At 70.2% G+C, this 461,373-nt stretch carries 367 protein-coding genes, 6 tRNA genes, 3 rRNA genes, 6 pseudogenes and 1 riboswitch (2 of these 383 running past the window's edge); of the genes and pseudogenes, 116 read left to right on the forward strand and 266 right to left on the reverse strand.

The genetic code is table 11. From position 1 onward, the window contains the following. From OIE74_RS09095 to OIE74_RS09125, 7 genes are all read right to left on the reverse strand, one after another. Window positions 1-9, reverse strand: the 5' portion of a protein-coding gene (locus tag OIE74_RS09095; RefSeq protein WP_329380562.1) for a CobW family GTP-binding protein. Its footprint begins 1,077 nt before the window's first position; only the first 9 of its 1,086 coding nucleotides appear in the window; the start codon lies at window positions 7-9; its stop codon lies off the left edge, out of view. 88 nt (window positions 10-97) lie between these two features. Continuing rightward, window positions 98-1,744 (reverse strand): glycoside hydrolase family 13 protein, encoded by a 1,647-nt coding sequence (locus OIE74_RS09100; RefSeq protein ID WP_329380565.1) that lies wholly within the window; start codon window positions 1,742-1,744, stop codon window positions 98-100. 118 nt (window positions 1,745-1,862) lie between these two features. Next, a complete protein-coding gene (locus OIE74_RS09105) occupies window positions 1,863-2,804 on the reverse strand; it encodes a carbohydrate ABC transporter permease (protein WP_329380568.1) in 942 nt (313 codons plus the stop codon). 11 nt (window positions 2,805-2,815) lie between these two features. Beyond that, on the reverse strand, window positions 2,816-3,775 hold the full coding sequence (locus OIE74_RS09110) for a carbohydrate ABC transporter permease (RefSeq protein WP_329380571.1): 960 nt from the start codon (window positions 3,773-3,775) through the stop codon (window positions 2,816-2,818). Window positions 3,776-3,907: 132 nt separating this feature from the next. Beyond that, on the reverse strand, window positions 3,908-5,329 hold the full coding sequence (locus OIE74_RS09115; protein ID WP_329380574.1) for an ABC transporter substrate-binding protein: 1,422 nt from the start codon (window positions 5,327-5,329) through the stop codon (window positions 3,908-3,910). Between the two features lie 177 nt (window positions 5,330-5,506). Then, on the reverse strand, window positions 5,507-6,514 hold the full coding sequence (locus tag OIE74_RS09120) for a LacI family DNA-binding transcriptional regulator (protein WP_329380577.1): 1,008 nt from the start codon (window positions 6,512-6,514) through the stop codon (window positions 5,507-5,509). A 113-nt stretch (window positions 6,515-6,627) separates the two neighbouring features. Then, window positions 6,628-10,914: a discoidin domain-containing protein gene (locus OIE74_RS09125; protein WP_329380581.1), complete on the reverse strand. Its 4,287-nt coding sequence runs from the start codon at window positions 10,912-10,914 to the stop codon at window positions 6,628-6,630. A gap of 344 nt (window positions 10,915-11,258) precedes the next feature. Here OIE74_RS09125 and OIE74_RS09130 point away from each other — a divergent pair, with 344 nt between their 5' ends. Continuing rightward, a complete protein-coding gene (locus tag OIE74_RS09130; RefSeq protein ID WP_329380584.1) occupies window positions 11,259-12,983 on the forward strand; it encodes a sensor histidine kinase in 1,725 nt (574 codons plus the stop codon). Further along, complete coding sequence (locus tag OIE74_RS09135) at window positions 12,980-13,660, forward strand: response regulator (RefSeq protein WP_329380587.1); 681 nt, start codon at window positions 12,980-12,982, stop codon at window positions 13,658-13,660. The genes OIE74_RS09130 and OIE74_RS09135 overlap by 4 nt, the downstream gene beginning before the upstream one ends. A 43-nt stretch (window positions 13,661-13,703) precedes the next feature. On the opposite strand, the gene OIE74_RS09140 is transcribed toward OIE74_RS09135, so the two are convergent. The 4 genes from OIE74_RS09140 to OIE74_RS09155 form a co-directional block, all read right to left on the reverse strand. Beyond that, window positions 13,704-15,356 (reverse strand): solute symporter family protein, encoded by a 1,653-nt coding sequence (locus tag OIE74_RS09140; RefSeq protein ID WP_329380590.1) that lies wholly within the window; start codon window positions 15,354-15,356, stop codon window positions 13,704-13,706. Next, window positions 15,353-15,895: a DUF485 domain-containing protein gene (locus OIE74_RS09145; protein ID WP_329380592.1), complete on the reverse strand. Its 543-nt coding sequence runs from the start codon at window positions 15,893-15,895 to the stop codon at window positions 15,353-15,355. Before OIE74_RS09145 ends, OIE74_RS09140 begins: the two co-directional genes overlap by 4 nt. A 95-nt stretch (window positions 15,896-15,990) precedes the next feature. Beyond that, window positions 15,991-16,659 (reverse strand): response regulator transcription factor, encoded by a 669-nt coding sequence (locus OIE74_RS09150; protein WP_329380595.1) that lies wholly within the window; start codon window positions 16,657-16,659, stop codon window positions 15,991-15,993. Next, window positions 16,656-17,876, reverse strand: a complete 1,221-nt coding sequence (locus OIE74_RS09155) for a sensor histidine kinase (RefSeq protein ID WP_329380598.1) — start codon at window positions 17,874-17,876, stop codon at window positions 16,656-16,658. The genes OIE74_RS09150 and OIE74_RS09155 overlap by 4 nt, the downstream gene beginning before the upstream one ends. Window positions 17,877-18,058: 182 nt before the next feature. Here OIE74_RS09155 and OIE74_RS09160 point away from each other — a divergent pair, with 182 nt between their 5' ends. The 4 genes from OIE74_RS09160 (at window position 18,059) to OIE74_RS09175 (ending at window position 21,638) form a co-directional block, all read left to right on the forward strand. Continuing rightward, window positions 18,059-18,640 (forward strand): TetR/AcrR family transcriptional regulator, encoded by a 582-nt coding sequence (locus OIE74_RS09160; protein WP_329380600.1) that lies wholly within the window; start codon window positions 18,059-18,061, stop codon window positions 18,638-18,640. Window positions 18,641-18,744: 104 nt separating this feature from the next. Next, window positions 18,745-19,881, forward strand: a complete 1,137-nt coding sequence (locus OIE74_RS09165; protein WP_329380604.1) for a Gfo/Idh/MocA family protein — start codon at window positions 18,745-18,747, stop codon at window positions 19,879-19,881. 1 nt (window position 19,882) lies between these two features. Beyond that, window positions 19,883-20,839 (forward strand): NADP-dependent oxidoreductase, encoded by a 957-nt coding sequence (locus OIE74_RS09170; RefSeq protein ID WP_329380607.1) that lies wholly within the window; start codon window positions 19,883-19,885, stop codon window positions 20,837-20,839. A 37-nt stretch (window positions 20,840-20,876) separates the two neighbouring features. Next, window positions 20,877-21,638: an SDR family NAD(P)-dependent oxidoreductase gene (locus OIE74_RS09175; protein WP_329380609.1), complete on the forward strand. Its 762-nt coding sequence runs from the start codon at window positions 20,877-20,879 to the stop codon at window positions 21,636-21,638. 90 nt (window positions 21,639-21,728) lie between these two features. On the opposite strand, the gene OIE74_RS09180 is transcribed toward OIE74_RS09175, so the two are convergent. Beyond that, on the reverse strand, window positions 21,729-23,855 hold the full coding sequence (locus OIE74_RS09180; protein ID WP_329380611.1) for a DNA gyrase/topoisomerase IV subunit B: 2,127 nt from the start codon (window positions 23,853-23,855) through the stop codon (window positions 21,729-21,731). 433 nt (window positions 23,856-24,288) lie between these two features. Between OIE74_RS09180 and OIE74_RS09185 the strand changes: the two genes are divergently transcribed. After that, window positions 24,289-24,519, forward strand: a complete 231-nt coding sequence (locus tag OIE74_RS09185; protein ID WP_023538184.1) for a DUF7455 domain-containing protein — start codon at window positions 24,289-24,291, stop codon at window positions 24,517-24,519. A 123-nt stretch (window positions 24,520-24,642) separates the two neighbouring features. Here OIE74_RS09185 and OIE74_RS09190 read toward each other — a convergent pair whose 3' ends face one another. From OIE74_RS09190 to OIE74_RS09220, 7 genes are all read right to left on the reverse strand, one after another. Continuing rightward, complete coding sequence (locus tag OIE74_RS09190) at window positions 24,643-25,491, reverse strand: S1 family peptidase (protein WP_329380614.1); 849 nt, start codon at window positions 25,489-25,491, stop codon at window positions 24,643-24,645. Window positions 25,492-25,637: 146 nt separating this feature from the next. Further along, the gene (locus OIE74_RS09195; protein ID WP_329380617.1) at window positions 25,638-27,185 is read right to left on the reverse strand and encodes an RNA polymerase sigma factor; all 1,548 of its coding nucleotides are present in this window, start codon (window positions 27,183-27,185) and stop codon (window positions 25,638-25,640) included. Window positions 27,186-27,566: 381 nt separating this feature from the next. Next, the gene (locus OIE74_RS09200; RefSeq protein ID WP_329380620.1) at window positions 27,567-28,454 is read right to left on the reverse strand and encodes a FadR/GntR family transcriptional regulator; all 888 of its coding nucleotides are present in this window, start codon (window positions 28,452-28,454) and stop codon (window positions 27,567-27,569) included. A 159-nt stretch (window positions 28,455-28,613) separates the two neighbouring features. Continuing rightward, complete coding sequence (locus OIE74_RS09205) at window positions 28,614-30,353, reverse strand: ATP-binding cassette domain-containing protein (RefSeq protein ID WP_329380623.1); 1,740 nt, start codon at window positions 30,351-30,353, stop codon at window positions 28,614-28,616. Window positions 30,354-30,525: 172 nt separating this feature from the next. Beyond that, window positions 30,526-31,287, reverse strand: a complete 762-nt coding sequence (locus tag OIE74_RS09210; RefSeq protein WP_329380625.1) for an NUDIX hydrolase — start codon at window positions 31,285-31,287, stop codon at window positions 30,526-30,528. Between the two features lie 267 nt (window positions 31,288-31,554). Next, on the reverse strand, window positions 31,555-32,958 hold the full coding sequence (locus tag OIE74_RS09215; RefSeq protein WP_329380628.1) for a DUF4192 domain-containing protein: 1,404 nt from the start codon (window positions 32,956-32,958) through the stop codon (window positions 31,555-31,557). Between the two features lie 126 nt (window positions 32,959-33,084). Next, window positions 33,085-35,244, reverse strand: a complete 2,160-nt coding sequence (locus OIE74_RS09220) for a RecQ family ATP-dependent DNA helicase (protein WP_329380630.1) — start codon at window positions 35,242-35,244, stop codon at window positions 33,085-33,087. 236 nt (window positions 35,245-35,480) lie between these two features. On the opposite strand from OIE74_RS09220, the gene OIE74_RS09225 reads away from it, so the two are divergent. Continuing rightward, window positions 35,481-36,107, forward strand: a complete 627-nt coding sequence (locus OIE74_RS09225) for a hypothetical protein (protein ID WP_329380633.1) — start codon at window positions 35,481-35,483, stop codon at window positions 36,105-36,107. Between the two features lie 135 nt (window positions 36,108-36,242). Here OIE74_RS09225 and OIE74_RS09230 read toward each other — a convergent pair whose 3' ends face one another. From OIE74_RS09230 to OIE74_RS09240, 3 genes are all read right to left on the reverse strand, one after another. Then, on the reverse strand, window positions 36,243-36,896 hold the full coding sequence (locus OIE74_RS09230) for a hypothetical protein (RefSeq protein ID WP_329380636.1): 654 nt from the start codon (window positions 36,894-36,896) through the stop codon (window positions 36,243-36,245). A gap of 213 nt (window positions 36,897-37,109) precedes the next feature. After that, window positions 37,110-37,820: a ribonuclease HII gene (locus tag OIE74_RS09235; protein WP_329380637.1), complete on the reverse strand. Its 711-nt coding sequence runs from the start codon at window positions 37,818-37,820 to the stop codon at window positions 37,110-37,112. Between the two features lie 189 nt (window positions 37,821-38,009). Continuing rightward, on the reverse strand, window positions 38,010-38,636 hold the full coding sequence (locus tag OIE74_RS09240; protein ID WP_329380640.1) for a TetR/AcrR family transcriptional regulator: 627 nt from the start codon (window positions 38,634-38,636) through the stop codon (window positions 38,010-38,012). A gap of 131 nt (window positions 38,637-38,767) precedes the next feature. Here OIE74_RS09240 and OIE74_RS09245 point away from each other — a divergent pair, with 131 nt between their 5' ends. Beyond that, window positions 38,768-40,321, forward strand: coding sequence for an MFS transporter (locus tag OIE74_RS09245; protein WP_329380643.1), 1,554 nt, complete (start codon window positions 38,768-38,770; stop codon window positions 40,319-40,321). A 94-nt stretch (window positions 40,322-40,415) separates the two neighbouring features. Here OIE74_RS09245 and OIE74_RS09250 read toward each other — a convergent pair whose 3' ends face one another. From OIE74_RS09250 to OIE74_RS09265, 4 genes are all read right to left on the reverse strand, one after another. Next, the gene (locus tag OIE74_RS09250; RefSeq protein ID WP_329380646.1) at window positions 40,416-42,269 is read right to left on the reverse strand and encodes a DUF4153 domain-containing protein; all 1,854 of its coding nucleotides are present in this window, start codon (window positions 42,267-42,269) and stop codon (window positions 40,416-40,418) included. Between the two features lie 215 nt (window positions 42,270-42,484). Beyond that, window positions 42,485-43,402 carry an ADP-ribosylglycohydrolase family protein gene (locus OIE74_RS09255; protein WP_329380649.1) on the reverse strand — a complete coding sequence of 306 codons (918 nt, stop codon included), beginning with the start codon at window positions 43,400-43,402 and terminating at the stop codon, window positions 42,485-42,487. 12 nt (window positions 43,403-43,414) lie between these two features. Next, the gene (locus tag OIE74_RS09260) at window positions 43,415-44,074 is read right to left on the reverse strand and encodes a histidine phosphatase family protein (protein WP_329380652.1); all 660 of its coding nucleotides are present in this window, start codon (window positions 44,072-44,074) and stop codon (window positions 43,415-43,417) included. A 56-nt stretch (window positions 44,075-44,130) separates the two neighbouring features. Next, window positions 44,131-44,736: a YdbC family protein gene (locus OIE74_RS09265; RefSeq protein WP_329380655.1), complete on the reverse strand. Its 606-nt coding sequence runs from the start codon at window positions 44,734-44,736 to the stop codon at window positions 44,131-44,133. 217 nt (window positions 44,737-44,953) lie between these two features. Between OIE74_RS09265 and OIE74_RS09270 the strand changes: the two genes are divergently transcribed. Next, complete coding sequence (locus OIE74_RS09270; RefSeq protein ID WP_329380657.1) at window positions 44,954-45,481, forward strand: TerD family protein; 528 nt, start codon at window positions 44,954-44,956, stop codon at window positions 45,479-45,481. Between the two features lie 78 nt (window positions 45,482-45,559). Here the strand turns inward: OIE74_RS09270 and OIE74_RS09275 are convergent, their stop codons facing one another. Continuing rightward, on the reverse strand, window positions 45,560-48,454 hold the full coding sequence (locus OIE74_RS09275) for a vitamin B12-dependent ribonucleotide reductase (protein WP_329380660.1): 2,895 nt from the start codon (window positions 48,452-48,454) through the stop codon (window positions 45,560-45,562). Window positions 48,455-48,706: 252 nt separating this feature from the next. Beyond that, window positions 48,707-49,216 carry a transcriptional regulator NrdR gene (gene nrdR, locus OIE74_RS09280; protein WP_329380662.1) on the reverse strand — a complete coding sequence of 170 codons (510 nt, stop codon included), beginning with the start codon at window positions 49,214-49,216 and terminating at the stop codon, window positions 48,707-48,709. Between the two features lie 556 nt (window positions 49,217-49,772). On the opposite strand from nrdR, the gene lexA reads away from it, so the two are divergent. Then, the gene (gene lexA / locus OIE74_RS09285; RefSeq protein WP_189109009.1) at window positions 49,773-50,558 is read left to right on the forward strand and encodes a transcriptional repressor LexA; all 786 of its coding nucleotides are present in this window, start codon (window positions 49,773-49,775) and stop codon (window positions 50,556-50,558) included. Between the two features lie 71 nt (window positions 50,559-50,629). On the opposite strand, the gene OIE74_RS09290 is transcribed toward lexA, so the two are convergent. From OIE74_RS09290 to OIE74_RS09305, 4 genes are all read right to left on the reverse strand, one after another. Beyond that, window positions 50,630-52,600 carry an ATP-dependent DNA helicase gene (locus OIE74_RS09290; protein WP_329380665.1) on the reverse strand — a complete coding sequence of 657 codons (1,971 nt, stop codon included), beginning with the start codon at window positions 52,598-52,600 and terminating at the stop codon, window positions 50,630-50,632. Window positions 52,601-52,638: 38 nt separating this feature from the next. Then, window positions 52,639-54,447, reverse strand: a complete 1,809-nt coding sequence (locus tag OIE74_RS09295) for an IucA/IucC family protein (protein WP_329392216.1) — start codon at window positions 54,445-54,447, stop codon at window positions 52,639-52,641. 192 nt (window positions 54,448-54,639) lie between these two features. Further along, the gene (locus tag OIE74_RS09300) at window positions 54,640-55,428 is read right to left on the reverse strand and encodes a GNAT family N-acetyltransferase (RefSeq protein ID WP_329380667.1); all 789 of its coding nucleotides are present in this window, start codon (window positions 55,426-55,428) and stop codon (window positions 54,640-54,642) included. 41 nt (window positions 55,429-55,469) lie between these two features. Further along, entirely contained in the window at window positions 55,470-57,449 is a 1,980-nt protein-coding gene (locus OIE74_RS09305; protein WP_329380669.1) for an IucA/IucC family protein, read from the reverse strand. A 481-nt stretch (window positions 57,450-57,930) separates the two neighbouring features. Between OIE74_RS09305 and OIE74_RS09310 the strand changes: the two genes are divergently transcribed. Together OIE74_RS09310 and OIE74_RS09315 are read left to right on the forward strand one after the other, a co-directional pair. Beyond that, a complete protein-coding gene (locus tag OIE74_RS09310) occupies window positions 57,931-59,157 on the forward strand; it encodes a trypsin-like serine peptidase (RefSeq protein WP_329380671.1) in 1,227 nt (408 codons plus the stop codon). Window positions 59,158-59,345: 188 nt separating this feature from the next. Further along, a complete protein-coding gene (locus OIE74_RS09315; RefSeq protein ID WP_329380675.1) occupies window positions 59,346-60,518 on the forward strand; it encodes a trypsin-like serine peptidase in 1,173 nt (390 codons plus the stop codon). Between the two features lie 126 nt (window positions 60,519-60,644). Here OIE74_RS09315 and hflX read toward each other — a convergent pair whose 3' ends face one another. The 6 genes from hflX to miaA form a co-directional block, all read right to left on the reverse strand. Next, window positions 60,645-62,141, reverse strand: coding sequence for a GTPase HflX (gene hflX, locus OIE74_RS09320; RefSeq protein ID WP_329380678.1), 1,497 nt, complete (start codon window positions 62,139-62,141; stop codon window positions 60,645-60,647). A 248-nt stretch (window positions 62,142-62,389) separates the two neighbouring features. Beyond that, window positions 62,390-63,835: a M1 family metallopeptidase gene (locus OIE74_RS09325; protein ID WP_329380680.1), complete on the reverse strand. Its 1,446-nt coding sequence runs from the start codon at window positions 63,833-63,835 to the stop codon at window positions 62,390-62,392. A gap of 188 nt (window positions 63,836-64,023) precedes the next feature. Then, window positions 64,024-66,168, reverse strand: coding sequence for a RelA/SpoT family protein (locus tag OIE74_RS09330; protein WP_329380684.1), 2,145 nt, complete (start codon window positions 66,166-66,168; stop codon window positions 64,024-64,026). Between the two features lie 160 nt (window positions 66,169-66,328). Continuing rightward, window positions 66,329-67,264: a diaminopimelate epimerase gene (dapF, locus tag OIE74_RS09335; protein ID WP_329392217.1), complete on the reverse strand. Its 936-nt coding sequence runs from the start codon at window positions 67,262-67,264 to the stop codon at window positions 66,329-66,331. Window positions 67,265-67,357: 93 nt separating this feature from the next. Continuing rightward, window positions 67,358-67,795 carry a hypothetical protein gene (locus OIE74_RS09340; protein ID WP_329392218.1) on the reverse strand — a complete coding sequence of 146 codons (438 nt, stop codon included), beginning with the start codon at window positions 67,793-67,795 and terminating at the stop codon, window positions 67,358-67,360. A gap of 107 nt (window positions 67,796-67,902) precedes the next feature. Then, window positions 67,903-68,841 carry a tRNA (adenosine(37)-N6)-dimethylallyltransferase MiaA gene (gene miaA / locus OIE74_RS09345; protein WP_329380687.1) on the reverse strand — a complete coding sequence of 313 codons (939 nt, stop codon included), beginning with the start codon at window positions 68,839-68,841 and terminating at the stop codon, window positions 67,903-67,905. Between the two features lie 278 nt (window positions 68,842-69,119). Between miaA and OIE74_RS09350 the strand changes: the two genes are divergently transcribed. Further along, entirely contained in the window at window positions 69,120-69,398 is a 279-nt protein-coding gene (locus OIE74_RS09350) for an antitoxin (RefSeq protein ID WP_329380690.1), read from the forward strand. A 42-nt stretch (window positions 69,399-69,440) separates the two neighbouring features. Here OIE74_RS09350 and OIE74_RS09355 read toward each other — a convergent pair whose 3' ends face one another. Both OIE74_RS09355 and miaB read right to left on the reverse strand, forming a co-directional pair. Continuing rightward, entirely contained in the window at window positions 69,441-70,175 is a 735-nt protein-coding gene (locus tag OIE74_RS09355) for a hypothetical protein (protein WP_329380692.1), read from the reverse strand. 87 nt (window positions 70,176-70,262) lie between these two features. After that, entirely contained in the window at window positions 70,263-71,789 is a 1,527-nt protein-coding gene (gene miaB, locus OIE74_RS09360; RefSeq protein WP_329380695.1) for a tRNA (N6-isopentenyl adenosine(37)-C2)-methylthiotransferase MiaB, read from the reverse strand. Between the two features lie 320 nt (window positions 71,790-72,109). Here miaB and OIE74_RS09365 point away from each other — a divergent pair, with 320 nt between their 5' ends. Both OIE74_RS09365 and OIE74_RS09370 read left to right on the forward strand, forming a co-directional pair. Then, window positions 72,110-73,999: an ATP-binding cassette domain-containing protein gene (locus OIE74_RS09365; RefSeq protein WP_329380698.1), complete on the forward strand. Its 1,890-nt coding sequence runs from the start codon at window positions 72,110-72,112 to the stop codon at window positions 73,997-73,999. A gap of 341 nt (window positions 74,000-74,340) precedes the next feature. Further along, the gene (locus tag OIE74_RS09370; protein ID WP_443076062.1) at window positions 74,341-75,342 is read left to right on the forward strand and encodes a TAXI family TRAP transporter solute-binding subunit; all 1,002 of its coding nucleotides are present in this window, start codon (window positions 74,341-74,343) and stop codon (window positions 75,340-75,342) included. Window positions 75,343-75,400: 58 nt separating this feature from the next. Here OIE74_RS09370 and OIE74_RS09375 read toward each other — a convergent pair whose 3' ends face one another. After that, complete coding sequence (locus tag OIE74_RS09375) at window positions 75,401-76,828, reverse strand: sensor histidine kinase (RefSeq protein ID WP_329380701.1); 1,428 nt, start codon at window positions 76,826-76,828, stop codon at window positions 75,401-75,403. Window positions 76,829-76,834: 6 nt separating this feature from the next. Beyond that, window positions 76,835-77,548 (reverse strand): response regulator transcription factor, encoded by a 714-nt coding sequence (locus tag OIE74_RS09380; RefSeq protein WP_329380704.1) that lies wholly within the window; start codon window positions 77,546-77,548, stop codon window positions 76,835-76,837. Window positions 77,549-77,799: 251 nt separating this feature from the next. Here OIE74_RS09380 and OIE74_RS09385 point away from each other — a divergent pair, with 251 nt between their 5' ends. The 8 genes from OIE74_RS09385 to OIE74_RS09420 all read left to right on the forward strand — a co-directional run bounded on the left by OIE74_RS09385 (window position 77,800) and on the right by OIE74_RS09420 (window position 84,263). After that, complete coding sequence (locus OIE74_RS09385; RefSeq protein ID WP_329380707.1) at window positions 77,800-78,585, forward strand: amino acid ABC transporter ATP-binding protein; 786 nt, start codon at window positions 77,800-77,802, stop codon at window positions 78,583-78,585. A 38-nt stretch (window positions 78,586-78,623) separates the two neighbouring features. After that, a complete protein-coding gene (locus OIE74_RS09390; protein WP_329380710.1) occupies window positions 78,624-79,466 on the forward strand; it encodes a glutamate ABC transporter substrate-binding protein in 843 nt (280 codons plus the stop codon). A gap of 97 nt (window positions 79,467-79,563) precedes the next feature. Beyond that, a complete protein-coding gene (locus OIE74_RS09395) occupies window positions 79,564-80,232 on the forward strand; it encodes an amino acid ABC transporter permease (RefSeq protein ID WP_329392220.1) in 669 nt (222 codons plus the stop codon). Then, window positions 80,229-81,164 carry an amino acid ABC transporter permease gene (locus tag OIE74_RS09400; RefSeq protein ID WP_329380712.1) on the forward strand — a complete coding sequence of 312 codons (936 nt, stop codon included), beginning with the start codon at window positions 80,229-80,231 and terminating at the stop codon, window positions 81,162-81,164. Before OIE74_RS09395 ends, OIE74_RS09400 begins: the two co-directional genes overlap by 4 nt. A gap of 196 nt (window positions 81,165-81,360) precedes the next feature. After that, a complete protein-coding gene (locus OIE74_RS09405) occupies window positions 81,361-83,070 on the forward strand; it encodes an FAD-dependent monooxygenase (protein ID WP_329380715.1) in 1,710 nt (569 codons plus the stop codon). Window positions 83,071-83,118: 48 nt separating this feature from the next. Continuing rightward, entirely contained in the window at window positions 83,119-83,190 is a 72-nt protein-coding gene (locus OIE74_RS09410) for a putative leader peptide (RefSeq protein WP_309544753.1), read from the forward strand. Between the two features lie 75 nt (window positions 83,191-83,265). Further along, entirely contained in the window at window positions 83,266-83,859 is a 594-nt protein-coding gene (locus OIE74_RS09415; protein WP_329380717.1) for a cysteine dioxygenase, read from the forward strand. Next, on the forward strand, window positions 83,856-84,263 hold the full coding sequence (locus OIE74_RS09420; RefSeq protein ID WP_329380720.1) for a rhodanese-like domain-containing protein: 408 nt from the start codon (window positions 83,856-83,858) through the stop codon (window positions 84,261-84,263). The genes OIE74_RS09415 and OIE74_RS09420 overlap by 4 nt, the downstream gene beginning before the upstream one ends. A gap of 103 nt (window positions 84,264-84,366) precedes the next feature. On the opposite strand, the gene recX is transcribed toward OIE74_RS09420, so the two are convergent. The 4 genes from recX to OIE74_RS09440 form a co-directional block, all read right to left on the reverse strand. After that, window positions 84,367-84,951, reverse strand: coding sequence for a recombination regulator RecX (recX, locus tag OIE74_RS09425; RefSeq protein WP_329380723.1), 585 nt, complete (start codon window positions 84,949-84,951; stop codon window positions 84,367-84,369). Window positions 84,952-84,960: 9 nt separating this feature from the next. Further along, window positions 84,961-86,100: a recombinase RecA gene (gene recA / locus OIE74_RS09430; RefSeq protein ID WP_329380726.1), complete on the reverse strand. Its 1,140-nt coding sequence runs from the start codon at window positions 86,098-86,100 to the stop codon at window positions 84,961-84,963. Between the two features lie 290 nt (window positions 86,101-86,390). After that, entirely contained in the window at window positions 86,391-88,976 is a 2,586-nt protein-coding gene (locus OIE74_RS09435) for an ABC transporter permease (protein ID WP_329380729.1), read from the reverse strand. After that, window positions 88,970-89,749 carry an ABC transporter ATP-binding protein gene (locus OIE74_RS09440; RefSeq protein ID WP_329392221.1) on the reverse strand — a complete coding sequence of 260 codons (780 nt, stop codon included), beginning with the start codon at window positions 89,747-89,749 and terminating at the stop codon, window positions 88,970-88,972. The genes OIE74_RS09435 and OIE74_RS09440 overlap by 7 nt, the downstream gene beginning before the upstream one ends. A gap of 143 nt (window positions 89,750-89,892) precedes the next feature. Here OIE74_RS09440 and OIE74_RS09445 point away from each other — a divergent pair, with 143 nt between their 5' ends. Together OIE74_RS09445 and OIE74_RS09450 are read left to right on the forward strand one after the other, a co-directional pair. Continuing rightward, window positions 89,893-91,251, forward strand: a complete 1,359-nt coding sequence (locus tag OIE74_RS09445; protein WP_329380732.1) for a sensor histidine kinase — start codon at window positions 89,893-89,895, stop codon at window positions 91,249-91,251. Then, window positions 91,251-91,895 (forward strand): response regulator transcription factor, encoded by a 645-nt coding sequence (locus OIE74_RS09450; RefSeq protein ID WP_329380735.1) that lies wholly within the window; start codon window positions 91,251-91,253, stop codon window positions 91,893-91,895. The genes OIE74_RS09445 and OIE74_RS09450 overlap by 1 nt, the downstream gene beginning before the upstream one ends. A 50-nt stretch (window positions 91,896-91,945) precedes the next feature. Here the strand turns inward: OIE74_RS09450 and OIE74_RS09455 are convergent, their stop codons facing one another. From OIE74_RS09455 to OIE74_RS09475, 5 genes are all read right to left on the reverse strand, one after another. Beyond that, entirely contained in the window at window positions 91,946-93,124 is a 1,179-nt protein-coding gene (locus tag OIE74_RS09455; RefSeq protein WP_329380738.1) for an AI-2E family transporter, read from the reverse strand. Window positions 93,125-93,242: 118 nt separating this feature from the next. Next, complete coding sequence (locus tag OIE74_RS09460) at window positions 93,243-93,437, reverse strand: DUF3046 domain-containing protein (protein ID WP_329380739.1); 195 nt, start codon at window positions 93,435-93,437, stop codon at window positions 93,243-93,245. A gap of 78 nt (window positions 93,438-93,515) precedes the next feature. Continuing rightward, on the reverse strand, window positions 93,516-93,827 hold the full coding sequence (locus OIE74_RS09465) for an AzlD domain-containing protein (protein ID WP_329380742.1): 312 nt from the start codon (window positions 93,825-93,827) through the stop codon (window positions 93,516-93,518). Next, window positions 93,824-94,612 carry an AzlC family ABC transporter permease gene (locus tag OIE74_RS09470; RefSeq protein ID WP_443076345.1) on the reverse strand — a complete coding sequence of 263 codons (789 nt, stop codon included), beginning with the start codon at window positions 94,610-94,612 and terminating at the stop codon, window positions 93,824-93,826. Before OIE74_RS09470 ends, OIE74_RS09465 begins: the two co-directional genes overlap by 4 nt. 144 nt (window positions 94,613-94,756) lie before the next feature. Then, window positions 94,757-95,587: an AraC family transcriptional regulator gene (locus OIE74_RS09475; RefSeq protein ID WP_329380745.1), complete on the reverse strand. Its 831-nt coding sequence runs from the start codon at window positions 95,585-95,587 to the stop codon at window positions 94,757-94,759. Between the two features lie 137 nt (window positions 95,588-95,724). Between OIE74_RS09475 and OIE74_RS09480 the strand changes: the two genes are divergently transcribed. Both OIE74_RS09480 and OIE74_RS09485 read left to right on the forward strand, forming a co-directional pair. After that, window positions 95,725-100,413: an ATP-dependent helicase gene (locus tag OIE74_RS09480; RefSeq protein ID WP_329380748.1), complete on the forward strand. Its 4,689-nt coding sequence runs from the start codon at window positions 95,725-95,727 to the stop codon at window positions 100,411-100,413. 147 nt (window positions 100,414-100,560) lie between these two features. Then, window positions 100,561-101,313, forward strand: a complete 753-nt coding sequence (locus OIE74_RS09485) for a DNA-formamidopyrimidine glycosylase family protein (protein WP_329380751.1) — start codon at window positions 100,561-100,563, stop codon at window positions 101,311-101,313. On the opposite strand, the gene OIE74_RS09490 is transcribed toward OIE74_RS09485, so the two are convergent. From OIE74_RS09490 to OIE74_RS09535, 10 genes are all read right to left on the reverse strand, one after another. Then, a complete protein-coding gene (locus OIE74_RS09490) occupies window positions 101,274-101,555 on the reverse strand; it encodes a hypothetical protein (RefSeq protein WP_329380754.1) in 282 nt (93 codons plus the stop codon). The genes OIE74_RS09485 and OIE74_RS09490 overlap by 40 nt on opposite strands. Before the next feature lie 135 nt (window positions 101,556-101,690). Beyond that, on the reverse strand, window positions 101,691-102,161 hold the full coding sequence (locus tag OIE74_RS09495; protein ID WP_329380756.1) for a Dps family protein: 471 nt from the start codon (window positions 102,159-102,161) through the stop codon (window positions 101,691-101,693). A 201-nt stretch (window positions 102,162-102,362) separates the two neighbouring features. Beyond that, window positions 102,363-102,761, reverse strand: coding sequence for a helix-turn-helix domain-containing protein (locus OIE74_RS09500; RefSeq protein ID WP_329380759.1), 399 nt, complete (start codon window positions 102,759-102,761; stop codon window positions 102,363-102,365). A 109-nt stretch (window positions 102,762-102,870) separates the two neighbouring features. Continuing rightward, window positions 102,871-103,362: a CinA family protein gene (locus OIE74_RS09505; RefSeq protein WP_329392223.1), complete on the reverse strand. Its 492-nt coding sequence runs from the start codon at window positions 103,360-103,362 to the stop codon at window positions 102,871-102,873. Window positions 103,363-103,421: 59 nt separating this feature from the next. Further along, window positions 103,422-104,087: a CDP-diacylglycerol--glycerol-3-phosphate 3-phosphatidyltransferase gene (gene pgsA, locus OIE74_RS09510; RefSeq protein WP_329380762.1), complete on the reverse strand. Its 666-nt coding sequence runs from the start codon at window positions 104,085-104,087 to the stop codon at window positions 103,422-103,424. After that, window positions 104,084-105,640: a 30S ribosomal protein S12 methylthiotransferase RimO gene (gene rimO, locus OIE74_RS09515; protein ID WP_329380765.1), complete on the reverse strand. Its 1,557-nt coding sequence runs from the start codon at window positions 105,638-105,640 to the stop codon at window positions 104,084-104,086. The genes pgsA and rimO overlap by 4 nt, the downstream gene beginning before the upstream one ends. A gap of 175 nt (window positions 105,641-105,815) precedes the next feature. Beyond that, window positions 105,816-106,610, reverse strand: a complete 795-nt coding sequence (locus OIE74_RS09520; protein WP_329392224.1) for a helix-turn-helix domain-containing protein — start codon at window positions 106,608-106,610, stop codon at window positions 105,816-105,818. Window positions 106,611-106,879: 269 nt separating this feature from the next. Continuing rightward, on the reverse strand, window positions 106,880-109,726 hold the full coding sequence (locus OIE74_RS09525) for a DNA translocase FtsK (protein ID WP_329380769.1): 2,847 nt from the start codon (window positions 109,724-109,726) through the stop codon (window positions 106,880-106,882). A gap of 182 nt (window positions 109,727-109,908) precedes the next feature. Continuing rightward, window positions 109,909-110,574 (reverse strand): response regulator, encoded by a 666-nt coding sequence (locus OIE74_RS09530; RefSeq protein WP_329380771.1) that lies wholly within the window; start codon window positions 110,572-110,574, stop codon window positions 109,909-109,911. Between the two features lie 280 nt (window positions 110,575-110,854). After that, complete coding sequence (locus OIE74_RS09535) at window positions 110,855-116,404, reverse strand: HAMP domain-containing protein (RefSeq protein ID WP_329380774.1); 5,550 nt, start codon at window positions 116,402-116,404, stop codon at window positions 110,855-110,857. 282 nt (window positions 116,405-116,686) lie between these two features. Here OIE74_RS09535 and OIE74_RS09540 point away from each other — a divergent pair, with 282 nt between their 5' ends. Next, on the forward strand, window positions 116,687-119,338 hold the full coding sequence (locus OIE74_RS09540) for a SpoIIE family protein phosphatase (protein ID WP_329380777.1): 2,652 nt from the start codon (window positions 116,687-116,689) through the stop codon (window positions 119,336-119,338). A gap of 45 nt (window positions 119,339-119,383) precedes the next feature. Here the strand turns inward: OIE74_RS09540 and OIE74_RS09545 are convergent. The 7 genes from OIE74_RS09545 to thyX all read right to left on the reverse strand — a co-directional run bounded on the left by OIE74_RS09545 (window position 119,384) and on the right by thyX (window position 129,082). Further along, a tRNA-Thr gene (locus OIE74_RS09545) sits at window positions 119,384-119,459 on the reverse strand. Between the two features lie 116 nt (window positions 119,460-119,575). Then, a 5S ribosomal RNA gene (gene rrf / locus OIE74_RS09550) occupies window positions 119,576-119,692 on the reverse strand. Window positions 119,693-119,774: 82 nt separating this feature from the next. Beyond that, window positions 119,775-122,897: ribosomal RNA gene (locus OIE74_RS09555) — 23S ribosomal RNA — on the reverse strand. Window positions 122,898-123,211: 314 nt separating this feature from the next. Further along, a 16S ribosomal RNA gene (locus OIE74_RS09560) occupies window positions 123,212-124,735 on the reverse strand. The 16S, 23S and 5S rRNA genes sit together here with 1 tRNA gene alongside, the layout of an rRNA operon. 512 nt (window positions 124,736-125,247) lie before the next feature. Then, window positions 125,248-126,933, reverse strand: a complete 1,686-nt coding sequence (locus OIE74_RS09565) for a ribonuclease J (RefSeq protein ID WP_329380779.1) — start codon at window positions 126,931-126,933, stop codon at window positions 125,248-125,250. Between the two features lie 205 nt (window positions 126,934-127,138). Then, on the reverse strand, window positions 127,139-128,038 hold the full coding sequence (dapA, locus tag OIE74_RS09570; RefSeq protein WP_329380782.1) for a 4-hydroxy-tetrahydrodipicolinate synthase: 900 nt from the start codon (window positions 128,036-128,038) through the stop codon (window positions 127,139-127,141). 306 nt (window positions 128,039-128,344) lie between these two features. Continuing rightward, complete coding sequence (gene thyX, locus OIE74_RS09575) at window positions 128,345-129,082, reverse strand: FAD-dependent thymidylate synthase (RefSeq protein WP_329380784.1); 738 nt, start codon at window positions 129,080-129,082, stop codon at window positions 128,345-128,347. Between the two features lie 308 nt (window positions 129,083-129,390). On the opposite strand from thyX, the gene OIE74_RS09580 reads away from it, so the two are divergent. Continuing rightward, the gene (locus OIE74_RS09580) at window positions 129,391-129,939 is read left to right on the forward strand and encodes a hypothetical protein (protein WP_329380786.1); all 549 of its coding nucleotides are present in this window, start codon (window positions 129,391-129,393) and stop codon (window positions 129,937-129,939) included. Between the two features lie 78 nt (window positions 129,940-130,017). Here OIE74_RS09580 and OIE74_RS09585 read toward each other — a convergent pair whose 3' ends face one another. From OIE74_RS09585 to eccD, 6 genes are all read right to left on the reverse strand, one after another. Continuing rightward, complete coding sequence (locus OIE74_RS09585; RefSeq protein ID WP_329380788.1) at window positions 130,018-130,476, reverse strand: hypothetical protein; 459 nt, start codon at window positions 130,474-130,476, stop codon at window positions 130,018-130,020. A gap of 5 nt (window positions 130,477-130,481) precedes the next feature. Further along, complete coding sequence (gene dapB, locus OIE74_RS09590; protein WP_329380790.1) at window positions 130,482-131,246, reverse strand: 4-hydroxy-tetrahydrodipicolinate reductase; 765 nt, start codon at window positions 131,244-131,246, stop codon at window positions 130,482-130,484. Between the two features lie 42 nt (window positions 131,247-131,288). After that, a complete protein-coding gene (locus tag OIE74_RS09595) occupies window positions 131,289-132,668 on the reverse strand; it encodes a M16 family metallopeptidase (RefSeq protein WP_329380793.1) in 1,380 nt (459 codons plus the stop codon). After that, window positions 132,665-134,905, reverse strand: coding sequence for a polyribonucleotide nucleotidyltransferase (locus OIE74_RS09600; protein WP_329380797.1), 2,241 nt, complete (start codon window positions 134,903-134,905; stop codon window positions 132,665-132,667). Before OIE74_RS09600 ends, OIE74_RS09595 begins: the two co-directional genes overlap by 4 nt. A 350-nt stretch (window positions 134,906-135,255) precedes the next feature. Next, window positions 135,256-135,546: a 30S ribosomal protein S15 gene (rpsO, locus tag OIE74_RS09605; RefSeq protein ID WP_023538273.1), complete on the reverse strand. Its 291-nt coding sequence runs from the start codon at window positions 135,544-135,546 to the stop codon at window positions 135,256-135,258. Between the two features lie 165 nt (window positions 135,547-135,711). After that, window positions 135,712-137,211, reverse strand: coding sequence for a type VII secretion integral membrane protein EccD (gene eccD, locus OIE74_RS09610; RefSeq protein WP_329380800.1), 1,500 nt, complete (start codon window positions 137,209-137,211; stop codon window positions 135,712-135,714). Between the two features lie 224 nt (window positions 137,212-137,435). Here eccD and eccCa point away from each other — a divergent pair, with 224 nt between their 5' ends. From eccCa to OIE74_RS09635, 5 genes are all read left to right on the forward strand, one after another. Next, the gene (eccCa, locus tag OIE74_RS09615) at window positions 137,436-141,416 is read left to right on the forward strand and encodes a type VII secretion protein EccCa (RefSeq protein WP_329380803.1); all 3,981 of its coding nucleotides are present in this window, start codon (window positions 137,436-137,438) and stop codon (window positions 141,414-141,416) included. Window positions 141,417-141,547: 131 nt separating this feature from the next. Beyond that, complete coding sequence (locus OIE74_RS09620) at window positions 141,548-142,045, forward strand: hypothetical protein (protein WP_329380805.1); 498 nt, start codon at window positions 141,548-141,550, stop codon at window positions 142,043-142,045. 12 nt (window positions 142,046-142,057) lie between these two features. Further along, window positions 142,058-144,343, forward strand: a complete 2,286-nt coding sequence (locus OIE74_RS09625) for a DUF6571 family protein (RefSeq protein ID WP_329380807.1) — start codon at window positions 142,058-142,060, stop codon at window positions 144,341-144,343. A 13-nt stretch (window positions 144,344-144,356) separates the two neighbouring features. After that, window positions 144,357-144,971, forward strand: a complete 615-nt coding sequence (locus OIE74_RS09630) for a hypothetical protein (RefSeq protein ID WP_329380810.1) — start codon at window positions 144,357-144,359, stop codon at window positions 144,969-144,971. A gap of 149 nt (window positions 144,972-145,120) precedes the next feature. After that, window positions 145,121-145,636, forward strand: coding sequence for a hypothetical protein (locus tag OIE74_RS09635; RefSeq protein ID WP_329380812.1), 516 nt, complete (start codon window positions 145,121-145,123; stop codon window positions 145,634-145,636). Between the two features lie 101 nt (window positions 145,637-145,737). Here the strand turns inward: OIE74_RS09635 and OIE74_RS09640 are convergent, their stop codons facing one another. From OIE74_RS09640 to eccB, 7 genes are all read right to left on the reverse strand, one after another. Further along, entirely contained in the window at window positions 145,738-146,037 is a 300-nt protein-coding gene (locus tag OIE74_RS09640) for a WXG100 family type VII secretion target (protein WP_329380814.1), read from the reverse strand. Window positions 146,038-146,102: 65 nt separating this feature from the next. After that, window positions 146,103-146,465, reverse strand: coding sequence for a WXG100 family type VII secretion target (locus OIE74_RS09645; protein WP_329380815.1), 363 nt, complete (start codon window positions 146,463-146,465; stop codon window positions 146,103-146,105). 81 nt (window positions 146,466-146,546) lie between these two features. Beyond that, window positions 146,547-147,833 carry a S8 family serine peptidase gene (locus tag OIE74_RS09650; RefSeq protein WP_329380817.1) on the reverse strand — a complete coding sequence of 429 codons (1,287 nt, stop codon included), beginning with the start codon at window positions 147,831-147,833 and terminating at the stop codon, window positions 146,547-146,549. A gap of 38 nt (window positions 147,834-147,871) precedes the next feature. Next, on the reverse strand, window positions 147,872-149,461 hold the full coding sequence (locus tag OIE74_RS09655) for a hypothetical protein (RefSeq protein ID WP_329380819.1): 1,590 nt from the start codon (window positions 149,459-149,461) through the stop codon (window positions 147,872-147,874). Window positions 149,462-149,467: 6 nt separating this feature from the next. Further along, complete coding sequence (locus OIE74_RS09660; RefSeq protein WP_443076069.1) at window positions 149,468-149,908, reverse strand: hypothetical protein; 441 nt, start codon at window positions 149,906-149,908, stop codon at window positions 149,468-149,470. Window positions 149,909-150,118: 210 nt separating this feature from the next. Beyond that, window positions 150,119-151,429 (reverse strand): type VII secretion-associated serine protease mycosin, encoded by a 1,311-nt coding sequence (gene mycP, locus OIE74_RS09665; protein ID WP_329380821.1) that lies wholly within the window; start codon window positions 151,427-151,429, stop codon window positions 150,119-150,121. 13 nt (window positions 151,430-151,442) lie between these two features. Next, window positions 151,443-152,969 (reverse strand): type VII secretion protein EccB, encoded by a 1,527-nt coding sequence (gene eccB / locus OIE74_RS09670; protein ID WP_329380823.1) that lies wholly within the window; start codon window positions 152,967-152,969, stop codon window positions 151,443-151,445. Between the two features lie 180 nt (window positions 152,970-153,149). On the opposite strand from eccB, the gene eccE reads away from it, so the two are divergent. The 10 genes from eccE (at window position 153,150) to OIE74_RS09720 (ending at window position 166,424) form a co-directional block, all read left to right on the forward strand. Continuing rightward, window positions 153,150-154,520, forward strand: a complete 1,371-nt coding sequence (gene eccE, locus OIE74_RS09675) for a type VII secretion protein EccE (protein WP_329392225.1) — start codon at window positions 153,150-153,152, stop codon at window positions 154,518-154,520. Further along, on the forward strand, window positions 154,517-155,215 hold the full coding sequence (locus tag OIE74_RS09680) for a hypothetical protein (protein ID WP_329380824.1): 699 nt from the start codon (window positions 154,517-154,519) through the stop codon (window positions 155,213-155,215). Before eccE ends, OIE74_RS09680 begins: the two co-directional genes overlap by 4 nt. A 200-nt stretch (window positions 155,216-155,415) precedes the next feature. Next, window positions 155,416-155,649, forward strand: a complete 234-nt coding sequence (locus OIE74_RS09685; protein ID WP_189105154.1) for a DUF397 domain-containing protein — start codon at window positions 155,416-155,418, stop codon at window positions 155,647-155,649. Between the two features lie 513 nt (window positions 155,650-156,162). Next, window positions 156,163-159,552 (forward strand): SCO5717 family growth-regulating ATPase, encoded by a 3,390-nt coding sequence (locus OIE74_RS09690; protein WP_329380830.1) that lies wholly within the window; start codon window positions 156,163-156,165, stop codon window positions 159,550-159,552. Between the two features lie 400 nt (window positions 159,553-159,952). After that, entirely contained in the window at window positions 159,953-161,863 is a 1,911-nt protein-coding gene (locus OIE74_RS09695) for an ABC transporter substrate-binding protein (RefSeq protein ID WP_329380832.1), read from the forward strand. 143 nt (window positions 161,864-162,006) lie between these two features. Beyond that, window positions 162,007-163,083 carry an ABC transporter permease gene (locus OIE74_RS09700; RefSeq protein ID WP_329380834.1) on the forward strand — a complete coding sequence of 359 codons (1,077 nt, stop codon included), beginning with the start codon at window positions 162,007-162,009 and terminating at the stop codon, window positions 163,081-163,083. Then, a complete protein-coding gene (locus tag OIE74_RS09705) occupies window positions 163,080-164,108 on the forward strand; it encodes an ABC transporter permease (protein ID WP_329380836.1) in 1,029 nt (342 codons plus the stop codon). The genes OIE74_RS09700 and OIE74_RS09705 overlap by 4 nt, the downstream gene beginning before the upstream one ends. Beyond that, window positions 164,105-165,178 (forward strand): ABC transporter ATP-binding protein, encoded by a 1,074-nt coding sequence (locus OIE74_RS09710; RefSeq protein WP_443076070.1) that lies wholly within the window; start codon window positions 164,105-164,107, stop codon window positions 165,176-165,178. Before OIE74_RS09705 ends, OIE74_RS09710 begins: the two co-directional genes overlap by 4 nt. Further along, a complete protein-coding gene (locus OIE74_RS09715; RefSeq protein WP_329380838.1) occupies window positions 165,175-165,414 on the forward strand; it encodes a hypothetical protein in 240 nt (79 codons plus the stop codon). The genes OIE74_RS09710 and OIE74_RS09715 overlap by 4 nt, the downstream gene beginning before the upstream one ends. Beyond that, complete coding sequence (locus OIE74_RS09720; RefSeq protein ID WP_329380840.1) at window positions 165,411-166,424, forward strand: ABC transporter ATP-binding protein; 1,014 nt, start codon at window positions 165,411-165,413, stop codon at window positions 166,422-166,424. Before OIE74_RS09715 ends, OIE74_RS09720 begins: the two co-directional genes overlap by 4 nt. 78 nt (window positions 166,425-166,502) lie before the next feature. Here the strand turns inward: OIE74_RS09720 and OIE74_RS09725 are convergent, their stop codons facing one another. The 8 genes from OIE74_RS09725 to rimP all read right to left on the reverse strand — a co-directional run bounded on the left by OIE74_RS09725 (window position 166,503) and on the right by rimP (window position 175,661). Further along, window positions 166,503-167,456, reverse strand: a complete 954-nt coding sequence (locus tag OIE74_RS09725; RefSeq protein ID WP_329380842.1) for a bifunctional riboflavin kinase/FAD synthetase — start codon at window positions 167,454-167,456, stop codon at window positions 166,503-166,505. A 558-nt stretch (window positions 167,457-168,014) separates the two neighbouring features. Beyond that, the gene (gene truB, locus OIE74_RS09730; protein ID WP_329380844.1) at window positions 168,015-168,953 is read right to left on the reverse strand and encodes a tRNA pseudouridine(55) synthase TruB; all 939 of its coding nucleotides are present in this window, start codon (window positions 168,951-168,953) and stop codon (window positions 168,015-168,017) included. Beyond that, entirely contained in the window at window positions 168,950-169,492 is a 543-nt protein-coding gene (gene rbfA / locus OIE74_RS09735; protein ID WP_329380846.1) for a 30S ribosome-binding factor RbfA, read from the reverse strand. The genes truB and rbfA overlap by 4 nt, the downstream gene beginning before the upstream one ends. Before the next feature lie 77 nt (window positions 169,493-169,569). Beyond that, entirely contained in the window at window positions 169,570-169,863 is a 294-nt protein-coding gene (locus OIE74_RS09740) for a DUF503 domain-containing protein (RefSeq protein WP_329380848.1), read from the reverse strand. A gap of 207 nt (window positions 169,864-170,070) precedes the next feature. After that, entirely contained in the window at window positions 170,071-173,202 is a 3,132-nt protein-coding gene (gene infB / locus OIE74_RS09745) for a translation initiation factor IF-2 (protein ID WP_329380850.1), read from the reverse strand. 155 nt (window positions 173,203-173,357) lie between these two features. After that, window positions 173,358-173,630: a YlxR family protein gene (locus OIE74_RS09750; RefSeq protein WP_329392227.1), complete on the reverse strand. Its 273-nt coding sequence runs from the start codon at window positions 173,628-173,630 to the stop codon at window positions 173,358-173,360. A 478-nt stretch (window positions 173,631-174,108) separates the two neighbouring features. Further along, window positions 174,109-175,161 (reverse strand): transcription termination factor NusA, encoded by a 1,053-nt coding sequence (nusA, locus tag OIE74_RS09755; RefSeq protein WP_329380852.1) that lies wholly within the window; start codon window positions 175,159-175,161, stop codon window positions 174,109-174,111. A 2-nt stretch (window positions 175,162-175,163) separates the two neighbouring features. Beyond that, the gene (gene rimP, locus OIE74_RS09760) at window positions 175,164-175,661 is read right to left on the reverse strand and encodes a ribosome maturation factor RimP (RefSeq protein WP_329380854.1); all 498 of its coding nucleotides are present in this window, start codon (window positions 175,659-175,661) and stop codon (window positions 175,164-175,166) included. A 153-nt stretch (window positions 175,662-175,814) separates the two neighbouring features. Here rimP and OIE74_RS09765 point away from each other — a divergent pair, with 153 nt between their 5' ends. Genes OIE74_RS09765 through OIE74_RS09775 form a run of 3 tightly spaced genes read left to right on the forward strand, consistent with a single transcriptional unit; the run spans window position 175,815 to window position 177,777 of the window. Beyond that, window positions 175,815-176,426 (forward strand): hypothetical protein, encoded by a 612-nt coding sequence (locus tag OIE74_RS09765; protein WP_329380856.1) that lies wholly within the window; start codon window positions 175,815-175,817, stop codon window positions 176,424-176,426. Further along, window positions 176,423-176,848, forward strand: a complete 426-nt coding sequence (locus OIE74_RS09770; RefSeq protein ID WP_329380858.1) for a ferritin-like domain-containing protein — start codon at window positions 176,423-176,425, stop codon at window positions 176,846-176,848. Before OIE74_RS09765 ends, OIE74_RS09770 begins: the two co-directional genes overlap by 4 nt. A gap of 32 nt (window positions 176,849-176,880) precedes the next feature. Further along, entirely contained in the window at window positions 176,881-177,777 is an 897-nt protein-coding gene (locus OIE74_RS09775) for an aminoglycoside phosphotransferase family protein (protein ID WP_329380860.1), read from the forward strand. Window positions 177,778-177,961: 184 nt separating this feature from the next. Here OIE74_RS09775 and OIE74_RS09780 read toward each other — a convergent pair whose 3' ends face one another. The 7 genes from OIE74_RS09780 to OIE74_RS09810 form a co-directional block, all read right to left on the reverse strand. Then, the gene (locus OIE74_RS09780) at window positions 177,962-179,659 is read right to left on the reverse strand and encodes a proline--tRNA ligase (RefSeq protein WP_329380862.1); all 1,698 of its coding nucleotides are present in this window, start codon (window positions 179,657-179,659) and stop codon (window positions 177,962-177,964) included. Window positions 179,660-179,753: 94 nt separating this feature from the next. Beyond that, window positions 179,754-180,329 (reverse strand): GNAT family N-acetyltransferase, encoded by a 576-nt coding sequence (locus OIE74_RS09785; protein ID WP_329380864.1) that lies wholly within the window; start codon window positions 180,327-180,329, stop codon window positions 179,754-179,756. A 15-nt stretch (window positions 180,330-180,344) separates the two neighbouring features. Further along, window positions 180,345-181,187 (reverse strand): GNAT family N-acetyltransferase, encoded by an 843-nt coding sequence (locus OIE74_RS09790; RefSeq protein WP_329392228.1) that lies wholly within the window; start codon window positions 181,185-181,187, stop codon window positions 180,345-180,347. A gap of 208 nt (window positions 181,188-181,395) precedes the next feature. Beyond that, complete coding sequence (gene ispG / locus OIE74_RS09795; RefSeq protein WP_329380865.1) at window positions 181,396-182,550, reverse strand: flavodoxin-dependent (E)-4-hydroxy-3-methylbut-2-enyl-diphosphate synthase; 1,155 nt, start codon at window positions 182,548-182,550, stop codon at window positions 181,396-181,398. Window positions 182,551-182,774: 224 nt separating this feature from the next. Next, the gene (locus tag OIE74_RS09800; protein WP_329380867.1) at window positions 182,775-184,076 is read right to left on the reverse strand and encodes a M50 family metallopeptidase; all 1,302 of its coding nucleotides are present in this window, start codon (window positions 184,074-184,076) and stop codon (window positions 182,775-182,777) included. Further along, entirely contained in the window at window positions 184,073-185,335 is a 1,263-nt protein-coding gene (dxr, locus tag OIE74_RS09805) for a 1-deoxy-D-xylulose-5-phosphate reductoisomerase (protein ID WP_329380869.1), read from the reverse strand. Before dxr ends, OIE74_RS09800 begins: the two co-directional genes overlap by 4 nt. Window positions 185,336-185,407: 72 nt before the next feature. Then, entirely contained in the window at window positions 185,408-186,259 is an 852-nt protein-coding gene (locus OIE74_RS09810) for a hypothetical protein (RefSeq protein ID WP_329380871.1), read from the reverse strand. Between the two features lie 403 nt (window positions 186,260-186,662). Here OIE74_RS09810 and OIE74_RS09815 point away from each other — a divergent pair, with 403 nt between their 5' ends. After that, a complete protein-coding gene (locus OIE74_RS09815) occupies window positions 186,663-187,859 on the forward strand; it encodes a glycoside hydrolase family 64 protein (protein ID WP_329380873.1) in 1,197 nt (398 codons plus the stop codon). Between the two features lie 275 nt (window positions 187,860-188,134). After that, window positions 188,135-189,028: an IS982 family transposase gene (locus OIE74_RS09820; protein ID WP_329379891.1), complete on the forward strand. Its 894-nt coding sequence runs from the start codon at window positions 188,135-188,137 to the stop codon at window positions 189,026-189,028. Window positions 189,029-189,185: 157 nt separating this feature from the next. Here the strand turns inward: OIE74_RS09820 and OIE74_RS09825 are convergent, their stop codons facing one another. The 4 genes from OIE74_RS09825 to OIE74_RS09840 all read right to left on the reverse strand — a co-directional run bounded on the left by OIE74_RS09825 (window position 189,186) and on the right by OIE74_RS09840 (window position 197,393). Next, complete coding sequence (locus tag OIE74_RS09825) at window positions 189,186-191,150, reverse strand: acyl-CoA dehydrogenase family protein (protein WP_329380875.1); 1,965 nt, start codon at window positions 191,148-191,150, stop codon at window positions 189,186-189,188. Window positions 191,151-191,465: 315 nt separating this feature from the next. Then, window positions 191,466-192,911: an aldehyde dehydrogenase family protein gene (locus tag OIE74_RS09830; RefSeq protein WP_329392229.1), complete on the reverse strand. Its 1,446-nt coding sequence runs from the start codon at window positions 192,909-192,911 to the stop codon at window positions 191,466-191,468. A 286-nt stretch (window positions 192,912-193,197) separates the two neighbouring features. Then, window positions 193,198-194,772 carry a PucR family transcriptional regulator gene (locus tag OIE74_RS09835; RefSeq protein ID WP_329380877.1) on the reverse strand — a complete coding sequence of 525 codons (1,575 nt, stop codon included), beginning with the start codon at window positions 194,770-194,772 and terminating at the stop codon, window positions 193,198-193,200. 203 nt (window positions 194,773-194,975) lie between these two features. After that, window positions 194,976-197,393, reverse strand: a complete 2,418-nt coding sequence (locus OIE74_RS09840; RefSeq protein ID WP_443076071.1) for an ATP/GTP-binding protein — start codon at window positions 197,391-197,393, stop codon at window positions 194,976-194,978. A gap of 283 nt (window positions 197,394-197,676) precedes the next feature. Here OIE74_RS09840 and gabT point away from each other — a divergent pair, with 283 nt between their 5' ends. Both gabT and OIE74_RS09850 read left to right on the forward strand, forming a co-directional pair. Continuing rightward, window positions 197,677-199,011 carry a 4-aminobutyrate--2-oxoglutarate transaminase gene (gene gabT, locus OIE74_RS09845; protein WP_329380881.1) on the forward strand — a complete coding sequence of 445 codons (1,335 nt, stop codon included), beginning with the start codon at window positions 197,677-197,679 and terminating at the stop codon, window positions 199,009-199,011. Between the two features lie 537 nt (window positions 199,012-199,548). Next, window positions 199,549-200,055 carry a phosphatase PAP2 family protein gene (locus OIE74_RS09850; protein ID WP_329380883.1) on the forward strand — a complete coding sequence of 169 codons (507 nt, stop codon included), beginning with the start codon at window positions 199,549-199,551 and terminating at the stop codon, window positions 200,053-200,055. Between the two features lie 37 nt (window positions 200,056-200,092). On the opposite strand, the gene OIE74_RS09855 is transcribed toward OIE74_RS09850, so the two are convergent. From OIE74_RS09855 to OIE74_RS09890, 8 genes are all read right to left on the reverse strand, one after another. Then, complete coding sequence (locus OIE74_RS09855) at window positions 200,093-201,922, reverse strand: chitinase (protein ID WP_329380884.1); 1,830 nt, start codon at window positions 201,920-201,922, stop codon at window positions 200,093-200,095. A gap of 209 nt (window positions 201,923-202,131) precedes the next feature. Then, window positions 202,132-202,677: a hypothetical protein gene (locus OIE74_RS09860; RefSeq protein ID WP_329380886.1), complete on the reverse strand. Its 546-nt coding sequence runs from the start codon at window positions 202,675-202,677 to the stop codon at window positions 202,132-202,134. 260 nt (window positions 202,678-202,937) lie between these two features. Then, window positions 202,938-204,353, reverse strand: coding sequence for an NAD(P)/FAD-dependent oxidoreductase (locus tag OIE74_RS09865; RefSeq protein WP_329380888.1), 1,416 nt, complete (start codon window positions 204,351-204,353; stop codon window positions 202,938-202,940). Between the two features lie 25 nt (window positions 204,354-204,378). Further along, window positions 204,379-205,173 (reverse strand): ABC transporter permease, encoded by a 795-nt coding sequence (locus OIE74_RS09870; RefSeq protein ID WP_329380890.1) that lies wholly within the window; start codon window positions 205,171-205,173, stop codon window positions 204,379-204,381. Continuing rightward, the gene (locus tag OIE74_RS09875; RefSeq protein ID WP_329380892.1) at window positions 205,173-206,108 is read right to left on the reverse strand and encodes an ABC transporter permease; all 936 of its coding nucleotides are present in this window, start codon (window positions 206,106-206,108) and stop codon (window positions 205,173-205,175) included. The genes OIE74_RS09870 and OIE74_RS09875 overlap by 1 nt, the downstream gene beginning before the upstream one ends. Further along, complete coding sequence (locus OIE74_RS09880) at window positions 206,105-207,271, reverse strand: ABC transporter ATP-binding protein (RefSeq protein ID WP_329380894.1); 1,167 nt, start codon at window positions 207,269-207,271, stop codon at window positions 206,105-206,107. Before OIE74_RS09880 ends, OIE74_RS09875 begins: the two co-directional genes overlap by 4 nt. A 130-nt stretch (window positions 207,272-207,401) precedes the next feature. Then, window positions 207,402-208,649, reverse strand: coding sequence for an ABC transporter substrate-binding protein (locus OIE74_RS09885; protein ID WP_329380896.1), 1,248 nt, complete (start codon window positions 208,647-208,649; stop codon window positions 207,402-207,404). A gap of 38 nt (window positions 208,650-208,687) precedes the next feature. Further along, window positions 208,688-210,208: a gamma-aminobutyraldehyde dehydrogenase gene (locus OIE74_RS09890; protein WP_329380898.1), complete on the reverse strand. Its 1,521-nt coding sequence runs from the start codon at window positions 210,206-210,208 to the stop codon at window positions 208,688-208,690. A gap of 241 nt (window positions 210,209-210,449) precedes the next feature. Here OIE74_RS09890 and OIE74_RS09895 point away from each other — a divergent pair, with 241 nt between their 5' ends. Beyond that, window positions 210,450-211,010: an NADAR family protein gene (locus tag OIE74_RS09895; protein WP_329392230.1), complete on the forward strand. Its 561-nt coding sequence runs from the start codon at window positions 210,450-210,452 to the stop codon at window positions 211,008-211,010. Window positions 211,011-211,076: 66 nt separating this feature from the next. Here OIE74_RS09895 and OIE74_RS09900 read toward each other — a convergent pair whose 3' ends face one another. After that, window positions 211,077-211,781 (reverse strand): DUF4190 domain-containing protein, encoded by a 705-nt coding sequence (locus tag OIE74_RS09900; RefSeq protein WP_329380900.1) that lies wholly within the window; start codon window positions 211,779-211,781, stop codon window positions 211,077-211,079. 161 nt (window positions 211,782-211,942) lie between these two features. On the opposite strand from OIE74_RS09900, the gene OIE74_RS09905 reads away from it, so the two are divergent. Next, window positions 211,943-212,968, forward strand: a complete 1,026-nt coding sequence (locus OIE74_RS09905) for an adenosine deaminase (protein WP_329392231.1) — start codon at window positions 211,943-211,945, stop codon at window positions 212,966-212,968. Continuing rightward, window positions 212,965-213,729 carry a glycerophosphodiester phosphodiesterase gene (locus OIE74_RS09910; protein ID WP_443076072.1) on the forward strand — a complete coding sequence of 255 codons (765 nt, stop codon included), beginning with the start codon at window positions 212,965-212,967 and terminating at the stop codon, window positions 213,727-213,729. The genes OIE74_RS09905 and OIE74_RS09910 overlap by 4 nt, the downstream gene beginning before the upstream one ends. Window positions 213,730-214,013: 284 nt before the next feature. On the opposite strand, the gene OIE74_RS09915 is transcribed toward OIE74_RS09910, so the two are convergent. Further along, window positions 214,014-215,462, reverse strand: coding sequence for a gamma-aminobutyraldehyde dehydrogenase (locus OIE74_RS09915; protein ID WP_329380903.1), 1,449 nt, complete (start codon window positions 215,460-215,462; stop codon window positions 214,014-214,016). Window positions 215,463-215,637: 175 nt separating this feature from the next. Here OIE74_RS09915 and OIE74_RS09920 point away from each other — a divergent pair, with 175 nt between their 5' ends. From OIE74_RS09920 to OIE74_RS09940, 5 genes are all read left to right on the forward strand, one after another. Next, a complete protein-coding gene (locus tag OIE74_RS09920) occupies window positions 215,638-216,150 on the forward strand; it encodes an Lrp/AsnC family transcriptional regulator (RefSeq protein WP_329380906.1) in 513 nt (170 codons plus the stop codon). After that, window positions 216,135-217,514 carry an aspartate aminotransferase family protein gene (locus OIE74_RS09925; protein WP_329380908.1) on the forward strand — a complete coding sequence of 460 codons (1,380 nt, stop codon included), beginning with the start codon at window positions 216,135-216,137 and terminating at the stop codon, window positions 217,512-217,514. Before OIE74_RS09920 ends, OIE74_RS09925 begins: the two co-directional genes overlap by 16 nt. 304 nt (window positions 217,515-217,818) lie before the next feature. Then, window positions 217,819-218,547, forward strand: a complete 729-nt coding sequence (locus OIE74_RS09930) for an ABC transporter ATP-binding protein (protein WP_329380910.1) — start codon at window positions 217,819-217,821, stop codon at window positions 218,545-218,547. Continuing rightward, a complete protein-coding gene (locus OIE74_RS09935; protein WP_329380912.1) occupies window positions 218,529-219,686 on the forward strand; it encodes a hypothetical protein in 1,158 nt (385 codons plus the stop codon). The genes OIE74_RS09930 and OIE74_RS09935 overlap by 19 nt, the downstream gene beginning before the upstream one ends. A gap of 59 nt (window positions 219,687-219,745) precedes the next feature. After that, a complete protein-coding gene (locus OIE74_RS09940; protein ID WP_329380914.1) occupies window positions 219,746-220,924 on the forward strand; it encodes an LOG family protein in 1,179 nt (392 codons plus the stop codon). 30 nt (window positions 220,925-220,954) lie between these two features. On the opposite strand, the gene OIE74_RS09945 is transcribed toward OIE74_RS09940, so the two are convergent. The 9 genes from OIE74_RS09945 to rpsB all read right to left on the reverse strand — a co-directional run bounded on the left by OIE74_RS09945 (window position 220,955) and on the right by rpsB (window position 231,032). Beyond that, window positions 220,955-222,043, reverse strand: coding sequence for an ABC transporter ATP-binding protein (locus OIE74_RS09945; RefSeq protein WP_443076073.1), 1,089 nt, complete (start codon window positions 222,041-222,043; stop codon window positions 220,955-220,957). Next, complete coding sequence (locus OIE74_RS09950; RefSeq protein ID WP_329392234.1) at window positions 222,043-223,656, reverse strand: ABC transporter permease; 1,614 nt, start codon at window positions 223,654-223,656, stop codon at window positions 222,043-222,045. Before OIE74_RS09950 ends, OIE74_RS09945 begins: the two co-directional genes overlap by 1 nt. A 107-nt stretch (window positions 223,657-223,763) precedes the next feature. Beyond that, complete coding sequence (locus OIE74_RS09955; RefSeq protein ID WP_329380916.1) at window positions 223,764-224,858, reverse strand: thiamine ABC transporter substrate-binding protein; 1,095 nt, start codon at window positions 224,856-224,858, stop codon at window positions 223,764-223,766. A 260-nt stretch (window positions 224,859-225,118) separates the two neighbouring features. Further along, window positions 225,119-226,231 carry a 23S rRNA (adenine(2503)-C(2))-methyltransferase RlmN gene (gene rlmN, locus OIE74_RS09960; protein ID WP_329380918.1) on the reverse strand — a complete coding sequence of 371 codons (1,113 nt, stop codon included), beginning with the start codon at window positions 226,229-226,231 and terminating at the stop codon, window positions 225,119-225,121. A gap of 175 nt (window positions 226,232-226,406) precedes the next feature. Next, window positions 226,407-227,477, reverse strand: a complete 1,071-nt coding sequence (locus tag OIE74_RS09965) for a phosphatidate cytidylyltransferase (RefSeq protein WP_329380920.1) — start codon at window positions 227,475-227,477, stop codon at window positions 226,407-226,409. Further along, the gene (gene frr, locus OIE74_RS09970; protein ID WP_078074826.1) at window positions 227,477-228,034 is read right to left on the reverse strand and encodes a ribosome recycling factor; all 558 of its coding nucleotides are present in this window, start codon (window positions 228,032-228,034) and stop codon (window positions 227,477-227,479) included. Before frr ends, OIE74_RS09965 begins: the two co-directional genes overlap by 1 nt. Window positions 228,035-228,163: 129 nt before the next feature. Further along, window positions 228,164-228,943, reverse strand: coding sequence for a UMP kinase (gene pyrH, locus OIE74_RS09975; protein ID WP_329380922.1), 780 nt, complete (start codon window positions 228,941-228,943; stop codon window positions 228,164-228,166). 198 nt (window positions 228,944-229,141) lie between these two features. Next, window positions 229,142-230,002 carry a translation elongation factor Ts gene (tsf, locus tag OIE74_RS09980; RefSeq protein WP_329380924.1) on the reverse strand — a complete coding sequence of 287 codons (861 nt, stop codon included), beginning with the start codon at window positions 230,000-230,002 and terminating at the stop codon, window positions 229,142-229,144. Window positions 230,003-230,087: 85 nt separating this feature from the next. After that, the gene (gene rpsB, locus OIE74_RS09985) at window positions 230,088-231,032 is read right to left on the reverse strand and encodes a 30S ribosomal protein S2 (protein WP_329380926.1); all 945 of its coding nucleotides are present in this window, start codon (window positions 231,030-231,032) and stop codon (window positions 230,088-230,090) included. Window positions 231,033-231,333: 301 nt separating this feature from the next. Between rpsB and OIE74_RS38610 the strand changes: the two are divergent. Next, window positions 231,334-231,918, forward strand: a pseudogene (locus tag OIE74_RS38610) (peptidoglycan DD-metalloendopeptidase family protein); the annotation flags it as partial. Window positions 231,919-232,228: 310 nt separating this feature from the next. Here OIE74_RS38610 and OIE74_RS09995 read toward each other — a convergent pair. The 17 genes from OIE74_RS09995 to OIE74_RS10075 all read right to left on the reverse strand — a co-directional run bounded on the left by OIE74_RS09995 (window position 232,229) and on the right by OIE74_RS10075 (window position 245,488). Then, window positions 232,229-232,789: a TetR/AcrR family transcriptional regulator gene (locus tag OIE74_RS09995; protein ID WP_329392235.1), complete on the reverse strand. Its 561-nt coding sequence runs from the start codon at window positions 232,787-232,789 to the stop codon at window positions 232,229-232,231. A gap of 73 nt (window positions 232,790-232,862) precedes the next feature. Continuing rightward, complete coding sequence (gene whiG, locus OIE74_RS10000) at window positions 232,863-233,711, reverse strand: RNA polymerase sigma factor WhiG (RefSeq protein WP_329380928.1); 849 nt, start codon at window positions 233,709-233,711, stop codon at window positions 232,863-232,865. 248 nt (window positions 233,712-233,959) lie between these two features. Continuing rightward, window positions 233,960-235,159, reverse strand: coding sequence for a DNA-processing protein DprA (dprA, locus tag OIE74_RS10005; RefSeq protein ID WP_329380930.1), 1,200 nt, complete (start codon window positions 235,157-235,159; stop codon window positions 233,960-233,962). Next, window positions 235,156-236,784, reverse strand: a complete 1,629-nt coding sequence (locus OIE74_RS10010) for a YifB family Mg chelatase-like AAA ATPase (RefSeq protein WP_329380932.1) — start codon at window positions 236,782-236,784, stop codon at window positions 235,156-235,158. The genes dprA and OIE74_RS10010 overlap by 4 nt, the downstream gene beginning before the upstream one ends. Then, the gene (locus OIE74_RS10015; protein ID WP_329380935.1) at window positions 236,784-237,146 is read right to left on the reverse strand and encodes a YraN family protein; all 363 of its coding nucleotides are present in this window, start codon (window positions 237,144-237,146) and stop codon (window positions 236,784-236,786) included. The genes OIE74_RS10010 and OIE74_RS10015 overlap by 1 nt, the downstream gene beginning before the upstream one ends. Window positions 237,147-237,409: 263 nt before the next feature. Beyond that, complete coding sequence (locus OIE74_RS10020; protein ID WP_003993268.1) at window positions 237,410-237,718, reverse strand: DUF2469 domain-containing protein; 309 nt, start codon at window positions 237,716-237,718, stop codon at window positions 237,410-237,412. A 55-nt stretch (window positions 237,719-237,773) separates the two neighbouring features. Beyond that, window positions 237,774-238,283: an NUDIX hydrolase gene (locus tag OIE74_RS10025; protein ID WP_443076075.1), complete on the reverse strand. Its 510-nt coding sequence runs from the start codon at window positions 238,281-238,283 to the stop codon at window positions 237,774-237,776. Then, the gene (lepB, locus tag OIE74_RS10030) at window positions 238,255-239,025 is read right to left on the reverse strand and encodes a signal peptidase I (RefSeq protein ID WP_329380939.1); all 771 of its coding nucleotides are present in this window, start codon (window positions 239,023-239,025) and stop codon (window positions 238,255-238,257) included. The genes OIE74_RS10025 and lepB (OIE74_RS10030) overlap by 29 nt, the downstream gene beginning before the upstream one ends. Window positions 239,026-239,085: 60 nt before the next feature. Beyond that, window positions 239,086-240,042, reverse strand: coding sequence for a signal peptidase I (gene lepB / locus OIE74_RS10035; protein ID WP_329392236.1), 957 nt, complete (start codon window positions 240,040-240,042; stop codon window positions 239,086-239,088). After that, window positions 240,011-241,015: a signal peptidase I gene (gene lepB, locus OIE74_RS10040; protein ID WP_443076076.1), complete on the reverse strand. Its 1,005-nt coding sequence runs from the start codon at window positions 241,013-241,015 to the stop codon at window positions 240,011-240,013. Before lepB (OIE74_RS10040) ends, lepB (OIE74_RS10035) begins: the two co-directional genes overlap by 32 nt. After that, on the reverse strand, window positions 241,008-241,784 hold the full coding sequence (gene lepB / locus OIE74_RS10045) for a signal peptidase I (RefSeq protein WP_329380941.1): 777 nt from the start codon (window positions 241,782-241,784) through the stop codon (window positions 241,008-241,010). Before lepB (OIE74_RS10045) ends, lepB (OIE74_RS10040) begins: the two co-directional genes overlap by 8 nt. A gap of 57 nt (window positions 241,785-241,841) precedes the next feature. Further along, window positions 241,842-242,192: a 50S ribosomal protein L19 gene (gene rplS / locus OIE74_RS10050; RefSeq protein ID WP_023538359.1), complete on the reverse strand. Its 351-nt coding sequence runs from the start codon at window positions 242,190-242,192 to the stop codon at window positions 241,842-241,844. A gap of 131 nt (window positions 242,193-242,323) precedes the next feature. Beyond that, window positions 242,324-243,145, reverse strand: a complete 822-nt coding sequence (gene trmD, locus OIE74_RS10055) for a tRNA (guanosine(37)-N1)-methyltransferase TrmD (protein ID WP_329392237.1) — start codon at window positions 243,143-243,145, stop codon at window positions 242,324-242,326. Window positions 243,146-243,159: 14 nt separating this feature from the next. Further along, entirely contained in the window at window positions 243,160-243,759 is a 600-nt protein-coding gene (gene rimM / locus OIE74_RS10060) for a ribosome maturation factor RimM (protein WP_329380944.1), read from the reverse strand. 181 nt (window positions 243,760-243,940) lie between these two features. Then, a complete protein-coding gene (locus tag OIE74_RS10065; RefSeq protein ID WP_003980229.1) occupies window positions 243,941-244,180 on the reverse strand; it encodes an RNA-binding protein in 240 nt (79 codons plus the stop codon). A gap of 2 nt (window positions 244,181-244,182) precedes the next feature. Beyond that, window positions 244,183-244,626, reverse strand: a complete 444-nt coding sequence (gene rpsP / locus OIE74_RS10070; protein WP_329380946.1) for a 30S ribosomal protein S16 — start codon at window positions 244,624-244,626, stop codon at window positions 244,183-244,185. Window positions 244,627-244,894: 268 nt separating this feature from the next. Continuing rightward, the gene (locus tag OIE74_RS10075) at window positions 244,895-245,488 is read right to left on the reverse strand and encodes a hypothetical protein (RefSeq protein ID WP_329380948.1); all 594 of its coding nucleotides are present in this window, start codon (window positions 245,486-245,488) and stop codon (window positions 244,895-244,897) included. Window positions 245,489-246,236: 748 nt separating this feature from the next. Between OIE74_RS10075 and OIE74_RS10080 the strand changes: the two genes are divergently transcribed. The 9 genes from OIE74_RS10080 (at window position 246,237) to OIE74_RS10120 (ending at window position 255,310) form a co-directional block, all read left to right on the forward strand. Continuing rightward, window positions 246,237-247,181, forward strand: coding sequence for a methyltransferase domain-containing protein (locus OIE74_RS10080; RefSeq protein WP_329380950.1), 945 nt, complete (start codon window positions 246,237-246,239; stop codon window positions 247,179-247,181). Between the two features lie 207 nt (window positions 247,182-247,388). Continuing rightward, window positions 247,389-248,327: a GntR family transcriptional regulator YhfZ gene (gene yhfZ / locus OIE74_RS10085; protein WP_329380952.1), complete on the forward strand. Its 939-nt coding sequence runs from the start codon at window positions 247,389-247,391 to the stop codon at window positions 248,325-248,327. A 126-nt stretch (window positions 248,328-248,453) separates the two neighbouring features. Beyond that, a complete protein-coding gene (locus OIE74_RS10090; RefSeq protein WP_329380954.1) occupies window positions 248,454-248,840 on the forward strand; it encodes a transcriptional antiterminator in 387 nt (128 codons plus the stop codon). 13 nt (window positions 248,841-248,853) lie between these two features. Beyond that, a complete protein-coding gene (locus OIE74_RS10095) occupies window positions 248,854-249,210 on the forward strand; it encodes a DUF2620 domain-containing protein (RefSeq protein WP_329380956.1) in 357 nt (118 codons plus the stop codon). A gap of 90 nt (window positions 249,211-249,300) precedes the next feature. Beyond that, entirely contained in the window at window positions 249,301-250,725 is a 1,425-nt protein-coding gene (locus OIE74_RS10100; RefSeq protein WP_329380958.1) for a YhfT family protein, read from the forward strand. A gap of 60 nt (window positions 250,726-250,785) precedes the next feature. Continuing rightward, a complete protein-coding gene (locus tag OIE74_RS10105; RefSeq protein ID WP_329380960.1) occupies window positions 250,786-251,778 on the forward strand; it encodes a phosphotriesterase family protein in 993 nt (330 codons plus the stop codon). 1 nt (window position 251,779) lies between these two features. Then, the gene (locus tag OIE74_RS10110) at window positions 251,780-252,883 is read left to right on the forward strand and encodes an aminotransferase class V-fold PLP-dependent enzyme (RefSeq protein ID WP_329380962.1); all 1,104 of its coding nucleotides are present in this window, start codon (window positions 251,780-251,782) and stop codon (window positions 252,881-252,883) included. A 2-nt stretch (window positions 252,884-252,885) separates the two neighbouring features. Then, window positions 252,886-254,046 (forward strand): alanine racemase, encoded by a 1,161-nt coding sequence (locus OIE74_RS10115; protein WP_329380964.1) that lies wholly within the window; start codon window positions 252,886-252,888, stop codon window positions 254,044-254,046. A 13-nt stretch (window positions 254,047-254,059) separates the two neighbouring features. Next, the gene (locus tag OIE74_RS10120; protein WP_329380967.1) at window positions 254,060-255,310 is read left to right on the forward strand and encodes a phosphopentomutase; all 1,251 of its coding nucleotides are present in this window, start codon (window positions 254,060-254,062) and stop codon (window positions 255,308-255,310) included. A gap of 57 nt (window positions 255,311-255,367) precedes the next feature. Here the strand turns inward: OIE74_RS10120 and ffh are convergent, their stop codons facing one another. The 5 genes from ffh to nsdA all read right to left on the reverse strand — a co-directional run bounded on the left by ffh (window position 255,368) and on the right by nsdA (window position 263,281). Further along, complete coding sequence (ffh, locus tag OIE74_RS10125; protein ID WP_329380968.1) at window positions 255,368-256,918, reverse strand: signal recognition particle protein; 1,551 nt, start codon at window positions 256,916-256,918, stop codon at window positions 255,368-255,370. A 219-nt stretch (window positions 256,919-257,137) separates the two neighbouring features. After that, window positions 257,138-259,588, reverse strand: a complete 2,451-nt coding sequence (locus OIE74_RS10130) for a [protein-PII] uridylyltransferase (protein WP_329380970.1) — start codon at window positions 259,586-259,588, stop codon at window positions 257,138-257,140. Window positions 259,589-259,840: 252 nt separating this feature from the next. Further along, window positions 259,841-260,179, reverse strand: a complete 339-nt coding sequence (locus tag OIE74_RS10135) for a P-II family nitrogen regulator (protein WP_189105224.1) — start codon at window positions 260,177-260,179, stop codon at window positions 259,841-259,843. Then, window positions 260,176-261,462, reverse strand: a complete 1,287-nt coding sequence (locus tag OIE74_RS10140) for an ammonium transporter (RefSeq protein ID WP_329380973.1) — start codon at window positions 261,460-261,462, stop codon at window positions 260,176-260,178. The genes OIE74_RS10135 and OIE74_RS10140 overlap by 4 nt, the downstream gene beginning before the upstream one ends. A gap of 346 nt (window positions 261,463-261,808) precedes the next feature. After that, the gene (gene nsdA / locus OIE74_RS10145; RefSeq protein WP_329380975.1) at window positions 261,809-263,281 is read right to left on the reverse strand and encodes a transcriptional repressor NsdA; all 1,473 of its coding nucleotides are present in this window, start codon (window positions 263,279-263,281) and stop codon (window positions 261,809-261,811) included. 436 nt (window positions 263,282-263,717) lie between these two features. Between nsdA and OIE74_RS10150 the strand changes: the two genes are divergently transcribed. Then, window positions 263,718-264,377 (forward strand): bifunctional DNA primase/polymerase, encoded by a 660-nt coding sequence (locus OIE74_RS10150; protein WP_329380977.1) that lies wholly within the window; start codon window positions 263,718-263,720, stop codon window positions 264,375-264,377. Between the two features lie 146 nt (window positions 264,378-264,523). Further along, a complete protein-coding gene (locus OIE74_RS10155) occupies window positions 264,524-265,726 on the forward strand; it encodes an IS30 family transposase (protein ID WP_329380979.1) in 1,203 nt (400 codons plus the stop codon). A 142-nt stretch (window positions 265,727-265,868) separates the two neighbouring features. On the opposite strand, the gene ftsY is transcribed toward OIE74_RS10155, so the two are convergent. The 5 genes and pseudogenes from ftsY to OIE74_RS10180 all read right to left on the reverse strand — a co-directional run bounded on the left by ftsY (window position 265,869) and on the right by OIE74_RS10180 (window position 273,659). Beyond that, window positions 265,869-267,080 (reverse strand): signal recognition particle-docking protein FtsY, encoded by a 1,212-nt coding sequence (ftsY, locus tag OIE74_RS10160; protein ID WP_329380981.1) that lies wholly within the window; start codon window positions 267,078-267,080, stop codon window positions 265,869-265,871. An 88-nt stretch (window positions 267,081-267,168) separates the two neighbouring features. Next, window positions 267,169-268,572 (reverse strand): annotated as a pseudogene (locus tag OIE74_RS10165) (sugar porter family MFS transporter). Window positions 268,573-268,717: 145 nt separating this feature from the next. After that, window positions 268,718-272,512, reverse strand: coding sequence for an AAA family ATPase (locus OIE74_RS10170; protein WP_329380983.1), 3,795 nt, complete (start codon window positions 272,510-272,512; stop codon window positions 268,718-268,720). A gap of 181 nt (window positions 272,513-272,693) precedes the next feature. Then, on the reverse strand, window positions 272,694-272,912 hold the full coding sequence (locus OIE74_RS10175) for a hypothetical protein (RefSeq protein WP_189105231.1): 219 nt from the start codon (window positions 272,910-272,912) through the stop codon (window positions 272,694-272,696). 465 nt (window positions 272,913-273,377) lie between these two features. Then, window positions 273,378-273,659 carry an acylphosphatase gene (locus OIE74_RS10180; protein ID WP_329380986.1) on the reverse strand — a complete coding sequence of 94 codons (282 nt, stop codon included), beginning with the start codon at window positions 273,657-273,659 and terminating at the stop codon, window positions 273,378-273,380. A gap of 166 nt (window positions 273,660-273,825) precedes the next feature. Between OIE74_RS10180 and OIE74_RS10185 the strand changes: the two genes are divergently transcribed. Beyond that, complete coding sequence (locus tag OIE74_RS10185) at window positions 273,826-274,761, forward strand: CAP domain-containing protein (RefSeq protein ID WP_329380988.1); 936 nt, start codon at window positions 273,826-273,828, stop codon at window positions 274,759-274,761. A 132-nt stretch (window positions 274,762-274,893) separates the two neighbouring features. On the opposite strand, the gene mutM is transcribed toward OIE74_RS10185, so the two are convergent. The 10 genes from mutM to OIE74_RS10235 form a co-directional block, all read right to left on the reverse strand. Further along, a complete protein-coding gene (gene mutM, locus OIE74_RS10190; RefSeq protein ID WP_329380991.1) occupies window positions 274,894-275,769 on the reverse strand; it encodes a bifunctional DNA-formamidopyrimidine glycosylase/DNA-(apurinic or apyrimidinic site) lyase in 876 nt (291 codons plus the stop codon). Between the two features lie 193 nt (window positions 275,770-275,962). Beyond that, the gene (rnc, locus tag OIE74_RS10195) at window positions 275,963-276,820 is read right to left on the reverse strand and encodes a ribonuclease III (RefSeq protein ID WP_329380993.1); all 858 of its coding nucleotides are present in this window, start codon (window positions 276,818-276,820) and stop codon (window positions 275,963-275,965) included. A 19-nt stretch (window positions 276,821-276,839) separates the two neighbouring features. Beyond that, window positions 276,840-277,013 (reverse strand): 50S ribosomal protein L32, encoded by a 174-nt coding sequence (gene rpmF, locus OIE74_RS10200; RefSeq protein WP_003965982.1) that lies wholly within the window; start codon window positions 277,011-277,013, stop codon window positions 276,840-276,842. A 2-nt stretch (window positions 277,014-277,015) separates the two neighbouring features. Beyond that, on the reverse strand, window positions 277,016-277,624 hold the full coding sequence (locus OIE74_RS10205) for a YceD family protein (protein ID WP_329380995.1): 609 nt from the start codon (window positions 277,622-277,624) through the stop codon (window positions 277,016-277,018). Between the two features lie 199 nt (window positions 277,625-277,823). After that, a complete protein-coding gene (locus tag OIE74_RS10210; protein WP_329380997.1) occupies window positions 277,824-279,014 on the reverse strand; it encodes a cell division initiation protein in 1,191 nt (396 codons plus the stop codon). Window positions 279,015-279,137: 123 nt separating this feature from the next. Further along, on the reverse strand, window positions 279,138-279,617 hold the full coding sequence (gene coaD / locus OIE74_RS10215) for a pantetheine-phosphate adenylyltransferase (RefSeq protein ID WP_329392238.1): 480 nt from the start codon (window positions 279,615-279,617) through the stop codon (window positions 279,138-279,140). A 26-nt stretch (window positions 279,618-279,643) separates the two neighbouring features. Continuing rightward, window positions 279,644-280,225 carry a 16S rRNA (guanine(966)-N(2))-methyltransferase RsmD gene (gene rsmD / locus OIE74_RS10220; RefSeq protein WP_329380999.1) on the reverse strand — a complete coding sequence of 194 codons (582 nt, stop codon included), beginning with the start codon at window positions 280,223-280,225 and terminating at the stop codon, window positions 279,644-279,646. Between the two features lie 160 nt (window positions 280,226-280,385). Beyond that, window positions 280,386-282,581, reverse strand: coding sequence for an ATP-dependent DNA helicase RecG (recG, locus tag OIE74_RS10225; protein ID WP_329381001.1), 2,196 nt, complete (start codon window positions 282,579-282,581; stop codon window positions 280,386-280,388). 107 nt (window positions 282,582-282,688) lie between these two features. Next, a complete protein-coding gene (locus OIE74_RS10230) occupies window positions 282,689-283,015 on the reverse strand; it encodes a cupin (RefSeq protein WP_329381003.1) in 327 nt (108 codons plus the stop codon). 130 nt (window positions 283,016-283,145) lie between these two features. Then, on the reverse strand, window positions 283,146-284,882 hold the full coding sequence (locus tag OIE74_RS10235; protein WP_329381005.1) for a DAK2 domain-containing protein: 1,737 nt from the start codon (window positions 284,880-284,882) through the stop codon (window positions 283,146-283,148). Between the two features lie 219 nt (window positions 284,883-285,101). Here OIE74_RS10235 and rpmB point away from each other — a divergent pair, with 219 nt between their 5' ends. After that, on the forward strand, window positions 285,102-285,287 hold the full coding sequence (gene rpmB, locus OIE74_RS10240) for a 50S ribosomal protein L28 (RefSeq protein WP_003957616.1): 186 nt from the start codon (window positions 285,102-285,104) through the stop codon (window positions 285,285-285,287). Between the two features lie 143 nt (window positions 285,288-285,430). On the opposite strand, the gene thiD is transcribed toward rpmB, so the two are convergent. Both thiD and OIE74_RS10250 read right to left on the reverse strand, forming a co-directional pair. Continuing rightward, window positions 285,431-286,267 (reverse strand): bifunctional hydroxymethylpyrimidine kinase/phosphomethylpyrimidine kinase, encoded by an 837-nt coding sequence (gene thiD, locus OIE74_RS10245; RefSeq protein WP_329381008.1) that lies wholly within the window; start codon window positions 286,265-286,267, stop codon window positions 285,431-285,433. 41 nt (window positions 286,268-286,308) lie between these two features. Further along, entirely contained in the window at window positions 286,309-287,265 is a 957-nt protein-coding gene (locus OIE74_RS10250) for a thiamine-phosphate kinase (RefSeq protein WP_329381009.1), read from the reverse strand. Window positions 287,266-287,528: 263 nt separating this feature from the next. Here OIE74_RS10250 and OIE74_RS10255 point away from each other — a divergent pair, with 263 nt between their 5' ends. Both OIE74_RS10255 and OIE74_RS10260 read left to right on the forward strand, forming a co-directional pair. Beyond that, window positions 287,529-287,762, forward strand: a complete 234-nt coding sequence (locus OIE74_RS10255) for an Lrp/AsnC family transcriptional regulator (RefSeq protein ID WP_189105243.1) — start codon at window positions 287,529-287,531, stop codon at window positions 287,760-287,762. Between the two features lie 20 nt (window positions 287,763-287,782). Next, window positions 287,783-288,268, forward strand: a complete 486-nt coding sequence (locus tag OIE74_RS10260; RefSeq protein ID WP_329381012.1) for a DUF3515 domain-containing protein — start codon at window positions 287,783-287,785, stop codon at window positions 288,266-288,268. A 66-nt stretch (window positions 288,269-288,334) separates the two neighbouring features. On the opposite strand, the gene OIE74_RS10265 is transcribed toward OIE74_RS10260, so the two are convergent. The 3 genes from OIE74_RS10265 to OIE74_RS10275 are packed head-to-tail and all read right to left on the reverse strand — an operon-like array spanning window position 288,335 to window position 291,277. Next, window positions 288,335-289,492: a D-alanine--D-alanine ligase family protein gene (locus tag OIE74_RS10265; protein ID WP_329381014.1), complete on the reverse strand. Its 1,158-nt coding sequence runs from the start codon at window positions 289,490-289,492 to the stop codon at window positions 288,335-288,337. Between the two features lie 34 nt (window positions 289,493-289,526). Further along, a complete protein-coding gene (locus tag OIE74_RS10270; protein WP_329381017.1) occupies window positions 289,527-290,528 on the reverse strand; it encodes an NAD(P)H-dependent glycerol-3-phosphate dehydrogenase in 1,002 nt (333 codons plus the stop codon). Continuing rightward, window positions 290,525-291,277 carry a lysophospholipid acyltransferase family protein gene (locus OIE74_RS10275; RefSeq protein ID WP_329381019.1) on the reverse strand — a complete coding sequence of 251 codons (753 nt, stop codon included), beginning with the start codon at window positions 291,275-291,277 and terminating at the stop codon, window positions 290,525-290,527. Before OIE74_RS10275 ends, OIE74_RS10270 begins: the two co-directional genes overlap by 4 nt. 187 nt (window positions 291,278-291,464) lie before the next feature. Between OIE74_RS10275 and cofC the strand changes: the two genes are divergently transcribed. After that, window positions 291,465-292,244 carry a 2-phospho-L-lactate guanylyltransferase gene (cofC, locus tag OIE74_RS10280; protein WP_443076346.1) on the forward strand — a complete coding sequence of 260 codons (780 nt, stop codon included), beginning with the start codon at window positions 291,465-291,467 and terminating at the stop codon, window positions 292,242-292,244. Between the two features lie 17 nt (window positions 292,245-292,261). Then, the gene (locus OIE74_RS10285) at window positions 292,262-292,462 is read left to right on the forward strand and encodes a hypothetical protein (RefSeq protein ID WP_329381023.1); all 201 of its coding nucleotides are present in this window, start codon (window positions 292,262-292,264) and stop codon (window positions 292,460-292,462) included. A gap of 100 nt (window positions 292,463-292,562) precedes the next feature. On the opposite strand, the gene OIE74_RS10290 is transcribed toward OIE74_RS10285, so the two are convergent. The 4 genes from OIE74_RS10290 to leuC all read right to left on the reverse strand — a co-directional run bounded on the left by OIE74_RS10290 (window position 292,563) and on the right by leuC (window position 295,730). Continuing rightward, the gene (locus OIE74_RS10290; RefSeq protein WP_329381025.1) at window positions 292,563-293,216 is read right to left on the reverse strand and encodes an HU family DNA-binding protein; all 654 of its coding nucleotides are present in this window, start codon (window positions 293,214-293,216) and stop codon (window positions 292,563-292,565) included. A gap of 142 nt (window positions 293,217-293,358) precedes the next feature. Beyond that, window positions 293,359-293,586: a hypothetical protein gene (locus OIE74_RS10295; RefSeq protein ID WP_147878303.1), complete on the reverse strand. Its 228-nt coding sequence runs from the start codon at window positions 293,584-293,586 to the stop codon at window positions 293,359-293,361. 104 nt (window positions 293,587-293,690) lie between these two features. Further along, the gene (gene leuD / locus OIE74_RS10300; protein ID WP_329381027.1) at window positions 293,691-294,299 is read right to left on the reverse strand and encodes a 3-isopropylmalate dehydratase small subunit; all 609 of its coding nucleotides are present in this window, start codon (window positions 294,297-294,299) and stop codon (window positions 293,691-293,693) included. Window positions 294,300-294,305: 6 nt separating this feature from the next. Beyond that, complete coding sequence (gene leuC / locus OIE74_RS10305; protein WP_329381029.1) at window positions 294,306-295,730, reverse strand: 3-isopropylmalate dehydratase large subunit; 1,425 nt, start codon at window positions 295,728-295,730, stop codon at window positions 294,306-294,308. A gap of 181 nt (window positions 295,731-295,911) precedes the next feature. Here leuC and ndgR point away from each other — a divergent pair, with 181 nt between their 5' ends. Further along, window positions 295,912-296,628 carry an IclR family transcriptional regulator NdgR gene (gene ndgR / locus OIE74_RS10310; protein ID WP_329381031.1) on the forward strand — a complete coding sequence of 239 codons (717 nt, stop codon included), beginning with the start codon at window positions 295,912-295,914 and terminating at the stop codon, window positions 296,626-296,628. Window positions 296,629-296,763: 135 nt separating this feature from the next. Here the strand turns inward: ndgR and OIE74_RS10315 are convergent, their stop codons facing one another. Further along, the gene (locus OIE74_RS10315; RefSeq protein WP_329381033.1) at window positions 296,764-297,246 is read right to left on the reverse strand and encodes a DUF4188 domain-containing protein; all 483 of its coding nucleotides are present in this window, start codon (window positions 297,244-297,246) and stop codon (window positions 296,764-296,766) included. 145 nt (window positions 297,247-297,391) lie between these two features. Here OIE74_RS10315 and OIE74_RS10320 point away from each other — a divergent pair, with 145 nt between their 5' ends. Beyond that, window positions 297,392-298,057 (forward strand): MerR family transcriptional regulator, encoded by a 666-nt coding sequence (locus tag OIE74_RS10320; protein ID WP_329381035.1) that lies wholly within the window; start codon window positions 297,392-297,394, stop codon window positions 298,055-298,057. Between the two features lie 89 nt (window positions 298,058-298,146). Here the strand turns inward: OIE74_RS10320 and OIE74_RS10325 are convergent. From OIE74_RS10325 to OIE74_RS10365, 9 genes are all read right to left on the reverse strand, one after another. Continuing rightward, window positions 298,147-298,219: transfer RNA gene (locus OIE74_RS10325), tRNA-Glu, on the reverse strand. 24 nt (window positions 298,220-298,243) lie between these two features. Next, window positions 298,244-298,315, reverse strand: a tRNA-Gln gene (locus OIE74_RS10330). Window positions 298,316-298,341: 26 nt separating this feature from the next. Beyond that, a tRNA-Glu gene (locus tag OIE74_RS10335) sits at window positions 298,342-298,414 on the reverse strand. Window positions 298,415-298,475: 61 nt separating this feature from the next. Continuing rightward, window positions 298,476-298,548 (reverse strand) — tRNA-Glu (locus tag OIE74_RS10340). A 19-nt stretch (window positions 298,549-298,567) separates the two neighbouring features. Further along, a tRNA-Gln gene (locus tag OIE74_RS10345) sits at window positions 298,568-298,639 on the reverse strand. Between the two features lie 90 nt (window positions 298,640-298,729). Next, complete coding sequence (locus OIE74_RS10350; protein WP_329381038.1) at window positions 298,730-299,452, reverse strand: HAD family hydrolase; 723 nt, start codon at window positions 299,450-299,452, stop codon at window positions 298,730-298,732. Between the two features lie 226 nt (window positions 299,453-299,678). Beyond that, window positions 299,679-301,154: a glutamate--tRNA ligase gene (gene gltX / locus OIE74_RS10355; RefSeq protein ID WP_329381040.1), complete on the reverse strand. Its 1,476-nt coding sequence runs from the start codon at window positions 301,152-301,154 to the stop codon at window positions 299,679-299,681. After that, window positions 301,147-301,947, reverse strand: coding sequence for a fumarylacetoacetate hydrolase family protein (locus OIE74_RS10360; protein WP_329381042.1), 801 nt, complete (start codon window positions 301,945-301,947; stop codon window positions 301,147-301,149). The genes gltX and OIE74_RS10360 overlap by 8 nt, the downstream gene beginning before the upstream one ends. Before the next feature lie 121 nt (window positions 301,948-302,068). Further along, window positions 302,069-302,245: a hypothetical protein gene (locus OIE74_RS10365; RefSeq protein WP_329381044.1), complete on the reverse strand. Its 177-nt coding sequence runs from the start codon at window positions 302,243-302,245 to the stop codon at window positions 302,069-302,071. A 579-nt stretch (window positions 302,246-302,824) separates the two neighbouring features. Between OIE74_RS10365 and OIE74_RS10370 the strand changes: the two genes are divergently transcribed. From OIE74_RS10370 to OIE74_RS10405, 8 genes are all read left to right on the forward strand, one after another. Next, a complete protein-coding gene (locus OIE74_RS10370; RefSeq protein ID WP_329381046.1) occupies window positions 302,825-306,763 on the forward strand; it encodes a sensor histidine kinase in 3,939 nt (1,312 codons plus the stop codon). 9 nt (window positions 306,764-306,772) lie between these two features. Continuing rightward, a complete protein-coding gene (locus OIE74_RS10375) occupies window positions 306,773-307,186 on the forward strand; it encodes a roadblock/LC7 domain-containing protein (protein ID WP_023538416.1) in 414 nt (137 codons plus the stop codon). Between the two features lie 109 nt (window positions 307,187-307,295). Beyond that, window positions 307,296-307,703, forward strand: a complete 408-nt coding sequence (locus OIE74_RS10380) for a DUF742 domain-containing protein (protein WP_189105262.1) — start codon at window positions 307,296-307,298, stop codon at window positions 307,701-307,703. After that, window positions 307,684-308,265, forward strand: coding sequence for a GTP-binding protein (locus OIE74_RS10385; protein WP_078074889.1), 582 nt, complete (start codon window positions 307,684-307,686; stop codon window positions 308,263-308,265). Before OIE74_RS10380 ends, OIE74_RS10385 begins: the two co-directional genes overlap by 20 nt. Window positions 308,266-308,608: 343 nt before the next feature. Continuing rightward, window positions 308,609-312,073, forward strand: a complete 3,465-nt coding sequence (locus tag OIE74_RS10390; protein ID WP_329381051.1) for a nitrate- and nitrite sensing domain-containing protein — start codon at window positions 308,609-308,611, stop codon at window positions 312,071-312,073. 10 nt (window positions 312,074-312,083) lie between these two features. Next, entirely contained in the window at window positions 312,084-312,497 is a 414-nt protein-coding gene (locus tag OIE74_RS10395; RefSeq protein ID WP_189105601.1) for a roadblock/LC7 domain-containing protein, read from the forward strand. Window positions 312,498-312,592: 95 nt separating this feature from the next. After that, the gene (locus OIE74_RS10400; protein WP_329381054.1) at window positions 312,593-313,288 is read left to right on the forward strand and encodes a DUF742 domain-containing protein; all 696 of its coding nucleotides are present in this window, start codon (window positions 312,593-312,595) and stop codon (window positions 313,286-313,288) included. Continuing rightward, window positions 313,269-313,850 (forward strand): GTP-binding protein, encoded by a 582-nt coding sequence (locus tag OIE74_RS10405; RefSeq protein WP_031229389.1) that lies wholly within the window; start codon window positions 313,269-313,271, stop codon window positions 313,848-313,850. The genes OIE74_RS10400 and OIE74_RS10405 overlap by 20 nt, the downstream gene beginning before the upstream one ends. A 274-nt stretch (window positions 313,851-314,124) precedes the next feature. On the opposite strand, the gene OIE74_RS10410 is transcribed toward OIE74_RS10405, so the two are convergent. Together OIE74_RS10410 and OIE74_RS10415 are read right to left on the reverse strand one after the other, a co-directional pair. Then, window positions 314,125-314,337 carry an acyl-CoA carboxylase subunit epsilon gene (locus OIE74_RS10410; protein ID WP_329381058.1) on the reverse strand — a complete coding sequence of 71 codons (213 nt, stop codon included), beginning with the start codon at window positions 314,335-314,337 and terminating at the stop codon, window positions 314,125-314,127. A 49-nt stretch (window positions 314,338-314,386) separates the two neighbouring features. Beyond that, entirely contained in the window at window positions 314,387-315,970 is a 1,584-nt protein-coding gene (locus OIE74_RS10415) for an acyl-CoA carboxylase subunit beta (RefSeq protein WP_329381060.1), read from the reverse strand. 365 nt (window positions 315,971-316,335) lie between these two features. Between OIE74_RS10415 and OIE74_RS10420 the strand changes: the two genes are divergently transcribed. Together OIE74_RS10420 and OIE74_RS10425 are read left to right on the forward strand one after the other, a co-directional pair. Beyond that, the gene (locus OIE74_RS10420) at window positions 316,336-317,562 is read left to right on the forward strand and encodes a glycoside hydrolase family 64 protein (protein WP_329381063.1); all 1,227 of its coding nucleotides are present in this window, start codon (window positions 316,336-316,338) and stop codon (window positions 317,560-317,562) included. 182 nt (window positions 317,563-317,744) lie between these two features. Next, window positions 317,745-318,350 (forward strand): YceI family protein, encoded by a 606-nt coding sequence (locus OIE74_RS10425; RefSeq protein WP_329381065.1) that lies wholly within the window; start codon window positions 317,745-317,747, stop codon window positions 318,348-318,350. A gap of 42 nt (window positions 318,351-318,392) precedes the next feature. Here OIE74_RS10425 and OIE74_RS10430 read toward each other — a convergent pair whose 3' ends face one another. The 9 genes and pseudogenes from OIE74_RS10430 to OIE74_RS10470 all read right to left on the reverse strand — a co-directional run. Beyond that, entirely contained in the window at window positions 318,393-319,739 is a 1,347-nt protein-coding gene (locus OIE74_RS10430) for a hypothetical protein (protein ID WP_329381067.1), read from the reverse strand. Window positions 319,740-319,893: 154 nt separating this feature from the next. After that, the gene (locus OIE74_RS10435) at window positions 319,894-321,771 is read right to left on the reverse strand and encodes a discoidin domain-containing protein (RefSeq protein WP_329381070.1); all 1,878 of its coding nucleotides are present in this window, start codon (window positions 321,769-321,771) and stop codon (window positions 319,894-319,896) included. 171 nt (window positions 321,772-321,942) lie between these two features. Further along, window positions 321,943-323,352: a GH1 family beta-glucosidase gene (locus OIE74_RS10440; protein ID WP_329381073.1), complete on the reverse strand. Its 1,410-nt coding sequence runs from the start codon at window positions 323,350-323,352 to the stop codon at window positions 321,943-321,945. Between the two features lie 110 nt (window positions 323,353-323,462). After that, a complete protein-coding gene (locus tag OIE74_RS10445; RefSeq protein ID WP_329381075.1) occupies window positions 323,463-324,626 on the reverse strand; it encodes an ABC transporter ATP-binding protein in 1,164 nt (387 codons plus the stop codon). Further along, the gene (locus OIE74_RS10450; protein ID WP_329381077.1) at window positions 324,623-325,663 is read right to left on the reverse strand and encodes an ABC transporter permease; all 1,041 of its coding nucleotides are present in this window, start codon (window positions 325,661-325,663) and stop codon (window positions 324,623-324,625) included. Before OIE74_RS10450 ends, OIE74_RS10445 begins: the two co-directional genes overlap by 4 nt. A 3-nt stretch (window positions 325,664-325,666) precedes the next feature. After that, a complete protein-coding gene (locus tag OIE74_RS10455) occupies window positions 325,667-326,647 on the reverse strand; it encodes an ABC transporter permease (protein WP_329381080.1) in 981 nt (326 codons plus the stop codon). Beyond that, a complete protein-coding gene (locus OIE74_RS10460) occupies window positions 326,644-327,807 on the reverse strand; it encodes an ABC transporter ATP-binding protein (protein ID WP_329381083.1) in 1,164 nt (387 codons plus the stop codon). The genes OIE74_RS10455 and OIE74_RS10460 overlap by 4 nt, the downstream gene beginning before the upstream one ends. Window positions 327,808-327,819: 12 nt before the next feature. Then, window positions 327,820-329,490, reverse strand: coding sequence for an ABC transporter substrate-binding protein (locus OIE74_RS10465; RefSeq protein ID WP_329381085.1), 1,671 nt, complete (start codon window positions 329,488-329,490; stop codon window positions 327,820-327,822). Between the two features lie 353 nt (window positions 329,491-329,843). Further along, window positions 329,844-330,818, reverse strand: a pseudogene (locus OIE74_RS10470) (LacI family DNA-binding transcriptional regulator); the annotation flags it as partial. Window positions 330,819-331,087: 269 nt separating this feature from the next. Between OIE74_RS10470 and OIE74_RS10475 the strand changes: the two are divergent. Then, window positions 331,088-332,974, forward strand: coding sequence for a ricin-type beta-trefoil lectin domain protein (locus OIE74_RS10475; RefSeq protein WP_329381088.1), 1,887 nt, complete (start codon window positions 331,088-331,090; stop codon window positions 332,972-332,974). Between the two features lie 110 nt (window positions 332,975-333,084). Here the strand turns inward: OIE74_RS10475 and cimA are convergent, their stop codons facing one another. From cimA to OIE74_RS10505, 6 genes are all read right to left on the reverse strand, one after another. Next, complete coding sequence (gene cimA / locus OIE74_RS10480) at window positions 333,085-334,692, reverse strand: citramalate synthase (RefSeq protein WP_329381090.1); 1,608 nt, start codon at window positions 334,690-334,692, stop codon at window positions 333,085-333,087. A gap of 376 nt (window positions 334,693-335,068) precedes the next feature. Next, window positions 335,069-335,668: a TetR/AcrR family transcriptional regulator gene (locus tag OIE74_RS10485; RefSeq protein WP_329381092.1), complete on the reverse strand. Its 600-nt coding sequence runs from the start codon at window positions 335,666-335,668 to the stop codon at window positions 335,069-335,071. Window positions 335,669-335,772: 104 nt separating this feature from the next. Then, window positions 335,773-336,876 (reverse strand): branched-chain amino acid aminotransferase, encoded by a 1,104-nt coding sequence (locus OIE74_RS10490; RefSeq protein ID WP_329381094.1) that lies wholly within the window; start codon window positions 336,874-336,876, stop codon window positions 335,773-335,775. Between the two features lie 228 nt (window positions 336,877-337,104). Continuing rightward, window positions 337,105-338,145, reverse strand: a complete 1,041-nt coding sequence (locus OIE74_RS10495) for a 3-isopropylmalate dehydrogenase (RefSeq protein ID WP_329381095.1) — start codon at window positions 338,143-338,145, stop codon at window positions 337,105-337,107. Window positions 338,146-338,270: 125 nt separating this feature from the next. Further along, the gene (locus OIE74_RS10500) at window positions 338,271-338,399 is read right to left on the reverse strand and encodes a hypothetical protein (protein WP_329381097.1); all 129 of its coding nucleotides are present in this window, start codon (window positions 338,397-338,399) and stop codon (window positions 338,271-338,273) included. Window positions 338,400-338,749: 350 nt separating this feature from the next. Continuing rightward, window positions 338,750-339,295, reverse strand: coding sequence for a GNAT family N-acetyltransferase (locus tag OIE74_RS10505; protein ID WP_329381100.1), 546 nt, complete (start codon window positions 339,293-339,295; stop codon window positions 338,750-338,752). Window positions 339,296-339,396: 101 nt separating this feature from the next. On the opposite strand from OIE74_RS10505, the gene OIE74_RS10510 reads away from it, so the two are divergent. From OIE74_RS10510 to OIE74_RS10525, 4 genes are all read left to right on the forward strand, one after another. Next, complete coding sequence (locus OIE74_RS10510) at window positions 339,397-339,972, forward strand: CDP-alcohol phosphatidyltransferase family protein (RefSeq protein ID WP_329381102.1); 576 nt, start codon at window positions 339,397-339,399, stop codon at window positions 339,970-339,972. Beyond that, entirely contained in the window at window positions 339,969-341,024 is a 1,056-nt protein-coding gene (locus tag OIE74_RS10515) for a phosphatidate cytidylyltransferase (protein WP_329381105.1), read from the forward strand. The genes OIE74_RS10510 and OIE74_RS10515 overlap by 4 nt, the downstream gene beginning before the upstream one ends. Beyond that, the gene (locus OIE74_RS10520) at window positions 341,021-341,905 is read left to right on the forward strand and encodes a lysophospholipid acyltransferase family protein (protein ID WP_329381109.1); all 885 of its coding nucleotides are present in this window, start codon (window positions 341,021-341,023) and stop codon (window positions 341,903-341,905) included. The genes OIE74_RS10515 and OIE74_RS10520 overlap by 4 nt, the downstream gene beginning before the upstream one ends. Window positions 341,906-342,020: 115 nt before the next feature. Beyond that, the gene (locus tag OIE74_RS10525; protein ID WP_329381111.1) at window positions 342,021-342,443 is read left to right on the forward strand and encodes a hypothetical protein; all 423 of its coding nucleotides are present in this window, start codon (window positions 342,021-342,023) and stop codon (window positions 342,441-342,443) included. A gap of 100 nt (window positions 342,444-342,543) precedes the next feature. On the opposite strand, the gene pruA is transcribed toward OIE74_RS10525, so the two are convergent. Continuing rightward, window positions 342,544-344,175: an L-glutamate gamma-semialdehyde dehydrogenase gene (pruA, locus tag OIE74_RS10530; protein ID WP_329381113.1), complete on the reverse strand. Its 1,632-nt coding sequence runs from the start codon at window positions 344,173-344,175 to the stop codon at window positions 342,544-342,546. 57 nt (window positions 344,176-344,232) lie between these two features. Next, window positions 344,233-345,159, reverse strand: a complete 927-nt coding sequence (locus tag OIE74_RS10535; RefSeq protein ID WP_329381114.1) for a proline dehydrogenase family protein — start codon at window positions 345,157-345,159, stop codon at window positions 344,233-344,235. Window positions 345,160-345,334: 175 nt separating this feature from the next. Between OIE74_RS10535 and OIE74_RS10540 the strand changes: the two genes are divergently transcribed. Next, window positions 345,335-346,546: a PucR family transcriptional regulator gene (locus tag OIE74_RS10540; RefSeq protein WP_329381116.1), complete on the forward strand. Its 1,212-nt coding sequence runs from the start codon at window positions 345,335-345,337 to the stop codon at window positions 346,544-346,546. 143 nt (window positions 346,547-346,689) lie between these two features. On the opposite strand, the gene serA is transcribed toward OIE74_RS10540, so the two are convergent. From serA to OIE74_RS10570, 6 genes are all read right to left on the reverse strand, one after another. Further along, on the reverse strand, window positions 346,690-348,294 hold the full coding sequence (gene serA, locus OIE74_RS10545; RefSeq protein WP_329381118.1) for a phosphoglycerate dehydrogenase: 1,605 nt from the start codon (window positions 348,292-348,294) through the stop codon (window positions 346,690-346,692). A gap of 269 nt (window positions 348,295-348,563) precedes the next feature. Continuing rightward, entirely contained in the window at window positions 348,564-349,565 is a 1,002-nt protein-coding gene (gene ilvC, locus OIE74_RS10550; protein WP_329381120.1) for a ketol-acid reductoisomerase, read from the reverse strand. Window positions 349,566-349,692: 127 nt separating this feature from the next. Next, the gene (ilvN, locus tag OIE74_RS10555) at window positions 349,693-350,220 is read right to left on the reverse strand and encodes an acetolactate synthase small subunit (protein WP_078074922.1); all 528 of its coding nucleotides are present in this window, start codon (window positions 350,218-350,220) and stop codon (window positions 349,693-349,695) included. 35 nt (window positions 350,221-350,255) lie between these two features. Further along, on the reverse strand, window positions 350,256-352,142 hold the full coding sequence (locus OIE74_RS10560; protein WP_329381122.1) for an acetolactate synthase large subunit: 1,887 nt from the start codon (window positions 352,140-352,142) through the stop codon (window positions 350,256-350,258). 210 nt (window positions 352,143-352,352) lie between these two features. Continuing rightward, window positions 352,353-355,532 carry a putative bifunctional diguanylate cyclase/phosphodiesterase gene (locus OIE74_RS10565; protein WP_329381124.1) on the reverse strand — a complete coding sequence of 1,060 codons (3,180 nt, stop codon included), beginning with the start codon at window positions 355,530-355,532 and terminating at the stop codon, window positions 352,353-352,355. Between the two features lie 174 nt (window positions 355,533-355,706). Further along, window positions 355,707-356,645: a 2-hydroxyacid dehydrogenase gene (locus tag OIE74_RS10570; protein ID WP_329381126.1), complete on the reverse strand. Its 939-nt coding sequence runs from the start codon at window positions 356,643-356,645 to the stop codon at window positions 355,707-355,709. A gap of 197 nt (window positions 356,646-356,842) precedes the next feature. Here OIE74_RS10570 and OIE74_RS10575 point away from each other — a divergent pair, with 197 nt between their 5' ends. Beyond that, on the forward strand, window positions 356,843-357,988 hold the full coding sequence (locus tag OIE74_RS10575) for a PQQ-dependent sugar dehydrogenase (protein ID WP_329381128.1): 1,146 nt from the start codon (window positions 356,843-356,845) through the stop codon (window positions 357,986-357,988). Between the two features lie 95 nt (window positions 357,989-358,083). Continuing rightward, the gene (locus tag OIE74_RS10580; RefSeq protein ID WP_329381130.1) at window positions 358,084-358,998 is read left to right on the forward strand and encodes a helix-turn-helix transcriptional regulator; all 915 of its coding nucleotides are present in this window, start codon (window positions 358,084-358,086) and stop codon (window positions 358,996-358,998) included. On the opposite strand, the gene OIE74_RS10585 is transcribed toward OIE74_RS10580, so the two are convergent. The 6 genes from OIE74_RS10585 to OIE74_RS10610 all read right to left on the reverse strand — a co-directional run bounded on the left by OIE74_RS10585 (window position 358,970) and on the right by OIE74_RS10610 (window position 368,325). After that, window positions 358,970-362,014: a helix-turn-helix transcriptional regulator gene (locus OIE74_RS10585; protein WP_329381132.1), complete on the reverse strand. Its 3,045-nt coding sequence runs from the start codon at window positions 362,012-362,014 to the stop codon at window positions 358,970-358,972. The two genes, OIE74_RS10580 and OIE74_RS10585, sit on opposite strands and share 29 nt — an antisense overlap. Before the next feature lie 124 nt (window positions 362,015-362,138). Continuing rightward, a complete protein-coding gene (locus OIE74_RS10590; RefSeq protein ID WP_329381135.1) occupies window positions 362,139-362,312 on the reverse strand; it encodes a hypothetical protein in 174 nt (57 codons plus the stop codon). Between the two features lie 176 nt (window positions 362,313-362,488). Beyond that, window positions 362,489-363,157, reverse strand: a complete 669-nt coding sequence (locus OIE74_RS10595; protein WP_329381137.1) for a hypothetical protein — start codon at window positions 363,155-363,157, stop codon at window positions 362,489-362,491. A 46-nt stretch (window positions 363,158-363,203) separates the two neighbouring features. Next, window positions 363,204-363,767: a GNAT family N-acetyltransferase gene (locus OIE74_RS10600; RefSeq protein WP_329381138.1), complete on the reverse strand. Its 564-nt coding sequence runs from the start codon at window positions 363,765-363,767 to the stop codon at window positions 363,204-363,206. A 43-nt stretch (window positions 363,768-363,810) separates the two neighbouring features. After that, window positions 363,811-366,069, reverse strand: a complete 2,259-nt coding sequence (locus OIE74_RS10605; RefSeq protein WP_329381140.1) for an MMPL family transporter — start codon at window positions 366,067-366,069, stop codon at window positions 363,811-363,813. A gap of 129 nt (window positions 366,070-366,198) precedes the next feature. Further along, complete coding sequence (locus OIE74_RS10610) at window positions 366,199-368,325, reverse strand: phosphocholine-specific phospholipase C (protein ID WP_329381142.1); 2,127 nt, start codon at window positions 368,323-368,325, stop codon at window positions 366,199-366,201. 289 nt (window positions 368,326-368,614) lie between these two features. Between OIE74_RS10610 and OIE74_RS10615 the strand changes: the two genes are divergently transcribed. Next, window positions 368,615-369,232 carry an NAD(P)-dependent oxidoreductase gene (locus tag OIE74_RS10615; protein ID WP_329381144.1) on the forward strand — a complete coding sequence of 206 codons (618 nt, stop codon included), beginning with the start codon at window positions 368,615-368,617 and terminating at the stop codon, window positions 369,230-369,232. A 13-nt stretch (window positions 369,233-369,245) separates the two neighbouring features. Here OIE74_RS10615 and OIE74_RS10620 read toward each other — a convergent pair whose 3' ends face one another. The 12 genes and pseudogenes from OIE74_RS10620 to OIE74_RS10675 form a co-directional block, all read right to left on the reverse strand. Further along, window positions 369,246-369,758: a tetratricopeptide repeat protein gene (locus OIE74_RS10620; RefSeq protein WP_329381146.1), complete on the reverse strand. Its 513-nt coding sequence runs from the start codon at window positions 369,756-369,758 to the stop codon at window positions 369,246-369,248. A gap of 22 nt (window positions 369,759-369,780) precedes the next feature. Next, on the reverse strand, window positions 369,781-370,245 hold the full coding sequence (locus OIE74_RS10625) for a universal stress protein (protein WP_329381148.1): 465 nt from the start codon (window positions 370,243-370,245) through the stop codon (window positions 369,781-369,783). Then, window positions 370,242-371,489, reverse strand: coding sequence for an arsenic transporter (locus OIE74_RS10630; RefSeq protein ID WP_329381150.1), 1,248 nt, complete (start codon window positions 371,487-371,489; stop codon window positions 370,242-370,244). The genes OIE74_RS10625 and OIE74_RS10630 overlap by 4 nt, the downstream gene beginning before the upstream one ends. A gap of 221 nt (window positions 371,490-371,710) precedes the next feature. Beyond that, the gene (gatB, locus tag OIE74_RS10635; protein ID WP_329381152.1) at window positions 371,711-373,228 is read right to left on the reverse strand and encodes an Asp-tRNA(Asn)/Glu-tRNA(Gln) amidotransferase subunit GatB; all 1,518 of its coding nucleotides are present in this window, start codon (window positions 373,226-373,228) and stop codon (window positions 371,711-371,713) included. A gap of 25 nt (window positions 373,229-373,253) precedes the next feature. Beyond that, entirely contained in the window at window positions 373,254-373,496 is a 243-nt protein-coding gene (locus OIE74_RS10640; RefSeq protein ID WP_329381154.1) for a hypothetical protein, read from the reverse strand. Beyond that, a complete protein-coding gene (gene gatA / locus OIE74_RS10645) occupies window positions 373,493-374,998 on the reverse strand; it encodes an Asp-tRNA(Asn)/Glu-tRNA(Gln) amidotransferase subunit GatA (RefSeq protein ID WP_329381156.1) in 1,506 nt (501 codons plus the stop codon). The genes OIE74_RS10640 and gatA overlap by 4 nt, the downstream gene beginning before the upstream one ends. A gap of 5 nt (window positions 374,999-375,003) precedes the next feature. Beyond that, window positions 375,004-375,300, reverse strand: coding sequence for an Asp-tRNA(Asn)/Glu-tRNA(Gln) amidotransferase subunit GatC (gene gatC / locus OIE74_RS10650; protein ID WP_016642027.1), 297 nt, complete (start codon window positions 375,298-375,300; stop codon window positions 375,004-375,006). A gap of 141 nt (window positions 375,301-375,441) precedes the next feature. Next, window positions 375,442-377,571, reverse strand: coding sequence for a putative bifunctional diguanylate cyclase/phosphodiesterase (locus tag OIE74_RS10655; RefSeq protein WP_329381158.1), 2,130 nt, complete (start codon window positions 377,569-377,571; stop codon window positions 375,442-375,444). Between the two features lie 234 nt (window positions 377,572-377,805). After that, window positions 377,806-380,070: an NAD-dependent DNA ligase LigA gene (gene ligA / locus OIE74_RS10660; RefSeq protein ID WP_329381160.1), complete on the reverse strand. Its 2,265-nt coding sequence runs from the start codon at window positions 380,068-380,070 to the stop codon at window positions 377,806-377,808. A gap of 92 nt (window positions 380,071-380,162) precedes the next feature. Beyond that, window positions 380,163-381,230 (reverse strand): methionine synthase, encoded by a 1,068-nt coding sequence (locus OIE74_RS10665; protein ID WP_329381164.1) that lies wholly within the window; start codon window positions 381,228-381,230, stop codon window positions 380,163-380,165. A gap of 5 nt (window positions 381,231-381,235) precedes the next feature. Then, window positions 381,236-381,925 carry an SDR family oxidoreductase gene (locus OIE74_RS10670; RefSeq protein ID WP_329381165.1) on the reverse strand — a complete coding sequence of 230 codons (690 nt, stop codon included), beginning with the start codon at window positions 381,923-381,925 and terminating at the stop codon, window positions 381,236-381,238. A gap of 65 nt (window positions 381,926-381,990) precedes the next feature. Continuing rightward, window positions 381,991-382,527: pseudogene (locus tag OIE74_RS10675) on the reverse strand (TIGR00730 family Rossman fold protein); the annotation flags it as partial. A 125-nt stretch (window positions 382,528-382,652) separates the two neighbouring features. Between OIE74_RS10675 and OIE74_RS10680 the strand changes: the two are divergent. Further along, window positions 382,653-382,982, forward strand: coding sequence for a DUF427 domain-containing protein (locus tag OIE74_RS10680; protein ID WP_329381167.1), 330 nt, complete (start codon window positions 382,653-382,655; stop codon window positions 382,980-382,982). Window positions 382,983-383,042: 60 nt separating this feature from the next. On the opposite strand, the gene OIE74_RS10685 is transcribed toward OIE74_RS10680, so the two are convergent. From OIE74_RS10685 to mnmA, 4 genes are all read right to left on the reverse strand, one after another. Continuing rightward, window positions 383,043-383,600, reverse strand: a complete 558-nt coding sequence (locus tag OIE74_RS10685) for an acetamidase/formamidase family protein (RefSeq protein ID WP_329381169.1) — start codon at window positions 383,598-383,600, stop codon at window positions 383,043-383,045. After that, window positions 383,590-383,979: an acetamidase/formamidase family protein gene (locus OIE74_RS10690; protein ID WP_329381171.1), complete on the reverse strand. Its 390-nt coding sequence runs from the start codon at window positions 383,977-383,979 to the stop codon at window positions 383,590-383,592. The genes OIE74_RS10685 and OIE74_RS10690 overlap by 11 nt, the downstream gene beginning before the upstream one ends. Before the next feature lie 107 nt (window positions 383,980-384,086). Then, window positions 384,087-386,660: a beta-galactosidase gene (locus OIE74_RS10695; protein WP_329381173.1), complete on the reverse strand. Its 2,574-nt coding sequence runs from the start codon at window positions 386,658-386,660 to the stop codon at window positions 384,087-384,089. 223 nt (window positions 386,661-386,883) lie between these two features. Next, the gene (mnmA, locus tag OIE74_RS10700) at window positions 386,884-388,014 is read right to left on the reverse strand and encodes a tRNA 2-thiouridine(34) synthase MnmA (RefSeq protein ID WP_329381176.1); all 1,131 of its coding nucleotides are present in this window, start codon (window positions 388,012-388,014) and stop codon (window positions 386,884-386,886) included. A 60-nt stretch (window positions 388,015-388,074) separates the two neighbouring features. On the opposite strand from mnmA, the gene OIE74_RS10705 reads away from it, so the two are divergent. Next, entirely contained in the window at window positions 388,075-388,854 is a 780-nt protein-coding gene (locus OIE74_RS10705; protein WP_443076077.1) for an N-acetylmuramoyl-L-alanine amidase, read from the forward strand. A 129-nt stretch (window positions 388,855-388,983) separates the two neighbouring features. Here the strand turns inward: OIE74_RS10705 and OIE74_RS10710 are convergent, their stop codons facing one another. After that, a complete protein-coding gene (locus OIE74_RS10710) occupies window positions 388,984-390,147 on the reverse strand; it encodes a cysteine desulfurase family protein (protein ID WP_329381179.1) in 1,164 nt (387 codons plus the stop codon). Window positions 390,148-390,506: 359 nt separating this feature from the next. On the opposite strand from OIE74_RS10710, the pseudogene OIE74_RS10715 reads away from it, so the two are divergent. Then, window positions 390,507-391,339: pseudogene (locus tag OIE74_RS10715) on the forward strand (alpha/beta fold hydrolase). Between the two features lie 17 nt (window positions 391,340-391,356). Here the strand turns inward: OIE74_RS10715 and OIE74_RS10720 are convergent. The 15 genes from OIE74_RS10720 to OIE74_RS10790 form a co-directional block, all read right to left on the reverse strand. Then, the gene (locus tag OIE74_RS10720; RefSeq protein WP_329381182.1) at window positions 391,357-392,232 is read right to left on the reverse strand and encodes a thioesterase family protein; all 876 of its coding nucleotides are present in this window, start codon (window positions 392,230-392,232) and stop codon (window positions 391,357-391,359) included. A gap of 38 nt (window positions 392,233-392,270) precedes the next feature. Continuing rightward, complete coding sequence (locus tag OIE74_RS10725; protein WP_329381185.1) at window positions 392,271-392,945, reverse strand: trimeric intracellular cation channel family protein; 675 nt, start codon at window positions 392,943-392,945, stop codon at window positions 392,271-392,273. 64 nt (window positions 392,946-393,009) lie between these two features. Next, a complete protein-coding gene (locus tag OIE74_RS10730) occupies window positions 393,010-394,077 on the reverse strand; it encodes an ABC transporter ATP-binding protein (RefSeq protein ID WP_329381188.1) in 1,068 nt (355 codons plus the stop codon). After that, the gene (locus tag OIE74_RS10735; RefSeq protein ID WP_329381191.1) at window positions 394,074-395,111 is read right to left on the reverse strand and encodes an ABC transporter ATP-binding protein; all 1,038 of its coding nucleotides are present in this window, start codon (window positions 395,109-395,111) and stop codon (window positions 394,074-394,076) included. The genes OIE74_RS10730 and OIE74_RS10735 overlap by 4 nt, the downstream gene beginning before the upstream one ends. Window positions 395,112-395,117: 6 nt before the next feature. Then, window positions 395,118-396,071: an ABC transporter permease gene (locus OIE74_RS10740; protein WP_329392240.1), complete on the reverse strand. Its 954-nt coding sequence runs from the start codon at window positions 396,069-396,071 to the stop codon at window positions 395,118-395,120. 37 nt (window positions 396,072-396,108) lie between these two features. After that, the gene (locus OIE74_RS10745; RefSeq protein WP_329381193.1) at window positions 396,109-397,113 is read right to left on the reverse strand and encodes an ABC transporter permease; all 1,005 of its coding nucleotides are present in this window, start codon (window positions 397,111-397,113) and stop codon (window positions 396,109-396,111) included. A gap of 125 nt (window positions 397,114-397,238) precedes the next feature. Beyond that, the gene (locus OIE74_RS10750; protein ID WP_329381195.1) at window positions 397,239-398,909 is read right to left on the reverse strand and encodes an ABC transporter substrate-binding protein; all 1,671 of its coding nucleotides are present in this window, start codon (window positions 398,907-398,909) and stop codon (window positions 397,239-397,241) included. A 312-nt stretch (window positions 398,910-399,221) separates the two neighbouring features. Beyond that, window positions 399,222-400,421, reverse strand: coding sequence for an ABC transporter ATP-binding protein (locus OIE74_RS10755; protein ID WP_329381198.1), 1,200 nt, complete (start codon window positions 400,419-400,421; stop codon window positions 399,222-399,224). A gap of 35 nt (window positions 400,422-400,456) precedes the next feature. Beyond that, the gene (locus OIE74_RS10760; RefSeq protein WP_329392241.1) at window positions 400,457-401,521 is read right to left on the reverse strand and encodes an ABC transporter ATP-binding protein; all 1,065 of its coding nucleotides are present in this window, start codon (window positions 401,519-401,521) and stop codon (window positions 400,457-400,459) included. 65 nt (window positions 401,522-401,586) lie between these two features. After that, the gene (locus tag OIE74_RS10765; RefSeq protein WP_329381201.1) at window positions 401,587-402,600 is read right to left on the reverse strand and encodes an ABC transporter permease; all 1,014 of its coding nucleotides are present in this window, start codon (window positions 402,598-402,600) and stop codon (window positions 401,587-401,589) included. 108 nt (window positions 402,601-402,708) lie between these two features. Further along, a complete protein-coding gene (locus OIE74_RS10770; RefSeq protein WP_329381204.1) occupies window positions 402,709-404,463 on the reverse strand; it encodes an ABC transporter substrate-binding protein in 1,755 nt (584 codons plus the stop codon). Between the two features lie 96 nt (window positions 404,464-404,559). Further along, complete coding sequence (locus tag OIE74_RS10775) at window positions 404,560-405,558, reverse strand: ABC transporter permease (protein WP_329381206.1); 999 nt, start codon at window positions 405,556-405,558, stop codon at window positions 404,560-404,562. Between the two features lie 421 nt (window positions 405,559-405,979). Next, window positions 405,980-406,774, reverse strand: a complete 795-nt coding sequence (locus OIE74_RS10780) for an enhanced serine sensitivity protein SseB C-terminal domain-containing protein (RefSeq protein WP_329381209.1) — start codon at window positions 406,772-406,774, stop codon at window positions 405,980-405,982. Window positions 406,775-407,108: 334 nt separating this feature from the next. Next, entirely contained in the window at window positions 407,109-407,858 is a 750-nt protein-coding gene (locus tag OIE74_RS10785) for an enhanced serine sensitivity protein SseB (RefSeq protein ID WP_329381212.1), read from the reverse strand. A gap of 87 nt (window positions 407,859-407,945) precedes the next feature. Beyond that, window positions 407,946-408,620: an AAA family ATPase gene (locus OIE74_RS10790; RefSeq protein ID WP_329381214.1), complete on the reverse strand. Its 675-nt coding sequence runs from the start codon at window positions 408,618-408,620 to the stop codon at window positions 407,946-407,948. A 227-nt stretch (window positions 408,621-408,847) separates the two neighbouring features. Further along, window positions 408,848-408,945, forward strand: a riboswitch (glycine riboswitch). Window positions 408,946-409,112: 167 nt separating this feature from the next. Between OIE74_RS10790 and gcvT the strand changes: the two genes are divergently transcribed. The 5 genes from gcvT to OIE74_RS10815 all read left to right on the forward strand — a co-directional run bounded on the left by gcvT (window position 409,113) and on the right by OIE74_RS10815 (window position 413,951). Then, window positions 409,113-410,276 (forward strand): glycine cleavage system aminomethyltransferase GcvT, encoded by a 1,164-nt coding sequence (gene gcvT, locus OIE74_RS10795; protein ID WP_329381217.1) that lies wholly within the window; start codon window positions 409,113-409,115, stop codon window positions 410,274-410,276. A gap of 90 nt (window positions 410,277-410,366) precedes the next feature. Further along, on the forward strand, window positions 410,367-410,744 hold the full coding sequence (gene gcvH / locus OIE74_RS10800; protein ID WP_329381220.1) for a glycine cleavage system protein GcvH: 378 nt from the start codon (window positions 410,367-410,369) through the stop codon (window positions 410,742-410,744). A gap of 16 nt (window positions 410,745-410,760) precedes the next feature. Then, entirely contained in the window at window positions 410,761-412,029 is a 1,269-nt protein-coding gene (gene glyA / locus OIE74_RS10805; protein ID WP_329381224.1) for a serine hydroxymethyltransferase, read from the forward strand. Between the two features lie 178 nt (window positions 412,030-412,207). After that, a complete protein-coding gene (locus tag OIE74_RS10810; RefSeq protein WP_329381227.1) occupies window positions 412,208-413,590 on the forward strand; it encodes an L-serine ammonia-lyase in 1,383 nt (460 codons plus the stop codon). A gap of 19 nt (window positions 413,591-413,609) precedes the next feature. Next, window positions 413,610-413,951, forward strand: coding sequence for a DUF3140 domain-containing protein (locus tag OIE74_RS10815; RefSeq protein WP_329381230.1), 342 nt, complete (start codon window positions 413,610-413,612; stop codon window positions 413,949-413,951). 10 nt (window positions 413,952-413,961) lie between these two features. Here the strand turns inward: OIE74_RS10815 and OIE74_RS10820 are convergent, their stop codons facing one another. From OIE74_RS10820 to OIE74_RS10895, 16 genes and pseudogenes are all read right to left on the reverse strand, one after another. Beyond that, the gene (locus OIE74_RS10820) at window positions 413,962-414,309 is read right to left on the reverse strand and encodes a hypothetical protein (protein WP_329381234.1); all 348 of its coding nucleotides are present in this window, start codon (window positions 414,307-414,309) and stop codon (window positions 413,962-413,964) included. Beyond that, entirely contained in the window at window positions 414,306-416,075 is a 1,770-nt protein-coding gene (gene ctaD / locus OIE74_RS10825) for an aa3-type cytochrome oxidase subunit I (RefSeq protein ID WP_443076079.1), read from the reverse strand. The genes OIE74_RS10820 and ctaD overlap by 4 nt, the downstream gene beginning before the upstream one ends. Window positions 416,076-416,275: 200 nt before the next feature. Further along, complete coding sequence (locus OIE74_RS10830) at window positions 416,276-416,983, reverse strand: class I SAM-dependent methyltransferase (RefSeq protein ID WP_329381237.1); 708 nt, start codon at window positions 416,981-416,983, stop codon at window positions 416,276-416,278. Between the two features lie 121 nt (window positions 416,984-417,104). Beyond that, window positions 417,105-418,357 (reverse strand): annotated as a pseudogene (locus OIE74_RS10835) (cytochrome P450 family protein). Between the two features lie 47 nt (window positions 418,358-418,404). Continuing rightward, window positions 418,405-419,757, reverse strand: a complete 1,353-nt coding sequence (locus tag OIE74_RS10840; protein WP_329381240.1) for a cytochrome P450 — start codon at window positions 419,755-419,757, stop codon at window positions 418,405-418,407. Then, window positions 419,754-420,359, reverse strand: a complete 606-nt coding sequence (locus OIE74_RS10845; RefSeq protein WP_329381243.1) for a GTP-binding protein — start codon at window positions 420,357-420,359, stop codon at window positions 419,754-419,756. Before OIE74_RS10845 ends, OIE74_RS10840 begins: the two co-directional genes overlap by 4 nt. Continuing rightward, entirely contained in the window at window positions 420,337-420,705 is a 369-nt protein-coding gene (locus tag OIE74_RS10850; RefSeq protein ID WP_329381246.1) for a DUF742 domain-containing protein, read from the reverse strand. Before OIE74_RS10850 ends, OIE74_RS10845 begins: the two co-directional genes overlap by 23 nt. Further along, window positions 420,702-421,109 carry a roadblock/LC7 domain-containing protein gene (locus OIE74_RS10855; RefSeq protein ID WP_329381249.1) on the reverse strand — a complete coding sequence of 136 codons (408 nt, stop codon included), beginning with the start codon at window positions 421,107-421,109 and terminating at the stop codon, window positions 420,702-420,704. The genes OIE74_RS10850 and OIE74_RS10855 overlap by 4 nt, the downstream gene beginning before the upstream one ends. 2 nt (window positions 421,110-421,111) lie before the next feature. Continuing rightward, entirely contained in the window at window positions 421,112-422,770 is a 1,659-nt protein-coding gene (locus OIE74_RS10860) for an ATP-binding protein (RefSeq protein ID WP_329381252.1), read from the reverse strand. 191 nt (window positions 422,771-422,961) lie between these two features. Then, window positions 422,962-423,342 carry a DUF6221 family protein gene (locus tag OIE74_RS10865; protein ID WP_329392242.1) on the reverse strand — a complete coding sequence of 127 codons (381 nt, stop codon included), beginning with the start codon at window positions 423,340-423,342 and terminating at the stop codon, window positions 422,962-422,964. A 256-nt stretch (window positions 423,343-423,598) separates the two neighbouring features. Then, on the reverse strand, window positions 423,599-424,525 hold the full coding sequence (locus OIE74_RS10870; protein WP_329381255.1) for a CopD family protein: 927 nt from the start codon (window positions 424,523-424,525) through the stop codon (window positions 423,599-423,601). A gap of 174 nt (window positions 424,526-424,699) precedes the next feature. Beyond that, window positions 424,700-424,915: an EF-hand domain-containing protein gene (locus OIE74_RS10875; protein ID WP_329381258.1), complete on the reverse strand. Its 216-nt coding sequence runs from the start codon at window positions 424,913-424,915 to the stop codon at window positions 424,700-424,702. 75 nt (window positions 424,916-424,990) lie between these two features. Next, entirely contained in the window at window positions 424,991-425,500 is a 510-nt protein-coding gene (locus OIE74_RS10880) for an ATP-binding protein (protein ID WP_443076080.1), read from the reverse strand. A gap of 262 nt (window positions 425,501-425,762) precedes the next feature. Next, window positions 425,763-426,533: an enoyl-CoA hydratase/isomerase family protein gene (locus OIE74_RS10885; RefSeq protein WP_329381261.1), complete on the reverse strand. Its 771-nt coding sequence runs from the start codon at window positions 426,531-426,533 to the stop codon at window positions 425,763-425,765. A gap of 127 nt (window positions 426,534-426,660) precedes the next feature. Beyond that, window positions 426,661-427,905 (reverse strand): L,D-transpeptidase, encoded by a 1,245-nt coding sequence (locus OIE74_RS10890; protein ID WP_329381264.1) that lies wholly within the window; start codon window positions 427,903-427,905, stop codon window positions 426,661-426,663. A gap of 237 nt (window positions 427,906-428,142) precedes the next feature. Beyond that, window positions 428,143-429,363 carry an Ig-like domain-containing protein gene (locus tag OIE74_RS10895; protein WP_443076081.1) on the reverse strand — a complete coding sequence of 407 codons (1,221 nt, stop codon included), beginning with the start codon at window positions 429,361-429,363 and terminating at the stop codon, window positions 428,143-428,145. A gap of 204 nt (window positions 429,364-429,567) precedes the next feature. On the opposite strand from OIE74_RS10895, the gene glgX reads away from it, so the two are divergent. Then, the gene (gene glgX, locus OIE74_RS10900) at window positions 429,568-431,841 is read left to right on the forward strand and encodes a glycogen debranching protein GlgX (protein ID WP_329381270.1); all 2,274 of its coding nucleotides are present in this window, start codon (window positions 429,568-429,570) and stop codon (window positions 431,839-431,841) included. Between the two features lie 47 nt (window positions 431,842-431,888). Here the strand turns inward: glgX and OIE74_RS10905 are convergent, their stop codons facing one another. Genes OIE74_RS10905 through OIE74_RS10920 form a run of 4 tightly spaced genes read right to left on the reverse strand, consistent with a single transcriptional unit; the run spans window position 431,889 to window position 435,576 of the window. Continuing rightward, window positions 431,889-432,527 carry a response regulator transcription factor gene (locus OIE74_RS10905; protein WP_329381273.1) on the reverse strand — a complete coding sequence of 213 codons (639 nt, stop codon included), beginning with the start codon at window positions 432,525-432,527 and terminating at the stop codon, window positions 431,889-431,891. Continuing rightward, on the reverse strand, window positions 432,490-433,806 hold the full coding sequence (locus OIE74_RS10910; protein ID WP_329381275.1) for a sensor histidine kinase: 1,317 nt from the start codon (window positions 433,804-433,806) through the stop codon (window positions 432,490-432,492). Before OIE74_RS10910 ends, OIE74_RS10905 begins: the two co-directional genes overlap by 38 nt. A 38-nt stretch (window positions 433,807-433,844) precedes the next feature. Further along, a complete protein-coding gene (locus OIE74_RS10915; protein WP_329381277.1) occupies window positions 433,845-434,588 on the reverse strand; it encodes an ABC transporter permease in 744 nt (247 codons plus the stop codon). A 1-nt stretch (window position 434,589) separates the two neighbouring features. Continuing rightward, window positions 434,590-435,576 carry an ABC transporter ATP-binding protein gene (locus OIE74_RS10920; protein ID WP_329381279.1) on the reverse strand — a complete coding sequence of 329 codons (987 nt, stop codon included), beginning with the start codon at window positions 435,574-435,576 and terminating at the stop codon, window positions 434,590-434,592. Window positions 435,577-435,766: 190 nt separating this feature from the next. Between OIE74_RS10920 and OIE74_RS10925 the strand changes: the two genes are divergently transcribed. From OIE74_RS10925 to OIE74_RS10940, 4 genes are all read left to right on the forward strand, one after another. Further along, window positions 435,767-437,623 carry an ABC transporter ATP-binding protein gene (locus OIE74_RS10925; RefSeq protein ID WP_329381282.1) on the forward strand — a complete coding sequence of 619 codons (1,857 nt, stop codon included), beginning with the start codon at window positions 435,767-435,769 and terminating at the stop codon, window positions 437,621-437,623. An 854-nt stretch (window positions 437,624-438,477) separates the two neighbouring features. After that, window positions 438,478-440,310: an ABC transporter ATP-binding protein gene (locus OIE74_RS10930; RefSeq protein WP_329392244.1), complete on the forward strand. Its 1,833-nt coding sequence runs from the start codon at window positions 438,478-438,480 to the stop codon at window positions 440,308-440,310. Between the two features lie 416 nt (window positions 440,311-440,726). Further along, window positions 440,727-442,742 (forward strand): M4 family metallopeptidase, encoded by a 2,016-nt coding sequence (locus OIE74_RS10935; RefSeq protein WP_329381285.1) that lies wholly within the window; start codon window positions 440,727-440,729, stop codon window positions 442,740-442,742. A 96-nt stretch (window positions 442,743-442,838) separates the two neighbouring features. Further along, a complete protein-coding gene (locus OIE74_RS10940) occupies window positions 442,839-442,973 on the forward strand; it encodes a hypothetical protein (RefSeq protein ID WP_329381288.1) in 135 nt (44 codons plus the stop codon). A 170-nt stretch (window positions 442,974-443,143) separates the two neighbouring features. On the opposite strand, the gene OIE74_RS10945 is transcribed toward OIE74_RS10940, so the two are convergent. Further along, the gene (locus OIE74_RS10945; RefSeq protein ID WP_329381291.1) at window positions 443,144-443,770 is read right to left on the reverse strand and encodes a hypothetical protein; all 627 of its coding nucleotides are present in this window, start codon (window positions 443,768-443,770) and stop codon (window positions 443,144-443,146) included. A gap of 241 nt (window positions 443,771-444,011) precedes the next feature. On the opposite strand from OIE74_RS10945, the gene OIE74_RS10950 reads away from it, so the two are divergent. Then, window positions 444,012-445,475 carry a helix-turn-helix domain-containing protein gene (locus OIE74_RS10950; protein WP_329381294.1) on the forward strand — a complete coding sequence of 488 codons (1,464 nt, stop codon included), beginning with the start codon at window positions 444,012-444,014 and terminating at the stop codon, window positions 445,473-445,475. A 36-nt stretch (window positions 445,476-445,511) separates the two neighbouring features. On the opposite strand, the gene OIE74_RS10955 is transcribed toward OIE74_RS10950, so the two are convergent. From OIE74_RS10955 to OIE74_RS10985, 7 genes are all read right to left on the reverse strand, one after another. Then, on the reverse strand, window positions 445,512-446,771 hold the full coding sequence (locus OIE74_RS10955; RefSeq protein ID WP_329381297.1) for an alginate lyase family protein: 1,260 nt from the start codon (window positions 446,769-446,771) through the stop codon (window positions 445,512-445,514). A gap of 201 nt (window positions 446,772-446,972) precedes the next feature. Next, window positions 446,973-449,579 (reverse strand): alpha-glucan family phosphorylase, encoded by a 2,607-nt coding sequence (gene glgP / locus OIE74_RS10960; RefSeq protein WP_329381300.1) that lies wholly within the window; start codon window positions 449,577-449,579, stop codon window positions 446,973-446,975. A 512-nt stretch (window positions 449,580-450,091) separates the two neighbouring features. Then, a complete protein-coding gene (locus OIE74_RS10965) occupies window positions 450,092-451,378 on the reverse strand; it encodes a flavin-dependent oxidoreductase (RefSeq protein WP_329381302.1) in 1,287 nt (428 codons plus the stop codon). After that, window positions 451,375-452,580: a monodechloroaminopyrrolnitrin synthase PrnB family protein gene (locus OIE74_RS10970; protein ID WP_329381305.1), complete on the reverse strand. Its 1,206-nt coding sequence runs from the start codon at window positions 452,578-452,580 to the stop codon at window positions 451,375-451,377. Before OIE74_RS10970 ends, OIE74_RS10965 begins: the two co-directional genes overlap by 4 nt. A gap of 206 nt (window positions 452,581-452,786) precedes the next feature. Then, window positions 452,787-454,274, reverse strand: a complete 1,488-nt coding sequence (locus OIE74_RS10975) for an MFS transporter (protein WP_443076082.1) — start codon at window positions 454,272-454,274, stop codon at window positions 452,787-452,789. 107 nt (window positions 454,275-454,381) lie between these two features. Continuing rightward, window positions 454,382-455,857 (reverse strand): 4-hydroxyphenylacetate 3-hydroxylase family protein, encoded by a 1,476-nt coding sequence (locus OIE74_RS10980; RefSeq protein ID WP_329381311.1) that lies wholly within the window; start codon window positions 455,855-455,857, stop codon window positions 454,382-454,384. Between the two features lie 152 nt (window positions 455,858-456,009). Further along, window positions 456,010-456,975 (reverse strand): AraC family transcriptional regulator, encoded by a 966-nt coding sequence (locus tag OIE74_RS10985; protein ID WP_384200367.1) that lies wholly within the window; start codon window positions 456,973-456,975, stop codon window positions 456,010-456,012. A gap of 119 nt (window positions 456,976-457,094) precedes the next feature. Between OIE74_RS10985 and OIE74_RS10990 the strand changes: the two genes are divergently transcribed. The 3 genes from OIE74_RS10990 to treS all read left to right on the forward strand — a co-directional run. After that, window positions 457,095-458,012, forward strand: a complete 918-nt coding sequence (locus tag OIE74_RS10990; protein WP_329381314.1) for an SDR family oxidoreductase — start codon at window positions 457,095-457,097, stop codon at window positions 458,010-458,012. A 430-nt stretch (window positions 458,013-458,442) separates the two neighbouring features. Further along, a complete protein-coding gene (locus OIE74_RS10995; RefSeq protein WP_329381316.1) occupies window positions 458,443-460,428 on the forward strand; it encodes an alpha-1,4-glucan--maltose-1-phosphate maltosyltransferase in 1,986 nt (661 codons plus the stop codon). After that, window positions 460,428-461,373, forward strand: partial view of a maltose alpha-D-glucosyltransferase gene (treS, locus tag OIE74_RS11000; protein ID WP_329381319.1) — the 5' portion only. It continues 779 nt past the right edge of the window; only the first 946 of its 1,725 coding nucleotides appear in the window; it begins with the start codon at window positions 460,428-460,430; its stop codon lies off the right edge, out of view. Before OIE74_RS10995 ends, treS begins: the two co-directional genes overlap by 1 nt.

Consider the following 461,373-nt stretch of genomic DNA (forward strand, 5'->3'; position numbering starts at 1 on the left):
CGGATCCAAGACCGCGCTCCGTCTTCCTCGGGGGGGGCGGGCAGAGCGGTGCGCCTGCCCGCTCCAGGATACGAGCGGGCAGGCGCACCCCGCGCGGTCAGCTCCGCAGCCAGGCCGCGGTGTCCTGCGGCAGCCTCCCCTCGTCGTCCAGGGGGCCGCTGGTCAGCAGAATGCTTGTGTGGCCGGGAAGCTCCGAGGGGGGCCCGGCGAGATTGACGACGCAGATCAGGCCGTCGGTACGGGTGAAGGACAGCACGCCGGGGCCGGACGGCAGCCAGGTCAACTGGGCGCCCGCGTAACCGGATTCGGTGTCCCCGGACTCCCGTGCCGCGGCGAATCCGGGCTCCGTACGGCGCAGCCGCAGGGCCTGCCGGTAGAGGCTGAGCATCGACCGCGGGTCACCAGCCTGAAGGTCTGCGGCGTACTTCGCCCAGGACTCCGGCTGCGGCAGCCACGGCTCGGTGTCTCCCCCGAAGCCGGCGTACGGCGCATCGGCGGTCCAGGGCAGCGGTACGCGGCAGCCGTCGCGGCCCGGATCCGTACCGCCGGAGCGGAAGTGCATCGGGTCCTCGATGCGCTCGCGCGGGATGTCGGCCTCGGGCAGGCCCAACTCCTCGCCCTGGTAGACGTAGACGGCGCCGGGGAGCGCCAGCGAGAGCAGCGCGGCGGCGCGCGCCCGTCCGGTGCCCAGCTCCAGGTCGGTCGGGGTGCCGAAGGCCTTCGACGCGAAGTCGAACCCGGTGTCCTCGCGCCCGTAACGGGTCACGGTGCGGGTGACGTCGTGGTTGCAGAGCACCCAGGTGGCGGGGGCGCCGACCGGGGCGTGCTCGGCGAGCGTGTCGTCGATGGCGGTCCGCAGCAGGCCGGCGTCCCACGGGCAGGACATGAAGCCGAGGTTGAAGGCGGTGTGCAGTTCGTCGGGGCGCAGATAGCGGGCGAAGCGTTCGGCGTCGGGGAGCCAGACCTCGCCGACGAAGATGCCGCCGTATTCGTCGGCGATGGCGCGCCAGGAGCGGTAGATGTCATGGAGTTCGTCGCGGTCCACGAACGGGTGGGCGTCGACGCCCGGCGTGAAGTCGGGCAGCCCGGGGTCCTTGGCGGGCAGGACCGCGGAGTCGATCCGTACGCCGGCCACTCCCCGGTCGAACCAGAACCGCAGCACGTCCTCGTGCTCCCTGCGGACCGCCGGGTGGGCCCAGTTGAGGTCGGGCTGTTCGGTGGCGAAGAGATGGAGATACCAGTCGCCGTCGTCAAGACGGGTCCACGGGACACCGCCGAACTCCGACACCCAGTTGTTCGGGGGCAGTTCGCCGTCGGCCCCCCGTCCCTGGCGGAAGTGGAAGAGCTCGCGTTCGGGGCTGCCGGGGCCGGCGGCCAGCGCGGCCCTGAACCAGACGTGCTGGTCGGAGACATGGTTGGGAACGATGTCGACGATCGTGCGGATCCCCAGCTCACGGGCTTCGGCGATCAGTTTCTCCGCCTCGGCGAGGGTGCCGAAGGCGGGGTCGATGGTCCGGTAGTCGGCCACGTCGTAGCCGCCGTCGGCGAGGGGCGAGAGATACCAGGGTGTGAACCACAGCGCGTCCACGCCCAGTTCGACCAGATACGGCAGCCTGGACCGCACTCCGGCGAGATCACCGGTGCCGTCGCCGTCGCCGTCGGCGAAGCTGCGTACATAGACCTGGTAGATGGCGGCGTCGCGCCACCATTCGACGGTGGCCTCGGCCGGCTGATTGGCTGCCACGTGAAGTTCCTTTCGGGCAGGTGGGACTCCGCCGCCGGCCCCGGACAACGGGGCGCCGGGTCAGTGGGCCGGCGGCGGAGTGCTTGTGGGGGTCGGACGTGCGGGGCGGGGAGGGCCGTCAGCCCTTGAGGCCGCCCGCGGTCAGACCGCTCATGATGTTTCGTTGGAACAGCAGGAAGATGAGCAGTGTCGGGACCGACGCGATGGTGAGCGCGGCGATCAGGACGTTCTCCGGTACCCCGCTCGCGAGCGAGTAGATCCCCACGTTGAGGGTCTGTTTGCTCGGGTCGGGCAGTGTGAGCATCGGCCAGAGGAAGTCCTTCCAGACGCCCACGACCGCGAAGATCGACACAACTCCGAGGATCGGCCGGGAGATCGGCAGCACCACGGATCTCAGGGTGCGCGTCGCCGACGCCCCGTCGATGGCCGCCGCGTCCAGCAGCTCCCGTGGGATCGAGTCGAAGAATCTCTTGAGCAGGAAGATGTTGAAGGCGTTGGTGACGGACGGCAGCCAGATCGCCCAGGGCGAGTTGAGCAGGTTGCGTTCGACGATCGGTACGTCGAGCACCGTCAGGTACTGCGGTACGACGAGGACGGTCGCCGGGATCATCAGCGTCATCAGCATCAGGCCGAGGATGGCCTTGCCGAAGACCGGCCGCAGCTTGGAGAGCGAGTAGGCGGCGGCCACGTCGAAGATCAGCTGGAAGGCGAGCGCGCCGAAGGCGTAGTACAGGGTGTTGAAGAGCAGCTTGGCCAGGTCCATGACCTTCCACGCCTGCTCGTAGTTCTCCGGGTGCACGGAGGTGGGGAAGGCGGTCGGCGGGCTCTGCACCACTTCCTGGGTGGTCTTGAGTCCGCCGGTGACCATCCAGTAGAGCGGCCCGAGGAAGACCAGGGTGAAGAGGAGGACCACCAGGGCGAAGACGATCCAGTAGACCGTCCGGCCGCGGGATCTGCCGAGCTGGGCCGGTGAGATCAGGGTCCGCGGGCGGGCGACTTCGACGGTGGCGGCTCGCTTGGCGGCCCGGTTGCGCCGGGGTATGAGCGTGTTCGCTGTCATGCCTTGACCCCCTAGTCTTCGCTGCTGCGGCTGAGTCGCACGTACACAGCGGAGAAGCCCGCGAGGAGTACGAGCAGGACGAGTCCGAGTGCCGCCGCACTGCCGTAGTTGTTGAAGTTGAACGCGTACTGGTAGATGAGATAGACGACTGTCGTCGTCGATCCTTCCGGCCCCGCACCATTGGTGAGCAGGAACGGTTCGGTGAAGACCTGCATCGTCGCGATGATCTGCATGAGCAGCATCAGCGAGAGAATGAGTCTGGTCTGCGGGATGGTGACGTGCCAGATCTTGCGGAGGATTCCAGCGCCGTCGAGTTCCGCGGCCTCGTACAGCTCACCGGGAATTCCCTGGAGCGCCGCGAGATAGATCAGGGTCGCGCCGCCCATGTTCATCCATGTCGCCGCGACGACCACGGAGAGCATGGCCGTGTCGGTGTCCTGGAGCCACTGCTGGGCGGGGAGGCCGAAGACTTCCAGGATGCGGTTGAACAGGCCGTATCCGGGGTCGTAGAAATATTTGAAGAGCAGCACGGAGGCGACCGGCGGAAGCATCACCGGGAGATAGACGAGCAGCCGCAGATATCCCTGGCCGTGCCGGAATTCGTTGAGTACGACGGCGATGACGAACGGGACGACGAATCCGAGCAGCAGCGCGAGAACGGTGAACAGGAGCGTGTTGCGCCACGCCTGCCAGAAGGCGGGGTCGTTGAAGATGTACGTGAGGTTGGACCAGCCGGCCCAGGTGGTCTCTCCGTTCTCGTTCTTCTGGAAGGCCAGGATGAATTCCCTGACCATCGGATACCAGGAGAAGAACGAGAAGCAGAGTACGGCTCCGATCAGGAACCCGTGCGCCGAGAGATTGCGGCGTACGGACCGTTTGAACTCCTCGCGGGCGGAGTCCGTCCGGTGGGAGCCGGGACGTCCGGGGCGGGACTGGGCCGTCTCGCTCTTGGACAGGGTGGGGGCCGACATGGTCTCTCCTCGGTGCCGGTGCGCGGACTCGTTGGCTCGCGGTCGGACGGAGTTGGGGTACGGGGCCGGTCCGGGTCCGGTGAACAGGCCCGAGGCGGGACCGGGTCCGCGTGACCCGGCCCCGCGTGTCCGTTACTGAGCCGCCAGGACTTGGTTGACCTGCTGCTCGGCGGTCGACAGCAGCTTGTCGATGTCCGCGTCCTCGTTGGTCAGCACTCCCGACATGGCGATGTCGAGGATCTTGTAGATCTCCTGCGCCTTCGGCGGCTCGGCCTTGCCCTTGACCGGGTTGTCCATGAAGGGCTTGAAGTTCTCGACCGGCATCGTGGCGTGCTCGGCGCGCTGGGCGTCGTCCTTGGCCTTGGACTCACCGAGCCAGAAGTTCGGCTGGGGCAGTCCGACGGGGAGCTTGTCGGCCTTGCCGCGCTCCCACTCGAACTGGCCCTTGCCCGGGGTGAGGAACTTGAAGTTCTGCCAGGCGATGGCGGCCTTGATCTTGTCGGGCGAACTGCCCTTCTTGATCATGTAGTTGTTGCCGCCGAAGAGGGTCGCCTTGGCGCCGGGGATCGGGCCCATGCCGAAGTTCTCGTACTTGGCGCCGAGTTGCTGGACCATGTACGTGATGTCGTCGGGCGCCGCGAGGAACATGCCCAGCTTGTCGGTGGCTATCTGCTTCTGCAGGTCGCCCCACTTGAGCAGCTGGGTCTTGCCCATGCTGTCGTCCTCCCACCGCATGGTGTGGAGGTTCTCCAGGACCTGCTTGCCCAGGTCGGTGTTGAACGCGGCTTTCTTGCCCGTGGGATCGACGACGTCGCCGCCGAGGCCGTAGATCGAGGCGGTGAAGTGCCAGCCGCCGTTGTTGCCGGCGCTGTACTCGCCGAAGCCGGAGACGCCGCCGCCGATTCCGGCGATCTTTTCGGAGGCCGTACGGACCTCTTCCCAGGTGGTGGGAGGCGAGTTGGGGTCCAGTCCGGCCTCTTCGAAAAGCTTCCGGTTGATCAGCAGGCCCATGGTGTAGTTGCTGGTCGGCAGGCCGTAGAGCTTGCCGTCCTGCTTCAGCACGTCGAGGACGCCCGGGTCGATGTCCTTCAGCGCGGGCACGGACTTGTCGTTGACGTAGGCGGAGATGTCCTCGGCGCCGTCGTTGTCGAGCACCTGCTGGAGGTCGGTGAAGTACGTGTAGTACACGTCGGGCTGGGACTTCGCCTTGAGCATCGCGGTGAAGCGCGGCGGCTCCAGACACTGCCCCGGCGTGGACTTTCCGTCGATCCTGACGTTCGGGTACGTCTTGTTGAACTCCTTGACGTCCTCGTTCCACTCCTTCAGCTCCGCCGCTTTCGCGGCCGGCGGCATGCAGTCGATCGAGAGCGTCACCTTGGCCTTCGGGTCCAACGGCGCTGACGGGTCGGACGACCCGCCGCCGGAGTCGCCGTCGTCGTCGCTGCCGCTGCTGCTCGTGCCGCAGGCGGCGAGAGTCAGGGCGAGCACGGTGACAATGGCGGCCGCGGCGGTGCGGTCGGTACGGCGATTACGGCGGAACCCAGCACTTCTCATCGATGGTCCCCTTCGGGCATGAGCGTGGAAGGCCCACGGCTGAAACTCTGCCGGGGCGCGGCACACTCAACCACCGCCGACAGGGGACCGCAAGATCTCGCGCCGTTTTCGTAAAAGTTTGACAGCCTTCCGCATCGGTCGGGGACGGGCGCGATCCGTCGCGCCGGGAAGAGGGGCCTAGCGCGGCGACTGCGCCGTGGAGCCCCTGACGACCAGCTCCGGCTCGAACAGCAGCTCGCCGGGCGGCACCGCGCCGCCCTGGATCTGGGCGCACAGCAGCTCCACCGCCGCCCGCCCCATGGCCTCGATGGGCTGACGGACCGTCGTCAGCGGCGGCTCGGTGCAGTTCATGAAGGCCGAGTCGTCGTACCCGACGACGGAGACCTCGCCGGGGACGTCCAGACCGCGCCGGCGGGCCGCCCGTACGGCTCCGAGCGCCAGCGGGTCGCTCGCGCAGATGATGCCGGTGACGCCCCGGTCCAACAGCCGTGCGGCGGCGGCCTGCCCGCCTTCAAGGGAGAACATCGACCGCTCGATGAACTCCTCCGGCAGGGACTCCCCCGCCGCCTTCACGGCCGCGACGGCGGCGGCGAGCTTGCGCCGTGAGGGGACGTGGTCGGACGGGCCGAGGACCAGGCCGATGCGCTCGTGCCCCAGCGACGCCAGATGCCGCCACGCCTGCTCGACGGCGACGGCGTCGTCGCAGGAGATGGTGGGGAAGTCCAGGTTCTCTATGGGCGCGTTGATGAGCACGACCGGGATCTTGCGCTCGTGGAGCTGGCGGTAGTGCTCATGGGGAGCGTCCGCCTGGGCGAAGAGACCGCCGGCGAACACCACCCCGGACACCTGCTGCTGGAGCAGCAGTTCGACATAGTCCGCCTCGGAGACGCCGCCCTTGGTCTGGGTGCACAGGACGGGGGTCAGGCCCTGCTGCGCGAGCGCGCCGCCGATCACCTCGGCGAAGGCCGGAAAGATCGGGTTCTGGAGCTCGGGCAGGACCAGGCCGACCAGTCTGGCGCGCTCGCCGCGCAGCTGCGTGGGCCGCTCGTACCCCAGCACGTCCAGTGCGGTCAGCACGGACTGGCGGGTGGCCTGGGAGACTCCCGGCTTGCCGTTGAGCACCCGGCTGACCGTGGCCTCGCTGACCCCAACCTTCTTCGCCACCTGAGCAAGTCGTCGCGTCATGCACGCAAGACTATCGCAAGCGATGCAAGCTACTTACTTCTCAGCGTAAAGTCCCAGCACAGCCGTGGTGCCACCCGGGAGCCCCTGGCGGCACCACGGCAGGGTGCCGTGCGCTACGGGTTGATATTGATCTTGAAGTTGGGCGTGGTGTTCTTCACGTCCAGAGCGTTGCCGCTCATCCTCAGACCGTTGAACGTGACCTCACCGACCGCGGGACCCTGCCCCGTCTCCGGCATCTCGTTCGCCCACAGCCCGAAGCCCGACTTGGCATCGTAGGCGTCACCGCTCTTCTTCGCACCGGTGATCGAGATGTCGCTGAGGACGGTGTCCTTGATCGGGAACTGCGGTTGTCCACCTACGTAGTTGGTCTGGAACATGACCCCGCTGTACGTCGGGTCGACGATGTCCACGTTGTTGATCCGGATGCCCTGGAACACCTTGGACGCGGAGAACAGCCAGATCCCGGGGAACGTCTGCGCGCCCCAGAAGTGACCGCCGGCTCTGACGATCGACACGTTCTCGATCGTCGTGGGCTCGGTCCCGAAGCCGTTCATCGGGTAGCCGAAGTCCAGCGAGCTGACCGTGATGCCCGAGTAGACGAGCGTGTCCGCGATGTGGATGTTGCGGAAGGTGTTGTTGAAGCCGCCGTAGACGGCCACACCCGCCGCGCGCCAGGTCAGGATCGACGTCAGGTTCTCGTAGACGTTGTCCTTCATGTCCGCGCCGCCGGCGTCGATCGCCGAGAAGAGCGCGAAGCTGTCGTCTCCCGTGGCCCGCGCCTCGTTGTTGGTCACGAGGTTGCCGGTGCTGCCGTTGGTCATGTTGATGCCGTCGGCGAACATGTCGCGGATACGGGAGTTCTTGATGGTCATGTCATCGGTGTTCGCGCCCCAGTAGAGGCACACCATGTGCTCGTTCCAGATGTTGTCGATCTCGATGTCGCGCACGTTCGAGAAGTCGAACACCTTGCCAGGACCGTCGATTCGCGAGGTGTAGTTGCCGAAGTACGCGAAGTTCTTGAACGACGAACCCGCGGCCGCGGCCTCGGCCCGGAAGCCGATGTCGGTGTTGTCCTGCGTCGACGGCGCGTGGAACTTGGTGTACCAGGGACCGGCGCCGATCACCTGCACGGGCTTGCCGTACACCTGGAACTTGCTGGCCGTCTGGTAGTCACCGGCGGGCAGGTAGACGCCCTTCAGGGTGCCCGTGTTGTCCATCCGGACCCGGTCCAGGGCGTTCTGCACGTCCTGGTGGGTGAAGCCGGCCGGGACCGTGTACGTGGCGGGGTCCGGGTTGGCGACCGGTGCGACCTGCTCCAGATTGATGAAGTCGATCGCGTAGGTGGTGTCGTTGGCCGCGTCCTTCTGCAGCTTGATCTTGCTGCCCGCCGGGACGGTCTTGCCCAGCATCACGTTCGCCTCGTCGTAGATATGACGGGGCGCGCCCTGGCCCGGGGAGTTGCCAGGACCGGCCTCGGCGCCGTACAGCCAGGCGTACTTGGACGTGAGGTCGATCGCCTTGAGGAAGACGCCGTCCACATAGACGTTGAGCGTGGAGTCCCGGCCCCCGCCGCCCGCCGAGTCGGGGATGGAGAAGCGGGTCACCAGCGTGTTGGTGGTGGCCCGGGTGGTGAACTCGACGAACTCGCCGGTCGCGTCGAGGTTGACGGCCCTGCGGCCCGACGCCTCGCCCGCGATGTCGCCGATCGTCCGGTTGGGACCGACCTTCGTCGCGCCGCCGCCGGTCGTGCCGTCCTCGGCCTCGTACATGTCGAACGGCATGTTGGCGCCGCGCCCGACGAAGAGCGGCTGGGTGCTGGTGTTGTTCTCACGCTTGACCGGCACCTCGTTGGCGTCGTCCGCGAGGACGACGCGCACGGTGTACGAGCCGTTGGCGGCGGTCCAGGTCCCGAGCGGGACCGGTGCGGCGGTGGCGCCCGGCGCAATGGCTCCGGTGTGCGCGCCGGTGAGGGTCCGGACCGTGGCGCCCTCGGAGTTGAGCACGGTCAGGGTGATGCCGTGGCTGCCGCCCGCGGAGGCGACGGTGCCCTGGTTCTTGACCGTGACGGAGAAGTTGACCGTGTCACCGGCCGCCGGGGCGGACGGGGACGAGCCGACGGTCGCCACCAGGTCGGAGCTGGCGACCGGCTTCACCACCAGCGGGGAAGCGGCGGTGAAGGTGTTGTTGGTCTCGTTCTGCTCGATCACCGCGTCCGCCACGTCGGCGACCGCGCTGAGCTCGTAGCTGCCGGCGTCACGCGGACCGATCGCGGCGCTGACGTTCGCCGACGCGCCGGGGGCGAGGGTGCCCACCGCCGCCGTGCCGACCTTGGAGTCACCGAGGCGGAATTCCAGCGAGCTGGCCGCCGCGGCGACCGTGCCGTTGTTGCGTACCGTCGCCGACAGTGTGATCGGGTTGGACTCGACCGGCTCGGCGGGCGCCGCGGTCACGGCCGTGACCTGGAGGTCCGGGTTGGGCGCCGGCTCGCCGAGCACCTGGAACTCGGCCACCTGGCCCGCGCCGGCACCGGTGTTGGAGGTGAACCTGAGCTGGACGTCCGCGACGTTGCCGGAGACCGGGATCGTCACCTGGTTCCCGGAGGCCGGGCTGAACGCGTAGTCCTTCGCGGCGGCCAGGCTGGTGAAGCCCGTGGCGCTCTGCTCGCGCCCCAGCACCTGGATGTTCTGGGTACGCGCCCCCCAGCCGCTGTCGGGGTTGAGCTTGACGACGACACTCTCGGTGGAGGCGTTGGCGCCCAGCTTCACGGTCAGCGTGTTGGGGTAACTGCCCCCGGCGCCTTCCCAGTAGGTCGACGTCGAGTTGTCGTTGGCGTTGGCCGCGACAAACGTGTGGATCACGGAGGAGGCGCTGATCGGCTTGCCGATGGCGAGGTTGGAGACCGAGCCGGTGCTGCCGGTGCGGACGACCGTGTTGCTGTCGCCCGACCGGTTGCCCGCCGCGTCCCTGGCCCGTACGAAGTACGAGACCGTCGTGCCGGCCGGCTGGGTGTCGGTGAAGGTCAGGACGTTGCCGGCGACGGTGTCGCGCAGCGCGTTGTTGGCGTAGATCTCGTACCCGGTGACCGCCGTGTTGTCGCTCGACGCCTGCCATGTGAGCCTGACCTGGGTCGGCGACGGCGAGGTGTGGGCGAGGCCGGTGGGCGCGGTCGGGGCCTGGGTGTCGCCGCCCGCCGGCTTGCGGGTGACGGTGTTGCTGTTGCCCGACTGGTTGCCGGCCGCGTCCTTGGCCCGTACGTAGTACGAGACCTCGGCGTTGCCGGGCTGGGTGTCGGTGAAGGTGGTGACGTTGCCCGCGACGCTGGTGCGCAGCACGTTGTTGGCGTAGATGTCGTAGCCGGTGACCGCCGTGTCGTCGGTCGACGCCTTCCAGGTCAGTCTGATCTGACCGGAGGCGGGCTCGGTGTACGCCAGTTCGGCGGGCGCCGTGGGGGCCTGGGTGTCGCCCGTCTCGGGGCCGTAGATCTCCAGCTCGGAGACCTGGGCGCCGGGCTGCTCGGAGTTGGCGGTGACCAGGACCCGTACGTAACGCGTGGTGGTGGCGTCGAAGGGGATCGTCACCGTGTTTCCGGAGCCTGGCGCGAACTGGTACGCCTTCGACGCGGTCAGGTCCGTGAAGTCGGTGCCGTTGGCGCTGCCCTGGAGTTTGAGGGTCTGGCTTCTGGCGCCCCAGCCGTCGGGGAGCTTCAGCACGACGCTGTTGACGCGTACGGAGGAGCCGAGGTCGGCCTGGAGCCACTGTGGGAAGGCGCCGTTGCGGCTCTCCCAGTAGCTGGCCTTGTTGCCGTCGTTGGCGTTGGCCGCCGCGTACACCTCGGTGTGGCTGCTCTCGGTGAGCGTCCGGCCCGCGGCGAGGTTCACCGACGCGGCCGCGGCCTTGTGGACCTGGAGCTCGGCGAGCTGGCCCGCGGACGCCACGGAGTTCTTGGTGATGTTCACGCGGACGAAGCGCGCCCTGGTGGCGGGGAACGAGACGCTGACCTCGTTGGCCTCGCCCGGACTGAAGGTGTACGAGGCGGAGGTCTTCAGGGTGGCGAAGCTGGTGCCGTCGGCGCTGCCCTGGACGGCGAGGGTCTGCCTTCTGGTCTCCCAGTCCGCGGGGAGCTTCAGGGTGACCTGGTCGATCCGGGCCACGGAGCCGAGATCGGTCTGGACCCACTGGGGGAGGCTCTTGCCGGAGCCCTGCCAGTACGTCGACTGGTTGCCGTCCGCGGCCATCCGGGCGGAGTGGTCGCTCGATGCGCTGCTCGCCGCCGCGGTACTGCCCGCGGCGATGTTGGGACCGTCGGCCGCCGAAGCGGTGAGCGACGGCCAGCCGACCATCAGGAGACTGGTGGTGACGACGGCGGAGAGCGCCCGCCATCTCCAGCGGTGAGATCTCATGTATCCCCGATCTTCGGCCTCGGCGCGGGGGCGGCGAGGCGCGGCTCTGTCTGCATGGCTGGTGCCACCTGGCTGGTGCGACAAGCGTTTCTGCACTGACGAGAGGGATCTTTTGCGTTGCGCGGTCAGAGAGTTGCAGAGAAATGCGAGAGCGTCCACCAGTCCGACAGCACCAACTCGGCCGTTCTCTGGCTCGAAAGCACCCAAGACGGACCCACCAGCCGCTATCAGTCAGCTTTCCACCGAACTTTCAGCAGGCCGCAAGCGGGCCGCAAAACACGTAAGTCATTTGCGTCATTCTGGAATTTTCAGAAAGACACCTGCGCCGTCTACCGTTCTTGACCATGAGCGCCGGACCGACGAACCCGCAGCGACGGCGGCGATTCGGCTGGCCACGGCGCGTCTTCTCACAGGTGCTGCTGATGCAGCTGGCCATCGCCGCGGGCACCGCCGTGCTCGCCACCGGACTCTTCCTCCGACCGCTGAGCGACCAGCTCGACGACCAGGCGATGCGCAGGGCGCTCGCGATCGCCGAGACGACCGCCTCCGAGCCGGTCGCCGACGCGCTGCTGGCGTCGCGGCCCTCGGTGGACGGGCCGGTCCAGGCGGAGGCCGAACGCATCCGGCGGGCCACCGGCGCCGAGTATGTCGTGATCATGGACAGACGCGGAGTCCGCTGGTCGCACACCGACACCGGCCAGATAGGCCGGGTCGTCTCCACCGACCCCAGCCAGGCCATCGCCGGCAAGGACGTCATGGAGATAGACAGCGGCACCCTCGGCCGCTCGGCGCGCGGGAAGGTCCCGCTGCGCGACGGGTCGGGGAAGATCATCGGCGCCGTTTCGGTGGGCATCGCCTACGACAGCGTCCGGACACGTCTGCTGGCGACGATCCCCGGACTCCTCGCGTACGCGGGCGGCGCCCTGGCCGTCGGCGCGCTGGCCGCGTATCTGATCTCCAGACGGCTCCAGCGCCAGACCCACGATCTGGCCTTCTCCGACATCTCGGCGCTGCTCGCGGAGCGCGAGGCGATGCTGCACAGCCTGCGTGAGGGAGTGATCGCCCTCGACGGGACCGGGAGGATCCGGCTGATGAACGACGAGGCCCAGCGGCTGCTGGGCCTCGGGCCCGAGGCCACCGGACAGCCGCTCGACGTGGTGCTCGGCCCCGGGCGTACCACCGACGTGCTGGCGGGCCGGGTGGCCGGCGACGACCTGCTGACCGTGAGCGGCGGCCGGGTCCTCATCGCCAACCGGATGCCGACGGACGACGGCGGCGCGGTCGCCACACTCCGTGACCGTACGGAGCTGGAACAGCTGGGCCGGGAGCTGGACGCCACGCGTGGGCTCATCGACGCGCTGCGTGCCCAGGACCACGAGCACGCCAACCGGATGCACACGCTGCTGGGACTGCTTGAGCTGGAGATGCACGACGAGGCTGCGGAGTTCGTGACCGAGGTCGTCGGGGTCCACCGGGCCACCGCCGAGCAGGTCACCGAGCGGATCCACGATCCGCTGCCGGCCGCGCTGCTGGTCGGCAAGGCCACCGTCGCCGCCGAGCGGGGCGTCTCGCTGCGCATCTCGCCCGCCACCCTGCTGCCCGACCGGCTCGTCGACCCGCAGGGGCTGGTCACGGTGCTCGGCAATCTCGTGGACAACGCGCTGGACGCGGCGGCCGGCTCCGAGGACGCGCGCATCGAGGTGGAGGTACGGGCCGAGGGCCGTACGGTCGTCCTGCGGATCTCCGACAGCGGTCCCGGAGTCCCGCCGGAGCGGCGCGAGTTGGTCTTCACCGAGGGCTGGACGACGAAGGAGCAGCCCTCGCACGGGCGGCGCGGGCTGGGCCTCGCCATGGTGAGCAGGCTCGCCGAGCGTCAGGGCGGCAGCGCGCGGGTCGCCGAATCCGCCGACGGGGGCGCGGAGTTCACCGTCGTACTGCCCGAGGCGCTGGCCGACCCACTGGAGCCGGGCACGGCGGGGGACACCTCGCAGGACACCGGGGACGCCGCGCCGGCGGACGGCTCCGTATGCCCTCCGGCGGGGCCCGTCACCACAGGAGAGACACGATGATCGACGTACTGGTCGTGGACGACGACATCCGGGTCGCCGACATCAACACCGCGTATGTGGCGAAGGTGGCTGGCTTCCGGGTCGTCGCGAAGGCCCATTCGGGGGCGGAGGCGCTCACCCGGCTCGCCGAGCGGCCCGTCGATCTGATCCTTCTCGACCACCATCTGCCCGACCGCAACGGCCTCTCGGTCGTACGGGAACTGCGCGGGCTCGGCCACCTGGCCGACGTGATCATGGTGACCGCCGCGCGCGATGTCGCCACGATCCAGTCGGCGATGCGCCACGGGGCGCTCCAGTACCTGGTCAAACCGTTCAGCTTCGCCGGACTGCGCACCAAACTTGAGGCGTACGCGAGGCTCCGCCGCAAGCTGGAGAGCGGCGGCGAGGCCGAACAGGCCGACGTGGACCGGATGTTCGGCGCGCTGTCGGCGCCGGCCGCGCCGCCCGAACTGCCCAAGGGCCACTCGCCGTACACCGCCGAGGTGGTACGGCAGGTGCTGCTCGGCGCCGAAGGGCCGCTCTCGGCGCACGAGATCGCGGAGAGCGCGGGCATGAGCCGGCAGACGGCGCAGCGGTATCTCAAGCTGCTGGAGCGGGCGGGGCGGGTACGGCTCAGCCTCCGGTACGGCGAGACGGGCCGCCCCGAGCACCGGTACGCGTGGGCGGCGAGCGGCTGAGCCGGGGCGGCCGGGGCGGGTCTTTCGGATCAGGCCCCACCCCTCAGACGGCGCCCGCACCGGTGAGTGAACGCACCTCGGACTCCGCGTGCTTGGCCTCGTCCGCCGGTTCACTGGAGCGGACCGTCCCGATCCAGCCCGCCAGGAAGCCGAGCGGGATCGAGACCAGGCCGGGATTCTGGAGCGGGAAGACATGGAAGTCCACGCCGGGGAAGATCGCCTCGGGGCTTCCGGAGACGACCGGTGAGAACACCACCAGCAGCACGGCGGGCACCAGGCCGCCGTAGACCGACCAGACCGCTCCGCGCGTGGTGAAGTTCCGCCAGAACAGCGAGTAGAGCAGCACCGGCAGATTGGCCGAGGCGGCGACGGCGAACGCGAGCCCGACGAGAAACGCCACGTTGAGGTCACGGGCGAGCAGCCCGAGCGCGATGGCCACGGCACCGATACCGGCCGCCGCGAACCTGGCCACGGCGACCTCGCTGCGGGGCTCGGCACGGGAGTTGGGATGGGCGCCGGTACGGGAGTTCGCGTGCGTGCTCCGGTGCGTGTTCCGGTGCGGGCGCTTGAGCGAGGCGTAGAGGTCGTGCGCGACGGAGGCCGACGAGGCGAGCGTGATGCCGGCGACGACGGCGAGGATCGTCGCGAAGGCGACGGCGGCGACCACGGCGAAGAGGACCGTCCCGCCGGTGGAACCCGCGCCGCCGCCCAGATCCAGCGCGAGCAGCGGCACCGCCGTGTTCCCCGCCGCGCTGGACGCGCGCACCTCGTCGGTGCCGACCACAGCGGCGGCGCCGAAGCCGAGCACGATCGTCATCAGATAGAAGCCGCCGATCAGCCCGATGGACCAGACGACCGAGCGGCGCGCGGCGCGGGCGGTCGGCACGGTGTAGAAGCGGGAGAGGATGTGCGGCAGCCCGGCCGTACCGAGCACCAGGGCGAGCCCCAGACTGATGAAGTCGAAGCGCGCGGTCCAGCCCCCGCCGTAGGCGAGACCCGGGAGGAGGAACTCACTTCCGTGGCCGCTGCGTTCGGCCGCGGCGTTGAGCAGCGCGTTGAAGTCGCCGTGGAAACGGAGCAGTACGAGAACGGTCAGCGCGACCGTGCCGGCCATCAGCAGCACGGCCTTGACGATCTGGATCCAGGTGGTGGCCCGCATCCCGCCCAGCGTCACATAGACGACCATCAGCGCGCCCACGCCGATCACCGTCCACGAGCGCGCCGCCTCGCTCGTACCCCCCAGCAGCAGCGCGACCAGACTGCCCGCCCCGACCATCTGCGCCACCAGATAGAGAACGGACACGGCGACGGAGGAAGTTCCCGCCGCGATCCTGACCGGGCGCTCGCGCATCCGCGCGGCGACGACGTCGGCCAGCGTGAACCGGCCGCAGTTGCGTACGAGTTCGGCCACCAGCAGCAGGACGACGAGCCAGGCGACGAGGAAGCCGACGGAGTAGAGCATGCCGTCGTAGCCGAAGAGGGCGATGAGGCCGGAGATACCGAGGAAGGAGGCGGCGGACATGTAGTCACCGGCGATGGCGAAACCATTCTCCATGGGAGAGAAGAGCCGTCCGCCTGTGTAGAACTCCTCGGCCGAGCCCTGCCGGTGGCGGCTCACCCAGGTGGTGATGCCCAGGGTGACGGCGACGAACGCGCTGAACAGCAGCAGCGCCAGGGTCTGGTGGTCGCCGCTCATCGCCGCTCCCCCGCCGTCCGCCCCGCTCGCGCGGTGTGCTGGTCCCGGCTCCTGGTCCGGTCGAAGACGCTCCAGCGCAGATCGAGCGCGTCCCGGTCCCGGTGCAGCCGGGCATGGCGCGAGTACGCCCAGGTCAGCAGGAAGGTGCTGAGGAACTGGCCGAGCCCGGCGACCATCGCCACGTTCACCGCCCCCGCCACCGGGCGCGCCATCAGATCCGGCGCCGTGGTCGCGGCGACCACATACGCCAGATACCAGCCCAGGAAGGCGACCGTGGCCGGCACGACGAACCGGCGGTAGCGGCTGCGCACCTCCTGAAAGGCCGCGCTCCGCTGGACCTCCAGATAGATGTCGGCCGCGCGGGGCCGGACTCCGTCCTCCGCGGCGCCGATCCCGGCGGCGGGCTCGGCCGTCGCGGACGCGACCGGGCCCGTCGGCGTGCCCGTACCGTCCAGTTCACCCCAGCCGGAGGCCAGCGCGTCGTACCAGGGGTCGTCGGTCCGCACCGCTTGGGCGCCGCGCCCTTCCTGCTTCTCCACCGGTCAACTCTCCTTGTCAGCAGCCTTTTCGGCCGCGCCCCAAGGATGGGCGGATCGGGAGGATCCCGGACTCCTCTCTCCCCGACTTCACCCCATCAGGTGATGTTTGTCCCGGGTGGCCGGATGAGGCCGTGCTGATAGGCGTAGCGCACCGCCTGCGCCCGGTCGCGTACCCCGGCCTTGGCGAAGATGTTGTTGATATGGGTCTTCACCGTGGCCGCCCCGATGTGCAGCCGACGGGCGATCTCGTGGTTGGAGAGCCCTTCCGCGACCAGGGACAGCACCTCGGTCTCGCGAGCGGTGAGCCCGTCGGGGGCCGCCTCACGCTCCGCCGCGGCGGACGCCGCGCTGACCCGCTCCAGCAGCCGCCGCTGCACCGCCGGGGCGAGCCCGGCGTCCCCGGCCATCACGTCCTGGACGGCCTTGACGATCTCGTCACCACCCGCGTCCTTGGTCAGATAGCCGCGCGCGCCCGCCCGAAGGGCGGGGAACAGCGAATCGTCGTCGTCATAGGTGGTGAGCACCACGACCTGGGTCGCCGGGTACCGCTCGCGGATCAGGCGGGTCGCCTCGACCCCGTCGCAGCGCGGCATGCGCAGGTCCATCAGGACGACGTCGGGGGCGAGTTCGCCGACGAGGGCCACCGCGTCGAGGCCGTCCTTCGCGGCGCCGACGACGTCGATGCCGGGCATCAGCCCGAGCAGCATGACGATGCCCTCACGCACCACGGCCTGGTCGTCGACCACGATCACCCGGGCGGTCATGCCGGCACCCGCAGACGCACGGTGAAGCCCGCACCCCCGGACCGGCCGGGCGGGCCCGAGCCGTTGGTTTCCACGCCGGCCCCGACACCGCCTCCTACGGAGGCCGAGGGTCCGGCCTCCAGGCTGCCGCCGAGAAGTTCGGCACGCTCCCGCATCCCGAGGAGACCGAACCCGGAGCCGGAGGCGGCCAGTTCGCTGCCCGGCGCGTCCGTCCCGTCGTCCCGTACCTCCAGCGTCACCATGCCCTCCCCGTACTCCAGCCGCATCGTCACGCCCGCCCCCGGAGCGTGCTTGCGCGCGTTCGTGACGGCCTCCTGCGCGACGCGGCGTACCGCCTGCGAGGCCTCCACGGGCAGCAGCCGGGGCTCTCCCACGACCTCGGTACGCACTCCGTCGACCGCCAGTTCGCGCAGGTAGTCCTCGACGGGCACCATCTGGCCACGGAGCGCCGAGAGCGCCTGTCGCGTCTCGGCCAGGCCCTGCCTCGCCATGCCCCGCGCCTCCACCACCCGGCGCAGCACCTGCTCGCGGTCGTACCCGCCCTCGATCTGGAGCCGGGCCGCCTCCAGATGCACGAGCTGGGCGGAGAGGCTGTGGGCCAGCACGTCGTGGATCTCGCGGGCGATCCTGGCCCGCTCGGCGAGCGCCGCCGACTCGGCCTCGGCGGCCCGCGCGGCGCGCTCCTCCGCCAGCAGCCGGAATCCGGCCGCGCGGGCCTGGGCGTCGAGCCGCAGTGTGTAGCCGCCGAGCAGGACGGCGCTCATGGTCAACGCCACGGACGGGAGCGCCTCGCTGTTGGCCAGCGCGACGGCGGCGAACAGCGCCGACCAGACACCCAGGGCCGGTACGAGCGGCAGTCTGTCCATCGCGAGGACGCCGCCGAGGACCCAGAGCAGCGCGGCTGTCGCCTCGGCCCCCGCCGCGTCCGCGCCGCCTCCGAGGAGCGCGACCACGAGAAGCAGCCCCAGCGAGGGAAGCAGTCGCCCCGCGACGGTCGACCGGAAGAAGAGCACCACGACCGCCACGAAGCAGAGCAGGCCCAGCGCGGGCACGGCCGCCGACCAGCCGTGGAAGACATCCGCGGTGTACGCGGTCACCGCCAGCCAGCAGATGAGCCCACCGGCCAGCAGATAGTCCAGCGCCGTCCTGACGGGCGGCACCCCCACCCGGGTCAGCGCCTCTCTGCTCGGCCATGCGGTCCCAGCGCCGATCGGCATCCCGAAGCCCTCTCTCTCGGCTCCGATGCTACGGAGCCGAGCGGTCGGCGGAATCCTCTCCCGGGTGGAGCGGGGAAGGGCGCCGGGCTCCACCCGTGGGTGGAGCCCGGCTGACACGCGCTCGGTGCCGGTGAACAAGAAATATCTTGACTGCTCATTCCATATAAGCTACTGTCGGGAGCATGGCACGGACCAGGGAGTTCGACACGGAGGCGGCTGTGGAGGCCGCGATGTCGGTGTTCCGGCAGAAGGGCTTCGAAGGGGCTTCGATCCAGGACCTCGTCGACGCGACGAACGTCGGACGCGGTTCCCTCTATGGAGCCTTCGGGAGCAAGGAGGGGCTTTACCTCGCGGCGCTGGACCGGTACCGCGAGCGGTACGCCGCCCCGCTGTCCGAAATGCTCACGGCGGACATGCCCGCCCGCCGGCTCATCCGCGAGGTCATGACCGGCGTGGTCGACGAGATCGTGCGGGACGGCAGCCGGCAGGCGTGCCTGATCGTGGCCGGGTCCATGGAACGGGCTCACCGTGAGGACGAGGTCCGCGACCGGCTTCGCGGCACGATCGAGTCGTTGGAGGAGTCCTTGACCCAGCTCATCACGCGCGCCCAGGCCGCCGGCGAGCTGGCCGAGGACCGCAGCGCCGTCGACACCGCGCAATTCCTGGTGATGTGCTTGCAGGGGCTGCGCGTGATCGGCGCGGTCCGCCCCGACCGGACGTCGTTGATGGCGACAGTGGACACCGCCTTGCGCTGCCTGAACTGAGGCGGGCGGAGCCCCGGACGGCACCGTTCACGCCGGATGTCCCGGGCTCACCCCTGTTCCGTTTCTGTAATGATCGTTCAGTATTTAAATGCTCGGAGACTCTCATGACCACATGTCCCCCCAACGCGATCGGCGTCGGCATCGTCGAAGGAAGCATCGGCGGATGGGCCGCGCTCGGCCACGTTCCCGCGCTGCGTGCGCTGCCCGGCTACGGACTGCGAGCGGTCAGCACCTCGCGCAGGGAGTCCGCCGAGGCCGCCGCCAAGGAGTTCGGCGCCGCTGCCGCCTACGACAACCACGTGGACCTCATCGCCGACCCCGGCGTCGACCTGGTCGTCGTCGCGGTGAGACTGGCGCACCACAAGGAGATCATCTCCGCGGCGCTGGCGGCCGGGAAGATGGTCTTGAGCGAGTGGCCCCTGGGCGTCGGACTGGCGGAGGCCGAGGAACTGGCCGCGCGGGCCGAACAGGCCGCGGTGCGCACGGCGGTGGGACTCCAGGCCCGCTTCGCGCCACAGGTGAGCTACGCCCGCGACCTGGTGGCGCAGGGGTACGTCGGCAGGGTGCTCGGCACCACATTGGTCGGCTCGGGCATCGCCTGGGGTCCCACGACGGACCGCGGCCACGCGTACTTGTACGACGACGCCAACGGCGCCACCACCTTGACCGTGCCCACCGTGCACGCTCTGGAGGCCGTCCACCAGGTGCTGGGAGAGTTCGCCGACCTGCAGGCGCGGCTGGTCCGGGGACGTACCGAGGTCACCTTGGCCGAGGACGGCGGCACCCTTCCGGTCACCGCCGCAGACCAGGTACTGATCACCGGCACTCTGGACTCCGGCGCCGCCGCTTCGGTCCTCTACCGCGGCGGAGTCTCGCGCGGCGACAACCTGCGCTGGGAGATCAACGGAACGGATGGCGACCTGGTCCTGACGTCCGGCCTCGGCAATCTGCAGGTCGCGCCCCTCACGCTGGAGGGCGGCCGCGGGGACGACGAGAAGGTGGCCGAACTGACCGTGCCGGAGAAGTATTTCGGCGGGGCGGCGGCAGCCGTGACCGGCCCGGCCCACAACGTCGCGCAGCTCTACGCGCAGTTCGCCCGCGACCTGGCCGAAGGCACGCGTGTGGCACCCGACTTCGCCTACGCGCTCACCCGCCATCGCGTCGTCGACGCCGTTGAGAATGCGTCCGCGACGGGCGTACGCCAGCACTTTCGCGCCACCGCGACCGGCGAGGAGAACTGACGTGAAGGCCGTGGCACTCCAGCAGTACGGCGGGCCCGACGTCCTGCGGGTGCATGAGCTGCCCGACCGCCACGCCGGTCCAGGCGAGATCCGCGTCAGGGTGCGTGCGGCGGCGGTCTCTCCCGCCGACACCCTGATCCGGACCGGCGTGGCGGCCGGACTGCTCCAGGGCCCGCCGCCCCATATCCCCGGACTGGACGCGGCCGGTGTCGTCGACGAGATCGGAGCGGGAACCCGTACCGGGCTCGCGACCGGCGATCATGTCGTCGCGCTGGTCAACCCGACCCGGCCGGCCGGCGGCGCGTACGCGGAGCACGTGGTCCTGCCGGCCGCGTTCGTCGTGAGGGCACCTCGCGACGCCGGCCACGCCCAGGCCTCGACGCTGCCCCTGAACGGGCTCACCGCCCGCAGGGCGCTGGACCTTCTGGGCCTCGCCCCCGGCCAGGTCCTCGCGGTCACGGGGGCGGCGGGCGGCGTCGGCGGATTCGCGGTCCAACTGGCCAAGGCGGAGGGCCTGACGGTCGTGGCCGACGCCTCCCCCGCCGACGAAGCGCTGGTGTCGACGCTGGGCGCGGACGCCGTGGTACGGCGGGGCCGGGACGTGGCGGAGCGCATTCGCGAGGCGGTCCCCGGCGGGGCCGACGGTCTCCTCGACGCCGCCGCCATCGGCGGCACTTTGCCGGCCGCGCTCCGCGACGGCGGGGCCATGGCGGTCGTACGCGGGCCGGCCGAGCCCGCGAGTGGTACCGCATCCGGCGGACGCGGCATCACCTCGCACTCGGTGTACGTCCACACCTACGACGGACGCCACGACGTCCTGGACCGACTGGCCCGGCAGGCGGAGGACGGCGCCCTCACGCTGAGGGTGGCCCGCACCTACCCCATCGACCAGGCCGCCGAGGCCCACCGCGACCTTGAAAGAGGCGGCATCCGGGGCCGCCTCGTCCTCGACTTCTGACGGGGCGACGCCCCGCACGATGAATGGAGCAGCAGAGATGTCACAACAACTTCAGTCCAAGGTCGTCATCGTCACCGGAGGCACCTCCGGCATGGGCGCGGCCTTCGCCAGACGCGCGGCGTCCGAAGGCGCGACTGTCGTCATCGGCGCGCGCGACCCCGCACGCGGTGAAGCGACCACGGAAGAGATCGGAGCCATGGGCGGCCGGGCGTTCTTCGTGCGGACGGACGTCACGAGGGAGGAGGAGCTGTCCCGCCTCGTGGACTTCGCGGTCAGCGAGTTCGGGGGCCTGCACGGAGCGTTCAACAACGCGGGCGGAGGCGACAACCAGCGCACCCTTGGAGAGACCGACGCCGCCTTCTGGCACAACATGATCGAGGCGAATCTGACCAGCGTGTTCTACAGCCTGAAGTACGAGATCCCGGCCATCGCGGCGTCGGGCGGTGGCGGGATCGTGAACAACGCCTCCACAGCCGGCGCGGTGGGTGACGCGAGCATGCCCGCCTATACGGCGGCCAAGCACGGTGTGGTGGGCCTGACCCGCTCCGCCTCGCTCGACTCGGCGAAGGAAGGCGTCAGGGTCAACGCGCTGTTGACCGGGCTCATCGACACTCCTCTGTGGCGCACCGCCGTGGCGGCCTACCCGGAGATCGAGAACCTTTTTCTGGGACAGCTGCCGACCGGGCGGGCGGGCTCCGAGGAAGATGTCGCCGCGTTCACCGCTTTTCTCCTCAGCGACGAGAGCACGTTCATCAACGGCGCGGCGCTCGCCGTGGACGGCGGCTTCACCGCTCGCTGACATCCCGTCGGCGCGGGCGTGGACCGTGCGCGGGCCGGAGGAGGATCACCGAGCCCGCGCACCTGGCACGCGCAGTCGCTCCGCCGCGGGTCAGACGTCGATCCTGGCGCGGTCCAGCGTCGCGGCCGAGCTGGTGATGAACTCCTTGCGGGGCGCGACCTCGTTGCCCATGAGCAGGTCGAAGACCTGCTCGGACGATTCGAGGTCCCCGATGTTGATCCGCCGCAGGGTGCGGTGGCGGGGGTCCATCGTGGTCTCCGCGAGCTGGTCGGCGTCCATCTCACCGAGGCCCTTGTAGCGCTGGATGGAGTCCTTGTAGCGCACGTTCTTGCGCTGGAACTCCAGGAGCGTCTGCCGCAGCTCGTTGTCCGAGTACGTGTAGACGTACTTGTCCTGGCCCTTCTTGGGCTGCACGAGCTCCACCCGGTGCAGGGGCGGCACCGCCGCGAAGACGCGGCCCGCCTCCACCATCGAGCGCATGTAGCGCTGGAACAGCGTCAGCAGCAGACAGCGGATGTGGGCCCCGTCGACATCGGCGTCGACCAGCAGCACGATCTTGCCGTAGCGCGCGGCGTCGATGTCGAACGTCCTGCCCGACCCGGCCCCTATGACCTGGATGATCGCGCCGCACTCGGCGTTCTTCAGCATGTCGGACACCGACGACTTCTGAACGTTCAGGATCTTGCCCCGGATCGGCAGCAGTGCCTGGAATTCGCTGTTCCGGGCGAGTTTGGCCGTACCGAGCGCCGAGTCCCCCTCCACGATGAACAGCTCGCTGCGCTCCACGTCGTCACTGCGGCAGTCGGCGAGCTTGGCCGGCAGCGAGGAGGTCTCCAGCGCCGTCTTCCTGCGCTGCGCCTCTTTGTGCTGACGGGCGGCGATACGCGTACGGGCCGCGGCGACGACCTTCTCCAGCACGGCGCGCGCCTGCGCCTTCGCGTCGCGCTTGGTCGACGTCAGGAACTCCTTGAGTTCCTTGGAGACCACGTTGGCGACGATCCGGTTGGCCGCCGACGTCCCGAGGATCTCCTTGGTCTGCCCTTCGAACTGCGGCTCGGCCAGCCGCACCGTGACCACGGCCGTGAGCCCTTCCAGGGCGTCGTCCTTGACGACGTCGTCCTCGGCGACGCGCAGGAGCTTCGCCGAGCGCAGCGTCTCGTTGACCGTCTTGGTCACGGCGCGCTCGAAGCCGGTCATGTGCGTGCCGCCCTTGGGGGTGGCGATGATGTTGACGTAGCTGCGCATCGTGGTGTCGTACCCGGTGCCCCAGCGCAGCGCGATGTCGACACCCAGCTCGCGGGTGACCTCGGTGGGCGTCATATGACCGCGGTCGTCCAGGACGGGCACGGTCTCCTTGAAGACGCCCTGGCCGGTCAGCCGCAGCACGTCGCAGACGGCCTTGTCCTGCGCCAGATACTCGCAGAACTCGCTGATCCCGCCGTCGTAGCGGAACGTCTCCTCGATCGTCTCGCCGCCCTCGCTCTCGCCGGCCGCCCGCTCGTCGCGCACGACGATGGTCAGGCCGGGCACGAGGAAGGCGGTCTGGCGGGCCCGCTGGTGCAGCGTCTCCAGCGAGAGCCTGGCGTCCTTGAGGAAGATCTGCCGGTCCGCCCAGTACCGGATCCGGGTTCCGGTGCGCGTCTTGGGCACCCGCTTGCCCTTGAGCAGCCCGTTCGCGGGGTCGAAGGGGGCGTCGGGGCCCGATTCCGTGAACATGCCGGGGACACCGCGGCGGAAGCTGATCGCGTGCACGGCGCTGTTGCGGTCCACCTCGACGTCCAGCCGGGCCGAGAGCGCGTTGACGACGGAGGCGCCCACGCCGTGCAGACCGCCGGAGGCCGCGTACGAGCCGCCGCCGAACTTTCCGCCCGCGTGGAGCTTCGTCATGACGACCTCGATACCGGAGAGGCCGGTCTTGGGCTCGACGTCGACAGGGATGCCCCGGCCGTTGTCCCTGACCTCGACGGAGCCGTCCTCGTGCAGAGTGACGTCGATACGGTCGCAGTAACCCCCCAGGGCCTCGTCGACGGAGTTGTCGATGATTTCCCAGAGGCAATGCATCAGGCCACGGCTGTCGGTGGACCCGATGTACATACCGGGTCGCTTCCGGACCGCTTCGAGCCCCTCAAGGACGAGCAGGTGCCGCGCGGTGTAGTTGGAACCGTCACGGTCTGCGGTCAGCAGCGCACTGGACGGCACGGACGTCTCGGCGGTCACGCGGTTCGCTCCTCGCTGAATTTGAAATGTGGCCCAGTGGGTAAGGGCCCGGCATCGGTCGCCGCTCAGAGGGTACAGAGGCCTGGTAGAGCCGTTGTAGCGCCACCCTATTGAATTCTCATGCTAGCCGAGGCTCGCATGAGTGTTCGATCCCTCGATGGAGTGAAGCACACATCACGTTCCCTTCCAGGCATGAACCATTTAGGCTCCGGGCACGTCCTCATCAACAACCGGCAAGCCGGCCGGGAGGATCGACCCCCTGACAAGCAACGCGAAACCGTAAAGCTAAGCAATACGGCTCATTCGCCGCCAACCGGCGACAGACAGCCGCCTCGGGAAGAAGTTTCGAGGAAAGGCCGCGAGCGGGAACGTTTTCGGCCTGGTTGGATGTTGACCCTGGTACGACAGCTCGTCGAGCTAGAGAAGAGGCGACGTGACTACTGTTCTGACCCCCGCGAGCCCGCTGACGGCCGCTGACCGCTGCGACCGCTGCGGCGCCCAGGCATATCTGCGCGTCGTCCTGACCAGCGGTGGTGAACTGCTCTTCTGCGCCCATCACGGACGCAAGTTCGAGCCGGAACTCAAGAAGATCGCCGCGGAAATACAGGATGAGACCGACCGACTGACGGCCGTGCAGGCCGCCGCCGGTGAAGAGGAACACTGATCCCTCGCATCCACGACGAGCCAAGGGCCGATCCAGGACCGGCCGACGGGCCGCCACCCCGGCAGACACCGGGACGGCGGCCCGTTCTCGTTGATCAGCGCCTTGATCAGCGCCTGACTGCCCTCAGCGCGTACGCCGCGTTCCGGTGGCCTCGGCCACCTGGTCACCCGCCGAGGTGATCCGGGTGTAGACCCCCGGACTCCCGGCCTTCCCACAGCCGCTTCCCCACGAGACCAGCCCGATGAGCCGCCCACGGGCCACCAGCGGCCCTCCGCTGTCGCCCTGGCAGGCGTCGTGCCCGCCATCGGGATCGCCGGCGCAGAGCATCGTGGAGGCCTCGTAGCGGCCCCCTGAGCCCCCGGGGTAGGCCCGCTCGCACTCGGAGTCCGCCAGGACCGTCACCGGGGCGGAGCGCAGCGCGGAGGCGTATGTGCCCCGGCCGCTGGTGTCGCCCCAGCCGAACACCTTCGCCGGGGTGCCGGGGGCCAGGGCCTCCGAGCCCGGATCGGCCGGCCGGACGCTGTACCGCGCGGGCAGCGGCTCGGCCAGCGTCAGCACCGCGAGGTCCGAGGCGTGGGTCGCCGGGTCGTACGCCGGATCGATCCGTACGGAACCGACCCGGACCTCCCTGCCGCCCTTCCCCTGCAGCTCCTCCCGGCCCGCGATGACCCGCAGGTCGGTCACATCCTCGGGCTTCACCCCGAGCACGTCCCTGCCCATGCAGTGCGCGGCCGTGAGCACCTTCGTGGGCGCCACGACCGCGCCGCCGCAGAACTGGCCCGCGCGAGTGTTCCCGAACCGTTCGCGGCTGGACAGCGCCACGACCCAGGGACTCTCAGCGGCCGGAGCCGGCTCCCCTCCCACGACCACGCGGTCCGCGGCGGCCGGCACGGGGGACACGAGCGGCAGCACCGCCCCCGCGGCGATCGTGGCCAGTCCTCCCGTGAGCACTCGGGCAATAGGGCGACGCATACTGGCTCCTGACTCTCCGGTGACTCCTACTGACACAGAGTCACCCATTGAGCCGACAAACGCATCCCCGCAACGCCTGAGGGCCCGCAATCCCGGTCGGGATCGCGGGCCCTCGGAAGGGGCTGCGCAAGGCAGGAGAAACCGGCCTAGTCCAGGTAGTCGCGCAGAACCTGCGAACGCGACGGGTGGCGGAGCTTGGACATCGTCTTCGACTCGATCTGACGAATGCGCTCACGCGTCACGCCGTAGACCTTGCCGATCTCGTCCAGTGTCTTGGGCTGGCCGTCGGTCAGACCGAAGCGCATGGAGACCACGCCGGCCTCACGCTCGGAGAGCGTGTCGAGCACCGAGTGCAGCTGCTCCTGGAGAAGCGTGAAGCTGACCGCGTCGGCCGGGACGACCGCCTCGGAGTCCTCGATGAGGTCACCGAACTCGCTGTCCCCGTCCTCACCCAGCGGGGTGTGCAGGGAGATCGGCTCGCGACCGTACTTCTGGACCTCGATGACCTTCTCAGGGGTCATGTCGAGTTCCTTGGCCAGCTCCTCCGGGGTGGGCTCACGGCCCAGGTCCTGGAGCATCTGGCGCTGCACGCGCGCGAGCTTGTTGATGACCTCGACCATGTGCACCGGGATACGGATGGTGCGGGCCTGGTCGGCCATGGCGCGGGTGATCGCCTGCCGGATCCACCAGGTGGCGTACGTGGAGAACTTGTAGCCCTTGGTGTAGTCGAACTTCTCGACCGCGCGGATCAGACCCAGGTTGCCCTCCTGGATCAGGTCCAGGAAGAGCATGCCGCGGCCGGTGTAGCGCTTGGCCAGCGAGACCACCAGACGGAGGTTGGCCTCCAGCAGGTGGTTCTTGGCGCGGCGCCCGTCCTCGGCGATGATCTCCAGCTCGCGCTTGAGCTTGGGGGCGAGCTTGTCGGCGTTCGCCAGCTTGTCCTCGGCGAACAGACCCGCCTCGATGCGCTTGGCGAGCTCGACCTCCTGCTCGGCGTTGAGGAGCGGGACCTTGCCGATCTGCTTGAGGTAGTCCTTGACCGGGTCGGCGGTGGCGCCCGCGACGGCGACCTGCTGGGCGGGCGCGTCGTCCTCGTCGTCGTCGGAGAGTACGAAGCCCTTGTTCTCGCCCTCGGTCTCCTCCTCCTCGCCCTTGCCCGCCTGGACCTCCTCGGCCGTCTCCTCGCCCTCGGCGGCCTCGTCGGCGTCCTTCTTGCCCGCGGTCTTCTTCGCCGCGACCTTCTTGACGGCGGTCTTCTTGGCCGCCGCCTTCTTGGCCACGGTCTTCTTCGCCGCCGTCTTCCTGGCGGGCGCGGCACTCTCGTCGGCGGGCGTCTCGACGGTCTCGGCGACCGGGGCGGCGGTGGCCGCGACGGTCTTCGTATGAACGGTCTTGGCGGCGACTGTCTTGGTGGCGGTGCGCTTCGCCGGGCTCTTCGCAGCGACGCTCTTGCGGGCGCGCTTCGGCGACTCCGCGGCACTGACCATCAGCGTCACACCCTCTTCCTCGAGGATCTGGTTGAGGCTGCGCAGAACATTCTTCCACTGGGTTGGCGGAATCTGGTCAGCCTCGAAGGCCCGACGCACGTCGTCGCCGGCGATCTGCCCATCAGCCTTTCCCCGCTCGATGAGCGCCATCACAGACTCGGACTCGGCGATCTCCGGCGGGAGCGTACGGGATGTGCTGGCCGACACGAACAACCTCTCGGAACGATGGAAACGACTTCCGGCTCCCTCCCCAAGGATCGGGGCGGAGCCGACGACCGTCGACTGGGGATGCGCCGACGGCGCGGGCTGGACCTCGGAGGCTGGATACAGCGCCACTCCTCGTGGCGCTATTCCCTCTGTGGCTGTCACCTCTTAGGTCATCGCCCTGCCTCGCGGAGTGTTACGCCCAATCCACGTGGCCCGAGTCACACCTCATTTACGGCAAAGCAGCCAGAAGGGTTTTATCGCGCGTTCGTGCCGCCGGGCCCTGGGGTCCGGCGGCACGTGACGCGCACGCCCCCGTCCGTCCTGACCTCTCTTTTCCTGCTCGGCACCGCGGGACTCGCCCTCAGTACCCCCGTGACCGCCTCAGTGCTCGCGCGGCGCGGGAACGACTCGTTCCACTTCAGGGTGCACCATCAGAAGCTGCCGCATGGCGGATTCGGCCGCCTGGGAGTCGCCCGCCGCGAGGGCCTCGACGATCCGCGCGTGGTGCGCCAGCGACGCGTCGGTGGGTCGGTCACAGCCCGTGACGGGGCCGCCGGAGACCTGGAGGGCCGCCGAGACGATCCCCGACAGGTGCTCCAGCATCCGGTTGCCCGCGAGCTGGATCAGCAGGGAGTGGAACTCGGCGTCGGCACGCGAGAACGTGATCGAGTCGGCCTGGGCGATGGCGTGCCCCATGATCTCGACCATGTCGGCCAGCCGCTGCTGGACATCCTCCCGGCCGTGGCCGGCGGCGAGACGGGCGGCGAGCGGCTCGATCGTCCAGCGCAGCTCGGTCAGTTCGCGGCGCTGGTCGTCACGCTGGGGGCCGAACGCCCGCCATTCGATGATGTCGGCGTCCAGCAGGTTCCAGTCGCTGACCGGCCGGACCCGGGTGCCGACGTTGGGGCGGGCGCTGACGAGGCCCTTGGCCTCAAGGACGCGCAGCGACTCGCGGACCACCGTGCGGGAGACCTCGAAGCGCTGGCCGATCTCCTCCGGTACGAGCGGCCGGTCGGCGCCCAGATCGCCGGAGACGATCATCTGGCCGAGCTGCTGGACGAGTTGGCCGTGCAGCCCACGGCCCCGGCTGCCCGCCGAGCGCCGGCCGACCCGGCCCAACTCGTTGTCCGCGCCCTCCCAGGCGGGGGTGGGAATGCGGTCGGCGCCGGGCGTCTCCGGGTAGGGGTAGCGGTCGATTCCGCCCGGGGCCGGGAGGCCGGATTCGACGGAGCGGGCGGCGGTCATCATGGTGTGCGCAAGGGTACTCACGCATCCTTTGTCGGCTTCGCTCGTCGGCCCCTTGAGGTCTTTGGTGAAAAGCACACGAAAGGGTGATCGGCGCCCGCCCTTCGATTGACGACTTATCGTAAAGAAGCGGGCGGAATCAGGGAGTTATGGGCAAGTGCGATAGCTCCGGTCATCCGGCGATCACCAACGGGCCCTGCGGCGAAGGCTCGTGAACAGATACGCACAGAGCAGGGCGGACAACGACAGCGCCAGCGCGGCCCCGACGGGCTGGGAAAGCACCCGGCCCGTCGCCACCAGCCAGCGGTCGGCGGCCTCCGGCCATTGCGGCCACGCCAGTTCACGCAGCCTGGCCGGCAGTCCGACGATCGAACGCGCCGACGGAACGGCAAGCCCCTTCTGTACGAGGGGGACGACCACGACCGGTACGGCGAGCACGGCGGCGACCCCGGCGCCGGTGACCCGGAAGATGCCGGCCCCGAGGAGACCCGCCCAGGCGCAGCCGACGGCCAGTCCGGCCCAACTGACCACGAGCGCGGGCCAGTCCGGGGGCACCACATCCGTTCCGCCGCCGTACACCAGTCTCATGGCCTGCGAGTCGACGACGACGGTGAGGGCCGCGAGCAGGAGGGCGGCCGTGCCGGTGACGGTGAGTTTGGCCAGCAGCAGGCCGATGCGGCGCGGAACGGTTCCCCGTCCAGCGGCGAGCGCCGGGTAGCGGTACTCGTCGCCGAAGGCGAACGCGCCGAGCAGGCCCGCCCCCAGGGCGGCCGGTGGCAGCGGGAGGAACGCGGGCCAGGCCGCGAGGAGGCCGGACAGCGGGGTGCCGCCGGTACGCGCGAGCGGCAGGCTCAGGGCGAGGGAGGCGATCAGGACGGCGGCGGCGACCAGCCAGGGGGTCCGTACGCCGAGGAAGCGGCGGAGCTCGTACCGGAAGGGCCGCAGCGGGCTGCGCACGGGCCGCGCGGGCAGCGGAGGCGGCAGGGGGCCGGTGCCGGGCTCCGGGGGTGCCGGCCGTACCTCTGAGGCCGGCGCGGGGGGTGGTGCTGGGCCGGTGTCGCCTGTCTCGTCGGCGAGTTGATGGACGAGGATGTTGTGCCGGAAGGCCGTCTCGCCCAACTCGGCGCAGTTGCTGCCGAAGACGGTCAGCCGCCCGCCGGAGTCCGTGACGACCTCGACGGAGCGGCGCTCGGCGCGCGCCTCGCGGTTCACGGCGTCGGCGAGCCTGGCCGCGTGCGGGGTACGGATCACCACGCGCGGGCGCAGCCGGGTCCGCGCGAAGTCGGCGGCGTCCTGGTCGGCGACGAGGCGGCCTTCGTGGACGGTGACGACTCGATCGGCGGTGCGGGCCGCTTCCTTGGGATCACTGGTGGTGAAGAGAACGGTGCCGCCGTTGGCCGCGTGCGCCCGGAGCAGCCCGTGCAGCCAGCCGCTCTCGCGGGGGGAGAGACCGGCGGCGGGTTCGTCGAGGACGAGCGTGTGCGGGTCGCCCAACAGGGCGGCGGCGAGGCCGAGTCTGCGGTCCATGCCGAGGGAGAGGGAGCCCAGCGGTTCGTCGCGCAGGGCGCCGATGCCGACCAGGTCGAGCAAAACGTCGGCACGCGCGGCGGGCACGCCGGCGGCGGCGCAGAGCATCCGGAGCTGTCCCTTGGCGGTGCGCGCGGGGTGGCCCGGCACGTCGCCGAGCAGGACGCCGACCTCACGGGCGGGGTGGGCGATGCGGTGGAGGGGCCGGCCCCGGAAGTAGGTGATTCCGCGGCCGGATTCGAGTTCGAGCATCAGCCGCAGGGCGGTGGTCTTGCCGGCGCCCTCGGCGCCGAGCAGGGCCGTGACGCCGCCGGTCGCGGCATCAAAGGTCAGATCGTCCACGGCGGGCGGGAGATCGCGGTGGGGGGTGCTGGTGAGTCCGATGGCCTGGAGCATCGCTTCTCTCGCGGGGAGGTGAGACCGCTCGGGGGCAGTATGAGTACCGCAGAAAGATAACGCGACATATCTGACTTATTGCGCAGGGTGGTGACTGGGCCGTGTCTCCCCGGATCAGGCCGGATAAGGGAGGGCCCGCCGTGACCGCGGCTGGAGGTGTCAGGCGGCGGGGTCAGACCTCGGGGCGCAGCATCGGCGGGTTGAGGACCGTGGCCCCGCCCGCCCGGAACAGCTGGGCGGGCCGCCCGCCCTGCCGTGTGGTGGTCCCGCCGGACGGCACCAGAAAGCCCGGGGTGCCGGTCACCTTGCGGTGGAAGTTACGGGGATCGAGCGCGACGCCCCACACCGCCTCGTACACCCTGCGCAGCTCGCCGACCGTGAACTCCGCCGGGCAGAAGGCGGTCGCCAGCGAGGAGTACTCGATCTTGGAACGGGCCCGCTCCACCCCGTCCCCGAGGATGCGCGCGTGGTCGAAGGCGAGCGGCGCGGGCTGTTCGTCGTCGCGGCCGAAGCCGCCCTCGTAGTCGAGCAGCGCGTCCACGGGGGCCCAGCGGGCGCTGTTGGCGTCACCGCCCGCGCGGGGTGCGGGCAGGTCGGGCGCGAGCGCCAGATGGGCGACACTCACGACCCTCATCCGGGGGTCGCGCTCCGGGGCGCCGTAGGTGGCGAGCTGTTCCAGATGGGCGCCGTTCGCCGCGGGCGAGGCCGGGTCGTGCGCGCACAGCCCCGTCTCCTCGGCCAGCTCGCGCGCGGCCGCCGCACCAAGATCCTCATCGCCCTTGACGAAGCCGCCGGGCAGCGCCCAGCGCCCCTGGAAGGGTGCCTCACCACGCCGGACGACCAGCGCGCACAGGGCATGGCGGCGCACGGTGAGCACGACCAGGTCGACGGTGACTGCGAAAGGGGGGTAAGCCGACGGGTCGTAGGGCGACATGCCGGTGATCTTAGTCGTCTGCCTGACGATAAACACCCGTTCCGCTCAGGTCCGCCGACTTCTTCGCCGCCCCGGCGCCGGGCTCCACGGCGCCCGAACCCGGCGACCGCCCACTCGGCCGTTCGGCTTCCGACAGGACGTGGGAGGACGTGGGAAGCAGCGTTCGTACGGCCCGTGCGGCGCGTCGGGTGAGGGGCAGGGGCGAGAGACGCCGTCACACCCTCGCTCACCTCACCGGGCACTCGGCACCTGCGGCAGGCCCCTCTCTCACCTGCCGCTTTTCGTCCCCCGCTGCCCACCGCGGCCGACGGCCCGGCCGCGCGGCACCGGCCCGCCGGGCCGGGACCTCGGTGCCGGCACCGTCCTGGGCGCCTCCTTCTTGATCGTCGCCCTTTTGATCGTCGCTTTCCTCACCACCCTCTTCATCGTCTTCCTGGCCTGCTTCGTCGTGGACTGCCGCGACCGGCGGGGCCGTGGGCTCCCCGTGGCGGTCTCGGTGGCGGTGGCGATGCGCTCGGCGCGCATGCAGCGCCGCAGGGTCTCCGGGTCGAGCCCTTCGTTGAAGGCCTGGTGGAGGAGTTGGGCGAAGGTGTACGTGGGGTCGAGCCGCAGGGCCAGTCCGAGCGCGACCCGGGCCGCCGGTTCGTCTCCGCAGGACCAGGCGACCCACCCGGCGAGGGTGAGTGGGGCGACCGCGTGTTCTGCGTAGGAACCAACACACCGGCGGGACAGGGCCCGCCAGAGCCGTAGCGCCGCCTCCGCGTCGGGCCCCTCCATCCACTGGGCCGCCCGGTCGCGGATCTCCCGGTCCTGAAGGCCGATGATGACCTCAGCCGCTTCATCGTCAGCGATGAGCAGGTCGTCGGTGGTGTCCGTGCCCTCGCCTGCTCCCCCGCCGGCCCGCCCGCCCTCTTCCCTGCGCGGCGGCACGGGTGGTGTCTGTGCCAGACGGTCCATCAGTTCCCGGGCGGTCCGGAGTGTCGACGCTCCGACCTCCTCACGGTCCCCACCGCCCAGAATCATCGGCACCAGCGCGCCCGCGGCCTCGTCCAGCGCCTGTTCCTGTTCCGCCGCCCTGCTCGCCGAAACCGGCCAAGGCTCCAGTCGCGCCTCCATCTCCCTGAGAGATCCCCGCACTTGGATCCCCGCGTAGGTGGACGCCGCAGCCATCACGGAGGTACCGGGCAGCGCCAGCGGGGTGCCTTCCGGTAGACAACAGCGCGTGTCCGGGCAGCAGTAGGACCAGAAACGGCCGTCCGAGATGCAGAGCACCTCGTGCACGGGGATGTCGAGGCCGCCGAAGCCCGTGCGGATCAGCTGCGCGAGCGGCTGCAGGCGGTCGCGTACGCCACGGCCCGTGGCGCCCTCCCCCGGATCCTGGCAGAGGAAGGCGACAATCCCGTCCGGCCGGGACCCGCGCCGCTCACTCCCCTCCACCAGACACAGGGCCAACTGCTCGGAGACCGGCGCCCATTCGCGGGACGAGCGCGGGATCCCGAGCCTCAGCCGCCCGCCGAAGCGGCCCTCCTCGCCGTGCAGCGCGACGAGAACGATCGAGTCGGAGGGATGGAAGCCCATCAGAAATGGCAGGGCATCGGCGAGCTCGGCAGGGCTGCGCAGGGTGACTTGCTGCTGGTCGGCGGGACGGGTCGGTTCGCTGTGCTTGTTCATGACTCGACGGTCCCGCGGAAGCCGGAATCCCGCGACCCCTGTGGATAACGTTATCCACAGGCCGGCTCCGGCATTCGCGATCTGCCGTTACGCGCGAGCAGGTCTACCCGGCCTGGGCCAGTACGTCTACCCGGCCTGGGCCAGTACCAGCGGGAGTACCTGGTCGGCCCCCTGCTGGCGCAGCAGGCGTGCGCCCACCGCCATGGTCCAGCCGGAGTCGGCGTAGTCGTCGACGAGCAGGACCGGTCCGGGGGTGTCGGCCAAAGCCGCGGCGAGTTCGTCGGAGACCGCGAACGAGGCTGCCAGGGCGCGCAGCCGCTGGGCGGAGTTGCTGCGGTGCGACGCATGCTCGTCGGCCTGCGGCGTGTAGACCAGGCTGCCCAGCAGCGGGAGCCGTCCGACCCGGGCCACACCCCCGGCCAGCGAGGCGACCAGTCGCGGGCGGGAGCGGGAGGGCATGGCGACGACGCCCACCGGACGGGCCACCGCGTCGGGGGAGCCACTGGCCCAGCCGCCCGGCGAGCGGGCCCAGTCGGCCAGCACCGTCACGACCGCGTTCAGCACGTCGTCCGGGACCTGCCCGTCCGCCGCCTGCGCCGACAGAAGCGGACGCAGGCGGTTGCCCCAGCCGATGTCCGACAGCCTGCCCAGCGCACGTCCCGTGACTGCCTGCTGCCCAGCGGGAATTCGGCCCTTGAGGTCCATGCCGACAGCGGCGAGACCGGTCGGCCACATCTTGCGGGGCTCGACCTCGACTCCCGGACGGTCCAGCTCGCCCGTCGCCGCCGCGAGGGCCGCGGAAGAGACCGCGGGGTCGAGCCAGGGCCCGGCGCAGGTGTCGCAGCGACCACAGGGCGCCGCCTTCTCGTCGTCGAGCTGCCGCTGCAAGAACTCCATCCGGCAGCCCGTGGTCGCCACATAGTCTCGCATGGCCTGCTGTTCGGCGGCCCGCTGCCTGGCGACCCAGGCGTACCGCTCCGCGTCGTACGCCCACGGCTGCCCCGTCGCGGTCCAGCCCCCCTTCACGCGCTTGACCGCCCCGTCCACGTCCAGCACCTTCAGCATCGTCTCAAGACGCGAGCGCCGAAGATCCACCAACGGCTCCAAGGCCGGCAGCGACAGCGGACGGCCCGCGTCCTCCAGCACCGCCAGCGTGCGCCGGACCTGCTCCTCGGGAGGAAAGCCCACCGACGCGAAGTACGCCCAGATCGCCTCGTCCTCCCGCCCCGGCAGAAGCAGCACATCCGCGTGGTCCACACCGCGCCCCGCACGCCCCACCTGCTGGTAATAGGCGATCGGGGACGAGGGCGACCCCAGGTGCACGACGAATCCCAGGTCCGGCTTGTCGAAGCCCATTCCCAGCGCCGAGGTCGCCACCAGCGCCTTCACCCGGTTCGCCAGCAGATCCTCCTCCGCCTGCAGCCGGTCGGCGTTCTCCGTCTTGCCCGTGTAGGAGGCCACCGGATACCCCCGCTGCCGCAGGAACGCCGCGACCTCCTCCGCCGCCGCGACCGTCAGCGTGTAGATAATCCCCGAACCCTGCAGATCACCCAGCCGCTCCCCCAGCCACGCCAGCCGGTTCGCCGCGTTCGGCAGCTCCAGGACACCCAGCCTGAGGCTCTCCCGGTCCAGCGGCCCCCGCAGAACAAGGGCGTCCTCACCCCCCGTCCCCAACTGCTCGGCCACATCGGCTGTCACCCGCGCGTTCGCCGTCGCCGTCGTGGCCAGCACCGGCACCCCGGTCGGCAACTCCGCCAGCATCGTGCGCAACCGGCGGTAGTCGGGCCGGAAGTCGTGCCCCCAGTCGGAGATGCAGTGCGCCTCGTCGACCACGAGCAGACCGGTCGTGGCCGCGAGCCTGGGCAGTACCTGATCGCGGAAATCCACGGAGTTGAGACGCTCCGGACTGACGAGCAGCACGTCTGTCTCGCCGCGCTCGACCTCCCCGTAGATCCTCTCCCACTCCTCCGGGTTGGCCGAGTTGATCGTGCGCGCCTGGATCCCGGCTCGGGCCGCCGCCTCGACCTGGTTGCGCATCAGCGCCAGCAGCGGCGAGATGATCACCGTCGGACCCGCGCCACGTCGGCGCAGCAACGCGGTGGCCACGAAGTACACGGCCGACTTGCCCCAACCGGTGCGCTGCACCACCAGCGCCCGCCTATGCTCCTCCACCAGGGCGGCCACCGCCTGCCACTGGTCCTCCCGCAGCCGCGCCGAACCCCCGGGGGCACCGACGAGCTCGGCGAGGATGGCGTCGGCTTCAGCACGGAGCTCCAGGTTGTCCATGCCCCCCATGCAACCCGATGCCACTGACAATCGGCGAATCCCAGGCGGGGATATCACCGCTATTCCCACCCATTCCGGTCAGCGACGTCATTTGCTCGTTGCCGCCCGCCCAAGTGCCCGCAAGAATTGGAGAAGCCCCCCGCACGGTCGGACCGTTCGCGGTCCGGAGGGACTGTGCCCCGGCGTGCCTCACCCGACCCAGCCCGCACTGTGGGCGCGTATGCGAAGGGAGGAACGTGACCTTCGGATTCGCTCCGTCCGCAGCCTCATCGATCACGACAGCCGATTCCGTCACCCGCCTCGCCAGGACACTTGAGCCCGCCGAGTGGGCGGCGGCCGGCATACCCCTGCTCCGTTCCCCACGCGAGGTCGTGAGCGGTCTGCACTCCCGCCACCGGCCGACTCCTGCGACAGCGATCGTCGCCGTGCTCGACCACGAGGAACGTCTCGCGGCCAGCGCCTCGTTCGCCCCGAGGGCGGTGCCGGTGGACGGCTGGGAGTTCCGGAACGCCCTGCTGGCGCATCTGCGCCGGGTCATCCCGCACGATCTCCGCCGCCGTACCCCGGTGCGCACCGCCGTACTTCTCTACTGCCGTGACGGCGACGAGCGTTGGACCGAGGAGGACGGGGCGTGGATGTGGGGGCTGCGGGACGCCTGCACACTGCACGGCCTGCGCTGCGGCGCCTACATCACCCTGACGCGGGGCGGCTGGCAGGTGCTGGGTGAGGGCCGGGGCGGCCGTCGGCCCAGCTCCGATTCACCGCCCGAGAGTCTCGCCGAGACGGTGATCGACCCCGCTCCCACGCCGGTACGTTCCGGTGGCGGCGCGGTGGACGCGCTGCGCCGCGCGGCGGCCCGCTGACCGCTCGCACGTCGTCCACCGGTCGCCTCGTCGCTGCCGACCCGGCCGCCCACGCGGGGCAGCCGGGTCGTGGCCGATCCGGACCAGGACCGCGGCCGTGTCCGGCCTCGGCCCTCCGCCGGGGGGAAACCGGTGTCAGACGCCCGCGCCGAGCACGGAGTTGACCCGCTGCGGGTCACCGCACACGACGAGCAGCGCGCCGGCCTGCTTCCGCGCCGCCGGCAGGACGCGCGCGGCGGTGTCGGCGTCGCCACCGTTGAGCGCGACGACGACCACGGGCCGCGCCTTCGCGCGGTCCAGCGCCGAGGCGTCGGCGAAGAAGACGTCCTCGCCCGTGTCGTGCTGCTCCCAGTAGGAGTTCTCGCCGAAGGACAGCTCGTGCACGGCCCACGGGTGCTGTTCGCCCGTGGTGAGTACGAGGATGTCGCCCGGCGCGCGACCGGAGTCCAGCAGCAGGTCGACCGCCTCATCGGCGGCGTCCAGCGCACCGTCCGCCGAGGCGGGGATCAGTTGGAGCTGAGGTTCGGAAGGGGTCTCCTGCGGGACGGCCGCGGGCCGTTCGGCGGGGGCCTGCGAGCGCTCCGGCGGTGCGGGCCTCGCGGGACCGCGGCCCGGATGTCCGGGACGCGGTGTGGCCGAGGACCGCGGCCCCGGAACGGCACGCGGGCCGGGTACGGGACGGGGGCCGGGTACGGGACGGGGGTTCTGCGCGGTACGGCCGGTGGCCGGAGTGGCGCGCGGACCCTGGGCACTCTCGTGAATCTGAGACTCCTCGGGGATGAGAGGCATGGGTGGATGTCTATCAAACGCAGACGCGCAAGTCACCGGGGGGTGGGCACATCTGCGCCATATGTATCGCTTGGCGGGTACGCCCGGGGCGGTGCACGGGCCGAACTCGCCGGAACCGGACAGGCCGGTCACGTCGGGTGGTTCACGCAAGTCTTCGTGGCAGGTCTTCGTCGCAGATCGTTGTAACAGGTGGTTCGCGTCAGGGCGTTCGCGTCAGAAGTCGAAGCCGAGCTGACCCTCGCTCTCCACCGGCTCCGCCCCGGCGGAGATCCTGACCTTCTTGAGATGGCGCCACCGGGGCAGTGCGTCAAGATAGGCCCACGAGAGCCGGTGGTACGAGGTCGGCCCCCGTTCAAGCAGCGCGGCCTTGTGCACCGGCGAGGGGTATCCGACGTTGTCGTGGAAGGCGAAACCCTCGCATTCCTCGGACGTGGCGGCCAGTTCGGCCATCATCGTGTCCCTGCGCACCTTGGCCAGCACCGAGGCGGCGGCCACCGAGACGCAGGAGATGTCGCCCTTGATGACCGTCCGGACCTGCCAGGGCTTGCCGAGGTAGTCGTGTTTGCCGTCCAGGATCACGGCGTCGGGCCGCACCGGCAGTGCGTTCAGGGCACGTTCGGCGGCGAGCCTGAGCGCCGCCGTCATCCCCCGCTCGTCGATCTCCTCCGGCGAGGCGTGCCCTATCGCGTGGGCGGTCACCCACGATTCGAGCTCCCGCGCCATGCCGGCGCGGCGCTTGGGAGTGATCAGCTTGGAGTCGGTGAGTCCGACGGGGGCCCGGCGCAGGCCCGTGACGGCCGCGCAGACCGTCACCGGTCCCGCCCACGCTCCGCGTCCGACCTCGTCGACACCAGCGATGATCTTGGCACCGGTGGTGGCGCGGAGCGATCGCTCTACGGCGTGGGTAGGTGGTTCGTACGGCATGGCGCTTGCAAGGTTACGCCGCCGGGGGCCCGCGCGTCACCCCGGGTTCCCCCGGCCGTACGCGACCGCTCCCCCCGGCCGTCGCCGCCGGGCGCCGTACGCCCCAACACGCCCTCGGTGCAAGGCAGTACGACGCGTCCCGGCCTCTCGGAGCCCGCCCCGTCGGCGGGCTCACCGCGGAGCCGCGCGTCAGTCCGAGGACGACCGGAGCATCGGCAGCATGACCTGGTCGATGAGCTCCGCGATCTCCGCGTCGGGCCATTCGCTGGTGCACACCTTCGACCGGTACATCAGCACGGCCGGGATGACGTCGAAGATCATCGAGCCGGTGACGTCGGGCCGTACGTCACCCCGCCGGATACCCCGGCGCACGACTTCCCCGAACAGGTCGGCCGAGGGCTGGATCACGCCGTTCATGATCAGCGCCTGGAAACGCTCGGACGACGACTGGTCGCACTCGTGGAGGACCGCACGGAGAGCCCACCCCGGCCGCGAGTACATCGCCTCCCGGACCAGCTGGGTCAACGCGTAGAGATCGTCGCGGATTCCGCCGAGGTCGGGGGCGTCGTCGAGCGAAGGGAGCCCCGACGCGAGCGCGTCGGCGACGAGATCCTCCTTGGAAGGCCAGCGCCGGTAGACCGCGGCCTTACCGGTCTGCGCCTCGGCGGCGACACCCTCCATGGTCAGCCCGTTCCAGCCCACCGTGCTCAATTGCTCCAACGCGGCGTCGAGAATCGCGCGTTCCAGCACCGGCCCGCGGCGTCGTGGCACCACTGTCCGCGACCGAGCGGTGGCCGACGAGCGTGAAGTAACCATCAGCAGATCTCCATGAGGCAAAAATTCAGGCGGCAGCTCCAGTGAACGGTTGCGTTCACTGATGGGGACTCACTACCGTGGACGACACAGTGAACGCATCCGTTCACTAATTCACTTGGGGGACTCTCGTAGTGACAACCTCTCAACTCGAAGCAGAACGCGAGCCGGGTGCGGCCCGCCGGGAAGGGCGGCCCGGCATCGCGCTGACCGTCATCGCGGCCTGTCAACTCATGGTCGTACTCGACGCGACGATTGTGAATATCGCGCTCCCGCACATCCAGGATGCCCTCAGTTTCTCCACCACGGACCTCTCCTGGGTCCTGAGCGCGTACACGCTCACCTTCGGTGGTCTGCTGCTCCTCGGTGGCCGCGCGGGCGACATCCTCGGCCGCCGCCGCGTCTTCATGACCGGCATCCTGCTCTTCACCTTCGCCTCGCTCCTCGGCGGTTTCGCCCAGGAGCCTTGGCAGCTCCTCGCCGCCCGGGCGCTCCAGGGGGTCGGCGGCGCCATCGCCTCACCCACCTCGCTCGCCCTCATCACCACCACGTTCCCCGAGGGGCCCGAACGGAACAGGGCCTTCGGAGTCTTCGCCGCCGTCTCCGCGGGTGGTGGCGCGCTCGGCCTGCTGGCCGGCGGAATGCTCACCGAGTGGCTCGACTGGCGCTGGGTCTTCTTCGTCAACGTGCCGATCGGTGTGCTGATCGCCGTACTGGCACCGATGTACATCAGCGAGTCCAAGCGCCACCCGGGTCGTTTCGACCTCTCCGGCGCCGCGACGTCCACCCTGGGCATGGCCTCGCTCGTCTACGGATTCATCCGGGCCTCGGAAGAGGGCTGGCGCGACTCGCTCACCATCGGATCGTTCGCGGCGGCGGTGATCCTGCTCGCCGCCTTCGCCCTCGTCGAGTCGCGGGCGAAGGAACCGATCACGCCACTGAGGATGTTCGCCGACCGGAACCGGTCGGGCACCTACATCATCATGCTGAGCCTGGCCGCGGCCATGTTCGGGATGTTCTTCTTCATCGTGCTGTTCGTGCAGAACGTACTCGACTACAGCCCCATCCAGTCCGGCCTCGCGTTCCTGCCCGTGACCCTCGCGATCGGCGTGGGAGCGGGACTCTCGCAGCGGCTGCTGCCGGTGCTCGGCCCGAAGCCGTTCATGGTCGTCGGCTCGACGATCACCGGCCTCGGACTCTTCTGGCAGACGCTGATCACTCCGGAGAGCTCCTACCTGAGCGGTGTGCTCGGTCCGATGGTCCTCTTCGGCTTCGGCATGGGGCTCAACTTCGTGACCCTCACGCTGACCGCCGTCTCCGGGGTCGCGCAGCACGAGGCGGGCGCCGCTTCGGGTCTGCTCAACGCGAGTCAGCAGGTGGGCGGTTCGCTGGGGCTGTCCATCCTGGTCACCGTCTTCGGTACGGCGAGCCGCAACGAGGCCGAGAAGCAGCTGCCGTCGTTCATGGCGGAGGCGTCACCGGCCGAGAAGGCGCAGTTCGCCCAGACCCACGAGATGCCGGGGCGCTGGGGCCACGAGGTGCTGACGCAGGGCATCTCGACCGCCTTCACGGCCGCCGTGGGCATGGTGCTCCTGGCACTGCTGACGGCGACGCTGGTGGTCCGGGTACGCAAGAGCGACCTGGAGGCGCTCAGCGGAAAGGCGGGCGCCGCCGGGCCGGTCGCGTAGACCCGTACGGGACGTCCCCGTGGGGGGAGGACGTCCCGTACGCAGGAGGTGACGGCGCCCGGCAGGACCGCGCGGCCCGCCGGGCGAAGCGCCCTCAGTAACCGTCGCCGGTGTGCCCGTCGACGTACCGGTCGCGCCCGCCGACCGAGTCGTTCGTCGCGCCCAACGCCGAGCACTCCTCCCAACGAGGGTTGATCGGCCGGTCGTCGAGGATGTCCCTGGCCTTCGACTCGCCCCAACTCGTCGCGTACCACGGCTCGTCCGATCCACCCAGTCCGCGGGCGATGCCCTCCAGCGCACAGGAGCGCAGTGGCTCGGGGAGCGTGTCGAGTGCCGGTACGGCGTCGGCGGAGAGCTGCTGGAAGTACTCGATGTCGATCTTGTCGGAGGTCCGGTAGCGGTCGACGTTCCGCTCGGCGACGAGTGCGTCCGGCGAGATCAGGCCGAAGACCAGAACGCTCGCCGCACCGCTGACTGCCACGGCGCGCGGCAGCCAGCGCCCGCCGAACACACCGGCGGCCATGATCAGGACGATCACGACCCCGAGCCACAGCTCCATCGCGGCCACCGAGACACGCAGACGCGTCAGCCCGTACGCGTCCACGTACAGGTCCATGCGGCGCAGCGCGGACGCGACGACGACCAGCGTGAGAACGCACAGAACCCCGAGCACGGCGCTCACGAGCGTGCGGTCCCGCGCGCCGTCGCGCGGTGCCCAGCGCCGTGCGAGACCGATCACGAGCAGGGTGAGCAGGGTGGCGCCCAGCAGTTGCCAGAAGCCCTGTGTGGCGTACTCGGAGTACGTCAGCCCCGTCTCGCTCAGAACCTTGTCGTAGCCGCCGAACAGCACGGTGAGCTGTACGCCGATGAAGACGGCGAAGAGCAGGTTGAGGACGATCAGCGGCAGCGCCCACTCGACCCGGTTCCGCGCCTTCCCCGGCCGTACGGTGATCCGGTCCCAGTGCAGCGGCGCCGCCGCCGTGTGCGCGGCTGCCAGGGCGCCCACGCCGCCGAGGACGAAGAGCAGCGTGCGCCACGGTCCGTCGGCGACGGAGACATCTGGCGTCAGTCCGCCGAGCAGATCGGCGAAGGCGGCGTCGGCGCTCGCGAAGAGCGCGCCGAAGACGACGAGCAGGACGACCGCCGCCGCGACCGTACGGACGACGGGTGCCCAACGGCCCCGTGAGCCCTCGGCACGGTCCCGTACACCCCTGACGCCCCAGAACAGGCCGGTGCCGAGCGAGCCGAACAACCCGAACGGGCCGAGGACGACGCCCGGCCAGGTGCGACAGCCGTGCAGGGCGAGCGAACCGAGCGCCAGCGCGGACGTCACGGCGAGGAACGTCGGCCAGCCGGCGTCGCGCAGCGCGGGTACGGAGAGGAGCGCGAGGCCGCCGACGGCCCAGACCAGGGTCCAGGGGCGCAGCCGCCGTCCGGCCTCCCGCGCGGCGAAGTACGCGCCGAGTGCGGCCGGGACGCTCACGATCAGCAGGTTGAGCCCGAGCCCTTCGCCGAGAAGCAGCCCGCTGAGCAGACCGGTGACGGCGACGCACCAGAGGGTGGCGACGCCGATGCGGGCCGGTTCGTCGGAGCTGATCTCGCCGATCCAGGCGGGAGGATCGTTCCTGGCGGGCTGCCACTGCTGCCAGTTGGTGGGATGCGGCGTCTGCGGCCTGCGTCCGGTGTGCGTCGCGGCGGGCCCGTGGGACGCCTTGCGCGTCTGCGCCGCGGCTCCGGCCCGCGCCGGAGCGCCCGTCTGTGCCGGTACGGCACGCGGGCGGGGCACCGCGTCCTGGATGTCCTGCGCCGCGGCGGCCTCACGCGGCTGCGGCGACTCGCGCCGCTCCTCCGGCTTCCCCTGCTCCTGCTTTCGCGACGGGCCCGGCTCCGGCTCCCCACCTGCTGCCGGTTCCGGTGCCTCGTTCGAATTCGATGGCGTGTCTGACACTGGCCCCCCTCCCCGCCCGGTGCCATTTGCGCACGCCGACAGGCCGGCGCGTGGATCCCGGGCTCACCTAGGCGCACGCCCCGTGGATGATCAACGAGGCGGCGATGGGCCGAGGCTAGCGCTACGCGGCGGTAGCGCCCGTTCCGAGCCGGCTCTGTGGCGGGACCGTGACAGTCGCGTGGAGCGCGCCTCTTGAAGAAGACACGCGGTGTCCGTCAGCGAGGCCCTGCCGGCAGCCAGTCGGGCAGCGCTTCCGTCTGCTCCACCCAGCTCGCCGGTGGGGCGCCGATGTCCACCGCCGCCACCACTCCCCCGACGATGGCGCAGTTCGTGTCGACGTCGCCGCCCACCTGCGCCGTGTTCCAGAAGGCCCGCTCGAAGTCGCCGAGCGAACGTGCCGCCGACCAGAGTGCGAACGGGACGGTGTCGTGCGCCGTCGTACGCCGGCCGCTGCCCAGCACCGCGGCGACCGTACCGGCGTCGTCGTAGTCGAGCATGTCCCGCGCGCGGCGCAGCCCGGCTCCCACGGCGCTGCGGGGCACGAGCGCGATGACAGCGTCGAGCAGGTCCCCCGGCGCCGGCGGTCCGGCCGGCCCGGCGGCGATGGCGGTCGCCGCGGCCACCGCCATCGCACCGGCCACGGCCTCGCGGTGCTGATGCGTCGTGTACGCGGAGATCTCGGCCTGGTGCGTGGCCTGCTCGGGGTCGTCGGCGTACCAGGCGCCTAGCGGCGCGATACGCATGGCGGCGCCGTTGCCCCAGGAACCCTGGCCGTTGAAGAGTCCGGCGGCCAGTTCCCGCCAGTCGCCGCCCTCCCTGACCAGCCGGAGCATGCGGTTCACCGCGGGGCCGTAACCGCGGTCGAAGTCGTGGTGCGTGGCGAAGGAGTGCGCGAGCGCGTCCTGGTCGACGCGTCCGTGGACGGCGAGGACGGCCAGGACCGATGTGGCCATCTCGGCGTCGTCCGTCCACTGCCACAGGCCGGGCGGCGGTTCGCGCCGCTTGAGCAGCGGGTAGTTCACGGGGACGAAGAACTGTGAGCCGAGCGCGTCTCCTACGGAGAGCCCGCGCAGGCTTGCCATGGCGCGCCGGAAGCGCGGTTCGAGCGGATGGGGTGTGGTGTCAGGGGTCATCTCCTCCTCACTCTAACCGGTGACGCCGTACGGCTCCGGGGTGCGCCAGCGCTCGAAAGGCCGGTCCAGGGTGTACCGCCCGTCCTCACCGAGCAGCAGTGTCCGCGACTCCCCGTTGCCGGGATTGGACAGCGACTCGAACTCGGCGACGGACCAGTGGAACCAGCGCATGCAGAAGAGCCGCATGGTCAGGCCGTGGGTGATCAGCAGCACGTTGGGGGGATGGTCGGCGGCCTCGAAGCTCCGGTGCAGGCTCTCCAGGAAGGCGTCGACCCGGTCGTACACGTCGGCGCCGGACTCGCCCTGGGCGAAGCGGTAGAAGAAGTGCCCGTAGGCGTCGCGGTACGCCTTCTGGAGCCGTACGTCCTCCGGGTCCTGCCAGTTGCCCCAGTCCTGTTCGCGCAGCCGGGGCTCCTCGCGTACCCGCACCAGCTCAGGGTCGAGGCCGAAGGCGCGGAAGGTCTCATGGGTGCGGCGGTAGGGCGACACGTACACGCTCACCCGCTCGCGGCCGAACTGCTCGCGCAGCCGTACGCCCGCCTCCTCGGCCTGGCGCCATCCCGTCTCGGTGAGCCTCAGGGAATGGTCGGGCTCACGTTCGTACACCGTGTCGTCGGCGTTGCCCGCCGACTCGCCGTGCCGGACGAGGACGATGCGTCGCGGTCTCACCATGACTCGACCCTAGGGCCTGTCGTGTGGATCTTGACGGGGCACCGGCCTCCGGGCCTTCAGACCGTCCAGCCGGGTTCGAGATCGACCACGTCGCCCGCCAGTGCCGCGACGTCCGCGGCGGTCTGCGCACGGAGCGACAGCCGCTCGACCCGCTCGATCCGGTACTTGCCGTGTTCGGCGGCCGACTGCCACATCGAGAGCACCAGGAACTCATTGCCCGGGGCGTCCCCGAACACCCCGCGCACCATCCCCGGCGAGCCCGCCATCGCCGGATTCCAGACCTTCTCCTGCATCAGCGCGAAATGCTCGACGCGGTCCTCGTGCACCTTGCTGTGCGCGATCCGGACCACGTCCGCGTCGGTGAACTTCGGCTCGAAACCCGTCTTCACGTCGAAGCGGTAGTCGAAGAGCTTGGCCTGGGCTTCCCTGAAGGTGCCCGACTGCGCGGCGGCCAGCCGGTCGTGGGAGCGCGCCATGAAGGAGTCGTAGAAGGCCCGGCTCTCCCAGAAGGCGAAGACGTGCGCCACCCCCGGCCGCCCCCTGCTCCAGCCCCCGCCCTGTCCCCGGAATCCCGGCTCGCCGAGCAGCCCCGCCCATTTGCGCTGCCCGCGTTCGAAACCACGTCGGTCTGTCACCGTGCAGCGAATCCACTTGACCAGCACCGCGCCATCGTACGGGGCCGAACGTGGCCCAGGTCACGGTCCGGGAGGTCCGCACGCCGGGCACCGCGCCGGATCCCGCGCCGAGACCGCCGGGCGAGGGGGGACCGGGTGGCGAGTCGTCGCCATGTGGCGTCAACTCGCCGTTACCGGCAGTGCGTTGTCGGTCCAGCCGACTAGCCTTGCGGTCAGTGATGTTGGACGTACGGAGGGATGACCGGTGAGCAGAAGTCTCAACAGGGGGGTCAAGAAGATCGAGGTCGTCCTCAAATGGGATCCCAGCGAACTGGGCCGGCCGCCGCACGACCTCGACATCGTGGCCGCGACGTACACCGCGAACACCCCGAGCAACCGTCCGGCGTATCTGGTGCACTTCGACAGCCGCTCCCCCGACGGCACGATCATCCTGGAGAGGGAGAGCCGCACGGGCCAGGGCTTCGGCGCCGACGAGGTGATGAAACTGGAGCTCGACCGGCTGAACGCGGACTACGTACGCGTGATCGTGGGAGTCGTCATCCAACAGCGCGAGGGCCGCCGCACGTTCAGCGACATATCGCGCCCGACGGTCCTCCTCCGCGAGGGCCTCACGGAACTGACGGCGAGCGACTTCACCGCCGCCCCGGGCTCGACGGCGGCGACGATCGCCGAGTTCACCAGGGACGAGCTGGGAAAGTGGGACTTCTATCCGGCTTTCCGGGGCTTCGACGCCGACCCCCAGGAGTTCACGGAACAGATGGGCGGAATCTGACGGCTCCGCCGGCCGCTTCAGGGGCCTTCCACGCGAAGTGGGGCCGCCGGCCGTGGCCGGCGGCCCCGCTTCAGGAGATCAGCTGCAGCCGCTCGTCGACCCGCAGCCCTCGCAGATGTAGCAGGACCCGGCCCGCTGCATCTTCGTACCGCACGAGAAGCAGAGCGGCGCGTCGGCGCTGATGCCGAGCTGCATCTCGACCAGCTCCGCCGAGGTGTGCGCCTGCCTGGGAGCCGGCGCCTCCGCCGCGTTCGACGTCGCCGCCGACCCCACGGACTTCAGCGGCTCCACCGGGCGCGGTGCGGACTGCACCAGGCTGTCGGCGTCCAGTCCCTCGTCCTCCAGGGACGGCTCGTACGAGCCGGTCTCCAGGTGACGCTGGCGCTCGTCCGCCGAGTGGATCCCGAGGGCCGAACGCGTCTCGAACGGGAGGAAGTCCAGCGCCAGACGCCGGAAGATGTAGTCCACGATCGACTGGGCGAGCCGCACGTCCGGGTCGTCCGTCATACCCGCCGGCTCGAAGCGCATGTTCGTGAACTTCGAGACGTACGTCTCCAGCGGGACGCCGTACTGAAGACCCACCGACACCGCGATCGAGAAGGCGTCCATCATGCCCGCGAGGGTCGACCCCTGCTTGGACATCTTCAGGAAGACCTCGCCGAGCCCGTCGTCCGGGTAGGAGTTCGCCGTCATGTAGCCCTCGGCGCCGCCCACCGTGAAGGACGTGGTGATGCCGGGACGGCCCTTGGGCAGGCGCATCCGGACGGGGCGGTACTCGACGACCTTCTCCACCGCCTGGCGGATGGTGTCCTCGGCCTTCTCCGCGACCTGTTCCTTCTTCTTCGCGGAGAGCGGCTGGCCGACCTTGCAGTTGTCGCGGTAGATCGCCAGCGCCTTGACGCCGAGCTTCCACGCCTGGAAGTAGACCTCTTCGACGTCCTCGACGGTGGCCGTCTCCGGCAGGTTCACCGTCTTGGAGAGCGCGCCGGAGATCCACGGCTGGATCGCCGCCATCATCCGGACATGGCCCATCGCGGAGATGGAACGCTCGCCCATCGCGCAGTCGAAGACCGGGTAGTGCTCGGGCTTGAGGCCGGGCGCGTCGATCACGTTGCCGTTCTCGGCGATGTGGGCGACGACCGCCTCGATCTGCTCCTCCTGGTAGCCCAGGCGGCGCAGGGCCTGCGGCACCGTGCCGTTGACGATCTGCATCGAGCCGCCGCCGACCAGCTTCTTGAACTTGACCAGCGCGAGGTCGGGTTCGAGTCCTGTCGTGTCGCAGGACATCGCCAGACCGATGGTGCCGGTGGGCGCGATGACCGAGGCCTGCGCGTTGCGGAAGCCGTTCTTGGCGCCGAGCCGGATGACGTCCTGCCAGGCCTCCGTTGCCGCGGCCCAGATCGGGCTGTCCAGGTCGTCGACGTGCACGGCCGCGCTGTTGGCGTCCGCGTGCTGCTTCATGACGCGCTGGTGCGGCGCGGCGTTGCGCGCGTAGCCGTCGTACGGACCGACGATCGCGGCCAGTTCGGCGGAGCGCTTGTACGACGTGCTCGTCATCAGGGAGGTGATCGCGCCGGCGAGCGCGCGCCCGCCGTCGCTGTCGTACGCGTGACCGGTCGCCATCAGCAGGGCGCCGAGGTTGGCGTAGCCGATGCCCAACTGACGGAAGGCGCGGGTGTTCTCGCCGATCTTCTGGGTCGGGAAGTCCGCGAAGCAGATGGAGATGTCCATCGCCGTGATGACCAGTTCGACGACCTTGGAGAAACGGTCGATCTCGAAGGACTGGTTTCCCTTGCCGTCGTCCTTGAGGAACTTCATCAGGTTCAGCGAGGCGAGATTGCACGACGTGTTGTCCAGGTGCATGTACTCGCTGCACGGGTTCGAGCCGTTGATCCGGCCGGATTCCGGGCAGGTGTGCCACTGGTTGATCGTGTCGTCGTACTGAATACCGGGGTCGGCGCAGGCCCACGCGGCCTCGGCCATCTTGCGGAAGAGGGACTTCGCCTCGACCTCTTCGATGACTTCGCCGGTCATCCGGGCGCGCAGCCCGAACTTCCCGCCGGCCTCGACGGCCTTCATGAACTCGTCGTTCACACGAACCGAGTTGTTGGCGTTCTGATACTGGACGGACGTGATGTCGTCGCCGCCCAGGTCCATGTCGAAGCCCGCGTCACGCAGGGCGCGGATCTTCTCCTCTTCCTTCACCTTCGTCTCGATGAAGTTCTCGATGTCGGGGTGGTCGACATCGAGAATGACCATCTTGGCCGCACGGCGCGTGGCGCCACCGGACTTGATCGTCCCGGCGGAGGCGTCGGCACCGCGCATGAAGGAGACGGGACCCGATGCGTTGCCGCCCGAGGAGAGAAGCTCCTTGGAAGAACGGATCCGCGAGAGGTTCAGGCCGGCGCCCGAGCCGCCCTTGAAGATCATGCCCTCTTCCTTGTACCAGTCGAGGATCGACTCCATGGAGTCGTCGACGGCCAGGATGAAGCAGGCCGAGACCTGCTGGGGCTGCGGCGTCCCGACGTTGAACCACACCGGCGAGTTGAAGCTGAAGATCTGGTGCAGGAGGGCGTACGCCAGCTCGTGCTCGAAGATCTCGGCGTCCGCGGGTGAGGCGAAGTAGGCGTTGTTCTCGCCCGCCTTGCGGTACGTCTTCACGATCCGGTCGATGAGCTGCTTGAGGCTCGTCTCACGCTGGGGCGTGCCGACAGCCCCGCGGAAATACTTGCTGGTGACGATGTTGACCGCGTTCACCGACCAGAAGCCGGGGAACTCGACGCCACGCTGGTCGAAGTTGACCGACCCGTCGCGCCAATTGGTCATGACGACGTCCCGGCGCTCCCAGACCACCTCGTCGTACGGATGCACGCCGGGGGTCGTGTGGATTCGCTCGATACGCAGGCCCTTGCCGGTCTTGGCTCCCTTGCTCCGGGATCCTCGCGCCGTCGGACCGCTCGCCGTCTCTGTCATGCCGCCTCCCATATACAGGCGAAAACGCCCTGAAGTGCCACGTTCTTCCCTTGGCACAGTGATGTGTCCGTCGCCACGGGCGCCGCGTGGGGCGCTCATGACGGGTCTCATCGCCGCTGGGCGCCCGATCGACAATGATCGGTCGCTGAGCTGTCGCGATAGGTCGGTAACCGATCGATAATCCATCGATGACCGATCGGTGGTCACCGACAAGTCGGTGTGACCGGTGCCGCTGCCGCTGCCGGTGTCCGGTCAGTCGGCGGCGGTGACGGGCTCGGGGACCCCGGGGGTCTCGCCGGCCCCGCCTTTCTCTCCAGGAGGCCGCGTGCGGAGCTCCGCCACGGCGGCCTCGAAGTCTTCGGGCGAGTCGAACGCCCTGTATACGGATGCGAAGCGCAGGTACGCGACGAGGTCGAGCTCCTGCAAGGGGCCGAGTATGGCCAGCCCAACATCATGGGTGGTCAGTTCGGCGCTGCCGGTGGCGCGCAGCGCCTCCTCGACCCGCTGGCCGAGTTGGGCGAGAGCGTCCTCGGTGACCGGTCGCCCCTGGCACGCCTTGCGCACTCCGGAGATGACCTTGGTACGGCTGAAAGGCTCCGTGACTCCGCTGCGCTTGATCACCATCAGCGAGGCGGTCTCCACCGTCGTGAAACGGCGCGAGCAGTCGGGGCACTGACGGCGGCGCCGGATGGACGTCCCGTCGTCGGTGGTGCGACTGTCGACGACACGGCTGTCGGGGTGCCTGCAGAAGGGGCAGTGCATGGCTTCCGACCCTCCTTCACAGCACGACTGAGAAGCCCCGACGGGCCCTGGGCGGGCCGTACGAAGCGGTCTCCAGCATAAGCGATGACCTCGGCGAGGAAAGACCCGGGACCACTACTTCTGGGCGACTGAGCCAATCCAACCACTACATGTGGGGCTCGCGCACGCTTCGGGACGGTCGCGCGTGTCGCGGCGGGCGAGGGATCGGCGGCCCTGCGGCGCTCGGTGCGAGCGGGCCGGGCACGAGAGTACGGGAGCCCGGAAGGTACCGCGATCCCGGGCCGCCCGATGAGACACTGGGGGCGCCGTCGGCCCTTCCGTGAGAGCGGTGGGCACTGCCTCCACAATCCCTCGGCGAGCGGTGGACGACTCTTGGACGGACCGTGGCCGACCGCCGCGACGGGTCGCGCGGAGGGTGCCGAATACGCGCCACATACACCGCCGAAATAGTCGCGTCAGCGCTTCCGGGGATTTTCACTCGAACGTGTGTTTGGCGCAACCTTTCGAAAGCAACTACCGTTGTCCAGCTAGGGAGAACATTTCGAGAGGGGCCGACGTGACCACCGCAGCAGACAGCGCCACCATTACCGCCCAGGACCGCTCCCAGAGCCGACTCGAGCCGGTGCATGCCATGAATGACGCAGCCGCAAATCCGGAGGGCGTAAAGCCCACCCGTTCGCTGCCCGGCCGACCTCCTGGAATCCGGGCGGACAGTTCCGGTCTCACGGACCGGCAGCGGCGGGTCATCGAAGTCATCCGTGACTCCGTTCAGCGGCGGGGATATCCCCCGTCGATGCGGGAGATCGGCCAGGCCGTCGGCCTGTCCAGCACTTCCTCGGTCGCCCATCAGCTGATGGCTCTGGAGCGCAAGGGATTCCTCCGCAGGGATCCGCACCGGCCGAGGGCGTACGAGGTCCGGGGGTCGGACCAGCCGAGCACCCAGCAGACGGACACGACGGGCAAGCCCGCCGCGTCGTATGTGCCGCTCGTCGGCCGGATCGCGGCAGGTGGGCCGATCCTCGCCGAGGAGTCCGTCGAGGACGTGTTCCCGCTCCCCCGCCAACTGGTGGGTGACGGCGAGCTGTTCGTCCTCAAGGTCGTCGGAGACTCGATGATCGAAGCGGCGATCTGCGACGGCGACTGGGTGACGGTCCGCCGCCAGCCGGTGGCGGAGAACGGGGACATCGTGGCCGCGATGCTGGACGGCGAGGCCACCGTCAAGCGCTTCCGGCGCGAGGACGGCCATGTCTGGCTGCTCCCGCACAACGCGGCGTACCAGCCGATTCCCGGCGACGACGCGACGATCCTCGGCAAGGTTGTGGCGGTCCTGCGGCGGGTGTGAGGGCTCGCCGGCTCCAGGCCGGCCCCGGGACTCACTGCGCCGGTCCCGGGGCCTCGCTGTGCCCGCCCCGGCTACTGGCCGTCCGCCTTTGCCTTCGCGTCGATCGCGGCGAGCGAGCGACGGGCCTGGTTGCGGTCCGTCGTGTACCAGAAATCGGGCATCGAGGCCCGCAGATAGCTGCCGTACCGCGCGTTCGCCAGCCGCGAGTCCAGTACGGCCACGACACCGCGGTCCCCCGAGGCCCGCACCAGCCTGCCGGCGCCCTGGGCCATCAGCAGGGCGGCATGGGTGGCCGCCACGGACATGAAGCCGTTGCCACCGGCCTCCTCCACCGCCTTCTGGCGCGCGCTCATCAGCGGATCGTCCGGGCGCGGGAACGGAATCCGGTCCATCACCACCAGCTGTGAACTCGGCCCGGGGACGTCCACGCCCTGCCAGAGCGAGAGTGTGCCGAACAGACACGTCGCGGGGTCGGCCGCGAACGCCTTGATCAACTCGCCGAGGGTTTCCTCCCCTTGGAGGAGGATCGGCGTGTCGAGACGGCCGCGCAGCTCCTCCGCCGCCGCCTGAGCGGCCCGCATGGACGAGAACAGCCCGAGCGTGCGGCCGCCGGCCGCCTCGACCAGCTCGGCGAGCTCGTCCATCATGTCGCCGCGCGACGGCTCCCGGCTCGGAGGGGAGAGATGGCGGGCGACATAGAGAATGCCCTGCTTGGGATAGTCGAAGGGCGAGCCGACGTCGATGCCCTTCCACTGCGGTACGTCTTCCCCTTCGGTCCCCTCCGGGGCCAGCCCCAGCGACGCTCCGACGCCGTTGAAGTCACCGCCGAGCTTCAGCGTGGCCGAGGTCAGGACCACCGAGCGCTCGTTGAAGAGCTTCTCCCGCAGCAGGCCGGAGACGGAGAGCGGGGCGACCCGCAGAGACGCCCCGAACCGGTCGTGGCGTTCGTACCAGACCACATCCCACTCGCTGCCGTTGGCGATCCGCTCCGCGACGGTGTGGACGGACTCGACGGACGCGAGAGCCTGTTTACGTACGGCGTCCTCGTCGTGCACGGACTTGTCGCGGGTGGCGCCCATCGCCGAGATCACCGTGCGCGCGGCGTCACGCAGGGCCATCAGCGCGTAGCCGAGGTCTTCGGGGATCTCTTCGAGCCGGCCGGGGAGCGCCAGCTCCATCAGCCGCTCGAACGTCTCTGCGGCCGTCTGGAGCGAGTCGGCCGCCTTCTCGTCGACCAGCTTGGCCGCGCGGCGCACCGCGCGGTTGACCTGGCCGGGGGTGAGCTCGCCGGTGGCGACGCCGGTCACCCGCGACACCAGCTCGTGGGCCTCGTCGACGATCAGCACCTCGTGCTGCGGGACGACGGGGGCGCCCTCGATGGCGTCGATGGCCAGGAGCGCGTGGTTGGTGATCACGACATCGGCGAGCTTGGCCCGCTCGCGCGCCATCTCGGCGAAGCACTCGGCGCCGTACGCGCACTTCGTCGCGCCCAGGCACTCACGGGAGGACACGGAGATCTGCGCCCACGCCCGGTCGGAGACACCCGGCGTGAGATTGTCGCGGTCGCCCGTCTCCGTCTCGTCCGCCCAGTCCCGCATCCTCAGCAGGTCCTGGCCGAGCTTGCTGGTGGGGGCCGCCGCCTCGAACTGGTCGAAGAGCCCGTCCTCCTCTTCCTGCGGCACGCCCTCGTTGAGGCGGTGCAGACACAGGTAGTTGGAGCGGCCCTTGAGCATGGCGTACTCGGGCCGCCGCCCCAGCAGGGGGCTCAGCGCGTCGACCGTGCGCGGAAGGTCACGCTCCACGAGCTGGCGCTGGAGGGCCAGGGTCGCGGTGGCCACCACGACACGCTCGCCGTGCGCCAGCGCGGGCACCAGATAGCCGAGGGACTTTCCGGTGCCGGTGCCGGCCTGCACGAGCAGATGGGAGTTGTCGTCGATGACCTCCGCGACTGCCTCGGCCATGGTGACCTGGCCTGGGCGTTCCACACCGCCGACAGCGGTGACGGCGGCATGGAGGAGCTCGGAGAGAGATGGCTTCGTCATAGCTCGACCACCCTACGGCTCGCCACTGACAACGACGATCACGTTCCGTCCGCGGCGCCAGCCGGGAGCGCCAGCGGGTTGGGCACCGTCCCGTGCACGGCGGCGTGCGGGCGCTCCGCGCGGTCGCGGTATCCGTCGACATGCAGCCGGTTGCGGTTGAGACAGAGCCGCGCGATACGGGGCGTGAGCAGGTCGAACGTGTCGAAGCGATCCTTGAGTTCGGGGAACCGGGCCTGGTGGCGGAGGATCTCGGCCCGTACGAGTGACCAGAACGTCCGCTCCGGTACGGCCAGTTGGTCCTCGCACAGCGGCGCGAGATAGCGGAAGACACCGATGAAGAGCCCGGAGTGGATGAACTGGGTGAGGAACGACGGCTCTTCGGTAAGGAGGATCTCCCGCACCTCCGGCGGCATCGCCTCGTGCTCCGGCAGCGACTGGGCGCTGACGTTCACGTCGTCCACGAAGTCCTTGATCGCGAGGCGCACCGGTACATCCCTCTCGTCGAAGACGACGACGGCGTTCTCCCCGTGCGGTGAGAAGACGGTGCCGTAGCGGTAGAGGAAGCGCAGCAGGGGCGGCAGCAGCGCGGCGAAGAGGCGGGTGAGCCAGTCCTCGGCGGAGAGCCCGGAGCGCTCCACGAGCTCGGCGGTAAAGGCGCGGCCCTGTGGATCGGTGTGCAGGAGGGACGCGAGAGTCCGGGCGCGCTCGCCGGGGGCGAGCCGGGCGGGGAGGGGTTCGCGCCAGATCGCGCCGAGGAGTTCCTTGTACTGGTACGGGACTTCGGGAAGGTGGTCGTAGAGCGGGTGGGTCACCGTCACCGACGCAACTTCGCCGAGCAGGATCACTCCGCATTCGTCGCGGAGGAAGGGGTCCGACTCGTACAGCTCTCGCATCCAGGCGGTGACGGCCGGAGCGGCGAGTGTGCGTTCGGTGGGCAGGCCGCGCCAGACAAGGGTGTTGAGGATGGACAGCGGCAGTTTCACCGTGTGCCGGTCCGGTCTGGTGGTGTTGAGGAACGTACGGATGGACTGCTGCGGCAGTCTGACGTCGCCGTCGGTGGGGAGCGGGACGATCGCGCCGCCGGCGATCTCGGCGGCGTAGAGCGGCAGGAGCACTTCGTCCCACTGCCAGGGATGTACGGGGAGATAGAGGTACGTGTCCGGGTCGAGGCCGCGCGAGCGGAGCACGGAGGCGAAGCCGTCACGTGTCGCGGGGTCGAGTTCGGAGCCGTAGAGCTGCTCGGGCGAGGCGAGGGAGGGGACGCCCCGGTAGGCGGCGAGGTCGGTGCTGACCGCTATCCAGGGGAGCGTGGAGGGGGTGCGGGACTCGGGTGCCCAGCGGGTGGCGTCGGTGGCCGAGAAGCCTGTGCGGCCCTTGTTGAGTATGAGCCAGGGGTGGCCGGTCTGGTGGCCTTCGAGTTCGGCGTAGTCGAGGTCGGCGAGCTGGGCCGTGGTGAGCGCGGTGCCGTCGATCCTGGCGTCGGCGACGAGGGTGGCGTTCAGTTCGCGGACGAGATGGCCGAGGGTGGCGCCGTCGATCGCGAGGGTGTGGCGCGCGAGGACGAGGAGGCGGAGGGGGTCCCGGAAGGGCTGTCCCGCGTGTTCGACGGAGTCGGGGTCGACGCGCCAGCTGCCGTAGGCGCCGCGTCGGGCGGTGAAGGTGAGGGGGGTGCCGTCGTCGAGCGCGAGCGTGTAGTGGTCGGCGGCTTCGCCGTTGGCGCCGGCCCCCGCGACGGGCTCGATTATCTCCTCGTACGCGAATTCGCCGAGGAGTTTGGCGAGGAGGCGGGCGGCGGCCCCGGCCCAGAGCTGCGCGGTCAGTTCGGGCGGGGTGAAGAGCGGGGTGATGGTGAGGGGGTCGCCGGGGACGGAGTTGCCGGTGGGGCTGGTGTTGGCCGTACCGGGGTCACCGGATATCGGGCTTCTGGCGGAACCTCTGCCGGGGGTCGCGGAGGCACGTGCGGTCGGGAATGTCGGCAAGGGGACTCCTCGGGACGGAACCGATGTGGATCGTGCGGTGCGGGGAAAGCGGCGGGTCGTTCACAGCAGGTCTCGCAGGGCTCGTTCGCGAATCATGAGCGCGGCTCGTTTGTCGGGGAGGTCGAGCTCCGCCGAGAAGCGGAAGCCGGCGGTGAGAAAGGCGGAGACGGAGGGGGTGTTGCGGATGTCCGGTTCGGCGATGACGCGGCCGCAGCGCGGGCGGTGGTCGAGGACGAGGTCGGAGACGGCTCGCAGGAGGGTCGTGCCGACACCACGGCCGCGGTTGGACACACCGCCGACAAGAAGGTGGATTCCGGTGTCATGGGGACGGGCGGGGTACTGGCGGGCGAGAGGATCGAGATCGGCGCGGTAGAGCTCCCAGTAGCTCATGGGGACACCGTCCAGCACGCCCAGGCACGGGACGCTCCGTCCGTCGCCGCGCAGCTGGGTGTCCAGATGGTCGGCGGTGACGGCTTCGGGGCCCGCCAGCTCCCAGAAGGCGGCGACGGCGGGGTCGTTCATCCAGCGGCTGATGAGGGTCAGATCGCGTTCGACGCGTACGGGAACGAGCCGGAAGACACCGGCGGAGGTGCCCGCCACGCCCCATCTGGCGGGGAAGTCGAGGAGCGCGGACTCGCCGGCACCGGCGGCCGGCGCCGGTGTTTCGGCGGGCACCGGTTCATCCTCTCCGAACAGCGCGACGAGTTCCTCGGTCAGCCGCAGGTCGAGGGTGTCCTGGGCATCCCCGGCCGGCTGCGCTCCGGGACCTCCGGGACCGGCTCCGGTGCCGCTCTTCGCACCGGTACTGGTCCTGGTGCTGGTGCCGGTGCTCGCGTCGGTGGGAGGCACGGTGGCGGTCTCCTCTCGGCAGTTCGGACAGATGAGCGCGGTCAGGCGCGAAGGGGGTTGGCGATGGTGACGTAGACGGACTGGGTGTCGACAGGGCCGACGAGTTCGTCCAGGCCGTGCAGCCGGGTCAGCAGGTTGGCCTTGCAGCGCAGGGTGGTCGCCTCCAGGAGCTGGCCGGGCAGAGGTGAGCCGAGTGCCGTGGCGCGGGTGAGGAACTGCCGGAAGGCGGCGATGAGTACGCGTTCGTCGGCGAGTCGCTGGGAGCCGAACGCCCCGATGAGGCCGAGGACGTTGTTGATGCCGAGGTAGTAGGCGAATCGCTCGTCGGTGATGTGGTCGGGGACGAAGGTGTCGCTGACCCTGCCGATGTCGGGGAGACGGCGGTCGAGCGCGTCACGGTGGGATTCGCGGAAGTAGTAGCCCTGGTTGTCGCGGTAGCGGCCGCCGACGGGCCAGCCGTCGGGGTCGAGGACCACCAGTGTGTTCTGCTGGTGGGCTTCCAGCGCGACGCCCGCCGTGCCGTCGAGCCAGAGCACCGGGCGTACGACCTGGTCGAGATAGCGCAGGAACCACTCCGCCGAGACGGCGCCGGAGGGCCGGCCGGTGCGGGCGACCAGGCGGTTCACGGTGTCGGCGAGTCGGGAGTACATGTCCGGCCGGCCGGGCCAGGGGCGGGGGGTGACGAGTCCGGCGACGCATACGGCGTCGTTCTCGGGGCGGAACGGGTTGTGGCGCAGCATCACGTCGAGCCCGGTGACCGGTTCACCGCCGGGAGTGTCGACGGCGAGCCAGGCGGGGTCGCGCACGATGTCGAAACCGGGGTGCGCGGCGCGCCACTGCTGGGCGAGGCCGCCGCGCAGCAGCCGGTGGACCTCGACTCCTCGGTGGAGTTCCTTGCGGAGGTTCTCCCGGCGGGAGTTGGTGATGCGTACGCCGAGGGAGAGCTTGAGCATGGCGGGTGCGCCGGTCCGGTGCACCGTCCGGACGGAGGAGGTGGGGTGCCAGGGCTCGCCGTGCGGCCCGAGATCGTGGAGCAGACCGGCGTCGAGGAGAGCGCGTACGGCGGGACGGTGCGTCAACTCGCGCGCCTGCCAGGGGTGGAGAGGCAGCGGGACGGTGTGGTCGGGCAGTGCCAGGTCGCCCGCGAGACGGGTGGTGAGCTGCTCCGCGTGGACGGCGCGGCCCTGCTCGGTCCAGGCCGAGTCGGTGGCGAGCACGGAGCGGTCGACGGCCATCCAGTGGAGGGGGAAGGAACCCCGCAACTCGGGTGAGAAGTGGCGGTGTTCGGTGTCGGAGAGCCCCTCGCGGCTCTTGGGTGTGGGGTGGAGGGGGTGACCGAGGACGAGGGACTGTTCGGCGGTGAGGAAGAGGTCGGTGCCCGTGGGGCCGGGGGCCGCTCGGCGGTCGGTGAGAAAGTCGGCCGTACGGCGGGCCGAGTCGGCGACGCGGGCGACCAGTTCGGTGCCCTCGCTCCGACCCGACTCGCGGCTGAGGAGCGCGGCGACGGTGACGGCGTCGACGGGAGCGGAGCGGGGTCCCGCGCTCTCCAGGAGGGGCATGCCGAAGCGGTGCCAGCCGGTGGCCGACCAGTAGCGCACGGGGACGAGCAGGGCGGTGCCGCTCGCGTCGAGCGGGATCCTGAGGGTGTCCCCGTCCGGCCGGGGGAGGTCGCTTTCCCTGGCCCAGCAGCGCAGCAGGTTCTCCACGGACGCGGCGTCGGCGGCCTTCGCCGCGTCGGGGTCGTCGAGGTGGTCCGGGTGCTCGGCCGCCGCTGCCCGGGTGGTCGGGTCGGCGGGGGGTACGGGCGGTGTGTCCGGGTCCGCGGCGGGTACGGGCGCCGCCGCCGGTGTACGGAAGTCGGTAGCCGCCCCGTCGGCGGCGGGCACTTGGCGGGGCACCGTGGCGGCGCCGATCGTCAGGGGCGTGGCGGTCACCGCGTGGTTCGGATCGCCCGGTCGGGGGTTCTGGGTGGCGAGGCGGTCGGTGATCTCGGGGGCGTCGGGCGTGGGGGTGGAGTTCACGGGAGGACTTCCTTGTGAGGGGGGCCGGATCAGCGAACCGGTGCGGTCGCCGGCCGGTGGTGTCGGTGGTCTTTCCGCCGGTCGTCACAGCGGTGGTCCCCGGACCGGATGGAGGCGTCGCCGGCGGGTGCGACGAGCGGCATCGGTACAAGGAGTTCGGTCACGGCCACGGCTGTCGGTCCTCCCGCCGGAACGGTTGCGTCACGCGTCGACGCGGCGGGTCGAGCGCCGCGGTGCGAGTGGCGAACGCCGGCGTCGAGTCCCCCGAAGGTACCAACGACGGGAGGCGTCCGGGAGCACGGCCAACGGGAAGATCCTTCGCCGGCGGAACCACGGCCCTGCCGTGCGCCGTCCCCAACGGCACCGGCATAGTGGGGGCCTGATTCCGGCCCCGGTCCCCAGGACCGGGTCGATTCATCCGGTTCGGTCCAGTTGATCCGTCAGTTCAGAACAGTCGCGAAGTACCAGGGGGGATCCCGACATGCGAGCCATTCGCCCACCGTTCACCACTCGCCGTGGGAGGGGCGCGCGGCGCGGAAGCTCCTCCGCGGTCGCGGTCGCCTCCTTCGCGGCCGTCCTGGCACTGACGGCCACCGCCTGCGGGCCCGCCGAGGAGACGAACTCGGCGGACAAGCCAAGCGGTTCGTCCGGTGAGTCCTCCGACGACAAGATCACTATCCCGGCCGATCTTCAGGACCGCCTCAAGGAGCGCGGGATCGACCTGGACAAGTGGAAGGACGGCGAGTGGAAGAACTGGGACAAGGACAAGTGGCTCCGTGAAGCACGGGACTACGTCAACCCCATCATCGAGGACCTCTGGGACCCGGACCGGATGCGGGACGCCCAGGAGCCCGACAAGCCGGTCGCGGAGGAGGACATCTCCGGCGACGCGGGTGTCACCGACCCGACTCCGCGGCCGGTCGAGGCGACGGCGGTGAACGCGCCGTACGACGGCAGCGTGCCCGAGGCGGGCAAGCTGTTCTTCGACGGACCCGAAGGTTCGATGGTCTGCTCCGCGACCGTGGTGAAGGATCCCGCCAACCCCGGCAAGTCCAACATGGTCTGGACGGCGGGCCATTGTGTGCACGCGGGCAAGAGCGGCGGCTGGTACCGGAACATCGCCTTCGTCCCGTCGTACAACAACAGCGCCATGCCGATCTCGGAGTTGGAGACCGCTCCCAAGGAGGAGATCGCTCCGCACGGCATCTGGTGGGGCGAGTGGGCGCAGACCTCCGAGGAGTGGATCTCGGAGGGAGCGCCGACGGGCGGACTGGGTGCCCCGTTCGACTTCGCGGTGATCCATGTGACGCCCGAGAAGGGCAGTGACGGCAAGTCGCTGGAGGAGACCGTCGGGGCCGCACTGCCGGTCGAGTTCAACGCGCCGGCCACGCCGGAGATCGATTCGATGACGGCGACGGGTTATCCGGCGGCGCCGCCGTTCGACGGCCAGAAGCTCCTCCAGTGCGCGGACAAGCCGGGCCGGCTGTCCATCAACGCGCAGGACCCGACGATGCACCGCATCGGATGCACGATGACCGGGGGTTCGTCCGGAGGCGGCTGGGTCGCGAACGGCCAGGACGGCCGGCCCTCTCTGGTGTCGAACACCTCGATCGGCCCGGTGACGGCGGGCTGGCTCGCGGGCCCGCGGCTCGGTGACGAGGCCAAGGGCATCTACGAGGCGGTCAGCAAGAAGTACGCCGGCCAGTAGGCGGGATACGGCGGCGGTCCGCCGTGTCCGTCGGGCACACGGACCGCCTGCCGGTACTCCCTACTTGGCGGGCCCGGAAACGGGCCGCATAGAGTGAGGTCACCGCAAGGTGGTCTGCCTGAGGGCCACCTTTTTGCGTGACACGTTCATGGCAAGTGATCCACGTACTTTCAGGGGGAACGTTTTTCATGCGATCCATACGTCCGCTGCTGGCCACCACCAGCCTCGTCGCGGCCCTCGCGCTGACGGCGACGGGCTGCGGCGGTGACAGCGAGGACAGCGCGTCCGGCAAGCCCGCCGCCTCGGCTTCCGCCGCAGACGAGGCAGGCGGCGGGATTCCCGCGGATCTGGCCGACCGGCTCAAGGAGCGCGGTGTCGACCCGGAGAAGTGGAAGGACGGTGAGTGGAAGAACTGGGACAAGGACAAGTGGCTGCGCAGCGCGAAGGACTTCGTCAACCCGGTCATCAAGGACCTGTGGAAGCCCGAGCGGATGAAGACGGCGAAGTCGCCGACGAAGACCCTCGCCGCCGGTGACATCTCCGGCGACCAGGACGTCACCGACCCCGAGCCGCGGCCGGTCCAGGCCGAGCCGGAGAAGACCCCGTACACCGACCACGCGGCGCCGGTCGGCAAGGTCTTCTTCGACTCCCCCGAGGGCTCCATGGTCTGCTCGGCCACCGTCGTCAAGGACCCGAAGAACCCCGGCAGGTCCAACCTGGTGTGGACCGCGGGCCACTGCGTGCACGCGGGCGCGGGCGGCGGCTGGTACCGCAACATCATGTTCGTCCCCGCCTACAACAACACGGGCAAGTCCGCCGACGCGCTGCAGAACGCGCAGCCGCAGGAGGTCGCGCCGTACGGGCAGTACTGGGCCGACTGGGTCGCGACGTCCAACGAGTGGATCAACGAGGGCGGCCCGACCGGGGGCGACGGAGCGGCGTACGACTACTCGGTCATGCACGTCACTCCGGAGAACGGCGGCAAGTCGCTCGAGGAGACCGTCGGCGCGGCCCTTGACGTGGACTTCGACGCCCCCGAGGCGAGCGGCATCGGCAATCTGGGCGCGTGGGGTTACCCGGCGGCCCCGCCGTACGACGGGCTGATCATGCACAAGTGCGTGGACGCGGCCGGCAGGCTCTCGATCGCCCCCGGTACGCCCACGATGTGGCGCATCGGCTGCACCATGACCGGTGGTTCCTCCGGCGGCGGCTGGATCGCGGCGGGACCGGACGGCGAATCGGTGCTGGTCTCCAACACCTCGATCGGCCCGGTCACTTCGGGCTGGCTGGCCGGTCCCCGGTTCGGCGAGGGCGCCGAGCAGCTCTACACGATGATGAGCGACAAGTTCGCGGGCCAGTAGGCGCTCGCGGCACGGCAGTCGCGGCGGCTTCGGCGGCCACGCATGGCGGAAGGCCCGCCCCCTCTTGCGGGAGGGGGCGGGCCTTCCGCCGTAACCAGGTGCCGGTGCGCGTGCGGTGTGCCGTGGTCAGCCGACCGCGGGAACCGGCGCGTACACGGCGAGCGCCGCGGCCAGTTCCTCATGGACCTGCGCCTTCAGCAGCGTGCCCTCCGGAGTGTGCTCCTCGGACACCACCTCGCCCTCGGCGTGCACCCGCGAGACCAGGCCGCCGTCCGTGTACGGCACCAGGGCCTCGATCGTGATCTCGGGCCTGGGCAGCTCGGTGTCGATGAGCGCCAGCAGCTCGGCCATACCGGCGCCGGTACGCGCCGACACGGCGATCGCGTGCCGCTCCATCCGCAGCAGCCGCTGGAGGACCTCCGGGTCCGCCGCGTCGGCCTTGTTGATCACCACGATCTCGCGGACGTCGACGGCGCCCACGTCGCGGATCACCTCACGCACGGCGGCCAGCTGCTCCTCCGGAACGGGGTGCGAACCGTCGACCACATGCAGGATCAGATCGGAGTCCCCGACCTCCTCCATGGTCGAGCGGAACGCCTCCACCAGGTGGTGCGGCAGATGCCGGACGAATCCGACGGTGTCCGCCAGCGTGTAGATCCTGCCGCTCGGTGTCTCCGCCCGGCGCACGGTCGGGTCCAGGGTGGCGAACAGCGCGTTCTCCACCAGGACGCCGGCGCCCGTGAGGCGGTTGAGCAGCGAGGACTTTCCCGCGTTCGTGTACCCGGCGATCGCGACCGACGGCACCCTGTGGCGCCTGCGCTCCTGCCGCTTGATCTCGCGGCCGGTCTTCATCTCCGCGATCTCCCGGCGCATCTTCGCCATCTTCTCGCGGATCCGGCGCCGGTCCGTCTCGATCTTGGTCTCACCGGGACCACGGGTGGCCATGCCGCCACCGCCGCCACCACCCATCTGCCGGGACAGCGACTGACCCCAGCCGCGCAGCCTCGGCAGCATGTACTGCATCTGGGCCAGGGCGACCTGCGCCTTGCCCTCCCGGGACTTGGCGTGCTGGGCGAAGATGTCGAGGATCAGGGCCGTACGGTCCACAACCTTGACCTTGACGACGTCTTCCAGATGGATCAGCTGGCCGGGGCTGAGCTCACCGTCGCAGACGACGGTGTCCGCACCGGTCTCCAGCACCAGGTCGTAGAGCTCGCGTGCCTTGCCCGAGCCGATGTACGTCGCCGGGTCGGGCTTGTCACGGCGCTGGATCACACCGTCCAGCACGAGCGCGCCGGCCGTCTCGGCCAGCGCCGCGAGCTCGGCGAGCGAATTCTCGGCTTCCTGCACGGTCCCCGAGACCCAGACGCCGACGAGCACCACGCGCTCCAGGCGCAGCTGCCGGTACTCGACCTCGGTGACGTCTTCGAGCTCGGTGGAGAGGCCCGCCACGCGCCGCAGCGCCGCACGGTCGGAGCGGTCGAACTGGTCGCCGTCCCGCTCTCCGTCGATCTCTTGGCTCCAGGCGACGTCCTCTTCCATCAGGGCATCGGCCCGAAGGCTTTCCGTGCGGGGGTCCGCGAAGATCTGCTCGTCCTGGGAAGGGGAAGAAGAGGAGGTCATTGGATCCTTACGTCGAAGAGAATGTTCGAGTGGTGGACAGACTGCCCATCCACATCGGTCACAACGCGTGACGGCCCGGATTGATTCCCGGCGTCACGGGCCCGGCGCCCGGGTCCCGGGGTCCCGGTCCCGGCGGCGCCGCCGACGCCTTGATGGTGGCACGTCACCGCCGGGACCGTCATATGGATTCTCCACAGGTTTTCCCGGCCTGTTCTCCCTTGCCCGTTTCCCCGGCCTGTGCCGCCCCGCTACTTCGCGGGGTCGCTCTTCCACTTCGGGTGGCCGGGCATGGGCGGCGTCCTACTCCCGTACAGCCACGCCCGGAAGAAGTCCGACAGGTCACGCCCCGCGACGGCCGAGGCCAGCCGGGTGAAGTCCGCCGTGCTCGCGGTCCCGTCCCGGTGGTCGCGCACCCAGTCACGCTCCAGCCGCCGGAACTCCCCCGCGCCGATCTCCTGGCGCAGCGCGTAGAGCACCAGCGCGCTGCCGTCGTACACCACCGGCCGGAAGAGGCTGATCTGCTTGCCGGACGAAGGCGGCTCCGGGGCCGCGGGCGGGCCGCCCGCCGCGCGCCAGCCGTCGGACTGCCGGTAGGCCTCGCGCATCCGCTTCTCCAGCGGTTTGTCGGCGTGCTCGTGGGCGTACAGGGCCTCGTACCAGCTCGCGTGGCCCTCGCTGAGCCACAGATCCGACCACCGGCGCGGCGAGACGCTGTCGCCGAACCACTGATGCGCCAGCTCGTGGACCATGACCGAGTCGACGTACCACTCCGGGTACTCGGGCCGGGTGAACAGCGAACGCTCGAAGAGCGACAGCGTCTGCGTCTCCAGCTCGAAGCCGGTCTCCGCGCCGGCGATCAGCACGCCGTACGTCTCGAACGGATACCGCCCGACCTGCCGCTCCATCCACTCCAACTGCCCCGGCGTCTTCGCCAGCCACGGCTCCAGCTTCGCGCGGTCGGCCTTCGGGACCACATCGCGCAGGGGCAAGCCGTGCGGCCCCTTCCGGTGCACCACGGCCGAGTCGCCGATGGACACCTGGGCCAGTTCGGTGGCCATGGGGTGGCGGGTGCGGTAGGTCCAGGTGGTGGTGGCGCCGTGGCGGGACTTCGCCACCGGCAGTCCGTTGGCCACGACGGTCAGCTTGCGGGGCGCGGTGACCCGAAAGGTGAAGGCGGCCTTGTCGGCGGGGTGGTCGTTGCCCGGGAAGACGCGGTGCGCGGCGTCGGCCTGGTTGGCCATCGCGAGGCCGTCCTTGGTCCGCAGCCAGCCGCCCTTGCCGCCCTTCGGGTCGCTGGTGTGGGTGACCCGGATACGGACCGGTGAGCCCGCTTCGACGGCCTCGCGCGGCGTGACCACGAGGTCCTCACCCGCGCTCACGAAGGAGGCCCGCACGCCGTCGATCTCGACGGAGCGGACCTTGCTGTGGGTGAAGTCGAGGTTGATCCGGTCCAGACGCCGGGTCGTACGCGCGTCGATCTTGGTGACGGCGTCGAGCGGTTCGGTGTTGTCACCGCGGTAGGTGAAGGCGATGTCGTAGGCGAGAACGTCGTATCCGGGGTTGCCCAGGTGCGGGAAGAGCGGATCGCCGATACCGAGCGGTCCTGGGGCGGAGGCGGGCAGCGTCGCGGCGACGAGGGTGGCCGACGCGGTGGCCAGCAGGGCGGCGCGCAGCCGGCGGGAGGTGAGCAGCATGAACCACCGCTACCAGCGCGCCAGGGGCGTACGAGGGCGGCGCGCTTCGCGCCCACCCGAAAGAGGCGGACGGGGCGGGGGCACGGGGCGCCGTTTCGGCGCGTCTGTTCAGGCCGACGGACCTGTTCAGGCCGAGGCCGCCTGTCCAGGCCGACGCGCCTGTCCAGATCGAAGCGTCGAAGCCTCCTTCAGGAGGCGGGCTCGTGCTGCGCGCGGCGTACGTCGAAGACACCCGGCACGTCCCGCATCGCGCGCATCAGGCCGGGCAGTCCCGCCGCGTCGGGCAGCTGAAGCGTGTACGTGTGCCGTACGCGCTGCTCGCTGGGGGGCTCCACATTGGCCGACACGATCGCCGCGCCCGCCGTGGCGATGGCCTCGGTCAGATCGGCGAGCAGCCGGGGCCGGCCGAAGGACTCCGCGTACAGCGTGACCCGGCACTCCGCCTCGTCGCCCCAGCTCACCGTGACCGGCGCACGGCCGAGCGCGGTCATCCTGCCGACTGCGGAACACTCCGTACGGTGCACCGTGACGGCCCCGCCGCGCACCGTGAAGCCGGTGACGGCGTCGGGCGGCACGGGCGTGCAGCAGCCCGCGAGCCGTACGGTCGCCTCGGGCGCGTCGACGACCACATTGGCGACGCCGCGTCGTCCCGCGGTGACGGCGCCGGGCGCGCGGGGCTCGGACTCCGGCACCTTCAGGCTCTCCGGGTTCGCGGCGAGCCAGCCGGCGATCGCGATCCGCGCGGCGGGGGTACGGGCGTGGTCCAGCCACTCGGGAGAGGGCCCGGGGGCGGCCTCCTGCGCGGTCTCCCGCGGCCGGCCGGCCCCCGGTCCCGTAGGGCCCTCTGCCGTCGCCTGGACGGGGCCGTCGGCCAGCAGCAGTTGCACCGTGTCGCCGTCCACCAGGACCGTACTCAGCGTCGCCAGACGGCCGTTGACGCGCGCCCCGATGCAACCGTGCGCGCCGTCGCCGTGCTGCGCGTACGCCGCGTCCACACACGTCGCGCCCGCGGGCAGCCCCAGCATCCCGCCGTCGGCGAGGAAGACAGTGATCTCGCGGTCCTGCGCGAGGTCGGCGCGCAGGGTCGTCCAGAACGTGTCCGGGTCCGTGGCCGACTCCTGCCACTCCAGGAGGCGGGACAGCCAGCCGGGCCTGGTCGGGTCGGCTCGTTCGCCGTCGGCCGGCTCCGCCCCGTCCACGGGCGCGTACGGGTTGCCCAGCGCGACGACCCCCGCCTCGGCGACCTTGTGCATCTGGTGCGTACGGATGAGGACTTCGACGACCGCCCCGTCGGGGCCCGCGACCGCCGTGTGGAGCGACTGGTACAGGTTGTACTTGGGGGCGGCGATGAAGTCCTTGAACTCGGAGATCACCGGGGTGAAGCAGGTGTGCAACTCCCCCAGTACGGCGTAGCAGTCGGCGTCCTCCCCGACCAGGACGAGCAGGCGTCCGAAGTCCGTGCCGCGCATCTCGCCGCGTTTCAGGCGGGCGCGGTGCACGGAGACGAAGTGCCGTGGCCTGATGACGACTTCGGCCGTGATGTCGGCCTCCCGGAGCGTCCTGCGCACGTCCACGGCGATGGCGTCCAGGCTCGGCGCCGTGGCAGCGTTGTCGGCGATGACGGCGCGGGTGCGCTCGTACTCCTCCGGCTGGAGGATCGCGAAGACCAGATCCTCCAGCTCCGTCTTGAGCGCCTGAACACCGAGCCGTTCGGCGAGCGGGATGAGGACGTCGTGGGTCACCTTCGCGATCCGGACCTGCTTCTCCCGCCGCATCACACCGAGGGTGCGCATGTTGTGCAGCCGGTCGGCCAGTTTGATCGACATCACCCGGACATCGTTGCCGGTGGCGACCAGCATCTTGCGGAAGGTCTCGGGCTCGGCGGCGGCGCCGTAGTCCACCTTCTCCAGCTTCGTCACACCGTCGACCAGATAGCAGACCTCGTCGCCGAACTCCGCGCGCACCTGATCGAGCGTCACATCCGTGTCCTCGACGGTGTCGTGGAGGAGAGAGGCCGTCAACGTCGTGGTCTCGGCGCCGAGTTCGGCGAGGATCAGGGTGACGGCGAGCGGATGCGTGATGTACGGCTCGCCGCTCTTGCGGAACTGTCCGCGGTGCGACATCTCGGCCAGTACGTACGCCTTGCCCAGCACGAGCAGGTCGGCGTCGGGGTGGTGCGCGCGATGGGCCTCGGCGACATGGCCGATCGCGTCCGGCAGCCGGTCCCTGGCCGCGGGCCCCAGCAGCGCGGCCTTGCCGAGCCGGCGCAGGTCGATACTCGTACGGCCGCGCCTGCGGCTCCGGGCACCAGGGCTGTTCGCCTCCGGGCTCATGGGGCACCTCCGGCATCTTCGACCGGCGGTGGGAGGGACAGGAGCGCTCTCCCGGCCGGTGCTTGATGCTACCGACCCCAGCACGTGCCTCGGTCCACCTCTCCCCCAGCGTGAAACGGATCACCCATTCGAGCGAACTCGCGGGGGAATTCGGAGGAGTTCAGAGCGCGTCGGGTCGCTGCGCCCACTCGGCGTCGAGCAGGCCCTCGGCGACAATGACGGCCGGGCCGGTCATCTCGATCTCGCCGTCGGGACGTTCGGTGATGACGAGCCGTCCGCCGGGCACGTCGACCGTGTATGTGACGGGCTCTCCGGTCACCGCGGGGTCGACACCGTCCCTGCGGGCCGCCGCGACGGCGACGGCGCACGCGCCCGTACCGCACGACCGCGTCTCGCCGGAGCCGCGCTCGTGGACGCGCATGGCGACGTGGCGCGGGCCGCGACCGACGACGAACTCGACGTTCACACCGTCCGGATAGACCGATTCGGGAGTGACCGACGGTGCGGTGAACAGGGTCCCCGCGTGGTCGAGATCGTCGACGAAGGCGACGGCGTGCGGGTTGCCCATGTTGACGTTGCGCGCGGGCCAACCGCGCTCCCCCACAACGACGGTGACGTCGTCTTCGGTAAGGAGGGCGCGTCCCATGTGGCTCGTGATCGCTCCCGGCGCTGCCGTCCCGCCGCCGGCCTCGGAGTCCTTGGCGATGTGCACCCGTTTCACGCCGGCACGCGTGGCCACGGCGAGGTCGCCGGCGTCCACCAGGCCGGCGCGGCGGAGATACCGCGCGAAGACCCGGAGCCCGTTGCCGCACATCTCGGCGACGGATCCGTCCGCGTTGCGGTAGTCCATGAACCACTCGGCGCGGTCGGCCATGGACCGGGCGTCGGAGTGCGCGGCGGACCTGACGACGTGCAGCAGCCCGTCGCCACCGATGCCGGCCCGGCGGTCGCAGAGCTTCGCGACGGCGGGGGCGGACAGGGCGAGGGCGTTGTCCGGGTCGGGAATGATCACGAAGTCGTTCTCGGTCCCGTGGCCCTTGAGGAAAGGGATCGGTGACGACTGCGCGGCGGGCCGGTAGGTACTCACGAGGTCAATCGTACGAGGTGGGACCGACAGCGCGAACGCGGAGGCGGTCGGGTGCGGAGTGCGGGGCGCGCGCTGCTGCGGGCGCGTCCGGTCCCGGCCCGGTCAGCGGAGGCGGGCGACGCGCCAGACGGCCAGCGCCACGAGAGCGGCGCCCCCCGCCACGTACAGCGCGAGCACCCGCCAGTCCGGGCGCTCGCCCGACCCGCGGGCCGGCAGACCGGGCCAGGCGTGGCCCACGCGGCGCGCGGCCATCATGCCCCAGCCCGCGGCGCAGCAGCTGATCAGCAGGCCCAGCATGGCGACGACGGCGCCGCCGTCGCCCGTTCCGAAGGCGAGGGGGAACGCGAACATCAGCGAGCCGACGGCGGCGAGCATCACGATGGGCGCGAGCTGCCAGATCCGCAGGCGTCGCTGCGGCCGCAGCTCGACCTCCACCTCGGGAGTCACCGCGTCTTCGTCGGGTCCGTCAGGACTCAGCCGCAGAGCTTCGTCCTGTGGGTCCTGCGTCCCCTGATCCGTGTTGCGAGGGCCGGCCTCCATCGCCACGCGCCCTCCCAACTCGGACTCCACTGGTCGATCGATGCTCGATGATGGCACGGCCCCGGGCACCGGATTGACGGCCTGAGCGTCCCGATGCCATCACGTGATCAGGCTGTGACCGCTCGTTCGACCAACCTCAGCGCGAGGTGCGGGAGTTCCTCCCGGTCGGTGGCCGCGCCGCTCAGCCAGTGCACGCGCGGGTCGCGCCGGAACCACGAGTCCTGGCGGCGCGCGAAGCGCTTCGTCGCGCGTACGGTCTCGGCGCGCGCCTCGTCCTCGGTGCGGTCCCCGGCGAGGGCGGAGAGCACCTGCTGATAGCCGAGCGCACGCGAGGCCGTACGCCCCTCGCGCAGACCGCGCGCCTCCAACTCGCGCACCTCGTCCACGAGGCCGGCCTCCCACATACGGTCCACGCGCAGCGCGATGCGCTCGTCGAGTTCGGGGCGCTCCACGTCGACGCCGATCTGCACCGTCTCGTACACGGCGTCATGACCCGGCAGATTGGCGGTGAACGGCTTTCCCGTGATCTCGAACACCTCCAGTGCGCGGACGATGCGGCGCCCGTTGCTGGGGAGGATCGCGCGGCCGGCCGGCGGGTCGGCGGCGGCGAGCCGGGCGTGCAGGGCGCCGGAACCGCGCAGCCTCAATTCGTCCTCCAGCCGGGCGCGCACCTCGGGGTCGGTGCCGGGGAAGTCGAGGGCGTCGATGGCGCCCCGTACGTAGAGACCGGAGCCGCCGACGAGGACGGGTGTACGGCCTTCGGCGAGCAGCCGGTCGATCTCGATCCTGGCCAGCCGCTGGTACTCGGCGACGTTGGCCGCCTCCGTGACGTCCCAGATGTCGAGGAGTTGATGCGGGACGCCGCGGCGCTCCTCGGTCATGAGCTTGGCGGTTCCGATGTCCATCCCCCGGTAGAGCTGCATGGAGTCGGCGTTGACGACCTCGCCGTCGAGTTGCCGGGCGAGATGGACGCCCAGGTCGGACTTACCGGCCGCCGTGGGGCCGACGACGGCGATGACCCGCGGTGCGCTCGCTGCAGTTCTCACTGCCCCAGTCTCGCAAACCCGGTGGCAGGATCCCGAACGAGTTGTTCGCCGGCTCCTCGCCGAGGCCGTTGCGGGCTGCCGTGGGGCGGCGCGACAGGACGCTCCCGGGCGGCGCGGAGTTTCGCCCGCACGAGTAGCATATGAGGTGGATATGGGTGTCTTTGAACGGCTTCGTAGGAGGCCGTTCACGGTTGGCGCAACGGTGCCGGCGAGGGCGCCCCCGAGTAGTAGCGGCACGGAGCCGATCGCCCCCACCGGGGCCAGAGGGAAGGTGACCCATGAGCTTCCGTGACTCACTGAAGGCCAAGCTCTCCCCGGCCAAGGACAAAGTCTCCGACCTCGCGCAGCAGCACGGGGGAAAGATCGGAGAGGGCCTGGACAAGGCCGCGAAAACGGTCGACCAGAAGACCAAGGGCAAGTACAGCGACAGGATCGAGTCCGGGACGGGCAAGGCCAAGAACGCTCTGGAGCGCCTCTCCCACAAGGACGGCGACGACACGGACAAGTCCGGCAACCCGCCCTCCTCCCCTCCCCCGGAGCCACCCGCGGCCTCCTGAGGCGCAGCGCCCGCGCGACGGCTGACGCGGCTAGGACCTGACCTAGGACCAGGCCGCCACCAGGTACCCCACGCCGTACGGGGCGTCCTCGTAAAGAAGCGCGCCGGTCAGGTCTGCCCCTTCGGCGGCGCCCGCGAGCAGCTGCCAGCAGGAGCGGCCGGCCGCCTTCAGGTTGGTCGCGAGCGTCTCGTCGAGGCGCGCGAGCGCCGCGACGTCCGCAGCGGCGAGCGCGCGTGCGACCTCGGCGTCGAACGCGGCGGCGCGCCCGTCGAGGTAGCCGGGGGCCTTGAGCGTGCGGCACGCGCTGGCGTCGCCCATCACCAGCAGTGCCACCCGTTCGCCGCCCGTCGCGATGCTCCTGCCGGTCTTGATGCACGTCTCGGCGTCGAGTGGTTCGCGGACGCCGAGACCTTGGATCGGGGAGGCGGACCAGGCGACCTGTGCGAGGAGCCAGGCGGCGACGGCCAGCGAGGTGGGCAGCTCGTCACCCGGGGCGTCGCGGTCGTCTCCGGGCCCCGCGGCTGTTCCGTCGAGGCTCACGCCGACATCGACCCCGTAGCCCCGGAAGGAGCCGTACGCGCCCTGCGGGTACGGCCGTACGTCCTGCGGCCCCGGCGCCGGTCCGGCGACGATCAGCCGGTCGGGCCGGGAGGCGGCGAGCACACCCAGAGCGTCCGCGCACGCGTCCCGCGCGGCGTCGAGTTCCGCCGCGGCACCTGCGGCGACGGCGGGGACGAGCAGGGGCGGACAGGGGCACACGGCCGCGGATACGAGCATGCTGCGCAGACTAGGTCCTGTCAGGGCGATCTTGTCGGGTCGGCCCGGACAGGACCTGGGCGCCGGGCAGGCTGACGGGGCGGCGCGTCACGGCGCCGAACAGCCGCCCGTCGGCGCGGGCAGCGGCGGCGGGACGCCGATCGACGGGAGGCCGAGCAGCACACCGGCGGGCTCGGGCGGGGCCGCGTTGCGCCTCTCCCAGGCGTCGCCCGCGCGCGTGCGCCGTATCCGCGTCGTGGGTCCCTCGGCGAGCAGATGGTGCGGTGCGGCGTAGGTGATGTCGACGGTCACCACGTCGCCGGGCCGCACCTCGTCGCCGGGCGCGGTGAAGTGGACCAGCCGGTTGTCGGGCGCGCGGCCGGAGAGCCGGTGGGTGGCACCGTCCTTGCGCCCTTCGCCTTCGGCGACCATGACATCGAGCGTGCGGCCGACCTGCGTCTTGTTCTCGTTCCAGGAGATCTCCTCCTGAAGAGCGACGAGGCGCAGATAGCGCTCCTGCACGACCTCCTTGGGAATCTGCCCGCCCATGCCGGCGGCGGGCGTTCCGGGGCGCTTGGAGTACTGGAAGGTGAAGGCGTTCGCGAACCGCGCCTCGCGCACCGTGTGCAGCGTCTGCTCGAAGTCCTCCTCGGTCTCGCCGGGGAAGCCCACGATGATGTCGGTGGAGATGGCGGCGTGCGGGATGGCCGCGCGGACCTTGCCGATGATTCCGAGGAATCGCTCCTGCCGGTACGAGCGGCGCATCGCCTTCAGGACGGTGTCCGAGCCGGACTGGAGGGGCATGTGCAGCTGCGGCATGACGTTGGGGGTCTCGGCCATCGCGGCGATGACGTCGTCGGTGAAGTCGCGCGGGTGGGGCGAGGTGAAGCGGACGCGCTCCAGGCCCTCGATCTTTCCGCAGGCCCGCAGGAGCTTGGAGAAGGCCTCGCGGTCGCCGATGTCGGAGCCGTACGCGTTGACGTTCTGGCCCAGCAGTGTGATCTCCGAGACGCCTTCCGCGACGAGCGCCTCGACCTCGGCGAGTACGTCGCCGGGGCGGCGGTCCTTCTCCTTGCCGCGCAGGGCCGGGACGATGCAGAAGGTGCAGGTGTTGTTGCAGCCCACGGAGATGGAGACCCACGCGGCGTAGGCGGACTCACGGCGCGTCGGCAGCGTGGAGGGGAACGCCTCCAGCGACTCGGCGATCTCGACCTGCGCCTCTTCCTGTACGCGGGCGCGCTCCAGCAGTACGGGGAGCTTGCCGATGTTGTGCGTACCGAAGACGACGTCGACCCAGGGCGCCTTCTTGACGATGGTGTCGCGGTCCTTCTGGGCCAGGCAGCCGCCGACGGCGATCTGCATGCCGGGGCGGCGGGTCTTCATGGGGGCGAGCCGGCCGAGGTTTCCGTACAGCTTGTTGTCGGCGTTCTCGCGGACGGCGCAGGTGTTGAAGACGACGACGTCGGCGTCGCCGTCGGCGCCCTCGGGGGCCCGGACATAGCCCGCGTCCTCCAGCAGACCGGACAATCGCTCGGAATCGTGGACGTTCATCTGGCACCCGTAGGTGCGTACCTCGTACGTCCGCTCGACGCCCACTTCGTCCACTGCTCCGGCCCGGTCACTGCTGTTGGTCACCCGTCAAGGGTAAGGGGGTGCCCGAGGTGGCCCCGCCAGAGGTGTCCCTTCGAGCCGCACGGGGCCCGGTGGAGCCCTGAGCCCGGCGAATCCCGTCCGTCACTCCCGTATCGCCCTCGGCGTTTCGGACAGCTCCGGGCCGGGGCCCGTCCGCGCGTCCCAAGGGCGGACGAGTCGCGCAGTCCGCGCCGACCGCGCCCCGTACGGAATCCGCTCCGTCTCAAACACGTGTGTTCGATATGGCGGCGCCGTCGTTGATCCCTGCGACATCGGCCGGCTGACACCGGGACGTACGCCACACACACGCAGGGGGAGACCAGTTGACCTCGACAGACAGCCGGTACAAGCGATCCGTGACACCTCCGCCGCCGCCTCCCGCCGAGATCGTGTACTCGGGTGAGTACTCCGTGAATCCGCTCGGGGCGGTCTCCTTCCGAAAGCTGTGCTCCCAGCTCCCCTCCGTCCTGCGGCGCATCGCCGCGATGTCCTGGGCCATGGACCGACGGGCCGTCGCGCTGCTCCTGGCCTGTCAGCTGGTGACGGGTGCCGCCGCGGCGGTCCTGCTGACCGCCACGGCCGGTGCCATGCGCCCGATCCTCGGCGGTGGCGCCGTCGTCGACCGGCTGGAGCAGGCACTGCCGGCCCTGCTCGTGGTGGGCACAGCGACGGCGTTGACCCGTGGTGCGTCCTCCGTGGCCATGTACGCGTCGCGGCGTCTCACGCCCAAGCTGACGACCGCGACGGACACCGCCCTGGTGGAGGCGGTCTGCCGCGTCGAGGCGGCGGCGTACGCGGTGGACGGCTTCGCCGACCGCCAGGAGGCCGCGGAGATGGGAGTGGCGCGTACGCATGTGATGGTCACCGACGCCCAGCGGTTCATGTCGGCCCTCGTAAGGATGGTCACCGCCACCGCTGTGCTGTCGCTGCTGAACGTACTGATGCTGCCGCTGCTGCTCCTCGCGGTGCTCCCGGCGGGTGTCGGGGCAGTGCTCACCGCCCGCGTGGACTACGAGATCCACTACGCGAACGTCGCCGACCGCAACGTGCGCGGCATGATGCGGTGGTGGTCGACGACGCCCAAGTACGGCGACGAGGTCCGCGCCAACGGCATGACGGGCTATCTGCTGTTCTGGTACCGCTCCCTCTCCGAACGGGTCGACCGGCGCACGCTCGCCGCCGCCCCGCGAACCCTGCGCATCGCGCTGCTGTCCTCTCTCGTGGGCGGGGTGTTCCTGGTCGCCACGTGGACCGCCCTCGCCTGGCTGGCGAGTACGGGCCGGGTCGCGCTCGCCGTCGCGGCCACCGCCGTCGTCGCCGTACAGACCACGCTGGCGGCCCTGTCGCAGGTGATCGTCAACGGCGCGGCCGTGTTCCACACGAGCCTCTACCTGAGCGACATGCAGGCGTTCCTCGACGACGCGGGGAAGCGGGCGCCGAAGCGCGGCGGGCTGCCGGTGAGCACTCCGGTGGACGAGATCCGGCTGGAGGAGGTCAGCTATCAGTACCCCGGCAAGGAGAAGCCGGCCGTGGACACGCTCTCCTTGACCATGCGGCGCGGGGAGATCCTGGCGATCGTCGGCGTGAACGGCTCCGGCAAGTCGACCCTGACCCGTCTGATCACCGGGATCTATCTGGCCGACAAGGGCCGGGTGCTGTGGAACGGTTCGGACCTCGCCTCCGTGGACAGGGCCGCCGTGTGGCGGTGCACCGGGCTGGTGCCGCAGATCTTCGCGCAGTGGCCGCTGCGGGTCCGCGAGAACGTGACGCTGGGCCAGCCCCGGACCTTCGACGACGGGCCGGTGTGGGAGGCGGTCGACTCGGTCGGCATGCGGGACGCCGTCGAAGAGCTGCCGAACGGTCTCGACACCCTCCTCGCGAAGGAGGTGTTCGGCGGGGCGGAGCTGTCCGGCGGGCAGTGGCAGCGGCTGGCCTGTTCCAGGGCGCTGTACCGGCGGCCGTCGCTGCTGATCCTGGACGAGCCCACCTCGCAGATGGATCCGCGCGGCGAACACCAGATCTTCGAGGAGATCAAGGCGATCGCCGCCGACCGCATCACCATCGTGGTGACGCACCGTCTGGAGAACACGAAGGTCGCCGATCACATCGTGGTGATGGACGGGGGCCGCATCACCGAACAGGGCTGTTACGCCGACCTGGTTCACGCGGGCGGCACCTTCGCGGAACTCCTCGCACTGTCCCAGGACCGCTGACCGGCGGAGCTGACACATCGATGCGATCAAGTCACCCGAGTCCGGGTCGGTTTGACCGCCGAAGTCGTGGGTAGCGGCCCTGGGCTGCGCCCGGCGCCGGGCCTGGGGAGGTCTGAGGCGCTGGTCAACCCGGTCCTCGGCTCTGCGAAGGGACGTGGACCGGGGCGCAGTCCATTCGTCGCGGGGCTGCCCCGACCGGCGAGGGAGTGGCCAGGAATCGCTCATCCGGGCCGCTCCCTCGCCGGTTCCCCACAAGTCCCCCGTCGATTCCTCGGCGGGCCGTAATCAAGCCGGAACGTCAGGCCTGGCCTTTACGGCGAGTGAGCTGGCAGGATCGCCGCATGTTCCCGCTTCCGCCTCGTATGAGCCGGCGCACCGCCTTCGTAGGAGGCGTGGCCGCGCTGGTGGTGGCCGGGCTGCTGGCGTGGTGGCTCGTGCCGCTCGGGGAGAAGACGCCGAGCGGCTCCGTCAAGTTCAGTACGGGTGTGACCAGCGGCGTCTACGAACGCTACGGGTACCTCCTCAAGGAGGATCTCGCCAAGGATCTGCCCAACGTGTCCATAGGGCTGCTGACCAGCGAGGGCTCGCAGGAGAACATCTCACGTGTGGCCACAGGGAAGGCCGACTTCACGATCGCCACGGCCGACGCGGTGGCGAAGTACCGGCGGGACAACGCGCCCGGCGCCGACCGGCTGCGCGGTTGCGCACGGCTCTACGACGACTACGTACAGCTGATCGCGGCGAAGAGCTCGGGTATCGAGTCCGCCCAGGACCTGCGCGGCAAGCGGGTCGGCGTCGGCCAGGAGGGCTCGGGCGTACGGCTGATCGCCGACCGTCTGCTGTCCGCCGCCGGGCTGCATCCCAAGAAGGACGTCACGCCGGTCTCGGCGGGCATCGACACCATGCCCAGCCTCCTGGAGTCGGACGAACTCGACGCCTTCTTCTGGTCGGGCGGGCTGCCCACCGCCGCCGTACAGCAGCTGTCGGAGCGTTTCGACATCACGCTGGTGCCCCTCGACGACGCCCTCGTCGACAAGCTGCACGACACGGCTCCGGTGGACACCCGCTACTACCGCTCGGCGATGATGCCGGCCGACGCGTACAAGAAGGCGCAGAACGGTACGGCGGTGCCGACCGTGGCAGTGGCGAATCTACTGGTCACCACGGACCGGATCGACGCCGAGCTGACCGAGGGCTTCACCCGCACCGTGATCAGGAGCCGGGACCGGATCGGCAAGAAGGTCCACCCGGCCCAGCTCGTGGATCTGCGGACGGCGATCTACACCGACCCGCTGCGACTGCACGAAGGCGCGCTGCGCTACTACCGGTCGGTCAAGCCGTAGCCGGGGGCGAGCGCCGAGAAGCCTCCCCCAACGAGCTTCGCGGAGCCGGCCCCGGGCCTCAGGAAGAGCCCGGTGACGACCTCGGCACCGTCAGCGTCACCCGCAGCCCGCGCGGCTCCGCGTGCTCGTACGCGATCGTCCCGCCGCCCGCCGCGAGCAGCGCCCGCGAGATCGACAGCCCGAGCCCCGACCCCTTGACGTTCTGGTGCCGGTTGCTGCGCCAGAAGCGGTCGCCGATCCGGTCCATCTCGTCGTCCGACAGCCCCGGCCCGCCGTCGGTGACGGTGATGGTGGTGCGGTCGGTGCCGGCGCGTGCCACCCGTACGTCCACGTCGCCGCCCTCCGGCGTGAACTTCAGGGCGTTGTCCACGACCGCGTCGAGCGCGCTGGAGAGCGCGACCGGGTCCGCCCAGCCGGTGAGGGGGCCGGTGCTCTCCGTCAGCCGTACGCCCTTCTCCTCCGCGTACGCCCGCCACGCCGCGACGCGTTCGGACGCCAGCGCCCCGACGTCGGTGAGCCGCAGATCGGCCGGGGCGTGTTCGGCGAGCGCCAGGTCCAGAAGGTCGTCGAGAACCTGCCCGAGCCGCTTGCCCTCCGTACGGACGGAGGCTATCTCCTCGTTCCCGGCGGGCAGTTCGAGGGCGAGCAGCTCGATCCGCAGCAGCAGCGCGGCGAGCGGGTTGCGCAACTGGTGGGATGCGTCGGCGACAAAGGCGCGCTGCTGTTCGAGGACGTCCTCGACGTTGTCGGCCATCTCGTTGAAGGAGTGGGCGAGCCTGCGCAGTTCGGGCGGGCCGCCGGCGGCGGCGACGCGGGATTTCATCCGCCCCGTGGCGATGTCGTGCGTGGCGGCGTCCAGGACACGTACCGGCCGCAGCACCCAGCCCGTCAGCCGGAACGCCGCCCCCACGGCGAGCAGCATGGCGGCGGCCTCGCCGGCGGCGATGTACGTCCAGCCTTCGAGGATCCGTGACCGCATCTGCCCGGTGGGCGAATCGGTCACCACCACGGCGACGACGTCCCCGTCCCGCACGACCGGCGAGGCGACTATGAGCCGGCCGTGCCGCTGCCAGGGCCAGACCTGCGGGGGATCGTCGCTGCGGCGCCCCAGGAGGGCCTCCTGGAAGGCCATGCGGCCTTCTCCCGCCCGGGGCACCGTCCAGCCCCCAGGGGCCCGCGCCATGGCCTCTCCGTCGCGGAAGAAGACGCCCGCCCGGATGCCGTACACCTCGAAGTAGCGCCTGAGCTCCTCCTCCAGCATCGCGCCGCGCTCGTCGGACCCGGTGGCCGCGCCGGAGCCCGCGGCCCCCACCTCGCCCTCGCTGACGAACTGGGCGAGGGCCGCGACGCGCGCCGTGTCGTCGATCCGGTCGACGACGACGTCCTGCTGCTGCGCCGACGCGAGACTCACGGCGAGCGGGAAGCCGAGCGCGAGGAGCACGCCCGCCATGAGGACGATCAGCAGGGGGAGAAGTCGGGTACTCACCGGGTCCTACGGTCCTTGATGAGCGGCGGGGGCGACGAGGCGGTAGCCGACGCCGCGCACGGTCTCGATCAGTGCCGGCATCCGGAGCTTGGAGCGCAGGGACGCCACATGCACCTCGAGGGTGCGGCCGGTCCCCTCCCAGCTGGTGCGCCACACCTCGCTGATGATCTGCTCCCGCCGGAAGACGACGCCGGGACGCTGCGCGAGGAGCGCGAGCAGGTCGAACTCCTTACGGGTCAGCTGGATCGGGGCGTCGTCCACGGTGACGCGTCGCGTGGACAGTTCGATGCTGACGGGCCCGAGGCGCAGCGAGTCCCCGCCGCCCGTCCCGGCCTCCTCGCCGCCGACGCTGCGCCGGCTCACGGCGTGGATACGGGCCAGCAACTCCCCTGTGTCGTACGGCTTGGTGACGTAGTCGTCCGCGCCGAGGTTCAACCCGTGGATACGGGAGCGGACATCGGCACGCGCCGTCACCATGATCACCGGCGTCGAGCAGAGCTTGCGGATCTTGCCGCAGACCGCGTAACCGTCCTGGTCGGGCAGTCCGAGGTCGAGGAGTACGACTCCGTAAGGAGACTTCGTCCCGTCGGTCACCGGGAGCAGTGCCTGCAGGGCCTCTTCACCGCTGCGCGCGTGCGTGACATCGAAGCCGTGCCTCGCCAGTACCGCGGCGAGGGCCGCCGCGACATGATCGTCGTCCTCGACGAGCAGCAGCCTCATGGCCCTCCTCCGTGGTGTGGCCGTCACAGTACGTACCAGGGCATCCACGCCCATGGCTGCCGCACCAGTCAAGCCACTTCCTGTTAAGGGACAGTTTCCGTTACCCACCCGGTACTCCGAACCGGCCAGCTTCACACGGTGTGTCCGGTTGCGGCCGGATCGTTATGCTCAATTTCCCCTCAGATGTAATGACGCTGGTCGCAGTGCGTGACTAAGGTCCTCCCAACCGAGGAGGACGGAGCAAGAAGCCGATGAGCGGAGTTTCAGTGACCAAGGAAACCGAGGGCGCCGGGCCGGCGTCGGGCGACCTGGTCGTGCTGAGCAACGTCAACAAGCACTTCGGCGCGCTGCATGTGCTCCAGGACATCGACCTGACCATCGCCCGTGGCGAGGTCGTCGTCGTGATCGGGCCCTCGGGGTCCGGCAAGTCCACACTGTGCCGCGCCATCAACCGTCTGGAGCCGATCGACTCCGGCAGCATTTCGCTCGACGGGAAGCCGCTGCCCGCCGAAGGCAAGGAGCTGGCCCGACTGCGCGCCGACGTCGGCATGGTCTTCCAGTCCTTCAACCTCTTCGCGCACAAGACCGTCCTGGAGAACGTCACTCTGGGGCAGATCAAGGTCCGCAAGAAGGACAAGCGGGCCGCGGACGAGTTCGCACGGACCCTGCTGGACCGCGTCGGTGTGGCCAACCAGGCGGACAAGTACCCCGCGCAGCTCTCCGGTGGTCAGCAGCAGCGCGTCGCGATCGCCCGCGCGCTGGCCATGGAGCCCAAGGTCATGCTCTTCGACGAGCCGACCTCGGCGCTCGACCCGGAAATGATCAACGAGGTGCTCGAAGTCATGCAGCAGCTCGCACGTGACGGCATGACCATGGTCGTAGTCACCCACGAGATGGGCTTCGCCCGGTCCGCCGCGAATCGGGTCGTCTTCATGGCGGACGGCCAGATCGTCGAAGAGGCGACGCCGGAGCAGTTCTTCACCAGCCCTCGCAGCGACCGGGCCAAGGATTTCCTGTCGAAGATCCTGCACCACTGAGCTGCCCGTAACTTTCGAGACAACGAAGGATGTTGACCATGAATCTCCGTAAAGCAAGCGCTGCTGCCGCCGCTGTACTGGCCCTTTCCCTGACCGCGACCGCGTGCGGCTCCGACGACAGCGACTCGGCGGGTGAGGGCGACGGTGGCGGCAAGAAGATCACCGTCGGTATCAAGTTCGACCAGCCCGGTATCGGTCTGAAGACGCCGGACGGCTCCTACACCGGCTTCGACGTCGATGTCGCGACGTACGTGGCGAAGGAACTCGGTTACGCCGAGAAGGACATCACGTGGAAGGAAACCCCGAGCGCCGACCGTGAGACCGCTCTTGAGCGCGGCGACGTCGACTTCATCGTGGCTTCCTACTCGATCACCGACGAGCGCAAGGCGAAGGTCGACTTCGCCGGGCCGTATCTGCTGGCCCACCAGGACCTGTTGATCCGCTCCGACGACAACATCGCCAAGGGCGCGGACCTGAACGGCAAGAAGCTCTGCTCGGTCGCGGGCTCCACCTCGGCGCAGAACGTGAGTGACGAGCTGGCTCCCAAGGCTCAGCTGAAGGAGTACGGCACGTACTCCGAGTGCATCGACGCGCTCGCCAGCGGCGCCGTCGACGCGCTGACCACGGACGACTCGATCCTCGCCGGTTACGCCTCGCAGGACCAGAACAAGGGCAAGTTCAAGCTCGCCGGTCTCAGCCTGAGCAACGAGAACTACGGCATCGGTGTCAAGAAGGGCGACACCAAGATGGTCGACGACATCAACGCGGCCCTCGAAAAGATGGTCACCGACAAGGCCTGGGACAAGGCCGTGACGGACAACTTCGGTCCGGCCGAGTACAAGAACGAGCCCGCCCCGAAGATCGGCAACATCGTCAGCTGAATCGGCACGGCCGTCAGCTCGTACGGCGCAGATGTGGCGCGCCGCCCCCTGAGGGTGGCGCGCCATGCCATCAACAAACGCGAGAGCGCGGGAGATCGTGTTCGACTTTCTTGAAGGTTACGACCTGCTCGGGGCGTTCTGGGTAACGGTGCAGCTCGCCGTCTTCTCCGGAATCGGCTCCCTCATCCTGGGCACCATACTTGCCGCGATGCGGGTGAGCCCGGTTCCGCTGATGCGCGGATTCGGCACGGTGTACGTCAACGTCGTCCGGAACATTCCGCTCACCGTCATCATCGTCTTCTCCTCCCTCGGTCTCGCCGACACCTTCGGCATCACGCTGGGGGCGGCCGACGACTTCGACGCCCTGAGTTTCCGGCTGGCCATTCTCGGACTGACCGTCTATACGGCCGCGTTCGTCTGTGAGGCCATCCGGTCCGGCATCAACACGGTGCCCGTCGGGCAGGCGGAGGCCGCGCGGGCCATCGGGCTGAACTTCACCCAGGTCCTGTCGCTCATAGTCCTTCCCCAGGCGTTCCGCTCCGTCATCGGGCCCCTCACGAACGTACTGATCGCCCTGACGAAGAACACGACGGTGGCCGCGGCCATCGGTGTGGCCGAAGCCGCCCTCCTGATGAAGGAGATGATCGAGAACGAGTCGCAACTCATCCTCATCTCGGCGATCTTCGCCTTCGGGTTCGTGGTCCTGACCCTGCCGACCGGTCTCATCCTCGGCTGGGTCGCCAAGCGAGTGGCGGTGAAGCGATGACTTCCGTTCTATACGACGCGCCGGGCCCCAGCGCCAAGCGGCGCAACATCGTCTACACGGCGCTGTTCCTGATAGTCCTGGCCCTCGGCGTGTGGTGGGTCTACTCCGCCATGGACGACAAGGGCCAGCTGGAGTGGGCGAAGTGGCGCCCCTTCACCGAGTCCCAGGCGTGGACGACATATCTGCTGCCTGGCCTCGCCAACACCGTCAAGGCCGCGTCGCTCGCGCTGGTCATCGCGCTGCCGCTCGGAGCTCTCTTCGGCATAGCGCGGCTCTCCGACCACCGCTGGGTCAGGATTCCGGCCGGTGGGGTCGTCGAGTTCTTCCGCGCGATCCCCGTGCTGATCCTCATGGTGTTCGCGAACCAGTTCTACGCGACGTCCACCGACATCAGTACGGAGATGCGTCCGCTGTACGCGGTCGTCACCGGCCTCGTGCTGTACAACGCGTCCGTGCTCGCGGAGGTCGTCCGCGCGGGCATCCTGTCGCTGCCCAAGGGGCAGACGGAGGCCGCCAAGGCGATCGGTCTGCGCAAGGGCCAGACGATGCGGAGCATCCTGCTGCCGCAGTCGGTGACCGCGATGCTGCCCGCGCTCGTGAGCCAGCTCGTCGTGATCGTGAAGGACACCGCGCTCGGCGGCGCGCTGCTCAGCTTCACCGAGCTGCTCAACGCCCGGAAGACGCTCGCCGCGAACTACTCGAACGTCATCCCGAGCTTCATCGTCGTCGCGGTGATCTTCATCGTGCTGAACCTCCTGCTCACGACGTTCGCGTCCTGGCTGGAGAAGCGGCTGCGCCGGGCCAAGAGGAGCACCGGTGCGGTGCTGACCGGCGAGGCGATGCAGGACCTGACCGCCACGGGTACGCCGGAAAGCCTCTCGGACGTCCGCAAGACGGACGGCGGGGGCGGCGGGGGCGGCGCGGTTCCGTAGCCTTCGAAGGCCCCGGGAACGGGGCTGACGGTCCCGGAAACGGGGCCTGTGGACTGGGCGGAGGCAGCGGCGCGCGGCGTCGCTGCCTCCGTCACTTGACGCAAGCACCCGCAGTAGGTTGCATACGTTCTGTGATCGCTCTCCGGGTTCCAACCGCCAATCGCCACCTGACCGTACGGGCCGGAGGGGTCGCGCCGTGGACCCGGTGATCGTCGTCGGCGCGGGCCCCGTGGGGCTCGCGCTCTCGCTGTGCCTCGCCACCCAGGGCGTTCCCGTCGTCGTGCTGGACGAGGGGGTGGGCAAGGACGATCCGCGGCCGGCCCGTACGGCGGTGCTGCGGCCCGACACGGCCGCTCTGATGGCGCGGCTGGGCTGCTCCACGCTCCGTGACGAAGGTGCCTGGTGGGTCGGTTGGCGCCAGTTGCGGCGCAAGCAGCAGATGCGGCAGCTGCCGCTCGGTGATCCGGACGAGATGGGTGGCGCGAGCGGGGCCGGTGGTGCGGGGGCCGGTCCGGGCGGCCCCGGTGCGGGCGCCGTCGGTGACGGGGAACGTGCCGAGGCGGTCTTCCCCTCACCGTTACACCTCCCGCAGCACGCCCTCACGCGCGGTCTCAGGGACGCCGTGGCGCGCCACGAGCACGTACGGCTGGTGACGAACAGCCGGCTCGACTCGCTGGAGCAGGACGCACGGGGCGTCACGGTGCACACGCGCGGTCCCGGGGCGACCTGGTGGCGGGGAAGCCATGTGGTGGGCTGCGACGGCGCCAGGTCGACGGTCCGCAAGCTGCTGGGTGTGCGTTTCCCGGGCCGTACGGCGGTGGAGCGGCACGCGGTCGCCGCGCTCCGTGTCGAACTGCCCTGGCCCGGCGAGGCCGTGCTGCACCGTCAGCCCCCGTGGCGGGGCGGCGGCCAGGAGGTGTCCGCCAGGCCTCTCGCCGACGGTGTGTGGCGGCTGGACTGGCTGCTGCCCGCCCGGGGCGAGCTGGTCACGCCGGAGGCGCTGGTGACGCGGGTACGGGACACCCTGGCCGGGTGGTGCGGCGAGACGCCGCCGTACGACCTGCTCGACACCGGCGTGTACACACTGCACCACCGGCTCGCGCGGCGCTGGCGCGTCGGGAGGGCCTTCCTCGCGGGTGACGCCGCGCATCTGCTGGGCGCGCTGGGCACGCAGGGTCTCGACGAGGGGCTGCGGGACGCCGAGAACCTGGGCTGGAAACTGGCGCACGCCTGGCACCACGGGGCGTCGGAGACGCTGCTGGACAGCTACCAGGCGGAACGCAGGACCGCGGTCGCCGCCCGGCTGCGCGCGGCGGACCAGTCGCTGACGATACTTCGCGGCGGCGGAGGGCTGCGTACGTATCTGGGCAGCTCGCGCGGCCATGACGCCCTGCTCGCCGACGGGCACCTGGGGCACGGGCCGCTGGGCGCGCCCCCCGCGTACCCGCACTCCCCCCTCGCGCCTCCGTACACCGAGGCGCACACGACAGTCGACACTCGGACAGGGGCGCCCGTCGACGACGTGCTCGTGACGGCGCCCGACGGCATGACGGTGCGGCTGCGGGACCGGCTCGGCAGAGGCAGCATGCTGGTGGTGCTGGTCGCGCCGGGGACGGGCGTGTGGGACCGGCGGCACTGGCTGACCGCGGGCGTGATGCCGCGGCTCGCCGAGGCCGTGGCGGCGCTGCCGGCACCGGCCGAGCTGCTGGTCACCGAGAGCTATCCGGGGGCGTCCGCGCACTCGGTGCTGCTCGTACGGCCCGACGGGCATCTGGTGGCGGCCTTCGGCGGCGTGCGTCCCGACGAGCTGTACGCGGCGGCGGACGCCGCACGTGGGGGTGCCCCCGAGCCCTCCCCGGCGAAGGACCGCTCCGGGCGTACCGACCGTACCGCGAACATCAATTGACCGTCGGAGTGATCACATGGTGTACTCCGGAGCGTGACTGACACGGATGTGCGCCTGTGGCGGAGGGTCCATATGGACCTGGTCCGCTACGCGGGCTGCGTGTGTCGTCCGTCCTGCTGAATTCGCCCCCCTCTCGTAGCGCTCGTCGTGTCGGTACATGACGGCGCGTCTCAGCGAACTTCCAGGACGGTCCTCATGTCTCCCTCTCTCGACACCCCCGCGCCCACTGCCCCGGCGTCAACCGCCGCCGCTCCCGGGGCTGTTGGTTCCCCCGCTCCGGCGCCCACGGCCTCGGCTGCTCCCTCGCAGGCCGAACTGCTGGCCTTCGTCCGGCGTACGGCGGCCGACGCCGAGCTTGTCTCCACCCTCCCCCTCGACCCCGAGGGCCGTACGTGGATCCGTCTGGACGGCCCCGCCGGCAGCGAGGCGTGGATCATCGGCTGGCCGCCCGGCACCGGGACCGGCTGGCACGACCACGGTGGCTCGTACGGCGCCTTCGCCACGGCGGGAGGAGCGCTCCAGGAGGACTCGCTGGCCGCCCGGCTGCCGACGGAGGGCTGGAAGACGCTGGAGCTGGCCGAAGGGGTCGACCGGGCACGGAAGTTGGCGAAGGGCGACGCCAGGGCGTTCGGCAGTCACCATGTGCACGAGGTGCGCAACGAGTCGGACTCGGTGCACGCCGTTTCGGTGCACGCCTACTATCCGCCGCTGCCGTTGATGCGCCGCTACAGCCGCACCGGCGCTGTGCTCCGCCTTGAGCAGGTCGAGCGTCCGCAGGAGTGGCAGTGAGCGGCGGGCCGGGCGAGCGGCCGGCGCCGGTGGGAATCGACGAACTGCTCGACCGGGTCCGCGAGGGACTCGACCGGGTCGAACCGCGTGAGGCCTTCGCCGCCGCCGAGGACGGTGCGCTGCTGGTCGACATACGGTACGCGGAGCTGCGGGAACGCGACGGGCTGATCCCCGGTGCGCTGGTCGTGGAACGCAACGAGCTGGAATGGCGCCTCGACCCGCAGGGCAGCCACCGGGCGGCGCAGGCCACGAGCCACGATCTGCGCGTCCTGGTGATCTGCAACGAGGGCTACGCGTCGAGTCTCGCGGCGGTCTCACTGCGCCAGTTGGGACTGCACCGCGCGACGGACATCGTCGGCGGCTTCCAGGCATGGAAGGCCGAAGGCCTCCCGGTCTCGCGCTGAGCCGGTCGGTCGGCACCGATGGCCGGCACCGAGCGCGGCCGTTCCCGGGCCGGGTTTCGTTCCTCGTCCGTTCGGCCGCCCCGTGCTCCCGGCTCCCCGGGCCTCAGTAGACGCTCTCCTCGTCCAGTCCCTCCGTGTCCTCGCCCTCCGCCTCCAGCGCCTGCTTGACCACCCGCATGGCCAGGCCCTGCTGGTATCCCTTGCGGGCCAGCATGCCCGCGAGCCTGCGCACTCTCCTGTCCCGCTCCATACCGCGGGTGGAGCGGAGTCTGCGGGCGACCAGCTCCCGTGCGGTCGCCTCCTCCTGATCGGAGTCGAGCTGCCCCACCGCCTCGTCGATCAGATCGGAGTCCACCCCCTTGGTGCGCAGTTCACGCGCCAGGGCGCGCCGGGCCAGGCCCCGGCCGTGGTGCCGGGACTCCACCCACGCGTCGGCGAACGCCGCGTCGTTGATCAGTCCCACGTCTTCGAAGCGGGAGAGGACCTCCGCCGCGACATCCGCGGGGATGTCGCGCTTCTCCAGCGCGTCCGCCAACTGCTTGCGGGTGCGAGGGGTCCCGGTGAGCAGGCGCAGACAGATCCCCCGCGCCCGCTCAGCCGGATCCTGGGGCGGCAGCTCCTTCTCGGCCCTCGACGAGTCGGGGCTGCCGCCCGGCTGTTCAGTTCGCCGCCTCTTCGCGTAAGGCACGACGCCGAACTAGCTCTTTGCCGCCGCCGCCTTGGCCGACTTGGCCTTGGTGGCGGGAGCGGGCACCGTCTTGGCCGGGGCACCGGCCGGGGCTCCGGCGGCGGCCGAGCCACCGGCCGCGTCCGCTCCGGGCTCGGCCCCGGGCTCCTCCGGCTTGACGCCGACACCCAGCTTCTCCAGGATCTTCTTCTCGATCTCGTCGGCGAGATCGGGGTTGTCCTTGAGGAAGTTGCGGGCGTTCTCCTTGCCCTGGCCCAGCTGGTCGCCCTCGTACGTGTACCAGGCGCCGGCCTTGCGGACGAAGCCCTCCTCCACGCCCATGTCGATCAGACCGCCCTCGCGGCTGATCCCCTGGCCGTAGAGGATGTCGAACTCGGCCTGCTTGAAGGGCGGCGCGACCTTGTTCTTGACGACCTTGACGCGGGTGCGGTTGCCGACGGCGTCGGTGCCGTCCTTCAGCGTCTCGATACGACGGATGTCGAGCCGCACCGAGGCGTAGAACTTGAGCGCCCGGCCACCGGTCGTGGTTTCCGGCGAGCCGAACATCACGCCGATCTTCTCGCGGAGCTGGTTGATGAAGATGGCCGTGGTCTTGGACTGGTTGAGCGCGCTGGTGATCTTCCGGAGCGCCTGGCTCATCAGCCGCGCCTGAAGACCTACGTGCGAGTCGCCCATCTCGCCCTCGATCTCCGCGCGCGGCACCAGGGCCGCGACGGAGTCGATGACGATGAGATCGAGCGCCCCGGAGCGGACCAGCATGTCCACGATCTCCAGGGCCTGTTCACCGTTGTCCGGCTGGGACAGCAGCAGGCTGTCGATGTCGACGCCGAGCTTCTTCGCGTACTCCGGGTCGAGGGCGTGCTCCGCGTCCACGAAGGCCACCGTGCCGCCCGCCCGCTGGGCGTTCGCCACCGCGTGCAGCGTCAGCGTCGTCTTGCCGGAGGACTCCGGCCCGTACACCTCCACCACGCGGCCACGCGGGATGCCGCCGACTCCGAGCGCGACGTCGAGTGCGGTCGACCCGGTGGGGATGACCTCGATGGGCTCGTTCGGCCGCTCGCCGAGGCGCATCACCGCGCCCTTGCCGAATTGCCGTTCAATTTGGGCGAGAGCGGCGTCCAGCGCCTTCTCGCGGTCGGATCCTGCCATGGGTTCCACCCGATTTGCTTGTGTCGATCGCTTCACATCGAAGACGCTATCCCCTGCCACTGACAATGGGCCTCGACGTCCTCCCGGCCTGTGGATAACTCCCGTCTCCCGGAACCCCGGCCAACCGGCCGCACCCCATAAGAACGCCTGTTCGATTTTGGTGTCAAGCACCTCTCGCGGGCGCGTCGCGGAGCGGCGGGGGCGGGGTACGGGCCGGGGCGGGGTACGGGTCGCACGAGTCGAAGCCGAGGTCGGGGTCGGACGGGGCCAGGGCCGGACGGGGCGCGCGGCTACTCGCGCGTCCCCGCGACTTCGACCGGTCTCGTGCGCAGCGCGGCCAGTGCCGGCAGGACGGCGGCCACCACCGCCAGTACGGCGCTCGCCGCCACCATCGAGCCCAGGCTCCCCCAGGGCACGACCAGGGGCGACCGGACGGAGAGCAGCGCGAGGGCGCCTCGCAGGCCGAGGAGATTCAGGCCGGCCACGGCGGCGCCGAGGAGCGAGCCCACGGCCACGACCAACAGGGCCTCGGCCGTGACGAGGCGGAGCACCTGCGGTTTGGTCGTACCGGTGAGCCGGAGCACCGCGAGGTCGCCCACCCGGTCGGAGGTCGCCATGACCAGGGTGTTCACCAGCGCGATCCCGGTGTAGAGCAGGGCGATCCCGAGAATCAGCAGCATCCCCAGCCGGGTGCTCTCGCTGGAGCGGGGGTGGCTCCGCTCCAGCCACGCGTCCTTCGTGAGGACGGTCGTCCCGGTCGCCCGGCCCGCCTCGTGCAGCGCGGCGTCAACGGCCGCGGCGTCCGCGCCGTCCCGCAGCTTGATGTCGACGCGATCGACCGTGGCGCCGGGGGCGTTGCGCGGGGTGACGTACACACCGTTGTCGCCGGTGCCGGTCCGGAGCACCGCCACGATCCGCAGGGTCGCCTCGCGGCCGTCGCCCAGCCAGACCCTCACCCGCTGCCCGACCGTCCGTTCCCGCCACTCCTCGTTGACGACGATGCCGCCGTCGTCGAGATCGGCCACCCGGCCGGACGCCACGGGCAGCCGGGACACCGCCGCGAGATCCGCCGGGTCCACGGCTCTGGCCTCGGACGTCACGAGGGCAACGTCCTCTTCGAGGGCGGTCACGGCGGTGGAGCGGGAGGCGCTCACGGCCGTGCCTGGAATGCTCCGCGCGCGCGTCACGAACGCGGCAGGCAGCGCGCCGTCCTCGCCCGGCACCGCCACCACGTAGTCGGCGCTCGTCTGCGTCGCGGCCTCGGTGGCCTTGGCCTCGTTGATCGTCGCGGTCGTACCCAGGAGGGAGGCGGCGAGCGCGACGGTGATCAGGACGGGAGCGGCGACGGCCGCCGTACGGCGCACCCCGGTGGCCGCGTTCGCCCGCGCCAGCAGACCGGTGGCACCCGGCAGCCGGGCGGGCAGCCAGGTGACGAGCCTGACCAGCGGCGGCACGAGCACGGGCGCGTACAGGGCGAAGCCGACGATCAGCAGCATCGGCCGGGTGAGGTAGGTCTTCCTCTTGAGGGCCTCGCCGGGATCGTTGGCCAGCGACCATACGAGCAGTCCCAGGCCGGCCAGCAGGACGAGGGCTCCGAGCAGCCGACGGCTCGGGGGCATCGCTCGGCTGTCGACCGCCGCCTCACGCAGCGCCTCTGTGGGCTTGATCCGGCCCGCCCGCCAGGAGGACGTCAGGACGCCGGCCATCGCCACGCACAGGCCCGTCCAGAAGGCCGTGTGCAGCGGCCAGGTCTGGTCGCCGATCGCGAACCAGGACGGTGCGACGCCGTTTCCGACCAGCCACGCGGCGATCCGCGGTGCGCCGAGGACGCCGAGCAGGCAGCCGGTGGCCGAGGCCGGCACGGCGACGAGGACCGCCTCGGCGAACACCGTCCGCCGTAGCTGCCGTGGAGTGGCGCCCGCCGTACGGAGCAGACCGAACTCACGTCTGCGCTGGGCCACGGCGAAGGCGAAGGTCGACGCCACCACGAAGACCGAGACGAAGCAGGTGATGCCCGCCGCCGTGCCCAGCAGCGCGTTGACCGCGACCAGGGCCTCGCTGTCGCGGTCCGGGTCGGGGTCGGCCCTGCGCCGTTCGTCGCCGGTCAGGACCTCGAACCCGGATCGGGCGTCGGCGGCGGCGTCGTCGTCCTGGGCGTCGTCGGCGGTCGCCCGTACGGCCTTCCGTACGGCCGTCGCGTCCGCATGCACCACCAACGCGGAGATACGGGGCGAGAGTTGGGCTGCTTCGGCATCGGTGAAGAACACGGCGTTCTCGAAGTCCGTCGCGCCCACGGTGCCGACGACGGTGCGGTCGTCGGCACCGTCCGGGGTCACGACCCGCACGCGGTCGCCGACCTCCACGCCGCCGTCGGCCCGCTCCTCCGCACGGGGTGCCTCGGCGACGACGATCTCGTCGGATGTCGCGGGCGCGCGTCCGCCCGTGAGCCGGTACGGCGTGGCCGCCGCGACCGACCACGGATGTCCCACCGCACCGTCTCCGTCAGCCGCCCCGTCCGCCCTGTCGGTGGCACCTCCTCCCGAGGATGCGTCGGCGAACGACACCGGGAACGTCCGGTCCTCGACGGTGCGGCCGAGCCGCGCGAGTTCGGCGGCCAGGCCGTCCGGCACCGCGCGGGGTTCGGCGAGCCGCCGCGTACGGTCGCCGATCGGCGTGGAGACCCGCAGGGTGTCGGACGCCCTGACGACCACCGGGGCCGCGGCGAAGCGCTCCGGCCCCCGGTGCGGGGCCTCGAACGTGGCCGCCAGCGCGAGCCCGGTGGCGGCGATGAGCCCCACACCGAGGGCGAGGGCGACGAACGACCCGGTGAAGGTGACCCAACGGGCCCGCATGCCCTGAAGCGTCAGCCTCAGCACGGGGCCACCGCCAGGGCGGTCATCCGCTCGGCGACCCGGTCCGCGGTCGGTGAGTCGAAAGCGCCCCGTACGCGGCCGTCGGCCAGGAAAAGGACCCGGTCCGCGTACGACGCCGCCATCGGGTCGTGCGTCACCATGATCACTGTCTGGCCCCCGTCGACCATGCCGCGCAGCAGGGTCAGGACCTCCCGGCCGGTCCTGGAGTCCAGCGCCCCCGTCGGCTCGTCCCCGAAGAGCACGTCGGGGCGGGTGACGAGCGCCCTGGCGAGCGCCACCCGCTGCTGCTGGCCGCCGGAGAGCTCGCTCGGCCGGTGCCCCGCGCGGTCACGCAGCCCCACCCGCTCCAGCACGTCGAGAACGGCGCCCCGTTTCGGTCGCCGGCCGGCCAGGCGCAGCGGGAGCGCGACGTTCTGTTCGGCGGTGAGCGAGGGAAGCAGGTTGAACGCCTGGAAGACGAAGCCGATGCGTTCGCGCCGCAGCAGGGTCAGTTTGTTCTCACTGAGCGAGGTCAGGTCGCGGTCCCCGAGCATCACAGTCCCGCTGGTGGGCCGGTCCAGTCCGGCCGTGCACTGGAGCAGGGTGGACTTGCCTGAGCCCGAGGGCCCCATGACGGCGGTGAAGGTCCCCTTGGGTATGTCGAGGGTGACCCGGTCGAGCGCGGTCACCGCCGCCGTGCCCTTCCCGTAGGACCGGGTGACGGAACTGAGCCGGACCGCCATGTCCTCCGTGAGAAGGCCGTCCGGGGCGTTGTCGTGGGCGGCGATGCTGGTCATGTCGTTCATGGCCCTCACTCAAGCCGCGCCGGCCGCCGCGCACATCACAGCAGGACGCCATGCCAATGGTGGGGCTGCGTACGGGGCGAAAGGTGGAGTTAGCTGGGTGGTCGCCCCGTGCGCAGCCCGCCTACCGTGCGTCCATGCACTCCCCCAGCCTCTGGCAGGCGCTCCGGGCGCCCCGTTACCTCCGCGGCAGGTGGCCGTGGCGCTCCGCGGCGTATCTGCTGAGCGGCGTTCTCGTCGGCTTCGCGACCCTGGTCTCACTGCTCCTGCTGGCGGTCACGGGCGGCGCGCTGGCGGTGGTCGTCATCGGCCTGCCGCTGCTGTTGATGTTCGCCCTCGCGGGCATCCCGCTGGCCGCGCTGGAGCGTCGCAGGCTGCGGCTGATCGACCCCGCTGTACTGGCCGATCCGCACCGCGAGCCGGACGGCACCGGCCTCGCCGCCTGGGTACGGGTCCGTCTCAAGGAGCCCGCCACGTGGCGGGAGTTGGGCTACGCGCTGCTCTTCGCGTTCGTGCTGTGGCCGTTGGAGGCGCTGGTCGTCGGGACGGTGCTCGTCGTCTGCGGCGGCCTGCTGGCCACGCCCGTCGTCATGGCCACGGTCGGCGGGGGCGAGGAGGTCCGCGTACTGAAGATCTGGCTGGCCCACTCGTACCCGCAGGCGTTCGCCGCGGCGCTGGCCGGTGCGCTCCTGCTGCCCGTCCTCGCCTACCCGCTGGGGGTGGTGGCCGCCGGGCGTGCGGCGTTGACCAGAGCGCTGCTGTCGTCCCGTGAGGCGGCAGTCGATTCGCGTATCGAGGAGCTGGGCCGTTCCCGGATGCGGCTGGTGGACGCCTTCGAGGCGGAACGCCGCCGGATCGAGCGCGATCTCCACGACGGCGCGCAGCAGCGCCTGGTGGCCCTGTCGATGACGCTCGGACTCGCGAGGCTGGAGAACCCCGGCGAGCCGCTGGAGGGCCTCCTGGCGAAAGCACACGACGAGGCGGGCACCGCCCTGGTGGAGATCAGGGAGCTGATCCGGGGCATCCACCCGCAGGTGCTCACCGACCGGGGGCTGAAGGACGCCGTCGAGGACATCGCCGACCGGTCGACGGTGCCGGTCGACGTACGGTTCGAGCTGCCGGGGCGGCTGCCCGAACCCGTCGAGACGGCGGCGTACTTCGCGGTCTCCGAGGCGCTCGCGAACGTCGCCAAGCACAGCGGGGCCGACCGCGCGCGGGTGCGCGGCGAGATCGCCAGCGGCGAGCTCGTCGTGGAGGTGAGGGACGAGGGCGCGGGCGGCGCGGACTTCTCCGGCGGCACCGGCCTCCAGGGAGTCGCGGACCGTATCTCGGTGCTCGACGGCCATCTGCTGGTCTCCAGCCCCGCCGGCGGACCCACCGTGTTCCGCGTACGGATCCCCTGCCGGCCCGCCGGCACCGCCACGAGCGCCGAACCGGCCGTCCCCGCCACCATTCCCACCGCTCCCGCCGCCGCTCCCACCCGGACGAGGACCTGATGTCGCGCATCGTGCTGGCCGAGGACAGCGTGCTCCTGCGGGACGGACTCAGGGGCCTGCTCGAACGCTTCGGGCACACGGTCGTCGCGGAGGCCGGGACCGCCGACGAGCTGACCGCCGCGGTGGCGGAGCACCGGCCCGACATCGTGGTGACGGACGTACGCATGCCGCCGGGCTTCTCGGACGAAGGGCTGCGGGCCGCACTGGAGTTGCGTGAGCGGCAGCCGGAACTGCCCATCCTGGTACTGAGCCAGTACGTGCAGCGCGCGTACGCCGAGGAGCTGCTCGACTCCTCGGACGGCACCAGTGTCGGCTATCTGCTCAAGGAGCGGATCGGGCACGTCGAGGAGTTCGTCGACGCCGTCCGCCGCGTCGCCGAGGGAGCCACGGTCGTGGACCCCGAGGTCGTACGGCAGTTGCTCAGGCACCGGCGCGACCCCCTGTCGAGGCTGACGCCGCGTGAACAGGAAGTACTGGCGCTGATGGCGGAGGGCAGGTCCAACGCCGCCGTCGGCGAGGCGCTGCACGTCAGCGAGGGAACGGTGAGCAAGCACTTCGGCAGCATCCTCACCAAACTCGACCTCTCACTGACCGACGCGACGAACCGACGCGTCCTTGCCGTGCTCGCCTACCTGCGCGGCTGAGTCCTGCCCGGTACGTCCTCTCCAGAGCCGGGTACGTCCTCTTCAGAAGGTCAGGAGCCGCCGTCCGCGCGGGGCGGCGGCACACGCGGGCTGCCGCGACGCAGCGAACCGCGCCGCAGCGCGCCACCTCGCAGCGCCCGGCGCATCCGCGCCCGCGCGCGCCCGCTGCCACGGCGCCGGTGCCCGTGCACGCGCGGGTCGTCCGTCACGTCGTACCGCTTCACGTACGCCCCGAGGAAGGCCTGCAGCGTCGCCACCGCGGGGATGGCGATCAGCGCGCCGACGGCACCGAGCAGCGCCGTACCGGCGACGACGGAGCCGAAGGCCACAGCGGGGTGGATGTCGACCGTCCTGGCGGTGAGTTTGGGCTGAAGGACATAGTTCTCGAACTGCTGGTAGATCACGACGAATCCGAGCACCCACAGCGCGTACCACGGGGCCACCGTGAAGGCGATCAGCATCGGCAGGGCGCCGGCCAGATAGGTGCCGATGGTCGGCAGGAACTGCGAGACGAGGCCCACCCACACCGCGAGCACCGGCGCGTACGGGATCCCGAGGATCTCCAGGAGGATGTAGTGAGCGACGCCGGAGATGAGGGCCATCAGCCCGCGTGAGTAGATGTAGCCGCCGGTCTTGTCGACCGCGATCTCCCAGGCGCGCAGCACCTCGGCCTGCTTGGCCGGGGGCAGGACGGAGCACACGGTGCGGCGCAGCCGCGGCCCGTCGGCGGCGAAGTAGAACGAGAACAGGAAGATCGTCAGGAGCCGGAAGAGACCGCCGAGCACGGTGGTCGAGATGTCGAGCACACCGCTCGCGCTGTTCTGGACGTATCTCTGGAGCCAGTCGGAGTGGAGCAGGCTGTCCTGGACGGCCACGCGCGACAGTTCGGTGCGGAAGTTCTCGTTGATCCAGTTGATGAGTGAGTCGAGGTAGTTGGGGAAGTCCTCGACGATCTCGATGATCTGCCCCGCGAGCATCGAGCCGAGCAGGACGACGAAGCCGACGCTCGCGATCAGCACCGCGAAGAAGACGAGGAAGGTGGCGAGTCCGCGCCGCAGACCGTGCGATGCCATCCGGCTGACGGCCGGCTCGACGGCCAGGGCCAGGAAGAAGGCGATCAGGATGTTGATCAGCAGCGAGAGGAGCTGCTGGAAGGCCCACGTGCCCAACTGGAAGCAGGCGACGAGCACCAGCGCCAGCACCATGGCGCGAGGCAGCCAGCGGGGCATACGCGCCGCCCCGTCGGTGCCCCCCGCCGCGGGAGGAGGCGGCGGCGGAGATGACGGCTGGGGGTCCTGGGCTGTTTCGTCGGTCAGCGGCACAGGGCCAGTGTCCCGTACGCGTACGTCACCGTTTGTCGGCGGGCACTCCCATGGCGGTGCAGACCGCCCTCCAGACGTCCTTGGCCTCCCAGCCCGCGTCGAGGGCCTCGTGCACAGTACGGCCGCCCAACTCGGCCATCACATGGTCGCGGGCGAAGGAGTCCGCGTACGCGGGGCCGAAGTGGTCCGCCATCCGTTCCCAGAAAATCGTCAGCCGCATGGGTCCAGTATCCCGCTCCCGGGAGTGCGGCCGGGGCCGTCGGCCCCGGAGCCACCCACCACGGACAGCCCACGCGCGTCAGCCGCCGAGAGCGCGTACTCCCGCGGTCACCGCGACCGCTGCCGTGATGACGACCAGGAACGGGGCACGCAGCACCAGCGCGAGCCCCGCCGCGGCGAGACCGGCCACCCTGGCGTCGACGACCAGCGCGCCGTCTGCGCCGCCGAAGGCCTGCTGCGCCGTGAGAGCCGCCAGCAGCGCGACGGGCAGGAGTGCGGACAGCCGCTGGACGAGGGGGCGTTCCAGGACGCCCGCCGGTACGAGCAGTCCGAGCAGTTTGACGAGGTAGCAGCCGACCGCGGTCAGTCCAATGGCGATCCAGATACTCAACGGTCCGTCTCCTTGCGGTCGGTGGCCCCGCGGCCCTCGAACCAGAGCACCGCGGGGGCGGCGAGCGCGGCTACGAGCACCGGTACCCCGGCGGGGAGCAGCGGCAGGAAGCCGAGCCCGAGGACGACGGCGACGGCCGCGACGGCGCGCTCCGTCGTCGTCCGCAGCATGGGGGCGAGCAGGGCCAGGAAGACGGCGGGCCCGGCCGCGTCGAGCCCCCACGCGCCGGTGTCGCCGATGGCATCGGCCCCGAGCGCCCCGAGCAGCGTGGTGAGGTTCCACAGCACGTAGAGGGTGAGCCCGGTGACGGTGAAGCCGATGCGCGCGCCGCGCCGTGTGGGCTGCGCGAGCGCGACGGCCGTCGTCTCGTCGATCACCCACTGGGCGGCGAAGGGGCGTACGAAGCCTGGCAGTGCCAGCAGTTGGGACAGGCGCAGACCGTAGAACGTGTTACGTATGCCGAGGAAGAAGGCACCGGCAGCGGCAGTGAGGGGATTGCCGCCCGCCGCCAGCGCACCGACCAGTGCGAACTGAGAGGCGCCGGTGAAGACCAGCAGGCTGAGCGCGCAGCTCTGTAGGAGGCTGAGGCCCGCCCCGGCGGAGGTCACGCCGAAGGCGAAGCCGGACAGGCCGACGGCGATGCCGACCCCGAGCGCGTCGCGTACGACGGCCGAATCCGGCTTCGGCTCACCGCCGGGCCCGGCCTCCCGGCTCGTCTCCAGACCCGCCCCGCCGGAGGGCGCCGCCCGTTCCGGCCCCGCTGCCGATGATGTCTGTTCTGCCACGTCTTCTGCCACGTCACGGACGCTACGGGGCGGGCTCGGGCCCCGTCTTGTACGTTCTTGCGCGCCCCGCGCCCCGCGCCCCGCGCCAAGCAGCCGGCCCGGCCCGTGGTGGCCCCCGCAACGTCCGCGCACTTCCTGCCGTACTCAGGTGCCGCCCTGTGCCCGCTCCCTGCGGTACGCGCCGGGCGGCACCCCCACGATCCGGGTGAAATGCCGGTTCAGGTGCGGCTGGTCGGTGAAGCCGACGAGGCCGGCCACCTCGGCGGGGGCCGTCCCGGCGTCCAGCAGATGGCGGGCCCTGCGCACGCGCGCGTCGGTGAGCCAGGTGTGCGGAGGCATGCCGTACGTGTCCTTGAAGGCCCGCAGCAGGGCGAAGGGGCTGGTGCCCAGTTCGGCCGCGAGCCGCTCCAGCGACGGCGGGTCGGCCAGCCGTCGCTCCAGTACGGCACGCGCGCGTGCCGCCGTCCTGGCACCGGCACCCCGCGCCGTACGTTGCGGCAGCGCGCCCCCGTTCAGCCGCAGGAGGCGGGTGACGGCGACCCGCAGCAGGGTGTCGGCGGCGAGGGCGTTCCCCTCGTCGGCGGCGCGCAGGACCTGGTGGACGAGGCGGACGGCGTACGGGTCGTCGACGACGGGGGCGACGAAGCCCGGCGTACCGCTGATCCGCGTCGTCTCGGCCGCGATCTCCGCGACGAGGTCGGGGGAGGGGTAGACGGCCCCGTACCGCCAGCCTTCGGGCCCCTGCGCGTGGCCGGTGTGCGGGGTGTCGGGGTTGACCAGTGCGAGCGAGCCGGGGCCCGCGTACTGGTCGCTGCCGCCGTGGTGGAACACCTCCACGCCGTCGGTGATCGCGGCGATGACGAACGTCTCGTGGGTGTGCCTGATGAAGGTCTTGCTGATGTACCGGGCCCGCAGGAGGTCGACGCCGGGCAGCTCGGGGTAGCGCCAGTGCCGTGCCTGCTCCCGAGCCGCCATTGCTCCAGTCTGCACCGGCCGCGCCGAGCCCCGCCTCCCCGGCCCACCAGCCGCCCTTTCGCCACTTCCCCGTCACTTCGACTCGTCCGTTTCCGCAGGTCCGGGCGATTGTCAGTGGCGGGGTGCACGATGGGGAGATGTCCGGCAGTGCACTCGACTCGTTCTCCCCCGCGACCCGCAGCTGGTTCTCCGGGGCCTTCTCCGCGCCCACCGCGGCGCAGGAGGGGGCCTGGGGTGCCATCGCCCAGGGCTCGGACGTGCTGGTCGTGGCCCCGACCGGCTCCGGCAAGACCCTGGCCGCCTTTCTCGCCGCCCTGGACCGGCTGGCCTCTGTGCCCCCGCCGGCCGAGGCGAGGAAGCGCTGCCGGGTGCTGTACGTGTCCCCGCTCAAGGCCCTGGCGGTGGACGTGGAGCGCAATCTGCGCAGCCCGCTCACGGGCATCCGGCAGGAATCCGTGCGCCTCGGACAGCCCGAGCCGGAGATCCGGGTCGGCATCCGTTCCGGCGACACCCCGGCCGCCGAGCGCCGCTCGATGTCGACCAAACCGCCGGACATCCTGATCACCACCCCCGAGTCCCTCTTCCTGATGCTCACGTCGTCCGCGCGCGACGCGCTGGCCGGAGTCGAGACGGTGATCCTGGACGAGGTGCACGCCGTCGCGGGGACGAAGCGCGGCGCACATCTCGCCGTCTCCCTGGAACGGCTCGACGAGCTGCTGCCGCGCCCTGCCCGCCGTATCGGCCTGTCGGCCACGGTGCGCCCGGTGGACGAGGTCGCGCGCTATCTCTCCCCCCAGCGCAGGGTCGAGATCGTGCAGCCTCCCTCCGGGAAGGAGTTCGATCTGTCCGTCGTCGTCCCCGTCGAGGACCTGGGCGAGCTGGGAGCCTCCCCGGCGGCCGACACCGGGAGCGAGGCCGGCGGCGACAAGCCGTCGATCTGGCCGCACGTCGAGGAGCGGATCGCCGATCTCGTCCAGGCGCACCGGTCGACGATCGTCTTCGCCAACTCCCGCCGCCTCGCGGAGCGCCTGTGCAACAGGCTCAACGAGATCGCGTACGAACGGGCCACGGGCGAGGCCATGCCCGAAGCCCACTCCCCCGCCGAGATCATGGCCGAGTCGGGCGCCGCCAAGGGCGCCCCGCCCCTCCTGGCCCGCGCCCACCACGGTTCGGTCTCCAAGGAGCAGCGCGCCCGGGTCGAGGAGGACCTCAAGGCGGGCCGTCTGCCCGCCGTCGTGGCCACGTCCAGCCTGGAGCTGGGCATCGACATGGGCGCGGTGGATCTCGTCATCCAGGTCGAGTCGCCCCCGTCCGTGGCCTCCGGCCTCCAGCGCGTGGGCCGGGCCGGCCACCAGGTGGGCGCGGTCTCCACAGGGGTCGTCTTCCCCAAGTACCGGGGCGATCTGGTGCAGGCCGCCGTCGTCACCGAACGGATGCGCTCCGGCTCCATCGAGGCCCTGAGGATCCCCGCCAACCCCCTGGACGTCCTCGCCCAGCAGCTCGTGGCGACGGTCGCGCTCGACACCTGGCAGGCGGACGACCTGCTCGCCCTGGTCCGCCGCGCGGCGCCGTTCGCCTCGCTGCCCGAGTCCGCGTTCACCGCCGTCCTCGACATGCTCGCGGGCCGCTATCCGTCGGACGCGTTCGCCGAGCTGCGCCCCCGTGTGGTGTGGGACCGCGTCACGGGTACGGTCACGGGCCGCCCCGGCGCGCAGCGTCTCGCCGTCACCTCGGGCGGCACGATCCCCGACCGCGGCCTGTTCGGTGTGTTCCTCGCCGGGTCCTCCGGTGCCGGCGGCGGCAACGGCAACGGGCGCAGGGGCGGCGGCCGGGTGGGCGAGCTCGACGAGGAGATGGTGTACGAGTCGCGGGTCGGCGACGTCTTCACGCTCGGCACGACCTCGTGGCGTATCGAGGACATCACCCGAGACCAGGTGCTCGTCTCCCCCGCCCCCGGAGTGCCCGGCCGCCTCCCCTTCTGGAAAGGCGACCAGCTGGGCCGCCCGCTCGAACTGGGCCGCGCGGTGGGGGCGTTCCTGCGCGAGGTGGGCGCGCTGTCCCCGGAGGACGGCCGGCTGCGGCTGGTGGCCGCCGGGCTCGACACCTGGGCGGCGGACAACGTCCTGGCGTATCTGGACGAACAGCGCCGCGCCTGCGGTCATGTCCCCGACGACCGGACGATCCTCGTGGAGAGGTTCAGGGACGACCTGGGCGACTGGCGGGTCGTCATCCACTCCCCGTTCGGTGCCCAGGTGCACGCACCGTGGGCGCTGGCCCTCGGCGCGCGGCTCTCCGAGCGGTACGGCATGGACGCCCAGGTCATGCACGCCGACGACGGCATAGTGCTCCGGCTGCCCGACGCCGATCTGATGAGCCTGGACCTCCTCGACCAGGACCCGATGTCGCTCGACACGACGTACGACAGCGAGCAGGCACCGGTCGGCGCCGGTGATGTCGCCTTCGACCGGGGCGAGATCGGACAGATCGTCACCGACCAGGTGGGCGGCTCCGCTCTGTTCGCCGCCCGCTTCCGTGAATGCGCGGCGCGCGCCCTGCTGCTGCCCCGGCGCAGTCCTGGCAAGCGCACACCGCTGTGGCAGCAGCGCCAGCGCGCCTCCCAACTGCTCCAGGTGGCCAGCGAGTTCGGCTCCTTCCCCATCGTCCTGGAGGCCGTAAGGGAGTGCCTCCAGGACGTCTTCGACGTGCCCGGTCTCACCGAGCTGATGGGCGACATCGAATCCCGCCGGGTCCGGCTGGTCGAGGTCACGACCGCCGAGCCGTCCCCGTTCGCCCGCTCGCTCCTCTTCGGGTATGTCGCACAGTTCCTGTACGAGGGCGACTCCCCGCTCGCCGAGCGCCGCGCCGCCGCGCTCTCCCTCGACTCGCGGCTCCTGGCCGAGCTGCTCGGCCAGGCGGAGCTGCGCGAGCTGCTGGACGCCGACGTCCTGGAGGACCTGGAGCGCGAGCTCCAGTGGCTCACCGACGACCGGCGGATCAAGGACGTGGAGGGCGTCGCCGACCTGCTGCGGGTCCTCGGGCCGCTCACCGACGCCGAGTTGGCTGAGCGCGGGTCCGAGCCCCGGTGGCCGGCCGATCTCACCGCGTCCCGCCGCGCCATCCGGGTCCGAATCGGCGGCGCCGAGTACTGGGCGGCGATCGAGGACGCGGGCCGGCTGCGTGACGCGCTGGGCACCGCCCTGCCCGTCGGCGTCCCCGAGGCGTTCACCGAACCCGTCAAGGACCCTCTCGGTGATCTCCTGGCACGTTACGGGCGCACTCACGGCCCGTTCACCTCCTCCGCGGCGGCCGAGCGCTTCGGTCTGGGCCCGGCCGTCACCGAAGGCGCGCTGCAACGTCTCGCCGCGAGCGGCCGTGTCGTCCAGGGCGAGTTCCATCCGTCCGGGATCGGCCAGGAGTGGTGCGACGCCACGGTCCTTCGCCGGCTGCGCCGCAGGTCGCTGGCCGCACTGCGCCACGAGCTGGAGCCCGTACCGCCCGCCGCGCTCGCCACGTTCCTGCCCCAGTGGCAGCATCTGGGCAACCACAGCCTGCGCGGTATCGACGGACTGGCCCGCGCGATCGAGCAGTTGCAGGGCGCGCCCATCCCGGCGTCCGCCCTGGAGAAGCTGGCCCTCCCCTCCCGGGTCACGGGGTACGCACCGACGCTCCTGGACGAACTGACCACCACCGGCGAGGTCCTCTGGGCCGGCGCTGGCGCCCTGCCCGGCAAGGACGGCTGGATCTCGCTCTATCTGGCCGACTCCGCACCGCTGTTGCTCCCGCCACCGCATCCTCTTGAGCTGACGGTGCTGCACGAATCGGTGCTCACCACCCTCTCCGGCGGGTACGGCCTGTTCTTCCGCCAGATCGCCGACCAGGTCCGGGCCACCACCCACCCCGACGCCACCGATCCCCAACTGGCCGACGCCGTCTGGGATCTGGCCTGGTCAGGGCGGCTGACCAACGACACCCTGGCGCCGCTGCGCTCTCTCCTCGGCTCGGGGCGTACGGCGGGCTCGACCGCCCACCGCGCCAAACGGGCCGTCCCGCGAGGGCGTTACGGCACCCTCACCGCCGCAGCCCGGCCCGCCTCCCGTACGGGACCGCCGACCGTGAGCGGACGCTGGTCCCTGCTCCCGGCCGCCGACCCGGACACCACGCGCAGGGCCCACGCCCTGGCCCGTACCCTCCTCGACCGGCACGGAGTGGTGACCCGCGGCGCCGTCGCCTCGGAAGGAATCGAGGGCGGCTTCTCGGCCGTCTACCGGGTGCTGTCGGCCTTCGAGGACAGCGGGCAGGCGCGTCGCGGCTATGTCGTCGAGGGCCTGGGCGCGGCCCAGTTCGCCATGGACGGCGCGGTGGACCGCCTCCGCGCGGCCTCCACCGCCCGCGACCGCGCGGCGTCCGACCCCTCGCCGCGCGCCGTGGTCATGGCCGCCGCCGACCCCGCCAACGCCTACGGAGCAGCACTGCCCTGGCCGGACCCGCCGACGGGTGCCGGCCACAAACCGGGTCGCAAGGCGGGCTCCCTGGTCGTCCTGGTCGACGGCGCGCTGACGCTCTACATGGAACGCGGCGGCAAGACCCTCCTCGCCTGGCCCGGCGACCCCGCGGCCCAGTCCGACCCGGCACATCCGGACACCGCCGACGACGCGCAGCTGATTGCGGCGGCCGAGGCCCTGGCGTCGGCAGCCCGCGCGGGCGCGCTCGGTACGGTCACCGTGGAGCGGGCCAACGGAGAGCAGGCGCTGACCTCACCCGTGGGCCGCGTCCTGGAGTCGGCGGGCTTCCACGCCACCCCGAGGGGGTTGCGCCTACGAGCCTGACCCCAGCGCTGCGAGCCTGAGCCAGCGCCCACCCCCGCCCCCAGGTCCCGCGAATGCACCCCGTCGCCGTACATCTCCGCACGCCACACCCCGTACGCCGACCGTGACGGGAGCCCTCTCACGCGTGATCTCGCGCATGATGGAGACATGCCCGAAGGTGACACCGTCCTGCAGACCGCCCAGCGCCTGCACACCGCCCTCGCCGGGCGGACCCTGACCCGGTCCGACCTCCGCGTCCCCCGGTTCGCCACTTCCGACCTCACCGGCCGGACGGTCCTCGACGTCACCCCGCGCGGCAAGCACCTCCTGACCCGCGTCGAGGGCGGCCTCACCCTCCACTCACATCTGCGGATGGACGGAGCCTGGCGGGTGTACGGCGCCGACGAGCGCTGGCGCGGCGGCCCCGGCCACCAGATCCGGGCGATCCTCGGCAACGCCGAGCGCACCGCCGTCGGCTACCGGCTCCCCGTACTCGAACTCATCCGCACCACCGACGAGGACAGTGTCGTGGGCCACCTCGGCCCGGACATCCTCGGACCCGACTGGGACCCGGACACCGCCCTGCGCAATCTGCTCGCCGACCCGGCGCGCACCGTCGGCGACGCACTGCTGGACCAGCGCAATCTCGCGGGCGTCGGCAATGTCTTCCGGTGCGAGATCTGCTTCCTCACCCGCACCACCACCTGGCTGCCCATCGGGGACCTGCCGGCCCCCGAGCGGCTGGTGACGGCCGCGAAGAAGCTCCTGGAGGCCAACAGGGAGCGCTCGCGCCGTCATCTCTATGTGTACGGCCGCGCCGGCCTCCCCTGCCGGCGCTGCGGCACCCCCATCAGCAGGACCACCGACGACGAGCGCCCCGTCTACTGGTGTCCCCGCTGCCAGCTCGGCCCCGTCCCCTGAGAACCGTCCGGCACCCCCTGCCTCTCCCCCTCCACGCCCGCACCGGCGCCCTTCCCGGACCGCGCGGGCGGACGCGGACGAGCCGCCACATGGACAGGCAGCAGGCTCAGCCCCCATCCGCCCGCGGCCACCGCCCCCTCGATGACACCGGCGTGCTCGGGCGCGAAGGCGAGCCTCAGTACGGCCCACCACCAGAGCCCGCCCAGAGCGAGAACCGGCAGAAGGATCCGTCGCCGTGCCATGGCCGCCTCCTCACACCGACGCTAGACCGGCCCGCGTATCCGGCGAAAGGGCGCATCGAAGGCGTGCGAGGCGCACAGCCGCCCTCCACGGAGGCACGCGACCCGAAACACCCGCACGTGGCTCACCGGCGCGCCCTACGCGCTCTCCGCCTGGAACATCCAGGAGTGTTTTTCGAGCTCGGCCGTCAGCCCGATCAGGATGTCCTGGCTGATCGGGTCGGGTTCGTCGGTCGCGATGATCCGCTCCCGCATCCGGACGATCACCACGCCGAGGGCGTCCACCAGCGTCCGTACGGCGTCCGTGTCCGTGATCCAGCCCGCCGGAACGTTGCCGATCGCGCTCTGCGTCGCCACCGTCGCCGCGCGCCCGTCAGGGGTCACGCCGAGCGCCGAGGCCCGTTCCGCCACCGTGTCCGAGTGCTTGCGGGCGGTGGAGACGACCTCGTCGAGCTGGAGGTGTACGGACCGGAAGCGCGGCCCGACGATGTTCCAGTGCACCTGCTTGGCCACCAGCGAGAGATCGAGCAGATCGACGAGTGCGCCCTGCAGGGCTTCGCCGACCAGCTTCAGATCCGCCTCGGGCAGTGAGCTCTTGACGAAAGCCATGGCGGTTCTCCAGTTCCGGTTCACACGTATGTCCAGAATTTCATTCACACGTATGCCCACCATGGCACAAGACCCCAAAAGGGTCATTTCGGGAAATTCAACGAGCTGAGCCGAGACCCTCTCCGCCCCGGACGGCACAGCAGAAGCCCCGGCCGGTCCTCAGGACCGCCCGGGGCTCAGGCCTCGGTCACACCGTACAAATCAAGCGGCGACGACATCCACCGCTTCTGTTGGCGCCTTGATGGTCACCCGGTCCGTCGGCACACCTGCCACCGACGTCACGGATACGGAATTGAGCATCGGACGTACCGCTGCGGGCACCACGGCCGCGGGCACCGGCTCGCTCGCCGCTGCGGACGCGGCCAGCTCGGCCAGTGACAGTTCGTCGCTCACTTCGCGCATGAGCTCGGACATCCGTACGTCAAGCGCGTCGCAGATAGCGGAGAGCAGTTCGGAAGAAGCCTCCTTCTGCCCCCGCTCCACCTCGGAGAGATAGCCGAGCGAGACTCGGGCGGACGAGGAGACTTCGCGCAGAGTACGGCCCTGGCGTTGGCGCTGCCGACGCAGCACGTCACCAAGCAGGCGACGGAGCAGAATCATCGGTGGCTCCCTCCTCGGACCGCGTAGCCGCATCCTTCTCGCCCCACCGTACCGCCTCGCGCTGCGGCCGTGCGGGGAGCGATGTCGTGTTCACTCAGGGCTGCAAACATCAAGTCCCCCCGTTCCGTTCCGTATCGTGTGTCCGTCCGTTCCCGGTCAGTTCGCCGGAGAGCAGTTCCAGCACGCTCCGTACACTCTCTCTACGGATTTCCTCCCGGTCACCGTTCAACCGCAGCGCGGCCACTTTCTCGGCGCCGTGCGGACCGCTCACCGCCACGTAGACCGTGCCCACGGGCTGTCCGTCCTGCGGATCCGGACCCGCGACCCCCGTGGTCGCGATGCCCCAGCCGGCGGCCAGTACGTCCCGTATGCCGACGGCCATCTGCCGTGCGACCTCGGGATCCACCGCGCCCCGCTCGGCCAGAAGTGTTGCGTCCACGCCCAGGACGTCACGCTTGACGTCCGTCGCATAGGCCGTCACGCTCCCGCGCAGCGCCCGGGAGGCGCCGGGGACGGAGGTGAGTTCCGCGGCGACGAGACCACCGGTCAGGGACTCGGCGACGGCCAGCGTCGCGCCGTCCCGCACGAGCAGGTCCAGCACCCGGGTGGCGACACCCTTCGGTAGAACGTCACCGGCCGCCGCATCCTTCCCGGCGGCCGTCACAGGGCGCTTCCCGGCCGCTCACGCTCCGCCGCGCGCCCCGCCCTGCGCAGCACGATCGCCTGGCGTACATAGTCCAGGCCGGTCACCACGGTCAGCACGACCGCCACCGCCATCACCCAGAACCGCAGCGTCGCGAGGGGCCCCGTCAGCGCCAGCACGTACATGCCGACCGCCACCCCCTGCGCGAGCGTCTTCATCTTGCCGCCGCGGCTGGCGGGAATGACCCCGAGCCGGATCACCCAGAACCGCATCAGCGTGATCCCGAGCTCACGGAAGAGAATGACCCCGGTCACCCACCACGGCAGGTCCCCGAGCGCCGAGAGACTGATCAGCCCCGCGGCCATGATCGCCTTGTCGGCGATCGGGTCGGCGATCTTCCCGAAGTCGGTGACCAGGTTGTACGTACGGGCCAGATGTCCGTCGAAGATGTCGGTGATCATGGCCACGGCGAACGCGGCCCACGCCCAGGCGCGCCAGGCCGGGTCGTACCCGCCGTCCTGGAGCAGCAGCGCCACGAAGGCCGGCACGAGCACCAGCCGCATCATGGTGAGGATGTTGGCGATGTTCCACACGCTGGCCTGATTGACGGCCGCAGCCCCCAGCTTGCCACCGGGCGCCGGCCTACCCTGGCCACCCTCGGCCGATGCCGGGACTCCGGTCATCTGGCTGCCTCCTCGCCGGGGCTCCGGGGCTCGTCCCCGGTGAACCCGCAGTACTCGGCCACCAGGTCGACACCCTGTGTACCGACCACCTTCGCCTCGACCATACGACCCGGACGCAGGCCCTCGCCCGATGTGAAGATCACCTGACCGTCGGTCTCGGGCGCCTGGTGTGCCGCCCGGCCCACGGCGCCCTCCTCGGCGTCGTCGGACTCCAGGGACTCCACGAGCACCGTCAGAGTCTCCCCCAGGCGCTCCTCGGCCCGCTGCGCCGTCAGTTCGTCGGCCAGCCGCGACAGATGCGCCAGCCGCTCGGCCACGACGTCCTCGTCCAGCTTGTGCTCGTACGTCGCGGCTTCCGTGCCGTCCTCGTCCGAGTAGCCGAACACACCGATGGCGTCGAGCCGCGCGCCGGTGAGGAAGCGCTCCAGCTCGGCGAAGTCGGCCTCCGTCTCACCCGGGAAGCCCACGATGAAGTTGGAGCGCACGCCGGCCTGCGGGGCCTTGCCCCGGATCGTCTCCAGCAGTTCGAGGAAGCGGTCGGTGTCCCCGAAGCGGCGCATCGCGCGTAGCACGGACGGCGCGGAGTGCTGGAAGGACAGATCGAAGTACGGGGCGACGCCGGGAGTGTCCGTCAGTACGTCGATGAGCCCCGGGCGCATCTCGGCGGGCTGGAGATAGCTGACCCGTACACGCTCGATGCCGTCGACCGCCGCGAGTTCGGGCAGCAGCGTCTCCAGGAGGCGGATGTCGCCGAGGTCCTTTCCGTAGGAGGTGTTGTTCTCGGAGACGAGCATGACCTCCTTCACCCCCTGCTCGGCCAGCCAGCGCGTCTCACCCAGCACGTCCGATGGACGGCGCGAGATGAAAGAGCCTCTGAAAGAGGGGATGGCGCAGAAGGAGCAGCGCCGGTCGCAGCCGGAGGCCAGCTTCACCGAGGCGACCGGGCTGTTGTCGAGACGCCGGCGCAGCGGGGCGCGCGGGCCTGAGGCCGGCGCGAGTCCCTGCGGCAGGTCCGCGGGGGCGGGAATGACCGCCTCTCCGGACATGGCCGCCTCTTCAGAAGAGGGCGCCGGCGTGGCCTTGGAGCCGTGTCCTGGGAGTGCGACACCGGTGGCGCTCTGCCGGTCGGCGGGGCTGAGCGGGAGCAGCTTGCGCCGGTCGCGGGGCGTGTGCGAGGCGTGGATGCCGCCGTTGAGAATGGTCTGAAGGCGGTCGGAGATGTCGGCGTAGTCGTCGAACCCGAGCACACCGTCCGCTTCGGGGAGCGATTCCGCGAGTTCCTTGCCGTAGCGCTCGGCCATGCAGCCGACGGCGACGACGGCCTGCGTCCGGCCGTGATCCTTCAGATCGTTGGCTTCCAGCAGGGCGTCGACGGAGTCCTTCTTGGCGGCTTCGACGAAGCCGCAGGTGTTGACGACGGCGACGTCCGCGTCGGCGGCTTCCTCGACGAGCTCCCAGCCGTCCGCTGCCAAGCGGCCTGCAAGCTCCTCCGAGTCCACCTCGTTACGGGCGCAGCCAAGCGTGACAAGGGCGACGGTACGGCGTTCGGGCATGGGCTCAAGACTACTTTGTCCTGGCCGCCCTCCCGCCGTGCAGGGCTGCCCGGCCGGTCAGGTGACTACAGGCCGCTCCCCGGACGGCTCCAGCACACCGTCCGATCACTCTCCCCGATACCTCCGGCGCCTCGGGCTACGCCCTTACGGACAAGCCCTGAGCGCCGGTGCGGTATCAGCCCGCCTCGGGGTCGCCCTTCGTGTACGAAGGCCGCTCGACCTGGCCCGGCTTGAAGTCCTCGTCGACCTGCTTGCCGTTGACGAAGATGTCGATCACTCCGGCGTTGCCGAGGATGAAGTCGATCTGCTCGTCGTCCTGGAAGGTCTTGGACTCCCCCTTGAGAAGCAGTCCGTCGTAAATCAGTTCACCGTTGGGGGACTTGGCGGAGATCCAGCTCTTGTCCTCGACCGCGGAGAGCTTGACCGTCACCTTGTCGGCGGGGGCCGCGGCGATCGCGCTGTCCGAGGGGTCGGGCTTCGGGTCGGCGGGCTTGGTGGTGCTCGGCGCGGAGGTCGTCTTCTCCGGCGCCGGGCCCTCGGCGACCTGCTTTCCCGGGCTGTCCTCCTCACCACTGTCGAACATGGTGAAGCCGACGAAGCCGATCACCGCGACGATCGCGGCGACCATCGCCGCCGTCCAGTTGGGACGGCGACGCTCCGGGCGGATCCGTTCGGCCTCGAACAGCGGGGCCGCGGGCGTCGGCGACGGACGGCCGCCGTGCTCGGAGTCGTACTGCCTGACAAGCGGTTCGGGGTCGATGCCGACGACACGCGCGATCATGCGGATATGGCCGCGGGCGTAGACGTCGCCGCCGGAGCGCGAGAAGTCGTCCTGCTCGATCGCTTGCACGATAGGGACACGCACCCGCGTGGAGGCACTGACGTCTTCGAGCGTCAGACCTGCGGCGGAGCGTGCCTGCTGAAGGACCTGACCGACCGAAGGCTTGTCCTCTTCGGGCTCGGGCCGCACGTCCTCAGCGAGTTCGACGGCGGAAGGCTGGTCGTCTTCGGGGGAGTTGCCGATGGACACGGGAGTGCCTTTCGAGCGTGTAGCCACCTGCTGGATGTTCAGTCTATGGGTGGTACGAAAGGGTGGGGCAACCGGGAGGATGGACTTTGTACGCCATCAGAATGGCCGGACGGCGTGTCGGCGGGACACAGCGTGTCTCCCCTTCCACGTTGACGCCCGGACGAGGGGAAAAGTTGCTCCGGGTATCCGTCGGATCGCCTCAGGCTCCGTCAATTTCCGTCAGCTCCTTCGGGAGCGGGCACACCGCGGATCACGGCGAGCACCCCGTCCAGCTCGTCCGCCTTCACCAGGACATCACGCGCCTTGGAGCCCTCGCTCGGACCGACGATGTTCCGTGATTCCATCAGGTCCATAAGTCTGCCCGCTTTGGCGAAACCCACGCGCAACTTCCGCTGAAGCATGGATGTCGAGCCGAATTGGGTGGAGACCACCAACTCGGCGGCCTGGCACAGGAGATCGAGATCGTCGCCGATGTCCTCGTCGATCTCTTTCTTCTTGGCCGTGCCGACGACGACGTCCTCACGGAAAACCGGCGCCATCTGATCCTTGCAGTGCTGGACGACGGCCGCGACCTCGTCCTCCGTGACGAAGGCGCCCTGCATACGGGTCGGCTTGCTGGCCCCCATGGGCAGGAAGAGGCCGTCGCCCTTGCCGATCAGCTTCTCGGCTCCGGGCTGGTCGAGGATGACCCGGCTGTCGGCGAGCGAGGAGGTCGCGAAGGCGAGCCGGGAAGGCACGTTCGCCTTGATCAGACCGGTGACGACGTCGACCGAAGGGCGCTGGGTGGCGAGCACGAGATGGATACCGGCGGCGCGGGCCAACTGGGTGATGCGGACGATCGCGTCCTCGACGTCGCGCGGCGCGACCATCATCAGGTCGGCCAGCTCGTCCACGATCACCAGCAGGTACGGATAGGGCGTCAGCTCGCGCTCGCTGCCCAGGGGGGTTTTGACCTTGCCGTTGCGCACGGCCTGGTTGAAGTCGTCGATGTGGCGGTAGCCGTACGCCGCGAGGTCGTCGTAGCGCAGGTCCATCTCCCGCACGACCCACTGGAGCGCCTCGGCGGCCCGCTTGGGATTGGTGATGATGGGCGTGATCAGGTGCGGGATGCCCTCGTACGCCGTCAGCTCGACCCGCTTGGGGTCGACGAGGACCATCCGTACGTCCTCGGGGGTCGCCCGCACCATCACCGAGGTGATCAGACAGTTGATGCAGGAGGACTTGCCGGATCCGGTGGCGCCGGCGACCAGCAGGTGCGGCATCTTGGCGAGGTTGGCCATCTCGTAGCCGCCCTCGACGTTCTTGCCGAGCGCGACCAGCATCGGGTGATCGTCCTCGGCGGCGTCGGCCAGCCGCAGGACGTCGCCCAGGACGACCATCTCGCGGTCGGAGTTGGGGATCTCGATGCCCACGGCGGACTTGCCGGGGATGGGACTGATGATCCGGACGTCGGGGCTGGCCACGGCGTAGGCGATGTTCTTGGTGAGCGCGGTGATGCGCTCGACCTTCACGGCGGGGCCGAGCTGCACCTCGTAGCGGGTGACGGTCGGCCCCCGGGTGAAGCCGGTGACGGTCGCGTCGACCTTGAACTCCATGAAGACATTGGTCAGTGAGTCGACGACCGCGTCGTTGGCGGCGCTGCGGGTCTTGCCGGGGCCGCCCCGCTCCAGCAGGTCCAGCGAGGGCAGGGAGTAGGTGATGTCGCCGGAGAGCTGAAGCTGCTCGGCGCGCGGGGGCAGCGGGCGGTCCTGCGCGGGCGGGGGCTTGGTCAGGTCGGCCACTGCGCCGGCCGGGGACTGCGCGGCGGCGGCGCCACGCGGCTCCGGTGCGCGGGCCGGTGGTACGGAGCGCTCCCCCGGCCGGGCCTTCTCCGCGTCCCGCGTACGATCCGCCGAGACGCCCTGGGTGAGGTCCGCGACGATCGGCGAGGGCGGCATGCCGTTGAGAACGGCTCCGTCCAGCGCCGCGGCAGCGGCGGCGGCCACGTCGACGGCGTCCATGGGGCGGTCGGCCGCCGGCTGCACCGGCCTGCGGCGCGGGCGCCTGCGGCGGGCCAGCGCCTCGGCCTCGGCCTGGTCGGGGTCGTGCTCCTGGTCGTGGTCGGCGGGTGCCGCGCCGCGCCGTGACGAACGGCGCCCGCGCGTGGGCAGGGCCTCACGCCACTGGTCGTCGTACCGCTCGTCGTCGCTGTCGTACTCCTGCTCGCCGTCCTCCTCGTCGTCGTGCTCGGCCGGGGCCGGGTCGAGGATGCCGAGCCGGACACCGAGTTGCCGCAGCCGCTGCGGGATGGCGTTGACGGGCGTCGCCGTGACGACGAGCAGGCCGAAGACGGTGAGCAGGACCAGCAGCGGTACGGCGAGGACCTCGCCCATGGCGAAGATCAGCGGCTTGGAGGCGGCCCAGCCGATGAGCCCCCCGGCGTCCTGCATGGCGTCGGTGCCCTCATCCCGGCCCGGGGAGCCGCACGCGATGTGGACGAGCCCGAGCACACCGATCACCAGCGCCGACAGGCCGATGACGATACGTCCGTTGGCCTCGGGGCGCTGCGGGTAGAGGATGAGCCGGACGGCGATGACGGCCAGCAGTATCGGGACGAGCAGGTCGAGCCGGCCGAAGGCGCCGGTGATGAGCATCTCGACGAGATCGCCGACGGGGCCCCGCAGGTTCGACCACGTACCGGCGGCGACGATCAGGCCGAGGGCGAGCAGCAGGAGAGCGCTGCCGTCCTTGCGGTGCGCCGGGTCGAGCCCTTTCGCGCCGCGCCCTATGCCGCGGAACATCGCGCCGACCGCGTGCGCGACTCCCAGCCAGACGAGGCGTACGAGGCGGTAGACGCCGTTCGTCGGGGAGGGCGCGGGCTTGGGTGCCGGTTTGGCCGCGGACTTCTTCGCGGGGGCCTTCTTGGCCGGTGCCTTCTTCGCGGGCGCTGTCTTCTTCTTCGCGGCGGCCTTGGCGGCGGGGGCCGCCTTCTTCGCGGCACCGCTCGCACGGCCGGCACGCGGTTTCGCGGTGCCCGCAGTGCCCTGGGAACCCTTGCCGGACGTACGTGAGGCCATGGGGGTGAGGTTACCGGTGTGAACGGCGGCGGACACGTGTGCCTACCGCTTCACCCGTACGTGTCGCCCGCCGTCGGCACGGAACTGACGCGGTGTCAGCGCTCTCCACCGGGCTGCCGACGGGCCGCCGGACACACGGATACGGGCCGCCTGCGGGCCTGTTGGCGTCCGGGGCGGGCCCGTCAGTTCGGTGAGGGAAGCGGGGACGCGCCTCCGCTGCCCGGCTCCAGGGCGTCCAGCGCCCTGCGGAGCCCGGTCAGTTTGCGCTCCAGATGTGCGGCGGTGGCGACGGCCGCGGCGTCCGCGGACTCGTCGTCCAGCTGTTTGGAGAGCGCTTCGGCCTGCTCCTCGACCGCGGCGAGCCGCGCGGACAGCTCGGCCAGGAGACCGGTCGGCTCCTTCACCTCGCCCGCGCCCGCCAGTTGCAGTCTGAGCAGCTCGGCCTGCTCCTTCAGCTGACAGTTCTTCATGTACAGCTCGACGAAGACCGAGACCTTCGCACGCAGCACCCAGGGGTCGAACGGCTTGGAGATGTAGTCCACCGCGCCGGCGGCGTATCCCCGGAAGGTGTGGTGCGGACCGTGGTTGATGGCCGTGAGGAAGATGATCGGGATGTCCCGGGTCCGCTCACGCCTCTTGATGTGCGCGGCGGTCTCGAAACCGTCCATCCCGGGCATCTGGACGTCCAGCAGAATGACCGCGAAGTCGTCGGTCAGCAGCGCCTTGAGCGCTTCCTCCCCTGACGATGCCCGCACCAGCGTCTGATCGAGCGCGGAGAGGATGGCCTCCAGCGCCAGCAGATTCTCCGGCCGGTCATCGACCAGGAGGATCTTGGCCTTCTGCACCATGGCCCGCCCTCCTCGCCCCGGCTGTGCACCGGGCGCCGCCCCAGGGGACGACTCCCTTACGCCGTCCGTCCTTGTGCCGGTCATGGTAGCCGCACCCCGCCTGTCGCCACACCCTGTCACCGCGATGTCACTGTGCACGTAGCAAAAACGTCACAGGAGCTCGAAAAGTTCCCCGATTACTTGCGGCTCACACCTGTTGGACCACAGAAACTCGCCTTCCCGCACAGATTCGCACAGCCGCAGGCCGCCCCTGAAGCCGCTGCCCGACGTCCCTTTCGTGTCACTTCTGGTGCATCCACTGCTCCATCACCGTCAGAAGATGATCGGGATCGACCGGCTTTGTCACATAGTCAGATGCGCCGGAGTCGATCGCCTTCTCCCGGTCGCCCTTCATCGCCTTCGCGGTGAGCGCGATGATCGGGAGCCCGGCGAACTGCGGCATCCTGCGGATCGCCGTCGTCGTCGCGTATCCGTCCATCTCGGGCATCATGATGTCCATCAGAACCAGCGTCACATCGTCGTGCTGCTCCAACACCTCGATGCCCTCACGGCCGTTCTCGGCGTACAGCACCGACAGACCGTGCTGTTCGAGGACGCTGGTCAGCGCGAAGACGTTGCGGATGTCGTCGTCCACGATCAGCACCTTCTCGCCGCCGAACGAGAACGTAGGCCGCTCCTCCGGAGCCTCGGGCGCCTCCGCCGTCCAGGACTCCTCGCCCCCCGAACCACCCGACAGCCGTGAGCCGTTGCCCACACCCGAGGAACCGTTCCCGGACCCTCCGGCGGACGGGCCCGCCGGGCCCCCGGGGCGCCCGGACAGCGAGCTCATCTGCTCGGGGCCGCCCAGGGCCTTGCGGCGGCGCCGGAAGAGCGCGGCGGGCCCCGTACGGACGTCCGACGGGCCCGCGGGCCGGTCCCGCCGCGCGTGCTCCGACGCCAGCCCCACGGAGCCGCCGGCGCGCTGCGGCTCGATGCCCGGAGTCAGCTGCGGATAGCCCTGCGGGGGCAGTTCGCTGGCGTGCAGCGGCAGGTACAGCGTGAACGTCGAGCCACGGCCCGGCTCGCTCGCCGCGTGGATCTCGCCGCCGAGCAGCCGGGCGATCTCCCGGCTGATGGACAGGCCCAGACCCGTACCTCCGTACTTACGGCTCGTCGTACCGTCCGCCTGCTTGAACGCCTCGAAGATCACCCGCATCTTGCTGGCCGCGATCCCGATACCGGTGTCGGTGACCGAGAAGGCGATCAGATCGGCGTCCGCGTCACGCAGCGAACCGGCCTCCAGAAGCTGCTCCCTGATCGCGTTGGGCACATCCGCCCCGGCGGGCCGGATCACCAGCTCAACGGCGCCCGTGTCGGTGAACTTCACCGCGTTGGAGAGCAAATTGCGCAGCACCTGCAGCAGCCGCTGCTCGTCCGTGTGCAGCGTCGCCGGCAGCTCCGGGGAGACCCGTACGGAGAAGTCGAGCCCCTTCTCCGCCGTCAGCGGCCGGAACGTCGCCTCGACGTAGTCGACGAGCTGTACGAGCGCGATGCGCGTCGGGCTGACGTCCATCTTGCCCGCCTCGACCTTCGACAGGTCGAGGATGTCGTTGATGAGCTGGAGCAGGTCGGAGCCCGCACCGTGGATCGTCTCGGCGAACTCCACCTGCTTCGGCGAGAGATTCATCTCCGCGTTGTCCGCGAGCAGCTTCGCCAGGATGAGCAGCGAGTTCAGCGGCGTACGCAACTCGTGCGACATGTTCGCCAGGAACTCGGACTTGTAGCGCATCGACACCGCGAGCTGCTCGGCGCGCTCCTCCAGGACCTGCCGCGCCTCTTCGATCTCGGTGTTCTTCACCTCGATGTCGCGGTTCTGACGGGCCAGCAGCTCCGCCTTCTCCTCCAGCTCGGCGTTGGAGGACTGAAGGGCCTTCTGCCGGTTCTCCAGCTCCGCCGAGCGCTCCCGCAGCTGCTCCGTCAGCTCCTGCGACTGCTTGAGCAGCACCTCGGTCTTGGTGTTGACGCTGATCGTATTGACGCTCGTCGCGATCATCTCGGCGATCTGGTTGAGGAAGTCCCGCTGGATCTGGGTGAAGGGCTGGAACGACGCCAGCTCGATCACACCGAGGACCTTGCCCTCGAACAGCACGGGCAGCACGATCACGTACGCCGGAGACGCCTCACCGAGCCCCGAGGAGATCTTCAGATAGCCCGGCGGCACATTGACCTGGATCGTGCGCTTCTCCTCGGCAGCCGTACCGATGAGGGTCTCACCGGGCCGGAAGGAGGTCGGCATCGAACCGGCCGAGTAGCCGTAACTGCCGCGCATGCACAGCTCGTACGAGCCGTCCCGGCCACCGGTCCCCAGCTCGGAGACGGTGCCCGTCGGCATCGCGAGGAAGAACGCGCCGTGCTGCGCCGAGACCACCGGCGTGAGCTCGCTCATGATCAGCGAGGCCACGTCGTCCAGATCGCGGCGGCCCTGCATCAGACCGGAGATACGGGCCAGGTTGCCCTTGAGCCAGTCCTGCTCCTCGTTGGCGAGGGTGGTGTCGCGCAGGTTGGCGATCATGGTGTTGATGTTGTCCTGGAGGACCTGGATCTCGCCCGCGGCGTCAACGTCGATCTTGAGGTTCAGATCGCCGCGGGTCACCGCGGTGGCGACGGCGGCGATCGCCCGCACCTGACGGGTCAGGTTGCCGGCCATCTCGTTCACCGACTCGGTGAGGTCGCGCCAGGTGCCGTCGACGTCCCTGACGCGCGCCTGGCCGCCCAGCTGCCCGTCCGTGCCCACCTCGCGGGCCACCCGCGTGACCTGCTCGGCGAACGAGGAGAGCTGGTCGACCATGGTGTTGATGGTGTTCTTGAGCTCCTGGATCTCACCGCGGGCATCGATGTCGATCTTCTTGGTGAGATCGCCCTTGGCGATGGCGGTGGTGACGGTGGCGATCTGGCGCACCTGACCGGTCAGGTTCGACGCCATCGAGTTCACCGACTCGGTGAGGTCCTTCCACGTCCCCGAGACCCCCGGGACACGCGCCTGGCCGCCCAACTCACCCTCGGTGCCCACCTCGCGGGCCACCCGCGTCACCTCGTCGGCGAACGAGGACAGCGTCGTCACCATGATGTTGACGGTGTCGGCCAGCTCGGCGACCTCACCGCGCGCCTCGACCGTGACCTTCTTCGTGAGGTCGCCGTTGGCGACGGCCGATGAGACCCGGGAGATGTTCCGCACCTGGCTGGTGAGGTTGTTGGCCATCGTGTTGACGTTGTCGCTGAGGTCCTTCCAGATGCCGGTGACGCCGCGTACCCGCGCCTGGCCGCCGAGGATGCCTTCGGTGCCCACCTCGCGGGCCACGCGGGTCACCTCGTCGGCGAAGTTCGACAGCTGGTCCACCATCGTGTTGACGGTCGTGACGAGGTCGAGGATCTCGCCCTTGGCGTCGACGGTGATCTTCTTCGACAGATCGCCCTTGGCGACGGCCGTCGTCACCTCGGCGATGTTGCGCACCTGGGAGGTCAGGTTGTTCGCCATGAAGTTGACGGACTGGGTGAGGTCCTTCCACGTACCGGAGACACCCTGCACCTCGGCCTGCCCGCCGAGCATGCCCTCCGTACCGACCTCGCGGGCGACCCGCGTCACCTGCTCGGCGAAGTTCGACAGCTGGTCCACCATCGTGTTGAGGGTGTTCTTCAGCTCCAGGATCTCGCCGCGCGCGTCCACGTCGATCTTCTGCGACAGGTCACCGCGCGCCACCGCCGTGGCGACCTGGGCGATGTTACGGACCTGAGAGGTCAGGTTCCCGGCCATGCCGTTCACGGAGTCGGTCAGATCGCGCCAGACGCCGGCGACGCCCGGCACCTGGGCCTGGCCGCCGAGCCTGCCGTCGGTGCCCACCTCGCGGGCGACCCGCGTCACCTGCTCGGCGAAGGCCGAGAGCTGGTCGACCATCGTGTTGATGGTGTTCTTCAGCTCCAGGATCTCGCCGCGGGCGTCCACGTCGATCTTCTGGGAGAGGTCACCGCGCGCCACCGCCGTGGTCACCTGGGCGATCTGCCGCACCTGGTCCGTCAGGTTGCCGGCCATGAAGTTGACGGAGTCGGTCAGTTCCTTCCACGTACCGGAGACGCCGTCGACCCGCGCCTGGCCACCCAGCCTGCCCTCCGTACCCACGTCACGCGCCATCCGCGTCACCTGGTCGGCGAACGACGACAGTTGGGCCACCATCGTGTTGACGGTGTTCTTCAGTTCCAGCATCTCGCCCGCGACGTCGACGGTGACCTTCTGAGAAAGATCGCCGTTCGCGACCGCCGTCGTCACCTGAGCGATGTCCCGCACCTGGCCGGTGAGGTTACGGAACGCGGTGTTGACCGAGTCGGTGAGGTCCTTCCACGTACCCGCGGCGCCCGGCACCTCGGCCTGGCCGCCCAGTTGGCCCTCGACGCCCACCTCGCGGGCGACCCTGGTCACCTCGGAGCCGAACGAATTGAGCTGCCGCACCATCGTGTTGACGGTGTTCTTCAGTTCCAGCATCTCACCGGCCACGTCGACGGTGACCTTCTGAGAAAGGTCACCGTTCGCGACGGCCGTCGTCACCTGGGCGATGTCCCGCACCTGGGTGGTGAGATTGCGGAAGACGGTGTTGACCGAGTCCGTCAGGTCCTTCCAGGTGCCCGCGGCGCCCGGCACCTGCGCCTGGCCGCCCAGCACACCCGAGCCGCCGACCTCGCTCGCCACCCGCGTCACCTCGTCGGCGAACGTACGGAGCGTCTCGGTCATCTGGTTGATCGTCTCGGCGAGCTGCGCGACCTCGCCGCGCGCGCTCACCGTGACCTTCTGGGAAAGATCGCCGTTCGCGACGGCCGTGGTGACCTCCGCGATGCCACGCACCTGACTGGTCAGGTTGCCGGCCATCGTGTTCACCGAGTCGGTGAGGTCCTTCCACACACCGGCGACGCCCGGCACGGTGGCCTGGCCGCCGAGTTCGCCCTCCGTACCGACCTCGCGGGCCACCCTCGTGACCTCGGACGAGAACGACGACAGCTGGTCCACCATCGTGTTCACGGTGTTCTTCAGCTGAAGCATCTCGCCGGCCACATGCACGGTGACCTTGCGCGACAGATCGCCCTTGGCGACGGCCGTCGTAACGAGAGCAATGTCACGTACCTGAGCGGTGAGCCGGTACGCCATCGTGTTGACGGAGTCCGTGAGATCCTTCCACGAACCCGACATTCCACGCACTTTGGCCTGACCGCCGAGCTTGCCCTCGGTACCGACCTCCAGCGCCACACGCGTCACCTCGTCGGTGAACGCGGACAGCTGGTCGACCAGGTTGTTGACGGTCCTCGCGACCTTCAGGAACTCGCCGCGCAGCGGGCGCTCCGTCCCCGCCGAACCCTCGGTGAAGTGCGAACGCAGCTCCATCCGCTGCTCCAGGTCACCCTCGGCGACCGCCGACAGCACGCGTCCGACCTCGGACACGGGGCGCGCCAGGTCGTCCACCAGCGCGTTCGACGCGTCGATCGCGGCGGCCCAGGACCCCTCGCAGGCGCCTGTCTCCAGCCGCTCCGTGAGCTTTCCCTCGCGCCCGACCATGCGCCGTACTCGGGCCAGCTCGCCCGTGAGGTGCAGATTCCGGTCCGCCACCTCGTTGAACACGGCGGCGATCTCCGCCATCACATCGTCACCGGAGACGGTCAGGCGTTTACGGAAGTTGCCGTCCCGCATCGCCACCAGGGCCGTCAGCAGTCTGTTCAGAGCCGCCGCATCGACCTCGGTGGCCCCGTTGTTCCGGGACCGTCCGCCCTTTGCGCGCGTGCTGTTGCCACGCGCCGCCACGCCAGACTCCACCGTGTCCCTCCCGCGGGGATCGACCGTGTACTGCTCAGAAGTTACTCACACTGTCTCTGGAATCCTGCCCAGTGTTTCACCACGGCTGAACCTGGCGATAACAGTTCGGCAGCTTCGCATAGCGTCCCCACCCCCGGTAGGCGGAAACAGTGGTGACCGGCATCCGCCCTCGCAGCGAAGGTAAGTAACCTGGCATCCGGCTGTCCAACCGTCCCGCTGCGCCCGGCGGGGGCGGTGTGGCGAACGTACTACCACCGGGCACCGGGAGGGCGGGGCCGCATCATGGCAGAGCCGGGCGTCGAGACGCGTACGAGGAGTTCTGTGATCACCGCGCGGGCGGCTGCCAGCTTCGACCCCGTCGGGCGGTCCGTCGCGACCGCCCGCGCCTTTGTCCGTGACACGCTCCAGGGCTGGGGCTACTCCGACGTCGTCGACGACGCCGTGGTCCTCACCAGCGAACTCGTCACCAACGCGGTGATCCACGCCGGCACATCGGCGGACGTGCTCTGCCTCCGTACGGAGGGCGGCGTCCGCGTCGAGGTCTCCGACCGCTATCCCGAGCGTGAGATCCCCATGCAGGGCACGGGACTGTCGCTGGGCAGCCCCGACCGGGAGAACGGCCGCGGACTGCTCCTCTGCGCGGCGCTGGCCTCGCGCTGGGGCGTCGACTACACCCCGACGCACAAGCAGGTCTGGTTCCAGCTCGACCTGCCCGACCGCCCCGTCGGTGCCCGGTCCGCGGGCCCCGTCATCCCGAACGCGCTCCTTCCCGTCACCGACGAACGCGTCAGGGTCGCCGTCGTACAGATCGACAGAACCGGCGCGGTCTCGACCTGGAACGAGGACGCGGAGCACCTCTTCGGCTACCCGGCCGACCACGTCATCGGCAAACCCCTCACCGACTTCGCCGCCTGGCCGCACACCCCGGGCATCGGCACCGGCATCGCCGAGGCGCTGCTGCTGTCGCGCTGGGAGGGCAGCTACGGGATCCGGGGCAGCGACGGCCGGGTCATCCCCGTGTACGCCTCCCACCTCCGCGTACGCGACACCAACGGCGAACCGTCCACCGTCTGCCTTCTCGTACGTGACGACGAACGCGCCGTGATCCAGACCCCGCAGCGCGCCCCCGTGACCGAGGCAGGCGCCGAGAGCCGCACCGTGGACCCCTTCGAGGTCTTCATCGGCTCACCGGCCCCCGAGGACCTCGACGGCCTGCTCCAGCGCACCGTGGAACGCGCCCGCGACATGCTCGAAGGCGACTCGGCGTTCCTGCTGCTCGCCACCGACGACGAGACGGAGCTGGAGGTACGGGCCACCACCGGCCTCCCCTCGGCCCGGCAGCGCTTCGCCCGCGTCCCGGTGGAAGCTGGCACGGGGCGGTACGGCTCCGCCCGGATGCCCGCCGTCCACGAGGACCTGGCCATCGTCCCCGGCGCCGTCCCGCTGCTCAACGGCACCGGCATGCGCTCCGTCGTCACCGTCCCGCTCAAGGTCGAGGGCCGGCTGACCGGCTCGCTCGGCGTCGCCGCCGAATCGGCGGGCCGGTACTCCAACGAGGAGGCGCTGCGCCTCCAGTTCGCCGCCGACCGCATCGCGCTGGCGGTCGAGTCGGCCCGGCTCGGCGAGCTCGAACGCCTCCGGCGCGGCTCGCTGTCCTTCCTCGTCGAAGCCTCCGACCTGCTGGCGGGCACCCTCGACCGGGACCAGACACTCGCGCTGATGGCCCAGATGACGGTGCCGACGCTGGCCACCTGGTGCGCCGTCTACACCATCGCCGACCAGGCGTCGGACCCGTACCTCTCCTACGTGCTCCACGAGGACGAGGAGCGCATCGACGGTCTGAAGGCCCTGCTCTCCAAGATCGATCCGCCCGACCCGGTCCCTACCCCGGGCGCCCGCGTCTGGACCGGCCCGGCGGACGCCGCGCACCAGGCCGCGCTCCGTACGTCCATGAGGGAGCTGGGAGGAGCCTCCACGCCCGTCTCCTCGGGAATCGGCACGACACTCGCCACAGCGGCCGCGGTGGGCGGAGAGACAGTCGTACTGCCTCTGGTCGCCCGTAACCGCGTGATCGGGATGCTCACCCTCGGCAAGCCGTCGGACGACCATTTCCGCCAGGAGATCCTGGAGTTGGCCGAGGACCTGTCCCGCCGGGCGGCGCTCGCCCTCGACAACGCGCGCCTGTACTCCGAGCGCATGGCGATCAGTCAGTCCCTCCAGCGCAGCCTGCTGCCGCCGGAACTTCCTCAAGTGCCCAACGTCGAGGTCGAGGTCATCTACCGCGCGGCCGGCGAAGGCAACGAAGTGGGCGGCGACTTCTACGACGTCTTCCCGATCCGCGACGGCGCGTACGGCTTCGCCATCGGCGACGTCTGCGGCACGGGCCCGGAAGCCGCGGCCGTGACGGGACTCGCCCGGCACGCGCTCCGTCTGCTGGCCCGCGAGGGCTTCAGCGGCCCGGCGGTGCTGGAGCGCCTGAACGCGGCGATCCTCGACGAGGGCGCCCGCAGCCGCTTCCTGACGCTGCTGTACGGGGAGTTGTGGCCGCAGGAGGACGGCAGCGCGGTCCTCAAGGTCGTCTGCGCCGGCCACCCGCTTCCGCTGCGCCTGCGCCAGGACGGCACGGTGGAGGCCGCGGCGGACCCGCAGCCGCTGCTCGGCGTGATGGACGACCTGGAGCTGTACGAGCAGATGGTCACCCTCGACCCGGGCGACGTCCTCCTCTGTGTCACCGACGGCGTCACCGAACGCCGCGAGGGGACACGGATGTTGGGCGACGACGGCCTCATCGACGTTCTGACGGGCTGTACGGGCCTCACGGCCGGAGCTGTGGCGTCGCGGGTGCTACGAGCGGTGGAGAGGTTCGCGGCGGAGCCGGCGTCGGACGACATGGCGATCCTGGCGATGCGCGTGCCCGAGCCGCACCGGAACTGAACGAAAGAAGGGCCCCGCCATCAGGCGGGGCCCTTCTTTTTGTGCTGGAGCCCCAATACGGAATCGAACCGTAGACCTTCTCCTTACCATGGAGACGCTCTACCGACTGAGCTATTGGGGCGTGGCAACAAGAGAGATCATACCCGAAGCTCCGGGCACTGAGAACCGTCGACATAGCCGACATGAACGCAGAAGTGCCCCGCACCAAAAGGTACGGGGCACTCCCGACAAAGAATTGTTCGGCGGCGTCCTACTCTCCCACAGGGTCCCCCCTGCAGTACCATCGGCGCTGAAAGGCTTAGCTTCCGGGTTCGGAATGTAACCGGGCGTTTCCCTCACGCAATGACCACCGAAACACAATGAAACACCTTGAACAGATGGATGACAGCACAGCCTGTTCGTTGTCTCAGAACTAACACAGTGGACGCGAGCAACTGAGGACAAGCCCTCGGCCTATTAGTACCGGTCAACTCCACACCTCACAGTGCTTCCATATCCGGCCTATCAACCCAGTCGTCTACTGGGAGCCTTACCCCATCAAGTGGGTGGGAGCCCTCATCTCGAAGCAGGCTTCCCGCTTAGATGCTTTCAGCGGTTATCCCTCCCGAACGTAGCCAACCAGCCATGCCCTTGGCAGAACAACTGGCACACCAGAGGTTCGTCCGTCCCGGTCCTCTCGTACTAGGGACAGCCCTTCTCAAGACTCCTACGCGCGCAGCGGATAGGGACCGAACTGTCTCACGACGTTCTAAACCCAGCTCGCGTACCGCTTTAATGGGCGAACAGCCCAACCCTTGGGACCGACTCCAGCCCCAGGATGCGACGAGCCGACATCGAGGTGCCAAACCATCCCGTCGATATGGACTCTTGGGGAAGATCAGCCTGTTATCCCCGGGGTACCTTTTATCCGTTGAGCGACGGCGCTTCCACAAGCCACCGCCGGATCACTAGTCCCGACTTTCGTCCCTGCTCGACCCGTCGGTCTCACAGTCAAGCTCCCTTGTGCACTTACACTCAACACCTGATTACCAACCAGGCTGAGGGAACCTTTGGGCGCCTCCGTTACCCTTTAGGAGGCAACCGCCCCAGTTAAACTACCCATCAGACACTGTCCCTGATCCGGATCACGGACCCAGGTTAGACATCCAGCACGACCAGAGTGGTATTTCAACGACGACTCCACAACCACTGGCGTGGCCACTTCACAGTCTCCCACCTATCCTACACAAGCCGAACCGAACACCAATATCAAACTGTAGTAAAGGTCCCGGGGTCTTTCCGTCCTGCTGCGCGAAACGAGCATCTTTACTCGTAGTGCAATTTCACCGGGCCTATGGTTGAGACAGTCGAGAAGTCGTTACGCCATTCGTGCAGGTCGGAACTTACCCGACAAGGAATTTCGCTACCTTAGGATGGTTATAGTTACCACCGCCGTTTACTGGCGCTTAAGTTCTCAGCCTCGCCACACCGAAATGTGACTAACCGGTCCCCTTAACGTTCCAGCACCGGGCAGGCGTCAGTCCGTATACATCGCCTTACGGCTTCGCACGGACCTGTGTTTTTAGTAAACAGTCGCTTCTCGCTGGTCTCTGCGGCCACCCCCAGCTCAAGGTGCAAGACCCATCACCAGAAATGGCCCCCCTTCTCCCGAAGTTACGGGGGCATTTTGCCGAGTTCCTTAACCATAGTTCACCCGAACGCCTCGGTATTCTCTACCTGACCACCTGAGTCGGTTTAGGGTACGGGCCGCCATGAAACTCGCTAGAGGCTTTTCTCGACAGCATAGGATCATCCACTTCACCACAATCGGCTCGGCATCAGGTCTCACCCCGCATGAGAGACGGATTTGCCTATCTCTCGGGCTACACCCTTACCCCGGGACAACCACCGCCCGGGCTGGACTACCTTCCTGCGTCACCCCATCGCTTGCCTACTACCACCTCGGGTCAACGGCTCCACCACTTTCCATTCCCCGAAGGGTCCGGAACGGCTTCACGGTCTTAGCATCAGAGGATTCAACACTGGGCGTTTCAAAGCGGGTACCGGAATATCAACCGGTTGTCCATCGACTACGCCTGTCGGCCTCGCCTTAGGTCCCGACTTACCCTGGGCAGATCAGCTTGACCCAGGAACCCTTAGTCAATCGGCGCACACGTTTCCCACGTGTGTATCGCTACTCATGCCTGCATTCTCACTCGTGAACCGTCCACCACTGCCTTCCGGCGCGGCTTCACCCGGCACACGACGCTCCCCTACCCATCCCAACGGGCGTTGGCCCACATGCTGGAATGACACGACTTCGGCGGTACGCTTGAGCCCCGCTACATTGTCGGCGCGGAATCACTTGACCAGTGAGCTATTACGCACTCTTTCAAGGATGGCTGCTTCTAAGCCAACCTCCTGGTTGTCTCTGCGACTCCACATCCTTTCCCACTTAGCGTACGCTTAGGGGCCTTAGTCGATGCTCTGGGCTGTTTCCCTCTCGACCATGGAGCTTATCCCCCACAGTCTCACTGCCGCGCTCTCACTTACCGGCATTCGGAGTTTGGCTAAGGTCAGTAACCCGGTAGGGCCCATCGCCTATCCAGTGCTCTACCTCCGGCAAGAAACACACGACGCTGCACCTAAATGCATTTCGGGGAGAACCAGCTATCACGGAGTTTGATTGGCCTTTCACCCCTAACCACAGGTCATCCCCCAGGTTTTCAACCCTGGTGGGTTCGGTCCTCCACGACCTCTTACAGCCGCTTCAACCTGCCCATGGCTAGATCACTCCGCTTCGGGTCTTGAGCGCGCTACTATGACGCCCTATTCGGACTCGCTTTCGCTACGGCTTCCCCACACGGGTTAACCTCGCAACACACCGCAAACTCGCAGGCTCATTCTTCAAAAGGCACGCAGTCACGACTGCATGTGCAAGCACACACAGCGACGCTCCCACGGCTTGTAGGCACACGGTTTCAGGTACTATTTCACTCCGCTCCCGCGGTACTTTTCACCATTCCCTCACGGTACTATCCGCTATCGGTCACCAGGGAATATTTAGGCTTAGCGGGTGGTCCCGCCAGATTCACACGGGATTTCTCGGGCCCCGTGCTACTTGGGTGATTCTCAAACGAGCCGTTAATGTTTCAGCTACGGGGGTCTTACCCTCTACGCCGGACCTTTCGCATGTCCTTCGCCTACACCAACGGTTTCTGACTCGCCGACCGGCCGGCAGACCGGTCAAAAGAACTCCCACAACCCCGCATGCGCAACCCCTGCCGGGTATCACACACATACGGTTTGGCCTCATCCAGTTTCGCTCGCCACTACTCCCGGAATCACGGTTGTTTTCTCTTCCTGCGGGTACTGAGATGTTTCACTTCCCCGCGTTCCCTCCACACTGCCTATGTGTTCAGCAGTAGGTGACAGCCCATGACGACTGCCGGGTTTCCCCATTCGGACACCCCCGGATCAAAGCTCGGTTGACAGCTCCCCGGGGCCTATCGCGGCCTCCCACGTCCTTCATCGGTTCCTGGTGCCAAGGCATCCACCGTGCGCCCTTAAAAACTTGGCCACAGATGCTCGCGTCCACTGTGCAGTTCTCAAACAACGACCAACCACCCACCACCCCCACCACACGGCAGAGTTCACTGGGGCCGGCAACCCGAAGATCCGGAACAAGTCCGCACCCTCAGACACCCAACAGCGCGCCCGGCACCCCCAACCACCCCGTTCCCGTTCCACGCCCCTCAAGAGGGGCAGTACTGGAGAACCAAGCAGCCAAGAGTGCCGAATAGTCAACGTTCCACCCATGAGCAACCAGCACCGGACACTCGCCGATGAACTGGCCTCTGACCAAACAGAAGCCTGGTAAGAAGTGCTCCTTAGAAAGGAGGTGATCCAGCCGCACCTTCCGGTACGGCTACCTTGTTACGACTTCGTCCCAATCGCCAGTCCCACCTTCGACAGCTCCCTCCCACAAGGGGTTGGGCCACCGGCTTCGGGTGTTACCGACTTTCGTGACGTGACGGGCGGTGTGTACAAGGCCCGGGAACGTATTCACCGCAGCAATGCTGATCTGCGATTACTAGCAACTCCGACTTCATGGGGTCGAGTTGCAGACCCCAATCCGAACTGAGACCGGCTTTTTGAGATTCGCTCCACCTCACGGTATCGCAGCTCATTGTACCGGCCATTGTAGCACGTGTGCAGCCCAAGACATAAGGGGCATGATGACTTGACGTCGTCCCCACCTTCCTCCGAGTTGACCCCGGCGGTCTCCTGTGAGTCCCCATCACCCCGAAAGGCATGCTGGCAACACAGAACAAGGGTTGCGCTCGTTGCGGGACTTAACCCAACATCTCACGACACGAGCTGACGACAGCCATGCACCACCTGTACACCGACCACAAGGGGGGCACCATCTCTGATGCTTTCCGGTGTATGTCAAGCCTTGGTAAGGTTCTTCGCGTTGCGTCGAATTAAGCCACATGCTCCGCTGCTTGTGCGGGCCCCCGTCAATTCCTTTGAGTTTTAGCCTTGCGGCCGTACTCCCCAGGCGGGGAACTTAATGCGTTAGCTGCGGCACCGACGACGTGGAATGTCGCCAACACCTAGTTCCCAACGTTTACGGCGTGGACTACCAGGGTATCTAATCCTGTTCGCTCCCCACGCTTTCGCTCCTCAGCGTCAGTAATGGCCCAGAGATCCGCCTTCGCCACCGGTGTTCCTCCTGATATCTGCGCATTTCACCGCTACACCAGGAATTCCGATCTCCCCTACCACACTCTAGTCTGCCCGTATCGAATGCAGACCCGGGGTTAAGCCCCGGGCTTTCACACCCGACGTGACAAACCGCCTACGAGCTCTTTACGCCCAATAATTCCGGACAACGCTTGCGCCCTACGTATTACCGCGGCTGCTGGCACGTAGTTAGCCGGCGCTTCTTCTGCAGGTACCGTCACTTGCGCTTCTTCCCTGCTGAAAGAGGTTTACAACCCGAAGGCCGTCATCCCTCACGCGGCGTCGCTGCATCAGGCTTCCGCCCATTGTGCAATATTCCCCACTGCTGCCTCCCGTAGGAGTCTGGGCCGTGTCTCAGTCCCAGTGTGGCCGGTCGCCCTCTCAGGCCGGCTACCCGTCGTCGCCTTGGTAGGCCATTACCCCACCAACAAGCTGATAGGCCGCGGGCTCATCCTGCACCGCCGGAGCTTTCAACCACCCCCCATGAGGGGAACAGTATTATCCGGTATTAGACCCCGTTTCCAGGGCTTGTCCCAGAGTGCAGGGCAGATTGCCCACGTGTTACTCACCCGTTCGCCACTAATCCACCCGAAGGCTTCATCGTTCGACTTGCATGTGTTAAGCACGCCGCCAGCGTTCGTCCTGAGCCAGGATCAAACTCTCCGTGAATGTATACCCGATACCGGGTGACACCACGAGAGCGGAACACCAGGACGGAATAAGACCCGGTGTTCACAGCGTCCTCGCTGTGTTTCTATCAAAGGAACCCAAACCCAACCCACCAAACAGGTGGACCAGGCCGGGGTATCAACATATCTGGCGTTGACTTTTGGCACGCTGTTGAGTTCTCAAGGAACGGACGCTTCCTTCGGTCCCGTCTCCGGGTCCCTCCGGGCTTTCCCTTCGGTCTTGCTGTCTTGCGTTCCCGACTCTATCAGAACCTTTCGGCGCCTGATTCCCAGTCAGCGGGAGTGCCTAATCGGTTATCCGCTTTCGCGTTTCCCTTTCGGTGAATCCGACTTTATCAGAGATTCTGAGTCGGAATTCCCACCCGGTCCGGTACGCCGCTCCAGGCACGTGAGTGCCCCGGCGTTCCCGTCCAGGTGGAGACGTAAACCTACTGGAGCGGGGCTCCCGAAGCAAATCGGGGGCCCCGCTCCGGTGTTGAGGTCGGTGCGAGGTCAGACCTCGACGACCACAGGCAGGATCATCGGGCGCCGGCGGTAGGTGTCGGAGACCCACTTGCCCACCGATCGCCGCACCAGCTGCTGGAGTTGGTGGGGCTCGGCGACGCCGTCCGATGCCGCCTTACCGATGATCTCCTCGATCTTCGGGATGACGGCTGAGAACGCGGAGTCCTCGATGCCGGAGCCTCGCGCCTGGATGTGCGGGCCGCCCACGACCTTCCCGGTCGTCGAATCCACCACCAGGAACACGGAGATGATGCCCTCGTCGCCGAGGATGCGGCGGTCCTTCAGGGACGTCTCGGTCACGTCGCCGACCGAGAGCCCGTCAACGTACACGTAACCCGCCTGGACCTTGCCGACGATTCTGGCCTTGCCGTCGACCAGGTCGACGACCACTCCGTCCTCGGCGATGACGATGTGGTCCTTCGGGACGCCCGTCAGTGCGCCGAGTTCGGCGTTGGCGCGCAGGTGGCGCCATTCGCCGTGGACCGGCATCAGGTTCTTCGGCTTGCAGATGTTGTAGAAGTACAGGAGTTCGCCGGCGGACGCGTGGCCCGAGACATGGACCTTGGCGTTGCCCTTGTGGATGACGTTCGCGCCCCAGCGGGTCAGACCGTTGATCACGCGGTAGACCGCGTTCTCGTTGCCGGGGATGAGGGACGACGCCAGGATGACGGTGTCGCCGGGGACGATCCGGATCTGGTGGTCGCGGTTCGCCATGCGCGAGAGCGCGGCCATCGGTTCGCCCTGGGAACCGGTGCAGACGAGGACGACCTCGCTGTCCGGGAGGTCGTCGAGCGTCTTGACGTCGACGACGAGACCGGCCGGGACCTTGAGGTAACCCAAGTCGCGGGCGATGCCCATGTTCCTGACCATCGAGCGGCCTACGAAGGCGACCCGGCGGCCGTACTCGTGGGCGGCGTCGAGGATCTGCTGGATGCGGTGGACGTGGCTGGCGAAGCTCGCCACGATGATCCGCTTCTGAGCGCCGGCGAAGACCTGCCGCAGGACGTTCGAGATGTCCCGTTCGGGCGGGACGAAGCCCGGCACCTCGGCGTTCGTCGAGTCGGCGAGCAGCAGGTCGATGCCCTCTTCGCCGAGTTTGGCGAAGGTCGGCAGGTCGGTCAGCCGACGGTCGAGGGGGAGCTGGTCCATCTTGAAGTCGCCGGTGTGGACCACCATTCCGGCCGGGGTACGGATGGCGACGGCGAGCGCGTCCGGGATGGAGTGGTTCACCGCGACGAACTCGCAGTCGAACGGACCGATGCGCTCGCGGTGGCCCTCGGTCACTTCGAGGGTGTACGGGCGGATGCGGTGTTCCTGGAGCTTGGCCTCGATCAGCGCGAGGGTCAGCTTGGAGCCGATCAGCGGGATGTCCGGCTTCAGCCGGAGCAGGAAGGGGACTCCACCGATGTGGTCTTCGTGGCCGTGCGTGAGGACGATTCCCTCGATGTCGTCGAGGCGGTCGCTGATGGTGGTGAAGTCCGGCAGGATGAGGTCGATGCCCGGCTGTTCCTCTTCGGGGAAGAGGACGCCGCAGTCGACGATGAGCAGACGGCCGTTGTATTCGAAGACCGTCATGTTGCGGCCGATTTCGCCGAGGCCGCCGAGCGGGGTGACGCGCAGGCCGCCCTTGGGCAGCTTCGGCGGGGCGCCGAGTTCGGGATGCGGATGACTCAAAAGACTCTCCTCACCACACGCGCCACGTGCCGCTGAGGCACGTGGCGCGCATGACATTCGTGCACTTGCTGTTGCACTTGCTTGTTGTCCGAGTGGGCGGAATGCCCAGCACTTCTTCTGTTCGGTTATTCAGTTGTGAAGTTCGAAACCTTCGATATTCATGAAACCTGGTTCATGAACCGTGTTCGTGGAGGCAGGGCCTCAGTTACAGCTCTACCCCGCCGGCCGCGAGATCGATCTTGAGCTGCGCCGTCTCGTGCTCCATCAGTTCGACGAGCGGGAGGCGCAGCGGGCCGGCGGGCAGCTTCTGCAGGGTGAGTGCCGCCTTGGTGGTGATGACTCCCTGCGTACGGAACATGCCGGTGAAGACGGGGAGCAGCTTCTGGTGGATCTCCGTGGCCTTCTGGACGTCGCCGCTGACGTGGGCGTCGAGCATGGCGCGCAGTTCCGGGGTGACCACGTGGCCGACGACGGAGACGAAGCCGATGGCGCCGACCGCGAGGAGCGGGAGGTTCAGCATGTCGTCGCCCGAGTACCAGGGGAGGCCGCTCTGGGCGATGACCCAGCTGGCCCGGCCGAGGTCGCCCTTGGCGTCCTTGTTGGCGACGATACGCGGGTGGAGGGCGAGACGGATGAGTGTCTCGGTGTCGATGGGGACGCCGCTCCGGCCCGGGATGTCGTAGAGCATCACCGGCAGCTCTGTGGCATCGGCGATGGCCGTGAAGTGCTGGAAGAGGCCTTCCTGCGGCGGCTTGTTGTAGTACGGGGTCACAGCGAGCAGGCCGTGCGCGCCGGTGCGTTCGGCGGTGCGGGCGAGTTCGATGCTGTGCCGGGTGTCGTTCGTGCCGATGCCGGCGACGACATGGGCCCGGTCTCCGACCGCCTCCAGGACGGCTCGTACCAGCTGGTCTTTCTCCGCGTCGCTGGTGGTCGGGGACTCGCCGGTGGTGCCGTTGATGATCAGGCCGTCGTTGCCTGCGTCCACCAGATGGGAGGCGAGCCGCTGGGCGCCGTCGAGATCGAGCGCGCCGTCCTCGGTGAAGGGCGTGACCATGGCGGTGAGGACCCGCCCGAAGGGGGTCTGCGGAGTGGAGATCGGAGCCATGGGTAACACGCTACTCGTTGCTCGGCTCGGCGTGTCCCCTCGGGGGCACACGGGCAGGTCGTGGGCCCGCGGTGTGGTGCGGGCTCCGGGGCGGTGGAGGCTGGGGAGCTGCCCCGGGTTGAGGGGAATCGTTCCCCTCTGCGCTCCAGTGTACGGAGCCCGGCACTGACTGCTCGGGGGTTCAGGCAGTGCCGGGTCCGTTTGATCAGCCTAGATGAACTTCTCGAAACGCCGCAATCTGGACACTTTCGGCCATTGTCCGTACATCTGTGCGTCATGACAGCCCTGCGGGCACATCATGACGCTCTACGGCGCCACTCGGCCGTTGGCGTTGAAGGCGGCGTGCGTGAGCGGCATGAGCCGCGCCCACTGCTCCTCCATCTTCTCGCCGACCATCTCGATCTCCCGCTGCGGGAAGCTCGGGACCGTGGCCGCCTCGTGCTGGGTGCGCAACCCGAGGAAGTGCATCAGCGAGCGTGCGTTGCAGGTCGCGTACATCGACGAGTAGAGGCCCACGGGCAGCACGGCGCGGGCCACCTCGCGGGCGACGCCGGCGGCCAGCATCTCCTGGTACGCCTCGTACGACCGCTGGTAGGACTCGGTCATGACACCCGCGGTGAGGTCCTGCTGCTCCTGGGTGCCGTCGACGAAGACGTACTTCCCGGGGCGGCCCTCCTGGACCAGCCTGCGCGAGGGGTCGGGGACGTAGAAGACGGGCTGGAGCTCCCGGTAGCGCCCGGATTCCTCGTTGTAGGACCAGCCGACGCGGTGCCTCATGAACTCGCGGAACACGAAGATCGGGGCGCTGATGAGGAAGGTCATCGAGTTGTGCTCGAAGGGGCTGCCGTGACGGTCGCGCATCAGGAAGTTGATGAGGCCCTTGGAGCGCTCGGGGTCCTTGGACATCTCTGCCAGGGACTGCTCGCCCGCGGTGGAGACGCGAGCGGCCCACAGGACGTCGGAGTCGCCCGCGGAGTGCTTCACCAGATCGACGGTCATGTCACTGCGGAAGCTGGGCTTGGTATCGGCGGGGATGTCACTCACCGGCGGGGTCCTTCCTGTCGCGGCTCAGGGGCGGCGCCCACTCTACGACCAGGCATTTCCCGCCGACAGACCGCACTCCTGGCGGTCCCGCACCGTACGAGTGGTCATCGTCGACGGGCGTGCGTGTCTCGTGCGGCTGTTCGGGCCGGCGTCCCTCGAATCGGGGCGGCGCTCCGGGCGGGCCAGGCGGTCGGAGGTGCCTCGGGCCGCAGACACGTCCGGCCCCCCTGAGTGGTCCTGTCGGGGTACTCCTCGATAACCTCAGCCAGCACCGCCCGTTCGAGCGTGCTTGTGAGTGAGGATCAGTCGTGCCCCTGCCCTTCCTGACGGCCGATCGTGCGTTTGACACGACCAGCGACGATGCCGCGCTGCCGTTCGACGACCACGACCGCTGGCGTCGCCCCTACCGCCCGGGGCCCTGGCGGGTGGGCGCTTCTGCGCTGCTTCTGCTGCTCGCCTCGTTCGTGCTGCTCGCGACGATGATCATCGCGTTCGCGGGGGCATCGTCCGGCGCCGTCGTGTGCCTCGGTATCGCGCTGGTGATGATCGCCGTCGCGCTGCGGATGCTGCGCGTGGGCGCGTGGGTCAGCCGGCACGGCGTACGGTGCGTCGGACTGCTCATGACCCGGACCGTGCCGTGGACGCAGGCCGTGGAGGTCCGTACGGTGCAGCAGCCGGTGCGCTGGCTGGGGCTGCCGCGGACGGTGCAGGGGCAGGCGCTTCTGCTCGTCCTTCGTGACGGCGAGAAGCGGCAGCTGCTCACCGATCACAACGCGGATTTCCTGTCTCGCTCGGAGGCTTTCGACCGGGCTGCGGACTCCGTCGAGGCATGGGGCGACGAGTATCGCCGCCCCTGAAGCCTCAACTGCGGCACCGTAGTCCCGAGTTGAGCGGTGGGGCGTCAACAGCAGCGGTTGGGTGAGACCAACGGGGCCTCAGCCGGCCGCCGGTGCCGGGGTCGCCTCGTGAAGCGTGATCGCGTGCTGCATCGCCTTGCGGGCCCGGGGGGTGTCACCGGCGTCACGGTAAGCCACCGCGAGGCGGAACCAGCAGCGCCAATCCCCCGGAGTGTCCTCGGTCTCCGCGCGGCGGGCGGCGAAGACGGCGTCCGCCGACGCGCGGTCGACGCGGCCGCTCGCGGTGCGCACCAGCTCGTCGACCGGCAGGCCGCCCTCGGCGTCCAGTTCGGCGGCGAGCCGGTTGGCCCGCCGGACGAACCGGGTGCTCTGCCAGAGGAACCAGACGCCGATGCAGGGAAGCACCAGCACCGCGATCCCGAACGTGACCGTCAGCGGCGTACCGATCCCGATGAGCGCGAAGCCGCGGTCGCCTGCCAGGAAGAAATAGCCGACGAGCATGGCGGCCATGACGAAGTACATGATCTTGGCGCGCACGGCGGTCAGTTCGGCAGGTTCAGATCGAGGAAGTGCTCCAGGCCGTGGGTGAGGCCCGGGGCGCCGGCCACGCGGCGGACGCCGAGGAGGATTCCCGGCATGAAGCTGCTGTGGTGCAGGGAATCGTGGCGGATCGTGAGCGTCTCCCCCTCGGCGCCGAGCAGGACCTCCTGGTGGGCCAGCAGTCCTCGGAGCCGTACGGAGTGCACACGCACCCCTTCGACGTCCGCTCCGCGCGCCCCGTCCAGCGCCGTGGCCGTGGCGTCGGGCTGCGGCGCGCAGCCGGCCTCGGCGCGGGCGGCGGCGATCAGCTGTGCGGTGCGGGTGGCGGTGCCCGACGGGGCGTCGGCCTTGTTCGGGTGGTGCAGCTCGACAACCTCGGCGGACTCGAAGTAGCGGGCCGCCGCCTGGGAGAACTTCATGGTGAGGACAGCCCCGATGGAGAAGTTGGGCGCGACGAGCACGCCCGTCTCCGGGGAGCCCGCCAGCAGCGTCCTGAGCTGCGCCAGGCGGTCGTCGGTCCAGCCGGTGGTGCCGACGACCGCGTGGATGCCGTGGCGTACGCAGAAGTCCAGGTTGCCCATCACAGCCGACGGGGCGGTCAGTTCGACGACGACCTGGGCCCCTGAGTCGGCGAGGGCGTCCAGGTCGTCGTCCCGGTCGAGGGCGGCGACCAGTTCCATGTCGTCGGCGGCCTCGACGGCCCGTGCGGCCTCGGAGCCGATCCGGCCCTTGGCGCCGAGAACAGCCACGCGCAGTTTGGTGCTCATCGCTCTGCTTCCTTCTGCTTCCTTAGGAGGCTGGTGCGCCGGTCAGGCGACCGCTTCGTCGAGTCGGTCGGCCTGCTTGTCCTTGAGAGCGCCGATGACCGACAGGGAGGGGCGCTGCCCCAGCACATCGCGGGCCACCGCGCGCACGTCGTCGGGGGTGACGGCCGCTATCCGCGCCAGCATGTCGTCCACGGACATCTGGGTACCCCAGCACAGCTCGCTCTTGCCGATGCGGTTCATCAGCGCGCCGGTGTCCTCCAGACCGAGGACGGTGGAGCCGGAGAGCTGGCCGACGGCACGGCCGATCTCCTCGTCGGAGAGCCCCTCGGCCGCGACCTGGTCGAGCCCGTCACGGCAGATTTTGAGGACGTCGTGGATCTGGCTGGGGCGGCAGCCCGCGTAGACACCGAAGAGGCCGCAGTCGGCGAAGCCCGAGGTGTACGAGTACACGCTGTAGGCGAGGCCGCGCTTCTCCCGCACCTCCTGGAAGAGCCGGGAGCTCATGCCGCCGCCGAGGGCCGTGCTGAGGACCCCGAGGGCCCAGCGGCGCTCGTCGGTGCGGGAGAGGCCCGGCATGCCGAGGACGACGTGTGCCTGCTCCGTCTTGCGGTTGAGCAGCCCTACGCGGCCTGCGGTGCGCAGGTCGCGGCGGCCCTCGCGCGGGGTGACGGGGACGGCGTCCGTACGGGAGAGGGCGCCGGCCTTCTCGAAGGCGCGGCGTACCTGCCGTACGACGGTCGCGTGGTCGACGTTGCCCGCCGCGGCGACGACCAGGTGCGTCGGGTCGTAGTGCTTCTTGTAGAAGCGGGCGATCCGGTCGCGGTCGAGGGCGTTGACGGTGTCGACGGTGCCGAGGACGGGGCGGCCGAGTGGGGTGTCGCCGAGCATCGTGTGCGAGAAGAGATCGTGCACGCAGTCGCCCGGGTCGTCCTCGGTCATGGCGATCTCTTCGAGGATGACGCCCCGCTCGGCGTCGACGTCCTCGGCCTCGATGAGCGAGCCGGTGAGCATGTCGCACACGACGTCGATGGCGAGGGGGAGGTCGGTGTCGAGCACGCGCGCGTAGTAGCAGGTGTACTCCTTCGCCGTGAAGGCGTTCATCTCGCCGCCGACCGCGTCCATGGCGGAGGAGATGTCGAGGGCGCTGCGCTTCCGCGTGCCCTTGAAGAGGAGATGTTCGAGGTAGTGGGTGGCGCCGTTGAGCGTGGGTGTCTCGTCGCGCGAGCCGACCTGTACCCAGATTCCGAAGGTCGCGGACCGTACCGACGGCAGGGTCTCGGTGACGACGCGCAGGCCGCCGGGGAGGATCGTGCGCCGGACGGTGCCGATGCCGTTCTGCCCCGCCAGCAGGGTTTGGGTACGGGCGACGGCCCGTACCTCCGAGGAGGTGCGGGCCGTCGTCGTAGAACTACGAAACGTCACTGGGAGGCTTCGTCCTTCTGGTCGTCCTGCTTGTCGTTGTCGCTCTTCGCCTCGTCCTCGCCCTCGATCACGGGGATCAGCGAGAGCTTGCCGCGCTGGTCGATCTCCGCGATCTCGACCTGGACCTTCTGGCCGACGCCGAGGACATCCTCGACGTTCTCCACGCGCTTGCCGCCGGCGAGCTTACGGATCTGCGAGATGTGCAGCAGTCCGTCCTTGCCCGGGAGCAGCGAGACGAACGCGCCGAAGGTGGTGGTCTTGACGACCGTACCCAGGTAGCGCTCGCCGACCTCCGGCATGGTCGGGTTGGCGATGCCGTTGATCGTGGCGCGGGCGGCCTCGGCGGCCGGTCCGTCGGCGGCACCGATGTAGATGGTGCCGTCGTCCTCGATCGTGATGTCGGCGCCGGTGTCCTCCTGGATCTGGTTGATCATCTTGCCCTTGGGGCCGATGACCTCACCGATCTTGTCCACCGGGATCTTGACCGTGATGATCCGCGGGGCGTTCGGGGACATCTCGTCCGGGACGTCGATGGCCTCGTTCATCACATCAAGGATGTGGAGGCGGGCGTCGCGGGCCTGCTTCAGCGCGGCGGCCAGGACCGAGGCGGGGATGCCGTCGAGCTTGGTGTCGAGCTGAAGGGCGGTGACGAACGTCTTCGTACCGGCGACCTTGAAGTCCATGTCGCCGAAGGCGTCCTCCGCACCGAGGATGTCGGTGAGGGCGACGTAGTGCGTCTTGCCGTCGATCTCCTGGGAGATCAGGCCCATGGCGATACCGGCGACGGGGGCCTTGAGGGGCACACCGGCGTTCAGCAGCGACATGGTGGAGGCGCAGACCGATCCCATGGACGTCGAGCCGTTGGAGCCCAGCGCCTCGGAGACCTGGCGGATCGCGTACGGGAACTCCTCGCGCGTCGGCAGCACCGGCATGATGGCGCGCTCGGCGAGCGCCCCGTGGCCGATCTCGCGGCGCTTCGGCGAACCGACGCGGCCGGTCTCGCCCACGGAGTACGGCGGGAAGTTGTAGTTGTGCATGTAGCGCTTGCGCGTCACCGGCGACAGGGTGTCCAACTGCTGCTCCATGCGCAGCATGTTGAGGGTGGTGACACCCAGGATCTGGGTCTCGCCACGCTCGAACAGCGCGGAGCCGTGCACGCGCGGGATGGCCTCGACCTCGGCGGCGAGCGTACGGATGTCCGTGACGCCGCGGCCGTCGATGCGGACCTTGTCCTTGATGACGCGCTCGCGGACGAGGGACTTCGTCAGCGCGCGGTACGCGCCGGAGATCTCCTTCTCGCGGCCCTCGAACTGCGGGAGCAGCTTCTCGGCGGCGAGCTCCTTGACGCGGTCCAGCTCGGCCTCGCGGTCCTGCTTGCCGGCGATGGTGAGCGCCTGGGACAGCTCGCTCTTCACGGCGGCCGTGAGGGCCTCCAGGACGTCGTCCTGGTAGTCGAGGAAGACCGGGAACTCGCCGGTGGGCTTGGCGGCCTTGGCGGCGAGGTCGGCCTGCGCCTTGCAGAGCGCCTTGATGAAGGGCTTCGCGGCCTCCAGACCGGCGGCGACGATCTCCTCGGTGGGAGCCTCCGCGCCGTCGGCGACGAGCTGGATGGTCTTCGTGGTGGCCTCGGCCTCGACCATCATGATCGCGACGTCGCCGTCCTCCAGGACGCGGCCGGCGACCACCATGTCGAAGACGGCGTCCTCGAGCTCGGTGTGCGTCGGGAACGCGACCCACTGGCCCTTGATCAGGGCGACACGCGTGCCGCCGATCGGGCCGGAGAAGGGCAGGCCGGCCAGCTGCGTGGAGCAGGAGGCGGCGTTGATCGCGACCACGTCGTACAGATGGTCGGGGTTGAGCGCCATGATCGTCTCGACGATCTGGATCTCGTTGCGCAGGCCCTTCTTGAAAGAGGGGCGCAGCGGGCGGTCGATGAGGCGGCAGGTGAGGATCGCGTCCTCGGAGGGCCGGCCCTCGCGGCGGAAGAAGGAGCCGGGGATCTTGCCGGCCGCGTACTGCCGCTCCTCGACGTCCACCGTGAGGGGGAAGAAGTCGAGGTTGTCCTTGGGCTTCTTGGAAGCGGTGGTGGCCGACAGCACCATGGTGTCGTCGTCCAGATACGCGACGGCGGAGCCGGCGGCCTGCTTGGCCAGGCGGCCCGTCTCGAAGCGGATGGTGCGGGTGCCGAACGTGCCGTTGTCGATAACGGCCTCGGCGTAGTGGGTCTCGTTCTCCACCAGTGGTTCTCCATACTCGTCGTTGTCGTCTTTCGTCCCGCGCCCGTGTGGCGGGGGACAGTCGGAGAAGCGCTCCTTGGTGCGGGCCGGTCTTCGATCGAAGCTCCCGGGGCGGCGGCGTGGGCCGCAGGCGGCGTTCGCCGCGCCGTTCCGGGGGCCACTACCGAGGACCGGCGGCGGCGGAGGGGCGCTTCCCCTCGTCAGTGGGTGGTGCTGGTCTTACCCGTGTCGGGTGGTGCTTCTCAGTGGTGTCCGGGAGCTGTGCTCCTGCGAACAGGTTACTGAGCTTCGTGCGCATACGGCGAAGGGAGCGGTTCCCGGTGTGTGGGAACCGCTCCCTTCACGGCGTACTACTTGGCGCCGCCGGCCGCACCGCGGCGGATGCCCAGGCGGTCGACCAGCGCACGGAAGCGCTGGATGTCCTTCTTCGCCAGGTACTGCAGCAGGCGGCGGCGCTGGCCGACCAGGATGAGCAGACCGCGACGCGAGTGGTGGTCGTGCTTGTGCGTCTTCAGGTGCTCGGTCAGGTCCGAGATACGGCGCGAGAGCATCGCGACCTGGACCTCGGGGGAGCCGGTGTCGCCTTCCTTGGTGGCGAACTCCGACATGATCTGCTTCTTCGTAGCGGCGGCAAGCGGCACGCGTACTCCTTGTAGGTCTTCGTTGCCATCGAGTGCCCCAGGTCGAATTCGCTGGGGATCTTCGGTTACTCGGGTGGCGGGGTGATCGGCCGGTGTTGTTCGGTCGCTGGGTCCGGACAGACCGGAACGCGTACACAAACGGCCGTCACACAGCGTACCAGCCGGTCAAGACGTCATCGCACGGATGGAGTGGTAGACGTCGAACACCGCCAGGCAGAGCGGGACGACCGTCAGTAGTACGAAGGACTCGGCGATCTCCAGGAAGCGGCCCCAGAAAGGGGTGACGCCTTTGCGCGGCACGATCAGCCCTATGGCGATGATCAGCGCGGCGATCCCGGCGACGGCGGCGGTCAGCCAGACCGTACGGATGTCGAGGCCCGTGCTGTCACCGCGCAGCGCCTCGCGGATCATCCCCTCCGGGGGGTTGAGGCAGAGGCCGAGTCCCAGCAGGACGAGGGCGCCGAGGCCGGCGGCCAGCGCGCAGCCGACCTGCGCCGTGTAGCTGAAGAGGTGGGCGCGCATCAGCATGGCGACGCCGGTGGCGAGGGCGAGGAGCTGGCCCCACACGCCGTCGGAGAAGCCGAGTACGCCGGCGGCGCCGGCAGCCACCAGCGCGCAGCCGCCGACGAGGCCGACGAGCAGTTCGTGGCCGCGCCGGGCCTGGGCGGCGATGCGCTCGGGGTCGACGGGGGCGGGGGGTAGCGGGTCGCTTCCGTAGGAGCCTGCGGCGCTTCGGGGCGGCTCGAAGCCGATGGGGAGGCGGGCGAAGCGGGTGGAGAGGCCGGGCAGGAAGGCGAGTGTTCCTACGGAGAGCGCGGCGCAGACGGCGGCGGTCTCGGCGGGCGCCATGTCGGTGGTGATGGCGATGAACGTCACCAGGAGGCCGACGGTGGAGGCGAAGACGAACGCGACGAAGGGGCCGTCGCCGCCGGGGGCGACGATCACCAGGATGACCGAGGCGATCAGTACGGCCGCGCAGGCGAGCAGGAACTGGAGCCGGCCGATGCCCTGTCCGTCCGCGAAGGGCAGCAGTCCGGAGCCGGCGACGGCCGCGTTGGCCATGGAGCCCAGACCGAGCGCGACGGCGGAGTCCCGGTCGTCGTACACCCGGGCCCGTACGCCGGCGAGGGCGAGCAGCATGACGGCGGTGACGCCGGCCAGGACGCCCGGCAGGCCGTGTGTGTCGTGCCGGGGGTCGGCGGACCACAGCACGAAGGCGAGCAGTGTCAGCAGGACGGAGCCGCCGAAGAGTCCGGCGCCGCGCATGGCGCTGTCGGTCCACAGGGTGCGGTCGCGGGCGACCGCGGAGGCGACGGCGTCGGAGACGTCGTCGAAGACCGCGGGGGGCAGGGATTCGGCGAAGGGGCGCAGGGACAGCAGTTCGCCGTCGAGGATGCGCTGGGCGGCCAGGGAGCGGGCGCTGTCGAGGACGGTGCCGTCGCGGCGTACCAGGTGATATCCGACGGGGGCGCCCGCCTCGGGGCTCTGGCCGGACAGCCGCAGGATCTCCGGGTGGAGGTCGGCGACGGGGATGTCCTCCGGCAGCGCCACGTCGATGCGGCCGTCCGGGGCGACGACGGTGATCCGGCAGAAGCCGGTTCCGCCGCCGGACGGGGCCGGAGCACCCGGCTGACGCGTTCCGGTGGCCGCCGCTTGGGCCGTCATACTCACGTGCTGCATCCCCTCGTGGTTCCCATGCGCCCGATGCCCGCGTTGCGCTCCGAATGCCCCTGTTTTTGCGGAAGTTCATTCATGCGCAAACGAGTCCGGTCACCCTACCGCCGGGCGTTGGGCAGCCGCGCACGTAGGATCCTTGCCCGCGGATGGAGGCCCGTCGCCACGGGGGCGCCAGAGGGAACTCTTCTGTCCGGCAAGGGAATTGGTGAGCAGTGAGTCAGATCGTCGTCAAGCGCCCGCCGCGGGCACTGCCCGCCGACGTGCCGGACGAACAGGTGCAGGTTCAACCCCCTCCGCCGCTGCCCAGAGGGCAGCAGGAGGGCGCGCTCATGCAACTGCTGCCCATGCTGGGTATGGGCGGTTCGGTCGTCTTCTTCTTCATGACGCCGAATCCGATCATGCGCATCATGGGCATGGTGATGATCGCTTCGACGATCGCCATGGCCATCGCGATGCTGGTGCGGCACCGGCGCGGAACGCAGGGCGAGCTCGCCGACATGCGGCGCGACTATCTCAAGTACCTGACGCAGACGCGGCGTACGGTGCTGAGGACTGCGCATCTGCAACGGGACGCGCAGTACTACCTCCACCCGTCTCCGGAGCAGTTGTGGGCGCTGGTCGCCGAGGGCAGCCGGGTGTGGGAACGCCGGGTCGCCGACGAGGACTTCGGGCAGGTACGTATCGGCCTGGGCAGTCAGCAGCTCGCCACGGCGCTCATCGAGCCGGAGACGGCGCCGGCGGATGAGCTGGAGCCGCTCACCGCCGGGGCGATGAGGCAGTTCCTCAACGCGCACAGCGTGCTGGACGGCCTGCCGATGGCCGTGTCGCTGCGCGCCTTCTACCACCTGACGATCACCGGTGAGACGGAGTCGGTGCGCTCGACGGCGCGCGCGATGGTCGGTTCGCTCGCCTCGCTGCACTCCCCCGAGGACCTGGTGATCGCCGTCGTCGCCGGACGGGGCGCGGTGTCGCGGTGGGAGTGGGCGAAGTGGTTGCCGCACGTCCAGGCGCAGGGCCCCGGCGACGGGGCGGGCAGCCGCCGGCTCATCACGTCCGACGTACGGGAGCTGGAGGAGATGCTGGCGGGGCGGCTGGAGGGGCGTCCGCGCTTCCAGCCCGGCGGCCAGCCGCTGCTGGACCAGCCGCACCTCGTCGTCGTCCTGGACGGCATGTCGCTGCCCCCCGTGTCGGCGCTCGCGTCGGCCGAGGGGCTCCAGGGTGTGACGGTCATCGAGGTCGTACCGGGCGACGTCACCGCAGCACGGGGCGGCCTCGCCGTGGTCGTGCGGCCCGACTCGCTGCGGCTGGAGTCGGGGCACGGCATGGTGTACGACGGGGAGCCCGACCGGCTGAGCCTGGAGGCCGCCGAGGCGCTGGCCCGTCAGCTCGCGCCGCTGCGGGTCGCGACGGGGGGTGACGACGACGAACCGCTGCTCGCCAACCTTGACTTCACCGATCTGCTGAACCTCGGGGACGCGGCGTCCGTCGACGTCACCCGTACGTGGCGGCCCCGTTCGCAGGCGGAGCGGCTGCGTGTGCCCATCGGTGTCGGCGAGGACGGCGCGCCCGTCATGCTGGACCTGAAGGAGGCGGCGCAGGAGGGGATGGGGCCGCACGGCCTGTGCGTCGGGGCGACCGGCTCCGGCAAGTCCGAGCTGCTGCGCACGCTCGTCCTCGGCCTCGCCGTCACGCACTCCTCGGAGACGCTGAACTTCGTCCTCGCGGACTTCAAGGGCGGCGCCACGTTCGCGGGCATGTCGCAGATGCCGCACGTCGCGGCGGTGATCACCAACCTCGCGGACGACCTGACGCTGGTCGACCGCATGGGTGACTCGATCCGCGGTGAGCTCAACCGGCGGCAGGAGATGCTGCGCGACGCGGGCAACTACGCCAACATCCATGACTACGAGAAGGCGCGTGCGGCGGGCTCGCCGTTGCAGCCGATCCCTTCGCTGGTCCTTGTCATCGACGAGTTCAGTGAACTCCTGACAGCGATGCCGGACTTCATCGAGATGTTCGTCCAGATCGGGCGCATCGGGCGTTCGCTGGGCGTCCATCTCCTGCTGGCGTCCCAGCGGTTGGAGGAGGGCCGGCTGCGCGGGCTGGAGACGTACCTCTCGTACCGCGTGGGTCTGCGTACCTTCTCGGCCGCGGAGTCGCGTGCGGCGCTGGGGGTGCCGGACGCGTATCAGCTGCCCAACGTGCCCGGCTCGGGGTATCTGAAGTACGGCACCGACGAGATGGTGCGGTTCAAGGCCGCGTACGTATCCGGGGTGTACCGGGCGAACGCGCAGGCTGTCGCGGGCACCGGGGGGCCGCTGCCCGTCGACCGCAGGCCCGTGCCGTTCACGGCGGCGCCGGTGCCGGTGCACTACGTCCAGCCGGCCGCGCGGCCCGCCGTACCGGACGCGCGCACCTCGCCCGAGGACGACGCGCTGGCCGACTCGGTCCTCGACGTGATCGTGCGCCGTCTCGAAGGGCGCGGCGCCGAGGCGCACCAGGTGTGGCTGCCGCCGCTGGACAATCCGCCGTCGCTGGACGAGCTGCTGCCGGGGCTGTCGAACGTGGAGGGGCGCGGGCTCACCCAGCCGGGCTTCGAGGGGGCGGGGCGCCTCGTCGTACCGCTGGGCGTGGTCGACAAGCCGTACGAGCAGCGACGCGACACCCTGTACCGGGACTTCTCCGGGGCCGCGGGCCATATGCAGATCGTGGGCGGCCCGCAGTCCGGCAAGTCGACGCTGCTGCGCACGCTCATCGCCGGGTTCGCGCTGACGCACACGCCGCGGGAAGTGCAGTTCTACGGGCTGGACTTCGGCGGTGGCGGCATGTCGTCGATCGCCGGGCTGCCGCACGTCGGCGGGATCGCGTCGCGGCTCGACCCGGAGAAGGTGCGGCGGACGACGGCCGAGGTGTACGGCATCCTGACGCGGCGCGAGGAGTACTTCCGTACGGCGGGGATCGACTCCATCAACACCTTCCGCAAGATGCGGGAACGGGGCGAGATCTCGGCGGCGGACCAGCCGTGGGGCGATGTCTTCCTGGTCATCGACGGCTGGGGCAACTTCCGCACCGACTATGAGGGGTTGGAGCCCGCCGTGCTCGACATCGCGGCGCGCGGGCTCGGTTACGGCATCCATGTGGTGCTGACGGCGTCACGCTCGATGGAGGTGCGCGCCAACCTCAAGGACCACCTGATGAACCGGCTTGAGCTGCGCCTCGGCGACACGATGGACTCCGACCTCGACCGCAAGGCCGCGGTCAACGTGCCCACGGGGGTGCCCGGCCGGGGCCTGACGCCGGAGAAGCTGCACTTCATGGCGGCGGTGCCGCGGATCGACTCCATCAACTCCGACAGCGACCTGTCAGAGGCGACGGCGGCGATGACACAGGAGGTCGGCCGGCACTGGACGGAGCCCGGCGCCCCGGCCGTACGGCTGCTGCCGCGCGAGCTGGACGCGGCGACGCTGCCGGCGGGCGCCGAACAGCCAAAGCGCGGCGTGGCCTTCGGGATCGACGAGAACCTGCTGGAGCCGGTCTTCGTCAACTTCGACCGCGATCCGTTCTTCCTGGTGTTCGGCGAGAGCGAGTCGGGCAAGTCGAATCTGCTGCGGCTGCTGATCAAGCGCCTGTCGGAGCGGTACGACGGGAACTCGGCCAAGTTCTTCGTCATCGACAACCGGCGCGCGCTGCTGGACGTGACGCCGGCGTCGCACCTGGCGGAGTACGTGCCGATGTCCAACAACATGGACCACCACGTGGACGCGCTGTCGGACCTGATGCGGCGACGTACACCGGCGGCGGACGTCACGGCGCAGCAGTTGCGCGAGCGCAGTTGGTGGCGCGGGCCGACGGTGTTCGTGGTCGTCGACGACTACGACCTGGTGTCCACCTCAAGCGGCAACCCGCTCAACAAGCTCACGGAGCAGCTGCCGTTCGCGCGCGACGTGGGTGTGCGCTTCATCATCGCCCGCAGCGCGGCGGGGGCGAGCAGGGCCTCGTACGAGCCGTTCATGCAGCGGATGATGGAGCTCGGCGCGCAGGGTGTGCTGCTCTCGGGCGACCCTCAGGAGGGCGACATCCTCGGCGGCGTACGGGCGCGTCCGATGCCGGCGGGCCGCGGCATCTTCGTCTCGCGCCAGCGTGGCAACCCCCTGGTGCAGACGGGGCTGATGCCCTCGCCGGACGAGCGGTGACGGGGGCGGGGAACAGACAACGGGAGCGGTCAGCGGACGCGTGGAGCAGACAGCGGGCGCGGGCGGCGCGGGCATCCAGGTTGATCCGGAATGGTGAAGTCCATAAGCGAGTACGGGGGAAGGAGTCCCAGATGGCATGGGACGAGTGGGAGCAGTTGAAGGCGTCGGCGGCGGGTAACGGGCCGACGCAGATGCGACTGAACGGAATCCCGGAGGAGGATCGGCCCAACGCGGGCAGTCCGACCGGTGATCTCGCGGTCGATCAGAAGGACTTGGCGGCGATCGGCGACGAGGCGTTCAAGCTGTACAACCGGCTGTGGGAAGAGGCGCGGGTCACCAGCACCGACACGGCCGGGAGCGATCTGAAGGGGCAGGGGTTCGCGCTCGGGGGCGCTCTGAGTCATGTGTCGCTGCGCTGGGACCGGCAGTTGGGGTCTCTCATGGACGCGTGCGCGCTCATTTCGAACCACATGGACTTCACCAAGAAAGCGCATGAGGGCGACGAAATCTTCATCGAGCGTCATGTGAGCAGCATTTCCACACTGGATGCGGGCTTCGACGAGCAGTGGTCCCAGCCGGGCAAGAAGAACGAGGTCTACGGCGAGGGCAAGAAAGACTCGAAGGACTGAAGGAACAGACTCATGGATTTCGAAGCCCTTCACTCTGCCAATTTCACGTCGCTCGACACAACGGTCAGCGACTGGACGAAGATGCTCACCAACCTCACCGACCTCAAGACCGACGCCAAGGACGGGCTCCACGGCAAGGCGAACAAGGCCAACTGGGCCGGCTACAACGCCACGGTGTCGCGTGAGTTCATCGGCAAGACCGCCGAGGAGTTCAACGACGCGTACACCCAGGCCGAGTCGATACGCAACATCATCCGCGACACCCAGGGTGAGTTGAAGACCCAGCAGCGACTCCTCAAGGAAGCCGTCGAGCGCGGGCGGGGCAACCACATGTCCGTCAAGTCGGCTGGCAGCGGTTTCACCGTCACTCCGAATCCTGATCCGAAACCCGCCAACGGCCAGAAGGACGTCGACGCGCTACGGGACGAACTCCAGGGCATTCTCGACACGGCGACGGAGATGGACAACACGGCGTCCACGTCGCTCAAGGCACTCGTCGATCTCACCGACTACGGTTTCTCCGGGCAGAAGTACGCCGACCGCGATTCGGCGGCCGGCGCGATCAAGGAAGCCGAGAATCTGGCCCGTCTCGCGAAGAAGAACCCGGAAGACCTGACGGTCAAGGAGTTCGACGCGCTCAGTGCGGGCCTGAAGAAGTACTCGGGCGACGAACTCTTCAGCGAGCGTTTCGCCGAGCAGTTGGGTCCCAAGGGGACGCTGGATTTCTGGGCGGGTATCACGGATCCGCACAGCAACAGCCGTCTGTACATGGACCGCCATGAACAGCTTGGCGATCTGCAGAAGAACCTCAGTCTCACGCTCGCCACCGCGACGCAGGCGGATACGCCGGAAATGCGCCGGTGGACGTACGAGATGACGGAACTCGGCGGCCAGCCGTTGAACAAGAACAGCACTACCCAGGGCTTCCAGGTGATGAGCAACCTGATGCGCTGGGGCAACTTCGACGACCAATTCCTGAAGAGCTACGGCACGGAACTCATGGAGACCGAGAAGGCTGCCACCAGTAACGGCCGCCACGGGGCGGCGGTCTGGACCCACATGGGCATGGACCCGAATCTCAACCGCACGGGCGAGGACTCCGGTTCGGACCCCATGATCGGCTATCTGAAGGCGCTCTCGAACAGCCCGGATGCCGCGACCGATTTCTTCAACGACCCGTTCCTGTCGAAGGACGAGGATCACGACTTCAAGACGAAGAACGGAGACGGGAAGGAAGTCAAGGACACACTCTCCAACTTCGACTATCTCTTCGAGGAGCGCGACTGGCCGCCGGAGCGGGACAAGGACGGCGAGGACAGCATCTCCGGCCGGAACAACCTCGCGATGGCTCTGGAAGCGGCCACGACGGGTCACCCGGCGGGCGAGCTGCCGACTCTGGACACCCCGGCACACAACGCCGGGCAGGCCGAGCTGGCGAAGAACTTGATGGTGTCCATCTCGGAAAACCCGGAAAGACTTACCGAGCACAGCTACATGTCCGACAGCGTGGGGCAGATCGCCGCCGAGTACATGCCCGACATCAATCGAGGTATGTACCCCGGGAAAGAATCCGCGGACGACCTATTTCCGGTGGTGGGCGCGGCGGCGAAGATCCCCGAGGTCGACATCACCAGGTTCCTCTACACGGTGGGTCAGAATCCCGAGGGATACGCCGCGGTCAACGCGGGACAGGCAAGCTATACGACGTCCCTGATGGAGTATCACTTCGCGAATCCGGATGCCTTCGTCAATGACCCCAACTTCAGCGACAGCGACAACCTCAAGCAGAGCATCGAGGGTGTGGCGAAGGTGAGCGGCGAAGTCCAGGGAACGATCGGGGCGGGCCGTGCGTACGCGAGCGAAGTGGATGCGGGCGTGAAGGACCAGGACTTCAACAACGCGATCCAGACCACCAGCACCTGGGTCGGCTCAGGGGTCGGCATCGGGGTGGGTCTGGCGACCGCTCCGTTCGTCGGCCCTGGTGGCGTCGTGGCGGGCGGACTGGCGGGCACCGCGGTGGATGAGATTCTCGGCGGGCTCACGGAAGGCTCGTTGAAGGACAGCTCGGGCGAAGTCATCTACCGCAACGGTCAGGAAATAGACGCGACACGACAGTCCACTTACACCCTTGTCGAAGCGGCTGCCGAAAAGGCGGGCGAGAGCGCGAAGAATCCGTCGCCGGCCATTGTCGCCGCTGCCGCGGGTGCGGCGGAGCAGGGCTTCAACAATGCCCGCACGAACCTCGCGGACTTTATCGACGGCGAAGGAACTCCCCGGCAACTCGAGCCAAAAAAGTGAGCACATGATGTCCATGTCGAAGAAGATTCTGATCCCCCTTGCCGCACTGGCAGTGGTCGGCCTGGCGGCGGGCACATTTTATGTGCTGGGAGTACCTCCGTTCGAGAAACACGGAGAAATAGAAGCGAGCAAGGTCTGCGAGTCGCTCGGCGACTCCTCGAAAGCGGCCTCAATGCTCAAGACCGTGCTCCCGAAGGAACCCGAATACTCCTTCAGAGACAGAGTGACCGGCGAGCACGTGACGCAGCAGAGCGATGCGTTCAGGAGCGACTGTGCGGTCTACGGCGAGGAGAAAGCACTCCTGAGCGCCGGAACACTGGTAATGGAGACCCAGCCCGCCGACAGTTGGGCCAACTACTCACTGGAGGACGGCGACGAGGCCCGTGAGAGCTTCGCAGCGGGATCCGGAGGCTTCATCACAACGAACAACACAGTGGCCATTCAGGTACCTTGCGCCAAAGCGGGAACCATACCGGGCGGCGAATACAGCCTCAGAGTCGTCGTTGATCTGAAGTCGAGCGAGGCGTCGGACAAGGTGCGTCAAGGCCTGAAGGATCTTGCGGTCGAGGCGGCACGCTTCGCGCACAAGGAGACGGAGTGCAATCTCCCCTCCAAACTCCCTGAGTAGGCCGACGATCCGGCCACAGGCCACGGCCTTCGCTCCTGGCCGACCTGCGCGCCGGTGAAGCCTCCACATGAACCCCCTCAAGCACGGCAAGGAAGGCTTCTCTCGTGTGTGCCCTTGTCATCCCCCACGCCACATGTCGTCGGCTCATCGTGAGCCTGGGTGCGCTTTCGTGCGCGCTGCTGATCGCCTCTTGTTCGGAATCGGCGAAGGAATACGAGACACCTCAGGCGGTCTGCGGCGTGAAAGTGCCTGCGGAGATACTGGATCCCTTGCTGCCTGAGGGAGAGAAAGTCTCCGAAAGGTCAAAGACGGCGAGCGGCGTCAAGCGCTGTTATGTGTCGGTGGACGACAAGGTCGCGCTGTCGACGTCCATAGAGTGGTACGAGGCCGATACCCCGATTGCGGAGATCGCCTCGAAAACGGTCGGCGCGGGCCCCGAGGACAAGGTCAGCACCGACAAGCGGTACAGCTACTCGGGCAAGGGCGGAGCCGGGCTGATCCGGTGCGAGGACTCGTCCCAGATCGACAAGGACGTCGATGGCGACCTCTACGCGACGGTGCGGGTCGGGGGCGACGACTCGGCGGACGCCGCTGCCGTACTGAAGGTGATCGAGGCGTATACGGATGCCGTGCCTGCGGCGGGCGAGTGTGAAGTCGACCTCTGAGGTCCCTTGAATCCGTGTCGCGTTGACTCGTACGACGAAGGGGGGCACCTCCCGCGCGTGCCCCCCTGTTGCCGTAACTGTCGGTTGCTTCTGAGCGTGACTCAGAAGTAGCCGGCGGACTTCTTGTCGCCTGCCTGGTACGTGGGGCCGGCCTCACGTACCTTGCGGGCGATGTCCTTGAGCGCGTTGTGGATCTGGCGCGTCTCGTTGTCCCACTTCTTGTGGGCCGCGTCCGCCGCCGTCTTGGCCTCGCCCTCGAAGGTCGCGGAGACGCCGCGGATCTTCGTCTGGATGGCCTCAAGGCTCTCGTCGAGCCGGTTGGCCTGCTTCTCGATGACCGAGGCGGCCTGCTCCAGCGAGCCGTAAGTCACGACCATGGTGCCGTCGTTCTGCTGAGCCACGGGTCCTCCTGTTTCCTGTCGGTGCGGTGCGGTATGTGCTTGGCCGGCTTCTGGCTGACGAGCTGTCAGTAGCCGCTGATGTTCGACGTCGCCTTCGCCGTCGCGGCGGAGTCGCCGGAGAAGCCGGCAGTCACGTCGACACCGTTCAGGGCCGCGTAGACCTCGTCCTCGGTGTTGCCGGCGGTGGTACGCGTGACCTGAATCGCTTCCTGGAAGTTGAGCAGCATCTTCGCGATCCGGACCATGCCGGAGTTGATCTCGGCCTGCTTCGCGTCGAATGCGCTGGCGCCGATGCCCTTCCAGGCACCTTCCAGGCTGTCGATGACGCCCTGGAGGTTCTTCAACTGCCCTTTGACGTCCTCGAACTTGATCGTGATCTCGTCCTGGAAGTCCTTGAGACTCTGATCGCCGACCTTCTGGACTGCCATATGCCAGTCTTCCTTTCGTCTGTGCTGTGCTCGTCACTGCGTGGGTGTTTCGGTGAATGGTCTGAGCAGCCGGGCGGGTGGTCACGCACTGCGGCGTTTGCGTACGACGGCGAAAGCGCCCCCGGCGAGTACGGCGACCACCACCGCGCCGCCGAGGATCAGCCCCAACTGGCTGTCGCCGCCGGTGTCTTCGGAGGCGTCCGCCGCGTCCGTGTCCTTGTCCGAGTCCGAGTCCGAGTCCGAGTCCGAGTCCGTGCCCTCCGCGCCGGGTTTGGGCGATGAGGACGCCGCATCGTCCGACGACGATTCGCCCGAGGCCCCGTCGGCCGTCGTCTTCTCGTTGGTAAGCGGGCTGACGTCCGCGTCGCCGGGCTTACCGATCCCCCGGTTGATGGCGGCGTTCGGGCGGACGATCCCGTGGCCGAGGTAGTTGCTGACGGTGCCGGGCTTCCAGTCGTCACCACGACCTGCGGACTCGAACATGACCCGCAGGACCTGGTTCGCGGTCCAGTCGGGGTTGGCGGACCAGATGAGGGCGGCGGAGGCGGACGCGAGGGCGGTGGCGGCGCTGGTTCCGCCGTCGCCGTCGCAGTACTTGGTGAAGGTCTCGTCGCACCAACGGGGGATGTCGTTGGCAGGGGCGGCGATGTCTACGAAGTCACCGTGCTGGGAGTACTTGGCCACTTGACCTTCGCGGTCGGAAGCGGCAACGCCGACCACCTCAGGGTAGTTGGCCGGGTAGCCGGGCTTGTTGGCCTTGTCACCCGTGTTGCCGACGGCAGCGAAGAGCAATTTGCCTTTACTGTGCGCGTACTCGACCGCTTCTTTCTCCGCAGCGTCTACGAACTCGCCGCCCCCCGAAAAGTTGATGATCTTGGCATCGCCGTCGGCAGCTGCGCGGATGGCGTTGGAGTTGTCGAGAGAGTCCGATTTGTGCTTCTTCTCGAACGCCGCGTCGGCGACCCGCATCGGGATAATTCTTGCCCCGGGTGCCAGCCCTTTGAGGCCGCCGCCCGCACCTGTGCCGACGATCAGTTCGGCCATCGTGGTCCCGTGACCGTCGTAGTCGTCAGTCGCCCCGTCCGTCTCCGTGGCGTCCACTCCCTTCAGGACTTGCCCCTTGAGGGAGGGAGTCGACGCGTTGACGCCGCTGTCAATGAGAGCAATCTTGATGCCCTCACCCGTGGAGGTCTTCCAGATCTCCTCGACACGCATGGCATCCAGGTACCACTGCTTCGACTGCGCGTCGTCGGCAACCGCCGGAGCGGCGCCCAACATGCCGATCACAGACGCTCCGACCATGGCGACCGCGCACAGCGGGCCGCGCCGAAAGCTGTACGAGCCGAATCGCCTCCGGACCTGGCTCATTCCTGCCGTCATCCCGACTTCCGAACCTTCCGCTGTGCCTAGTCGCCCATCCGGTTCTCCGGACGTGGCCGTACGGGACTCTCCCGCTCCTCATCCCGGGGCTGCCGGTCATATCGCTCACCCGACAGCCCTGAGCCACCAGTCGTGAACCCGCCGGTGCCCGGACCGGGAGGCGTACCACCACTCCGGGGCGTACCGACCACACCGTTGGAGCTGGGAATGCCCCGCCCCGTCGGCCGCGCGGCTGACGACAAACGGTCCGGCGCTCCACCCTGGCTGCCGATGACGTTCCCCCTGGGGATCCGCGCCCCAGAAGTGCCGGTGCCGCCGCCGGAGGCTCGCTGCTGCGGCGTCCCTCCGACGATGCCGTTGCCACGGCCCGCACGTGGCCCGCCGGACGTGCCCGAACCGGAACGCCCCGTCATGGGGCCTCCCGAGCTCGGCCGACCGACCATGGGACTCCGCGTGCCACCCGGACCACCGGTGCGTCCCACGCCGGGAGCCGTCCCTGTGGGCCTGCCGACCGGGGACCTGTTTCCCCCCGTACCCGTTCTCGCGTTGGTGCCCTGCCCGGGATTTCCTCCCCTCGGCATCGTCGAGGGGCCCTGGCGGGGCGGTCCACCGGGCCTCATGGGGACCGAACTGGGGCCCAGCTGGGGGACATACGCGTCTCCAACCGGGGGCCCTCCGTGCACTGGCAAGGGCTGCGTAGGACCAGGGCTCGGTCGTGTTGGTGGCAGCGTCGTAACGCTGTCGATCTTCATCGATGTGCTCGGGGTAGGAATTTCCGTGATCAGGCCGTCGGTACGAGTACGAGAGGCGCTGTCCGTGCCTCCTGCGTCGGCGCGTACAGCACTGGACTGCTGAGGCGACGACCACGGGGCGCCGTTGGCCGATGAACCACCCGAACCGGATTCGCTGCCCCACATATCCCTTGGCGCCGGCACCTCCGCCTTCAGCATCTCCGGCAGCTCCGGCTCCTTCGCCCCCGCCAGCGACTGCTCCGACACCGCGTAGAACGACGCCAGGCGGTTCATCTGGTTGATGGCCTCCTGGCGGTTCTCCTCCACCTGCACAGCGCGCTTGTACTCCGGGTTGTCGTCACGCTGTTCCGAGACCGGGAAGTCCTTCGGGCGCCTGGGGTCCGCCCGGTTGTCGCGGGGCGGTCTGGCGCTGCGGACCGATGTCAGGCCGCCGCCCGCCACCGTCATCTGGGTGCCGATGACGTTCGCGAAGGAACCCAGGTCCCAGGCGTACCGCGCCAGTTCGCTGCCGTAGCGCTGGAACTCGGTGGCCGCCGCGCCGTGCCAGTCCGTGGCCTTGACGAAGTCGCTGAGCTCCTGCGCGGCCTCGTTGAGGCTCGTCTTGGCCCTTTCGAGGTTCTCGCCGGCCTTCACCAGGTCGGCGGGCTTCGCGCCGTCCAGCAGGTCGAGCATGTCGTTGAGCCCGCGCTCTTCGAAGCTCGTCCTGGAGAAGATCCCTCCGGGGCTGCCGAAGCCGATCCGGTCCAGGACCGTCGCGAAACGCTCCATGGCGTCGGTCGCGCCGAACTGTGACTCGATCTGTGCGGCGTCTTCGTTCTGTTGCTGCTCCTGGGGAGAGAGCGGCGGCTTCTTGTCGTCACTCATGTCTCGTCACCCCAAGTCCTTCGTACCGCTGGTGGCGTCCTGGCGCGGCGCCTCAGGTGCCTCGCCCTTCTCGCGTCTCTGCTGCCTCTCGTACGCCTCGCGCTGCTCGTCCAGTCGCGTCTGGATCGTGTGGAAGCGGTACCGCAGGTCGTCCTCGACGTTGTCGTAGCCGACATCGGCGGCGTGAACTCCGATGCTGAGCAGCTCTATCTGATCCCCGAGGGACTTGGACAGGGAAATGAGCGACGTGTGCACCCGGTTGTACTGCGCCGAGAAGCCTTCCGCCTCGTCGAACTTGCCGGGGCCGCTGAACGACGAACGGGGCACCCCCTGCGCCGCGATCTCCCCCGTGCCGCCCGCCCCGGTCTCGAACTCCGAGAGCAGGGTGTTGATCTGCCCCTGGAACTTCTTCAGCGCCCCGACGCCGCGCTCGAGATCACTCGTCATCGGAGCCCCCGCTCACGCCACCCACCGACTCAGGCACTATGCCCGTTCCTCCCGTTTGCCTCAGCTGTCCAACGCGCGACCACAGCGGACCAGTTCTTCTACGTTCACTTGATGATCGCCCGCAACACCCTAGCTACTCAGCCGTAGGACTCTAAGTGCGAAATACGTCGCCCGACTTGGCCGCCGTGGCGCACGCCGCGCGCCACGTTCTCATCCGCGCTCGCCGACCCGCCGTGCCCGACGGCGCGAGTCGCGCAGGGCCACCGAACCGCCCGTGATCGCCGCCACGAGGACGGCGCCGCCGACCACGACGTACGTCGCGAGGCGCGAGTTGCGTTCGTCGGCCGTCTCGCCGAGATGCACCTCTGCGGGGGTCGGCGCTTCTGCCCGGGTCACTCCTTCGTGTGCCACCGGCTTCTCGACGGGCTTGTCATCCTCGGTGAGCGCGCGGACGGGGTCCACCACTCCCCAGCCGACGAGGCGGTCGCGGCCCGGGATCGAGCGCTCCGCCGTCTGCTGGATCTGGGCGACGATCTGCTCCTGGGTCCAGGTGTCGTGCTTGCTCTTGATCAGAGCGGCGATTCCGGCGACGTACGGGGCGGAGAAGCTGGTGCCGTTGTCGGCGCAGTGGCCGCCACCGGGGACGGTCGTGACCATGTCCACCCCCGGCGCCGCGATGCCGACGAACTCGCCCGACTGGGAGAACGACGCGCGTTCGTTGTTCCTGTCGGACGCGGCCACGGCCAGCACGCCGTCGTACGAGGCGGGGTACGTCTCCTTGACCTTGCCGTCCAGGCCGTCGTTGCCCGCCGAGGCGACGACCACGACCTCCGCCGCGAGGGCGTCCTCCACGGCCTGCTTCAACACGTCCGTCGGTTCGACGGCGTCAGCCGTGTCCTGGGAGATGTTGATGACGTCGGCCTCTTGCTGGACCGCGTAGTCGATGGCCAGGGCGAGGGACTCGGCGGTGCCGTTGCCGAACGCGTCGTTCTGCTGGATCGGGATGATCGTGGCGTCGGGCGCGAGGCCGACGAAACCGGTCCCCTTGCCCGGCCGCGCGGCGATGATCCCGGCGACCTTCGTGCCGTGGCCCACCACGTCGGTGGTGCCGTTCGACGCGCCCCGTTCGAGTTTGTTGCCGTTGTCGTCCTCGGCGTCGGCGGGGATCAGGTTGTTGCCGCTGCCGGTGTCCACCGCCTTGGCGAGTTGCGGGTTCTTGGTGTCGACGCCGGTGTCGATGACGGCGACCCTCACGTCCTTGCCGGTGGACTGCTTCCACAGTTCGTCCAGCAGGACACGCTGCAGCGCCCACGGCCGGCCCTCGTAGTTCTCGCCGGGGAAGGAGCACTGCCCCGTGTCCGCGGTCGCGACGGGCGCCGACAGCGTCACGAGGGAGAGTGCGGCGGTGGCCAGGACCGTCGTGGCCGGGGCCAACCGGCGGTACGTGGGTGGGGAGTTGGGCGTACGGCTCCGGGCGTGGGCGGGGGGATGAGTTCGGGCGTGGGTGCGGGTGTACGTCATGGCTGCTCCGCCCTCACGAACCCTGGGGCTGACCCGCGGCCCCGGTCGACAGCCTCGGCCCCGTCGGCAGGAACGAGGACCACGCGGCGGGCACCGGCGCCGCGTCCACGTTCTGGTAACCGAGCCTGTTCTGGGCCTTCCGCACCTCGGCCCGGCCGGTCTGCTTGTCCTTCTCCGAGCCGGATTCGCCGATCCCCGAGTTGTCCGTCGCATTGTCGCCGTTGGACTGCATCGCGTACCGCAGGCCGGTGTCCGTCACCAGGAAGAGGAAGCCGGACTTGGTCGTGTCCCCCGTGAACTGACGGAAGAGCTGGCCGGATCCGGGCGTGACATACGCGCTGGTGGCCCCTGTCGCCAAGGTCGCGGGGAAGCCGCTGCCCGCCCAGGTACTGAGTGTGGTCTCGCCGCTGTCCGCGTCCACCTCGCGCAGCACGTTGCACACGGTGTTACGGCTTCCCTCCGACGTACTCGCGGAGTTGACGGCGTCGGGGCTGCTCTCCGGCCAGTCCTTGTCCTGCCCGAACGGGGCGCCGGGGCTGAAGGTCGCGGCGCTCACCGATGTGGCCTCGCCGTCCTGGCCGACCTCGATCAGGTCACGGCTGCTGAGCAGGAGCTTCGCGGTGAAGTCGGAGACCGGGGCGACCCGTTCCGCCAGGACGACGTACTTCTGGTTCTTGGTGCCGTCCGTCGCGGTGAGGATGGTGCCGATCTTGTCGAGCTCGGGGTCCAGATCGCCCCCGACTCCCGCGTCGACGCCTGGCACTCCGTCGATCTCGGGGAAGTCGACGGAGTCGCCCTTGTGCATCGTGTCCAGCCACGCGGCGGAGACGCGCTGCGGCTCCCGGTCGTCGCCGACCAGCTGACGGAGCAGCAGTTCGTCCTCGGCGGTCTCGTACGCCTTGCCGGTCCGGTCCACGATGTAGCGGGTCTCGTCGGGGGCCTCCACGAACATCAGCTCACCGCCGGTCAGCTTGTTCGCGCCCTCGGTCTTCTTCTGCTCGCGCTCCGCGAAGACGAACGCCGCTTTCTCTATCGCCCGGCCGCCCTCCCCGGGGCGCTCGCAGACGGCCCAGCGCTTCGCTGCCCCCGCCTCCTTGCCGTCGGGCAGCCGGTCGGGGGCGTAGGGGATGCCGAGGGTGGCGCCGTGCGGGATCTTGCCGTTGTCCAGCACGGACTCGTCGACGTTGATGACCTTGCCCTTGTCCGGATTCAGGAGGAGCTTGGCCGACGACATGTTGAGTACTGGGTGAAGCTGGACCTTGCCGTCGGTCTTCAACACCACGTAACGGGTGGTGGACTTGCTGGCGATGATGACGTTCTCGCCCGGCGTGTCCCACTGCTTGGGGGCCACCGGCTTGAACATCCCCCACGCACCGAAGACCGCGAGGATCACCACGGCGACGATCATCCCGGGTACCACTCCGCGCAGCGGGCGGGGCGCACCTTCCTCGGAGCCGGTCGAGTTCGGCTGCACGAACTGCGCGATCAGCCTTCGCTTCGCGAAGGTGTAGGCGTTGAGTTCGTCCCGTCGTGATGCCATCTGTCCGCTGTCCCTCTCCCCCACTGCGCGGCGGCTCCCCCTGTTCGCAGAGGTGCATGCCGTCGTTCCGGCCCCCCACTATGCACGCTGACGATCACCCCTCACTGCTCAGGTAGGGTGATCGCCCGGTCAACCACCCACGGGTAAATGGCCATTACGGACAGAGGGAGCAACGCGGGGATGCGTACGGCGATGCGCGAGCGCAACGGGCGGACTTCCGGACAGGTCCCTGGCACCTCGCCGTCTTCCCGGCGGCAACGTCGCAACGGCCGCGGCGTCGGCGCCCCGTTGCCTTCCTCGGCCACCCCGGCACCGCGCCCCGTCCCCGCGACCACCACGCTGCGTCCGCTCTCCCGCACCAGCCACGTCGGCCCCTTCCAGCTACGGCAGTTGGTGCTCGTGGAGGTCGCTCTCGCGCTGGCAGCCGTGGGCGTCGTGCTCGGCGGGCTGTGGCTCGTCCCCACCATCACCGTCGGCTGCGTGCTGCTGCTCTTCGCCGTCGTACGGCGCCGCGGCCACGCCGTCCAGGACTGGCTCGGCACCGTCCTCTCCCTCCGTGCGCGCCGGCGTGCCGCGGGGCCCGCCGCGGTAGACGTCGATCCGTCGCTGGCCCCGGTCGCGGAGAGCGTCCCGGCGCTGCGCCCGTACACGTACGTCGACCGGGACCGCCGCACCGTCGGGATGGTCGGTGACGGGGGCTTCCTCACGGCGGTCGTACGGGTGGAGGCGAGCGGGTCCGCGCTGCGGCCCGCCTTCGGGGCGCGGGCGCTGCCGCTGTCGCTCCTGGGCGGCGCCCTGGAGGTCGACGACATCAGGCTGGAGTCCGTGCAGTTGGTGCAGCAGGTGCGTTCGGCGCCCGCGCCGCATCTGCCGCAGCAGTCGGTGGCGCGGCTCTCGTACGTCCCTCTTCAGGAGAAGACCGGCGCCCCGGCCATGCGGCTGACATGGGTGGCGGTGAAGCTCGCCCCCGAGCTGTGCCGCGAGGCGGTGGACGCGCGCGGGGGCGGCGTCGAGGGCGCCCAGCGTTGCCTCGTACGAGTGGCGGACCACGTGGCGAGCCGGATCACCGGAGCGGGGTTCCGGGCCGTCGTGCTGGACCAGGAGGAGCTGAACTCCACCGTCGCGACGTCGGCCTGTGCCAGCCCCGTACAGGCCGCCCTCGCCGGCCGCCCCGACGCCGCGCCGACGCGGCGTACGGCGGAGACGGCGCGTGTCTGGCGGTGCGACGACCGGTGGCACACGACGTACGCGGTGGGCCGCTGGCCCGAGTTGGGGCGCGGGGCCGCGCCGCTGCCCAAGCTGGTGTCGCTGCTCACCGCCACCCCGGCGTACGCGACGACCTTCAGCCTCACCCTCCGGCGCGGCACCCGTCTGGGAGCCATGACGGTGCAGGGCCACGTACGGATCACCGGCGGCAGTGACACCGAGCTGGTCGGCGTGCGGAGGCTGTTGGAGCAGGCCGCTCGTTCGGCGAAGGTGGGCCTCGTGCGCCTCGACCGGGAGCAACTGCCCGGGGCCCTGGCCACACTTCCGTTGGGAGGCGCCCGATGAGCCGGCTGCGTACGCTGCTCGGCCCGCGCCACGCGGGGCACACGATGCCCGCCGACGAACTCGGCGCGCTCTCCCTGCCGGTCGGGGACGACGGTGTGGTGATCGGTGACGACGCGGAGGGGCACCCCCAGATGGTGGGGTTCCATCGCTCCGCGCCGTACGACGTGCTGTTGATCGGCGGCCTGTGGACGGCGCAGGTGATAGCCCTGCGCGCGGCGGGCACCGGAGCCCGCGTGGTGGTCGAGACGGGCCGCGCCCAGGCATGGACGATGCTGGCGCAGGCCGCCGGCGCGGGCATGGAGTGCATCACCCTGCACGACGTGGGGCGGGTGCCGCCGCAGGGCGCGACGGTGGGCAGCCCCGTGGTGGTCGTACGGGACGCGGGCATGCGGCCGCCCCGTGGCCGGGTCGTCTCGGCGCCGTGGCAGTCCGTGCTGACGTTGCTGCCGTATCTGAGCCCCGTGGCGCCCCGGTTGATGCGGAACTCCACACTGGTGGGCATACAGCGGGTGTCGCCGCGCGAGGCCGAACAGATCGGGCGGATTCTCGGTCTGTCGTCCGCGGAGAGTGACGCGCTGCCGACGCTGGCTGACGGCGTCACCCTGTGGTGTGCCGGGCGCGAGCGTCATTGGGTGATGACGAGCCCCACTGATGCCGAGACGGGGCTGCTGGGCACGGCTCGCAGGATGGACTGAGCCCCCCCCCATGGACGACTTGGGCCCCAGGACCGTTGTACGGGGCGGTGGCCCGGCAAGGGTGAGGGGACCGGAATCGGCGGACCCGGTGTGCCGGGCGGATCTAGGATCCTCAGGAGCACGCGCCGGTGGGCCTGTATGTCTCCGCTCGTGCGTGGAGAGCGTTCAACTCAGCCGTTGTCGAAGGGAAGGCCTGACCGATGGGGACCAAAGAGGAGAAGGACGAGCTGTACGCCCTCGACATCTCTGGCGTCGAGTGGCTCAGCGCCCCCGGCACGAGCGAGGACGAGGAGCGGGTCGAGATCGCGCATCTGCCCGGCGGAGCGGTGGCGATGCGATCGTCAGTGGATCCCGACACGGTGCTGCGGTACACCGAAGCGGAATGGCGGGCGTTCGTACTGGGCGCGCGTGACGGGGAATTCGACATCCGATAGAGGTCTCCGCACGGAGGCGTCCTCTTTAAGAAGGTCGTTACGCCCGTGGCCCCCGTCGGGGCGGGCCCGCAGCGGCGACGCGTGCAGCCTCCTTAGGAGGAGACCCCGAAGAGAACGGCCGAAGCGGCGGAACCTCTCCGGTCCGGGTGCTCCCGGACACAGCCGCCCGGACCGGGCCACGTTCCGGACGTCGATACCGGATTGTTGGGTCGCGGCCCGGGACCGGGCGAACGGGCAGGTATTCATGCGCTGTTGTCATGGTTCACCCCACCCTCTTCCTGACCGTCTGCCGTAGCCGAATCACCCGGCGGCAAGGGGCGGCGTACGGGGCGGCCGATGACGGATGGGCGGGCCTGCCGGAGCGGGCTTGTGGGCGTTTAGGGTGGGTCGGGGCGCACGAGAACCCGCAGGCATGTCGTGAGCGTCCCAAGGGGTAGAGCCGGGCTGATCGAGTGACAGCGGTCGCCCCCACCCGCAAAGGCACAAGGGTGCTCGACCACACCAGGAGGCAAAGTGAACGGCGATCGGGACGAGATCCGTGGGGACTGGAACAATCCCGTCGATGATCAGTCCGACGCGGAGCCCGCCGAGATGACGGGTGAGTTCACCATCGACTACACCCCGCCGGCCTGGTACACGCAGAACGCCCCCGGGGACACGTCGGGCGACGGGGCGGGCCAGCCGAGTTCCACCCCGGGGCCGCCGCCTCCGAGCGGGGCTCCGGTGGCCGTGCCGGGGTTGCCCGCAGGAAGTGGGTACGAGCCGAACTGGCCGCACCGGCAGCCTCCGCCGTCGATCCCCGCGCAGAGCGCGCCCCTGTCACCGTCCGTCGATCCGGTACTGCCTGCCGCGTCTCCTGTGACGCGGCCGCCCTCCGCCGCTCCAGCGGCCGACGCCGGGGCGCCGGAGCCGTTCGCGCAGCCTTTCGGCGCGGGCGATCTGGAGAGCGGGGCGACCATGCGCTTCTCCCCCGCCGCGCTGAAGCGCGAGATGGCGGAGATCGACGCCGCCAAGGAGGTGGCGAAGGCTGCCGACGACGAGGGCGCCGCCCATGCGGATGACGATACCGATACTGACACTGATGGCGATGGCGGCAAGGTTTCCGGCGGGGCCGACGATACGGATGCCGGGGCCGGCGCCGGCACCGGCCCCGGCGCGGGTCCCGACCTGGACCTTGATCTCGGTGAGGCCGCTGAGGACAAGACCCGCCGCGGCGAAGATCGCGCCGACGACGCGGATGACGAAGACAAGGACGGGAGCTACCTCCTCTCCCCCTCCGTGAACTCCGGTGTCGACGAGCCCTTCGGGAGTTCGGACTCATCGACCGAACCGGACGCGCACGGGGACTCCCACGCCGCGGCGGATGCCGACTCGGACCCCCGCTCCATTTCCGACTCAGTCTCCGAATCCGAGTCCGAGTCCGAGGAACCTGCTGATGTCAGCGACGCCGTGGGCGGCGCGGACATCTCCGACGACGTCCAGGACCGCACCATCGAGCCGACCGACGCGGTCGACGAGCCGGCGGACTCCGTGCCCACAAATGAGCCGTCCGACGCGGTTCCCCCGCTGGACACTCCCGCGGCCCCGCCCGCGCCCGCGCTTCCGTGGACCCCGTCGCCCGCCGCTTCCGACTCCGGGCTGCCCCCGTTGCCGCCCGCCTTCCAGCCTGCCGCCCCGGCGCCCGCGCCGCAGTGGCCCGCCGAGCGGCCTTCGGCCTCTCAGTCGCAGTCGGTGTCGCAGTCCCAGCCGTCGCAGCACCAGTTGCCCCCGGCCGCCCCGTCCCAGTCCGGCCCTCCGGCCGAATCCCCCTGGGCCAGGCCGGCCACGCCCGCCACCCCGGCGACCCCCGCCGCGACGGCGCAGCAGAGTGGCTACGGTTTCCCGCAGCCGGGACAGCAGGGTCACCCGGCCGGGGCACCCGCCAACGCGGGTCCTAACGCCCCGTACGCGAAGAGCGGTTACGGCTTCCCGCAGACCGGCCAGCAAAGCCAGCCGGGGCAGCCGGGGCAGCCGGGGCACCAAGGCCCGCAGCAGGGCTACGGGTTCCCTCAGCCCGGACCGGCCGGCCAACCGGGGCAGCCTGGGCAGGCCGCCCAACCCGCCCCGTACGTACCCGTACAGCAGTCGCCACAGGCGCCCCACACTCCGCAGACGCCGCCCGCGCAACCGCAGCAGCCCCAGACGCCGAACCTGCCGGCTCCGGCGTCGCAGACGCCTAATCTGCCCGCCCAGCAGCAACAGCCGTACCAGCAACCGCAACACCCGCAGGGCGCCGCGCCCGACGGCGCGCAGGGCCCCGTACCCGGTGCCGCGCCGGGATCCGCGCCCGGCGCGCCGCCCATGGACCCGCGCTCCGGCGCGGGCTGGCCGACGGCGATGGCGCACGACCAGCGCGAACGTTCCATGCCGGGTGCGCCGCTCGGCTACACCGCCGCCGTCGAGCTGTCCTCGGACCGCCTCCTGCGCAACAACAAGCAGAAGGCCAAGAGCAGCCGCACCCCCTCCGCCGCCTCACGCTTCAGGATCGGCGCGAAAAAAGAGGAGGCGGAGCGGCAGCGCAAGCTCGAACTGATCCGTACGCCGGTGCTCTCCTGCTACCGCATCGCGGTCATCAGTCTCAAGGGCGGCGTCGGCAAGACGACCACCACCACCGCACTCGGGGCAACACTGGCGACGGAGCGGCAGGACAAGATCCTGGCGATCGACGCCAACCCCGACGCCGGCACGCTCGGCCGCCGCGTGCGCCGTGAGACCGGGGCGACCATCCGGGACCTGGTGCAGGCGATCCCGTATCTCAACTCGTACATGGACATCCGCCGGTTCACCTCGCAGGCGCCGTCCGGGCTGGAGATCATCGCCAACGACGTGGATCCGGCGGTCTCCACGACGTTCAACGACGAGGACTACCGGCGCGCGATCGAGGTGCTCGGCAAGCAGTACCCGATCATCCTCACCGACTCGGGCACCGGCCTCCTCTACAGCGCGATGCGTGGAGTGCTGGACCTGGCGGACCAGTTGATCATCATCTCGACCCCGTCGGTCGACGGTGCGAGCAGCGCGTCGACGACGCTGGACTGGCTGTCGGCCCACGGGTACGCGGAGTTGGTGCAGCGCTCGATCACCGTCATCTCCGGCGTGCGCGAGACAGGCAAGATGATCAAGGTCGATGACATCGTGCAGCATTTCCAGACGCGTTGCCGCGGTGTGGTCGTGGTGCCGTTCGACGAGCACCTGTCGGCGGGCGCTGAGGTCGACCTCGACATGATGCGGCCGAAGACCCGCGACGCGTACTTCAACCTGTCCGCGCTGATCGCCGAGGACTTCGCACGCGCCCAGCAACAGCAGGGGCTGTGGACGGCGGACGGCAACCCGCCGCCGCATCTCGCGCCGCCGATGCCGGGGCACCAGGGGCAGCCGCAGCACGGACAGCCGCAGGGGCAGTATCCGGGCCAGCCGGGACAGCCCGGCCAGCAGGTGCCGGGGCAGCCTCCGTACGGCCAACCACCGTACGGACAGCCGCAGATGCCGGGGCAGTACGGGCACGGCCAAGCTCCCGGACAGGCGCCGGGCGGTGCCCCGGGGCAGCCGCCGGCTCCGGGCCAGCAGCCCCACGGCGCCGGCCCCGGCCAGCAGTACCACCCGCAGCAGCCCTATCCGCAGCAGCAGGGCTGGCAGCAGTCACTGCCGTCCCAGGCGCAGTCGTCCGGCAGCCCGGCCGGGCTGCCGCCGGGCCAGTACCCCGGCCAGCAGCCGGGTCAGCCGGGTCAGCCGCACCAACCGGCACACCCGGGCCAGTCTGCGCAGCCAGGGCAGGCCGGGCAGCCGGAATTGCAGGGTCCGGTACCGCCCGCCGGCTGGCCGCAGCAGGAGCCTCCGCAGGCTCCGCCAGCGCCTCAACAGTAGGGCGGCAGAGGTTTAGACCAATGAGGGTCCGCACCGTCTTCACGGTACGGACCCTCATCGCATTCCCGCAGCCCACACGGGGTTTCAAGGGCCGTTGACGTGGCCCGATCAGCGCTGATAAACCTTCGCTTCACCAGTTGGTGAGCTGGGGTCAACCCGGCTGCCGGCGCCAGACGACACGAGCAAGCAACCAATTCACGCCACCGCTTCGAGCGCTCGCTCGACCCGAAGGCGTATCCGACCATCCGCTCAACCGGCCCGCTTCCCCGTTCTTCCGCTCTTCCGCCTTCTTCCGGCCCGTTTCCTGCTTCGCTGTGTGGTCTGTTCTTCCGCTTCTCTGTTGGTCCGCTTCCCTGCTTCTCTGTTTCTCCGTGCGAGTGATGACGCGAGGTCACGACCCATGGTCACAAGGATTCCGCCGCGTACGACGCGGCAGCCCACCCGGCAACGCTCCCGATTCCGTCACTTCCTGGCCTCTGGTGCCGCTGCCACTGCGATGGTGGCCGGTTCTGTGATCCCGCTCAGTCCGCTGCTGCCCGCGGCGCCGCAGGCCCACGCGGCGCCGGTGACCGCGCCCCGGGCCGCCCCGGCGGCGGCGGACGGCAAGAAGGTCCTCACGGTCGCCGTGGACCAGAGCATCGACTCACTGAGCCCGTTCCTGGCGCAGACGCTCGTGGCGACGAGCATCTTCCGGCTGACGAACGAGTTCCTGACCAACTACGACCCCAAGGACGCCCACCCCATTCCGGGCTTCGCCACCAAGTGGGCATCGTCGGCGGACAAGTTGACGTGGACCTTCACCATCCGTTCCGACTCCAAGTGGTCCGACGGCAAGCCAGCCACCGCCGAGGACGCGGCATGGACCTTCAACAAGATGATGACGGACCCGGACGCCGCCACGGCGAACGGCAACTTCACCTCGAACTTCAAGAAGGTCACCGCACCCGATGCAACAAAGCTCGTCATCGAGCTCAAGAAGCCTCAGGCCACCATGACGGCGCTCGACGTGCCGATCGTGCCCAAGCACATCTGGGAAAAGGTCGACGACTTCGCCAAGTTCAACAACGACAAGAAGTTCCCGATCGTGGGCAACGGCCCCTACGTCATTGAGGACTTCAAGGTCGACCAGTACATCCGGCTGAAGCCGAACAAGGACTTCTGGCGCGGTGCCCCGAAGTTCGACGAGCTGGTCTTCAGGTACTACAAGGACAAGGACGCCGCGGTCGCCGCCCTCCAGAAGGGTGAGGTCTCGTTCGTCTCCGGTCTCACGCCGGCCCAGGCCGCCGCGCTGGGCAGCGCCGACAACATCAAGGTCAACAACGCCCCCGGACGGCGCTTCTTCGCCCTCGCGACCAACCCGGGCGCGAAGGCCAAGGACGGCAAGAGCTTCGGCAACGGCCACAAGGCACTGCTCGACCAGAACGTCCGTAAGGCGCTGTTCCACGCCGTCGACCGCAAGACAATCGTCGACAAGGTCTTCCAGGGCAACGCGGTGGAGGGGCAGGGCTACATCCCGCCGCGCTTCGACTCATACTTCTGGCAGCCCTCGGGCAGCCAGACGATCGACTACGACCCGGCGAAGGCCGCGGCACTCCTCGACAAGGCGGGCTACAAGAAGAACAGCGGCGGCAAGCGCGTCGGCAAGGACGGCAAGCCGCTGAACTTCCGCATCCTCTGCCACGCGACCGACCCGAACGACAAGGCCGTCGGCAAGTACCTCCAGGAGTGGTGGGGCGAGCTCGGGATCGGCCTCAAGGTCGAGTGTCTGGACAACGTCTCCGACCCGTGGCTCGCGGGCAACTACGACCTCGCGTTCGACGGTTGGTCGGTGAACCCGGACCCGGACTTCGTCCTCTCCATCCACACCTGCGCCGCCCTGCCCGCCACGGCCGAGGACACCGGTGCGACGGACAACTTCATCTGCGACAAGCAGTTCGACGAGCTGTACGCGAAGCAGGCGGTCGAGTACGACGCGGCCAAGCGCACCGACCTCGTGAAGCAGATGCAGTCCCGGCTCTACGACACCGGGTACATGAACGTCATGGCCTATCCGAACGCCGTCGAGGCGTACCGTACGGACCAGATCAAGTCCATCACGACCATGCCTGAGGCCGCGGGCAACCTCTGGGGCCAGGACGGTTACTGGAGCTGGTGGTCCGCCGTACCGGCCGACGGGAGCGGCGAGGCGAGCTCGGACAGCGGCTCGTCGACGGGCACGATGGTCGGGATCGGCGCGGCCGTGGTGGTCGTGGTGGCGCTCGGGCTCTTCTTCGCGATCCGGCGCCGCTCCACCGCCGAGGACCGTGAATAGAACGGCCGGCGTCCCTTCCCGTGCCCGGTCATCGGCCGGGCACGGGCCGGGAACGTGACCAGAAGCGCGACCAGAAGCGCGCGCACGACCGCGTACACGACCGCGATCAGGGGGTCCGGGAGGCTTCCCCGGAAAGACACCGTATGAGCACCGCAAGCACTCCCGGTGTGGTGCGGGATGCCGTCGACGACCTGGTGAAGACCGGGCCGTCCGACGGCTCCCGCGCCCGCGCCACGGGCTACAGGACCGGCTATCTGCTGTACGTGGCGGGCAAGTTGGGCGGCGCGGCCGTCTCGCTGTTCGCCATCCTCGTCACCAGCTTCTTCCTGTTCCGGATCATCCCCGGCGATCCGGTCAAGGCCATGACCCATGGCAAGCCGACGTCGGTGGAGCAGATGGCCACGCTGCGCAGGCAGTTCGGACTCGATCTGCCGGTGTGGCAGCAGTTCACGGAGTACTGCGCGAAGGCGCTGACGGGGGATCTGGGGACGTCGTACCAGTTCCACGCCCCCGTCGGCGAGCTGATCGCCGAGAAGCTGCCCGCGACGCTGCTGCTGACGGGCGTCGCGGTGCTTATCTACTCGACGCTCGGGCTGTGGCTCGGTACGCGCTCCGCGTGGCGCCACGGCGGCCTCGGTGACCGGATCAACACCGGTGTCGCGCTGACGCTGTGGTCCGTGCCGGCGTTCTGGCTGGGGTTGCTGCTGATCATCGTGTTCTCGGTGGGCATCGGACCGGTTCCCGGGATGTTCCCCAGCGGCGGGATGGAGTCGGGCAACGAGACCGGCTTCGCGCATGTCCTCGACGTGGCGCACCACATGGTGCTGCCGGTGGTGACGCTGGTGGCGGTCGGCTACGCGCAGACGCTGCTGGTGATGCGGTCGTCGCTGCTGGACGAGATGGGCAGCGACTATCTGACGACGGCGCGGGCGAAGGGGCTGCGGGACGATCTCGTACGTCGCAGGCATGCCGTGCCGAACGCGATGCTGCCGACCGTCACGATGGTTTTCATCAACTTGGGCCACGTAGCCGCCGGTTCGATCCTCGTCGAGACCGTTTTCTCGTGGCCGGGCCTCGGCGGGCTCTTCTACCAGGCGCTGAGCGTGCCTGATCTGCCCCTCGTGCAGGGGCTGTTCGTGGTCTTCGCGGGAGCGATGATCCTGATGAACCTCCTGGCCGACCTGCTCTATCCGCTGCTCGATCCCCGGGTGGGCCGATGACCATCGACAAGACGCCGCCGAATCCGCCGGAATCCGAGGACTCGGCGGAGCCCTCGGGGCTCTCGGAGTCCTCGGCGGAGACAGGGCGGCCGCCGACGTCGGGCACGCCCGAGGAGGTGGCGGGGAAGGCCGAAGCCCCGTCCGCCTCGTCGCTCGCGTGGGCGCGGCGCCGCGCCTCCGTGTCGCGCTTCTGGCGCCAGTACCGTACGCACCGCGCCGGCCTCATCGGTCTCGCCGGCCTCGCGGTCATCGCCCTGATCGCGCTGACGTCGCCGCTGTTCATCGGCGACGTACAGAGCGTCACCGACGCGCCGGGGACAGCGCTGGAGAGCCCGAGCGGTGAATTCCCGCTCGGTACGGACCAGTTCGGCCGGTCGCTCCTCGGCCTGCTGATCTGGGGCGCGCGTATCTCCCTGGTCGTCGGGCTGCTCGCCGCCGCGCTGTCGGTGGCGATCGGCACCCTCGTCGGCATTGTCGCCGGGCACTTCGGCGGCTGGTTCGCGACGGTGGTCATGCGGATCACCGACTGGTTCCTGGTGATGCCCGCGCTGGTGCTTGCGATCGTGCTGGCGACGGTGATGTCGCGCAGCATCTGGACGGTCATCCTGGCGATCGGGGTGACCTCGTGGCCGACAACGGCGCGCCTGGTCCGGGCGCAGACCATCGCCATCGAGTCGCGCCCGTACATCGAACGGGCGCGGGCTCTGGGCGGCGGGCACGGCCACGTCATGACGCGCCACGTACTGCCCAACGTCATGCCGCTGGTCCTCGCCCAGACCACGCTCGGAATCTCCACCGCGATCCTGACCGAGGCCACGCTCGCTTTCCTCGGGCTCGGCGATCCGTCGGTCGTCTCCTGGGGCGGCATGCTCCAGGACGCCCGGGAGGCGGGCGCCGTCTCGTCGGGACACTGGTGGTATCTGGCGCCTCCCGGCATCGCGATCGCGGTCGTCGCGCTCGCCTTCACGCTCTGCGGCCGTGCGATCGAGGCCGTGCTCAACCCGAAGCTTGGGGTGTCACGTTGACCGAAACACCGAACACGGAGACCCCGAAGGCAGCGGCGCCGCAAGCGGGGCCTCCGAAGGCGGCGTCGAGCCTCCTTGAGATCAAGGATCTGCGGGTGACGTACGGTACGGGGCCCTCCGCCGTCCCCGCCGTACGGGGCGTCGACCTCGTCCTCGAATCGGGCCGCAAGCTCGGCATCGCGGGCGAGTCCGGCTGCGGCAAGTCCACCCTGGCGCTGGCCCTGCTCCGGCTGCTGCCCGCCACCGCGAAGCTGACGGGGCACGTGCTGCTCGACGGTGAGGACGTGCTCACCATGAAGTGGGGCAGGCTGCGCGCGGTGCGCTGGGCCGGGGCCTCGATCGTCTTCCAGGGCGCCATGCACTCGCTCAACGCCGTCCACCGGGTCGGCGACCAGATCGCCGAACCGGTGCTGCTGCACCGCGGCGCGACGCCCGCCGCCGCCCGCAAACGCACCGGGGAACTGCTGGAGCAGGTCGGCCTGCCGGCCGCCCGCGCCGACGCCTATCCGCACGAGCTGTCCGGCGGCCAGCGGCAGCGCGTGATGATCGCGATGGCGCTGGCCTGCGACCCCCGGCTCATCGTCGCGGACGAGCCGACGACCGCGCTCGACGTGATGATCCAGGCCCAAATCCTGCGACTTATCGAGCAGTTGGTCGCCGAGCAGGACATCAGCCTGCTGATGATCAGTCACGACCTCGCGGTGCTCTCCGACACCTGTGACCGGCTCGCCGTGATGTACGCGGGCCGGATCGTCGAGGAAGGGCCGGCGAAGTCGGTGTACGACGCCGCCGAGCACCCGTACAGCCGCGCGCTGTCTGCGGCGTTCCCCCGGATCGGGGATCCCGCCTCACGGCGCGCGCCGCGCGGTCTGCCGGGTGACCCGCCCGATCCTTCGGCGCTGCCGTCGGGCTGTACGTTCCACCCGCGCTGCCCTGTCGCCCTGGACGAGTGCGCGCGGGAGGACCAGTCGCTGCGGGAGGCGGGGCCGGGTCGCCACGCGGCGTGCGTGCATGTGGGCGCCGCCGTACCGGCACAGGTGTCGGTGACGTCCACGGAGCCGCGCCCATGACGTCCGTACGCCCCGACGGGGCGGCCGCCGTGCCGCTCCCCCGTACGGCGCTGCGTTACGACGCCGTGGACGGCCACGTAGCGCCCGCCCGGGGCGTGGCCGACGCCCGGCGCCCCGTGGGGCCCACGCGCGTCCGCGCCCACGCCTGCGGCACCGTACGGGGCATCGGCGCACCGTACCCGCACCGTCTCGCTCGTACGGCCGCAGGACGGCCACGCCTCAGGAGCCAGTCATGACCACCACGCCCACGCCTCTGCTCTCGGCCACGGGGCTGCATGTCACGTTCCCCGGGCGGCGCGGCGCCCCGGCGGCGCGCGCCGTCGACGGTGTCGATCTCGACATCGGCGGCGGCGAGATCGTCGCCCTGGTCGGCGAATCGGGCTGTGGCAAGACCACGCTCGCGCGGACGCTGCTCGGCCTGGTGCCGCCGACGACGGGTTCCATCACCTTCGGCGGCGTACCTCTCGGCTACCAGTCCGCCGCCCTCAAGGCGTACCGCAAGCGCGTCCAACTGGTGCTCCAGGATCCGAGCGGTTCGCTGAATCCGCGGCACACCGTGTACGAAGCGGTGGCCGAGGGCCTGCGCATCCACCGGTACCGGGGCAACGAACGCGAGGCCGTCGCCGAGGCGCTGTCCCGTGCCGGGCTCCGCCCGCCGGAGCGGTTCTTCCTGCGGTATCCGCACGAGCTGTCGGGCGGCCAGCGTCAGCGAGTCGTCATCGCCGGCGCACTCGTGCTGAAGCCCGAACTGATCGTCGCCGACGAGCCCGTGGCGTCGCTCGACGCCTCCGTACGGGGCGAGATCCTGGCGCTGCTGCTGTCGCTCCGCGACGAACTAGGGCTGTCCGCCCTGGTCGTGACCCACGACCTCGGGCTCGCCTGGAACATCGCCGACCGGGTCGCCGTGATGTATCTGGGCCGGATCGTCGAGACGGGGCCGGTCGAGCAGGTGCTGACGGCTCCCCAGCATCCGTACACGCAGGCGTTGTTGTCGGTACTGCCGGAGTCGGGGGTCCAACCGGTTGTCCTGGCGGGCGAGCCGCCGGACCCGTCGCGTATCCCGGGCGGCTGCCGTTTCCACGCCAGGTGCCAGATCCTCGCCTCCGGCGAGGCGGAGCGCTCAGGTGTCGCGACCAAGTGCCGCACGGAGGCACTGCCGATACTGACGGGCGGCGACTCGACCCAGGTCGCCTGTCACTGGGCCGCCGCAGCCGCAGCCGCCCCGGAGGGCGAAAAGGTGCTCTGAGCCACCCGCCGCGGCTCCCCAACTCAGAAATACGGTGCCCGAGTTGGGGCCGCGCGGTGCGGCTGCGGGAAGGTCTCGTCAGCGCGCGTCGTACGCGGCGACGAGATCGCGCGAACGCTTCACGTCGTCGGCGATGGCATCGAGGAGTGACTCGATGGAGTCGAACGTCCGCTGGGGCCGTACGTACGACAGGAAGTCCACCGCGACGTGGAGCCCGTACAGCTCAAGCCCCACCCGGTCGATGGCGTACGCCTCCACGGTCCGCTCCGTGCCGTTGAACTGCGGGTTCGTACCGACCGAGATCGCCGCCGGCATCCGCTCGCCGTCGGCGGTCAGCCAGCCCGCGTACACGCCGTCCGCCGGGATCGCGGTGTGCGGGAGCGTCTCCACGTTGGCCGTCGGGTAGCCGAGGTCGCGCCCACGTTGCGCGCCCCGCACCACCACGCCCTCAACGCGGTGCGGCCTGCCCAGGATCTCCGCCGCCCCGGCGACGTCGCCCTCGGCGACCAGCCGCCGCGTCAGGGTCGACGAGAAGGGCTCGCCACCACCGGCCGCCCCGCTCACGTACAGCTCGATGACCTCGACCTCGTAGTCGTACGTCGCACCCAGCTCGGCCAGGAAGGCGACGTTGCCGGCGGCCCGGTGGCCGAAGCGGAAGTTCGGCCCCTCGATGACGGCGCGCGCGTGCAACTTGTCGACCAGCACCTTGACGATGAAATCGGCGGGCGTCAGCTTCGAGAAGTCGGTAGTGAACGGCAGCACGAGCACCGCGTCCACACCCAGCTCGGCCATCAGCTCCCCGCGCCGGTCGTGCGGCGCGAGCAACGGCGGATGGGTGCCGGGCCTGACGACCTCGCTCGGGTGCGGGTCGAACGTCACGACCACCGAGGGCACCCCGAGCTCCCGCGCCCGCTCGACGGTGCGCCCGATGATCAGCTGGTGTCCGCGGTGCACGCCGTCGTAGGAGCCGATGGTGACGACGCTGCGTCCCCAGTCCTGGGGGATGTCCTCCAAGCCGCGCCAGCGCTGCACTGTGACCGCTCTCCTCGCCCGAACCCGTGTACGTGAATGCCTCTTACGCAGGTCTAAGACTGCCATGCCCGTGGCTTTTGACCCGCATCGGCATCGTGATACCGATCGGCACGGGGGACTTGCGGGCACTCTGCCCGATCACCGCCGCCCACCGCCGGGGGTCATCGGCCGGCCATGCCGCGAGGAGCGCGGCGAATCCGCGCCTCTCACGGGTAAGACCGACCAGGCGCCGGTGCGCCCGCCCTCAGCGGGAGAGCGGGGCCGGCCGCCGCGGTGTTCCGTGTGCAGCGCCGTACCGATGACGCCCGGTACGGCGCCCGTCGCGGCGCACAGCACCGGCCCGCCCAAGGCTTCGCCACCCAGCCTCAGCGCATCGCTGCGGCGCGTGCCGATCGCCAACTCCGGCACCGTATTCAGGAGATGGAAGCGTTCGGCCGCCGTGCAGGTCGCCGGAACGGCCACCCACCCGGCACGCGCGCCTGACGCCACGCGTGGGCGACGATCCGTACGTACGCCCCCGCCTCGACGACGGCGCTCCCGGGGGAAGGCCGCCCCGCCTCAGCCGAAGACCGCCAGGCTCTTCGCCTTGCCGCCCTGTTCCTCCACCAGCGCCAGGAGCCGCCCGTCCGGCCCGAACGCCGCCACGGGGCCAGGTCCGGGGCCTGAGCCGGTGCCGGCCCTCGCCGCCCCGTCCCGGCGCACCGGCATGTCCAGCCGCACCCCGTTGAGAAGCAGCTTCGCCCGCTTCTCGTCCACGTCCCAGCGCGGAAACGCCGAAGCGGCAGCGTCCGCGACCGGCATCACCGTCAGCCGCTCCTGATGCTGGTCGAGCGTCCTCGCCTCGTCGAGGCCGTACGGACCGACCCGCGTCCTGCGCAGCGCCGTCAGATGCCCCCCGACGCCGAGCCCGGCACCGAGGTCACGTGCGAGGGCGCGGATGTACGTACCGGAGGAGCAGACGACCGACACGACCAGGTCAACCACGGGGGTACCGTCCTCCGCGACGTCGGCGCGGACGTCGTACACCTTGAACGACGAGACGGTCACCGGCCGCGCCGGGATCTCGAAGTCCTCGCCGCCCCGTACGCGGGCGTACGACCGTTTCCCGTCGATCTTGATCGCGCTGACCTTGGACGGCACCTGCATGATCGCGCCGGTGAGGGCGGCCACCCCGGCGTCGATTCCCTCGCGGGTGACCCCGGACGCGTCTGTCGACGAGGTGGTCTCGCCCTCGGCGTCGTCGGTGACGGTGTCCTGCCCCAGCCTGATCGTGCCGAGGTACTCCTTCTCGGTCAGGGCGAGATGCCCCAGCAGCTTGGTGGCCCGTTCCACGCCGAGGACGAGGACGCCCGTCGCCATGGGGTCGAGCGTGCCGGCGTGGCCGACGCGACGGGTCTTGGCGATGCCGCGCATCTTGGCCACGACGTCGTGCGAAGTGAAGCCCGACGGCTTGTCCACGATGACAAGGCCGTCGGGCGTGGGGAGTTGCTGTGTCATTTAGCGGCGGCACCGTCCGTGTCGTCGCCGTCGCCTCGGCCGGCCGCACCGTCGCCGGACGCGGCATCCGCCCCGCCCCCGGCCTCCGAACCGCCTTCGGCGTCGTCCTCGTAGCCCTCGTCGCCGGGCTTGCGGTATGGGTCGGCCTCGCCCGCGTAGGTCTTACCGGTCGACACCTCCCGCACCTCCGCGTCCTTGGCGCGCGCCTTGTCGAGAAGGTCCTCGATGGTGCGGGCGTTGTCCGGCAGCGCGTCGGGGACGAACGCCAGCGTGGGCGTGAATCGCACGCCGGTCTGACGGCCCACCTCGGACCGCAGCACGCCCTTGGCGCTCTCCAGGGCGGCGGCGGACGCCGCGCGCTCCTCGTCGTCGCCGTAGACCGTGTAGAAGACCGTGGCCTCCCGCAGGTCGCCGGTGACCCGGGCGTCCGTGATGGTCACGAACCCCAGCCGAGGATCCTTGATACGCCGGTCCAGGGTCTCCGCGACCACGACCTGGATGCGGTCGGCCAGCTTGCGGGCCCGCGCGTTGTCGGTCACCGGTCCGTCACTCTTCCTTCTGGGTTTCTTGTCTGCTGCTCTTGCCGCGACGACCGTCGCCCGCCAGGTGGCAGGACTCAGTCGTCGTCTCCGTGCAGCCGCCGTCGTACGGACAGCAGCTCCACCTCCGGACGGCCGGCGACCATGCGCTCGCACCGGTCCAGAACGTCTCTCAGATGCCCCGTGTCCCCGGACACCACCGCCAGACCGATCTCGGCCCTGCGGTAGAGATCCTGATCGCCGGTCTCCGCCACACTCACCCCGAACTTCCTCTGGAGTTCGGCGACGATCGGCCGGACGATCGAGCGTTTCTCCTTCAACGACCGTACGTCGCCGAGGAGCAGGTCGAAGGACAGTGTCCCCACATACATGTGTATCCGGATGTCCCGCCGGTACGGGTTCGGGCCCGCCAGCGCTTGGCAGGGGCACATAAACCGTACACGGAACGGCCGGGGCCGATCGACGGATTAAGCACCGTCGACCGGCCCCGGACCGCCGATGCCGCCCGAGCAGAACCCGGGCGGCATCGGCACCGTGCGACACGTCGGTCACGCGGTGGTGGGCACCACCGGTGTACGTCAGCCGCGCGGCTTCTCGCGCATCTCGTACGTCGCGATGACGTCGTCGATCTTGATGTCGTTGAAGTTTCCGAGGTTGATACCGCCCTCGAAGCCTTCGCGGATCTCGGTGACATCGTCCTTGAAGCGGCGCAGACCCTGGATGTTGAGGTCCTCCGCGATGACCTTGCCGTCGCGGACGAGCCGGGCCTTGGTGTTGCGCTTGACCTCGCCGGACCGGATGAGAACACCCGCGATGTTGCCGAGCTTGGACGAGCGGAAGACCTCGCGGATCTCCGCCGTACCGAGCTCGATCTCCTCGTACTCCGGCTTGAGCATGCCCTTGAGGGCCGCCTCGATCTCCTCGATGGCCTGGTAGATCACCGAGTAGTAGCGGACGTCGACACCCTCGCGGTCGGCCATCTGCGAAGCACGCCCGGCGGCGCGCACGTTGAAGCCGATGACGATGGCGTCGGAGCCCATCGCCAGGTCGATGTCGGACTCCGTGACCGCACCGACGCCGCGGTGCAGGACCCGGATGTCGACCTCGTCACCGACGTCGAGCTGGAGCAGCGAGGACTCGAGAGCCTCCACCGAACCGGACGCGTCGCCCTTGATGATGAGGTTGAGTTCCTGCACCAGGCCGGCCTTGAGGGCCTCGTCCAGGTTCTCCAGGGAGAACCGGACGCCCTTGCGGGCGAACGCCGCGTTCCGCTCACGAGCGGCCCGCTTCTCGGCGATCTGCCGCGCGGTGCGGTCCTCGTCGACGACGAGGAAGTTGTCGCCGGCGCCGGGGACGTTGGTGAGTCCCAGGACCAGGACGGGGGTCGCGGGACCCGCTTCCTCGACGTTGTTGCCGTTGTCGTCGAGCATCGCCCGGACACGGCCGTACGCGTCACCGGCGACCATCGTGTCACCGACGCGCAGCGTGCCGCGCTGGACGAGCACGGTGGCGACGGCGCCGCGACCGCGGTCGAGGTGCGCCTCGATGGCGATACCCTGCGCGTCCTGTTCCGGGTTGGCCCGGAGGTCGAGCGAGGCGTCCGCCGTGAGGACCACGGCCTCCAGCAGGCTGTCGATGTGCAGACCCTGCTTGGCGGAGATGTCGACGAACATGGTGTCGCCGCCGTACTCCTCGGCCACGAGGCCGTACTCGGTCAGCTGACCGCGCACCTTGGTCGGGTCCGCGCCCTCGACGTCGATCTTGTTGACCGCGACCACGATCGGCACGTCGGCCGCCTTGGCGTGGTTCAGCGCCTCGATCGTCTGGGGCATCACACCGTCGTTCGCCGCCACCACGAGGATCGCGATGTCGGTGGACTTGGCACCACGGGCACGCATGGCGGTGAACGCCTCGTGACCCGGGGTGTCGATGAAGGTGATCCTGCGCTCTTCGTCGTTGACCTCGGTGGCGACCTGGTACGCGCCGATGTGCTGCGTGATACCGCCGGCCTCGCCCGCGACGACATTCGTCTTGCGGATGGCGTCGAGGAGCCGGGTCTTACCGTGGTCGACGTGACCCATGACGGTCACGACCGGCGGACGCGCGACGAGGAACTCCTCGCCGCCCTCGTCCTCGCCGAACTCGATGTCGAAGGACTCGAGAAGCTCGCGGTCCTCCTCCTCCGGGCTGACGATCTCGACGACGTAGTTCATCTCGCCGGCGAGCACGTGCAGGGTGTCGTCGGAGACGGACTGCGTGGCGGTGACCATCTCGCCGAGGTTCATCATCACGGCGACGAGCGACGCCGGGTTGGCGTTGATCTTCTCCGCGAAGTCGGTGAGAGACGCACCGCGCGACAGCCGGACAACCTGGCCCTGGCCGCGCGGCAGCATCACGCCGCCTACCGACGGGGCCTGCATGGCCTCGTACTCCTGGCGCCTCTGCCGCTTCGACTTACGGCCACGACGGGCCGGTCCGCCGGGGCGGCCGAACGCGCCCTGTGTGCCACCGCGGCCGCCGGGACCACCCGGACGTCCGCCGAAACCGGGACGGCCACCGCCGCCACCGAAACCGCCACCACCGGGACGACCCGGAGCACCGCCGCCGCCACCAGGACGGCCGGCGAAGCCACCGCCGCCACCGCCACCACCGGGACGGCCGGCGAAGCCGCCGCCACCACCGGGACGACCGCCGCCACCGCCGCCACCGGCGGGCCTGTTGGCACCACCGGGACCACGGCCTCCGCCGGGGCCGCCGCCGGGACGCGGGCCCGCGGCGGGACGCTGCGGCATCATGCCCGGGTTCGGACGGTTACCGGCGGGGCCGCCGCCGGGACGCGGGGACTGCGGACGCGGCATACCGCCGGGGCTGGGGCGACCGCCCTGGCCACCGGCACCGGCCTGCGGACGGGGACCGCCCTGACCGGCGCCCTGCGGACGCGGACCACCGGGCGCACCGGCACCGCCGGGACGCGGGGCGCCACCCGGACGGGGCGCCTGCGGGCGCGCCATTCCGGTGGAACCACCAGAGGTGAAGGGGTTGTTGCCCGGACGGGGACCCGCCGGACGGGCACCCGGTCGGGCGCCCTGACCCGCGGGACGCGCGGGGCGCTCGCCGCCGCGGCCACCGTCACGGCCGCCGTCGCGCTGACCGCCGGACGGAGCCGGACGGGCGGCAGGACCACCGGTGGGGCGGGGCCCCGGGGTGGCCGAACCGGAACGCGGGGCCGCCGGAGGCTGCGGGGCCTGGGGCGCCTGCGGCGCCGCCGGGGCCGGAGCCGAGAACTCGGCCGCGGGCACCGGAGACGGTGCGGGCTTCGACGCCGGGGGCTTCGGACCGGGACGCGGGCCGGAGGCGGGCGTCGCGGCCGGAGCCGGAGAGGTAGGTGTGCCGCTCTGCGGGGCCTCGGCGGCGGCCGGCTTGGGAGCCGGGGCGCCGGGCTTGGGAGCAGCCGGACGTGCCGCCTGCGCCGGGGAGGGCGCGGCGGGCTTGGCGGGGCTCGCCTTACGGGGGGCCCCGGGCTTCGCTGCGGGCTTCGCGGCGTTGCCGCCGGGGCCCTGCAAAGCATCAGTCAATTTACGTACAACCGGCGCCTCGATCGTCGAGGACGCCGAACGGACGAATTCACCGAGTTCTTGGAGCTTGGCCATGACGACCTTGCTCTCGACGCCGAACTCCTTGGCGAGTTCGTATACCCGGACCTTAGCCACTTCGCTCCTTTTAGGTCCGGGTTACCGCCGGACCGTCGCTACTTCATGGGCGTACTCATCGCGTACTCATCGAGTGCTCATCGCAATCTCGACCTACTTCCAACTCGCGAGGTACCTGATTCGCACGGGGTTCCGTGCCGTACGTGTTCTTGCATTTACGCCTGCTCGATGTGTCGGCGCAGTTCCGCGCTGTCGAGCGGTCCCTTGGCCCTGAAGGCCCGGGGAAACGCCCGGCGGCGGACCGCCTGATCGAGACAGAACGAGACGGGGTGTACATACGCGCCCCGGCCGGGCAGCGTACCGCGTGGATCAGGGAGGCAAGCACCCTCGACCTCCACGATGCGCAGCAGATCGTTCTTGGGCGCTCGCTCCCGGCATCCCACGCAGGTTCGCTCTGGGCAGGCGCGAGCGTGCGTCCGGCCAGACATGCTCAAGTCTACCTCCCCGCGCCGGCCTCCCCCCTTTGGGGCGACGGTCGGACGCTTGCTGGCCAAAAAAGCTCGGTTGATCTCCGCACCGTTCGTCGGCGCACGTCGCCGCAGGTCGCGGGCGCCGGGTGGAGCTGACCGACTGCGGCGGGCCGTCACCGCCGGTGGGCGACGGGTGGCGGCCGATGGCCGGATACGGTGCGGTCGGTCACCGGTGGTGACGGGGTAGGTACGGGGCGGTTGCCGCGCGGTGACGGTGTGGTTGCGGAGCGATGGCGGGCCACCGATCTGTCGCTGCGGTGATCGTCGGCGTGGTGATCGTCACGTTGTCCAGTGCCCCGCACGCTGTGCCTCGCGCCCCGTGCCGTACGTCGCCGGGCTCCGCCGCCCGTACGTCGCGAAGTTCGCGGACTCCCGCCCCGTACGGGGCGCCGTACACCGCCCCGTACGCCCCGGGTGGCCTCGTCCCGCCGTCGGGTCAGCCCCGGTCGCCGCGAGGTGGCCGACCACCCGCGGCGGCGCCGTTGTCCGCCGCCCCGTCCGCCCCGTCGGTCTGCTCCGTGTCGGGCCGGATGTCGATGCGCCAGCCGGTGAGGCGGGCGGCGAGGCGGGCGTTCTGCCCTTCCTTGCCGATCGCCAACGACAGCTGGTAGTCCGGCACCGTCACGCGCGCGGAGCGGGCGCCGAGGTCGACGACCTCGACCTTGCTGACGCGGGCCGGCGACAGGGCGTTGGCGACCATCTCGGCCGGGTCGTCCGACCAGTCGACGATGTCGATCTTCTCGCCGTGCAGCTCCGCCATCACATTGCGCACCCGCGCCCCCATGGGGCCGATGCAGGCGCCCTTGGGGTTGAGACCGGAGCGGGTGGACCGTACGGCGATCTTCGTACGGTGGCCCGCCTCACGGGCGATCGCGCAGATCTCCACGGAGCCGTCCGCGATCTCCGGGACCTCCAGCTCGAAGAGCTTCTTCACGAGGTTGGGGTGGGTACGCGACAGGGTCACCGAGGGGCCCCGTACGCCCTTGGCCACGCGGACCACGAATGTACGCAGCCGCAGACCGTGTGTGTACTCCTCGCCGGGCACCTGCTCCTGCACAGGGAGGATGGCCTCCAGCTTGTCGTCCAGCCGCACCAGGACGTTGCGGGGGTCCTTGCCCTGCTGGACCTGGCCGGCGACGACGTCGCCCTCACGGCGCGCGTACTCACCGAACGTGACGTCGTTCTCGGCGTCCCGCAGCCGCTGCTGGATGACCTGTCGCGCCGTCGTGGCGGCGATACGGCCGAAGTCGGACGGGGTGTCGTCGAACTCCTTCGGCTCCTGGCCCTCCTCCAGCTCCGACGGGTCCTCCTTGGCCCAGACCGTTACATGACCGTTGTCGCGGCTGAGGACGACGCGGGCGAGACGGCGGCTTCCCTCGGTGCGGTGGTAGGCGATGAGGAGGGCGGATTCGATCGCCTCGACCAGTAGGTCGAACGGGATCTCCTTCTCTTGTGCCAAGCCCTTCAGGAGCTTCACGTCGATGTCCATGGCTACGCCTCCTCTTCCTTCTTGTCCTTGCGGTTGAACTCGAGCTCCACGCGCGCCTTGGCGATCGACGCGAACTCGACCCGGCGGGCGGTCGGCTTGCGCCCCTTCACGCCCGGTACTTCGAGGTCGACTCCCGCCTCGTCCACCGCGAGGACACGGGCCACGAATTCGTCGCCCTCATGAAGCTGGATCTTCGCCAGACGGCCGACGGCGCGTTCGTAATGACGGCGCTCGGTCAGCGGGCGGTCGGCTCCGGGGGAGGTCACTTCGAGCTGGTACTCGTCCTCGCCCATCGCGTCGGTCTCGTCGAGAGTCGTGGAGATGGTGCGGCTCAGCTCGGCGCACGCGTCCAGATCCACCCCGTCGTCGGAGTCGACCACGATCCTCAGCACACGACGCCTGCCCGCCCGGGTCAGCTCGATCTCTTCGAGATCCAGGCCCTTCGCGCTGACGAGCGGTTCCAGCAGTCCGCGCAGCCTCTCGCTGTGGGTGGTGCTCATCCGGGTGACTCCTCGGCCGCGTGTGTGCTGTTGTGGGATCGTCGCGTGTCAGGCAAAGGGTATCCGGTCGCGGGGGGTGTTGCCGTCCACCTGCGGCTGACCCGCAGGTACGCTCGCCTGCGGTGATCACTGCGAGGCCCGAGGGAGACACGCGTGAGACGCACGGGGACGACACGGCGGGGTGCTCTCCTGGCGGCGGGGGCCGCGGCGGGGGGTCTGCTGACCGCCTGCTCGGGTGGTGACGACGGCGACGGATCGGATGGCACGACGAGCGCGGCGGCCGTCCGCGCCGCCAAGGCACTGCGGGTGAAGTCCGCCAGCACGAGGCGCGAACTCCTGCGGCAGTACGACGCGGTGATTGAGCGGCATCCTGATGAGGCGGCGCGGTTGGCGCCGCTGCGGGGCGCCGTGGCGCGGCATGTGACCGCGCTGTCGCCGCCTCCTCGGTCTCCTGAGAAGGACGAGTCGGCGAAGCCGTCCCCGTCACCGACCCGGTCCGTGTCGGTGTCTCCGACGGCCGCCCCGTCATCCGCCCCGTCGCTGGGGACGGCCGTCGGTGACAGCGGAGACGGCGGGACCACGCCGTCCGTGTCCGCCGATCCCGTCACCGCCGTCAAGGCGCTGGCCGCGGCCGAGCGCCGTGCCGCAGACGCGCACGCCGACGCGCTGGTCCACGCCCCGCCCGAGCTCGCCCGCCTGCTTGCCTCGCTCGCTGCGGCCGGCGCCGCCCACGCGTACCTGCTGACGGAAGGATCCCCCTCGTGAGCAGTGACGGTGCGCTGGACGCCGCCCAGGCCGCCCTCGCCGCGGAGCACGCCGCGATCTACGGGTACGGCGTCGTCGGCGGCCGGGTCGGCGACGAACGCCGCACGGAGGCGACTCACGCGTACGACGCCCACCGAGCCCGACGGGACGCTCTCGCGCGTACGGTGCGCGATCTCGGCGGCAAGCCGGTGGCGGCCGCCGCCGCGTACGCCATGCCCTTCGAGGTGCCCGACTCGGCCGCCGCCGTAAGCCTCGCCGCCGAGTTGGAGGACCGGATCGCGGGCGTGTACTCCGACCTCGTGCGGGCCGCCGAGGGGCCGCTGCGCCAGGACGCCGCGGGGGCACTGCGTGAGGCGGCGGTCCGGGCGGTGCGCTGGCGGGGCAGCGGCGTAGCCTTTCCTGGGCTCGCCGAGCGACTGTGAGCCCGCTCGCTCCGAAAGGGATCTAGGCACGTATGGCTTTCGAACCGCCGCGGCGGCTGGTGCGCACCCTGAGCGAGACGTACGGGGAGTCCGTCGCCGGCGAGTGGCTCGGGCGGCTGCCCGGGATCGCCCAGGAGGCGGTGGAGCGGCGGGAGTTGACGGTCGAGCGGGCGGTGGCGCCGGGTGGCGGGAGCAGCCTCGTGGTGCTCGTACGGCGCCCCGACGGGGCGCCAGCGGCGCTCAAGGTGGCGCCGCCGTTCGCCGCCCCGGGGCCGGAGCGGGCGGCGCTGACGCACTGGAAGGGCTGGGGCTCCGTGGAGCTCATCTCGGGCTCCGACGGGGAGCTGCTGCTGGAACGGCTCCACACCGAGACCTCGCTGCGCTCCCTGCCGGAGGCCAAGGCACTGCTCGAAGCGGCGGGAACGGTGCGGAAGTTGTGGGTCGAGCCCGTCGCCGACCACGGCTTCGAAACGGTCGCCGAGCGGACGGCGCGACAGGCGGCGGCGATGCGGGCGGCGAGCGACCCGCAGGTCGTCCCGCTCGTCACGGCGGCCCTCGACGCGCGTGAGGAGCTTCTCGCGGCCGGGCCGACGGAGCTGATGCTGCTCCACGGGGCGTTCCGCCAGGGCAAGGTGCTCTCGGGCGACCGGGCGCCGTGGCTCGCGGTCGGCCCCGTGCCCGTGGTGGGTGAGCGCGCGTACGACCTGGCGCGGCTGGTCCGCGACCGCGTGGAGGACCTGGTCGCGGCGGCGTCCGGCGCGTCCGCGACGCGGCGCCGCGTGAACAAGCTGGCCGACTCGCTGGACATCGACCGCGAGCGGCTGCGCGGGTGGACGCTCTTCCGCGCGGTGGAGTCGGGCGTCCGCGCGCTGGAGGCCGGAAGGCGCCAAGACGGGGAACTGTTGCTGGAGTTCGCCGACTGGCTGTAGCGGGGCGCGGTGCGTCTCGATGGACGTGGCAGCGCCCGGCGCCCGCGCCGGTGCCTCCCTCCTCAGGATGGCCGGTCACGGGGAGGGGCGAGCGGCTACGGGGGGGCGCGGGCCCGTCACCTGGACCGGCCCGCCCGCCCCGTACGCCGTCGTACTGCTCGCCACCGAAGGGCGGCGGCGACGGTCAGACGGCGGCCGTCAGACGCGCGACCGCCTCGGCGACCGTGAGCTCCTCGCGCTCGCCACTGCGGCGGTCCTTCAGCTCCACCACGCCGTCGCCCGCGCGGCGCCCCGCCACCAGGATCTGCGGAACGCCGATCAGCTCCGCGTCCGTGAATTTCACACCGGGCGAGACGCCGGCGCGCTCGTCGACCAGCACTCGCAGCCCCGCCGCCGCCAGTTGCTCGGCGACGTCGACCGCCAGCTCCGTCTGGAGCGCCTTGCCCGCCGCGACGACGTGCACGTCCGCCGGGGCGATCTCACGGGGCCAGCACAGACCCTGTTCGTCGGCGGTCTGCTCCGCGAGCGCGGCGACGGCGCGGGAGACGCCGATGCCGTACGACCCCATGGTCACCCGCACCGGCTTGCCCTGCTGCCCGAGCACGTCGAGCTGGAAGGTGTCGGCGTACTTGCGGCCCAGCTGGAAGATGTGACCGATCTCGATGGCGCGCCCGAGCTTCAGCCCCGCGCCGCACACGGGGCAGGGGTCGCCCTCCTCGACGACCACGACGTCGAGGTAGTCGTCGACCTCGAAGTCGCGTCCGCAGACGACGTTGCGCGCGTGGGTACCGGCCTTGTTCGCGCCGGTGATCCAGGCGGTACCGGGCGCCACGCGGGGGTCGGCGATGTAGCGGATCTTCAGCCCCTGGGGGCCGACGTAGCCGCGTACGAGCTCGGGCCGGCCCTCGAAGTCCTCCGCCGTCACCAGCTCCACCACGGCGGGCGCCAGGTGCTCACCGAGCTTGCCGAGGTCCACCTCGCGGTTGCCGGGGACGCCGACGGCGGTGATCTCGCCGTCGACCTTCACCAGAAGGTTTTTCAGCGTCGCGGAGGCCGGCACGTCCAGAAACGCGGCCAGCGTCTCAATGGTCGGGGTCTCGGGGGTGTCCAGCTCCTCCAGCGCCCCGTGCGCCGATCCGTCGACGGGGTCGGTGGTGAAGGTGACGGCCTCGGTGTTGGCGGCGTAGTCGCCGTTGGGGCAGTCGACGAAGGTGTCCTCACCGGCGGCGGCCGGGGCCAGGAACTCCTCCGAGGCGGAGCCGCCCATGGCGCCGGAGACGGCGGAGACGATGCGGTAGTCGAGCCCCAGGCGCGCGAAGATCTTCTGGTACGCCGCGCGGTGGAGCGCGTACGACTCGGCCAGGCCCTCGTCCGTGGTGTCGAAGGAGTACGAGTCCTTCATCTGGAACTCGCGCCCGCGCAGCACGCCGGAGCGGGGGCGCGCCTCGTCGCGATACTTCGTCTGGATCTGGTAGAGCATCACCGGCAGGTCCTTGTAGGACGTGCACTGGTCCTTGACGACGAGGGTGAAGATCTCCTCGTGCGTCGGGCCGAGCAGGTAGTCGCCGCCCTTGCGGTCCTTGAGACGGAAGAGGAGGTCGCCGTACTCGTCCCAGCGACCGCTCGCCTCGTAGGGCTCCTTGGGAAGCAGTGCCGGCAGCAGTACTTCCTGCGCCCCGATGGCGTCCATCTCCTCGCGTACGACGCGGGCGATGTTGTCGAGGACCTTCTTACCGAGGGGCAGCCAGCTCCAGAGTCCGGCGGAGGTGCGGCGCACGTACCCGGCGCGGACCAGAAGCTTGTGGCTGAGGGTCTCCGCGTCCGCCGGGTCGTCGCGCAGTGTCTTGGCCATCAATCGGGACATGCGCTGGACCTGGGACATGGGGAGCACTCCTGCGTTTCTTCTCGGGTGTTGCCAGGAGGTTATCCGGGGCACACCGGCGGGCGGAAATCAGTAACGGTGCCCCGTAGGGTGCTCAGCGCCGCCGCAGCGGCAGCGGGGCGCCCATCACCGCGTACGGCTTGGCGGCGCTGGGGAAGCGGACCTGGCGCGCCAGGTCCTGGTAGCCGAGGGAGCGGTAGAGGCCGCGGGCGGGGCTCTCGGTGTCGATCGCGGAGAGGATCGAGCGGGGCTGCCGGGCACCGTCCGTGATGGTGGTGATCAGAGCGCGCCCGATGCCGTGTCCTTGGAAGGCGGGGTGGACGTGCAGTTCGGTGATGACGAAGGAGTCGTCGAGCCAGCCGTCGAGGTCGCCGGCACGCAGGTACGGCTCGACGATCGTGGACCACCAGTGGGAGGGGTCGTTCGGCATGCCGTAGACGAAGCCGGCCAGCCGGTTCTCCGCCGTGAGCGCCCCGTAGGCGCGGGCACCGGGCGCCATGAGGTGTCGCAGCACGATCTGGCGCCGTACGCCGATCTCGGCCTCGCTCAGCCCGAAGGCGAGCTTCTGAACGGCCAGCGCCTCGTCCACGCGCGGGGCGAGATCGATCGGCCCTACGCGTACGTCGGGGATCTGGGGTTCGCTCCCGGGAAAGCTCGGCACGCTCGGCATGGCCGAACCCTACTTTCAGAAGAGGACGCTCATGAAGGCGCCCACCTCGCGGAAGCCCACCCGTCGGTAGGAGGCCCTCGCGGGGGTGTTGTAGTCGTTCACGTACAGGCTGACGACGGGGGCGACGTCGGCAAGCGCGTACCGTACGACGGCCGCCATGCCGTTCTCGGAGAGGCCCCGGCCGCGAAACTCGGGTGCCACCCATACGCCCTGGATCTGGCAGGCGTGTGGCGTCGCCGCGCCGATCTCCGCCTTGAAAATCACCTTGCCGTCGTCGATACGGGCGAACGACCGCCCCGCACCTACGAGTTCGGCCACCCGCGCCTGGTAGAGCAGCCCGCCGTCGCCGGCCAGCGGCGAGACGCCGACCTCTTCGGTGAACATCGCGACGCACGCCGGCATGATCGTCTCCAGCTCGTCCTTGCGGATGCGGCGTACGAGGGGGTCGGGCCGCACCGTTTCCGGCACTTGCTCGGTGACCATGAGCGGCTGGTTCGCCCGAACCTCGCGCGCGGGGCCCCAGTTGGGCTCCAGAAGCCGCCACAGGAGGGCTGTGGGTTCGGCGGGGCCGACGATGGACGAACAGCGGCGCCCCGTACGGCGGGCGCGGTCCGCGAACGCCCGGACGGCCTCGGGGGAAGCGCAGATGGGCACCAGGTTGGCGCCGGAGTAGCAGAGGGAGCGCAGCCGCCCGTCCGCGTACCAGCCCCACATCTCGCCGCCGAGCCGCCAGGGATCGAGCCCCGCCGCCTGGACACGCGAAGCCACGAACGCGTTGGCGACGGGCTCACTCTCAAGAATGGCGAGCGCGGCGCCGAGTTCGCCTGGGTCGAGGACCCGAGTGGTGGTCTGCGTCAACACGAGAGGGGCCTCACCATACGTCTGCTGATTCTTCGCACTGTACCCGTCACTTCTGTGACGCGCCGCGTACACCGAAGGGCCCCGCTCCCTCCGGACGCCCTGAGGCGTGGGGTGCGGGGCCCGTACGGAGCCGGAACGCGGACTGGACGGAGGGACAGGGGCCGACAGGTCTGCCGACGGGCTCACAGAAGCCCCGGGCCGCCCCTCAGCTGATGGAGACCTCGGGCTCGCCTGAGGGGACGCCGTCTCGTTCCATCTCCTCGGCGATCTTCATCGCCTCTTCGATGAGCGTCTCGACGATCTTCGACTCGGGCACCGTCTTGATGACCTCACCCTTCACGAAGATCTGGCCCTTGCCATTCCCGGAGGCCACACCCAGATCCGCCTCACGGGCCTCACCGGGGCCGTTCACGACACAGCCCATCACCGCCACCCGCAGCGGGACCTCCATGCCCTCCAGGCCCGCGGTGACCTCGTCCGCCAGCTTGTACACATCCACCTGGGCACGCCCGCAGGACGGGCACGAGACGATCTCCAGACGGCGCTGCTTCAGGTTCAGCGCCTCCAGGATCTGCAGGCCGACCTTGACCTCCTCCGCCGGAGGCGCCGAGAGCGAGACGCGGATCGTGTCCCCGATGCCCTCGCTGAGCAGCGCGCCGAACGCGACCGCCGACTTGATCGTTCCCTGGAACGCCGGCCCCGCCTCCGTCACACCCAGATGCAGCGGATAGTCGCTCTGGGCCGCCAACTGCCGGTAGGCGTTGACCATCACCACCGGGTCGTTGTGCTTCACCGAGATCTTGATGTCCCGGAAACCGTGCTCCTCGAAGAGCGACGCCTCCCACAACGCGGACTCGACGAGCGCTTCCGGGGTGGCTTTGCCGTACTTCTTGAGAAGCCGCGCGTCCAGCGAACCCGCGTTCACACCGATGCGGATCGGGGTGCCGGCCGCACCCGCCGCCTGCGCGATCTCCTTGACCTTGTCGTCGAACTGCTTGATGTTCCCCGGGTTCACCCGCACCGCCGCGCACCCCGCGTCGATCGCCGCGAACACGTACTTGGGCTGGAAGTGGATGTCCGCGATCACCGGGATCTGCGACTTTTTCGCGATGGTCGCCAGCGCGTCCGCGTCGTCCTGCGTCGGACACGCCACCCGCACGATCTGACAGCCCGACGCCGTCAGCTCCGCGATCTGCTGCAGCGTCGCCCCGATGTCCGACGTACGCGTCGTCGTCATCGACTGCACCGAAACCGGCGCGTCACCACCGACAGCCACCGAACCGACCTGGATCTGTCGACTGACCCTACGGTCGGCGAGCTTCGTCGGAACATCCGGCATTCCGAGAGAAATCGCAGTCATCTGCTGTGCAACCCCAAGGTGTGGATTGTGGTCCCGAGTTCGGCGGGCTCCAACCATCGAGATTACGTCACCGGCCCGCCGTACGAGCACACCGCTGCTAGCAAACCACCCAAAGGCCTACGGCCGGGCGCAAAGAGACACCCGACGGTAAACCTGAGGCCGCTTCGGCGGCACGGACTGTTTCCCGGCGTACGGAGCGCGGCGCCCGCCGCGCTCCGTACCAACTACATGATCTTGACGGGATTCACCACGTCGGCAATCAGCACCAACAGCGTGAAGCAGATGAAGATCCCCGCCACGACGTAGGCGACGGGCATGAGCTTCGCCACGTCGAACGGCCCCGGGTCGGGCCTCTTGAAGAGGCGGGCGAGTTTGCTCCGTACGGACTCCCACAACGCACCGGCCATGTGCCCGCCGTCGAGCGGCAGCAACGGCAGCATGTTGAAGAGGAACAGCGAGAGATTGAATCCGGCGAGCAGGAAGAGCATCATCGCGATCTGGTTCTGCGCCGGGACGTCCAGCGTCATCACCTCGCCGCCGATCCGCGCGGCACCGACGACGCCCACGGGCGAGTCGTCCTTGCGGTCGCCGTCGGAGAAGGCGGCGCTCCAGAGATCGGGGATCTTCGAGGGCAGCGCGACGATCGACTCGACACCGGTCACGATCATGTCGCCCATGCGGTCGACGGAGTCGCCGAAGGAGAGCGGGACGATCTCGGTGGCGGCGGCAAAGCCCAGATAACCGGCGGGAACGTACTTGTCGGGGACGACCTCCCCGTCCGAATCCTTCTGCGCCACCATGTTCTTCGCGAGCGTCGCCTGGAGGACCTGCTCCTTGCCGTCACGTTCGACCGTGATGGTGGCGGGGCCGATCGTCTCGCGGATGAGGTTGGACAGCACGGACCAGTCCTCGACGCGCTCTCCGTTGAAGGCGACGATCTTGTCACCCTCCTTGAGACCGGCGGCGCGGGCCGGCGAGACGGGGTCGCTCGCCGTGCACTTCTCGCGCGCCACGTCCTGGGAGATGACGCACTTCTGAACGCCGGCGACCTCGGTCGTCTGGGTCTGGAAGCCGAAGCTCATCGCGACGCCCATGAAGATCACGACGGCGAGGACCAGATTCATGAACGGGCCCGCGAACATCACGATCATGCGCTTCCACGGCTTGCGTGTGTAGAAGAGCCGGGTCTCGTCGCCCTCCTTCAACTCCTCGAAGGCCGCCGACCGGGCGTCCTCTATCATGCCGCGCCAGGGTGAGGTGGACCGCGCCTCGATACGCCCGTCGGCGCCCGGCGGGAACATCCCGATCATGCGGATGTAGCCGCCGAGCGGGATGGCCTTGATCCCGTACTCGGTGTCGCCCCTCTTTCGCGACCAGATGGTGGGGCCGAAACCGACCATGTACTGAGGCACGCGAATGCCGAAGAACTTGGCCGTCGACAGGTGGCCGAGCTCGTGCCACGCGATGGAGAAGAGCAGCCCCACAGCGAAGATCACTATGCCGAGGACTGTCAACAGGATCGTCATGCGCGAGCCTCCGCTGGCTGTTCTTCGCCGAATTTCTCTGCCACTTCGCGGGCCCGGGCGCGTGCCCAGGTCTCCGCTTCGAGGACGTCCGCCACGGTGAGCGAGGTTCCCTTGGCGGGCCGGCCGTGCTCGGCGACGACATCGGTGACGGTATCCATGATGCCGTTGAACGGCAGCCGCCCCGCCAGAAACGCGTCCACGCACTCCTCGTTGGCGGCATTGAACACCGCCGGAGCCGTACCGCCCAGCGAACCGACGTGCCGGGCGAGTCCCACCGACGGGAACGCCTCGTTGTCGAGCGGGAAGAACTCCCAGGTCGACGCGGTGGACCAGTCGAAGGCGGGCGCGGCGTCCGGCACCCGTACCGGCCAGCCGATGCCCACGGCGATCGGGCCGCTCATGTCGGGCGGCGTGGCCTGCGCGAGGGTCGAACCGTCGGTGAACTCCACCATGGAGTGGACGTACGACTGGGGGTGCACGACGACCTCGATGCGTTCGAAGGGGATGTCGTACAGGAGATGCGCCTCGATCACCTCCAGGCCCTTGTTGACGAGGGTCGCGGAGTTGATCGTGATGACGGGGCCCATGGCCCATGTGGGGTGGGCCAGGGCGGCGTCCGGGGTGACGTGGGCCAGTTCCGCCCTCGTACGGCCTCTGAAGGGGCCGCCGGAGGCCGTGACGACCAGCTTGCGGACATCGGCCCGGGTGCCGGCCGCGAGGCCCTGGAAGAGCGCGGCGTGCTCGGAGTCGACCGGGATGATCTGCCCCGGCTTGGCGAGCGCCTTGACCAGCGGGCCGCCGACGATCAGCGACTCCTTGTTGGCGAGGGCGAGCGTACGGCCGGCTTCGAGGGCGGCGAGGGTCGGCGCGAGGCCGATGGACCCGGTGATGCCGTTGAGCACCGTGTGGCACGGGGACGCCGCGATGTCGGTGGCGGCGTCGGGCCCGGCCAGGATCTCGGGGAGCGGCTCGGAGCCGTACTCCGCGCGCAGCGCCTCGCGCAGTGCCGGCACGGCGTCCTCGCGGGCGACGGCGACGGTGCGGACCCGGAGCTGTCGCGCCTGCTCGGCGAGCAGTCCGATCCGCCCGCCTGCGGCGGACAGCGCGGTGACACGGAAGCGGTCGGGGTTGCGCAGGACCAGGTCGATCGCCTGCGTGCCGATGGACCCGGTCGAGCCAAGGACGACGATGTCCCGGCGGCCTTCGGACGCGTCGAAGGCGATATGGGGGTCGGCGAGGGGGGCTGGACTGTCGCTCATGGCCCCATTCTTGCCGCATCCGGCCACGGCGCGGACAGCGCGGGGCGAAAACGGGGGGCGGGGTGGGGCCCGTCAGGGCTTGGAGCCCGCTTCGAACTTCTTCCATTGCGCCGTGATGACCTCTTCCGGCACCTTGCCGATGTCCTTGGTATCCGTGATGTCGGCCCGGAAGGAGAGGGTGGTGGTACCGGAGCGTACGACGGTGAGGTACTCGTACAGCTTCAGGGTGCCCTTCACGTCGAGGATCGTGAAGCGGTACGCCTGCGCCTCGTCGCCGTGGTCGGGCGCCTTGACCGGCTCGACCTTCAAGTACTGCCCCTTGGCGATGGCCCGGTTCTCGACGAAGCCGCCCGCGCACGCCTTGCCTGCCGCGCCAAGGGCCTTCATTACGGAGGCCGCGCCGTCGCCGTTGTAGGAACGGAGTTGTACGGCGACGGTCGTGCCCAGCATCTCCTCGGCGACGTCGACGTTGCGGTGGACCTCGGACACCGGGTCGAAGGCGGTGGCGCCCTTGGCGAGGCTGACGAGTGGCTGGCAGACGGCGGGGTCGGCGGTGTAGTCCTCGCCGAGGGGCGCGCCGAGGGTGAACTCGCCGGCAGTGTATTTGCCGATCTTCTCGCCGTCGGTGAAGGCGAGGACGGTGAGGTCACGCTGGCTGAGGGCCCCGGTGCCGCCGGAGCCTGCCGGGTCGGGGGCGTCGCCGTCGTCTGCGGCGTCGTCCGCGTCGTCGGCGGGGGCGGACGCGGATGCCTTGCCGTCCGCTCCGTTTTCCTTGCCGCCCTTGTCGCCCTCGCTCGCCTCGTCGCCCCCGCCGCCGCAAGCTGCCGCACCGGTCAGTACGGCGCCGACGAGCGCGAGCGCCGCCACCTGGCGCAGGCGTGCGCGTCGGCCGCTGGACCGTCCCTTGCTTCCCGCCCCGAACATCCCTGCCCCAATCGTCAGTTGACGGCGTCCTCGGTGCCGCGCCGTCGGCGGCGTCCTTGGCCGAATCGCGCGGCTCGCGCCAAGTGTGGTCGCATCGCGGCTCGATTGTGCTGCATGCGTGCCCCATGGTCACAACGGCGGGCCGGGGCGCCGACGGCTGAGTCGAGACATCTTCGGCGAGTTGCGGCATCCGCATTGACACGCCTCACACGCGGGCGCAATTCTGAGAGCGCTCTCAGAAAGGTCTGTACCTGAAGAGTCATTGGGTTCCGGTTTCCCCGCTCCCGGCCGGCGTTCCGGTCCCCGGCACTTCAGGTCTCACCCGCCTCACCGGCGGCGTCCGTACGTCAGATTCCGCCCCCACTGATCTCACCGGGATTTACCTGACGAGGAGGAAGAGCGAGTGCCTGCGATACGCAAGCTGCTGGCCTCTCTGGCCGCCGCGGTGGTCTTCACCACCGGATTCACGGCCTTGACCAGCGCCGCCCCGGCCGAGGCCGCGGTGCCCAACACCATTCCGTTCACCATCAAGAACGACTCCGGCCGCGGCGAACAGCTCTACATCTACAACCTCGGTACAGAGCTCTCCTCCGGCCGACAGGGCTGGGCCGACGCCAACGGCACCTTCCACGCCTGGCCCGGCGGCGGCAATCCGCCGACCCCGGCGCCCGACGCGTCGATCGCGGGACCGCCCCCGGGTCAGAGCAAAACGATCCAGTTGCCGAAGTTCTCGGGGCGGGTCTACTTCTCGTACGGGCAGAAGCTCGTCTTCAAGCTGGCCACCGGCGGGCTGGTGCAGCCGGCCGTGCAGAATCCGAGCGACCCGAACCGGAACATCCTCTTCAACTGGTCCGAGTACACACTCAACGACTCGGGCCTGTGGATCAACAGCACCCAGGTCGACATGTTCTCGGCGCCGTACGCGGTTGGCGTCAAGGGCCCCAACGGCACCGTCAAGAACACGGGCCACCTGAAGCCGGGGGGCTACAACGGGTTCTACAACTCCCTCAGGAGCCAGCCGGGCGGCTGGGGCGGTCTGATCCAGACCCGGTCGGACGGCACCGTGCTTCGGGCTCTCGCACCGGGCCACGGCATCGCGTCCGGCGCCCTGCCGGCCGGTGTGCTGAACGACTACATCAACCGGGTGTGGGCGAAGTACGCCAACTCCCCGCTCACGGTGACCCCGTTCGCGAATCAGCCGGCGGTCAAATACGTCGGCAGGGTCTCCGGCAACGTCATGAACTTCACCAACACCTCCGGCGCGGTGGTCACTTCGTTCCAGAAGCCGGACGCCGACAGCATCTTCGGCTGCTACAAACTGCTCGACGCCCCCAACGACCAAGTACGGGGCCCGATTTCACGCACCCTGTGCGCCGGGTTCAACCGCTCGACGCTCCTGACCAACCCCAACCAGCCTGACGCCAACTCGGCGAACTTCTACAAGGACAGCGTCACCAACCACTACGCGCGGAAGATCCACGAGCAGATGGCTGACGGCAAGGCGTACGCGTTCGCCTTCGACGACGTCGGCGCCCACGAGTCGCTGGTGCACGACGGCGACCCGCGGCAGGCGTACCTCACGCTCGACCCGTTCAACTAGGGCAGCGTCCCCGTAACGCCCCGGGCCGCGTCTTCCGTAAGGAGGACGCGGCCCGGTGGTTTCCCCCGCCCCGTCGGAACGCCCGGAAGGGCCCGGTTCCCGGTCGGTCCGGGGCGCTCCAGCTCCCCGGTCGCTCAGCGGATCGGCCGGTGGACGTTTTTCCGCTGAGCGACCCGCGGCAGGCGTACCTCACGCTCGACCCGTTCAACTAGACGAGTCATTCCGAATGCTGACGGTGTGTCCGGGAACGCAGACAGGGCGTCCAAGATCGTTGTGTGACGAACAACCTGGACGCCCTGCTGACCGCACTGTACGTGAAGATCGACGACGAGATCGGGGGTACCCGGTGGCTGGGCCGACCGCCGCAGCTGACGGATTCCGAGCTTGTCTGCCTCGCTGTCGCGCAGGCGCTGCTGGGCTTCACTTCAGAGTCGCGGTGGCTGCGGTTCGTGGACTCCCGCTTGGGCCGGATGTTCCCGTACGTGCCCAGGCAGCCGGGCTGGAACAAGCGGCTCAGAGCCGCGTTGCCACTGGTCAGGAAGGCGATACGGCTGCTGGCCGTCGATACGGACTTCTGGTTCGACAACCACTGGATCGTCGACTCCACGCCGGTGGAGTGTGGCCGCTCGCGTCCGACGGTGAAGCGGTCGGACATGGCCGGCTGGGCCGGATACGGGTACTGCGCCTCGCACTCCCGGTTCTTCTGGGGCCTGCGCCTGTTCCTGGTGTGCACTCCGGCCGGGATGCCGATCCTGTGGGCGCTGGCGACCCCGAAGATGGACGAGCGCGAGGTACTGACCGCGATGCTCGACCGCGAACCCGAGACAGTCACGAACCGGCCGGGGCTGCTGGTGATCTCCGACAAGGGTTTCGCCGCCAAGGAGTTCGAGGCCGATTTGGCCTTGAGGGGTGCCGAGTTGCTGCGGCCGTCGTTCAAGCGCGAGAAGAAACGCAAGGGCGAGAGTCTCCTGAAATCAGTGCGGCAACTGATCGAGTCGGTCAACGACACCCTCAAAGGCCAGCTCGACCTGGAACAGCACGGCGGCCGGACCTTCGAGGGCGTCGCAGTCCGCGTCGCTCAGCGCGTCCTCGCGATGGCCGCCGCGATCTGGCACAACCACAAGACCGGCCAGCCCGTCCTGCGATCCCTGATCGCCTATGACCACTGATCACATCGGAATGACTCGTCTAGGGCAGCGTCCCCGTAACGCCCCGGGCCGCGTCTTCCGTAAGGAGGACGCGGCCCGGTGGTTTCCCCCGCCCCGTCGGAACGCCCGGAAGGGCCCGGTTCCCGGTCGGTCCGGGGCGCTCCAGCTCCCCGGTCGCTCAGCGGATCGGCCGGTGGACGTTTTTCCGCTGCGACGGGCCGGGCGTGGCGTCCGCGATCCAGGGGCCGTCACCGCTCGGGTCGATGATGCCTTCCTCCAGCCAGGTGTAGGTCCCGGACAGCACGCCGTTCACGACCTTGCGGTCGATGTCGTCCGTGTTGGACCACAGCCGCGCGAACAGTTCCTCGACGCGGAGCCGGGCCTGCCGGCAGAAGACGTCGGCGAGCTGGTACGCCTCGCGGCCGTGCTCTCCCCCCGTACGCAGCATCTCGGCCCGTACGCACGCCGCGCTCATCGCGAACAGCTCGGCCCCGATGTCCACGATGCGGCCGAGGAAGCCCTGCTTGGTCTCCATGGCGCCCTGCCAGCGCGACATGGCGTAGAAGGTCGAGCGGGCGAGCTTGCGCGACGTCCGCTCGACGTAGCGCAGGTGCGCTGAGAGATCCAGATGGCCCTTGGGGTGAAACTCCGCGTAGGAGGTGGGCAGTTGGCCCGGTCCGGCAACCAGCTTCGGCAGCCAGCGCGCGTAGAAGACGCCTGCCTGCGCCCCGGCCCTGGCCTTGTCGGACAGCGTCTTGTCGGGGTCGATGATGTCGCCGGCCACCGCCAGGTGCGCGTCGACCGCCTCGCGGGCGATCAGCAGATGCATGATCTCCGTTGAGCCCTCGAAGATCCGGTTGATCCGCATGTCGCGAAGGATCTGTTCTGCGGGCACGGCGCGTTCACCGCGGGCCGCCAGCGACTCAGCCGTCTCGAAGCCCCGTCCGCCGCGGATCTGGACGAGTTCGTCCGCCATCAGCCAGCCCATCTCGGAGCCGTACAGCTTGGCCAACGCCGCCTCGATACGGATGTCGTTGCGGTCCTCGTCGGCCATCTGGGACGCCAGGTCGACCACGGCCTCCAGCGCGAACGTCGTCGCCGCGATGAACGAGATCTTCTCCCCCACCGCCTCGTGGTGGGCGACCGGCTTGCCCCACTGCTCGCGCGCCGCCGTCCACTCTCGCGCGATCTTCAGACACCACTTGCCGACGCCGACGCACATCGCGGGCAGCGACAGACGGCCGGTGTTGAGCGTGGTGAGGGCGATCTTGAGGCCGGCGCCCTCGGGGCCGATACGGTTCGCTGCCGGGACCCGTACCTGATGGAAGCGGGTGACCCCGTTCTCCAGACCGCGCAGGCCCATGAAGGCGTTGCGGTTCTCGACCGTGATGCCCGGCGAGTCCGCCTCGACGACAAAAGCGGTGATGCCGCCCTTGTGGCCCTCCGACTTCGGTACGCGGGCCATCACGACGAGGAGGTCGGCGACGACGCCGTTGGTGGTCCAGAGCTTCACGCCGTCCAGGACGTAGTCGTCGCCGTCGCGCACCGCCGTGGTGGCAAGGCGCGCGGGGTCGGAGCCGACGTCGGGCTCGGTCAGCAGGAAGGCGGAGATGTCGGTACGGGCCAGGCGCGGCAGGAACGTGTCCTTCTGCTCCTGGGTGCCGAACATTTTCAGCGGCTGCGGTACGCCGATGGACTGATGCGCGGAGAGCAGCGCGCCGATCGAGGCGTTCGCCATGCCGACCAGGGCGAGCGCCTTGTTGTAGTACACCTGGGTGAGGCCGAGGCCGCCGTATTTGCGGTCGATCTTCATACCGAAGGCGCCGAGTTCCTTGAGGCCGTTGATCACCTCGTCGGGGATGCGCGCCTCGCGCTCGATCCTGGCGCCGTCGATGTGCGTCTCGCAGAACTCGCGCAGCGTGGCCAGGAAGGCTTCTCCGCGCCGTACGTCCTCCGCCGGGGGTGCGGGGTGGGGATGGATGAGATCGAGCTGGAAACGGCCGAGGAACAGTTCCTTGGCGAAGCTCGGCTTGCGCCAGCTCTGCTCACGGGCGGCTTCGGCCACCCGGCGCGCTTCCCGCTCGGAGACCTTGGGGGGCTCCGGGACCTGGGCCGTGTCGAATGAATCGGATGGAGCGGACATCGGGAACTCACCTCGCCGCGAAAGTCGGGTCGATGGGCCCGACCGGCCAAGGCGTTCTCGTGGCGCCCTGATGGGAAAGGTACCGGCCGGTACTACTCGTCCGTATCTACCCGATTACCGAGCGTGTAGCCAGTCCTGCCGCGCACCGTCGGCGCGACGGGGCGGGGGTCCGACGCCTACCCCGAGGTGGCCGGGAGCGCACCACGGCACTCCCGGCGGCGTTCTCCTCGGACGAATGCGGCGGGGCGTGGACGGGGCCGGACGGGGGGTGTTACGCCCCCTCGTACGGCCCCGTCGTCCGCCGTTGGCCGCGCTCTACAGGGTCAGGCCGGTGAAGACCATCACGCGCTCGTACGTGTAGTCGTCCATCGCGTACTTCACGCCCTCGCGACCGACGCCGGACTGCTTGACGCCGCCGTACGGCATCTGGTCGGCGCGGTACGACGGGATGTCGCCGACGATCACGCCGCCGACCTCGAGCGCCCGGTGCGCGCGGAACGCCGCCTGCACGTCGTGGGTGAACACGCCTGCCTGGAGGCCGTACTTGGAGTCGTTCACCGTCTCGAACGCCGCCTCCTCGCCGTCGACGCGGCTGAGAGTGACGACGGGGCCGAAGACCTCCTCGCAGGAGATCGTGACGTCGGGCGGAACGTCGGCCAGGACGGTGGGCGCGTACGCCGCCCCGTCGCGCTTTCCGCCGGCCAGGAGCCGGGCGCCGGCGCGTACGGCCTCGTCAACCCATGCCTCGACGCGCTTGGCGGCGTCCTCGCTGACGAGCGGGCCGACATCCGTGGCGTCGTCGGAGGGGTCGCCGGTGACCTGCGCCTCGACAGCGGCGACGATCTTCGGTACGAGCCGCTCGTACAGGGACGCGTCCGCGACGACGCGCTGCACCGAGATACAGGACTGGCCGCCCTGGTAGTTGGCGAAGGTGCCGATCCGGGTCGCCGCCCAGTCGAGATCCTTCTCGCTCGCGTAGTCGGCGAGGACAACTGCCGCACCGTTGCCGCCGAGTTCGAGAGTGCAGTGCTTGCGCGGCACCGAGTCCATGATGGCGAAGCCGACCTTGTCGGAGCCGGTGAAGGAGATCACCGGCAGCCGCTCGTCCTGTACGAGGGTGGGCATCCGGTCGTTGGAGACGGGCAGCACCGACCAGGCGCCGGCGGGCAGCTCGGTCTCGGCGAGCAGCTCGCCGATGAGCAGGCCGGAGAGCGGCGTCGCGGGGGCCGGCTTGAGGATGATCGGGGCGCCGACGGCGATGGCCGGGGCGATCTTGTGCGCGCAGAGGTTCAGCGGGAAGTTGAACGGCGCGATCCCGAGGACGACGCCGCGCGGGAAGCGGCGGGTCAGCGCGAGGCGCCCGGTGCCGCCGGCGTCGGTGTCGAGTCGCTGGGCCTCGCCGCCGTTGAACCGGCGGGACTCCTCGGCCGCGAACCGGAAGACCGAGACGGCGCGGCCGACCTCGCCGCGTGCCCACTTCATGGGCTTGCCGTTCTCGGCGGAGATCAGGCGGGCGATCTCCTCGGTGCGCTCGACCAGACGCCGCGACACATGATCGAGCGCGGCGGCCCTGACATGGGCGGGCGTCGCGGCGAACTCGTCGCGCACGGCGTACGCGGCGGCGACGGCCTCTTCGACCTGGGCCTCGGTCGGAACGGCGACGTTGCCGACGAGCCGGCCGTCCCACGGGGACGTGACGTCCAAGGTCTCCTCACCGGTGGCCTGGCGCCCGGCGAGCCAGAAGGCATGGGTGGCTGCCACAGTTTCGTTCGGCATTGCGAGTCCCGGCCCTTCCGAAGTGGTGATGTTGTCTCCTCCACCGTAGGGGCGCGGGCCACGGACGTGATTTGTCCGGGGTGGAGTGATGGGGGGTGCGCGCTGTGACGCTTTGGCGTACCCGACTGTCGGCACGCTGTCGCCGGTGGGTGATCCGTGGGCCGACGTGGATCGCCCACCGGTCGGCCCGAGGCGGGCTTACGCGGTAACTGCCCGAACACGTCGCGGCAGTTGGGGCCGACAGCGGCCGAGAACTCGGCCCGGACATGCCCTAGGTGCCCGGCGGCGCCGCCGATGTGGTCTTGAGAGCCAGCCACAGCTCCATCCGCACGTCCGGGTCGTCCAGCGTGCGGCCCAGGATCTCCTCCACACGGCGCATGCGATAGCGCAGCGTATGCCGGTGGACGCCCAGATCCGCCGCCGCGGCGTCCCACTGACCGTGGCGCGAGAGCCAGGCCCTGAGGGAGTCCACCAGGTCACCGCGCCCCTTGGCGTCGTGTTCGTACAGCGCGCGGAGCATGCCGTCGGCGAACGCACGCACCGCGTCGTCCGCGAGAAGCGGCAGCAACGAGCCGGCCGCCAGTTCCTCGTGCTCCACCAGAGCGCGGCCCCGTCGGCGGGCGACGGACAGCGACTGTTCGGCCTGTTTGTACGCGCCCGCCGCCGCGATCGGCCCCGTCGGCGCGGAGAGGCCGATGACGAGCCCGGCCTCGTCCGTCTCCTGGGCCTTGTACGTCTCGCAGGCGGCAACGACCGCGCCGGAGTCCGCAGCGAGCACGACGAGCCGTTCCCCGCCGTCGGGCACGGCGAGTACTGCTTCCCCACCGTGCGCCGCCGACGCCTCCAGTGAGTCGGTCAGCGACTGGAGCGGACCGCCGGCGGCGGGGTCACGTGCATCGGACGCGGCCTCGGCCGGCTCGGCGACGAGCAGGCGGAACGGGGCGTCCAGAAGCCCCCCGTACAGATCTCCCGCCACCGCCCGAGCGTGGTCGGGCTGTCCGGAGAGCAGCATCCGCAACACGGCGGAGCCCAGCCGCTGCTCGGCCTCCTGAAGCGCGCGCGACCGCTCCGTGGTGAGCGTCAGCAGGGCGACCGCCGAGTGCACCGCGTACCGCTCCGCCGTCCCCAACGCCGCCCCCGTGCCGACGGCGAGCGCGCCCCGTACACGTCGGCCGGTGCCCAGCGACTGGAGCTCGACCCGGTCGTCCGGATCGCCGACCACAGCGCTGGCGGGCGCGGGACGCTTCCGCAGCCGTTCCACCTCCGGTGTGAGGCGGGCAGCGCGGCGTGCGGCCCAGTCGGGCGCGGCGGCTATCACCGCGCCCGTCGCGTCGTAGAGCGCGGCCCAGCCGTCGATGTGCGCGGCAAGACGGGTGAGCAGGGCGGCGGGGCCTTCGGACAGCGCCGCACGGGTCAGCTCTCGCTGAGCCTCGAAACCCGCCGTGACCGCCCGGTACTGATCCGCCGCGATGGCCGCCGAGACGGCCTTGCTGATGGCGAGGAATGGGGTAGGGCGCGGTACGGCGAGCAGCGGCAGCCCCTCCGCGCGGGCGGCGTCGACCAGAGCGTCCGGAATGTCCTCGTAATTGACGCCGACCGCGAAGCCGAGCCCGACGACGCCGGCGCCCACGAGGCGCCGTACATAGCGCCCCATGGCCTCGGGGTCCTCGGCATGCAGGGTGACGGCGGTGACGAGTAGCAGCTCGCCGCCGTCCATGTACGGCACCGGGTCTTCGAGTTCACTGACATGGGCCCAGCGCACCGGCGTATCGAGCCGGTCCTCCCCCGCGCGCACGGTGAGCTTGAGCGCCGAGTGCTGGACGAGGGAAGCGAGCGTGGGCGGCATGGCGAACCGTAAGACCTTCACGAAGGGGACGCGCTGGCATTTTCGCCGTCCCGTAGAAACGGCGTACCTCAATTCTGCCAGGGTGTACGAGAAGAAGGTACGGGCTCGGGTGATGCCGACGACAGGCGGCAGGACGCCCGCGGCCCGACGCCGCCGACCCCGCCTCCGTACATAGATTCGCGCGCTGATCGCTTGGTGGGCGCTCAGGTACGGAGGTCCACCAGCATCGGCGGTACGTGCTCCCCACCGACCGTGGTCAGCGAGAGCACGGCGTGGCCCGCCGGGACGGAGTGGGCCAGTTCGGAGGCTGACCAGCGCTCACGCTCGACCTCCCGCACCGTGACCGCCTCGGCGGTGGCAGCCTTGCCGGTCACCAGCCGCCGCATGAAGTGCACCGCCTTCGTGAGCGGCTCGTCCGAGATGATCTGCCGGTTGGTGACGTCGCGGGTCTGGACCCACTCCGTGCCCCAGCTCTCCGCGAAGCGCCCGCCGTCCCAGGGCCCGAGCCCGGAGAAAGCCATGCGGCACCCCACGGCGCCGAGGAGCGGTCCGCGCAGCGGGTCCGGGACGTCTTCCAGCGTGCGCAGCGCGAGGACCACACCGGCGTTCGCCGAGCGCAGGCGCTGGATAGCGCGGACGGAGTCGCCCGTCACCGTGTACGTCGCGTCGTCCAGGACCAGGCAAGCGAAGAGCGACCGGTCCGTGCGGACGAGCGCGGCGTCGGTGAACTGGGCGAGGAGCAGTCGGGCGATGATCCGTGACGCCTCGGCGTGGCCTCGTTCGGGCAGGTCGATCCTGACCCTCAGCGGATGCTCGATGGCACGGAGTGAGAAGGCCCGGCTGCTGCCGTCCGTACGGAAGAAGTCGGCGAAGGCGGGCCGGTCGAGGAAGGCGAGGCGTTCGGCCAGGAGGACACCGATGTCGTCGCCGCGCGTCGACTGCCGCTCGCGTGCGTCGAGCTCGCGCAGTTGGGCGGCCGCGCCGACGTCGCCGGACGTCTCCAGCGCGCTGCGCAGGGACTCGAGCGCCGTGGGGGAACCGCCGATCAGCTCGCGTAGCTCCGGTACGGCGGGGAAGCGCCCGTGGACGCTGCGGTACGGGCCGATGAGCTGGGCAAGGGCGGTGGCGGCCCTGCGCCTGTCCCCGCCGGGGAGACCGGCCGCCAGATCGCCCACGAGGGCCTCCGAGAGCGTCCTGGCGGCCTCGTCCGGGTCGTCGGCGCTTCCGTAGAGGTCGAGGTCGTGCGTGGCGTCGGGGCGGCCGACAGCGATGACGAGGTCGAAGGAGTCGTCGGGGGCGAGCGCCGCCCCGTCGGCGGTGACGGCGACGACGGCCGCGCGGTTGGACAGCGCCTGGAGGCAGAGCGACTCGACCACGGGGCGGACCAGTCGGACCGTCTTGCCGGAACCAGCGGGACCGACGGCGAGCAGCGACGTGCCGAGCAGCCCCGGCTCCAGGGCGACGCCGGTGGTGCGCCGCGCGTACGGGTTACGGGGGTGGTCCGCCGCGGTGCCGATCCTGACCTGCCCCGTGACGAGGTCGTGGTGGGCGGTACGCAGCGGCAGGTCACGTACACCCGAAGGATGCCCACAGGCGCCCGCCCCGTGGGCGCGGACGGTGTCGTTGAAGGCGGGCAGCCGTTCGGGGCGGGTGCGGACGCCCTGCCAGGCGCGGCGGATCCGGGCGTAGTCGACGTCGCTGAGGGTGCCGCGGTGTACGGCGTCGGCGAGCTGGGCGGCGGCTTCGGTAAGTCCTGCGGCGCGGAGTTCGGGCCAGTCCGCGGGATCGGCCTCGGCGGGGGGCGGTGGCAGGGGCAGCTCGTCCGGGGTGACCATCCCGAGTCGCCTTCGTACGGAGGGCCAGGTGCCGGCGCGCCCGACGACGGCCAGCACGGCGAGGCCGAGGAGCACGTAGTAGACGTTCGACACCCAGGTGAGCCAGGTGACGGTGCGCGGCATCTCGCGCCAGAAGCCCGGCAGTAGTACGAAGAGCGGCCACAGGGGCACTCCGTAGCGCCGCCAGACCTCGTTCCAGTTGCCGATGCGGCCGAAGCCGATGGCGAGCAGGCTGATGACGAGCGCGTAGTAGAAGTAGCTCGCCGCGACGTACAGCTCCACGTGGGGGCTGTTCGGCGATCGCCAGCCTTCGGGGGTCAGCCACTGGATCGGCAGGAGCCACCAGTTGTCGCCGAAGATCCACCAGCCGCCCAGGTAGCCGTTCCAGAGCAGTGACCAGACGAGCCAGCCGCAGAGGTAGGCGACGAGCGCACCGCTGAACAGCTGACGGGCCGGTACCTGCTCGGGCTCCTCCGGGGGGCGCGGACGGTGGCCGAGGCGCCAGACGCCCGGTTCGGCCTCGGGCCGGGGGATCCGCAGCCAGTCGGCCACGGACGCACCGATGCCCGGCGCCGGGGCGTGTGCCGGCGAGGGAGGCAGGGCCGGAGACGCGAGCGGCGCGGCGTGCCCCTTCGGGGCAGAGGCCGCAGGCGGGACGGCCGGCAATTCCGGGGCGGAGGGTGGCGGCGCCGACGGCGGCGTAGAAGGCTGGGGCGGTGGCCCCGCCGGACGGGGCACGGGATTGGCTCGTGTGCCGCGTGAGTCGTGCGTGCCGTCGTTGTTCATGAACCCCTGTCCCCTGACCAGCCAGGTCCGCTCAGTACAGGCCTCAATCTAGTGCCCGTGCACGGGGAGTTCACCGTTGCGGCCATACGGAGTGTTGATCGCGGGCCCCCCGGGGCGCGTGAAACGGCGCGCCGGGTCCTATGTCCGTGGCGGACAACGACACGCCCCGGATGCTCCCGAACGGCGCATGCCCGCCGCCCGACTCGGCCCCTAGCCTGCGAAGTGAAGGCAGATGCGAGTACGCGAGACACGTAGCGTCCGGAACCACCCCCAGGAGCCCCTCATGACCGCAATCCCGCAGGAGCGGCGCATCGTCACCGCCGTCCCCGGTCCCAAGTCGCTGGAGCTGCAGAACCGCCGTACCGCCGCGGTCGCCGCCGGCGTGGGATCCGTGATGCCCGTCTTCGCGGCCCGCGCGAGCGGCGGCGTCGTCGAGGACATCGACGGCAACAGCTTCATCGACTTCGGGTCCGGCATCGCGGTGACGTCCGTCGGTTCCTCCGCGGAGGCCGTCGTACGCCGCGCCACGGCGCAGCTCGCCGACTTCACCCACACCTGCTTCATGGTCACGCCGTACGAGGGCTACGTGGAGGTCTGTGAGCAGCTCGCCGAGCTGACCCCGGGCGACCACGCCAAGAAGTCCGCGCTGTTCAACTCGGGCGCCGAGGCCGTCGAGAACGCGGTGAAGATCGCCCGCTCGTACACCAAGCGCCAGGCGGTCGTGGTCTTCGATCACGGCTATCACGGCCGTACGAACCTCACGATGGCGCTGACCTCGAAGAACATGCCGTACAAGCACGGCTTCGGCCCGTTCGCACCCGAGATCTACCGCGTCCCCGTGGCGTACGGCTACCGCTGGCCGACCGGCCCGGAGAACGCCGGCGCCGAGGCCTCCGCACAGGCCATCGACCAGATCAACAAGCAGATCGGCGCGGAGAACGTCGCGGCGATCGTCATCGAGCCGCTGCTCGGCGAGGGCGGCTTCATCGAGCCGGCGAAGGGCTTCCTGCCCGCCCTCGCGAAGTTCGCCAAGGACAACGACATCGTCTTCGTGGCCGACGAGATCCAGTCCGGTTTCTGCCGGACGGGCCAGTGGTTCGCCTGCGAGGACGAGGGCGTCGTGCCCGACCTGATCACCACGGCGAAGGGCATCGCGGGCGGTCTGCCGCTCGCCGCCGTCACGGGGCGCGCGGAGATCATGGACGCGCCGCACTCGGGCGGCCTCGGCGGTACGTACGGCGGTAACCCGGTGGCCTGCGCCGCCGCGCTCGGTGCCATCGAGACGATGCGCGAGCTGGACCTCGTATCGAAGGCCAGGCGTATCGAGGAGATCATGAAGCCTCGTCTCAAAGAGATGGCCGAGAAGTTCGACGTCATCGGCGACGTACGGGGCCGTGGCGCGATGCTCGCGCTCGAACTGGTCAAGGACCGGGACACCAAGGAACCGAACCCGGAGGCGACCGCCGCGCTCGCCAAGGCGTGCCACGTGGAAGGGCTGTTGGTCCTCACCACCGGCACGTACAGCAACGTGCTCCGGTTCCTGCCGCCGCTGGTGATCGGTGAGGACCTCCTTACGGAGGGCCTGGACATCCTGGAGCAGGCGCTCGCCGGACTCTGACTGGCGGGTGCGCGCCTGCGGGGCGCCGGTCAGCCTCCGTCTCCGTCTCCGTACGGAGGGCTCCACCGCTCCGTACGGTGCCGGGCCCCGGGGCGGGCCTGTGAAGAAGGTGTGCGGGGCCGATGGCGGGTTCAGCTTCCCGCTGTCGCACCTCACGGCCCTGCCGTACGGTTTCCGCAGATGAAAGAAACACCCCGCCCGCAGGAGACTGCGGGCGACCCCACGGCGGCGCTTCCCCGGCTCCGCCCTGGTCGCGTCTTCGGACGCACTGGAGCATCCAGCTCCGGAATTCCTCACCGATCGGACGGCCGCCCGCCCCAAACCCCCCGGGGCGCGCGGCGACCCGATCCCGGCGGCCGTCTCGGAACTACCCCCCCTGTTCCGGGGCGGCCGGCATTTCCTTCCCGGCGCTTCGGCTCAGCGCGCCCCCTCGGCCCCTTCACTCCCCTCGGGGCATTCGTCCTCTGCGGCGTTCTCTTCGCTCTCGTCACCTGGCAGGTCGTCGCCGGTGGCCCGCTCCGTGACGCCGACGAACGCGTGGGGCACGACGCCTTCGGACGCGGCCCCGCCGGACTGACGGAGTTCCTGGCCGATCTCGGCGGCACGGCGGTCGCCCTGCCCGTCCTGGCCGTCGCGGCGGGGTACGCGGCATGGCGGGGGCACCGTGCGCGGGCGATGGCGGTTGTACTGGCCATGGCCGCCGTTCCGGTGCTCGTGGTGCCGCTCAAGCTGTGGATCGACCGGACTGGGCCGCTCACGGCGGAGTCCGGCTACTACCCCTCGGGCCACACGGCGACGGCGATGGTCGCCTACTGCGGCGCCGCGCTGCTGCTGCGGCCCCGTACGGGGCGCGGATGGACGATGCCTGTCGCCGTGGCGCTCAGTGCGGCGACGGGCATCGGACTGGTACTGCGGGGCTATCACTGGCCGCTCGACGTGCTCGGCAGCTGGCTGCTCTGCGGCATGGTGCTGGCCCTGTTGGTGACGGCCCTGCGGTGGATCGACAACCGCAGGGCCGCCGGCTCGGAGACGGACGCCCCGTAGCGCGAGACGGGTCTGGCCGACCCAGCCCCGGCCCGGCTCAGCTTCCGAAGTACCCGTCGAAGTTCCTCGAGAACTCCCACTGGTTGAAACGGTCCCAGTTGATCGACCAGGTCATCAGCCCGCGCAGGGCGGGCCACGTGCCGTGCGTTTGGTACGACCCGCAGTTGGTCTTCTTCGTCAGACAGTCCAGGGCCTTGTTCACCTCGGACGGGGCGGTGTGGCCGTTGCCCGCCTGCTGCGACGCCGGGAGTCCGATCGCCACCTGGCCCGGGTCGAGCGCCGGGAAGACCTTGGTGGTGTCGCCCGCCACCGGGAAGCCGGTGAGCAGCATGTCGGTCATCGCGATATGGAAATCGGCGCCGCCCATGGTGTGGTACTGGTTGTCGAGCCCCATGATCGGCCCCGAGTTGTAGTCCTGGACGTGCAGCAGGGTGAGGTCGTCGCGCAGGGCGTGGATGACGGGGAGGTACGCCCCGGCGCGCGGGTCCTGGCCGCCGAAGGGGCCGGATCCGTAGAACTGGTAGCCGAGCTGCACGAAGAACGTCTCCGGGGCCATCGTGAGCACGAAGTCCGCCCCGTACTTGGCCTTGAGGCTCTTCACGGCGGAGATCAGGTTGACGATGACGGGACTCGTCGGGTTGCGGAAGTCGGTGTCGCCGTTGTTGAGCGAGAGCGAGTGGCCCTCGAAGTCGATGTCGAGGCCGTCGAGGCCGTACTCATCGATGATCTTGGATACGGAGCTCACGAAGGCGTCGCGCGCGGCGGTCGAGGCAAGTTGGACCTGACCGTTCTGGCCGCCGATGGAGATCAGGACCTTCTTGCCCGCGGCCTGCTTCGCCTTGATGGCGGCCTTGAACTCGGCGGGGGATTCGACGTTCGGGCATTCGGCGACGGGGCACAGGCTGAAGCGGATGTCGCCCGAGGTGACCGATGTCGGCTCGCCAAAGGCGAGGTTGATGACGTCCCACGAGGCGGGCACGTCGGCCATGCGCGTGTAGCCGGAGCCGTTGGCGAAGCTGGAGTGGAGGTAGCCGACCAGGGCTTGTGCGGGGAGTTCCGCCTCGTTGCCGCCGCCGTCCGCGGGCCGGGTTGTCGCGGTGACGACGGAGGAGAGCGGGGAGCGGCCCGCGGCGTTGGTGGCCGAGACCTGGAAGCGGTAGGCGGTCGCGGGGCTGAGCCCCGTGACGGTGGTCGACGTGCCGCTGACGTTCAGGTTCGGGGCGCCGTCGCGGTGCACCGTGTAGCCCGTCGCGCCCGCCACGGGCGACCACGCCAGGCCGACCGAGGACGCGGTGACGGCCGAGGATCTGAGGCCCGCGGGGGCAGTGGCCGGGGGCTGCCCGGTCTCGCCACCCGGCCCGACGAGGCTGAGGTCGTCGACGTGATAGGCGGGGGTTCCGTACCAGCCGTTGGTGTAGAGAGTCACGGACGTGGTGGCGGGGCCGGTGCGGAAGGAGGTGGTGAGTTTCTGCCAACTCGGCGCGGACGGCGTCCAAGTTGAGACGTCGGTGGTGCCGGTTCCGGAGGCTCCGAGGTAGACGTAGCTTCCCTGGACCCAGGCGCTCAGCGTGTACGCCGAGTCGGGTCGGACCGTGACCGTCTGGCTGCATTTCGCGTTGTCGCTGCCCGCCGGGGTGGCCTTCAGCGCGGCGGTGCCGCCGTGCACGGGGCTGCTGACGGCCACGCCGCTGCCGCCCGTACAACTCCAGCCGGTGAGGCCGGATTCGAAGCCGCCGTTGGTGGCGACGTCCGCGTCGGCCGCGCGCGCCGTCTCGGCGGAGATGACGAGACCGCCGGCGGTCAGTGCGGCCGCCGCGAAAGCGGCCACAAGTCTGGGGTACCGAGAAGGTCGTCTGTTGCGTTCCACAACTGCCTCCGGGCATGGCGGAATTGAGTGACCGAGCCGGGCACAACATGGTCCAGACCAATCAAGTTGTCAAGACCTCTGGCGCTGTACGGCTCCGACTGCCCAACCGCCGCGGCGCGCTGTCATCGACCGCCAGTGCGCCCCGACGGGGCCACGCGCGACGTACGAAGCCCGCGCCTCGCACGCCCTCGGCGCTCGCCGATCAGCATTCAGCTCGCCCGGTCATCGCTCCCGCCTTCGCCACTCCGGCCACATCCACCCTCGCCTCGTGCACCTCCGCCTCCCCCGCCGCCGTCGCTCCCGGCGATCTCGGCCGCCGCCTCGTGCATCGCCAGTTCCAGCAACGTCGGGTCGATGAGCGTGCCGGAGCCGTCGGGCGGGACCACCCAGCGAACCCCGCCGCCGGTGCGTCCCGGATACGGCACGACGATCCAGGTGCCGCCGCCCGCGCCCCGCACCCCCGTACCGATCCAGCGGGCGACGGTGCCCGGCGGTACGAAGAACCCGAGGCGCGCGTCGCCGAAGTCGGCCAGAACGGGGCCCGGCCGGTCGACGAGCCGGGTCAGCACCCCGAGCGTCGGATACCCCAGCTCACCGGGGAGGATCAGTACGTCCCAGCGCTTCCCGGCGGGAAGGAGGGCGACCCCGTTCGGGTTCCGCTCCCATTCCCGTCGGCACGCGTCGGGATCGGGCGCCACCGACGCCAGCCACTCCAGCGCCGTACTCGACCCCGAGTGGGCCCTCGAGTCAGTCATCATGCGGCCTCCGCTCCACGTTGTTGGACAGTGCGTCCACAGAGGGGAGAGGGAGGTCGCGCCGGATCATTACGCGAGTTCAGGTCGGCAGTCAGTGGTGATGTGGATCACATCACCACCGGCATCACATCACCACCGGCGAAAAGGCCGCGACGCGACCAAGAGCGGGAACGGGTCCGCAAGCGGCCCAGGACCAGGCCGCGACGGGGCCATGTCCGGACCGACGGACTGCCCGGGCCGAGGCCCCATCCGTACGGAGGTCAGCTGTCGAAACCCAGCCCGACCCGGTCCATGGCCTTCAGCCACAGATTCCGCCGCCCGCCCCTGACGTCCGCGCGGGCCAGGGACCACTTCGTGAGCCCGATCCCGGCCCAGGCGGCCGGCTCCGGCGGGAAGGGCACGGGCTTCGTCCTGACCATCTCCAGCGCCGTACGCTCCGTTCGCTCCCCCGCGAGCAGATCGAGCATCACGTCGGCGCCGAAGCGGGTCGCGCCGACACCGAGCCCGGTGTAGCCGGCGGCGTACGCGACCCGCCCGCCGTGCGCCGTGCCGAAGAAGGGGGAGAACCGCGAGCAGGTGTCGATGGCACCGCCCCACGCGTGGCTGAACCGCACGCCCTCCAACTGAGGGAAGCACGCGAAGAAGTGCGAGGCGAGCTTGAGATAGGTCTCGGGGCGGTTGTCGAGGGCGGCGTCGAGGCGCCCTCCGTACGGATAGACAGCGTCGTAGCCGCCCCACAGGATGCGGTTGTCGGCGGTGATCCGGAAGTAGTGGAACTGGTTGGCGCCGTCGCTGAGTCCCTGTCGTCTCTTCCACCCGATGGCACCGAGCTGGTCCTCGGTGAGAGGCTCGGTCGTCAGGGCGTAGTCGTAGACGGGCACCGTGTAGAGCCGCACGCGCCGTACGAGGGACGGGAAGACGTTCGTGCCGAGGGCGACGTGGCGGGCCAGCACGCGGCCGTACGGCGTGCGGACGGCCATGCCGGGGCCGGAGCGGGCGAGTTCGAGACCGGGCGTGTTCTCGTAGATCCGTACGCCGAGGTCCTGGCAGACCCGCTTCAGCCCCCAGGCGAGCCCCGCCGGGTTGAGCATGGCGACGCCCCGCCGGTCCCACAGGCCGCCGAGGAACGTCGGCGAGTCGACCTCCGCGCGCACCTCCGCGCCGTCCAGGAGGTCCAGACCCGTGAAGCCGGCCGCGGTCGCCTCCTCGTACAACTGGCGGAGATCTTCGAGCTGGTGGGGCTCCGTGGCCACGGTGATGTCGCCGGTGCGCTCGAAGTCGCAGTCGATGGCGTAGCGCTCGACAGCCGACTCGATCCCGTCAAGATTGCCCTCGCCGAGATCCTCCAGCACCCGCAGCTCGCCGGGCCAGCGGCTGAGTCCGTTGGCGAGGCCGTGGGTGAGGGAGGCCGAGCAGAAGCCGCCGTTACGGCCGGAGGCGGCCCAGCCCACCTCACGGCCCTCGATCAGGACGACGTCGCGGCGCGGGTCGCGCTCCTTGGCGAGGAGCGCCGTCCACAGGCCGCTGTAGCCGCCGCCGACGACCAGCAGGTCGCACCGTTCGTCGCCCGCCAGGGCCGGCACGGCGCCCGGCCTGCCGGGGTCGTCGAGCCAGTAGGCGACGGGCTGCGCGTCGGCGAGTGAGGCGGCTGCTGTACGCATGGCTCCAGGGGCCATGTCTTCCAACTCCTTCGGGTCCTGCTCAGGGTGTCGCGGCCTTCTTTCGCCGGTCGCTGACCAGCTGGCCGCCGATCACCATCAGTACCGCAACGACGAACATCGCCGTCCCGATGACGTTGATCTGCACCGGCGTGCCGCGCTGCGCCGATCCCCACACGAACATGGGGAAGGTGACGGACGAACCGGCATTGAAGTTGGTGATGATGAAGTCGTCGAACGAGAGGGCGAAGGCGAGCAGCGCCCCCGCCGCGATCCCCGGTGCGGCGATCGGCAGGGTGACCCGTACGAAGGTCTGCACCGGCCCCGCGTACAGGTCGCGGGCCGCCTCCTCCAGCTTCGGATCCATCGACATGACCCGCGCCTTGACGGCCGTCACCACAAAGCTGAGGCAGAACATGATGTGCGCGATGAGGACGGTCCAGAACCCCAACTCCGCCCCCATGTTCAGGAACAGGGTCAGCAGCGAGGCCGCCATCACGACTTCGGGCATGGCCATCGGCAGGAAGATCAGCGAGTTGATCGCACCGCGCGCCCGGAAGCGGTAGCGCACCAGCGCGAAGGCGATCATGGTGCCGAGGACGGTAGCCCCGATCGTCGCCCAGACGGCGATCTGGAACGAGAGCGTCAGCGACCCGCAGAGGTCCGCGACGCCGCACGGGTCCTTCCAGGCATCGAGCGAGAACGTCTGCCACTCGTAGTTGAAGCGCCCCTTCGGCTTGTTGAAGGAGAACACCATCACGACGAGGTTCGGCAGGATCATGTACGCGAGCGTGAGCAGCCCCGCGACGACGACCACATTGCGTCGGATCCAGCGCATCAGACCAGGTCCTCCGTCCCTGAACGGCGGATGTAGACGGTGACCACGACCAGCACGACCGCCATGAGGATGAACGAGAGCGCCGCCGCCGTCGGATAGTCGAGCACGCGCAGGAACTGGCTCTGGATCACGCTGCCCACCATCTTGGTGTCGGTGGAGCCGAGCAGTTCCGCGTTGACGTAGTCGCCGCTCGCCGGGATGAAGGTCAGCAGCGTGCCGGAGACGATGCCCGGCATGGACAGCGGGACGGTGACTTTACGGAAGGTCGTCGCCGGCTTCGCGTAGAGGTCTCCGGCCGCCTCGTGCAGCCGCCCGTCGATGCGCTCCAGCGAGGTGTAGAGCGGCAGGATCATGAACGGCAGGAAGTTGTACGTGAGGCCGCAGACGACGGCCATGGGCGTGGCCAGGACGCGGTCGTCGGCCGTCCAGCCGAGCCAGCTGGTCACGTCGAGCACCCGCAGGGTGTCCAACGCCCCGACCACGGCGCCGTCGTCCGCGAGGATCGTCTTCCAGGCGAGCGTGCGGATCAGGAAGCTCGTGAAGAACGGGGCGATGACCAGGACCAGCAGGAGGTTGCGCCAGCGGCCGGCCTTGAAGGCGATGAGGTACGCCAGCGGGTAGCCGAGCAGCAGGCACAGCACGGTGGCGGTGCCCGCGTACAGCAGCGAGCGCACGAAGTGCGGGTAGTACTCCTGGAGCGCGTCCCAGTAGGTCTGGAAGTGCCAGGTGACCTTGAAGCCCTCTTCGAGCGAGCCCGTCTGTACGGAGGTCGACGCCTGGTAGACCATCGGCAGCGCGAAGAAGACCAGCAGCCACAGGATCCCGGGCAGCAGCAGCCAGTACGGGACGAGGCGTTTACGGCGCGGAGTCTTACGCACCGCCGCGTCGGTGACCGGTGGTGTGGGTGGCGCGGGTGGCGCTGCCGTGGCGGTCACGCCCCCTCCTCGTCCACCGTCTTGACGCCCGCGTCGATGTCCTGGGCGGCGTCGAGCCCGAAGCTGTGCGCGGGGTTCCAGTGCAGGACCACCTCGGCCCCCGGAACGAGCCTGCCGTCGCGCTCGATGTTCTGCGCGTACACCTCCAACTCCCCACAGACGGGGCTGTCGATGACGTACTGCGTCGAGACTCCGATGAAGCTGGAGTCGACGATGCGGCCGGTGATCCGGTTACGGCCCGCGGGGATGGAGCCCTCGTCGTCCGCGTGCGCGAGGGAGATCTTCTCGGGGCGTACGCCGACGAGCAGCCTGCCGCCGTCCAGGACCTGCGTCGTACAGCGGTCGGCGGGCAGCCTCAGCTTCACGCCGGCCGAGGTCACCACCACCTCGTCGCCGGTCTTCTCCGCGACGTCGGCCTCAATGAGGTTGGAGGTGCCGAGGAAGTTGGCGACGAAGGTGGTCTGCGGGTTCTCGTACAGCTCCGCCGGCGCGCCCAGTTGCTCGACCCGCCCCGCGTTCATCACCGCGACCGTGTCGGCCATCGTCATGGCCTCCTCCTGGTCGTGCGTGACATGCACGAACGTGATGCCGACCTCCGTCTGGATGCGCTTGAGCTCCAGCTGCATCTGGCGGCGCAGCTTGAGGTCGAGCGCGCCGAGGGGCTCGTCGAGCAGCAGCACCTTCGGATGGTTGATGAGTGCACGGGCCACGGCGACACGCTGCTGCTGGCCGCCGGAGAGCTGGTGCGGCTTCCGCTTCGCGAAGTCGCCGAGCTGCACGAGGTCGAGCATGTCCCCGACTTGTTTCTGCACAGACTTGATGCCGCGACGGCGCAGGCCGAAGGCGACGTTCTCGTAGATGTCGAGGTGCGGGAAGAGCGCGTAACTCTGGAAGACGGTGTTGACGGGGCGCTTGTGCGGCGGCAGACCGGTGACGTCCTTGTCGCCGAGGAAGACCGATCCGGTGGTCGGGTCCTCCAGGCCGGCGATCATCCGCAGCGTGGTGGTCTTGCCGCAGCCCGAGGCGCCGAGGAGGGCGAAGAAGGAGCCCTGGGGGACAGTGAGGTCAAGGGGTTTGACGGCGTGGAAGGAGCCGTACGACTTGCTTATCCCGGTGAGGCGGACGTCGTCGCCGCCCCGGTCGGTGGATGCGGTCTCAGTCATGGGTAACGATCCCGGGGGCTTGGGAGGGGCGGAACGGAGCGGAGAGGGCCTCTGGACCCCCGCGGCCTGTGGCGGTGCGAGCCGGCGGCCTGAGGGGCCTCGTGGGCCCCGTAGCCCGGCGGCGAGCGGCCTAGGCGCCGATGAGCTTGGCGAACTTCTCCTCGTACGCCGTCTCTTCCTCACCGCTCAGCGAGCGGAAGGCGTGGGACTGCGAGGCCATCGCCGCGTCGGGGAGGATCAGCGGGTTGGACGCCATCGACTCGTCGATCTTCGCGAGCTCCGTACGGACGCCTTCGACGGGGCAGACGTAGTTGATGTACGCGGCGAGCTGCGCGGCGATCGGAAGCTCGTAGTAGTGGTCGATGAGCTTCTCGGCGTTGGTCTTGTGCCGGGCCTTCGCCGGGACCAGCAGGTTGTCGCTGGAGATCATGTAGCCGGACTCGGGGATGGCGAACTGGATGTCCGGGTTGTCCGCCTGGAGCTGCACGATGTCGCCGGCCCAGGCGACGCACGCCGCGATGTCGCCCTTGCTGAGGTCCGCCGTGTAGTCGTTGCCGGTGAAGCGGCGGATCTGCTTCTTGTCGACGGCCTTCTGTATACGGGCGACGGCGCCGTCGAAGTCGTCGTCGGAGAACGACGCCGGGTCCTTGCCCATGTCGAGCAGCGTCAGCCCGATGGAGTCGCGCATCTCGGAGAGGAAGGACACCCGCCCCTTCAGGTCCGGATCGTCGAGCAACTGCGAGACGGACTCGATCTTGCGGCCCCCCGTCGCCTTCTTGTTGTAGGCGATGACGGAGGGGATACCGGTCCACGGATAGGTGTAGGCGCGCCCCGGATCCCAGTCGGGCGAGCGGAACTGCTGGGACAGATTCGCGAACGCGTGGGGCAAGTTGGCGGGATCGAGCTTCTGCGCCCAGCCGAGCCGGATGATGCGGGCGGCGAGCCAGTCGGTGACGCAGATGAGATCGCGCCCCGTGTCCTGGCCGGCCGCGAGCTGCGGCTGGATCTTGCCGAAGAACTCGACGTTGTCGTTGATGTCCGCCGTGTACTTCACCTGGATCCCGGTGCGTTTGGTGAACGCCTCCAGGGTGGGGAAGCTCTTCTCGTCCTCGCCGACGTCCATGTATTCGGTCCAGTTGGAGAAGACGACGCGCTTCTCCTTCGCCGAGTGGTCGGTGGAGGCGGGGCCGCCGCCCTCGCTCTTCGCGGGCGGAATCCCGCAGGCGCCGAGGCCTGCCACGCCGCCGATCGTGAGCGCCCCGGCGCCGGTGGCACGCAGCAGCGAACGACGGCTGAGTGCGCCCCGTCCGTTGCTCAGGCTGCGACGCGTCGCGGCTATCTGTGCCGCGGAGAGACGGTCGGGCTCGTACTGCTCCATGGGCGGTGCCCTTTCGGATGAGGAGAGGGTGCGAAGAGTTAGAGACGGTCCCCGAAGATTGTGCGGTGCCAGTCCTTCCTGGCGACCGCGGTGTTGTCGTACATCACATGTTTGACCTGCGTGTACTCATCGAACGAGTACGCCGACATGTCTTTTCCGTAACCACTGGCCTTGTAGCCGCCGTGCGGCATCTCACTGATGATCGGGATGTGGTCGTTCACCCAGACACAGCCGGCCTTGATCTCGCGGGTGGCGCGCCCCGTGCGGTACACGTCGCGGCTCCAGACGGATGCGGCGAGGCCGTACGGGGTGTCGTTGGCGAGCCGGATGCCCTCGTCGTCGGAGTCGAAGGGCAGGACGACCAGGACGGGGCCGAAGATCTCCGACTGGACGATCTCGCTGTCCTGGGCGGCGTCCACGACGAGGGTGGGACGGTAGTACGCGCCGTCGGCGAGATCGGCACCGTCCGGGGCGGAGCCGCCGGTGACGACGCGGGCGTAGCCGCGGGCCCGGTCGACGATGCCGGCGACGCGGTCGCGGTGCGCGTGCGAGATCAGCGGCCCCATGTCGGTCGACGGGGCGAACGGGTCGCCGAGGCGCACCGTCTCCATCAGCGCCGCGACGGCGCTCACGAACGCGTCGTAGAGCGGACGCTGAACGTACGCGCGGGTGGCGGCCGTACAGTCCTGCCCCGTGTTGATGAGCGAGCCCGCGACGGCGCCCTGGACGGCGGCCTCCAGGTCGGCGTCGTCGAAGACCAGGAACGGGGCCTTGCCGCCGAGTTCCAGATGCAGGCGTTTGACGGTGGCCGTGGCGATCTCGGCGACGCGCTTGCCGACGGCGGTGGATCCGGTGAAAGACGTCATGACGACGTCGGGGTGGCCCACCAGGCGCTCGCCCGCGTCGGCGCCCGCCCCGTTGACGATGTTGATCACACCGTCGGGGATGCCGGCCTCCTGCGCCGCCTGGGCGAACATCAGCGAGGTGAACGGCGTCAGTTCGGACGGCTTCAGCACGATCGTGTTGCCCGCCGCGACAGCCGGGAGGATCTTCCAGGCGGCCATCTGGAGCGGGTAGTTCCAGGGGGCGATGGAGCCGACCACTCCGATCGGTTCGCGGCGTACGTAGGAGGTGTGGTCGCCGCTGTACTCACCCGCGGACGCGCCCTCCAGATGACGAGCGGCGCCCGCGAAGAAGGCGGCGTTGTCGACGGTCCCCGGTACGTCGAATTCCGTGGACAGCTTGATCGGCTTTCCGCACTGGAGCGACTCGGCCTCCGCGAATTCCGTGGCCCGCTCGGCGAGTACGGCGGCGAAACGGTGCAGTGCGTCGGAGCGCTCCCCGGGGGTCGCGCCGGCCCAGCCCGGGTACGCGGCGAGCGCGGCGGCGACCGCCGCGTCGACGTCGGCGGGCCCCGCCAGTTCGTACGTGAACAGATCCCGGCCCGTCGCGGGGTCGACCACGGCGTGCGTACGGCCCGAGGTGCCGGGACGCAGCCGACCGTCGATGAACTGCGCACCGTCCGCGAAGCGGTCCCGCGCGGGGAAGCGGTTGCCCATGGCGCCCTCCGTATTGAGGCTGTCTTCCGGCCGTCGCCGCTGTCGCCTCAGTTGATCCGAAGCCGCGAGTGTTGTTCTGGCTTGAATTGAGTGCCGATACTGGCAGAGCACAGGGCTACCAACAAGTGATTCCGTTGTTGCCTTTTGGTTACGCGACGGAATCGGTTGACCATGTGTCGCTCCACCGCCTTGATCGGCAGACGGACTGTCAGTGGTGGCTGCCACACTCACGTGCATGGGGATGATCACGGTTACGGAGCTGATCGACCGTTCCGGTCGCGGCGTGAAGGTCAGGTATCTGTACTTCTGGGGGCACGTCCCGCGGCCGGACGGCGTGATCGGAGCGACTTGCCTGAGCCAGTGGTGGCAGTCGCCGTTCACGGTCGACGGGGTCGAGTACGCGACGGCGGAGCACTGGATGATGGCCGCCAAGGCCAGGCTCTTCGACGACGCGGAGGCGGAGCGGACTGCACTGGCCGCGTCCGGTCCGGCGGCGGCGAAGAAGGCGGGGCGGCTGGTGCGCGGGTTCGACGAGGCCGTGTGGGAGCGCGAGCGGTCCGGCATCGTCGTGGAGGGGAACGTGCACAAGTTCCGGCAGGACGACCGGTTGCGCGGCTTCCTGCTGGCCACCGGTGACCGGGTGCTCGTCGAGGCCAGTCCGAGGGACCGGATCTGGGGCATCGGACTGGCCGCCAACGACGAGCGCGCGCAGGATCCGGCTCGCTGGCGCGGGCTCAATCTGCTGGGCTTCGCTCTGATGGAGGCGCGCGAACGGCTCCGGATGGAGGCTGCTGGGGCCTGACCGTCGCGAAGACCGCCGGAGGGACATGCGGGCAGGGAGTCTCCCGGCGGGACCGGCGCGGTCGGATCAGCGGCCGGCGTCTACGAGAACCATCGCGGAGTAACCGCCGGTACCACTGTCGAAGTCGTCGTTGTTGTCTTCGTTGATCGCGTCGGTGATGCCCCAGATGATGAGACCGATGACGACCACGCCGATGACGATCCCGATGGTGCCCATGATGATCCCGGAGAGGGCCTGCCCCCTGTTGGTGGCCTCACCCCGCTCGGCGCGCTTCTTGCCGACTACCCCGAAGATCACAGCGAGGATGCCCAGGATGATCCCGACGACGCCGTAGAGGCAGAAGAGACAGATCGACAGAATGCCCAGCGTCATCGCGGCGATGCCCATGCCGTTCGCGGGCGCGGACCAGGAGCCCTGGCCGTATCCCGGATAGCCGGGGTACGCCTGGTAGCCGGGGTACGGAGGGCCGCTGGGAGTGCTCGGGTAGCCGTACGGACCGGAAGCGGTCGGCGCCGGCCCCCCGGGTGCTATCGGCGGCGGCGGTACGGCTCCGAAGGCCGCCCCGACGGGAGCGGCGGGAGCGCCAGGCTCGGCCCCCGCGCCGGGCATCGCGGTGACGGTCGGCTGGTCGTAGACAGGCCGCACCGGAGGCTCGTCCTGAAGGTGGCCGGGCGCCTGTTCCGGCTTGCCCAACGGCACCTTGTGCTCCGGCGGCGCCCAGGGGTCGCTCGGCGCGTTGCCCCCCGGCGGCTGCCCGCTGCTGTCTGACATGGTCCTCCCCCATCGTGATTCCGTCATGCTAAGGCCTCTGCCAGGCGCGCCACCCGCCCCGCCTACGATGATCCGTGTCCAGTACAGCCCTGGGCAGGGGGATGTCCTGCCCGGCGGACGGCGACACCCTTTCCGCCGCCGCTCAGCACGCGGAGGACCCGATGACCGACCTTCTTCCCTTCATCGCAGGGCTGCCCAAAGCCGAGCTGCATGTCCATCACGTCGGCTCGGCCTCGCCCCGTATCGTCTCGGAACTGGCCGCCAGGCACCCGAATTCCAAGGTGCCGACCAGCCCGGAGGCGCTGGCCGACTACTTCGTCTTCACCGACTTCGCGCACTTCATCGACGTCTACCTCTCGGTCGTCGACCTGCTGCGCACGCCGGAGGACGTCCGGCTGCTGACGTTCGAGATCGCCCGTGACATGGCCCGGCAGAACATCCGCTACGCCGAGCTGACGATCACCCCGTTCAGCTCGACCCGGCGTGGCATCCCCGAGAATGCCTTCATGGAGGCGATCGAGGACGCCCGCAAGTCGGCCGAGGCCGAGTTCGGAGTCGTACTGCGGTGGTGCTTCGACATTCCGGGCGAGGCCGGCATGGAGGCCGCGGACGAGACCTTGAGGCTCGCCGTCGACCTCCGCCCCGAGGGGCTGGTGTCCTTCGGTCTCGGCGGTCCGGAGATCGGCGTACCGCGGCCCCAGTTCAAGCCCCACTTCGACCGGGCGATCGCCGAAGGGCTGCACTCCGTGCCGCACGCCGGGGAGACGACGGGGCCCGGCACCGTGTGGGACGCCATCAAGGAACTGAGAGCCGAACGGATCGGTCACGGCATCAGCTCCGCCCAGGACGTGGAGTTGATGGCGTACCTCGCCGAGAACCACATCCCTCTGGAGGTCTGCCCCACCTCCAACATCGCGACGCGGGCGGTCACCGACATCGAACTGCACCCGATCAGGACGCTGGTGTCCGCGGGCGTTCCGGTGACGGTCAACAGCGACGACCCGCCCATGTTCGGCACGGACCTCAACAACGAGTACGCGGTCGCGGCGCGGCTGCTTGAGCTGGACGAGCGGGGAGTGGCGGGGCTCGCGAGGAACGCCGTCGAGGCGTCGTTCCTCGACCGGGCGGGCAAGGACCGGCTGAACGCCGAGATCGACACGTACACCGCGCAGTGGCTCGCCAAGTGACGGCCGCACGGGGCGCTGTACGGGGCGGGGACGGCGGTGCGGTGCCGTCGCGTCCCGTCGTGGCCGTGGGGCACCGGGGCGACCCGTACCGCGTTCGCGAGAACACCCTGCCGTCGGTCCGCTCCGCCCTGGAACGGGGCGCCGACGCCGTGGAGATCGACGTACGTGTCACGCGCGACGGGGTGCCCGTGCTGCTGCACGACTCCTCGTTGAAACGGCTCTGGGGACATGACCGGGCGGTCGCCGACATCACTCACGCCGACCTGAACGACCTGACACGGGGCGGCGTGCCGACGCTCCAGGAGGTGCTGCGAGCGCCGGGGCCGGTGTCGGAGGCGCGCCTGATGGTCGATCTGCCGGACTCCAGGAAGGAGACGGTGGACGCGGTGGTCGAGACGGTGCGCGAATGCGGTGCCGGAGATCGGGCGTACTACTGCGCGGGCGCCGAGGCGATGCTCGCCGTACGGGCCGCGGACCCGGGAGCCGAAATCGCGATGACGTGGCAGTCGTTGGCACCGCCGCGCCCCGTACTGCTGGAAGCGGTGCGGCCCCGCTGGCTCAACTACCGCTTCGGTCTGGTGAGCCGGGAACTGACGGAGCGGGTCCACCGGGACGGGTTTCTGGTCTCGGCCTGGACGGCAGACACAGGGCGGAGCATGCGACGCCTGGTCGGGGCGGGAGTCGACTCCATCACCACGAATCGCATCGACACATTGGCGAACCTGCTCCGTAGCGACCGGCTGAGCAGGCCGAAGGCGTAAGGAAGGCGGGGCCGGGCGGGCCGGGCCGGCCCCGACCCGCCCAACCATCGAGAACGGGGCCCGAGTTGAGCGGTTTCCGACGCCCGGTGCCCGGCAGCGGTGGCCGTGGCGCCCGCCCGTAGCCGCCGGGCCGGCCCTCGTACAGCCGGCGCGGGGTACGGACGACGAGCATGTCCGTACCCCGCCCCGAGGCGACTTCAACTCAGATGACGTCCCTGCGAGTTGCCCCGCAGAGTCGCACGCCGGCGACGGCACGCCGCCCAGCTCGGCGACTCACGCGCCCCTCACGCGTCGAGCGACGTCATCACGTGCTTGATACGGGTGTAGTCGTCGAAGCCGTACGCCGACAGGTCCTTGCCGTAGCCCGACTTCTTGAAGCCGCCGTGCGGCATCTCCGCGACCAGCGGGATGTGCGTGTTGATCCACACGCACCCGAAGTCCAGGCTCCTGGACATCCGCATCGCGCGCCCGTGGTCCTTCGTCCACACCGAGGAGGCGAGGGCGAACTCCACCCCGTTCGCGTACTCCAGCGCCTGCGCCTCGTCCGTGAACGACTGGACCGTGATGACCGGCCCGAACACCTCGTTCTGGATGATCTCGTCGTCCTGCTTGAGACCCGAGACGACCGTCGGCGCGTAGAAGTACCCCTTGTCGCCGACCCGGTGCCCGCCCGCCTCGACCTTGGCGTGCGCCGGCAGGCGCTCGATGAAGCCCGAGACGTGCTTCAGCTGGTTCGCGTTGTTCAGCGGCCCGTACAGCACGTCCTCGTCGTCCGGCGCCCCCGTCTTCGTCTCCGCGGCTGCCTTCGCGAGCGCGGCCACGAACTCGTCGTGGATCGCCTCGTGCACCAGGACACGGCACGCCGCCGTACAGTCCTGCCCGGCGTTGAAGAAGCCGGCCACCGAGATGTCCTCGACGGCCTTGGCGATCGCCTCGCTGTCGAGGTCCTCGAAGACCACGACGGGCGCCTTGCCGCCCAGCTCCAGATGTACCCGCTTGACGTCCCTGGAGGCCGACTCGGCGACCTGCATCCCGGCCCGTACGGAGCCGGTGATCGAGACCATCGCCGGAGTCGTGTGCTCGACCATGGCGCGCCCGCTGTCGCGGTCGCCGCAGATGACGTTGAAGACGCCCTTGGGCGCGATCGCGCCGATGATCTCCGCGATCAGCAGCGTGGAGGCGGGGGTGGTGTCCGACGGCTTCAGTACGACGGTGTTGCCCGCCGCGAGCGCCGGGGCGAACTTCCACACGGCCATCATCATCGGGTAGTTCCACGGCGCGACCTGTGCGCAGACGCCCACCGGCTCACGGCGCACGATGGAGGTGAACCCGTCCATGTACTCGCCGGCCGACCGTCCTTCGAGCATCCGCGCCGCCCCCGCGAAGAAGCGGATCTGGTCCACCATCGGCGGGATCTCTTCGGTGCGGGTCAGTTCGAGGGGCTTGCCGGTGTTCTCCGACTCCGCGGCGATCAGGTCCTCGGCGCGCTCCTCGAACGCGTCCGCGATCTTGAGCATCACCTTCTGGCGCTCGGCCGGGGTGGTGTCGCGCCAGGCGGGGAACGCCGCGGCGGCGGCCGCCATGGCGGCGTCGACGTCGGCCTGGCCGGAAAGCGGGGACGTCGCGTAGGCCTCGCCCGTGACCGGGTTGACCACCTCGATGGTCCGCCCGTCGGCGGCGTCCCGGAACTCCCCGTTGATGTAGTTACGCAGACGGCGCAGCTCGGTGGTCACTGCCACCCCTCCTTACAGATGTCATGCCCGGATGTCCGATGGGTGAGATACCCACCCTAAGCGTTCTGCCGACGCTTTCGACAGGCCCGACCCCTCCCAACTTCGGATTCAGTCTTATTCGAACCCTCACACAACGGATTTCATCGCTTCGGGGTTGCGGGACGGGCGAGTCGCGGTGCACAGTGAGCCGGTGGCCAGTCGCAGCGCAGACCCCAGGAACGGGCACGGAAACGGATCGCCGCCGGCGATCGACGCCGTGTCCCTCGCGATCATCGAACAGCTTCAGGAGGACGGACGGCGCCCCTACGCCGCGATCGGCAAGGCCGTCGGCCTCTCCGAGGCAGCCGTACGGCAGCGCGTCCAGAAGCTGCTCGACCAGGGGGTCATGCAGATCGTGGCCGTGACCGACCCGCTGACCGTCGGCTTCCGGCGCCAGGCGATGGTCGGCATCAACGTCGAGGGCGACCTCGACCCAGTGGCCGACGCGCTGACAGACATGGACGAGTGCGAGTACGTGGTGATGACCGCGGGCTCCTTCGACCTGATGGTGGAGATCGTCTGCGAGGACGACGACCATCTGCTTGACGTCATCAACAAACGGATCCGCGCGCTCCCCGGCGTGCGTTCCACCGAGAGCTTCGTCTACCTCAAGTTGAAGAAGCAGACCTACATGTGGGGAACCCGATAGCCGTGAGCAAGGACCTCTCCAGAACCGCTTACGACCACCTGTGGATGCATTTCACCCGCATGTCGTCGTACGAGAACGCACCCGTGCCCACCATCGTGCGTGGTGAGGGCACCTACATCTACGACGTCAACGGCAAGCGCTACCTGGACGGTCTCTCCGGCCTGTTCGTGGTCAACGCGGGCCACGGGCGCCACGAGTTGGCGGAGACCGCCTACAAGCAGGCCCAGGAACTCGCCTTCTTCCCGGTGTGGTCCTACGCCCACCCGAAGGCGGTCGAGCTGGCCGAGCGGCTGGCCCACTACGCGCCCGGGGACCTCAACAAGGTCTTCTTCACCACCGGTGGCGGCGAGGCTGTCGAGACGGCCTGGAAGCTCGCCAAGCAGTACTTCAAGCTGACGGGCAAGCCCACCAAGCACAAGGTCATCTCGCGCGCCGTGGCCTACCACGGCACGCCGCAGGGGGCGCTGTCCATCACCGGACTGCCCGCCCTCAAGGCCCCGTTCGAGCCGCTGGTGCCGGGCGCCCACAAGGTGCCGAACACCAACATCTACCGCGCCCCGATCCACGGCGACGACCCGGAGGCCTTCGGTCGCTGGGCCGCCGACCAGATCGAGCAGCAGATCCTCTTCGAAGGCGCGGACACGGTCGCCGCCGTCTTCCTGGAGCCGGTGCAGAACGCGGGCGGCTGTTTCCCGCCCCCTCCGGGCTACTTCCAGCGGGTTCGCGAGATCTGCGACCAGTACGACGTACTGCTCGTCTCGGACGAGGTCATCTGCGCCTTCGGCCGGCTGGGGACGATGTTCGGCTGCGACAAGTTCGGCTACGTGCCGGACATGATCACCTGCGCCAAGGGCATGACGTCGGGCTATTCACCGATCGGCGCCTGCATCATCTCCGACCGTCTCGCCGCGCCCTTCTACGAAGGTGACAACACCTTCCTGCACGGCTACACCTTCGGCGGCCACCCGGTCTCCGCGGCCGTCGGTCTCGCCAACCTCGACATCTTCGAGCGCGAGGGCCTCAACCAGCATGTGCTGGACAACGAAGACGCCTTCTTCTCGACGCTGCGCAAGCTCCACGACCTGCCGATAGTCGGCGATGTACGGGGCAACGGCTTCTTCTACGGCATCGAACTGGTCAAGGACAAGGTCACCAAGGAGTCGTTCACGGACCAGGAGACGGAGCGCGTCCTGTACGGCTTCCTCTCCAAGGCTCTGTACGACAACGGGCTGTACTGCCGCGCCGACGACCGCGGTGACCCGGTCGTACAGCTGGCGCCGCCGCTGATCTCCGACCAGTCGACGTTCGACGAGATCGAGCAGATCCTGCGCACCGTCCTGACGGAGGCATGGACGAAGCTCTGATCACCGCGACCGCGACGTACGGGGCGGCGAAGGGCGGGCCACGGGGCGGTTCTCGTCGCCCCGCGGCCCCGCCCCGTACCAGCCCCGTAGCTCCACCGCGCTGCCCCGCGCCGCGCTTCAGCCGCACGACGGCCCAGGTGCCCCCGTTCGAGTGCAATGGGGAGCACCTGGGCCGTGTGCTGTCCGTCCATCTCGTTATGGATCTTTACGGTGCAGTGACCGATCGGCTTCGCCTTCGTTCCCCCCGGACGGGGCGCGGTACGTCAGCTCTGATCCGAGCCTGATCCGAACCGAGGTGTACGCCATGGTTGCCCCGCCGGACAACGACGTGCTCTGGGCGCGTTCCCTGCACCATTCGCACAACGGCTCGCCCGCGCTCAGCGGCGTCTCGCTCGGTGTGCGCGAGGGCGAGATCCTCGCCGTCGGCGGCGCGCGCGGCAGCGGCAAGACGACCCTGCTGCGGTGCCTCTCGGGCCAGCTCGTTCCCAAGGAGGGCGAGGTCTATTTCAACAGCACCGCCGTCCACACGATGCCCCCGGTGCTGCGGGAACGGCTCCGGCGCGACCGTTTCGGCTGGATCGACTCCGATCCCGTCCTGGTCCCGGAACTCACCGCATGGGAGAACGCCGCGCTCCCGATGCTGCTGCGCGGATCCTCCCGCCGTGCGGCGAAGGCAGCGGCCATGGAGTGGCTGGAGCGGGTCGACATCGGTATGTGCGCCCGCAAGCGCCCGCACGCCCTGCTCCAGTCGCAGCGCCAGCGCGTGGCCATCGCCCGCGCCCTGGTGAGCACGCCTTCCGTACTCTTCGCCGACGAGCCGACGGCGCCGCTGCACGCCGCCGACCGCGCCCATGTCCTGCGCACGCTGACGACCGCGGCGCGCTCCCACCGCATCACCGTCGTGCTCGCCACCCTTGACGAGGAGGTCGCGACGCTCGCCGACCGCACCGTCGTCCTGGTCGACGGCCGCCGCGTGGACGCGCTGCGGCCGGCCGAGGCGGAAGGCCAGGCAGCGTGCTCGCTCTCCGTCTAGCCCGCGGCAGCCACCCCCTCGTCCTGCTGCGCCGGCTGCTCGTCGCCGCGGCGTCGGCAGGGGTCGGCTTCCTCCTGCTTTGCACGCTGGGCTGGGCCATGAACCACCCCGCCGGATCGATGCTGCGCCTGTTGTGGTGCGTGCTCCCGCTCGCCGCCACGGTGCAGTTCGCCGTCGCCGTCGCCCGCACGGACCCGAGCACCCGGCCGCGTCCGGGGCTTTCGGCCGTGGGCCTCGGCCCGGCGCACTTCGCCGCCCTGGCCGCCGCGTCGACGACCCTGTCCTGCACGCTCGGCAGCGTGGTGGCGCTGTTGTTCTTCCTCCACCTGCGCGGTGACCTCACGGGGCTTCCCTTCGACGGCGCGGCATCCGATCTGCTCGGCGCGGGGCAGCCGTTGCCGCTCGCCGCCGCCCTCACGCTGCTCGCCGTCGTGCCGGTCCTCGCCTCCCTGGCGACCGGATTCGCCCTGCGCCCACGCAGGTCGCGGCCGGTCGACGGCGCCGATCCCGAGCGGCCGGCGAAGCCCAAGCCCGCCCCGTTAGGGCTCCCTTGGGGCGTGGCACTCACCGCTGCCGGGCTCGCCGTCGAGACCTACGCGAGCCGGGGCGGCTCGGGGGCGCCGCTGCCGCTGCCGGGGCGTTTCGAGGGCAGCCCCGCCGGCGTCCTGGCCGGCTGGTCCCTGACGGCGCTCGGCCTGGCTCTGGCGGGCCCCGGTCTCGCGCACCTCTGCGGCCGCCTCCTGCAGATGCTGCGCCCCGGCGCGACCCGGCTGCTCGCGGGGCGTGTGCTGATGGACGAGGCGGTGCGGATCGGCCGCCCGCTGGGCGTCGTCTGCGCGGTGGTCTCAGGGGGATTCGCCGCCGCGGCCCTGTACGGCCCCGGCGACCCACGTCCGTTCGGACCGCTCACCGGCCTCGGCGCCACGCTCATCGTGGGCTGCACGGTCGCGACACTGCTGACGGCGGTCCTGGAGGCCAGGAACGCCCGTACAGAGACGACGGCGGCGTTGGTACGGGTGGGCGCCCCCACGGTGCTGCTGCGTGCCGCCGCCGCGCTGCGGGCGGGCGCGCTGCTCGCCGTTTTCGGCCCGCTGACGTGGTTGATCGCCGCGCTCGCCGCCGTACCGCTCACCGGCTGAACCGGCTGCCTTCCCCTACCGCGCCCCGCCCTTACGAGGGGCGCCCTATCGTGTCCCGCATGGCTTACGGCGAGGGACACGACGGACATGAAGCACAACAGGCGGCGGCGCGGGGCCCGCAGGGGCTCTGGGAGCACCGGGCCGACGGCCTGGACCGCGAGATCGAGACCCTCGACGAGTTCGACCGGGTGATCTTGGGCGGGACCCTCAGCGGCTACCGGATCCAGTCGGTCGACCTGACGGGCCGTACGCTCGCCCTGCTGTCCACCGACACCTCCCAAACCGTTTTCCTGGGCTGCCCGATGGCACCGGACGCCGCGGCGAAGATACGGGCTGACGGGGCGCTGGTCTTCCCGCCCGTCCCGCACCTTCCCTTCGACCCGTACCGGGGCCTGCTCTACACGCCCGAGCATCTCTTCGAAGGGCTGGAGGACGGCGGGTACGAGGTGACGCCGGACGCGCTCGCCTACGACTGGTTCCAGCGGACCAAGGCCGACGGCGACATACTCAGCTCGATGCTGAGGTCGGTCCACGACGACGCGATCTCGGACGCGCTGGACGAACTCCTGGTCGGCGCGCGGGTCGTCGGCGTGATGGGTGGCCACGCCATGGCACGGGGCACCGACGCGTACACGGGGGCTGCGCGCCTCGGCCGCGACCTCGCCCGTACGGGGCTGACCGTCGCCACCGGCGGCGGCCCCGGCGCGATGGAGGCCGCCAACCTCGGGGCGTACGCCGCCCCGCATCCCGACGAGATGCTGGACGAGGCCCTCGAAATCCTCGCCAAGACACCGTCGTTCAGCCCGTCGATCTCCGACTGGGCGCGAGCCGCCTTCGAGGTACGGGGCCGCTGGCCCGGGGGCGCCGGGTCGGTCGGAATCCCCACCTGGTTCTACGGCCACGAGCCGCCGAACGCCTTCGCCGGCCACATCGCGAAGTACTTCGCCAACGCGACCCGCGAGGACGGTCTGCTCGCCCGTTGCAACGCCGGCGTAGTCTTCCTGCCCGGCGCCGCGGGCACCGTCCAGGAAGTCTTCGACAACGCGACGCCGAACTACTACGAGTCACGCGGCGAACCGACGCCCATGGTCCTGGTGGACCGCATGCACTGGACGGAAAGACTGCCCGCCTGGCCGCTGCTCACGTCGCTGGCGCGGGAGCGCTCGATGGAATCCCGCATCGCGCTCGTCGACTCGGTGGCCGAGGTGCCCGGCGCGCTGGCCCGACTCTCGGCCTGACCTGCGGGGCGCGGGGCCGGACGACGTTCGTCAGTCCGCCCCGTTGCCGCCTGTTGGAGACGCGCCCTCTTCGGCGTCCGCCGGGTCCGGTTCGGCGTCGTCCAGCACCACCACGTCCTCGGCCGCGAAGGAGACCCCGACCGTCGCCCCCTCGTCGGGCACATCGCGAAGGGCGCACTCCGCCTCCACCTCCGGCCCGTCGGTGGGGCGGAGCAGGACGGCGACTTGGCTGCCGCGGAAGGTGCGCGCCCCGACGGTGCAGGGCAGTCCGTCCTCGGGAGGGCCGATCCGTACCCCGGCGGGTCGTACCAGGAGCGTACGGAGGCCCTGGGGTGAGCCGACGGGCACGGGGATCTTGCCCCAGGGCGTGTCGGCGACGTCGCCGTGCACCATGGCGGCCACGACGTTGTCGAATCCCAGGAAGCGCGCGACGAACGCGGAGGCCGGGCGCTGCCAGACCTCGACGGGTGTGCCGCTCTGGGCGACGCGTCCGTCGCGCATCACCACGACCCGGTCGGCGAGCGCGAATGCCTCGCCCTGGTCGTGTGTGACGGCGAGCACCGTCGTACCCAACTGGGCGAACACGCCTCGCAGTTCCACGACCAGGCGTTCGCGCAGGCTCCGGTCGAGCTGGCCGAGCGGTTCGTCGAGCATGAGCAGCCGGGGGCGCGGGGCGAGCGCCCGCGCCAGCGCCACACGCTGCTGCTCACCACCGGACAGCGCTGCTACGGCGCGGCGCTGGGCGCCAGGCAGGCCAACGAGGTCGAGCAACTCGGTGACACGTCGCTGCTGTTGACCGCGCGGCTCGCCGCGCATGCGCAGCCCGAAGGCGACATTGCCGCCGACGTCGCGCTGCGGGAAGAGCTGGTGGTCCTGGAACATCAGCCCGACGCCCCGCCGATGCACCGGCACCCCCGCCTGATCGGTGCCCTCCAGCAACACCCGCCCCGTGTCCGGCGGTTGAAGGCCGGCGACGACGCGCAACAAGGTGGACTTGCCGCTGCCGCTCGGCCCGAGGACGCAGACGATCTCGTGCGCCGCGATCTCCAGATCCACCGAGTCGAGCGCCGTACGGTGTCCGAAGCGCACCGTCACGTCCTCAAGAGTGAGCAGGGCCATCAGAACTCTCCGGAACGGTCGGTACGGATACGTTCGAGCACCAGCAGCGACACCGCGCACACCACCATCAGCACCGTGCTCAGCGCCATCGCCTGCCCGTAGTTGAGATCACCGGGCCGCCCCAGCAACCGCGCGACCGCCACCGGCAGCGTCGGCCGGTCCGGTCGCGCGATGAAGACCGTGGCACCGAACTCACCGAGCGAGACCGCGAAGGCGAATCCGGCGGCCACCAGCACCGCTCGCCGCACCATCGGCAGATCGACCTCCCGCCACACGCGCAGCGGCGACGCCCCAAGGACCGCTGCGGCCTCGCGCAACCGCCCGTCCACGGCGCGCAGGACCGGAAGCATGGTCCGTACGACGAAGGGGACCCCCACCAACGCCTGGGCCAGCGGCACCAGGATCCATGACGCCCGCAGGTCCAGCGGCGGCTTGTCGAGCGTGATCAGGAACCCGAAGCCGACAGTGACCGCCGAGACGCCCAGCGGGAGCATCAGCAGCGCGTCGAAGCCCCGTACGAAGCGCCCCGCTCGCCTGGTGAGCGCTGCCGCGGCGAGCCCGCCCACGACCAGGGCGATGACGGTGGCGACGAGGGCGTAGCGCAGGGAGTACCAGACCGCTTCCAGCGGCGGTACGAGGAACGTGCCGCCGCTCGCCTCCACCGAACGCAACGCCCGGTAGTAGTCGAAGCCGTACCCGGCCGGGCCGTCGAGCGACCGCTCGATCAGCACGCCGAGAGGCAGCAGGATCAGAAGGAGGACGGTGCCGAGCACGCCGGCGAGCAGCGCCCACTGGCCGACTCCGCGCGGTCTGCGCACCGTCTGCGCGGGATCGACCAGTTTCAGGGCGGTCTCCCGCCTCCGTACGGTCCAGGCGTGCAGCGCCAGAATCGCGCCGACGGCGGCGAACTGCACCATCGTCAGAACGGCGGCCGTGGGCAGATCGAGCAGTCGCGCGGTCTGCCGGTAGATCTCCACCTCCAAGGTGGAGTACGCGGGACCGCCCAGGATCTGGACGATGCCGAAGGAGGTGAAGGTGAAGAGGAAGACCATCAGCGCAGCGGCTGCCACGGCGGGGCCCAGTGCGGGCAGCGTGACCCGCCACCACGCCGCGAGCCGCCCGGCACCGAGTACCCGTGCGGCCTCCTCCTGACGTGGGTCCAGCTGCGCCCAGAGGCCGCCCACGGTGCGGACGACCACCGCGTAGTTGAAGAAAACATGCGCGGCGAGGATTGCCCACACCGTTGTGTCCGCCCGTATGCCCCACAGTTCGTCGAGCAGCCCGCCGCGCCCCAGCAGCGCGAGGAACGCCGTGCCGACGACGACGGTCGGCAGGACGAACGGCACCGTCACGACGGCGCGCAGAAGCTGTTTGCCGGGGAACTCGAAGCGCGCGAAGACGTAGGCACCGGGGAGCGCGATCAGCAGGGTGAGGGCGGTGGAGACGGCGGCCTGCCATGTCGTGAACCAGAGCACCTGCCCGATGTCGGGCCGGCTCAGTACGTCGCCGAATCTGCCCCAGCGCCAGGAGCCGTCGGCCTTCAGCCCGCGGCCGACGATCGCGGCGACGGGGTAGGCGAAGAAGACGCCGAAGAACGCGACGGGCACGGCCATGAGGCACAGCCGTACGGCGCTCCCCCGGCGCCGCGCCGCACGCACCGCGCCCTCGGCGTCCCCGCCCCGTATGCGGCCCGGCCCGCCCTTACGCGCGGCGTCCGCGCCTACTTGACGACGAGTGAGGACCACGACTGGATCCACTCGTCACGGTTCTTGGCTATCTTCTCCGGGGCCACGGTCTGCGGCTTGTCGACGACGGCGCCGTGGTCGGTGAAGAGCGCGGGAAGCTTTGCACCGTCGACGACCGGATTCACGAACATGTTGAGCGGCATGTCCTCCTGGAAGGTCTTGCTCACCAGGAAGTCCAGGAGGGCCTTACCTCCCGCCTCGTTCTTCGCCCCCTGGAGCAGACCGGCGAACTCGATCTGGCGGAAGCAGGTCCCCGTGGCGACGCCGGTCGGCGCCTCCTTGGGCTGGGGTTCGGCGTACAGGACCTCGACGGGCGGGCTCGACGCGTACGAGACGACGAGCGGGCGCTCCGCCTTGGCCTTCTTGCCGCCGGCGGAGCCGGAGAATTCCTCGTTGTAGGCCTGTTCCCAGCTGTCGACGACCTCGACACCGTTGGCCTTGAGCTTCTTCCAGTAGTCCTGCCAGCCGTCGTCCCCGTACGCGGCGACGGTGCCGAGGAGGAAGCCGAGGCCCGGTGAGGACTGCTCGGCGTTCTCGACCACGAGGAGGTCCTTGTAGGCGGGCTTCGTCAGGTCTGCGAAGGACTCCGGCGGCGCCAGCTTCTTGTCCGTGAAGTATGCCTTGTCGTAGTTGACACAGATGTCGCCGGTGTCGACGGGCGTGACACGGTGCCCGGCGTCGTCGAGCCGTACGTCGGCGCGGACCTGGCCGAGGCCCTTCGCCTCGTACGGCGTGAACAGGCCGTTGTCGAGAGCGCGCGAGAGGAGGGTGTTGTCGACGCCGAAGAAGACGTCGCCCTGCGGCGAACCCTTGGTGAGGATCTCCTTGTTGAGCGCCTCGCCGGCCTCGCCGCTCTTCAGCACCTTGACGGTGTAGCCCGTCTGCTCGGTGAACTCCTTCAGTACCGAGTCCGAGGCGGCGAACGAGTCATGGGCGACGAGTGTCACGGTCTTGGACTTCGTGCCGTCCGACGACGTGGAGTCCTCCGACCCGCCGCCGCACGCGGCGAGCGTGGAGACTCCCAGCGCCGCGGCGGCGGCGCCGACCGCCATCTTCTTCGTGGTACGCAACTGAATTCCTCCTGGGATGTCCAGGAGAAGACGCGGCCCTGCCCCGCACCGGCGGACCGGAGCAGGGCAGGGCGCAACAGCATGAGTGATGACCGAACTTCCTACCCAGAATGACCTGGGCGAGGTTCAGAGGGTCTGCGACCGTGAGGCTCTTCCCGAGCCTCTGCCGCACTCTCAGCGCTGTGGCGCTCCCCTGTCGGAATATGTAATTCGTTCGAACCTCAGGGTACATGGACCCCAACGGGGCCCCTACGCCGCGCTCAGCGCTCCGTCGCCGCCAGCTGACCGCAGGCCCCGTCGATCTCCTGACCGCGGGTGTCGCGCACCGTTACGGGCACCCCGTGGGAGGCAATGGCTTCGACGAAGGCCTTCTCGTCCTCGGGGCGCGAGGCCGTCCACTTCGAGCCGGGCGTCGGGTTGAGCGGAATCAGATTGACGTGCACCCGCTTCCCCTTGAGCAGCCGCCCCAGCAGATCGCCCCGCCACGCCTGGTCGTTGATGTCGCGGATCATGGCGTACTCGATGGAGATGCGGCGGCCCGACTTCTCCGCGTACTCCCAGGCGGCGTCCAGCACCTCCCGCACCTTCCAACGGGTGTTGACCGGCACGAGGGTGTCGCGCAGTTCGTCGTCGGGCGCGTGCAGCGAGACGGCGAGACGGCACTTGAAGCCCTCGTCGGCGAACCGCAGCATCGCGGGCACCAGGCCCACCGTCGAGACGGTGATGCCCCGTTGCGAGAGACCGAGACCGTCCGGCTCGGGGTCGGTCAGCCGACGGATCGCCCCGACGACGCGGCGGTAGTTGGCGAGTGGTTCGCCCATGCCCATGAAGACGATGTTGGACAGCCGGGCGGGCCCACCGGGGACTTCGCCGTCGCGCAGCGCGCGCATGCCGTCCACGATCTGGTGCACGATCTCCGCCGTGGACAGGTTGCGGTCGAGCCCCGCCTGCCCCGTGGCGCAGAACGGGCAGTTCATGCCGCACCCCGCCTGCGAGGAGATGCACATGGTGACCCGGTCCGGGTAACGCATCAGGACGGACTCGACCAGCGTGCCGTCGTGCAGTCGCCACAGCGTCTTACGGGTGGTGTCGTCGTCGCAGGAGATGTGCCGGACCACGGACATCAGGTCGGGCAGCAGCTCCGTGGCCAGCTTCTCACGCGCGGCGGCCGGGATGTCCGTCCACTCGGCGGGGTCGTGCGCGAACCGCGCGAAGTAGTGCTGCGACAGCTGCTTGGCACGGAACGCCTTCTCGCCGAGCGCCGCGACGGCCTCACGGCGCTCTTCCGGCGTGAGGTCGGCGAGATGCCTCGGCGGCTTCTTGGCGCCACGGGGCGCGACGAACGTGAGCTCTCCGGGGTTGGGCGGTGCCATGAGCTGTTTTCTCCTCGGTACGACGAGGCCGGTGTTCCCCGCCGGCTGCGGGAGGGACATGGGCACACTGCCGGTGCCAGGAGACCTCATGTGACGGGCTCCGCGACCGCGGAGCGCAGTAAGGCCCGCCGTCCAGGACGGCGGGCCTTACCAGGGTAACCGGTACGGATAGGGCTCAGCCCGAGCCGACGAAGACCACCAGCAGCAGCCACACCACCGGGGCCGTAGGCAGAAGCGAGTCGAGGCGGTCCATGATGCCGCCGTGACCGGGCAGCAGCGTGCCCATGTCCTTGATCCCGAGGTCCCGCTTGATCATCGACTCACCCAGGTCCCCGAGCGTGGCACTGGCCGCCACGGCGAGACCGAGCAGCAGCCCCTGCCACCAGGTGCCGTCCTCGATGAGGAACTGCATGCACAGAGCGCCGGCCGCCATGGCGAACCCCACGGCGCCCAAAAGGCCTTCACGGGTCTTGCCGGGGCTGATGCGCGGCGCCAGCTTGTGGCTGCCGAAGCGCCAGCCGATCGCGTAGGCACCGGTGTCACTGACGATGGTCAGAACCAGGAACGTGAGCACACGCTGCGCGCCGTCGTCCGCCTTGAGCATCATCGCGACGAACGTCGCCAGGAAGGGCACGTAGAACGCCGCGAAAACGCCCGCCGTCACGTCCTTGAGATAGCCCTCCGGCGGCTCCGTCATACGCCAGGCGAGCACGGCAAGCGCGGTGAGCGCCGTGGCGACCCAGGCGCCTTCCGCGCCCCGTACGTACCCGGCGACCACCATCGCCGCGCCACCAACCGCGAGCGGGACAAGGGGCGCCTTGATGCCCTTCTTCTCGTCGAGCCGGGAGGTCAACTCCCAGAGCCCGACGACGACGGCGACCACTATGACGCCGATGAAGACGGCCTTCACGATGAAGAGGGACGCCACGATCACCGCGCCGAGTCCCACACCGACGCCTATGGCCGCCCGGAGGTCGCGGCCTGCCCGCTTCTTCGGCGGGGGTGGCGGAGGGGCGGACATGGGCTCCTGCGGCGTTTCGTCACGGAACAGGGGGCCGCCCGGCCGAGCAGCCCCCCGGTCGTCATCCTGGAACCCGCCGCTCGCGGGTACGTCGGGCACGATGGGCATGGGCCGAGTCTGCTGTGCGTCAAGCTCATCGTATGCGGGACCCGCCGGGGCAGCCCCCTGGTCAGGCGGTCCCCAGTAACCGGCAGTCGGCGGGGCCCCCCAGGAAGAGTCGTTCATCAGACCTCGAGCAGCTCGGCTTCCTTGTGCTTGAGCAGCTCGTCAACCTGGGCGACGTACTTCGCCGTGGTGTCGTCGAGCTCTTTCTCCGCGCGGCGGCCTTCGTCCTCGCCGACCTCGCCGTCCTTGATCAGCTTGTCGATCGTCTCCTTGGCCTTGCGGCGTACGGAGCGGATCGAGATCTTCGAGTCCTCCGCCTTGGTCTTGGCGACCTTGATGTACTCCTTGCGGCGGTCCTGCGTGAGCTCGGGGAACACCACGCGGATGATGTTTCCGTCGTTGCTCGGGTTCACTCCGAGGTCGGAGTCGCGGATGGCCTGCTCGATGTTGCGCAGCGCGCTCTTGTCGAACGGGGTCACCACGGCCATGCGCGGCTCGGGCACCGAGAACGAGGCCAGCTGGTTGATCGGGGTCAGGGCACCGTAGTAGTCCGCCACGATCTTGTTGAACATCGCCGGGTGCGCACGACCGGTGCGGATCGCGGCGAAGTCCTCCTTGGCGACCAGGACGGCCTTCTCCATCTTCTCCTCTGCTTCGAGGAGGGTCTCTTCGATCACCACTTGCTCCTGCGTGTCTTGAGTGGGCCCGGTGTGCTTACAGGGCCGGCGGAACCTGCGTCGCGTCTTCTTCCTGCACGGTGTCCGACCGGCAGGGCTTTGTCCATCCCCGTGCGGGGCAGCCGGAGTTCAGGCCCGGGTGCCCTGATCGCTCACCAGCGTGCCGATCTTCTCACCCTTGACGGCGCGCGCGATATTGCCCTCCGTGAGGAGTTCGAAGACAAGGATCGGCAGCGCGTTGTCGCGGCAGAGAGTGACGGCCGTGGCATCGGCGACCTTGAGGTTGCGGGTGATCACCTCGCCGTACTCCAGCGCGTCGAACTTCACCGCGTCGGGATTGGTCTTGGGGTCGGAGTCGTACACCCCGTCCACACCGTTCTTGCCCATCAGCAGTGCTTCGGCGTCGATTTCCAGGGCACGCTGGGCGGCGGTGGTGTCGGTGGAGAAGTACGGCATCCCCATGCCGGCGCCGAAGATGACGACGCGGCCCTTCTCCAGGTGCCGTACGGCGCGCAGCGGGATGTACGGCTCGGCGACCTGCCCCATGGTGATGGCGGTCTGGACGCGGGAGTCGATGCCTTCCTTCTCCAGGAAGTCCTGCAGGGCAAGGCAGTTCATGACCGTACCGAGCATGCCCATGTAGTCGGAGCGGGCCCGGTCCATGCCGCGCTGCTGGAGTTCGGCGCCGCGGAAGAAGTTGCCTCCACCGATGACGACGGCGATCTGCGCCCCGTCCCGTACGACGGCGCCGATCTCGCGGGCGATGGCGTGTACGACGTCGGGGTCGACGCCGAGCCCGCCCCCGCCGGCGAACGCCTCACCGGACAGTTTCAGCATGAAGCGCCCGGCCTTCTTGCCGGGGTCACTGTTGTCGTCGGTGGACTGGGTGGCGTCCGCGCGCTTGTTCATGGGGATCTCCTCGTGCACATACGAAGAAGGCCATTGCCGATGGGTCTGTGTCCCTAGCGGCAATGGCCTCCTCGTCAGATCTGCGGCCGTCCGGCGCGTGTTCGGCCGGCGGCTGCAGTAGACCCTAGCCGGGTCCACCGTCGATCGCGTACGACTGCGCTGTCCCGGGTGCTCGGCCCCGGGGCGGTGTCCGGAACGTCAGGCGCCGACGCGGATGCGCGCGAAGCGCTTCAGCGTGACACCGGCCTCGTCCAGGACCTTCCTGACGGACTTCTTGTTGTCCTTGGCGAACGGCTGGTCAAGGAGGGTGACCTCCTTGAAGAAGCCGTTGACGCGACCCTCGACGATCTTGGGCAGCGCGGCCTCGGGCTTGCCCTCCTCGCGGGAGGTGGCCTCGGCGACGCGGCGCTCGTTCTCGACGACGTCGGCCGGAACCTCCTCACGGGTGAGGTACTTCGGCGCGAACGCCGCGATGTGCTGGGCGACGTCCTTGGCGACGGCGGCGACCGCCGCGTCGTCGACGCTGCCCTTCTCGAGCTCGACCAGAACGCCGACCTGCGGCGGGAGGTCGGGCATCGTGCGGTGCATGTACGTGCCGACGTAGCTGCCCTCGCCCTGGAACTGCGCGAAGCGGTCCAGGACAATCTTCTCACCGAGGTTGGCGTTGGCCTCGTCGACGAACGCCTGGACGGTCTTGCCGGGCTCGATCTCGGAGGCGCGCAGCGCGTCGATGTCGGCGGGGCTGGTCGCGGCCACGTGCGCGGCGAGCGCGCCGGCCGCGGCCTGGAACTTGTCACCCTTGGCGACGAAGTCCGTCTCGCACTTCAGCTCCAGCAGAACGCCGGAGGTGTTGTCGTCGGAGACGAGGGAGACGACAGCGCCGTTCTCCGCGCTGCGGCTCTCGCGCTTGGCGACGCCCTTCTGGCCCTTGACGCGAAGTACCTCGACGGCCTTGTCGACATCGCCGTCGGCCTCGACCAAAGCCTTCTTGCAGTCCATCATGCCGGCGCCGGTGAGCTCGCGGAGCTTCTTGACGTCAGCGGCGGTGTAGTTCGCCATGTCTGTGAATCTCTCTCGGAAGTCGAAGATCTACGGGTGGACGGCGGGGGCCGTGGCCCCCGCCGTCAGCAACCGAACCCTGAGGTCAGGCCTTGTCGCCGTCCGCGGCCGGAGCCTCGGCGGCGGGGGCCTCGGCCGGAGCGGCGGCCTCTTCGGCCTGCTCGGCGTCGGCGACCTTCGCCGTCTCGGCGGAGGTCTGGACGTCGGCAGGCGCCTCGGCGGCGTCCGCGGACTTCTCGGCGTCGGCCTTCTTGTCGCCTTCGAGGAGGTCCCGCTCCCACTCGGCGAGGGGCTCGCCGGCGGCCTTCTCACCCGGCTTGGAGTCGCCGGTGGCGGCGCCGGAGCGGGCGATGAGGCCCTCGGCGACGGCGTCGGCGATCACGCGGGTGAGCAGGGTGACGGAGCGGATCGCGTCGTCGTTGCCCGGGATCTTGTAGTCGACCTCGTCGGGGTCGCAGTTGGTGTCGAGGATCGCGACGACCGGGATGTGGAGCTTGCGCGCCTCACCGACGGCGATGTGCTCCTTCTTGGTGTCGACGATCCAGACGGCGCTGGGCACCTTCTGCATCTCGCGGATACCACCGAGGGTCTTCTCCAGCTTGGCCTTCTCGCGGGAGAGGACCAGCAGCTCCTTCTTGGTGAGACCGGAGGCGGCCACGTCGTCGAAGTCGATCTGCTCAAGCTCCTTCAGACGCTGGAGGCGCTTGTAGACGGTGGAGAAGTTGGTGAGCATGCCGCCCAGCCAGCGCTGGTTGACGTACGGCATGCCAACGCGCGTCGCCTGCTCGGCGATGGCCTCCTGGGCCTGCTTCTTCGTACCCACGAACATGATGGAACCGCCGTGGGCGACGGTCTCCTTGACGAACTCGTAGGCGCGGTCGATGTACGACAGCGACTGGAGCAGGTCGATGATGTAGATGCCGTTGCGCTCCGTGAAGATGAAGCGCTTCATCTTCGGGTTCCAGCGACGGGTCTGGTGACCGAAGTGGACGCCGCTTTCCAGCAGCTCCCGCATCGTGACGACGGCCATGGCCGTACTCCTTGAGGTACTCGGTTGTCGCGTCCGCCGGACGGCGGACGCGCCTGACGCCCCGGAACGCTTTGCCACGAGGGACCGAGAAGCGCGGACACCGGCGAAGGCCGGCGGCGGGGCGTGCGAAGTCGATCCGGTGACCCGGATCGCCACAGGAAGTGTACGGGACCCGCACAGTGCCCGGCGACGGAGTGCGAGGGCGCCCACAAGGGTGACGGAGATATACACAACGCGCCGGTTATCCACAGAATTCGAGCATGATCCACTTGGATCCGCCGAATGCGGCAGCGTGAAGCACATGATCACTGTTCACGAGCTACTCATTCACGCCTCCGCCCCGACCTGCCGTCGTGGTCGGCGCGGGGTTGTCTCCCGGTGCCTCTCCCTCGGCGTCGCCGCCCTCGCCGGGGTGGTGGCGACCGTCCTGTTCGGCCCTTCGCCCGACGCTCTGGCCGCGGACGACCAGGAGGCGAACACGGGCGCCGATGCCGGCGCCGAGCCGCCTCCGCCCCCTCCCGACAGCGGTACCGTCGCCCCTGCCGACGAAGCCGGCGGCCTCATCGGCATCAGCGGCGACCGGGCCTGGCCGGTGGGGCCGCGCCCGGCCGTTCTGCGGGGGTGGGAACCGCCCGCGACGCCGTACGGCCCCGGCCACCGGGGCGTGGACCTCGCCGCCGCCCCCGGCACTCTCGTCCGAGCCGCAGCTCCCGGCCGGGTCTCCTTCACCGGCATGGTGGCGGGGCGCGGCGTCCTCTCGATCACCCTGCCCGGCACCGGACAGCCACCGCTGCGGACCACCTACGAACCGGTCACCGCGGTTGTCGCCGAAGGCGACGAGGTGAAGGCGGGCCAAGTCGTGGCAGTGCTGGGACCGGGACCGTTCCACTGCGAGGGCGGTTGCCTGCACTGGGGTCTGCTGCGGGGCGAGACCTATCTCGATCCGCTGTCCCTGCTTCCCGACGACCTGCTCGACCGCGGTCCGGCACGACTGCTGCCGGTCTTCGGCGTCCCCGAGCCGGCCGCCGCACAGACGCCGACCGGATCACAGACGCCGGCCGGATCACCGCCACCCGATCTGCCGGACGACGAGGTGATCACGGCTGAGGAGACCGCCGCCGCGGCGGCCGATGCCCTGCACGCCGCGGCCCTGCTCGCGGCGGCCGTGTGGGTACGGCACCGGAGCCGTACGGGAGTCAGGTACCGCGTACGCCTCGGAGCACCATGGACACCGCCGCCTCGGCGATCACCCCGGGGTCCTCGGCCGCGCCCAACTCGATCCGCCGCACCGCGGCGTCCACAACGCCCTGGAGCAGCATCGCGGCCAGCCTCGGCTGCTCGTGGCCCAGCTCCGAGAGGGCGTCGACGATCATCGCGATGAGTCCGCCGTGCGCGGCCCGGATCTTCTCCCGGGCGCCCGCGTCGAGTTCGCTCGCGGAGATGGCGACCACCGCGCGGTGACGGCGGTCGCCGACGAGGCTCAACTGCCTGCGCACATACGCTTCGATCTTGGTCTCGGGGGTCGGCGCGTCCGCCATGGCGAATTCGATCTCGGCGGCCCAGACAGGGAAGTCGACGGCGCAGAGCTCTTCGACGACGGCCGCGCGCGAGCGGAAGTACTCGTAGACCGATGACCTGGCGAGACCCGTGCGTTCGGCGAGGGCGGGGAAGGTCAACGCCTCCGTACCGCCTTCGGACAGGAGGGATCGTGCGGCGTCCAGCAGGGCGCCGCGCTGCATGGTCCGGTGCTCGGCCACGGAGGCCGCTCGAATCCTGGGCACAGGCCCACTCTACGGCGGAGGCCGCTCGCACAGGTGGGGCAGGGACGATTCAGCGCCCCGCGTCGGCCAGTTTGGCGCGGAGCTGGAGAACGGACTTGGTGTGGATCTGACTGACGCGGCTCTCGGTGACGCCGAGGACGTTGCCGATCTCCGCCAGCGTGAGCCCCTCGTAGTAGTAGAGGGTGACGACGGTCTTCTCGCGCTCGGGAAGGGTGTTGATGGCGCGGGCCAGCAAGCGACGCAGCTCGCGGTCCTCGGCGACCTCGACGGGGTTGTCGGCCGCCGTGTCCTCCAGCGTGTCCATCAGACTGAGCCGGTCGCCGCCTTCCCCGCCCACATGCAGCAGTTCCTCCAGAGCGACGACGTTCGCCAACGACAACTGGCTGAAGACGGCGTGCAGTTCCTCCACCGCGATGCCCATCTCGGCGGCCACCTCCGCCTCCGACGGGGTACGTCGCAGTTGCGCCTCAAGGGTCGCGTACGCCCGCTCGACGGCCCTGGCCTTCTGCCGTACGGAGCGCGGGATCCAGTCCAGCGCGCGCAGTTCGTCGATCATCGCGCCCCGGATGCGTGTGATCGCGTAGGTCTCGAACTTGATCGACCGCTCGATGTCGAACTTCTCGATCGCGTCGATGAGCCCGAAGACCCCGGAGGAGACGAAGTCCGCCTGCTCGACGTTGGACGGCAGTCCCACACTCACCCGGCCGGCGACGTACTTCACCAGCGGCGAGTAGTGCAGGATCAACTGCTCACGCAGCCGCTCGTTACCCGTGGTCTTGTACGACCGCCACAGGGTGTCGAGGGCCGAGGGGGCGGAGGGTCGCACTTCGCCGCGGGCCGCTGGGGGCCCCACGGGGGACGCCGCCGCACGGTCGGACCCGGAGGTGTGCTGGGGCATTCGTTGCCTTGAGCCGTTCTGCCGTGAAGTGAGGTGAGGTACGTCTGGGCCGGATTCCTGGTGAGCGTAGCGTGACAGTGCGGTCGCGGTGCGCGAGGAGGCGGGGCTGATACCTGTCCGGACAGGCCCTGTCCGACGCCGCCGGGCCTTCGCGATCGGGCGCCGACACCGCGCGTATCGGCGCCTGTCGCGCCGCAGGGAGAACTGCGAAGGTCATCTGCCTCACCTTTTCACCCGAATGCCCCAGGTCAAGGACCGGCTCGCCGCGCACCGCCGCCACGTGTGGTCGGTGACGTCAACTGCCAGAGGTCGCCGTGCCGTTCGACGAACCCGAGGGAGTGAAGTTCGTACAGCTTGCCGAGAGCCTCGTCGGCCGTCGTCGCGGCCTCCCGCGCGATGTCCCGTCCGCCGACGGATCCACGCGCGGGCAGCGCGTCGAGAATCCGCCTGCCGAGGGGATCGAGCAGGTCCCTGGCCAGGACGGGTCCGCGCCGGGCTGGTGCGAGGTCGCCCATGTCCCCCACCAGTTCGGCCACTTCGGCGGCGTCGGTGACCAGCACGCCTTCTCCGCGCAGCAGTTCGTGCACCCCGGCGGAGAGCCCGCTCGTCGCCGGGCCGGGCACTCCCATGGTGAACCGCCCGAGCCGCTGCGCGCTGCGGGCGGTGACCAGCGAACCGCTGCGGTACTCGGCCTCCACCACAACAGTCCCCCTGGTGAGCGCGGCGATCACACGGTTGCGGAGGACGAACCTGCTGCGGGTCGGATGATCACCGGGTGCCAGCTCTCCCACGACCAGGCCCTGCGCCGCGATGCGGCGTACCAGCTCGGCGTGGCCCGGCGGATAGACCACGTCGACACCGCAGGCGAGGACGGCGACGGTCGCGCCGTCCACGGCGAGTGCACCACGGTGGGCGGCTCCGTCGACTCCGTACGCGGCACCCGATGTCACCACCCAGCCCCGCTCGGCCAGACCCGATGCGATGCTCGCTGCCATGTGCGCCCCGTACGGCGTGCAGGCCCTGGCTCCCACGACGGCGACGGAACGCAGTGCCCAGAACCTCAGATCGGGCTTGCCGCGCACCCACAGGCCGATGGGGCGCGACATTCCCAGGTCGTCGAGCTGGGTCGGCCATTCCTGGTCGCCGGGGCAGACGAACCGGCCGCCCATCCCCGCGACGACGGACAGATCCCGCTCGGGAGCGGCCGCCGCCGCGCGTGCCCGAAGCCCACTGATACGACGTGGACCGACTTCACCCAAGACCTCGTCGTCGGTCCCGCCTGGCGAGGTGAGAAGGTCCATCAGCCCTCGGGCGCCGTACTTGCGCAGCCACCGGCCGCCGTTCTCGTCGCCCGGCTCGATCACGCGCGTGAGAGCGGCCCGCGCCAGTCGCTCGTCGGCATCTGCTCCCGCTCCGGCCACGGTTACGGCTTCGGTCCCCGCGGTCATGAGATCCCTCCGACCGTGGCCCCGGCGCCCCGTCCGATGCCGGTGCGCAGCTCCAGCGCCAGGCCCACGTCCCGTCCGTCGGGACGGTCCCGTCCGGCGAGGTCCGCGACTGTCCATGCGACCCGCAGCACCCGGTCCAGGCCGCGCGCGGTGAGCAGGCCGCGTTCGAGGTCGCGCTCGGCGGCGTCGAGCGCTCCGGGCGCGGTGACCCATCGCGTACGCAGTTCGTGACCGGGCACTTCGCTGTTGACCGTCCATGGCGTCCCCGCCAGTCGCTCCACCGAGCGCAGCCGGGCCTCCTTGATCCGCCCGGCGACGACCGCCGTGGTCTCACCCCGGCCACCCTGGCCCATGAGATCGGCACGGTGCACCGGCTGGACCTCCACCCGTAGGTCGACCCGGTCGAGCAGTGGACCGGACAGACGTGACTGGTAACGGCGGATCGCCGAAGGCGGGCACTCGCACCCGGCACCGTGCAGTGTGTGCCGCCCGCAGGGACACGGATTGGCGGCGAGGACCATCAGAAAGCGGGCGGGCAGCCGTACGACTCCGGCGCTGCGCGCGATGACCACCTGCCCCGATTCGAGGGGCTGGCGCAGCGCGTCGAGAGCCTTGCCGGAGAATTCCGGCGCCTCGTCCAGAAAGAGCACACCCTTGTGTGCCAGGGACACCGCTCCCGGCCTCGCCAGCCCGTTGCCGCCGCCGACGAGGGACTGCATGGTCGCCGAGTGGTGCGGGGCGCAGTACGGCGCCGTACGTACGAGTGGTTCGCCGGGCGGCAGGATCCCGGCGACCGAGTGCACCGCCGTGACCTCGACGGACTCCTGCCTAGTCAGAGGCGGCAGCAGTGCCGGCAGCCGCTCCGCCAGCATCGTCTTGCCCGCTCCGGGCGGACCCTGCAGGAGCAGGTGGTGCCCGCCCGCCGCGGCGACCTCCAGAGCCGTACGCGCCGCCCGCTGTCCCGCCACGTCGGCGAGGTTCGGGCAGTGCGCGTCCCGCTGTGCGAAGCCGGGAGCCAGGCCCGTCCCCACCCCGGCGCCGGGCACCATGAGACCCGCGAGCATGGGATCCGGACGGCCCTCCTCGGTGACCGTCGGCTCGTCTGGCACCGGTTCGCCGGTCAGGACGGCGATGAGCTGGCGCAGGCTCCGTACGCCGAGGACCGAGACTCCCGGCACCAGTGACGCCTCGCCCGCTGTCTGCTCCGGCACGACCACCTGGTGATAGCCCGCCTCGGCAGCCGCGAGGACGGCCGGGAGGATGCCCCGTACCGGACGGACCCTGCCATCGAGCCCCAGCTCCCCGATCAGGACCAGATCGGCGATGGCACGTGGCTCGATACGCTCGGCCGCGCCCAGCACCGACACCGCGACAGCAAGATCGAAACCGGATCCGCTCTTGGGTACGGAAGCCGGACTGAGCCCCACCGTGAGCTTCTTCTGCGGCCATTCCGCGCCGGAATTCACGACGGCGGCCCTGACCCTGTCCCGGCTCTCCGACAGGCTCTTGTCCGGCAGCCCCACCAGAGTGAAGGCGGCCACGCCCGGTTCGAGATCCGCCTGGACCTCCACCACCACGCCCTCGACGCCGACCAGCGCCACCGAACACGCACGCGCGAACCCCATCAGGCCACCCCCCGGGCGTGCTCGATCACGGGAGCGCCGCGCCTGGGCAGCACCACCCCGATCAGATCGATACGAACGCCGCCAGGGGGCGGTCCACCGAACGCATCGAGCCAGCAGGCCGCGAGGCGCCTCAGCCTGTCCACCTTCACGGGCGTCACCGCCGCCATCGGGTGCTCGAAAGAGCCTCCGCGGCGGGTCTTCACCTCACAGAAGACCAGCACATCCCCGTCGCGGGCCACGATGTCGATCTCGCCCGTCCTGCCGCACCGCCAGTTTCGGTCCAGCACGGTCATCCCGGCCGCCGCCAGCCGCCGAGCGGCCAGTCCTTCGCCGTACCGCCCGAGTGCCCCCGTCGCGTTCATGTCGGCACCACCTCCGGAACCGACTCTGAGACGAAAATCCGCACTAAGTGGATCTTGGTGGACAACTCACCAATTGTGGATAACTCCGTCACCCACCAGCGCACCAGGAATCACACACGCCCCAGGAGTCACAGAAACCCCAACCACCCCAAGCCCTCACCCGACCGGCCACACCGCCGGCACCGCCCACACCACCCGCATCAGCCACCTGGACACCCCCGCCTCCCCCATCAGCCCGTGAGCCCGTGAGCCCGTCAAACCCTTCAGCCGCTCGGCAGCTCCAGGTCGCTCTTGTTCAGCTCCTCGATATTCACGTCCTTGAACGTGAGCACTCTCACCTGCTTGACGAACCTCGCCGGCCGGTACATGTCCCAGACCCACGCGTCCGCCATCGAGACCTCGAAGAAGACCTCGCCCTGCACGGAGTGCACCTGCATCTCGTAGTCGTTGGTGAGATAGAAGCGTCGTTCGGTCTCGATCACGTATTTGAAAAGACCGACGACATCGCGGTACTCCCGGTAGAGCTTCAGCTCCATCTCGGTCTCGTACTTCTCGAGGTCCTCGGCGCTCATGGCATGTTCCCCTTCAGCCGTACGTCCCCCTATTGTGCTCCGGCCCCACGCGCCCCTAGACGGTTTCAGAGGCGAGAACCACCGGTGCACCCGGAGGACCCTCGTCGAGCAGCGTGCGCAGCAGCCCGGCGAGCCTGGTCGGATACACCGTCTCACGGGCCGTCGACAGTTCGGCGGAGGTCCACCACCTCAGCTCCGCGACACTGCGCCGCTCCAGCTCCGTCAGCCCTTCGACGCTGGTCTCGGTCTGCGCCGTACGTGCCAGGAAGTACCACTCGTCCTGGTCCCAGCGGCGCCCGTCGAACGGGAAGGAGCAGGTACGCCGCCAGAGAACCGGTCCGAGCTCGACCTCTGTGATGCCCGTCTCCTCGGCCAGCTCGCGCAGCGCGGCCTCCTGCCGCGTCTCGTCGCCCTCCAGGCCGCCGCCGGGAGTGAACCACCAGTCGTTCGCCGGGTCGCCCGGCTCGTACCCCCGCATCAGCAGGATCCGTTCGTCCGGGTCCAGCAGCACGACCCGTGAGACCTTTCGGAAGCCGTCACCGGACACCGGTCGACACCCCTCCATCGGTCCGCCCCGTCGGCCCCGTACGCCGCGGCCTGTCCAGCCTCCGTACGACCGGCCCGTAGGCCGCGCCGCCCAGGATCAGCAGCGCCCCGAGGAGCGCCGAGCCCACCACCAGCATCACCGGCCCCGGCTTCGAGACCCCGCCGGGCAGCGCCGCGAAGCCGTCCGGGCGCTCGATCAGGCCGCCCAGCGGCCACGCCACGGCGTCGATCCGCGCCGTCACCGTCGACCTCGGCACCGACCCCTGCCCCTGGTCCTGGAGGTGCACCCGTGAGTCCAGCGACCCGCTGCGTTCGTCGCCGAGAAGGAACAGCTGTCCCTTAGGGACAGTCGCCCCGAAGCCGGTGGTCGACGCGAGCCCGCCCGGCATCTTCTGGACGTACGGTTCGTCGATCGCTTTCCCGTTGACGGTCAGGCGCCCTTCGGTGTCGCAACAGGCGACCTTGTCGCCCCCGACGCCGACGACCCGCTTCACCATCGGCATGTCGCCCCACTGCGCGTCGTTGAAGACCACGACATCGCCCCGTCGCACGTCGTCGCCGGATATCCGCTGCGCCAGGACCCGGTCACCGGCCTGCACCGTCGGATCCATCGAGTCGGTCGGCACGGTGTACGGCTGGTACTCCACCGCTCCCCAGACGAAGCCGCCGAGGAAGAGCACACAGCCGACGGCCACGGCCAGCCCCGACAGCAGATTGCCGAGGCGGCCGTGGCCGCCGTTCGTACGTCCTGTTCCGCTCATCCCAGCCGTCCCCCGTCCCGGAGAATCACCACCGCCGGATCGGCGATCTGGGACGGCACCCTACCCGGCGGTACGGCCGCGGGTCAGCCTGCGCCTGCGCCAGAACACCAGCGGTACGGCGCCGGCCACACCGAGCACGGCCGGAGCCCCCGTCGCCACCGCGGACGCCGCGCTGAGGCCCGACTGGTCGAAGGTGTCGGGCACGGGCAGCGTCGACAGCCGGTTGAGCGGCCAGGCGATGACGATCGCGCGGCCGACGACCTCGTCGGTGGAGACGGTGCCGTGACCGGGCAGCTCCTGGTGGTAGCGGGAGTCGAGCGAATTCTGCCGGTGGTCGCCCATCACCCAGATCCGGCCGTCGGGCACCGTGATCGGCCCGAAGGGCTCGTCGTCACAGGCCGTGTTCCCAGGGAAGATGTACGACTTCTCGTCGAGCGACTTCCCGTTGACCTGGACGCTGCCGCCCTTCTTGCACTCCACCGTGTCGCCGCCGACCGCGATGACCCTCTTGATGAGGTCCTTCTCCTCGGACGACGGCATGAGGCCGATGAAGCTGAGGAACTTCTGCGCCACGTTCGGCTCGGGGGCCTGCGTGCTGTCGAGCCAGCCGCCCGGGTCGTGGAAGACCACGACCTCGCCGCGCTCGGGCTCCGCGCCGAACCACGGCGTGAGCTTGTCCACGAGCACACGGTCACCACGCTGCAGGGTGTCCTGCATCGAGTCCGAGGGGATCGAGAACGCCTGCACCAGGAAGGTCTTGATCAGCAGCGCGAGCAGCAGCGCGATACCGATCAGCAGAGGCAGTTCCTTCCAGAAGGAGCGCTGCTTCTTCACGCCCGTGGCCCCGTCGTCACCGGGGTCGCCGTCCGGCTGCTCCATCACCTGGTCCCGCATGTCTGCGGACACGCCTGCGGATGGGGTCTCCGCGGCGGAACCGGCAGGACCGAGGGGAGGCTCGGCAAGCTGCTCGGGCCTGTCCTCGGGCTCACCGTGTCCGGATCGTGCGCCGACGGCCAAATCCCCCACATCCACTCCTCACTCCGTGCAACTGCCCGCTCCGGAGACGGAGCAGGCCCACTACTCCCATAACGAGCGGGAGTTCCGCAGGGGTCGGGAGCAGGATCATTCCGTTCGGATCCTGAGAGGACACACTATTCGACGGGCCGAGCGCGGTGGTCGGTGCGGCGCGCGGGTCCGGTACGGAGGCGTACGTGTCCGGCTCCTCCAGCCGCCGCCAGTGGCCCAGCGGCCAGGCGATGACGACGGCCCGTCCGACGACCCCGTCCTCCGAGACGGTGCCCCGGAACTCCTCGTCGAGGTGGAAGCGCGAGTCGGCCGAGTTCGACCGGTGGTCGCCCATCACAAAAATCCGCCCCTTCGGCACCTTCACCTCGAAGTCGAGCTTCGACGGGGGGTTGCCGGGATTCAGATACGGCTCCGTCAGCGGTACGCCGTTGACGACGACGCGCCCGTCCTGGTCGCAGCACTTCACTGTGTCGCCGCCCACGGCGACGACACGCTTGATCAGGTCCTGCTCGTCGGCGGACGGCAGCAGTCCGATGAAGGTGAGGGCCTGCTTGACCTGCTTGATCACGACGGGGTCGTCCGGGGGCGGCGTGGTCTCCTCCTGGAGCCACCCGCCGGGGTCCTTGAACACGACGACGTCGCCGCGCTGGGGGCGGGAGCCGAACCAGGGCGTCAGCTTGTCCACCAGCACCCGGTCGTCGATCCGGATCGTCTGCTCCATGGAGCCGGAGGGGATCACGAAGGCCTGGACGAGGAAGGTCTTGAGCACGAGGGCGATCAGCAGCGCCACGGTGATCAGGAGCGGGATCTCCGTCATCGCGGAGCGGCGACGACGCCGTTTCACCCTGCGGGCGAGCCTGCGCCGCTCCGCGCGCCCCGGCAGAGCGCGTCCTGTGGTGGGTCTGGTGCCTGTCGGCAGCCGGGTGTCGGACCGGTGGCCCCCGGGCCGTCCTCGGTTACCCATGGGCGCCGTCCGGGCCCCGTACGTCCCTGAAGGCGTCGGTGCCCTCCAGCGAGTCCCACCGGCCCGCCGGCCAGCCGATCCAGTCCACGCGCCCGATGACCTTGTCGACGGACACCGTGCCACCCCCGGGCTCGCCCAAGTGGTCACGTGAGTCGCGGGAGTTGCTGCGGTGGTCGCCCATCACCCAGAGGGTGCCAGAGGGTACGACGATGTCGAAGGGCACGCTCGACGGCGCGTCGCCGAAGTACAGGTACCGCTCGTCGATCGCCCGGCCGTTCACCTCGACCTTGCCCCCCTCGTCGCAGCAGACCACCCGGTCGCCCCCCACGCCGATCACGCGTTTCACGAAATCGGTCTCGGCGGGCTCGGCGAGACCGAGGGCCGAGGCCGCCCCGTGCGCCAGCCCCGTGACGGGGTTCTCCCGCGCCGGCTCCTGGACGAACGACCCGGTGCCGTCGAAGACGACCACATCACCGCGCCGCGGCTCGGTACCGAAACGGTACGCCAACTTGTTGACAAGCACCCTGTCCCCGACCTGGAGGCCCGGCTCCATGGAGCCGCTGGGGATCAGGAAGGGCTGCACGACGAAGGCGCTGAACAGCAGGAGAGAAGCCGTGCCCAGTACGCCGAGCACCGCGGCCCGGCGCCACGACAGGGCGCGCAGAAATCCCGGGAGACCCCGCATACGCACGGAGCGCGACCCCTCTTCCTTCCCTGTGGCGGGTGTGGAAGAAGGGCCGCGCTCCATGTGCTGTGGTTCGGTGTCCATCGGGCCCAGAGCTTATCCGGCCGTCCTGTGGAACCGTGCGCGAGTTCGAGCCTCGGCTCAGTTGTCGCGCTTCTCCTTGATCTTCGCAGCCTTGCCGCGCAGCTCACGGAGGTAGTAGAGCTTGGCGCGACGTACGTCACCACGGCTCACGAGCTCGATCTTCTCGAAGATCGGGCTGTGCACCGGGAAGGTGCGCTCGACGCCGACGGAGAAGGAGACCTTGCGGACCGTGAAGGTCTCACGGACACCCGAGCCCTGCCGGCGGATGACGACACCCTTGAACTGCTGGATACGGGAGCGGTTGCCCTCGATGACACGTACGTGGACGTTCACGGTGTCGCCGGGACGGAAAGCGGGGAGGTCGCTGCGGAGCGACGCCGCGTCGACGGTGTCGAGCAGGTGAGCCATGATGGTCTGCTTCCTCGCTGATGCCACAGGTCATCAACGGAATGTCGAAAGGAAAGTTCGGAGCGCCGTTCGCGTCGGGTGGGCGTCGTTCCCCCTGTGGCAGGGGCGCGCACCGGACGTACGGCAGCGGCTCATTCTTCCACGGCCTCGGGCCTGCGCCAAAATCGGCCACCGGGCTCCGGCGCCCAGCCCATGATGGACAGCATCTCGCGGTCCTTCTTGTCGAAGGCCGCCGCGTCACAACGCTCGATCATGTCGGGCCTGTTGAGGGCCGTACGACGCAGAGCCTCGTCCCGCCGCCACCTCGCGATCTTGCTGTGATGACCGCTGAGGAGAATGTCCGGAACAGCTCGCCCGCGCCACTCCGGGGGCTTCGTGTACACCGGGCCCTCCAGCAGGTCGGCCATCGCGCCAGGGGCGAACGAGTCGTCGCGATGGGACTCCGCGTTGCCCAGGACACCGGGCAGCAGCCGTGCCACGGCCTCCATGACGACCAGTACCGCCGCCTCGCCGCCCGCCAGGACGTAGTCGCCGATGGACACCTCGTACACCGGCATCCGCGTCGCGTACTCGTCGACGACGCGGCGGTCGATGCCCTCGTACCTGGCCGGGGCGAAGAGCAGCCACGGCCGCTCGGAGAGCTCGACGGCGAGTTCCTGGGTGAAGGGGCGGCCACTGGGCGTGGGAACGACGAGGACGGGGCGGTGCGCACCCGCCTCGTAGCCGTCCGCGATCGTCTGGTCGAGGGCGTCGCCCCAGGGGTCGGTCTTCATGACCATCCCCGGGCCGCCGCCGTACGGGGTGTCGTCGACCGTGTTGTGCCGGTCGTACGTCCAGGTGCGCAGATCGTGGACATGGACGTCGAGGCGGCCCCGCGCGCGTGCCTTGCCGACCAGGGAGACGTTCAGCGGTTCAAGGTACTCCGGGAAGATCGTGATCACGTCCGCCCGCAGGGTGGGGGCGTGCGTCATGACGGATCACCCTTGGCCGCGCCGTCGTCGCCCCCACCGTCTGCGCCTGCGCCGGCATCGCCGTCGGTGGTGCCGGCGACGACCGCGTTGTTGTCGATGAGGCCGGGCGGCGGGTCGATCACGGCCTTCTGCTCGGCAAGATCGATCTCGGTCACGATCTCCTCGACGAAGGGGATCATGACTTCCGTGCCGTTGGGCCGCTCCACGATGAACAGGTCCTGCGACGGAAGGTGCGTGATCTCGGTGATCCGCCCGACCTCGGTCCCGTCCGCCAGGACGACGTCCAGGTCCATGAGCTGGTGGTCGTAGTACTCGTCCGGGTCCTCCGGCATGTCCTGCGGGTCCACCTCGGCGATGAGCAGGGTGTTGCGCAGGGCCTCCGCGCCCGTACGGTCGCTCACCCCGGCGAAGCGCAGCAGCAGCCTGCCGCTGTGCACCCGGCCGGTCTCGATCGTCAGGGGGCCCGCGGAGGCCGGTTCGGTGGCCAGTACGGCTCCGGGGCCGAGCCGCAGCTCGGGCTCGTCCGTACGTACCTCGACGGTGACCTCGCCCTTGATGCCGTGGGCACGGCCGATCCGCGCGACTACCAACTGCACTTGCACACGCCCCTGTTCTCCAAGCTTCTGCCTTCTACGACTGCCATGGTTTCCGCGGCACGGCGGCGGCGGAGCGAGCCCCGGCACCGCGACGCCGCGGCGTTCCGCGTCCGCACCGCGGAGACGACAAAGACCGGGGAGGGCCATGGCCCTCCCCGGCCCGTGCCGGTTCACAACTCTGTCAGCGGACCTGATCCACGTCGACGAGGTCGACTCGGATGCCACGGCCGCCGATCGCGCCCACGACAGTGCGCAGAGCGCGTGCGGTGCGGCCGTTGCGGCCGATCACCTTGCCGAGGTCGTCGGGATGGACCCGTACCTCGAGCACACGGCCACGGCGCAGGGTGCGTGAGGCGACCTGCACATCGTCCGGGTTGTCGACGATGCCCTTCACGAGGTGCTCGAGAGCCTCCTCGAGCATGCTCAGGCCTCGGTCGGCTCAGCGGCGGGCGCCGAAGCAGCGGCGTCGTCGTCCGCCTTCTTGTCGGCCTTCTTCGCCTTGGGGGTGATGGCGTCACCCTTGGGCTCGTCGCCGTCCTTGGCGAGGGACTCGAAGAGGGCACGCTTGTCGGCCTTCGGCTCCGGCTGGAGCAGCGGCGCCGGCGCGGGCAGGCCCTTGTGCGCCTGCCAGTCGCCCGTGAGCTTGAGGATCGCGAGGACCGGCTCGGTCGGCTGGGCGCCGACGGACAGCCAGTAACGCGCGCGGTCCGAGTCGACCTCGATGCGCGACGGGTTCTGCACCGGGTGGTACAGGCCGATCTCCTCGATGGCCCGGCCGTCACGGCGGGTGCGGGAGTCGGCGACGATGATGCGGTAGTGAGGCGAACGGATCTTGCCCAGACGCTTCAGCTTGATCTTGACTGCCACGGAAGTGGTCTCTCCTGGATCTTGACGTGGTTGGGCACATCGACATGCCGCGTGGGGTTGCGGTACTCGTGTGCCCGATGGACGCGTCAGCCGGAGGAGAGAGGGGTCCTGTGCGACTGTCGAGTACAGCTGGTCATTGTGCCACACGCCTCGGGCGCGCCGCGCCCCGCCCGACCGGAGCTGCCCGCTCCTGAACGGGGCGGCTCCGGTACCGGCGGGCGGCCGAGGACTCGGCCGCCGCGGCCGGGCGGGCGGGCGACGGAGGTACTCAGCTGGCAGCGGCGACCGCTTCCGGAATACGGAACGGCTTGCCACAGCCACCGCAGACGATCGGGGCCTGGGCCAGGACCGACGGGACCACGCGCACGTTGCGCCCGCAGTCGCAGACTGCTTTCACTCGCACCCCACCGCCCGACGAGCCGTGCCGCGCGGCGGGACCGCGGAAGCTGCGCTCGGTGTCGGACGTCGTCGCGACCGTGTGCGCCGCGAGGGCGCGCTGGAGCCGTTCGATGGTCGGCCGATAGCGCCGTCTCGCCTCGGGGTTGAGCGATACCAGGGAGAAACCGCTGCTGGGATGCGGCTCCTCGGAATGGTCCAGGCCCAACTCCTCGGCGATCGCGAGGAATCGGCGGTTGTGGTAGCGGCCCGCTCGGGAGGTGTCGCGGACACCTCGGGCGGCGGCGATGCCATGGACTGCCTCGTGAAGCAGTCGCTCGAAGGAGAGCTCGGCGCCGCAGGCGGACGACGATTCTCCGATCAGGGACTCTGGCGCGGCAAGATCCGGCAGCTCGGTGTGGTGCCGCTGAATCTCGGCCCACGCCTGCGCCAGCTCTGCGGCGAGAACAGGTGGTGTCGTGCTCACGTCGTGAACAACGAGCCGGGGCCCTCCCGGGTTCCATTCCGGGGCATCCCAAATATTTTGCACGTACCCGTCAGTTGCCATTGATGCGTCCTGACGAGGGCGGGTGCGTAGATCTGCGGAGAAGGCTCGCTTCTCGCCCCAAGGCGGTACGTAGTACCGCCTACGTCTGTACGTGTACGAGAAATACGTACACCCGATCGAGACACGGTTCGCGATCGCTCCCGGGCTGCCACGCCGATGGGCTCGCCGCTCCGGCCTGCGCAACCGCGCGGGGCCCACAAGAACGACAGTAACGGGCGCCACAGCGATCCGCGGCATCGGCCCCGGTCAGGGAAAGTCGAGCGGATTCGTCCGATACCGGCGCGAGTGGTGGGGAGTTGGCCGATCCCGACCCTGCGGCCTCACCCTTTCGGCTCAAGCTCGACGGATGCCCGCCCACGGCCCTCATACGCCTGTTCCGCCTTGCCCGTACGGGCCCCGCGCACCCCAGGAAGCCCCCGCGCCGACACCCCCACGGGGCGCGACCGGGGGCGATTCGGAGCAGGCTCGCACCGTAGGCAGACGACGTCCGGTGAGAGCGATTGTCTGTGCGCCGGGGCGCACTACCGGAGTGCACAAGCATTGCCCGCGAACCACTGGACGCGGGCACAGATGCGGAGTTCCCTGGCATACGGGGGACGAAGGCGCGCACGTACACGGGGCTGTCAATCAGGGCACCAGGACCTCTCGCCGGATTGGGGCGCTATCCATGACTCGTACGCTCGTCCAGCACGGCCGGCAGCAGGTGAATGCCGCCTCGTCAGACCCTTCCAAAGAGGCGGGCGGTCGCGCCCGCGACTGGGCCGAGATCCAGGAACGCATGCTGGTGCCTCTCTACGAGGCGGTGTACGAGCGTTTGGAGGTCGGCCCCGGCACACGGCTGCTGGGCCTCGGCTGCGGCTCGGGGCTGGCGCTGCTGATCGCCACCGCCCGGGGCGCCGAAGTCACCGGCGTGGACGCCGACCAGGAGCGCGTAGCGCTGGCCCGTGAGCGGCTCGTCCCCGACGAGCGCCCCGTGACGGCGCACGCGAACCCGTCCGCGGCGCTCGGAGGCGCCGCAGCGCCGGGAAGATCCGTGGCCGGCCCGTCGAGGACGTTCGGCGGCCGGAGCCAGGCGCGCGTACTGACCGGCGGTGCGACCGCCGTCCTGGAGGCTGAGCGCCCCGTCTACGACGTGATCACGGCGTTCCAGCCCATCGGCGTCGCCGGCGACGATTCGGACGGACTCGGACCCGCACTCGCTGAGGCGGTGCCCATGGCGGGCCGCGGCACTCCCGTGGTCGTCGCCGGCTGGGGCCCGCCGGAGCGCTGCGCGACGTCCGGCGTCCTGCGGGTCGCCGGGCGCCTGACGGAGCGGCTGCGCAAAGGGGGCGGCTACCGAGCGCCGCTCAGGGACGACCTGGAGGACGTGGCGGCGCGGGCCGGACTGAAACCCGACGGTTCGGGGCGCGTGTCCTGCCCGTTCGGCTACGCGGGGATGGAGAGCGCGCTGCGCGGGCTGCTGTCGACCGGCGCGTTCGACGAGGCGGTGCGGGCGACGGATCAGTCTCAGGTGGAGAAGGAGATAACGGAGGCGCTCCACCCGCATGTACGGCGCGACGGCACCGTATGGATGCCGAACGTGTTCCGTTACCTGATCGCGCGCACGCCCTGACGCGTACCGCGCGCTGATCGCGCGACAAGCTTGGAGTACGACGCGACGCCGCCGCTGAACACCGCGGCGGCGCGGGCAGTTCTTGAGGCAGCACGGCAAGGCGGCCTCCGTACCGAGGTCGGTGCCGAGCTGCAGAGCGGTACCCCACGAGAGACGCCGGCCAGGACACCCTTGTCAGCATCCAGAATCCTGGTTACTGTCCCTTCTGTGACCGGCTTCGACGAACGCTTCCTGACCCGCAACGGCCTCGCCGCCCAGCAGCTCGCCGCCCTGCTGCTCAACCATGAGCCGGACGCCCGCCTGCCCCGTGTGCGTGACTTCGCCGAAGAGCTGGGCGTCGGGAACGGCACGGTTCAGGCCGCGCTCCAGCTCCTGGAGACGGCAGGCGCGATCCGTACGACGGCGCGCGGTCACCTCGGTACGTTCCTCGTCGACTCGGACCGTTCGGTCCTCTGGCGGCTCTCGGGGCTCGGCACGCTCCTGGCGGCGATGCCGCTGCCGTACTCGCACCGTTACGAGGGTCTGGCCACCGGACTGCGCGCCGCGTTCGAGCAGGCAGGGGCGCCTTTCGCAATCACGTTCATGCGCGGCGCCGGAGCCCGCACCACCGCTCTGGTCGAGGGCAAGGTCGACTTGGTGGTCCTCTCGCGCTTCGCCGCGGACCGGCTGATCGATGAGCGCCCCGTCGAACTCGTCGCGGACCTCGGACCCGCGACGTACGTCGGGGCGCACGGGCTGCTGCTACGGCAGGGCGCGACCCTGGAGACCGACGGACTGCGCGTCGCCGTCGACCACGCCTCCGAGGACCAGCGGATGCTCGCGGAGCGCGTGTTCGCCGGGCGCTCCGACATCCGGTGGGTCGAGGCGTCGTACATGCAGCTGCGCGATCTGTTCGCGCACGACCATGTCGACGCGACGCTGTGGAACCTCGACGAGGTACAGGACCGACTCGGCGCCGGCGTGCACGTGCTGCCGCTGGGCGACGAGGTGACTCGCGACCTGTCGCTGCGCAACTCGAGCGCCGCGATCATCGGAAGGACCGAGGGGGCGAAGGCACTCGGCGCCGTTCGCGACTCCCTTGACCTGTCACTCATCACCGACTGCCAGGCCGAGGTGCTGCGGGGTGAGCGCGCCCCGTCGTACTGACCGCCCCCGCCCGCCCCGCCCCGTCGGGGCATGGCCGGCACTACATCGGGAGAGAAAGAGGAAGTCGAGCCTCTGCTCAAAATCCAAAATCCTGGTTACTGTCGTATCAGAGGAGAAGGGACCGCCATGGACGACCAGCTCGCTCTGCGCATCCAACTGTTCCGCGAGGGCGGCCAAGTCCGGCCCGAGGCCGCCGCGTTCGTGACGGCCGAGCTGGACGCCCTGGCCGCCGAGGGCCGCACTGTGACCGAAGAGACAGCCGGCACGCTCACCAGCCATCTCATGATGGCTCTTACCAGGCTGCTCAACGGCGAGTCGATCGAGGCATTCCCCACCGACTCCGAGATCGCCGCAGAGCTCGCGGGACACCCGGACGCGGTGGCACGGGCGCGCGCCGTCTCCGCACGCGCGGCCTCGGAACTCGGCGCGCCTCTTCCCGACTCCGAGATCAACTTCCTCGGACTGCATCTCGCCCTGCTCGACCGGAACTCGCCCCCACGGCACGAGACATGAGAAGGAACCAGCCATGACGAAGATCCTCACCGGTGGCGTCGGCAAGGCCGAGGTCACGGACACCGTCAAAAAGCTCGGCCTCGACGGCATCGAGATCGTGGCCTCCAACGACATGGACGCCGCGATGAAGCTCCGCGGCGGCCAGGCCGACTACTTCCTCGGCACCTGCCACACCGGCGCCGGCGCCTCCCTCGGCGTACTGGTCGGACTGCTCGGCAAGCCCGCCTGCCACACCTTCGGCCGCTCCGTTCCCACGGAGGACGAGGTGAACGCCCTGCTGGCGGAAGGCAAAAAGGTCTTCGGCTTCGCCATCGACCAGATCGACGTGATCGCCCCACTCATGGCCCGCGCCATCGCCGCGCGCGGCTGACGGCCCCGTACGAACCCGCAAGGGCTCGACAGACCTCGTAAGACCCCGCGCCGGGCCAGGCCCCCGCCGGGCACTGAGGAGTGAAATCCCGTGAACAGCGTCCTCGCAGCGAGCTCGACAGACCTCGACTTCTCGCTGGCACAGCAACTGACGGTGATAGCGCTGTGTGCGCTGACCGCGTTCATCTCCCATATGGCACTGGCCGTCTTCAACGACGGCGTGCGGCCCTTCATGCTCGACTTCATACAGGGGCGGTCCACGCGCAACGCCACCACCGCCGTGTCCTTCGGTCTCTCCGCCGGCTTCATCTTCGGTCTCGGCGCCCCGATGGCACTGTCCACCGGTGTGCTCAACCCGTGGCTGGTCTTCCTGCCCACCGACATCCTGGGCATCCTGTCGCCCAAGAAGTGGATCGCGCCGCTGCTCGGTGGGGCGTGGGGCGCCGTGGTCGTGTTCGGCCTCAACGGGGCCAACAGCCTCGCGCACGACCTGCCAGTCGACTTCCTGACCGCGCTCCAGCAGATGTCGACCCCGATCCTGTTCCTCTTCACGCTCTTTCCGGTGCTCGCCATCACCAAGCAGTTCGGGCGGCTACGGGGCGGGGTGGCCGCAGTCGTGGAGCTGGCGCTCGTCGTGATGACGATGAAGGTCTGGCCGGATGTCTTCCCCGGCTCGATCGCGATGGCCGTCGGCGTCCTGACGCTCATCGGCTTCGCGGTCAACAAGGACCTGACGCAGCGGAAGTTGGAGCGGGCGGAGGCCGCGAAGGCTGTCGCGGCGGAGGCGGTGGCGGCCAGCGAGTTGCTCTCAGATGAGAAGGCGGCGAAGGCGTCGGGGAAGAACGGGGCGGCGGACGGCGCGAACGACGCGGACGATCCGATGGCCTCCCTCTTCAGCGCGAGCGCGCTGCGGCTGCGCCGCTATCTGCCGCTGTTCATGCTGCTCGGGGCCGGCGTCTGTGTACTGGCCCAGGCGCATGTGTTCGGCGGCGGCGAGGCGACGAGCTTCCTGATCGCCAAGGGCGACTACTCGGAGGCCGCCCAGGTGGACTTCTACCGGGCGTTCGGCTTCGTACCGCTCATCGCGACGACCGCGCTCGCCTCCGGCGCGTACGGCATCGCGGGCTTCACCTTCGTCTACCCCATCGGCTACCTGATGCCGAACCCCTTCCTCGCCGCCGTCGTCGGCGCGGCGGTCTTCGCCGTCGAGGTACTGGCGCTCTCGGCCATCGGCCGGGTCCTCGGGAAGCTGCCGAGCGTGCGTGACTCCTCCGAGCACCTGCGCAGCGCGATCGGCGACGCGCTGGGGCTCGCGATCCTCTTCGGCTCTCTGATGGCCGCCAACGTCATGGGAGGGGGCCTCGGCATCCTCATCGTCGGCGGGCTGTATCTGCTGAACGAGTCGATGGGCCGCCCCGTGGTGCGGATGGCGGCGGCGCCCGCCGCTGTCATCGTCGGCGGCGTGCTGCTGAACATCCTCTACTGGCTGGATCTGTTCACGCCGATCAAGGGATAGGTGGGCAACTCCGCGGACTCGCCGCGGAGAACACGCACGACACAGGAAGGCCCTCGCACCATGCAGCACCCAGACCCCGGCGACCCCGGCACTGGCACCGGCGTCGCACAGCCGCGCCGGCTGCGCACCGTCACCGGCCCGTTGGCCGTCTCAGCCGTACGGGGCCCCGTACTCGCCCACGAACACCTCGTGCTCGATCTCGACCACGCCGGTGACGGCGCGGCGGTTCTCGACGCGGACCTGCACAGGCCCGCCGTCGTCGCGGAACTGACGGCCCTGCGCGAGGAGCACGGCCTCGGCCTGGTCGTCGAGCTGACCTGCCGGGGCATGGGCCGCGATCCGCAGGCCCTGGCCCGGATCTCCGCGGAGTCGGGGGTGCCGGTGGTGGCCGCCACGGGCTGGTACTACGAGCCGTTCCACCCCGCGGAGCTTGACGGGGCGAGCGTCGAGGAGCTGACCGCGACGCTCGTAGGGGAGATCGACGACGGTTTCGGCGACACCGGGATCCGCCCCGGCGTACTCGGCGAGATCGGCAGCCACGGCGACTCACCGACCGGGCCGGAGACCCGCGCCCTGCTCGCTGCGGCGCACGCCGCGCTCGCCACGGGGCTGTCGGTCGCCACTCACGCACAGCTCGGCCGCGGCGGGCTCGCGCAGTTGGAGCTGCTCACCGGCGCGGGGCTCGCCCCCCACCGGATCTCGCTGGGCCACCAGGACCTGCTCGACGCCCCGGCGGTGCACCGTGAGCTGGCGGCGAGCGGGGCGTATGTCGCCTTCGACACCGTCGGCAAGGAGAGCTACCAGAGCGACACCGTGCGGCTGCGTCTCCTGTTGGCGCTGTTGGAGGCCGGTCACGCCGATCGGGTCCTGCTCAGCTGCGACATCTCCCGGCACGCGTATCTGCGCTCGGAGGGCGGCCAGGGCTACGGGCATCTCTTCCGGTCCTTCCTGCCCCGGGTGCGCGCGGCCAGTGTGAACGAGGACCTGATCGATCTGATGACACGGCGCAATCCGCTCCGGTTCCTGACCGGTGCGGACACGAAGGAGGCCTGAGATGCCCGTACAACTGCCGCGGACCTTCCCCCTGGCGACGATCCCGCTGGACGACGCGGTCCGCATGCAGTTCCGGCTGCTGGAGTGCACCGCCGCGCAGTTCGAGGGTCAGCAGCTCTTCGAAGCGGACGCGGGCGTGGTGCCGGACCTGGGCCGGCCCCGTACCACCGCGCGGGTCGAGGCGGTGCTGGCGGACTTCTTCGGTGCCGAGGATGCCGCGCTGGTGCAGGGCGCGGGTACGGGCGCCATCCGCGCCGCGCTCCAGGGCGCGGTCGGCCCCGGCGACCAGCTGCTGATCCACCGGGCGCCGGTGTACCGCACGACGGCGGTGACGCTGCGCGGGCTCGGAGTCCGCACCGTCGAGGCGGACTTCAACGACGCCGCGGCGCTGCGCCGGACCCTGGACTCGGGTGAGTTCGGCTGGGCGTACGTCCAGCACAGCCGGCAGCGGCTCGCCGACTCGTACGACGCGGGGGACGTCCTCGCGGCCTGCCGCGCCGCGGGGGTGCGCACGATCGTGGACGACAACTACGCGGTCATGCGCGCCCCGTCGGCCGGTGTGGAGCTGGGCGCCGACGCCTCGTGCTTCTCGCTCTTCAAGCTGCACGGGCCTGAGGGGGTCGGCGCCGTCGTCGGGGCAGCCGACCTCGTGGAGCGTGTGCGCGCCGACAACTACTCGGGCGGCGGCCAAGTGCAGGGTCACCAAGCGCTCGACGCGCTGCGCGCGCTCACCCACGTCCCCGTCATGTGGGCCGTCCAGTCGCAGGTCGGCGCCGAGATCGCGGACCGCCTCGCCGCCGGTGAGGTGCCCGGCGTGGCGGAGGTACGGATCGCCAACGCGCAGGACCGCTGTCTGCTCGTACGCCTCGACCGCCCCGTCGCGCGCGAACTGCCCGCCGCCGCGGCACGCCACGGCGCCGCGCCGTACCCCGTAGGCTCCAACTCCCGCTACGAGATCGCCCCGCTCTTCTACCGGCTGTCCAGCTCGTCCCTCGACGACGCTCCGGAGCTCGCCGACCGGACCGTGCGGATCAACCCCATGCGGGCCGGCGCCGATCTGGTGATCGAGATCCTCCGCCGTTCGCTGCACGACCTGAAGGACTGACCGTGTTCCTGGACGCCATCCTGGCCCGCAACCCCGAGCTCGTCGACGTAGCGGTCTCGCTGCACCGCTCCGGCGCCGTACCGCCCGACACATACGTGATCGACGCCGACACCGTGGAGGCCAACGCCGCGCTACTGGCCGGTGAAGCCGAACGGCTCGGCCTGTCGCTCTGGTTCGTGGTCAAACAGATCGGCCGCAATCCGGCGCTGATCCGGTCCATCGCCCGGCACATCCCCCGATTCGCGGCGATCGATCCGTACGAGGCACGGGTGCTGCACCAGGCGGGGGCACGGGCCGGCAACGTGGGCCATCTCGTACAGATCCCGCCCCGTCTGCTGCCCGAGATGCTCGGGCAGCGACCGGAGGCGGTGACGGTCTTCGACCTGGCCAACGCCCGCGCCGTCTCGGACGCCGCCCGGCAGCTGGGCTTCGTCCAGGACGTCCTCGTGCGCCTGGAGGGCACCGACAAGGTCTATCCGGGGCAGGAGGGCGGCGTGCCGCTCGCCGGGCTCGACGCCTTCGCCGCGGCGGCCGAAGCGTTCCCGGGCATCAGGATCGCGGGCGTCACCGCGTTCCCCTGTGTGCTGTGCGACCCGTTGACCGGCGTGCCGACCCCCACGGAGAACTTCCAACTCGCGATCACCGCACGCGAGTTGCTTTCCGCGCGCGGGCACGAGGGCCTGAAGCTCAGCGCTCCCAGCGCCACTTCCGTGGCCACCCTGCCCCTTCTCGCCGAGCTGGGCGCCACGCACGGCGAACCGGGGCACGCCCTGACCGGGACGACCCCACTGCACGCGGTCGACCACCAGCAGCCCGAGCGCCCCGCCTACGTGTACATCAGCGAAGTCGCCCACACCCTCGCCGACGGACGGCCCGCGATCCACGGCGGCGGCTTCTACCCGCGCGCACGCATCCACGACGCCCTGCTGCCGCGCACCGGGCTGCGTCTTCCCGTACAGGACTCGCCCGCGGAGAACATCGACTACTACCGGCTGCTCCAACGCCCCACCGATGCCGCGGACGTTGAGGTCGGGGACACCGCCGTACTCGCCTTCCGCACCCAGATCTTCGTCACCCGCTCGACCGTCGCGGTCGTCGCCGGGCTCTCCACCGGAGAGCCCAGGCTGACCGGCCTGTACGACGCCCAGGGCCGGGCCCGGTAAGGAGCCGAGCGCCATGAGCACAACCGTGATCGTCGTCATCGACGGGTTCGGAGTCGGTGCGATGCCGGACGCGGGGACACTGCGGCCCGGCGATCTCACCGCCGACACCTGCGGGCACGTCCTCGACCACTGCCGCGCGGCACTGGGTCGGCCGCTCCGGCTGCCCGCGCTCGGGGAGTTGGGGCTCGGCCTCGTCCATCCGCATCCGGATCTCGCCCGCCGGACCAGCCGCCCCGTCGCCGCAGGGCGGGCAGCCCTCGGCTACCCCGGCGCCGACACCTTCGCCGGACACCAGACCATGATGGGCGCGGACTTCAGCCGGGTGACGGTGGCCACGCTGGCCGGGCATCTCGACGAGGTGAGCGGCGCGCTGAAGGCGGCGGGACACCTTGTCGAGCCCCTGCGGGGGCAGCCGCTGCTGCTCGTCGACGGCGCCGTCCTGGTCCACGACAACCTGGAGGCCGACCCCGGCATCAACTGGAACGCCTCGGGCCGCCTGGACGAGCAGTCCTTCGACGGCATCCTCTCCATCGCCCGCACGGTGCGGGCGGTCGCGCCGGTCGCCCGCGTCATCGCCGTCGGGGGCCACGCGGACGGGCCGCTCGCCACGTACGTACGAGACGGTGACGGCGGCACCGTCGGGCTGGACACGCCGGCCACCGGCTTCTACCGCAACGGCGGGCTCCAGGTACGTCATCTGGGCGTGGACCTCGACCACACCCGGCAGCTGCCCGACCTCGCCGCCCGCGCGGGCCTCCCGGTCACCCTCGTCGGCAAGGCGGCGGACATCCTGGCGTGCGAAGCCGCCGTACGGCGCCCCGCCGTCGCGACGGAGGAGGTGCTGGAACACACCCTGGCGGCGGTACGGGGCGGCGAAGGCGGCCTCCTGGTCGCGAACGTCCAGGAGACCGATCTCGCGGGCCATCAGCAGGACACGGGGCGCTACGGGAGCGTCCTGGAGCAGGTCGACGTGGGGCTCGCCAAGCTGGCGGGGCTGCTCACGGGGCCCGGCGACCGGCTGATCGTCACGGCCGACCACGGCAACGACCCGACGATCGGCCACGCGTATCACACGCGCGAGTACGTCCCCGTCCTGATCCACCGCCCCGACGCCGCGGGGATCGAACTCCTCCCGGACGCCGCGACGTTGGCGGACGTCGGGGCGACGGCCGCGGCGGCCCTCGGCCTGGACGCGGACGCACTCACGACGGGGGCGACGCTCCTCGGCGGGCCGTCAGGCCGCCCGGCGGGGCCGCCGCAGTAGACACGGCGCCGTCCCGGCGTGCGGCGCGGCGCCGCCTCCCCCGCCCGAAGTCGGGCCTCAGCCCATGAACTTCTTGAACTCGTCGGGCAGTTCGAAGTTCTTGTCCGCCTCCGCCGTCGGCAGGCCGAACGCGCCACCCGCCTGCGCCGCCTCCTCGCGCCGCGCCGCGGCGGCCTGCTCCTCGGCCTTGCGCTTCATCGGGTTGCCGGAGCGCCGCTTGCCCTTGGCCTGCTTCTGCTGCTTCTTCTGCCGGCCAGGTCCGCCGCCCGAACCCGGAGCGCCCGGCATTCCCGGCATCCCGCCGCCCTGCGCCATCTTCGACATCATCTTGCGGGCCTCGAAGAACCGCTCCACCAGGTTTTTCACGGCGCTGACCTCGACGCCGGAACCCTTGGCGATACGCGCCCGGCGTGAGCCGTTAATGATGGTCGGCTCGTGCCGTTCGCCCGGCGTCATGGACTTGATGATCGCCGCCGTACGATCGACGTCCCGCTCGTCGATGCTGCTGATCTGGTCCTTCATCTGCCCCATGCCGGGCAGCATCCCGAGCAGCTTCGAGATGGAGCCCATCTTCCGGACCTGTTCCATCTGCGCCAGGAAGTCGTCGAGCGTGAACTCTTTCGGCCCCTTCGCCAGCTTCTGGGCCATCTTCTCGGCCTCGGCCTGGCTGAAGGTCTGCTCGGCCTTCTCGATGAGGCTGAGCATGTCGCCCATGTCGAGGATGCGCGACGCCATGCGGTCCGGGTGGAACGCGTCGAAGTCGTCCAGCTTCTCGCCGTTGGAGGCGAACATGATCTGCTTGCCGGTGACGTGCGCGATGGAGAGCGCGGCACCGCCGCGGGCGTCGCCGTCGAGCTTGGACAGCACGACGCCGTCGAAGCCGACGCCGTCGCGGAAGGCCTCGGCGGTGTTGACCGCGTCCTGGCCGATCATGGCGTCGACGACGAACAGGACCTCGTCGGGGCTGACGGCGTCGCGGATGTCCGCGGCCTGGCGCATCAGCTCCTCGTCGATGCCGAGACGGCCGGCGGTGTCGACGATGACGACGTCGTGGACCCTGTCCTTCGCGTACTTGATCGAGTCCTCGGCGACCTTGACCGGGTCACCGACGCCGTTGCCGGGCTCGGGCGCGTACACGACGACGCCCGCGCGTTCGGCGACGACGGCGAGCTGGTTGACGGCGTTGGGGCGCTGAAGGTCACACGCGACCAGCAGCGGGGAGTGGCCCTGCCCCTTGAGCCAGAGGCCCAGCTTGCCCGCGAGGGTCGTCTTGCCCGCGCCCTGGAGACCCGCGAGCATGATCACGGTGGGCGGCTGCTTGGCGAAGCGCAGGCGCCGCGTCTCGCCGCCGAGGATACCTACGAGCTCCTCGTTGACGATCTTGATGATCTGCTGGCTCGGGTTGAGCGCCCGCGAGACCTCTTCGCCACGCGACCGCTCCTTGACCTTCGCGGTGAAGTCACGGACCACGGGGAGCGCGACGTCCGCCTCGAGGAGCGCGATACGGATCTCGCGTGCGGTGGCGTCGATGTCCGCCTCGGACAGCCGCCCCTTGCCGCGGAGGGATTTGAAAGTCGCTGAGAGGCGATCGGAGAGGGTATCGAACACGGCGCTCGTAGGTCCTCAGGGGTCGGGGGCAGAGTGGATTGCTCTCCAGGGTATCCGGCCGGGCCGGGATGGCGGGCCCTGCCCGTTGTGAAGGCCCGTACGGGGCCCTCCGCCGCGGCGTCGCTCCCGCCCCGTACGACGGCAGCCAGCCGCCCCGTACGGCGACGGCCTGCGGGGCTCCGCCCCGCCCCCGTCCCGCGCCGCTCCGTGATCCATGCCTCAGCCGCGCAGGGCCTCCTCCACCATCTTCGCGGCCGTCGCCGCCTCCCCGTCCGTCAGGACGGCCCCGTCGGGGCGCGTGATGTAGACGGTGTCCACCGCGTTCGCGCCCAGCGTGGACACGTGCGCGCTGCGGACCCGTACCGCCGCCTCCTCCAGCGCCCGCCCGATCCGGTGCAGCAGACCCGGGGCGTCCTGCGCGCGCACCTCGATGACGGTGGCGAGTTCCGAGCTGTCCGGCACCACCGTCACACGGGGCGGCGGAGCCTGGGTGCCGCGCCGCCGGGGATAGGACGCCTCGCGCTCCGCCAGCCGGGACCGGATGCCGAGCGAACCGTCCAGGGCGCGTACGAGGTCGGCGCGCAGCCGCGTCGCCTGGGGCAGGGAGCCGTACGCCGCCGCGACCCGCCAGGTGAGCAGCAGCACGTCGGAGGCGTCACCGAGCGCCGTGGGCGGTTCGACGATGCGCAGATCGGCCGCCCGCACGGTGAGACGGTGCAGCGCGAGGACCCCTGCCGCGGCCGGCAGGACGCCGGGGCGGTCGGGAAGGGCGATGAGCAGTTCGACGCCGACCGGCTCCGGTTCGTCGTCCTCCTGAGGAGGCTCCGAGTGGGTGTGGAGGGACAGGACGGGGCCGCCGGTGCGCAGCGCCTCGACAGCGAGGCGTTCCTGCTCCGCGCTGGTCACGACGGGGCGCGCTGCGGCGGGCGCCCTGCCGGCGAGGGCGGCGGCGACGCGGCCGACGAGGTCCGTGACGAGGGACCCGCGCCACGCGGACCAGGCGGCGGGCCCGGTGGCGAGCGCGTCGGCCTCGGTGAGCGCGTGCAGCAGTTCCAGGGTGGACAGCGAGTCGATCTTCTCTGCGACGGAGCTGACGGTGGCCGGGTCGTCCAGGTCGCGCCGCGTCGCCGTCTCGACGAGCAGCAGATGGTGGCGTACGAGGGCGGCGACGACGTCCGCGTCGGCGCGGTCGAAGCCGATCCGCAGCGCCACGGTGCGCGCGACGGGCTCCCCGGCCTCGGAGTGGTCGCCGGGCAGCCCCTTGCCGATGTCGTGGAGCAGGGCGGCGACCAGGAGCAGGTCGGGGCGGCTCACGCGTCGGGTCAGCGCGGAGGCCTCGACCGCGGTCTCGACGAGGTGGCGGTCCACCGTCCAGGTGTGGACGGCGTTGCGCTGGGGGCGGCAGCGGACGTGCTCCCACTCGGGGATGAGGCGGGTGATGAGCCCTTCGGCCTCGAACGCCTCCCAGACGGGGACGGTCGGCTCCCCCGCCCCGAGCAACGTGACGAATTCCTCGCGCGCCGCCGCGGGCCACGGGGCGGACAGCGGGTGCGCGGCGGCGAGCCGCCGGACGACGTAGGGCGAGATCGGCAGCCCGGACTGCGCGGCGGCGGCAGCGGCGCGCAGCGGCAGGACGGGGTCGCGTTCGACGCGCGCCGTCCTGGCGAGTACGGCCTCGCCGTCCTGCTCCACGACACCTTCGGCGAGCGGCGTGCGCTCCGGGGCGGGCCTGCTGCCGCCGAGGAGGGAACGGAGCCGGGGACGGCCGGCGCGGGAGCGCAGGACGCGGTTGACCTCGCGCCAGGTGACGTCGGAGGCGTACGACACGGTGCGGGCGGCCTGGTAGACCTGCCGCAGGAGTTCGTCGGCGTCGCCCACTCCGAGCTCCGCGGCGACGCCGTCCTGCTCCTGGAGCGCGAGCCGGTCCGTGGCCCGGCCGGTCGTCAGGTGCAGGGCGTCGCGTACGTCGAGGAGCGCGCGGCGGGCCTCGGCGAGTCCCTCCCTGGGGGCGTCGGCGAGCCAGGACGCGGCGACGGCGCGCAGCGCGGTGGCGTCCCTGAGCCCGCCCCGTGCCTCCTTGATGTCGGGTTCGAGAAGGAACTGCAACTCGCCCTGGCGCTCGGCGCGTTCGCGGCAGAGTTCGTCGAGTTCGGGAAGGCGTTTCGGGGCCTGGTTGCGCCAGTCGGCGAGTACCGCGGTGCGCAGGGCGGCGGTCGGCGCCGGGTCGCCGACGACATGACGGGCGTCGAGGAGGCCGAGCTGCACCTTCAGGTCCTGGCCTGCCGTCTTGCGGGCCTCGGCCGTCGTACGTACGGAGTGGTCGAGGGCGAGCCCCAGGTCCCACACGGGATACCAGACGCGGTCCGCGAGAGCGGCGATGGCCGCGGCGTCGGAGCTGCCGTCGTGCAGGAGGAGAAGGTCGAGGTCGCTGCGGGGGGACAGTTCGCCCCGTCCGTAGCCGCCGACGGCGACGAGGGACGCTCCCTGGACGCCGACCGCACGGACCGCGGCGGTGAACAGGGCGTGCAGCCAGTCGTCCGTGAGCCGCGCCAGCGCGGCGCGGCGCGGCGGCCCGGACGGCGTCTTGTCGTGGAGAAGGCGCAGCCGGGCCGCCGCGTAGCCGCTGGGTCCGGGGTCGGGTTGTCCGGTCGTCTCTTCAGGGGTGGTCACCCGGCAGGTCCCGTCTTTCGGCGGGCGTCCCGCGTGCGGAACGCCCGGTTTCGCTGCGCGCGTCCGTATCTCCGAGCGCGCTCGGTTCACAACTCGCGCGACGTCGTCACGAGTTGGGCGCCGGCTCCGCGCTCCGTCCCCGGAACGCCGACGGCGCCGGGCGCGCTCCTCGACGGAGTGCGCCCGGCGCCGGAGCGTGCCCGCTCACCGAGCACGCGCCGGCATCGGACCTGGATCGGACCGGATCCGGGGTCAGAGGGCGTCCGGGCCGCGTTCCCCCGTACGTACCCGGACCGCCGTGTCCACCGGCACACTCCACACCTTGCCGTCGCCGATCTTGCCCGTCCTGGCGGCCTTCACGACCACCTCGATGAGCTGCTCGGCGTCACCGTCCTCGACCAGCACCTCGATGCGGATCTTCGGCACGAGGTCGACGGTGTACTCCGCGCCCCGGTAGACCTCGGTGTGGCCGCGCTGCCGGCCGTAACCGCTGGCTTCCGTGACCGTCAGCCCGTGGACGCCGAAGGCCTGGAGTGCCTCCTTGATCTCGTCCAGTCGGTGTGGCTTGACGACTGCGGTGATGAGCTTCATACGTCCACCTTCTTGTTCCGCGCCGCGGCGCCGAGGTCCTTGTCCGTAGCGGTCGCACTGCTTCGGCTGGAGGGCGAGCCTCCCACCGCGCTGAAGTCATAGGCGGATTCCGCGTGGAATGCCATGTCCACACCGCTGGTCTCGTCGTCCTCGGAGGCCCGGAAGCCGATGGTGACATCGACGATCTTGGCGAGGATCCAGGAGACGACGAAGGAGTAGCCCATCACCGAGAAGGCACCGATCGCCTGCTTGCCGAGCTGCGAGGCCCCGCCGACGCCGTCGATGGCGAGGACACCGACGAGCAGGGTGCCGATGACGCCGCCGACGAGGTGGACGCCGACCACGTCGAGCGAGTCGTCGTAGCCCAGCTTGTACTTGAGGCTGACGGCCCACGAGCAGGCCGCTCCGGCGACGACGCCGATGAGCAGCGCGCCGAACGGGTTGACGTGCGCGCCGGACGGGGTGATCGCCACGAGACCGGCGACGGCTCCTGAGGCCGCGCCGAGTGTGGTGAACGCGCCGTGCCTGATGCGCTCGTAGATGAGCCAGCCGAGCATGGCCGCGCCGGTGGCGATCTGCGTGTTGAAGGCCATCATGGCGGCCGTGCCGTTGGCGGCGAGTGCGGAGCCGGCGTTGAAGCCGAACCAGCCGAACCACAGCAGCGCGGCGCCGAGGACCACCAGCGGCAGGCTGTGCGGCCGCATCGGGTCCTTCTTGAAGCCGATGCGCTTGCCGACGACAAGGACCGCGGCGAGTGCTCCGATACCGGCGTTGATGTGGACCGCCGTACCACCGGCGAAGTCGATCACTTCCAGCTTGAAGAGCCAGCCGTCGGCCTGCCACACCCAGTGCGCGACCGGGAAGTACACGACGGTGACCCACAGGGCGATGAACAGGGACCAGGCGGTGAATTTGACGCGGTCGGCGAGGGCGCCGCTCATGAGCGCCGGGGTAAGTACGGCGAACATCAGCTGGAAGAGGGCGAAGGCGTAGACGGGGATTCCCTCGGTGCCGCCCGTGAGCGTCTCGGCGTTGATGCCCTTCAGACCGATGTGGTCGAAGTTGCCGAGCAGTCCTGCACCGATGTCGTCACCGAAGGTGAGCGAGTACCCGTACAGCACCCACAGCAAGCTGACGATGCCGAGAGAGATGAAGGACATGATGAGCATGTTCAGGGCGCTTTTCACCCGGACCATGCCGCCGTAGAAGAAGGCCAGGCCGGGCGTCATCAACATGACGAGCGCGGCACTGATCAATACGAATGCGGTATCTGCGCCATTCAAGGCCGGCGTCTCCTCGTGGGTGGGAAATACGGCCCGGTGCGGATGCTCTTACTTCTCTGGGCCGACTGGTGGTGAGGAGATTGACGTGGGGTGATTTCGGTCGATGCCGCCCGATGTTTCGCGACAGTGACGAAGTCGACCGGCATGTTACGCCTGGATGAACTGCCGTGTCGCGAGGTGCGGTGATGGCAGAATCCGGCGCCGACAGTCACCCGTGTGACGTGGCGCGGGGAAGCGGTGTCGGCTGTACGGGCGACTGCCGCGGCCGGAGGCGCGGGGTACGCGGAGGGAACGGGGGACTCCGAGGGAAAGCGCACAGGCTTTCGCCGCGCCCTCGACGGTGCGTTCAGACCGCTTCCGCGGACTCCGGGAGTTCTTCCGTGAGCTGCTCGGTGAGCTGGCTGATCTCGGAGAGCTCACCGAAGTCCCGGGTGGCCGCGGAAACCGTTCTGCGCAATCGGGTGCTGACGCGCTCGGAGCGCACTTTCCTGGCGATGCCGAGCGCCTCCTTGATAAGAGGGGTCGACCGCTCGGGCTCCCTCTTAAGAAGGTGGACCGTGGCCATTCCGACGAGGTTCAGCGCGTACGACCGCTGATGCTCCTCGTCCTTCTCGAAGAGCTGGACGGCGCGCTCCATGACGGGCTCGGCGAGCGAGGCGTACGTCGGGCTGCGCCCTGCCACATAGGCGAGGTCCCGATAGGAGTGCGCGTTCTCGCCGTTGAGCTCGGCCTCGGAGAAGAAGCGGATCCAGTCGGGCTCCGGCTCGCCGTCGTCGCCCGCGTCGGCGAAGGTGTTCTCCGCCATGCGCACCGCCCGCTTGCACTTGCCCGGCTGCCCTATGTTCGCGTAGGCCCGCGCCTCCATCGCGTACAGCATCGACTGCGTACGGGCCGTGGCGCAGTCCCTGCTGCCGTACTGGGCGAGATGGATGAGCTCCAACGCGTCGTCGGGGCGGCCGACATGGATCATCTGACGGCTCATCGAGGAGAGGATGTACGACCCGAGGGCCTTGTCCCCCGCCTCCTTGGCGGCGTGCAGGGCGAGCACGAAGTACTTCTGGGCGTTGGGCTGGAGACCCACGTCGTAGCTCATCCAGCCCGCCAGCTCGGCCAGTTCGGCCGCGCACCTGAAGAGCCGCCGCGCGGTGCTGTCGGACTGCGGCTCCTGAAGAAGGTCCGTCACCTCGTGGAGCTGGCCCACGACCGCCTTGCGGCGCAGACCGCCGCCGCACTGCGCGTCCCACTGACGGAACATCACCGTGGTGGACTCCAGGAGCTCCAACTCCGGCATGGAGAGCCGGGAGTGGCGGCGCGCCCCCGGGGGCCCGGCGTCGTCCTGCTCGGCCGGCGAGGTGGGCACCAGCCAGCGTTGCATCGGCTCGATGAGGGCGGGGCCGGCGGCGAGCGCGAGCGACGTCCCGAGGAAGCCGCGCCGGGCCAGCATCAGGTCACTGCGTGAGAACTCGCTGATCAGGGAGATGGTCTGGGGCGCCGCCCAGGGCAGATCGACGCCGGACACCGAGGGGGACTGGTGGGCGGAGCGCAGTCCGAGGTCTTCGACCGCGACGACGGCGCCGAAGCGCTCGGAGAACAACTCCGAGAGAATGCGCGGGATGGGCTCCCGCGGCTGCTCGCCGTCGAGCCAGCGGCGCACCCGCGAAGTGTCGGTGCTGATGTGGTGCGCGCCCATCTGACGGGCCCTGCGGTTGACTTGGCGCGCGAGTTCGCCTTTGGACCAGCCGCTGCGCCTGAACCATGAACTCAACTGCTCGTTCGGGCGCTTGCCGGTGGCCGTACCGTCTGCGCCGCTGCCGCCCACTGGAACGCCCCCATCCACTGAAGCCCTGTCGCGCGAACTTCTACCAGAATGCCGTGAGTTACGGTCGTCTGTCCGGAGATCTCGCCCCTTCGAACAGGAAACCGAGTTGCCTGCGGCATAACCACGAACGTGCGACTTCCCACCGTTCGTGTACTCAAAGTAATCCTACGATCACCCCTCCCGCGAGGGCCATTCCCTAAACGCCACCATTCGCCACCCCTTCAAATGAACTCGCCTGCGGCCGGGCGCGATTCACTTGACGAGCGACGAGCAGGAACCGGTGGAGCGTTGCGCACGGGGGCGCACGGAGCCGGTCACACCACTCCGGGTGTCACCCCGCGCCACCTGGGCGAGGCCGAACCCCAAGAAGCCGACGGAGGGTCACCACGCGACTCCGTGTCGTAACTACCGATGAGTTCGACCCGTTGGAGGGGGCATGGGCTTCACGATCGGCGGAATCCGGGAGATGCGGTCCGGTTCACGGCGCCGCGGCCGCGCCATCGAGTGCACGACGGTGGCCGAGTACACAGGGCTCTGGGGCTGGGACGTCGTCCCCGGCGCACGGGCCGCGGCGGGTCGCTGCTCCTGCGGCGCCGACGGATGCCGCGCCCCTGGCGCCCATCCGCTGGACCACGCGCTGGAGGTCCCCGCGGGCGCCACGCTGGACGATGCCGCCAAGGCCTGGTCCGAGACGCCGGGGGCGGCCGTTCTGCTGCCCGTGGGGCGCACCTTCGACGTCATCGACGTCGCCGAACCGGCGGGCCGCCGCGCGCTGATCAGGCTGGAGCGGATGGGGCTGCCGCTGGGCCCCGTCGCCGCGACCCCCACGGGGCGCGCGCACTTCTTCGTCGCTCCGGGCGGCGCGGCCGAACTGCCCGAACTCCTCTACCGGATGGGCTGGGACGACGCCGGTCTCGATCTGCGCTGTCTGGGCGCGGGCGCCCATGTCACCGCCCCGCCGTCCGACCTCGGCGGCCTCGGGCCCGTCCGCTGGCTCCGGGCACCGGTCCTGGACACCGCGGCGGACCCGCCACAGGCGCGGCTGCTGCTCGGGACACTGGCGTACGTCTGCCACCGCTCGCCCGTCGGCGACTGACCCCGCAGTCCGCCACCCCCGTCGTCCACCCCCGCCGTCCGGCATCCCCGCCGGCCCCGCCCCGTCGCCTCCGTACGAAGGGCCCCACCGCATGCGCACACCTTGGGTTCTAGCGGTCGTTGCAACACCCCAGTTCAAGGGGTGGGATGGACTTCGAGATTCGCGAGGACCGGCAGCCGCAGGGACGTAAGAAACTCACTCGTGAGCGGGAGGCATACTCCCGGCTCATGGAGCAGGGCGTGAGCAACACGGAGGCGTGCCGGATCGTCGGGATCAACCGGCGGACCGGGAAACGCCGGCGATACGGACGCAACCCGTCCGGCGGCAGGAAGGCGGCTCCACCGATCAACGCGGTGGAGCCGCCTTCCGTGTGCTCGCGGTACTTGCGCGAGGCCGACCGCATCCATATCGCCGACCGCCTGCGGGAGAAGGCCACGATCCGCGCGATAGCAGCGGAGCTGGGCCGCAGCCCGTCGACGGTCGGCCGTGAAGTCCGCCGCAACCGCCACCCCGGAAACGGGCAGTACCGGCCGCACGCGGCCCAGGCCCGCGCCGATGCCCGCCGGCCCCGCCCCAGGCCCGGGAAGATCGGACAGAACCCCGAGCTGCGGGACGCGATACAGGCGGGCCTGGACGAGCGGTGGAGCCCTGAGCAGATCTGCCAGGCTCTGCGCAGGCAGTTCCCCGACCGGCCGGAGATGCACGTGGTCCACGAAACCGTCTACCAGGCCCTCTACGTCCAAGGACGCGGAGAGCTACGGCGAGAGCTGGCCGGCGCCCTGCGCAGTGGACGTGCCCACCGTCAGGCCAACTCCCGCCGGCCCCGCTTCACCGAGCCGATGGTCATGATCAGCGACCGCCCGGCCGAAGCCGGGGACCGGGCGGTGCCCGGCCACTGGGAAGGCGACCTGATCACCGGCAAGGACAGCGCGTCCGCGATCGGCACCCTGGTCGAGCGTGCCACCCGCTGCGTGATGCTCCTGCACCTGCCTGACGGCCGGGGCGCCGAGCAGGTCCGCGACGCCCTCCAGGAGACCGTGCAGCGACTACCCGCCCACCTCAAGCGGTCTCTGACCTGGGACCAGGGCTCCGAGACGGCCGAACACCGCTCGTTCAGCACCGCCACGGACGTCCCCGTCTACTTCTGTGATCCGGGCAGTCCCTGGCAGCGCGGCCCGAACGAGAACACGAACGGTCTGCTGCGGCAGTACTTTCCCAAGGGCACCGACCTGGCCGTCCACAGCCGCGAGCACCTCGACGCCGTCACCGCCCAGCTCAACGGCCGCCCACGCAAAACGCTCGACTGGGAAACCCCAGCCGAACGCCTGCATAAACTCATCGCGGCCTGATCAACACGACCACCTGTTGCGACGACCCCTAGAAACCGCCCACGCGGGAGGGCCCTTTCCTCGTACGGTGCCTACCGTGCGTACGGCGCCCCGTACGCGCCCCGTACGGCGGCTGTCAGCCGACGCGCAGACGGCGCGCCCGTCAGCCGTCGATCAGCGCGTCGACGAACGCCTCGGGCTCGAACGGCGCCAGGTCGTCAGGCCCCTCGCCCAGCCCGATCAGCTTGACCGGCACACCCAGTTCACGCTGAACCGCGATCACGATGCCGCCCTTGGCCGTGCCGTCCAGCTTGGTCAGCACGATGCCGGTGATGTCCACGACCTCGGCGAACACCCGCGCCTGTACGAGGCCGTTCTGCCCCGTCGTCGCGTCCAGGACCAGCAGCACCTCATCCAGCGGACCGTGCTTCTCCACCACGCGCTTGACCTTGCCGAGCTCGTCCATCAGCCCGGTCTTGGTGTGCAGACGCCCCGCCGTGTCGATCAGGACGACGTCGGCCCCCTCGGCGATGCCCTCCTTGACCGCGTCGAAGGCGATCGACGCGGGGTCGCCGCCCTCGGGGCCGCGCACCGTACGCGCGCCCACGCGCTCGCCCCACGTCTGGAGCTGATCGGCGGCCGCGGCGCGGAAGGTGTCGGCGGCGCCGAGCACGACCGACCTGCCGTCGGCCACCAGCACCCGCGCCAGCTTGCCCGTCGTCGTGGTCTTGCCGGTGCCGTTGACGCCGACGACCATCACGACACCCGGGGTGTCCAGACCGCTCTCGGTCTTCACGGCGCGGTCGAAGTCCGTACGCAGGAGCGCGAGCAGTTCCTCGCGCAGCAGCGAGCGCAGTTCCTCGGGCGTACGCGTACCGAGCACCCTGACCCGCTCGCGCAGCCGCTCCACCAGCTCGTGCGTGGGTGCCACGCCGACGTCGGCGGTGAGCAGGGTGTCCTCGATCTCCTCCCACGTCTCCTCGTCGAGGTGCTCACGCGAGAGCAGCGTGAGGAGCCCCTTGCCGAGGGTGTTCTGCGAGCGGGCGAGCCGGGACCGCAGTCGGACCAGACGGCCCGCGGACGGTTCCGGGACCTCGATCGCCACAGGCGGGGCGGCCACGACGGGGTCCTCGACGGCGGGCGGCGTCGCGGTCGCCTCGGGGAGGCCCACCTCCTCGATGGTGCGGCGGGGTTCCTCCCGCGGCGGCCCCGCCTCGTCACCGACGTGCGGCTCGGCGGGCGGGGTCGTGATGGTCGGCGTGCTCGACGGTGCCTTGGGCGGCAGCTGCTTCTTCCTGCGGCTGGTGACCACGAACCCGCTGATCACGCCGACGACGACCAGGGCGATGACTACGGCAAGAATGACGATGTCCACCACGTCATCTTCGCAGGCGACGGCCGCCATGGGGCGGTGGGGAGAGTCCGGGCCCCGACGGGGCGCGCGATCCCTGGAACGGGGCTGGTCAGCCCATCTCCTCCAGCGCCTTGCCCTTGGTCTCGGGAACCCACTTCAGGACGGAGAGGATCGAGAGCAGCGCGAAGGCCGAGTAGATCACGTACGCGCCCGAGAGATCCCAGTCGGACAGGGTCGGGAACGAGGCGGTGACGGCCCAGTTGGCGATCCACTGCGCCGACGCGGCCACACCCAGCGCGGCGGCCCGGATCCTGCCGGGGAACATCTCACCGAGCAGCACCCGGACGACGACGCCCCAGGACAGCGCGAAGAAGAGCACGAAGGAGTGGGCGGCGGCGAGCGCCACCGTGCCCTGCGTGTTGGGGATGAAGATGTCGGTGCCACTGCCGCTCTTGTACGAGAACGCCCAGGCCGCCAGTCCGAGCGACGCCGTCATGCTGGCGGAGCCGATCAGCAGGAGCGGCCGGCGGCCGATCCGGTCGACGAAGATCATCGCGATGACGGTGCCGATGATGTTGACGATCGAGGAGGTGAACGAATAGAGGAACGAGCTGGTGGGGTCGATGCCGACGGACTGCCACAGGGACGCGCTGTAGTAGAAGATCACGTTGATGCCGACGAGCTGCTGGAGCGCGGAGAGGCCGATGCCGATCCAGACGACCGGCAGGAAGCCCACCCTGCCGAGCAGGTCCTTGAACGTCGGCTTGTGCTCCTTACGGAGGTTGCGCTCGATCTCCCGGACCCGCGCGTCCAGGTCGACGCTCTTGTCCTCGACCTCGGCGAGCACATCCCTGGCCGCTTCGCTCCTGCCGACGGAGATCAGGTAGCGGGGCGACTCGGGGATCGCGAAGGAGAGCACTCCGTACCAGAGGTGATCGCCGGGACGACCATCACGCCGAACATCCACTGCCAGGCTTCCAGGCCGCCGATCTCGGCCCGCTGATCACCGTCGGCGATGTTCAGGATGCCGTAGTTCACCAGCTGCGAGACGGCGATGCCGAGAACGATCGCCGCCTGCTGGAACGAGGTGAGCCGGCCGCGATGTACGCGGGGCCGATGGCGGAGGCCATACCGATGGCGAACCCGCCGATGACCCGCCACATGGCGAGGTCCCGGAGCGCGAACGGCAGCGCCGAGCCGACGGCGCTGACGGTGAACACCACGGACGAGATCGCATGCAGTGGATACGGCCGATCCGGTCGGCGATCCGGCCCGCCGTCGCGGCGCCGATGGCGGAGCCGATCAGCGCGGCGGCGATCACCTGGGCCAGTTCACCGGAGCCGACGTCGTAGCGGCCCCTGATGGCCTGGACGGCGCCGTTGATGACGGAGCTGTCGTAGCCGAAGAGAAAGCCACCCATGGCGGCGGACGCCGTGATGAAGACGACATGGCCGAGGTGCTCCGGAAGGGGCGGTTCACCCCCGGGCCGCGGCGACTGGGCGGTACTCGTCACATGTGCTCCTGTCGCCGCCCCGGAGCGGGCACGCCGGGCCTGGGTGCGAAGTTCTCCCAGTGGGGCACGGCACCGCCCCGTCCACCGCCCGCCCTGGGCCGTTCGGGGGGGGCGGCAGGGTCGCCCGCGTCGGCGGTGAGCGCCTTCAGCGCAGGCGCTGGCTGATCACCTTGGAGACGCCGTCACCCTGCATGGAGACGCCGTACAGCGCGTCGGCGACCTCCATCGTGCGCTTCTGATGGGTGATCACGATCAGCTGCGAACTCTCCTGGAGTTCCTGCATGATCCGAATCAGCCGCTGGAGGTTGGTGTCGTCCAGCGCGGCCTCGACCTCGTCCATCACGTAGAACGGGCTCGGCCTCGCCTTGAAGATCGACACCAGCAGCGCCACGGCGGTCAGCGACCGCTCGCCGCCCGACAGCAGGGAGAGCCGCTTGACCTTCTTGCCGGGCGGCCGGGCCTCGACGTCCACACCACTGGTGAGCATGTTGTCGGGATCCGTAAGGATGAGGCGCCCCTCGCCCCCGGGGAAGAGCCGCGAGAAGACTCCCTCGAACTGAACGGCGGTGTCCCGGTACGCCTCGGTGAAGACCTGCTCGACCCGCTCGTCGACCTCCTTGACGACCTGGAGCAGATCGGCGCGGGTCTTCTTGAGGTCTTCGAGCTGCTCGGAGAGGAACTTGTGCCGCTCCTCCAGCGCCGCGAACTCCTCCAGGGCGAGCGGATTCACCTTCCCGAGTTGCTGATACGCCCTCTCGGCAGACCGGAGCCGCTTCTCCTGCTCGCCCCGTACGTACCGCCGGGGCTGGTTGCGCGGGTCCTCGGGGTCCTCCGGCAACTCCTCGCCCTCGGCGGGCAGGGACGGCGGTACGAGCTGGTCCGGGCCGTACTCGGCGATCAGCCCGGCCGGCTCGACGCCCAGCTCCTCAAGGGCCTTCGCCTCCAACTGCTCGATCCTCATGCGCTTCTCGGCGCCCAGGACCTCGCCACGGTGCACCGAGTCGGTGAGCTTGTCGAGTTCGCTCTTGAGGTCCCGCCCTTGGTTGCGCTCCGCGACGAGTTCCCGTTCGCGGCCCGCCTTCGCCGTCTCGGCCGCCGTACGTTCCTCGTCGGCGCGCACGACGGACACCTCGACGTGCGCCAGCAGTTGCCGGGCGCCGGAGGCGACGGCGTCGGCGACGGCGGCCTCGTGGCGGAGTCTGGCCCGCCGCTGTTCGGCGCGGGCCCGCGCCTCGCGCTCGGCGCGGGCGCCTCGGTCGAGCGAGTCCGCGCGGCCTGCGAGTCCTTTGACGCGCTCCTCGTGGGTACGGACCTGGAGCCGCGCCTCCATCTCGGTCTGCCGTGCGTTGGCCCCGTCGGCGGCGAGCCGGTCCCGTACGGAGGTGTCCGGCTCCTCCTCGGCGGGCGCCTCCTCGGCGACGAGCAGGCGCTCCGCGAGCACCTCCGCCTCCTCCGCGGCCCGGTCCAGGGCGTCCTGGGCCTTGGCGGCGGCGGCCGAGGTCCGCTCGGCCTCGCCCGCGGCGCCCCGGGCCTGGCCGGCGAGCCGCCCCAACTGGCCGGAAACGGCGGACTTCTCGCGGTCGGCCGCCCGGCGCCGCTCCCCCAACTCCTCGACGAGCGCGGCGCATTCGGTACGGCGGCCGGTCGCCCGGCGCTGCGCGTCGGCCAACTCCTCGCACCGTACCGCCAACTTGGCCAGCTCGGCCGCCGCCTCGTCGACCGATGCCTGCACCTCCAGCAGGCTGGGCGCCCCGGCGGAGCCGCCGTAGGCGAAGTGGGCGCCGAGGAGGTCACCCTCCGCCGTGACGGCGGTCAGTGCGGGGTGGGCGACGACAAGCTCCTCGGCCTCCTGAAGGGTGCCGACGACGACCATGTCCTGGACGAGCCGCCGTACGGCGCTCATGAGCGCGTCGGGGCCCCGTACGAGGTCGGCGACGCGGGGGACGGCCAGGTCGGTGACGGTGGCGGCGGCGTGTGCGGGGCGGGCGTGGGCCGCCCCGTGGGCGCCGCCGCCGTCGGTGAGGCCCGGTACGTCGCGCGCCCCGTCCGCCTGCCCGGGTACGGCTCCGGACGGGGCGGCGTCGCCGCCCCGTGTCCCGGCCCCGGCCTGTCCGGGCAGGCCCGGCACCGTACCGGAGCCGATTCCGTCGGCCGGGGCCCCGTCGCCGGGTCCGTCCGGCTCCGTGGTCTGTCCCGGTACGGCGGCCGACCGCGCGGGCGGTTCGCCGCCCAGCAACAGGGAGGCCCGCCCCGCGTCCTCTTTACGGAGGAGACGGATGGCGTCCGCCGCGGTCGTCGCGTCGGTCACCGCGATCGCGTCCGCCGCCGCGCCGAGCGCCGCGGCCACCGGGACCTCGAAGCCCGGTGTGACGGTGAGCAGTTCGGCGGCGGGGCCCAGCACGCCGGCGATGCGGTCGCGCGCGCCGAGCAGCGCGCCGCTGCCGTCCTTACGGCGCAGCCCCAGGGCGAGCGCGTCGTGACGGGCGGAGAGAGCCGCGCGCTCGCGCTCGGCGGCGGTGGCCGCCTCGCGCGCCGCCGTCAGCGCGCGCTCCGCCTCGGCCAGCGCCCGCTTCGCCTCGTCGTGCCGCTCGCCCAGTTCCTGGTCGTCGGCGTCCAGGCCGTCGACCTCGGCCTTGAGCTGCTCGTACTCCTCCTGCGCGGCGACGGCGCGCTCCTGCGCCCCGTCGCGGGCCTCGGCGAGGCGGCCGATCTCGGCCTGCGCCGACGCGGCACGGCTGCGTGCGGCGTTCACCTGCCCGTTCAACCGGGCGAGCCCCTCGCGCCGGTCGGCGATGGCCCGCGCCACGTCCTTGAGACGGCGCTCCTCCCCCACCAGCTCGCGCTCAAGGTCGGAACGGTGCGCGACAGTGTCCTCCAGCGCGCGCTCCGCGGCTTCGAGCGCGGCCTCCAGCTCCGCCTCCTGCTCACGGATGCGGGCGGCCTCCCGCTCCATGTCCTCCGGGTCGCGCCCGCGCCGCTCGTCCTCAGGCGTGGCGGTGGCGCTCTTCACGCGGGCGTCGGCCAGCGAGATCGTGCCCCGTACCCGCTCGGCCAGCTGGGAGAGCTCGTACCAGGTCTGCTGCGCGCGCTGGAGCCTCGGCGCCAGCCGCCGTACCTCCTCCTCCAGCTCCGCCTCGCGTGCCAGCGCGTTCCTGAGCCGGAGTTCCGCCTCCTCCTTGCGCTGCTTGAGCGCCGCCTCGTCGGCAACCTCCGTACGGAGGGCGTCACGCAGCTTCACGAGGTCGTCGGCGAGCAGGCGCAGCCGGGCGTCGCGCAGGTCCGCCTGGATGACGGCGGCACGCCGCGCCACAGCGGCCTGTCGCCCCAACGGCTTGAGCTGTCGCCGCAGTTCGTCCGTGAGGTCCTGCACGCGCGCGAGGTTGGCCTGCATCGCGTCCAGCTTCCGCAGCGCCTTCTCCTTGCGCTTGCGGTGCTTCAGGACGCCCGCGGCCTCTTCGATGAATGCCCGGCGTCCCATTGGATCCGCGTGCAGGACGGAATCGAGTTGCCCCTGGCCGACGATGACGTGCATCTCGCGGCCGATACCGGAGTCGGAAAGCAGTTCCTGGATGTCGAGCAGCCGGCAGGTGTCGCCGTTGAGCTGGTATTCGCTGCCGCCGTTGCGGAACATGATCCGTGTAATGGTGACTTCGGCGTAGTCGATGGGCAGAGCACCGTCGGAATTGTCGATGGTGAGGGAGACCTCGGCGCGCCCGAGCGGCGGCCGGCCGGTCGTCCCGGCGAAGATCACGTCTTCCATCTTGCCGCCGCGCAGCGACTTGGCCCCCTGCTCCCCCATGACCCAGGAAAGCGCATCCACGACATTGGACTTGCCCGAGCCGTTCGGACCCACGACGCACGTGATGCCCGGCTCGAACCGCAGCGTCGTGGCGGAGGCGAAGGATTTGAACCCACGCAGGGTCATGGCCTTGAGGTGCACGCCGCCGGACTCTACCTGCCTCACATCACCCAACGCGGTTTCACCGCTGAATGAGCAGGGCACATCAGACGTGAGAAGAACCGGTTACGGGGGGCGAGGGGGAAAGAAAGAAGGGACGCCGAAGCGTCCCTTGCATGTTCTTGCGAGAGGGTTTCTCACCTGACCCCGACGGGGGCTGCTGTCAGGTGAGCGCCGGCTCCGCCTGGGGTACATCGATGTCGATGCCGTCGAACGGCGAATCGCCATGGTGCTGTGCGGCGGCAGCGCTCAACGCGTCGTTCTCGGACTGAATCCGTACGAGCTCGGATTCGAGGTCCTGGACGCGCTGCTGAAGCCGTCGCATCTCGGCGAGGAGTCGCGGGTCAGAACCGCCGACGTAACCGAGAAGCGCCTTTGCCATGATGGATGGGCCTCCACACTGAGTGACCGACCGAAGCGGTGTGGGTCGTGAGGGATTTCCGCACCCGCACTGCTGGCAGAGGTTCTTCCGCACTGTGTTTTTCACTGCCAAACAGCCAAGGTGCGCGGGGCTTCCAGAGTCTCACCAAAAAGTTTGACGGTCAACACGATCACAGCCCGTCATCGCCGGACGGCCCAGGGGCGAGCGTCCGCACCTGGTGCGACGCCGCCTCTCCTGCGGCCCCGGGGGGCGTGGAGATCATTGTTAACGCGGCAGCTTGACATGGGACCCCGCTTCTTGGCAACCATCGGTGGATTCCCGCCAAAAGCATGTGCCGGAGGCATACGGGCAGGCCGGACCCCGCCTCGGCTGTCGGGATCTCGGCATACCTCGACCCGTTCAAGATCGACCAGGAATGGTCAAGATCGTTCGGGCTCTCTCGGAGCGTCGCGCAGCCGGCCGTGCTCACCGGACGGCGAAGGTGTCGTATCCGCCGCGCGGTGTGCCCCAAATCTCAGTGACTCCGTCAACACGGCCGGGCGTGTCGTCGGAACGCAGCCACTGCAGCAAACGGTGGCAATTATCACGTGATCCCTCCGCGACGATCTGCACCCTGCCGTCGTCCAGATTCAGCGCGAACCCCCTGAGGTCCCCGATCTCCAGAGCGTTTGCCCTGGTGAACCAGCGGAAGCCAACTCCCTGTACTCGACCGCGCACCCAGACGGTGATCCGTACGTCTTCGTTCATGCGTGCAAGCTAATGGGCGAATACGGCACTGAGCACTTCGCACCCACCCCGCTTGGCGTACAGTCCCGTCGCAATGAGGGTCACTCGAATGGGTGAAACGCATTGTCGTTGCGAGCGGTGCGGGAGCAATCACGCGCACCTGAGTACATCGAGGAAGGCGCAGCAGATGGGACGCCATAGTCGCTCGGCCGGCGCACCCGCCGCTGAGGACCACGCGGCCGGTGCGGCAGGTCGGCACCGGGGCGCGGGCCGAGGCCGGAAGAAGGGAATCGGTGCTCCCGTACGCACCGGGCTGCTCGGTGCCTCCGCCGCGATGGCCATGGGCGCCGTAGCCGTGGCATCCGGGCTGCTGCCCGGCGGGGAGCAGTACACCGTCGGCGGTGGCAATCTGCCGGGCGAGCAGGTCCGCACCGCGGGCGCGCCCGAGCTCCAGCAGCAGGGGGGCTCGACCGCCGAGCCGACCGCCGAGGCCCCCGCGTCGCCGAGCACCGGCGACGACGGGGCGAAGCAGCCGTCGAAGTCCGCATCGACGACGCCGGACAAGCCGTCCGCCTCCGCGAGCCCGTCGAAGCCGGCGAAGACCCCGCAGAAGCCCGAGAGCGACCCCACGCGGAGCCGGAGCGAGAAGGCGAGCACCAAGCCGGCGAGCAGCGCGCCGGCGCCCGAGAAGACCAGGGACCGCGTCACCACGCCGCCGCAGACCCCGCAGCCGTCCAGCACCGCCCCGTCCGGCGCCGAGGCGGAAGTCCTCGCTCTGGTCAACGAGGAGCGGGCGAAGGTCGGCTGCCGGCCGCTGCGCGCCGACAAGGCTCTGAACGGTCTCGCCGAGGCGTTCAGCAAGGACATGGCCGACCGGGGCTACTTCGACCACACCGACCCCGACGGCGACACTCCCTGGGACCGCGCCGACCAGGCGGGCGTGAAGAACCTGGGCGGCGAGAACATAGCCCGGGGCCAGGCCGACGCGCAGGCGGTCATGGCGTCCTGGATGGCCAGTGAGGGCCACCGGGAGAACATCCTGAACTGCGACTACAAGACCATCGGCATCGGCGCGCACTTCGCCGACGGCGGCCCGTGGTGGACGCAGGACTTCGGCTTCTGAGCCACCGGCGGTGGCGTCCGCGCCGCCCCGTGCACGCGCACGACCGAGCGAGGCCCGCGACAGTACGACGTCGCGGGCCTCGTCCATGTCCGGGGCCCGCGCGGCGGCACGGGACCGGACCGCGGGGCGGCGTTACGGGGCGAGGCGGGGCGGGCGGGCACGGGGCGGGCGCTGGCAGCGGGGGCAGAAGTAGCTCGACCGGTTCATCCAGGGGCGGCGGCGGATCAAGGTGCCGCAGCGGCGGCACGGTTCGCCCTCGCGGCCGTACACGTCCAGCGACCGGCCGAAGTAGCCGGACTCGCCGTTCACGTTGACATAGAGGCTGTCGAAGCTGGTGCCGCCGTCCGCGAGCGCGGCGTGCAGCACATCCCGTACGTGGCCGAGCAGTTCGACCGAGCGGGGACGGGGCAGCGAGGCCGTCGGCCGGTCGTAGTGGAGCTTGGCGCGCCACAGCGCCTCGTCCGCGTAGATGTTGCCGACGCCGCTGATGAGGGACTGGTCGAGCAGCGCGCGCTTGATCGTCGTACGGCGCAGCCGCAGCGCGGCGTAGAAGGCGGCGTCGTCGAACTCCGGGTCGAGCGGATCGCGTGCGATGTGCGCGATGACGTCCGGCAGTCCGTCGGGGGTGTTGTCGTGCAGCGAGAGTCCGCCGAAGGTGCGCTGGTCGACGAAGCGGAGTTCGGTGCCGAGGTCGTCCTCGAAGCGGATCCGGATCCGGAGGTGCTTCTCGTCCTGGGCGGACTCCGGCTGGACGAGCAGCTGGCCGCTCATGCCGAGGTGCCCCAGGACCGAGGAGTCCGTGTCGGCGAGCGGCAGCCAGAGGTACTTGCCGCGGCGGCGGGCGACTCCGACACGGTGCCCCTTCAGGCGGGCGGCGAAGTCCTCGCCGCCGGCCACATGGCGCCGTACGGCGCGGGGATGCAGCACCTGCGTGTCGGCCACCGTCCGCCCCGCGACCCAGCGTTCGAGTCCGCGCCGTACGACTTCGACCTCGGGCAGCTCGGGCACGATGCTCCTTCAGTGGGGACGGTGAGTCCGGCGGCTTCGGGAGCAACTGGCCGAACACGGGGCGGGAGTTGGGAACGCCGACAGGAGTTCAGGAGTTGGGGACGGCCGGGCGGCGCGGACACGAGCTGCGCCCCTCGTGCCGTATCGACACAAGGGGCGCACCGGGAAGGGAACGTAACAGCTCAGCCCAGGGTCAGGACTTGGCCGCGTCGGCGGATTCCGAAGCCGTCGCCGAAGAGGTGTCGGCGGCCTCTTCAGAAACGACGCCGGCACCGGCCGCGGCCTCGGTACCGACGGCCGCCTTCTCCGCCGCGGCCCGTTCGTCCGCGTCGGCCCGGATGGACCGCCACGCGGTCTCCGCGGCCTGCTGTTCCGCTTCCTTCTTGCTGCGGCCGGTGCCGGTGCCGTACGAGACACCACCGACGCGGGCGGCAGCGGTGAAGGTCTTCTCGTGGTCCGGGCCGGTCTCCGTGACGAGATACTCGGGTACGCCGAGACTCTCCGCCGCGGTCAGTTCCTGCAGACTGGTCTTCCAGTCCAGACCGGCACCGAGGTTCGAGGACTTCTCGATGAGCGGGTCGAAGAGCCGGTGCACCAGCTCGGACGCCGCGTCGAGGCCCTGATCGAGATAGACCGCGCCGATCACCGCTTCAAGGGTGTCGGCGAGGATGGACGCCTTGTCCCTGCCTCCCGTGCCCTCTTCACCACGGCCGAGCCGGATGAAGGAGCCGAGTTCGAGGCCGCGCCCCACTTGCGCCAGCGCACGCGAGTTGACCACCGCGGCCCGCAACTTGGCCAGTTGGCCTTCGGGCAGGTCGGGGTGGATGCGGTACAGCGTGTCGGTGACCACCAGACCGAGCACCGAATCCCCGAGGAATTCGAGCCGTTCGTTGGTGGGCAGACCGCCGTTCTCGTACGCGAACGAGCGATGGGTCAGCGCACGTACCAGAAGGGCGGACTCCAGCTGGTAGCCGAGCCGCCCTTCCAGAAGCGTGTGGGACGAGGCTGTGCTGACGTTGTCTGCCTTCTTGGCACTGGACAGTTCAGACATCGAGCCTCTCACCAGCCGCTCAGACCTCGAGGACCTGGCGCTTGTTGTAGGTGCCGCAACTCGGGCACGCGATGTGCTGGAGCTTCGGCTCCTGGCAACGCTCACACGAAACCAGGGTGGGGACCGCAGCCTTCCACTGCGACCGGCGGTGGCGCGTGTTGCTGCGCGACATCTTCCGCTTCGGAACAGCCACGGCTACTTCTCCTGCTTCTCGTCGGCACCCGGGTCGGCGCCGTCCATGTTGTCCTTCTCGCCGTCCTTGATGGTTTCGGCGAGTCCTTGCAGTGACGCCCACCGGATGTCGACGGCGTCGTGGTGATGGTCCGGGTTCTCGTCCAGCCTGATTCCGCACTCGGAGCACAGGCCGGCACAGGTCTCCCGGCACACCGGCTGCATCGGCAGTGCGAGCACCACCGCATCACGCAGCACAGGTTCGAGGTCGAGCAGCCCGTCCTCGATGAAGAACCTGTCCTCGTCGTCCTCGGCGTCGTCGGCCGGTTCCGCCTGCTTGCTGCGGCCCCGGTCGTCGGCGTCAGGGTACGAGAACATCTCCTGGAAATCCGCTGCCACGTCCTGGCGCACCGGCTCCAGACACCTTACGCACTCCCCCTCGGCGGTCGCACGGGCGGTGCCCGTGACGAGCACGCCCTCCATGACCGACTCCAGCCGCATCCTGAGCTCGATCGGCGCGCCTTCCGGCACTCCGATAACGCCGTCGATGCCGAAGTCCTTGGGCGCCGCCGCGGAGCGGGTCAGCCGCTTGAGCGCGCCGGGACGCCGACCCAGCTCGTGTGTGTCGAACACGAAGGGGTCGCGGTGGTCGAGGCGGGCGTTCAGGGCTGCTCCTGCTTTCGAGTCGTGGGGTGGGCCGCCGGGTCGCTTGACGAGGGGGCGGCCGGATCGCGGACATCACGCGACCGAAGAGCCAGGATACTTGACGGGCCGCCGTTGGCCCAATCCGGTCGGACGCGGGGCCCGGGGGCGTACGGGGCGCCGCGCGGGTTCAGCGGCCCTGCTCGTACCGGCGCAGCTGCTCCATGTCGATCATGCTGGTGTCGAAGAGGCTGGTCTCGTCGAGGGCGCCCTGCGGGTCCTGCGGCTGCTGCTGGGGCAGCTGAGGCTGCGACTGCGGCTGCTGCTGCGCCTGGGCGTCGGGGTGCTGCTGCCAGCCCTGCGCCGCCTGGTCGTAGTTCTGCCCGTAGCCCTGGCTGTAGTTCGGGTCGTATGCCGCGGGGTCGTAGACCGGCTGCTGCTGGGCCTGCTGGTACGCGTACGGGTCCTGCTGCTGGTAGGCGTACGCGTCCTGCTGCTGGTAGCCGCCGTAGGCCGCGTCCGCGTACTGCTGCGGGGCGGCGGCGGGGTCGGCGTACTGCTGCGGGGCCTGCGCCTGCGCCGGGATCGGGATCTGGACCGGCTGCTCCGGGACCTGGTGCGCGGGGGCTCCGGCGCTCTGCGGCGGCTGCTGCCCCGACACCTCGGCGAGACCGGACAGATAGTCCGCGTCGCTGGTGTGCCCCAGGTGCCCCGCCGCGTCCTGCTCCGCCATGTGCAGACCCAGGTCGTCGGTGGCGACCCGGCCGTGCAGCTTCTGCCGGCCGCGGCCGACCGCGTCGAGGGTCTTGGAGAGGACGGCCTCGAAGGCGCCGAGTTTGGCGTCGACATAGTCGTCCGCGCGGCGGATCAGGGTGTCGGGGTCGGCGCTGTACTCAGGGGCGTCCTCGTCGGCGTACCCCTCCTCGTCCAGCCCCGGGCCGCGGCCGAGCAGCTTCTCGCGGCCACGGTCCACGGAGCCGATGGTCTTGTTGAGCACGACCTCGAAGTTCGCGAGCTTGGAGTCCACGTAGTCGTCGGCCTCGGCGCGGATCTCCTCCGCGTCCCTGCGGGCCTCGGCGAGAATACGGTCCGCCTCTTCCTGGGCTGTGCGGGCGATCACGGTCTCGGAGATCAGCGTGGACCGCTCCGCGTGGGCCGCCTGGACGATGCGCTCGGCCTCCTGGCGGGCCTGCTCGGAGAGCTGCTCGTGGCCGCCGAGCAGTTCCTGGGCCTGGGCGAGGGAGCCTGGCAGGGCCTCGCGTACTTCGTCGAGCAGCGCGAGCAGTTCGCCGCGGTTGACCACGCAGGAGGCCGACATGGGCATGGAACGGGCGTTCCCCACCGTGTCGACGATCTCGTCGAGCTTCTTCTGCACGTCCACCGTGTGCTCGCCACTCTCTACAGCCGGGTTGGAGACGGACGCAACGACTGTACGGCCACTCGGCGCGCGCCCGACACCAGATGATGGGCCGTCAGTCGCGGACCCGGTCCGCCGCCCCGTCCCTCACTTGTTTCCGAGGCGCTCGGTCAGTGCCTCGTGCACGAGCGGAGGCAGCAGATGGGACACGTCTCCGCCCCAGGTCGCGACCTCTTTGACGAGCGAGGAGGAGAGGAAACTGTAGATGGGGTTGGTCGGCACGAAGAGGGTCTCGACGCCGGACAGGCCGTTGTTCATCTGGGCCATCTGCAACTCGTAGTCGAAGTCGCTGACGGCGCGCAGGCCCTTGACGATGGCGGGGATGTCGCGCTGCTTGCAGAAGTCGACGAGGAGGCCGTGGAAGGCCTCCACCTCGACGTTGCCGAATTCGGCGGTGACCTGGCGGATCAGATCGATCCGTTCGTCGACGCCGAACAGGCCCTTCTTGGACTGGTTGATCATCACGGCGACGTGTACGACGTCGTACAACTTGGAGGCACGGCCAATGATGTCGAGGTGACCATTGGTGATGGGGTCGAAGGACCCCGGACAGACGGCGCGGCGCAACTGAATTCCCTCGCTCTCCGGTCCGGTCATCGGGCGTCTTCGGGTGCGGCGGCGCGACCGTACCAAAGGGTTCCTTCGCCGTAGCGGCGTGCCCGCAACGGTTCGAACCCCTTCGGCCAGGTGAACTCCCCACCTCTGGTGCTGCGCTCCACGGTGGCGACGGCTTCGTCATTGAGCCAGCCCTCGGAGCGGAGTGTGAGGAGGATCTCGCGAAGATCGTCATCGGTGACGGCGTACGGCGGGTCGAGGAAGACGATGTCGTACGGGGCCCCGGGGGGCGGTCCTGTCACGATCTGCTCGGCTTTGCCCGTACGGACCTCGGCGCCCGGCAGTCCGAGCGCGCGGACGTTGTCCCGGACGGTGCGGGCCGCCCGCGCGTCCGCCTCCACAAGGAGGGTGTGCGCGGCGCCGCGCGAGAGGGCTTCCAGGCCGACGGCGCCGGAGCCGGCGTACAAGTCGGCGACACGGAGACCGTCGAAGGTGCCGAGCAGCGCCTCCCAGGTGGAGAAGAGACCTTCGCGCGCTCGGTCGGAGGTGGGGCGGGTGCCGTTGCCCGGGGGGACGGCGAGACGGCGTCCGCCGGCGGCACCGGCGATCACGCGGGTCATGGGTGTCGGGTCCTCGGTTCGTGGAGTGCCGGAGCGGCCGCGGGCCGCCCGTGCGTCGCCACCCACGATATGGCGTCACCCGGGGCACGGCCCGCCGGGAACGGACACGGTGGCCGCCGGGAGCGGCGCCGGGGCCGCTGGGCGGGGCTGTACGGCCCGCTCAGCCCTTGTCGAGATACTGCTCCCGCTCCGTGTCCAGCAGGGCGTCCAGGGCCGTACGCAGCTCCGGGAAGGTGTTGAGCTCCGGGTCCTCGGCGACCACGGCGACGGCCTCCTCCCTGGCCGCGGCGATGACCTCCTCGTCCTCGATGACGGCGAGCATCCGCAGCGAGGAGCGGACACCGGACTGGGCCTGGCCGAGGACATCGCCCTCGCGGCGCTGTTCGAGGTCGATACGGGAGAGCTCGAAGCCGTCGAGGGTGGAGGCGACCGCGCCGAGACGGGCCCGCGCGGGGCTCGCCTCCGGCATCTCCGAGACCAGGAGGCAGAGCCCCGGGGCGGAGCCTCGGCCCACCCGCCCGCGCAGCTGGTGCAGCTGCGAGACGCCGAACCGGTCCGCGTCCATGATCACCATCGCGGTGGCGTTGGGGACGTTGACGCCGACCTCGATGACGGTGGTCGCGACCAGGACGTCCACCTCGCCCGCCGTGAAGCGGCGCATCACGTCGTCCTTGTCATCGGGCTGCATACGGCCGTGCAGCACCTCGGTACGGAGGCCGGTCAGCGGTCCGCCGGCGAGCTGCTTCGCGATGTCCAGCACGGCCAGCGGCGGACGCTTGTCCCCGTCCGCCTCGGCCGCCTTCGCCGCGGCCTTCTTCCTGGGCTCGTCCTCGCCGTCACCGATCCGGGGGCAGACGACGTACGCCTGGTGACCCTTGCCGACCTCCTCGCGCACCCGCTCCCAGGCGCGGGCCAGGAAGTGCGGCTTGTCCTGGGCGGGGACGACGTGCGAGGCGATCGGGGAGCGGCCGGCGGGCAGCTGGTCCAGCACGGACGTCTCCAGGTCTCCGAAGACGGTCATCGCGACCGTACGGGGAATGGGCGTCGCCGTCATGACCAGCAGATGCGGCGGCTGCTTTCCTTTGGAGCGCAGCGCGTCGCGCTGCTCGACCCCGAACCGGTGCTGCTCGTCCACGACGACCAGACCGAGGTCGTGGAACCGCACCTTGTCCTCGATCAGCGCGTGCGTGCCGATCACGATCCCCGCCTCGCCGGTGGCCAGATCCAGCAGTGCGTGACGGCGCGCCGCTGCGCCCATGGAGCCCGTGAGCAGCACCACCTTGGTGGCGGTCTCCGCGCCGCCGAGCATGCCTCCCTCGGCGAGCTCTCCCATCATCTCGGTGATCGAACGGTGGTGCTGCTGGGCGAGAACCTCGGTCGGGGCGAGCATCGCCGCCTGGCCGCCCGCGTCCACCACCGTGAGCATCGCGCGCAGCGCCACCATCGTCTTGCCGGAGCCGACCTCGCCCTGAAGGAGGCGGTGCATGGGGTGCTCGGTCGCCAGGTCGTCGAAGATCTCGCGGGTGACCTTCGTCTGGCCCTCGGTGAGGGTGAAGGGCAGCTTGGCGTCGAAGGCGTCGAGCAGGCCCCCGGCCACCGGTTTCCGCGACACCGCCGGGAGCCCTGCGTCCGCGTGCCGGCGCCGGGCGAGGGCGACCTGGAGCACGAACGCCTCGTCCCACTTGAGCCGGTCCCTGGCCTCGGCGACATCGGCCTTGCTGTCGGGCCGGTGGATCTTCAGCAGGGCTTCGGGGAGCGTGACGAAACCGCGTCCCTCGCGGAGCGAGGGCGGCAGCGGGTCGACGGCCTCGGTGGCCCTCGGCAGCACCGCGTCGAGGGCCTTGGTGATCTTCCAGGACTCCAAGCCCTTGCAGGCCGGATAGATCGGGATCAGCTTGCCCGCGAAGTCGTCCACGGCCTCGTCTCCGCTGTCCCTGCCCAGCGGCACATACGTGGGATGGGCGAGCTGGAGCTTCCGGTTGAACATCGAGACCTTGCCCGCGAACATGCCGCGGCTGCCGGGCAGCAGGTCCTTGTGCGGCTTGTGGATACCCCGGCCGAAGAAGACCAGCTGGAGCCGGCCGCTGCCGTCGGTGAGGGTGATCTCCAGCCGCTGGCCCCGGCCGCCGTTGAACTTCAGGACGCGGGAGTCGGCGACCTGGGCGACGACCGTGACGTCCTCGTCCAGCGGGAGGTCGGCGAGGCGGGTGAGCTGGCCCCGCTCCTCGTACCGCCTCGGGTAGTGGTGCAGCAGATCACCGACCGTGTGCAGGTCGAGTTGCTCGGCCATCACCTTCGCGGTGGCGGGACCGAGCGTCTTCTTGAGGGATTCATCCAGCGCGGACACACGATCCATTGCACACCACATCACTGACATCCGTCGCGCACCTGTGGACAACTCCAGGTCGGAGGCGGGTCATGCGGATCGGTCGGGCAGACGGAGGTCCGGGCCGGTTCAGCGGCTCACCGCCGGACCTCGGTGACCGCGGTGAGCAGGACGGCGCAGTCCTCCAGGGCCGTCAGGCCGTGGCGCTCGTGCGGGATCGGGCCCACCTGTCCGGCGATCATGTCCTGGTCGCCCGACTTCTTCGTCAGCCGTACGCGGCCGTGCAGCACCTGAAGGCTGGCCGCCGGGGGCGCGTTGTGCTCGTCGAGGGCCGAGCCGGAGGTCAGCGCGATGACGGTCTGCCGCAGCGGTCCGTCGTGCAGGAAGAGGTGCGCGCTGCGCCCGTGGGCGCTGGCGCGCGCGTCGTCGAGCTGGTTGCGGGCGATCAGGGTCAGGTCGTCCATCGCTGGGCCTCTCACCTCGGGCGGTGCGCGCGTCTGTCATGAGCCGCTTACCCACCATCGTCACAGGTACCGCGCCCCGTGCAAGCCGTGGCCGAGGCGGGCCGTACGCGCGTACGGCCGTGCTCCGCGCCTATTCGACGCCGATCAGCAGCGGCACCGACTGACGGCCGCCTCGGTAGACGACCGTGTCGACGGCCAGGTGTCCGTCCCGTACGTGGCGTTCCAGGCGCTCCGCGAGGGCGTCCGGCACGTCCTCACCGAGAACGAGGGTGACCAGTTCGCCGCCCGCCGACAGCATCCGGTTCAGCACGGCCTCGGCGGTGGAGGCGAGTTCGGCGCCGATCACCGCGACGTCGCCGTCGATCAGCCCGAGCAGGTCGCCGGCCTGGCAGATGCCCGCCGTGGTCCAGGACTGCCGCTCGGCGACGGCCAGTTCGGCGTAGCGGGTGGCGCCGGCCGCCGACGTCATGGCCACCACGTCCTCGTCGAAGCGGCGGTCGGGCTCGTGCACGGCGAGCGCCGCGATGCCCTGAACGGCCGCCCTGGTCGGGATGAGGGCAACCCGGATGCCTTCGGCGCGGGCCTGCTCGGCGGCAGCGGCGGCGGTGTGGCGCAGTTCCGTGTCGTTCGGCAGGAGCACCACCTCATGCGCGTGGGCACGCCGGATGGCGTCGACCAGCTCGCCGCTGGCCGGCGGCTCCCCCGGGCGCGCCAGCACCGTCGTGGCTCCCGCCTCGGCACACAGCCCGGCCAGGCCCTCGCCCGGGACCACGGCCACCACGGCGCGCTGCGCCCGCTCCCGGCGGTGCCCGGCGGCGGCTGCGCCGAAGTGCGTGATGCGGATCCGGTACGGGCGTCCCGCCTCGACGCCGGCCTCCACGGCGGCGCCCGCGTCGTCCACGTGCACGTGGACGTTCCACAGCCCGTCGCCGCCGCCGACGACGAGGGAGTCACCGAGCGCGTCGAGGCGGCGGCGGAGCCGGGCGATACCCGCCTCGTCCGTCTCCAGGAGGTAGATCACCTCGAAGGCGGGGCCGACGGGGCCGTCGTCGGCCCCGCAGGACTCCACGACGGCGGGCAGTTCGTGCGGCCGTGCGGCCGGTGCGCCGAGGGACGGGGCGTCGCCGGTGACGGCCTCGACGAGTGCGGCGAGGACGGCGAGCAGGCCCCGTCCGCCGGCATCGACGACACCGGCGCGGCCGAGGACGGCCAGCTGTCCGGGAGTCGCGTCGAGCGCAATGCGGGCCCCGGCGTAGGCGGCGTGGACGGCCGCACCGTCCCGGTCCGCGTCGTCACGGGCGTCTCCCGCACCGTCGTCCCCTGCTCGCGCCGCGGCGTCCGCCGCCGCTGACGCCACCGTGAGGATCGTGCCCTCGACCGGATGCGCGACGGCCTCGCGCGCCAGCTGCGCCGCCCTGCGCAGCGCCCTCGCCAGCTGGTCGCCGCCGCCTTCGGCCGCCCCGTCGGCCCGGGTGGTGGCCCCGTCCGCGGTCTCTTTCCGGGCTTCGCCGAGGACCTCCGCCATGCCGCGCAGCAGTTGCGCGAGGATCGTCCCGGAGTTGCCCCGGGCGCCGATCAGCGCCCCGTGCGCCATGGCCCGTACGGTGTCGGGGAGGTCCGGTACGGACGTCCCCGTCGCGTGCGCGTCGAAGACGGCCTCGACGGCCTGCGCCGCGGACTCCACGGTCAGATAGAGATTGGTGCCGGTGTCCCCGTCGGCGACCGGATAGACGTTGATCGCGTCGATCTCCTCGCGGTCCCGGCCCAGGGCGTCCAGCGCCAGCGAGCACCAGGTACGCACCGCTGCGGCGTCGAGGATGTGCGGCACCTGGGGGTCCTCCTTGGCGGCCTGGGCTGCGAACTGCACCGCAGAGTAGTCCGCCCGCACCGTAGTGGCAGGTGGGAAGGGGGGCGGGACGAGGGTGGGTGCGGACATGGTAGTTTCGTTCAACCGGACAGGGCGTTGTATGCTTCTCCGGTTGCCCGGCGAGAGTCGGGCCATCTCCCCCGGCGCAGCCGACATCGGTCAAAGATTCTGTCGCGCCGGAATTCACCGTAAGTGCATCTGAAGTCTTTGGAGTGACCCGTGGCTGCCAACTGCGACGTCTGCGGCAAGGGGCCGGGCTTCGGCAACAACATTTCGCACTCGCACCGCCGTACGTCCCGTCGCTGGAACCCGAACATCCAGCGCGTGCGTGCCGTGGTCGGTCGGACGCCGAAGCGGCTCAACGTCTGCACCTCGTGCATCAAGGCCGGCAAGGTCTCGCGCTGACGTTCTCGTCGTGGCGCAGCCCCTGCGGTTGCCTTGAAAGCCGGTCCACCTCGGTGGACCGGCTTTTTGTCGTGCCCAACTGCCGCACCGTGTTCGGGTAGTTGGCCCGCCGGACAACGCCGGCACGCAGCAGGTACCGGCCGTCAGCGGAAGCGCCAGGCGTGGTCCACGGGGCCGATGCCGCCGCCCAGCGGGAAGCCGGCGGCGATCGCGCCCGTCACGTACCTCTTCGCGGCGACGACGGCATCCAGGACCCCCTGCCCCGTCCCCAGCCCCGCCGCGATCGCCGAGGCGAGCGTGCAGCCCGTCCCGTGCGTATGCCGGTTGTCGTGGCGCGGCGCGCGCAGCCAGTGCTCCTCGCTGCCGTCCGTCAGCAGATCCACGGCGTCCCCCGGCAGATGCCCGCCCTTGATCAGCGCCCAGCGCGGCCCGAAGGTGAGCACGGCGCCCGCCGCGCGCCGCATCCCGTCCTCGTCCCGCACCTCCACACCGGTCAGCTGCGCCACCTCGTCGAGGTTCGGCGTCGCGACGGTCGCCGTCGGCAGCAGCTTCTTCCGTACGGAGTCCAGCGCCGAGTCCGCGAGCAGCGAGTCTCCGTGCTTGGAGACCCCGACCGGATCGACGACCACGGGGGCGTCGGTCTCCGCGAGGAGTTCGGCGACGGTCTCCACCAGCGCCGCCGACGAGAGCATGCCGGTCTTGACGGCCTGGACTCCGATGTCGTCCACGACGCTGCGGTACTGGGCCCGTACCGCTTCCACGGGCAGGTCCCAAGCGCCTTGCACGCCGCGCGAGTTCTGCGCCGTGACGGCCGTGAGCACGCTCATGCCGTGCACGCCGAACGCCAGCATCGTCTTGAGGTCGGCCTGGATGCCCGCACCGCCGCCGGAGTCGGACCCGGCGACGGTGAGAACGCGGGCGGGCGCACGGCCCGGCCCCGGGGGTACGGAGGGCACGACCGGCTCGGAGGATATGGGCATCCCCCGAATCTACTCGGCCCGGTCCAACACGCCCTAGGCACCTAGTCCCCGAAGTGGTCCCAGCCGCCCTTGCTCGTCCACGGCGCCCCGTCGACCGTCACCTGCGGCAGCGCCGACGGGTTGAGGACCTCGCCGATCACCTTCCACCTGGCGGGGAGTTTGGCGTCCGAGGGGAACGTCGCCACGATCGCGTGGTCCTCTCCCCCCGTCAGCACCCACTGCAGCGGATCCACGCCCACCGCCTGCCCGATGTCGTTCATCTGCGACGGGATGTCGATGAGCCCCGACCGCAGATCGATACGGACCTTGCTGGCCTCGGCGATGTGCCCGAGGTCGGCGACGAGGCCGTCGCTCACGTCCGTCATCGCCGTGGCGCCGAGTCCCGCCGCCGCCGGCCCCGCGTGGTACGGCGGTTCGGGCCGCCGGTGCGCCTCGACAAAGGCACGCGGTGACCTGAATCCCCGCGACAGCACCGCGTGCCCGGCGGCGGACCAGCCCAACCACCCGGTGTACGCGACGACATCGCCCGGCTGCGCGCCCGACCTGGTCACCGGATCGTGGTTGCGAAGATCGCCGAGCGCGGTAATCGCGAGGGTGATCGTCTCGCCCCGTACGACGTCGCCGCCGACCACCGCCGCGCCCGCGACCTGGCACTCGTCGCGGATGCCGTCCATCAGCTCCGTGGGCCAGGTGACGGGGAGTTCGGCCGGGACGACGAGGCCGAGCAGCAGCGCCGTCGGGACCGCCCCCATCGCCGCGATGTCGGCGAGATTCTGCGCGGCGGCCTTCCTTCCCACGTCGTACGCGGTCGACCAGTCGCGGCGGAAGTGCCGCCCTTCAAGGAGGAGGTCCGTACTCGCCACGACCCTGCGGTCGGGTGCGGCCACCACCGCGGCGTCGTCGCCCGGCCCGAGCCGGACCGCCGGGGTGGTGGTGAGCCGGGAAGTGAGCTCCCTGATGAGTCCGAACTCCCCCAACTCGCCCACGGTGCCCTTCACCGAGTCCCACCTCTCGTCGTGCGGCCGGCAACTCCGGCCGGCCTGGTTGTCCGGCCGGGGTTCCGGCCCCCTGCGTCGGCCCGGTGCCCGCGGTCGTGGACCGCCGTCGCTCTCGGTCCGTTCGGCCCGTACGTCAACTTCACCGCTCCGTGCGTCACGCCGCCGGTGCCGCCGTACGCGCAGGTCTCCCCGCGGCACTGGGTGACGCGATACCGTGGCGTCCCTTCTTCCCACAAGATCCTCGTGGCCGCCCTGGAGGTTCCGTGGTACAGGCGTACATCCTTATTCAGACCGAGGTGGGCAAGGCGACGGTCGTCGCCGAGACCATCGCGAAGATCCCTGGAGTGATACATGCCGAGGACGTCACCGGTCCCTACGACGTGATCGTGCGTGCCCAGTCCGACACCGTGGACGACCTCGGTCGCATGGTGGTCGCCAAAGTCCAGCAAGTGGACGGGATCACCCGCACCCTGACCTGCCCGGTCGTGCACCTGTAGCCCCCGTCTACGCTTGGCCGGTGACCCTTCCGCTGCGCAGGCTATCCGGCCCCCGATTCGCCCGCCTGCCCGCCGTCCTCGTGCTCGCCGTGACAGTCGGCTGCTCCTCCACGGACGCCCCGGCATCCGTCCCGGTTCCCGGTCCTCCGGCGGAGGAGGCGGCTTTCTGCCGCGCACTGGACAAGGAGCTGCCGAAGAGCGTCGACGGGCACGACCGGAATGATCCGGAGCCGGATTCCGCGCTGACCGCCGGGTGGGGAGACGCCGCGATCGTACTGCGCTGCGGCGTCCCCCGGCCCGAGCGGATGAGCGACCCCCAGGCGAAGGGGGTGGACGTGGACGGCGTCAACTGGATGCTGGAGGAACGGGATTCGGGGCCCCGGTTCACCACCACGTACCGCAAGACGTACGTCGAGGTCACCCTCGGCGAGCAGTACCTGCACGACGCCGGTCCGCTCTCGGACTTCGCGGGACCGGTCGCCGACACGGTCCCGCCGAGCCTCTAGCCGGTCCCGCACGGGACGTACGGGCCCTGGGGAAACGATTCCGCGCGGGGCCGGAGGACCGGAGCCTCAGCGCAGTCCGGTCGGACGGCGCAGCGCCGCCTGGATCAGCCGGTCGATCAGCTCCGCGTAGCCGACGCCGCTCTCCTGCCACATCCGCGGGTACATCGAGATCGGCGTGAAGCCCGGCATCGTGTTGATCTCGTTGATGACGAAACCGCCGTCCTCCGTAAGGAAGAAGTCCGCGCGGACGAGTCCCTCGCAGGACACGGCGTCGTACGCCTCGACGGCGAGCCGCTGGACCTCCGCCGTCTGCTCCTCCGTAAGAGGCGCGGGCACCAGGCCTGCGGCGGCGTCGATGTACTTGGCCTCGAAGTCGTAGAACTCGTGCGACGTGACGGGCGGGATCTCGGCGGGCACGCTCGCGCGCGGGCCGTCCTCGAACTCCAGCACCCCGCACTCGATCTCCCGGCCCCGCAGCAGCGACTCGACCAGGATCTTCGGGTCGTGGCGCTGCGCCTCCTCGATCGCGTCCTCCAGGCCTTCGAGGGCGTCGACCTTGGTGATGCCCATGGACGAACCGGCGCGCGCGGGCTTCACGAAGACCGGCCAGCCGTGCTCGGCGGCGAAGTCCACGATCCTCTTCCGGGCGCCGGACGGATCGCGCTGCCAGTCGCGCGGGCGGATCACCTCGTACGGCCCGACGGGCAGCCCGTACGAGAGGAACACCCGCTTCATGTACTCCTTGTCCTGGCCGACGGCGGACGCCAGAACGCCCGCGCCGACGTACGGGACGCCGGAGAGCTCCAACAGCCCCTGGAGGGTGCCGTCCTCGCCGTACGGGCCGTGCAGCACCGGGAAGACCACGTCGACCTCGCCCAGTGCCTTCGGCACGGAGCCCTGCTCGCTGTAGACGACCTCGCGGTTGCCCGGGTCGACGGAGAGGACGACGCCGCCCTCCGTGGACTCGGCCAGTTCCTCGACGCTCGGCAGCCGGCGGTCGGCGATGCCCATGCGGTCGGGTTCGTCGGCGGTGAGCGCCCAGCGTCCGTCGGTGGTGATGCCGATGGGGAGCACGTCGTACTTCGTACGGTCGATGGACCGCAGTACGGCGCCGGCGGTGACCACCGAGATGGCGTGCTCGGAGCTCCGGCCGCCGAAGACGACCGCCACACGCGGCTTGCGGAGCTGCTGCTCAGGGCTCTGGGGGAGGTTCTCGCTGCTCATATCGCGATGAGGTTACCCGCTGACCGGCGCCGCGTCAGCGGCGTTCGGGCTTGGCGCTGCGCGCCATCAGCTCCTTCACCGCGACGAGCGGGGGCTTCCCTTCGTGGACGATGCTCACGACCGTTTCCGTGATCGGCATGTCGACATCGTGCCGCCGGGCCAGATCGAGCACCGACTGGCAGGACTTGACGCCTTCCGCGGTCTGCGTGCTCGCCGCGATCGTCTCCTCCAGCGTCATGCCGCGCCCGAGGTTGGTACCGAAGGTGTGGTTCCGGGAGAGGGGCGAGGAACACGTCGCGATCAGATCGCCCATTCCGGCGAGTCCGGAGAAGGTGTGCGGGTCGGCGCCCATCGCCAGCCCCAGGCGAGTGGTCTCGGCGAGACCGCGCGTCATCAGTGACGCCTTCGTGTTGTCGCCGAGTCCCATGCCGTCGGCGATGCCGACGGCGAGCCCGATGACGTTCTTGACCGCCCCGCCGAGTTCACAGCCGACCACGTCGGTGTTGGTGTACGGACGGAAGTACGGCGTGTGGCAGGCCGTCTGGAGCCGGGTGGCGACGGCCTCGTCGGTGCACGCCACGACGGCGGCGGCCGGCTGCCTGGCGGCGATCTCCCCGGCGAGGTTGGGGCCGGTGAGGACGGCGACCCGGTCGGCGGGCGCCTGGGCGACCTCGCCGATCACCTCGCTCATGCGCTTCGCGGTGCCCAGTTCGACCCCCTTCATCAGGGAGACGAGAACGGTGTCCCGGGGCAGCGCGGACGACCAGGCGGCGAGATTGGCGCGCAGCGTCTGCGAGGGGATGGTGATGACGGTGAACTCGGCGTCCCTGGCGGCCTCCGCCGGGTCGGTGGTCGCCCGTACCGAGGAGGGCAGTTCGGCTCCCGGCAGATACTCCGGGTTGGTGCGGGTGCTGTTGACAGCGTCGGCGACCTCGGGGCGGCGGGCCCAGAGCGTCACCTCGCATCCCGCGTCGGCGAGAATCATGGCGAACGCCGTTCCCCACGATCCCGTCCCGAAGACCGCGACGCGCGTCACTGCAACCCCTCTTCCGCGGCCTTGCGCCGCTTCTCTTCCAGAACCTTGCGGTGGTCGTACGGTGCGGCCGGCACCGGCTCGCCGCGTACCTCGGCGAGCAGTTCGGTGATGGCCGCCATGATGACCTCGGTGACCTCGCGGAGGATTTCGGGTGTCGGGTCCATCCCATAGAAACGGGAGAGGTCGATCGCCGGGCCCGCCTTCACGCGCAGCGTCGGACGCGAAAGGAAGCGGGACTTCTCCACCTTGGCGTACGGCGGGACCACCAGATTGGCTCCCCACTGCGCGACGGGAATGACCGGCGCCTTCGTAAGGAGGGCGACGCGTGCCGCACCGGTCTTGCCGGTCATCGGCCACATGTCCGGGTCGCGGGTGAGGGTGCCTTCGGGGTAGAAGGCGACGCATTCCCCGCGTTCGATGGCGTTCACGGCGGCCCGGAACGCGTCCAGGGCGTTGGAGCTCTCGCGATAGACGGGAATCTGTCCGGTGCCGCGGAGCATCATGCCGACGAAAGGCAGGTCGAAGAGCGCCGCCTTGGCGAGCAGTCGCGGCACCCGGCCGCTGTTGTACTGGAAGTGTCCGTAGGAGAGGGGATCCAGAGCCGAGTTGTGGTTCACCACGGTGATGAATCCACCGTGGGCCGGAATGTGTTCCATCCCCCGCCAGTCCCGCTTGAACAGAACGACCAACGGCGGTTTCGCGATGACCGCTGCCAGGCGGTACCAGAAGCCGATTCTGGGGCGGGACACTCGGACACCTTTCTCTGTGGCCTGGCTTGGGCCGGGCCTGGCTGCCGGGGGCGGGGTGCCGCCCCGGGCCTCTGCCCTGTCGTGGACACCGTACGCCCCGGTCCGCGGACCGGATCTGCGGGCTCCGTTCCCTATTTCGGCGGCACGGTGGGCCCTCCACCGCGCCGTGCGGCGCGATCGGGCCACAATAGAGGGCCGAACGCGTAAGGACGGAGAGCTCGCCACGAACACCGACCCGACGGCCGCCTGGTCCCTGGTGGTCCCGCTCAAGCCGCTCGTGGTGGCCAAGAGCAGGCTCGCCGTGTCGACGGGCGAGCTGCTACGGCCCCAGTTGGCGCTGGCGTTCGCCCAGGACACCGTCGCCGCGGCGCTGGCCTGCCCGGTCGTACGCGACGTGGTGGTTGTGACCGACGATCCGCTGGCCGCGGCCGAACTGACCGCGCTGGGCGCACGCGCCGTCCCCGACAGTCCGGCGGCCGGGCTCAACGCGGCGTTGGCGTACGGCGCGCGGGCGGTCAGGGCGGACAGGCCGCGGGCGGCCGTCGCTGCTCTCAACGCCGATCTGCCGGCGCTGCGGCCGGCCGAGCTGGCGCGGGTGCTCACCGCCGCCGGGGATTTTCCGCGCGCATTTCTCGCGGACGCCGCCGAAATCGGTACGACTTTGCTGGCCGCTCGCGGCGGCTCGGAATTGAATCCGGCATTCGGCGGGGCTTCGCGGCACCGGCATTTGTCCACGGGCGCGGTGGAAATTGTCCTCGGCGGTGTGGATTCCGTACGGCGGGACGTCGATACCGGAGAGGATCTGCTGGCCGCCGCCGCTCTGGGGCTCGGCCCGTACACGGCGCGGCATCAGGCGGCCCGCGCCCCGGCGTCGGACGGCGCCCCGGACGGCGCGGTGCGGGACGCGTCCCGCGGCGTCCACGGTCCGGTCCGCGACCCCGTCTCCGGGGCGCGGCCGGGGTGCTGACCGATACGCTGGCGGGCATGCAGGCGACCGCGTACACCTTCGAATCCGAGACCCGCAGCGGCAGTGTGCTGCTCGACGACGGGACGCCGGTGGAATTCGACGCCGCCGCGTTCGACGCGGGCGGCCTGCGGCTGCTGCGGCCGGGCCAGCGGGTCCGTATCGAACGCGAGGGCGGGAACAGCGGCAACATCACCCTGGTGACGCTCCAGACGTTCTGAGGGCCGCTGAGGGCTGCTGAGGGCCGTCACAACGCCGCGGGCCGGGCTCCCCGAGGGGAGCCCGGCCCGGCGCGTGAGTGGCCCTACGACCTTGTGCCGCTTACTTGTTCCTCGCGGTGGTCTTCTTGGCGGTGGTGGTGCGAGAGGCCACCTTTCGGGCAGGCGCCTTCTTGGCGGTCGCCTTCTTGGCCGGCGCGGTCTTCTTCGCGGTGGCCTTCTTGGCGGTGGACTTCTTCGCGGCCGACTTCTTGGCCGCCGTGGTCTTCTTCGTCGCCGTCTTCTTGGCGGCCGAGGTCTTCTTGGCCGCCCTCTTGGCGGTGCCCGCGACCGCGGTCTTCCTGGCCGTTGCCTTCTTCGCCGTCGCCTTCTTTGCGGTGGCCTTCTTGGCCGCGGCCTTGGCGGTCGTACGAGTGGAAGCACCGCCCGAGAGGCTGCCCTTGGGAGCCTTCTTGACGGCCACGTCGTTCTTGGGAAGCTTCTTCGAGCCGCTCACCAGGTCCTTGAAACCCTGTCCCGCACGGAAACGCGGCACCGACGTCTTCTTGACCCGGACCCGCTCGCCCGTCTGCGGGTTACGCGCGTAACGGGCCGGGCGGTCGACCTTCTCGAACGAACCGAAGCCGGTGACGGAGACCCGCTCACCCGCGACGACGGCGCGGACAACAGCGTCCAGTACCGCGTCGACCGCGTCGGCCGCCTGCTGACGACCGCCGACCTTGTCCGCAATTGCTTCTACGAGCTGCGCCTTGTTCACGTCTTCCCCTTCGGAGACATTGCCAGAACGAAAGTGTTCAAGCTTTTCCGCACGTTAGGCAGATATATACCGCAAATCAAACACGAAACGGGCTAATCACCCTAGTGCCGCAACGAAGTCGACCCCGCGGAGTTCCGCGGCTTCAGTCGCCTTGCGGGAATCGACCCTCGTCGAGGTCCTTCATCAAACGGTCCAGACGACGTGCCGCGTCTAAGAGATCGTGTTTGGCCGCGGCCGTGATGACCAGCAGCTTCCGGGTCAGCGCCATCCGTACGCCCTCCGGGACTTGCAGTGCGCGCACTCTTGTGTGCGCTTCCTTGAGCCGGTCCGCGACCACTCCGTAAAGCTCGAGTTGGCTGTCGCGTTCCATGCACCGATTGTGCCATCTGGGGCGAGTTGTCGCCCGACGGGGTCTCAACAAGGCACTGCGCCCCCTACCTGGAGGCAGGGGGCGCAGATGGGTAAAAGCGCTGATCAGACGGCAATTGTGCGGGGCTTGAAGGACGGCCGGGAGGCCTCGTACGAAGCGATGTCCGCTTCGTTCTTCAGGGTGAGACCGATGTCGTCGAGACCGTTCAGCAGGCGCCAGCGGGCATTCTCGTCCAGCTCGAAATCGGCGGTCACCGTGGCCCCGTCGGGGCCCTGGGCGCGTACCTGACGCGCTTCGAGGTCCACCGTCACCGTCGCGGTGGGGTGCGCGTCGGTCAGTTCCCAGAGGTGGTCGACGACGCGCTGCTCCAGAACGACTGTCAGCAGACCGTTCTTGAGGGAGTTGCCGCGGAAGATGTCGGCGAACCGGGAGGAGATGACGGCACGGAAACCGAAGTTCTGCAGCGCCCACACGGCGTGTTCGCGTGAGGAGCCGGTGCCGAAGTCGGGTCCGGCGACCAGCACCGAGGCGCCCTGCCGCTCGGGCTGGTTGAGAACGAAGGCCGGGTCCTTGCGCCAGGCCTCGAAGAGCCCGTCCTCGAAGCCGTCACGCGTGACCTTCTTCAGCCAGTGCGCCGGGATGATCTGGTCGGTGTCGACGTTGCCGCGGCGCAGCGGGACGGCCCGGCCGGTGTGTGTGGTGAAAGCTTCCATGACCGCTCAGGCCTCCACAGGGGTGCGGGTGTCGGACAGGTCGGCGGGCGAGGCGAGATGGCCCAGGACGGCGGTCGCCGCGGCGACCTGGGGCGAGACGAGATGGGTCCGGCCGCCCTTGCCCTGCCTGCCCTCGAAGTTGCGGTTCGAGGTCGACGCGGAGCGCTCGCCGGGCGCGAGTTGGTCGGGGTTCATGCCCAGACACATCGAACAGCCCGCGTGCCGCCACTCGGCGCCGGCGCCCGTGAAGACCTTGTCCAGGCCCTCGGACACGGCCTGGAGCGCGACCCGTACGGAGCCGGGGACCACCAGCATCCGTACGCCGTCGGCGACTTTGCGGCCGTCCAGGATCGAGGCCGCCGAGCGCAGGTCCTCGATACGGCCGTTGGTGCAGGAACCTACGAAGACGGTGTCCACCGCGATGTCCCGCAGCGCCTGGCCTGCGGTCAACCCCATGTATTCCAGGGCCTTTTCGGCGGCGAGCCGCTCCGAGGCGTCCTCGTACGAAGCGGGGTCGGGGACCCGCGTCGACAGCGGCGCGCCCTGGCCGGGGTTGGTGCCCCAGGTGACGAACGGGGCCAGTTCGGTGGCGTCGATGAAGACCTCGGCGTCGAAGACGGCGTCGTCGTCGGTGCGCAGCGTCCGCCAGTACTCGACGGCGGCGTCCCAGTCGGCCCCGTCGGGGGCGTGGTCGCGGCCCCGGAGGTAGTCGAAGGTGGTCTGGTCGGGGGCGATCATGCCCGCCCTGGCGCCGGCCTCGATCGACATGTTGCAGATGGTCATGCGGGCTTCCATCGAGAGCTTCTCGATGGCGGAGCCGCGGTATTCGAGGATGTAACCCTGGCCGCCGCCGGTGCCGATGCGGGCGATGACGGCGAGGATCAGGTCCTTGGCCGTGACGTCGGCGGGCAGTTCGCCCTCGACGGTGATGGCCATGGTGCGGGGGCGGGCCAGCGGCAGCGTCTGGGTGGCCAGGACGTGCTCGACCTGGCTGGTGCCGATGCCGAAGGCGAGCGCGCCGAAGGCGCCGTGGGTGGAGGTGTGGCTGTCGCCGCACACGACGGTGGTGCCGGGCTGGGTCAGTCCCAGCTGGGGGCCCACGACGTGGACGACACCCTGCTCGACGTCGCCCAGCGGGTGCAGCCGGACCCCGAAGTCGGCGCAGTTCTTGCGCAGCGTCTCCAGCTGGACGCGGGAGACGGGGTCGGCGATCGGCTTGTCGATGTCGATCGTCGGGGTGTTGTGGTCCTCGGTCGCGATGGTGAGGTCGAGCCGCCGCACCTGCCGGCCGTTCTGGCGCAGGCCGTCGAACGCCTGCGGGCTCGTGACCTCGTGCAGCAGGTGCAGATCGATGAAGAGAAGGTCGGGCTCGCCCTCGGCGCGCCGGACGACATGGTCGTCCCAGACCTTCTCCGCGAGTGTCCTACCCATCGCTTTCCCTTCGGCCGGCAGCGCCGCCGGCAGTCCTGGAGATATGTGGGGCCCACGCCGGTGTCCCCCGTGCCCGCGTCGGCTGCGGGCCCGGTTCGTGTGCGGGCCCATGCGTACAGGTTGGCAAGTTCCCCGGAAAATTGAACTTGCGTTTCACAGAGTGAGACGTGAGTATCGTTGCATGGACAACTCTAGCGGCGTCGGCGTTCTCGACAAGGCGGCTCTGGTACTGAGCGCTCTGGAGTCCGGTCCGGCCACCCTCGCAGGGCTGGTCGCTGCGACCGGGCTCGCACGGCCCACGGCCCACCGGCTGGCCGTGGCCCTGGAACACCACCGGATGGTGGCGAGGGACATGCAGGGCCGGTTCATCCTGGGCCCGCGCCTCGCCGAGCTGGCGGCGGCGGCCGGGGAGGACCGCCTGCTGGCGACGGCCGGGCCGGTGCTCACACATCTGCGGGACGTGACCGGGGAGAGCGCGCAGCTCTACCGGCGCCAGGGCGACATGCGGATCTGCGTGGCCGCTGCCGAGCGGCTGTCCGGACTGCGGGACACGGTGCCCGTCGGCTCCACGCTCACCATGAAGGCCGGCTCGTCCGCGCAGATCCTGATGGCCTGGGAGGAGCCGGAGCGGCTGCACCGCGGGCTTCAGGGGGCGCGATTCACGGCTACGGCGCTCTCCGGGGTACGGCGGCGGGGCTGGGCCCAGTCGATCGGTGAGCGCGAACCGGGCGTCGCCTCGGTCTCGGCGCCGGTGCGCGGTCCTTCCAACCGGGTCGTCGCCGCGGTCTCGGTGTCCGGGCCGATCGAGCGGCTGAGCCGGCACCCGGGCCGGATGCACGCGCAGGCGATCATCGACGCGGCGGGGCGGCTGTCGGAGGCGCTGCGGCGTACCGGCTGATCGACCGCGCGGGGCGGCTCGCCGGGGCCATGCCGGGCTCCGCGCCCGCCGGCGGTTCACCGCACCGCGGAACTCCCCAACTCCGGCCCCGTGTTCGGGGAGTTGACGGAGCTGGAGAGTTCACGACGCCGGCACTCACCCACCGAGCCGGTCGGCCGCCCGTTCGCCGCGACGGCCCACCGGGACGACCTCCGTGGCCGCGCCGAGGCCGAACGCCGGCATGTTGATGTAGACGCTCTCGTACGAGCCCGCCGGGACGACGTACGTCTCGTGCCAGAAGCCCACCTTGCCCTTGCCGGCGCGCAGCCGCCGGTTGAACTCCGCCCAGGCGGGGCGGTGCTGCCTGTCCGGCGCGGAGGCGTAGGCGAGCAGCTTCTCCTTCGAGTCCCAGTACTGGACGACGTACAGCACCCGCGGGAAACCCATCAGCGTCTGGAGGCCGATCATCCCGCTGTCCTTGTCCCGTGACAGCTCCTTGAGCATCCTCGGCATGGCCGTGAACACCGGCCACCAGCTGCGCAGGGCACGGAAGTTGTTGACGCGCATCCCGATGAGGAAGACGACGACGTCGCCCTTCGCGTCCGCGGTCATCCGGCCGTCGATCAGTTCTGTACGCATGACGATCCCCCTTGGTTCCGGTTGCTTCCGGTTCGTTCCGGCTGATTACGGCCGCGCGACGGCGACGTACGGGCGGCACCCTCGTTGGAGAGTGCCACTATCCATGTTTAGATAGTGGCACTCTCCAAGGGAAGGTGCAAGCGGTATGCGCATGGCGGAGCTGAGCGAGCGCAGTGGGGTCCCGACCGCCACGATCAAGTACTACCTGCGGGAGGGGCTGCTCAGACCGGGCCACCGGGTCACCGCCACACAGTCCACGTACGGCGAGGAGCATCTGCGCCGGCTGCGTCTCGTCCGCGCGCTGATCCAGGTGGGCCGGATGCCGGTCGCGACCGCGCGCGAGGTCCTCGGCGCCATCGAGGACGAGTCCATCGACCACCACGCGCGTCTGGGCTCCGCGATCAGGGCGCTGCCCAACGACGGGGCGCTGGACGCCGCCTTCGAGTCCGGTGAACTGGACGAGGAGACGGAGGCCGCCCGGCGCCGGGCGGACGAGCTGTTCGAGGAGCTGGGCTGGACGTTCGCGCTGGCGTCGGGCGCCGCGGAGGCCGCGTACCGCGTCCTGGTGGGCGCGATCGCCGGACTGGCCAGGACCGGCTATCCGTGCGAGCTGGTGGACCTGCTGCCGTACGGGCGGCTGGCGGACCAACTCGGCGTCACCGACATCGACATGGTGGAGCGGTACGGGGACCCGTACGAGCAGGTGGAGGCGGCGGTGGCGCTCACGGTGCTGTACGAGCCGGTGCTGCTCAGCCTGCGCCGGCTGGCGGAAGCCGAGGAGTCCAACCGGCGATACAGTCGCGGGAGTTGAGGGCGCCCGAACGAACGGCCCCGGGAACGGGGGCAGGGGTGGGGACAGAGAGAAGGCCCTCCGCGATTGCGGAGGGCCTTTTCGTCACGTACCCCCGACCGGATTCGAACCGGCGCTACCGCCTTGAGAGGGCGGCGTGCTAGGCCGCTACACAACGGGGGCCAGCAGGTGGAGCGTTGAGTTGAGCTGGGCTACCAGGACTCGAACCTAGAACAACGGAACCAGAAACCGTCGTGTTGCCAATTACACCATAGCCCAAGGGTGGTTCAGCCTTGCGTTCTGCGTACCCCCGACCGGATTCGAACCGGCGCTACCGCCTTGAGAGGGCGGCGTGCTAGGCCGCTACACAACGGGGGCCCTAGCGATCCTGCATCGACATGTCCGGGTGCGACCCGAAGAAATCGGAGAGAAGGATCTGTACCCCCGACCGGATTCGAACCGGCGCTACCGCCTTGAGAGGGCGGCGTGCTAGGCCGCTACACAACGGGGGCATTGCAGAAGAACTCTGCGCTGGGCTACCAGGACTCGAACCTAGACTAACGGAACCAGAAACCGTCGTGCTGCCAATTACACCATAGCCCACCAAAACTCAACCCCCGATATGGGGGTTTTGTTTGGGTTTTGCGCCTTCCGGCCAGACCTCGCGGTCTCTGGGGTGGCGCAGGAAGAACATTACCCGATGTGGGACGGCGCTCCAAAACGAGTATCACCGCGCAGCAGAGCGGGAAGGCGGCCCAGATCAGTGATCGTCACGAGCTCGGGACGGCCGCCGAGCCGCCCCCGGTCGAGCCAGACTCCGGCCAGTCCGGCGGCGGTGGCGCCGCCGGCGTCGATGTCCGGTTCGTTCCCCACGTAGACGACCTCGGAGGGGTCGAGTTCCAGGGCCTCGCAGGCCGCGTGGAAGGCGGCGGCGTCGGGCTTGGAGACGCCGAGCTCGGCGGCGCACAGGACGGCCTCGAAGTAGTCCCGTACGCCGAGGACACGGAGCTTGCGGTCCTGGTTGTGGATGCTCGAATTGGACAGGACGGCCTGGCGGTAGTCGGGGGCCAGGGTGTCCAGTGCGGCGAGGACGTCGGGGAAGAGTTTCCAGGCGGACTCGTAGTGCGTGACGTAGCGGTCGAACCAGGCGTCGGCGTCGCTGTCGCCGAGCGCCTCCGTACCGAGGAACTGCCGGACGCGGTCGCGGCGCTGTCCTTGGAAGGTCGTCTCGCCGTCGGCGAACCGCAGCCACTGGATGTCGGTGATCTCGCGCCAGTACGCGAGGGCGCGGTCGACGGTGCCGAAGCGGTCGGCGAGCCCTTCGGCCGCGAGATGCAGCCGCATACCGGCGCGGTCGGCGGTGGTGTAGTCGAAGAGTGTGTCGTCGATGTCCCAGACGACGGCGCGGATCGGCATACCCCGAAGGTACCGGCCACTCGTACGGGTTCGATGTCCCCGCGGCAGCGTGCGCCGAGGGAGACAGGCCCTGGCATGGCCGTCCCGTCGCCCCCACAACGCGGCGAGCGTGCGTGCCAGGGACCGCGAGCCCGGCGAGATCCGAAAGACACGCCTTGGCGCCGTAGGACACGGCGAAGGGGTGGCTCCCCGTCGGGCGCCACCCCTTCGCCATGTGCCCGGAGGGCTACGGCGTGAGCTTCGTCAGCGTCGCGTCGATGCGGCGCAGGGTGCGGTCCTTGCCGAGGATCTCCAGGGACTCGAACAGCGGCAGGCCCACCGTGCGGCCGGTGACCGCGACGCGGACCGGGGCCTGGGCCTTGCCGAGCTTGAGGCCGTGCTCCTCGCCGGCCGCGAGGACCGCGTTCTTCAGGGACTCGGCGCTCGACCAGTCCGCGTCCGCCAGCTTCGCGCGGGCCGTCGTGAGCAGCGCCGCCGGGTCGCCCTTCATCGCCTTCGTCCAGGAGGCCTCGTCCTCGACCGGCTCGTCGAGGAACAGGAAGTCCACGTTGGCCGTGATGTCGGACAGCACCGTCACACGCGTCTGCGCGTACGGGGCGATCGCCTCGAAGGCCGCCTGGTCGAAGTCCTCCGGGGCCCAGTTGGCGTACGGAGCCCGCAGCCACGGGGCGCAGGCCTCCATGAAGGTCTTCACGTCCAGCTGCCGGATGTGGTCCGCGTTGATCGCCTCGGCCTTCTTCAGGTCGAAACGCGCCGGGTTGGCGTTGACATCCGTGATCTCGAAGGCGCCGACCATCTCCTCGCGGGAGAAGACGTCCTGGTCGGCGGAGAACGACCAGCCCAGCAGGGACAGGTAGTTGAGCAGCCCGTCGGGCAGGAATCCGCGCTCGCGGTAGAGGTTGAGCGAGGCCTGCGGGTCGCGCTTGGAGAGCTTCTTGTTGCCCTCGCCCATCACATACGGCAAGTGGCCGAACTGCGGCACGAAGTGGGCGACGCCCAGCCCCATCAGCGCCTGGTAGAGCGCGATCTGACGAGGTGTGGAGGAGAGCAGGTCCTCGCCGCGCAGGACGTGGGTGATCTCCATCAGCGCGTCGTCGACCGGGTTGACGAGGGTGTAGAGGGGCGCCCCGTTGGCGCGGACGATGCCGTAGTCGGGCACGTTCTCCGGCGTGAAGGTCAGCTCGCCGCGGACCAGGTCCGTGAAGGTGATCGGCTCGTCGGGCATCCGGAAGCGGACGATGGAGGTGCGGCCCTCCGCCTCGTACGCCGCCTTCTGCTCGGCGCTCAGGTCCCGGCAGTGGCCGTCGTACCCGGACGGGCGGCCCGCAGCGCGCGCGGCGTCACGGCGGACCTCCAGCTCCTCGGGGGTGCAGTAGCAGTGGTACGCGTGGCCAGCGGCGAGCAGCTTGCCGGCGACGTCGCGGTAGATGTCCATCCGCTGCGACTGGCGGTACGGCGCGTGCGTGCCGCCCACCTCGGGGCCCTCGTCCCAGTCGAGCCCGAGCCAGCGCAGCGAGTCGAGCAGCGCCTCGTACGACTCCTCGGAGTCGCGCGCGGCGTCGGTGTCCTCGATGCGCAGGACCAGGGTGCCGCCGTGGTGGCGGGCGAACGCCCAGTTGAAGAGGGCGGTGCGGACCAGGCCCACGTGGGGGTTGCCGGTCGGCGAGGGACAGAAACGTACGCGGACGGTCGCGTTAGCCACGCTTGATCACCTTGTTGGTGAGAGTGCCGATGCCTTCGATGGTGACGGCGACCTCGTCGCCGACGTTGAGCGGGCCGACCCCCGCGGGGGTGCCCGTGAGGATGACGTCGCCCGGGAGCAGCGTCATGGCCTCGGTGATGTGCACGACGAGGTCCTCGACGGAGCGGATCATGTCGCGGGTGCTGCCCAGTTGGCGCTGTTCGCCGTTGACGGTGCACTGGACGGCGAGGCCGTCGGCGACCGCCGGCAGACCGATGGAGGTCTCCACCCAGGGGCCGAGCGGGCAGGAGGTGTCGAAGCCCTTGGCGCGGGCCCACTGCTTCTCACGCCGCTGGGTGTCGCGGGCGGTGATGTCGTTGGCGCAGGTGAACCCGAGGATCACGTCCTTGACGCGCTCGCGCGGGACCTCGCGGCACATGCGGCCGATGACGACGGCCAGTTCGGCCTCGTACTGGACGTCCGATGAGAACGACGGGTACTCGACGGCGTCACCGGAGCCGATCACCGAGGTGGTGGGCTTGAAGAAGGTGATCGGCGCCTCGGGCACCTCGTTGCCCAGCTCCGCCGCGTGCGCCGCGTAGTTGCGGCCCACGGCCACCACCTTGTTGGGCAGCACGGGCGGGAGCAGCCTGACCTTGCTCAGCGGGACCTTGGTGCCGGAGAGCTCGAAGTCGGCGTACGGAATGCCCTTGATGATGTCGAGGACGAGGCCGGCGGCCGTACCGCCGGTGCCGTCCTCCTCGACCGCGCCGAAGGCGACATTGCCGTCGATGGAGAATCTGGCGATGCGCACGGGTTGCTGTCGCCCCTTACTTTGCTGCTGGCTGGCTGACTGGAGACTGACGTCCCAGATTAGAGCCTGGCGCAGGGAGGGGCGGCGGCCGACGCGGTGCGTGGCCGCCGGGCGGCGTGCCCTACTGTGCGACGGGGGCGTCGATCAGCGTCGTACGCTGCGGATTGGCCGTGCGGACCGGCAGGTCGACGGGGTGTTCCCGCTGGACGGGCGGGAGGAGTTCCCCGGCCTCGTCGAGGTTCGCCAGCGTCGTGCGGCGGGGGTTGGCGGTGTTGCGGAAGATCTTCGTCATCTTCATGGGTTGCTTCAGACCTTGTCGGGGTACGGGTGCTCAGGAGCGCCGGTTGTCGAATGTGCCGTCTCTGTAAAGCGTCAGGCTAAACACGTGATTCCCCGCGAAAGCCCGGAGGCAGCAGCGATCTCCATGTGAGTTTGCTCACGACGTGCCGGGCAATTCACCCATCAGGGACAGTGGTCGAGACCGGTGGAAACGGACAATGCGCTACCGAACCCGGCATTCCGCTCCTGATCATCAGGACTGGGGCACCCCGCACCCACAAGGGACTCGTTCCGGGAAGTCCGTTTCCTCCCCGAACACCTTCCACCGATCGTCACGCGTCACTCACAACGCGTCACACAGGTCACAGCCAGGTACACGGCCCTTGTTGGAGATCCTGCTCTGTGCTGAAATTCCACGCACCGCCGCGGGTTCTTCAGGACGGCGCGTAAGGGCGCGACGCGGCGCCGAGTGGCATGCGGGGAAGGGGAGCATCGCCGGTCACTCAACGACCACCTTGGAGCGCACTCTGCGCTCCACGACGCCGACACCGTCCCGCCGTTCTGCGGGGGGACGCCTGGTCCAGAGGTTGCGACGCTAGTGCAGGGACGTTTCAAGAGGGATAGCAGCGCTGCGGCGGAGCAGGAGCCCCGCGGCGGAACCGACCGCGGCTCCTCGCCCCAGCACACCCAGAACCCGGGCCCGGGTCCGGTCGGCGAGGGTGGTGATCGGGGTGCCCAGCCCGGTGCGGCGCCCGGTGGCGACGCCCCGGAGACCGCGCCCAAGTCGCAGTCCACGGACGCGGGTTCGCGAATAGCTCTGCGCAACTGGCGGATCAGCACACGCCTGGTGGCGCTGCTCACCCTGCCGGTGGTCGCGGCCACCACGCTGGGCGGACTCCGTATCAACGAGTCCATGAACGACATGAAGCAGCTGGAGCACATGCAGTTGCTGACCAAGATGACCAAGGAGGCGACCAGCCTCGCCGCCGCGCTCCAGGCGGAACGTGACGAGTCGGCAGGTCCGCTCACCAACGGCGCGAACCCCAACGACTTCAAGGTGCAGGACCGTCGTACGAAGACGGACCGGGCCAAGAAGGCGTTCCTCGGCGCCACCGTCGATATCGGGAACACCGACGGCGACCAGGCGCTGGAGTCGATCCGCGCCAACGTCAGCCAGATCGCGACCCAGGTCAACAAGATCCAGGAAATCCGCAAGGACGCGTACGACACGGACGCCACGCACTCCCTGACGGTCGACGCCTACAGCGGTCTCATCGACTCGCTGCTGAGCCTCTCCCAGGACATGGCGCAGGCGACCAGCAACCCGGACATGATCAAGCGGACCCGCGCCCTGGCGGCCTTCTCCTCCGCCAAGGAGTACGCGTCGATCCAGCGCGCGATCATCGCCTCCGCGCTTCCCGCCGACCCGAAGCAGAAGGGCGATCTCAACGAGAACGACCGGCTCTACGGTCTGGCGGCGGCCACCAAGGGCGACAACGCCCTCGCCTCCTTCGACGCGTTGTACGAGTCGATGGGCGGCAACGCCGAGGAGCTGACGGCGCCGCTCAGCGGCAAGGGCAACCCCGAGATCAACGCGGCCGACGAGTACGCGCAGCGGGTTCTCGGCATCTCCGGCGGTCTGGAGGGACGGCCGAACCGCTCGTACCTCGACTGGACCGACCAGGCGTCCGCCAAGATCAACGCGATGAACATCATCGAGCAGACGCTGCTCGGTGAGATGGAGAACAAGGCGCGCCAGCTGAAGGAGAAGTCGCAGCAGGACGCGCTCATCAACGGTGCGCTGATCCTCGTCGTCCTCGGCGTCTCGCTGGTCGGCGCCTTCGTCGTCGCCCGCTCCATGATCCGCTCGCTGCGGCGCCTCCAGGAGACGGCCACCAAGGTCGCCCAGGACCGGCTGCCCGAGCTGGTCAAGCAGCTCTCCGAGGCCGACCCGCAGGACGTGGACACCTCCGTCGAGTCGGTCGGTGTGCACTCCAGGGACGAGATCGGAAAGGTCGCCGCGGCCTTCGACGACGTGCACCGCGAGGCCGTCCGACTGGCCGCCGAGCAGGCGCTGCTGCGAGGCAACGTCAACGCGATGTTCACCAACCTCTCGCGCCGCAGCCAGGGCCTGATCCAGCGTCAGCTCTCGCTGATCTCCGAGCTGGAGTCCCGTGAGGCCGACCCGGACCAGCTGTCCTCGCTCTTCAAGCTGGACCACCTCGCGACCCGTATGCGCCGTAACGGTGAGAACCTGCTGGTCCTCGCCGGTGAGGAGCCGGGCCGTCGCTGGACCCGCCCCGTCCCGCTGGTCGACGTGCTCCGTGCCGCGGCCTCCGAGGTGGAGCAGTACGAGCGGATCGAACTGGCCTCGGTGCCCACGACCGAGGTCGCAGGCCGCGTCGTCAACGACCTCGTGCACCTGCTCGCCGAGCTGCTGGAGAACGCGACATCGTTCTCCTCGCCGCAGACGAAGGTCCGCGTCACCGGTCACGCGCTGCCCGACGGGCGCGTGCTCGTCGAGATCCATGACACCGGTATCGGTCTCTCGCCGGAGGACCTGGCGGCGATCAACGAACGGCTCGCGTCGCCGCCCACCGTGGATGTCTCGGTCTCGCGCCGCATGGGTCTGTTCGTGGTCGGCCGGCTCTCCCTGCGGCACGGCATCAGGATCCAGCTGCGCCCCTCCGACTCCGGCGGCACGACCGCGCTGGTCATGCTGCCCGTCGATGTCGCCAACGGCGGCAAGAAGATGCCGCCGCGCCCCGGCGCCGGCGCGCAGGGCGGCGCGGGCGGACAGTCGCCCGGCGGGCAGGGCGCCCTCGGTGGCGGCCAGTCCGGCATCGCCGCCGGGCTCGCGGGCGGCGCTGCTGCCCGTGAGGCGGGCGCCGACGGCGGACGTCTCGCCGGTCCGCCCTCGCGCGGCCAGGTCGGTGCCAGTACGGGGCCGCGTGCCGCGCTGCCGGCCAGGAACGGGATGCAGAGCGGGCTGCCCACCAGGCCGCAGTCCGGTCCGCCGCAGGATCAGCAGCGGCCGGGCGCGGGCCAGGGTGCCGGGCAGGGGCCGGGACAGCCGAGCCTGTTCGGTACGAGTCCCCGTGAGCAGGGTCCGGGCCGTCAGGGGGCCCAGCCGGGCCCCGGCCGGCCGTCGGGTCCGGGGCCGCAGGCCGGTGGCCGGCTCGCCCGGCCCGGTCAGAGCCTCTCCAGCCCGAACGGACGGGGCGGCCCCGGCAATCGCGACCGTGGCGCCTTCCCGCAGGGTGCGACGGGACCGGCCGGCGGACCGCCGCCGGTGGACCGCGGCCGTCAGCTGCCGCCGCCCGGCGGACCGCGCGCCGAGCTGCCGGGGGGCAACCCGCAGCCGCCGCAGCGCCCGCAGCGTCCCGGGACGAGTGCGACGACCACCTGGGGCACGGGGCAGCAGCCCGCGCAGCCCGCGCAGCCCGCGCCGGGGCGGTTCTCGCCGGACACCCCGCGCGGCCACGAGGAGCCCGAGAACACCGGTCAGGTCGCGATGCCGTCGGCGGGGCAGGGCCAGGGGCCCGGCTCCACGGCCGAGTTCGCGCGTCCCGACTTCGACGGTCCGAGGCCGGACCTGAACGCCGCCCCCGGCGGTTTCGGCGGCGGCAGCGGATACAGCGACACGGGCTCCCACCCGATCCCCAACTCGGGCGACGTGAATGCCGGTTGGCAGGGTCAGGGCCGGGACCAGGGGTCCACGGAGCAGTTCCCCCGGCCGGACTTCAACGCGCCCCGTCCCCCGGAGCCGTCCGCGGCGCCCGGCGCCCCGAACTCCGATCTCTTCGGCCAGAACCCGCCGCCCGGACAAGGCCTTCCGGGCGTGGACCACGGCCAGGGCCGTCCCGACTTCGGCCAGAACGGCCCGAACCGCGCCGACTTCGGCGCACCGCTTCCGCCGGTCGGCGCGCTTCCCCAGCAGCCGCAGCCGGAGGCACTGCCCCCGGCCGGGCCGGGCGACGGCCGTACGCCGCTGTTCGACACACTGGAGACGAACTGGTTCCACGGGCAGCAGAGCGGCGGCCCCGGCCGCCCCGCGCAGCCCGATGTACCCGGCGTACCGGCACCGCCCGAGCAGCAGCCGTTCCAGCAGCAGCCCTTCCAGCCGCAGTCCCCGCAGGGGATGCCGGACCGGCTGGCCTCCCCTCCCCCGATGCCGCAACGGCAGCCCGCGAACGGCGACGCCAACGGCAACGGCGCCGTCACGTCCTCCTGGCGCACGTCACCCAATGACGAGCTGGTACGCCAGGCCGAGCGGGTCAAGAAGCCCGCCGCGGGCGGAATCACCACCTCAGGTCTGCCTCGGCGGGTTCCGCGTGCCAACCTGGTACCGGGAACCGCTCAGGAGCAGAGCAACCAGACCGGTCCGCAGGTCTCGCGTTCGCCGGATGACGTACGCGGCCGGCTGACCAACCTTCGCCGGGGAATTCAGCAGGGTCGTCAGGCCGGCGGCCGTACCGCCGACAGCTCGACGACCGGCAGTTTCAACCTCGGCCCCTCTCACCAGCAGGAGCGTTAGTTGAGTCCGATGAGCCAGGCGGCGCAGAATCTGAACTGGTTGATCACCAACTTTGTGGACAACACCCCCGGGGTGTCCCACACAGTGGTCGTATCCGCCGACGGCCTGCTGCTGGCCATGTCCGAGGGTTTCCCGCGTGACCGTGCCGATCAACTCGCGGCCGTCGCGTCGGGTCTGACCTCACTGACCGCGGGAGCTTCCCGGATCTTCGAGGGCGGGCCTGTCACCCAGACCGTCGTGGAGATGGACCGCGGTTTCCTCTTCCTCATGTCCGTCTCCGACGGCTCCTCACTCGCGGTGCTCGCACACCCCGACTGCGACATCGGCCTGGTGGGCTACGAGATGGCCCTCCTGGTCGACCGGGCAGGCACGGTACTGACACCGGACCTGCGCGCCGAGCTCCAGGGGAGCCTGCTGCACTGAGGCTTCCAGGTACCGCCCACAGCGCCAACCACCGTCAGGCCGCGAACCGGCCCCACCCCGGCCCAGTCGGACGGCACGCAGACATCTTGCTGTCACGCCCGGAGGATTCATGACCCCGCCACCCGCCTCTCACGATCCGTACGGCGCCTCAGTCGACGCGTCCTACGGACATGAGGGCGACCAGCCGTTGGTACGTCCGTACGCCATGACCGGCGGCCGGACGCGGCCGCGGTACCAGCTCGCCATCGAGGCACTGGTCAGTACGACGGCCGATCCGGCGCATCTCGCCGGGCTGCTCCCCGAGCATCAGAGGATCTGCCATCTCTGCCGCGAGGTGAAGTCCGTCGCCGAGGTGTCGGCACTGCTGTCCATGCCGCTCGGTGTGGCGCGCATCCTCGTGGCCGACCTGGCCGAGGCAGGCATGGTGGCCATCCACCAGCCGGGTAACGGAGAGGCCGGCGGCACGCCGGATGTGACACTGCTCGAAAGGGTGCTCAGTGGACTTCGCAAGCTCTAGCGGCGGAGCGGCGCGCTCGACGACCTCCGCGAAGATCGTGGTGGCGGGCGGATTCGGCGTGGGCAAGACCACGTTCGTCGGCGCCGTCTCGGAGATCAACCCGCTGCGTACCGAGGCCGTCATGACCAGCGCCTCCGCCGGGATCGACGACCTCACTCATACCGGGGACAAGACCACCACCACGGTGGCGATGGACTTCGGCCGTATCACGCTCGATCAGGACCTGATCCTGTATCTGTTCGGTACGCCCGGACAGGACCGCTTCTGGTTCATGTGGGACGACCTCGTACGTGGCGCGATCGGCGCCGTGGTACTGGTCGACACCCGCCGTCTCGCCGACTGCTTCCCCGCCGTCGACTACTTCGAGAATTCGGGACTTCCGTTCGTCATCGCACTCAACGGCTTCGACGGACACCAGCCCTATACGCCCGAGGAAGTACGCGAAGCGCTCCAGATCGGCCCGGACGCCCCGATCATCACGACCGACGCCCGGCACCGCGCCGATGCCAAGAGCGGGCTGATCACTCTGGTCGAACACGCACTCATGGCTCGCCTCAAGTAGACGATTCTGTACGGCAGTTGCCGTAGCGCGGACCCGGTGTGGGCTGTGTCTTTTGACATAGCCCACACCGGTGTTCATAACATTTCGAAAGAGAATTCACGCCGCTCGAACACTCGACGCGTTCGGATGGTATCCCTGCGCTCACATCGCCCTTGCCTTTTGGCGGGGCTCGTTCTTTATGCCCGTTTTATCTGAGGTATGGACCACTCGGAATGGCTGATTCCCACTGTTTGGAACGGGACCGCCTCACGTGCTGGAATTCCCTGAACTCCCCAGTAGTGCGGACCTGAACGAAAAACGGCACAGCGTACGTAGGTGCCGACGCCGAGAGGTTGTTGGTCGAGTGAGGCGTAGGAAGACGAGCTCCGCGGAGCAGGCGGCGCGGGGCAACTTCACCCCGCCGCGGCGTACAGCGGCGCCGCCTGCGGACGCACCAGGGAAGCCCCCGGTACCCGGCGGCGGCAGTCGGCTGTCCCCGCGCAACTGGCGGGTTCCGACCCGGCTGAACGCGATCCTCCTCATACCCGTGCTCGTCGGCCTCGTCACGGGCGGCTTTCAGGTCAAGGGCTCCATCGACACCTGGCAGGAGGCGCAGGACGCGGAGCGGACCGCGCTCGTGGTGCGGGCGGCGTCCGAATACGGCCAGGCCCTGCTCAACGAACGCGACCTCACCGCCCAGCCCCTGCTGACGAACAAGCGCGACGACAAGGTCGTCGTGGACGCCAGGGCGGCCACCGACGCCGCGAAGGCCACGTTCGACCGCGCCGTCGCCTCCATGCCCAAGGACGAGGGCCTGGAGCGGCGTCTGCGGCTCTTCCGCACGGAAGAGCCCAAGCTGGACATAATCCGCAAGACGGCGTACACGGCGGGCGTCGAGACGCCCGACAAGACCGGCCGCAACGGCGGCCCCGTGGCGACCGAAGAGGGCTATGTGCTGGTCCAGCACTCCCTCATGGAGTTCTCCAACGAACTGGGCCTCGGCACCGGCAACATCACCAGTTACGGCCGTACGGTTTACGCCATCCAGCTCGCCAAGGCCGCCACCTCGCTCCAGCGCTCCATCGGTCTGCACCTGCTGGTGCGCCCGAGCGAGAAGCCGGCGGTCAGGGCCGGCCAGTCGATCGCGTTCTCCTCCTACGCCTACCTGGAGGACATCGCCGTCGCCGAGTACGTCTCCGGCGGCACCGACGAGGACACGGCCAAGCTCCAGAAGGTGATGGCCGACAAGACGGCCGAGGGCGCGAAGAAGCTCGCGGCGGCGCGGCAGCAGGCCGCGGCGGCGGGCCAGAAGTTCATCGCCCCGCCGGCCCAGGAGGGCTCGGTGGTCGCCGGCATGGTCGCCGCGATCGCCACCGGCGACACCCCCTCGCAGCTGGAGGAGCGCGGCGTCACGCCCACGGCGTGGATGGCCGCGACCACCGCCAAGTTCGACGGCTACACGATCATCGAGAAGGACCTCGTCGACAACGCCGTCGGGGACGCCGCGCAGATCTCGGACGACGCCAGGAACGACGCGATCATCAACGGCGCGATCGTGGTGATCGCCCTGTTGGCGGCCTTCGTGCTGGCCGGCATGATGGCGCGGCAGATGAGCCGGGCGATGCGTCAGCTCCGTACGGCCGCATTCGGCATCGCCGAGCAGCGCCTGCCGATGCTGGTCGACCAGCTCTCGCGTACCGAGCCCGGCCGGGTCGACACGCGCGTACAGCCCATCCCGATCGACTCCAGGGACGAGATCGGCGAGGTCGCGCGCGCCTTCGACCAGGTGCACCGCGAGGCCGTCAGGCTCGCCGCCGAGCAGGCCATGCTGCGGGGCAACGTCAACGCGATCTTCACCAACCTCTCGCGGCGCAACCAGTCCCTGATCGAGGGGCAGTTGACCCTGATCACCGATCTGGAGAACAACGAGGCCGAGCCGGAGCAGCTGGAGAACCTCTTCAAGCTGGACCACCTCGCGACCCGTATGCGCCGCAACGGTGAGAACCTGCTGGTCCTCGCCGGTGAGGAGCCGGGGCGGCGCTGGAACCAGCCGGTGCCGCTGGTTGACGTACTGCGTGCCGCGTCCTCCGAGGTGGAGTCGTACGAGCGCATCGAGCTGACCGGGGTGCCGGAGACCGACATCCACGGCCAGGCCGTGACCGACCTCGTGCACCTGCTCGCCGAACTGCTGGAGAACGCCACAACGTTCTCCTCGCCGCAGACCAAGGTGCGGGTGACCGCGACCCGGCTGCCCGACGGCCGCGTGATGATCGAGATCCACGACAAGGGCATCGGCCTCACCGCCGAGGACTTCGCCGACATCAACCACAAGCTGGCCAACCCGCCCACCGTGGACGCCGCGGTGTCCCAGCGCATGGGGCTGTTCGTGGTCGGCCGGCTGGCCGACCGGCACGGCGTACGGGTGCAGTTGCGGCCCTCCGGCGAGCAGGCTGGCACCACGTCGCTGGTCATGCTCCCGGACGCGATCACGCACGGTGGCGGCGGCGAGCAACCGGCGCCCGACGACTTCACGGTCTCGCAGATCATTCCGGAGCAGCAGGGCGCGACGTTCGAGCCGGAGTCGGGGGAGCTGTCGTCGCCGATGCTGACGGCGGCCGAACTCGGCTTCGACGACTCCCGTTACGACGAGGGGGCCGGGGCGGCGGATCCGCGCAGTCTCGACCCGGTCAACCGGTCCCTCATGCGCGACGAGCGCCGCGCGGCCCTGGGCGGTGGCAACGGCGCCGCCACGGCCCTGCCCGGCGGCGAGCAGCCGCTCTACGGCGACCGGGCCGAGGGCCAGTACGCGCCGCAGGAGGCCGCGTACGACCAGAACGGCTACGCGGGCGCGGCAGGCGCCGCCGACGGCGGACAGGCCTACGAGGGCGCGGCGTACGACGCGTACGCGACCCCCGATGGTTACCAGACGGGCGGCACGGACGGCTATCGGACGGCCGACGGATACCAAGCGCAGCAGGACCCGCTGGGCGGCGGCTATTCGGAAGGGGCCTACGAGGCTCCGCAGGCGGACGGGGCGGGTTACGACAACCTCTTCGCCCCCCAGCCCGACCAGGGTGGCTGGAGCGACCAGAACGGCTATCAGGGCGGGTACCAGCCGGGCCAGCGAGCCGAATCGGAATCGTCCGACGGCGCTGCGGCGGGCACCCCGGAGCGCGTAGAATTCGAACGTCCAGGGCCCTCGCCGAGCGCCAGTCACACGCTGACGGGGGCGGGTCTGCCGCGCCGTGGCGGCACCTCGCAGCCGAAGCCTCAGTCGTGGCAGCCGGCCGGCGGGGACGAGGCACAGTCGAACGGTCAGGCCGGCGGTCGGACCGATCTCTTCGGCGGGGGGACCTCACCACTGGCCGCCACGCCGAAGAAGCCCGCTCAGGCTTTCCAGGCTCCCGACCAGCAGGCGGGGACCGCCGAGACACAGCAGACGAACGAGAACGACGACACGTACACACCGACAGCCCCGCCGCAGAACGGACGGAGTGAGACGGACGCCGCGGACGACTGGCGTTCGACGAACGACGACCGCTGGCAGCGGGCCGAGAAGCTCCGTGAGCCGAAGGCCGGCGGGATCACCCCGTCGGGACTCCCCCGGCGCGTTCCCAAGGCCAACCTGATCGAGGGAACCGCGGAGCAGACGCCGCAGAACGGCCCCCAGGTCTCACGCGCGCCGGAGGATGTACGTGGCAGGCTGAGCAACCTGCGGCGCGGCGTCCAGCGGGGCCGCAACGCGGGGGCGGGCAACGCGGGAACAACGGGGACGGATACGAACGGACCGGGTCGAGGCCCGGGCAGTACCTACAACCAGGAGCGTTAGTGTGAGCCCGATGAGCCAGGCGGCGCAGAATCTCAACTGGTTGATCACCAACTTCGTGGAGCACACCCCCGGGGTGTCCCACACCGTGGTGGTCTCCGCCGACGGACTCCTGCTTGCCATGTCCGAGGGCTTCCCGCGAGACCGCGCCGACCAACTCGCGGCCGTCGCCTCGGGCCTGACCTCGCTGACCGCCGGGGCCTCCAGGATCTTCGAGGGCGGTGCCGTCACCCAGACCGTGGTGGAGATGGACCGCGGATTCCTCTTCCTCATGTCCATCTCCGACGGCTCCTCGCTGGCCGTCCTCGCGCACCCCGAGGCCGACATCGGCCTGGTGGGCTACGAAATGGCCCTTCTCGTCGACCGGGCGGGGACGGTGCTGACGCCGGACCTGCGCGCCGAACTCCAGGGAAGTCTTCTCAACTAACAGACGGACAGTGCGTTTCGCGCCATCGCACCATAGGGTTCGGTGGCGCGGCTCCACAGAACAGAAACCGGCGACCGGAGTCGGAGGAGGAAACGGTGGCAACACCCCCAGGCGGACATCCTTATGAGGGTGGCCGACAGGTCCCGGGTGAGCGTGCCCGGAACCACTTCAACTCCCCCTCCACGCCGGGCGGGAACGGCGGTCAGGGCGGGCAGTGGGACGGCGGCGGGCAGCCGTATCATCCACAGCAGCAGACGTACCAGCAGTCTCAACAGCCGTACGGAGAACAGCAGTCGTACGGTCAGGGTCAGCAACAGCCGTACGGACAACAGCAACCGTACGGTCAGGGGCAACAGCAGCCGTACGGACAGCAACCCTCGTACGGCCGGCCGACACCCCGGATCCAGCCGGTTCAGCCGAGGCGCCACCAGGAGCCGGAGCCCGCCGCGCACAACCCGTTGGTACGTCCGTACGCCATGACCGGCGGCCGGACGCGGCCGCGGTACCAGCTCGCCATCGAGGCACTGGTCAGCACGACGGCCGATCCGTCCAGGCTGCAAGGGCAGTTGCCCGAGCACCAGCGGATCTGCCGGCTCTGTTTCGAGATCAAATCGGTCGCCGAGATTTCGGCACTGCTCTCCATCCCCCTGGGCGTCGCCCGGATCCTCGTAGCCGACCTGGCGGAGGCCGGACTTGTCGCCATTCACCAACCCGGCGGCGACGAGACCGCCGGGGGCCAACCAGATGTGACACTGCTCGAAAGGGTGCTCAGTGGACTTCGCAAGCTCTAGCGGCGGTGCAGCCCGCTCAACCACCAGCGCGAAGATCGTGGTGGCGGGCGGATTCGGCGTGGGCAAGACCACGTTCGTCGGCGCCGTCTCGGAGATCAACCCGCTGCGTACCGAAGCCGTCATGACCAGCGCCTCCGCCGGCATCGACGACCTCACCCACACCGGGGACAAGACCACCACCACGGTGGCCATGGACTTCGGCCGTATCACCCTTGACCAGGACCTGATCCTCTACCTGTTCGGCACGCCCGGACAGGACCGCTTCTGGTTCATGTGGGACGACCTCGTACGTGGCGCGATCGGCGCCGTCGTCCTCGTCGACACCCGCCGCCTCGCCGACTGCTTCCCCGCCGTCGACTACTTCGAGAACTCGGGACTCCCGTTCGTCATCGCACTCAACGGCTTCGACGGACACCAGCCCTACACCCCCGACGAAGTCCGTGAGGCACTCCAGATCGGCCCCGACACCCCGATCATCACCACCGACGCCCGGCACCGCGCCGACGCCAAGAGCGGACTCATCACCCTCGTGGAACACGCGCTCATGGCACGACTTCGCTGAACCGGTTCCCGCCGGACGGCAACGGCAGACGGCAGAGGCCCCGCACTCCGAGGAGTGCGGGGCCTCTGCCGTTCGGGTCACCGCCGCGTGGCGCCGTGCGGCGGGCGCCCGACGCGGGGCCCTCTGACGCCGTGTGGCGCCCCGTCAGGCGTGTGGCGCCCCGTCAGGCGTGTGGCGCCCCGTCAGGCGTGTGGCGCCCCGTCAGCGCGAGAGCCCCGCACGGTGGTCCGTGCGGGGCTCTCGCGGCGCTGTACGGCCGCTGGAGGGCCTGGGATCAGCCTTGCCAGCTGTGGGGGGCCCGGAAGCCCGGCGTGCGCTCCAGACGGCGCCAGCCGGCCGTGGAGCGGCCGCGGTGGCCCGGGGCCGCGCCCGCGTCGGTGCGGCTCGCGGCACGCGCCATCAGGACGGCGGTGATCGCGGCCAGCTCCTCGGGGCCGGCCTGGCCCCTCTCGACGCGGAGCAGGGAGTTGTCGGCGGAATCGTTCATCGGGCTCGTGTCTCCAGGTTCTCGGCAGCGGGGCGTTGGCGGTGCCCGCTCACTGCGGGGGGTTGCCGTGCTTGCGGGACGGCAGGTCGGCGTGCTTCGTACGGAGCATCGCGAGGGCCGAGACGAGGACCTCGCGGGTCTCGGCCGGGTCGATGACGTCGTCGACCAGACCGCGCTCCGCGGCGTAGTACGGGTGCATCAGCTCGGCCTTGTACTCCTTCACCATGCGTACGCGCATGGCCTCGGGGTCCTCGGCCTCGGCGATCTGCTTGCGGAAGATGACGTTGGCCGCGCCTTCCGCGCCCATCACCGCGATCTCGTTGGTCGGCCAGGCGAAGGTGAGGTCGGCGCCGATGGACTGCGAGTCCATGACGATGTAAGCACCCCCGTACGCCTTGCGCAGGATGAGCGAGATCCGCGGGACGGTGGCGTTGCAGTACGCGTAGAGCAGCTTCGCCCCGTGGCGGATGATGCCGCCGTGCTCCTGGTCGACGCCGGGCAGGAAGCCGGGTACGTCCAGCAGGGTCACGATCGGGATGTTGAAGGCGTCGCACATCTGCACGAAGCGCGCGGCCTTCTCGGACGCCTCGATGTCCAGGACGCCGGCGAGGGACTGCGGCTGGTTGGCGACGATGCCGACGACCTGGCCGTTCATCCGGGACAGCGCGCAGATGATGTTGGTGGCCCAGCGCTCGTGGATCTCCAGGAAGTCGCCGTCGTCGACGAGCTCCTCGATGACCTTGCGCATGTCGTACGGGCGGTTGCCGTCGGCCGGGACCAGGTCGAGCAGCACCTCGGAGCGGCGGTCGGCCGGGTCCTCGGACTCGGTGACCGGCGGGTTCTCGCGGTTGTTGGAGGGGAGCATCGCCAGCAGGTAGCGGACCTCGGCGATGCAGGTCTCCTCGTCGTCGTACGCGAAGTGCGCGACGCCCGAGGTCTCGGCGTGCACGTCCGCGCCGCCGAGTCCGTTCTGGGTGATCTCCTCGCCCGTGACCGCCTTGACGACGTCGGGTCCGGTGATGAACATCTGCGACGTCTCGCGGACCATGAAGACGAAGTCCGTGAGGGCGGGGCTGTAGGCGGCGCCGCCCGCGCACGGGCCGAGCATCACGCTGATCTGCGGGATGACACCCGACGCCTTGGTGTTGCGCTGGAAGATGCCGCCGTAACCGGCGAGCGCGGAGACGCCCTCCTGAATACGGGCGCCCGCGCCGTCGTTCAGCGAGACCAGCGGGGCGCCGGCCGAGATGGCCATGTCCATGATCTTGTGGATCTTGGTGGCGTGGGCCTCGCCCAAGGCGCCGCCGAAGATCCGGAAGTCGTGCGCGTACACGAAGACCGTGCGGCCATCGACGGTCCCCCAGCCGGTGATCACCCCGTCCGTGTACGGCTTCTTGGCCTCCAGGCCGAAGCCGGTGGCCCGGTGCCTGCGCAGCTGCTCGACCTCCCGGAACGAGCCCTCGTCGAGCAGCAGTGCGATCCGCTCGCGAGCGGTCAGCTTGCCCTTGGCGTGCTGTGCCTCGGTCGCGCGGTCGCTCGGCCCGTTCAGCGCCTGCCCCCGCAGCGAGTGCAATTCGGCCACGCGCCCACGGGCGTCGACTGGCTCACTCGGCGTCTGGTCCACAACGGTCATGTACTGACCCTACGAACATCGGACGGAAAAGCCGCCGTTGACTCCACACAGTCTCCTGCCCGGATTCCTGGTGGGGCTGGACAGAACCGGGGTGGGAGCGGGCCGATTCAACAGCCCCGGACACCTCGCGGTTGTGAGTTTCCTCCAGATGTCAGCGGGATGTCGGCCCACGGCCGACCAGGGGTCACATGTCGGTCACTGTGCGCTGAGCGTCAGGTTGTGAAGACTCGCAAACGATTGAGAGCGCTCTCAGCCGTATCCCTTGACGCGTCCGGGACACGTGACGAGAGTGGGGCGCAGACGCACGGCGCGCCCCCCACGTACCGCGCCGGACCGCGTTCCCCCCACGTTTCAGGAGAACATCCGTGATATCGCGCAGACTGTTTCTGACCGGCACGGCCGCTGCGGCCACGGCGCTCACCTACCCCGTCTGGGGAAGCGCTCTCAGCCCCCGCGCGTCGGCCGCCGCCGACACCTGTGAACTCGCCCTGGTGAACAAGTCGTTGCCCGGCTCGGTCAACGCCTACGTCACCGGCCACGAGCAGGGCACCGACCGCTGGGTGCTGCTCCGTGCCGACGGCAGCGTGTACAAGCCCGAGTCGCCCGCCGAGGCCAACACCCCGCTCCCGGTCGACTGCGCCATCCCGCTGGGTGCCGCGGGCGGCGCCGCCGTCACGCTGACGCTGCCTCAGATGTACGGCGCCCGCGTCTACTTCGTACGCGACGACACGCTGGACTTCTTCCTGAACCCGGGTCCGTCCCTGGTCGAGCCGGCGTTCGCGAGCGAGAACGACCCCAACTACGGCCGCACCTGGTCGTTCGCCGAGTTCACCTTCAACCCGCAGCAGCTGTACTCGAACATCAGCTACGTCGACCTGGTGACCGCGCTGCCCATCGGGATCACCCTGGAGGGCGACGCCAAGCACGAGGTCGCCCCGCTGCCCGAGGGCGCGCTCCAGAAGATCGCCGACGGTCTGACCGCGCAGGCGGCGGCCGACGGGCAGCCGTGGGACAAGCTGATCACGCGCGGCGCCGACGGCCAGGTCCTGCGGGTGATCGCGCCGCAGAACGCGATGGCGCCGTACTTCGACAGGCCCGACGAGATGCCCTTCCGGGACGTCTTCGACGGCTACATCGACCAGGTCTGGCAGAAGTACTCCGGCGAGGACCTCAAGATCGACCTCCAGGGCGGCCGCGGCGTGCTGGCCGGCCGGGTCAGCGGCGACACGCTCACCTTCGCCGGGGGGCACACCTTCTCCAAGCCGGTCTCGAAGGACATCTTCACCTGCAACCACGGCCCCTTCACCAACAACCCGGACGACTCGGACGACAAGAAGGCCCTCCTCGCCCGGCTGGCGGCCGGATTCAACCGCTCGACACTGCTCACCCACCCGGACCAGCCGAACGGCGCCACGGCGGCGGACTACTACAAGGACGCGTCCACCAACCACTGGGCGCGGGTGCTGCACGCCAACACTCCGATCGGGTACGCGTTCCCGTACGACGACGTACGGCCGGACGGTGAGCCCGACGTGTCCGGCGCGGCGCACGACGGCAACCCGGTGCGCTTCACCGTGTCGGTCGGTTCCTGAGGTCCGGATCGGGAAGACAGAATGGTGCCCCGTCGCATCTCCTCTTGAAGAGGGGGCGGCGGGGCACCGTCATGGGCGCTGAGGGTCACCCGATCGACGGAAGATGTTGAAACTTGTACGAGACAGGTCTAAGCTTTCCCTCGGTACTTGAAACCTAAACAAACGCCCCCCGGAGACACGCCATGGCACTGTTCAACCGCAAGTCCGAGAACGCCGCCGCCCCGGTCAACCCCGACCTGGCGCACCTGACCGGTGACTACACCATCGACCCTTCGCACAGCAGCATCGGCTTCACCGTGCGTCACGCGATGGTCACCAATGTCCGCGGCACGTTCAGCAAGCACGAGGGCACGCTGAGCCTGGACGGCTCGAAGCCGGAGAACTCCTCCGCGTCGATCGACGTGGAGATCGAGAGCATCGACACCGGCGCGCCCGACCGTGACGGTCACCTGCGCAGCGCGGACTTCTTCGACGCCGAGAAGTTCCCGAAGATGACCTTCCGCTCGACGGGTGCCGAGCAGGCGGGTGGCGACGACTACCGCATCACCGGTGAGCTCACCATCAAGGACGTCACCAAGCCGCTCACCATCGACCTGGAGTTCAACGGCCAGGCCACCGACCCGTACGGCAACGAGCGCGTCGGCTTCGAGGGCAGCGCCACCATCTCCCGCTCCGACTGGGGCCTGACCTGGAACGCGGCGCTGGAGTCCGGCGGTGTGGTCGTCAGCGACAAGGTGAAGCTGGTCTTCGACATCTCCGCGATCAAGAACCAGCCGCAGGCCGCCTGACCCTCACCGGAGCGTGGGCGGCGGAGCCGCCCGGGGGCATCGTCAGAATCCGCCCCCGTCGAATCCGCCGCCGCCTCCGAAGTCCCCTCCCCCGCCGAAACCGCCTCCGTCGAACCCGCCGCCCGAGCCGAAGTCACCGCCCGAGCCGCCGTCGTAACCGGTGTAGTCACCACCTCCGTAGTCCGCGGCGTAGGCGGGGGTGGCCAGGATCGAGCCGAGCATGGTGCCCACCAGCAGGCCGGGGAGCAGGCCGCCGCCGAAGTAGCCGCCCGCCCAGGGGCCGTACGCCGGCCCCGCGTCGTAGTACGGGCGCGGGCCGTGCTCGGTCTGCACCATCCGTGTCATAGGGTCGTCGCCGTGCTCCAGGCGCTCCGCGTCGGCCGCGCAGACGGGAATCGGACGGACGGTGCCGCCGGGCGGCGGTGACCAGTCCACGTCCTTCACCGACGGGCCGTGCCGGGGGTCGAAGAAGCAAGGGGAACGGCGTTCCGGAAGTGGTGTGCCCTCCCGCCGCGCGGCGAGCGAGGCGAGCGAGAAACGGCCGTCCGCCAGCGCCTCGGTCACCGGGCGCACATCCTCGGGGCGCTCGGCGGAGTCCATGAGGGACTTCGCCTTCTCGTACGCGTCCAGTCCCTGCTCGTAGTCGGTGCGCATCGCGTCGTCGGCGCCCTTCTCGCCGGGGTGGAAGTCGAGACGGTCGAGTTCCTCGCCGAAGGCGGTGATGTCCTCGTCCACGACCACCCGGAGCTTCTCCAGGGCCTCCTTGACGCGCGCCTCCTCACGGAGGCGGTTGCGGCGCAGTACCGCGTAGACACCGGCGCCGCCCAGGACGACGATGCCGCCGAGCGTGATCAGGCCCGTCGCGACGCTCCCGCCGTCGTCGGAGGACGTGTCCCAGCCGGCCGGGGCCTGGCCGCGCGACTCGGCGAGGGCCTGGTCCACGAAGTTGTTGAGCTCGGTCTTCGCCGAGACGGGGCCGGTGCCCCTCGCGCCGTCGGTGATCGTACGGACGGCGTTCGGCGGCAGGACACGGGCGTCCGCTGCGGCGTCGAACTTGTCGCCGAGGCGTACGGCGTACACACCGGACAGGCCGGTGTCGGTACGGAGCCTGTTCAGGAGCGTGTTGTCGGGGTTGAAGTCGGCGGACTGCGGCAGAACGGCGACGAAGACCGGCTTGTCGGCGTCCTTGATCTTCTTCGTCAGCGCGTCGGCGTCCGACCGGGAGAGCTGGTCGGTGGCGCGCGGGTCGACATAGACCGGGCCCTCCTTGAAGGCCTCGGCCACGGCATCGGGGCCGGTGGCTGCCTGCGCGCCCGGCGCCGCGACGACGGCGGCGCCCGTGAAGGCGAGCAGCAACCCGGACAGAGTGGTGAAGAGCCTCGTCCTCATGTCTTCGACGGTACCGGAGGGCGGCTGATCCGGAGTGGGCGAGATATGACGGAAGAAGAACGGCGGGGCGACGGGGCGGGACGAGTGACGCACCCGGGCGGGAGGCCCGGGTGCGTCACTCATGGGGGTACGGGGGTTCTGAGGGACGGCCCGTCTACTTCTGCTCGACCCGCACCCAGTCGATCTCCGCCTTCACACCGCCCTGCGCGACCCTGTCGACGCTGGACTGGGGCAGGCCCCAGTACGGCGTGGTGACCTGGTTGTGCCCGGCGGGGTAGGCGCCGCCCAGCGCCAGATTGAGGATCACGTACTGGTTGTGGTCGAAGACCCATTCCCCGCGGGTCGACTCCAGCTTCTGCCGCGACGTCGTCTGCACCACCCGGTCGTCGACGGTGAAGATCATCCCCTCCGGCGTCCACTCGACGGCGTAGGTGTGCCACTGGTCGACCCTGCCGCCGTTCGGGAAGGTCTGCGACTTGCCGATGTTGTCGGCGGCCGAGTAGCCGGGACCGTGCAGCGCGGTGCTCGTCCAGTCCGCGTAGCCGATGTTCTCCATGATGTCCGTCTCGCCCGAGCCCGGCCAGGACACGGACGGGTCGTCGACGTCGCTGCCCAGCAGCCAGAACGCCGGCCAGAAGCCGTCGCCGACGGGGAGCCTCATACGGGCGCTGACCTTGCCGTACGTGAAGTCGAACTTGGTGTTGGTGTCGACGCGGCCGGAGGTGAAGTCGTACGTGCCGCCGCCCGGCACCGTGGTGCACCCCTTGCAGTACTTGGACTCCAGGACGAGCGCCCCGTTCTGGGTCTTGATGTTGTCCGGCGAGTCGACGTACGCCTGCGCCTCGCCGTTGACGGAGCCCATCTCCTGGCCGGTGCGGACCACGCGCCACTTGGCGCGGTCGAGGCCGGAGCCCGTGAAGTCGTCGAAGAAGGTCTGGCGGTAGGCGCCGCCCGGGTTCTGCGGCAGTGCGGGGTACGCCGCCGCCGCGCTGCCGCCGGTGCCCCAGACCTGGAACTCGTACAGCGAGTAGCCGAACTGCGCCGTCGACGGCGCCGGGTTGTAGAAGGAGCGGCGCTCCTTGCCCAGCATCCGCACGTAGCGGCCGTTCGCCGGCGTCGGCAGGTCGACCGTGTCGTGCCTGCCGACCGCCTCCGCCGGTGACTTGACGTTCGCCCGCCGCTCGGCGATCTGCGCGGCCGAAGGGCGGTACACGGTGCGCCAGTTGCGGTTGTCGTCGGAGACCTGGAGCTCGAAGTCGACCGCGTACGCCGCCTCCCAGTACAGGTCCACGGACTGGATCGTGGACGGGGCGCCGAGGTCCACGCCGACCCAGCGGTTCTGGTTCCAGTCGCTGGACCAGCGGGACTGGTCGGCCTTGAGGTCGGCCGGCCAGCCGCCGTCGGTGACGAACGCCGGTGAGTTGCCCGCGTGCTGGTAGAGGTCGCCGTACGCGGGGTGGTTCAGCGCCAGGTTGCTGCGCGTCGTGGAGGCGGGGGCGGGTTCGCCGCCGAAGACCTGGAAGGAGAAGAGGGAGTAGCCCCAGGGGGTGCCGCGCTCGATGCCGCGCATCCGGACGTAGCGTCCGGTGGCCTCCTGCGGGTATGTGTGCGCGGTGACGGTGCCGCCCGTGCCCTCGTTCTCGGTGTAGAAGTCGGTCCAGTCGGTGCCGTTCCGGGAGATCTCCAGGACGTACTGCTTCCCGAAGGCGGCCTCCCATTCGAGCTTGACCTGGCTGACGCGGATGACGCCGCCGAGGTCGACCTGGATCCAGGCGTTGTTGGCGAAGTCGCTCGCCCACCGGGTGGTGGGGTTGTTGTCGAAGGCGGCGGTCGCGGGGGTGCCTGCGTTCTCCACGCCGGAGGTGGTGACGGCCGCCGGTCTGGCCGCGACGGCTTCCGCGGCGCGGTCGGTGTTCCACGCCGCGACGGCGCGGACGGCGGGCGGCTGCGGCGGTGCGGCGACGGCGAGCGGCGCCGCCAGCGCGAGCAGGGCGAGGGTGGTCGTCGCGAGTAAGGACGTACGTGGGGGCATCGTTGACTCCGTTGGCGATACGGGTGAATGGAGCGATGTCCGTACGGGGGTGTTACCGCGAGTGGTGCGTGGCGTGCGTGGTGCGTGGCGTGCCTGCGGGCGGACGGCCCCGCCGCCGCCCTCGGCGGCTCTGGTGGCCGGGGCGGGAGCGGGACCTGGGTCCGGTGGGACCTATCGCGCCTCGCGGGTGAGTCCGATCGTGTCGCGGTACCACTTGGCGCTGTCCTTGAGGGTCCTGACCTGGGTGTCGTAGTCGACGCGGACAATGCCGAAGCGCTTGTCGTAGCCGTACGCCCACTCGAAGTTGTCCATCAGCGACCAGGCGAAGTAGCCGCGTACGTCGGCGCCCTGTGCGCGCGCCTCGGCCACGGCCGCGAGGTGGTCCGCGAGATACGCGGTCCGGTCCGTGTCCGGGACGGAGCCGTCGGCGGCGACGGTGTCGTCGAAGGCCGCTCCGTTCTCGGTGATCACGGTGGGAATTGCGTAGTCCTCCTGGAGACGCAGGAGGAGGTCGGTGAGTTCGGTCGGCGTGATCTCCCAGTCCATGGCGGTACGGGGCAGGTCACGGGGCACGGCGCGGGTGACGGGCAGCCCGTCGTCGTCCAGCGGGGAGCCGCTCTCGGTGACACCGGAGAAGAGGGCTCCCCGGTAGAAGTTGACGCCGAGGACGTCCAGCGGATTGGCGATGATCTCCAGGTCGCCGTCCTGGACGGGGAGTTCGGCGCCGCGCAGCGCCAGGTCGGCGACGACGTCCTCGGGGTAGCGGCCGTGCACGAGCGGGTCCAGGTAGAGGCGCCGGCCCTGGCCGTCGGCGCGGCGGCAGGCCTCGCGGTCCGCCTCGCTGTCGGTCTCGGGCGTGGCCGTGCCGAGGTTGAGGGTGATGCCGAGTTCGAGCGGGTTGTCGCCCGCGGCGTCGCGGATGCGCCGTGAGGCGAGTCCGTGGCCGAGCAGGAGATGGTGGACGGCGCGGATCGAGTCGCCGAAGTCCTTGCGGCCGGGGGCGTGGACGCCCACGTCGTAACCGAGGACCGCCGAGCACCAGGGCTCGTTCAGCGTGGTCCAGTGCTCGACGCTGTCGCCGAGCGCGTCGTACGCGAGCGCCGCGTAGTCGGCGAAACGGTAGGCCGTGTCACGGGCCGGCCAGCCGCCCGCGTCCTCCAACTCCTGCGGCAGGTCCCAGTGGTAGAGCGTGATCCACGGAGTGATGTTCTTCCCGTGCAGCTCGTCGACGAGCCGCTTGTAGAAGTCCAGACCCTTGGCGTTGGCCGGCCCGCGCCCGCCGGGCTGGATGCGCGGCCAGGCGAGCGAGAAGCGGTACGTGTCCACGCCCAGGCCCGCGATCAGCTCCACGTCCTGCGGCATCCGGTGGTAGTGGTCGCAGGCCACGTCGCCGTGCTCACCGCCTTCCACGGCACCCGGGACCCGGCAGAAGGTGTCCCAGATCGAGGGGGTCCTGCCGTCCTCGGCGGCCGCTCCCTCGATCTGGTAGGCGGAGGTGGCGACGCCCCAACGGAAGTCGGCAGGCAGGCCCTTGAGCGCCGCGGCGGGGCGGGCGAGGTCCTGGATGGGGGTGGCGTTCATGGGTCTCCTGGTTCGTGGGTGAGCGCACGGCGCGGGCGACGGCGCGGGCGCGTGGAGCACGAGGCGTGGCGTGGCATGGCGTGCTGTGCGTGGGGGGGACGTCCGTGGTCTCAGCCGGAGCGGGCGGCCGATGTGTCCCCCGCCGATTCCTTGGCGCCGGCCCCGGGTTCGGCCCGGCTCTCGGGCTCGGCCCCGTTCTCGGGCTCGGGCTCCCGCTCGGCTTCCGGCCCCGCGCCCGCCACGGACGCCGGGGCGGGATCCGCGGCGTCACCCGGGGCGGAGTGGTGCAGCCAGCAGGCCACGGTGCGTTCGGGCGCCCCGTCCGGCGCGGCCAGCACCGGTACGTGCTCGGCGCACGGGTCGAACGCCTTGCCGCAGCGCGGATGGAAGGCGCAGCCGGCCGGCATCGCCGTCAGGTGCGGCGGTGAACCGGGGATGCCCGTCAGCTCCCTGCGGGGCCCGTGCAGCGCGGGGAAGGAGTGGAGCAGCCCGTCGCTGTAGGGGTGGCGCGGGTCGCGGTAGATCTCGGCGGCACCCGCCTCCTCGACGATCCGGCCGCCGTACATGATCGCGATCCGGTCCGAGAACTCGATCAGCAGCGAGATGTCGTGGGTGATGAAGACGACCGAGAAGCCGAGCTTCTCGCGGAGCGCGACGAGCTTGCGCAGGATCTGACGCTGCATCACCACGTCGAGTGCGGTGGTCGGTTCGTCCATGATGACGATCTCGGGCTCCAGCGCGAGCGCCATCGCGATCATCACGCGCTGGCGCATGCCGCCTGAGAGCTGGTGCGGGAACGCGCCGAGCCGGTCGCGGGAGATCCCCACCAGGTTCAGCAGTTCCTCCGCCCGCCCGGTGCGCTCGGCCGACCTCATCTCCGGACGGTGCGCCTTGAGCACATCGGTGAGCTGACTGTGCACCGTGTGCACGGGGTTGAGGGAGTTCATCGCGCCCTGGAAGACGATCGACAACTCCTGCCAGCGGAAGGCGCGCAGCTCCTGCGGCGTGAGCGTCAGCAGGTCCACGGGGGCCGCGTCGTCCCCCGGCGGGTGGTAGTGGACGTCGCCGCCGGTGATCACGCCGGGCGGCGAGAGCAGCCGGGTCACGGCGTAGGCGAGCGTGGACTTGCCCGAGCCCGACTCGCCGGCCAGGCCGAGTACCTCGCCGCGGTGCAGGGTCAGGTCGATGTCGCGCAGCGCGTGGACCGCGCCGGGGCCGGTGCCGTAATCGACATTGAGGCCGCTGATGGTGAGGACGGGGCGACCGGTCGTCATGAGCGGGGCTCCTTGCAGGGCGTGCGGTCGGGTGTCGCCTCGGCCGGCGCGGCCCCCTTCGTCGGGGCGGACCCGTTCGTACGGTCCGTACGCGCCACCGGCGTGAAGCCGACCCGCATCCGGATCTTCCGCGACGAGCCGGTCTCGGTGCGCAGCCGCGGGTTCACGAACTCGTCGATGCCGAAGTTGATCAGCGCGAGCGCGGTGCCGAGCAGGGCGATGCAGAGCCCGGCGGGCACGAACCACCACCACGCGCCCTGCGCGAGGGCCTGGTTGGACTGCGCCCAGAACAGGACGGTGCCCCAGTTCCAGTTGGAGATGTCCGCGACGCCGATGAAGGCGAGGGTGATCTCAAGGAGGACGGCGAAGATGACGGTGCCGATGAAGCCGGACGCGATCACGGCGGTGAGGTTCGGCATGATCTCGAAGCCGATGATCCGCCACGTCGGTTCGCCGGTGGCTCTCGCCGCCTCGACGTAGTCGCGCCGTCGCAGCGAGAGCGTCTGGGCACGCAGCACCCGCGCTCCCCACGCCCACGACGTGAAGGCGATCACGACGGCGATCAGCAGGTCGCCCGCGTCCGAGACGAAGCTGGCGATGATGATGATCAGCGGCAGCGCCGGAATGACGAGGAAGATGTTGGACAGGGCCGAGAGGATCTCGTCCAGGACGCCGCCGAGGAATCCGGAGGTGACGCCGACCAGCACCGAGAGCACCGTCGCGAAGAATCCGGCGACGAAGCCCACCAGGAGCACGCCCCGGGTGCCGACGAGGATCTGCGACAGCACGTCCTGACCGGTCTGGGTGGTGCCGAACCAGTGGTCGCCCGACGGCGGCTGGAGCAGCTTGTCGCTCATCATGTCGGGGTCGTACGGGGCGATCCACGGCCCGATGATCGCGAGCAGCGTGAAGAACCCCAGGATCGAGATCCCGGTGAGGGTCTTGCCGCCGCGCAGGAAGCGCAGTCTGGCTCGCTTGGAGGGGGTGGGCGCCGGAGCCGCGTCGAGTACGGCGACCTCTGTCGCGGGGATGGACATGGCTCAGGCCTCCTTCCGGGTACGCGGGTCGAGGAACAGATAGACCATGTCCGCGAGGAGATTCGCCGCGAGCACGGAGAGCGTGATGATCAGGAAGACGCCCTGCATCAGCGGATAGTCCTTCGCGCCGACCGCCTGGAAGAGCTGGTAGCCGATGCCCGGATAGGAGAAGACCATCTCCACCAGCAGCGTGCCGCCGACGATGAAGCCCAGGGAGAGCGCGAAGCCGGAGATGTTGGGGAGGATCGCGTTGCGCGCGGCGTACGAGAACATCACGCGGCGCTCGGAGAGCCCCTTGGCCTGCGCGACCATGACGTAGTCCTCGGACGAGACGGTCACCATCATGTTGCGCATGCCGAGGATCCAGCCGGCGATGGCGCTGAGGATGATCGTGACGCCGGGCAGGAAGCCGTGGTACAGCGCGCTGGAGATGAACGGCACGTCGAACGCGGGCACCAGCGAGCTGTCGTAACCGCCGGCCGCCGGGAAAATCGGCCACTTCACGGCGAACAGGGCGATGGCGATGAGCCCGAGCCAGAAGTACGGGATCGAGGAGATGAACGTCGTGACGGGCAGCAGGCTGTCCATCCACGACCCGCGCCGCCAGCCGCTGTAGACCCCGATGCCGGTGCCGAGCAGGAAGCTGATCAGGGTGGTGAGGCCGACCAGCACCAGCGTCCAGGGCAGCGACTGCGAGATGACCTCGCTGACGGGCGTCGGGAAGAAGGTGAAGGAGAGCCCGAGGTCGCCCTGGAAGAGCTGGCCCCAGTAATCGGTGTACTGCTGCCAGAGCGAACGTTCCTTGTCGAGGCCGAAGAGGGCCTTGAGGGAGGTGATCGCGCTGGTGTCGAGCTGGCCCTGGAAGCGGGCGATCAGGGCCTGGACCGGGTCGCCGGGCATCAGCCGCGGGATCAGGAAGTTGATGGTGATCGCCGCCCACGCCGTGATGACGTAGAAGAGGATCCGCTGGAGGACGAACTTCACTTCGCCGCCACCTCCTTCGTGCTCGCGGGCGCGCCGGGGACGGCCGTGGTGACGGGGCGGTCCTCGTACAGCCAGCACGCCGCCCACTGGCCGTCGTCGAGTTCGAAGCGCGGCGGCAGTTGGGTGCGGCAGCGCTCCATCGCCTTGGGACAGCGGGGGTGGAAGCGGCAGCCCCCTGGCGGGGAGATGAGTGAAGGGGGCTCGCCGCTTCCGGTCTCTTCCTGGTCCTCCTCGTCCGCGATCCGGTCGGGGTCGGGGGCCGAGGCGATCAGCAACTGGGTATAAGGGTGCGCGGGTTGCTGGGTGACGGTCTCGCTGTCGCCGCCCTCCACGATCCGGCCCGCGTACATCACCAGGGTCGTGTCCGCGAAGTACCGCGCGGACGCGATGTCGTGCGTGATGTAGAGGATCGCGAGGTGCAGGCGCTCCTTGAGGTCACGCAGCAGGTTGAGTACGCCGAGCCGGATCGAGACGTCCAGCATGGAGACGGGCTCGTCGGCGAGGAGCACCTTGGGGTCGGCGCCCAGCGCCCGCGCAATGGCGACGCGCTGGCGCTGGCCGCCGGAAAGCTCGTGCGGGAACTTGTCCAAGTACTGAGAAGGGGGCAGGAGTTGGACTCGCTCCAGCAGTTCGCACGCCTCCGCCTCGGTGGCCTGCTTGCCATGGATCTTCAGCGAGCGGGTGAGGTGGTAGCGCACCGTGTGTACGGGATTGAGCGAGGCGAACGGGTCCTGGAAGATCAGCTGGACCTGTTTCACGTACGCCCGGAAGGACCGGCCGCGACCCGCCTTGACCGGGGTGCCGCCGAGCCGTATCTCACCCGCGGTGAGCGGATACAGCTGTGACAGCAGCCGGGCCACCGTCGACTTGCCCGACCCCGACTCACCGACCAGTGCCGTGACGCTGCCGCGCCGCAGGCGCAGCGAGACGTCGTCGACGGCGTGGACGGTGCGGCGCCGGCGGGCGACGAGGTCGCCGACGGTCCGTCTGACGGGGAAGTGCTTGGTGACGCCGCGCGCTTCGAGCACGATGTCGCTGTCGTGAACGGTGCCGCCGTCCGGTGTGGTGCCGGAGTCGACAGCCGTGCCGCCGTCCGGAACGGTGCCGGAGTCGACAGCGGTGCCGCTGTCGGGAGCGGGGTCTCGGTCGTGGTTGGTCATCGGCCGGCCTCGTTACTTCGCGGGCTTGAGGTGCAGTACGACATCCAGCGCGTTCGGCTGGGTCGGCTGCGGCGGGCCGTACGGGTCGGCCTCGGTGGGCCAGCCCACCCAGTTCTTCGTGGAGTACTCCGCACCGATGGGCGCCGCCGCCGTCGGGATCATCGGGACCTCGTCGACCATGATCTTCTGGAGGGTGTTCAGCGCGGTGGTGCGCGCCGAGTCCTCCGTCGCGTTCGCGTACTCCTTCAGCGCCTTGGTCGCCGCGGGGTTGTCGAACCGGCCGAAGTTGCCGAGCGGGGCGTTCTTGCCGATGGGCTGGAGCAGCGCGCCGTCCATGATGTTCTGGTACATGTCGTACGGCGTGGCACCGGAGTTGGTCCAGTGCAGCGTGGCGTCGAAGTTGCCGTTGCCGACGTCGGCGGTCCACGCCTCGGCGGTCTGCGTCTTGACCTTCGCCTCGATACCCAGGGGCTTGATGTTGTCCTTGATGATGGACAGGCCCGTGATGTAGTCGTTCCAGCCGGCGGGGTCGGTGAAGGTCAGCTTCACGGCCTTGCCGTCCGGGTCCTTCAGGGTGCTGCCGTCGAGCGTGTAACCGGCCTCGTCCAGGACCTTCTTCGCGCCGGCGACGTCGGGCTTGATGGTGACGCCCTTGTACTCGGGGGCGAGGAACGACTCACCGGCGGGCAGCGGGATGCCGGTCGGGTTGGTGATCTCCGGGTAGAGCGTGGCCTGTGCCTGGATGTGGATCGCCTTGCGGTCGATCACCATGGCCATCGCCTTGCGCAGCGCCGGGTCACCGAGCGGGCCCTTGGTGGTGTTGAACCACAGGCCGTGGATGCCGAGGCCGGAGGGGAACCAGAGCTTGTTGTTCTTGGGGTCCTTGGCGACGTACAGCTGCTTGTAGTTCGGCATGAACACGAACGACCACTCGGCCTTGCCGTTGGCGAGTGCGGTGGTCTGCGCGCTGTTGTCGTTGTACGAGGTGAAGCGGAGCTCCTTCACCTGCGTCTTGCCCTTCCAGTAGGAGGACGTGGTGTCGAGCGTGGTGGTCTGCGGTGTGAACGTCTTGAGCTTGTACGGCCCCGAGCCGACCGGCTCGCGGTTGGGCCACGTCGCCGGGTCCTTGACCTTCTCCCAGATGTGCTTCGGCACGACGAAAGTCGTGGTGATCTTGTTCTGGTTGACGTACTGCGATTCCTTGAAGGTGAGGACGACCTTGCCGCCCTCCACGGCTATGCCGTCGTAGGGCACGCCGTTGCCGTTGAGCGCCGGGTACTTCTTGATCAGCTCGAAGGTGTACGCCACGTCCTCGGCGGTCAGCTTCTTGCCGTCCGACCACTTCGCCCGCTCGTCGATCGTGAAGGTGACCTTGGTGAAGTTCGACTCCCACTTCCAGTCGCTCGCCAGCCAGGGCTTGCCCTTCTCGCTGGGGCGGACCTGGTTGTTCATCACCAGGGGCTCGTAGATCATGTAGCGGTAGCCCAGCGACGCGCCGGCGGAGGTGCCGAGGAACGGGTTGCTGTTGTTGGTCTGCGGGCCGTTCGGCATACCGATGGTGAGGACGCCGGAGGCGCCGCCTGATGACCGGTTGGCATCCGAGTTGGCCGAGGAACATCCGGCGGCGAGCGCGGCCACGACGGTGGCGGCGGCAAGCGCCCGGAGCTTGCGGTGTGCGGACATGGCGACTCCAGAAAGGGAATGCAGCTCTGTGGGACGGCTGGCCCGTGGAACTGGGGGCCTGAGGACCGGGTGTGGTGCGTTACCAGGTGCTGGGTGCGGGTGTGCCGGGGTGACGCTCTTGCCGGTGACGCGGCTGTTGCCGGGTACGCCGGTGGTGCCGGTAGTGCCGGTGGTGCCGGGTGGTGCCGGTAGTGCGGCTCTTGCTGGTGGTGCTGTTCTGACGGTGCGGCAGGTGGTGCGAACCTGAGTCCGGGCTACGCCGGTACGGAGTCGACGGGCACGGCGCCCGGCGGACGCGCAGCGGAACTCCCCGCCGTGGCCGACGAGTTGCGCGCCGAGTTCGCCGCGGCCAGCGGCGCCGACTGCCGTACGACCAACTCGGTCGGAAGAACGACCGGTTCGTCCGGCGCGGTCTTCCCTCCCAGGTGCCCGAGCAGCATCAGCGCCGCCGTCTCCCCCATCCGCCGGGTGGGCTGACGGACGGTGGTCAGGGGCGGTTCGGTGTGCTGGGCCATCGGGATGTCGTCGAACCCGACCACGGCGATGTCGTCCGGCACCGACCGCCCCGCCGCGCGCAGCGCCCTCAGCGCCCCCGCGGCGCTGATGTCGTTGTGCGCGAAGACGGAGTCGAACGGGGTCCCGGCGCTGAGGAGTTGCTCCACGGCGAGACGTCCGGAGAGCTCCGTGAAGTCCCCCACGGCGACCAGGTCGGTCGGCAGGATCTCGCGGAAGCCGCCGAGCCGGTCGCGTACGCAGCCGAACTGCGCCGGCCCCGTGATGACCAGGGGTCTGCTGCGTCCGTCGGCCAGCAGGTGGCGGGCGGCGGACGCACCTCCTTCGTGGTTGGTGGTCACGACGGAGGGGAAGTCGTCGGGGTGGCTGCCGCGGTCGTCGATCAGCACGACGGGCAGACCCTTGTGACTGAGGGCGATGATCTTGTCGAGCGTGTTCTCGGGCTCGACGACCAGCAGTCCGTCGAAGGCCCGCGCGGAGACCTGGGTGGTGAAGCGCTCGACCGAGTCCGCGCCGCGGTTGAAGGTGAAGAGCAGCAGGCCGTAGCCGGCGGCCTCCACCGTGTCGACGACGCCCTGCAGGACTTCGCCCATCCACGGCCAGGTCAGCGAGGGCACCAGCATCCCGACCGTACGGCTGCTGCCGCGGGCCAGTCCGACGGCGCCCGAGCTGGGCACGTATCCAAGAGATGCGATCACTTCTCGGACTCGGGCGGCCGTTCCGCCGTCGACCTCACCCTTGGTGTTGATGACCCGGGACACGGTCGTCTTGCTGACACCGGCCGCGCGGGCGACATCGGCAATGGTGACACGCATCGGAGGGCCTCCGAATCGTTGGCTGGAACCGGTTCCGGTACCGGTACCGGAACCGGTTCCAATGTGAGCGGTGAGTTAACCGGTCCAGACCAACACCGTCAAGACTTCACACCGAAATTACTCGGGAGGCGACTCCTGGGGAGCGAGAGGGGGTTATGCGTTCAGGTTCTGAATGTTCAATCCCTTGACTGGAGTTCACATCGGAGTTCACTCTCGCCTCACGATCCATGGAAGACCCCCCACCCCTCTGGCAGGAAGGGCAGCTCCCCATGATCAGACCGAGTGGCACCAGGCGGCGGCTGACGAGGTTGCTCCTCGTCGGTGTGCTGACGACCGCCGGCCTCACCGGCGTCTCCGCGGGTACGGCGCAGGCCGCGGGCGAGCAGGTGAACATCTGGCTCACGACCACCAGCGACGGTGGCGGGCGCACCGTGACCCGGGGCCTCCAGCAGCAGACCCCCGTCAACTTCCAGCCGGGCAACGGCGGCAGCGGCACGAACATCACCGTCGACGAGAACACCAAGTACCAGACCTTCACGGGCGGCGGCGCCTCGTTCACGGATACGGCCGCCTGGCTGATGAAGGGCAGCGGGGCGCTCTCTCAGGCCACCCGGGACGACACGATGCGCAAGCTCTTCTCGCCGACCGACGGCATCGGGCTCTCGTTCATCCGCAACCCGCTGGGCGGCTCCGACCTCGCGCGGTTCGGCTACACCTTCAGCGACATGCCGGCCGGCCAGACCGACCCCGATCTGTCGGAATTCTCGATCGCACATGATCTCCAGGACGTGCTGCCGCTGACGAAGCAGGCGAAGCAGCTCAACCCGGCGCTGACGACGATGGCGTCGCCCTGGACCGCCCCGGCGTGGATGAAGGACAACGGCCAGCTCAACGGAGGCTGGCTGAAGGCGGAGAACTACGGTGTCTACGCCGACTACTTCGTCAAGTACCTTCAGGCGTACCGCGATCAGGGCGTCCCGATCGACTACGTCTCGGCGCAGAACGAGCCGACCTGCTGCTCCTCGTACCCGTCCATGAGCTGGAACGCCTCGGGTCTCGCGTACTTCACGAAGGCCGAGCTGCTGCCCGGCCTCCAGGCGGCCGGCCTGCCCACCAAGGTCATGGCGCACGACTGGAACTGGGACACCTACGACACGTACGCGGCGGAGACCGTGAACGACGCGGCGATCCGCAGCCACCCCAACTTCGGCGGCATCGCCTGGCACGGCTACGGCGGCGACGTCAACAAGCAGACGCAGGTGCACAACCAGTACCCGCAGCTGGACGCCTTCCAGACCGAGCACTCCGGCGGCACCTGGATCGGCAATCAGCAGACCGAGGACATGTCCAACATCATCAACTACACCCGCAACTGGGCGAAGTCGGTGACCAAGTGGTCCCTGGCGGTGGACCAGAACCGCGGTCCGCACAACGGCGGCTGCGGCACCTGCGACGGGCTGATCACCGTCAACAACGGCGGCGCGCAGCACGGTCAGGTGAAGTACAACATCGAGTACTACACGATGGGGCACCTCACCAAGTTCGTGACGCCGGGCGCGCACCGCATCGAGTCGAGCGCGAGCACCACCGTGCCCAACGTGGCCTGGCAGAACCCGAACGGCTCCAAGGCGCTGATCGCGTACAACGAGGCGTCGCAGGCGCGGGAGATCCGGGTCAACTGGGGCGGCCAGAACTTCGTCTACTCACTGCCCGGCAAGACGTCGGCCACCTTCACCTGGGCCGGCGGCCAGTCGGGCGGCGGTGGCGGCACCGCCGGCACCCTGGACGGTCTCGGCGGCAAGTGCCTCGACGTGGCCGGCGGGAGCAGCGCCAACGGTACGGCGGTCCAGCTCTGGGACTGCAACGGCTCCGCGGCACAGCGCTGGACGATCGGCGGCGACGGCTCGGTGCGCACGCTCGGCAAGTGCCTCGACGTCGCGGCGGCGTCGACCGCCGACGGAGCAAAGGTACAGCTGTACGACTGCAACGGCTCCGGGGCGCAGCAGTGGAGATACGAGTCCGGCAGCGGTGATCTGGTGAACGCTCCGGCCGACAAGTGCCTCGACATCACCGGCAATTCGTCCGCGAACGGGGCGAAGGCGCAGCTGTGGAGCTGCACCGGGGCGGCCAACCAGAAGTGGCGGCTCCAGGCGTAGGGGACGGTCGGTGACCCGTTCCACGCGTACGGGGTGCCCGTGACCGGGCGGTCACGGGCACCCCGTACGTACGTATGTATGTCCATGCACCCTGGGGCCCGGCTCGCGCTCTACTCGGCCGGCTCGACCCCGGCCCGCAGCAATCCGTAGGTGTACGCGTCCTCCAGGGCCTGCCACGACGCGGCGATCACGTTCTCGCCGACGCCCACCGTCGACCACTCCGCCGCCCCGTCCCCCGTGGTGATCAGCACGCGCGTCGTGGACTCCGTGCCGTGCTTGCCCTCCAGGATGCGCACCTTGTAGTCCATCAGCTCCAGCTTGGCGAGCTGCGGGTAGATGCGCTCCAGGCCGACCCGCATGGCCCGGTCCAGCGCGTTGACCGGCCCGTTGCCCTCGGCGGTGGCGACGATGCGCTCGCCCTTGGCCCACAGCTTCACGGTCGCCTCGTTGGCGTGCGAGCCGTCGGGGCGGTCCTCGACGATGGCGCGCCACGACTCCGTACGGAAGTAGGTGCGGGCCTTGCCTTCGGCCTCCTCGCGCAGCAGCAGCTCGAAGGAGGCGTCGGCCGCCTCGTAGGTGTAGCCCTTGAGCTCGCGCTCCTTGACGCGGCCGACGACGCGGGCGACCAGGTCGCGGTCGTCGCCGAGGTCGATGCCCAGTTCCTTGCCCTTGAGCTCGATCGAGGCGCGTCCTGCCATGTCGGAGACAAGCATCCGCATGGTGTTGCCGACCCGCGCGGGGTCGATGTGCTGGTAGAGGTCGGGGTCGACCTTGATCGCGGAGGCGTGCAGCCCGGCCTTGTGCGCGAATGCGGAGACGCCGACGTACGGCTGGTGGGTGGAGGGTGTCAGATTGACGACCTCGGCGATGGCGTGCGAGATCCGGGTCATCTCGGACAGCGCGCCCGGGGGCAGGACGGTCTTGCCGTACTTGAGCTCCAGCGCGGCGACGACGGGGAAGAGGTTCGCGTTGCCGACGCGCTCGCCGTAGCCGTTGGCGGTGCACTGCACGTGCGTGGCGCCCGCGTCGACGGCGGCGAGGGTGTTGGCGACGGCGCAGCCGGTGTCGTCCTGGGCGTGGATGCCGAGCCGGGCGCCGGTGTCGGCGAGCACGGTGGCTACCACGGCCTGGATCTGGGCGGGCAGCATGCCGCCGTTGGTGTCACAGAGGATGACGACGTCGGCGCCTGCCTCGGCGGCGGCCCGGACGACAGCCTTGGCGTACTCGGGATTGGCGCGGTAGCCGTCGAAGAAGTGCTCGCAGTCGACGAAGACCCGCCTGCCCTGCTCGCACAGGTGGGAGACGGTGTCGGCGACCATCGCCAGGTTCTCTTCGAGCGTCGTACGGAGCGCGAGCTCGACGTGCCGGTCGTGTGACTTGGCGACGAGCGTGATCACCGGGGCACCGGATTCGAGCAGCGCCCTGACCTGCGGGTCGTCTGCCGCGGCGGCGCCGGGGCGGCGCGTGGAGCCGAACGCGACGAGCTTGGCGTGCTTGAAGTCGATCTCGCTCCGGGCGCGGGCGAAGAACTCGGTGTCGCGCGGGTTGGCGCCCGGCCAGCCGCCCTCGACGAACCCCACCCCGAAGTCGTCCAGGTGCCGCGCGATGGTCAGCTTGTCGGCGACCGTCAGATTGATGCCTTCGCGCTGGGCGCCGTCGCGCAGCGTGGTGTCGAAGACATGGAAACTGTCGTCGGTGACCGTTGATTCTGTGGTCATGACTCTGTGGCTCCTGTCGAGTGTGGAATGTGGAGTGTGGGAGGGATCTGGCTCCACCGCCACCGTCTTCGCGTGCGTCCCGTCCCGGCCGGGATGGGGCCGGAAAACGAAAAAACCCCTCGCGGGTGCGAGAGGTCTGCGCGCGGGTCTGGGGCACGATGCCCGCTCCGTACGTGGTGGTACGTAGCGGTCACTGCGGACCGGCGCGCCTGCTGCCGATAATCATGGCGAACGAGGACACCACAGCAGTTTGGCACGTTTACGCCCAGGTGGAAGCCCCGTCTCACGATGCGGGCGGTGCGCGGGAGGCCCGGGGGACGCACGGTGCGGGCGGTCCGGGCCGTAAGCGCCCCGGGGGCGTACGGCCCGGACGGGCTCAGATCAGCGTGTCCTCGATGAACTCGCGAACATGTCGCAGGACTTGGGCCCTGCCGGTGCCCGGAATACCGACCACCAGATGGACGCAGAAGCCGTCGAGCAGCGCGCGCAGCCGGGTGGCGAACCGGTCAGGGTCGACGGCCCGCAGCTCACCTCGTGAGATCCCCTCGGCGAGCAGCGCCACCAGGTCCCGGTGCCAGGCCCGCTCGATCGCCGCCTGCCGGTCACGGACCTCGTCGGCGGCGACCTGCGAGCGGTTCCAGACCTCCAGCCACAGCGTCCAGTGCGGGTCGCGGTGGCCGTCGGGGACGTACAGATCGACGTACGCGTCCAGCCGCTCCCGCACCGGCGCCTGCCGGGCCAGCAGGCCCCGCCGCTCGGCCCCGCGCCGTGACTCGCTCCACTCCAGCGTCTGGAGCAGCAGCTCGTCCTTCGTACGGAAGTAGTAGAGGAGGTGTCCGCTGCTCATCCCCACGTCGCGTCCGAGCCCCGCCATGGTGAGCCCGTCGAGCCCGCGCCGGGCGATGGTGTCCATGGCGGCGGAGAGCACGGCCTCACGGGGCGGGGCCGCGTTGCGGCGGCGTGCGGTGGGTGTCACCCGTACGTTGTACCTGATGAGGGCACAGGGCGTTGCCGTCGGGTCACACAGCGGATGCCGCCACCGCTTGTGCCCACCGGCCGGTAACCGTCCGCGGCGGCGCGTCAGACCACGTGGTGCATCCAGTTGTGGACGTCCTCGGCCCGGCCCGTCTGGATGTCCAGCAGCGCCTTGCGCAGCTTCGTGGTGACCTCGCCGGGCTCGCCGCCCGAGTGCGTCCACTCACCGCTCGTCGACCTGACGAGGCCGACCGGCGTGATGACGGCGGCCGTACCGCACGCGAAGACCTCGGTGAGGGTGCCGTTCTCGGTGTCGCGGCGCCACTCGTCGGTGGAGATACGGCGCTCCTCGGACGAGTAGCCGAGGTCGCTCGCCATCTTCAGCAGCGAGTCGCGGGTGATGCCGGCCAGCAGCGAGCCGGTGAGCTCGGGGGTGACGATCTTGTCCCCGTACACGAAGTACAGGTTCATCCCGCCCATCTCCTCGACCCAGCGGTGCTCCAGCGCGTCCAGCCAGACGACCTGGTCGCAGCCCTCGGCCGCCGCCTCGGCCTGCGCGAGCAGGGAGGCCGCGTAGTTGCCGCCGGTCTTGGCGAAGCCCATGCCGCCGGGGACGGCGCGCACATAGTTCTCGGAGAGCCAGACCGAGACGGGCTTCACGCCGCTCGGGAAGTACGCGCCGGCCGGGGAAGCGATGACGAGGAACAGATACTCGTTCGACGGCTTCACACCGAGGCCCACCTCGGTCGCGATCATGAACGGCCGCAGATACAGCGAAGCCTCGCCGCCGTGCGGCGGGACCCACGCCTGGTCCTGCCGCACCAGCGCGTCGCACGCCTCGATGAACGTCTTGGCCGGCAGCTCGGGCATCGCCAGCCGGCGCGCGGAGACCTGGAAGCGCAGGGCGTTGGTCTCGGGCCGGAAGGTGGCGACGCTGCCGTCGGGGCGGCGGTACGCCTTCAGCCCCTCGAAGATCTCCTGCGCGTAGTGCAGCGTCATGTTGGCCGGGTCGAGCGAGAGCGGCCCGTACGGCACCAGCTCCGCGTCGTGCCAGCCCCGGCCCTCCGTCCACCTGATGGTCACCATGTTGTCGGTGAAGTGGCGACCGAAGCCGGGAGCGGCCAGGATCGCCTCGCGCTGCGCGTCGGACAGCGGATTCGACGAGGGCTTGAGCGCGAGAGTGGGCAACGGCGTCGTGGGCGTGGTCATGAGTTCTTGTCCTTCACCGGTTGTGTATGACGGACCGCGCTCACGCCGCTACAGGTACTAGGACGTCCGAGCTTTCCCTCACGCTACGGCCCACCGCCATTGTGGCGCGTGGCTGAGCCTGGCATGAATCGGGGTGATTGCGGCCCTGCGGATGATGGTGACACCCGGTGGCCGCAAAGCACAGCCGCCGGGTGCTGCGACCCGGCGGCTGTGGAAGGCGTCGTCGGGTCAGCCCGCTACTCGTACGACGAGCGCGTCACCGATCTCGTCGGTCGTACGGGGCGCACCGCCGCGCTCCGCGAGGTCGGCCGCGACGGCCTCCTCGACACGGGCGGCCTCGGCGTCGAAGCGGAGGTGCCGCAGCAGCAGTGCGACCGAGAGGATCGTGGCCGTGGGGTCGGCCTTCCCCTGGCCCGCGATGTCCGGCGCCGAGCCGTGGACGGGCTCGAACATGGACGGGAACGCCCGGTCGGGGTTGATGTTCGCGGAGGCCGCCAGGCCGATGCCGCCGGTCACGGCAGCGGCGAGGTCGGTGAGGATGTCACCGAAGAGGTTGTCGGTGACGATCACGTCGAACCGCTCGGGCTGGGTGACGAAGAAGATCGTCGCGGCGTCGACGTGCAGATAGTCGGTGGAGACGTCGGGGTACTCCTGGCCGACCCGGTCGAAGATCCTCTTCCAGAGGTGGCCCGCGTAGACGAGGACGTTGTTCTTGTGGACAAGCGTCAGCTTCTTGCGGGGGCGGGAGTTGGCACGCTCGTACGCGTCGCGCACGACCCGCTCCACGCCGTACGCCGTATTGAGGCTGACCTCGGTGGCCACCTCGGCGGGCGTACCGGTGCGCAGGGAGCCGCCGTTGCCCGTGTACGGGCCCTCGGTGCCCTCACGTACGACGACGAAGTCGATGTCCGGACGGCCGGCCAGCGGTGTGGCCTGGTTCGGGAAGAGCTTCGACGGCCGCAGGTTCACGTAGTGGTCGAAGGCGAACCGCAGCTTCAGCAGCAGCCCCCGCTCCAGGATCCCGGACGGCACGGAGGGGTCGCCAATGGCACCGAGGAGGATCGCGTCGTGCGTCTTGAGCGCGGCGAGTTCCGTGTCCGGGAGGGTCTCCCCGGTACGGTGCCAGCGCTTGGCGCCGAGGTCGTACTCCTTGGTCTCCAGCTTCACATCCTGCGGGAGTACGGAGCCGAGGACCTTCAGGCCCTGGGCCACGACCTCCTGGCCGATGCCGTCACCGGGGATCACTGCGAGATTGATGCTGCGAGACATGACGGGCACCTTACTGCGCGTCCCAGTGCCTGACACGCGTGGTCCACGATTCGGACGGTACGTGTTTCACGCGGGGGTGCGCGCGTAAATGAAGGGCCAGTTGGTCCCGTTCGCCCCGTCGCGGCTCAGTGGCCGGTGGAGCCGCCGTTGTCCCGGCGGTCGAGGGCGCGCTGGAGGGCCGCTGCGGCGTTCTTGCGGTCCGACTCGTTGCCGCGGGCGTGGTGACGGACGCGGCGGACTGTTGTCTCGGCCATGGTCATCGACTCCTTGAGACAGCTGAGGCATACGGATTGGGGGGCCGTACGAGGCATCTGCTACGCGCCGGATGGGCGGGGAGCTCGCGCCGCAGGGGTTGCCTGCGTGAGGGCGATGCTCACGTCCGCCGTTCGCTGGATCAAGCGAGTCGTTCGGCTCCTACAAAGCTAAGGGAGCCGGGCCGTTCTGTCTCCACAGTTAGTCGGACTTCCTACTATCTGAGACAGCGGCCTTGATCCGGCACGGCGATTCGTCGTCGGAGAGTGCCGCCGGGCGGTCCCGTCGCCGCCGAGAGCGGGACCGGCGGCGCTGGCCGCGGCGCCCCGTACGCCGCGGCGGAGGGCGCCCTCTACAGCACGTCGCCGTCGCGCCAGTCGAAGATCAACGCGTCCTCGGTGGACGGGAGTTCACGATCGGGCACCGGCCAGAGGAAAGTGCTCCCCTCCTCCTCGGGGAGCCGCACCACCCCGTCCGGGCTCAGCACCTCGACGCGGCCCTCCCACTGATGCCAGCCGCGCGACAGGTAGAGCCGCCAGCCCGCCTCGGACGCGGAGAGCGCGCCGACGTCGTACGCCCGGCCGGTGACCCGCTCCAGCACCTCCATGACCCGGCCGCCGAGCCCGTCCCTGCGCCGGTCGGGACGGACGGCGACCGCCTCCACGTAACCCACGCGGTAGGAGTGGCCCGCGTGCGTCAGCCGGCGCTGGATCACGCTGCCGTGCGCGACGAGCGCGCCCGCCCTGTCCCGTACGAGGACATGGACGCCGCCGAGCCCGTGCGCCCAGTCCTCCTCACTGAAATGCCCGTCGAAGGCGTCGTCCAGGAGGGCGCGGATCTCGCCGAGGGTCGCCGGATCGAGCTCAAAGGTGTGCGCGGTGCGCAGCGGGTCTGACATGCGTCTCACTCTTTCAGGCCAAAGGCCCGCGTATGTACTCAGTGCTCGGTTGAGTAGCTGCTCCATGTCGAAAGGGCGTGCCTGCCGCGACAGTTGGCCACATGAACGGCCTTTACGCACTCAAGCCCTGGTACGCGTCCCGGCTCTCCGGAGTCCGGGCCGCACTCGTCCGTCGCGAGGTGTCGCCCGACACGGTCACCGCGGCGGGTGTCGTCAGCGCGGCCGGTGCGGGCGCCGCCGTCGCCTGGCTGCCCGCCGGTCCGCTCGCCACGCTCCCCGTCGTCGTCCTTCTCGCCGCCCGTCTGGCCTTCGCCAATCTCGACGGGGCGCTGGCACGGGACACCGGCCGGGCGACCCGGCGCGGCGCCGTCCTCAACGAACTCGGCGACCGCGCGGCCGATCTGGTCGTCCTCGCCGGCTTCATCGCGCTCGCGCCGCTGTGGCTGGTCGTGGTGGCGGGGCTGGCGGCGACGCTGCCGTCCTGGGTGTCCCTCGCGGGTACGGCGGCGGGCGCGCCGCGCCGTAACGGCGGCCCCGTCGGCAAGACCGAACGCTGCCTGCTCGTCGTCATCGCCGCCGCGACCGGCTGGGCGGTGCCGGTGCTCGTCGTGATCGCGGCGGGCTCGGCGCTCACGGCCGTCGTCCGCTTCGGCTGGGTCTGGAGGAAGCTCGCATGAGCGGCGTGCTGATCGCGGGCGAGGCCGTGGGGCGCGCCGTGCCCCTCGTCGCGGGCGCCCTCGGGGTGAGCGGCATCGCGGTGGCGGCGCTGCCCGCGCGCCTCACGATGCGGGCGGAGCTGCGCAGACGGTGGCGGACGTGGGCGATCGCCGCCCCGGTGTTCCTGGGGTCGCTGTTCCTGGGAGCCGGGGGCGCGTTCGCGCTGGCCGCGGCGCTCGGGGTGACGGCGGTGAGCGAGTACGTACGGATGGCGGAGCTCCCGCGCGCGGAGCACGCCGTGCTGGCCGTGGCCGCCGTCGTACTCCCGGCGCTCGCGTGGCTGGTGCCCGGGGCTCTGGGCGCGGGGGCGGTCGATCTCCGGGTGGTGGCGCTCCTGTTCGTGGCGGCGGCGCTGCCGGCGCTGCTGGCGGGCGACCACGAACGGGGCTTCACCCGCACCGCGCGCACCGTCTTCGCCCTGTTGTGGATTCCCCTCCCGCTCACCGGACTCGTGATGCTTCAGGACACGGCGGTCGCGGTCGGGCTGGCGGTGGCGCTCGGCGACGTCGGGGCGTGGTGCGGCGGTACGGCGCTGGGCCGTGTCTTCGAAGTAGCGCCGTCCGCCTGCAAGGCGGGGCCCACGGCGTCTGGTGCGGTGCGTCGCAAGGCGGAGGATCGTGCTCGTACTGGGCGTACTCGCACGACTCCGACAACGCGGCGAGGTGCCGTGCCAGACGCCGCGGGCCAGGCGGGACTTCGAAGACACGGCCCAGGCCGGCGCGGCCCGCTCGCCCGGCCGTTGTCGCCCCTCTCGCCCAGCAAGACATGGGCGGGGGTGCTGGGCGCCGCGGGGGCGACCGGCCTCGCCCTGGCCGCCGTCGGTGCCTTCACACCGCTGCTGTGGGCTGCGGTCCTGATCGGCTGCGTGCTCGGCGACCTGCTCGAATCCATGGTCAAGCGGGAGGCGGGCGTGAAGGACGCGGGCAGTTGGCTGCCGGGCTTCGGCGGGCTGCTCGACCGGATCGACTCCCTGCTCCTGGCTCTCCTGCTCGCGATGGTGGTGACGGCATGACCGCACGGATCTCTGCCCGGCGGGCGGCGCGTTCGACGCCGCGGCGGCTGCGGGGGCGTACGACGCGGGTCGTCGGCCACCGACGGGGGCGTACGGGGGCGGGGGCGGGCGCGATGGGTGTCGCGTTCGCGGCCGGCCCGCCCGGCGAGCGCTGCGAGGGCGGGACGCGGGGGCTTCGCGGGCCGGGGCGCGGGCGGAGCCGGGGGCGGGGGCGGGGCACCGTCTCCGGTAGGCCGGGCGGCCCCGGGCCGGTACCGGCGCCCGCCGTCTCGCCCACTCGGCTCGGCGCGGTGCTGCGGCGCGCCCTGTGGTGGCTCGTCCTCACCCTCACAGGCGGTGTGCGGCGGCACGGTCAACTGCCGCCCCGTGGGTGCGTAGTTGTGGCCAACCACTCCTCGCACGCGGACACCGCCGCGCTGCTGGCGGCGCTCGACGCCCGGCACCGGCCCGCCATCGGGGCGGCGGCCGACTACTGGTTCGCCTCCCCGTGGCGGCGCCGGATCTGCCGCGTGCTCGCCGCCGGATTCCCCGTGCGGCGCACCGGCGGCGGCATGGACGACCTGCTGTCCATGGCGGACGGGCTGCGGGCCGGCCGCGCGGTCGTGCTCTTCCCCGAGGGCACGCGTGGGGCGGACGGCGCCGTCGGCGCCTTCCACCGGGGCGCCCTCGTACTCGCCGAGCGGGCGGGCGTCCCCGTCGTGCCGGTGGGTATCGGCGGTACGGACCGGCTGCTGCCCAAGCACGGGCGGCTGCGTTCGTCGCTGGTGCGGGTACGGATCGGTGAGCCGCTGCCGCCGTCGGCGACGCCGGAGGACGCGCGGGCGGCGGTCGCGGCGCTGCACGCCCGTACCGTTTCGGAGCCGTTGCCCGACTCCCCGTAAGGCGCCGGGTGGCGGCGGTGACCGCCTCCCGGACAGGACCGAGGTCTACTGCTGGCCTTCGTCTGGGCCTGCGCGGAGGCGCTGAGCTGGCCGCTGATGCCCGAACTGCTGCTGGGTGCCGCGTGCGTCGCAGCTCTCCTTCGCCGCGCTCGCGGGAAGCCTGGCCGGCGGGCTGCTGGCGCTCCAACTCGCGAACACGGGGCTCCAGTTGCCCGCGCCGCTGACGACGGACCGGATGCGGGCGGAGGTGCGGTACCAGCTGGCGGTCGAGTCGGCTCAGGCCGTACGTCACCTGCCGTGGAACGGCATCCCGTTCAAGGTGTACGCCGCCGAGGCGGGCCGGGCCGGCGTACCGGCGGCCGACTGGCTCGCGGAGTCCGCACGGGCGCGCGGCGCGCGGACGCTGACGGTCGGCGCCGCCTTCGCCGCGCTCGGTCTTCTGCTGCGCCGCTTCCGCCGGCACTACGGCGCGTACGTGGCCCTGCTCGGTGCCGGCTTCACCGCCGGCCTCTCACTGATCGTGGCGGGCTGGAGCTGAACGCCGCCTCCACGGGAGAAGACACCGCCCCCGTACCGGGTTGGGGCCGGCACGGGGGCGGGGATCGCGGGGGCGGGGCCAGGCCGAGACGGCCCAGGACTCAGCCCATGTGCGGGTAGCGGTAGTCCGTCGGGGACACGAGCGATTCCTTGATCGAACGCGTCAGGGTCCACCGCATCAGGTTCTGCGGGGCGCCCGCCTTGTCGTTGGTGCCGGAGGCACGGCCGCCGCCGAAGGGCTGCTGGCCGACCACGGCGCCGGTCGACTTGTCGTTGATGTAGAAGTTGCCCGCCGCGTAGCGGAGTTTGGCCATCGCGTCGGCCGCGGCAGCGCGGTCACCGGCGATGACGGAGCCGGTCAGCGCGTACGCCGATACGGACTCCATCTGCGCCAGCATGGCCTCGTACTCCGCGTCCTCGTAGACGTGGACGGCGAGGATGGGGCCGAAGTACTCCGTCGTGAAGACCTCGTTGGCCGGGTCGGTGCAGGCGATGACCGTGGGGCGGACGAAGTAGCCGACGGAGTCGTCGTACGTACCGCCGGCGACGATCGTGCACGTCGGGTCGGCGGCGGCGCGGTCGATGGCGGCCTTGTTCTTCGCGAAGGCCCGCTCGTCGATGACGGCGCCGATGAAGTTGGACAGGTCGGTGACGTCACCCATGGCGATGGCGTCGACCTCCGCCGCGAACTCCTCCTTGAAGCCGTCGTTCCAGATCGAGGCCGGTACGTACGCGCGCGAGGACGCCGAGCACTTCTGGCCCTGGTACTCGAACGAGCCCCGCGTCAGCGCCGTCTTGAGGACACCGCGGTCGGCGCTCGGGTGGGCGACGACGAAGTCCTTGCCGCCGGTCTCGCCGACGATGCGCGGGTAGGAGCGGTACTTCTCGATGTTGCCGCCCACCGTCTTCCACAGGTGCTGGAAGGTCTTGGTGGAGCCGGTGAAGTGGATGCCCGCCAGCTCGGGGTGGTTGAGCGCCACCTCGGACACGGCCAGACCGTCACCGGTCACCAGGTTGATGACGCCCTTGGGCAGCCCCGCCTCTTCAAGAAGGCGCATCAGCAGCACGGCGGCGTGCGTCTGCGTCGGCGACGGCTTCCACACGACGACGTTGCCCATGAGCGCGGGCGCCGTCGGCAGGTTTCCGGCGATGGCGGTGAAGTTGAAGGGTGTGATCGCGTAGACGAAGCCTTCGAGCGGCCGGTGGTCGAGCCGGTTCCACACGCCGGTGGAGTTGGCCACGGGCTGCTCGGCGAGGATGCCGCGCGCGTACGCGACGTTGAAGCGCCAGAAGTCGATCAGCTCGCAGGGGGTGTCGATCTCCGCCTGCTGGATGGTCTTCGACTGGCCCAGCATGGTCGAGGCGGCCAGCGTCTCGCGCCACGGGCCCGACAGCAGCTCGGCGGCGCGCAGGATGATCGCGGCACGGTCGTCGAAGGCCATCGCGCGCCAGCCGGGGGCGGCGGCGAGCGCGGCGTCCACGGCGTCCTGGGCGTCCTGCTCGGTGGCGTTGCCGTACGTACCGAGGACGGCCTGGTGGTTGTGCGGCTGCACGACGTCGAAGCGCTCGCCGCCGCCCATCCGCTTCTCGCCGCCGATGGTCATCGGCAGGTCGACGGGGTGGTCGGCCAGCTCCTTGAGCCTGGCTTCGAGGCGGGCGCGCTCCGGGGAGCCGGGGGCGTAGCCGTGCACCGGCTCGTTGACCGGCGTGGGGACCTGGGTCACAGCGTCCATGAGGGCCGCATCTCCTTGATCAGTAGACGGTTTACGGTCGACGGTCGGGGCGGCGCGTCAGCCGCGGGTGGCGAGCGAACGCAGGAAGAACGCGAGGTTCGCGGGGCGTTCGGCCAGCCGGCGCATGAAGTAGCCGTACCAGTCGGTGCCGTACGCGATGTAGACGCGCACCCGGTGGCCCTCGGCCGCCAGGCGGCGCTGCTCGGCCTCACGGATGCCGTAGAGCATCTGGAACTCGTACGCGTCGAGCTTGCGTCCGGCCCGTACGGCGAGCTCCTGGGCGATCGCGATGAGGCGCGGGTCGTGGGAGCCGACCATCGGGTAGCCCTCACCCGCCATCAGGGTCTTGAGGCACCGCACGTACGCCTTGTCGACCTCGCCCTTGTCCTGGTGCGCGACCCGCGCGGGTTCCTTGTAGGCGCCCTTGACGAGCCGTACGCGCGAGCCCGACGCGGCGAGGGCGCGGCAGTCGTCCTCCGTACGGAAGAGGTACGACTGGACGACGGCTCCGGTCTCCGGGAAGCGCTCCCGCAGCGCCCGGTGGATGGCGAGCGTCGAGTCGACGGTGGTGTGGTCCTCCATGTCCAGCGTAACGGTGGTGCCGATCTCGGTGGCGGCCTCGACGACGGTGGTGATGTTGCTGAGCGCCAGGTCGTGGCCGCCGCGAAGGGCCTGTCCGAAGGAGGAGAGCTTCACGGACATCTCGGCGCGGGCGCCGAGCCCCAGCGGCGCGAGGGCCTCGATCAGCTTCAGATAGGCGTCACGGGCGTGCAGCGCCGCCGACCGGTCGGTGATGTCCTCCCCGAGGACGTCCATGGTGACGTCGAGGCCGCTGTCGGCCATGTCCTGGATGACCGGCGTCGTACCGTCGACGGTCTCGCCGGCGATGAAGCGGTCCACCACGGGCCTGGTGACCGGCGCGGCCGAGACGGCACGCCGCATGAGGTCGCTGCGCGACGCGGCGAGAATCACGGGACCCAGCACGGGGCACCTCCACGGAAGAAATAGAGCAGGCCGTACGGGGCGCGAACGCCCGGCGACGGCACGGAGAACCACTTCGAAATCTAGGGACCGGTCCGGTCCTCTGCCATCGACAGCTGTCACGCATCCGTGGCCGGGATCTCAGACATATGTCTGAAAGCGGTGCGAGAATGTCCGGGTGAAGGACGATTACCAGGAGCTGGTCGACGAGATCTCGGCGCTGCTCGGCATGCCGCTGACGCTGGAGAACAGGGATTTCGGGCTGATCGCCTTCGGGGTGCACGACAGCGAGGACGAGGGCGTGATGGACCCCGTCAGGACGCGTTCGATCCTGACACGGAAGTCCACCCCGGCGGTGCGCGCCTGGTTCGAGGGGTTCGGCATCACCCGCGCGACCGGCCCCGTCCGGATCCCGGCCGCGCCGGACGCCGGGGTGTTCCGGGGGCGGATCTGTCTGCCCGTACGGCACCGGGGCACCGTGCTCGGTTACGTATGGCTGCTCGACGACACCGGCAGGGGCCCCACGGACGACCGTTTGGCGGCGGCCATGGAGGTGACGGGGCGGATCGGGGCGCTGCTCGCCGAGGAGGTGAAGGCGGGCGCCGACCTGGCGCGTGAGTTCCGCGCCGTACTGACCGCGGAGCGCGGGTGGCAGCGCGACATGGCCGTGGAGACGCTGCGTACGGCGCTGGGGCCGGGGGCCGACGGGCCGCACATGGTGGTGTGTGTCGCGCCGTGGGCGGGAGCCGACCCGGCGGTGCGCGCCGTGCCGGGTACCGCGGCGCTGTGCACGCTGCCGGAGCTGCCCGGCCCGCCGGACCGTCCGGACCCGTCGGCGTCCGGCCCGGACGGCGCCTCGGCGGGCCGCGCCGTAGGCGAGGCGCCCCGGGCGCTCGCCGTGCTCGTACGTCTCCGGTCGCCCGACGCCCTGGCGCCCACGCTCGCGGCCACGGCCCACCTGCGCGACGTCGCGGGCCCCGGGGCCACCGCCGGGGCGGCGACGCCGCGCCGTGGCCTGGCCGAACTGCCCGACGCCTGGCACGAGGCGGTCGCCGCGGCCCACGCGTCGGCGGCGCAGCCGCGGTTCGGCGCGGTGGCGCAGTGGTCGGAGATCGGCCCGTTCCGGATGCTGACGTCGCTCCCGCCGGGCATCGACCCGGCGGTACGCCCCCTGCTGACGCCCGCGAACACGGAGCTGACGCACACGGCGGAGGTCTACCTCGACTGCGCGGGCCAGGCGGGCCGTACGGCCTCGAAGCTCGGCATCCACCGCCAGACGCTCTACTACCGGCTGTCGCGCGTCGAGAAACTCACGGGACTCGACCTGGCCGACGGCGAGGACCGGCTGCTGCTGCACATGGCCCTGAAATCCGCACGGCTCAGATCCTGATCGCGGGCTCTCCCAACGAGGCGGCGCCGGCACGGGAGTTGGTCACCGACGCAGGGGACCGGAAACAGCGCGGGGCCCGGGAAGAATCCCGGGCCCCGCACCACGTCGAACCGTCCGGCCTCGCAGCCGTCGGATCAGCCGGATCAGTCGGTCAGATCCACCGAGCGCGCCGAGTTCGCGCCGATCTCGTCGGAGATCTCCGCCAGCACGGCCGGCGGCACGGTGTCGTCGACGGACAGGACGACCAGCGCCTCGCCGCCCTCCTCCGCGCGCGAGACCTGCATCCCCGCGATGTTCAGCCCCGCCTCGCCGAGAATCCGGCCGACGGTGCCGACGACGCCCGGACGGTCCTCGTACCGCATGACGACCATGTGCTCGGCCAGGGACACGTCGACGTCGTACTCACCGATCGCGACGATCTTCTGCAGGTGCTTCGGACCCGCGAGCGTGCCGGAGACCGACACCTCCTCGCCGCCCGAGAGCGTGCCCCGTACGGTGACCACGTTGCGGTGGTCGGGCGACTCGCTCGACGTCGTGAGACGCACCTCGACACCGCGCTCCTGCGCGAACAGCGGCGCGTTCACATACGACACCGTCTCGTCGACGACGTCCTCGAACACGCCCTTCAGCGCGGACAGTTCGAGCACCTTCACGTCGTGCTGCGTGATCTCGCCGTAGACCTCGACATCGAGCCGTACGGCGACCTCGCCCGCCAGCGCCGTGAAGATCCGGCCCAGCTTCTCGGCCAGCGGCAGACCCGGCCGTACGTCCTCGGCGATGACCCCTCCCTGGACGTTGACCGCGTCGGGCACCAGCTCACCGGCGAGCGCGAGCCGCACCGACCTGGCGACCGACACACCCGCCTTCTCCTGCGCCTCGTCCGTCGACGCGCCGAGGTGCGGAGTGCAGACGACCTGGTCGAACTGGAAGAGCGGGGAGTCCGTGCAGGGCTCCTTCGCGTACACGTCCAGACCGGCGCCGGCGACGCGGCCTTCCTTGAGCGCGGAGGCCAGCGCCTCCTCGTCCACGATCCCGCCGCGCGCGGCGTTGACGATCCGCACCGTCGGCTTGACCTTGTGGAGCGCCTCGTCGCCGATCAGCCCGAGGGTCTCGGGGGTCTTGGGCAGGTGGACGGTGATGAAGTCCGACACCTCGAGCAGCTCGTCCAGCGAGAGCAGCTTGACGCCCATCTGCGCGGCCCGCGCGGGCTGTACGTACGGGTCGTACGCGACGATCTTCATGCCGAACGCCGACATGCGCTGCGCGACAAGCACACCGATACGGCCGAGGCCGACGACGCCGAGCGTCTTCTCGCTCAGCTCGACGCCCGTGTACTTGCTGCGCTTCCACTCGCCGTTCTTCAGGGCGGAGTTGGCCTGCGGGATGTTGCGCGCCGTGGCGACCAGCAGACCGCACGCCAGCTCGGCGGCGGTGACGATGTTCGAGGTGGGCGCGTTGACGACCATGACGCCGGCCTTGGTGGCGGCGGAGACGTCGACGTTGTCGAGGCCGACACCGGCGCGCGCGACGACCTTCAGCTTCTTCGCCGCGGCCACGGCCTCGGCGTCGACCTTGGTCGCGGAGCGGACGAGGATCGCGTCCACGTCGGCGATGGCGGGCAGCAGCTCGGCGCGGTCGGCACCGTTGCAGTGGCGGATCTCGAAGTCCGGACCGAGCGCGTCGACGGTGGCGGGCGACAGCTCTTCGGCGATGAGTACAACCGGCTTTTCATTGGAACGCGAGCTCACGTGGGTCCTCACAGGTCCATTGCGGACGGCCGTCCCGACGGCCGCAGGCGGCGGAGGGTGCCAGGCCCTGGTCCGGGCCTGATCGCGTGGAAGACGCACGACGTTGTGGGCCTGACGCGTATGTGTTCTGCAGTGTAGTGCTGTCCTGGGCGGGGGTTTCCCGTCCGGGCGGACGGATCACCCGTACGTGGCCGGACCCGCCGCAAGCGCTTACCGACGGGGCCCGTCCGGTGCCGGACCCGGCGTACGGGCCCGGCACCGGGGACGGCTCAGGCGTCGTCGTTGTCGACCCAGCTCATGAGCTTGCGCAGCTCACGGCCCGTGCTCTCCAGCAGCGAGTCGCTGTCGGCCTTCTTGTACTCGTTGTACTTCTTCAGACCGCCGTGGTACTCGTCCATCCAGTTGTTGGCGAACGTACCGTCCTGGATCTCGGCCAGGATCTTCTTCATCTCGGCCTTGGTCTGGTCCGTGATGATGCGCGGGCCGCTGATGTAGTCGCCCCACTCGGCGGTCTCGGAGACCGACCAGCGCATCTTGTCCAGGCCGCCCTCGTACATCAGGTCCACGATCAGCTTGAGCTCGTGGAGGCACTCGAAGTACGCGATCTCCGGCTGGTAGCCGGCCTCGACCAGCGTCTCGAAGCCCGCCTTGACCAGCGCGGACGTACCGCCGCAGAGAACGACCTGCTCACCGAAGAGGTCGGTCTCGGCCTCCTCGCTGAAGGTCGTCTTGATGACGCCGGCGCGGGTGCCGCCGATGCCCTTCGCATAGCTGAGGGCCAGCTCGAAGCCCTTGCCGGTGGCGTCCTGCTCGACGGCCGCGATACACGGCACGCCGCGGCCCTCCTCGTACTGCCGGCGGACCAGGTGGCCGGGGCCCTTCGGGGCGACCATCGCGACGTCGACACCCGCGGGCGGCTTGATGAAGCCGAAGCGGATGTTGAGGCCGTGGCCGAAGAACAGCGCGTCGCCGTCCTTCAGATTGTCCTTGATGGACTCCTCGTACACCTGCGCCTGGATCGGGTCCGGCACCAGGATCATGATGACGTCGGCCTCGTCGGCCGCCTCGGCGGGCGTGACCACGCGCAGGCCCTGCTCCTCGGCCTTCACCTTGGACTTGGAACCCTCGTGCAGGCCGACCCGGACGTCGACACCCGAGTCACGGAGCGACAGCGCGTGGGCGTGGCCCTGGCTGCCGTAGCCGATGACCGCGACCTTGCGGCTCTGGATGATGGACAGGTCGGCATCGTCGTCGTAGAACAGCTCGGCCACTGGGTCTTCTCCTTGGTGTGCAAACTGGGTGTCGCTGTGTGGGCCCCACCGTACGGCGGGGCGGGTAAAGGGAGTCTCACGGTCTCGGCATACGAACCGGGACGCCGTACGGCTCCGAGGAGGCGGGCTACGCGCTGCGGTCGAGCGCCCGCAGGCTGCGGTCCGTGATGGACCGTGCGCCGCGCCCTATGGCGATCGTGCCGGACTGGACGAGTTCCTTGATGCCGAACTGCTCCAGCATCTTCAGCATGGCGTCGAGCTTGTCACTCGATCCGGTGGCCTCGATGGTGACGGCCTCGGGTGAGACGTCCACCGTCTTGGCGCGGAAGAGCTGCACGATCTCGACGATCTGGGAGCGGGTCTCGTTGTCGGCGCGGACCTTCACCAGGACGAGCTCGCGCTGGATCGCGGCGCCGGGCTCGAGTTCGACGATCTTCAGGACGTTGATCAGCTTGTTGAGCTGTTTGGTGACCTGTTCGAGCGGCAGGTCCTCGACATTGACCACGATGGTGATGCGGGAGATGTCGGGGTGCTCGGTGACACCCACCGCGAGTGAGTCGATGTTGAACCCGCGCCGGGAGAACAGCGCGGCGATCCTGGCGAGGATGCCGGGGGTGTTCTCCACCAGGACGGAGAGGGTGTGCTTGGAAGACATTTTCGTCGTTCTTTCTCTCGCTCTCGGCATCCGGCTCAGTCGTCCAGGCTGTCGCCGAAGTCGGGGCGCACACCCCGGGCGGCCAGGACCTCGTCGTTGGAGGTGCCCGCGGCGACCATCGGCCAGACCTGGGCGTCCTCGTGGACGATGAAGTCGACCACCACGGGGCGGTCGTTGATGGAGTTGGCCTTGGCGATCACGGCGTCCAGGTCGCCCGGGGACTCGCAGCGCATCGCGACGCAGCCCATGGCCTCGGCCAGCTTCACGAAGTCCGGGATACGGGTGCCGCCGTTGGGCTTCGCGTCGTCCGCGCGGTCCGATCCCTCGATGGAGCCGCCGGCGGCCACGTCGGGGCCGCTGTGCAGGACGGTGTTGGAGTAACGCTGGTTGTAGAAGAGGGCCTGCCACTGGCGGACCATGCCCAGCGCCCCGTTGTTGATGATCGCGACCTTGATGGGGATGTTGTTGAGGGCGCAGGTGACCAGCTCCTGGTTGGTCATCTGGAAGCAGCCGTCGCCGTCGATCGCCCAGACGGTGCGGTCGGGCCGGCCGGCCTTGGCGCCCATCGCGGCCGGGACCGCGTAGCCCATCGTGCCCGCGCCGCCGGAGTTGAGCCAGGTGGCGGGCTGCTCGTAGTCGATGAAGTGGGCGGCCCACATCTGGTGCTGGCCGACGCCCGCCGCGTAGATCGTGTCGTCCGGGGCCAGTTGGCCGATGCGCTGGATGACCTGCTGCGGGGAGAGGCTGCCGTCGGCGGGCTGGTCGTAACCGAGCGGGTAGGTCTCGCGCCAGCGGCTGAGATCGCGCCACCACGCGCTGTAGTCACCGACGTTGCCCTCGGTGTGCTCGGCCTGGACCGCCTGGACGAGGTCGGCGAGGACCTCGCGGGCGTCCCCGACGATGGGCACGTCCGCGACACGGTTCTTGCCGATCTCGGCCGGGTCGACGTCGGCATGGACGATCTTCGCGTACGGGGCGAAGCTGTCCAGCTTGCCGGTGACGCGGTCGTCGAAGCGGGCTCCGAGGGCGACGATCAGGTCGGCCTTCTGCAGCGCGGTGACGGCGGTGACCGCACCGTGCATGCCCGGCATTCCCACGTGCAGCGGGTGGCTGTCGGGGAACGCGCCCAGCGCCATCAGGGTGGTGGTGACGGGGGCGTTGGTCAGTTCGGCGAGGACGCGCAGCTCGGCGGTGGCGCCGGCCTTGATGACGCCGCCACCCACGTAGAGCACCGGCCGCTTGGCCTGCGTGATCAGCTTGGCGGCCTCACGGATCTGCTTGGCGTGCGGCTTGGTGACGGGGCGGTAGCCGGGCAGCTCCTGGGTGGGCGGCCAGCTGAAGGTGGTCTTCGCCTGGAGGGCGTCCTTGGCGATGTCGACCAGGACGGGGCCGGGGCGGCCCGTCGAGGCGATGTGGAACGCCTCGGCGATGGTGCGGGGGATGTCCTCCGCCTTGGTGACCAGGAAGTTGTGCTTGGTGATCGGCATCGTGATGCCGCAGATGTCCGCCTCCTGGAAGGCGTCCGTGCCGATCGCCTTGCTCGCGACCTGGCCGGTGATCGCCACGAGCGGCACGGAGTCCATGTGCGCGTCGGCGATCGGAGTGACCAGGTTGGTGGCGCCGGGGCCGGAGGTGGCCATGCAGACGCCGACCTTGCCGGTGGCCTGCGCGTAGCCGGTGGCCGCGTGGCCGGCGCCCTGCTCGTGGCGGACCAGGATGTGGCGGACCCGGGTGGAGTCCATCATCGGGTCGTACGCGGGGAGGATGGCGCCGCCGGGGATGCCGAATACCGTGTCGGCCCCCACTTCCTCAAGAGAGCGGATGAGGGACTGCGCGCCCGTGACGTGCTGGACGGTGGCGGACGTGGGTCCGCCGTTACGGGCGCGCGGCGTCGGGTGGGCCCCGGTGGCCTGCTCGGTCATCGTCAGTCTCTTCTCGAAGCTGAGGGTTTTTGCGGGGGTTTGGGCTGAGCCAGTACAACAAAAAACCCCTCGTGCCGGGAGGCAGGCGAGGGGAGCGCGTCGGTGCGGTTCGCAGGGCCGGTGATGGGCACTGCTTCAGCCGACGCGCTGTCCAAGTACGAGAATTCGGGTGCGCATGGCATTGACCCTCCCTCCGACGCGCTATCACTGTCAAGTGGGTGGGACCGGCGTCTCAACATTTGAGCGCATGGACGGTCGGGTGATCGGCCTGGGGATCATGTCGGGGGTCGCCGCGCGCGTACGGCGCACGGGCAGTGCGCCCCCGGAGAGCACCGGGAGCGGGGCGGCGCCGGGGAGCGGGTATTCGCCGCGGACCAGCGCGCGGCGCAGCCGGTACTCGTCCAGGGGGCCGGAGAAGGCCATGCCCTGGCCGTGGGTACAGCCCATGGCACGCAGAGCGAGCACCTGTTCCGGTACGTCGACGCCCTCGGCCACCGAGACCATGCCCAGGTCACAGGCGATACGGAGCAGCCCGGCCGTGATCTTGTGCAGCCTGGCGGACTCGACGACACCCTCGACCAGCCCCCGGTCCAGTTTCAGTACGTCGACGGGGAGGCGGCGCAGTGCGTTGATCGCCGCGTAACCACTGCCGAAGCCGTCCAGCGCGATCCGTACGCCCAGCCGGCGCAGCGCGAGCAGCCGGTGCTCCAGCTCGTCCACGGACGTACGGGGGTCGCTGTCGGCCAGCTCGATCAGCAGGGCGCCCGATGGCAGCCCGTGGCGGGTCAGGAGGGTCTCGATGGAGCCGAGCGGCATGGACCGGTCGAGCAGCCAGCGGGCGGAGAGGCGGACGGTGACCGGGACCAGGTGGCCCGCCCGGCCGCGCTCGGCGGCCTGCTCGACGGCTTCTTCGAACAGCCAGCGGCCTAATTCGGCGGTGCGGTCGCTGTCGTCGGCGACGCGTAAGAACTCGGCGGGGGTGAAGAGGATGCCCTGGGCGGAGCGCCAGCGGGCCTGCGCGGCGACGGCGGAGATCTGCCCGGTGGCCAGGTCGACCACGGGCTGGTGCAGGAGCGCGAACTCACGGTCGCGCAGGGCGGCGCGGAGCCTGACAGCCAGCTCGGTCCTGCGGACCACGTCGGCCTGCATCTGGGGCGCGTACAGCTCGACCCGGTCCTTACCGCCGGCCTTCGCGCGGTACATCGCGAGGTCGGCGTTGCGCATCAGGTCGGTGGGGGTGATGCCGGGCTCGGCGAAGGCGACTCCGATGGAGGCGGCGACACGGACATCGTTGCCTTCGATGCGGTACGGCTGCGAGAGCCTGAGGCGCAGCCGGTCGGCGATCTCGTGGACCTGGTACTCCCGGGCGCTCTGGTCGTCGGTGCCGTCGCCGAGGATGAGCGCGGCGAACTCGTCCCCGCCGAGGCGGGCGGCGGTGTCCCCGGCCCGTACCGAGTCGTGGAGGCGGCGGGCCGCGTGGATCAGCAGTTCGTCGCCGACCTGATGGCCGAGGCGGTCGTTGACGCCCTTGAAACCGTCGAGGTCGATGAAGAGCACCGCCGTACCGGGGTCGCCCGCGCGGCGTCCGGAGAGGGACTGGCGGACCCTCTCGGTGAACAGCGCGCGGTTGGGGAGGTCGGTGAGCGGGTCGTGCTCGGCGTTGTGCTGCAACTGGGCCTGGAGTCTTACGCGTTCGGTGACGTCGCGGCTGTTGAGGATCAGGCCGCCCTGATGCCGGTTGACGGTCGATTCCACGTTCAGCCAGTCGCCCGAGCCCGATTTGAAGCGGCATTCGATGCGGGTGGTGGGCTCTTCCGTGGGAGGGGCGGCGAGGAAGCGGCGTACTTCGCGTTTGACCCGGCCCCGGTCGTCCGGGTGGATGATCGATTCCAGTTCGGCGCCGACGAGGCCGTCCGCCTCGCGTCCGTAGACACCGGCCGCCGCCGGGCTGACGTAGTCGAGGGTGCCCTCGGGTCCGGCGATCATGATGACGTCGCTCGACCCCTGGACCAGGGAGCGGAAGTGGTTCTCCTTCTGGGCCAGTTCATGGGCGAGCGCGATGTTGTCGACGAGCATGATCCCCTGCCGTACGACCAGGGCGAGGACGACCGTACAGCCGGTGAGGACCACCACGCGGTCGACCCGGCGGCCCTCGATGACGTTGTAGAGGATCCCCAGGGTGCATACCGCAGCGGCGAGATAGGGCGTGAGAGCGGCCAGGGAGCCCGCGATCGGCCTGCTGGAAAGTCTGGCCGGGCGAGGGGGCCGCACCTGCGCGGGCGCTGTCTCGGCGGCGGCACCGCGGACCCCCCAGGGCGCGTAGGCGAGCAGCAGGGAGCCGGCGAACCAGCCCGCGTCGAGCAGCTGGCCCGAGCGGTAGGTCTCCCGGAGCAGCGGGGAGGTGAACAGGGCGTCGCACAGGACCGTGAGGGCGAGGGCGGCGATGGCCGAGTTGATGGCCGTACGGCTGCCCGCCGAGCGCCGGAAGTGCAGCGCGAGCACCATGCTGACGAGCACGATGTCCAGCAGTGGATAGGCGAGGGAGAGCGCGGCGTGGGCGACCGTCTCGCCGTCGAAGTGCGTGGTGTGCGCGAGGGCCAGGCTCCAGGAGAGCGTGAGGAGCGAGCCGCCGATCAGCCAGGCGTCGAGGCCGAGACAGACCCAACCGGCCTTGCTGACCGGGCGTTTGGCCAGGACGAGCAGGCCGACGATGGCGGGCGGCGCGAAGCAGAGGAAGAACAGGTCGGCGAGGGAAGGGCTCGGCACGGGCTGGTCGAGCACGACCTCGTACCAGCCCCAGACCGCGTTCCCGCCGGCGGCCATGGCTGAGGAGAGCGAGAAGAGCAGCCAGGCGGGGCGGAAGTGGCTGTCGTTGCCGCGCGCGTAGAGGAAGCAGGAGACCGAGGCGATGAGGGCGGCGATGCTGAGGCCGAAGTCGCCCATGAACAGGGCCACTTCACGGGAGCCCCAGCCGAGGGCCGCGCCGGTGGCGTAACCGCCGCAGATCAGGGCGAGGAGGAGCTGCGCGAGGAAGCCCGTGCCTCCGCCGCCTCCACCTCCTCCGCCGCCGCTGGCTTCGTTGCCGCCGCCGTTGACGCTTTCGTCTGCGCTGCCGGTGCCGCTGTCGGCGTCGCCGCCCGGGGCGGTACGGCGGCCGAGGAGCGCCCCGGGGGCGCTCACGGGGTCACCTCCAGGGGTGTCGCCGCCGACGGGCTCGGTGCGAGTGCGGGTGAGGCGTGCGCCGGTGGAACAGGCGTCGGCGGTACGCGTGTTGGTGAGGTGCGCGTCGCCGGGGCAGGGGTCGTCGCCCGGCCACGCGCCACCGGGCCGCGCCTCGGCAGGTCCGAAGCCCGTCGTAGGCGGCCCTTCCGCGTCGGATCGCTCGTCCATCGGCAGTACATCGCCCGTCGCCCCCCTCGGATTCTGTTCGCTCCGCCACGCCGCCCGCACGACGCGGCCCCCAGATCGGGACGATACACCAGACTCGTCACTCAGGGACATAGTTCTTCTACTCTCCGTGACGAGCAGGGGAGTTGTCGATCCCGAGTGCGGATCGCCGCCGGCTCAGCCGGTGGTGAGCACCACGTTGCGCAGAGCGTCTCCCGCTGCGTGGCGGGAGAGTTGGCCGGCGAGCAGACGCTTGGCGCGCGGCATGAAGGCCGAGGTGGATCCGCCCACGTGAGGACTGATGACGACACCCGGAGCATGCCAGAGAGGGTGGCCCGCCGGGAGCGGTTCCGGATCAGTGACATCCAAAGCGGCTTTTATCCTTCCGCTTTCGAGTTCGGCGAGGAGCGCCTTGGTGTCGGCGACCTGTCCGCGCGCGACGTTCACGAACAGCGCGCCGTCTTTCATGCGGGCGAGGAACTCGGCGCCCGCGAGGCCCTTCGTCTCCTCGGTGAGCGGCGTGGACACGATCACGATGTCGGCCCCGGGAAGCAGGTCCGGCAGATCGGCGAGTGCGTGCACCGGGCCGCGCGCGGTGGCGCGGGCGGAGCGCGCCACGCGCGCCACCCGCGCGCACTCGAAGGGCGCGAGCCGGTCCTCGATGGCGGAGCCGATCGAGCCGTAGCCGACGATCAGCACGGACTTGTCGGCCAGCGCCGGGTAGAAGCCCGCTCGCCACTCCTCCGCGTCCTGGCCCCGGACGAAGCCGGGGATGCCGCGCAGGGACGCGAGGACGAGCCCGACGGTCAGTTCGGCGGTGCTGGCCTCGTGGACGCCCTTGGCGTTGCAGAGGCGTACGCCGGCGGGCAGCGAGCCGAGACCGGGCGCCACGTCGTCGATACCGGCGGAGAGGGTCTGTACGACGCGTACGGAGGTCATCGCGGCGAGCGGCCGTCGCGCGACCTCCGCGCCCTTCATGTACGGGACCACGTAGAAGGCGCAGTCGGCCGGGTCGGCGGGGTAGTCGTCCGCCCCGTCCCAGAGGCGGTAGTCCAGGTTATCGGGGAGTCCTTCGATCTCGTCGGCCTGGATCGGCAGCCATACGTCTGAAGTCATGGTCGGGAGGCTATTCGACGCCCGGGGGGAGGTTGAAGAGCGGGCCTGGGCCCGGGATCGCCGCGCCGCCGGGGGCGTGGGACTCGTGGGCACCGATCCCGGGTCGATGGGAACCTGGACACGGACCGCGGTGTATGAAACGTGGAGACGCAGCCGTCGAAGGGATCAAGACCGTGCAACGTGCTCCAGTGACGGCCATGTTGGCCGCAGCGGCGCTATTCGTGGTGACCGCGTGCTCGTCCTCCGGCGGCGGGGCGGAGCCCGGGGGCCCGGCGGGTTCCCCGTCCGCCTCGGTGTCCGAAGGGGCGACGCCGCCGGACGGCGGGGCGCAGCCGTCGGCGCCGCCCGCGAAGGGCTCGGCGAAGGTGGTGTCCACGCTGACCGAGGACCTCAAGTCCCCGTGGGGAATGGCGGCGCTGCCCGAGGGCGATCTGCTGGTCTCCTCGCGTGACGAGGGGACGATCACACGCGTCGATTCCGAGAACGGCGAGAAGACCGAGGTCGGTGAGGTGCCCGGGGTCTCCCCCGGCGGTGAGGGCGGTCTGCTGGGCCTCGCGATCTCCCCGTCGTTCGCCTCGGACACCTATGTGTACGCGTACTTCACGACGGACTCGGACAATCGCATCGCCCGGATGCTGTACGACCCGAAGCGGCCGGTGGGCCGGCAGCTGGGGGCGCCGGACACGATCCTGCGGGGCATCCCGAAGGGCAACATCCACAACGGCGGCCGGATCGCCTTCGGTCCGGACAAGATGCTGTACGCGGGCACGGGCGAGTCGGGCGAGACGGGGCTGTCGCAGGACAAGGAGTCCCTGGGCGGGAAGATTCTGCGGATGACCCCGGAGGGCGAGCCGGCGCACGGCAATCCGGAGGCGGATTCGGTCGTGTACACGTACGGGCACCGCAATGTGCAGGGTCTCGCGTGGGACTCGGAGAAGCGGCTCTGGGCGTCGGAGTTCGGCCAGAACACCTGGGACGAGCTCAATCTGATCGAGCCGGGGAAGAACTACGGCTGGCCGGAGGCGGAGGGCAAGGCCGGGAAGCCGGGCTTCGTCGATCCGGTGGAGGAGTGGCGGACGAGCGAGGCGTCGCCGAGCGGTATCGCCTTCGCCAAGGGGTCCATCTGGATGGCGGCCCTGCGCGGCGAACGGCTCTGGCGGATCCCCCTGGCCGGTGTGAAGCCGTCGGCCGACCCCCAGGCCTTCCTGGAGGGCGAGCACGGGCGGCTTCGTACGGTGGTGGCGACCGGGGACGGGGCGCTCTGGCTGCTGACGAGCAACACGGACGGACGGGGCACCCCGGAGTCGGGTGACGACAAGATCCTTCGGGTGGACGTCACGTAGCGGAGGCGGCCGGCCACGGGCGGTGCGGGGGGCCGCGCCTTCCTGGTGGTGACAGGGACAGGACGCGCTTCTCGTACGCGCCTACCGTTGGAGGTATGGGATCGGGAAGCCTCCTGGGCGACTATCTGCGCACCCGGCGCGAACGGGTCCGGCCCGAGGACGCCAGGCTGCCGCCCGGTGAGCGCCGGCGCGTGCCGGGGCTGCGCCGTGAGGAGGTGGCGCTCCTCGCGGGTGTCAGCACGGAGTACTACCTCCGCCTGGAGCAGGGGCGGGACCGGCACCCCTCCGATCAGGTGCTGGAAAGCCTGGCCCGCGCGCTCCGGCTGGACGACACGGAGGCGAGGTATCTGACTCAGCTCGCCCGGCCCGCCACCCCGGCCCGGCGCCGGGCACCGCGGGCGGAGAAGGCGGGCGCCGGGGTGTCCGCCCTGATCGACCAGTGGAGCACGCCCGCGCAGGTGCAGGGCCTCTGCCTGGGCACGCTCGCGGCCAACCCGATGGCCGTGGCGCTGAGCCCGTACTTCGCGCCGGGTGCGAATACGCTGAGCGCGCTGTTCCTGGAACCGGAGATGCGCGAGTTCTACCGCGACTGGCACGCCACCACCGCCAAGGCCGTCGCCTATCTGCGCTCGCTCATCGCGGACGCCGGGCGGAACGACGATCCCCGGCTGATCGAGCTGGTCGGCGAGCTGAGCCTGCGCAGCGAGCGGTTCCGGGGCCTGTGGGCGCGGCAGGATGTCCGCCACTCGACGAGCGGTGTCACGCTCATCAGGCATCCGCTGGTCGGCGACCTCGATCTGCACTACGAGAAGTTCGCCCTGGCGAGCGCGCCCGGCCAGATGCTGGTGACCTACCACGCCGAGCCGGGCTCCGACTCGTACGAGCGGCTTCAGCTCCTGGGCCACCTCGCCGCCCGGGGCGACGCCCGGCGGCCCCGGCCGGGCGGCCCGCCGACGGCCCCCGGCACCGCTGACGCCCGCGCTACGGGTGGGTCGGTTCCAGGTCGCTGAAGAGCTGGAGACGGTGCGCCATCGCCGCCGCTTCCGTACGGCCCGAGACACCGAGCTTGGCCAGGATGTTGGAGACGTGCACGCTCGCCGTCTTGGGCGAGATGTAGAGCTCCTCGGCTATCTGGCGGTTGCTGCGGCCCTCCGCGACCCGGCGCAGGACGTCCTGTTCGCGCGGGGTCAGGCCCAGTGAGCTGACGGCGTCGGCCTGCGGGTCGGGCGCCGGGGCGAGCCGCGGGGTGGTGGCGAGGCTGATCCGGGCCCGCCCGGCGAGGAGTTCGGTCTGCTCCACGAGGAACGCCGCGCCGAGCCGCTTCGCCGTGGTGTGGGCCCGCACCAGGAGGGTGGTGGCCTCCTCACGGCCGGCGGACGCGGCGAGAAGGTCCGCGGCCCAGCGGTACCGGGCGTTGGCCAGTTCGTACGGCCGGGCCGGCGCCTCGAAGGCGGCAGCCGCGCGGGCCCACAGCTTCGGGGCCACGATGCCGTCCGCGCGGGCGAGTTCGGCTTCGAGCAGCAGGTCGTACGCCCGCCAGACCGGGACGAGGGCGGGCAGCCGCTTCGCCTGCTCGCGGACGCTCGCGAGGACGGCCGCACGTCCCGCGTCGGCCTCCGGCAGTCCGCGCGCGTCCGCCTCCATGCCGGCGACCGAGCAGAGCAGCGGCAGCGCGTACCGCTGCATGCCCGGCGGGAAGCCGTGCGCGGCGACCTGTTCGAACTCGGCGCGGGCCTCGGCGAGGCGCCCCTGCCGCGCGGCGCTGACCAGCGCCAGCCTCGTCGGGCCGATGACGTGCTGCGGCTGCGGGTCGTGCGGCCCGAAGACCGCTCGGGCCAGGGCGACTTGGCTCTCCGCCTCGGCGAAGTCGCCGCGCCCGAGGGCGAGCATCGCGCGCCGTACGGCCACCAGGGCGCGTGCCTTGGGGGCGTGCGCTATCCGGGCCGCTTCCTCGATGGCGGCCTGGACCTCGGTCCAGCGGCCGAGCGAGAACAGGGATTCGCTCAGGTTGGCCCTGACCCAGGCTTCCTTGTCGGTCAGACCCCGCTGATGGCACAGGGTGATGCCCAGTTCGGCGGCGGCGACCGCCTCCTCGGAGCGGCCCACGCTCTCCAGTGTGGACGGCAGGTTGATGGTGACGCGGCCCAGGAGCGGGAGCGCGGCGGCATTGCCCAGGGCGACGACGCGGTCCCGTACCGCGTACATCTCGGCCAGGCCCTCCTCGATGGAGCCCGCCTCGGTGGTGAGCCAGCCGCGCGTGATCCTGGCGTTCAGTTCGATGTTCTCCGCGCCGACCAGACGTGCGTACTCGACCGCTCGGTCGGCGGCGGCCAGGCTGTTGGCACCTGGCCGGTGCAGGGCGCCCCAGCTCGCGACGTCGGAGAGGACCGAGGCGTGCACGGCGGACGGCGGGAGGCCGAGCACCAGGTCCTGGGCGGTGGCCAGTTCGGCCCAGCCGTCGCCGCGTGAGAGGTCCTGGACCAGCAGCGAGCGCTGGGTCCAGAACCACGCGGCGCGCAGCGGGTCGGCTTCGGTCTCCAGCACGCGCAGGGCCTTCTTCGACAGCGCCAGGGCCCGCTCGCGGTCGCCGCCCGAGCGTGCCGCGACGGTCGCCTCGGACAGCAGGTCGAGGTAGCGCAGCGGGGCGCTCGCGCCGTCGTCGGTGCGCGGGTGGACGTCGGTGTCGTCCGGGGGCCTGAGGCAGGCCCTTACGGACTCGGGCGCGGCGTCCCAGAGCTCCATGGCGCGCTCCAGCAGCCGCAGTTGCTCCGCGTGGGCGTAGCGCCGGCGGGCCTCGACGGAGGCGAGGAGAACGACGGGCAGGGCCTTCGCCGCGTCGTGCGCGTAGTACCAGTAGCCGGCGAGGCGGGTGGTGCGTTCGTCGTCCCGTACGAGGGAGGGGTCGGCCTCCAGGGCTTCGGCGAGGCGGCGGTTGAGCCGGGAGCGTTCGCCGGGGAGGAGGTCGTCGCTGATGGCCTCGCGGACGAGTGAGTGCCGGAAGCGGTACCCGTCGCCGTCCGCCGTGATGAGGAGGATGTTCGCGCCGACAGCCGCGCGCAGCGCCTCGATGAGGTCGTCCTCGGAGAGCTGTGCGACGGCGAGCAGCAGGGGGAACTCCACGCTGGCGCCGCCCTCGGCGACGATCCGGGCGACCCGCTGGGCGTTCTCCGGCAGCGTCTCGACGCGGACGAGCAGCAGGTCGCGCAGGGAGTCGGTGAGTCCGGAACGGCAGCCGGACTCGATGGCGACGGCCAGTTCCTCCACGAAGAACGCGTTGCCGTCGGAGCGGCCGAAGATCTCGTCGACCAGGTGGGGGGCCGGCTCGTCCCCGAAGATGCCGCGCAGCTGCCCCCTGACCTCGGGGTGGCTGAAGCGGGAGAGCTCGATCCGGCTGACCGTGCGCAGCCGGTCAAGCTCCGCGAGGAGCGGGCGCAGCGGGTGACGGCGGTGGATGTCGTCCGCGCGGTAGGTGGCGATGACGAGGAGCCGGCCGCGCCGCAGCGTACGGAAGAGATAGGCGAGCAGATGGCGGGTGGAGGCGTCCGCCCAGTGCAGGTCCTCCAGGACGAGGACGACCGTGCGGTCGGCGGCGACGCGCTCCAGCAGCCGGACGGTGAGTTCGAAGAGGCTGGCCCTGCCGTGCTCGCCGAGGGCGCCGCCCTCGGCGGGGCCCAGCTCTGGCAGAATCCTGGCCAGTTCGCCTTCCTGGCCCTCGGCCGCCGCGGCGATCTCCTCGGGCAGGCGCCGCCGCAGGCCGCGCAGGGCCGCGGAGAAGGGCGCGAAGGGCAGCCCGTCGCCACCGATCTCCACACAGCCGCCGATCGCGACGACGGCGCCGTCGCCGCAGGCCACCGAGGTCAGCTCCTCGATGAGCCTCGTCTTGCCGACGCCCGCCTCACCGCCCACGAGCATGGCCTGCGGCTCGCCGGCGGCGGCGCGGGCGAGCGCGTCGGTGAGCGCGGCCAGCTCGCTGTCGCGACCGACGAACACGGGGCTGACGGACTTGGTCTCCACGATGCCGAGCATCGCACAGGGGTCTGACAGCGCGGCACTCGTTATCGCGGCGGTGGCACGTGCCGGTGGCACGTGCGGCGACCGCCGGTCCGACTTCTTCAGGAGGCCGGGGCGGGCGCCCATCTCCCCGCGCCCGTCACGCCGCGCGCTCGAAGCGGCCGCGGAGCGAGTCCACCCGCCCCTCGCCCTTGTGGCGGGCGTTTCGCGCCGCCTCCTTGCGGGCCTTGCGGACCTGGCGGATCAGCCGCTGGTTGTCGGCCTCACTGATCAGCTCGGCCGCGCGCATCCGGTGCATCTCGTACTCGAACATCTCGACTCCCCTGTCACGAAGTGCTTGGCGTCCTGCGATGCCTCAACATTCGTCTCCCAGGGGGTGCGCCCGCATCGGGCGAGTGCCGCATCTTCCGGCCGCAGGGGGACTTAGGCGGACCGGCCGGGGTGCCGGGCGGGGTCTAAGGCCCCGCCCGGCACCGGCTCAGTGTCGCCTCAGCCGACGGCCGGCGGAGCGGCCGGGGGCGGCTCGGGCAGGGACACGAAGACGTCGAAGTACATGCCGATGGCGATCAGCAGGCCGAGGGCGGCGAGCGAGATACCGGCCACGGCGAACGGACGCACCCAGCTCTTGCGCTGCGGCAGGCCGAGCGCCACCAGGCCGACGATGAGCGCCAGCAGCGCGAAGATGCCGTTGGTCAGCGCGATGGCGTGCCAGGCGTCGCCGTAGATCTCGGAGATCTGCTGTTCCGCCGTGCCGGTCTGGCCGAGGTCGATCTGGCCGACGAGCGTCTCGCGCTCGGAGATGACCTTGCCGGACCAGCTGCCGATGAGGCCGACGAGGGACAGCAGTACGGAGATGAGCGCCGCCGACGCCGCGGCGAGCCCGCCCGCGGGCGGCGGCGGGGTGTACTCGCCGTCCAGCTCGTCGTCCGGCAGGTCCTCGTCGTCCCCGTCGTCCGTGTCGTCTACGCCGTCCGTGGCGCCGCCCCCGGCGGCGTCCCCGGCGGCGTCCCCCTCAGGGCTCTCACCGTGCTCTTTGGCCAGGTTCGGGCCCGGCGCGTCGTTCTTCCCGGCAGCGTCGGCAGCAGCCGGAACGGCGCGCTCCGCCTCGATGTCGCCGCTGTCCTCAGCGGGCTGTTCTGGCTTGGTCGTGGGGTTCATGCGCCGCACGGTAGGCGGCCCGTATGAGAGATCCATGAGAGTTTTCTCAAAGGGCGTTCCGCTGCTGCCCGGACCACTCAGGAGCGAGTAGGGACCAGATCTCGTTGTCCTGTCGAACCCCGTGGTGGAGGCTGCTCTCCCGCAGCACACCCTCGCGCCGCATGCCGAGCCGTTCGGCGGTCCTGATGCTCGCCACGTTGGCCGACGAGGCCACCCACTCCACGCGGTGGATGCCACGCTGTTCCACCGCCCAGCCGATGAGCTTCCGCACCGCACGGGTCACCAGTCCGCGCCCCGTCGCGCCCGGTTCGAGCCAGCAGCCGACCTCGCAGGTGCCCTCAGCCGCGTCGAAGAGCCGGAACATCACGCCGCCGACGAGGGTGTCGTGGAGCCAGATTCCGTAGATGCGTCCGCCGTCGGCGGCCTGGCTCTGGGCGTATCTGACGAGCATGGCCCGCGCCGATTCGAGGTCGAACACGACCTGGCCGAGCCGGACGTGCTGGTCCACGAACTCCCTGGCGCGGTCCATGTGTGCGAGGAACTCATCGGCCTGCCACGGCTCCAGCGGTCTCAGTTCAGCCCCGTCGTCACCCAGTGATGTCGCGAACATCGCACTCCTTGCTCCGGTCTGCCCAGCTCACCGCGCGGCCGGCTCACCGCGGCACGTGCTCTGCGGGCTCTTCGCGCCGTGCGGGGATCTTCCCAGACGTACGGCGGCCGGCGGCGGGCACCTCGATGCTGATCCGCGGCAGCCAGCGGTCCAGCCGTCGCGGCAGCCACCAGTTGGCGCCGCCCAGGAGATGCATCAGGGCGGGCACAAGGAGCGTACGGAGGACGAAGGCGTCCAGGGCGACGGCGGCGGCCAGTCCGACGCCGAACATCGCGATGACGCGGTCTCCACTGAGGACGAAGGCGAGGAAGACCGAAATCATGATCACGGCGGCCGAGTTGATCACCCGGCCGGTCTCGGCGAGGCCGACCCGTACGGCCCGTCTGTTGTCGCCGGTCTCCAGCCATTCCTCGTACATCCGGCTCACCAGGAAGACCTGGTAGTCCATGGAGAGACCGAAGAGTACCGAGACCATGATCACGGGCAGGAACGGCTCGATCGGGCCCGAACTGCCCAGGCCGAGGAGTTCGCTCCCCCACCCCCACTGGAAGATCGCGACGACGATCCCGAAGGAGGAGGCGACGGCGGCGACGTTCATCACCGCCGCCTTCAGTGGGATGCCGACGGAGCGGAAGGCGAGCAGCAGGAGCAGAGAGCCGAGGGAGACGACGACTCCGACGAACAGGGGCAGTTTGCCGACGACGACCGCGGCGAAGTCGTCGTAGGCGGCCGTGACGCCGCCGACCGACACATCCAGGGAGGTGCCCTCCTCCGCGCGGGGCAGCACATCGTCACGGAGGTGGTGGACGAGGTCGCTGGTCTCCTTCGACTGGGGCGACGACTTGGGCACCACCGTGAGCAGGGCCCTGTCGCCGCTGCCGCTGAAGACGATCGGCCCGACGGAGGCGACGTCCGCCGACTCGCGCAACGTGTCCGGCAGTTGGTCCATGGCGAGACGGTCGTCGGCGCCGTCGAGTTCGGCGACGAGGGTCAGCGGGCCGTTGACGCCGGGGCCGAAGCCGTCGGCGATCCGGTCGTACGCCTGCCGGGTGGTGCTGGTCACCGGATCGTTGCCCTGGTCGGAGGTGCCCAGATGGAGCGAGAACGTGGGCAGCGCGAGCACCAGCATCACGACCACGGCCGCGCCGCCCAGCAGCCGGGGGTGGCGTTCGACGAAGGCGGACCAGCGGGCGGCGAAGCCGGCAGGCGGGTCGGGCACGGGACCGTGCTCGGCGAGCCTGGCGCGCTCGCGGCGGCTCAGCGCGCGTCCGCCGGTGTACGAGAGCAGGGCGGGCAGCAGCGTCACGGACGCGGCGACGGTCAGCGCGACGGTGAGCGAGGCGGCGATCGCGACGCCGTTGAGGAAGCTCAGGCGCAGCACCAGCATGCCGAGCAGCGCGATACAGACGGTGGCCCCGGCGAAGACAACGGCGCGCCCCGTCGTGGCGACGGCCTCGGTCGCGGCCTCGCCGACCGGCAGGCCCCGTTTGAGGCCCTTGCGGTGTCTGGTCACGATGAAGAGCGCGTAGTCGATGCCGACGCCGAGCCCGACGAGCATGCCGAGCATGGGCGCGAAGTCGGCCACGGTCATGACGTGGCCGAGGAGTGCGATGCCCGCGTACGCCGTCCCGACGGACACCAGGGCGGTGGCGATGGGCAGCAGGCTGGCCGCGAGCGACCCGAAGGCGAGGAAGAGGACCACGGCGGCGATGGCGACGCCCACGATCTCCGCCGTGTGCGCCGTGGTGCCTTCGGTGAGGGCGACTCCGCCGCCGCCGAGATCCACCTGGAGATCGTCGGTGGCCGCCTTCTTCGCCGTGTCGACGACGGCCTGGGCCTGGGCGGCGGGCATCTCGTCGACCTGCCGCTCGTAGGTCACGACGGCGAACGCGGTGCGGCCGTCCTCGCTGATCCGGCCGGCGCTCTCGCCGTCCTCCGGGCCGGTCGCCCGCGCGGACGCCCCGTCGCCGCCGGTGGCGTCGTAGGGGCTCGTCACGGAGGCCACTCCGGGCAGCTTGGCGATGTCACCGAGCGTGACGTCCATGCGTCGTTCGACCTCGCCCGCGCGGACGGAGCCCCGTTCGGTGTGCCAGACCACGGTGTCGCTGTCGCCGCCGCGTCCGGGGAAGCCGCTCTCCAGGAGGTCGACGGCGCGGCTGGCCTCGGTGCCGGGAGCGTTGTATTCGTTGGAATACGACGTCCCGGCCACGACGGCGCCGGTGGCGGTGGAACCCAGGGCCAGTAGCCACAGGAGTACGACCAGGAGCCGGTGCCCGACGCACCACCGCGCGACTGCTGCCAACGGTCTGCTCCCCTGCGGTGGTCCGGAGAGCCAACTCTGACACCAAATCGTGATCGTTTGTCCGTTTGGTGGGGTTACTCACACGGCGGTGACCTGAGCGTTCGATCAATGGGAGGGGGAAATTCCGGTTCAGCCGGAGACGCTCGGCTTCCCGTTCTCTATGTGACCCATCAACCGCCGCCGGAAGCCCCGGCCCGCCGTCACCTCGATGTCGTACCACCCGTGCGCGTCGGCGGCCGAGTGCACGACATGGCGGCTGCGGCCCGGCTTGACCGTGAACTCGCGCTTCCAGTCACGGAGGTCGGCCTCGTCGGCGTACCCGAGCGAACGCACCGTGAAGGTGACCGGCAGATCGCCCTCATTACGGAGGGTGAGGTGCAGATCGCGGTCGTGGTGGTCGAGGGTCGAGGAGAGCTCGGCGCCGCGGCCCGAGACGGGGCCGGCGAACTCGCGGCGGAATCCGTTGGGGCCGGTGATCGTGAACCGGTAGTCGTCGCCGGTAAGGGGCACCGTCCACTGTGCCGTGCCCCTTACGTCCCGGTGCTGCGGGACGTCGAACTCACCCGCGTACGGATAGAGCGCGAAGTGGGCGCTCGCCCGCCCCGTGTTGCGCAGTTCGAGCTGGAGGACCCGTGCCCCGGCGCGGCCGGCCAGGTGGCCGTAGGCGTCCGGCTGGTACGGCAGCGGGCGGGCGGGGCGCGTACCGGGCTCCTGCACCGGCATCCGCTGCACCGCCGGCGGCACCGGCCGCCAGCGCCCGGTGAACGGCGGGACGGACCCGGGCTGCTCGACGTCCGGCTGCGGCCGGCCACGGCCGAAGTCGAAGGCGGAGGTCAGATCGCCGGTGACGGCGCGCCGCCAGGGCGTGATGTTGGGCTCCCGCACGCCCGTCCACTTCTCCAGGAAACGGACGACCGAGGTGTGGTCGAAGACCTGCGAGCAGACGTAGCCGCCGACGGTCCAGGGCGAGACGACGAGCAGCGGCACGCGGATACCGAGCCCCGTGGGGAGCCCCTGCCAGCGCTCGTCCGCGTCGTCCACGGGCGGCACCGGCGGCGGGACGTGGTCGAAGAAGCCGTCGTTCTCGTCATAGTTGATCAGTACGACGGTGTGCCGCCAGACGTCCGGATGCGCGCCGAGGGCATCGAGTACCTGGTAGACGAGTCCGGCGCTGGCGACCGGCGACGAGGCGCCGGGGTGCTCGGAGTCGACCGCGGAGGGCACCAGGTACGACACCTCGGGCAGCTTCCCCGCGGCCACGTCGGCGCGGAACGCGGCGGCGAGGGTGCCCGACTCGACGCGCCGCAGGCCGCGTTCGAAGAGGGACCGCTCATGGGCGGTGAGCGTCTCCACACCCTCTTCGAGGGCGTCGAGGAGCCGGGCCCGCACGGCGTCGTCGTCGCTGTCGCGCACGGCGGCGTAGAAGGCCTCCATGTACGTGAAGCCGGCGCCGCCCTCAAGCTCGCGCGCCCTGGCGAGCGCCGTGCGCGCGATCTTCTTGAAGGAGGTGAAGAACTCGATGTTGTTGTCGGTGAAGTTCTCCCACTCGGTGTACGTCTTCCAGCTCCGCCCGGCCTTCTCCAGCCGCTCGGCGTACGTCGGCCACGCGTAGCCGGGGTGCGTGCCCTCGTCGTACGCGTCGTTGCCGACGGCCCGGCGCCCGTCCGCCTCGAAGCCGGTCCAGCCGCTCCAGAGGTGGTTGCGGTTGGGGCTGGTCGAGGTGTGGACCGACGAGTGGTAGGCGTCGCAGACCGTGAAGGTGTCGGCCAGCTCGTAGTGCAGCGGGATGTCGGCGCGGTCGTAGTACGCCATCGTGGCCGCGGTCTTGGCGGAGATCCAGCGGTCCATCCAGCCGTTGTTCCACGCCTTGGCGCCGCCGCTCCAGGAGTGGTCGAGGTCGCCTATGTACTGAAGGTCCTTCTTCTGCGTCTCCGCGGCGTCGCGGACGGGGAAGGGCAGCACGGTGCCGGTGCCTGACGCGGCCGGCTGCTCGAACACGGGGCGGCCGGTGGGCAGTTCCACCGCGTTGCGGTCCCCGAAGCCCCGTACGCCGCGCAGCGTGCCGAAGTAGTGGTCGAACGACCGGTTCTCCTGCATGAGCACCACGACATGCCGGACGGCGTCCAGTCCCCCGGCCGGCGCCTCGGCGGCCATGGCGGCGCGCAGGGACGGCGGCAGTACGGAGCCCGCCGCGGCGGCGCCGACGGCGCCACCTCCGAGCGCGAAGAGCCGTCGCCGTGAAATGTCCGTGGCCAAGAGATCCTCCCGAGTCAGGTGCTACGGCCCGGAAGCTAGCCACCGCAGGTGGCGACGGGAAGACCCCGGGACGGCACGGCGATGAACGTCCGAGAGTCGCCCTGTCCGGGCGGCGCCCGCGCACCGGGGAAGGACCGACGGGTCTGGCCGGATCCGTGGCGGTCGGACGCGGCGTGGCGCAAGCTGAACGGGTTCGGCGACCGCCCCTCCCGTTCAGCTCCCCGGGAGGCTCCGGACACGTGCTGCCCACGATTCACGAACCCATGAAAACGACAGGGACAACCCGCCCATGAACGTCTCCGTGTTCGGCGCCACCGGGCGTACCGGACAAGCCTTCCTCACCTCCGCCGCACGCGCCGGACACCGCATCACCGCGCAGGTGCGCGAGCCGGCGCGGCTCGGCTCCGCCCCGGTCGACCGGGTGGTGACCGGCAGCCCCTTCGACGAGAGCGCGGTGACCGACGCCCTCACCGGCGCCGACGCCGCGGTGATCGCCTTCGGTCTCAAGGGCAACCGGACGACGCCGCTGTACTCGCGCGGCACCGAACTGATCGTGGAGGCGATGCGGAAGCTGGGCGTACGGCGGCTGATCGTCGTCTCCGAGGCCGGATACGGGCCCCATGTACGCGGCATCGCGGGCCGTACCGTCGCCGCCCTCTACCGCGCGACGGCGCGGCCCCTCCTGCGGGAGCGGGAGGCCCAGGACGCGGTGATCCTCACGAGCGGCCTGGACTGGACCGTCGTACGGTCCGGGGTGCTGCACCACGGGCCGGCGCGAGGCAACCGTCCGCGCTCCTTCACGCCGTACCGGGGTCTCGCGCCCCGTACGACCTACGCGGACCTCGCCGACCTCGTGCTGGACGCGCTGGACGATCCCGCGACGTACGGCCGGGACGTCTACCCGTAACCGCGGCGGGCGGTCAGTCCTGCCGCGCCACGGTCTCGCGCAGGTCCTTGGCGTAGTGGCCGATCGCCCTCCGGTACGTCCGCACCTGGGGGTCCTCGCTGGTCGTGGCCAGCAACTCCAGCAGGATCCGCATCGCTTCGTCGTGCTGTCCGGTGTTGAACAGGGCCATCGCGAGGAAGGTCCGCAGGGCGCCGTCGTCGGGGAACTCCGCGAGTCCGCCCCGCAGCGTGCGGACGGCCTCCTCGTAGCGGCCGAGGATCCGGAACGTGCTGCCGAGACCCACCAGCGCGCCGAGGCGGTCCTCGCCCGAGAGGCCGGTTCCGGCCAACGCGCTTTCGTAGTAGGCGACGGCCTCCGCCTCCAGGCCGAGGACGTCGTGTGTCCAGGCGGTCTGGTAGGCGACCTCGGCGTCGTCCGGGTGCCGGTCGGCGAGAGCCACAAGCCGCTCCCTGGCCCGCTCCGCCTCCCCCCGTGTGCGCAGGCCGACGGCTTCCGCCAGAAGTTCGTCCCTGCTGTCAGTCGTCATGCGGGGATTGTGGCACCGGTCTTCAGCCCCGGTACGGCCACACCAGCAGGACGGGGCACGGCGCGTGGTCGACCACGAACCGGGACTCCGGGCCGAGGCTGTGCGGGCCCGGCCGGTCGGGGTCGCCGTCGCGCGCGCAGATCAGCAGATCCACGTCCGCCGCCGCGCGGACGACCTCTTCTTGAGGGCGGCCGTGCCGGTCGAGCAGTTCACAGGGCCGGCCGAGCCGGTGCGCCGCCTTCTCAAGGAGGTCGGCGCCCGCCACGCCGGCCATCGCCTCAAGCCGGGCCCCGGGATCGCGCTCGGGCCCGTGGCCACGGCCCAGCAGCCCCGCGTACGCACGGTGCGCCTCCTCGACGATCCGGTCGTCGCCCACATGCAGCAGGACGACATGGTCGTCGGGGGCGCGGTCACGGGCCGCGTCGACGCAGGCGGGCCAGGTCGACGGACTGATCCAGACAAGTGCGGTTGTCTTCACGTCGGTCACAACTGGAGGGTGCCCCACAGGGCGACGGTCGAAGCGATCAGCGTCGCGGGCACGGTGAGCAGACCGAGCCGGGTGAACTGCCCGAGCGAGGGCGCCGAGTCGTGTTCGTGCAGGACACGGCGCCAGAGAAGGGTGGCGAGTGAGCCGACGTACGTGAGGTTGGGCCCCAGATTCACCCCGATGAGCGCGGCGAGTACGGGGCCGGGGCCGGCGGGCGCGACAAGGGGCAGAAGGGCGAGGATCGCGGGCAGGTTGTTGATCAGATTGGCCAGGAGGGCGGCGACGCCGGCGATGGCGAGGAGGGTGGTGAGGGATTCGCCGCCCGGGAGAACGCGGCTGATGCCGCTGTCGAGCCCGTTGTCGACGACCGCCTCGACGACGATGCCGAGCGCGAGCACGAAGAGGCAGAAGAGCGGCGACGCGGCGCGGAGGAGCGCGAGCGGGGTGGTGCGCCGGCGGCGCAGCGCGCGGGCGGCGAGCACCGCCGTACCGGCGAAGGCCGCCCAGAGCGGTTCGACGCCGACGAGTGAGGTGACGGCGAACGCGACGAGGGTCAGGCCGAGGACGGCGAGCGTGAAGGCCGGTACGGTCCGCGACTCGGCCTCCTTGGGAGGGTGCGCCCCGGCGGCCAGGTCGGTCGCGAAGAAACGGCGCAGGACGACGTACTCGACGGCGATCGCGGCCAGCCACGGGAGCGCCATGAGCACGGCGAACCGGGTGAAGGAGAGGCCGCTGGCGGTGAACGCGAGGAGGTTGGTGAGGTTGGAGACGGGGAGGAGGAGCGACGCGGAGTTCGCGAGGTGGGTGCAGGCGTAGACGTGCGGGCGGGGGTGGGCTCCGACGCGGCTCGCTGTCACGAAGATGACGGGCGTGAGGAGGACGACCGTGGCGTCGAGGCTGAGCACGGCGGTGGTGACGGCGGCGACGCCGAACACGCCGCCGAGCAGCCGGCGCGGGTGCCCGCCGCAGAGACGGGCGACGAGATCGCCGGCCGCCCGGAACAGGCCGTCGTCGTCGCAGAGTTGGGCCAGTACGAGAATGGCGGCGAGGAACCCGACGACGGGCAGCAAGCTGTGCGTCTGGTCCCACGCGTCGGCGGGCGACACGGCGCCGAGCCCGACGACGAGCGCGGCGGCCGGGATGGCCACGATGGCTTCGGGCAGCCCTCTCGGCCGTACGACGGCGAAAGCGAGCACACCGAGAAGCAACCCCCCGGACACGATCTCGGCGACGAGGCTGTTCACGGGGCGGCGCCTGGGTACTGGTGGGCGGACGGATTCACACGACGGCGCCGCACGACACGCGACGCGGCCCCAACTTACGACCCCATGCGGTCCCACCCCGGAAGGCCCCCGGGCCCGCGAGCCGCACCCCGCCAGTCCTGAGCCGGACAGCAAGGCAGCCCAGCCGGCCGCAAGCCCACACCGGTACGGGGCCGAGCCCTTCCAGGCACGGCCCCGTCGGTTCAGGACTGTGTGGCCAGGCGTTCCAGGATCAGTTCGCGGACCCGGGCCGCGTCCGCCTGGCCGCGGGTGGCCTTCATGACCGCCCCCACCAGTGCGCCCGCAGCCGCGATCTTGCCCGCGCGGATCTTGTCCGCGACAGCCGGGTTCGCCGCGATCGCCTCGTCCACCGCCGTACCCAGCGCGCCCTCGTCGGAGACGACCTTCAGGCCGCGCTTCTCGACGACGGTGTCCGGGTCGCCCTCGCCCGCGAGGACGCCCTCCAGGACCTGCCTGGCGAGCTTGTCGTTCAGATCGCCCGCGGCCACCAGTTCCGCCACCCTGGCGACCTGCGCCGGGGTGATCGGGAGCGCCGCGAGGTCCGTGGACGTCTCGTTCGCGCTGCGCGCCAGCTCGCCCATCCACCACTTGCGTGCCTGGTCGGCCGGGGCGCCCGCCTCGACCGTCGCGGAGATCAGATCGACCGCGCCCGCGTTGAGCATCGACTGCATGTCGTGCTCCGAGACGCCCCACTCCTCACGCAGCCGGTTACGGCGCAGCCGCGGCAGCTCCGGCAGTCCGCCCCGCAGCTCCTCCACCCAGTCGCGCGCGGGCGCGATCGGGACAAGGTCCGGCTCGGGGAAGTACCGGTAGTCCTCGGCCTCCTCCTTCACACGGCCGGACGTCGTGGAACCGTCCTCCTCGTGGAAGTGGCGCGTCTCCTGGATGATCGTGCCGCCGCCGTCGAGAACCGCGGCGTGCCGCTGGATCTCGTAGCGCGCCGCCCGCTCCACGCTGCGCAGCGAGTTGACGTTCTTCGTCTCCGAGCGCGTGCCGAACTTCTCCCGGCCGTGCGGGCGCAGCGACAGGTTGACGTCACAGCGCATCTGGCCCTGCTCCATGCGGGCCTCGGAGACGTCCAGCGCCTTGATCAGCTCGCGCAGCTCCGCGACGTACGCCTTCGCGACCTCCGGCGCACGCGCCCCGGCGCCCTCGATCGGCTTGGTGACGATCTCGATGAGCGGGATGCCCGCGCGGTTGTAGTCGAGCAGGGAGTGCGACGCGCCCTGGATACGGCCGGTGGCGCCGCCGACGTGCAGCGACTTGCCGGTGTCCTCCTCCATGTGGGCGCGCTCGATCTCCACCCGGAAGATCTCGCCGTCGTCCAGCTGGACGTCCAGATAGCCGTTGTAGGCGATCGGCTCGTCGTACTGCGAGGTCTGGAAGTTCTTCGGCATGTCCGGGTAGAAGTAGTTCTTCCGGGCGAACCTGCACCACTCCGCGATCTCGCAGTTCAGCGCGAGACCGATCTTGACGGCGGACTCGACGCCGATCGCGTTGACGACCGGAAGCGCCCCCGGCATGCCGAGACAGGTGGGACAGGTCTGCGAGTTGGGGGCGGCGCCCAGTTCGGTGGAGCAGCCGCAGAACATCTTCGTACGGGTGCCGAGCTCGACATGGACCTCCAGGCCCATGACGGGGTCGTACGTCGCGAGAGCGTCCTCGTACGGAACGAGCGACACGTGTTCAGTGACGGTCACGGTGAAACTTTCCCTCTCTGCGGGCTCAGCCCAGCAGGACGTCGTCGTCGCCCAGCCGCTTCAGCTCGCGGTAGAGCAGAGCGATGCCGGTGACGATGGCGGCGGCGGAGACGGCGGCGTCGATCAGCCGCAGCGTGTCGTTGTCCTGACGGGCCATCCTGGCCTGCTTGGCGACGCTGATCGCGCCGAAGGCGGTCGTGCCGATCGACAGGTACACGCCGGACTTGGACTTCTTGAAGTTCTTGGCCTTCTTGGTCATTGCGCTCATAGCGACGGTGCCTCCTCCAACAGCGGATGTCCCCAGCGTTCCACGAACGCCGCCTCGACCGCCGCGCCTACCCGGTAGAGACGGTCGTCCTTCATCGCGGGGGCGATGATCTGCAGTCCGACCGGCAGACCGTCCTCCGGCGCCAGTCCGCAGGGGAGCGACATGGCGGCGTTTCCGGCCAGGTTGGTCGGGATGGTGCACAGATCGGAAAGGTACATCGCCATGGGGTCGTCGGCGCGTTCACCGATGGGGAAGGCGGTGGTGGGCGTGGTGGGTGAAACGATCACGTCCACCTGCTCGAAGGCCTTCTCGAAGTCCCGCACGATCAGCGTGCGGACCTTCTGGGCCGAGCCGTAGTACGCGTCGTAGTAGCCGGAGCTGAGCGCGTACGTACCGAGCATGATGCGCCGCTTGACCTCGTCGCCGAAGCCCGCCGCGCGCGTGAGGGCGGTGACGTCCTCGGCCGAACGGGTGCCGTCGTCGCCGGCCCGCAGCCCGTAGCGCATGGCGTCGAAGCGCGCGAGGTTGGAGGAGCACTCGGAGGGCGCGATCAGGTAGTACGCCGAGAGGCCGAGGTCGAAGGACGGGCAGTCCAGCTCGACCACTTCCGCGCCGAGCTCCTTGAGGAGGTCGACGGACTCGGCGAACCGCTGCATGACGCCGGCCTGGTAGTGCTCACCGGAGAACTGCCGGACGACGCCGACGCGCATCCCGGCGACGCTGCCGTTGCGGGCGGCCTCGACCACCGGCGGGACGGGGGCGTCGATGGAGGTCGAGTCGAGCGGGTCGTGTCCGGCGATGACCTCGTGGAGGAGGGCCGCGTCCAGGACCGTACGGGCGCACGGGCCGCCCTGGTCGAGCGAGGACGAGAAGGCGACCATGCCGTAGCGGGAGACGCCGCCGTAGGTGGGCTTGACTCCGACCGTGCCGGTGACGGACGCGGGCTGGCGGATCGAGCCGCCGGTGTCCGTGCCGATGGCGAGCGGTGCCTCGTACGCGGCCAGGGAGGCCGACGAGCCGCCGCCGGAGCCGCCGGGGATACGGGTGAGGTCCCAGGGGTTGCCCGTGGTGCCGTACGCGCTGTTCTCCGTCGACGACCCCATGGCGAACTCGTCCATGTTGGTCTTGCCGAGGATGACGACACCGGCCTCCTTGAGGCGCCGGGTGACGGTCGCGTCGTACGGCGGGATCCAGCCTTCGAGGATCTTGGAGCCGACGGTGGTGGGGATGCCCTCGGTGGTGAAGATGTCCTTCAGCGCGAGGGGGACACCGGCGAGCGGGCCGAGCTTCTCGCCCCTGGCCTTCCGCTCGTCCACGGCGCGGGCCTGCGCGAGGGCGCCCTCACGGTCGACGTGCAGGAAGGCGTGGACCTTCTCGTCGACGGCCTCGATACGGGCGAGGTGGGCCTCGGTGACCTCGACGGCCGTCAGCTCGCCGAAGGCGATCTTCTCGGCGATCTCGGCGGCGGTGAGCCTGATGATGTCGGTCTTGATGTCCGTCATGACTGTTAGTCCTCCCCCAGGATCTGCGGCACCTTGAAACGCTGCTGCTCCTGGGCCGGGGCGCCGGAGAGCGCCTGCTCGGGGGTGAGCGAGGGGCGTACCTCGTCCGCGCGCATGACGTTGGTCAGCGGCAGCGGGTGGGAGGTCGGCGGAACGTCTTGGTCGGCGACCTCGGATACGCGGGCGACCGCGCCGATGATGTCGTCGAGCTGACCGGCGAAGTGATCGAGCTCTTCGTCCTTCAGCTCCAGACGCGCCAGCCGTGCGAGGTGGGCGACCTCCTCGCGCGTGATGCCAGGCATTCAGCGATCCTCTGGGTGAGTGTCGGGATTTTGACCCAATCCTATGGGGCCCGGCACCGTGCCCACGAAACGGTTTCCCCCGGGCTCTCCCGTCCCGGCCGCGTACAGGCGTCCGTTGCCGGCGTCCGTTGCCGGCGTCCGTTACTGGACGACGCGGCTGGAGGGACCCGACGCGTCGGTGCGCGGCGGCTCCAGGGCGGGTGTCGGCGACGGGCGGCGCCAGCCGGTCTCACCGCGGGCCAGCAGCCAGGACGTCGCCTCGTGCGGGGGCATCGCGGCTGCCACGAGCCAGCCCTGGACGGCGTCGCAGCCCAGGTCGCGCAGGCGCTCCCAGGTCTCGTCGTCCTCGACGCCCTCGGCGACGACCACCAGGCCCAGCGAGTGCGCCAGGTCGATCGTGCAGCGGACGATCTCCGCGTCCTCGTTGTCGATGGCGAGACGGGCCACGAACGAACGGTCGATCTTCAGTTCACTCACCGGGAGACGGCGCAGATGTACGAGCGACGAGTAGCCCGTGCCGAAGTCGTCGAGGGACATCTTCACGCCGTGGCCCGTCAGGCCCGCGAGGGTGTCGGCGGCCCGCTGCGGGTCCTCCAGCAGGACGTGCTCGGTTATCTCCAGCTGGAGCGCGCCGGCCGGGACGCCGTGCCGGGCAAGCCGGGCGGCGACCGCGCCGGCGAAGCCGGGGGTGTGGACGTCGCGCGGCGAGACGTTGACGGCCACCGGTACGAACAGGCCCTGGGCGCGCCAGCGGGCGACCTGGCCGAGCGCCGACTCCAGCACGTACTCGGTGAGGTAGGGCATCAGGCCCGAGGACTCGGCGATCGCGATGAACTCGTCCGGGGGCACCCTCCCCCGGTCCGGATGCACCCACCGTACGAGCGCCTCCAGGCCGACGACCTGGCCGTCGAAGCGGACCTTGGGCTGGTAGTGCAGCTCCACGTCGCCCGCGTCGAGCGCGCGGCGCAGATCGCCCAACAGGCCCAGCCGGTCGGGGGTGTTGGAGTCCCGCTTGGACTCGTACACCTCCACGCCCGTACGGTCCCGCTTGGCCTGGTACATCGCGACGTCGGCCCGCTGGAGCAGCCCTTCCGCGTCCACCGCGTGCTCGGGGTGGACGGCGACGCCGGCACTGGCCTCCAGGACGAGCGTCAGACCGTCCAGGTCGAGCGGCGAGGACAGTTCGGCCGCGAGATGACGGGCCACGCGCTGCGCGCTGGTCGTGGAGTCGACCAGCGGCAGCAGTACGGCGAACTCGTCACCGCCGAGCCGCGCGGCCTCCGCCCCGCGCGGCAGAGCCAGCTTGAGCCGCTCCGCGATCTGCAACAGGAGTCTGTCGCCCGCGAGATGGCCGAGTGTGTCGTTGACGGAGCGGAACCGGTCGAGGTCGATCAGGACCAGCGCGGAGCGGGCGCCGAGGGTCTTGGCCTCCTCCAGCGCCGTCCAGGTCCGCTCCAGGAGCCACTGCCGGTTGGGCAGCCCGGTCAGGGGGTCGCGCAGCTGCTCCTCGGCGCGGGCCCTGGCGATCCACAGCGTGGAGTCGAGGGCGATCAGCGGGACGGCGAACAGGGGCAGGACGACCGGTCTGGACACGGCGACGACGCAGATCAGCGGAGTGATGCCGAGCAGTGCGACGGCGAGCAGACTCTGCCGCAGCAGGGCCGTACGGGCGACGGTCGGCAGGCCGCCGCCCTGCGGGGTCAGCGAATACCACAGGAGGAGGCGGGTCACCACCAGATAGGCCCCGGCCGCCAGCACGATCTCCGGGACGGTGCCGATCCCCCAGTGGAGGGGCTGCCAGGGCTCCGCGACGGTCGGTACGTCGCCGAAGGCGAGCAGGACCAGCGCCGCCGCCCCGATGCCGAGGATGTCCACGGCGCCGTGCAGCGCGCCCTGGCGCCAGCGGTGCCTGCGGGCGATGCCGACCAGTACCACGACAGCGAGGCTGACGAGGCCGGCGGCCACCCAGCCGTAGAGGAGCAGCACCGCGAGGGTGAGGGCGGCGCCCGAGCCGGTGCCGCCCCACCAGCGGTCGCGGCCGAGCGCGACGAGATGACCGACGACGATGCCGGTGAGGACCGCGAGCGACCAGCCGGTGGTGCCGTCCGGGAAGAGCGCCCGGCCGTCCCGGAGCTGCAGGGCGATGCCGAGTGCCAGCACGAAGGCGGCGAGGCCCACCACGACGAGGCCCACTCCGGCCGACGTGCCTCCAACTCCCGCGAACGCGCGCGGGCGTGGGACCGGGGCGGCGGCGCTCTCGGTCGGTTTCATTCCCGTCCCTCTCACAGCCGGCAGTGCCATTACCACGCGATGGCACGTTGTCATGCCACCACGGCTGATTTCCCACACGCAGCCGTGCACGACAGGCGTACCCCTCAACAGTAGGCCGCGAACGGCGTCGGCGGGCAGCGCTCTACCGCTGTTGCCCGAATGCAACCCGCCCTTCCTTATCCATCTGGTATGCGCCGAACGGGTGACCTACGAGGGCTCGTTGTGCCCGTTCGGTCACTCCGGCGCACTCTCCGCAGACGCCTCGTCAGCCGTCTCCGGGGTGTCCTTGGCCGATTCCGGCTCCCCCTCCTCCGGGGCCTCCGGCGCCTGTAGGGCGGCCTCCCGCGCCGCGTCTGGGCCTTCCGCGAGCAGGACGGCGAACCCCGCCTCGTCGAGCACCGGCACCTTCAGCTGCATCGCCTTGTCGAACTTGGAGCCGGGGTTCTCACCGACCACCACGAAGGCCGTCTTCTTCGACACGGCGCCCGTGACCTTCGCTCCGAGCGTCTGGAGCGCCTCTTTCGCGCCATCCCTGGTGTGATTTTCGAGCGTGCCCGTTACGACGACGGTGAGGCCCGCCAGCGGGCGCGGTCCCTGGTCCTCGTCGGTGCCCTCGTCCTCCATACGGACCCCGGCCTCGCGCCATTTGCGCAGGATCTCGCGGTGCCAGTCCTCCTCGAACCACTGCTTGAGCGAGGCGGCGATGGTCGGGCCGACACCCTCGACGGCCGCCAGCTCCTCCTCGGTGGCCTGTTCGATGCGGTCGATGGACCGGAACTCCCGGGCCAGCGCGACCGAGGCGACCGGCCCCACGTGCCGGATGGAGAGCCCCGCGATGATGCGGGCCAGGGGGCGCTGCTTGGCGGCCTCGATGTGCTCCAGCATCGCCAGGGCGTTCTTCTTCGGTCCGCCCTCCTGGTTGGCGAAGACCGTGACGATCTTCTCCTCGCCGGTCTCCGGGTCGCGCTTGGGCAGACCGCTGTCCATGTCGAGCACATAGGCCTTGATGGGCAGCAGCTGGTCAACGGTGAGGGTGAAGAGGTCGCCCTCGTTGAGCAGCGGAGGCGTCGCGGGCTCCAGCGGCTTGGTCAGCGCGGCGGCGGCGACATAGCCGAAGTTCTCGATGTCCAGGCACTTGCGGCCGCCGAGATAGAACAGCCGCTCGCGCAACTGGGCCGGGCAGGAGCGGCTGTTGGGGCAGCGGAGGTCGATGTCTCCCTCCTTCATGGCCTGCAGCGCGGTGCCGCACTCGGGACAGACGGCCGGCATCTCGAACTCGCGCTCGCTGCCGTCCCGCAGATCGGCGACCGGGCCGAGGATCTCCGGGATGACATCGCCCGCCTTGCGCAGCACGACCGTGTCGCCGATGAGGACGCCCTTGGCCTTCACCACCTCCTGGTTGTGGAGCGTGGCGAACTCGACCTGGGAGCCGGCGACCGTGACCGGCTCCACCACCGCGTACGGAGTGACCCGACCGGTGCGTCCCACACCGACCCGGATGTCCACCAGTTTGGTGTTGACCTCCTCCGGCGCGTACTTCCAGGCGATCGCCCAGCGCGGGGCGCGCGAGGTCGAACCGAGCCTCCCCTGGAGGGCGATCTCGTCCAGCTTGACGACGACGCCGTCGATCTCGTGCGCCACCGAGTGCCGGTTCTCACCGAAGTAGGTGATGAACTCCCGTACGCCCGCGAGGTCTTCGACGACCTTGTTGTGCTGGGCCGTCGGCAGACCCCACTCCTCCAGCAGCTCATAGGCGTGCGAGAGGCGGTCGATGTCGAAGCCCGCGCGTGCGCCGATGCCGTGCACCACCATGTGCAGCGGACGCGACGCCGTGATTCTGGGGTCCTTCTGGCGCAGCGAACCCGCCGCAGCGTTGCGCGGATTGGCGAACGGTTTGTCACCGGCCCCGACCAGCCGGGCGTTGAGCTCCTGGAAGCCCTCCATGGGAAAGAAGACCTCGCCGCGGATCTCGACCAGCTCCGGGACGCGGTCGCCCTTCAGCCGGTGCGGGATCTCCGCGATCGTACGGACGTTGGGCGTGATGTCCTCGCCCGTGCGGCCGTCGCCGCGGGTCGCGGCACGCGTGAGTCTGCCCTGCTCGTAGGTGAGATTGACGGCGAGTCCGTCCACCTTCAGCTCGCACAGGAGGTGATAGCCCGGAGCGCCCACCTCCCTGGCGACGCGCTCCGCCCAGGAGGCCAGCTCCTCGTCGTCGAACGCGTTGTCCAGGGAGAGCATGCGCTCGCGGTGCTCGACCGCGGTGAACTCCGTCTCGTACGCCCCCGCGACCTTCTGGGTCGGCGAGTCGGGCGTACGCAGCTCGCCGTACTTCTCCTCCAGCGCCTCCAGGGCGCGCAGCAGCTTGTCGAACTCGCCGTCGCTGACGACCGGCTGGTCCTTCACGTAATACCGGAACCGGTGCTCCTCGACCTGCTCGGCGAGGTGCGCGTGCCGCTCCCGCGCTTCCGCGGGTACTGCCGTCTGCTGTTCGCCAGCCACCGTTTCGTCCTCCCGATTCACCGATTCACCGATTCACTGCGCCGACGCGTCGCCGCGAGCACCGCGATCAGCGCGACCCATCTCTCCGAATGTCACTCAGGGTTGTCCGCGAGGGACCGCGCCGCCCTGACACAGTGCTCCATGGCCGCACGGGCATACGCGGGCGAAGCACCCGCGAGCCCGCACGCCGGAGTGATCACCACGGACTCCGCCAGAATCCCCGGATCCAGCCCCAGCCTGCGCCACAGCGTTCTGATACCCATGACGCTACCTCCCGGGTCTGACAATGGGGCGTCGGTGCCCGGCACCACCCCGGCGAGGAGTCTCACGCCGCCCTCCACCGCCTCGCCGATCGCATCGTCGTCACGCTCGGTGAGTAGCGAGAAGTCGAACGAGACGGCTGCGGCCTCCGCCCGGCGCAGCAGCGCGAACGGCACGTCGGGGGCGCAGGAGTGCACGAGGGCGGGACCTTCGTGCGCCCGCATCACCTGGCGCAGCGCGTCCTCCACGACCTGCCGGTCCACCGCCCGGTGGGTGCGGTAGCCGCTGGCCGTCCTGATCTGCCCGCGCAGTACGGCGGTGAGGGACGGCTCGTCGAGCTGGAGCACCGGCCTGGCGCCCGGCACCCTGCGCCGTACGTCCGCGAGGTGCGCCGTCAGCCCCTCGACCAGGGATCCGGCCAGATCGCGGCAGGCTCCGGGGTCGCTGAGCGCCGACTCGCCGTTGCGCAGTTCCAGAGCCGCGGCGAGCGTCCACGGGCCGACGACCTGGATCTTGAGCGGGCCCTCGTAGCCCTGGGTGAACTCTTCGAGCGCGTCGAGATCCTCGCCCAGCCAGGACCAGGACCGCCGGGTGTCGCGGCCGGGGCGGTCGCCGATCCGCCAGCCGCTGGGCTCCACGCGGGCGAAGACCTCGACCAGCAGCCCGGCGGTCCGGCCGATCATGTCGGCACCGGGGCCGCGCGCGGGCAGTTCGGCGAGGTGCGGGAAGTCCTCGAAGGTGCCGGTGACGGCCTTGGCCGTCTCACGGGCGTCGGTGCCCGGCATGGACCCGACGCCGGTGGCGGCACCCCATACGGCCTGCGCCGGGACGTCGTTCGCGGCCTCGCCGGTCCGTCCCCCCGGCCCGGTCCCGTTGGCCCCGTTGTCGGTCTGGTTCACCGTCCTCATCGTCCCGGCCGCACCGTCAGGTCGTTGATCTCCGCGTCGCGCGGCAGGTCCAGGGCGGTGAGGATCGTCGTCGCGACCGATTCCGGGTCGATCCAGCGCGGGGCGTCGTACTCCTTGCCCTCCTGGCGGTGCACCTTGGCCTGCATGGGCGTGGCCGTACGGCCCGGATAGACCGAGGTGACGCGCACGCCGTTGGGCCGCTCCTCCTGACGGAGGGCGTCGGCGAGCGCCTTGAGGCCGTGCTTGGAGGCGGCGTACGCGCCCCACATGGCATGGGCGTTCAGGCCGGCGCCCGAGTTGACGAAGATCACCTGCCCTTTGGCGGCGCGCAGTTGGGGCAGGAAGAGACGGGTCAGCTCCGCCGGCGCGAGAAGATTCACGTTCAGCTGACCGGTCCAGGTCTTGGGGGTCAGCTCGGCGACCGGGCCGAGTTCGACGACGCCCGCGAAGTGCAGGAGCGAGTCCAGCCGGTCGGGCAGCGTCTGGTGCGACAGCGCCCAGGAGAGCCGGTCGGGGGTCGCGAGGTCGCCGACGAGCGTACGGGCGCCGGGGAAGGCCGCGGCGAGTTCCTTGCCACGGCCGGCGTCGCGTGAGAAGAGCAGCAGGTCGTCGCCGCGCTCGTGCAGCCGGCGCGCGACAGCGGCGCCGATGCCGGAGCCGGCGCCGGTGATCAGATGGGTAGCCATGGGGTCATGTTCGCATCACCCCGTGGCACGGCCCTACGGTCCTGCCGGGGCCCCGCACCTGGTCGGCGCAGACCGGCGGACTCCTCCAGATAGGCGAGGGCGCCCACCGCCTCCTCCGCGAAGAAGACCAGGTCGGTCAGGGGCACGGGGAGGAAGCCCTCGCTGTCCATGCGCTGGAACTGCGCCTTGAGCCCGTCGTAGAAGCCCGCCGTGTTGAGCAGCACCACGGGCTTGTCGTGCAGTCCGTGCTTCTTCAGTTCGAGAATCTCGGTCGCCTCGTCCAGCGTCCCCGTACCGCCCACCATGATCACGACGGCGTCGGACTTCGCGAGGAGCAGCGCCTTGCGCTCCGCGAGGTTCTCGGCGATCACCATCTCGTCGGCCCGCGCCCGCACGGAGGCGCCGAGGAAGCCCACGGAGACCCCGACGAGCCGCCCGCCGGCCTTCTCCACCCCGTCGGCGACGACCTTCATCAGCCCGACGTCGGAACCGCCCCAGACCAGCGTGTGACCGCCCTTGCCGAGGAGTTCGGCGAACTCCCGGGCGGGGCGGGTGTAGCGCTCGTCCAGGTCGGCGGCGGAGAGGAAGACACAGATATCCATGGAGCCACGGTAACCGGGTGACCTCCTTGGGAAGAGGGCGTGGCCGGCCGTTGCTGACGGTAGGAGGGACCAGCACGAGAAGCGGGACCGAAGCGGGACCGGATTCACCGAAGGAGCGGATCGTCATGGCCAAGGGCCACACCATCACCGTCGAGCAGGGCACCACGCATGTACGGGTCGTGCGCGACGGCCAGGTCGTCGCGGACAGCCGCAGGCCGTTGCTGCTGCACGAGACCGGACTGCCCGTCCGTTACTACCTGCCGCCGGAGGACGTACGCACGGAGTTGCTGACGCCCTCGGACACCACCACCCACTGCCCGTTCAAGGGCGACGCCTCCTACTGGTCGCTGCCGGACGCGCCCGATCTGGTGTGGGCGTATCCCGAACCGAAGGACGAGGTCGCCGAGATCAAGAACCACTTCTGCTTCTACGAGACCGAGGTCGTCACGGGCTGAGCGGCGGGCTCCGCGCCATGCTCGCCGGCCATGCCCGGTGCGGGCACGGGCGCGTGGGGTTCAGCGGATCGCGTCGTCCGGCAGCAGCGCGTGCACTCCCCACGCCTGGTTGGCCACCTGCGTCACCCGCAGATCGACCGTCGTACTCGCCAGAGCCAGCGCCGTGGCCCGCTTCACCCCGTACAGCGACGTCATCCACGTCAGCATCGCGTCGAGAGCCCGCGCCGACGCCTCGTTGAGGTCCGCGTCGAAGCCGAAGGTGATCCGGCCGGCCCGGGTCACCGCGTGGGGCGAAGGGAGCGGCGGGGACGGCAGGAGACCGACGGTGAGCCGGGTCGTCATGCCGCACTCGACCGCCGTGCCTGACACCTCGCCGTCGCCCTGCGCGGCGTGCCCGTCGCCGATGCCGAGCAGCGCGTCCGGCACGGTGACGGGGAGGAACAGGGTGGATCCGGCGACCAGTTCGCGGCAGTCGATGTTGCCGCCGCCGAGGGTGCGGGGCGGCGTCGTGGAGTGCTCGCCGGGTTCGTCCGGAGGTGTGCCGATGACGCCGAGGAAGGGCGCCAGGGAGATCGTGTGACCGTACTGGTCGACCCCGGTGCCCTTGTCAGGTCCCACACGAGCCACTCGGATCCCACACGAGCCACTCGGAGTCCTCGTCGGCGATGCCCAGCCGGCGGTTGAGCGGGGTGTCGGACGTCGCCGCCGCGGTGAAGCCCCACGCGTCGGGGCGCAGGGACTCCAGCCGTACGGAGAGGGCCATGCCCGGCTCGGCGCCGCGTACGGCGATCGGCCCCACCAGGCAGTGGCCGCGGCGCTCGTCGAACATGCGCGGGACGGTCTCGTCCGCCGTACGGCGCCGCTCCAGATGACCCGAGCAGTCGAGGGTGTGGACGGTGAGGGTGTCTCCCGGGTCGACGGTGAGCACCGGGGGCAGTTCGCGCGAGAAGACGTCGCTCACCGTGCCGGGCACGGAGTCCAGGAAGTGCTCGGCCACGGTGGGGTCCCTTCGGTCGGCGGCGGGTCCGCGCCAGCCTCCCACAGAGGCAAGGGCATGGCCCGGGGCCTGTCCCCGGGCCGTCGTTCGGTGCTCAGGCGCAGCGCTCAGCCGCGGCGCACGGTGAACTCGGCCCGGCGTACGCGCAGTACGGTCCGGCCGCCCTCGGTCGAGACGCGCGCGCCCTCGCACCGTGCCGGACCCTCCACCGCGACCACCGACTCCCCGCCGCCCGAAGCGCCCGCGGCGCCGAGCGCGCGGAACGTCGCGCGGCCGTCGGCGGCGCCGGTGAGTTCCGCCGTCGCGTACGCGACGCGCAGGCCTCCCACGTCCAGTCCGAGCGGCAGCATCGCCGCCGTACGACCGGGCAGACGCAGCTTCTCGCCGCCGAAGAGGGGCTTGCCGTTCTCCGTGACCGTGAAGTCCTGGTCGTATCCCGACGAGACGTTGAAGGCGTGCAGCAGCCGTCCGCGCTCGCCGTCCGCCGTCGTCAGCAGGAAGACTCCCGGGCCGGTCGCGCTGTGCCGGATGCCCGGGGTGGCGTCCAGGGCGCGGAAGGCACGTCCCCAGAAGGTGAGGTCGCACTGGTAGTCCGTGGTGATCACGACGGCTCGCCCCCGCCCGAGCGGGATGTCGAAGCCGCAGCCCTTGCCGGTGGACAGCTCGCGCAGCACCGTCCTGCCCCGCGTGGGCTCGCACAACTGGGCGCGTGACAGCCGTACTTCGGGGAGCGGCGCCGCCCAGTCGTGGGCGGTGACGGACAGCCAGAAACGGTTCGCGTCGGTGAGCGTGGAGCCGGCTTTCAGGCCCAGCGCGTCCGCGAGCACGGTGCAGCGCTTGTCTGCCATGTCCTTGACCGGCAGCCTCCCCGACAGGAGCAGCTTGCCGCCCGCCTCCGTGAAGCGGACGAGGCGCCGCTGGAGTCCGGCCCCCAGATGCTCGCCGGTGGCCAGCGCGATCACCGGTACGTCCTTCGGGTCCGGATCGCCCGCCTGGAGGTTCACGCTCCGGTAGCGGAAGCCGCCGAGCAGCATCGCGCGGGCCAGGGAGCCGCGCGGGCCCGCGCCGCGCGTGTTCACCGCTTCGTCCAGCACGCGCTGTACGGATGCCAGCTCCGGCGGGTGGTACTCGGTCAGATAGTGGTCCGGTACGAAACCGAGCGCCACGTCGTCGTACGTCGTACGCATCGGCGCGAGGACGTCGGCGAGCCCGCCCATCGCACGTACGGTCTCCCGCGTCGACGCGTAGCTGACCCCCGGCCGGCCCTCCGGATCGACCGGTGCGGCGAAGCCGTGCCGCTCGCCCGTGATGCCGATCCGGTCGTTCCCGTCGCCGGTCGGCTTGTCGAGCTTCGGGTTGAACCCGCCCGCGAACAGGTAGTAGTTGAGCATTTTCGCGCCCTGCGCGACACAGAGCCGGGTCTTGAGATCCACGCCCGACGGGCTGGTCTGCTGGTCCATGTTCTGCCCGTAGTCGGCGTGCCCGGCGTCGAATTCCAGCGCCGTGACCGGCTGGTCCTTGTCGTTGACGGCGTCCATGAAGGCGTTGATGAGATACAGGTCGGTGACATTGCGCAGGGTCAGATCGCCGAGGTAGAAGTCCGCGCCGGAGATCGTCCCCGCGATTCCCCCGTAGGTCTCCATGAGTTGGCTGATCCCGATGGGGAACGGTTCGGCGCGGCTGTCGGAGGTGCCGTGGATGTTGATCACGAACGGGACGCCGGTGACCCCGTACTCCTCGGCGGCGGTGCGCAGTTCGGCGACGTACCGCGCGAAGCGGCCCCGCATGAAGCGGCCCAGATCGTGCATCAGGGCCGCGCCGTAGGCGTCCTTCGGATTGCGGATCGCCTTGCGCCGCGCGGCGAGGTCCTCGCCCGCGAAGGGGTAGCGGGCGGCGAGTGAGTCCCCGTACTCCGTGCGCAGCCAGCCGTCGAAGTCGGACGTCAAGTGATCGGTGAGGTCGGGCGAGTTGCTGACCCAGGCCAGCATGCCGATCTCGTTGTCGAGCTGTACGGAGATGACGGGGCCGCCGCTGCCGTACAGCCGCTTCGCGAGGACGGGCATGACCGCCGCGTACCAGAGGCGCGTCTCCTTGAGGAAGGCAGGCGCGAGGTAGTCGACGGTGGGTGTGGTGGCGGGGGCGTCGTTCCAGCCGGTGGAGACGATCTCGGGGTGGTCGTCGCGCACCCGCTCGGGGACGCCCTCGCCCTTCAACTCGGCCATGGTGAAGGGGCCGGGGCGGGCGATGAAGTGGAAGCCGTTGCGGTGGCAGAGGTCGATGAAGGCGCCGAGGTCGCGCTCGGGGCGGGTACGGCCGGTGACGTCGATGGTGCCGTCGGGCAACTCGTGCCACATCCAGGGGATGTACGAGGCGATGGTGTTGAGGCCGGCGGCCTTGGCGCGGTCGAGCCTGGACTGCCAGTCCGCCTTCTTCAGGCGGAAGTAGTGGATCTCTCCGGCGAGGACGAGGGCGGGTTTCCCGCCGATGAGGATCTGCTTGTTCCGGTACGAGACGGAGCTGGCCGGGGTGGTGCCGCCGGGTGCGGCCGGGGTGGCCGGCGTTGCCTGGGCGGCCTCGGCGGCCTGGGCGTCGCGGGCGGACAGGCCGGCGGTGGCGAGCGTACCGAGGGCGGCTCCGCCGAGGACGGTGCGGCGGCGTGGGGCGGGGGCGGCAGGCGTCATGGCGTCGCACTTCCTGGGGGGAGAGAAGAACGGGGGGCGGCTCGGCGGAGCGGGCGGCAGCCGATGTATGCGCTGCCTGTATGCGCTTACACGCACCTTGGAGCAGGCCCCTCGCGAGCCACAAGTGCCCGTCCGATCACGCTTGGGTAACGGGGCCGGCCGCCCCTGATTCGGATCGGCCCGTCAGCCGACCGGCCCGCGAGCCCGTCAGGCGGTCAGCCCGTCAGGCGGTCAGGGCTTCCGTGCGCCGTGCCGTCGTCGCGATCGTGGCCGAGCCGACCACACGCGTGCCGTCGTACAGCACGATCGCCTGGCCCGGGGCCACACCCCGTACGGGCTCCGCGAAGTCGACGCGCAGGGTGCCGTCGACCAGTTCGGCGGTGACCGGTGTCTCGTCGCCGTGGGCGCGCAGCTGGGCCGTGTAGGCACCGGGGCCGGACGGGGCCGTACCGCCGCACCAGCGGGGCCTGATGGCCGTCAGGGCGGTGACGTCGAGTGCGGCCACGGGGCCGACCGTGACGGTGTTGTCGACGGGCGAGATGTCCAGCACGTAGCGCGGCTTGCCGTCCGGCGCCGGGTGGCCGATCCGCAGGCCCTTGCGCTGGCCGATCGTGAACCCGTGGGCGCCCTCGTGCGTACCGACCTTGGCCCCGGACTCGTCGACGATGTCCCCCTCCGCCTTGCCGAGACGGGCGGCGAGGAAGCCCTGGGTGTCGCCGTCCGCGATGAAGCAGATGTCGTGGCTGTCGGGCTTCTTGGCGACGGCCAGGTCGCGGCGCTCGGCCTCCGCGCGGATCTCGTCCTTCGTGGTGAGGGTGTCCCCGAGCGGGAACATGGCGTGCGCGAGCTGGCGCTCGTCGAGCACGCCGAGGACGTACGACTGGTCCTTGGCCATGTCGCTCGCGCGGTGCAGCTCACGGGTCCCGTCGGGGCCGGTGACGACCGTCGCGTAGTGGCCGGTGCAGACGGCGTCGAAGCCGAGCGCGATCGCCTTGTCGAGCAGCGCCGCGAACTTGATCTTCTCGTTGCAGCGCAGACACGGGTTCGGGGTGCGCCCGGCCTCGTACTCGGCGATGAAGTCCTCGACGACATCCTCACGGAAGCGCTCGGCGAGGTCCCATACGTAGAAGGGGATGCCGATGACGTCGGCGGCCCTGCGTGCGTCGCGGGAGTCCTCGATGGTGCAACAGCCCCGCGCGCCCGTACGGAACGACTGCGGGTTCGCGGAGAGCGCGAGATGGACACCGGTGACGTCGTGGCCGGCTTCGGCGGCACGGGCGGCGGCGACGGCGGAGTCCACGCCGCCGGACATGGCGGCGAGCACACGGAGAGGGCGCTGGGGTGTCTGAGTCATAGCCACACCAGCGTACGGGTGCCGGGGAACCAGAGTCGCGCGAGTATCCGTTGTCGGTTCATGGGCAAGAGAAGGCGGGGGGCCGTGAGCGGTGACATCCCGGGCGCGGGCGGCTCGGACGAGGGCGGGACGCCGGTCGGCGACGGGCCGGCGGGCGGCGGACAGGACGGCGGCGGGCCGACGATCGGCCGGCGCACACTGCTGATCGGCGGCGCCGCCGTGCTGGTGGGCGGCGGGGCGATCGCGGTCGTGGCGGGCCAGGACCAGGCGACACGGCTCTGGTATCGCGTACCGGGCGTGGAGAAGCCGCGCAAGCCGGGTGAGCTCGATCACGCGGGCGCCGAGTGGGTGGCGGCGTCGTCGGCGAACTGGCGCCGCGCGGACCGGCCCGACGACTACGCCGTTGACCGGGTGATCATCCACGTCGTGCAGGGCAGCTACCGGACGGCGCTCAAGGTCTTCAAGGACCCGGCGCACCAGGCGGCCACGCACTACGTGGTGCGCAAGGACGGGCATGTGGCGCAGATGATCCGCGAGCTGGACGTGGCGTACCAGGCGGGGAACCGCTCGTACAACGAACGCGGCGTCGGCATCGAGCACGAGGGCTTCGTGGACCGGCCGGAGGACTTCACGGACGCGATGTACGCGTCGTCGGCGCGGCTGACGGCGGGAATCTGTGAGCGGTACGGGATACCGGTCGACCGGAAGCACATCATCGGCCACGTGGAGGTCCCTGGCACGGACCACACGGACCCGGGGCCGCACTGGGACTGGGACCGGTACATGAAGCTGGTGCGGGCGGCGCGGGCGGAGCGCGCTTCGCGGGAGCAGCAGCGGTAGCTGGGTTGCGGTTTCGTTGCCGGGGGCGGGGTTCGGGGCCTCCGGAGGGGTATGTCCGGACGGCATGACCCCGGAGCGGCACCCGGACACCCACCCGCACCACGAACCCCCGCCGGAGGCGAACCGGCCCTAGCTCAGACCCGCCGTCCTCGCCCGCTCCACCGCCGGGCCGATCGCTGACGCCACCGCCTTGACGTCCGCCTCCGTAGAAGTGTGGCCGAGGGAGAACCGCAGCGTGCCGCGCGCCAGTTCGGGGGCGGTGCCGGTGGCCAGCAGTACGTGGCTGGGCTGGGCGACCCCCGCCGTACAGGCCGATCCCGTCGAGCACTCGATCCCCTGCGCGTCCAGCAGCAGGAGCAGCGAGTCGCCCTCACACCCCGGGAAGCTGAAATGGGCGTTGGCGGGGAGGCGGTCGACCGGGTCGCCGCCGAGGATCGCGTCCGGTACGGCCTTCCGTACGGAGGCGATCAACTCGTCGCGCAGGGCGCCGATGTCACGCGCGAACTCACCGCGCCGTTCGGCGGCGAGCCGCCCCGCGACGGCGAACGCGGCGATGGCGGGGACGTCGAGGGTGCCCGAGCGCACATGGCGTTCCTGGCCGCCGCCGTGCAGGACGGGGACGGGGGTGTACTCACGGCCGAGGAGCAGCGCGCCGACGCCGTAGGGGCCGCCGACCTTGTGGCCGGTGACGGTCATCGCGGCGAGCCCCGAGGAGCCGAAGTCGACCTCGGTCTGGCCGAACGCCTGGACGGCGTCCGAGTGCAGCGGCACGCCGAACTCGGCCGCGACCTCGGCGAGTTCGCGTACCGGGAGGATCGTGCCGATCTCGTTGTTCGCCCACATGACGGTGGCGAGGGCCACGTCGTCGGGGTTGCGTTCGATGGCCGCGCGCAGGGTCTCGGGCGAGACCCTGCCGTATCCGTCGACGGCCAGATACTCGACGTTCGCGCCCTCGTGCTCGCCGAGCCAGTCGACGGCGTCGAGGACCGCGTGGTGCTCCACGGGGCTGGCGAGCACACGCGTCCTGGCCGGGTCGGCGTCCCGGCGGGACCAGTAGAGGCCCTTCACCGCGAGGTTGTCGGCCTCCGTGCCGCCGGAGGTGAAGACGACCTCGCTGGGCCGGGCGCCGAGGGAGTCGGCGAGGTCTTCGCGCGCCTCCTCGACGGTACGCCGGGCCCGCCGCCCGGCGGCATGCAACGAGGACGCGTTGCCGACGTCGGCGAACCGGGCGGTCATCACCTCGATCGCCTCGGGAAGCATCGGGGTGGTAGCGGCGTGGTCGAGATAAGCCATGGTGGTGCCGATTCTACGAGCCGCGGTGGCTGCCGGTCGCGGTGGGCGGGGGTGGAACGGGGGTTTGGAGCGGTACGGGGTGGTCCCGGAGGGGTCCCACGGCCCCGGGCCCCGGGAGGTATCACCGTGAATGAGGGATGGCACGACGGGTCGCGGCGGAAGCCGAGATATTTGTCACCGCCGAACCGGATCGCCGGTTCGACACCCCGCACCACCGGCGACAAGCGGCCTCGTCGGCTTCCTGCCCGCCCAACCGGCCGCGCGGATCTGCTCCGCGAGGGGATCGACGGCGCGCGCGGGGGCTGTGACCGGCTCCCGGGCCCCGGCCGCTGTCAGACCCGGCGAGTAGCGTGCTGAGCATGGATGGATGGTCTCTTGACCGCACCTTCAGCAGCTGTCCGGTGCCGTCCGGTGGGGAGTCCTCGGGCCCGCCGACGGGCCGCCCGTCGTGCTGCTGCACGGGACACCGTTCTCGTCGTACGTGTGGCGGGACCCCGCGCGGGCTCTCGCGCGGCGGCATCGCGTGTACGTGTGGGACATGCCCGGGTTCGGGGCGTCGGAGATGCGGCGGGGGCAGGACGTGTCGCTCGGCGCGCAGGCGCGGGTCTTCGGCGAACTGCTCGGGCACTGGGGGCTGGAGCGGCCCGCCGTCGTCGCGCACGACTTCGGGGGATGCGTCGCCCTGCGCGCGACGCTGCTGCACGGGGCGCGGTACGAAAGGCTGGCGCTCGTCGACCCTGTCGCACTCGCGCCCTGGGGGTCGCCCACATATCGGCTCCTCGGTGAACACGGCCACGTCTTCGGCCAGTTGCCACCCGGACTGCATCGGGCGCTCGTGCGGGAGTACGTCGGTTCGGCCAGCCACCCCGGGCTGCGCCCCGACGTCCTGGACGCGCTGGTGGAGCCCTGGTGCACCGAGTCGGGGCAGCCCGCGTTCTACCGGCAGATCGCGCAGAACGACCGGCGTTTCACCGACGAGATCGAGGGCCGGTACGGCGAGTTGGACCTGCCGGTGCTGATCTGCTGGGGCGAGGAGGACACCTGGATCCCGCACGAGAAGGGGCGGCAGCTCGCCGGGCTTGTCCCCGGGGCCGAGCTGCGTCTCGTCGCGGGCGCGGGCCATCTCGTACAGGAGGACGCGCCCGCCGAACTCACCCTGGCGCTGGCCGACTTCCTCAGTCCGGCTCCATGACCCCGACGACGGCCCCGCTACCGCGCCCCAGGCACCCTCGCCTCGCGAGGGGCCCTGGCCAGTTGGCGGGCCTGGGCGACCAGGCGGTCCGCGCTGTCCCAGACGTCCGCGTCCTCCTCCAGATAGCCGCCCGCCAGATTCCGCGTGGTGACGAAAACCCGCAGCGGCCCCGGCGCGGGGCGGCAGCGGATGTGCGTGGTCAGTTCGACGGTCGGGGTCCAGCCCATGAGCCCGAGATCGAAGGCGGTCGGCGGGAAGGCGTCCACCGTCAGCAGCAGCGAGAGCGGGTCCGGCTCACGGCCGTCGGCCAGCGAGAACCAGCCGCGCATCTCGCCCTTGCCGGACGGGGCGCCGATCGCCCAGCCCGCGGTGGCCGGGTCCAGCCTGATCAGGACGCGCCGCGCGAAGCCCGAGTCGTCGGGAAAGGCGGCGGGCCCGTCCTCCGTACCGAGGCAGTGCTCGGACGGCGGCAGTGCGGGCGGCTTCACCGACGTGCGGACGTCGTCGCCGAGCGAGTCCAGCGAGCCGTACGCCGCCATGACCCGGACGCGTTCGACCTCGGTGCCGTCCGCCTCGTACTGGAAGAGCGACGCCTGGCCCGTGGCGAGGCTCCGGCCGGTGCGCACCGTCTCCGTACGGACGACGGCGGGGCCGGGCTTGGACGGGGTCAGATAGTGGGCGGTGACCGTGAACGGATCGGGGTGCGACAGCGCGTCACGCAGGGCGCGGGCCACGATCGCCAGCAGATAGCCGCCGTTGACGGCGGAGAGGATCGCCCAGCCTTCGGAGAGGTCGGCGTCGTAGACGCCCGGTTCACGGAGGGTGACGGAGGTGTCCCGGTCGAACTCGCTGTCCGCGGTGGATGCCCGCGCTGTGTGCGCTGCCTGTGCCATGGGCAGAACGGTACAACAACGCAATACTGAGCGGTAGCTTAGATGTTCGGTTCCGCCGGCCCCTCGGCCGCCGTCGAGCGGCGCCTGTACGCGCGCGGCGCCCGCCAGTGGAAGCGCATCGACAGCAGCCGCAGCACGAACGCGGTGACGACCGCGAGCCCGCTCGTCAGCCCGGTCAGCGCGTCGAGACGGATACAGATCACCACCATCGTCGCGCCGACGATCGCGGGCACCGCGTACAGGTCGCGGTCCCAGCGCAGCAGCGACGGGACCTCGTTGGCGAGCACGTCGCGCAGCACACCACCGCCCGCGGCCGTGGCCAGACCGAGTGCGGCGGACGGGACGAGGCCGAGCCCGTACTCGTGCGCCTTCACCGTGCCCGTGACGCAGAACAGCCCGAGCCCCGCCGCGTCGAAGACGTTCACCGCGCCCTGGATGCGCTCGACATGCGGATGCAGGAAGAAGACCAGGACCGTCGCGACCAGCGGCATGGTGAAGTAGCCGAGGTCGGTGAAGGCGGCGGGCGGTACGGCTCCGATGACCAGGTCCCGGAGCAGCCCGCCGCCCAGCCCGGTGACCTCGGCGAGCACCGCTATCCCGAAGACGTCGAAGTTCTTGCGGACGGCCAGCAGCGCGCCGGATATCGCGAAGACGAAGATGCCCGCGAGGTCGAGCGAGTGCTGGACGGAGGGGGTGAACAGTTCTTCGAACACCAGACCGTTCTACACCGTGAACAAAGCGCCAGGTCAAGCGCCGGCACCCCTCACGTTCCCCGTCTCACACCGGCTCCGTCAGCGCCCCCGGCTCCGCCTCCGTCACCGCCGCGATCCCCGTCGCCCTCGTCCGCTCCACCGTCCCCGCCTCGATCTCCGCCGCGAAGTGGCACGCCACCCGGTGGCCGTCCCCCACCACCGTCAGCTCCGGCCGCTCCGTCGCGCACCGCGTCTCCTGCTTCCACGGGCAGCGCGTATGGAATCGGCACCCCGCCGGCGGGGCCGCCGGGGACGGCAGATCGCCGTGGAGCAGGATGCGTTCGCGGCGGTCCTCCAGGTCCGGGTCGGGCACCGGCACCGCCGACATCAGCGCCCTCGTGTACGGGTGCCTCGGCTCCGCGTACAGCGCGTCGCTCGGTGCCTCCTCCACCAGCGAGCCCAGATACATGACGCCGATGACATCCGAGATGTGGCGGACCACGGCCAGGTCGTGGGCGATGACGAGATAGGTCAGGCCCTTGGACTCCTGAAGCTCCTCAAGGAGGTTGATCACCTGCGCCTGGATGGAGACGTCGAGCGCGGAGACCGGCTCGTCGCAGATGATCACGTCCGGTTCGAGGACGAGCGCCCGCGCGATACCGATGCGCTGGCGCTGGCCGCCGGAGAACTCGTGCGGATAACGCGCGAGCGCGTTCGCCGACAGGCCGACCTCCGCGAGGATCTTCTTGATCCGCTCGCGGCGCTCCTCCTGGTCCGCGCCGATGCCGTGCGCCGCCATCCCCTCGGAGAGGATCGACTCGATGTTCTGCCGGGGGTTGAGGCTGCCCAGCGGGTCCTGGAAGACCATCTGAAGGCGGTGCCGGATCCGCCGCATCTCCTCGTCCGGCAGCTTCGCCAGATCCGTGCCGTCGAAGACGACTTCGCCCTCGGTGATGTCGACGAGGCGCAGGACCGCCCGGCCGAGGGTGGTCTTGCCGCAGCCCGACTCGCCGACCAGGCCGTACGTCTGACCCGCCTCGACCTTCAGCGAGACACCGTCGACGGCGTAGACATGGCCGACGGTGCGGTCGAAGAAGATGCCCTTCTTGACGGGGAAGTGGACCTTCACGCCGTCCAGTTCGAGCAGACTCATGAGGAGACCTCCGCCGTGCCGGTGGCAGCCTCCGCCGGCAGGACCGGGTTGACGCAGCGCACCTGGTGGCCCGGTGCGCGCGGTTCGGTGAGTTCCGGGGTGCCCGTCAGGCACTCCATCGTGTAGAAGTCGCAGCGGGGCGCGAACGCGCAGCCGTCGGCCCACGCGATCTTGTCGTTGATCGACCCGCGGATCGGCCTGAGCGGGTCGCCGCGCGGTGCGTCGAGACGTGGGATGGAGCCGAGCAGACCGTGCGCGTACGGATGGGTGGGGTGCGCGAACAGTTCACGGCGGCCGGCCGTTTCCACCGCCCGTCCCGCGTAGAGCACATTGACCTGGTCGCACAACCCGGCGACGACGCCCAGGTCATGAGTGATCATCAGAAGCGCCGTGCCCTGCTGGTCGACCAACTCCTTGAGGAGTTCGAGGATCTGGGCCTGGATGGTGACGTCGAGCGCCGTCGTCGGCTCGTCCGCGATCAGCAGGCGCGGTGCGCACGCGACCGCCATGGCGATGAGCGCGCGCTGCCGCATGCCGCCGGAGAGCTGGTGCGGGTACTCCTTCAGCCGCCGGTCCGGGTCGGGGATCCCCACCCGGTCGAGCAGCGAGGCGGCTTCCTTACGGGCCGGTTCGCCCTTCAGCCCGCGGTGGCGGCTCAGGATCTCGGTGACCTGAACGCCGATGGGGACGACCGGGTTGAGCGAGGACAGCGGGTCCTGGAAGATCATCGCTAGCTGGCTGCCGCGCAGATCGCGGATCTTCCTCTCGCCCATGGAGAGCAGGTCCGCGCCGTCGAACTCCGCCCGCCCGCCGACGCTCACCCCCTTCCCCGGGAGCAGCCCCATCAGGGCGAGCGCGGTCACGGACTTGCCGCAGCCCGACTCGCCCACCAGTCCTACTACTTGGCCCTCGGCGACATCGAAGGAGACACCGTCGACGGCCTTCGTGCCGAGCCCTCGGCCGGCACTCCTCCCCCGTCCCCTTCCCTGCTCCGCGAAGGTCACCGACAGTGCGTCAACCGACAGTAGCGACATAGGACTTCAGCCTCGCAGCTTGGGGTCGAGGGCTTCCCGCATCGCCTCACCGAGCAGCGTGAAGCCAAGAGCGGTGACGATGATCCCGACCGCCGGATAGACCGACATCATCGGCGCGTTGTCGAAGAAGCGCTGCGCCTGCGACAGCATCACGCCCCACTCCGGGATCGCCGGGTCCGGATTGCCGAGGCCCAGATAGGACAGGGCGGCGGCCTCGATGATCGCGGTGGCGAGGCTGAGCGTCGCCTGGACGATCACCGGGCTGAGCGAGTTGGGCAGGATCTGGGTGAGGACGATACGGCGCTTGCGGATGCCCACCGCCTTGGCCGCCAGGACATGGTCCGAGCTGCCCTGCGCGAGCATCGAACCGCGCAACAGCCGTGCGAACACCGGCACTTGCACCACGCCCACCGCGATCATCACGGTGGTCAGCGACTGGCCGAGCACGGCGGCGACGGACGCGGCCAGCAGCAGCGAGGGCAGCGCCAGCATGATGTCGGTGACGCGCATGATGACGGTGTCCACGCGCTTGCCCGGCTCGCCGCCGAGCGTCGCCGCCGCGCCCGACACGGCGCCGATGACCGCGCCGGCCACCAGCCCGATGAGCATCGACACGACGCCCACGAGCAGGGTCTGCCGGGCGCCCACGAGCATCCGGGAGAACTCGTCGCGCCCGAGATGGTCGAGACCGAACCAGTTCTCGCCGCGCGGTCCGACGAAGCGCCCCTGGTTGGGGAAGACTTCGCCGCGCCAGTCCTGCGCGGTGGGGCTGTACGGGGCGAGCCACGGGCCCACGATCGCGATCACCACGAACAGGCCGATCACGACGCCGCCGATGATCGCCGCCTTGTTCGCGCGCAGCCGCCGGAACGCCTCACGCCAGAGTCCGGCGCCGGAGGTGGTCTCGGTCCGCTCGGTGAGCTGCGCGAGCCTGTCGATCTTGTCGGCCTTCTTCGTCACGCCGGGCGTGCTGCCGGGGCCGGGGTTGGCGTTCACGTCAGTGCACCCGCACTCTCGGGTCGATGAGGCTGTACGCCACGTCGACCAGCAGATTGATGAGGACGTACACGAGCGCGATGAAGAGGATGAAGCCGACGAGCACGGGATAGTCACGCGCGTCGATCGACGTACGGATGAACGATCCGATCCCGCCGAAGGTGAAGACCGACTCGGTGAGGACGGCGCCGGACAGCAGGCTGCCGGTCAGCAGACCGACCGCGGTGATCACCGGCAGCAGCGCGTTGCGCAGGACGTGCCGGGCGCGTACGACGCGCTTGTCCAGGCCCTTGGACTCCGCCGTACGTACGTAGTCCTCGCCCAGCACCTCCAGCACGCTGGCCCTGGTCATCCGCACGATGACGGCGAGCGGGATGGAGGCGAGCGCGAGCGCCGGCAGCACCAGATGCATGATCGCGTCCCACGAGGCGTCGAACTCACCGGTCAACAGGCCGTCCAGGACAGCGAATCCGGTGACCTTCGTCGCGTCGATACCCGTCGAGAGCCGGCCGTAGCTCGGGAAGATCCCGAGGTTGACGGCGAAGAGCCCTTTGAGGAGCAGCGCCAGGAAGAAGACCGGCACGCAGATGCCGAGCAGTGAGCCGGACACCGCCGTCACATCGAGCCAGCTGCCGCGGCGCCGGGCGGCGAAGTAGCCGAGCGGAATGCCCACCACGATCGCGATGGCCATGGCGGCGACGCCGAGTTCGACGGTCGCGGGGAAGCGCAGGGTGAATTCCTCCCACACCGGCCTGCCGGTCTGGGTGGAGGTGCCGAGGTCGAGCTGGAAGATCCGCTTGATGAACCGTCCGTACTGGACCCACACCGGCTCGTCGAGCCCCAACGCCCGGTTGATGCGGGCCACTTCGGCCTCGGTCGCGCGCTCGCCGAGGATCGACGACGCGGGTCCGCCGGGCAGCCGGTTCAGCCACAGGAAGAGCAGAACCGACAGACCGAGCAGGGTGGGTATCAGCTGCAGCAGTCGTCGTGCGACGAGTCTCAGCACCCCGCGTGCCCCTTTCTTCGGTGTGTGAGGACGGGACATGAACGTGGGTCAGGGTCCGCCCGGCGGCGGGATCGTGTGCCGCCGGCCGGGCGGACCCTGGCAGGTCGTGCTACGTGCGGGACGTGCTACTTGAAGGACGTCTCGGCGAAGTTCTCCTGCGTCAGCGGGGAGACCTTCGGCGGATTGACGTTGCCCGCGAACGCGATCGCCGGCGGCGACGAGGAGATCGGCACACCCGGGAGGTACGCCATGATCGTCTCGTTGGCCTTCTTGTAGAGGTCCGTCCGCTTGGCCGGGTCCGTCTCGATCGACGCGGCCTTCAGCGCGTCGAAGACGCCCTTGTCCTTGAAGCCCCACTGCTTGTCGTACTCGGCGAACCAGGTGCCGATGAAGTTGTAACCGTCGTTGAAGTCACCGGTCCAGCCCAGCATGTGCAGTTCGCAGCCGCCGGCCTCGGTGGCGTCGATGTAGTCCGGCGCCCACTTCATGGGCTTGGGCGTGACGGTGATCCCGGCCTTCTCCAGGTCGGCCTTCATCAGCTCGAACATGTCCTGCGGCGCGGGCATGTACGGGCGGGTGACCTCGGTCGGGTAGCAGAACTCGACCTTCAGCGCGCTCTCGTCGGCCCCCGCGAGGAGCTGCTTGGCCTTGGCGGTGTCGAAGGCGTACTTCTGGACCGCGTCCGAGTAGCCGGCGACCGTGTCGGGCATGAACTGCGTCGCCACGACGCCGCCCGCGGGCAGCTGCGTCTTGACCAGGTTCTCGCGGTCGATGGCGTGCGCGATGGCCTGGCGGACCTCGGGCTTCTGCAGGGCCTTGTTCTTCTCCTGGCTCATGCCGACGTAGAAGATGTTGAAGACGTCACGCGTGGGGACCTGGAAGCCGTCTCCCTCGAGTGTCGCCACATCGGCCGGGGCGACCAGGTCGTAGCCGTCGATGTCACCGGCCTGGAGGGCCTGGCGACGGCCGTCCTCGGTGTCGATGGTACGGAAGACCAGATTCTTGATCTTCGCCTTGGAGCCCCAGTAGTCCTCGTAACGCTCCAGCGAGACTTCCTTGTTGCCCTTGTTCCACTCGGTGATCTTGTACGGTCCGGTGCCCGCGACCGTCCCCGCCACCTGGCTGTACTTGGGGTACGTGATGGCGTCGCCCTTGGCGGTCGCGTCCTGCTTCGCGTACTCGGCCAGCGCCTTCGGCGAGTGGATCGCCAGCGCCTGGAGGGAGAAGCCGCCGGGGAGGTTCGCGGAGGGCTCGTTGACCTCGATGACGGCGGTGCTGTCGTCCTTCGCGGTGCAGGACTTGTAGTTCGCCTTCGGCGTCTCGGGGTCCTCGTTGGCCGCGAAGCCGCCCATGACGGTCTGCCAGTAGTAGGAGACCGCGCTGGACTGGTACGTGCCCTTCCAGTTGAACCAGTGGTCGTAATTGGCGCACACGGCGGCGGCGTTGAACTTCTCGCCGTCGTGGAAGGTCACGTCCTTACGGAGGTTGAACGTCCAGACCGTGCCGGCCTCGTTGCTCGACCACTTCTCGGCCAGGGCGGGGGCCAGCTCGCTGCCGCCCGACTCGTGCTTCAGCAGGGCCTCGAAGGCCTGACGGGTGACGCGGAAGGTCTCGCCGTCGCTCGCCAGCGCCGGGTCCAGCGAACCGGGGTCACCGGGGCCGCCGAAGACCAAGGTGTCCTTCGCGCCGCCCGAGTCACCTTCCTCGTCGCGCTCACTGGAACAGCCTGTGGCGATCAGTGCGACGGCCAAGGCCGTGACGATCGCCCCAGCGGCTCGGGACTTGAATATTCGCATGGTCCACCCCAGGGGTCCGGACGAGTCGAGAGCTCGGTCTTGACGGCCGAACATTACAGTCAAGAAAGTGCCAAATGAACAGGCCGCAATGCGGAGTTGCAGACCTGAGATCCGGACAGTCGACAAATGGACAGACTCCGGGGCATCGCGCCCCAACCAGTCAAGTCCTGCCACGCGAGCCGTAGTTGGGGCGGGCGAACCGGGTGAACCTCCCGTACGACGCAGAAGCCCCCCGTCCGCATGGTGGGACCATGCGGACGGGGGGCGTGCGTGACGTATGGCGTGACAGGCCTGGCGTACGGGCCCGGCGGGCTACTCCTTGGTGAGCCCCTTCGGCGCCTCGGAGGTCTCCACCTCGGAGGTCTCCGCCTCGGCGGAAGGCCCGGCCGACTCACCGTCAGCCGCCTTCCCGGCATCCGGGTCGGTCGCCACCGCGTCACCCACCAGCGCGATCGCCTCGCGCGCCGACGCGAGCACCGTCGTGTCGTCCGGGATCTGGTCCGGCGCGTTCTCCGGGTGGTGGCAGGCCGCCTCGTGCCCCGGCTCCAGCCGGATCAGCGGCGGCTCCACCGTCCGGCACACCTCCGTCGCCTTCCAGCAACGGGTGTGGAACCGGCAGCCGGTCGGCGGCGAGATCGGCGACGGCACATCGCCCTTGAGCAGAATCCGCTCGCTCCTGGCCCCGCGCCGCTTCGGGTCGGGCACCGGCACCGCCGACAGCAGCGCCTTCGTGTACGGGTGCATCGGCCGCTCGTACAGCGACTTGCGGTCCGACAGCTCGACGATCTTGCCGAGGTACATCACCGCGATCCGGTCCGAGACATGGCGGATGACCGAGAGGTCGTGCGCGATGATCACGTACGTGAGGCCCAGCTCGTCCTGGAGGTCGTCCAGCAGGTTCACCACCTGCGCCTGGATCGACACGTCCAGCGCGGAGACCGGCTCGTCGGCCACGACCAGCTTCGGGCTCAGCGCCAGGGCCCGCGCGATACCGATGCGCTGGCGCTGGCCGCCGGAGAACTCGTGCGGATAGCGGTTGTAGTGCTCGGGGCTCAGACCCACCAGGCCCAGGAGGCGCTGGACCTCCTTCTTCACCCCGCCCTCGGGCTCCACGTGCTGGAGCTTGAACGGCGCGCCGACGATCGTGCCGATCGTGTGGCGCGGGTTCAGCGAGGAGTACGGGTCCTGGAAGATCATCTGCACGTCGCGGCGGAGCGGACGGATCTTGCCCGCCGACATGTGCGTGATGTCGTGGCCCTGGAACTCGACCCGCCCGCCTGTCGGTTCGTCGAGCCGCGTGATCAGCCGGCCCATGGTCGACTTGCCGCAGCCGGACTCACCGACGACGCCGAGCGTCTCACCGGCGTGGACGTCGAAGGACAGCCCGTCGACCGCCTTGACGGCGCCGACCTGGCGCTGGAGCAGCCCCTTCTTGACGGGGAAGTGCTTGACCAGCCCCTCCACCCGCAGCAGGGGCTCCCCTGCCTTGTCTTCTTCCGGCCTGTCCGCCACAGCGGGATCCTTTGCGTTACTCACGGCGTCGGCGCTCACAGCTTCGGCGCAATCTCTTCGGTCCAGATCTTGGTCCGCTCCTCCTGCGTCATATGGCAGGCGGAGTGGTGCCCGGCGCCGACCAGCTTCAGTTCGGGACGCTCCGTGCGCGTGATGCCGTCCTTGGGGACATCGGCGTACGGGCAGCGCGGGTTGAAGGCGCAGCCTTGAGGCACGTTGATGAGCGACGGCGGCTGGCCCTTGACGGGGATGAGCCGATCGGTCTGCTCACGGTCGATCCGGGGCATCGAGCCGAGCAGGCCCCAGGTGTAGGGGTGCTGCGGCTCGTAGAAGACCTTCTCGGCCGGCCCGCGCTCGACGCACCGGCCGCCGTACATGACCAGCAGGTCGTCCGCCATCTCGGCGACGACCCCGAGGTCATGGGTGATCATGATGACCGCGGAGCCGAACTCCTTCTGAAGATCCCTGATGAGGTCGAGGATCTGCGCCTGGACGGTCACGTCCAGGGCGGTCGTCGGCTCGTCGGCGATGAGCAGTTCGGGGTTGTTCACCAGGGCCATCGCGATCATCGCGCGCTGGCGCATACCGCCGGAGAACTCATGCGGATAGCTGTCGACACGCTTGTGCGGCTCGGGGATGCCGACCCGGTCGAGCATCTCGACCGCCCGTGCGCGGGCGACCTTCTTGGTGACCTTGTGGTGGACGCGGTACGCCTCCACGATCTGCGCGCCGACGCGGTAGTACGGGTGCATCGCGGACAGCGGGTCCTGGAAGATCATGGCCATCTTCCGGCCGCGCAGCCGCCGGACATGGTCGGGGTCGGCCCCGACCAGTTCCTCGCCGTCCAGCCAGACCTCGCCGGATATCGCTGCGTTGGCGGAGCGGTGCAGGCCCATGACGCCGAGCGAGGTGACGGACTTGCCGGAGCCGGACTCACCGACGATGCCGAGGGTTTTGCCGGCGTGGACGTCGAAGCTGACGCCGTCGACCGACTTCACCAGACCGTCGTCGGTGCTGAAGTGGATACGGAGGTCGCGTACGGAGAGGAACGGGTCCCCCGGGCCGCCGGCCCCGGGTGCCCCCGCGGCCTTGGAGACCACCGGCTCGCCCGGCGCGGACGCGGGACCGGGCACCCGTGCCGCGGACTGCTCCTTGGAAACCTCGCTCACGAGTACCTCACCCTGGGGTCGATGGCGGCGTACACCAGGTCCACCAGCAGATTGCAGAAGACGATGAAGAATGCGGCGAACAGGGTCACGCCCATCACGATCGGCAGGTCGGCGTCCTTCACCGACTGGATCGCGTACGAGCCCATGCCCTGGAGGGAGAAGACCTGTTCGGTGATGACGGCGCCGCCGAGCAGCAGGCCGAAGTCCATACCGAAGATCGTGACGATGGGCGTCAGCGCGGACCGCAGTCCGTGCTTGGCGACGACCGTGCTCTCCCGCAGGCCCTTGGCCCGCGCCGTACGGATGTAGTCCTCCCCCATCACTTCCAGCATGCCGGCCCGGGTGAGCCTGGCGTACAGGGCGGAGTAGAGGAAGGCGAGGCTGCACCAGGGGATGATCAGGTTCCAGGCCCAGTCCGCCGGATTGTCCGCGAACGGGACGTAGTTGACGCCGTCCGACCACAGTGGCCACTGGACGGTGAAGAGGGCCAGGCCGAGCATGCCGGTGAAGAAGATCGGCAGCGAGACACCGGCCAGGGCCAGCGTCATGGCGAAGCGGTCGAAGATCGAGCCCCGCTTGAGCGCGGACAGGACACCGATGGCGACACCGGAGATCAGCCAGATCACCGCGGCACCGATGGCCAGGGAGAACGTGATCGGCACCCGGTCCATCAGCTCGGGCCACACCTCGACGTGCGTCTTGAAGGAGTAGCCGAAGCAGGGCGCGTTGCACATGGACGGGTCCGGGCCGAAGTTGTACTCGGCGCCGACGAAGATGCCCTTGATGAAGTCGAAGTACTGGGTGTAGAGGGGCTGGTCGAGCCCCAGGTTCGCCTTGACGGCGGCGATGGAGTCGGGGTTGGCGTCCTTACCGACGTACTGGACTGCCAGCTGGTCGATCGTCTGCCCACCGAGCCGTGGAACAAGGAAGAAGATCGCGAAGGTGACTGCGCTGACCACCAGCAACAGCATTACCGCGGCGATCACGCGTCGGATGATGTACGCAGTCACAGCCGATCGGCGCCGGGTCCGCCGGCCGGGGGGTGACCCGGCCGGCGGACCCGAAGCCTTCACCTGCCTTTCAGGCATTTCGGGGGGTTGGGAAGCTCTACCGCTGAATTAGGTGGTGGAGCCGATCAGCAGGTAGTCGTACATACCGAGGTACGCCTGGGTCACGGTGACGTTGGTCGCCGAGTCCGGGCGGTACAGCAGGTTCTTGCGGTAGATCAGCGGCACGGCCGAGGCGTTCTCCATGACGAGCTTGTCGACCTCGCCCCACGCCTTGGTGCGGGCGGCGTCGTCGGTCTGCGCGATACCGTCCGACAGCGCCTTGTTGATCGTGGGGTCGTTCAGCTCCATCAGGTTGTTGCCGCCCGAGGGCTTGATGGCGGAGCCGTTGACGATCTGGTCGAGGAAGCCGAAGCCGGTCGGCCAGTCGGCGCCCCACGCCATCATCATCATGCCGAGCTTGTGCTCGTGGACGTAGCTGGGGACACCGGCGAAGTTACCGAAGTACTTGCCCGACGGGTACTGCTTGATCTCCGCCTCGATGCCGACCTTCTTCAGCGAGGCCTGGATGGCGGTCGCCATCTGCACCTCGTCGGGACGGTCGGAGCGGGCGGTCAGGTTGGTCTTGAAGCCGTTCGGCTGACCGCAGTCCGCGAGAGCGGCCTTGGCCTTCGCGACGTCGCCCTTGTTGCCCTCGGTCTGGTACAGGTCGAACTTCTGGTACCCGTTGACCGTCGGCGGGAGCAGCGTGCTCGCCACGTCGCCCTTGGTGTCGCCACCGAGCGCGGCCTGCACGGACGCCTTGTCGATCGCGTAGTGGACGGCCTTGCGGCAGTCCGCGTTGTCGAAGGGCTTCACCTTCGTCGACAGCGCGAGGTACGAGGTGGCGCCGGCGTACGAGTTGTCCGTCTTCGCCTTCTCGCTCGACTTGGTGAGGACCTTGGGCTGGGTCTTCGTCTGAAGACCGGTGCCGGCGGCGTCCACCGTGATGTTGTCGCTCATCAGGTGCTGGTCGACCGTGGTCGGGTTGACCTTGAACTTGATGGTGATCTTGTCGGCGAGCGCCGGGCGGATCGGGTCGGTGGCCTTGTCCCAGTGCGGGTTGCGCACGAGGGTCGCGCTGCGGCCCTCGTTGTACGACTCGAACTTGTACGGGCCCGACGACGAGATCTGCTTGACGTACTCGGCGCCCTTGTCCTTCGCCTGCGGCACGGGGGCCGTCTGCGAGAAGGTCGCCAGGTAGTCGAAGTCGGCGAACGGCTTGTTGAGCTTGAAGACGATCGTCTGGTCGTCCGGGGTCTCGATGGACTTCAGGCCCTCGGGAGACTTGTCCTTGTACGGGCCCTTGTACTTCTCGCCGCCCAGCAGGTACGCCTTGAAGTAGGTGGGACCGTGCGAGAGGGCCTCGGGCGCGAAGTTGCTGCGCTCGATGGCGTACTTGACGTCCTTGGACGTGACCGGGCTGCCGTCGTCGAACTTGACGCCCTTGCGGAGCTTGTACGTCCAGGTCTTGGCGTCCGCGCTCGGCTCACCCAGCGACTCCGCGAGGTCGGGGACGACCTCCAGGCCTTCCTTGCCGGCGGCCGGCTTGAAGGTGGTGAGCGTACGGCCGTACAGGCGGGAGAAGTTCTGGACCCAGCCATAGTAGGTGTTGCCCGGGTCGAGGGAGTCCGGCACGTCCGAGTGCTCGAAGGTGACGGTGCCCCCCTTCTTGTCGGACTTGTTGACGACCGACGTCAGTCCGGCGTCGACTCCGGCGCCGTCGCTCTTGTTGTTGTCCTTGCTGTCCGAGCCGCCGCACGCCGACGCGCCGAGCGCCAGCACGATGGCTGTCGCCAGGACAGCTGTCGCTTTCTTGGTCTTCATCCTGAGGAAAGCCCCTCTATCAATGGATACGGCACGGAGCTCAAGATCGGCCGCTGTGGATGGTGCTGGGTGGTACCGGGATGGTGCCTGGGGGGACTACTTGCTGCGGGGGTCGAGTGCGTCACGCAGCCCGTCACCCAGCAGATTGAATGCCAGCACGGTGATGAAAATCGCCATGCCGGGCACGAACATGTAGTGCAGATCGACCTCGTACAGGTCCACCGCGGTGGTGAGCATGCCGCCCCACGAGGCCTGTGGCGGGGCGATGCCCACTCCGAGGAAGCTCAGACCGGCCTCGAAGAGGATGTTTGTGGGGATCAGGAGCGTCGAGTAGACGAGGATCGGCGCCACGAGGTTCGGCAGCAGTTCCCGGAAGAGGATGAAGGGCCCTCTGGCCCCCAGACTCCGGGACGCGTCGACGAACTCACGCCTGCGCAGGCTCATGGTCTGCGCGCGCACGATCCGGCCCATGTAGGGCCAGTTGAAGAAGCCGATCACGAAGATCAGCACACCGATCCGCAGGGGCAGTCCGCTGAGTCCGAAGGCGCCGTCCTGGAGGGCGGCGGAGATCGAGATCGCGAAGAGCAGCAGCGGGAAGGCGAGGAAGGTGTCCATCAGCCGGCTGACGACGGCGTCGACCCAGCCCCCGTAGTAGCCGGCGATGACGCCGAGCAGGGTGCCGATGGCCACGGAGAGCAGGGTGGCTCCGGCGGCGACGAGGAGCGAGACCCAGGAGCCCTCGATGATGCGGGCGAGGAGGTCACGGCCGAGGCCGGGCTCCACACCGAGCGGGTGGTCCCAGCTCATGCCGCCCCAGGCGCCCTTGGGGGCCAGCAGCTCCGGGTCGACCAGGTCCTGGTTCAGGGCGTTGGGGTCGAGATCGAAGAGTGCCTGGATGGGCTTGGCCAGTACGGCGAGCAGAACCAGGAGTATGACAACGATGCCGCCGGCCACGGCGGCCTTGTCGCGCTTGAAGCGCGTCCAGGCTATTCGACCGAGCGAACGCCCTTCTATCTGGCTCTGCTTGGCGCCCGTGAGCACTGCCTCCGGCTGCACTTCGGCAGCCGACTTGGTGGTCTCGATCGGTGCGGTCACAACGTCTTCGACCCCTCCTGGCCGGCGGTCGCCGGCCCGTACCCGCCGTTGTAACGGCCTGTCTCGCATCAGTTGGCGCACACATCGGTGCTGGTGTCGCGGAAGCGTCCCGTGAAGGGCTTCCCGTGGAGCGATGCTGGGCTGCTCGCACAAGGGACCGACAGTCCCCGCTGCCGGGAGTCTTCATGGCCGTAGTGATCACCCGCCAGTGTTCAAGTGGAATGTTTGCTCAAACGTGATGGAGTCAGACACCTACCGTTATCCGGACGTTGTGATCGCCTCAGCGGAACGACGGCCCGTTTTCGGTGGGTTTCGCTACGGCTCGCGACGTCCGTAGTCCGTACGGTACGCCTGTCGTACCGGACGGTACGGCGCGGGGCGCGGGGTTACGGCCGGCCGTGGCGGGGCAGCAGGCGCGCGGTCAGTAGGCGCGCGGCGCGGCGGGCGGGTATCCGTAGCCGGGCGCCGCCTGGGGCGCCCCGTGGGCCTCCCGGTCGTAGAACGGCCGGGAGTTGGCCCGCAGCCACATCGTGACCGGGTCGTACTCGTCGGACATCGCGACGGTGGAGACCGGCAGCCCCTCGGGGACCGCGCCGATGGACTGCTGCATCATCGCGCGCACGGCGTCGACGGACGCCGGGCTCGTGTCGTACAGATCCAGACCGATGGTGAGATACGGGGCGCCGAGCGCCGGGTGGACCCAGGCGCGGCGCAACGACCGTACGGCGGGGGTGCGGTGGGCGTTCTGCGTGAGCAGCGCGTAGAACTGCGGGATCTCGACGGCCGGTTCGGAGAGCCGCAGCGGGCCCGCGGGCATCCGGTCGAGGCCGGTGGCGATCCGGCGCAGGTCGAGCCACGGGATGCCGACGCCGCCGCCGGGGGCGTGCGGGTTGAGCCAGATCCCCCAGCGTTCGGGGTAGAGGGCGCGGGCGATGTCGCGGCCGGTGACGACCTCGTGCGCGCGGTTCCAGCCACTGACGGAGAGCTCCTGGGCGGAGGTGACGCAGGGCGCGTAGCCGAGGCCGTCGACCTCCATGTTCCCGTACTGGGCGTCGGGCGAGCCCGCACGGCCGTGCCAGAGCAGCATCCACACCTGACCGGCCGAGCCGTCCGCGAGCGCCTGGAGCAGCGCCTCGTAGGCGTCGTAGCGTCCTGGCGTCACCTGGCGCAGCATGTGCTCGACCTGCCCGGCCGCCGCGGTGCCTGACGCGCTCACTCTGGGTCCCGCCCCTCGTCGATCCACCATTTGGACCGGCCTCCCCCGCATCGGGCCCGTGCCGGCCAGGCCATCAAACCAGCTTAGGGCCTGTCGTTTGGATCAGGCCGGATCAGGGAGCGGGGTCTGGTGCGTGCGATCGCAAGGCGGAGGAGGGAGACATGGCGGAGCCATGGCGACCGACGACAACGGAGGGGGCACCTCCCGTGCCCCCCCTCGGGGGCTACGGGGGAGAGCGTGCGTGCCAGACCCCGCTCCCTGATCCGGCCTGATCCGAACGACAGGCCCTGACCCTGTGGGTCATGGCCGGATCCGGCGCAGGGCGCGCGGCGTGTTATGCGGGCGGGGCGGCCGTGCGCTGGTAGAAGGGGCGCACCCGCTCCACCATCCACGTACCGACCGGATCCTGGGTGGCGTCCAGCAGTACGAGATTGACGGGCCAGGCGACCTGGGTCCGGCCGAGGGCCCTGCCGAGCGCGTCCATGGGCGCGTTGCGTTCGGCGGCCTCCCAGGAGGAGAGCTGGACGCCGACGAAGAGCACCGGGGGCTCGCCCTCGATGCTCGCCAGCCCCCGGCGGGCGCTGACGACGACGCCGGACGCCTCGAACTCCTCGGCGGCGGCCGTCAGGAAGTCGACGGGGTCCTCCTGCCAGTCGGGCTCGAAGAGCCGCACCCGGCCGCCGCTCGCGGGCCCGTCCAGCGGCGTACGGCCCACCCGGCACAGCTCGGCGACGGCGAGCGGCGGCAGCGGCGCGCCGACCATGCCGCCGGGGTTCACGGCTATGCCGAGCTGCGGCGGCAGGCCGCGGGCGAACTCACGGGCCGGGGCGACCGTGAAGGGCATATGGGCCCCGACGCACTGGAGGAACTGCTGCTCGGAGCTGAAGACGGGGACGTACGGCGCGCCCTCGATCTCCAGCGTGGGCAGATCGAGTCCGGGGCTGTCGGGTCCGCCGCCGTTGGGCAGCGGCACCCAGAGTTGGCTGCGGCCGAGTACCTCGACCAGCCGTCCGCCCGCCGACGCGTTCCCGAGCGACGCGGCGAGCACCTCTTCCAACTCGTTGCCCGGCCATGCTGTGTTCACTGACTCTCCCGTATCGCCCCGTACGCCTTCCCCACCCCCGCGTACCCCGGAAAACCCTAACCCCGCACCGGTCGCCGAACGCCCCGCTCACGCTCCCCGGAAGTCGATCCCCACCAGCGCGCCCGCCGCGTCGCGGTCCAGCAGGACCGCCGACACGCAGCCCGCCGGGAGGCGGCCCGACTCCGCCTCCTTGACCAGGCGGGACACCGCCCGGCGATGGCGGGCGAAGGCGTACCCCGACACACCGCGGCCACGTTCGCGCTGGCCCGCGCGGGCGGTCTTCGGCGTGACGTCCAGCAGGACGAGATGGAGCCTTCTGCCGCGCCGCCGCGCCTCGCGGGCCAGCCAGCGCCGTACCCACGCCTGGGTGCCGCAGTCGTGCACCACGACGCTCTCGCCGGAGCGCAGTGCCCGCCGCAGCCCCGTGTAGTGCGCGAGGCGCACCAGCGGCCGGTAGACCGCGTACGGCAGCCGCGCGGGCAGCCGGCGGGCCCAGCGGTCGCGGGTGTCCTGCGAGTCGATCCCCCGGCCCGCCGCGGCCCGGCCGATCAGCGTGGACTTCCCGCTGCCCGGCAGCCCGGAGACGACGACCACGTCGCCGCCGCCGAACGTCAGGCGCCGGGGCCCCCGGCTTCTCCCCTCGCGCAGGTCCCGGACGACCGGTGGGACCGCCGCCAAGGTCCGGCGGGGGACCGCTGCCGGCTGGGCGGGCACCCCCGCGGTCGTCGCGTACGCGCCTGCACGGGACCGCTGCAACGTCATCGCCCTCCCCCTGTCGGGTCCATCGCCCTGGCCGATGTTCCCTGCCCTTGAAGTGTAAAGAATGGGTAATACGGCACAAGCGTTTTGCTGTTCACGGCCCTGTCGGCTCCGCCCTTCCGGCCGACCGGACGCCCGCGTACGCCCCCCGCCGCCCTCCCGCGCCGGCGACCGCGGGGCGGGAGGGCGGCGCGTGCGATGATGTGCGCGCCAACTCCATAACGGCCGTTCGAATCCGCGCGGGAGAGTCCTGGTCACCATGGGTGCCGGGCGCCGAAGGAGCAAGTTCCTCCCTTGAATCTCTCAGGCCCAGTACCGCGCGGACGAGGCAGATCTGAAAAGTGAATCGCCGTCAGGCGCTTCCACCCACGGTGCAAGTCGCGACCTTTCGTGTGCGTACGTATGAACGTGTACGTGCGGTCGTGATGAACCTCTCAGGTTCCGATGACAGATGGGGAGGATTGTCCTCTCTGTCATGCCCTGGGAGCCACACCTATGAGCAATACGTCTCACACGCCCGCCCCCGAAGCGGCTGGTCCGGACGGCCCGCGCCACACCGCGCTCGACGCCGTCCACCGCGCGCTGGGCGCCACCATGACCGACTTCGCGGGCTGGGACATGCCGCTGCGGTACGCCAGTGAGCGGGAGGAACATCTCGCCGTCCGTACGAAGGCCGGGCTCTTCGACCTCTCCCACATGGGTGAGATCACCGTCAGCGGCCCGCGGGCGGCCCAGGCCCTCGACTACGCGCTGGTCGGCAACATCGGTTCGCTCGCCGTGGGCCGCGCCCGCTACACCATGATCTGCCAGGAGGACGGCGGCATCCTGGACGACCTGATCGTGTACCGCCTCGACACGCACGGGTCACCCGAATTCATGGTCGTCGCGAACGCCTCCAACGCGCGGGTGGTGCTCGACGAGCTGACGGGCCGTGCCGCGGACTTCGACGCCGAGGTGCGGGACGACCGCGACGCGTACGCGCTCCTCGCCGTCCAGGGCCCCGAGTCGCCCGGCATCCTCGCCTCGCTCACCGACGCCGATCTCGCCGGGCTCAAGTACTACGCCGGGCTGCCCGGCACCGTCGCCGGCGTGCCCGCGCTGATCGCCCGTACCGGCTACACGGGTGAGGACGGCTTCGAACTGTTCGTGGCGCCCCGGCACGCGGAAGGGCTGTGGCAGGCGCTGACCGCCGCGGGCGCGTCCGCCGGACTCGTACCGGCCGGGCTCTCGTGCCGCGACACCCTCCGTATGGAGGCCGGGATGCCGCTGTACGGGCAGGAGCTGACCACCGGTCTCACGCCCTTCGACGCGGGCCTGGGCAGGGTGGTCAAGTTCGAGAAGGAGGGTTACTTCGTGGGGCGCCCGGCGCTGGAGGCCGCCGCCGAGCGTGCCGGGAACGCGCCGCCGCGCAAGCTGGTCGGGCTCGTCGCCGAGGGCCGCCGGGTGCCGCGCGCCGGATACCCGGTCGTGGCCGGCGGCGAGGTCGTCGGTCATGTCACCTCGGGCGCGCCGTCGCCGACGCTGGGCCGGCCGATCGCGATGGCCTATGTGGACGCGTCGCACGCCGCGGCGGGCACGGCGGGCGTCGGGGTCGACATCCGGGGCTCGGTCGAGCCGTACGAGGTCGTCGCGCTGCCCTTCTACAAACGACAGAAGTAGCGCCCGGCACCCGTGAGGTGCCGCGCCGGTATCTCACTCCGCAAGACACGTGTTCACCACCACTCCCCCGCGTACAGGAGAATTCACGCCATGAGCAACCCCCAGCAGCTGCGCTACAGCAAGGAGCACGAGTGGCTGTCGACCGCCGATGACGGCGTCTCGACGGTCGGCATCACGGAGTTCGCGGCGAACGCCCTCGGCGACGTCGTGTTCGCCCAGCTCCCCGCGGTCGGTGACACGGTGACCGCGGGCGAGACCTGCGGTGAGCTGGAGTCGACCAAGTCGGTCAGCGACCTGTACTCCCCCGTGACGGGTGAGGTCACCGAGGCGAACCAGGACGTCGTGGACGACCCCTCGCTGGTGAACTCCGCACCCTTCGAGGGCGGCTGGCTGTTCAAGGTACGCGTCGCGGAAGAGCCGAAGGACCTGCTCTCCGCCGACGAGTACACCGAATTCTCCGGCAACTGAGACCCCAGGGACTGTGATGTCTTCGAAGTCGCTCCTCAACTCCTCACTCCACGAGCTCGACCCGGATGTCGCCGCCGCCGTCGACTCCGAACTCCACCGCCAGCAGTCGACGCTCGAAATGATCGCGTCGGAGAACTTCGCGCCGGTCGCCGTCATGGAGGCCCAGGGCTCCGTCCTGACCAACAAGTACGCCGAGGGCTACCCGGGCCGCCGCTACTACGGCGGCTGTGAGTACGTCGACGTGGTCGAGAACATCGCGATCGACCGGGTGAAGGCGCTCTTCGGCGCCGAGCACGCCAACGTGCAGCCGCACTCCGGCGCGCAGGCGAACGCCGCGGCGATGTTCGCGCTGCTGAAGCCCGGCGACACGATCATGGGGCTGAATCTGGCCCACGGCGGCCACCTCACCCACGGCATGAAGATCAACTTCTCCGGCAAGCTCTACAACGTGGTCGCCTACCACGTCGACGAGGAGAGCGGCCAGGTCGACATGGCCGAGGTCGAGCGCCTGGCGAAGGAGTCGCGCCCCAAGCTCATCGTGGCCGGCTGGTCGGCGTATCCGCGGCAGCTCGACTTCGCCGCGTTCCGCCGGATCGCCGACGAGGTCGGCGCGTACCTGATGGTCGACATGGCGCACTTCGCCGGTCTGGTCGCCGCCGGGCTGCACCCGAACCCGGTGCCGCACGCGCACGTCGTCACCACGACCACGCACAAGACCCTGGGCGGCCCGCGCGGCGGCGTGATCCTCTCCACCCAGGAGCTGGCCAAGAAGATCAACTCCGCGGTCTTCCCCGGTCAGCAGGGCGGCCCGCTGGAGCATGTCATCGCGGCGAAGGCGGTCTCGTTCAAGATCGCGGCGTCCGAGGAGTTCAAGGAGCGCCAGCAGCTGACGCTGGACGGCGCGCGCATCCTCGCCGAGCGGCTGGTCCAGGACGACGTCACCAAGGCCGGCGTCTCTGTCCTTTCGGGCGGAACGGATGTGCATCTGGTCCTGGTCGACCTGCGGAACTCGGAGCTGGACGGCCGGCAGGCGGAGGACCGGCTGCACGAGATCGGCATCACGGTCAACCGCAACGCCGTCCCGAACGACCCGCGCCCGCCGATGGTCACCTCCGGCCTGCGGATCGGCACCCCGGCGCTCGCCACCCGCGGCTTCACGGCCGAGGACTTCACCGAGGTCGCGGACGTCATCGCGGCGGCCCTGAAGCCGGAGTTCGACCGCGAGGCCCTGGCCGCGCGCGTGACGGCGCTGGCGACGAAGCACCCGCTGTACCCCGGCCTGTAGTCCCACCGGGTCCCACGGCCGAGGTCGCACCCGCGACCAGGGCGTGTCCGAGGGCCCACGGCCGCGCCGCGCGCACCCGACCGGCGCGCGCGGCGCGCCGTACCGTTGCACCTGTAGTTACGTTTTCTGCACCACCCCGGCAGACGACGGCGTCTACCAGCCCGCAAGGAGTACCACCGTGGCCATCTCGGTCTTCGACCTGTTCTCGATCGGCATCGGCCCGTCCAGCTCCCATACGGTCGGCCCCATGCGCGCGGCCGGTCTCTTCGCGCGGCGGCTGAAGAACGAGGGCCTGATCGCCCACACCGCCTCGGTACGGGCCGAGCTCTTCGGCTCGCTCGGCGCCACCGGCCACGGCCACGGCACGCCCAAGGCGGTGCTGCTGGGCCTGGCGGGCGAGTCCCCCCGTACGGTCGACATCGAGTCCGCCGACGCGCGCGTGGAGGCCATCCGGAGCAGCGGCCGGATCAGCCTGCTCGGGATGCACGAGATCGGCTTCGACTTCGACGCGGACCTGATCCTGCACCGGCGCAAGGCGCTGCCGTACCACGCGAACGGCATGACGGTCTTCGCGTACGACTCCGCCGGCGCCGTCCTCCTGGAGAAGACGTACTACTCGGTCGGCGGCGGCTTCGTCGTGGACGAGGACGCCGTGGACGAGGACCGCATCAAGCTGGACGACACGGTGCTGACGTACCGCTTCCGCAGCGGTGACGAGCTGTTGCGGCTGGCCGGCGAGACCGGGCTCTCGATCTCCGCGCTGATGCTGGAGAACGAGAAGGCGTGGCGCACGGAGACCGAGATCCGTGAGGGGCTGCTGGAGATCTGGGGGGCCATGCGCGAGTGCGTGTCACGCGGCATGACCCGCGAGGGCCTGCTGCCCGGCGGCCTCAAGGTGCGCCGCCGCGCGGCGAACTCCGCCCGGCAGCTGCGTGCCGAGGGCGACCCGGCGGCCCGCGCGATGGAGTGGATCACCCTCTACGCGATGGCGGTCAACGAGGAGAACGCGGCTGGCGGGCGCGTCGTCACCGCCCCCACGAACGGCGCGGCGGGCATCATCCCGGCGGTGCTGCACTACTACCTGAACTTCGCCGCTGCCGGGCACACGGACGCCGAGAAAAACGACGACATCGTCCGCTTCCTGCTCGCCGCCGGCGCGATCGGCATGCTCTTCAAGGAGAACGCGTCCATCTCGGGCGCCGAGGTCGGCTGCCAGGGTGAGGTCGGCTCCGCCTGCTCGATGGCGGCGGGCGCCCTCGCGGAGGTCCTGGGCGGCAGCCCCGAACAGGTCGAGAACGCGGCCGAGATCGGTATGGAGCACAACCTCGGCCTGACCTGTGACCCGGTCGGCGGCCTCGTACAGATCCCGTGCATCGAGCGCAACGGCATGGCGGCGGTCAAGGCCGTGACGGCGGCGAAGATGGCGCTGCGCGGCGACGGCAGCCACAAGGTGTCGCTGGACAAGGTCATCAAGACGATGAAGGAGACCGGCGCGGACATGTCGGTCAAGTACAAGGAGACCGCGCGGGGCGGGCTCGCGGTGAACATCATCGAATGCTGAGACGTCAGGGGTGAATGACATGGCCGGTATGTCCGCACTCGAACTCGAAACGCTCTGGACCGAGTTCCACGGCGTGGTCAACATGACCTCGCAGGAGATCGGGGTGGTCCTCCAGACGGAGGGGGGCGCGGAGGATGCGGACTCCGGGTCCGAATCCGAGTGGACGACAACCGGGCTGCGGGTGCTGGAGATCCTGCAGAAGCGCCGCAGCGAGCTGACCGAGGCAGACACCCGGGTCATGTACGACGTGGTGGAACGCGTCGAGGACTTCACACCCGACGCGGCCGGCCGGCCGAGCCGTGACCAGCTGATGAGGCTCGGTCACGACCCGCTGAGGTCGGGGCCCGAAGGCTCGCTGTGAGGCCGGGGCGTCAGCGGGGGACGTGCCACAGGACGACGCAGGCGGCGCCGATCACCGCGGTGAGGCTCGCGCACACCAGGCGCCGCCGCAGCAGCTCGTAACGCGCGGTGTACTCCTCCCGCAATTCACCGGCGCGCGCCACCACCAGTTCCAGCGCCCGCCGGGACATGGCGATGTGGTCCTGGGTGTAGAGCCTGACGACCTCTTCGTGCTGTGCGGTGGTCAGCCACGGCATGCGGTCGGCGAAGACCACGGCGTGCGCGCGGGCCTCCCGTACGCGGCTCTGGGCCAGCAGATAGCCCTCCAGCTGCTGGATGCCCGCGGCGGCCTCCTCCGACGACGATGACCTGCCGATCACGGCCGGTCCTTGTCGTCCCCCGATGGACCGCTGACGTCCGCCTCGGGCTCCACGACGTCCCTGCGGCCCGCGTTGTGCTCGTCCACGAGTGCGGTGACCTCGGGGTGGTGCAGGTCGAACGCCGGGGATTCGGAGCGGATCCGGGGCAGCGTGAGGAAGTTGTGCCGCGGCGGCGGGCAGGAAGTCGCCCATTCGAGTGAGCGGCCGTAGCCCCACGGGTCGTCCACCTCGACCTTCTTCCCGTATTTCTCGGTCTTCCAGACGTTGTAGAAGAACGGCAGCATCGAGAGGCCGAGCAGGAACGAGCTGATCGAGGACGTGGTGTTGAGGGCCGTGAAGCCGTCGGCGGCGAGGTAGTCCGCGTACCGCCGTGGCATGCCCTCGGCGCCCAGCCAGTGCTGCACGAGGAACGTGCCGTGGAAACCGACGAACAGCGTCCAGAAGGTGATCTTCCCGAGCCGTTCGTCGAGCATCTTGCCCGTCATCTTCGGCCACCAGAAATGGAAGCCGGCGAACATCGCGAAGACCACCGTGCCGAAGACGACGTAATGGAAGTGCGCGACGACGAAGTACGAGTCGGAGACATGGAAGTCCATCGGCGGCGAGGCCAGGATGACGCCTGTCAGGCCCCCGAAAAGGAACGTGACGAGAAATCCGATCGACCAGAGCATCGGCGTCTCGAAGGACAACGAGCCTTTCCACATCGTGCCGATCCAGTTGAAGAATTTCACTCCTGTCGGTACGGCGATCAGGAATGTCATGAACGAGAAGAACGGCAGCAGCACACCGCCGGTGACGAACATGTGATGGGCCCAGACGGTGGCGGAGAGCCCCGCGATGGCGATGGTCGCGCCGACGAGGCCGATATAGCCGAAAATCGGCTTCCGGCTGAAGACCGGGATGACTTCGGAGACGATCCCGAAGAAGGGCAGGGCGATGATGTACACCTCTGGATGCCCGAAGAACCAGAAGAGATGCTGCCAGAGCAACGCGCCGCCGTTGGCCGCGTCGAAGATGTGCGCACCGAACTTCCGGTCGGCCTCCAGGGCGAGGAGCGCACCGGCCAGCACCGGGAAGGCGAGCAGGACCAGTACGGCCGTCAGCAGCACGTTCCAGCAGAAGATCGGCATCCGGAACATCGTCATGCCGGGCGCGCGCATGCAGACGATCGTGGTGATGAAGTTGACCGAGCCGAGGATCGTGCCGAAGCCGGAGAACGCCAGACCCATGATCCACAGATCGGCGCCGACGCCGTTCGAGCGGATCGCGTCCGAGAGCGGGGAGTACGCGGTCCAGCCGAAGTCCGCGGCGCCCTGCGGAGTGATGAATCCCGCGATGACGATCGTCGAGCCGAACAGATAGAGCCAGTAGGCGAACATGTTGAGCCGCGGGAACGCCACATCGGGTGCGCCGAGCTGAAGCGGCATGATCCAGTTGGTGAATCCGGCGAACAGCGGCGTCGCGAACATCAGCAGCATGATCGTGCCGTGCACCGTGAACGCCTGATTGAACTGCTCGTGCGACAGGATCTGAATGCCGGGCCGGGCGAGTTCGGCGCGCATGACCAGCGCCAGGACCCCACCGATCACAAAGAAGCCGAAGGACGTGATCAGATACAGCGTGCCGATCGTCTTGTGGTCGGTGCTGGTCAGCCATTTGATGACGACATTACCGGGCTCTTTCCGCCGCACCGGCAGCTCGTCCTGGTACGCGTCGTCCTCACTCTCCTGCGGGGCACCGACGTCAAATCCGGGCTGTGCTGCCACACCAACTCCAGTTCACTCACCAGCCACCGGCACGAACCCGCACATGCCGGCAGGGCAAACCCAGCGAAAAAAGGATGATTACGCCCGCAATGTATTCCATGCCGCTTCTCCGGGCTTACCCAGAAGGCGCCGTCGGGCGGGGTTTCACACGTTCGTGGGTTCTGCCTGAGCTCACGTCGACCAGGCGCGCATATTTTTCTCTATTCCGGCTTTCGGCCTGCGGACCTGGTTTTCGCGGCCAGGACGACAGGAGTCGGACCGCCGGATTCGGCGAATCTTTCGGGCGTCAGTCCGGCGTCCAGGAACGCGTGCAGCAACTCGGGCAGCGGACGGTGCGTCGCGCCGACCTTGTCGCGCACTCCCCGGTCCGTCCAGGAGTCCGTCGTCCAGTGGCCGTCAAGGTAGCCGGGGCGGACGACCACCACGTCCGGGTCGCTTCGGTCGGCGAAACCGCCGCAGAAACAGGGGTGGACGCCGATGTGCACGAACACCCCGCCGGGACGCAGCACCCTGGCCACCTCGCGGAGCACCGCCGGGTACCCGGGCATGTCGGTGTGCACCATCACGGCGATGACCGCAGGGACGGATCCGTCGCGGAACGGCAGCCGTTCGGCGTCGGCACGGGCCACCGGCAGCCGGCCGCTCGCGTGGCGCAGCATCCCGGCCGAGAAGTCCACACCCACCGGTGTCCGGCCGAGGGCCCGGACGCGGGCCGCGTGGATACCGGTGCCGCAGCCGATCTCCAGGCACATGCCGGTTCCCTCGCCGAGCAGTTCGCCGATGAGGTCACCGAGACCGAGCGGGTCCTCGTGCCCGGTGTCCGTCACCCCCAGGAATTCACGCTCGTACCAGTCCGCGATCTCGTCGTACGCCGCCGCCGTCGCCATGGGCCCGCCCTTCCCGCTCATCTGCCGCTTCCGCTGCCGTGAGTTCGGCCTCGTTCGCTCAGCAACCTGCCCCTTTCACGGGGCCGCGCCCCGGGTTCCGCTCGGGGCGGAATGCGGGGCGCGGGGGGGCTTCGGCGAGGGGTCAGGTGTTCAGGTGGATCGGAAGGGTGGTGGAGCTGTTGGAGAAGAGGGAGGGGACCGGGATCAGGTTCGAGGGGTCGATCGCGAGCGTCAGGTGGGGGTATTTCCTGAAGACCGCCGGGATCGCGAGCGCCGCTTCCAGGCGGGCCAGTGGGGCGCCCAGGCAGAAGTGGGGGCCATGGCTGAAGGCCAGGTGTTTGCGCTGGTCCCTGGTGATGTCGAACTCGTCCGCCGCTTCGCCGTGTTGGGCCTTGTCGCGGCCGACCGCGCTGTACGGGGCCATGATCGCCTCGCCCTTGGGGATGGGTACGCCCGCGATCTCGACGTCCTGAAGGGGGTAGCGGAAGGGGAAGTTGCCGATCGGGGCGTCCCAGCGCAGGGTCTCCTCGACCACGTCCGCCCAGACCGCCTCGTCACCCTGTTCGGCGACCGCGCGCTGTTCGGGGTGGGTGAGCAGGGCGCGTACGGCGTTGGTGATGAGGCTCAGCGTCGTCTCCTGGCCGGCGGAGAGCATCAGCAGCAGCATGCCGACCAATTCCTCCTCGCTCAGCGAGTCGGGGTCCTCATCGCGGGCGGCGATGAGCGCGCTGGTCAGGTCGGAGCCAGGGTTTGCGCGGCAGTTGTCGACGACCCGGGCCAGGAGCTCGTACTGCTCGATCTGACTCGCCGTCACCTCATCGGGCCCCAGGTCGGAGCGGAAGATGTTGTCCATCAACTCCTTGAGCCGGGCCGCTCGTGCTCGGGCACGCCGAACAGTTCGCAGATCACCCGCATGGGCACCGGGTGGGCGAAGTGGCGGCGCAGGTCGACGCTGCCGTCGGCCTCCACGTGCGACGGCAGCGCGTCCAGCAGTTCATCGACGATCTGCTCGATGCGCGGGCGCAGTTCCTGGACCAGGCGGGGCGTGAAGGTCTGGGTGACCAGTTTCCGCAGCCTGCGGTGTTCCTGGCCGTCCGAGGTGACCATGTTGGTGACCTTCACCATGCCGATGAGCGGCCAGCCGTCGGATATCTCGCCGCGCAGGACGGCGTTCCAGTTGCGCCAGTCCTTGCTGAAGCGCGGGTCGGCGACCATGTCGTTCAGCAGGGCGTGGTCGGTCACCGACCACGCCATCACGTCTCCGGGCAGCCTGATACGGACCACGGGGCCGAGTTCACGGAGTCCGGCCGCTTCGCCGTGGTGGTCCCTGCCGTGCGGGTCGAGGGTGACGACCGGTACCTCCGACTCGGAGGAGGCTGTGGCTCGCAAGGTCATTCGCGTCTCCAGAACTCGGGCTGAAACGGGGGCTGATGTGGGTGTGGCTATCCCCGGCCGGTACGGAGCGGAATCCGTGCCGCCGAGAACCGTGCCGGGAGGGCCACGGGGACCCGCGTCCACGGGGACGGGCGCCAGGTCAACTCGTCTGCGGGGACGGTGAGTTCCATGTCGGGCAGCAGGTTCAGCGCGGTGTTCACGGCCGTACGGGTGATGAGCCGCGCCGGTACCTGCGCCGGGCAGACGTGCGGTCCGGCCGAGAAGGCGAGGTGGGCACGGTTGCCCGGCTCCTCGTCGCCCTCGTCGGGGCGGATCGCCGGGTCGTCGTTGGCGGCGGCGTGCCCGAGGATGAGGCAGTCGCCGCGCTCGATGAACCGGCCGCCCAGCTCGGTGTCGTGCAGCGCGTAGCGGGCCGGCATGTTGTTCATGGGCGGGTCGCGCCACAACGCCTGGTCGAGCGCGTCGTCCACCCCGAGCCTGCCCCCGTGCAGCCGGGCGGCGAAGCGCGGGTCGGTGAGCATCAGGCGCAGTGTGTGCGCGATCCAGGCGGTGACCGTCTCGTTGCCGGCGGAGATCATCACCACGATCGACTGGAGGCGCTCGGCCTCGTTGCGGAGGTTCGGGTGGTTGATGAAGACCGTCGTCATGTCGTCGGCCGGGTTGCGCCGCCGTTCACGCACCGTGTCGAACAGGATCTTCTCGAAGTGCCGGTTGCCGGCCTGCGAGTCGTCCGCACTGCCGAACAGGGCGATGAGCGCGTCCAGCAACTCCCGTCCCTCGATGGCATCCAGGCCGAAGAGCGAGGCGAGGGAGAGCATCGGCACGATCGTGGCGTACTCGTTCACCAGATCCGCGCTGCCGCGCTCGGAGAACTCCGCGATCAGGTCGGTGCAGATCCGCTCGACATGGCGGCGCACCTTGCGCTGGTCGATCCGCGCGATGCCGTCGTCCAACGGCTTGCGCAGCCGCCGGTGTTCGGCCCCGTCGGCGCCGACGACGTTCGCGCGCCAGCCCATCATCGGCAGCAGACCTGAGTCGGGTGAGACGACCCCGTCGTACATATGGCGCCACTTGCGGCCGTCGCGGGAGTAGATCTGTTCCTGCCGGGTGATGGTCAGCAGCTCCCGGTAGCCCATCACGAGCCAGGCGGGGACGCCCGGTTCGAGCTCCACCCGGGCCACGTTGCCCCACTCGGCGCGGAGTTGGCGGTAGACGGCGCGGGGGTCGGGCGCGCCGACCGCGGCGGACAGCGGAAGCAGCCCCGTACCGCCGCCGGAGTTGGAGCGGTGCGCCGGGCACCCCGGCGGAGGCGACGTCACCGGCTCGGCGGCCGACGAGGAGGGGGACGAGGAGGCGGACGCCGGCGCGGGCTTCGGGGCGGGCTTCGGGGCGGAACTCATGAGGCGGTCTCCGGAGTACGTAACAAGCTCGCCGACACATACTCGACAAGGCTGATCAGGGCGTCGACGGACGACGCGTGCTCGCGCGCGTCGCACACCACCACCGGCGTCGCGGGCAACAGGTCCAGTGCGCCGCGCAGTTCGTCCGCGCCGTACTGCTCGCTGTCCGGGAACTGGTTGACGGCGACCGCGAACGGCAGCCCCCGCAGCTCCAGTTGTTCGAGGACGTCGAAGCTGTCCTCCAGTCTCCGGGTGTCGACGATGACGAGGACACCGAGCGCGCCCTCCGCCAGCCCCTCCCACAGGTCCCAGAAGCGGCGCTGCCCGGGTGTCCCGAACAGATAGAGGACCAGGCGGGAGTTGAGGGTGATCCGGCCGAAGTCCATGGCGACGGTGGTCGTCGTCTTCGTACTCATCCCGGCCAGGTCGTCCACGCCGATACTCGCCCGCGTCATGACCTCCTCGGTGCGCAGCGGTTCGATCTCGCTGACCGAGCCGACCAGCGTGGTCTTGCCGACGCCGAAAGCGCCCACGACCAGGATCTTGACGGCCTGCTGGACGGTGTCGGGCAAGTAGCGGTCAGCGGAGCCGACGGAGACCATCCAGTACCTCCTGGAGGAGTTGCGGATCGGGCATGGCGGCCTTGGGCACACCCGAACGGGCGGCCAGATGGCCGCTGTCGACGAGATCGGACGCCAGCACCTTCACCAGGCTGACCGGCAGTTCGAGATGGGCGGCCGCCTCCACGACGGAGAGCAGCCGCTCACACATCCGTACCAGGGCGCGTTCTTCCCTGGTCGCCGAGACCGGCAGGGCGCGTGGAGGAGTGATCGCCACGAGGAGGGTCTCGATGCTTATGGTGTTGCGGGTCGGCCGGGAGCGCCCTTTGGTGATCACGTACGGACGTAACGCGCTGTCCGCGTACGCCTCCTCTCCCGGACCACTCATACGGGGTCCTGGCGCGGCGGGCTGCTCAGGTTGCCCGCGCCGATCTTGATCACCTGCGCCTGCATCTGCTTGGCGACGAGCTTCGGGTCCACCACGGGGCCCGTCACGACGGCGAGATGGGCTCCGTTGGCACTGCGCATGAAGAGGAAGCCGCCGTTGAACTCCACCATCTGCTGGTGTACGGCTCCGCCGTCCTGGCCGAACTCGCGGCCGAGACCGCGGCCGAGGGACTGAAGGCCCGAGCAACTGGCCGACAGGCGCTCGGCGGAGTCCCTGTCCATGCCCTCGGAGCTGGCCAGGAGAAGTCCGTCGGCACTGAAGACGATCACGCGCTCGACCCCGGGTACGACGGCGACTTCGGCGATCATCCAGCTGCGCTGCTCCGGGTTCTCCACGTAGCTCATAGTCACGTCTGTCCTTCTGGGGGGAGGGGGGTGGCGGACGGGGGCACATCGTGCGGGCCCTCGTCGGTGGCGGTGTCCGTGGCGGCGGACTCGCCGGAGGGCGGCAAGGTGCGACCGCCCTCGAAGAACTGCTCCATCCAGTCGCCCGCCTCTTCCGGCGAGCCGGGCGGGGTGACCGCGGTGGGGCCCGGGGGCACCGTCGCGGCGCCGGGCTCGTACTCCTCGCGCCGCGAACGGCGCTGCGGGAGGCGAGGTCCGGTGCGCGGCGGGGCGCCGTCGGGGGCGTCGACCGCCGGGGCGGGGGCGGGAGTTGGCACCTGGGCCGACGGGGGTACGGCGGAGGGGTCCGCGGGGGCCAGGTCGCCCGGCGCGTTCTCCGGCGCCGGAGCGGGCGTCGGGACCTCCGGGACCGGCAGCGTCGACGGCAGGACCCGCCCGGCCGGCGTACCGGCGGGTGCCAGCGTGTGCAGTACGTCCACCGGCACCAGGACCACGGCGCGGACACCGCCGTACGGCGATGGCCCGAGATCGACCTGGAAGCCGTGCCGTTCGGCGAAGCGGCCCACGACCGCGAACCCGGTGCGCGGAATCTCGCCCACGTCGCCGACACCGAGGAGCCGCCGCCCCGAGACGATCTCGCGCGCCTCGGCCAGCCGGTACTCGTCCAGGCCGAGGCCGCCGTCGTCCACCTCGATGACGGCGCCGCGCTGCACCGTACGCACCGTCACGGGCACACCGGTCTTCGGCGGCGAGTACTCGGTGGCGTTGGCGAGGAGTTCGGCGATGAGATGGATCAGGGGCTCCACGGCGGACGGGGTGACGCCCACGTCCGGGTCGCCGCTGACCTCGACGCGCCGGAAGGCGACGATGCGTCCGGACGCGGCGCGCACGACGTCCACCAGTGCGAGCGGGCGCTGCCACTGCTGGCCGGGCCACTCGCCGCACAGCACCTTGAGGCTCTGCGCGTGCCGCGCCTGCTGGGTGGCCGCGTGGTCCACCAGCATCGTGGTCTCCAGCAGGTCCGCGTCGCCCGGGTAGCGGTCGGCGAGACCCGTCACGGTCGCCTGGATCCGGTGCGCGGAGGTCTGCACCCGGCTCGCCAGCTCGACCAGCGAGAGCCGCTGCGACTCCTCGCGGTCGTCGGACGCGTCGGTGACGGCGGTCAGCATCCGGTCGAGCCACTCGGTCACGCCGGGACCCAACTCGTCCTCGGTGTGCAGCGGCTTGGGGACCTCCTCGGTCCGGGAGAGCGCGACGGGAAGTCGCTTCGTGACGGTGAACTCGACCTCCGCGCGGACCAGTTCGGCCCGGTTCCGGACGTAGCCCTGCCAGTGGGCCTCGCGGCTGTCCAGTTCGGCCTGTACGTCCTTGGCCTCGGCCCGTGCCTCCTCGGCCTCCGCCCGTACGCGCTCGGCCTCCGCCCGCCACCGTGCGGCGTCCGACGCGGCCTCACGGTGCCGCCCGCGCAGGAGTTCCAGGGCGCCGACGACGAGCAGGGCGACCGCTCCGTACGCCACCGCCGCCCCGATGTTTACGCCGACCAGGGGCACCATGCCCGCGGCGAAGGCCAACGGGGTCAGAAGCCGCGTGAGCGGCCACAGGAGCCGTGTCCCCCTGGCGGGCGGGGGTAACGCGGGGGTGGTGGTGGGGGATCGGACCATGGGAGAACCTTCGAGTTGACTGACATCGATGTCCGGTCAGTGAGCCGCCCGCGGCGGTTCGCGCGTGGGCGCGCATGCGGGTGACTCGCCAACTACCCCCGAACCAGACATGGTTCGGTGATCGTATATCCGATCGGCATACCGGGCGGTCACTTCGCGCATACGGGCAGTGACCTGCCCGCTCCGGGGCCCTACTGCATGAAACGGGGCAGCCACTTCGCCTGGTAGTCCGGGTGCCCGGCGTACTCGGCCGCCATCTGCCGTACGACGAAGCCCATCCCCACGGCGCGGCCGGAGGGGAAGTCGTGCTGCGGGCGGTCGACGTCCAGGTGCGCGACCTCCGCGTACTCGCCCAGAAGCACCCTGCTCGTCTCGATACGCCGCAGGGTGCGGGCGGGGTCCTGGAGGGCGATGTGGCGGTCGTAGCCCTGCGTGCGCACGCTGAACGAGATGCCGCCCGTGCGGTCGTGGACCTCGCCCGGTGCCTCGGGCGGGCACCGCCACGCCTCGCCGCCGGCCGCCCTAGCGACCTGCTCCTCCTCGTCCAGGCGTGCCCGAACAAAGGCCAGCATGTTGGTGTTGTCTGCTCTCACGTCCGGATCCCTCGCCGTGCCGCTCTGCTCGTACTCGTACGAGTACTCATTACTTGTTCACGTCCTCCAACAGAGGATGCCGCACGAGGAGGCGGCCGGGCGCCGACAGCGAGCGGTTCGGGGCGAAAGGGCGGAGAAAGTGAACGAATCGTCAAATCGTTGACAGGCACATACACAACCTGGTGGGGCGCTTCGTCCTCACGGTGATCCTGCTGCCGCCGCACCGGCTCTCCGCTCAGCGCGTGCTGAGCCAGTGCGGGTCGGGGACCACCGTGAGGACGGCGGAGACAAGCACCACGGCCGCCAGGACGGCCAGTTCGACGCGTGCCGCGACATGCGCGTCCCGGCTGCGGCGGAGGCGCCGGCGCGCCGCCAGGGCGAGCGCGCTCGCCACCGCGACGAGTACGAGCTTCGCGATGAGGACACGCCCGTACGCGGAGGTCACCACGACGTCGGCGGGCAGCCGGCGCAGCGTGGACAGCGTGCCGGTGGCGGCCAGCACGACCAGCAGCCAGACGGCGCCGCGCGCGTAGCGGGCCAGCACGGCGCGGGCGTCCGCCGGGGCGGCGCGCCGCAGCCACGTGGTGCGCAGGACATGGCAGAGGCCGCCGGCCCACAGGGAGGCGACGGTTAGATGGACGACGGTCAGGGCGGTGCCCCACTCCGGCGAGTACGGCTCCGGGTGGGCGCGCAGCGCCTCAGCGAGAATCACCCCGGTCAGCGGCACGAGCGCCCAGCGCGGGCGCCCCGTGCCGACGCAACCGGCGGCGAGGAGGAAGCCGTTGGCCATGACGAGCAGCAGGCCGCCCTCGCGGGTGCCGTACGTCGCGGGAATGTCCAGGTCGCTCACCACCGCGAGGACCACGATCTGCCCGGCCGATGCCGCGGCTCCGGCGAGCGCGGCGGGCAGCGCCAGGGTGCGCGGCAGCGGACCGGAGCGGGCGAGCGCGGCGCCGGCGAGTTCGCCGAGGTGCAGGGCGAGCGCGACGAAGACGGCGGCGCGCAGGAAGGAGGTGGTGCCGGCGGCGGGGATGCGCAGCTCGCCGGTGCCGCGCGAGGCGAGGCCCGCGCCGTACAGCACAACGAGCAGCGCCACCCCGGCGCCGACAACGGCCGAGCCCCGCACCGCGGACCTCACCCCGCCCGGCTCAGGACGGGCCACCGGACAGGGCCTAGGGCCTGTCCGGTGGATCTTCGCGGATAAGACCGGGGCGTCTGGTGCGGTGCATCGCAAGGCGCCGAAGTGCCCGCAGGGTGGTTTCCTGTGGGCACTTCGGCAACGCGGCGAGGCGCCGTACCAGGCGTTCCGGGCCCGCGAAGACCCACCGGACAGGCCCTAGGCCTTGGCGCGGGAGGCCAGGAATTCCTCGAAGGTGAGGAGGCCGTCGCTGTTGGAGTCGTGGGCGTTGATCACGGCCTGGGCGACGGTCTCCGTCACATGGAAGTCGCCGAGCTGGGCCATCGCGCTCTTGTACTCGGCCGCCGTGATCAGGCCGTCCCTGTCCGCGTCGAAACGGTCGAACGCCTTGCGCGCCTCTTCGATGTCCGCCACTGCTTCCGCCCCTTCTTGTGCCCTACTGACAGCGGTCAGATTATCGGCACACCTCCGCCATCCCGGCGGGGGCCCTCAGGGACGGCGGTCGGGGACCCGCTTCTCGAACCAGGTCGTCTTGCCGCGCGGCAGCAGATCCACGCCCCACCGGTCCGAGAGCGTGTCCACCAAGGTCAGCCCCCGCCCGCTGGTGTCCAGGTCGCGCACCGGCAGCAGACACGGCAGTCCGCGGGAGGGGTCCCTGACCTCGATGCGCATCCAGCCGCGGCGGCGCAGCATCCGCAGGCCGAAGACGCGCGCGCCGGTGTGGCGTACGGCGTTGCCGACGAGTTCGGAGACGAGCAGCACCGATTCTTCTGCCATCAGCGGGGTCAGCGCCCACTGGCGCAGGACCACGATGTGGGTGAGTCTGCGGGCCGCGTACGCGGACTCGGGGCGGGAGGGCAGGCGGACTTCGCCCTCCGTCGGGTTCCCGTACAGTTCGAGCGCTCCGCGCGCCTGTTCGTCCTCGACGGCCGGTGTCAAGCGCGTAGCGGTCCGGTCGCCGCCGTGCCGCGGTTGTTCCATACCCTCAAGGCCCGCCATGTGTCCATCATGGCTGCCCAGGCGGCCTCCCGGGGGCGTTCCGGGGGAATCGGCGCCCCCGAACGGGCCGACGGGACTATGGGGCTTGGCATATGACCATGGCAGGAAGCCGCCCCTATTACCCATGCTGATCTGCGATAACACGTCACACACGGGTGATCACCAGAGGTGATCGACAGCTCCGCCTTAAGACTGTCTTAAGGCGGAGCCGAAGCGGGCACCGGGTTGACGGACACCCTTTGGTTGTCCAACCGGGCCGGAATCAGAGGAAGTTGGCCTTGCCCGGCCCGTCCTCCACGAAGCTGCGCATGCCGCGCTCGCGGTCCTCGGTGGCGAACAGGCCTGCGAACCAGTTGCGTTCGAGCGCGAGCCCCGTCTCCAGATCGGTCTCCAGGCCCGCGTCCACGGTCTCCTTGGCGGCCCGCAGCGCGAGCGCCGGCCCCTGGGCGAGCCTGGTCGCCCACGCGTGCGCCTCTTCGTACACCTCATCGGCCGGTACGACGCGGTCCACGAGCCCCAGCGTGAGCGCCTCGGCGGCCTTCACCTGGCGGCCCGTGAAGATGAGGTCCTTCGCCTTGGAGGGGCCGATCAGCCGGGCGAGCCGCTGGGTGCCGCCCGCGCCCGGGATCAGGCCGAGCAGGATCTCGGGCTGGCCGAGCTTCGCGTTGTCGGCGGCGATCCGGAAGTCGGCGCAGAGCGCCAACTCGCAGCCGCCGCCCAGCGCGTAACCGGTGACGGCGGCGACCACGGGCTTGGGGATGCGCGCCACGGCCGTGAACGACTCCTGGAGGGCCCGGGAGCGTACAACCATCGCCGCGTGGTCCATGTCGCGCATCTCCTTGATGTCCGCGCCGGCGGCGAACACCTTCTCGCCGCCGTAGAGGATCACGGCACGCACGTCGTCGCGGGCGCCCGCCTCCGCCGCCAGTTCACGGAGCCGGTCCTGGATCGCGATGTTCAACGCGTTCATGGGCGGGCGGTCGAGCCGGATGGTGCCGACGCCGCCGGAGACTTCGAGATTCACAGATGACATACGAGGCACATTAGGGCGTGTTGTGGCACACGCCCCAGCCCCTGACACGCGGAAGGGCCCGGCCCACCTGGTCCTGGTGCGCCGGGCCCCCGGGCCCTGAAGTGAACCCTCGCGTCCCCCGGTAGGACTACTTCCGCCACTCCGCCCAGGACATGTTCCAGCCGTTGAGGCCGTTGTCCGGGGCGATGTCCTTGTCGTTGGAGTTCTTCACGATCACCACGTCGCCGATGATCGACTGGTCGTAGAACCACGCGGACGGCATGTTCTTGTCGTAGCCGCCCCGCACGTCGCGCAGTCCGACGCACCCGTGGCTGACGTTGGCCGACCCGAACGTCCCCGCGGACGCCCAGTAGTTACCGTGGATGAAGGTGCCCGACGTGGACAGCCGCATCGCGTGCGGCACATCCTTGATGTCGTACTCACCGCCGAAGCCCACCGTGGCGCCGTTCATCCGCGTCACCTTGTGCTTCTCGCTGATGACCATCTGGCCGTTGTACGTCGTGGTCGACGGCGCGCCGGCCGTGATCGCGACCTTCTTGATCTGCTTGCCGTCCTTGACGACCTTCATGGTCTTGGCCTTGGCGTCGACCGTGGAGACCATGGAGCGGCCGATGGTGAACTTCACCGTCTTGGCCTGCTCGCCGTACACGCCCGGCCGTCCCTCGACACCGTCGAGGTTGAGCTCCACGGTCACCTTCGTGCCCGCCGCCCAGTACTTCTCGGGCCTGAAGTCGAGGCGGTCGTTGCCGAACCAGTGGCTCTCGACGGGCACCGACGGCTCGGCAGTCACCTTGATGGCCTTCTCCACGGCTTCGGGATCGGTGATCCCCCGGGTGAAGTTGAGCGAGACCGGCATCCCGACGCCGACCGTCGAGCCGTCCTCGGGGGTGTAGTGACCGATGAAGGTGTTCTTCGGTACAAGGGTGGTGAAGGTGGTGTCCTTCGCCGAGACCCGGCCGTCGGAGTCCTTGGCGATCGCGTGCACCGAGTACTTGGTGGCGCCGGCCAGATGACGGGCCGGCACCCAGGCCGTCCCGCCGGCGGCTATCTTGCCGTCGACCGCGTTGCCCTTGCTGTCCTCGACGGTGACGGTCGTCAGCTTGCCCTTGCTCGCCGTGATCTTGAGCGCGCCGCTCGTCGCGACCGACTTCGCGCCGTCCTCGGGAGCGACCGTCACGACCGCCTGCGACGCGGCGTTCTTGACCTTGCCGCCGTCCTTGTCGTTCTTGCCGTCACCGCTCTCGTCGGATCCGCCGCCCCCACCGCACGCCGTCACGAACAGCAGCAGGCCGCCCAGCGCGAACGCCGTCAGCCCTCTGCCCCGTCCCCGGCCGGCCTTCGCCGATGTCCCCGAAATCGGCTGCCCGTTCAATGGTCGTCTCCCCTCACACGGCCGGGCCCCGCCACGGCCTCGGAGCCGGGTGCGAACGACGCACGACCGGGCTCCACACCCCCGCGCGCTTTGCTCGCGCGCACGGCGATAGATAATCACACCGCGAGCCGTCCCGGACTCCCCGGGAATGTCACTGTTCCGTTCCAACGTTCCCTGGAGTCAAGGACGGTCACGCAGGTGAGGGCGGGTGCGCGTGAGGCGTACGGTCCGTTCCGCTCAGCGGGCGGGCGCCGAACCGGCCTTCCACTTCCGCCAGTCGAGATTCCAGCCGCTCAGTCCGTTGTCCGGATCGACCGTCCTGTCGGCCGAGTTGACCACTTCCACGACATCGCCGACGAGCGTCCTGTCGAAGAACCAGCCCGCCGGGGTGTCCGCGCTGCCGCCCTTGACGTCGCGCAGACCGACGCAGCCGTGACTGACGTTCCGTGCGCCGAACGTGTCAGGTGTGGCCCAGTAGTTGCCGTGCAGGAAGGTCCCCGATGTCGTCAGGCGCAGCGCGTGCGGCACGTCCTTGATGTCGTACTCACCGCCGAAGCCCACCGTGGCGCCGTCCATCCGCGTCATGTCGTACAGCTCGCTGACGACCATCTTCCCGTTGTACGTCGTGGTCTTGGGCGCCCCGGCCGTGATCGGCACCGTCGAGACCAGCGCACCGGCGCGCCGTACCTCCATGGTGTGCTTCGCCGCGTCGACCAGGGACACCTGGGAGCGGCCGACGGTGAAGCCGACGGTCTTCTCCTGGATGCCGAAGACCCCCGGCGCCGCCTGCACGTCGCGAAGCCGCAGATCGACGGTGACCTTGGTGCCCGGTCTCCAGTACTCCCGGGGGCGGAAGTCCAGGCGCTGCCCGCCGAACCAGTGGCCGACGATCTCGACCGGCGGGTCCGAGGTGACACGGATGGCGCGCTGGACCTCGGCGCGGTTCACGATCTTCCGGTTGAAGTCGAAGGAGACGATCATGCCGGTGCCGACGGTGGAGCGGTTCTCGGGTTTGAAGTAGCCGATGAAACGGTGCTTCGGTACGGCGGTGGTGAAGGTCGAGTGCCGGGCCGAGCGGCGGCCCTCACCGTCGACGGCGACGACGTCGACGCTGTACTTGGCGGCCAGCACGACGTTCGCGTCCGCCTCGGGCTTCCACACGAGCCCGTCGTCGGAGATTTTTCCCGGCAGCTCGGTGCGCTGCGCGTTCTCGACCTGCGCGACCTCGACGCGCTCCAGCCGGCCGTCCGGGACTTTCACCTCGATCCGGTCGCCTCGCTTGATGTCCTTGGCCCCGTCCTCGGGACTGATCCGGATCGTGTCCCCCGGCGCCCGGGACTTGCTCTCGGTGAAGGTCTCGCCGGTGCAGCCCGTCAGTCCGGCCAGCGCAGCCATCAGTCCTGCCCATGTCAGGACGGCGGCCATGCCGGTCCCTGTCCGCTTCAGTACATGTGTCACGACCCGCCCAACGACGACCCCCCTCGGGGGGAAACGTGAGTGCGGGCCGTCCGGCGGGCAGAACACCTGGGAGGACCGCGCGGGGGGAGTCATGGCCGGGACGCCGTGACCGCCGGATGCGCGGGGCCGGAGAGCCGGGAGGCCTGACAGGTGGCGAGCGCAGCCGAGCAGGAGACAGTGCGGGAACCGGTTCCGGATCCGATGATGGATCATGTGAGAGATCCGGCCGTGGAGGGCGAGAAGCGTGCGGGAAGCAGGGCGGAGGCCGCCGGGGACGCGGCATCCGCCGCTCCCCCGCCCGAGGTGTGGCCGGGCGCGCCGACACCGCTGGGGGCGCGCTTCCGGGTCGGTCCCGACGGGGTCGCGGGGACGAACTTCGCCCTGTGGGCGGCGGGCGCCGAGGCCGTGGAGCTCTGTCTCTTCGACGACGGCGCCGACGCGGCCTCCGTAGGAGGCGGCCTGGTGGAGACCCGTCTGCCCCTGACCGAGCTGACACACGAGATCTGGCACGGCTTCGTGCCCGGCGTACGCCCCGGACAGCGGTACGGCTTCCGGGTGCACGGCCGCTGGGACCCCTGGACGGGCGCCCGCTGGAACCCGGCGAAGCTGCTGCTCGACCCGTACGCGCGCGCCGTCGACGGCGACTTCGCGCTGCCGCCCGAGGTGTACGGCCATGTGCGCGACTGGCCCCAGCAGCAGGTCGCGGACACGGTGCGGGACGAGCACGACTCGGCGCCGTACGTCCCCAAGGGCGTCGTCGTCCACGACGACTCCCCCGACGACGAGTGGGCCGACGACCGGCGCCCCAAGACGCCCTGGGCGGACACGGTCATCTACGAGCTGCATGTACGCGGCTTCACCATGCGCCATCCGGGCATCCCCGACGAGCTGCGCGGGACGTACGCGGGCCTCGCCCACCCGGCGGCGATCGAGCATCTCGGGCGCCTCGGGGTGACCGCGGTCGAGCTGCTGCCGGTGCACCAGTTCGCGCACGAGGACCATCTGCTGCGGCGCGGACTGCGCAACTACTGGGGCTACAACTCCATCGGCTACTTCGCCCCGCACGCCGCCTACGCCGCGGGCGGCACCCGCGGCCGGCAGGTCGACGAGTTCAAGCAGATGGTGCGCGCCCTGCACGCCGCCGGGATCGAGGTCATCCTCGATGTCGTCTACAACCACACGGCGGAGGCGGGCGAGCTCGGCCCGACGCTGTCGCTGCGCGGCATAGACAACCGCGGCTACTACCGCCTCCAGCCCGACGCCCGCAAATACGCCGACTACACGGGCTGCGGCAACACCCTCGACGTCGTCCAGCCGCAGGTCCTGCGGCTGATCACGGACTCGCTGCGGTACTGGGTCACCGAGATGGGTGTCGACGGTTTCCGCTTCGACCTGGCGGCGGCGCTCGCCCGCTCCATGCACGACGTCGACATGCTGTCGCCCTTCCTGGCGGTGATCGCGCAGGACCCGGTGCTGCGCCGCGTGAAGCTCATCGCCGAGCCGTGGGACGTCGGCGCAGGCGGCTACCAGGTCGGGGCGTTCCCGCCGCTGTGGACGGAGTGGAACGACCGCTACCGGGACGCCGTACGCGACTTCTGGCGCGGCGCCACGCCCGACGTACGGGACCTGGGGTACCGGCTGTCCGGGTCGAGCGACCTCTACGCGTGGGGCGGGCGGCGGCCGTACGCCTCCGTCAACTTCGTCACCGCGCACGACGGCTTCACGCTGCGCGACCTCGTCAGTTACGAGCGCAAGCACAACGAGGCCAACGGCGAGGGCAACAGGGACGGCACGGACGACAACCGCGCGTGGAACTGCGGCGTGGAGGGCGAGAGTGACGACCCCGCGGTCAACGCGCTGCGCCGGCGCCAGCTGCGCAACCTGCTCACCACACTGCTGCTGTCCGCGGGTGTGCCGATGATCGTCGCGGGCGACGAGATGGGCCGTACCCAGGGCGGCAGCAACAACGCGTACTGCCAGGACAACGAGACCAGCTGGCTCGACTGGTCGCTGCTCGACCAGCCGGGCTCCTACGGCCTCTACCGGCTCACCAGACGGCTGCTGGCGCTGCGGCACGCCCATCCGGTGCTGCGCCGCCGCGCGTTCTTCTCCGGCCGCGCGCAGGCACCGGAGGGGCTGCGCGATCTGGCGTGGTTCCGGCCCGACGGGAAGGAGATGACCGAGCGGGACTGGTACGCGCCCGCGTCGACGCTCGCGCTGTTCCTGTCCGGGCGCGACATCCCGGGGCGCGACGCGCGCGGGCAGAAGATCACCGACGACAGCTTCCTGGCGGTCCTGCACTCGGGCGGTGAGCCGGTGGACTTCGCGCTGCCGGGCGAGCCCTGGGCCCGGTCGTACGAGCTGGTGGTCGACACCTCGCTGGAGGACCAGGACGAGGAGCCGGGGACGGTGTTCGGCGGGGGGACGGTCACGACGGTGCCCGCGCGGTCGGTGCTGCTGCTGCGGGTACGGGGGTGAGCGGGGCCCTCCTCAGGAGGAGGGCCCGGGTGGAGTCGCCGGGCGGGTCAGCCGAGGATTTTGCGGTCGTATCCGACGGCGACCGCCGCCGCCCGGTCCTTGACGCCCAACTTGGCGTAGATATGGGTGAGATGCGTCTTCACTGTCGCCTCGCTGATGAAGAGCTCGGCGGCTGTCTCCCGGTTCGACGTGCCGCGCGCGACGAGTTCGAGGACCTCGCGCTCGCGCGCCGAGAGCGGTTCGTTGCCGGTGGCGGGCTTACGGACCCGGGAGACCAGCCGGGACGCGACCGCCGGCGAGAGGACGGTTCGGCCCTCGGCGGCCGCCCGTACCGCCGTGAACAGCTCCTCGCGCGGCGCGTCCTTGAGGAGATAGCCGGTGGCGCCCGCCTCGATCGCGGGGATGGTGTCGGAGTCCGTGTCGTACGTGGTGAGGACGAGGACCCTGGCGCGGGCGCCGCGCGCGGTGAGCGCCGCGATGGCGTCGACGCCGCCGCCGTCCGGCATCCGCAGGTCCATCAGGACGACGTCCGGGTCCAGCCGGAGGGCCAGCTCGACACCCTCGATGCCGCCGGACGCCTCGCCCAGCACCTCGAAGCCCGCGGCCGATTCGAACATGCCGCGCAGACCGTCCCGTACGACGGGATGGTCATCGACGACGATCAGGGTGACGGTCCGCTGCTGCATGACGGACCAAAGGTACGCGAGCGGACACGGCCGTGCCCCCGCCCTTCTCGGACTCGACGGTGACGGTGCCGGCGATGCGCTCCGCGCGGGCGCGCATGCCGCCGAGACCGAAGCCGTTCGAACCGGAGCGCGGGCTCGGCACGAGCGGGTCGAAGCCGCGGCCGTCGTCCCGTACGTCGAGGAAGACCTCGTCGCCCATGTACGAGAGGGTGACGCCGGCCCGGTGGGCGCGGGCGTGCTTGGCCGTGTTCGCGAGGGCCTCCTGGGCGATGCGCAGCAGGGTGGCGGCGACCTCGTCGTGCAGGGCCTCCTCGGTGCCGGTGACGGTGAACCTGGCCTCCACACCGGTCCGCGCGCCCCAGTCGGCGACCGCCTTCCTGAGAGCCTCGGCGAGGGAGTCGTGGTCCAGTTCGGCCGGGCCGAGGTTGTGCACCGAGCGGCGCGCCTCACCGAGGCTGTGGCGGGCGAGGGCGGCGGCCCGGGTCAGATGCTCGCGGGCGACCTCCGGGTCGGGGGTGGCGGAGACCACCTGGAGCTGGGCGATGATGCCGGCCAGCCCCTGGGCGATGGTGTCGTGGATCTCGGCGGCGAGCCTGCGCCGCTCGTCGGCGACACCCGCCTCCCGGGCCTGGACGAGAAGCTGGGCGTGCAGGCCGGCGTTCTCGGCCAGGGCCTGTTCGAGACGGGCGTTGGCCTGTTCGAGCTGGGTGATGGTCCTGGCCCGCTCTTCGGCGATCTCGGCCTCCCTGCGGCCGAGATGGCCGAAGACGAGCGTGAGGGTGCCGTTGAGCAGCAGCAGTCCGCCGAACAGGACCCACTGGAGGGCCCCGTCGGGTGGCAGCCCGCCCGACTGCGCGCCCGCCATGGTGACGGAGGTGACGAGAAACCCCGCGCGGACGGCGCGTTTCGGCAGGAGGAACGGGGTGTCGAAGTAGCCGAGGACGGCGTAGATCGAGAACAGCGGGTTGAGCCAGGTCAGGACGGCGGCGGTGCCGGTCCGTACGGCGTAGTACAGCAGGCCCGCGGTCGACGGCTCGCGCATGCGCAGCGGCTGACCGTGCCCGGTCCTGCCCCACCACAGGTGGAGTACGACGGCGACGACGACCAGTGCGCCGGCCAGATACGTCTCGGTGCGGGTCATGCCGAAGGCGTCCACGCTGAACGCCGAGATCACGGTGGAGAGCGCCAGCAGGCCGTACGGGCCGCGCCGGTAGAACTGCTCCCACCGCTCCTCCACGGAGGCGGCCGGGCTCGCCGCTTCGGCTGCTTTCATCCCCATCGCGACAGTGTGCCCCGCCCGCCATCCGGTCGTCGTGGTCATTCCCACCGGAACCAGCGGGCGGCGCCCGCGGTCAGCAGGGCCGCCCACAGGGCCATCACGGCCAGGTCGGCCCAGTGCGGCCAGCCGCCTCGCATCGCGGCGTCCAGGGCCTCGGACGCGGCGCCCATGGGCGAGTAGCCGACGATGTCCCGCAGCAGGTCGGGCATCGTCTGGACGGGCAGCCAGACACCCGCCGTGAACATCGACGGGAAGAACAGGGCCGAGCCGATGGCCTGGCCGGCCCGCTGGGTCGGGGCGATGGCGCAGACCAGACCGCCCATGGCCAGGGCGCCCGCCGTCGCGAGGAGCAGCGCCAGCAGATAGCCGGCGACGTTCCCCGGCAGCGCCACGCCGAAGGCGATCCTGCCGACGGCGATCACCAGTGCGGCCGAGGCGAAGGCGCCGCCGCCGAGCAGGACGATCTGTGAGATGAGCAGGGTGGCGGGCCGTACGGGAGTGGTGGACATACGGCGCAGGATGCCGCGCTCGCGGTAACCGATCAGGATCGGCGGCATGGCCTGGAGCCCGGCCATGATCACGGCGAGCAGGGCGGCGACGGGGACGTACAGGTCGATGATCCGCCGGCCGCCGAGCTCGGGGTCGGCGTCGTCGAAGCCCGGGATCAGCCCGAGGATGACCATCAGGAGGGTCGGGAAGGCGATGATCCAGAAGAGCACGCCCGGCTCGCGGGTCATCAGGCGCGCCTCGGTCTTGAGGACGGCGGTGGAGGCGGAGGCCATGTCAGACCCTCTCTTCGGGCTGCGCGGCGGCGGCCGTGGCCGTACCGGGGGCGGGCGCTGTCTCGGACTCGGGCTCGGTCTCGGGCTCGGGGGCGGTCTCGGTCAGGTCGAGGAACGCGTCGTCCAGCGTCGCCTCGGTGACCCGGAGCTGGTGCGCGGTGATGCGGTGGCGGGCGAGCAGGGTGATCACCGCGTTGACGGTCTCGTCGGTGCCGTTGATGACGATCCGGCCGCCCTGCGTCTCCACCGACGCCGCCTTGGGCAGCGCGGCCAGTTCCTCGCTCCGCAGCGGCTCCGACGGCGTGAAGGAGATGACGGTGGACGCCGTCGAGCGCGCGATCAGCCCGGACGGTGTATCGAGCGCGGCGACCTTCCCCCGGTCGATCACGGCGATCCGGTCGCAGAGCCGCTGGGCCTCCTCCATGAAGTGGGTGACCAGCAGCACCGTCACCCCCGAGTCCCTGATCTCCTCGATCAGACGCCAGGTGTCGCGGCGGGCGCGCGGGTCGAGACCGGTGGTCAGTTCGTCCAGTACGACCACGCGCGGGCCGCCGATCAGGGACAGCGCGATGAACAAGCGCTGTTTCTGGCCGCCGGAGAGCTTCGCGAAGCGGGTCGAGAGCTTCTCCTCCAGGCCGAGGCGGCCGGCCAGCGGGCGCCAGTCGACGGGCTTCGGATAGAACGCGGAGTACAGCTCAAGGGCCTCGCGCACCGTCAGCTTCGCCTGGAGTTCGCTCTCCTGGAGCTGGGCGCCGAGAATCTCGGTGACCTGCCGGTGGTCGCGGACCGGATCGAGTCCGGCCACCCGGACCGTGCCGGCGTCGGGGACCCTGAGGCCCTCGACGCACTCGACGGTCGTCGTCTTGCCCGCACCGTTGGGACCGAGAATCCCGAAGATCTCGCCCTCTTCGACGCCGAAGTCGACACCGTCGACGGCGGGCTTTCCCCCGTAGGCCTTGCGCAGACCTCTGACTTCAATGATCGCCATGCCGGAAGGATGCCTCCGTACGGACGGGAGCGGCATCGGCCATCGCGCTCGACCTCGTATCAGCCGATCGGATGATGCCGAAGGGCTGCCGAGGGGCAGCCGACGGGCTGTCGGCCCGCTGCCGACCCGCCGCCGACGTCAGCCGGAAATCGGTGGGCAGTGTCAGTGGTGAAACGTAGGCTCGCCCCTGATGCCGACCTCCGAAGATGTACCGACCAAGGACCACTCCGACGTCCGGAACCGCTCCGCCGTGCGCTCGCTGCTGAGGCTGTGGCCGTACGTGCGGCCCGTACGCGTACGCCTGTTCAGCGCGGCGTTCGTCGCGGTGCTGGCCTCGTGCATGGGGCTGGTGATCCCCCTCGTACTGAAGTGGATGGTGGACGGCCCGATCGCGGACGGCGACAAGGGCGGCATCTGGCTCGGCGCGCTGTATCTGCTGCTGCTCGGGATCTTCGAGGCCTGTCTCTTCGGCTTCCGGCGGTGGCTGGTGGCGAGGCCGCTGGCAGGGGTCGAGGCGGCCATGCGGGCGGATCTCTACCGGCATCTCCAGAGACTGCCGATCGCCTTCCACGACCGGTGGCCCTCGGGCCAGCTGCTGTCGCGCGGCACGACGGATCTGATGCTGCTGCGGATGTTTCTGGCCTTTCCGCTGACCTTCCTGCTGGTGAACGCGACAACGATCCTGGTCGGATTCCTGATTCTGCTGATGCAGGAGTGGACTCTGGGGCTGGTGCTGCTGGCGCCCGTGGTGCCGCTGGTCATTCTCTGTTCGGTCTTCGAGGCGAAGTACTCACTGGTCGCGCGCAAGGCGCAGGACCAAGTGGGCGATCTGACGACGGTGGTCGAGGAGAGCGTTCTCGGCATCCGGATCGTGAAGGGCTTCGGCAGGCACCGCAGCCAGGCCCTCGCCTTCCGGGCGCTCGCGGAGCGGCTGCGCGGTACGGAGCTGGGCAAGGCCCGGCTGCTGGCGGGCATCTGGGCGCTGATCATGGTCATCCCCGAGGTGGCGATCGGCGCGGCGCTGGTACTGGGCACGGTCCAGGTCGCCGACGGGCATCTCTCCACCGGCACGCTGGTCGCCTTCCTGTCGACGGCGCTGGCGCTGCGCTGGCCGGTGGAGTCGATCGGCTTCCTGCTGGCGATGAGCCAGGAGTCGGCGACCGCGACGGAGCGGTACTTCGAGGTGATGGACACCAAGGAGGAGACGGCGGACGCGGAAGGGCCGGCGGGGTCGGCGGGCGGGGAGCCCGACGGGCTGCGCTTCGAGGGCGTGTCGTTCCGGTATCCCGACGCGAAGGCCGACTCCGTGCCCGTACTGGCCGAGGTGGACCTGCACATCAGGTCCGGCGAGACGATGGCTCTTGTCGGCGCGACGGGCTCGGGGAAGACGACGCTCACCGCGCTGGTGCCGCGGCTGCACGAGGTGACGGGCGGGCGGATCACGCTCGACGGCGAGGACATCACGTCGATGCCCCGGCAACGGCTGCGGGAGCTGGTGTCGGTGGCCTTCGAGGAGCCGACGCTCTTCTCTGCGACGGTCGGCGAGAACGTCCGGATGGGCGCGGAGAGCGCCGACGACGCGGCGCTGCTGAGGGCGCTGGACGTGGCACAGGCCGACTTCGTCCGGGACTTGCCGCACGGGGTGCACACGGAGGTCGGCGAGCAGGGTCTCAGCCTCTCCGGCGGCCAGCGCCAACGGTTGGCGCTGGCACGGGCGGTGGTGGGCAGACCACGCTTCCTGGTGCTGGACGACCCGCTGTCGGCGCTCGACGTCCACACGGAGGCGCTGGTGGAGGCGGCCCTGCGCCGGGTGCTGGAGGAGACGACGGCGCTGGTCGTGGCGCACCGCCCGTCGACGGTGATGCTGGCGGACCGGGTGGCGCTGATCTCGGACGGCCGGATCACAGCGGTGGGGACGCACCAGGAACTGCTGCGGAGCAACGCGGAGTACGCGTGGCTGATGTCGGGAGCGGACGCGGAGGGCGATGCCGCGCGCGAAGCCGGAAGCGACACGGTGGCGGAAGCCGTCGAGGGGAGCATGCGATGACGTCGTCACCACCAACCACGAACACCGGCCGGCCGGGCGGGGGCGATGAGGGGCCGCGCGCCGCCGAGGCGGCTGCCTCCACCGACGCGGGTGTCGGTAGCGACGTGAGCGAGAGAAACGGCACGCGTACGGAATCGGTTCCGGACACCGACACCCGCGCGACCGCGTCCGACAGCCCGGCGGACGCGCCTACCGACACGGGCCCCACCGGCACCGACAACGGCGCCGGTGCGAAGCACGGCGTCCCCACGGGGGCCGACACCGGCACACGCCCCACCGCTACCGACAGCCCGGCAGGCACGCCAACCGACACGGGGCCCACCGGCACCGATGCCGGCGCCCGTGCGAAGCACGGCGTCCCCACGGGGACCGCGACCGACACCAGCACACGCCCGAGCACGACCGACCACGGCACGGCTGCCGCCACCGAGGCTGGGCCACGCCCCACCCCGGCCAACGGCCCTGCATACGCTCCCACCGACGCCGGGCAGGCGAACGACGGCAGCGGCGTGAGCGCGAAAAGCGGTGCGCGTACGGAGACCGACCCCGACGACGGCACCCGCCCAACTGCGGCCACGGACAACGGCGCCCTCGCGAAGCGCGGCGCCCCCACGGGGGCCGCCCCCAACACCGGCACACGCGCGACCGCGACCGGCGCCCCTGAGGGCTCGTCTGCCCACGCGAAGTCCACCGGCACCGACGCCGGCGCGAAGCGCGGCGACCCTGCGGGAGACAGCCCTGCGGGAGCCGGCACCGCCCCGGCCGACGGCCAAGCCGACGCCCCCACCCGCACCGGCGACAAGCGCGACGCCCCCACGGGGACCCGTACCGTCACCGTCGCCGTCCAGGAGTCCGTGGTCGATACGACCGTCGGGCGTCGAGTCGGGGCCCCGGAAGGGGATCCCTTCGCGCAGGACGCGTTGCCCGCTCCTCGTGGAGCCACCGGTGCGTTGCTGCGGTCGTTGTTGCGGGAGCGGCGGGGGCGGGTCGTCGTCGCCGCGCTGTTGCTGCTCCTTCAGCAGGCCGCCGTGCAGGCGGGCCCGTTGCTCGTCGCGTACGCCATCGACCGCGGCGTGCCCGCCTTCCGGGCCGACGACAACGGCCCGCTGATCGCCGTCGCCGTCGGCTATCTCCTCTGTGCCGCCGGAGCCGGGATCTTCCAGTACGCCTTCATCCGGGCATCCGCCCGCGTCAACCAGGACGTGCTGCTCGATCTGCGCGGCCGGATCTTCCGTCATGCCCAGGCGCTCAGCGTGGACTTCCACGAGCGCTTCACCTCCGGCCGGCTCATTTCCCGTTCCACCACGGACGTCGAGTCGCTGCGCGAACTGCTCGCCGAAGGGCTGCAGGAGCTCATCGGCGTCATCCTCGCCTTCGTCTACATCTCGGCGATGCTGCTCTATCTGGACCTCGGCATCGGCGGACTCGCCGTTCTCTCCTTCGTACCGCTGTACGCACTGGTCCGGCTCTACCAGCACCGGGCCGGCGGCATCTTCGCCAAGCGCTCCACCGCCATCGCCGCCGTCATCGTGAAGTTCGCCGAGACGATGAACGGCATCCGTCCCGTTCAGGCGTTCCGCCGCGAGCCCGCCAACGACGCAGACTTCCACGCCCTCAACCACCACCACGAGCGCACCAACGGCGACGCGATCCTCGAAATGGCGCGGTACGTGGTGGGTTCACGCCTCGTCGCGAACATCTCCGTCGCCGGGATCGTGCTGTGGGGCGCCTACCGGGTGGCCGACGGCACGCTCGCCCTCGGGGTGCTCGCCGCGTCGGTGCTGTTCCTGCGGAGGCTGTACGACCCGATCGACCGGCTCGGGATGTTCCTCAACTCCTACCAGTCGGCCGCCGCCTCGCTGGAGAAGATCGCCGGTCTGCTGGCCCAGACCCCGTCCGTGCCGGAGGCGGCGGACCCCCGCCCGCTGCCGGAGCTGACGGGCGGGCACCCGGGCCGGGAGGTCGTGTTCGACTCGGTCAGCTTCTCGTACCGTACGGGCGGCGAGGTCCTGCCCCGCTTCGACCTGACGATCCCGGCCGGCCAGACCGTCGCCGTCGTCGGCTCGACCGGCGCGGGCAAGTCGACACTGGCCAAGCTGCTGGCCCGGTTCTACGACCCCACCGCGGGCCGTGTCCTGCTCGACGGCACCGACCTGCGCGACCTGGACACCCCCGAGCTGCGGCGCGGCGTCGTGATGGTGACCCAGGAGGCGTTCCTCTTCTCCGGCACGGTCGCCGAGAACATCGCGATCGGCCGTCCCGACGCCTCGCGCGACGAGATCGAGCGCGCCGCGAAGGCCATCGGCGCGCACGACTTCATCAGCGGTCTGCCCGAGGGGTACGACACGGACGTACGGAAGCGGGGCGGCCGGATCTCGGCCGGTCAGCGCCAACTGGTGGCCTTCGCCCGCGCGTTGCTCGCCGACCCTTCCGTACTGATCCTGGACGAGGCGACGAGCTCGCTCGACATCCCCGGTGAGCGTGCCGTGCAGCGTGCGATGGACACGGTGCTCAACGGCCGTACGGCGGTGGTCATCGCGCACCGCCTGTCGACGGTGGAGATCGCCGACCGGGTGCTCGTCATGGAACACGGCCGCATCGTGGAGGACGGCGCGCCGGCCGAACTGATCGGCGGCGTGGGCCGGTTCGCGGGCCTGCACCGCGCCTGGCGGGACAGCCTGGCCTGACGCGGGGACGGGACCCGGGCACTGGCTCCGTGGCCTCGGCCCCGCTGCCGGAATGCCGCGACAGGCCCGCCGACGGCCGGAACTGGACATCGAGTGGATTCCCGGTGATCTCGAATCGACGTCCTGGGAGCGCGAGTCCGGAGATCACCACGGTCGCCCGGCGTAGCCCGGCGTACGCCCGCGTAACACCGCCGCAACAGCGCGGCAGATTTCGCTTAACGAACACGGCACTTCGCGCAGCGGACGATTTCCGGCCAACTTCTTGACGCGCTCCTGACAGATGGGCCGGATTCCTGGGACTCTTCCCCCGTTCTGAGCACCACCGCTCCGCAGCTCGTGTTCCACCTTGCTCTCCTGCACTGTCCGGGCCGCCCACCCGAGCATGGTCCGGTACCCCCCTCGCAGAAGGAGTTCGCGTGAGACCCACGCCCAGCCGTCGTATCACCGCGACCGGCGCTCTGATCGCTGTCACAGCCCTTCTCGCCGTCGGCGTCCAGGCCGGCACCGCCGCCGCCGCCCCCGACGCGGCCCCCTCGGCGCCGGTCGCCGGCAAGGCCGACCCCGGCGCGCTCCCCAAGGCCCTCTCCCCCGCCCAGCGCGCCGAGCTGATACGCGAGGCGAACGCCACCAAGGCGGCGACGGCCGGCGAACTCGGCCTCGGTGCCGAGGAGAAGCTCGTCGTACGCGACGTCGTCCAGGACCGTGACGGCACCACGCACACCCGCTACGAGCGCACCTACGCCGGCCTCCCCGTCCTCGGCGGTGACCTCGTCGTCGCCACCACGAAGGCGGGCGCCACCCAGGCGGTCACCAAGGCCTCCAGGACGGCCCTCAAGTCGGTCGACATCAACGCCGACGTGCCGGCAGCGGCGGCGGAGAAGCAGGCGCTGTCCGCGGCCAAGGCCGAGGGGTCGACCAAGGCCGCGGCCGACCGCGCGCCGCGCAAGGTCGTCTGGCTGGCGGAGAACAAGCCGACCCTCGCGTACGAGACGGTCGTCGGCGGTGTCCAGAAGGGCGGCACCCCGAACGAGCTGCACGTGGTGACCGACGCCGCCACCGGCGAGAAGCTCTTCGAGTGGCAGGGCGTCCACGAGGGCACGGGCAACACCCAGTACAGCGGTCAGGTCACGCTCGGCACGGCCCCCTCGTTCACGCTGACCGACACGGGCCGGGGCAACCACAAGACGTACAACCTGAACCGCGGTTCATCCGGCACCGGCACCCTCTTCTCCGGCCCGGACGACATCTGGGGCAACGGCTCCCCCTCCAACGCGGAGACCGCCGGCGCCGACGCGCACTTCGGCGCGGCCCTCACCTGGGACTACTTCAAGGACGTGCACGGCCGCACCGGCATCAGGGGCGACGGCGTCGGCGCGTACTCACGCGTGCACTACGGCAACAACTACGTCAACGCCTTCTGGCAGGACAGCTGCTTCTGCATGACGTACGGCGACGGCTCGGGCAACTCGAAGCCGCTGACCTCCATCGACGTGGCCGCCCACGAGATGTCGCACGGCGTCACCTCGAACACCGCGGGCCTCATCTACAGCGGTGAGTCCGGTGGCCTCAACGAGGCGACCTCGGACATCTTCGCCGCCGCCGTCGAGTTCAAGGCCGCCAACGCCCAGGACGTCGGCGACTACCTGGTCGGCGAGAAGATCGACATCAACGGCAACGGCAGCCCGCTGCGCTACATGGACAAGCCCAGCAAGGACGGGGCGTCCAAGGACTACTGGTACTCGGGCATCGGCAGCGTCGACGTCCACTACTCGTCGGGCCCGGCGAACCACTTCTTCTACCTCCTCTCGGAGGGCAGCGGCGCCAAGACCGTCAACGGCGTCAGCTACGACTCGGCGACGTCCGACGGACTGCCGGTGACCGGCATCGGCCGGGACAAGGCCGAGCAGATCTGGTTCAAGGCGCTCACCACGAAGTTCACCTCCACGACGAACTACGCGGCGGCCCGCACCGGCACGCTCGCGGTCGCCGGTGAGCTGTACGGCACGTCGAGCGCCGAGTACAAGTCGGTCGCGGACGCGTGGGCCGGCATCAGCGTCGGCACGCGCCCCGGCGGCAGCGGCGGCACGGTCTACGAGAGCACCGGCGCCGTCGCGATCCCGGACAACGGTGCGGCGGTCACCTCGACCGTCAACGTCACGGGCCGTACGGGCAACGCGCCCGCCGCCCTCCCGGTCGGCGTGGACATCACGCACACCTGGCGCGGTGACCTGGTCGTCGACCTGGTCGCCCCGGACGGGACGGTCTACCCGCTGAAGAGCGCGAGCAGCGGTGACTCGGCGGACGACGTCGTGGAGACGTACAACGTCAACGCCTCGTCGGAGGTGGCCAACGGCGCCTGGAAGCTGCGGGTGCAGGATGTCGCCTCGCAGGACACGGGACGCATCAACAGCGTGAAGCTCACGTTCCCTTGAGCGTCTCGCTGACGGGCCTCGCCCCGTCGGCACGCTGAAATGACAGAGGCCGCCCGGGTCCTGAGGACCCGGGCGGCTCCGTCGTTCCGTGCGGCCGTGCACACGTGCGATGTCCCGGCCCACCCGCTCGAAGGCGCGCCCGAAGGAGCGGGCCGGGAACCGGCCGGTGTGGAACTCCCGCGCGCACTCTGGGTCAAGGAGTGCGCCACGCTGTCCGTCCACCGGCTGTGAGTCGCGGACGGCCGGCTCCCGGACCGGAGGATCGTGGTCCATGTGGCAGTGAGGTGACCGCCGTCGCCGACCACGCCGCGACGACTCCCCCGCCCCTCCACCTGCCACCAATCCTCCGGCCCGAGCGCCGCTTCCCCCGTCGCCCGCGCTCTCCACCTCGGAGTGAGCTCCTACCGGAGCTTGTTCACCGCCGTGGTGGTGGTCTTCTTGAACGCCGCGACCGGCGCCTGGTCCAGACTCCCCAACTGGCTCCAGGCGACGAGCGTGACGGTGTCGCCGTCCCGGCCGATGCCCAGCAGATGGACACCGGGCCCCGCCTCCGGAATCGAGACGCCGACTCCGATGACCCTGGCCCCCTCCTCGACGGCGATCCGGCCGTAGTCGTCCCACGAGGCCGTGCCGCCGGGCGTGGTGCGCAGCCAGTCGGCGGCGCAGGCGGCAACGGCCGCCTCGGCCTTCGCGGCCAGCTTCTTGGCCGCGGCGCTGCCCGACGCCTGCACGCTCACCTGCGCGCCCGTCGTGTCGAGGTCGGTGACGAACTGCCGGTGCCAGGTGGTGCCCTGGGCCGGCAGCACCTTTTCGAGGCAGAACGGGTCCGTTTCGGGGGCGCCGGCGGTCACCGCGCCCGCGGTCCAGAAGTTGCCCTCGGCCTGCGGCATGTCCTGCGCCGCGAGGAAACCGGGTGTGCTCGCCTTCGGCGCGGCCTGGACACTGCCGGACACCGACAGCGCGAGAGCGCCGGCGAGTGTCGCGGTGGCAGCCGTGGTCAGTGCCCGGCGGGTCGTGCGTCTTGTCATGTTCCAACCTGTGGTCACTGGGTGGATCCCCCTGGTCCAGCTCTGGTCTTGCCGTTCGCTCTTGCCGTTCGCACCGGCTTGATCGGCCGGTGATCCCAGATTGAGGGGGTGATCGACGGGTCGGCAACAACCCTCGTGAAGTGCGGAACGCATGGAACGCGTGCGCGTACTCTGGCCTGGGGAAATGACAAGGGCCTGGAATGACCGCGGAACAGCGTGGCGGGCGGTAGGGGGACGTGAGATGGGCCGTTCGGAGAAGATCCCGGCGGAGACGGCGGAGTTCGCGAAGCGTCTGCGTGCCCTGAAGGAGAGAACCGACCGGAGTTACGGTTCGCTCGCCACCCAGCTCCACCTCGGCGCGTCGACGTTGCACCGCTACTGCCACGGGCACGCGCTGCCCGTCGACTACGCCCCCGTGGAGCGGCTGGCGAAGGTGGTCGGCGCGACGTCGGCCGAGCGTGTGGAGCTGCACCGCCTGTGGCTGCGGGCGCACTCGGCGCGTACGGATGAAGGGGGCGGGGCCGTCGCCGCGGGGGACGCCGCCGAGACGGTCGCTGTCCCGGTCGCCGAGCCGGAGCCCGTACGTGAAGCCGAACCGGAGCCGGAGCCGGGCCGTGACCCGACCGCCGATGCCGACACCAACACAGACACCGACACCGGTACGGCCCAGCCGGTCGGCACGGCCGACGACTTCGACCCCGATCCGCCGCCCGCCGCCGCCACGGCCCCGCCCCTGTCACGTCCCCGCGCGTCCCGGCTGCGCCGCCGTCAGATAGTCGGTGCCGCGCTCGCCGTCGTCACCGTCCTCGGCGGCACCGTCATCGTCGCGGCCGACCTCGGGAGCCCCGACTCGCGGAGCGACAGGAGCGGTCCGCGTCTCGCCGATCCCGGCCCGAACGGACCCCTCGATCCGCCCTCGCCGTCCGCCCGGTCCAGCACCCCGTCGGCGAAGGCGAGCGCCTCGCAGTCCGGCTCCGGTCCGAAGGCGTCACCGTCCGGTTCCATCGGTGCCGGAAAGACGGAGGCGGGCGGCACCGGCGGGGACGGCGGCCGGTCCGGCGGGAAGAAGCCCGGAGCCGGGACGGGCACAGCGAAGCCGCTGGTGTGGGCCGCGGACAGCCACAAGTGGCAGTCGGACTGCGCCCATACGTATCTGATCAACCGCGCCCCCTCCGCCGTACCGCCGCCGCCCAACTCCCAGGACGCGCGGCAGTGGGCGACGGCGCTCGGCGCGGTGCACGGCAACTCGTCTATCACGCAGGCCACGCTGAACGCGGCGGCGGGCGCGGGTCCTGTCGTCGTCCAGGAGGTGTTCGTCCGGGTGGTGGGCCGGCGGGCGCCGCTCGGCTGGAACGCGTACGAGATGAGCAACGGCTGCGGCGGCTCGATCACCCCCGCCGTGTTCACCGTCGACCTGGACGCGTCGCGGCCGATCGTGCGCCCGGTCGACGGGGGGAGCGAGGAGGGGCCGCTGCCCGCGCCCAGGCTTCCCTATCAGGTGACGGCGAGCGAACCGCTCGTGCTGAGGGTCGAGGCGAGCACCAACGGCTGCGACTGCGACTGGTATCTGGAGGTGCGCTGGACTGCCGGGGACCGTACGGGCGTCGCGCGCATCGACGACGGCGGCCGGCCGTTCCGTACGAGCGCGGCGGGCGGCAAGGTGTACGGACACGACTACGAGTCCGGGAAATGGATGGGACCCTGACAGTCCGTCAGGGTCCCACCTGGCACCAGAGGGTTTTCACGCCGGGTTGTTGGCGTGCGTCAGCGTCTCCCACGCGACGAACAGGTTGTTCGTGCCCTGCGGGCGCATCCGCTCCGTGTACTGCTGGGTGTTGGTCATGGCGTTGCCCAGCCGGTTGCCCAGCGCGTTGAAGGCGACCTCGCTGATCGGTCCGAGGTTGTCCTTCAGGCTGCCGCCGCAGAGGTTGCCGGGGACGGGCTCGCCGTTCTGGTACTTGGTGTGCAGCCCGAACGCGTGCCGCAGCCTCTCGCCGACCTCCGGGTACAGGTCCTGGCCCTGGATGCGGCTGGTCTCCGCAACGTGCGAGATGGCGGAGAGGCCGTAGCCGGTGTGGGTCAGGTCGCGGCAGGTCTCCTGCGCGAGCCCCTGCATGAAGGTCGACTGGTTGTGCCAGTAGCGGACGATCTCGTCGCGGGTGTCGAGGCCGCTGCCGGGCACGGTCTTCGGCAGCGCACCGTCGGAGGGCAGATAGATGAACGCGGGAACACGGTTGCGGAAGATGCCGACCGTCTTGTCGTAGGCTCCCCGGTCCTCCAGATGGACCGCGATGCCGATCGCGGCCTCGTTCATGCTGAGCTCCCAGTTGCCGTTGGAGCCCGAGCCGTTGATGATCTCCGGCAGGTACACGTCGCGCAGCATCGTCGAGAAGCGGCCCGAATTGGGCCAGCTGGTGTACGTGTACTTGATGATCTCGGCGGCCTTGGGCCACGAGGAACCGGCCCACGCGGTCTGGAGCGGCGCGTTGCTGTTGGTGTGGTCTCGGATCGTGTTGGACCAGGCGTCCATCAGCTCGATGGACTTCTTGGCGTAGCGGTCGTCCCGGTTGATGTACCAGGCCAGCGCGGTGGTGTACGCGGCTATCGCGTCCTCACGCTCGTCCGTGCAGCCGTTGTTGGGGTTGGAGTACGAGCCGCACTCCACGACCGCGCGGGGCTTGGGGACCCGGGACAGGGAGGCGTACTTGCTCCCCATCATCTGGTCGTACGCGGCCTTCCACGGCTGCGCGCCCGCCTGCACCTTGCCGCGGACGAAGTCGAGTTGGGGGCGGCTGACGCCGACACCGGGGTGGGTGAAGTTCGCCGGGGCTGCGACGGCCTTCGCCGAGAGGGTCTTGGCGGCGGCGGGCGGTGTGTCCGCCGCCCGTTGGCCTGCCGGGGCTGGGGTCCCTGCCGAGGCGGGGGCCATGAAGGCCGCCGCGATCAGGCCGCCGAGCGCGGCGGACAGGCCGAGGACTCTGGGGATGACTCCGGGGCGCATGGGGGTGCCTTCCGGTCGGGGGGGGTGTTCCGCAACTCCGGCCACAACAGGGGATGTTCACCGACATGAACAACGAGCGGAGTTATGAATCCGTATTGAGTGAGGAACTTAAGGCCATCCCATGGACACGTCAAGGTACGGACCAATGATTCGAAGGGCCTGGCGGACAGGTGTCCGCCGGGCCCCGGAAGCATGCGATTCTCAGCGCATCAGTACGCCCGCGCCCTCCCCCGTCGCCTCGGTCGGCAGCGCGACCAGGCCCAGATCGGCGGCTCCCAGCATCGGATGCGTGGGCAGGATCCGTACGGTGTAGCCGAACGGCCCCGTACGGTCCAGGGCCAGCGGCCCCTCGTACACCCAACGGCCCGCCTGGTCGGGCCCGCCCGCCGGTTTCAGCGGGAAGATCTGCGCGTCGGCGATCGTGTCGTCGGCGCCCACCCGGCCCGCGACGGCCTGTACCTCCACGTCGTCGGGGAGGAGTTGGCCGAGAGTGACGCGCACCTTCAGCGCGAGCGTCGAGCCAAGCTCCGCGCTGCCGCCCGCCGTTGTCGCCGAGACCGCCTCCACATGGTCGACGGCCACGCCCGGCCAGGCGGCCCTGACCTGGTTCTTCCAGTCGGCCAACTCCCGTGCCGTGGCCGCGTCCAGCTCCCGGTGGGCGTGGGCGGCCGGAGCGTACAGCCGCTCCACGTACTCGCGCACCATACGGTCCGCGAGCAGCTTCGGGCCGAGGGTGGTCATGGTGCGGCGGACCATCTCGATCCAGCGGCCGGGCAGGCCCGGGGCGCCCGCGGGAGCCCGCGCGGCGCCCGCGTCCGCGTCCGTACGGTCGTAGAAGCGGGGCGCGATCCGGTCCTCGATCAGCGCGTAGAGGGCGTTCGCCTCCAGCGTGTCGCGCCGGTCCTCGTCGGCCGCCGAGCCGTCGGCGGTCGGGATGGCCCAGCCGAAGTCCGGCTCGAACCATTCGTCCCACCAGCCGTCCAGCACCGACAGGTTGAGACACCCGTTGAGCGCGGCCTTCATCCCGCTCGTGCCGCACGCCTCCAGCGGGCGCAGCGGGTTGTTCAGCCAGACGTCGCAGCCCGGGTAGAGCCGCTGCGCCATCGCCATCCCGTAGTCGGGCAGGAAGACGATGCGGTGGCGTACGCGCGGGTCGTCGGCGAACTTCACCAGCTCCTGCACGAGCCGCTTGCCGCCGTCGTCCGCCGGGTGCGCCTTGCCCGCGACGACGATCTGGATCGGCCGCTCGGGGTGCAGCAGGAGCTCCGTCAGCCGTTCGCGGTCGCGCAGCATCAGCGTGAGCCGCTTGTACGAGGGGACGCGCCGGGCGAAGCCGATGGTCAGGATGTCGGGGTCAAGTACCCCGTCGATCCAGCCCAGTTCGGCCTCGGCCGCGCCGCGCTGGTGCCAGGAGGCGCGCAGCCGGTCGCGTACCTCGTGCACCAACTGCTCGCGCAGGGTGCGGCGTACGGCCCAGAGGTCGGCGCCCGGAACGTCGGCGATCTCGTCGCCGAGCGCGGTGATCTCCGGCGCGACCCAGGTCGGCGCGTGGACGCCGTTGGTCACCGAGGTGATCGGTACGTCCTGCGGGTCGAAGCCCGGCCAGAGCCCGGCGAACATCTGCCGGCTGACGGCGCCGTGCAGGGTGGAGACGCCGTTGGCGCGCTGTGCGAGCCGCAGGCCCATGGCGGCCATGTTGAAGAGGTTCGGGTCGCCGCCGGGGAAGGTCTCCCTGCCGAGGCGCAGCACCTGTTCGGTGGAGACGCCGGCCAGTTCGCCGTCGTCACCGAAGTGGCGTGCGACGAGTGCGCGGTCGAACCGGTCGATCCCGGCGGGCACGGGGGTGTGGGTGGTGAACACCGTGCCGCCCCGGACGGCCTCCAGTGCCGTGTCGAACCCGAGCCCCGTGTCGGTGAGTTCACGGATGCGTTCGAGGCCCTGGAAGCCCGCGTGGCCCTCGTTCGTGTGAAAGACCTCGGGCTCGGGGTGGCCGGAGATCCGGCAGTACGCGCGGACGGCGCGGACGCCGCCGATGCCGAGCAGCATCTCCTGGAGGAGCCGGTGCTCGCTGCCGCCGCCGTAGAGACGGTCGGTGACCTCGCGCTCGTTCGGACCGTTGTCCTCTATGTCCGAGTCGAGCAGCAGGAGCGGTACGCGGCCGACGCGCGCCTGCCAGACGCACGCGCGCAGTGACCGGCCGCCGGGCAGCGTGAGCGCGACCCGGCTGGGCCTGCCGTCCTCCTCCCGCAGGAGGCTGAGCGGCAGCTCGTTCGGGTCGAGGACGGGGTAGTGCTCCTGCTGCCAGCCGTCGCGCGAGAGGGACTGGCGGAAGTAGCCGTGCCGGTAGAGCAGGCCGACCCCGATGAGCGGTACGCCGAGGTCGCTGGCGGCCTTGAGATGGTCTCCGGCCAGGATGCCGAGGCCGCCGGAGTACTGGGGCAGGGCTGCGGTGACGCCGAACTCGGGCGAGAAGTAGGCGACGGCGCCGGGCAGCTCGGCGCCCTGGCCGCGCTGTTGCTGGTACCAGCGGCTGCCGCGCAGATACTCGTCGAGCCCGCCGGCGACGGCGGCCAGCCGCCCGAGGAACGGCCGGTCACCGGCCAGCTCCACGAGCCGCGTGGCGGACACGGCCCCTAGCAGCCGCACGGGATCCCGCCCGGCGGCGGCCCAGCCGTCGGGATCGACGGCCTGGAAGAGTTCACGGGTCTCGGAGTGCCAGGACCAGCGCAGATTGCGCGCGAGGTCGCTGAGTGGTCGCAGAGGTTCGGGCAGGACGGGGCGCACGGTGAATCGACGGATTGCCTTCACGTGTTCCACCTTCGCAGGGGACATCCGGACCGACGGACCACACCACGCTGTGCACCCCGCCATCACTCCGACGGTATCCCCCCACCCCCCACCCCCTCACCGGCGCACAAGCGCACATACCCCGGCGCGACTGCGCGGGGTGGCGTCCGGGTGGGTGAGTGGGGGGGCGGTGCGGGCGCGTGCACGGGGTGAGGCGGGGACCTCCCGCCGGGCGGCGGCCGGGGGCCGTTGGGGCACGGCGCGAAGTCCAGGCGAAGGGCCCCTGGGGGCCGCGCCGGTATCGGCCGCCCGGCTCAGCCGACACGACGCGGGCCGACTGCCCGGGGCGGCTCCGGCCGCCGACGGCGCCGGTCCGCGCATCGGCACAACGCCACACGCCCGAACCCCGCCGGACGAAGTCCAAGCGGGGCGGCCCAGCCGCGTCAGCACCGCCCGGACGGCCCCGCCGGCACGGCGGTGCCGAGCCGCGCGGCGGTCCGGGGGCCGCGCGCCCCCGGACCGCCGACGGCCCCTCAGCCCCGGGCCGGGGCCGGGAGGGTGTATGGGGAGCCCGCGTTCACCGTGGGTGGGTCGAACGCTCCCGTCGTGGCGTAGCGGGCGGCGATCTCCGCCAGTTCCGACGGGGGGATCACGTCCGCGATGTTCGTGAAGCCGTTCGGGGCGCGGGTGTGGGCCAGGGTGATGACCACCTCGGGGCCCTGTTGGCGGTTGGCGAGTTGCAGCTCCGTCATCGCGGGGCGGCGGTCACTCTCGTACGCCGTCAGGGCCTCCGCGCGGTCGGGGTGCGTCGCCATGGCGTGCGCCAGCGCACGCGCGTCGACGATCGACTGCGTCGCGCCGTTCGAACCGATCGGGTACATCGCGTGGGCGGCGTCGCCGATCAGGGTCGTACGGCCGTGGGTCCAGCGCGCCAGCGGTTCGCGGTCCACCATCGGGTACTCGAAGGCGCGGTCCGCCGCGGCCAGCAGTTCGGGGACGCTGACGCCGTCGAACTCCCAGCCCGCGTAGTGGTGCGCGAACTTCGCGACCGGCACCGGCCGGTTCCAGTCGCCCCGCCCGGCTCCGGCGATGTCCGTCGCGGGCATCGCCAGCGCCCAGTTGACCAGTACCCGCCGGTCCGGACCGCTCGCGTGCGTCATGGGGTAGACCACCGCCTTCTGCCGGTCGTCGCCCGCGATGAACATGAACCGGCCCGCACGGTGCGCCGGGACCCGCGAGACCCCGCGCCAGACGAGCATGCCGTTCCACGGCGGCTCCCCCTCCCCGGGATTCAGCGCGGCCCGCACCGCCGAGCGGATGCCGTCCGCGCCGATCAGCACGTCCGGCTCCAGGGACGCGCCCCCCGCGCCGCGCCCCTCCCGGTGCGCGAGCAGCACACGCGCGCGGCCGTCCGCCGAGGTCTCCAGGCCGGCGACCCGGACCCCGGAGACCACCGCGTCGCCGCCGAGCCGGTCGCGTACCGCGTCACCGAGCACCCGTTGCAGGTCGCCGCGGTGAATGGACAACTGCGGCCACAGATAGCCGGCCGCCACACCGCGCGGCTCGCGGGAGATCAGCCCGCCGCCGCGGTGGTAGTAGCGCAGTTCACCGGTGCGTACGGCGCACTCGTCCAGCCGGCCGAGCAGCCCGAGCGCGTCGAGTTCGCGTACGGCGTTGGGCATGATGTTCAGCCCGGCGCCGAGCGGCTGGATCTCCCGGGCGGCCTCGACGACGGTGATCTGCTCGAAGCCTGCGGCGTGCAGGGAGAGTGCCGCGGTGAGACCGGCTATTCCGCCGCCCGCGATCATGATGTGGGTCATGCGGTGAATCTCTTCCCACGAAGGGCCGGCCCGGCGGCGGACACCGCGGGCATGGGCACGGAGGGCCTGGTTCCGGGCTTGGGCGTCGTTCTCGGCGCGTGCGCGCCCACATTCGACTGCCGCACCAGCGTCTCGTTCTCCCGCGTCAGATCCAGCACCGTCCGCAGCAGCACGACCGGCGCACCCCCGCTGCCCTCCTCGTACAGCCGCAGATCGTCGCTGTACGCCTTGCGCGCCATGTGGATATGTCTGGCCCGGAAGGTCTTGAGGATGCGCAGCACCCGCGCCAGCGACACCGCCGACGCGGCCAGCCCCGGCGGCAGCCGCGGCGTCGACTCCCACCTGATCGCGGCGGACAGCTTGCTGACGGCGGAGATCGAGCCCCGGTGCGCCGCGTGGAAGGCCCGCCACGACGGCAGGCTGTAGCGCACGGACTCGTCGAGGAACGCGTCGTACTCCGGGCTGCTCCGGTCGCTCTGCCACAGCGTCACATCGACCAGCCAGAGCGGCACCTGCGCGGCGGCCGGGCCCAGATAGTCGTGGCCGGCGATGTCGACCTCCTCGAAGTACGGGCGCAGCCCGCGCGCGAAGAAGTCGGGCGTGACCTGCGCGACCGTGAAGTCGATGGAGTCGACCATGGCCTGGACATGCTGCGCCGTACGGTCGAGCGCGGCGGCGAAGCGCGGGTCGTACGGTTCGAGTCCCGCCAGCTCCGAGCAGGTGTCGAGCGCCGCGACGAGCGCGGGGAAGACCATCCGTACGGCGTTCTGGAGGGAGCCCTCCATCGCGTCGCCCGTATACATCCGCTGCCGGTCGCCGAGCGGGTTCCACGTCGTGTAGTGGTGCACGGTGTCGCGGGGCACCATGTCGGTGCGGCGGCCCAGTTCCTGAAGTGCGGGCAGGGCTTCGGGGACGGCGGCGAGCGGTTCGGCCCCGTGCCGCTTGAGCGAGCCGAGGAGCAGACCGAGGTCGCGTACGGCGGCGAGCGCGTCGACCACACCCAGCGATGCGGTGCGGTCGGGATCGGGGACGAGCGTGCGCAGGGCGACGGTCAGCGCGGGGACATCGGCGTCCCTGTTCATCGCGGGTACGGTCGCGAGTATCGCGTCGGCGCCCAGCGGATCGGCGGCGCGGATGCCGGCTATCCGGTAGCGCGGCTCGCGCGCCTCGATCGCGGGCGCGACAAGGTCGTGCAGCGTCATGGAAGTGCCCCCCTCGGGCGTGGGTCGGGTGGGTGGTGGGACACGGGACGGGCGGCGTGATGCCGTCACGGCGACGGCCGCGCTCCCTCGCACGGCCCGGCCGGCCGGCTGCTCCTGTGCCCCGCCGCGGCGTTCCCCCCTGCCCGGTCCCGGGCCTGCACCGTCGACAGGGCCCCGCCCCGCCTGCGCACTCGCTCCTCCTGGGTCTACTCCGGGGCGCCGCCGACCCGGTCCTGGTGCGGGAGCGCGGACACGGGCGCGGGGAGCCGCAGCCGGAAGGAGAGCAGCGCGGCCGATGCGGCGAAGACCGCGCCGACGAGGAGCGCGGCCTTGAAGCCGGCGGTCTCGTCGGCGGCGCCGGTCGCGCCGAGCGCGTCGGTACGGGCGGTGGCGACCGCGACGAGCAGGGCGAGGCCGAGTACGGAGCCGAACTGCTGGCTCGTGTTGACGAGTCCGGAGGCCAGCCCGGTCTCGCCCGGTGCCGCGTCGGCGGTCGCGGCGACGTTGGTGGTGACCATGACGAGCGGCAGGGCGACGCCCAGCACGAGGCTGGGCGCGAGGACGGTGGAGACGAACGTGCCTTCGGCGGCGAGCGCGAGCGCCAGCCAGAGCATGCCGAGGAAGAGCAGGGTGAACCCGAGGCTCATCGTGGCGCGCAGACCGAGGCGGTCGATGAGCCGGCCGGTCCGGGGCGCGGTGGCGACGACGACGAGGGAGAGCGGCAGCAGGCCGAGCCCGCCGTGGAGGGGGGACTGGTCGAGGACGCTCTGGAGATAGAGGCTGACCAGGAAGAACATGGGGAAGAGCGCCATCTGGGCAAGCGCGCTGAGGCAGTTGGCGAGCCGCAGGGTGGGGCGCCGGAGGACGGCGGGCGGCACGAGCGGGCCGGCGATTCGTTTCTCCAGGACGGCGAAGGCCACGAGGAGTACGAGCCCGCCTGCGAACGCGCCCAGCGTCCGCGCGCTGGTCCAGCCGGCCTCACCGGCGCCGACGAGGCCGTACGCGACGAGCCCGAGACCGGCGGTCGCGGTGAGCGCGCCGCCGATGTCGAACCCGCGCTCGGCGCCGCGGGTGTCGCCGTCGAGGAGGCGCAGCGCGAGGACGGCGAGGACGAGCGCGCCGATGACGTTGAGCCAGAGGGTGGAGCGCCAGCCGAGGAGGTCGGTGAGTACGCCTCCGAGTACGGTGCCGAGCACGCCGCCGAGGCCGCCCATCGCGGCGAAGACGCCGAGCGCCCTGTGCCGGCCGGGGCCGTCGGGGAAGAGGTTCAGCAGCAGGGCGAACGCCGCGGCGGCGGCGAGTGCGGCGCCGGCGCCCTGGACGGCGCGGGCCCCGACGAGCACCTCCACGGTGCCGGCCGCCCCGCCGACCGCGGAGGCGACACCGAGCACCCCGAGCCCGCCGAGGAACACCCGCCGGTGCCCGAGCAGATCGGCGGCACGCCCGCCGAGGAGCAGCAGCCCGCCGAAGGTGATGAGGAAGGCGTTGGCGACCCAGGACAGCCCGGCGGAACCGGACCCGAGGTCGTCGCCGACGGACGGCAGGGCAACGTTGATGATCGCGGTGTCCATGACGACCAACAACTGCGTACCCGCGAGCAGCCCGAGCCCCCGCCCCCCGGATCTTCGCGATCCCGGCGCCACGGGACCGGGGGCGCGAAACCCCGCGACGCCGGGAGCTGATCCCCGCCCCACCGGAAGACCGCCGCCCCCGACCGCCCCGGGAGCACCACGGCCTTCGGCCTCGGGCCCAGCCAAGCCCTCAGGCCCAGCCGCCGGGCGTTCGTTCTCGCCCCCGGCGCTCACCGGGGGTCCCGTTCCTCGGGCTCACCGCCGAGCGCGTAGCCGTTGAGGCAGGTCCGGGCCAGGCGTTCGCAGGACGCCGTGTCGCCCTCCCATGCCTGCTGCGTCAGATAGACGTGCGGCGCGCCGTGGTAGAAGCGTTCGTACTGTTCGTGGCGGGAGGCGAACTCCGAACCCAGCGCGTCCCAGGCCAGTTTGAGCAGTTTGATCCGCTCCTCCGAGGACTGGCCCGGCGCCCGCAGATAGCGGCCCACCAGCGGGCCCAGTTCCGGATGGAGCAAGTCCTCGCCGGACGCGGGCAGTTGGATTACTCCGCCGCCCGCGAGGAGTTTGATCTCCTGGACCGCCGCCGGATACAGCTCGCCCGCCATGATGCGCTGGGCGTACGAGATGTCCTTGCCGGGCATCACCCCGCCCCGCCCGCCGTCGACCTCCTCGTACGACGCCTCCGCGGCCAGCACGAACGCCTTCGCCTGGGCGACCCTGCCCAGCAGCCGGCCGATCGCCTGGGTGACGGGCGGCAGTTCGTACGTGCCGTTGGACTTCGTCAGCAGGATCGCCAGCCCGGCGAGGAATTCGAGCTTGGTCCAGAAGCGCGTCGACGCCTGGTGGACGAAGTTCACGTACGCCGGTGTCCGCCACCACATCCCGAAGCTCGCGTCGACGTTCCGGTACGTGAGCACGGACTCCCACGGCACGAACACCTCGTCACAGACGAGCAGCGCGTCGTTCTCGTCGAACCGCGACGACAGCGGGTTGTCGAAGACGCTGCGCGCCCCGCCCTCGTAGGACACGCGGGAGACAAAGGTGAGGCCCGGCGTGTCCACGGGTATCGAGAAGCAGACCGCGCGGTCCACGTCCCGCGGCGCCAGCGGCTCGATCGTCCCGACGACGATCTCGTTGCCGAAGACCGCCGCCGTGCCGATCATCTTCGCGCCGCTCACCACGATCCCGCCGTCCTTCTCGGCGACGACCCGCACCACGGGGTCCTCCGCCGCCGTCCCGCCCCCCGCGTCGAACGGGGTCGGCGCCGCCTGCGGGTTGGTGATGGTGAAGGCCGGATACAGATCGCCGTCCGCCAGCCGCCGGTGGTACGCGAGCGCGTTCGCCGCGCCGTCGAAGCCCTCGGTGGTGAACACCCCCGGCGCCGCGGCGAATCCGGCCGCGCCGCCCGCCATGTAGTCCGGCGTACGCCCCAGGAAGCCGAAGCTCGCCTCGGCCCAGACCTTGTACGCCTGCCGGCGCGCGACCAGATCCGCGTAGTCGCGCGGCACCGCGAACGCCCGGTGCGCGCCGTCCCGGGTGAGCACCGGCGTATGCGCGGAGTCGTGCGCCAGGTCGTAGAGCCGGGCGATCGACCCCGCGGTGTTGCGGAACGCGGGATGCCGTGTGACGTCCTGGACCCGTTCGCCGTCCAGCCACACCGTACGGCCGTCGCGCAACGACTCCAGATACTCCTGACCCGATCTGGTCACGCCTTCTCCTCTTACGGATCAAAACGATTCACGCGCCACGCGCGGAACGCTGCTCCCGCTCCCCGAGAGCCTTCCCTGCCGCAAGTGCCGACAGCAATGAACGACCGTCCAGCGGTCCTTAATAACCGGCCAGACCGCGACTTGGGCGACCCCTACGCCGCGGGCACCGTACCGCTGCGGTACTCGCCCGGCGTCTTCTCGAACCACTTGCGAAACGCAAGATGGAAACCGACCGCGCTGCGGTACCCCACCCGCTCCGGCACCGCCGACTGCGGCAGCGACGTCTCGCCCAGCAGCCGCGCCGCCTCCTGCATCCGACGGCCCGTCAGATGCCGCGCCGGGGCCTCCCCCACCAGTTCGCGGAAGGCCGCGGTGAAGGCCGACCTGGACATGCCGACCTCCCGCGCCAGGGACTCGATCGTCCACGGCTCGGCGAACCGCGTCGCGATGATCACCATCGCCCTGCTGATCCCCGGATGGCTCAGGACCGGCAGCGAGGACGGATTGTCGGCGATCTCCCGCAGCAGCGGCCGCAGCGCCAGGACCAGCGCCATCTCGAACGCGCGCAGCGTGATGAGACGGTCGCCGGGGCCGACGGGCCGGTGCGGCGACGCGAGCAGCCGCAGGGTGTCGCGGAGCAGCGGTTCGTTGTCCACCTGGGCGCGGTCGAGGACCAGCACCCACGGCAGCGCCGTGTAAAGGCCGGTGGCGGCGCTCGCGTCGTAGTGCAGTCCGGCGCAGAGCAGCCGGCTCTCCGGTCCGCCGCCGTTGATCCGCAGCTCGCCCGATGTGCCGGGCACCCGCTCGGGCAGCACGGCCCCGAGCCGCAGTCCCCCGGTCCGGTCGGGCAGGTCGGAGATGCGGTGAGCGGCGCCGGTGGGGAAGACCGCGAGGTCGCCTTCGCGAAGTTCCAGCGGCGTCTGACCGTCGCCGGTGATCCAGCAACCGCCGTGGACGATGTAGTGGAGGATCGCGCAGCTCTGCTCGGCGTCGCCCTCGATGGCCCACGGCGCGCTGACGTGCCAACGGCTGTCGAAGACCCCCGTGAGCCGGAGCGGCTTCAGCAGCTCGCTCAGGAGATCGTCACCTTCGGTCTTGATGGGCTCCATCGGTTCCATGGACGATCCTTCAACCCCCGCCCCGGTTTGTTAATTGATCGGCCGAAGCCGACGCCGCCAGCCTTGTGAAAGAGCCGTCATCGACAGCAGACACACCTTATCGAAGGGCCTTCAGACACATGTCCGATCAGATTCCGATGCGCGTCGCGGTAGTGGGGGCGACGGGGTTCCAGGGCGGTGCCGTGGCCCGTCTGCTGGCCGAACGCGGACAGCGCGTCCGTACGCTCACGCGCGCCGCCGATGCGGACCGGCCGCCGCTGCCCGGAGCCTCGTTCGTGGGCGGTGACCTGGGAGATCCTTCCGCCGTACGGCAGTTGATGCGGGGCGCGACGCACGCCTGCGTGGTGATGCCGCTGGTCTACGGGACGGAGCAGGTCCGGCGGTACGCCCGTAATGTCGCCGAGGCGGCACGTGAAGCCGGAATCCAGCGTCTCGTCTACAACGCCAACACCCGAATTCCCGAGCAGTCGACGAATGTCGCCGCTTTCGAGACACGGCGGATCGCGGAGGAGGAACTGCGGGCGAGCGGTGTGCCGTTGGTGGTGCTGAGGCCGCCGGTCTATCTGGACAACCTGTTCAGCCCGTGGAACGGGCCGGCGCTGGTGAGCGAGGGAGTTCTGGCCTACCCGCTGCCCGGTGGCACCTTCACCTCCTGGATCTCGCACCGGGATCTCGCGGAGGCGGTCTTCGCGGCGCTGACCGCGGACGGTGTGGAGGGCGAGACGTACGACATCGGCGGCTGCGAGTCGCTGACCGGCGACGAGCTGGCCCTGGCGTTCGCCACGGGCCTGGGCCGCGACGTGCGGTATCTGCCGCTGCCCCCGACGGTGTTCGAGCAGGCGCTGTCCCAGGTCGCGGGCCCGGAGGCGGCGGCCGGGGTCGCCGGCATCTACCACTACATGGCGACGGGAACCGACCCGCTGCTGATGGCGGGCGACGGCGGGCGGTCGGCGGACGCGCTCGCCGTGAAGCCGGCGCCGGTGGACGAGTGGGTGACGCGCCAGCCGTGGCAGGTCTGGTCGACGGAAGCGAGCTGACGCACCCGCTCTACGTCCCCGTCCCCAACCCCGGCCCGCGCACCGGCCCCACCGCCCGCAAGCCCCCCGTTCCCGCCCCGTTCCCGCGCAAGCCGCCCGTGCGGCCGCGGGAACGGGGCGCTCTTCTTCCGTGCGCCTTCCCGCCGCGCCTCCTGTACGTGCCGGTACGTCTTGCTGTCGTCTTCCTATGCGATCGGACATGTTTCGGCCACGCGTCCAGAGTTGCCCCGCTCTTAACGGAGCGCCGGATTGTGCACCCGAAATTCGTGGGAAGGCTCATGTACGCACCGCAAGCACGCTCGTTTCGCCCGATTCCACCGCTGTTGGAGTGAACGCGGACAGGAGCGGCCATGCCCGCAGCCCGCCAGTCACCGCCCGAGCAGCTACAAATAACATCAAACTCAGGCAAAACCAGCCCCCAGGTGATTTCATGATCGGTCGCATTCCTGTCCTGGACGTCCGCCCTCTCGTCAACTGCGGGAAAAACCCCGCCAAGGCGGTGAGCGGAGAGACGTTCCAGGTCACCGCGACCGTCTTCCGTGAGGGCCACGACGCCGTCGGCGCCAATGTCGTCCTGCGCGGCCCGGACGGCCGGCCCGGCCCCTGGACCCCCATGCGTGAGCTGGCCCCCGGCACCGACCGCTGGGGCGCCGACGTCACACCGACGACCGAGGGCCGGTGGACCTTCAAGGTGGAGGCGTGGAGCGATCCGCTCGCCACCTGGCGCCACGCCGCCGAGATCAAGATCCCGGCCGGGATCGACACGGACCTCGTCCTGGCCGAGGGCGCCGCGCTCTTCGAGCGGGCCGCCGCCGGTGTCCCCAAGCGGGACGGCCGCGAGGCGGTCCTGGCCGCCGTGGACGGTCTGCGCGACGAGCGCCGCCCCGCCGCCGCCCGGCTCGCCGCCGCCTTCACCCCGGAGGCCGACGAGGCCCTGTCCCGCCACCCGCTGCGCGAGCTGGTCTCCGCGTCGAAGCCGGTCAAGCTGCTGGTGGAGCGGGAGAGGGCGCTGTACGGCTCCTGGTACGAGCTGTTCCCCCGCTCCGAGGGCGCCGTCGTCACCCCGGGCGAGCCCCCGGTCAGCGGCACGTTCAGAACCGCCGCCGAACGGCTGCCGGCCGTCGCCGCGATGGGCTTCGACGTCGTCTATCTGCCGCCGATCCATCCCATCGGCACCACGCACCGCAAGGGCCCCGACAACACGCTCACCCCGGGCCCCCACGATGTCGGTGTCCCCTGGGCGATCGGCTCCGCCGACGGCGGCCACGACGCGATCCACCCCGACCTCGGCACGATCGAGGACTTCGACGCCTTCGTGGAGAAGGCCGCGTCACTCCGCATGGAGATCGCGCTGGACTTCGCCCTCCAGTGCTCGCCCGACCACCCCTGGGTGAAGGAACACCCCGAGTGGTTCCACCACCGCGCGGACGGCACGATCGCGTACGCGGAGAATCCGCCGAAGAAGTACCAGGACATCTATCCGATCGCCTTCGACCGCGACATGGACGGGCTCGTCGCGGAGACGCTGCGGGTGCTGCGGTACTGGATGGACCACGGGGTACGGATCTTCCGCGTCGACAATCCGCACACCAAGCCGGTCGTCTTCTGGCAGCGGGTGATCGCCGACATCAACTCCACCGACCCCGATGTGATCTTCCTGGCCGAGGCGTTCACCCGGCCCGCCATGATGCACACCCTCGGCGCGATCGGATTCCAGCAGTCGTACACGTACTTCACCTGGCGCAACACCAAGCAGGAACTGACGGAGTATCTGACCGACCTCTCGGGCGACCCGGCGTCGTACATGCGCCCGAACTTCTTCGTCAACACGCCCGACATCCTGCACGCCTATCTTCAGGAGGGCGGCCGTCCGGCATTCGAGGTACGCGCGGTACTCGCCGCGACGATGGTGCCGTCCTGGGGCGTCTACGCGGGGTATGAACTCATGGAGAACGCCCCGGCGAAGCCCGGGAGCGAGGAGTATCTGCATTCGGAGAAGTACGAGCTGCGCCCCCGGAACTGGGAATCGGCGGAGCGAGAGGGACGCACCATCGCCCCGCTCATCACGGCGCTCAACCGGATCAGACGCCGGCACCCGGCGCTGCAGCAGCTGCGGGACATCCACTTCCACCATGCCGACAACGACGCGGTCATCGCCTACAGCAAGCGCTCGGGCCCGGACGTCGTGCTGATCGTCGTGAACCTCGATCCGCACCACACCCAGGAGGCAACGGTCTCGTTGGACATGCCGCGGCTCGGCCTCGACTGGCACGAGACCGCCCCGGTGCGCGAAGAGCTCACCGGAGAGATCTACCACTGGGGCAGGGCCAACTACGTGCGCCTGGAGCCGGGTGTCACACCCGCGCACATCGTCGTTCTGCGACCGTCCCCGCCGATCGGAGGGTCACCCACATAATGATCATCAATGAGCCTGTCCACGACAAGTTCGAGGACACTCCCGCGAAGGACCGTGACCCCGACTGGTTCAAGAGAGCCGTCTTCTACGAAGTCCTGGTGCGCTCGTTCCAGGACAGCAACGGCGACGGCGTCGGAGACCTCAAGGGCATCACCGCCAAACTGGACTATCTCCAGTGGCTCGGTGTCGACTGTCTCTGGCTGCCGCCGTTCTTCAAGTCGCCCCTGCGCGACGGCGGTTACGACGTCTCCGACTACACAGCCGTGCTGCCGGAGTTCGGCGACCTCGCCGACTTCGTGGAGTTCGTCGACGCCGCCCACCAGCGTGGTATGCGCGTGATCATCGACTTCGTCATGAATCACACCAGCGACCAGCACGACTGGTTCCAGGAGTCCCGCAAGGACCCCGACGGGCCGTACGGCGACTACTACGTCTGGGCCGACGACGACAAGCAGTTCCCGGAAGCGCGGATCATCTTCGTCGACACCGAGACGTCCAACTGGACCTTCGACCCGGTCCGCAAGCAGTACTACTGGCACCGCTTCTTCTCGCACCAGCCGGACCTCAACTACGAGAACCCGGCGGTCCGCGAGGAGATCGTCTCCGCGCTGCGCTTCTGGCTGGACCTGGGCATCGACGGTTTCCGGCTCGACGCCGTGCCGTACCTCTACCAGGAGGAGGGCACCGACTGCGAGAACCTGCCGGCCACCCACGCCCTGCTGCGCGAGGTCCGCGAGATCATCGACACGCACTACCCGGACACGGTGCTGCTCGCCGAGGCCAACCAGTGGCCGGAGGACGTCGTCGACTACTTCGGCGATTACGCCAAGGGCGGCGACGAGTGCCACATGGCGTTCCATTTCCCGGTGATGCCGCGGATCTTCATGGCCGTACGGCGCGAGTCCCGCTACCCCGTCTCGGAGATCCTCTCCAAGACCCCGGCCA

Source organism: Streptomyces sp. NBC_01716 (assembly GCF_036248275.1).
In the GTDB taxonomy this organism is placed as follows: domain Bacteria; phylum Actinomycetota; class Actinomycetes; order Streptomycetales; family Streptomycetaceae; genus Streptomyces.

Bases quoted from the DNA above. Each gene is read 5' to 3' on its own strand.
- OIE74_RS09645 (WP_329380815.1), bottom strand. From the start codon at position 146,465: ATGGCAGTCCAGAAGGTCGGCGATCAGAGTCTCAAGGACTTCCAGGAC.
- OIE74_RS09740 (WP_329380848.1), bottom strand. From the start codon at position 169,863: ATGTATGTGGGGACACTGTCCTTCGACCTGCTCCTCGGCGACGTACGG.
- OIE74_RS09450 (WP_329380735.1), top strand. From the start codon at position 91,251: ATGTCGCGCATCGTGCTGGCCGAGGACAGCGTGCTCCTGCGGGACGGA.
- OIE74_RS09835 (WP_329380877.1), bottom strand. From the start codon at position 194,772: ATGCCGCCCACGCTCGCTTCCCTCGTCCAGCACTCGGCGCTCAAGCTC.
- OIE74_RS10265 (WP_329381014.1), bottom strand. From the start codon at position 289,492: ATGAGCAGCGAGAACCTCCCCCAGAGCCCTGAGCAGCAGCTCCGCAAG.
- OIE74_RS10570 (WP_329381126.1), bottom strand. From the start codon at position 356,645: ATGACTTCAGACGTATGGCTGCCGATCCAGGCCGACGAGATCGAAGGA.
- OIE74_RS09495 (WP_329380756.1), bottom strand. From the start codon at position 102,161: ATGGCTTTCGTCAAGAGCTCACTGCCCGAGGCGGATCTGAAGCTGGTC.
- OIE74_RS09275 (WP_329380660.1), bottom strand. From the start codon at position 48,454: ATGACAGAGACGGCGAGCGGTCCGACGGCGCGAGGATCCCGGAGCAAG.
- OIE74_RS09260 (WP_329380652.1), bottom strand. From the start codon at position 44,074: ATGGTGAGACCGCGACGCATCGTCCTCGTCCGGCACGGCGAGTCGGCG.
- leuD (WP_329381027.1), bottom strand. From the start codon at position 294,299: ATGGAAGCTTTCACCACACACACCGGCCGGGCCGTCCCGCTGCGCCGC.
- OIE74_RS09160 (WP_329380600.1), top strand. From the start codon at position 18,059: ATGGCACGGACCAGGGAGTTCGACACGGAGGCGGCTGTGGAGGCCGCG.
- OIE74_RS10435 (WP_329381070.1), bottom strand. From the start codon at position 321,771: ATGCCCCCACGTACGTCCTTACTCGCGACGACCACCCTCGCCCTGCTC.
- OIE74_RS09220 (WP_329380630.1), bottom strand. From the start codon at position 35,244: ATGGACAACCTGGAGCTCCGTGCTGAAGCCGACGCCATCCTCGCCGAG.
- OIE74_RS09315 (WP_329380675.1), top strand. From the start codon at position 59,346: ATGCGATCCATACGTCCGCTGCTGGCCACCACCAGCCTCGTCGCGGCC.
- OIE74_RS09650 (WP_329380817.1), bottom strand. From the start codon at position 147,833: ATGAGCCAGGTCCGGAGGCGATTCGGCTCGTACAGCTTTCGGCGCGGC.
- OIE74_RS10395 (WP_189105601.1), top strand. From the start codon at position 312,084: ATGAGCCAGGCGGCGCAGAATCTCAACTGGTTGATCACCAACTTCGTG.
- OIE74_RS10020 (WP_003993268.1), bottom strand. From the start codon at position 237,718: ATGAGCGCCGAGGACCTCGAGAAGTACGAGACCGAGATGGAGCTGAAG.
- OIE74_RS09205 (WP_329380623.1), bottom strand. From the start codon at position 30,353: ATGCTCCAGGCCATCGGACTCACCAGCACCCCCCACCGCGATCTCCCG.
- OIE74_RS10970 (WP_329381305.1), bottom strand. From the start codon at position 452,580: ATGACGCTGCACGACCTTGTCGCGCCCGCGATCGAGGCGCGCGAGCCG.
- OIE74_RS09400 (WP_329380712.1), top strand. From the start codon at position 80,229: ATGACTTCCGTTCTATACGACGCGCCGGGCCCCAGCGCCAAGCGGCGC.
- rimO (WP_329380765.1), bottom strand. From the start codon at position 105,640: ATGCCCGAACGCCGTACCGTCGCCCTTGTCACGCTTGGCTGCGCCCGT.
- OIE74_RS10560 (WP_329381122.1), bottom strand. From the start codon at position 352,142: ATGACCGAGCAGGCCACCGGGGCCCACCCGACGCCGCGCGCCCGTAAC.
- rlmN (WP_329380918.1), bottom strand. From the start codon at position 226,231: ATGGCACCGCCCAACCCCGGAGAGCTCACGTTCGTCGCGCCCCGTGGC.
- OIE74_RS09190 (WP_329380614.1), bottom strand. From the start codon at position 25,491: ATGCGTCGCCCTATTGCCCGAGTGCTCACGGGAGGACTGGCCACGATC.
- OIE74_RS10655 (WP_329381158.1), bottom strand. From the start codon at position 377,571: ATGAAACCGACCGAGAGCGCCGCCGCCCCGGTCCCACGCCCGCGCGCG.
- glyA (WP_329381224.1), top strand. From the start codon at position 410,761: ATGTCTTCGAAGTCGCTCCTCAACTCCTCACTCCACGAGCTCGACCCG.
- hflX (WP_329380678.1), bottom strand. From the start codon at position 62,141: ATGACCTCCTCTTCTTCCCCTTCCCAGGACGAGCAGATCTTCGCGGAC.
- OIE74_RS10770 (WP_329381204.1), bottom strand. From the start codon at position 404,463: ATGAAGACCAAGAAAGCGACAGCTGTCCTGGCGACAGCCATCGTGCTG.
- OIE74_RS10750 (WP_329381195.1), bottom strand. From the start codon at position 398,909: ATGCGAATATTCAAGTCCCGAGCCGCTGGGGCGATCGTCACGGCCTTG.
- truB (WP_329380844.1), bottom strand. From the start codon at position 168,953: ATGACACAGCAACTCCCCACGCCCGACGGCCTTGTCATCGTGGACAAG.
- OIE74_RS10620 (WP_329381146.1), bottom strand. From the start codon at position 369,758: ATGACGACTGACAGCAGGGACGAACTTCTGGCGGAAGCCGTCGGCCTG.
- OIE74_RS10710 (WP_329381179.1), bottom strand. From the start codon at position 390,147: ATGGCTTATCTCGACCACGCCGCTACCACCCCGATGCTTCCCGAGGCG.
- OIE74_RS10315 (WP_329381033.1), bottom strand. From the start codon at position 297,246: ATGCGTACAGAACTGATCGACGGCCGGATGACCGCGGACGCGAAGGGC.
- OIE74_RS09860 (WP_329380886.1), bottom strand. From the start codon at position 202,677: ATGACTGACTCGAGGGCCCACTCGGGGTCGAGTACGGCGCTGGAGTGG.
- OIE74_RS10565 (WP_329381124.1), bottom strand. From the start codon at position 355,532: ATGGACGAGCGATCCGACGCGGAAGGGCCGCCTACGACGGGCTTCGGA.
- OIE74_RS09895 (WP_329392230.1), top strand. From the start codon at position 210,450: ATGATCACGGTTACGGAGCTGATCGACCGTTCCGGTCGCGGCGTGAAG.
- OIE74_RS09625 (WP_329380807.1), top strand. From the start codon at position 142,058: ATGGATTTCGAAGCCCTTCACTCTGCCAATTTCACGTCGCTCGACACA.
- thiD (WP_329381008.1), bottom strand. From the start codon at position 286,267: ATGCCCATATCCTCCGAGCCGGTCGTGCCCTCCGTACCCCCGGGGCCG.
- OIE74_RS09655 (WP_329380819.1), bottom strand. From the start codon at position 149,461: ATGAGTGACGACAAGAAGCCGCCGCTCTCTCCCCAGGAGCAGCAACAG.
- OIE74_RS09530 (WP_329380771.1), bottom strand. From the start codon at position 110,574: ATGGTGCAGAAGGCCAAGATCCTCCTGGTCGATGACCGGCCGGAGAAT.
- OIE74_RS09680 (WP_329380824.1), top strand. From the start codon at position 154,517: ATGAGCCGGCTGCGTACGCTGCTCGGCCCGCGCCACGCGGGGCACACG.
- OIE74_RS10515 (WP_329381105.1), top strand. From the start codon at position 339,969: ATGAGCGGCGTGCTGATCGCGGGCGAGGCCGTGGGGCGCGCCGTGCCC.
- OIE74_RS09290 (WP_329380665.1), bottom strand. From the start codon at position 52,600: ATGACGAAGCCATCTCTCTCCGAGCTCCTCCATGCCGCCGTCACCGCT.
- OIE74_RS09120 (WP_329380577.1), bottom strand. From the start codon at position 6,514: ATGACGCGACGACTTGCTCAGGTGGCGAAGAAGGTTGGGGTCAGCGAG.
- lepB (WP_329380941.1), bottom strand. From the start codon at position 241,784: ATGGACACCGAACCACAGCACATGGAGCGCGGCCCTTCTTCCACACCC.
- OIE74_RS10175 (WP_189105231.1), bottom strand. From the start codon at position 272,912: ATGGCAAAGGCGCTTCTCGGTTACGTCGGCGGTTCTGACCCGCGACTC.
- OIE74_RS10450 (WP_329381077.1), bottom strand. From the start codon at position 325,663: ATGTCCATCCCCGCGACAGAGGTCGCCGTACTCGACGCGGCTCCGGCG.
- gcvH (WP_329381220.1), top strand. From the start codon at position 410,367: ATGAGCAACCCCCAGCAGCTGCGCTACAGCAAGGAGCACGAGTGGCTG.
- OIE74_RS09165 (WP_329380604.1), top strand. From the start codon at position 18,745: ATGACCACATGTCCCCCCAACGCGATCGGCGTCGGCATCGTCGAAGGA.
- OIE74_RS10425 (WP_329381065.1), top strand. From the start codon at position 317,745: ATGGCACTGTTCAACCGCAAGTCCGAGAACGCCGCCGCCCCGGTCAAC.
- OIE74_RS10905 (WP_329381273.1), bottom strand. From the start codon at position 432,527: ATGCAGCAGCGGACCGTCACCCTGATCGTCGTCGATGACCATCCCGTC.
- OIE74_RS09540 (WP_329380777.1), top strand. From the start codon at position 116,687: ATGGCAGAGCCGGGCGTCGAGACGCGTACGAGGAGTTCTGTGATCACC.
- OIE74_RS09620 (WP_329380805.1), top strand. From the start codon at position 141,548: ATGGCATGGGACGAGTGGGAGCAGTTGAAGGCGTCGGCGGCGGGTAAC.
- OIE74_RS10730 (WP_329381188.1), bottom strand. From the start codon at position 394,077: ATGAGTCTGCTCGAACTGGACGGCGTGAAGGTCCACTTCCCCGTCAAG.
- OIE74_RS10880 (WP_443076080.1), bottom strand. From the start codon at position 425,500: ATGGCGGGCCTTGAGGGTATGGAACAACCGCGGCACGGCGGCGACCGG.
- OIE74_RS09140 (WP_329380590.1), bottom strand. From the start codon at position 15,356: ATGAGCGGCGACCACCAGACCCTGGCGCTGCTGCTGTTCAGCGCGTTC.
- OIE74_RS10495 (WP_329381095.1), bottom strand. From the start codon at position 338,145: ATGTCTCGCAGCATCAATCTCGCAGTGATCCCCGGTGACGGCATCGGC.
- OIE74_RS10230 (WP_329381003.1), bottom strand. From the start codon at position 283,015: ATGGACGACCTGACCCTGATCGCCCGCAACCAGCTCGACGACGCGCGC.
- OIE74_RS10350 (WP_329381038.1), bottom strand. From the start codon at position 299,452: ATGCCGATCCGCGCCGTCGTCTGGGACATCGACGACACACTCTTCGAC.
- OIE74_RS09715 (WP_329380838.1), top strand. From the start codon at position 165,175: ATGACGTCCGTACGCCCCGACGGGGCGGCCGCCGTGCCGCTCCCCCGT.
- OIE74_RS10505 (WP_329381100.1), bottom strand. From the start codon at position 339,295: ATGTCAGACCCGCTGCGCACCGCGCACACCTTTGAGCTCGATCCGGCG.
- OIE74_RS09215 (WP_329380628.1), bottom strand. From the start codon at position 32,958: ATGAACAAGCACAGCGAACCGACCCGTCCCGCCGACCAGCAGCAAGTC.
- OIE74_RS09440 (WP_329392221.1), bottom strand. From the start codon at position 89,749: ATGACCAGCATCGCCGCCCACGACAACGCCCCGGACGGCCTTCTCACG.
- OIE74_RS09115 (WP_329380574.1), bottom strand. From the start codon at position 5,329: ATGAGAAGTGCTGGGTTCCGCCGTAATCGCCGTACCGACCGCACCGCC.
- OIE74_RS10990 (WP_329381314.1), top strand. From the start codon at position 457,095: ATGTCCGATCAGATTCCGATGCGCGTCGCGGTAGTGGGGGCGACGGGG.
- OIE74_RS10590 (WP_329381135.1), bottom strand. From the start codon at position 362,312: ATGTTCGAGTACGAGATGCACCGGATGCGCGCGGCCGAGCTGATCAGT.
- lepB (WP_329380939.1), bottom strand. From the start codon at position 239,025: ATGAGCGGAACAGGACGTACGAACGGCGGCCACGGCCGCCTCGGCAAT.
- OIE74_RS09150 (WP_329380595.1), bottom strand. From the start codon at position 16,659: ATGACCGCCCGGGTGATCGTGGTCGACGACCAGGCCGTGGTGCGTGAG.
- rsmD (WP_329380999.1), bottom strand. From the start codon at position 280,225: ATGACCCGCGTGATCGCCGGTGCCGCCGGCGGACGCCGTCTCGCCGTC.
- OIE74_RS09840 (WP_443076071.1), bottom strand. From the start codon at position 197,393: ATGAACAACGACGGCACGCACGACTCACGCGGCACACGAGCCAATCCC.
- OIE74_RS10460 (WP_329381083.1), bottom strand. From the start codon at position 327,807: ATGACCAACCACGACCGAGACCCCGCTCCCGACAGCGGCACCGCTGTC.
- OIE74_RS09370 (WP_443076062.1), top strand. From the start codon at position 74,341: ATGTTCCCGCTTCCGCCTCGTATGAGCCGGCGCACCGCCTTCGTAGGA.
- dxr (WP_329380869.1), bottom strand. From the start codon at position 185,335: ATGAGCGACAGTCCAGCCCCCCTCGCCGACCCCCATATCGCCTTCGAC.
- OIE74_RS09110 (WP_329380571.1), bottom strand. From the start codon at position 3,775: ATGTCGGCCCCCACCCTGTCCAAGAGCGAGACGGCCCAGTCCCGCCCC.
- OIE74_RS09940 (WP_329380914.1), top strand. From the start codon at position 219,746: ATGGCTTACGGCGAGGGACACGACGGACATGAAGCACAACAGGCGGCG.
- OIE74_RS09385 (WP_329380707.1), top strand. From the start codon at position 77,800: ATGAGCGGAGTTTCAGTGACCAAGGAAACCGAGGGCGCCGGGCCGGCG.
- OIE74_RS10375 (WP_023538416.1), top strand. From the start codon at position 306,773: ATGAGCCAGGCGGCGCAGAATCTGAACTGGTTGATCACCAACTTTGTG.
- OIE74_RS10850 (WP_329381246.1), bottom strand. From the start codon at position 420,705: ATGAGTGGTCCGGGAGAGGAGGCGTACGCGGACAGCGCGTTACGTCCG.
- lepB (WP_443076076.1), bottom strand. From the start codon at position 241,015: ATGGGTAACCGAGGACGGCCCGGGGGCCACCGGTCCGACACCCGGCTG.
- gabT (WP_329380881.1), top strand. From the start codon at position 197,677: ATGACCGCAATCCCGCAGGAGCGGCGCATCGTCACCGCCGTCCCCGGT.
- gcvT (WP_329381217.1), top strand. From the start codon at position 409,113: ATGAGCAATACGTCTCACACGCCCGCCCCCGAAGCGGCTGGTCCGGAC.
- OIE74_RS10640 (WP_329381154.1), bottom strand. From the start codon at position 373,496: ATGAGCGCAATGACCAAGAAGGCCAAGAACTTCAAGAAGTCCAAGTCC.
- OIE74_RS09880 (WP_329380894.1), bottom strand. From the start codon at position 207,271: ATGACTGAGACCGCATCCACCGACCGGGGCGGCGACGACGTCCGCCTC.
- dapA (WP_329380782.1), bottom strand. From the start codon at position 128,038: ATGGCTCCGATCTCCACTCCGCAGACCCCCTTCGGGCGGGTCCTCACC.
- OIE74_RS09825 (WP_329380875.1), bottom strand. From the start codon at position 191,150: ATGTCCGCTCCATCCGATTCATTCGACACGGCCCAGGTCCCGGAGCCC.
- OIE74_RS10490 (WP_329381094.1), bottom strand. From the start codon at position 336,876: ATGACCACGCCCACGACGCCGTTGCCCACTCTCGCGCTCAAGCCCTCG.
- dprA (WP_329380930.1), bottom strand. From the start codon at position 235,159: ATGACCGCGGGGACCGAAGCCGTAACCGTGGCCGGAGCGGGAGCAGAT.
- ndgR (WP_329381031.1), top strand. From the start codon at position 295,912: ATGGACAACTCTAGCGGCGTCGGCGTTCTCGACAAGGCGGCTCTGGTA.
- OIE74_RS10830 (WP_329381237.1), bottom strand. From the start codon at position 416,983: ATGAGCGGGAAGGGCGGGCCCATGGCGACGGCGGCGGCGTACGACGAG.
- OIE74_RS09380 (WP_329380704.1), bottom strand. From the start codon at position 77,548: ATGAGGCTGCTGCTCGTCGAGGACGACGATCATGTCGCGGCGGCCCTC.
- OIE74_RS10915 (WP_329381277.1), bottom strand. From the start codon at position 434,588: ATGGCCTCCGCCTCCACCGCCGTCCTCAAGACCGAGGCGCGCCTGATG.
- OIE74_RS09905 (WP_329392231.1), top strand. From the start codon at position 211,943: ATGACCGACCTTCTTCCCTTCATCGCAGGGCTGCCCAAAGCCGAGCTG.
- OIE74_RS09750 (WP_329392227.1), bottom strand. From the start codon at position 173,630: ATGTCTGGCCGGACGCACGCTCGCGCCTGCCCAGAGCGAACCTGCGTG.
- OIE74_RS09660 (WP_443076069.1), bottom strand. From the start codon at position 149,908: ATGACGAGTGATCTCGAGCGCGGCGTCGGGGCGCTGAAGAAGTTCCAG.
- mycP (WP_329380821.1), bottom strand. From the start codon at position 151,429: ATGACGTACACCCGCACCCACGCCCGAACTCATCCCCCCGCCCACGCC.
- OIE74_RS09455 (WP_329380738.1), bottom strand. From the start codon at position 93,124: ATGCCCCGCTGGCTGCCTCGCGCCATGGTGCTGGCGCTGGTGCTCGTC.
- OIE74_RS09460 (WP_329380739.1), bottom strand. From the start codon at position 93,437: ATGCGGCTGACGATTTTCTGGGAACGGATGGCGGACCACTTCGGCCCC.
- OIE74_RS09720 (WP_329380840.1), top strand. From the start codon at position 165,411: ATGACCACCACGCCCACGCCTCTGCTCTCGGCCACGGGGCTGCATGTC.
- OIE74_RS09135 (WP_329380587.1), top strand. From the start codon at position 12,980: ATGATCGACGTACTGGTCGTGGACGACGACATCCGGGTCGCCGACATC.
- OIE74_RS10500 (WP_329381097.1), bottom strand. From the start codon at position 338,399: ATGGCCGAGACAACAGTCCGCCGCGTCCGTCACCACGCCCGCGGCAAC.
- OIE74_RS10580 (WP_329381130.1), top strand. From the start codon at position 358,084: ATGGGATCGGGAAGCCTCCTGGGCGACTATCTGCGCACCCGGCGCGAA.
- OIE74_RS10105 (WP_329380960.1), top strand. From the start codon at position 250,786: ATGCAGCACCCAGACCCCGGCGACCCCGGCACTGGCACCGGCGTCGCA.
- OIE74_RS10995 (WP_329381316.1), top strand. From the start codon at position 458,443: ATGATCGGTCGCATTCCTGTCCTGGACGTCCGCCCTCTCGTCAACTGC.
- ispG (WP_329380865.1), bottom strand. From the start codon at position 182,550: ATGACTGCGATTTCTCTCGGAATGCCGGATGTTCCGACGAAGCTCGCC.
- OIE74_RS10015 (WP_329380935.1), bottom strand. From the start codon at position 237,146: ATGAACGCGACGGGGGCACTCGGGCGGTACGGCGAAGGACTGGCCGCT.
- rplS (WP_023538359.1), bottom strand. From the start codon at position 242,192: ATGGCTCACCTGCTCGACACCGTCGACGCGGCGTCGCTCCGCAGCGAC.
- tsf (WP_329380924.1), bottom strand. From the start codon at position 230,002: ATGGCGAACTACACCGCCGCTGACGTCAAGAAGCTCCGCGAGCTCACC.
- OIE74_RS09700 (WP_329380834.1), top strand. From the start codon at position 162,007: ATGAGCACCGCAAGCACTCCCGGTGTGGTGCGGGATGCCGTCGACGAC.
- OIE74_RS10380 (WP_189105262.1), top strand. From the start codon at position 307,296: ATGACCCCGCCACCCGCCTCTCACGATCCGTACGGCGCCTCAGTCGAC.
- OIE74_RS09445 (WP_329380732.1), top strand. From the start codon at position 89,893: ATGCACTCCCCCAGCCTCTGGCAGGCGCTCCGGGCGCCCCGTTACCTC.
- OIE74_RS10155 (WP_329380979.1), top strand. From the start codon at position 264,524: ATGGACTTCGAGATTCGCGAGGACCGGCAGCCGCAGGGACGTAAGAAA.
- OIE74_RS10925 (WP_329381282.1), top strand. From the start codon at position 435,767: ATGCCGACCTCCGAAGATGTACCGACCAAGGACCACTCCGACGTCCGG.
- OIE74_RS09890 (WP_329380898.1), bottom strand. From the start codon at position 210,208: ATGGGCAACCGCTTCCCCGCGCGGGACCGCTTCGCGGACGGTGCGCAG.
- OIE74_RS09350 (WP_329380690.1), top strand. From the start codon at position 69,120: ATGAGCTTCCGTGACTCACTGAAGGCCAAGCTCTCCCCGGCCAAGGAC.
- OIE74_RS09255 (WP_329380649.1), bottom strand. From the start codon at position 43,402: ATGACCCCTGACACCACACCCCATCCGCTCGAACCGCGCTTCCGGCGC.
- OIE74_RS10520 (WP_329381109.1), top strand. From the start codon at position 341,021: ATGACCGCACGGATCTCTGCCCGGCGGGCGGCGCGTTCGACGCCGCGG.
- OIE74_RS09930 (WP_329380910.1), top strand. From the start codon at position 217,819: ATGGTTGCCCCGCCGGACAACGACGTGCTCTGGGCGCGTTCCCTGCAC.
- OIE74_RS09490 (WP_329380754.1), bottom strand. From the start codon at position 101,555: ATGGCACGGCGACGGATCCTTCTGCCGGTTCTCGCTCTGGGCGGGCTC.
- OIE74_RS09175 (WP_329380609.1), top strand. From the start codon at position 20,877: ATGTCACAACAACTTCAGTCCAAGGTCGTCATCGTCACCGGAGGCACC.
- OIE74_RS10415 (WP_329381060.1), bottom strand. From the start codon at position 315,970: ATGACCGTTGTGGACCAGACGCCGAGTGAGCCAGTCGACGCCCGTGGG.
- OIE74_RS10445 (WP_329381075.1), bottom strand. From the start codon at position 324,626: ATGACGACCGGTCGCCCCGTCCTCACCATCAGCGGCCTCAATGTCGAT.
- OIE74_RS10150 (WP_329380977.1), top strand. From the start codon at position 263,718: ATGGGCTTCACGATCGGCGGAATCCGGGAGATGCGGTCCGGTTCACGG.
- OIE74_RS10600 (WP_329381138.1), bottom strand. From the start codon at position 363,767: ATGTTCGCGACATCACTGGGTGACGACGGGGCTGAACTGAGACCGCTG.
- OIE74_RS09775 (WP_329380860.1), top strand. From the start codon at position 176,881: ATGGCTTTCGAACCGCCGCGGCGGCTGGTGCGCACCCTGAGCGAGACG.
- OIE74_RS10475 (WP_329381088.1), top strand. From the start codon at position 331,088: ATGATCAGACCGAGTGGCACCAGGCGGCGGCTGACGAGGTTGCTCCTC.
- OIE74_RS10285 (WP_329381023.1), top strand. From the start codon at position 292,262: ATGCAGGCGACCGCGTACACCTTCGAATCCGAGACCCGCAGCGGCAGT.
- recA (WP_329380726.1), bottom strand. From the start codon at position 86,100: ATGGCAGGATCCGACCGCGAGAAGGCGCTGGACGCCGCTCTCGCCCAA.
- eccE (WP_329392225.1), top strand. From the start codon at position 153,150: ATGCGTACGGCGATGCGCGAGCGCAACGGGCGGACTTCCGGACAGGTC.
- OIE74_RS10120 (WP_329380967.1), top strand. From the start codon at position 254,060: ATGAGCACAACCGTGATCGTCGTCATCGACGGGTTCGGAGTCGGTGCG.
- mnmA (WP_329381176.1), bottom strand. From the start codon at position 388,014: ATGACTCAGACACCCCAGCGCCCTCTCCGTGTGCTCGCCGCCATGTCC.
- rpsB (WP_329380926.1), bottom strand. From the start codon at position 231,032: ATGGCCGTCGTCACGATGCGGGAGCTGCTGGAAAGCGGCGTCCACTTC.
- OIE74_RS09900 (WP_329380900.1), bottom strand. From the start codon at position 211,781: ATGTCAGACAGCAGCGGGCAGCCGCCGGGGGGCAACGCGCCGAGCGAC.
- gatA (WP_329381156.1), bottom strand. From the start codon at position 374,998: ATGACGGACATCAAGACCGACATCATCAGGCTCACCGCCGCCGAGATC.
- OIE74_RS10025 (WP_443076075.1), bottom strand. From the start codon at position 238,283: ATGGAGGGGTGTCGACCGGTGTCCGGTGACGGCTTCCGAAAGGTCTCA.
- OIE74_RS10860 (WP_329381252.1), bottom strand. From the start codon at position 422,770: ATGGTCCGATCCCCCACCACCACCCCCGCGTTACCCCCGCCCGCCAGG.
- OIE74_RS10720 (WP_329381182.1), bottom strand. From the start codon at position 392,232: ATGGCACAGGCAGCGCACACAGCGCGGGCATCCACCGCGGACAGCGAG.
- glgX (WP_329381270.1), top strand. From the start codon at position 429,568: ATGGATCATGTGAGAGATCCGGCCGTGGAGGGCGAGAAGCGTGCGGGA.
- OIE74_RS09235 (WP_329380637.1), bottom strand. From the start codon at position 37,820: ATGCCGTACGAACCACCTACCCACGCCGTAGAGCGATCGCTCCGCGCC.
- cimA (WP_329381090.1), bottom strand. From the start codon at position 334,692: ATGACCACAGAATCAACGGTCACCGACGACAGTTTCCATGTCTTCGAC.
- OIE74_RS10840 (WP_329381240.1), bottom strand. From the start codon at position 419,757: ATGAGTTCCGCCCCGAAGCCCGCCCCGAAGCCCGCGCCGGCGTCCGCC.
- recG (WP_329381001.1), bottom strand. From the start codon at position 282,581: ATGGATCGTGTGTCCGCGCTGGATGAATCCCTCAAGAAGACGCTCGGT.
- OIE74_RS10910 (WP_329381275.1), bottom strand. From the start codon at position 433,806: ATGGGGATGAAAGCAGCCGAAGCGGCGAGCCCGGCCGCCTCCGTGGAG.
- OIE74_RS09500 (WP_329380759.1), bottom strand. From the start codon at position 102,761: ATGATTCTGCTCCGTCGCCTGCTTGGTGACGTGCTGCGTCGGCAGCGC.
- OIE74_RS09525 (WP_329380769.1), bottom strand. From the start codon at position 109,726: ATGGCCTCACGTACGTCCGGCAAGGGTTCCCAGGGCACTGCGGGCACC.
- OIE74_RS09945 (WP_443076073.1), bottom strand. From the start codon at position 222,043: ATGGCCCTGCTCACTCTTGAGGACGTGACGGTGCGCTTCGGACACCGT.
- pruA (WP_329381113.1), bottom strand. From the start codon at position 344,175: ATGGACGCTGTGACCCAGGTCCCCACGCCGGTCAACGAGCCGGTGCAC.
- OIE74_RS10430 (WP_329381067.1), bottom strand. From the start codon at position 319,739: ATGAGGACGAGGCTCTTCACCACTCTGTCCGGGTTGCTGCTCGCCTTC.
- OIE74_RS10320 (WP_329381035.1), top strand. From the start codon at position 297,392: ATGCGCATGGCGGAGCTGAGCGAGCGCAGTGGGGTCCCGACCGCCACG.
- OIE74_RS10855 (WP_329381249.1), bottom strand. From the start codon at position 421,109: ATGAGCTACGTGGAGAACCCGGAGCAGCGCAGCTGGATGATCGCCGAA.
- rimP (WP_329380854.1), bottom strand. From the start codon at position 175,661: ATGAGCACCACCCACAGCGAGAGGCTGCGCGGACTGCTGGAACCGCTC.
- OIE74_RS09810 (WP_329380871.1), bottom strand. From the start codon at position 186,259: ATGTTCGGGGCGGGAAGCAAGGGACGGTCCAGCGGCCGACGCGCACGC.
- OIE74_RS10945 (WP_329381291.1), bottom strand. From the start codon at position 443,770: ATGACAAGACGCACGACCCGCCGGGCACTGACCACGGCTGCCACCGCG.
- OIE74_RS09685 (WP_189105154.1), top strand. From the start codon at position 155,416: ATGGGGACCAAAGAGGAGAAGGACGAGCTGTACGCCCTCGACATCTCT.
- OIE74_RS10815 (WP_329381230.1), top strand. From the start codon at position 413,610: ATGGCCGGTATGTCCGCACTCGAACTCGAAACGCTCTGGACCGAGTTC.
- OIE74_RS09330 (WP_329380684.1), bottom strand. From the start codon at position 66,168: ATGAGCCCGGAGGCGAACAGCCCTGGTGCCCGGAGCCGCAGGCGCGGC.
- OIE74_RS09325 (WP_329380680.1), bottom strand. From the start codon at position 63,835: ATGCTGCTCACCTCCCGCCGGCTGCGCGCCGCCCTGCTGGCCACCGCG.
- OIE74_RS10585 (WP_329381132.1), bottom strand. From the start codon at position 362,014: ATGCTCGGCATCGTGGAGACCAAGTCCGTCAGCCCCGTGTTCGTCGGT.
- OIE74_RS09230 (WP_329380636.1), bottom strand. From the start codon at position 36,896: ATGCCTCTCATCCCCGAGGAGTCTCAGATTCACGAGAGTGCCCAGGGT.
- OIE74_RS10790 (WP_329381214.1), bottom strand. From the start codon at position 408,620: ATGACGTTGCAGCGGTCCCGTGCAGGCGCGTACGCGACGACCGCGGGG.
- ilvN (WP_078074922.1), bottom strand. From the start codon at position 350,220: ATGTCTTCCAAGCACACCCTCTCCGTCCTGGTGGAGAACACCCCCGGC.
- pgsA (WP_329380762.1), bottom strand. From the start codon at position 104,087: ATGACCGGAGTCCCGGCATCGGCCGAGGGTGGCCAGGGTAGGCCGGCG.
- OIE74_RS10615 (WP_329381144.1), top strand. From the start codon at position 368,615: ATGAACGTCTCCGTGTTCGGCGCCACCGGGCGTACCGGACAAGCCTTC.
- OIE74_RS10295 (WP_147878303.1), bottom strand. From the start codon at position 293,586: ATGGAACGCGACAGCCAACTCGAGCTTTACGGAGTGGTCGCGGACCGG.
- OIE74_RS09340 (WP_329392218.1), bottom strand. From the start codon at position 67,795: ATGGAGGCCGGCCCTCGCAACACGGATCAGGGGACGCAGGACCCACAG.
- whiG (WP_329380928.1), bottom strand. From the start codon at position 233,711: ATGCCCCAGCACACCTCCGGGTCCGACCGTGCGGCGGCGTCCCCCGTG.
- OIE74_RS09475 (WP_329380745.1), bottom strand. From the start codon at position 95,587: ATGGCGGCTCGGGAGCAGGCACGGCACTGGCGCTACCCCGAGCTGCCC.
- OIE74_RS09240 (WP_329380640.1), bottom strand. From the start codon at position 38,636: ATGGTTACTTCACGCTCGTCGGCCACCGCTCGGTCGCGGACAGTGGTG.
- OIE74_RS09390 (WP_329380710.1), top strand. From the start codon at position 78,624: ATGAATCTCCGTAAAGCAAGCGCTGCTGCCGCCGCTGTACTGGCCCTT.
- OIE74_RS09485 (WP_329380751.1), top strand. From the start codon at position 100,561: ATGCCCGAAGGTGACACCGTCCTGCAGACCGCCCAGCGCCTGCACACC.
- OIE74_RS09130 (WP_329380584.1), top strand. From the start codon at position 11,259: ATGAGCGCCGGACCGACGAACCCGCAGCGACGGCGGCGATTCGGCTGG.
- OIE74_RS10695 (WP_329381173.1), bottom strand. From the start codon at position 386,660: ATGACGCCTGCCGCCCCCGCCCCACGCCGCCGCACCGTCCTCGGCGGA.
- OIE74_RS09355 (WP_329380692.1), bottom strand. From the start codon at position 70,175: ATGCTCGTATCCGCGGCCGTGTGCCCCTGTCCGCCCCTGCTCGTCCCC.
- OIE74_RS10680 (WP_329381167.1), top strand. From the start codon at position 382,653: ATGGCCAAGGGCCACACCATCACCGTCGAGCAGGGCACCACGCATGTA.
- OIE74_RS09800 (WP_329380867.1), bottom strand. From the start codon at position 184,076: ATGACGATCCTGTTGACAGTCCTCGGCATAGTGATCTTCGCTGTGGGG.
- OIE74_RS10095 (WP_329380956.1), top strand. From the start codon at position 248,854: ATGACGAAGATCCTCACCGGTGGCGTCGGCAAGGCCGAGGTCACGGAC.
- OIE74_RS09705 (WP_329380836.1), top strand. From the start codon at position 163,080: ATGACCATCGACAAGACGCCGCCGAATCCGCCGGAATCCGAGGACTCG.
- OIE74_RS09865 (WP_329380888.1), bottom strand. From the start codon at position 204,353: ATGGCCCCTGGAGCCATGCGTACAGCAGCCGCCTCACTCGCCGACGCG.
- eccB (WP_329380823.1), bottom strand. From the start codon at position 152,969: ATGGCATCACGACGGGACGAACTCAACGCCTACACCTTCGCGAAGCGA.
- OIE74_RS10180 (WP_329380986.1), bottom strand. From the start codon at position 273,659: ATGAACGAAGACGTACGGATCACCGTCTGGGTGCGCGGTCGAGTACAG.
- nrdR (WP_329380662.1), bottom strand. From the start codon at position 49,216: ATGCACTGCCCCTTCTGCAGGCACCCCGACAGCCGTGTCGTCGACAGT.
- OIE74_RS10670 (WP_329381165.1), bottom strand. From the start codon at position 381,925: ATGGCTACCCATCTGATCACCGGCGCCGGCTCCGGCATCGGCGCCGCT.
- OIE74_RS09125 (WP_329380581.1), bottom strand. From the start codon at position 10,914: ATGAGATCTCACCGCTGGAGATGGCGGGCGCTCTCCGCCGTCGTCACC.
- OIE74_RS09105 (WP_329380568.1), bottom strand. From the start codon at position 2,804: ATGACAGCGAACACGCTCATACCCCGGCGCAACCGGGCCGCCAAGCGA.
- OIE74_RS10965 (WP_329381302.1), bottom strand. From the start codon at position 451,378: ATGACCCACATCATGATCGCGGGCGGCGGAATAGCCGGTCTCACCGCG.
- OIE74_RS10465 (WP_329381085.1), bottom strand. From the start codon at position 329,490: ATGTCCGCACACCGCAAGCTCCGGGCGCTTGCCGCCGCCACCGTCGTG.
- OIE74_RS10735 (WP_329381191.1), bottom strand. From the start codon at position 395,111: ATGTCGCTACTGTCGGTTGACGCACTGTCGGTGACCTTCGCGGAGCAG.
- dapB (WP_329380790.1), bottom strand. From the start codon at position 131,246: ATGAGCACCAAACTGCGCGTGGCTGTTCTCGGCGCCAAGGGCCGGATC.
- OIE74_RS10090 (WP_329380954.1), top strand. From the start codon at position 248,454: ATGGACGACCAGCTCGCTCTGCGCATCCAACTGTTCCGCGAGGGCGGC.
- OIE74_RS10065 (WP_003980229.1), bottom strand. From the start codon at position 244,180: ATGCTCGAGGAGGCTCTCGAGCACCTCGTGAAGGGCATCGTCGACAAC.
- OIE74_RS10365 (WP_329381044.1), bottom strand. From the start codon at position 302,245: ATGAAGATGACGAAGATCTTCCGCAACACCGCCAACCCCCGCCGCACG.
- OIE74_RS09155 (WP_329380598.1), bottom strand. From the start codon at position 17,876: ATGCCGATCGGCGCTGGGACCGCATGGCCGAGCAGAGAGGCGCTGACC.
- rnc (WP_329380993.1), bottom strand. From the start codon at position 276,820: ATGTCTGAACTGTCCAGTGCCAAGAAGGCAGACAACGTCAGCACAGCC.
- OIE74_RS10110 (WP_329380962.1), top strand. From the start codon at position 251,780: ATGCCCGTACAACTGCCGCGGACCTTCCCCCTGGCGACGATCCCGCTG.
- OIE74_RS10440 (WP_329381073.1), bottom strand. From the start codon at position 323,352: ATGAACGCCACCCCCATCCAGGACCTCGCCCGCCCCGCCGCGGCGCTC.
- OIE74_RS10510 (WP_329381102.1), top strand. From the start codon at position 339,397: ATGAACGGCCTTTACGCACTCAAGCCCTGGTACGCGTCCCGGCTCTCC.
- OIE74_RS09885 (WP_329380896.1), bottom strand. From the start codon at position 208,649: ATGGAGCAGTACGAGCCCGACCGTCTCTCCGCGGCACAGATAGCCGCG.
- OIE74_RS10705 (WP_443076077.1), top strand. From the start codon at position 388,075: ATGGGCAAGAGAAGGCGGGGGGCCGTGAGCGGTGACATCCCGGGCGCG.
- OIE74_RS10920 (WP_329381279.1), bottom strand. From the start codon at position 435,576: ATGGCGATCATTGAAGTCAGAGGTCTGCGCAAGGCCTACGGGGGAAAG.
- OIE74_RS09695 (WP_329380832.1), top strand. From the start codon at position 159,953: ATGGTCACAAGGATTCCGCCGCGTACGACGCGGCAGCCCACCCGGCAA.
- leuC (WP_329381029.1), bottom strand. From the start codon at position 295,730: ATGGGTAGGACACTCGCGGAGAAGGTCTGGGACGACCATGTCGTCCGG.
- OIE74_RS09210 (WP_329380625.1), bottom strand. From the start codon at position 31,287: ATGTCGCCCTACGACCCGTCGGCTTACCCCCCTTTCGCAGTCACCGTC.
- OIE74_RS09310 (WP_329380671.1), top strand. From the start codon at position 57,931: ATGCGAGCCATTCGCCCACCGTTCACCACTCGCCGTGGGAGGGGCGCG.
- OIE74_RS09480 (WP_329380748.1), top strand. From the start codon at position 95,725: ATGTCCGGCAGTGCACTCGACTCGTTCTCCCCCGCGACCCGCAGCTGG.
- OIE74_RS10135 (WP_189105224.1), bottom strand. From the start codon at position 260,179: ATGAAGCTCATCACCGCAGTCGTCAAGCCACACCGACTGGACGAGATC.
- OIE74_RS10865 (WP_329392242.1), bottom strand. From the start codon at position 423,342: ATGCTGGCCTTTGTTCGGGCACGCCTGGACGAGGAGGAGCAGGTCGCT.
- OIE74_RS10985 (WP_384200367.1), bottom strand. From the start codon at position 456,975: ATGGAACCGATGGAGCCCATCAAGACCGAAGGTGACGATCTCCTGAGC.
- gatC (WP_016642027.1), bottom strand. From the start codon at position 375,300: ATGCCTGGCATCACGCGCGAGGAGGTCGCCCACCTCGCACGGCTGGCG.
- OIE74_RS09950 (WP_329392234.1), bottom strand. From the start codon at position 223,656: ATGGCCGTGCCCGTCGCGTTCTTCGGCGTCTTCTTCGCCTACCCCGTC.
- OIE74_RS09630 (WP_329380810.1), top strand. From the start codon at position 144,357: ATGTCGAAGAAGATTCTGATCCCCCTTGCCGCACTGGCAGTGGTCGGC.
- OIE74_RS10080 (WP_329380950.1), top strand. From the start codon at position 246,237: ATGACTCGTACGCTCGTCCAGCACGGCCGGCAGCAGGTGAATGCCGCC.
- OIE74_RS10885 (WP_329381261.1), bottom strand. From the start codon at position 426,533: ATGTCATCTGTGAATCTCGAAGTCTCCGGCGGCGTCGGCACCATCCGG.
- OIE74_RS09780 (WP_329380862.1), bottom strand. From the start codon at position 179,659: ATGTCCCAGGTCCAGCGCATGTCCCGATTGATGGCCAAGACACTGCGC.
- OIE74_RS09785 (WP_329380864.1), bottom strand. From the start codon at position 180,329: ATGCCGAGCGTGCCGAGCTTTCCCGGGAGCGAACCCCAGATCCCCGAC.
- OIE74_RS10950 (WP_329381294.1), top strand. From the start codon at position 444,012: ATGGGCCGTTCGGAGAAGATCCCGGCGGAGACGGCGGAGTTCGCGAAG.
- OIE74_RS09870 (WP_329380890.1), bottom strand. From the start codon at position 205,173: ATGCGCTGGATCCGACGCAATGTGGTCGTCGTCGCGGGGCTGCTCACG.
- pyrH (WP_329380922.1), bottom strand. From the start codon at position 228,943: ATGAACAAGCGCGCGGACGCCACCCAGTCCACCGACGACAACAGTGAC.
- OIE74_RS10595 (WP_329381137.1), bottom strand. From the start codon at position 363,157: ATGAACCCCACGACCAAGCCAGAACAGCCCGCTGAGGACAGCGGCGAC.
- OIE74_RS10955 (WP_329381297.1), bottom strand. From the start codon at position 446,771: ATGCGCCCCGGAGTCATCCCCAGAGTCCTCGGCCTGTCCGCCGCGCTC.
- OIE74_RS10185 (WP_329380988.1), top strand. From the start codon at position 273,826: ATGGGACGCCATAGTCGCTCGGCCGGCGCACCCGCCGCTGAGGACCAC.
- OIE74_RS10575 (WP_329381128.1), top strand. From the start codon at position 356,843: ATGTTGGCCGCAGCGGCGCTATTCGTGGTGACCGCGTGCTCGTCCTCC.
- OIE74_RS10010 (WP_329380932.1), bottom strand. From the start codon at position 236,784: ATGGGGTTCGCGCGTGCGTGTTCGGTGGCGCTGGTCGGCGTCGAGGGC.
- OIE74_RS09415 (WP_329380717.1), top strand. From the start codon at position 83,266: ATGTCTCCCTCTCTCGACACCCCCGCGCCCACTGCCCCGGCGTCAACC.
- eccD (WP_329380800.1), bottom strand. From the start codon at position 137,211: ATGACGGCCCAAGCGGCGGCCACCGGAACGCGTCAGCCGGGTGCTCCG.
- nusA (WP_329380852.1), bottom strand. From the start codon at position 175,161: ATGGACATCGACGTGAAGCTCCTGAAGGGCTTGGCACAAGAGAAGGAG.
- OIE74_RS10845 (WP_329381243.1), bottom strand. From the start codon at position 420,359: ATGGTCTCCGTCGGCTCCGCTGACCGCTACTTGCCCGACACCGTCCAG.
- OIE74_RS09965 (WP_329380920.1), bottom strand. From the start codon at position 227,477: ATGAACGACTCTTCCTGGGGGGCCCCGCCGACTGCCGGTTACTGGGGA.
- OIE74_RS10410 (WP_329381058.1), bottom strand. From the start codon at position 314,337: ATGAACGATTCCGCCGACAACTCCCTGCTCCGCGTCGAGAGGGGCCAG.